Genomic DNA, 461,373 nt, shown 5'->3' with positions numbered 1-461,373 from the left:
TGCTCACGCATGTTAATTTTTTCAATTAGGTGGTTATCTATTCCTACCATATCAAGTCTGCTCATTATGAAGGACGAAATATTATTATTCAGCACCCCCTTACCCGAAATATCAAAAATCTCTCCGTTTTCTAAAGTAATTTTGTCAGTAAACGCCATAATAAAAGCAAAATCTTCTTGTGACTGATAAAGAGCTTTACTTGAGCCTTGATATAATTTTTGTTTCATTTGAAAAAGATTCTATAGTAGCGGCTTTCACCTTTTGTACAAATTTAATATTTATTATATCAGAAGAATAGATTAAATAAATATTTAATACTAATCCAGCTAGCAGAGATTGCTATAAAAGCTATAATAAGTCCAACTATAGAGGTAATAAATCCAAGAACTATAGTTAATCCATCTCGGTTTAAAAGACCTAATGCCATTATTGTAATGCCCAGTGCAGGTACAGCGTTAGTTAGAGGTAAAGGTATTGATATAGCAATAGAGCAAATCAGCGATATTAAACCAATAAATTGTTCACAATATATAGAGGCTGCGAAACCAAATCTTGGTCGTATATATTTTTCTACAAATTTAATCTTTGGTACAATCTTGTCACTTATATTAATAAGTATATCATTGCTAATTTGATAGTTATTAATTTTGGATGGTAAAGAAACTTGTCTAAAGCCAAGCAACATCTGCATAGATAGAATCATCAAAGGAATACCTACTATAGTAGTAAAACCTGGAGGATACGGCAGCGGAATTGCAACTGGTATTGCAAAAAAAAGTATCGTTAATAGAAGACCGTTTTCATGAAAATCAACTAATAACTCACTAATTCTAGTCTTTTCTTTTTTTTCTTTTTGTCCTAATTTATAAAAAACACTAGATACTGTAGTTCTATCTAGTTGTTTATCTTTTGATGCAATGTTAAACATTTTTACTTAATTTTCTTGTAAATTATACTATATTTTAGATTATTGGAAAATAATTAATAATCAAAGAAATTAATTCCATCAATAATTTTCTTACGTTAGGTTATCTCAAAACTATGATTTTATAGTAATTGAGAAATGCACTACGGAATGTAGCACAATTGTAATGGATTTAGCAAAGAATATTTACTTTATTATCATTAGTTAACTTCAGTTTTGGATTAAAATTTTTAATTTTAATCCAAAACTGGCTAAAATATTCAGAAAAATGCATTCTTGAAGCGGCTGACGAGAGTGCATTTTAACTTTTTTTATCATTCAAGTTGACCATTTTACAAAAAGAGTAAGACCTATGAATAATAATTTACTTGAATTAATATCAATTACACAAAGTTTTACAAAAGATGATCATAGTACGCAAAAGATACTAGATAATGTTACTCTAAAACTAAAACCTAATGAGATAGTTGCGATACTGGGAAAATCTGGTTCTGGGAAATCAACATTACTAAGAATTATCGCAGGTTTTACAAAACCAGTTAAAGGTAAAGTAATACTAAATAAAAAACCTGCTTTTCGTGATCGTTGTGATATTAGTATGATTTTCCAAACATTTGCACTTTTTCCATGGTTGACTGTTTTTGAGAATGTTGAGCTAGGTTTAAAAAGTTTCAATATTTCTGAGTATGAACGTCGCAAACGTGCATTAGAGGCCATAGATATGATAGGACTTGATGGTTTTGAGTCAGCATATCCAAAAGAATTATCAGGTGGCATGAAGCAACGAGTAGGTTTTGCTAGAGCATTAGTTCTCAGACCAGAAATTTTACTTATGGATGAAGCTTTTTCCGCTCTTGATGTTCTAACTGCTAATACCTTAAAGAATGACTTTCTTGATCTGTGGAGTAGTGGAAAAACTCAAATGCAGTCGGTAGTATTGGTAACTCATTCGATTGAAGAAGCAGTAACTATGGCTGACAAAGTGTTAATACTTTCATCTAATCCTGGGCGTATTGTATCAGAATTAGCAATTACCCTCCCTCGTTTACGTGATGTTCAAAGTATGGAATTTCGTACTATGGTAGATAAAATTTATGCTCTCATGGTATCAGCCTATGAAAAACCACCTTTGCCTGTTAGTAATAAACAGAAAGCTATTGTTGGCAACATCAATCAAAAAATTCATTTGTCGGTAAATGAACTGATCGGTAGCATTGAGGCACTTTCTGCATCGCCATACAAAGGTTCTGCAAATTTATCAGAATTATCTAAGATTTTTCATATTAACAATATGGGGGAAATTTTACATATTGTTGGAGCTTTGAAAATATTAAATTTTGCTAATGTTACTTCTGAGAGTATAAAATTAAATAAACATGGCAAGCTTTTTTTCACAAGTAGTTTAGAAGATAGAAAAAAAATGCTTGCTCAGCATTTACTTGACAATATTCCCCTTGCATCCTACATTTGTGAAATTTTACATCAACGTTTAGATCATAAAGCACCTCTTTCGCGTTTTAAGACACAGCTTGAGGATACATTATCTAGTGAAGATGCCACTATAACTTTAAAGTCTATAATAGGTTTAGGAAGATATGCAGAAATCTTCTCCTATGATGATAATAAAAAGGTTTTTAGCTTAGATAATCCAACAGCTTGAAAGTCGAATTGTATATATCGTATAAGGTGATGTTATTGTATTACAATAGATATCTTCGGCAAACTCTACTTCTGTCGGTAATTTCATAGTACCCTACATTTTTTATGTAACCACTATTAAGAAGGGTTCTGACCGTCATTACGAGGAGGCGATGAAATCGCCGACGTGGCAATCTAGGATACGCGAAGCGTTACTCTAAAAAAACAGCTTCGCTGTTTACCTAGATCGCCCCGGCATCTAAAGAGCCTTGCTATGACGATTATAGAAAAATGTAGGGTACTATGCGGTAATTTGTACGTGATACCGGCTACTGTTGTTCCTCACGTACATCATCGTTCACTGCGGGTCGAGATTCCGTGGCTTCTTTAAATTCCTCAGCATAAGCGAGTTTGCCAAAAAGATATAATATTTATGGTGCCGATAGAGGGAATTGAACCCCCGACCTACGCGTTACGAATGCGTCGCTCTGCCAGCTGAGCTATACCGGCAATAGGTTAGCCCTAGGTTCTTATAATACCATTTCCGAAAACTAATCATCATATCGTCGTACTTCATGATCTCCGCTCCTCACATACTAGTTGTACGCAAAGGTAGCCGCCACTCGTACTCCGAGTAGCAATTTAGTTTTGGGAAATGGTATAATAACCTGAATTCGATATAACAAGTTACATCGAATTCAGTATTATATATAGAAACAATCAGGTTTGAAGCGGCTGCCGCCCACCTGATTGTTAAAATGCACTCGCGTCAGCCGCTTCAAGAGTGCATTTTTCCTTATAATAAAGCAAGTATCGATATAAGAATTATTAATTCTTATATCAAGGTTATAATATGTTTTTAAGATATAAGAACCTAGTCAATTTAACATTCTTGACCACTCAGGATCAGAAGCATCTTGAGGGGTGAGAATCTCTCTTTCATTATAACCAGTCAAATCAATGGAATATATACGATTTTTACCTGCTGTTTTGTTTCTAGGAGGCCAGCCTTTAGCAAACATAATTATCCTACCATTGGGTGACCAGCATGGACTTTCAACTAGATATCCACTAGTTATAATTCTTTCAGTATTCTCACCATAGGCAAAGGCTTTCATGACCCCAATTGTAAAACCTTCACCTTGAGATATTTTTGTAAACGCTATGTAATCTCCTCTAGGCGACCAACTTGGTGCAGCATAAACTCCTCCACCAAAACTTATACGTTCAATATTTGAACCATCAGAATTCATAATATATAATTGTCTTGTTCCACTTCGATCAGAATTAAAAACTATTTTACTGCCATCAGGTGAATAGCTAGGAGAGGTATTAATACCAACACCATGGGTCAACTGCTTAGTCGCCATATTATTCAGATCAATTTCAAAAATATGCGTAGCTCCCTTTCTTGCTATCGACATTATAGCTTTGTTTCCTTGGGGTGAGAATCTTGGAGCAAAGGACATACCAGGAAAATTACCAACCAATCTTTCCTTACCTGTTTTAAGATCACGAACATAAACATGTGGTTTCTGCTTGTGAATATAGGATAGATACATGATTTTATCTGCTTGTGGTGAAAATCTTGGAGTAAGAACCAAATTTTTCCCATCTGACAGATATTTATGATTAGCACCATCATGATCCATCATAGCTATTTTCTTTACTCGTTTTAGATAAGGTCCACTCTCTGACACATATACTATTTTTGTATCAAAATAACCTAAATCTCCAGTAATTTTCTCATAAATTTTATCAGCTATTTTATGTGCTACTCTACGCCATAAATGTGTTGGTATTTCAAAAACCTCACCTATAAGATCTTTTTCTAAGCTTGCATCCCATAATATAAAACTAACCTTTAGCTTACCAGAAGAGAGCTTTACAACTTCACCATTAATCAGAAGATTAGCATTAATGTGTCGCCAAGCAGCAAAAAGAGGCTTATGTTTTATCCCCACAATTTGTTCTATAAAAGAAGCAGTAGAAATTGGGTGGAACATGCCGGAAATCTTTAGATCATTAGATATTACACTAATTATATCAGCACCAATTACACTATTCGCACTATCATCTGCATCAAATTTATTAATGGCTATCGGTATTGGATCAACATGTCCTCGCTCTATAACTATAGTTTCTATGGCATAACTATTGAAGTTAGCAACTAACAACAGTATAACACAAAAATACCTGACCACTAATACCACCTAGATCTTTTTTTAACAATATTTAATATCAATTTGTATTTAGGTTGTTTTTGGCGACAGGACCTAAATACAAATTGATGTTAATATATAATAAAAGTTTGGTGGGCGATAGTGGGTTCGAACCACCGACCTTTACGATGTCAACGTAATGCTCTAACCAACTGAGCTAACCGCCCTTGCTTTTCTGATTTAATTTTATACTTAAAACAACAAAGTATACTCTTCTGCTTTAAAGAATTGCTTTTTCAAATACTTGCAGAGTCTATCGCGTACTCACGTAGCAAATGTACGCCTAGTCCGGTTACCCCTTGTTTGTTGTCCCAATTCTTCAAATCATTTGAAATATATATTAAGTTTTCATAGTAACATGTCTAATCTATAATAGCTTCAATTTCAAGTTTTATTTGCATTATTTTAAATATTCAGCTAGAATTCGGCATAAAATTATTAAGTAAATGACCTTAAAATCTCAAGCTTTTAATATTAGCAATAATTTTGTAGTGGCACTGGATGGTCCAGCAGCATCGGGTAAGAGTACAATTGGTCAAATGTTAGCACAAAAACTTAAGCTTACTTACTTTCAATCAAGTATTGTATATAGAAGCCTTGCTATTTCTTGTATAAACCAAAAAATTGATCTTACTGACATAAATGGAATAATTGAATTATCCAAATCTACGGAATATGTACAAAATTCAGAATTTGATAGTGAGATTGTAGGTAATGTAGCATCAAAAATTGCTATTATACCGGAAGTAAGAAATAACCTAGGAAAATATCTAGGAAAATTAATAAAAACAACTCCTAGAATTATAATGGAAGGTAGAGATATTGGAACAGTAGTGGCTCCAAATGCTGACTTAAAGATTTTTATCAGAGCAGATATTATTATTAGAGCAAAGAGAAGATATAAAGAGTTGCAAGAAAAAGGAGGAGAATATATATTTGAGACAGTTTTGGAACAACTAAAAATAAGAGACAAACGCGATATAGAGCGTGATATTGCTCCAACTCTTCCCTCACAAGGAGCTTTAGAAATTGATACTTCTTATCTATCACCAAAAGAAGTGATTGATAAGATCATGGAGTTTATCTCAGTTAGGTAACATCAACATATTTTATGTGCCATAGGTTGTTTTATCTACATTTTATTAACCCTTCATAGTTAATTTAGTTGAATTTGATTACTTAAGGCGAAGAACCACTTGCTTATGTAAATTCAAGTCAATTAACTATAATTTTTATACTAGACGGCACAACTAGTATTAGAGAATAATATGCAAAAATTTAAGAAAAAATTTGTTTCTCAGCTTGCTGAAATTAGTATTCAATCTCACGAAGATTTTGCACAAATGCTTGAATCCGTAAGTACTAGTCACGTAAAAGAAGGTACTGTTGTCAAAGGTCAAGTAGTAGGGATTGCTAAAGGCATTATCATAGTTGATGTTGGATTAAAGAATGAAGGCAGAGTTCCTATAGAAGAATTTGCTCTAGTTAGTAATCAACCTTTACCAGAAGTTGGCGAGATAGTTGATGTATATATTGAGAAAATTGAAGGACGTAACGGTAGAACTATATTAAGTCGTGAAAAGGCCATTAGAGAAGAATCATGGGGACATTTAGAAATTGCATGTGCCAATAAACAGTTTGTTGATGGTGTAATATTCGGACGTGTTAAAGGTGGATTTACTGTTGACGTATCAGGGGTTGTTGCCTTCTTACCTGGAAGTCAGGTAGATGTTAGACCAATAAAAGATATTGCTTCGTTAATGGGTATCAAGCAGCCATTCCAAATTTTAAAGATGGATAAGAAACTTGGTAATATCGTAGTTTCTAGAAGAGCTATACTTGAGGAATCAAGATCTGAGGCTAGAGACGAAATGTTATCGAAAATTAAGGAAGGAATAATATTAGATGGTACAGTAAAAAATATCACTGATTACGGTGCGTTTATTGCTTTAGGTAATTCAGGTAATGTAGACGGTCTATTGCACGTTACTGATATTTCATGGAGTAGAATAAATCACCCTTCTGAAGTTTTATCTCTAGATCAAAAGGTTAGGGTTATAGTTATAAAATTTAATGAAGAAACTAAGAGAATTTCACTTGGTATGAAGCAACTTGATCATAATCCATGGCAAAGTATAAAAGAAGAATTCCCAGTTGGCAAAATAATGACTGGCAAAGTAACAAATATTGCTGATTATGGGGTATTTATTGAATTAAAAGATGGTATTGAAGGGCTCGTTCATTCAAGTGAAATTAGTTGGGTAAAATCAAATCAACATCCTAAGAAAATGCTTACTATTGGTCAAGAAGTTCAATTCACAATTCTAGAAGTTGATACCGATAAACATAGAATATCTCTAAGTATTAAACAGTGTCAAGATAACCCAATTATTGGGTTTGCACATAGTCATGCAATAGGTAGTATAATTAAAGCACCAATACGAAATATCACTGACTTTGGTATGTTTGTAGCACTTGATGACAACATTGATGGTATGATTCATGAAACAGATATAAGTTGGGAAGGCAATGGTACTGAGCTGTTAAAAACATATAAAAAGAATGATCAAATAGAGTGTAAAGTCTTATCAATTGATATTGAAAAGGAACGTATAAGCTTAGGTATTAAACAACTAAGCTTTGACCCCCAGCAAGATGAATTTGGCATGTACAAAAAAAATATGGTCGTTACTTGCTCAGTTACTGAAGTTAAAGATGATGGGATAGAAGTTATTTTAGACGACAAAATACCGGGCTTCATCAAAAAAGCTGATCTTTCTAGTGAAAAAGCTGATCAAAAAACTGAAAGATTTGTTCCTAATGACAGAATTGATGCAAAAATCATTACCATTGATAAGGCATCTCGTAAAGTTACTTTGTCAATAAAAGCACTTGAAATAGAAAAGAGGGAAAAAGCTATCAAAGAATATGGTTCTGCTGATAGTGCTGCTAGTCTAGGAGACATACTTGGAACAGCTCTTGACAATAAAGGAGAGAAAAACGGTAAAACTTGATATTGATTAGACTTTGGCAAACTCACTTATGCTGAGGAATTTAAAGAAGCCACGGAATATTGACCCCGCAGCGGACGATGATGTATGTGAGGAGCAGAACACCGATAGCACGAATAAGTTACCAACAAAAGTAGAGTTTGTCAAAGATATCTATTATTGTTTTGTAGCAAAATCGAAGCCTTTACTTCAATTTTGCTACTCAATTTTTACCTTTTTACCTAAAAACTTGAAAAGTGGTAAACTAATTTTCAAGTTTTTGTTAAGTAATATATAGGATTTCCCCATGGACAGTTTGATAATTAAAGGCGGTATCCCTCTTGAAGGTAGTATTAGCATTAGTGGTGCTAAAAATTCGGCCCTACCAATTATGACTGCAGCATTACTTACAGATAAGCTTAGTATTAACAATGTTCCAAAGCTTACTGATATTCTCACAATGAAAAAATTACTTGAGAATTTAGGTAGCGTTGTTACTGTAACTGATCATCAAGATCAATTGAGCATGGATATCGACAGCAGCAATATTAATAATTTTACTGCACCATATGATATAGTACGTAAAATGCGTGCTTCTATTTGGGTTCTAGGGCCTCTACTCTCTAGATTTTCTAAAGCTAAGGTTTCCTTACCTGGAGGATGTGCTATAGGTGCTCGACAAGTGGATCTACATGTAGCAGTTCTACAAGCTATGGGGGCAAATATTGACGTCGATCATGGTTATATTAATGCTACAATTAAAGGTAGATTAAAAGCTGTACATTTTGTTTTTAATAAAATATCTGTTGGAGCAACAATTAACGCCATAATGGCTGCTACTTTGGCTGAAGGAGAAACAATATTATTTAACTGTGCTAGAGAACCAGAAATCATTGATCTGTGCCATTGTCTTAGCAAAATGGGTGCAGAAATAGATGGAATTGCTACAAACGAAATAAGAATAATTGGTAGATCTCATTTAAAAAATGTCAATTATTCAATTATGCCGGATCGTATTGAAGCCGGTACTTACATGATTGCTGCTGCTATTACTAAAGGCAATTTAAACATTTATGGAATCAGCAATAATATCGTTGAAAATATAGTATTAAAGCTTATTGAAGCTGGTATAGAAATTTTACCTATTGATAATGGTTTAAGAGTCTCTTATGTAGGTAAATTAAATCCTGTGGACATCCATACAAACCCATATCCAGGTTTTGCAACAGACTTACAAGCTCAGTTTATGAGCCTTATGACTCTTTGCAAAGGTTCTTCTATAATTACAGAAAATATTTTTGAGAATCGCTTTATGCATGTTCCTGAATTATGCAGAATGGGTGCAAATATAACAGTTAACGGAAAGAGTGCTATAATACGGGGTATACCTTTTTTGACAGGAGCGGAAGTAATGGCAAGCGACCTCAGAGCATCAGTATCCCTAGTATTAGCTGGACTTGCCGCCAACGATACAACAAGAATACACCGAATCTACCACTTAGATCGTGGATACCAAACATTGGAGAAAAAACTAACCAGTTGCGGGGCAAATATAGTACGAATTACTGGAGGTAATGTTTAAATAAATTTATTCTACTTAGGTAGAACTTCAAGAATTAAGATTCCCGTGACCTAAAGATTGAAGCTGCCCCATTACTCATGTACGTTACGCTGCTCGACTTTGCTACTGCCTAGCTCTTCCTGAAGTTATATACTCTTCTGCTCTGAAGAATTGTTTATCATGGATTCGCATGCGTGACTATACTATATGCACGTTCCGCTTGCTCACCATTCATTTTCAAATCCAATTCTTCAAATCATTTAAGTATACTATCGTCTATCAATTCTTGAAATCATAGCAGTATATCACCTCGGGAAAATGAATTTTCAATTTACGCAGCGAGCTTATCTCTCAATACTTCAATTAATTTATTAATTGCTTCGTCAGGATTTATATTCTCAAGAATTGCAAGCTCCCCAGCTAGCCTATTTAAGGCTGATTCATAAATAGTCCTTTCACTATAAGATCGGTCACTATCAACATTCTTATAGAGATCTCGTACCACTTCTGCTACAGATACTACATTACCAGAATTTATTTTACCCTCATATTCTTGTGCTCTTCTACTCCACATCCTATTACCTTGCTTAGCTTTACCCTGAAGCGTTGAATATATTACAGCTAAATCAGTTTTACTAACAAGTTTTCTAAGACCCGAAATAGCAGCTCTGTTTACCGGTACTTTCAAAGTCATTTTGTCTTGAGGGAATGATATTACATAAACCTTAATATCAGTACCAGCTATGATTTGGTGTTCTACATTTACTATCTCTCCAACTCCATGAGATGGATATACAATTCTTTCTCCTACTTTAAATTCAGACGATGTTGACATGCTTACTCCTTTCCATTATAAAAACTTAGACCATGGTCAATTGATTTGAATTTGTGTCAGTGAGTTGCAAATAATTAAATCATAAATATAGATATTTTGCAAATCACAATACTAAAGATAACACTCCCTAAATATACTTGAATGTGACTCCAAATTAGATTTGAAAATGAGGAGAGAACACACTAGACGTACATACGGTACGGGAGTCCTTGATATTTTCAAATAACAATTCTTCGAAACAGAATTAGTATACAATACAGACTAATTTTACTCTGTGGTAGTATAGCATATTTTAGAAGGATAACAAAGTATAAGTTATAAAAAAATATTACCCTACCTAAAACAAAAGAAAAATAAGTTGCCTTTTGCTCTAATATTGGTTAGTATCTCAGCTCTTTAGGCTAGGTAGCAAAGTGGTAATGCCGTGGACTGCAAATCCTCAATGCGCCGGTTCGATTCCGGCCCTGGCCTCCATTAAAACAAACTGTACGTAATATGGTAGAGTTTATCGAACAATTCCTAGAAATGATGATAGCGGAGCGTGGTGTAGCTAATAATTCCGTACTTGGCTACAAAGGTGATCTGTTAGATTTCCAGAAATTTTTATCACAGAATAAATTGTTAGAGCTGAATATTAAAGCTGAAAATATTAGAGACTGGATAGAATATTTGGCAGGAAATGGCTTGCAGGCAAGATCAATCAACCGGAAGATATCCACTATAAAAAACTATTATGAATTTTTAATTAGCGAAAAGCATACCAATTATAATCCTGTTTTGATGGTAGATTTACCAAGATATCAAGCTAAACTTCCTTCTACATTATCAATTGATAAAATCAAAGATTTACTTTTCTATTGCAATCAAGACAAAAACCCTGATTCCATACGCCTAAAAGCAATGATTCATTTATTATATGCAAGTGGGTTACGTGTTTCTGAGCTTGTCAGTATAAGGTTAACTGATATTTTAGTAAATCAAATGTCCCAAAATATTAGAAAAATATTTTCAATAATCGGTAAAGGTAATAAAGAAAGAATGGTGATAATCAATGAACAGGCTACCATGAGTTTGTCTGATTATTTAACTATTCGTAGTAAATTTATAAGCAAAAAACACCCTAAAAGTCAAATTTATTTATTTTGCTCTTCTTCAACTAATGGTCATATGACTAGGCAGAATTTCGCAATTCTGTTAAAACAAGCATCTATTAAGGCTGGGCTAGACCCAAGTAATATCTCCCCACATACTTTACGTCACAGTTTTGCAAGCCATTTGTTAGAAGGCGGTGCAGATCTTAGGGTAATTCAAGAACTACTTGGACATGCTGATATTAGTACTACCCAAATTTATACACATATACAAACAAAGCATCTAAAACAGGCTTTAGATCATCATCCGCTTAAATTATCTACACTCAAATGATGTAAAGAATTAGAGCGTAAAACAAGGGGTGAATGAGCATTTTCTAAAATAGCAATTTATAGTTTAATCCTCCTTTTTTTCTGAATTCTTTGTAATATCACTATTATCTTCTATATCAGAATCTACTTTAGGGTCTGTATCAGGTATGTCGTCAGGGTTTGCATCATATGGAGCTTGATATTTGGCAACACATATATCCAACACATTAAATAAGGGTGTATTATATAATGTTCCTTTGTCATTATGCCCAAATCTTGTAATGTCTTCACCCCAACCCTTACTATCCACTTGAGCTCCGTACTTAAGTAATATTTCTACTGCCTGATATTTAGCGTTCAATGCGGCTTCATGTAAAGCTGTCCTTTTTTCATAACCTAGCACATCTACCGTGGCACTAGACTTAATTAATAACTCTATTGTAAACCCTTCTTTTGCCGCTATATATAATGGAGTTCTGCCATTTATATCTTTGGCATTAATATTAAAGTTAGGCGACTTTAACATTCTGCGTACTAACTCAATATTTCCCATCTTAACTATATCATATTTTTCCTACCCACTAAGCATATTTATAAAAAAATTTATACAACATAGGTTAGAAAATATGCATCTTTTTAAAAATAAAAAGCAATAAATGCTTTAAATAGTCAGAATTTTAGTTTATAATAACTTTATAATTAAAATATCATGGTTTATTATGGAAGATGTTAATAACTATTGGGATAATTCAAAATACCAGTATTGTGCATATGCTGAGAGGTTGCTTAATGAATTAATTTTGCTAAATACAAAAGTAAAGCAACCAATAGACATGTATGAAGTCAAAAAAGGCATCTACTATGCTAAAAAATATCATGGCAGCCAAATGAGGCAGTCTGGTGAGCCTTATTACTCGCATCCCATTGAAGTGGCTTATATGCTTGCCCAGTACACAGCACTAGAACTTCCACAATATTTCAGAACAGACATGATTGTGACTGCATTACTACACGATACCATTGAGGATACACACCTGACCGAAAAGATGATTGCTTACATCTTTGGCAGTCAAGTGGCTAGTCAAGTAGAAGACCTGACCAGGGTCAAGCCTCATGGCAAGATTAGCTCGGCAGAAACACTAGATTTATTAATTCAGCAAAAAAAACATGATGTAGCACTGATTAAACTTTTTGATCGGATTCACAATTTAGAAACTGTTGGTGTAAAATCTCCAGAAAAGATTAAGAAGATTGTAGAGGAAACTTTTAAAAGTTTTATAACTGTCAGCATGTATTATAAAACAACACAACTAGAAAATATACTAACTGCTTTATGTTACAAACATTTATCAATTACTGCATGCCCCTTAGATTCTACAACAATTAGCCGACATAAATACCAGCTTCCTTCTCTAACTTTTGAAAATGACACAAACCAAAAGCAAATCCGAGATTTATTGGAATCATAATAATTAATAATCCCCACTGACCAAAATATTTTGTTAAAAAGATAATACCAAAAGAGGTAATAACAGTCATAAAAGCACGTGCTACAGCCATAATAACACTGCTGTAAGTGTAACGTTTAAAAACTGGAAAATGTCTAAAAAATATTGAATGAGCTGGTACACTATCAAGAGGAATCAGTACAAGGACAGCTTGAAATAAAAATAAGTAAAATGGCTCAGTTATATTGTTCAAAATATAAGGGGAAAACAGCATTAAAATAGAAGATATTGCTAATTTTATTTTTAGAATTTTCAGTGGATATATCCTATAACTTAAATAACTTATAAATAACACACCAGCCAACTGTATAATTGAAACAATAAAATTTTGGTGTATTACTTGTTCTGCACTATAGCCAAAAGAACTTTTTAGAAGATTGCTTGAATGTATATAAGCAAAATAAAAAGATATCGGCCAAGCACACTTTATTATAAATAAATATAACACTGATTTTTTATTAACTATTTCATTAACAATTGGATTATTATGTAATTCTTTTATATCAATATTAGCTTTCTCATATTTCCTTTTTAGTCGAAGTTTCGCATTGACAAACTCAGGTGTTTCCCTAAGAGCGGTTCTAGCAACCCCACCAACCAAAGCAATTACTGCTCCTATCCAAAAAGCAATACGCCAATTCAATCCATAAGATGTAACAAGCGAAGCCATGGCTAAAGCACCTGTTCCACCAATAACAGAAGCAATGTCAATAAAAGTTACTACTGGATATTGTATGGGAGGTTTTATAGTTTCTGTTAAATAAAGTTCTGCTCCTACTACTTCGCCTACTGATGACATGCCCTGTAATATACGGCATACGGTAATTAATATAGAAGCGGCAATGCCAATTTGGGCATAAGTTGGAACATTGGCCATTATTACACATGAAATTGCCATCATAATAGTGGTAATAATAACTGTTGCTTTACGTCCTACTCTATCCCCGATATAACCAAAAATTAATGCTCCAATTGGACGGAAAATAAAAGTAGAACAAAAGGCAAAAGCTGTCAGTATAGATGCAGCAAAAGCTTCATATTTAGGAAAAAATAACTCATTTAGTAATACGGCTAAATGCACATAAAGCATCAGATCAAAATACTCCAAAAATGTACCGATTGAAAGTAATCCAACTGCTTCTTTTTGTTCTTTAGTGAGGCTTCTTTGTTCTTGCTGATATCCTATCATTTATTCACCTTAATATATTTATTAATATTAATAGATATTGATGATTTGGTTGAACGATAGCAAGAAAATTATAATATCGAAAATTGAAATAATAAATCTTGGTTGTAACAATATCACAATTCTATAAACATAATTAGAAGGGGGAAAAGAGATATTTGGTAAAAATATAGGCTTAGATCAAAGGATGTTAAATATCAGAACTAATATAGTTATGCGAGTAGAATATTGGACATTGTTTATATATGAAAAAATAATTAATTTTTTTATTAAAAATTAATTTGACTATTATTTTAGAATTGATTCTAATTAAAATATGGTAACATAAATCAACCTAATAGCATGGTAAAATATAAAATGGTTGATAATTTTGATTATGGGGATAAAGGTAACGGGAAGGAAGAAGACAAGGTAAGTCTTGATCTGTTTAAGAGTGCAGTTTAGGAATATTTAAGAAGGATGCTACACGAGTCTATACCGATGTTTTTTCAGAAGCAAGGCAATGGGTTAATGCTATTAAGACAATCACCACAAAATATCCTAACAAGAATGCAGAAATTTCTGTGTCTGCTGCAGTTTGGGCTGATAAACAATTAGAATCGCATTGTTAACAATTTATTTAACGAATGTTTAGGTCCTGCTATGCCAATTATTTATAAACATTTTCCTGTATTTAAACGTTTCACCTGTGCTAGCATTATATTCGCTATATCACGTACTTTCGTATCCGTTATTACTGCTTTTGGCTTCACTTATCTTGTTAACCATTTTGGCTATTGGGGATTATGGGTTATTATGATCCCTACAATTGTGGGGTTCGCATACGGGCTATTACATTTTGAAAAGTTGGAGAAAGTGGCGAATTATCCATAGAATTTTGATGATTATGTTGGTCAAGCTGCTGTATGGATAAATTTTTATAACATAATGCAGTTAAGTCTTGTGTTATTGTTGGTATTTTTAAATGCATAGCAATGATTATAAAATTTTTTACGGTTTCTTCAATAATCTTCCTAGCTTTTTCAGGTGATTTAACTCCTAGAGTTTGTAAGTTGTGAACTCGGTCAAATAATTTAATCAATGCCACATCATATTTTTCTTGTTGAAGTAATATATCTAATGTTTCTGCCGAGCTAATCTTCCCGTGAGACTTGTTCCTGCTTAAGTCTTCTACTTGACTAGCAACCTGCTCCCCAAAGATATAGGCAATCATCTTTTTGGTAAGTTTTGTATCCTCAATGGTGTCATGCAATATGCTGGTAACAAGAATGTCAGTGCGGTAAAGATAATCAGAGATCATATACGCCACCTCTAGTGGATGAGAGTAATAAGGCTCGCCTGACTGCCTCATTTGACTGCCATGATATTTCTTGGCGTAATAAATAGCCTTTTTAACCTCATCAATATCTATTGACCGGTTTATTTTCTCATTCATCTTACGTAATTTGTCCAGTAACCTAGTAGCATATTGACAAGGTGCATACTTTGAGTTGTCCCAATAATTAATATCTTCTTCCATAAAAACCATAAATATTTTTTATATTCAATTTATAGATTAAACTAAAATATAAATTATTACCAAGGATTTTTTATCTATTTTTAAAAAAGATGAATGTTTTTGCATTTTGTTGTTGTATAAATAGACAGTTACTCCCTTTATGTTCACTTATCCTATATTGTGTAAATGAGAAATCTAGTAAATTTATCGTGTCCCATCTCGCTACATAACAAATCAGATAAACCAGTAGCTGTTGCATAGCTATTTTGACAAATTAAATAGTCTGTATAAATATCTAGTGTTTTGTGCATTCTAATCAATCTTTACTTATAGAATTATTATATCCAAACTTGCATTTTTATCCACCTTTTCTTCTCACTACGTAAAGTGAGTTATTCACCTAAAATTATTCCCCCTACCATAACTTCATTAAAAATTTCATTCCAACGTATTTTATGCTCGTATTTAATAGCTCTATCAACCTCTACTAACGAAACATATTTGTCTACAAAATTTGATGTATCTTGTAATAAGCGTAAATAGTATTTTATTGTGTCAATAATACCATTCACGATAACCTGACAGCCATGTAAGATTTTAATTTTTTGAATTATGTCATTAATAGCATCAAATTCTGATGCGGTTAACTTTAAATTTGATAAAATGTAATATCTTTGAATTTTAGTAATCCGAAATTTGTCAAATGCAATTTGCACGGTCTCTTTAGTGATTAGCCTATTCCACTTAACCTCTATAACTTCAAGAACTTGATTGTTTTTATCAAATACTTCAATATCCCCTACAGCACCACTTCGTAGATCAGATGATGTATGACTTTCAAGTTGAGCCAATTTACATGAATTAAATCTTTTAATCTCATCAATAAAACATTTATATATTGCTAATACTGGCAACCTACTTGCTCCAAAACCATCTTTGTATTTATACGAAAAATGCTTTTCAAGAATATAAATTGCATTAGCAATCGTTATCTCCGTTGGACGAACTAGATTAATCAGCTTCTTTTCCCTTTGAATTAAAAGTTGCTTAAAAATATACTTAAGAGTTACCTCTGCTGAATATTTATTAACTTCTAATTCATTGAGAATTAATAAGAAGGCTTCGGCTACTTCTTTTGGTGATATTCTTCCCTTGTAGTCTAATATATATGGATAAGGTTGCTCAAGAGAACGAGTTAGCCAACCACTTTCAGACATTGATGGAAATTCATATTTTCTTAAAAATGGAGTAATATATTTTGTATCAAAGCTTCTACCAGAATATCCATTTTTCATACTTGATTGATGGTATCTAACATCCTGAGAAGGATGAAAATACTTGTATACTACACTTGTAATTAGAACTGTTAGCACCCCCTTACTACGCTCTGAATTATCAGATATAATATCCAATCTACTTTTAATACTATCTTCTATAAAGAAATCAGACTCAATAGAAACTTTTTCCAAGATAGCAGCTAATTCTTTTCCATATTCCATAATAAACTCAATAAATCACAGTAATTGTTCAACTATCGCTTCTCCTATAATTCTTACCTTTGGAATGCATACAGAATTTCCAACTTGTTTATATAACTCAGATATTGGAGATTTTAGTTTATAGTTCTCAGGAAATCCCATAATTTTAAAACACTCATTTATTGTTAGTTTTCTTACACGTCCATTATCGAGTAATATCCAATAACGCCCCGAAGTTTCTTGCGATGATAACGTTGGATGCGTACCTTCAATTGAATATATTCTGTTTGGTTGTTTGTGAACTCTAGATAAATGCTCAGTTCCCTCCCTAACTCCTGTAGTTCTTATCTTTTTATTCCTATATCCACAAAATATTAAACCACTTTGTTGTCTAGTTGGATTATCTATAATTTTATATTCATTTGATTCTAGAAATTCAAAATCCCCTTCTTGATCCAAAATATCATGAATTTTTATACTTTTTTGTTTTTGAAGCTTAGAAAAATCAAACTTACCGTTTAAACTTGCAATAATAATTAATCTTTCTCTATTTTGCGGAACTCCAAAATTTTTTGCATTTAGTATATTGTAAGAAATGTTATAGCCTATCTTATTAAGGTTTGATATGATGTGTTGCAATGTCTCACCATTGTTATGATGTAATAAATGCTTCACATTCTCTAGCATTACAACTTTAGGCTTTAAATGACTTACGATATTAAATATTGATTCAATTACACTTGCACGTTCATCTTTTAATCCCATTTTTTTACCTGAAATACTAAAGGGTTGACAAGGAAATCCTGCACATAAAACATCACACTTTGGTATATCATTTGGATCTATTGTTTTGATATCTCCAGCTGGAGTTTCTCCAAAATTTTCTTGATACATTTTTTGGCAATGTTCATTTATTTCGCATGAAAAAAGACACTTTCCACCTATTGATTGCAACGCAATCCTAAAACCTCCTATTCCAGCAAATAAATCAATGAAAGAAAATTTGTACATTTGTAAATCAGTTTTTATAAACTTTATATTAAACAACTTAGCCATAACTCAATATATAATTTTTATACTCTATCGTCTATCAACTCTTGAAATCATAGCAGTATATTTATTTTTCCATATTAACCTTATCACTTATCCCCCTCCTCTAATTCCTTATGATATAATTTATAATATTCGGCTTTATTGTCTATAAGCTGCGAATGAGTTCCTTGTTCAAATATCATACCAGATTTCATAACAACTATGTGATCAACGTCCTTAATACTCGATAAACGATGGGTTATAATTAAGGTAGTCTTACCTTTGCGAAGATTTACTAAAGAATTTAAAATTAATCGCTCAGAATTTTGGTCTAACGAACTTGTTGCCTCATCCCAAACTAAAATTGCTGCCGGCTTCAAAAATGCTCTGGCTATCGCTAAACGTTGACGCTGCCCACCTGAAAGTGTTGTACCTTGGTTGCCAATCATCGTATCATAGCCAAATGGAAGGTGCGAAATAAATTCATCAGCATCAGCATATTTTGCCGCGGTAATAATTTCACTGTGAGTAGCATTTGGATTACCATAAGCAATATTTTCTGCAACGCTAGTGTCAAATAATGTAGTATCTTGCGTTACTAAAGAGATTTGCCGTCTTAAAGAGTCAATTTTTATGTCTTTAATATCGTAATCATCAATTAAAATTTGCCCACTAGTTGGGTTATAAAATCTTACTAATAAATTAGATAATGAAGTTTTGCCGCTACCAGAACGCCCTACAATAGCTGTAGTTTTTCCTTGCATTAATTTTAAATTAATTTTCTTTAAAGCTACTTTATCATTAAATTTTAGCTCGACATTGTGAAAAATTATTTGCGGATTAACTAATTGAACATTTTGAGCATTTACACTATCTTTAATAATAGGCTCAGTATCTAGAACATTAAAAACTCTTTTTGTTGCAGCAATACCCTCTTGTAAATTTACATTTAAAGAAACCAAGCTTTTAAAAGGTCTATAAGCTGTAACAAAAGCTGCGATAAAAGCAAAAAATGCTCCTGGAGTAGTTTTTCCTTCTATGATTAATAATCCACCATACCAAATAAGCCCTCCAACTGTAATACCACTTAATATTTCCATAATTGGTGAGACTAATGCATCCAATTTTGCAGTTTTCTTTAGAAAACGTAAAATATTACTAGAGAGCAATGAAGCTCGATTGCTTTCAATTTTCTCTCCTAAGAAAGACTTAACAATTTTAATTGACTGAAAAGTTTCATCTAACCTAGAAGTATAATTAGCTAATTCCTCTTGCGCTTGTCCTGATATTTTACGAATTTTTCTCCCTAATTTCTGTATTGGATAAATTGCTGCTGGAAATGCTAGAAATACTATACAGGATAACCTAGGTTCTAACTTAAACATCACTATAATAAGGCCTACTACTGTCAAAAAATATTTCGCACATCCTACTAGTAAATTTGACACAGCACCACGCATCATGGCAATATCGTTAGTAAAGCGTGATATTAAACGCCCTGATGATTGAGATTGAATAAAGAGAGTATCGGCAAATAATAGATGTTCATACATTTTAATTTGTAAATCAGTTAGAATTCTCTGACCGATAAATTTAACTAAATAACTTGAATAATATTCAGCTATCCCTTTAATAGTATATGTTATTACTATCATTAACGGCAAAAATAATAACATTTGACGATTGCCTGTTAAAAATATTTGATCAACAGTTGGTCGCACTAAATCAACGATACAAGCGGTACACACAGCCGTAATTACCATACAAAATACCGCCATGCCGATCTGTTTTAGATAAGGTCTTACATGATCAACTATTAACCTTCTTAAAGTATTATAGGCACTATAGTCATAATTTATTAGGTTATGTTTTTTTTGCAAAATTCTCTCCTTAGATCTAGTGGTTTGTTATAACGTTTGTACTATACAGAAAAATTACTGTACTGAACAATATTAGTAATAATAGCATAAAAAATCCTAGCACTAAGTATATTGCATTAAAATATTGCCATAATAACATACAAAAAAATGGTGTTGTCGATGAAAGTATCATACCGCCAAGTGAATGGGATAGACTACACATTCTTGCCCTAATATTAGTTATAAACATAGATTGGACAATAATTTGTAATGGCACTACGTAAAATGGGGCAAGTCCGATAAGCATTACTGGAAAGTAAATTACCGAGATTTTTTTATATAGTAAAAATTGTACAATAATTATCACTAACAAACTTAATGATAATGCGAGGATGATTTGTTTTTTAGGGTAAAATCTATCAGCTAAAAAACCAGACAATACTGACATAATAGCGTAAATGCTTATTAAAGCTATATTGATAATTTGTGATTGATTGCTATCCATAATTAATGCACTTTTTACAGCAAATACTCCCCAAAAATAAATTAGAAAATGGTAAATACCTCCTATGCAACCACTTATTAATATTGCTATGAAAAATCTGCCAAATGAATTTTTTATAATCTTTCCTAAATCAAAAAAGTTATAATCTATAGATTTATGATCCTTTCTAGACTTTAGAAACTCCTCACTTTCACGAAAATAGTGCCTTAGACTTATGATACATAAACCAAAGATTCCACCAATAATAAAATTTATCCGCCATAAATGAGATATTTGTTCAAACTTTGTTGAAAAATGATAAATTGCTGCAGCAAGCAATGCCCCAACCTGAGTACAAAATGACACGATACCATAAGTATAATTTTTGTGCCTCCTACCCACCTTTTCTACAACATAAATTTTTATTGCATCACTTTCCCCTGCAAAACTCATTAAAAATGTCATACGACAAAATATTAAAATTATTGTAGCATACATACCAATTTTATCAAAATTAGGGGTTAATCCTATAAGAATTGTAGAGATAGTAGCCAAAAATACTGAGATTTTAACTGATACAACTCTACCATATTTATCACTGATAAGACCAAAAATGATCGAGCCTATGGGACGAGCTATTACAACTATGCTGAATATAGCAAAAAATAATAATATCTGCCTATCATTTGATCCTAGAGGTAAAAAATTCTTGGACAGAACTGCTGCTGAGAGACCAAAAAGAGCATAATCATAATAACGCACAATTGTTGTAAAAAAAGCAATTAGGAATGCCGGTCTTGTCATACATCTATATCTATTATGTTTTTCATGGTATACTCCTCACTGCCCATATAGTAGCTAAAGTAATCATTGCAATGTAAATTCCTATAGATATAGAAGAACCAGTAAAATGCCAGAGAGCTATACATATTGAGGGAGTAAATCTTCCAAATATTGAAGTACCTATAGCATCACCAATACTAACCAACATATATTTATCTGAACCATGGAATAGACTATTAAGCCAATAATTTAGTGGGCATAAGAAAGTTACCCCTAATGTAATAATCCACAAACGGACAAAATTAATATACCATAAGGAAGCGTCAGACATATATAACCATAATGGTACTATGCTAATAAATAAAATGCTAGTACTGATGATCATTACATTTGTAGGACGATATTTCTTAACCAAAGACCCTATTATTGGAATCATTGCTGCATCCATAATTAATAAGATTGTATTAAACGTCATCATCCTCTCCAAAGATATAGAGGTAATAAGAGGTATAAAACTATTCATCACGACAAAAGGTATCACATATGTCATATAGGAAAAGCCACTAACTATAGACACACGCAGAATATTGCACTTATTATTCAATATCACATTTGATATATAGCTAACAAAGTCATTGCAAGCAAGAGTAAGCCCATGAAGCAATCCATTCCTCATTTTTCTAGATTTTTTCATTGCTACTAAAGTAGCTTCTTGCAATGACGTTTGTGAATTTGGCATAATGTTAGTCAAGTTAGCTATATAGGATTCTTGTTCTATTGCTCTTTGAGATATATTGGAATAACGTCTAAGATAAACCCCTACAATCCCTGTACTCCCTCCTAATATGAAACATAAACGCCAATATTCATGATGATTAGAACTAATCAGAATTGTACTAACAAAAGAGGCAATAATAAGTCCAAACATTGTTGATAACTCGTATAGATAGGATGCTTTCACTCCTTGAGTTTGCGTCTTATTTTCTACAATATACAATTTGGCAATACAATGTTCTCCTTCACCAAAAATTGCTAACATCATTCGAATAATGAGCAGCATCAATGGTGAGAACCAGCCAATCATTTGATAAGTTGGTATAACTCCTATTAACATAGTAGTAACAGCAACGCCTATTAATGAATAGGATAGAGCCAAAGCTGCTCCTCGTTTTTTTACAATTATACTAAAAATTATTGCCCCAATTGGTCTAGTAATTATTGAAGTTGCTAGTACGCTATAAGTTAAGATCAAAGCAACTATAGGATCGTCTTTGGGGAAAAAGATTATTGATAAAATTGGAGCAAGAAAACTATAAATAGCCGTATCAAAATGATCTAGACTATTACCTATTAAAATTGATAAATCTTTCTTTTTCATGAGAAACCCTAAATTTCTTATCAAAAAATTATCTACTAGCTTTACATGGGCTACTATATACTGCTATGATTTCAAGAATTGGTATACTCTCAAATGATTTAAGTATATACGTGGTAAACATACACATAAAAACTAATTAGGCTATATTTAAATTGCAAAAATTATTTGACTATTTAAAAATTACCTCTCAGATTGAACCTAATATTTTATGTTGTGATTCTAGACTAGTTAAATCAACTAGTCTATTCTTCGCCATTAAAGGAGCAAGTTCGGATGGTAATAAGTTTATTGATGATGTAATAAACAAAGGAGTAAAATTCATTATTACCGATGATGCTGAAAGTTTAAAAAACCCTAACATTATCGCTAATGGTGTACATATAACGCTTGTAAGTGATGCACGGGTGGCGCTAAGCCAAGCTGCTAATATTCTCTACCCTTTATTACCACAATATATGGTAGCTGCTACTGGTACTAACGGTAAAACCTCGGTAGTATCCTATTGTAGGCAACTATACACATTACTAGGAGTACCCAGCTGTTCTATCGGGACCATTGGCGTAGAATCTTCGGGTGGTTTGGATTTAACAAGCATCCAAGAAATTTTAGACGAATCCCCGGCTCTTACTACTCCTGATCCTGTAACTTTCAGGCATATTCTACATAAGCTAGCTGAGAATGGCACAAAATATCTAGCTTTTGAGGCTTCTAGCCATGGTCTAGAACAACAAAGATTACTTGGTATAAAAGTAGATGCTGCCTGCTTTACTAGTTTTAGTCAAGATCATCTTGACTATCATAAGAATATGGATAATTATCTTTTAGCCAAGCTAAGATTATTTACAGATAATTTATCGCAGACAGGAGTTGCTGTACTAAACTCGGAAATAGAACAATTAGATTATATCAAAAGTTATTTACAGGAACGTAATATAAAATTCTTAACCGTTGGTATGAATGGTGATCTGAAAATTATCGACAGGACAATTTGTACTTATAACAGGCAGAAATATAATTTTACTACCGATATAGTTGGTAGTTTTCAAGCAACCAACTTGCTGATTGCCGTTATGATGGTGCATTTGACTGGCTTTCCTTTTGAACAAGTCATATCGAAATTACCACAAATTAAAGCAGTTAAAGGGCGTTTAGAGAGAGTAGCTAATAGCAATATTTTTATAGACTATGCTCACACTCCAGATGCCTTAGAAAAAAGCTTGCTAGAACTAAAAAAAATAAAATTAAATAAGGGGTTATTGAAAGTAATTTTTGGTTGTGGCGGGAATAGAGATAGTGGTAAAAGAGCATTAATGGGGCAAGTTGCGGCACAAATTGCCAATGAGGTTATTATCACTGATGATAATCCGAGGAACGAAGAGCCAAAATTCATACGGCAGCAAATTATACAAGCTATTATAGCTATCACTAATAGTTTTATAGAAATAAATAATAGAAAAATTGCAATTATTGAAACAATAAATAATCTACAAGAAGATGATATTTTGCTGATTGCCGGCAAAGGTCACGAAAATTATCAAATAATCGGTAATAAAAAACTACCCTTTAGCGATTTCGATATAGCCAAGGAAGCTCTACAAAGCAGAAAAAGATTTTGAATTAAAAAATATCAAATAATAATAAAATTATATGCAAATTTTTAGAATATTCTTAGTCTCCTTCTATATAATTCTACCATCCTTATTAACTATACATTCTGTATATGCCACTCCATTTAACCATCCAGAAACATGGAAAAAAGTTGATATCTCAAAATTACTTAAAACATCTACAATACACCATATAGAACCTATGAGAAAGTTTCTCACAGAGAAAGGTAAAAAAGCGGAATTCAATGGAGAAGTTTTTTTAGTTACTTTAGATGATCAGGTAAAAGCTGTATTTAAAAAATTACCTGCAGATGATTTAGGAGATGCACAAGCTGAAGTAGCAGCGTATCAAGCTTCTCTAATTCTAGGTTTCCCTCATATTCCTCCAACGGTAATGCGTAAAATTAATGGAATGACAGGGTCTTTGCAACTTTACATTGATACTAAAATTGATCCTTTAGTACCTGAAGAGTATGAAAAAGCTCTTCAAGAGGTTCCCATAGAAGATCAAATGAACCTACGAACTTTTTACTTTATTTTTGGGCAGTGGGATTCTGGATCACATAATTTATTAATATTTAAAGATATTAATAAAACATATTTTATTGCCATAGATAATTCAGGAATTCGTAATCGCCAATATGTTAAGCTTGGTGAACTTCCCTTTGTTAGAGTGCTGTATAGTGATAAATTAAATACCAATGATTGGGACAAACCATTTCCTTTTGATAAAGCAGAGGTTATTGATCTCCCTAATGAAGAAAAGCTAAAACAAAGATTTAAAAAACAAATACCTCATACCTTTTACAAAAATTTTCAGTCTTATAACAAACCTTTGCGGTTTGTTATTTATCAAAATAACCTATGGCGTCAGTATCATGCATTTGATAACAGTTTTATAATATCTTATCCAACACAATGTTATGATGACACTATAAAAGCTATAAAAAAATTAGACTTACCTCTTCTTAGAAAGATTTTTATAGCAGCAAAAGGTTCTGATTTTTTAAATAATTCTTACCTTAATGCTATATTAGAACGCCGTGATCAGGTTTTAAAGCATTGCCTTAAAATTAAATAAGAGAAATTTCATCCTATAATTTTATTAATTCTGCTTTTTTTGTTAAAGATTCTATGCCATTTAAGTCAGTCGCAGTCACCCATAGTTGTAATCCTAATTCTAGGAAGGAATCAATTAAGTACTGCCTCCTTTTGTTATCAAGATGTACAAAAACCTCATCTAACAGCAAAATAGGCATAGCAATGTTTTCTTTAATAGAATAATTAACTTGGGCAAGTATTATGGCAATGAGCATAGCTTTCTGTTCACCGGTGGAACAGTGTTTAACTAAGGCATTTTTTCCTTTATGAATAACTACAAAATCACTTTTATGCACTCCAAAATTAGTTCTATTAGATATCTTATCACGAGCACGAGATACCACTAACTCATTTTTTATAAAATCAATATCTATTTCAGAATTTTTTAATATTATATCTTCTATCACCCCATTAATTGATAAAATAGCTTTAGGAAAATCATTATCCAAATCTGAGATAGCTTTTTGCATATGTTCTAAAATTTTTAGCCTATTAATAGCGATCTCAATTGATAATTCTGCCATTTTTTCTTCAACCACTCTTAGCCAATTTGTATCCACTTGCTCTTGTGCTAGTATTTTGCTACGTTCATACATATAATATTCGTATTTACTAACTATTCCTGCATGCGATGGATTAAAGTTATAAACAATCCTGTCAAAGAATTTACGTCTATCGCTAATACCGGAAGAAAAAATACCTTCCATTTGGGGTGTAAGCCAAATCATAGCAGAGAACTTACTTAGTTCATTATTTTGTATTTTAACACCGTTAAATTCCGTAAAACGTCTATTAGATTCACGCTTTAAATTCGTTGAAATTTCAACTAAGCCAAGTTTACTGTGTAATAACGCATAAGCTAAGCAATGATCTTCTCCCCTTTGACAAATATCATCTAATTTAGCTGATCTCAAACCCTTACCAGGTGAAAATAGTGATATTGATTCTAAAATGTTAGTTTTTCCACTACCATTCCCCCCTATTAGTATAACAGGATTATTACCAGCACTAATATCTAAATTCTGAAAATTACGATAATTTAGTAATTTTAATTTTTGTAGATAAATATTATGCATAACTTATTTGAAATAGTGAGAAAAAAACCTAATCAATTAAAATCAAAAGCTCTTTTGAATCTAAACATATACTGCTATACTCAAATGATTTGAAGAATTGGATTTGAAAATGAATAGTGAGCATGCTAGGTGTACATATAGTATAATTACGCATGCGAATCCATGATATTTTCAAAAAACAATTCTTCAAAGCAGAAGAGTATATAATTTCAAGAGTGGGTAGACGATAATAACTTCAAGAAGAGCTAGCTGTGCGTTGTGATATTTAGGGTACGATGACCTTAATTCTTGAAGTTCTATACCCTTCGCCTTTCAAGTGTTGGCGTTGTGGTACGATGGGACTTCGCGTAGGAACAACGGTTTGACTACGCCTAGCCAACTCTTGAAATTCATCGGGTATACCTGAGTATATACTCAAATCTAATTCAAACAACTAAAATATATCCATGACTTTATCCATGTCTTTAGAAGAATTTCGCCATAAATATAATTATGATCAATCAAAAAAGATGATGCAACAATATTTAGACATCAAATTTGCTAATCTTGATTGTCTTCTATTGTTTAGAATGGGTGATTTTTATGAAATGTTTTTTGATGATGCAGTTCTTGCCAGCCAAGTTTTAGGTATTGCTCTTACCAAAAGAGGGTCTAATGGAGACTCTGAGATTGCTATGTGCGGAGTACCCCATCATGCTCTTGAGACATATTTAAATAAATTAATTGAAGAAAATTACAAAGTTGCTATTTGTGATCAACTAGAAACACCGGAAGAGGCAAAGAAACGTGGTGGCTATAAAGCTGTAGTAAATAGGGATGTAACGCGTATCATCACTCCAGGTACTGTTACTGAGGAATCTTTAATTGATGTTTGTGAACCTAATTATTTGGCAAGTTTAGTTTTACTAAAAAACGGAGCATCAATTTGTTACGTTGACATCTCTACTTCAGAAATTTCAGTTATAGAGATTCCGCAGAATGAGATTATCAACGAACTATCACGTCTTAAGCCTAAAGAGATTTTACTTAGCGAAAATTTGCAAGGAGGACAATTAGCTAATAGTATTCAGCACCAATTACATTTTCGTGTCTCGTATCAAGTTGATAGTTTTTTTGCTCCTAAAAAATGCCATAAAATTATTTTAGATTTTTACAAAATCAATGATCTAAAAGCCATAGGGGAAATATCTGAATGTCAAACAAGTAGTATTGGTAGTATCTTAGAATATTTATCACTAACGCAAAAGCAAAATATACCTTCGCTACCTTTGCCTCGGTTGGTCAATTACCATAATTTTATGATTATTGATTCGGCAACTCGGCGGAATTTGGAAATTACTAATAATTTATTAGGAAAAACCAAGGGTAGTTTACTGGCCACTATTGATCATACAGTTACTAAGGCTGGTAGTCGTTTACTATATCACTTTTTATCTACACCACTAATAGATATTGATGAAATAAATTATCGACAAAATATCACAGAATTTTTTTATTCAAATATTGAACTAGTAGGGAATATTAAAAAGTTACTCAAGAAAACTGGGGATTTAGAACGTTGCTTGGCTAGAATTACCATGAATCGTGGCTGCGGGCGAGATCTGCTAAATATTAAATATACGTTAAATGCTGCACTGGAAATAAAAGGAGCGTTTATTTCCCATTATGGGCTAAATTTGCTAGATTATATAGAGAAGTTAATTAAACCTCTATCTGGAGATGAACAGTTATATTCATTAATAGATCAAGCAATTAGAGAGGATGCACCTAATACTATCAATGAAGGTGGGATAATAAATCATCATTATCATCCTAAAATACAAGAATTATATGACTTAATTAACAATGGCAAAGCCCATGTAGAAAAATTAAAGAATGTATATCGTCTTGATACTGGCATCGACACCCTAAAAATATCTCATAATAATGTCCTTGGATTATTTATTGAAGTTACCCTAAGACATAGTGATAAAATGTACGCATCAAAATTTATTCACCGACAAACAACTTCTAATGCTAGTCGCTATACTACTATTGAATTACAAAAGTTAGAAAGCGATATGGTCAACGCTAGGAGTTTAGCGGTTAGTCTTGAACTAGAATTATATAATAAAATATGCCAGCAAGTTATTGATAAAGCTATATTTTTACGATTACTTAGCTGTTCCTTGAGTCAGCTTGATGTATTTTGTAATTTTGCTTATATTGCTGATGAATATAATTATGTCAAACCTAGATTAAGCAATGATTTGAGTTTTGAGATTATTGAAGGACGACACCCAGTTGTTGAACAAAGTTTATCAAATGATAAAAAAAGCTTTATTCACAATAACTGTACTTTATCGGAAGCTAATAGAATTTGGTTAATTACTGGACCTAATATGTCAGGTAAAAGTACTTTTTTACGGCAAAATGCCCTAATAGCTATATTAGCACAAATTGGTAGTTTTGTGCCGGCTAAAAGTGCCAAAATAGGTATTGTAGACAAGATATTTAGTAGGATAGGTGCAGGGGATGATTTACAAGCAGGGCAATCGACTTTTATGGTGGAAATGCTTGAAACATCAGCTATTTTAGCACAATCTACTAAAAATTCTTTAGTGATACTAGATGAGGTTGGTCGCGGAACTTCCACCTATGATGGTGTATCAATTGCTTTCGCGGTGTTGGAATATATTCATGATAATCTCAAATGTCGATGTTTATTTGCCACGCATTATCATGAATTAACCAGCATGAGTAATTTTTTGCCAGCCTTGCAAAATTATACGGTGGCTATTGAGGAATTAGGGAAAGAAATATTATTTTTGCATAATATTATAGCAGGGATGGCTGATAAATCTTATGGAATTCACGTAGCCTACTTAGCGGGCCTACCGAAATCTGTTATAATTAGGGCGAATGACATTTTAACAAAATTAGAAAAAACCGCAACGTACAAAAGCAAAAATATATTAAACACTGAATCAAATAATTTAAGTTTATTTGACTTACCAGTAGAGAGTAAAAAAGAAATAAAATTTAATAAGTTAGAAGAAGAAATTAATAAAATCGATCCCGATCAACTCTCTCCTAGACAAGCTTTAGAGTTGGTTTATAAATTAAAGAAACTAATTTTTTAAAATAGGGTTGCCTTACATGATAGTACCACTAGAACCCAAACGTTCAGTAAATGGAAAAATTTGGCAACAGCGATCAGTAAACGAGGATGATGTTTCAGAACTTTGTCGTTCTGTAGGAATCAGTGATTTTCTAGCACGGGTTCTATTTCCTCGCTTAGAGAACTTGTCACAAGCTATAGATTTTTTATCACCTAAGCTCAAGAATTTACTGCCAGATCCTTTTCATTTACTTGATATGCAAAAAGCAGTAGATAGGACTATAGAAGCTATTATAAATAAACAGAAAATCTGTATATTTGCTGATTATGACGTTGACGGAGCTACTTCTTCATCACTACTTAAGAATATATTTAGAGATTTAGGGCAAGAAGCTGATATTTATGTTCCAAACCGAATTGCTGAAGGGTATGGACCGACCCCAGCTGCTATGCAGAAAATTAAGGATAATGCTACTGAGCTACTTATTACTGTTGATTGTGGAGCAATGGCACATGAGGCTCTAAAATATGCAGCGCAAGTAAAGCTTGATGTAATAGTTATCGATCATCACATTAGTAGTGATATATTGCCTGACGCTGTTGCAGTTGTTAATCCGAATCGTATTGATGAGACAAGTGAGTATAAATATCTGGCTGCTGTAGGAGTATCATTTTTATTTGCTACCGCCTTATTATCCGAGTTAAAAAAACAAAATTTCTTTACCGATATAGCTTCGTGTTCGATACAAAATAGTGTATATTCAAAATGCCATACTCTACCAAATTTAATGCAATATTTAGACTTAGTCGCACTTGGAACAGTATGCGATGTAATGAAGCTTATTCACTTAAATCGTGCTTTTGTTGCTCAAGGATTAAAAATCCTTGGTCAAAGAAAAAATTTAGGTATGAAGACTTTATGTGATGTTGCTGGTTTAAATGAAAAACCAAACTGTTATCATTTGGGATTTGTCTTGGGGCCTAGGATCAATGCCGGTGGAAGAGTTGGTAAATCATCCTTGGGTGCTAGTCTTTTATCTACCGAATGTGCCATAGAAGCAAATCTACTTGCACAGGAGTTGGAGAAACATAATAATGAGCGAAAAGTAATAGAGCTGATAATGATAGAGGAAGCTACTCAAATAGCTTTAACCCAAGAAAATGATAGTTCATTATTTATAGTTGGTAAAGGGTGGCATCCCGGTGTTATCGGCATTGTCGCTGGCAGATTAAAAGAAAAATTTAATAAACCAGTTGCAGTTATAGCTTTAAATGATGGAATAGGTAAGGCTTCTTGCCGTTCTGTCAAAAATGTTGATTTTGGTAGTAAAATTATCAATGCCAAGACTAAAGAGTTAATTGTAGCTGGTGGTGGGCATGCAATGGCTGCTGGATTTACAGTATTAGAAGAGAAATTACTAGAGTTGCAAGAATTCTTAAATAATGCCTTTAAGATTGATATGAGTAATCAGAATGACCATATTTGTGAGGAATATGATGCGGAACTTACTACAAGTAGTGTAAATTTACCGCTAATGGATGAGCTAAGTAAACTCGAACCATTTGGTCAAGGAAATCATGAGCCAATATTTAAATTCTCTAATCTTTTTGTATTAAAAGCTGACATAGTCGGTGGTAAACATATAAGATGTTTGCTTGCTCCTTCTAAGGAAGCTTTTGGTTCTAAACCGCTGCATGCTATTGCGTTTAATAGTGTATCTAGTCCTATAGAAAATATTTTACTTAATATTAAGTCATATAATATTTCTGTAATTGGTTCATTAAAAATGAACAGTTGGAAAGAGTCTAATACTATTCAATTACAAATAAAGGACTTGATAATATGATATTTGTTAGCTATAGAAAATTAAGAGGATGGATATCCTCTTCTGCTTTAAAAAAATGTCATCCCTGCTTCGGTGCAGGATATCATAGTACATTTTTTATATAACCACTATTAAAATGGCTGCTGATCGTCATTGCCAGGAGTCGCGAGAAAGCGGCGAAGCGGCAATCTTTATGCAGTATTACACCTCACTTCACTAGATCGCCACGGCATCTAACGCACAACTGTTGAAAGTTTACAAATACCTATACCATTTCTATCCCATACACCGCATACTAACCTCGTTTTATGGCACAATTTTGATCCTATCCATCTCGAAGATAAGTCGCGTTAGCCGCTTTAAGAATGCATTTTTCCTTATATTAAAACCGCTTCCTCTTCTAACTTTCAACAGTTGATGACATCGGAGCTATTAAACCGATGTCTTACATCAATAGTTGAGGTTAACTATACTGAAAAACTTAAAGTATTTGTAAAAATATCATAAGTTACAAAAAAGTTACTATTTATTAGAGTTATTAATATAATTTTCGTGATGTTATTTGATATTACTTGATTACTGGCTATAAACCTGTCTTAATCTACTGAAAGACGTCTTGTATCGCTAAATTATGAAAGAGGAAGTTTTGGAAAAAAATTAAGTAAGGAGTATAAGTGGAACAAGATATGTATAATTCCTTACTTAATTTTGACAATAAGATTACCTTACAAGAATGAAGTTATGCAAGAGCCTATTTCTACATACTAAAATGTAATACTGGAGTACCAGTAGTACAAACGCTGTCATTCCCACCGTAACTCGGATGACAGCTCTATGTGTAGTAACACAACTAAAGTTTAGCAGCAGGTTTAGATAATATAAAATCTAACTGCTACTAATTAAATAATGAAAACAATAACTATACCAGGAGGATATTATGTCTAAAATAGCTCAGATATTTCAGAAGAGATCTAGTCCAAATAAGAGTACTAGTCCAGATAAGAGTACTAGTCCAGATAAGAGTGCTAGTCTAGATAAGAGTGCTAGTCTAGATAGGAGTACTAGTAATGATACTAGTACTGATCCTGTTTTAGCACTCAAATTTAAATATTTCCAAGATGCGCTTGGAGTTTTAAATCAACAATATGGTGATATACAAAAGATCCGTACGGCTCTCGAACAATCCAGTTATACTGAGGCTCAGGATAAATATAAACGTTTACATGACGAGATCAAAGAAGATCGTATCCTTAAACCTGAGGAAACAAAGCAATTATTATTTAAGATATACGAGTCCCAAGCTATTAGTGCTTTCCGAGCAAGCGAGTTTAAAGAACATAATACACATTTATTACATGCGTATAAAAATTATGCTCCTGGTAGAGATGAATCTATAATAGGACTAGAACGATGGGTGGAGATATATAAAGCACTTGGTGAAAATGCAAAAGACGTACCCAGCATTTCTAAAAAATACAATAGTTTATTAGAAAAGGTTGCAACAGAAGTTCAGTTACTAATTAAGCTTGGAAAACATGACCAAGCTCGTGCAGAAATGAAGTATTTGAATGAAAATAGCCATAATTTCCAAATATTTGATCTATACTTTAGTACAATAAAAGATCCAAAGGAAGCTTTGAAGTATTTTGAAGACAAATCAAATAATAATCTTACTACACAACGTCAAGATATTTGTAATATCCTTAAAAAATGGCAAGTTGACCTTAGTAAGCAAGTTGATGATCAAGAAGTTGCTGCCAAAGCTGCTACCTATGCTTCAAAGTACAACCCAAATCCAACAGTTGCTACGGCCCCTGTAAAGAAAGCTGTAAAGAAAGCTGTAAAAGAAGTTGAAAGAGATAAAGAGAAATATGACAAATCTACCCTTAAGTTAAAGACGGTTGTAACTGTTGATGAACAGGAGAAACAGATAAAGGAACTTACAGCTAAACACGAAGCTGAATTAAAAGCTGAATTAGAGAAACTTAGAACTGAACACAAAGCTGAATTAGAGGCACTTAAACCTAAAGATTCACCTACAAAAGATACTAAAGTGGGTGAAGCCGTTGACTTTTCTCCTACTTCATCTCTACTAACATCGTATACCAGTATCCCACTTGTTGTGGAAGTTGCTGAAAAGACTCCTACAGCTCCCGTAGTTAAGGTCGTTACTCCTCTTGCCGAAGGGGTTTTAAAAGAGTTAACTAAGTTAGCTAACTCGATTACGTCAGTTAATCATTATGAGGACGAGTATAAGATTGATAAAGATAAGGCTAAAAGTCTTTTGAGTGAAGCTGTTAAAGAGAATCCTGATGTATATAAAACTATAGATGATCCTAAAATTTTGGTGCTTCTTGCTGACGTTCTTTTGTCTTCAAATAAAATGGAGAAAGCAAGAATAGTTTGTAAAAAGGCTCTTGCTGTTGATCCAAAGATATGGGAAGCTACTGTGGAAGAGATAGTTTTGCTAAATTTAGCTGGAGTTCTTTTACCTTCAGATCAACCAAAGGCTGAACAAATTTATAGTAAAGTTATGAATTTTCGTTTTATTTATAAAAATGAAAAAAATACGTATGTAGTTGATACTAATAGGATGATGAAGATATCTAAGATTCTTGCTCAAGATGGATATGGAGATGAAGAGAGGGATTGCTTAGCTAAGGTCTGTTTAGGTGGTAAAGTATATCAGAAAGTACAAGCTCTAGATTGTTACCCACATACAGATGCTACTGCTACTAAAAGACAAGAGATTATTGAACAATTGCAACAGTCGATTAAGCAAATACCGAAGTCAAACCCTACTGGGTTTGAGGGCAAAGTCTATGCGTTCTATTCAATGCTTTATCCTTTTTTTAAAGAATCTTCAGAATTCTGTCGGGATATGCAAGAAGAATACAAAACTCATCACTTGAATCCTACACTCTATATTTATCCTCCTAATGAAGGATATACTGCCGATATCCTCGGTTTGTGTGCTGCTAGCGAGTCTAGAGAATAAAGTCCCATAAATTATTCCTCCTACTTCAAAGCCATTAACAGCTTTTGAGGTAGGAGAGGTAGTTGCTTAGGGTAATTTTAAAATTGGGCTGTTTAAACAGCCCGGCTTTTAAATTAGATATCTTTCGAAACTCTATTTCTGCTGGTAATTTGTGCGTCGATCCGGTACTCGAATCCTCACGTACATTTAGTACGCTGCAGTTCTGCGTTCCGTGTCTCCTACAAATTCCCTAGCATAAGCGAGTTTCGAAAGATATCTATTGTTCTGTTGCTATCCACAAGCGGCTAGTTTCGAGAGAAGTCCAATGTTAAAAAAATACTAAAAAGATAAAATATCGAATAGGCAAATAGTTTTTTAGCTTGTTTATGATCTTTATCACTAAACAGAGAGGCAGCATAGTATAAAAAAATTAGCCCCAGTATCAATGCAGTCACTAAATATACAATATTACTTATTCCTAAAAAAAAGGGCGTAAATGAAGTAATAACCATAATGATACTATAGGCAAGAATTTGCTTTTTAGTATAATATTCTCCCTTTACCACTGGCATCATCGGGACACCACAATCTTTGTAGTCTTCTGAGCGAAAAATTGCTAATGCCCACGAGTGTGGCGGTGTCCAGGTTAGAATAATCATAAATAAAGAAAAGGAGAAAAGTGAAATCTCATTAGTTACTGTTGCCCAGCCAATCATAGGAGGCAATGCACCTGCAACCCCTCCAATAACTATATTTTGCATTGTCGAACGTTTTAACCACATAGTATAAATGAAGACATAATACAATATGGTTATTAGTAACAATAAAGCAGATAGTAGATTAACACAAAGTCCCATCAAAAAAACTGAAAAGAACCCCACAACCACGCCAAAAGCTAAAGCATCCTGTGGTTCTATAACACCGGTAACTAGAGGTCTATTTTGTGTACGTTTCATTATCGCATCAATATCCCTATCATACCACATGTTAATAGCTGCACTACTACCAGCTCCAAGTGTAATACAAAGCATAGCGATGCAAGCTATAAATGGATGGATGGGGTATGGAGCAAGCCATAGACCGGAAAAGCTGGTAAATACAACAAGTGCCATAACTCTTGGCTTCATGAGTAGGATATAGTCCATAACTGAGCTATTATTAGACCTTTTTTTAATAGTATTCATGCCTATCTTAGCAAAAGAATTATTAATATAATTAGAGGAATTATTCATATATTTTCATCTTAAGAAAATTTATTATTTCTAGGGAATCCACTAGGAGGGATTTTACCAACCGAACCTCGTCGTCCAAGAAATGGTAAAATATCTTTCTCTACCCTAATCTTTTCTCCTACTTTCCAGCTTAGTCCTAAACTACTATCAAATATCTTGACATCCATAAGTTTAGCATTTTTGAACTTTTGTAGAATTACCCCTTGTCCTCGTTTCATTATTGGTATTTCGTCTAGTTTAAATACTAGTAATTTCCGGTTCTCACCTATACAAGCTATACAATCACCTTCTACAGGCACACAAGCAATACAGGAATGATTTGCAGGAATTTGCATAATTTGCTTACCGAGTTTAGTTTGTGCTACTACCTCATCTGAATCAATGATAAAGCCTTTGCCAATACTACTTGCCAATAAAAGTTTTTGGGTAGTCTTATAGACCAACATGCTTACTATTTCTTCATTACCTATATCTATCATCAATTTTATAGATTCTCCATTGCCTTTGCCTTTAAATATATTATCGGCTAGGATAGTGAAAAAACGCCCCGCTGCACTTAATATAAGAATTTTGTCAGTAGTATAGCCTTCTAGAATAAAATTTTCTGCGTCTCCTTCCTTATATTTAACAGTTGATAAATCGTTATTATGACCTTTTAAAGAGCGAATCCACCCCATTTTGGAACAAATTATGGTGATAGGTTCTTTGGTTATAAAAGCTGAAATATCAACAATCTGAGCAACAATATTAGCTTCTTCAAAACTAGTTCGGCGTAACCCCAATTTAGTGCTAAAACCAAACTTTGTTTGCACCATTTTAACTTCTTTCTTAACTATCTTTTTTAATTCACTCGGGTCTTGTAGAATTTTCTGTAAATTCGCATGTTCTTTTTCGAGTAGATTATGCTCGTTAATAATTTCTTGTTCTTCCAATTTTCTTAAAGATCGCAATCTTGTATTAAGAATTGCTTCAACTTGCACATCAGTTAAAGCAAACTTAGCTATCATTACTTGTTTAGGTTCATCTTCTTCACGAATAATTTTAATTATTTCATCCAAATTTAAGTAAGCTATTCTTAGACCTTTGAGAACTTCCAACCTATGTTCAATTTTGCCAATAAGAAATTTAGATCTGCGAGTAATAATATTTTGTCGGTGTAATAAAAACTCCTGCAATATTTCCAGTATATTAGCTACTTTAGGAATATTATTTGAACCTATAACATTCATATTAAGTTGAATTCTATTCTCTAGAACTGTTAATTTGAACAATGACTCCATAATAACATTAGGAGCACAATTACGATCTCTAGGTTCAATAATTAATCTTATATCTTCTGTAGATTCATCTCTAATATTGCTTATTAAAGGAATTTTTTTGTCTTTTAACAGTACAGCTATTTGTTCGATAAGTTTAGATTTTTGTACTTGATAAGGTATTTCAGTAATTACTATCTGATATAAACCATAACTTAGGTCTTCCTTTGCCCATCTTGCTCTTACTCTAAAGCTACCACGCCCTACGCTATAGGCTAGGCGGATTGAATCTATTCTATCAATAATTATTCCACCGGTTGGAAAGTCAGGACCTTTGACAAATTGCAAAATATCGTTAACATTTGATTGAGGATGGTCAATTAAATATATTAGTGCATCACATAATTCATGTAAATTATGTGGTGGTATACTGGTTGCCATTCCAACTGCTATACCTTCTGAACCATTAGCCAGTAAATTAGGAAACATAGCAGGCATAATGACTGGTTCGGTATCGGAATCATCATAGGTAGCACGAAAATCTACAGTATCTTGATCTATATCTGACATTAATAAGGTACAAATTTCTGTCATTCTTGATTCCGTATAACGCATAGCTGCAGCGTTATCGCCATCAATAGAACCAAAATTTCCTTGTCCATCAATTAGTGGATATCTGAGAGAAAAATTTTGTGCAAGACGTACTAATGTATCATACAGTGCAACGTCACTATGTGGGTGATATTTACCCATTACATCACCGACAACTCTTGCACATTTCTTATGGGCAGAGGTCGGTTCTAACTTTAGTTGGAGCATGCCATACAATAATCTGCGATGCACTGGTTTTAATCCATCACGAACGTCTGGCAAGGATCTTGACATAATTGTTGATAGAGCATAAGAGAGGTAACGCTCTGATAATGCATTACCAAAGTCTATATTTTCTATTTTAGCATCATCTATCATACAAAACTTTTTCTTATATTTATTCCGTGTTCAGTATAATATCCTAAATATATGCTAGCACTAATAGCAAAATGATATTAAATAATAGAAATTATACTTTTTCTTCAATACTTGAGGTTATTATAGGAATTATACCTTACTCCTGTACAAGGCATAATACTTTAAACAATAGTCCCATTTTATTGGGAGCGATTAGTCTGTCAAGTTGTTTTGCTATTATATTTGCTTCTATAGTGGATAATGTATTTTGCAAGATTTGACTTCGCAATAATATACCATTATTAATCAAAAAGTCACGCTGTGTTATTGAACCATAAACATTTACTCCTATATTGATGCTTACTGTTTTTAAGGCATAAAAGTCAACATGAGCCGATAAATCTGCTTCCCCTAAAGTTTCAAGCAGAGGATAATATTTATGATTTTTTATTGCTTGTAAGGTAGGATTATATTGGTTACGCGTCCTTTTTATTGGATCTATATCATAACCATAATCGATAACCAAGCTTGCCCCACCAAATTTCATGATATGCTGGCTGATAAATTTTATAATTTCTAATGATTTAGGTGATTCTTCTATCACTGCCCCATCACGTGCGTTTGAGTGTTCTTGCAGCAGATAACGTTGCAATTCCTTACTAACTTCTATTTTATCGAATTTAATTTTACCATCAGCTGGGTCAATAATAAGTGTTGATTCATACCAAAGTTCTTTAGCTTTAATATATTGCTTGATTGGCATAGCGTCAAAAAATTCGTTAGCTATTATAATAGAAGGAATTTTAGAGATATATTGTACTGCTGTATGGTGTTTGATAGGTAAACCCGCCATCTTTAGGTTTGTTTGTTGTTTCTTGATGAAATGGGGATTAATATCAATTAATTCTATTGAGAGAGATTGGTAAAATTTTGGAACTAATTTAGCAACATTGAGCAAATCCCGCATTAATACTCCCTGCCCAGGACCTAGCTCAACTAAATTAGTTTTTTGAGGGCAATCCATTTTATACCATTGGTCAATAGCCCATAAAGCTATCATTTCACCAAAAAGCTGAGAGATTTCTGGAGCTGTGGTAAAATCTCCTAGATAACCTAACTTGTCTTGTTTTTGGTAGTAAGAAGAAGAATTTACCGACATTACTTGAAGCATCATTTCATCAAGCTTAATACTACCATTCTGTTCAATAAGTTTTCTTATTTTGGAGTCGATTGGCATCTAATTTGTATTATTAAATAGATTCCTACTATTAGCATCGGTAATGATAAAATTTGCCCTACAGTTACATTATTAAAAATAAGACTTGTATAACAATCTTCTGGTTCACGAAACATTTCTATAATAATTCGAAACACCGAATAGAATATTAGAAATATAGCAGAATTCAAACCATAGATTTTTATGCTTTTATATCTAAAAGTAGCATAAGCTAGAATTAAAAATAATATAATTCCTTCAAAAAATGCCTCATAGAGTTGGCTAGGATGTCTTATTTGTAAGTCACTATTTGGAAAGATCATTCCCCAAGGCATTGTAGTCACTCTGCCATATAATTCGCCATTAATAAAATTGGCTATTCTACCTAAAAATAAACCGATAGGACCAACTGTAGCTAATATATCACCTAGGCAAAAGAATTTAATTTTATATTTGTGGCAGAAAAAATAGCAAGATACAGCTATACCAATAATGCCGCCATGAAAGGACATACCACCCTCATAGGTCTTTAAAATGCTAATAGGATTAGAAAAATATTTAATCGGATCATATAGTACTACCTGACCTAATCTAGCACCTATTACAATGCCTAAAACAACCCAAGTAATAAAATTTTCGAAGGCTTCCGTGGTAACACTAACATCGAATCTTTTTATAATTTTATAAGCATAAAACCACCCAAATATTACGCCAAAAACGTAAGCCATAGAGTACCAATAAACGCTAAATGGTCCAATAGAGAAAATAACAGGATTGATATTTGGAAAGGTCATACGGTCATTATATACGCAAGCTTCATCGATTGCAAGCAATCGGAGAAAAATATTAACTACCACTTAAATAGATATTATTTTTAGTCAAATATAATCTTTTTTATAAAATATTCATTATAATGCTTAGTGTACATTATAATTATTGTATACTACAAGAATTAGGTAGAAAAATAATTATTCTTATACCAAATTAATGTTATCTATCTTTAACAAAAAGGTTGGCTTATATGACAGTACAATATTTATTGGATATTTATCGTAAATATGATAAAGAGATTTTAATGTTAATAACTATGATAGCTTCGATCATTCCATTGATTATTTTTATTAAAACAATAATCTTTTCAATGATCAAAAAATATATTGATCAATGGCATCATGATTATGAAATAATATTTAAAAAATATTCTATATACACCTATTTATTACATACATTACTAGCTTTATATATTATATTTTGGGGCAATATCTTACAGTCATTTCCTACTTTACCTTGGATAATTAGCATCAAGAATATCGCGATAATCCTCTATACAGGCGGTTTCGTTACAATGCTAATCTTATCTCTTATCGATACTTTTGCAGATATTTATCGAAATAGACTAACAATTTCTATCCAATCCTATTTAAGTTTATACACTCAAATATTGAAAATATTTATTATTTCTATTGCTACCATTATAATTATTTCCAGTATTCTAAATGTTTCCCTTAGTGCATTTTTTACTAGCTTAGGAGCAGCAGCAGCGTTGTTAACCTTTCTGTTTAAGGACACTGTTGTGGCTTTGCTATCAAGCTTACAGCTAATTTCGCAGGATATAATACGAATTGGCGATTTTGTTAGTATTAGCCAGTATAATGTTGAAGGTACTGTAGAGAAAATTACTATTACATCCGTTAAAATTAGGAATAGTGATCAAACTATTTCGACAATACCCACTTCTAGTCTTTTAACAACTAATGTAGTGAACTCGCGTGGTATAACTGACTCAATGGCAAAAAAAATTCAGGGACCAATCTGTATTGACATAAATACTATTGCATTGGTGTCAACTGTATCTTTTATACAAGAATTGAAAAAATCACCATATTTAACAAAAGAAGCAATGGATAAAGTGAGTTTGGAACAGCTAGGTGACTATGTAACAAATATCAAAATATTTAGACTGTATGTAAAAGAATATTTGAGAAATCACCCGATGATATGTCAACAAGATTTTACATTTCTAGTACGTCAGCTGCCTGCAACTCCTAATGGTTTACCAATAGAGTTATATGTCTTTACTCATGAAATAAGGAAGGGTATATATGAAGATATTCAATCAGATATTTTTGATCATTTGTTTGCAGTGCTACCTGAATTCAAATTAAAAATATTTCAAAATAGTAATTAACTAAAATGATATAATAATGACTTTAGAGACCAAACTTAATTTAGCTTCTGCCTACCAAATTCTTGCAATTTTAGGCTTAGACGATCATACATATACTCATCTATCGGCAAGGCCTAAAGGAGCTGATTTTTACTATATTTATCCTTTTGGCTTAAGGTTTGAGGAAGTAACTAGCGATAATTTACTGCAAGTTAGTTTGGATGGAACAGTTTTAGAGGGTAGCGAATATAGTTACAATGAAACCGGTTATGTCACTCATGGTAATATCTATAAAACAAGAGAGGATATTTCATCTATCTTTCATTTGCATACTCCTGCAACTGTTGCTGTATCATCTATGCGAGTAGGATTAATGCCAATAAGTCAGTGGGCACTGCATTTTTATGAAAGACTATCTTATCATGAATATAACTCTCTTATACTTACGTCTAATCACAGTAATAAAATGCTTGATGATCTCGGGCAAAATTATGTTATGTTTCTACGTAATCACGGAATATTAGTATGTGGTAGGACAATACATGAAGCTATGTTTTATACTTATCATTTAGAGCAAGCATGTAAAACCCAATGTTTAGCATGTTCCACAAATCAGGAGTTAATCATACCATCTCAAGAAACTTGTAGAAAATCGGTGCAAGATTTATTATCATTTGAAGAAGATTTAGGTAAACGTGACTGGATTGCTTGGCTTAACTTACTTAAGACGGTTTGCGGCAAGCAATGAAGAAATTTTTAGTAATAGTAATTTTGCAGTGTATAGCAATGGAAGCACTATCAAGCATTGAGAGAATAAAGTTGCACTCTTTCGATGACTTAACTAAGAAAATTAGAGGTAAAGATACACTAGTTGTATTTGATATTGATGGGGTTATTCTTGCCGCTAAAGACTCTTATTTAAGCCATGATAATCGGGAAATGCGTCATAAATTTCTTGATGACATTGAAAAATCACATGGTTTAGTTCAGAAAAAGAATATATATGGACTCATTATTGCTCAGATGGAGTATAAGTTAATTGAACCAGTATTAGTAAAGCATTTTTGGTTTTTAAAATTTAATGGTGCTGATATTATTGCTTTAACATCAATGGGACCAAATAATCCATATTTCGATCAGGAGCAAGATCGTGTTGATGTGTTGAAAGATAAAGGATTAATTTTTGATGGAAGGTATCAAGGTTTAATAAAAATTGATGAACAAAACCGACCTCAACCAAAAGTCATTGAAGGAGTTATTTTTGCTAGAGGTTATGAAAAAGGATTAGTGCTTAAAGCATATCTCGATCAACAACGAGCTAATTATAGCAAGATAGTGATGATAGACGATATGTCTCAAAATTTGGATTCTGTTGAAAGATATCTTAAAAATCAGGTTGATAGTATAGTTCTAATAGAATATAGCTACGATAAGTTAGAAGAGCAAAAATCTATAAAAGCTCTCTCCGCTTTGCAGCAAGATTTGGTTAAAACTCAATCTATTTGGTTAAGCGATAAACAAGCCTCTGTTTTGTTACAAATAATAAATAAAGATAAAACTGAATGATAAAAAGTAAAAGAGACAAAATCGTAAATCATTGTTTTGCACGCGAATCACCGAAGTTTTGTGGCATCAATTTTTCAAAGGAGAAGAGTATATTTTTATGATTAATTTGATAATAATTGCAGTAATTTTTATTTTCTTTTACTTTGTTATCGTAAATTACAAAAGGATTATTAAATTCTTGCCAAAAGGTAATAAAAACTTACATATTAGTGATCTTACTATTAGGACGCGTACTTTAAATGCTGATGAAATTCTTAAATTTTCTCGAGAAAGACAAAATAACCAAAATGTTGCTTGGAACAACACTTTTTCACCAAAAAATTCAATGGAAAAGATTGATGAAGATAAAATACAGGAACATTTATATAAAAACAAAGTCACAGAATGCTTGGAATTAGTTAAAAAGGAGATAAAAGATTTCCAGTTCAATTCCATCACTAATAGTTTAATGATCCCTTTGTGTGTTCCATATTCAGATAGAAATAATGTAAAACAATTTGGAAGTGTTTGGGATCCTAGAACAAAATCTTGGTTCTGGTCATTTGATAAAGATACGAAACTAATTGAAAAGTGGTTACCTCGAATGTATCAGAAAAATGCAACTCCAATTATTCTGCCAAGATTAGTTCCTGAGCCTCTTTGGTATTTAAATTTACGTTCATTATTGCCAAAAGAAGAATGGGATTATTTGAGAAAATTAACTTATGAAGAGTCAGGTTATCGTTGTATTATATGCGGTTGCAAGGGTAAAAAATGGCCGGTAGAATGTGATGAAATATGGTCATATGACGATGATTATTCTAAAGAATACAGTATGGTTTGTTTCCAAGGATTGCAGTCTCTATGTCCATATTGTCACCAAGTTCATCATTTTGGTAAAGCTAGGGTTGATGGTAATGATGATATGGCAATGGCTAGACTTATGGTATTAAATGGTTGGTCTATTGAAAAAGCTCAAAAAATTGTTGCAGAATCTTTTGATAAGTGGGAAGAAAGATCATTAAAAAAATGGTTGTTTAACTCAGATGTTTTAGAAACAAGATATAAAATTTATATCCGAGATAATTCTTATCTAAAGAGAGTTGTTGACACTTGATTAAAAGTATAGAAATTGGTTTTTGTTGTCAATATGACTTATCCTAGGAATCTGTCTGACTTTATTAAAAAAGTACACTTCTAGTAACTAATAGCTAAGAATATATTTTAATAATACGTATATAAATAGCAAAAATTAGTGAATTTTTAGAAAAACTATACTATATATTATACTCAAAATATAGAAAAATTTAAATTTTGTTCACAGACCCTAGCTCAAGAATTTATAAGGTTTTGGTAAACCCGGTTAGTACATGCAAATGATTTGGAGAATTGGATTTGAAAATGAGGGACAAGCACACGCAACGTATATAAACCTGAACTCGATGTAACAAGTTACATCGAATTCAGTGTTATATATAGAAACAATCAGGTTTGAAGCAATTTTACACCTGATTGTTAAAATATGACACTCCATTCAATAATATACTTGCAGCAAAACTGCATAACTCTATTAAATTTTTTTGCTAGTATGAATTTATTGTATAAATTTGGATTTCTACTATGCAAATATCACCGATTAATAAAAAACAGATTAATAAAAAACTAGTTGAAAAAGTAGCAATCATATTATAATATTTGAAATATTAATAATAATGATAATTAATCAAATGAAAAAACCAAAAGTAGCGACCTTAAGTGCTGAAGAACGAGAAGAACTAATACAGCATGTCAAGGAAAGTTCATTAACGGGAGATGAACAGCAAACGATAGTAGAGCTTGTGAAGTTTTGTAACGAGCTAATAGACAAGCTAGCATCATCAAATATCAGTATAAATAAGCTTAAGGAAATGCTGATTGGTTTTAAGGCAGATAACAAAAAAAAGATAGTTCAGATTCATTAAAAGAACCGCCAGGTGAATCTGATAACGGGAATGGTGGTAATGAAGGAGAGTGCGATAAGCCCAAAAAGATAGATCGTAGTAATTGGCAAGGTAAATATGGGTTTGATGATTATAAGGATGCGAATACCAGCTATTTAACTCCTGAGAATTTTTGTAGTGGTGATAGCTGTCCTCACTGCTATAATGGCAAACACTATAATAGTGAAGCTAGAAAATTGCTACAATTTACAGGTAATGCTCCAATTACAGTCAACAGATATGTAAAGAAAACGCTACGTTGTAATGCTTGCGATTATACAGTTATGAACAATAAAAATATCAACAAATGGACAAATAGTAGCAGAAGTGCAATAGTGTTACAAAAGACCTATGGTACTCCTTTCTACCGTTTATCTAGGCTACAGAGTTTAAGCGGGGTTCCTATAGCATACAGCTCGCTATGGCAACAATATTTAGATGTTTGGCAAGAAGGTGGTGGAGCTGAAATTTACGGGGTATTATTGGAAATGGCTGCCGAATGTAGTTCACTGAACCTTGATGATACTAGAGCTAGGATTTTAGAAATTACTATAGCCAATAAAAAATTACGTACTCAAAATAAGAAAGGACGCAGCTGTTATACTACTACAATATGTGCTAAGACTGCAAATAATGAGGTGATAGTTTTATATTTTACCGGTAATAGGCATGGTGGAGAAAATATAGGTAACGTACTAAAGAATCGTAAGAATAGAACAGATTCTATCCAATTAATGACTGACGCAAGTAACAATAATAACCCGGTATTATCAGAAGCAGATAAAGAATTACTGGCAATAATAGTGATGATCAATTGTTTGTCACATGGTCAGAGAAAATTTACAGAGAATGAACTATATTACCCTGAAGAATGCGGATATTTTCTCAAACAAACACGTGGGATTTACCACAATGAACATCAATGTAAAGAGATGAGTCCTGAAGAGAAACTTGGGTATCATCAGGAACATAGCAGTAAATATATAGAAAACATATATAACAAAATAGACGAATTATTTAACGACAAGAAAGTTGAGCCTAATAGTAGGCTTGGACAAGCTATGAAATATTGGATAAATAATAAAGAAGGTTTGACCCAATTTTTAAAAATCCCAGTTAGCAATCTTGATAATAATTGGGCTGAGAGATCACTGCGTACCATTATTTTACAAAGGAAGAATTCATTATTCTTTAAAACAATCAATAGTGCTAAGATACATAGTGGTCTGTATAGTATAGTAAAGACTTGTAGTGAGAACGAGATCAATGCCTTTAAATATTTAAATTGGCTACAAGAGAATAGTAACAAAGCAAAGAAGCATCCTGAGGATTATACGCCTTTTGCCTATGCAAGATATATGAATAATACGGAATTAATCGAGACAGCAGCTTAAACGACAGGAAGCCAATCATTAGAGAATTTGGCAGAACTAGGATCGCCATTATGAATAAGAATGTGTAAGGTTCTATAACAAATTTGATAAGATGAATTATCAGATGGGAAAAGTTTTGCGGTAAATTTACCTTTGGATAGGCGTTTAGAGCATAGCCAAAAGCCTTGACCGTCAAAGGACAAAATTTTAATGGCAGTTCTGTTTTTATTATAGAATAAAAACAAGGAACCATTAAGAGGGTCGGAAGAAAGTTTTTGTCTACAAACAGCGATTAAGCCATCGATACCCTTGCGAAAATCGATGGCAATAGTGGCAACAAAAATAACTGACGCCGGGGTTAGTTGCAGCATAAAAATGTCTGAATTATAGTTTTTGGCTCTAGTGTTTGGATAATAAGCTTGGTACCATTTGGTTTAATAATGTGACAAGTATAGTGATTTTGTTTGGGAGTAGCTACAGGATCGGTACTTTATAGAGAACCACTATAGGGTAGTGATTTTACATAGTTTTCCATAAATTCCCAATCTAGTGTTCCCTGTCGTGTTGTTGGTAATTTAATCCTTGCACTACTAACAATATTTTTTCCATATTTTCTACCAAAGGAATATCTGTATCTTTCCAAATCAAGCACAGTTACTAAAAACATGGCATTATACTTATTTAATTTCTGATGATAACCTAAGGTTAATGTTGTAGAACCAATAAAATCAAATGGTTGGTAATTTGTGTATCCAATCGAACCCTGTCCATCGCCTATAAATACTATACTATTGCCTTTGGAGATTAGATTATCAATCTGTTACAACTTTTTCCATAACACCGTTATTGGTCTTTTTAGCTCCTATGTAAAAAACATCCTCTCCACTAGTTAACAATACTGAAGCATTACTGCATTTAGCTTTTTCTAAAATTTCAAATATATCTGAAATGTAGAAATATTGCCAATTTATAGTTTCTAAACTAATATCTTGATTAGAGAATACACTATTTGTTGCAAGTTGTATATAGTTATTCAGAAATAAAAATCCAACATAATCTTTAATAGTTTTAATAAAATCATTTTCTGTTAGTCTGGTGTAATCTGTTTCCATATATGCTTCGGCACACCATTCTTGTTCTGAGGTAACATTATTTATTATACTTATACCAGCAACGCTCTCTTTATTAATGTATTTTTCTAACCAAAAATCTTTTATATTCTTCCAGCAATCATTCTTGTCAATTCTACCGCTATTTTTTTGTTTTACGAATCCATCATTTTTAAAATAGCCAAAGAATGTTTTTTTATTTTTAAGATGTGTATAGTGTGCCTTAAGAATTAATATACAGCTATTGACATTGATTGGATGGAATAAATCGTTTGGCATAGAAAAAACTGCCTCTAAACTATGCTTCTCTAGCAATCTTTTTTTAACTTCAATTACTTTACTAGCGTCAGAAACAACCGTGGACATTTGACAAATAGCAATACAAATGCCACCTTTAGTCAAACATTCTAAAGTATTCTCTATGAACTCTAATTGTTCATCAGCATTTCCATCTTGGTAAGGTGGATTTAAAAAGCCCTTTGTTGGCTTTTGCTCTTTTATTATTTCTTTGTTCTTCTCATCAAAGCAACTGCCATACAAAATATGACTTTTACCATCTCCTCTCATCATCATGTTAGAGCAAGCATGAGAAAACATATCAGCTCTTTTCTCGATGCCAATTAATTGGCTTGATTTTATCTTTTTATGTTTATCTGTATTATTTCCTGCTTTTTTAAGCATGTAATTCATTGCAGCTACTAAAAAACCAGCTGTTCCACAACAAGGATCAAAAACAATATCATCAGTGCTTAATTCTGCGATATCACAAAAGAAATCTGTAATATGGCAGGGGGTTAATACAAGACCAGTTTTTTTGTCACTTCCAGCATATCTTATAAATTGGGTATAAAATTTTCCTAAAATATCAAATTGACTTTCATCAATATGGGGTAAAATATCTTGATTGATAGATAAAATAAAATCCCTCAAAAGAGTGTTTTTCTCATCTTTCTTTGTCTTTTTATTGTAAATTATATCAGAACTAAAATCATTATTGTTTCTAAATTTTGAGTATTCTAAAATTATAATTTGTCTTTTCTCAGAATCTAAATCATTTTGCTTCAAAACACTTTCACAAGCAGATAATAGGGCTGCAGTTAGCTCTTTGTTGGATGTGTAATATTTGTAGCTATTCAAAAAGGGAGCATGTTGCAATGCAATTAAAATTGCACTTATTAACGTACATCTTTCGACTTCTGGTATAGAATAATTATGCAAAAATGAATTATATTCTATTGCTTTCTTAATAAGCTCTTCTTCTGCAAATGGCTTAGATTGCTGTTTGATAATATTTCCAATTTCTATGGATTTTAGAAGAATCTTGTCGGGCATACCTTTATAGGTATAATGTTGTTTTAGCCACAAAAAAGTTGTGATTTTTTTCTCTATTTCATTTTGTCCACTAACTGCAATAGCGATTATATTAAAAGCATCTTTTAAATAACAAGCATATAATAAAACACCATCTACAGCATAATCTTTATATAGGTTTCTATTTTTACTTTCATGTTGTGATATGCTTGCCTTGCATTCTATGACAATTAAATTATCCGGATTATTTTTAAAAGATATAATAAATTCAGGACGTCCTGCACCATTACCACTTTTTGAAGAATTTTTTAGTAATTTATCTATTTTGGGATTTATTGATGATTGCTCTTCTATTATAAGGTTATCATCATTATAATAACCTTTCTCTCGTAATAGATTCCTAACAATATTTTCAGTTATACGTTCATTTAACATAAAAGCCAATAAATTAGACTTCTTTCGAAACTCACTTATGTGCAAGGGTTTGAAGGAGACACTTCACCTTGAACCGTAGCATACTTGAATGTACGTAAGGAGTAGAGTGTCGGTATCATGTACAAATCACCAGCAGAAATAGAGTTTCGAAAGAAGTTATTGAACCACAATACCCTATAGATTCGTTATAGCTAACTCGAATAGATTCCTGATCTAGAACATATAACGGATTAACTATAAAACTCATCCTTCCCGCATGACAATATATCACAAAAATCAACTACACTAATAGATATATGCAAATTATTTGATAAATTTTTTATAAAATCATCGACAAATCAATAATCAACTCTTCAAATTGCTGATTATTAGAATATTCTAGAGTTACCTTGTCCTTTATTTGGTTTTTGAACCAAGTAATTTGCCTTTTTGCATATTGCCTAGTCTTAATTTGTGCTAGATTTATGGCATTTTGCAAAGTAATTTCATTATTTAAATAGCATAATATTTCCCGTAGACCAATGGTTTTTATTGCAGAAGAATATATATCAGGAAAATCTTTTTTAATTTGAGCTACTTCTTCAATTGCTCCTTCATTAAATAATTTTTCTAACCTAGTATTACATGTTTGATAAAGAAATTCCCTCTTTGGATGTAGAAAAATTACCTTAAAATCAAATGCTGGAAGAATAGATTTATTTTGTAAGCTTTGGAAAGCAAATATAGATTGCCCGGTTTCCATAAATACTTCATAGGCTCTTATAACCCTTTGAGTGTCGTGTTCATTTAACTTCTGAACAGCCAGGTTATCTAGCTCTTTTAGTTTATAAAAAAACTGGGTCGAACCAATTTTAGAGTGTAGCTCTCTAACATATTGTCTAATTTCAGGAGATATTGTTGGTATTTCATTATAACCAAAAAGTAATGAATTAATATATAACCCAGTACCACCAACAATTATTGGTAACTTGCCTCTACTACGAATGTCTGTAATTTTCTCAAGAGCATGATTTACATATTGTATTACTGAAAATTCTTGTTCTATAGATAAAAAATTATAAAGATGATAAGGAATCTCATTACGGTATATTTGTGATGGCGAGGCAGTAATAATGGGAATCTGCCTATATATCTGCATAGAATCACAATTAACTATCTCACCATTATATATTTTAGCTAAATAATGTGCCAAATAAGACTTGCCACTAGCGGTAGGTCCACATATAACTAACATCGAGTCAATAATTTTTTTTGCGTAAGTTAGCTTGATCTATATATATTACGTTGATTAACTCAAGCTTTTATCAAAGCATTATATTGCAAATCTGTATTCTATCTTTCATTTTCAGACGAAACTCTTACATATTCAACCAATATTCGTAAAACATAATATTTTTTATTCATACATTATACCAAAACAGCAAAGTTTGCCGTATAGTTTTTTTGCCCTTTTTGTATATTTTTTGTTCTCTAACTCAGATGTCTGATAAACACATGTTATATATACTGCTTGTAAATGAAGAGTTGGTAAACGAAGAGCTAGGCAGTAGCAAAGTCGAGCTGTTAGGTGTACATGAGTAACGGAGCAGCTTCGATCTTTGGTCGCAGGAACACCAATTCTTGAAGTTCACCGAGTATATATATTAATATTCAAAAAAATATTCTATTTCTCTAGCATTTGTTATAAAATTGTATACGAGACACTATCAAAGATAGAAGTTGACGAGAAGTTTTGTTTAATTGTTTACCACTTATTAAGATTTCGCCATTCAGGTTCTAAAAGTAATATGTGAAGCACTAGAGCTTGGCAATATTACTTTTAGGCAGTTAACATCTTTAGTAGGTTTTGCTCCTTTTGCTAGAGAAAGCGGTAGTTATAAAGGTAGAAGAAGTATTTTTGCAGGGAGAGGTAATCTTCGAAGAGTTCTTTATATGGCTGAGTAGCTGCATTACGATGTAATAAGCGTTTACGTAATTTTTATGACCACTTAATTGCTAAACATAAACCAGCAAAAGTTGCTCTTGTTGCTGTTATGCGTAAATTACTAGCTTTTATGCACTCTATTGTCAAAAATAATTCTTCTTGCAATGAAAATTTATGGTAAGTTATTATTTTCTTATTGACTTCCATTACGGAGGCTGAGGTTATAATAGCATAATACCTCGAAATATTAAAGCCAATTCTGGATAAGACTTCTATTATGGGAAACGTGCTTTTCTTTAAGTTCATAGTAATCTAGTTTTGCAGTATTTTCATTAACAGACTAAGTTCCTCACGAAATTCTGTATCAATTTCACATAATTCTTCTACTTTTTTGATAGCATGCATTATTGTAGTATGATCTTTCTTACCAAATTTCTTGCCGATATCAGTAAGGCTTTTTGGGGTTAATGTTTTACTTAAATACATAGCTACTTGCCTTGGTCTAGCTATTGAGCGAATACGTCTAGGAGAAGACATATCAGAAAATTTAATATTATAACGATCAGCTACTTTTCTTTGAATATCTTCAATCGTTATAATTCTTTCATTGGAACGTAGTAAGTCACGTAAAATATTTTGGGTATTTTCTAAAGTTATCTCCCTACCAACTAAAGTTGAATGAGCAATAACTTTATTAAGAGCCCCCTCTAATTCTCTGACATTTGACGTTATTTTTGATGCTAAGAATTCTACAACATTTTTAGGTATGTGAATATTCATCTGTTCAAGCTTAGATTCTAATATCCCCAATCTTAGTTCATAAGTAGTGCTGTGAACATCTGCAACCAAGCCCCAACCAAGCCTAGACTTAATCCGCTCTTCAATATTATCTAAATCTGACGGTGAACGGTCACATGATATAACCATTTGACGATTATTATCAATCAAAGCATTGAAAGTATGAAAAAACTCTTCTTGTGTACTATCTTTACCAGATATAAATTGAATATCATCGATCATTAGCACGTCAACTGAACGAAATTCTTCTTTAAATGACATAACATCTTTATTACGAAGTGCTTTGATGAATTGATACATAAACTTTTCTGCCGACATGTAAATTACTTTGCGAGTCGGGTTATTATGTCTTATATACCAAGCAATAGCATGCATTAAGTGTGTCTTACCAAGACCAACACCCCCATACAAAAATAAGGGGTTAGATTCAGCTACGGCACTTTCTGATTCAGCAACTGCTCTAGAGGCTGCATATGCTAACTCATTTGGTCCACCAACTACAAAATTTTCAAAAGTAAATCGTAAGTCTAATGCTGAAAAAATGCCTTCGGAATTGATATCCATTCCTTCTTTTATTGATGGAATTTTTGCTAAATATTCAGGTATATTTGGATTTTGTTCTAGTAATTCTTTAGTAACTATCTCAATTGATTTAATATCTTTGTCATAAGACTGCCAAGATTGCAATATATCACGTGCATATTTTGATTTTATCCAATCTCGGATAAAATTTGTTGGTGTAGAAAGTATAACAGTAGTAGTAGAAGCTTCTAGAAAGTTAATCTTACTGAACCAACTTTTATACAAAGACTCACCGTAATGTTTATTAAGATCAGAACACACATGCTGCCAAATATCTCTATAATGAGCTACTTCCTTTTCTACAGTCAATTGATTTTGGTTAGTATTCACAGAACTTGCCATGGTAAATTATTTTGTTTCCAACCAGCTCCATTACCTCCTCCTTCAAAACCATCAACGATGTTGTAGCATTTTGTATAACCTAAACCACCAGCACACAAGGCCGCTTCATGAGATCGGGCACCTGAACGACAAAGGAATAATACATTATTTTTATTACTGACTTTCGACATGAACTGATTGTTAAATTCACAATTTAATGACATATCAGGTAATAAACGCCAGCTCAGAAACAGTACTTGATCTTTATCAAGCTTTGGAATACCTATTTTCTGCCATTCTTCAGTAGTTCTAATATCAACAACAATGGTACACTCATCCATTTCTAGCAACTTATAAGCTTCTAAGGAAGATATATTTTTGATACTTATAGGCATCTGCATTTTTTTGAATATATTAAAATTTATTGAATAAGAACAAGATTTAGACTAATTGAGTATATACTACTTAATATACAGTTTACATTTTATATTTTATATTTGGTAATTGTCAAACTATCTGAATCATATTATGATATTTTTTTATAAGATTATCAATATGGACTATTTAAAAAAATCATTCCTAGCTAAAAAATTACTATACCAAAGCAAAAATCGGGGTTGCAAAGAAACCGGGTTAATATTAGGTAAATTTGCTGAACAATTTCTTGCTAATATGGATATAGATAGTTTAACAGATTTTGCTTTAATACTTAATCAAAATGATATAGATATTTATGATTGGATTACCAATAAAACAACTCCTCCTGTTCACTTAAATTCAAAAGTGATGTTACAAATACTTAATTTTGATATTAACCGCCTATAAGCTTAATAAACAATGATACAACAACCTCTACCACTCAGTGCAAAAAGTTTTTTTGCTAATGAGTATTTCTCAAATAAACCAACTAAGAATATTTTACTTATTTTTGCCAGTGAAGATGATGCAATTAATAGCCATAAACAATTATTATTTTTTGCACAAAGCATTAAGACTAGTAATATATTATATTTTCCTAGTTTTGATACTATACCATATGATTGCATTTCGCCCCAGTCTAACATTTTATCAGAAAGAGCTAATGCACTAAGTTATTTAGCAACTAATAATGAAAAAAAATTGGTAGTTACTAATGCGGTGAATTTACTGAGCAAATTACCACCTTCGGAATTCTTAGTTAAGTCTTTTCTGAAATTACATAATAAAATGAATTTTTCAGCGGGCAAGCTCGCCGAATTCCTAGTACATAATGGTTTTACAAGGAGTAGTAGTAGCATTGATAGTGGTGAATTTTCAGTAAGAGGAGAGATAGTAGATATAATTTTGCCAGGGTATAAGGGCTATCGTATTAATTTTAGCTGGGATCACATAGAGTCAATACGAGAATTTGATATTGATAGTCAAATTTCTACTAATAGCTGTACAGAGTTAATAATTAATTCTGCCAGTGAGGTAATATTAAATCTAGAAACAATAAAGAATTTTAGAGATAATTATCTAAAAGCTTTTGGTGTTAATTACGTGAATAGCCCTTTATATGAATCAGTAATTGAAGGAAAAAAATTTCAAGGATATGAACATTTATCTCCTTTATTCTATAATTCTTTCAGTAGCTTAATTAATTATTTAGATGACCCTATTATTATTTATGATAATTTGTCGTTACAATCAATTATTGAGCAGGAGAATAATTATACAGATCTTTACAGGTCGCGGATTGAGTCTAACAAAATAAAATTAAACACATTCTATCCTGCATTGCCTCCTGAGCAGATTTACTTTACCAGTCAAGAAATACAAACTTTACTAGAACAGGATAAGAATATTTTAATTAGTCCTGAAGATTCATCTTATGCATATTCATTAGAAAAAATTATTGCAACTAGTTTTATTGAGGATAAGACAGTTTTTGATAAGCTATTTGAGATTATAGAGAACAATAATACTAAAATACCAATTATTTTTTGTCAGTCTAAAAGTAATTTGGAAAGACTGAAGAGCTTGATAAATAGCTACTCACGAGAATATATAGAGATAGACAATCTACAACAGGCAAAAATTGGTGTGATAAATCTTGCATATGTCCAACTTAGTCAAGGATTTTATAGTGATAAATATTTGTTTATTGCAGCTCACGATATTTTAGGAAAAAGTGCGGTAAACGTTCGCCAGCAAGGTGCTAAACGTAAGCTTAAAAATATTCTAATGGAATTAGATAATTTAGGTGAAGGAGAGTTAGTTGTTCATAAGGATCATGGTATTGGTCAATTTCTTAATGTTGAGACACTAGATGTTAAAGGCAAAGCTCATGATTTCCTAAAAATTTTATATGAGAATAATGATAAATTATATATTCCTGTTGAGAATATAGAGCTAATTAAGAAATATGGTAGCAGTGAAGCACAGCTAGCCAAGTTAGGTAGCAGTAGCTGGCAAAGAAGTAAGGCTAAGCTCAAGAATCGTATTACAGAAATTGCCGAGCAATTATTAGCAATAGCCGCTAAGAGGAAATTAACTGTAACTAATCCAATAGAGTTTGATCATGAAGAATATGACAAATTCTGTCAGAGATTTAAATATACCGAAACTGAAGATCAATTAAATGCCATAAATGATATTAGAAAAGATTTTGACTCAGGTATTTTAATGGATAGATTAATTTGTGGTGATGTTGGTTTTGGAAAAACTGAAGTGGCAATAAGGGCAACTTTTATGGTAGCTAAATCAAACTGTGACGTCTCCCCTCAAGTAGCCATTGTCGTACCAACTACTATTCTAGGTAAGCAGCATTATTTAAGATTTCGTAAAAGATTTAAGGATTTAGGGCTGAATATAGTACAATTATCTAGCCTAGTTACCAATAGTGAGGCTAAAATTGTTAAAGAACAAATCAAAGAGGGTACAGCTAATATAATAATTGGTACACATGCCTTGCTGAGTAAGAATATAGAATTTAGTAACCTCAGATTATTAATAATTGATGAAGAACAACATTTTGGTGTTGCTCAAAAGGAACATTTAAAGAAACTAAGAACTACAATGCATGTTCTATCTCTTTCGGCAACACCAATTCCTCGTACAATGCAGATGTCTATGGTAGGGCTGAAAGACCTTAGTATCATTGCCACACCACCGATTGATAGGCTAGAAGTTCGGACAACAGTTATGCCGTTTGATCCGGTGATTATTAGAGATGCTTTACTTAGAGAACGTTTCCGTGGTGGTAGAAGTTTCTATGTAGTGCCTAGAATTAAGGACATTCCGGATATAGAGAAATACTTACAGGAGGTTGTACCTGAACTAAAGTACAAAGTTGCTCATGGCCAAATGCCAGCTGCCAAAGTAGATGAGATTATGAGTGAATTTTGTGATGGTAAGTTTGACATACTCGTTTCTACCACAATAATTGAGTCAGGTATAGATATTGCCGAAGCTAATACAATGATTATTCATAAATCTGATATGCTTGGTTTGAGTCAGTTATATCAGCTCAGAGGTAGGATAGGACGAAGTAAAGTCAGAGGTTATGCCTATTTAACCTTAGCTAATTATAAGAAAATGACCGCACATTCAATAAAACGTCTAGAAATAATGCAGAGTAGCTGTACTCTTGGTTCTGGTTTTACCATTGCCAGCCATGATATGGATTTACGTGGTTTTGGTAACTTGGTAGGAGAAGAGCAGTCTGGACAGATTAAAGAAGTAGGAGTGGAGCTTTATCAGGAGATGTTAGATGAACAAATAGCAATTCTTAAGGATGAAGTTATTGAGCAGCCAAAAGCTTTTGTGCCAATAATTAATTTGGGATTACCTGTTTTCATTTCTGACAATTATATTGCAGATTCTGCTCTTAAACTAAGTTTGTACAGAAGAGTTGGAAATTTAATTGATGATGTAGATATTGAAAATTTTAAGGACGAAATGGTTGATCGTTTCGGTCCTATCCCATCAGAATTTAATAATCTACTTAATATAGTAAAAATAAAGCATAAATGCAGTAAGCTTAATATTGAAAATTTAGACTCTGGTGATCGAGGATTTGTTTTGAAATTTTATAAAGAATCAGATATAGCTGATAAGATTAGAAATTTTGTTATAAAGTATCCTCAGCAAACCAAAATAAAACCGGATACTAAGTTAGTATTTACCAAAACATTGGTAGGAAAAGATATTATAGAGGAAGCGAATAGTCTATTGGAGCAATTATTGGTTGCATAATATCATATAGGGCGAAAAGGAATTAAAATTAGGAAAGTGAGTAAAATTAAAAAGCAATACATATGTACAAATTGTGGTAATAGTACATCAAAATGGGCGGGACAATGTTTTGATTGTGGCTTATGGGGGGCGATTGAGGAAGAGGTAATTAGTCAAGTACAAGTTAGGTTAGGCAATAAACAACAAATACAAAAGCTTGATGGTGTTGTTGTGGAATCATTACGTACTCCTACTCCTATAAATGAATTAAATAGAGTGTTGGGTGGCGGGTTGGTTTCCTCTTCGGCAATTTTAATTGGTGGTGATCCTGGAATTGGTAAATCAACTTTATTATTACACTTAGTGGCAAGTTCTTTTTGTGATAAAATTAGAATGAATTGCTTATATATAACTGGTGAGGAATCCATTGACCAAATAAAACTCAGAGCTTTAAGATTAGGACTTAGCAATAAAACAGCATCTATCTTAGCTGCCACTAATATCGAAGATATTATCTCAACTATTGATGCTGATAAGAACAATATTGATTTGGTAGTTATCGATTCAATTCAGACAATGGTAACTCGCACACTATCATCACCACCTGGCACTATTTCGCAGATTCGGGCCTGTGCTAATGAGTTGGTTAGCTATGCTAAGCAAAATAATATTATTATTTTACTTAGCTGTCATGTGACAAAAGATGGACAATTAGCTGGTCCTAAGTTACTCGAACATCTTGTTGATACCGTGCTATATTTTGAAGGTGATCCTAATAGTCATTTTCGTATTTTGCGTTCTATTAAAAATAGATTTGGTGGAATAGGAGAAATCGGTGTTTTTGAGATGACTACTAGTGGTCTTATGGAAGTCTCTAGTCCTTCCGAGCTATTTCTGATGAAAAGGGATAAAAATGTTAGCGGAACAACAGTATTTGCTGGAATTGAAGGATCTAGACCGTTATTAATTGAGATTCAGGCATTAATTGCCCCTTCCAATATGCCAATGCCAAGACGTTCGGTTGTAGGATGGGATTTAAATAGATTATCAATGATAATAGCTGTACTTAATGTACGGTTTGGTCTTAACTTAACTTCTAAGGAAGTATATTTAACTGTTGCTGGTGGGCTTAAAATTTCAGAACCAGCTTCAGACTTAGCTGTTGCAGCTGCTTTAATTTCTGCAGCAAATAATAAAGCTGTGCTAGAACATAGTGTTTTTTTTGGAGAAATTGGTTTATCTGGTGAAATAAGAAAAGTCAATGCAGCAGAAATGAGAATAAAAGAAGCAACGAAATTAGGATTCAATAAATTAATTTGCTCCAAACTTGAAAAGTTAAGTAATAACCTAATTTGCCCAATTAGTAATATAAAAGAATTGAAAGAGTTGATATAGTTAAAATTCACACTTATGAAATTCTAATAACCCTAATTCAGGATAAGAATTATAATTCTTATCCTGAATTAGCTATGATATAAAGAAAAATGTACTCTTGAAGCGGTTCTGTGAGTACATTTTAACTTTTTTACCGTTCAATAGATGATTTTAATAATTAAAATCATCTATTGAACGCAAATGATATTTTAACAATCAGGTGGGCAGCCGCTTCAAACCTGATTGTTTCTATATATACAGCCGAATTTGGGATAACTTGTTATCCCGTATTCGCGTTAATAGTATTATTAGAATCTTATTTGACTATTTTACCTTAGTTCGATGGGAGACATCGGTTTAATAGTTCCGATTATCTGTTTCTTGAAATGTCTTAATTGTTTTTTGAATTGTAGCACTTATGAAACACTTATTTTAAGATGAGTTTTATAAATTAAGGATTCCATCTTTGACAAAGTAGCGTAAAAGTGTTACGCTACTTTTAACCACAAAAAAGCATAGAACCCCCATTTTGGATAAGAATTAGTTAATTCTTATCCAAAATTGGCTTTAATATAAGGAAAAATGCATTCTTAAAGCGGTTAACGCGAATACATTTTAAACCTTTCTAAAGCTAAAAACATGATTTTAAAAGATTAAAATCATGTTTTTAGCAAAATGGATTGCCACGCTCACATACGTTCGCTCGCTAATAGACATATACGTCTATAAAACGTCTATTAGCGAGGAGACCGTAGGTCGACAAAGCAATATATAATTTCACCGAATTTAGGATACTCAAATGATCCTACGAATTGGATTTGAAAATGGATGGTGAGAAGGCGTAGCATACATATAGTATAGTTACACATGTGAATCCATGATATTTTCAAAAAACAATTCTTCAAAACAGAAGAGTATATAAGAATTGACAAATTCTTATCCCAAATTCGCGTATAGAAAAATACCAAGTTTATTATAATAGGAGCAATTTAATTACTAATACTTCAAAAATACTTATTATTGATAATCAGAAAGCATTAAATGAATTCTGTCGACAGTTATTGGATTGTAAGACTATAAGTGTTGATACTGAGTTCTTGCGTAAAAATACCTATTTTGCTCAGCTTAGCATAATTCAAATTATGGCCAGTAGTTATAAAGTGATAATTGACACTTTAAGCAATTTGGATCTTTCTCCTATTAACGAAATATTTCTGAACGATAAAATTCTTAAAATAGTTCACGCCCCTAGAGAGGATTTTGAGATATTTTATCGTTTATTTAAGAAACTGCCAAAAAATGTTTTTGACATACAAATTGCAGCTGGTATTTGTGATTTTGGTAAATATTTGAGTTATTCGGATATATGTAGCAAAATTTGCTTAGTTCACATTGATAAAACTTACCAACGGTCTGATTGGTTAAAGCGTCCAATTAATGCTAATATGTTAAATTATGCTATTAAAGATGTTGAATATTTAGAGCCGATTTACAAGGTATTGCAACAAATAATTCAAGATAATAACTTACAAAACGAATATGACAAGCAAATAAAATCTTTGCTTAATATTGAAAATTATATTATTAATGTACAAAAAGCTTGGCAAAAAGTTAGATTCAATAATCATTCAGAGTCTTTTATTCATAAAATGAAAATTATGGCAGCTTATCGGGAGGAACAAGCCAGTACAATAGATTTACCAAGGAGACATTTTATTTCTGATGAGGAATTAGTACAGATTTGTCAATATTTACCTACCAGTAATAAAGATTTTGAAAATCTTAAATTAAATAGTCGCTATCTTAGTAAACAAAAATATAGAACTCAATTAGCAGATCTGTGTCTTGCTATACAAGAATTAGGTGAATAAAGGTACTTTATTTATGTTAATTGTGGAATAAATTTGCTATTTTCTAAAAGGTTAAGTAAAACAGCATCTGATATCTTTTGGCTTTTAGAGCATGGCAATTTTTACTATAGTTTTTTTTAAAACCATTTCTGTATTACTGAGTGTAGTAATTGGTTTTTTAGCAGGAAGATATTCTAAAGTTGAGAGAGATAGTATAGCTTCTTTGTTATTCTATTTTATATCTCCTATTGTTTTTTTTGCTATTCCCGCCAGTACTACTTTGACTTTATCAGCATTAAGCGTTACTGTAGTTGTTTTTTTCATTGCCACTTCGTTATCAATATTTTCCTACTATTTTTTTGGGCGATATTGGCTTGATCATACACGAAACATTATAGCATTATCTGCAGGTACCGCTAATGGTGGTTATTTTATGCTGCCAATAGCCGCTACTCTCTTTGATGATTATGTTTTAAGCATCTACATGATGGCAGTTATAGGAATAAATATTTTCGAATCATCAGTAGGCTTTTATATTTGTGCTAGGAGCTTTGCTAATAGTAGTGAAAGTATCTTGAAGGTTGTAAAGTTACCAATTTTAAACGGGTTTTTACTTGGTTGTTTATTTAGTTTTGCTGGTTTTACTTTACCTGATTTCCTAGATGATTTTATATATAACATGCGGGGGGCATTTTCTATACTTGGTATGGTTATGGTTGGTTTAGCTCTTTCAGCTTTGCAAAAGTTTGAAATAGACATAAAGTTTACTTTAGCTACTTTCATGGCAAAATTTTTATTCTATCCACTAGGGGTTAACATATTTATTCTTTTGGATAAGTTTGTTTTAGGATGGTATGATGAGAATTATTACAATGCTTTAAGGCTTCTTTCAACCGCTCCTATGGCAGCAAACGTAATTGTCATAGCCAGTTTACAAAAATTCTATCCAGAAAAAGTTGCTACCACAGTATTTCTTTCCCTGCTTTTTGGTGTAGTATATATACCAGTTATGGTAACTATATTTTTAAGTGATTTGAATTAATTATTATAGCTAACCTGATTAACGCAAAATTATAGATTGCTTCGTCGCTAATAGCGTCTGTGAATTTGGTGTAATGCTAGTCAGGTTAGCTATAGCACTAATGATATAAAAAAATGATACAAAAATTTATCCAAGTTGGACCTTATATTAATTGGTTAGGCTCACAATATATTCCAGCTCATAAAATAGCTTATCTTGAGTTTGGTGACCCTAATAATGAAAATGTAATAATTTGTACCCATGGTTTAACTAGGAATGCTCATGATTTTGATAAAATCGCTATGGTATTAAGTGATAATTTTCGAGTAATTGCTATAGATTATCCAGGACGTGGGGATAGTGATGTTTTTAAAACGAAAAAGCATTATAATTATCAAGTATATGTAAAAGATACGGTGCTTTTTTTAAAAAAATTAGGTATTAACAACTGTATTTGGCTTGGTACTTCCATGGGTGGAATAATTGGTTATGTGCTAGCTAGTAAATATAAGGAACTTATCAAAGCAATGATTATAAATGATGTAGGACCTTTTATTCCAGCATCTCCTCTAGTTAAAATTGGTCAATATGCAGGTCAAACTCCCTCATTTGTTGATTTAGTTAGTGCCAAGCAACATTTAAAGCTAATATATAGCCAATTCGGTATTAGTAGTGAGGAAGATTGGGATCATCTTACCAAATATAGTTTTATAAAAATCCAAGATGGAAAATATAAAATGAATTATGATCCTGCCATAGTACAAGGTATGAATGCTAATGCAAATAAGCCAAAAAATGTTGATATATGGACTATATGGAATAAGATTGTTTGTAAATTGTTGGTTATCCACGGGGCTAAATCAGAAATTTTGCAACAATCTACTATTGAGAAGATGAAAGAAACCAAAGATTTTGATTTGTTCGTTGTTGATTATGCTGGTCATGTACCTTCATTAATGACCGATGATCAGATTAGTTATATAAAATCTTGGGTAAATGCTTTGAAAATATAAAAATTTAGGTTGTTATGAATCGTTCTACTAAAGTACTTATTATAGGGTCAGGTCCTGCTGGACTGAGTGCAGCAATCTATACAGCTAGGGCAGCACTAAAACCAATATTATTGCATGGTATGCAGCCAGGTGGGCAGCTAACTATTACTACAGATGTTGAAAATTATCCAGGTTTTGCAGAGCCTATTCAAGGTCCATGGTTAATGGAACAAATGACGCAACAGGCAAAAAATGTTGGTGCAGAAATTATCTATGATTATGTAGAAAAGGTTGATTTTTCAAAAAAACCCTTAGTGGTAACCACCTCGTCTGGTATAATTAGGGCGGACAGCGTTATAATATGTACCGGTGCAGAAGCAAGGTGGCTGAATATTCCTTCCGAAGCACAATTCAAAGGATATGGTGTCTCAGCTTGTGCTACTTGTGATGGTTTTTTTTTCAAGAATCAGGATGTATTAGTTATTGGTGGGGGGAATAGTGCTGTTGAAGAGGCATTATATTTAACTAATCATGCACGTCAGGTGACTATTGTTCATCGTCGGGATAGTTTTAGAGCCGAGAAGATTTTACAAGAGAGATTATTTAGAAATCCCAAAATATCGGTCATTTGGAATCATAGACTGATTGAGGTCATTGGTACTGATAATCCTAAATCGGTTAATTCAGCCAAGCTTGAAAACACTCAAACAGGTGAGCTTAGTTCAATTAATTGTACTGGTATATTCGTAGCAATTGGTCATATGCCGAATACTGGTTTGTTCAAAGGACAACTAGATATAGATAGTGATAATTATATTATTACTAAACCAAATTCAACGGAAACCAGTATTAAAGGTGTTTTCGCTGCTGGAGATGTACAAGATAAAATTTTTAGACAAGCAGTTACCGCTGCTGGTACAGGATGTATGGCAGCTTTAGAAGTAGAAAAGTTTTTAAATCATTAAATTAAAATTATGTCTCGTAGTAAAAAAGAGAGTGATAAAATAGATAAGTCAAGTGGATCAAGTGAGACAAGTATAGTTTTGCCTGTTGCTCGAACTTTGCCAGCAAATGTTCAGGCCGAGCAAATGTTAATAGGAGCAATTTTAGTCAACCATGATTACTTAAATACTGTCTCAGAATTCCTAAGACCAGATCATTTTTTTGAGCCGATACATCAAAAGATTTATAATGCTATTGAAGTTATTACCGAAAAAGGCTTAATTGCTACTCCGGTAACGCTTAGAAGCATGTTAGAACGAGACGAATTATTTCAGCAATTAGGTGGCAGTGACTATCTAAATAAGCTAGCTACTCTGTCAATGATGGTAATTAATCCCCTTGATTATGGAAAAATAATCTATGATTTGGCAGTAAGGCGTAATTTAATTCAGATAGGGGAGGAGGTAGTTAATAATGCTTATGACTCCTCTTTAGAATATGATGCAAGTCAACAAATAGAGCATGCAGAGGGTAAGCTTTATAATCTTGCTAGTGAAGGAATTAATGACAAGAGTTTTGTTAAAATTGCTGTGTCTCTCTCGGAGTCCCTTGCCAATATTGACAGAGCTATGAAGAATTCTAATCATGTAATAGGTATTTCTACAGGATTAATTGATTTAGATAGGGAATTATCAGGTTTTCATAACTCAGATTTAGTTGTCATTGCTGCACGTCCATCAATGGGGAAAACAGCTTTTGCCATAAATCTTGCGATAAATGCTTGTAATTCTATGAAGTTAAAAAATAAGGAACAAGAAAAAGATAAGTCAGTAGGTTTTTTCTCTCTTGAAATGTCATCTGAGCAGCTTGCTACTCGTATTCTTTCCATGCATACTAACATTGACTCTTCAGCCTTACGGTCTGGTCATGTGACAGAAGAAAATTATAATCGATTACGTAGAGAAATTATAGCTCTTGACCTACCATTTTTTATTGATGATACGCCAGCTTTATCCATTGCGGCTATTCGCACTAGGGCAAGAAAAATGAAGCGTAAACATAACCTTGGTATATTATTTGTAGATTATCTGCAGTTAATTAGAGGGATAAATAAATCTGATAATAGAGTAAATGAAATTTCGGAAATTACTCAAGGATTAAAAGCTATAGCAAAAGAATTAAATATTCCAGTAATTGCTTTATCACAATTATCTAGAGCTGTAGAACTTAGAGAAGATAAGAGACCAATGTTATCTGACTTACGAGAATCTGGGTCTATTGAACAAGATGCGGATATAGTGATGTTTATTTATCGAGAAGAATATTATCTAACTCGTAAAGAGCCTTCTTCGAGTGATGCAAAATATGCAGAAAAACACGCAGAATGGTTGAGTAATTTAAATCAAGTATATAATATTGCCGATATTATAATAGCAAAACATCGTAATGGTCGTGTTGGTAGCGTAAAACTTCACTATGATGGTCAGTATTCGAAATTTAGTAATTTACAGAAAACACTATAGACCCCCATTCGGGATAAGAATTAGTTAATTCTTATCCCGAATTCGCATTATAGGGATAATAATATGTTCAAGAAACCTTTAATATTTGGTATTGCTGGTACTAGTTTGACTGTGCAAGAAAAGGAATTATTATCAAAAAATTCAATATATGGCTTTATTCTCTTTAAAAGAAATATTGTGGATCGAGAACAGTTACTAAAGTTAGTACAAGATTTAAGAGACTTATATGACTATAATATATTGATTTTTGTCGATCAGGAGGGAGGCAGGGTTGCAAGGTTGAAGCCACCTATCATAGATATAGAATATCCCCCTGCTGGTGATTTCGGTAGAATATATGATCAAGAAGGTGCAGAGAATGCATATTTAAAAGTTTTTGCAAATTATTCAAGCCTGATGAAGAGTTTAAAAGAATATAGAATAGACTCGCCATGTTGTCCAGTTGCTGATTTGCGTTACCCTTATACTGATAATGCTATTGGAGATCGTAGCTTTGGAGATTCTGTAGTAAAAGTAGTTGGCTTATGTGCAAAAACAATAGAGGCGATAGAAGAGCAGGGAGGCATTGCCATTATTAAGCATATACCAGGGCATGGTCGAGCTACGTGTGATAGTCATTATAAGTTGCCGCGTGTTACCAGTTCGCTTGCTGAATTAAATAATACAGATTTTGAAGTGTTTAGACAACTATCTAAAAATGCTAAGGCAGGATGGGCTATGACAGCTCACATTGTATTTGAGGCTTTAGATACCAATCTACCAGTAACTTTATCGCCCACTGCTATAAAGTTCATTAGAAATGACATTGGTTTTAAAGGTATGTTAGTTTCAGATGATATTTGTATGCTTGCTCTGCATGGTGAAATTGGAGCTAAATACTCAATAGTTAAAAAACCTCTGACGATTTTTGAAAAGCAGGATTCTACGACTACGATAAGTAATCAAGATTTAGAAAAATTTATTGAATACGGAATTATTAAAGACAAATCCGACCAAACCGGACTAAAAAAATATTTAGTAGAAGAATTCCCAAAACTGAAGGCAGAATTTGTTACAAGTATAGTTGAAGTTGCTAGACAAACTATTGTAGCTGGTTGTGACTTAGTATTACATTGTAGTGGTGATATACAAGAAATGACTGCTGTTTGCAGGGCAGTTTAAAAGTCCCAACTAATGATAGAAAAGTTTGTTTTTTAAAATAGACTTCTTTCGAAACTCTACTTTTGCTGGTGATTTTGACAATGATGCGGTACTCGAATCCGTAACGGAATTAGAGTACGCTGCGGTTCGAGGTGAAGCGTCTCCTTCAAATCCCTTGCGCACAAGCGAGTTTCGAAAGAGGTCTAATGCATAAATGTCATTGCGAGAAGCCGCAAAGCGGCGACGGGGCAATCTTGTGAAGGAGACCTTACTTCATGAAGATTGCCACAGCACCTAACGGTGCTTCGCAATGACGATTTTTTAACTTTCAAGAGTTGTTTTTACAACTCTTGAAAAGAGCAAATAGTAGGATACTTTATTTTATAACAGTTACAGCTCTACGGTTCTGTGCCCAAGCTGCTTCGTCACAACCCATAACAGCTGGTTTCTCTTTACCGTAAGAGATAGTATCAAGTCTGTTATTATCAATTCCTAGACCAATCAAGTATTTTCGTACAGCTTCTGCTCTTCTTTCACCAAGTGCTAAGTTATACTCTCTTGTGCCTCTTTCATCACAATGTCCTTCAATAGTAGCTTTAGTACAACAATGTTTTTTTAACCAAACGGCTTGTTTATTTAGCTGTTCTTTTGATTTACTTGAAATATCTGATTTATTGAAAGCAAAAAATATCCTATCACCAACATTTCTTTCGAAATCAGCAGCTAAAGAACTTTCCTCGACACTAGGAGTCACCTCCGCTTCTGTCGGTTTCTTTTTAGCACCACACCCAGAAAGCACAAATAGTGCTAAAAAAGCTATTGCAGTTTTTTGTATTAGCATAACAAACTCCTTAATTTAAATAAAGCTATTGATTATATTTGCTTAACAGAAAAAATTGTTAAACATCCTACCTGTGTATTATATATTATCATACTGTTACTTAAAAGCCTAAAATAGTTTTAGCATTAAACTCTTGGATAAATGTGGTAAAAATATCGTATATAGCCGACGTTTAATAATTCAGAACTTAGATAACAACTCCCTTATCATATCTGGTAATTTCTCTATTTTACTTACATCTGTGCCACCTGCTTGGGCTATATTAGCCTGACCACCACCGCCACTACCACCAAGGAATATAGAAATCTCTTTAGCTAGGTTACCGGCATGAATTTTATTAGTGATTTTCTTACTAACCGCAATAGTAATAGATAATTTACCCTGCAAATCAGGCATACCTATATATACAATCACCAAATTATCTGACTTATCAGCTATTCGCTGAGCAGATAAGCGTAATATTTTACTATCTATATTCTTTACTATCTTATAAATAAATTGTATACTCTTCTGCTTTGAAGAATTGGCTTCGCAAAACTTCGGGGCATTCGCGTGCTCACGTACTAACTGTACGCTCCGCTCGCTCTCCCCTTGTTTTACGTTCCAATTCTTCAAATCATTTGAGTATATATCCGATATACTGACTGATTCTTTGGCAATCTGCTCAATATTCAAGTCAAGCATCGAAACCTGAAGGTCTACTAACTTATCTTCTAATTGTTTTTTACTAGCAATTAGACTATTAACTTTATCAATAATTTCATTCTTACCTATTTTTAAGGTTGAAGATATGTTTTCAATTACCGTATCATTCTGCCTGATTAATTTTAAGACAAATTCACCGCAAACAGCTTCTATCCTTCGAACGCCAGCTGCAACGCTACTATCGCTAGTAATTTTAAACATCCCAATATCACCAGTTCTATTAACATGCGTGCCACCACATAACTCAAGCGAATTTAATTCAAGCGGATTGCCCATTGCTACCACCCTTACTTCAGAATCATATTTTTCACCAAATAAAGCCATAGCCCCTGCCTTAATAGCTTCATCTGTTGACATTAATGTTGTGGTAACTTTCGAATTATCCGTAATAATCTGATTTACTTTATCTTCTATCAAAATAATTTCTTCTGTCGTCAATGCTGCCATATGGCTAATATCAAAACGTAAACGATCATATGCTACGAGCGATCCTTTCTGCGTTACGTGTTTACCCAGCACTTGATGTAATACCGCATGTAATATGTGAGTCGCAGAATGATGAATTCTTAAATTATTACGATATTTGACATCAATAGCAAAATCAGCACTATCTCCAACCTTGATGCTAGTTCCTTCCTGCAAAATGCATATATGAGCAATTATTGAACCAAGATATTTTACAGTATCTACTACTCTAATTTTACTGTTGGTAGATTTGATATAACCTATATCTCCCATCTGTCCACCAGATTCTCCATAAAAAGGAGTTTGATTACTAATTAGAATAAATTGCTCTTCGCTAGTTTCTATATTGTTGACTAACTTATTATCTTTAATTAGCGCTAATATCTTACCTTCTGCCTTATCCAAAGAGTAACCAAAAAATTCAGTACTACCAAATTCGCCTTTAATATCAAACCATATTTGGTCAATTTGTGACTCATTTGAACCTAACCAAGCTTTTCTTGCCCTTTCTTTTTGCTCTTGCATCTTATTATTAAAGCTATCAAGATCAACTGATATCTGTTTACCTTTTAATATGTCTTCAGTTAAATCGAGAGGAAAACCATATGTATCATATAATTTAAAGGCTATCTCTCCTGAAAGTTCTGAATTTTTACTAAGATGCTGTGTTTCATCGTCAAGCAGCTTAAGACCTCGTTCAAGAGTTGCTTTAAATCTTAATTCTTCCTGTTCCAAGATACTACGGGTAAAAGCCTCAGCCCTCTTTAGTTCAGGATAAGTTGCACCCATAAGATCTACTAATTTTGCTAGCAATCGGTACATTAAAGGTTCACTGCTACCAAGTATATGGGCATGCCTCATACTTCGACGCATAATACGCCTAAGTACATATCCTCTGCCTTCATTTGACGGCATGACACCATCACTAATTAGAAAGGCACAAGCTCGTAAATGATCAGCAATAACCCGGTAAGAAAATTTTGCTTCCCCTTCTACTTTAACTTTTACTATACTTTCCGTATAAGCAATTATTTCCTTAAATAAATCTATGTCATAATTATCATATACATTTTGCAATACAGCACTAATACGTTCTAGTCCCATGCCGGTATCAACGGATTGTTTAGGTAAGGCAATCCTAGTATTGCTATCCAATTGTTCAAATTGCATAAAGACCATATTCCAAATCTCAATATAGCGATCGCCATCTTGATCTTTTGTACCAGGTAAGCCACCTGGTATCTTCTCTCCATGATCATAGAAAATTTCTGAACATGGTCCACAAGGTCCGGTATCTCCCATTGACCAAAAATTATCATTGGTTGCTATTTTAATAATTCGGTCATCACTTAAATTAGCAATCTTTTTCCAATAGCTTGCTGCTTCTTCATCAGTATGATAAACAGTTACATATAATTTTTCTTTGGCGATAGCAAATTCCTTGGTTAAGAGATTCCACGCGTAATATATTGCTTGTTCTTTAAAATAATCACCAAAAGAAAAATTACCTAACATTTCAAAGAACGTATGATGTCGTGCAGTATAACCAACATTTTCAAGATCATTATGCTTACCACCAGCCCGTAGTGATTTCTGACTAGTAGTGGCTCTTTGATAGTTTCTAGTTTCCTGACCGGTAAAAACATTTTTAAATTGTACCATCCCGGAATTAACAAACATTAAACTAGGATCATTATGAGGAATTAGGGAACTAGCTGGAACGTGTATATGATTATTTGCAACAAAATAACTTATAAATTTACTTCTAATTTCTTCAGTGGTAAGTTTAGTCATTAGTAATAATCCTTAAAAATTAGACATACTGTAATTGCGTATTAAGCCTTTCTATGGCTTCCAATAAACTTTCTTCTGAGCCAGTTATAGATATTCTTATATGATTCTCTCCGGCTTTACCAAAGGCTGTCCCAGGGACAACCGCAACACGAGTTTTATCTAAAATAAAATTAGCAACAGATTCACTTACAGAATTATTCTGATAGCTATTAGGGATTTTTTTGTATAAGGTACTAATGTTAGGAAATAAATACATACCTGAATTTGGAGCTTTATCAAGCTCAAAACCATCAATTTCTTGCAGTGAAGAGAAAAAGCGAGTTAGTTTTTTCTCTAACAGTGATACATTACTTTTGGTCGTATTTATGACCTCTTGATCATTCATTACCTCAGCTAGTGCTGTTTGTATCAATGTGTTGACAGCCAAACAATTATAAGTATGAGCCTTTAGTGCTTGTGCAGTAAACTTCTCTGATGCAACTAGCCATCCTACTCTCCAACCAGTAATGCCTAGTCTTTTTGAAAAGCTGTTTACAATAATTAAATTATGCATGTTATCACAAAATTTAATTATTGGTATATGAGATTGTCCTGTAAAGATAAAATCATCAAAAACTTCATCTTGCATAAGATAAATATCTTTTTCTACTATAATTTGGTACAATTTTTTTAATGTTTCTAAAGTATAAACTGTACCCGTTGGATTACACGGAGTATTAATGATGATTAATTTGGTTTTAGGAGTTATGCACTTTAAAATATCGTCAACATCTAATTCAAATCTATTAAGATGTGAAGTAACACTTCTTACAGGTAAACGTCCTAATGAAATAACAATAGGTTCATAAAGCATATAACATGGATCAGGAATTATTACCTCATCTCCTATGTTAGTTGCAGTAAAGATTGTTAACCAAATAGCTTCAGCACAACCGTTAGTAACAAGTATTTGGTTATTTGGTTGCAGCTTAATGTTGTATTTTATCTTGTATCTTTCTGCAATAGCGGTACGTAAAGGGTAAAATCCTCTTGAATCTGCATATTTATTAAGGGTACTATCATTGCTTTCTATTGTAGCCTTTAAACTATTCAAAAGTTTTTCAGGAAGGTTGAAATTTGGATTGCCTACTGTCATATTGATATAACTCTCCTTGCCCCCAATTTTATCTGATATGTCTTTAGAAGGATGGGGGTGAATTATATTCAACAATTTATTCATACTAAACTCTCTTTATTAAATTCACCTCTTCAATTGATTATACTGACTCTACATACTTGCAAATCAAGAGTTATTAAAACTTAGCAATCTCAAATTTGGGGTATAATTTAGGCTCTTAATATTGTAAAATTCTTGAAGATAGCAGTATTATAGAGAATTTGGGGTGTGGTGTCTACTGCAATAACAACTTTTTTAGTATATAACCGCCATGGTAGTTTAAACATTATGAAGAGAAGAAAAGATGTCATTACCGTGTAAGCGGGAATGACATTGATTTTATCCCATTACTGCAACTAACCTGTCCATGGTTATAGTTTAATGCATATCAAGATGTTCTCCTGCTGCGTTAACGTCATCATTTGTGTGGAAATTTTGCATTTTTAGATTAAGTTCATTCATTACTAGCTTTGGTAGCTGTGATCCACTTTGGTGAGAATTGATTCTATCACTTAGATACTTCACTGTGTGTTGTTCTTCGCTAGTTGATCTACTAAGATCAGATGCATAATCAGAATCAGAATCATTTTCAAATGTAGACAATAAGTTATTCAATTCATTTACAACTGTAGGTATAGTTGTATACTTATTGTCTAAATTCAGTTCGTCTATTATACGATAAGATACGTCGCTCATATTAAGTATTTGTTTAATAGATACATTTGGATCATTAATGGCATGAATCAAATCTAGACATTTTTTTACTTGTTCTAATTCTTGTTTTTTTGTAGCTAATTTTGTGCATAATTCGTTTAGTTTGAGTTTTTGAGACTTTGGGTCTATATGTGGTATTTCTTTTTCATCTTTAGCATAACTCTTTTTTAACTTTGGGAATTGTGTAGTCAATATCTTTTCAGCGTCTATACTAGCTTTACCAGTAAGTTTCTCTTGTATTGCACTAGGTAAACCTATTATTGTGTATATAGCTTTAATGTTTTTTGCTTGCACAGCTGTAAGTATCACCAAAGCATTATCTACATCCTGTTTTGTAAACCAATAATTTTGTTGTTTAGACATAATAATATAATCCTCAATTAGTTCAACATATTACTAATAATTGATTTTGTAATACTACAAAATATACTATTCTTACCTAATATAGCTGTATCTATATTTTGTATGCTCATTTTTCAATTATTAAGATCATTAGAATTTTATTAGGTTATCGTCCTTTATAATTCGTTATAATAACCTAACTCAAGGAGAGTATATTTATTATTTAAGAATGTTCAACAAAATATTACAAAAACAAAAATTTATTTTAAAATAATAGTAATTTAAGGTTTTGCACCTAATATCATTCACATAGCCATTATCCGTTTGAAACGGATAATATTATAATTATTCAATAGGATTTAGTATTTTTTATAGATAAATCATAAAAAAATACTAAATCCGCTTAGTGGAAAGATAATTGCTGTTATAATAGTCTATGTTTAAATATTTAAGTCTAAGTATTAGTTACATGATTAACATACCCAAACTACCTAAACTACAAGTTTTACTAAAAAAACTACATAAATTGGTTGTATATTTTTTATATAAAAGAAATATTATTATTTTAATAGGCGATAAAGGTACATTTCTTTGTGCTTTAATACACGATAAAGTTGTGGATACTTTATTTGTTCCTGCTGAAAACCAAGATAATTTAGACTCCTATAAAGAATTTTTTGGTAAATTCAAAAACTATTACGTTTTCTTCTTATTAAACGGTTCTGCATGTGAAGTACGCCATGATATAGTACCTGTACTACATTCAATAGTAAAAACCAATCCTGTAGAAAAGTTTATAGAGGAGTATTTTTCTATAGATGATATAGTTGCTTACAATGTCTATAACATCAATACCAAATATAGTGAGGTGTGGAATACCTTGCTGGTATCTACTCCTTATACCCCACCTTTAAGTAAGTTACTTGAGAATCTTTTGGCAAGTAAGAGGCAAAAGTTTGGTGGGATTTATTTTTTAGCTTTGGAATGGAAACCAATTATAGATAAAATTGTAAAAAATGTTGAAAATAATAAGTATAGTGAATATTTACAAATTTTTGTATGTATTTTAAGTACAAACGGTATTAAACTTGTTGTTAAACATCAAGGTAATATAATCTCAATTCAAACATTTGATTATCCAGCTGATAAGTCAGACTTATATATTCAAGGTATAATTGAACAAGAAGTGGAAGATTGTTTGATATCTTGTAAAAGCTATATTGATAGTTTAACCCTTAAAGTTTGTATAATTCTTATAGTAGACCAAAATCTAAAGTTGTTATTAGAACAATCCAGTTTTGGTGAACATCCAGTAATATGTAAGTCTAGCAGTGCATTATGTGATAATAGCAAATTTTCAGATGCAATGGTTGTCAAGTTATTTAATGAACAAAAAAGCTTTCTAGCCTCTAACAAATATTTAGAATCCATAGCTAAACTCAACATTATCAGTTCTTTAATTTTCAAACCATTTATCACTATAATAATAGTATTGATATTTGCTGCATGTGCTATCAAAATTAAAACCGTAGCAAATTACAGAAAATTGGATCTTTTAAATTCACACTATTTTAGTGCTGAACAAGATTATTATAATGTTAAGCAAGCCTATCCATATATTCAAAATACCACTAATTTAGCTGATTTATACGTATTTGAAGCATTATTGCAAATCCCCGTACCAACGCCATTTGACCCGTTAGAAAAGTTTTTAACAACTTTACCACCTAATCTGCACCTAGAGGAGATTAAATGGCAAAGGTCGGATCTAGATAATACGTTATTATCATCTAATCAGTATATAAAAATCGAGATATTATTAAAATTTATCGTTAGTGATATACTAGTTGAAGATGCTACTCAGCTCTTAAAACAAGAAATTGCAAATTTTAGTAAAATATTTAGCAATATGGATATTAATTTTACGATATTTACTGATCAAATATTAGAGTTACCTAATAGAGTAGTAATACCTGCTGAGGTTATTATTACTAAGAAAAAAGGATAAGAGATGCTTAAAAATTTTATTGTTCATCTAAAAAATGTTATATTCTTTAAGTTTATTATGTGTTGTCTGTGTATTTCTACTATTTTATGGTTGCTGCAAAGTATTAATAAAGATTATATGGAATCAATTGCCAAGAATCAAAATATAGAAGAATCTCTAGCTCAAGAAACGTTAAAGTTGTATTCTATAATAAATTCCAAACATAAAATACTAGAAACTTATGCAAGATATTCAAAACTATTATCTATTTCTGCTAGACAAAATTGTTTAGAACGAGCAAGGTTAATAACAACAATTGATAGTTTCTCAAAAAAATACAACTTAAATGAGCCTATTACTATATCAATTAAACAAGAATTCTTAAGTGGTATTAACCCAATGGTGGGAACAAAGCAGGATACTATAAGGATAAAGAATTATGATGTTTACATAAGATTTGCCACTAAAGATTTTGCAACTTTCTTGACAATTATAAGAGAAATCTACTCTTGTATGCCGGAGAATACTATTGTACTATCTATATACATAAAGAAAGAAGATGTATTAGAACCTAAGGTTGTTTATAAACTATCAACAGAAAGAACACCTGATATGATATTTACAAAACTTAACATGCGTATAAGAGAAATAACGGCAAATAAGTAATTGTAATCTCAAGTAGTTATCGTATATTGTTTATAACAAAATTATTAACAAATCTTAGAGAAGTATATGAATATTGTTGTAAAAAAGTTAGTAAGAGTTATCATTATTTTAAATATTATTTTTATTGCAGAAGTGACGATGGCTAGTAACTCCTCATCAAAAGAAACAAAAGATTATATCGCTACTAGTCAATATTACCATAATTTGATATCCAGTAACGATATGGCAGAGCTTAATATGTTTTTAAGTTTATTACCCAAAGGAGGGGAGCTTCATCATCATTTTAGTGGAGCTATATATGCCGAAAATTATTTAGATATAATTAATAAGGCTGGTTTTTGTATAGATAAAAATAGCTATCACGCACAAAAAAATAAACCAAATAAACTAAATAAAACATGCCTTAGTATTACTGCTCTCCAAGATAATTATGATCTATATACCGCTCTTTTAAGTCGCTGGTCATATGGTAGATTCTTTTACGATCATAACTGTACTCAAGAAGATGGATTAAAACATTTCTTTAATGTTTTTGGATATGTAGGTCCAATAGAAGCAGTTGATGTCAAAAGTAGTTTGACCTTATTAAAGGTAAGAGCTAAATCAGAAAATATCCAATATATTGAAACTATATTGTTCTTAGCCCCAATTAGTGACAATCCTGCACTTGATAAGGTTAATCAACTAACAAGTAATACAGATGATGCCACTATCAATAGTGTTTTAAGTCAGGCTGTTGATGTTTTAGATAAAGATAGCATTATACAAAATGAAATCGCGCAAAATTTACGTGAAATCGTATCTAACTCCCAAGATATTGATGATGATGATTTTAGTATGCGATTTCAACCATATGTAGTACGTTTCAACAACCCATCGCTGATATTTTCTGGATTATATTCAGCGTTTTTAATGGTCAAAAATAATAGCAAATTTGTTGGAGTTAACATTGTTGGTAATGAGGCTCATCCTATTGCTTTACGTGATTATAAGTTGCATATGAAAATGTTTCGTTTCTTAAAACAAAGATTTCCTAATGTAAAATTGTCGCTGCACGCGGGAGAGCTTACTTTAGGTCAAGTTACTCCTGAAGAATTGAGTTATCATATTAATGATGCGGTTAATGTGGCAGAGGCAAACCGTATAGGACATGGTGTCGATATTATGCACGAATCTAACCCCTACCAATTAATAAGTACATTATTAAACAAAAATATACTTGTAGAAATTAATTTGACTAGTAATGAAGCGTTACTAGGAGTACAAGGTGATGATCATCCAGTGAGACTTTATATGCGGTATGGAGTACCAATTGCAATTTCTACTGATGATCCAGGGGTGTCACGTAATAATTTAACAGATGAATATTTAAAATTTGTCACTCGCTATAAACCATCTTATGATAAGCTAAAAGAAATAGTGTCTAATAGTATTAAATATTCTTTCTTAACAGAAGACGAAAAAACTAAGCAAATTGACTTGCTAAATAAAAAATTTATTTCTTTTGAGGATACGATAGCTTCATTTGTAAAAAAACACTCTCATGTTAAAAAATAAAGAGCCAAAGACTAATGAACATCTTTAGCAGTATAAACATTTCTATATGTAAAAAAAGAATAAGTGAAGAGTTATTTAATAATATAACAAAACATGCATGTTTAACACTTGCTAATATAATAGCTATTGATTACGAAATTAGACTTAAATCAACACCTGAGATTGATGTCCATATAAGTAATTGTATTGGTAAATTAAGAATTTTTCTCGGTCAGAAAGTTATTACGGATGATAGTTTTTCAACAGTTTTAATGTTATTTTCGGTAGCAATCTCTCCTGATGAATATCAAGATGGAGATAATATTCTAAACAAATCAGAAGATATAATAATTGATACACTAATAAGTACAAATTTTGGTAAGGCAAATTCTGAAGAGAGAAAAGTAATAAAACAAGTGTTAAAAGATTTACTGGCAGCAAGGAATAGTTATGAATTAACAAATTTTATACAGCTTGAACCAGAAATATTTTGTACAACGGTAATGCATGCGGTAAAAAAATATCAAAACCCAAAGGAAGTCAGCACTAATGCTAGATTAGAAATTAATAGAATAGTAAATGTTGCAGTAAAACATAATAAGAAAATTGAAATATTTAAACAAGCAACTAGTAAAATTATAACTGCTATTTCTGTTCTAGCAGTTGGGGCTATCAGTGTTGCAACAGCTGGTGCCACATTTGCTTTTATGGTAGTACCAGCTTCTATTCTAGCAATAGAATATGCTCCCAAAATCGGCGAAAAAATTGGCGGGGTAATTCTGAGTCAGGATAAATCCATGAGTGTGCAAGAAGGAAAAATTACCGCTCTAAAAACTAATTTATGGAAAAATAATAAGGAATTCTTGTCTCAACAGCGAGTAGTAGAGCATAATGTATCCATGCAAAAATTAGATAGTCAAATAAAGTCGGTAGTCAATCTAAAATCTAACAAATTAAATATAATAAAAGATCAGGTATCGGTTAACTTACCTAGTAAAAAGTCTTTACAAAATAACAAAAATAGCAAATCTTCAGGACAAATTAAACAAAGGTAACAATATGCTAGTAACTTGGATTCTCCTTATATTTGCAGGATTATTTGAGGTAGGTTTCTCTATATCGCTGAAGTTGTCAGAGGGTTTTACCAAAGTAAAACCCATTATAGCTTTTATTATTTTTTCTATATTGAGTTTTGTTTGTCTAAGTAAAACTCTAGATAAGCTTCCTCTTGGTACTGCTTATCTTATATGGACTGGTATCGGAGCTGTAGGAACAGTAATAGCAGGGATGGTGTGTTTTAACGAGCCATACTCTGCCATGCGAGTTTTCTTTATTACGACTATGATAATTTCTATGATAGGGCTTAAGTTGTCTTAAACTTATGATCAGGCTTATTTATCCTAAATTTTGGCACACCAAGAACATTATAGCATATTTATTATTACCACTAAGTTGGTTATATCTTTTTGCTAGTTATTTAAGAAAAATAATTGCACGCCCTATAATATTTCCTTGTAAAGTAATTTGTGTCGGTAATATAAGCATTGGAGGTACTGGTAAAACTCAAATAGTGATCTTCCTTGCGAAAATGTTGAAGGCTATTAATATTGATTTTATAATTATTACTAAAGGTTATGGCAGTAAACTGCAAACGGCGTTGTTAGTTGAACCACATCATACAGCACTAGATGTCGGAGATGAAGCAGTAATGCTATTAAAATATGGTAAAGTCATAGCTAGTAAAAAAATTCAATATATACTGCCTTTTATACAGAGAATTAAGCCAAAGGTGATTATAGTAGATGATGCAATGCAGAATCCTAATTTTTATAAGGATATTGTTATTCTGTCAGTTGATGCTGACAGGTTATTTGGCAACGAATTGTTAATTCCAGCCGGTCCTTTGCGTGAGTATCCTAAACAAGCTATTGAAAAAACGGATATAGTTATTCTTGTCGGTTCGAGTAATGTTGCTCCTTCTTTCTTATATAGAGAGCTTCCCTTTTTTCAAGCCCAAATAGTTCCAACTATAGACATAGATAAAACAAAGAGATATTTTGCCTTTAGTGGTATAGGTAATCCTAAACGGTTTTTTTCTACATTAGAAAATTATGGATTGCAGTTAGTAGGTAATAAAATTTTTCCGGACCATCATCAATATCGTGAAGAAGATTTAGACTATTTAAAAGAACAATCAGAAAAATCTAATTCTCTTCTAATCACAACTAGAAAAGATTACGTAAAAATATGTGATACTGACTTGTCAGTAATATGTTGTGATGTACATTTATTACTAAATAATCAAAAATTATTAGCAGATTTAATATATGAAAAAATTCTTTAAAAATATTAAGTATTTGCTTGAGTATTTTTTCGTTTTAATAGTACTAAAGATATTAGGAACATTTGGTATCGACAAATCTGTACAAATTTGTCGGTATATAGCAAGGAAAATAGGTCCTCTATTGCCAGTCAATAAAATTGCAAAAGAAAATATTCAAAATATTTTTGGCAAGAATCAGACAAATGGTCTAAGCATGGAGACTCAAGTAACCATTGATCAAGTATGGGATAATTTTAGCAGTTTTATAGGAGAATTTCCATATGTTAATAATATGTCAGAGGAAGAATTATCTAGAAGGGTAGAAATAATCGGACTTGATAATATAATAGAATTTCAGAAATCACAGCAACCTTTCTTATTATTTACGGGGCATTTTGCTAATTGGGATTTTGCACTTAAAATTATAAATAAATTTTATCCTAAATTTGCTATTATCTATCGTAAATTAAATAATCCTTATATTGATAAGCTGATTAATGATAGGCGTAAAACTAGTGATATAAAGCTAATTCCAAAAGGAGAAAAGGGTGCAAGAGATCTCCTATCTGCAATCAAATCAGGATACGCAATTGGCATGCTTGTAGATCAAAAAATGAATAATGGCATTGAAGTACCATTTTTAGACCGACCGGCCATGACTGCTCACGCAATTGCTAAAATTGCCTTACAATTCGGCTACCCGATTATACCATTACAAGTGGTTCGCACTAATAGTAATAACAGTTATTTTAAAGCTATTATCCATCCACCAATACAATTACAAAAAACTAATAATAGTAAAACAGATTGTTATAATATAATGTTTACCATTAACCAAATTTTAGGTAATTGGGTTAAAGAAAATCCAGGCCAATGGTTTTGGTTTCATAATAGATGGAAGAAGAATAACTATGCCCCAAATGACAAAATCTGCAAATAATAACATGTAGCCGAAAATGTAAATTTAATAAGTACTGGCTAAAAGTTTTTTTGCAAAAAAAGTATGGCTAAAAACTATATAGTAATCAAACATATCCAAAGCCCACCTCTAATGTCATATGTACGCTTGATTAGGATTTTTAGAGCATCTTCAGTTTTTTTAGCTTCTCTTATACACTCTGATCTCATGGCAACTATGTAACCTGATATAGTCATAATCTTGCTATATAGTTGTTTTAGATCTTTATCATTAAAATCATTTTGCATAAAACCCTCTTACTATGATTGTAGGTAAAATATTCCTATTCATTATTAGATAGGGTAGTTGAGGTTGCATTTTTAAAAAGAAAGTTGCTAAATAAGCAAGAATAAATTTGATTACTGAGCAAATATTGTATATATTCATAAGGCATTTCCTTTTATGATTGAGGTTTTGTGCTTAACTAACAATTTAGTATTATTTCGTTTTTATTCAACTTACCTATATTTGTAGTAGTTGAATTTATGTACTGAATAGTTTTAGTTTTTAAAGTTTATCTTACTAAATAATTCCTTGGTTCATTTAGTAAGATAAACAACTTTACTGTGACAATTTTTTGTTGTCAAGAAAAAACCGTTTTTCACGGATCAATTTTATAAAAAAATATTTACAATGGGCTGGTTTGAAAATCTAAAAGAATTCCTTCGGAATAAAATGGAAGAAAAACAACTGAAGGCTAGTGATCTTGCTGGACTTGCGGGCATTCCTATAACTACTATGAGAGGGATGTTGAGTAATCGACGTCCTGAAATAAAAAACATAATCAAACTTGCAAATTATTTGGACTGCTCTATGGATGAAATGTTCGGCAGACAGAAATTTGTCTCTAGCGAAAAGCAACAATATGCTCAACTATCTCTAGAAGAATTAAGTGATAATTTGAAGAGTTTTATCACCGACAAGATGAATAAAAAGCAAATGACTCAATACGAATTAGGACTGGAAGTTAGTGGTAGTCCAGACGGCTTTCGAGCTTTTTTAAGAGAAGATGATAATAAACAAAAAATGCTAAGTACTGGAGCAGTTATAGCTCTTGCTGATCATTTGGACTGCTCTACTGATGTAATGGTAGGTAGAACTTCGCAGCTTGAAAAAGAGCAACAGCTAGCAAAACCATTAGATAACAGCTTAAAAAACTTAAGTCCTGAAGTTCTAAAAGCCGCTCAACTGATTGGGAAATCTATGGGTGATATATCACCTAAAGCTCTGACCACAGATAATGTTGCTCCCAGCCATGTGAGTTCTTTAATTAAGAAATCGCCTAATAGGAGTAGAGGGTAATAAATCTCTTTCGATGATAATTTAATGCAAGAACGTATTAGCAATATTAGGGGTCTTTTCGCTAAGTATAAAATAGATGCCTATATAGTACCGTCTAATGATCAATATCTTAGCGAGTATGTTCATGAAAGTGCTAAACGACTGCAATATATGACTAACTTTAGTGGGTCAAATGGTATTGTGGTGATCTGCAAAAATAATGTTATATTTTTCACAGATGGTCGTTATCTAGAACAAAGTAAGCGTGAACTAGATCCAAAAATTTTTGAGATTTTTGATATTAAAGATTTACCCTATTTTCCTTGGGATGATTATTTAGGTAATGATGGTATATTAGGATATGATGCGAAACTTTTCACTAATGTTAAGTTAAAAATATTTTCTAAAATAAAGCCTCGTTTACATAAAGTATCTAATAATTTAGTAGATCAAATTTGGCGTAATAGACCAGCTGAGCCATCATCAAAAATATATATTTATGATGATAAGTTTGCTGGTCAATCGTATAGTGATAAAATTACCATGTGTCGTAATCTACTCACTAAATATTCTGCAGATACCATGATTGTTACTGCAGCAGATTCAATATGCTGGTTATTAAATCTCAGAGCAAGTGATATTCCATATTCACCATTGATGCTTGCTATAGTCCTAATCACTAAGGACCAACTATATTTATTTACTAATCCAAATAGGGTGGACCAAGATATTATACTTGCTCGTCCTCATGTAACTATCTTACCTTCTGCACAATTTGCTGATATATTGAGTCAAGCTAATAAAGTCCTAATTGACGAAAACTTCACTTCCAATTATATCATAGATTTGCTAAGCACTAAGATAATAGAAAAAATAAATGATCCTTGTCAATTAGCTAAAGCCCGTAAAAACGATATTGAAATTAACCATGCAATTAATTCCCATATTAAGGATGCGGTGGCACTATGCGAATTCTTTGCATATTTATTCGAACTACCAAATTTGCAAGATCAAACTGAATATGATTTAGGAGCAATATTAACAGAGTTTAGATTTAAGCAAGATCAATATGTTATGGATAGCTTCCCGACTATATGTGGCTTTAAGGAAAATAGTGCTATAATTCATTACCGAGCAACAAGCACAGGGGCAAAGAAAATCTTAGGTAAAGGCATATTATTAATTGATTCTGGTGGTCAATATAACGGTTGTACTACTGATGTAACTAGGACTTTTGCTATAGGTGGGTATCCTAACAAAGAACAAAAATTACGTTACACTCAAGTTCTTAAGGGGCATATTGCTTTGTCGATGATTAAGTTTCCAGTTAATCTTATTACTGGAGGTAATTTAGATGTGCTAGCTAGGCAGTTTTTATGGAGAGATGGACAAGATTACCCACATGGTACAGGTCATGGTGTTGGTAGCTTCTTAAGTGTTCATGAAGGACCACAAAATATTAGTTTACGCAGTAACATTATTCTAGAACCTAGTATGATTGTATCCAACGAGCCAGGTTATTATAAAACAAACGAATTTGGTATTAGAATAGAAAATCTGATGTATGTCAAAAATGCTTCACAGGATGAAAATTATCTAGAGTTTGATACTCTCACCCTTGTTCCTTATGCAAAAGATTTAATAGATCGCAGAATACTAAACGCAGATGAGATAAATTATATAAAACAATACTATCAAAAAATTAAACAACAAGTTTATCCTCTACTTTCAATTAGAGGACAGAAATGGTTAAGTAATCAATTACTTTTCTAGCTTGTTGATTTCCTCAATACTCAAACCGGTAATCTTGGCTATATACTCAGACGTCATATTTTCTTTAAGTAAAATTTTAGCTATATCTATAGCTTTTTTCTTTTCGCCTCTAGCCTCGCCTCTAGCTTCACCTCTAGTTTCAGCAGCTTTTTCAGCTTGTTCGATTTTGAACTGCTCTACTGCTAGATTATCTAGTTGAGTTTTGGTTATATGATCATAGGTATTTAACTCTTCTTCCGTCCAAGAGGCTTGATCTATTGCTTGGAAAGCTCTTTTAATGATAATATCGTGACCAATTAAATGCTCCATTTCTACTAAAGTACTATGATGGGCATGTTTAAAGAAATACATCCATTTTTCTTCAATATTCTCTAACTGATCAATGGTTTTATGGAATTTTTTTAGTTCAGCAAAGATGAAGTAAAAATCCTTAAGATCATGCTCATAACTTTTGGAATCTAACAATCTATGGGTTGATTTCCAATCTTTCTTGTCAGGAAACATGATAAAATCAGCAATAGCCAAAAATATCACTCCTTTAAGCTTAGCATATACTGCTAATTTTTTATGATTTTCATCTTCTTTAAGTATTTGCTGTGAATAGGCTTTAGCCGCATAAAATTGAGCTCTTTTCTCAAATCCCTTATGTTCGCCAACCTGCATTTCAACAATTACTTGCGTGCCATTTTGGTCTTTACACAAAACATCTACTATAGATTGCCGATATGCTGCAATAGCAGGGTCTTGTATGGTTTTAAGAAAACTAACCTCAATAATTTGATCTTTTCCCTGATATCCCAAAATATCATTAAGGAAGTGAATTAATATATCTTTATTTTTCTCTGTACCAAAGATTTGCTTAAAGCAAAAATCATTTTTTGGATCAAGAAAACGGGAAATAGCCATAATAAATAACTTAAATATATATGATACTCATTGGTAGTATAGCAAAAAAATTCTCAAGCACTAAGTAATATACGATAATTTTTTTAAGCTATCGATAAATAATGCTTGTATATACTCAATTAACCTGAAGAGTTGGCAAAATGATTAAAAGTTATAGTCTGAAATTGGTCAGTTATAAGAGTAAGCAAATTACCTTTGTATTTATCAATATTAGCAAAAAATCTATCTATAGCTTCTGAGAATTGAGCAAAATTATGGTAAAATTTATTATTTGTTACAATTCTATGCATAAATTTCCATAATCGTTCAATCGGATTAAGATTAGGGCTATAGGGAGGTGAAAATACTAATTCTATTTTGCTATTTACTAGATACTCCTTTACTTTCTTTGACTTATGATACCCAGCATTATCACAAATCAAATATATCTTCTCTTTATTAGGATTTTCTGCTTCTAATTTTTGTAGAAAATTGATTATATAATCACCGTTTACTTTAGGATTATCTGTGCTAACTAATTGCAAATCAGATAAATTAATTGCTCCTATTAAATGCTTCCTTTTCCAGCCACTAAATGTTGGTAAAGTTTTATTTTGATTCTTTCTGATCCAACCATAACGGGCTTTTGTTTGATACTGAGGATGAACGCTATCCATAAAATATATAGCTTCTTTAGCCTTGAGATTACCTTTTAACAAACTATATTCTAGCTTAAATAGTTCTTGCTTATCTATATCAAGCTTGCCGGGTACGATCTTTGGCTTCTTATATACAAAGCCTAATCTGATTAATAGTTTTGTTACTCCTGCTATTGTATAGGTAACACCGTATTTTTCTTCTATGTAATTGCTGATATCTTTGGCATAAACATAATTACATATTTCTAAATGCTCTATTAACTCTTTCTCTTCTAGCTCACTTAGCTTACTTGCACTAACACCGGTAGCTGTCTCTAATTTATTAAATTTTTGATAATCTCTTACATGCTTTCTTATAGCTTCTTCACTTAACAGCAATGCTTCTGCTATTTCCTCCATAGCTCCAACCTTTATCATACAGCAAAACTGCCTTAATTCGGTCACATACTCTCCTATCTCGTTCATTACCATGACTTGACTTCAGTACCGTTCTTTGTTCAGATGTTAAAATATTTCCCATTATCATATTCTAGCTTCTTTCTTCTCTTCCTTCAACTCTTCATTTACGAGCAGTATACTCAGGTAGAACTTCAAGAATTGGCGTCGCATGTCTAAAGATCGAAGCTGCTCCGTTACTCATGTACGCTACGCTGCTCGACTTTGCTACTGTCTAGCTCTTCTTGAAGTTATACTATCGTCTACCAACTCTTCATTAGACTTCTTTCGAAACTCTACTTCTGCTGGTGATTTGTACGTCGATGCAGTACTCGAATCCTCACGTACATTAGAGTACGCTGCGGTTCTGCGTTCCGCGTCTCCTTCAAATCTCTCAGCACAAGCGACTTTCGAAAGAGCAATTATCTTTTATCTAAATTTTATAAAAATAGATAAATATTATTTAATAACAAAAACACGTTTTTGTTGAATAAGTTTATGGCACACTTCAAGTAACTTACGCATACAAGCAACTATCGCAACTTTCTTAGGTTTAAAATTATTAACAAGCCTATCATATAAAATTTTTAAATATTGGAAACCATTCTTACCAGCTAATACTGCCATGTATAAAGCATCTCTAGGTATTTTCCTGCCTCCTCGAATAAATCTTCGTCCTTGCTTATTACCACTATCACGAGCATATGGAGCTATACCAACAATTGATGACAATTCATTGCTACTATAATTTTTATCTCCTAATTTAGGTACAAAACTAATTAGTTTTGTACCTAAACATTTACCAATACCAGGTACAGTCTCTAATATTTTTACCTTCTCTTTTAACTCTTCTGACTCATCTATTGTTTTGTTTAACTTTTTATCAAGCTCAGCTATTTCATTTTGTAAAAATTTAATGTGTTTTTCTATACTCTCTTTATCAATACCATCAATGCTATGATGTAGTCTTTTCTTTTCATTGCTAAGCATTAATACTAAATCTTCTCGTCTTTGCTGACATCTCTTCAAAGTCTCTGATTCAACTTGATATATATAATTCGCTGAAAGCTGCATCTTATCCGCATAATATGCTAATTTAAATGCATCCTTCCTATCAGTTTTACACAAATTCACCGATTTACTAAAAGAATTAAAACTATATGTATTGACCTTATGTATTTGTTGGTTATTATTATCCAGCTTTTGACAAATCTCAGCTTCGTATCCTCCAGTAGGTTCACATATTATTAGCTTAATCTCTTGCTCTTTTGCTAATTTAATCATCTCTTCATGACCAGTTGCATCATTGGCAAAACGATGATATTTAGGTTTATCTCTTGTATTATATACACATATATCAAGCCAGTTTTTACTTACGTCTAGACCTATTATTTTATTCATGATATAATCTCCTTCTTCTTATGGTGCAAGGCTGCTCTTTTTAAGACCACCTTCTGCAATTTGTTCAAGGTAAACTACCAAAAAGAGGGTACTTATTCTCTTAGCGACTATTTTAGTCAAGGTCTATTCAAGTCACCCTCTTTAATTACTTATAACACATTCTTAAGATATAAGGTCTATTTACGAGCAGTATACCAAGAAGCTACTTAAAAGACATATTTTACAACTTATACATTAGCTAGTCAATTAAAAAATATACCTAAAATTGAAATAATTATAACATTTTTTCAATTTTCAAAAAACTTGGTTAAGAAACTCATTAGGTTCTATGGAGGTTGTTATTTAATTTTGTAGATTTAGTTGACTTTCTATTATTGAATACACCATACTAAATCTCAATTGGTCCAGTAGTTAAACCATTAACAAACTGTTGCAAGTAAGGATTATCACTATTTTTTATTTCATCTTTTTTACCAAACCATAAAATCTTCCCTTTATAAATCATAGCAACCTCTTTAGCTATCATATAAGCACTATTCATATCATGAGTTATGGTGATGGTAGTAGCCTTTAGCTCTTCTTGAACTTTAATTATTAATTCATTGATGACATTAGCCATTATAGGGTCAAGACCGGTAGTTGGTTCATCAAGGAAAAGAATCAACGGATCGCCACAAATAGCCCTAGCTAAAGATACTCGCTTTTGCATACCTCCGGAAAGCTCAGATGGATAAAGACCCAGTATTTTTTTAGACAAACCTACAGAATTAAGTTTAGATGCAGCTAACTCTTCTTTATTTTTTGGAGATAATTTATACAGTTTTTCAGTAAAGAATGTAATATTATCTTGAATAGTTAAAGAATCAAAAAGAGCTCCCCCCTGAAATAGAAACCCCATGGTTTCCATCATTTTAAATCTATCTTTACTTGAAATATTTACAGTTTCCACTTCATCAATAACTATACTACCCTCATCAGGCTGAATTAAACCAATTATAGTCTTTATTAACACTGATTTACCAGTTCCTGATCCCCCAAGAATTACTATTGAACTATTCCGTTTTATATCTAAGTCTATACCATCAAGTACCTTATGATCGCCGAAAGATTTATATAATGAACGTATTTTTATTTTTGATTCATCCATAATCTATTCTCGAGTCTTATACTTTAAAAAACAACTCTGTTATCAAGTAATTACTGATTAGAATAAGAACTGAAGAATTTACTACCGCGGAAGTTGTACTCGTCCCAACTCCTTTTGCTCCTGTACCTGAATAATAACCACTATAACAACTTACTATTGAGATAATAAAACCAAACACTGCTGCTTTTACCAAACCAAAAATGACATCTATTGGTTCTAAAAACTTAAAGCTATTCGTTATATAATTAAAACTATTAAAATCAAGCTTATAAACACTTACCAAATAACCACCCATTACTCCTAATATATCACCTATTAATACTAAACATGGTAATGTAATAACTGCGGCTAGTACTCTTGGAAAAACTAAATATTTTATGGGATCAGTTGACAAAGTATAAAGTGCATCTATTTGTTCAGTCACCCTCATAGTAGCTATTTCAGCAGCAATTGATGCACCAACCCTACCAGCAACCATAAGACCAGCAAGAACTGGTCCAAGCTCTCTAGTTATTGAAAGGACTACCACCGTAGCTATTGAACTTTCAGCCGAGAAACGAGAAAAACCTGTATAACTTTGTAATGCCAGCACAGCACCGGAAAAAAAGGTAGTCATAGCTACAACTGGTAGGGAATAAAAACCTATAGACAATAACTGCTTTAACACTAAGTTGTAGTATAAAGGTTTTTTAAAAATACTAGTGACTCCCGCAATAGTAAATAGAGAAAAAGCCCCTATAGTCCTTGCAAAACCAATAGTATGTTTACCTAATAAATTAACGGTATCAAGAATCATTTTTGTATACTCTCTTATATCTGCTACCTAGTAGAGTGAGAATTTCATAACCAATGGTATTTATTATATTCGCTATTTTATCTAAAGTACAATAATTCCCTATAATTTCAGCTTGTTGTCCTAGAAAAATTTTGTTTGGTGGTAGTTCAGTAACATCAACAGTAATTGAATCCATTGATACCCTGCCAACTACAGGAGCTGAATGGGAATCAATAACTACTACCCCACAATTACTAAAAGCTCGGGGATAGCCATCAGCATAACCAAGGGGCAAGGTAGCAATTAGCCTATTACTATTTGTTTTAAAGGTCATATTGTAACCAATGTAACTTTCCGGTGGTAATTCTTGCAATTGTATTATTGGAGCAGTCAGTCTTATCGGATTATGCATTGGATTTTTAAATGTATTACCCAAAGGATTAATACCATACAATGCAGCACCAGGGCGTATTAAGTCAAAATGATATTCTTTCCCTAGAAATATACTACTAGAGTTAGCTAGACTAGCTTTGACTTTTGGGAAATATTTTAAATAATGCTTAAACTTTTTTAATTGTTGTAAATTATAAGGATCATCAACTATTTCAGATGCAGATAAATGACTTATAATATACTGCAATTCAAGACCAACTAATAGATCAGGTTTGTCTATTATATGTTGCATTTCTGTGTCAATCATTCCTAAGCGATTCATACCAGTATCAACATGGATTGTACAAGGTAATACTTCTTTTTTAAGAGAAGCAAACTCTTGCCAAATTTCAACTTGTTTTAAACTATTAAGCACAGGAATTAAATTACTATTTCTAAATTCCTCAACATCATTGCTAAATACACCATTAAACACAAAAATATTAGATTTTTGCCCCAATACTTTACGTAATGATATTCCTTCATCAACTGAGGTTACAAAAAAACTCTGACAATTCTCCATCTGTAAGGCTGGTGCGATAGCATCAGCACCAAGTCCATAGCTGTTAGCCTTTACCACGGAGGCAATCTCTGAAGTTTTACAAATTTTAGAAATAATACGATAATTAGCACGAATTTTTGCTAAGTCTATTTCAAGTGTACATCTATCAGTATGCATAAAGTCTTAAATTCTCATGATTTTGTAGATTTTTGTAATGCTGCTATAATAATTGGAGCAACTGATATTACATGGAACTTAGATGGTAAATCAGTAGTTTCTATTGTATCAGTTATATATACGTTCATTATATCAGAATTCTGAATATTTTCTTTGGACATGCTAGAAAGCACTGGGTGAGTTATAAAAGCATTGACAGATAAAGCTCCTACTTCCATTAATAGCTTAGCTCCCTTACACAGGGTTTCGCCACTATCAACAATATCATCAATTAATACACAATGCTTGCCGGAAACGTTACCTATTATTTCTGACATTTGGCATTTATCAGTAGACCTCTTGACCTCTCTACTTTTATTAATAACAGCTATATTCATGTTAAAAAGCCTATTCACATCACGTACACGTACAAAACCACCAACATCTGGAGATACAATAATAGAATTATTATAAGTTTCAATAATCGGAGCAAATAAACTTATTGGATCAAGATTTTGTATTGGAATTTTAAAAAAACCCTCTAATTGCTGTGAATGCAAATCGACAGTTATTACATGATTAACACCAGCAACTTCCAACATACTCGCTACAAGACGGCTCGATACTGGAGTAAAACTACAAGATCTACGATCTTGGCGGCTGTAACCAAAATACGGTATAACCGCAGTTACTTGTGAAGCTCCTGCTCTTTTTACCGTATCAACTAATAATAAAAGTTCCATCAAGTGGTTATTGGCTGGTCTAGAAGTAGATTGTACTATAACAACATCACACTTATGCATATCTTCAAGGATTTGTACCCTTGTTTCAGTATCATCGAAAGCTGTAATATAAGTTTCCACATATTCACAATTTAGTTCCTCAGCTAAATATCTAGCTAATTTTTTATGACTAAGACCTGCAAGAATTTTCATGCTAATTATAATAATTGGTTTAAGTTTTTGTAGTATATAATAATTATAATTTGCACTAAGTGTTTTATGAAAAATATTTTTATTCAATAGCAGAAAAAATTATTAACTATTCATTTACGAGTAGTATATCAATCTTCGTAGGTTTTATGACCTCTTTCCCAATTCATCTATTAACTTATCAAAACCACTATTACTGAGAATATTCATGAACTCTGACTGTTGAGAATTGATAAGACTAACACCTTCTGTAATAACATCTGAGACTTTTAAATTAGTTTTATCGCTTGTACCCTTTACTTGACGTACTAAGTAATTTACTTTAGCAGTTCCTATTAACATTTCTACCATAAACTCTCTTTCATCAAGAACACGCACTTGTTGAACTTTAGGTTCTTGACCATGGTAATTCTTTACTAAATCAGCATAGGCCTTGCTTACATAATTACTGTAAACTTCTGTGAATTGTTTAATTTGTTCAGGAGTTAGAGTTCTTCTATAAACACCAAGGGTGAATTTAGCCATCCAATTCAGATCTAAGTTAGCTAAAATTAGCTTTTTAGTTTTAGCTATTTTGGCATCTTGATCTAAACTCTCATCATTACATACATCTAGCCCAGCTCTTATTAGTTGATTAACATAATTATCAACCGCCATTTTGTCATCAGTAGCAGAATAGGCTGACAAAGATAGACAACTTAAAATTAAGCAAACAATAATTTTTTTCATAAATAACTACTCTTAATTAGGTTTAGGGCATTTAAATTGATTAGGATAGACAATTACCGATTCACGATTTTGATGCGTAGCTGATCTTACAGCTATGTAAGGGTCAGTAGAACTACATCCTATATAGTCAGTAAATGGTAATAATCCTAACCTAGTATGTATAACTTGTACACTAGAAACTATGATTTCAAAATCTCTATGTACCGGGTACATTATAGGATTTAAGTAACTATTTGTAAATATAGCATCTGTACTATCTCTTACATTAGTACTACCAAAAAATGGTATGACTAAATATGGTCCAGGACCAACTCCATAGTGGGCAAAAGTGCTGCCCAAAGTTTGTTTGGTAACTCTCAATCCAATTTTATCTGCTACATCAAATAACCCACCTATACCAAACGTAGCATTGATTAAAAATCTCCACAGACTCTTCATAGTTTGATCATAATTCATTTGTAAGCCATAATTGACAACAGTCAAAGGCATACTAATATTATCTAGAAAACTATTCACTCTAACCCTAGTATAATTATTACTAATTCGTTTATAGCCTATACTAATAGGGCGTAAGAATAGATAGTCTAAAACAGAATTAAAGGCAAAAATTTTACGATTTAGTTTCTCATAAGGGTCATAGACTTGAGCACACCCCTTACCTTCATTATAAACATACCTAAAATCTTCATCATCTTGAGTATTTTGAGTACTCGCTATTGCAGTTATAGTAGAAAAATTAACTAACAACAGTAATATAAATTGCTTCATGGCATCATTAATGGTTTTTCTTACAAATCACCATATAGTATTTATCATTTTTTTCTAGAGCTAATTCTTCACTATTTAATATGGTAAACTTAGTTTGATCCAAAGCTTTCTTAATATCTGCTATAGTAAAAATAAATTCTTTTCTCTTTAATGAAAGGTTTGTGACGTTATCTATTGGTAAACAAAATGCAAAATATCCTAATACATTAACTATAGAATAAATAGAATTAAAGTAATCTAATAGGTTTTTAGTAAACGCAAGAGAGTTAAAACTCAGTACTACATCATATTTATTAGAGTCGTGTTTAATAAAATCCGATATTGAAATTTCTAATAACTGATCATAAATATTGCCATATACGGTAACAAGCTTATTCATAATTTCTGAATTTTCAACACCGGTAAAAGTAAAGCCATCAGGAAAACGCTTTGTCACTTCATAACCCACTAAGCCTATATTACTACCTAACTCCAAAATATGGTAATTATCAGGTAAGTCTGTTATGTTATTCATAGTTGTACTTACAAAACTGTAAGGTAGGTATAGTTTATTATTACTACGAAATTTATTGCCATAATATTCAGCGGTAAGATTTTTATATTGATGCCAAATTTGCGGTGGAATCTCTGACAAATTATTATAATTTTGTAGAAAAGACGCTAACTTTATTTGATCAGCTTCAAAAGCTCTTTGTAGATGATACAAAGCTTTTTCATAGTTATTTTTTAAGAAATATGTCCAACCAAGCCAATAATTAGCTTGATGGTCGTTAGGAGAAAAAATTTTATCAACCAATTTAAGCCTTAGTATAGCGTCATTTAAGTTATTTTTATACAAATGTTCTATACCAAGATTAAAATTAGTTTCTTTTAAGTGTGTTACCTTATATTTTACATCGACAAAATAATTGATAGATGTAAAGATTTTCTCCCTATACCAAGATGGGAAATTCTTACTATAATTATAGTATAATTTTATTTTGTCTTTTATTGAGCCGTAACTGTTACGAATAATTTTGCTGCCGAACATAAATTGCTATAAATTTGATTTTTTAAACATATATTCATCATATGATAACATATATATCAAATGACACTAATACTTAATAGTAATAAATTATATAAAATAAATCATATTGTACTAAATTCTGCTTTCAAGAATTGTTTTTTTTAACAATTATAGTATAATACACCCCAATTTTGGATAAGAATTAACAAATTCTTATCCAAAATTCGCGTAATACGAAAATAATTATAAGGTTTTATAGAATCATGCCACTTATTGCTAAACGCTTAGATCTAATAAAACCATCTCCAACTTTAGCTTTAGTAAAAAAAACATTTGAACTAAAAAAGCTAGGTAGAGATATAATCTCTCTTGGGGCTGGTGAACCTGACTTTGATACGCCAGATAACATCAAAGAGACTGCCATTAAAGCGGTGCGAGATGGTTTCACAAAATATACTAATGTTGATGGTATGCCGGAACTTAAACAAGCGGTACAGAACAAATTCAAGTATGAAAATAATTTAGATTATGATTTAGATGAAATAATCGTGTCAAGTGGTGGTAAACAAGTAATCTATAATTTATTTATGGCCTCCCTTAACCAAGGGGACGAAGTAATTATTCCTAGTCCTTACTGGGTCTCATATCCAGATATGGTAATGTTAGCTGAAGGGATTCCAGTATTTGTTAATTGTGGCATTGACAGCAATTTTAAACTTACTGTTGGAGCTCTAGAGCAAGTAATTACCCAAAAAACTAAATGGTTAATTATTAATTCACCAAGTAATCCAACAGGGGCTGCATACTCTTACCAAGAGTTAGCAGATATTGCTGAGTTACTACGCAAATATCCCAATGTAAATGTTATGTCAGATGATATTTACGAGCATATTATTTTTGATGATTTTAAATTTTATACTTTTGCCCAAGTAGCACCGGATTTAAAAGATCGAATATTTACTGTTAATGGTGTATCAAAAGCTTATTCTATGACAGGATGGCGTATAGGATATGGGGCTGGTCCTAAATCATTAATTAAGGCAATGACTATTATTCAGTCACAAAGTACTTCTAACCCCTGCTCTATAAGCCAAATGGCAGCTATTGAAGCTTTAACTGGCACTCAAGATTTTATTAAACCTAATGCAAAAAACTTTCAAAAAAAACGTGACCTAACCTTATCAATTCTAAGTGATATCAAAGGTGTTAGTTGTGATAAACCAGCAGGAGCATTTTATCTATTTCCTAAATGTAATGAATTATTTGGTTTGAAAACTCCCACTAGTAAAATTATCAAAAATAGTAACGATTTTGGAGAATATCTGCTTGAAGAATGTAACGTTGCGGTTATTCCTGGTATTGCATTTGGTCTAGAAGGTTATTTTAGAATTTCATACGCAACTTCGATAGAAAATTTGGAGCAAGCATGCTCGCGTATAAAGAATGCTTGTAATCAATTAACGTGATAAAAAAAATCCTTAAAAAAAACAATTTTGTACTTAGTGTAGTTACTAAGTTATTGTATACTTATTTGAGAGTGGTTTATTTTACCTGTCGCTGGCAATTTGTTTTTTCAGATAATTACAATAAGCAAGAATTTTTGGCACAAAAAGGGGTGATTTTTGCTTTTTGGCATAATAGGCTGGCTTTCGGTCCAGGAATATTTGCTGGTCATAAAGATATTTATGCACTTATTTCTCCTCATTCGGATGGTAAAATAATTGGTAATATTGTCAATAAGTTTGGCTTTGGGGTAATAAATGGTTCGACTAATAAAAATTCCGTAACAGCTTTAAAAACAATTGTCAAAAAGTTACATAACGGTAGTAATATAGTGATCACACCAGATGGACCACGTGGACCTATTTATAAAATAAATAGTAATATTAACAAAGTTGCTCAAAAATATAATATAAAATTGATACCAGTTTCTTGTAGTGCTTCTAGATATTTTTTACTCAAAAGTTGGGATAAACTGATTATGCCTCTACCTTTTGGTAAAATAACAGCTTTTATAGGTTTACCGCTGGCTTTTGTAGGAAATGAAAACCAAGATAATATTAATTTAGCACAAGCATTAACAGGGTTGAAGTAAATCTATCTATGATCTATTTATACCATATCTTAAGTTTTCTACTTCTTCCAGTGTATTTCTTTTTATTAGTATTAAGAGTTATTGTTGGTAAAGAAGAGATAAAAAATATTGGTGAACGTTTTGCTATTGGGCATACACATACTAAACGAAACGAAACTTTAGTTTGGATACATGCCGCCAGTGTAGGAGAATCTATGATAGCTCTTACCTTGGTTGAAAATATCAATAATCTTTGGCTAAAAAGAACAATGCCAAGAACCGCCTTAAAATTTTTGGTTACTTCAGGGACTAAATCTTCTGCAAAAATATTACAACAAAAGTTACCTGTAAATGCCATTCATCAACTAATTCCTATAGACAATATTATTTTTGTTAAGAAGTTTCTTAGAAATTGGCAACCGAGTTTAGGAATCTTTATTGAATCAGAATTATGGCCATGCCTAATTAGTGAAGGAAAGAAACATTGTAAACTATTATTATTGAATGCACGTATTTCTGATAAATCATTTGAATCATGGAAAAAAATAAGTTCATTTTTTAGGTTAGTTACCGCTAGCTTTAGTGAGATTATTGTGCAAAGTAACCGTGATTTCCAAAAATTTACGCAACTTGGTGTAACAAATATAGTTAATTTAGGTAACATTAAATTTGCCAACAAAAAATTACCTGTAAATGAACAAGAATTAACAATTTTAACACAACATATGAGTGGTAAAAGAGTTATTGTATTTGCTAGCACCCACCTAGAAGATGAATCAGTATTACTTAATGTTATAAAACCAATAAAGCAACGATATCCAAATTGCTATTTTATTCTAATTCCACGCCATCCTGAACGTAAAAATGATATAGGAAAAGCATGTACTCAATTAAATTTAACCTATAGCATTAAGTCTGAACAAAACATACCTCTTCTGACTGATGATCTTTACATCGTTGATAAATTTGGCGAACTTGGATTGTTTTTTAGCATAGCGTATATCTCATTTGTTGGCGGTTCATTTAAACAAGGTGGACATAACGTACTTGAACCAGCATATTTTGCTAATTATATTATATTTGGACCAGATATGAGTAATTCTGCTAATATTGCTAATGAAATGCTTACTAATAAAGCTGCTACTCAAATTCGAGATGAAAACGATTTGCTGAATAAAATTGAGTATCTTCTATCTGAGACTGGTACTCAGAAAGCTAAAGTTTATCAGGCTAATGCTTTGGAATTTGTCAATAAAAACCAACAAATTTTAGGTAATTATTTAAATATTATAGAAAAACACTTAGTGGGAAATTAGTGTTATGTTATACTCAGAACATGTGGTATTAGTTGATGAACAAGATAATATCCTTGGAATAGAGGATAAGTTAAAAGCTCATAATTCTAATACTCCATTGCATAGGGGTTTTTCTGTATTTCTTTTCAATAGTCAAAAAGAAATTGTCATACAAAAAAGAAGCTTACTCAAAAAAACTTGGGGTGGATTTTGGTCAAATAGTTTTTGTGGACATCCACAAATTAACGAAACTTATGAACAAGCGGTTTATAGGCATGCAAAATTTGAATTAGGTTTAGTAAATCTGCAGAAAGTATATTTTATTGCTAATTATCGTTATAAATTTGCTATAAATAATATTGTAGAAAATGAAATATGCCCGATATATTTAGCTTTATCAGATGATATTATTAAAATAAATGAACAAGAAGTAGCAGAAGTAAAATTATTTAAATGGCAAGATTTTAAGTTATACATAGAGGAATACTCCGAAAATTTCTCCCCTTGGTGTAAGGAAGAGGTTAAAATATTAGAAAATAACGAAATATTCAAAAAATTTATGGATTCAGCTCTGTAACTATAGTATAAAACTGAACTATGGCTAACCCGACTAATATTTAGCCAAATTCACAAACGTCATTGCGAGTAGCTACTTTAGTAGCGACGAAGCAATCCATAAAAGTGATTAGCAATGGATTGCTTCGTCGGCTTCTGCCTCCTCGCAGTGACACCAGTTTACTATGGCTAAATGCTAGGCGGGTTAGCTATAATGAGTATACTCACCGCAAAAGAATATATAGGGTATTTAGGGGTCATAGCTCAGTTGGTAGAGCGTTTGAATGGCATTCAAAAGGTCGGGGGTTCGATTCCCCCTGTCTCCACCAAATACCTCCAACCTTTCAAAGGTTTTTATAATTTTTTATCTATAGAACAAGAATTTTCAGTAATACAATAGATCTCCTTCGAAACTCTACTTCTGCTGGTGATTTGGACAATGATGCGGTACTCGAATCCGTAACGGAATTAGAGTATACTCGGTGAACTTCAAGAAGAGCTAGGAGTGTCAAAGTCGAGCAGCGGAGCGTACATTAGTACGTGAGCAGCGGAGATCTTTAGACACGACAACGCCAATTCTTGAAGTTCACCGAGTATATACCATTACTTACGTTGGCGTTTTTGGTCTACTTTTTCTGTACTCGTCTGTGCTATAACTTTATTTACAAACAGATAGCAAGGTAAAAATAAGAGTGCTAACCCTAAGTTAAACGTTGCTATCTTTAAGAATCCTTTTTTATATATCTCTAAGGACTCTAGACAATCTACTTCCCCATTTATGGAAGGGATTGACATGAACTTCGATATTAAAATTCCTGCTAAATTAGCAAATGCTGCAAATAACATTATTATACCCATTACCAAGCCTTTTAAGTGTTTAGGTGCAAGTAAAGTTGCTTGTTCTTGTATTAATGGTCCTATACATAGTTCTCCAAGCCCTATAAATGCTATACCACTTACTAAGTATAGTAATCCTATCTTTCCTTCTATATTTGCATTTAAACATCCTATATATAATATAAAAAAGCATATAGCCATGGTAGAAATACCAAAAGCAAATATAGGAGTGGCATATTTTTTATCAAATTTCATATATGCCCCTAATAGAGAACCAAATATTATAATTGAAAAAGGGTTTATTGCTTGAAAAGCAGCAGGTGGAATTGTTAAACCCAATATTTCATTTACAACATTTCTTTGAGTAAATAAGTTGACTAGTGAGCCAAGTTGCATTTCTAATGCAAAAAAACACATAAAAAATGTAATTAGTATTAATAATACTGTTAATCTTTTTCTTTGTAGTGGCGATGATTTTACTATTATGTAAATAAATATACCTAAAATTAGAATACCACACAAAGCAAGTATATTAGCAAAGAACTCACTTGATATAAGCATTCTAGCAACTACAAGAGCAAAAAGAAGGCTAGCTATCATTAATATAGTAAAAATATTTAACCCTAGTATTTTCTTATTCATCAGTTTTGGTCGTGGGGAAATACCATTATCTCCTAACAAATGTTGAAATTTGATAAAAATAGTAAGTCCTAAGATCATACCACCCCCAGCTATACCAAAACCATAGTGCCAACCATATAAATAAGCTATATAACTACATGATATGGATGCCATGAATGATCCTAGATTTACACCTACATAAAATAAAGTAAATCCTCTACTTCGTTCTGGGTCGTCTTCCTTGTAACATGAACCTAACAAATTAGTTATATTCCCTTTAAACATACCAGTACCTACAGCAATTAACGCCAGGCCTATATATATTAGCTCAGACTCCAATTCAACTAAAGTTAAGGACAGGTGACCAATAGTGATAATGATACCGCCAAGTAGTACCATACTACGAAATCCTGTTAATTTGTCAGCGAGGAAGCCGCCAAGCACAGGACCTGCATAACCAACCGCTGCAAATAATGAATAGATGGCATAAGCTTTTGCATCTTCATACCCTAGACGGGAAGTCAAGAAAAGCACTAAAAGAGACCTCATCCCATAATAACTAAACCGCTCCCACATTTCAACAAAGAATAGTATTATTAAAAATTTGGGAACCCTCGTTGAATTTGGTACATTTAAAATTGTACTCATAAAACACCTACAATATAATGTTAGAATTTGAATGTTATATGAAAGTAGGTCATTCTAAGGTCAAGCCAAAGAACTTACTAAAACTTAATAAGATTCTTTAGCACACACGTCAAACGACAGCACTTTTCAATAACATTTTTTAAAAATTCACATAAATTAAGCGAGAAAACAAAAAATCGCGGTTAAATTATGTGTTATTAAATTAAGAATTAAAGCTTTTTGGAAAAATAGAAATAAGGTGATTAGCACCAATACATGTGAAAATGATGAGGATATGCGGCAAAAGGAAAGAAGATAGAATTTTCGTTAGTATTTTTAACGATTATTGATAATCGAGGGTTTTTTAAATCATCTGATTCTTTTAACATAAAAATAACCTATAATAGATAGAAAATGTTATGCCATATATTTAATATGACATATTTAGTATAATATAGTAGGAAAAAGAGTCAAGTAATTTAAATATAAAGAATTTAAAATACGGTAGCATTTCACCAGCTTCTATAGTAGAATGAGCAAGTTTACTCTGTATAAAAAGGTTATTAGTATGTTAAAAAATTATTCGTGTTTAAAGGGAATCGTATCACAGGATTTAGAAGATCATATAAAACATACAATGACTCATCATAATCTTATAGTACAAGCTAATGGATTAGACTATCAAGTAAATATAGACACTCAGTCCGATTCGATACCTAATGTTAAGGTGTACTATACCGATCAGTTTAGTAATGAGCTATTAACTAATTTAGATAAACTAGGAAATGAAGGATTATTTAGTTTGGATAAGTTACCTTACACTTCTAGGCTTGATTATCTTCGTAGTGAAATTTTAAAAGTAGCTGATTTAAAGAATATGCTACCAAAATCATGGCAAGAAATATCAGCTTTGTTAGACCAATATCTTATATGTGGTACAAAAGTGTGTATTTTAGGTGAATCGTATTATGATAGTGAAACAATACAAGAGATACCTTATGGCTTACATCTAAGACAAACATATAATCATCTACCTCCTAGAGGTATACATGATATACATATGAACCAAGGTACTTCTTTAATGATGCCGCAAAGTGCAAGTAATGGTATTTATCAAGATGGAGCTATATTTGTAGAAACGCCTAATAATGCAAATAAAGCTTTCTTCTTTAAATTCACGGAGCAATCTTTGGTTACTGATGATGACGGTAACCCTCTTGATGAACAAGGTAAGTCAAAAGCTTGGGCAGATGAATAGGCTCTTAATACAGATAGGTAGGAAAAGGAAAAGATTGTTATGAAAAATTATAGAATTGAAACTGATTCATTTGGAGAAATTAAAGTAGATGATCAATTTTACTGGGGTGCGGGAACTCAAAGGTCTCTTGAAAATTTTAAGATAGGTAATCAAAAAATGCCTATCCAATTGATTAAGGCATTGGCAATTTTAAAAAAATGTGCAGCAAAGGTCAATAGGGAATTAGGTGATCTTAAGCCTGAAATAGCAGAAGCAATAGATCAAGCTACCACTAGAATATTAAATGGGGAATTTGATGATCAATTTCCTTTAGTAGTATGGCAGACTGGTTCTGGTACTCAAACTAATATGAATATCAACGAGGTAATAGCTTCTATTGGTAATGAGCAATTAGTAGGCAAGAAGGGTGGTAAGTCACCAATTCACCCAAATGACCATGTAAATATGGCTCAATCATCCAATGACTCCTTCCCAACTGCTATGCATATAGCAACTGTATTGGCTAGTAAACAACAATTAATCCCAGCATTAACCAGTCTGCATTCAGCGTTAAATACTAAAGCTACAGTTTGGAATAACATAGTTAAGATAGGACGCACTCATTTGCAGGATGCCACGCCAATAACGCTTGGGCAAGAATTCTCTGGTTATGTAACACAAATAGCATATGCCATAGAACGAGTTGAAGAATCACTCAAAAGAGTATATTTTTTGGCACAAGGTGGAACTGCAGTAGGTACTGGTATTAATTGCCGTAAGGAATTTGCGGTAAAATTCTCTGATCAAGTTGCTGCATATACTAATCATCCTTTCAAAAGTGCTACTAATAAATTTGAGGCATTAGCTACTCATGATGCATTAGTAGAATTTTCTGGTACCCTAAATACTATAGCAGGGAGTTTAATGAAAATTGCCAATGACATTAGATTGTTGGGATCAGGACCAAGATGTGGTTTTGGTGAATTACATCTACCGGAAAACGAGCCTGGTTCTTCAATTATGCCAGGTAAGGTCAACCCAACACAAATTGAGGCATTGACTATGGTTTGTGTGCAGGTTATGGGAAATAATCTTACAGTAACTATAGCCGGATCAAATGGTCATCTAGAACTCAATACCTTTAAGCCAGTGATAATCTATAATATTTTGCAGTCAATAGAGTTAATTTCTTCTAGCATCAATAGTTTTGTTACGCATTGTGTTGAAGGTTTAGAGCCAAATATAGAACGTATTGATAAGCTGAGAGAGCAATCGTTGATGTTAGTAACAGCATTAAATCCACATATAGGTTATGATAATGCGGCAAAAGTTGCAAAAAAAGCCTATCAAGAGGGGATAACTTTAAGAGAAGCGGCTATAAAATTAAATTTTTTATCAGGTGATGAGTTTGATAGCTTAGTGGTAGCAAAAAATATGGTATGATATAATGGGCAGATGAAGTCTTGCAAGAAGTCTATTGACATATATCACGATATATGTCAATGTTACGTACCTTATATGTATAATAAGGGGGATTTATGGATAATGTTGACATTAGGCTACGTATTTCTTCAGAAATTAAGGATGAAGCAGAATTAGTATTTCATGAGATGGGTATGACATTGTCTGAAGCTATCAGGATATTTATAAAGCAATCCATCAATTCTAGAGGACTACCCTTTAGACCGCATGTAAAAAAGCCAAACCTTGAAACTTTACAAGCATTTAAAGAAAGTGAAGAAGGTGATTACACTAAGTCTTCCTTGACTGAATTTAAACAATCTTTAAATATTGACTAAAGTTGAAACAGATTATACAGGTTACAGTTTTTAAGCGTGACTTAAAGCGTATTGTTAAAAGAAATAAAGATTTAAAAAAAACTATATAAGGTGGTAGAAATATTGGTACAAGGTATTCCTTTGCCAAGTAAATATCGTTCACACAAATTAATTGGAAATTATGGTTCGAAATATGAATGTCATATTGAACCTGACTGGCTTCTTATTTATGAAATAACTGATGACTTAGTTATATTACACCGCAGTGGTACTCATGTTGATTTATTCGAGTAATTTAAAACAACTCTTAACTATAAGAAAGGTTATTTTATGGTAGAAATTTTTGGATTCTTTACTATACTAACAACAATTTAACTTAACAGGTAGAGTATTATTATGGCTTTACATTTCAAAGCACCAGAGAATATAGTTCTTAAACCAGTTATTACAGTATTTGGTGTTGGGGGAGCTGGTGGTAATGCGGTAAATAATATGGTACTTGCAAAATTACAAGGAGCAAATTTTGTTGTTGCTAATACTGATGCACAATCACTGGAACATTCTTTATGTGATAATAAAATACAGTTAGGAGTTGCTATTACTAAGGGTCTTGGAGCTGGTGCATCTCCAGAGATTGGTGCTTTAGCCGCTGAAGAATCAGCTAACGAGATTAAGGGATACTTAGAGGGTAGCAATATGGTGTTTATCACTGCCGGGATGGGTGGAGGCACTGGTACAGGCGCTTCTCCGGTTGTTGCAAAGATAGCCAAGGAACTAGGAATTCTTACTGTCGGAGTGGTAACTAAGCCTTTTCATTTTGAAGGAAAACATAGAATTAGAACTGCCGAGCAAGGTTTACTAGATTTACAGAAATTTGTTGATACTTTGATAGTAATACCGAATCAAAATTTATTTCGTATAGCAAATGAGAGTACTACATTTGCAGATGCCTTTAAAATGGCAGATGATGTATTACATGCTGGAGTTAGAGGGGTTACTGATTTGATGATCATGCCAGGGCTTATCAATCTAGATTTTGCCGACATTAGAACGGTGATGAGCGAAATGGGTAAAGCTATGATGGGTACAGGGGAATCCTCTGGCGAGGATAGGGCAGTTAAAGCTGCTGAAGCAGCTATCTCTAACCCATTATTAGATCATAACTCAATGCGTGGTGCTAGGGGGGTTTTAATTAACATTACTGGTGGTACGGATATGACATTATTTGAAGTTGATAGTGCTGCTAATAGAATTAGAGAAGAAGTAGGTGATAGCGATGCTAATATTATTTTCGGCTCTACGTTTAATCCAGAATTAAATGGTGTTATTAGAGTATCGGTAGTTGCTACTGGTATTGATGCTGATCACTCAATAAGTAGCAAATCCCAACCTATTGAATTAATAGCAAGTACTACTACGAGTTCTGAACAGATGGATAGTCAGTCCAATTCGATAGAAACAACAATATTAGAAGAAATTCCAGATTTTGCTCAATATACTGGTGAAAAGCCTAGTTTAGTGGATTCTGAAACACAACATTTAAATTTAAGTGTTCAAGCAACATCAATTGATATGCTAAATCAGCAAACTATAAGCAGTAATGATGCAAAATCATCTTTACTAAGTAGAATGTGGAATTCACTCAGATCTAATACTACTCAAACTCAGGAGCAAATAAAAAAGCCTACACCACCTATTCTTCAGAAGGATAATGTAGAAGTTGATATCCATGATATTCCAACCTTTCTAAGGAAACCAAAATAATTTGTTAACATAATTTATTTTTTTATGAGAGATTTTTTTAGGGTAGGCTTTTAAATTACCCTACAATTTTCAACAAATATATTTTACTAAAAATATTTATTGTCTATTATCATCAGATTATCCTATAAGTATAGTGTGCAAAATGACCAAACTAGATTTTAGACATATTTCATCTGTAATAGATGATTATGATGTTTTTTTATTTGATCTTTGGGGAGTGGTAGTAGAAGGTAACCAAATTTATCCCGGAGTAGTTGACAATATTAACAAGATACTTACACAACAAAAGAAAGTTTTTTTTGTTACTAATGCCCCACGCAATACATTTTCCTTATTTACTAAAATTAACAGCTGGGGCATTAACGCAACGAAAGAAATGATTATTAGTTCTGGTGAAATAGCAATTGATATGATACTAGAAAGTGATAAAAGATTTGGTATAAAAAATCCTATAGTTTATCATCTTGGTCAAGAAAGTAACGATCTTATGGATGGATTACAGACACCTACTACCACAAACATAAATGAAGCTAATATTTTGCTGTTAACGCTTTATCGTGATGAAGAAAAAAATTTAAATTTGGATGAGTTTGACGATTTATTAAAAACTGCAGTTAAAAGAAACATGGTTAGCATATGTGCGAACCCAGACCTTGGAATTAGACAACAAGGAATACAGAGATATTGTGCTGGATACTTTGCTGCAAAAATAAAACAATTTGGTGGTGAAGTAATTTTTACCGGCAAACCCTATATAGAAATATATCATAAAGTATTAACCCAATTACCAAATATTGCATTGGAACGTATTCTTATGATAGGCGATACTTTCTATACTGATATTTTAGGAGCTAATAAAGTAGGAATTAATTCAGCTTTAGTATTAACAGGTAATGCTACAAAGTTTCATAACCAGTATCATACTATTGAAGAAAAAATGTACCATTTGGAGATTGCAGCAACTGAGCAGGGAGTAATGCCAAATTTTGTTATTCAATTGACTGCAGATTGACCCAGATACTTGAATACTTTGAAGAATTGGCTCTTGCAAATACTTGCGGGGTATTCGCCACAACTGTTGAAAGTTAAAAAAACATCTATTAGCGAGAAGACCGTAGGTCGGACATGTGAGTAGACCTAACCAATTGCTTGGTTAAGCTCCTCCTCAGAACCGGACATGCAGAGCTACCGCATCCGGCTTCCGAAAGGTAAGATAGGCTACAAGCCTATCTTGTTGGTTTTAGAACATTGAAATGGTCTTCCACTTGATTTGGAAAGTCAACCCTTTTGAGTATTTCACCTAATCTTTGCCAAATGACCCAACAGGACAATATACCGCCGCTGCGAAAGTACGCGAATCTTTACAACAAGGTAAATGGCAACTAACATCTGAAAAAAGAGTGTCTATTATACTTTCCCTACCAAAGATGGTCGGTATTTGCCGGTTGTGGCAAAGGATGGTAAAATATTAAAATTTGATTTGCTAGAATTAAATAACCCTAAAGCTTTAGAGCAACAAAAGCAAAGAGTATTACAAATTATCTCTGAGTATCCACAATAATAATTAATACGATGGAAAATGATGACAACTTTGCCACCCTCCCTTTACGTCATTTTAAGCCTAACCACAACTTAAGACTAGTATTTAATTTAAACATTTCATTAGGTGATAATTTACCAATTTTTGGGTAATTTTTTGGGATTTTATAGAGACAATTTTATCAATCATAATCTGAGATACTGATGCAAGACCAGTTAACTTATCAGGCACTAATACAATACGAAATAACGGTGAGTCTATTAGATGGGATGTTATAGGACACACTACGACACTAGCATGAGTCGGATTAAACAAGTCAGATTGAATAACGACAGCAGGTCTTGGTTTACCATAATCTCCATTTAAAGCACAAATTACAATATCCCCCCTTTTCATTAATGATTCCACCCTGTATGGTCACTATTCATTTCCCATAAATCAGCATCTGGATTTTCTTGTTTATTAGCTAATAATGATTGCCTTCTAGCTTCCTCAACTATATCAGGATGTTCCAGTTGTTCAAGATACATACGCACTGCTTCAATAATTAAACAATTTTTATCTTTGTGTAAATTTTGAGCTGCTGTTTCAAGTTTTTTACTTAATTTTGTTTCCAAGCGTATAACAGTTGCAACGCTTTTGGTCTTTGGTTCTAAACGTATACTAGTTGTAATGCTTCTGGTCATTTCTTACCTTCTTCTTTAAAACTATTACCTATTACGATAGTATTGCATATTAAATTGTATTTTTCCAGTTTATTATTTATCTATTTTTGTAGGAAAATAATTGTGTTTTGAATACACAATTTTTCATTGACTTTTGTTAATATTATACCCGATATTTTACTAGAGGAAGAAGGCAAATTACAGCAATTACATCAGGAGCATATTAATAACCCGGAGTTTCAGGAATATTTGATAGCAGTAAAACAATTAGATCAGCAAATTATCAATAATTTACGGCATCAGCAATGGGAAACTAAAGGCTATGATTTATCGCCTGAGGAGTTATATATAGCAAGAAAACAGCTAGAGGAAGGCAAACATATAAATCTTGAGAATCCACAAGAAGCTGAATCTTTTTACAAGTTAATAAGCCCTTTAACTTACTATATCATAATTTACAAACTTTGCTTAATAGATATGGGATTAATGAAAGTAATTGGCATCTTTATCAGCATTTAGTACAGCAAATAGACAATAAGCCATATTTAATACCTGATATGGCACTACTACCTGATCATTTACTAGAGCAACATTTACAACAACAAAGTGGTAAAAGTACAATTAGTAGTCTCGATATAACTAGATTCAAGCAAGATTTGACCAATAATTTACGAAGATATTTACTTGATCGGGTTGATACAGCTATTGCCACTCCCCATACTGCCGAAAGAAATGCCGTGTTACTCGGCAATTTAGGTATTAAAGCAGGTTCGCCAGCTGCCGCAGTGATTCAGTGTATAATGCAATTCAAAACTTTTGCCTATACTTACATTACTAGACCGTTAAAATCAGTAACCATCGATCAGATACCACTTCATCAACAAGTAGGTAGTGGCAATTTATTGGATTTAGCAACATGGAAGGATATTGCTAAAGCAATGAGAAACCCAACTACTATTAAAATGTTGTTTCAATTATTACCGGGTTCTATAGGGCTTGGTTACTTATCAATCAATGCCAAAAGGTTGGTAGAAGGGAAAGAATGGATTGCACCAAACGAAGAAGGAGTATTTATGGCATCCTTATTACAAGGTGGTGGTCTTGGATTATTTGGGGATTTTTTCTTTAATGAGTATGATAGTTATAATAATCTGCTTAAAGCTTTAGCAGAAACTATGGGTAGTGATATTATTGATTTTGGCACAATACTTACTTTAATCAAAAATGGTGAGTTGGATAAGGCAGAAAAGTTGCTTAAAAAATCCCTTCAAAGAAACATCCCGGGTAGGAATTTATTCTACCTACAACCCGCTCTATGTGGTTTCCATGACTGTCATAACTTGAATTGGTAGGAGAAAATTATAGACCAAGTTCACCTGTGAGCCAAGGCGAACTAATTCCAGTGTGTTAGGATTCGTTTTCCGATAGATAAGCACAAGATCAGGTTTAATATGACAATCTCGATGATCTTTCCAGTCACCAATTAGAATGTGATCACGCATACGCTCAGGTAATCGTGCATTCATAGCTAATAACTCAATTACCTTTAATAAATCATTATCTAAAGTTAGACCATGTCGTTTACGCTTCTCCCGCTTATAGTCCCGTTTAAATTGTATAGTACGTTTAATCGCTCGCATTCAAATCAGCTAACAAATTATCTATACTACCAATAGTTATTAGGTTACCACTTCGTGCAGCTTTCATAGCCTCAATTGTTTTAGCATTTGGTACAAGTGGTTCAAAAGGTAGAACTTTCTCACGAGCAATACGGATTAGAAGCATACGAAAAGCATCTGATACAGTAAGACCCATAGTTGCTAATACAACAGATGCTTCCTCTTTAATATGCTCATCAATACGAGCCCGAACAGTAGTATTAACAGACATAACAATTTTCCTTTTTATAGTTTATGAGCTACATTGTAGCCCAAAGCCTATAAAAAGTCAATTAATATGAAAAAATATACAAAATTTGATTTTACAGAAACAGACCAAATAAAACTTTATCAAAAATGCAAAGAATTAAACGATAAAGGGGTGTATTTTATGCTTTCAAATTCCAATATCCAGTTTATAAGGCATATGTACAAAGATTTCTATATAGAGATTATAGAAGTGCCTCGTACTATCAATTGTAAAGTTGATGGAAGGAAAAACGCAGAAGAGGTTTTGATTAGGAGCTATATTTAGGTAGTTACTAATCGAACTTTATAGTTTCAATTTAACGGATATTGATTAAAAACTCCAACGAACTTGACAAAACAAATAGGATAACCAAACTGAAATATACGCCGAAATAGTCATCAAATTTTTATATTTATTCAATAATTCTAATAAATTTAATTTAGCTTGACAATGAGTTTTAAATGTATATACTGCATCACGAAAACCGGATAAAACGGATTATATAGGAAATTAGTTAGTTTATCTATTTTCTAGTAACAATCTTTTTAGTTAATATGGAGTAAATTTATGGCGAAAACGAAAATAACTGAATTTCAAGACATTGATAATGAACAAAAAGACTTAATATTAGGAGTTTTACAAAATGCATCTACTGCACCAGATGGGTTAGTAACCAATGGTGGAATCAACATTACTTTCGAAATGTTAAGAGAAATAAGTCTTAAAGATATTGCCTATGCATTAAATCATAAAGAAGAATTTGGCGGACTTCTTGATGAAGTTGAGTATATAAATTGTCAAAGGTGCTATGGAATCGACTATAATTCTGATACATTCAAGGATTTTGTCTCATCATTTGCTGATAATTCATCATTTAAACCAAAGCTTATAAAAATCTTCAAAACAACTAATAAGACTATAGCTTTAAGTGTAAAAACTGGAATAAATATTAGTGATATACATGAAAAAGAACAGCAAAAGAAAGTGTTAATTGAAAAATTATGCAACCAAATTAAAGGAAAGAATGTTAATAGCCTAACCGCTGATGAGTTAGATCAACTTGTTATAAAGGCTTGTAATGAAGCTAAATCTACAGATGGCTTTCCTATGGAACATATACGCGCTTTGGGGATTCTTAGTGAATTTGATGATTTCAGGGAAATTAATGAGGACTATTCTTATATCAAAGAATTGCTTGTAAACTTATATGCAAAGCAAGAAATAACATCTGAGTATTATCATATACAACAAGAAAGGTTACATTTTTATTTAGATAAAGTTACCGGTAAGAATGCTAAAATGTGGTTAAAATATGCAACCGACTCACTAAAGGCAATTAAAAATTATCATGGTGATCATATTGGAATTAAGAATGCAGGTGCTGGTATTAATGCTTTTATATCCAGCATAAGAGATTATTATGACCAAAATGATACGTGGGTAGCATTTATTTCAAATAAATTGCAAGATTTAAACAATATTGATCCAAAATCAATTGGAATGTCAGTTGCTATGATGACATTGCCGGATGCTTGTTTTACTACGAATGCTGGGATATCAAAAGGAGTATTCTATGCAGGAGAGTTGCCTAGAAATATTTCACCAATGCTTCTCAGTTTTATTGCTGCTGTTACTTTACAACATTATGGAAATACTTTGGATAGTGTGAACAAACATTATATGATAACTGTTCCAGTCACAACAATGAGAGAAATATTGATTAAAGCATTACAAGAACCAAATATTTTTATAGGAGATAATACTACAAAATGTAGCGAAGAAACGTTAGAAGTTTTAAGTAATAATTTAGAGGCTATGAAGATTGCTGGTTTCGATACAACGGATCGTATGAGATATGAAATCGAAAAAGCTCAACTTGACTTCAATATAAAACAACAAGCAGAATCTTTAAAAAAGACTGATAGGATTGTACCTATAAAAGTCATAGATGGGAAAGAGCATAACAAACCTTTAAACTGGGTTCTTCTAGACAAGGAAGGTAAAGTACTACATAATTTAAATCCTCAAGATATGGCAGGAAAATATGCTTGGTTTTTCAAAAATCCATACATATGGCATAATTGCTCTAATCATGACCCAGTAACAACATGTGATACCAAAGCCCTAGAAGCTATTGGGGGGTTTGATACTTCGTCTTTTGAACATGAATGTAGAGTAGAAACTATTGGAGATAGTTATACATTAAGTGAGTAAAGATAGTTGGCTGGAAAAATGCTCAAAAAGCTAAAGAGTTGATTGATGAAGGTATATCAAGGGCAAAGGGTTGATTTTCTTGTACATCGTTACAAGCACTACGAAACAATCCAAAAAGTGATTAAAATGGATTGTTTTGTTCAGGTTTCATACCGCGACCTAGGAGTCTGCCTGCAATAACTAAAGTAATTCTATATTTGGCTCTTTTTGGCTGCTAATAAACAGGATTTTCTTGAAATAGGTACACATCCTATCAAAAATCCTGTTTATTCTCGCCTAAAAATAGCTCAAAATATAATTAATTAGTTATTGCAGGCAGCCTCCTAGGTTATAAGAACGAATAACCGTCATCGCGAGCCACGAAGTTGGCGCAACTGTCGAAAGTGGCTTCTCACAATGACGCTGACTGTTCCCCCTGTGACGTTTAAATACCATGCGTAAGGTGGGCTAATAATCTTATTTTTATATAGTATAAAAATAAGATTATTAGCGTAAATCAGTTAAAATGCATTCGAAGAACTGCTTCAAGAATGCATTTTTCCTTATAACAAGACCAATTCGATATAAGAGAGACTAAATTTCTTGTAACTGCCATAATCTTTTGTATAGGCTATGTTTGTCACGAATTAATGTAGTATGTGTACCTTCTTCAATCATTACCCCTTTATCTAAAACAATTATCCTATCCATATGCTTTAAAGTGGATAAGCGGTGGGCAATTGCAAGCACAGTCTTTCTTTTATCTTGAATTAGGAAGTTAAGGCTATCTTGGATAAAACGCTCAGTTTGACTATCAAGTGCAGAAGTTGCTTCATCTAAGATAAGAATAGGTGCATCTTTTAGAATAGCTCTCGCTATTGCCACCCTTTGCCGTTGTCCACCAGATAATTTGATACCTCGTTCTCCAACATAAGTATTATACTCTTCTGGCAATGTTGTAATAAATTCATGGATATGTGCCTTTTTGCTTGCCTCAATTACTTCTGCATCAGTTGCTTCCTGTTTTCCATATCTAATATTTTCCATCAGGGTTCGATGAAATAACAAAGTATCCTGAGGGATTACCGCGATGTTTTGTCGTAATGAGTCTTGAGTAGCATCGTCAATATTTTGTCCATCTATCAAAATTTGACCATTTGTAACTTTAAAATAACGTAACAAGAGATTAATAAGTGTTGATTTGCCACTACCAGAATGACCGACTATTCCTACCTTCTCACCATGACTAATAGAAAAAGTTAGCTCTTTAAAGATCAGTTCTTTGTTATAACCAAAATTTACATTTTTAAATTCAATAATAGCTTTATCAACTATTAGCGGACTTGCACTAAGTTTATCCAAATCTTGCTGGTTGATAGTAACTATTGACAACGCACTTTTTAAATCACCCATTGATCTAGTAAAATCCTGCAATGAAACTGTTGCATTCCAGATATCGTCTGCAACAACCAAGACAATACCAAAAACAAAAGCAAAATCTCCAACAGAAATTAAGCCATGTATTCTTAAATACAGCATATAGAATAGAATAAAACCAAACAAAACAAAATAGAAGCACACACCTACTATTTGAGTCTTAAAGTTATATTTGTATACTTTTAGCTGTTTGGGAATAAAATCATTTAATATATTATTATCTAGTGCCTTTAATTCTCTTGCCCTAGAAGCAAAAGAAAAAAGCGAAATAATATTAGTAATTTTATCTGCAATCTGCCCAATTATAAAATGCTTACTTTCGGATTCTAAGCAAGATAGTTGGTTTAATTTAGTTGAGAGTTTATACATAATTGGTACGTAAAAACTACACCATATTAGTACAAATATGCCAAGATTTGTGTTAACAAGACTAAGGGTACAAAAATTCACAACACATTTAAGAAACTTTTGCAGCAATCCGTGATGCATTTCCGCCCAAAATTTATCATACCCATCCAAAATACCTTTGATTTTGCTGCTTATGGCTCCTGTAAAACTTTCTTGGAAGAACAAATAAGAATGGTGCTGAACATAGTCGTATGATTGGAGCAATATAGAACGTCGCACATAAGGCTCAGCCTTCCATTCTGCTATGTCACCGATACGCCACACCAAAGGTAAAATCACTTGTGCAGACGTGAATATTATAATCGGTAGTAAAACTAACTTATAAGTTAGATTCTCTTGTGCTACTATTGTATCAAGAAATAATTTAATCGCATAATAATTGGCAGACGGGTAAAAACTACTTATAGTAGGGGCAAGTAGCATAACCAAGTAAAACCATTTATATGGTTTTATATGTTGCCAGAAAAATGCAATAATGTATTTATTTTGCATAAGTTATTTTTTGTTTAAGAATTATAGTAACTATTTTAAAGGCGAGGAAATGTCATTGCGAGGAGTGCGTAAGCACGACGAAGCAATCCAAATTTAATCATTTTATGGATCAACTATGTTCGCAATAAAAATTTAAATAAATTTGGTTTAAATTTTTATTGCTTCTGCAGAGCTAGTTAAATCACGTAACTTAGCGTTTGCAATCACAATGATTTTCCGCATTAATGCTACCATCGCCACCATTTTCTTTTTTCCTCTATTGATCAATTTTTCATAAAATACCTTCAGTTCAGAGTTAGAATTTCTAGCAGCCATAGCAGCTACAAACAACATAGGTCTAACAAAACTTCTACCATGACCTGTATGTCTATATCCGCTATATCTACCGCTATCATTAGATATTGGTGCAACACCTACTAATGATGCTATTTGTTTGCGGTTCAATGTACCAAGTTCAGGTAACAAAGCTATAAGCTCATTAGATACTACTGTGCCTATACCACTAATAGTTTGCAGTGTCTCTTTCTTAGCCTGCAAGAGTTTATCTTTTGCTATTAAGTCATCTATTTTTTTAGTAATAGATGCAATTTGTTCTTCTAGTACTTCGATTATTTTAACACAACTAGACTTGATTAAATCAGCTCTCGGGGACTGAAACCTATTTTTTTCTGCAATCAACATTTGTTTGAGGTCGTTCCTACGTCCGACTAATTCATACAAGTTTAAAGCTTGCTTAGATTGTACTTTAAATAGTTCTAATCTTTCTGACCGTTCAAAACCATAAAGTGCTAGAGCTTTAGCATCAAGACTATCAGTTTTAGCTGCATTCCCAAAAGACCTAATAAAGTTTTTAACTTTGCGAGTATTGGCTCTATGTACAGCAAAACCCTGATTGCAAAGCGTTAGTAATAGTTCCATTTCATATCCACCTGTGGTTTCTAAAACACACAATGCAGAACTAATCTCTTTTTTGTAATCCTTGATAAAATCAGCTATTCCATTAGAGTTGTTATTATATTCTTTAGTTTCTTTTTTTCCATGAATAGCAACAACAAAATTGAATTTTCCTATATCAAGACCAATAAAATTATTATATAATGGCATAATACCTCGAAGACTTTTAATGTTTACGATTGTAAGCGGGAGTGCAAAGGCATCCCAATCAACTATTCAAACGTCTCGGGGATTTGGGCTAGAGTACCAAGATCCATACGATCTTAAGACCAATTGCTTCACGGTCGCTCACGCCTGCACAGCGATAGTCATTTAGTATTATTAATGACTATCGCTGTAATACCCCCTTATAAGTCAGTATAAATCATTATTTATATTGACTTCAACATCTATTATATCATACTTTTAACTTACAATTGCTTCGTCGGCTTATGCCTCCTTGCAATGACTCTAGGCTGTTTTTCCTATAACTTTTAAATCGCCATGGGGATTATACGTAAGGTAAGTGATTAAGAAAGTTCAATTTATCAAATGTACTTCTTAATGTGGGAATGTAAGATCTAATATTATTATAAATTTTACCCGCTAGCTGCTCATCATAAGTGTGAGAGGTAATATTTCTATCTAGCAGCATTTTTAACCACTCTTGTTCATGATCAATCAGATGTCCTTTAAATGCTTCTCTTAAAACATCTTTAGGATATTGCACTTTTACTCCTTTGCTTTCAAGAATTACCCTTAATAATTTCCAAAATAGTTCTATTGTAAACTCAAATCTTTGAATGCTAACATCTATGTTACTTCGATCTTCTAGCACGGGCTTAAATACAATATCTTCTAAAGATATTAAAGCTCTACTTAGCTTTGAAAAACCTAACTCTATTTTAGTATATTTTTTAGGATCTTCCATACAATTTCACCCCTTCTCGTATTATAGATAATTTTAAGTCTGATGAATCCTCTAATTCGTCAAGCCTTATACAATCTATTTTTAAGAGTGTATCAGCATTATCAACAATTTCTTGTAATTTCAACCAATCCTTAGTAGTAGCATTATGACATACTATAGCTAAATCAATATCTGCTCTATCCTGATTATCGTTCCTTGCCCTAGAACCAAATAACCAAACTTCCTCAACCACAATCTGTGATATTAAATCATTATAAAATTTATAATCCTGAACTTTCATTTATTAATCCCATACTTCTTGTTTTTTTATTATCTAGATTAATGAAATTAATCCAAAATTGAGGTTTTTACCCCCACACAACTACCCAATGTTAAAAAATAAGGTACATGATCAGAGGGCATAAGCCAATTCCTAGCTTCTGATAAGGAGCTAACAGATAGCATCTTATCTTGTAAGTTAGAACTAGTCCAAATATGATCTAATCTACGTCCCCGATTAGATTTTTGCCAGTCTATATTTCTATAACTCCACCAAGTATAACATTTTTCATTATACGGTATGAAATAGCGGCTACTATCAATAAAACCTAAGGAATCCTGTAATTCCAACAGAGTTGAACGCTCTATGTCTGTATGGCTGACAACATTACGTAATTGACGGCTAGACCATACATCATGCTCATGAGGGGCAATATTTAGGTCTCCCGTTATGATAATCTTACTATCTTTACTCCGATTATTGGTTAACCATTCTTGTATTAATTTTACATATGCCAATTTATGTTTAAATTTTTCATTAACATTCACATCAGCTATATCCCCGCCAGCCGGTACATAAAAATTATGTATCTCAATACCTAAAACTTCTACTGCTATATGCCTTTTATCACTATTATACAATTCAAGAATGAATTTATTGGTAAAAGGCAATTTTGATAAAATTGCTACTCCATTATAAGACTTCTCTCCTGAACAATATATATGCTGATAGCCCATATCATTAATAGCTTGGTAAGGAAATAGTTCATTAATTGTTTTAATCTCCTGCAGTGATATAATATCAGGCTGATGTTCATCAATTAGCTTTTTGAGCAAACTCAGTCGCAAGCGTACAGAATTAATATTCCAAGTTACTATTTTCATTTATTAAATCTCTCCAATATTTCCACTACAACATGCTTTAGAATTCTAAGAATTTTTGCCTCTGGGCTAAGATTCTTAGCCGCCCATTTCTTGATCCATGGTTCTATAAGCTGCCATACGTTAATTTCTGGATCAAGCTGCTGCCCTACCCCTTCAACTACTACTATAGTTTTCTGTAATAATAGCAATTGTGGTTGTACCTCCATACCAAAATCTTCGGTGATTTTAAATAATTGTGCAAGTAACCTACCTATGGAAATATTTTTAACGGCATATCCTATAATCGGTTCGCTTACTGCTCTACACGCCTGAGCAAAAAGATCAAGATCAGTATTCTGAGGAATATAACCAGCCCTAAGATGGACAAGTGCTACTAACTTATAGTTCCTACTTAAAAAACCAAACAGGCTTTCAGCAATTGCCATTCTATCTTTATCAGATAACCTACCCATAATACCAAAATCTAGTAACACTATGCTACCATCCGACCTAACTAAAATATTGCCAGGATGTAAATCTGCATGAAAGAAACCATCTCTATATACTTGATTAAAAAATATTGTAGCAAATCTTTGAGCTATTTTAGTTAGATCTAAGCCCTGCTCTATAAGCTTATCTCGAGCATAAATTGATATTCCATCTACCCATTCTGTGGTTATTATATATTCATGAGTCAGTTGCCAATAAACTTTAGGAATATATATATCAACATCATTTTGCAGATTATCAGAGAGCTCTGAAGCTGCTGCTGCTTCTAAACGTAGGTCAAGCTCAAATTTCATAGTAGTATTAAATACATCTATTACCGCTACTGGTCGCAATCTTTTAAATTTTATAAATATTCTTGCTACTAGTTTAGCAAAAATATATAAAAGCTTAATATCCTTATTATATATATGATGAATTCTCGGACGTAATATTTTTACTGCAACGAATTCACCAGACTTCAACTTAGCTCTGTGTACTTGAGAAATCGAAGCTGCTGCAATTGGTATATCCTCAAAGACGGAGAATAACTCATCGGCACTTTGACCAAAAGACTCATCAATAATCTTTCGTGCTATATTACTACTAAAAGGTGGCAACTTATCTTGAAGAGACTGCAAATAATGGGCAATCTTAACTCCTATAAGATCCGGTCTTGTGGAAAGAGTTTGACCAAATTTTATATAGACAGGACCTAATTTTTTAAAACAATCGGTTAACCTTATACCAAAATCGTCTTTTGGTGGCTTAAATAAACCAATTGGGTAAAATACTATGGTTATCATCCAGCCAAGAAATTTTAACCTAGATGGTAATTTTATGGTATCTGGATAAGTCAGAATTTGCTGCTTGCTTACCACTCTTAATATATGCAAGAAATTCAATAATAAGCTAATCATATATACTCAAATGATTTGAAGTTTTAAGCTACTTACCTAAGCAGTAAAACATCTGCTAAATTCCTTGGGATTAAGTACTTAAAAAAACGTCGTATTACAATTTACTGTGCTTTAGTAGACTTGCTGCATAAATCAAAGAAGCTTTCGGGATTTTTAGGAGAAACGAAGTCGGCTACCTTCGCGTACACAGACGTACGCGAGGAGCGGAGGCGAGTTTCGACGACAAAATCACCAACTAGATTGACTTATGCAGTAAGTCTAGTATTTATAAACTTGACGGCAAATTGTAGCCCCCTATCATCAATAGAATGCATAAGATTTGGTATCTTGTAGTTACTATAAGCAATATTATATTTCTGTAAATATTCTATTATCTCGTCCATGCTATTTACATCAACCACATCATCTAATTCGCCATGTATTACGCAAACTGGCGTAGTTTTATTGATACATTCTAGTGGGGCGATTAATTTACCAGAAAAGCCTATCACACAAGCAAAAGGCTCTTTTTGCACCAAATTTAAATATAGTCCCATCATAGTGCCTTGTGAAAAACCAATTATGATAGTATCTTTATTAGTTAAATTTAATTCTGCTTGTTTTTTTTTAATTATCTCTGTAACTAAACCACTATTTTTAGCAACTAATTCCCTTATTACATAAGGGGTACGATCATTTAGACTAAACCATTGTCTGCCATACGGTGCATTGTCAAATTTTTCAACTCCATGCGGCGAGATAAAATGACAATCTAGCAATTCCTTAGATATAAATGGAACTAAGCTTATTAAGTCATGCCCATCTGAACCAAGCCCATGTAACAATACAACAAGCTTCTTACATTCACCATTCAAACTTTTAACTTCTGGGTAAGATAATATTTCATTTTTAATCATTTTTTAAGCTCTTAAAAAGTTTCCACAGGGGTAATACCCCGTTAACCTAGGCAATGCACACAAAATTAGTAAGATGTATACAACTTTTAGTCAAACGTCATTGCAAGAAGCCACTTTAGTGGCGACACTGCAATCCAAATTACTTATTATATTTTTTGTGGATCAACTATGTTCGCAATAAAAATTTAAATAAATTTGGTTTAAATTTTTATTGCTTCTGCAGAGCTAGTTAAATCACGTAACTTAGCGTTTGCAATCACAATGATTTTCCGCATTAATGCTACCATCGCCACCATTTTCTTTTTTCCTCTATTGATCAATTTTTCATAAAATACCTTCAGTTCAGAGTTAGAATTTCTAGCAGCCATAGCAGCTACAAACAACATAGGTCTAACAAAACTTCTACCATGACCTGTATGTCTATATCCGCTATATCTACCGCTATCATTAGATATTGGTGCAACACCTACTAATGATGCTATTTGTTTGCGGTTCAATGTACCAAGTTCAGGTAACAAAGCTATAAGCTCATTAGATACTACTGTGCCTATACCACTAATAGTTTGCAGTGTCTCTTTCTTAGCCTGCAAGAGTTTATCTTTTGCTATTAAGTCATCTATTTTTTTAGTAATAGATGCAATTTGTTCTTCTAGTACTTCGATTATTTTAACACAACTAGACTTGATTAAATCAGCTCTCGGGGACTGAAACCTATTTTTTTCTGCAATCAACATTTGTTTGAGGTCGTTCCTACGTCCGACTAATTCATACAAGTTTAAAGCTTGCTTAGATTGTACTTTAAATAGTTCTAATCTTTCTGACCGTTCAAAACCATAAAGTGCTAGAGCTTTAGCATCAAGACTATCAGTTTTAGCTGCATTCCCAAAAGACCTAATAAAGTTTTTAACTTTGCGAGTATTGGCTCTATGTACAGCAAAACCCTGATTGCAAAGCGTTAGTAATAGTTCCATTTCATATCCACCTGTGGTTTCTAAAACACACAATGCAGAACTAATCTCTTTTTTGTAATCCTTGATAAAATCAGCTATTCCATTAGAGTTGTTATTATATTCTTTAGTTTCTTTTTTTCCATGAATAGCAACAACAAAATTGAATTTTCCTATATCAAGACCAATAAAATTATTATATAATGGCATAATACCTCGAAGACTTTTAATGTTTACGATTGTAAGCGGGAGTGCAAAGGCATCCCAATCAACTATTCAAACGTCTCGGGGATTTGGGCTAGAGTACCAAGATCCATACGATCTTAAGACCAATTGCTTCACGGTCGCTCACGCCTGCACAGCGATAGTCATTTAGTATTATTAATGACTATCGCTGTAATACCCCCTTATAAGTCAGTATAAATCATTATTTATATTGACTTCAACATCTATTATATCATACTTTTAACTTACAATTGCTTCGTTGCCACCAAAGTGCCTCCTCGCAATGACGTATTTCTTAATAATTCTAAAAAACTTGATTATCGAGTAGAACCGCTTCAAACCTGATTGTTTCTATATACAATACTGAATTCGATGTAACTTGTTACATCGAATTCAGGTTATAACATATAAATAAGCTAGCACTAATAGTTATTATCTTAAATATCTACTAATTCTTGATAGGATACTTCTAAAACCTCATAAGATTTTGAACCTTTAGGAGTGGTTACTTCTACTATATCTCCGACCCCTTTACCGATGAGAGCCTTAGCAATTGGCGATACTATGGATACCCTCTTTTTGGTTATATCTGCTTCATACTCTCCAACAATATGATATATAACTATTTCCTCTGTTTCATCATCGATCAACTTAACTAATGCCCCAAATTTTATGGTATCACCGGAGAGTTTTGAGGTATCAATAATTTTAGCTCTTGCTATTTTATCTTCAAGATCCACAATGCGACCTTCAATAAAACTTTGTTTTTCCCGTGCTGCATGGTATTCTGCATTCTCAGATAAATCTCCAAAATCTCTAGCTGTTGCTATAGCTTCAATTACTTTTGGTCGTTCTATGTGTTTAAGATGTTTAATTTCTTTTTCTAAACTATCAAACCCTTTATGTGTAATAGGAAAATCTGCCATAATAATATGTCTTGTCTAAGTTAAGTTTTCTAGTATATTTGTTGTGTCAAACTTTGTCAAATAGGCCTTTTAGGTTATTATGCAAACTAAACTCTTTAATTTTGAAATACAACGTAAAACTTTCCACTTATACAGCTTGATTATACCACTTTTTTATTTATTTTCATCTAAATTAGTTGTTACTACACTATTATTTCTACTTATAATATGTGTATTATATATAGATATTACAAGGCATTATAATTTATATGTTAAGAAATTTACAGATAAATTTCTTGGAAAGTTTATGAGACCTGAAGAACAGAGTGGTTTATTCAGACTAAGTGGTAGCAGTTTTATGGTAGTTGGATTTTTCTTAACTGCTCTTTTATTTTCAAAAGGTTTAGCGATTTCATCTTGGCTTATATTGATAATAGCTGATTGTCTTGCTGCACTAGTGGGTACAAAAATAGGTACGCCTCTAAAAAATGGCAAGTCATTGGAAGGTTCTATTGCCTTTCTAATTTCTGCAATTTTTATTAGCATATTAGTGTATTTTTTCATCGGCTATCACACTAGTTTTACTGTTATTATAATTAGTTCTATAGTTGCTACTATTAGTGAATTCTACTCAAAAGAGTTATCAATAAACGATAATTTATTAATACCTCTTAGCTACTGCTTCTCTACAATCATATTCACCTTTATTTTAAGTTTATGAGAATTCCATTAGAATTTTATGAACTTCTTAGAACTCGGATTAATTTATCAGATGTTGTTAGACAAAAAGTAGTCTTAACTAAGAAATCTGGAAATTACTTGGGACTATGTCCTTTCCATGTTGAAAAATCTCCATCATTCACTGTAAATGATGCCAAGAAGTTTTATTATTGCTTTGGCTGTGCTGTTCACGGGGATGTTATAAAGTTTGTTTCCAACTTTAGCGGTTTATCTTATAAGGAAGCAGCCATTAAACTTGCTAATGATTATGGCATTGAATTGCCTAAATTAACAGCAGCACAACAAAAACTCTATGAAGAATCGGATGAACTATTTGATATCTTAGAGATGGCTGAAAGATTTTTTACATCACAATTGTCACAAGAAGTATGTAGCTACTTACATGACCGCGGTATTAGTAAAGAAGCAATTAAGGAATTCTCCATTGGTTTTGCTCCTCCAGCTAAAGCATTACAGAAATTTTTTGAAAAAAAATCAATATCTTTGACAAAACTTCAAAAAGCAGGCTTAGTGGGCAAGCGAGATGATGGTACAATATATGAGATATTTTATAATCGGATAATCTTTCCGATTAAAAATGTTTATAATAAAGTAGTTGGTTTTGGAGGGCGAGTGCTTGGTGATGGGTTACCTAAATATTTAAATTCTCCGGAAACCATATTATTTCAAAAAAATGAAACATTATATGGGGAGAATAATGCAATTAGTGTTGCCTATAAAAAAAATCATTCAATCTTAGTTGAAGGGTACTTGGATGTTATTGCCTTGCACCAAGCTGGTTTTAAAGAGGCAATGGCAAGTCTTGGTACTTCGGTTACAGAGAATCACTTGCAAAAATTATGGCGTGCCGGAGATGAAATAGTACTCTGTTTAGATGGTGATATAGCAGGAATAAAAGCCACCCATCGGGTAATTAATCTAGTACTACCTCTGATAAATGGCAATAAGAAAATTTCCTTTGTGATGTTACCTAGCGGAAGTGACCCTGATGATATTATAAATAAAGATGGAGCGGGAAGTTTCACACAAATTTTTGATAAAAGAATTAATCTATCTGAAATGATTTGGCGTTCCGAATATGAAGGTAAGACTTTTTCAACTCCAGAAGACAAAGCTATTTTGGAAAGAAATCTTGGAGATTATTGTAAACAAATAAAGGATAAACTACTTAGCAATAATTATTATCGATATTTTAAAGAGCAAATATGGCAAAATTTAATTAAACGGCAAAATAAAGTAACTATAACAAGTTCAAATATTACATCTACCACTCCTAACTATTCAGAAATCGAAATATTAGAACAAGCTGTTTGTATAATATTGGTTAAATTTCCTGAAATGACCAAAAAGCAAGAAATAAAGGATTTCTTGTTAACGTTAAATTTCCAAAATAAAATGCTTGAAGCTTTTCGTGATTGGTATTTTGCAGAAATTATTAGCAACGATATATTAGATCAGGAAAATATTATTGCTTTGGCAGAAAAAACTGGATTTTATGACACTTTTTCAGTATTGTCAAAATCCAATAATCTATTTCTAGATTTGTCATTTAATCAGGATGATATCGATTCTGACTTACTTTGGCAATGGTTGCATAAAAAACATCACCTAGTACTATTAAAACAAGAATATAGCTCAATTATTCAAAATGGCTCAGACGAAGAGCTAAAAAAAGCTATATTATATCGAGAAGAAATTTTGAAAATCTCCAAAGAGATTTATAATCTAAACGAATCTTTTACTAATTGACCCAAGGTTTATAAATTATGACAGAAGCAAAAGAGAAAATAGATGTAAAAAGTACTGCAGTTGATAACCTAGTTAAAACAGCTAAAGAAAAAGGCACTGCAGTCACTTATTATGATCTAAATAAAGTCATTCCAATGACTAATAATATATCAGTAAAAGATCTAGAAAAGGTAATATCAAAGTTTTCTGAGGCTGGAGTTGATATTATAGAAGGTGATGATGACGAGATCAAACTTGATATTAATGTAGATGATGAATTTAAACTGTCTAATAATGTTGATCGTGAGCCTGAAGACGAAAGTGAAGAAGAAAACTTAGGTACAACCGATGATCCAGTAAGGTTATATTTACGAGATATGGGAGGAGTTGGGCTTTTTTCTCGTGAGACTGAAATAGAAGTAGCCCAAGATATTGAAGAAGGCAAAGAGATAATGGTTAAGTCACTTTGTGAAAATCCAATATCGATGAAATTCTTTATAAAATGGCATGAAGATTTAGTTAATGAAAAAATACTACTCCGAGATTTGATTGATCTAGAAGCTAATATGGTTAACGGGGATGATAGTAATTCTGAAGAGAATCAAAATAATTATATAGAATCAGATCATGAAGAACATGAAGAAGCTAGTAATTTATCAATAGCTACTATTGAGTTACAGTTATTACCTAGTGTTGTCAAGCGTATGGAAAGAGTTTCTAGACTTTCTGAAGAGTTGTTAATTGAAGCAAAAAAACATTACACACGTTATCCTCAACCTAAGGGATTGCATGATAACAAAAAATATGCCAAAAATCTACAATTACTAATTATTGAAATTTCTAGTATCCATTTTCACTCTAAAAGGACAGAAGAAATTCTTAATAGAATATATAGTCTAAATAGAGAATTAGTAACTAAAGAAGGGAACTTCCTTAAATTAGCTGAAAAATATGGCATAAGTCGTCAGAACTTCCTAAATGAATATATGGGAGCAGTAATTGATGAAAACTGGAAAAGGCAAATGCAAAAAAACAAGCCATCTAATTGGAAGAATTTCCTTGCTAAAGAATCTGATGCTATTGATCAAATGATTAGTGAATTAAAAACCATGGAAATGACTATTGGTTTGCCAATTATTGAATTTAAAAAGTTAGTGCATACAATACAAAAGGGTGAAAGACAAGTCCTTAGGGCAAAAAAAGCTATGATAGAGGCTAATTTGCGTCTAGTTATCTCAATTGCTAAAAAATATGCAAATCGTGGATTACAGTTTTTAGATTTAATTCAGGAAGGAAATATTGGGTTAATGAAGGCTGTTGATAAATTTGACTATCGTAGGGGATATAAATTTTCCACTTATGCTACTTGGTGGATTAGGCAAGCTATTACTAGAGCTATAGCTGATCAAGCTAGAACCATACGTATTCCCGTGCATATGATTGAAACGATCAATAAAATTATTCGTACCTCTAGGCAAATGCTTAACGAGCTAGGTTATGAACCGACTCCGGCAGAAATTGCTGCTCGTCTTTCTATGCCAGTTGATAAAGTACGAAAAGTAATGAAAATAGCTAAAGAACCAATTAGCTTAGAAAATCCAATAGGCGATGATGATGGTAGTTATCTTGGAGACTTTATTGAAGACAAAAATGCTATATTACCGCTTGACGCAGCAATTCAATCGAACTTACGAGAGGTCACAACTAGAGTTTTAGCAACTCTTACTCCTCGTGAAGAAAGAGTTCTAAGAATGAGATTTGGTATAGGAATGAGTACCGATCATACACTAGAAGAAGTTGGACAACAATTCAACGTTACTAGGGAACGTATTAGGCAAATAGAGTCCAAAGCACTACGCAAATTGAAGCATCCGACTAGATCTAAAAAACTTAGTAGTTTTCGGGGTGGTTCTAGAAAGCAAAACAATTCTTCAGAATCTGCTTTTGGAGGCTGATTTTCTATAGGTTTTATTTTATGTGAATGTTGCAAATCGAATAATATATTCTATGCAATTCTCTCGTACATGTAGTTGTTGTTGGTTGTGAAAGAAATACCGGTTAAAAAAATATGTAGTTAAATTAAAAGCTTGTTTTTTATCATTATTAGTAATTTGGCTATTAGTGGAGGTTAAGAATTGTGGTAAGATTAGAAGCCTGTCTTGATATGGTAATCCCTCTGATAAGCATACAGCTCTTCCAGATTTTGGCGAGACGTAAGATAGATTTTCCCTAGTACCTGTTACTGCACATTTATGCAAATCAAGACCATAACCTGATTCTTGAAGTATGGCTAATTCAAATTTAATATATTCCTCAAAAATAAAATTATTTGCTAGACTACTTAAATATTTTACAAAAATTGGAAAAAATTTATTGTGATTTTCTCTTTCATGAAATGCCATCTTAATAAGGCTAATAATTGAATTAAAAGCGTAAAGCTTAATTTTATTAGTTATTAAAAGACCAGCGTAAGATTTTATTAATTCGCATTTAGCCATTCCTAGATGTTCGTGTAATCTAGCTTGCCAAAAAAAATCAACAATATTACCTTGTTGATTTACAGAACCAAATTTTTTAGATGTTTCTCGTATTACACCGGAATATAAGCCATGATTCTCAGTAAAAACTGTAATAATAGCCGTATTTTCTTTTAGTGGTTTTTTGGCAATTATTATACCTATATCTTTAAAATTCATATTTAAACTTGTTTCAATCTCATATGGCTATATGAGTGCGGATCATTTTCCCAAAGCTCACGTACTTTCACAAAAAGGAAAAGATGAATTTTACAATCAAAAGCTAGCTGCATTTCCATTCTTGCCTTAGAGCCTATTTCTTTAATTTTACAACCATTTTTTCCTAAAATAATAGTCTTATAAGAATCTCTTGAAACAACTATTACCTGATGAATTTTGATAGACTTATCATTATTCTCTTGCCACATTTCAGTTTGAACAGTTAAATTATAAGGTAATTCTTGGTGGAGATTCAAGAATAATTGTTCCCTAGTTATCTCAGCAGCTAAAAATCGCATAGGCAAATTAGTAACATCATCTTCTTCGTATAGCCAAGGCGACAACTCTGCTTGGCTTTGTATGTAATTTAGTAGGTTATTGATATTTTCTCCGTTTAAAACGGATATTTTAAATATATTAGCATCTATGAACTGAGACCTTATAATATTTTCTATTTCTTCTGTATATTGAGAAGGAATATCTATCTTATTTAACAGAAATATTAAATTTATTTTAAGAGTTTGCAACTTTTTAAGTATTTGTAACGTAAATTGATCAATAGGTTTCGTACTATCTATTATCAATAAAACTAAATCTACGCCATGTAAGCTTGACCATGCACATCGTACCATTGCTTTTTCCAGCTGTTTCTTTGGCTCGAATATACCTGGCGTATCTAATATTATCAGCTGCGTATCTTTTATGGTAACTATTCCGGTTATAATAGAGCGGGTTGTCTGAACTTTATTCGTTACTATCGATATTTTTTGTCCTATAAGTTTGTTTAATAATGATGATTTACCAGCATTTGGTTTGCCGATTATACATAGAGAAATTGTCTTTTGAGATATTTTCACGGATTAAACTTTACAACTTTACAACTTTACAAATTGTTGAGGTAGTTCATTAATTTACGGGCAGCAACTTTTTCTGCTTCTTTAACTGAATGACCAGTACCAGTTTGTTGGTAGGCTTCCATTTTTACTAATACAGTGAAGATAGATGCGTGTGGTGATCCTTCTCTTTTTATCACTTCATACACGGGTCTTTCAATTCCCTTTCTTTGTGCTAATTCCTGAAGAGTAGTTTTAGGGTCATAATCAGCTAAATCAGTAATAGATATAAACTCATACCACAAATTATATACTATTTTTTGGGTCGTATCAATGTTACTATCAAGATAAATGGCAGCAATTAATGCTTCCATAGTATTCTCAATATTATTAGGATTTTGCCTTCCCCCTAATACTTCCTCGCCATGGGTCATAATAATATAGTCTGACAAATTGATTTTTGCAGCTACTTTGCAAAGTGATTCTTTACAGACTAGATATGCTCTAATTTTTGCTAATTTCCCCTCATCATAAGTAGAGAAATTTTTAAATAAAATTTCAGTAATGATAAAATTAATTATTGCATCACCAAGTAATTCTAAACGTTCATAGTTTTTTTGAATTCCATGCTTTAGTACATGTTGCTTAAGAGAAGGATGACTTAACGCTTCAAGTAAAAGAGCTTTATTATTAAAATTATATCCTATATCTTGTTCAAGCTTTTCCGGAGCAGAAAGAGCTGATTCTTTACTTGTTATCATTTTGTATTTTATCTGTATAAAGGGACGTAAATATTCTGTTAAATCTAATAGATGCCAGCCAAGTACCAACACGGAGTATTTGATTAATTATCCCAATATCACTTTGCCATAATTCTTCTTTTGTAGAAAAAATAATAAATTGTCCTTTGGCAATAAAGTTTTTAAACGGTACAAATCCTAGGTCTATCCTACTATCATTCGATTCATCTCTGTTATCTCCAAGAAAGAAATACTTACCTTCAGGTACATAAAAGCTTTCCGTATTACCATATTTATTTACTAATGAATGATTATTTTGTTTTAATTTATAAGAAAAATAACTTACACCATTAGGTAACATTTCCTTATATTTTATATAATTTTTTCCTTCTTCACTTGTATATGTACCAATTTCAGTGCGTTCTATGGCTTTATCATTTATATACACTACATCATTGATTAATTGTACTTTATCTCCAGGTAGCCCAATTAATCTTTTTATAAATCGAATATCCATATTATTTGGTGGGCGAAAAACTATTATATCTCCTCTTTGTGGCTGTGACGCCCATATTCTCCCATTAAAAATATTGGGACTAAAAGGAAAAGAATAATTACTATATCCATAAGAATATTTTGTTGAAAAAATATAATCATTCTCTAGCACTGTTGCTTTCATTGAACCTGTTGGCACAAAAAAAAGTTCCATGACAAAAAATCTTATCATCAGTGCCAAAAATATTGTAAAGATAAAAGACGTATATTCTTTAATTTGTGTTTTTTTGTTGGTAACCGCAGTTGTTGTTTGCATAATTATTATTTAATAACGAACTAAATTCAGCCTACAATACCTTATTACTATGTTTAAATCCAGCAATTTTTGAATTGCCCCTAGTTCATGTATGGATCTACCCTATAATGCAAGAAAAAAATAACGTCAATAGCAAAAAAGCAAATGCATCCATGTATCCGGGCTTATAACAAAGTGAATTTTATTAATATTTTCAATAATACAGATAAAATTTACTCTACAACCCTGATGGAATTCGCTGGCTTACAAACTATACTTATCAACTCGTCGCCTTTAAAGAGCCATTGGATAAATCAGTTTTTTTGTAAGCTAAGGTTGTCTTATTTACCATCATTATCATTTTCTTTCGCATATTCTAGGTTGGAATCTCTTAATATTCTGTTTACCTCTACAATGACCTCTTTCGAAACTCGCTTGTGCTGAGGGATTTGAAGGAGACGCGGAACGCAGAACCGCAGCGTACTCTAATGTACGTGAGGATTCGAGTACCGCATCGACGTACAAATCACCAGCAAAAGTAGAGTTTCGAAAGAAGTCTAATGTTATTTCATTACATCAGTTGATTAGTTAACCTGAGTTCGATATAAGTGTAGAAGGATTATATAAAGATATAAGGGTTGCAGTGTAGTGGGAAGTGAATTAAAGTTACTAATTTTAACTGACAATTAAAGGAGGAAATATTCTGTTCAATTGATGATTTTTGTAAGTATTTTGATAAAAATAATCAAAATTATTTTTTAGCAAATTCAGTCAAGAAAAGAAATAAGCCCTGTAGCATGAGTTTAAGGCAAGAGCATAATAAAAAAGTATTAGGGGAATTGCACAGTTGCCAATATAATTAGATTTACGCTAATAATTTATACAAGGATCAATGACTATTTTTTTGACAATCATTATTGTTCTAATGATAGGATGTGCCGCACTGCTTTCAGCTACTGAAACGGCCATCACCGCGTCTTCTCCAGGGAAAATACAAAAGTTTAAGGCAAAAGCTATTAAACGTAACACTGTATTACAAGTTCTCAAGAATAAAGAAAAAGTAATTGGCACATTATTGATTGGTAATACTCTGCTTAATACTGTTTGCACTACCATTGCTACCAGTATATTTATCGATTGGCTAGGTGATAGTGGCACTGTCGTAGCTTCAGCAGTGATGGCTTTCGTGATAATTGTTTTCGGCGAGATAATACCTAAAGCTATTGCTGTAGCAAAAGCAGAACAGTTAGCATTATTCACTTCTCCAGCAATTATATTTTTCCTAAAGCTTTTGAAACCAATTAATTCTATTTTTGAAGTTATAGTTAAGCTGTTCTGTTTTATTTTCCGTATTAATCTACAACAAAATATCTCGGGAACAGAAGAAGTCAGAGGAGTTATTGAACATTATCATCAAGAAGGTAATGTTTATAAATCTGACCGTGACATGTTAGGGGGTATATTAGATATTAGGAAAATGACAGTATCTGAAATTATGATACATAGAAGTAACATAGTAGCCATTAATGTAGATTTGCCTAAAGAGGAGATAGTGAGGCGAGCATTATTATCTAGCCCCCATACAAGAATACCATTATGGAAGGACACTCAGGACAACATAATTGGCGTACTTCACATGAGAGATCTACTCCGGGCTCTTTACGAAAAGAATAACGATGCAAAAAAAATTAATATCAAAGAATTAGTAAATCAGCCTTGGTTTATACCTGATAATGCTTTGGTAACTCATCAACTTCATGCTTTTAGAGAAAGAAAGAGCCATTTTGCCTGTGTTGTTGACGAATATGGTGATCTACAAGGTATTATTACTCTAGAAGATATTCTAGAAGAGATTGTTGGTCCTATTATCGATGAGCATGATTATCCTATTAACACAATTGTAAAAAAATCTGAAACGGAGTTTATTATTGATGGATCTGTAACCATAAGAGATGTAAATAGAGAATTAAATTGGAGTCTACCTGATGATGACGCAAATACCATAGCTGGCTTAATTATCCATAAACTTGAGCGTATTCCCAATCAAGGAGAATCTATCAAGATATTTAATTTAAGTATCACTATTAACAAAAAAATAGGTAACAGACTTGATAGCATAAAAGTCATTATTCTACCAAATAAAGAATCTGAAAGTGATAAGTAGTCTTGGCAATTATTTACAAATATCTGCAATTTTATTCAGTATACTAACAGTTGTTAGTTCTTTATATTTATATCGTTCTGCTACTTTTTTTTTCTATCTTAGTTTCCTGTCAACATTACTAGCTTTTTTGCTACTAGTATGTGGATTTATCATATCGGATTTTTCTATACAGAATGTTTTTTTTAATTCTAGTACATTAAAGCCTCTAGGATTTAAGATTGCTGCTAGTTGGGCGAGTCATGAGGGGTCTATCCTATTATGGCTATGTTTATTACAGACTATAGCTGTTATTTATATTGCACTATTCAATAGCCGTCCAATTCAAGTCTATCACACAATTATACTAGCACTAATACAAATCTTGTTCGGTAGTTTCATTTATTTTACCTCTAACCCATTTGATAGCCTATCCTTCCGTCCCGCCCAGGGACTCGGCTTAAACCCCATGCTGCAAGATATTGCCCTAATAATACACCCCCCTATATTATATTTAGGCTATGTCTGTTACGTCGTACCTTTCACATCTGCTTGCGTAATCTTGCTTACGTCTAGTTTAGACTTTGTTAATCTCAGAGCAATTAAAATATTTACCAATTTAGGAATGCTATTTTCAACCTTAGGAATAGCACTAGGATCATGGTGGGCTTATAGAGAGCTTGGCTGGGGTGGTTTCTGGTTTTTTGATCCAGTAGAAAATATTTCCCTACTACCATGGCTGTCGGCTATCGTTCTACATCACTCAATCTTGGTAACGATAAAATCTGGACGAATGACAAACTGGAGCATAACCCTATCAATTATCACTTTTTTACTAGTAGTATTTAGTACGTTTTTGGTACGCTCAGGGCTAATCACCTCAATTCATTCTTTTGCCTCATCACCTGAGCGAGCAATCTACATGTTGGTAATATTTGCTATTATTGCTATATCAAGCTTAGTGTTACTGTTAGTAAAAGGACAAAATATCACTCAACCCGATCCAGCAGGATTAGACAAACATAAATTTAAGTACAAACTTATTATTTGGGGTAGTATATTTTTCTTAACAGCCCTAGTAATATTACTATGTGCCACCATTTACCCAGTAGTTTATTCTTTATTATACCAAGAATCTATTACCATTAGTGAAAGATTTTTTATCAATAATTTTATAATCTTCCTTATTCCAACAGTTCTACTAGTTGGCATTGCTTATAATACCAGAAAAAAACAGCTACTAATTTTAGCTAGTTCTTTTGCAATAACTATCATTAGCTCATACCAAATTCAGTATGGTTTTATTTCAGCATGTGCCGTGACATTTTCTCTTTTTCTAATAATACAAAATTGTTATTATATATTAGCAAAAAGCAATTTTTTTAGAACCAAACTAAAAGCTAATATTGCTATGATCTTAGGGCATTTAGGCTTTGGCTTACTTGTTTTAACTATTACTGTTAATTCATTATTACAAAGTGAAGTAGATTTTATAGGAAAAGTTGGAGACAAGGTAACAGCAGGTGGGTTTGAAGTTACCTTAAAAGATATGAGAGTATCCTCAGCCCAAAATTATTATCGGCAAATTGCTGAATTTTGGATTGAGGATCAACAAAATAATATCACCATCTTAAAGCCTGAGAATAGATTATATATAATAGAAAAACAACTATCCCAAGAAAGTAATATATATTCTTATTTAACTTATGATCTTTACGCAGTATTAAGTAAAATTGACGATGATGTAATTCATGCAAAAATATATTACAAACCGATGATGAGTTTTATTTGGATATCTATTATGCTTATGGCTGGAGGATTCTTAATCGGATTATTGAAATTAATCCGAAATTGAGGTTAAATATGGTTTAAGTTAATAAAAGAAGTGTTGCTAACTTTCATAGCAACTTTGAGAAAATAAATCAATATTTCGTATTAGATAGTGTTATTTCAGGGTATTTTTTTGGTTTAGCTAAAAAATAACCAATATCTTCGTTATCATAGTGCATTTCTATATAAGAGCCATAAATACGATTATCAAAGCCACCATCCTTCTGTTTCTTAATAAGACGCTTTGCTTCAATTTGTTCCATCGATAAGTTGTATTCTTTGCCTAATGCATAAATCACTTCAAGCAAATCAGCTAGTTCTTCAGAAATTTCATCTGGTGTTTTTGCATCAATCACCTCCTGTGCTTCTTCCAACAATTTATCTTTAAGACGCTGGATATATTCATCTTTTTTCATACTACGTTCAAATACCGAAATACCACGCGAACGCATAATTCTTGGGACTAAATCACGAATTAGTTTATCAATTTTGAAACAATATTTTCTCATCATAATTTCCTATAATAGTAATTATATAGCTAACCCGAGAAGGTTTTAGATGGATAACGTTTGTCATCCCCGCATAGGCGGGTATCTAAAATAAAGCCAGAAAAGCTTTGAGATATTGGAGATTCCCGCCTACGAAGGAATGACAACTTAATATCAAGAACTTAGTCGGGTTAGTTATACCTATCTTCTATGACTAACAACTGCTAATCTTACCAACACTCATTGATAGGCTGGCTGAAACGAATTTCTCTAAATCTCCGTCAAGTATCCCCTTAGTATCAGAAGTTTCATGGTTGGTACGTAAATCCTTAACCATCTGATAAGGCTGTAATACATAAGATCTTATTTGATGTCCCCAACCATTTTCAGTCTTGGATGCATTTTGTTCATTAATATCATCGGTACGTTTTTTTAACTCCGACTCATAAAGCCTTGCTTTAAGCATTTTCATAGCTTGTGCTTTATTTTTATGCTGCGATCTATCATTTTGGCACTGGGTTACGATATTAGTCGGTAAGTGGGTAATCCTTACTGCAGAATCGGTAGTGTTTACATGTTGCCCCCCAGCCCCGGAAGACCTATAAGTATCAATTCTAAGATCTTTTTCATCTATTGTAATGGAAATATCATCGTCAATTTCTGGATATACCCAACTGCTAGCAAAACTAGTCATCCTTTTACCTGCGGCATTAAAAGGTGATATCCTAACTAGCCTATGCACACCAGATTCTGTTCTAAACCAACCATATGCTTGGTAGCCATTAATTTTGATAGTACATGATTTTATTCCAGCTTCTTCGCCATTAATAAGATGAATAATTTCGCTTTTAAAACCCAGCCTTTCTGCAAAGCGTAAATACATACGCATCATAATTGATGCCCAGTCGTGGCTTTCTGTTCCTCCAGCTCCAGCGTTGATTTCTAGAAAGCAATTATTACTGTCAAATTCTCCAGAAAATAAACATTCAGTCTCAAATTTTCCGGCAATAATAGATAGTTTCCCTAAATCTTCTTGAACTTGCTGCAAAACTTGTTGATCATTTTCAGTAAATGCCAAATCCTCAAGTTCTAAACATTCCGTAAAATTAGACTGAAGTTGTTTAAACGAGTTAAGCTTGATATCTAGAAGTCTTTTTTCTTTTAGAATACTCGAGGCCTTCTCTTGATTATTCCACAGATCCGGATCTTCTGATATATTTTCTAGCTCTAGAAGCCTTTTGCTTGCGTTATCGAAATCAAAGAGACCTCCTGAGCAGCTCTAAAGACTGTTCGATTTTTTTTACATAATGTTCAATTTCAGCACGCATTATTAATTTTCCTACTATAAAATGGAATTTTATTATATAAAGATAAAACTTCTTTCTAATTTTAACATTATACCAAATATACCATGAATAATCAAAACTTTATCAGAAATTTTTCAATCATTGCTCATATTGATCATGGTAAGTCTACTCTAGCAGATAGATTAATTGAATATTGTGGGGGGTTGGCAGCTCGGGAAATGAGTCATCAGGTACTGGACTCAATGGACATAGAAAAAGAACGTGGTATCACTATCAAAGCACAGACTGTTAGATTAACTTACAAAGCAAGAAATGGTAATACCTACTATCTAAACCTAATGGATACTCCTGGTCATGTGGATTTCTCTTATGAGGTGAGTAGATCGTTAGCTGCTTGTGAAGGTTCTTTGTTAGTAGTGGATAGTAGCCAGGGTGTTGAGGCACAAACTCTAGCAAATGTTTATCAAGCGATCGATAATAATCATGAAATTATTCCAGTCCTAAATAAAATTGATCTACCAGCTGCTGATCCTGATAAAGTTAAGCAACAGATAGAGGACGTAATTGGCATAGATGCAAGCGATGCATTATTGATTTCTGCAAAAAGTGGTATAGGAATAGAGGAGGTACTGGAAGCAATTGTTAATAGGCTGCCATGTCCAAAAACTAATCAAACAGATATTCTAAAGGCATTATTGGTTGATAGCTGGTACGATTCTTACCTAGGGGTAGTAATTTTAGTTAGAGTTATCGATGGAGTTTTACGCAAGAATATGCGTATTAAAATGATGGCTACCAATTCTACTTATAATGTTGACAATGTTGGGTATTTTACTCCTAGAAAACATATATCAGATATTTTATACCCAGGAGAAATAGGCTTCTTTACTGCTTCAATAAAACAAGTTGCTGATTGTAAAGTTGGGGACACAATAACTGACGAGAAAAGACCTTGTCAGGAATCTCTGCCTGGTTTTAAGCCGCATTTACCGGTAGTGTTTTGTGGTTTATATCCTTCAGATGCTTCGCAATTTGAGCATTTAAAAGATTCTTTAGCTAAATTAAAACTTAACGATGCTAGCTTTGAATTTGAAGCAGAGAGTTCAACAGCCTTAGGTTTTGGCTTTCGCTGTGGATTTTTAGGGTTACTACATCTTGAAATAGTACAAGAAAGATTGGAACGCGAATTTGACCTTGATATGATCACCACCGCTCCTAGTGTGATTTATAAGATTAATATGCGTGATGGAAATCAATTAGAAATACATAATCCAGCTGATTTGCCACCTGTGCAAAATATCGACTCAATGTTAGAGCCTTGGGTTAAGGCAACAATATTAGTACCAGATGAGTTTTTAGGTAATGTGTTATCTTTATGTACCGATAAAAGAGGGGTACAGATTGAATTAACTTATGTAGCCGGTAGAGCTATGGTAATTTATCGATTACCGTTAAATGAGATAGTATTTGATTTTTATGATAAGTTAAAAAGTTATACAAAAGGCTATGCTAGCTTTGATTGGGAAATAGATGTTTATCAGGAAAGTGATTTAGTAAAATTATCTATTTTGGTTAATAGTGAGCCAGTTGATGCTTTATCTACTATAGTACATCGTTCAAGATCAGAATATCGGGGGCGGGAGTTGTGTAAACGTCTTAGCGATTTAATTCCAAGGCAATTATTTCAGATTGCTATTCAAGCTGCTATTGGCAGCAGAATAATTGCTAGAGAAACCGTTAAGGCAATGCGTAAAGATGTTTTATCTAAATGCTATGGTGGGGATATAACTCGTAAGCGTAAATTATTGGAAAAACAAAAAGCTGGCAAAAAACGTATGCGTAATATTGGTAATGTTGAGATACCTCAATCTGCTTTTATAGCTGCTCTTAAAATAGGAGATGAGTGATATCACGCGACTTATCTTCGAGATGGATAGGATCAAAATTGTGCCATAAAACGACGTTAGTATGCGGTGTATGGGATAGAAAATTAAATTTTCTTTACTGACTACATTTTATCATTTTGCAGATTTTGTCATTTGGGGCATTGTTAGATCAAATAAATTGAATAAATGTTGCTGAAGAGACGTTAATTTTGATAATCTTGCTACTTTACAACCTTTGATAGTGTAATATAAAAAACATTTTTTCCCAACTCTCTTAATGCTTCATAACACATTTTTAAGATATAAGGTCTAATATAAATCTCAGGGTTTGTGGCTTATTGCTTCAAGCCACGCAAACCAGCAATAAAGCCTAATAAATTAAAAGCACAAAAATTGCTCCTTACGTTAAACTGAGGTTACTATACCAGTTTCTAATTATACCAAATATGTTTTTAAACAAATGATAGATGGTGGTAAAAGTTTGCAGGAAATCTTTGATTTAATTAGAGAAGAATTGCAACAAGAAGTTAGTAATGAAGCATTGTTGCATGAAGTAAAGGCTATATTCGCTCCATTTTTTATTACAGGAATTATGTTGCTTCATAACAAATCAGTGAAACTTTTTTAAAATATTAGTTACTCACCTTACACATAGCATTAAAAAGTCACAGGGGAGAAAACCCTTGGGACTTTTAATGCTATGCGTAAAAGATTCCTTTTGCGTTGAAATGTAGTAGATGTTATCTTCTAGACTTTTTGACGGAGCGACTATTTCTTTGACAAACAACAATCACTATCTGCCCAAAGTAGTTAGGCACGAGATAGTTTTATAGAATGTATGCTAAGAACCTAATAAGAAGTAGATTCACCGCCATCCAGTAGAATATTTGAGCCATTTATATGACTAGACTTATTTGAGAGCAAAAATACTACTAAATTTCCGAGATCTTCAGTTTCACCATAAGATTTCAAAGGTATAGAAGAGGTATCTTTTAATAATTGTTCCTCATATGAAATGTTATTTAAACTAGCCTTTTCTGTTATCATATTCTTATGATGTTGCGTTAAAATTGGTCCTGGGGAAATAGCGTTAACACGAATTTTACGTGTAGCAAACAAATGCATCAGATTTTTTATTTCTCCACTCCAAGCAAGTCGTACAACATTGGTATTAGGGTAGGCTGGTAGAAAATTCTTAGAACTACTACCTGAAATTACAACAATGCTACCATTATTATGAATTTTAGGGGCAAAAAAACGTACAACCTCAAGTGGAGCAATAAAAGTTTCCGCAAATACTTTAGTCCATTCGTCTTTACTAGGAATGTCATTTTTATTCAAGGATGGTCTTGGACCAATAAGCACAATTCCTTCGATAGAGGAAAGAGTAATTTTACTTGCCGCATTTTCTATAGTTTTAGTATCTGAAAAATCAATTATCAAGGTTCTAACTGTAATATTAGGGTATTTCTTTTGTAAATCCTTTTGCAAATTAGTTAGTTTATTATTGTTCCTACCAGATACTAGTAGATTATACCCTTCTGATGCTAGCACATCGCATATAGTTGAACCTAATGCACCGGTTGCTGCAGTAACAAGTATAGTACCATTTTGTTTGTGATCACTAGCATTACTGGAGAAATAAAATAGTAGGGTGAAAATAGTAATTAGAAGTTTCATATCAACAATCCTTTAATTTTGATAATAGATTATTTTTTAGTCCAGTTCTAGATGAATTATAACTCTTCTCTTCTAAACCATATTTATAGAACATTTTTACAATAACAAATATATTAATGTTATTAATAATAAGAAATCCTAACATGAACTTCAATATCTATATTAATGATCAGCTATATCAGAAATTAGAATACCTAGTACTAAACCGCCATACGTTTTTTCGTAGGTTTTACATAATTTTTTGGGGTAACTACTGGCTGAGCTGTACCATCTATAACATCTTTTGAAATATGTACATGCATTTTTTTTAGATTGGTAACATTATACATGCTGTCAAGTAGCAGTGTCTCAATTATCGATCTAAGACCTCTAGCTCCGGTTTTTCGTGCCAGCGCTTTCTCGGCTATTCCTTCTAAAGCATCATTATCAATTGATAGTTCAACATCGTCTAACTCAAATAATTTATGATATTGCTTGATAACAGCATTTTTGGGTTGAGTTAAAATTGCCACCAAAGATGCTTTGTCTAGGTCATCTAAAGTTGCTACTACTGGAAGCCTACCGATGAATTCTGGAATTAACCCAAACTTTACTAGATCTTCAATTTCTAATGATTTGAGTATTTCGCTGTGGTTTTTTTCTTGTTTTGATTGGACATTTGCCGCAAAACCAATCGAACTTTGAGCAGTACGGGCATTAATGATATTATCTATCCCCATGAAAGCTCCACCGCATATGAACAAAATATTGGAAGTATCTACTTGAACAAAATCTTGCTGTGGGTGTTTTCTGCCACCTTGGGGAGGAACAGAAGCAATAGTTCCTTCCATGATTTTAAGTAATGCTTGTTGGACTCCTTCTCCTGATACATCTCTTGTTATGGAAGGGTTTTCAGATTTTCTAGCGATTTTATCTACTTCATCTATATAAACAATGCCTCGTTGGGCTTTGGCTATATTAAAGTCTGCTGCTTGTAATAATCTTAGCAAGATATTTTCAACATCTTCACCAACATAGCCAGCTTCGGTTAAAGAAGTGGCGTCTGCCATAGTGAAAGGTACATCAAGAATCTTTGCTAAGGTTTGTGCCAAAAGGGTTTTACCAGAGCCAGTAGAACCAATAATTAGGATATTTGATTTATTTAATTCGACATCATTATTACCTGACTCGATATATTCTAATCGTTTATAGTGATTATATACCGCAACTGATAAAACTTTTTTTGCCTGATCTTGACCAATTACGTAATCATTAAGAGTAGAAAAAATTCTGTGTGGTGTTGGAATTAAAGAGGCAACTTGTTTAAGAGTTACTTTAGTCTCTTCTTTTATAATATCACGGCACAGTTCAATACATTCATTACAAATAAATACTGTTGGTCCAGCAATTAATTTTATTACTTCATATTGATTTTTACCACAAAAAGAACAGTTTAATTCTTTTTTTCCAACTTCCCCTGACATGATTCCGCTTTATTTAATTTATGAGTTTAATATAGCTTATATACATCTAATATAGATAAGTTATTTAGGTAAGTCTAATATATTTTCAAGACACGCGAATTTAGGATAAGAATTTGTCAATTCTTATATACTCAAATTCGGTGAAATTATAATTGCTTCGCTTACGCTTGCAATGACGTATTTTTTAATAATTCTAAAAAACTTGATTATCGAGTATTAGGCATTTTCTTTTCAAATATTCTCTTTTAGCCAAATTAGAAACTTTTTAAACCAACTAGTATCGTTATTATCATTAATATCAAAATTATTTTTTTGTATTTTTAAAGATTGATTTTTTACCATACCTATAGAAGTGGAGTATATATGGGGATTATAATCTTCAGCAAAACCTAGTAAGACCTCTGGTTTACCAATTCGTACTTGTTTTTCAAAAATTTTGCTTGCCAGTTCTTTTACTCCTCGAAGCATTGCCCCACCGCCGGTAATAACGATGCGATACGCGATCATATTACCTGCAACAACCTTGTCATATTCTGCTTGAACCATCAATAATATTTCTTCTACTCTTGGATTAATGACAGATGCAAGATACTTTGAAGTAATTGTTGGTCTGCCGCTATCAGGAATCTCCATTTCAGAATCTTCTAAACTAATAACACTATCTTTATCAAAAGAAGACGGCATAGCATTACCATAAAGAATTTTAAGTTTTTCTGCAACGTTAAGGCTTACCGAAAAGACTTTTGCTATGTCAGATGTAATATGAAAGCTACCTATATCTATGTAGCTTGTATATAGTAATTTACCTGAGACGAATACACCAAATGAGGTAGTTCTAGCACCCATATCAATTATAATAGAACCAAGAGCTTTTTCATCTTCTGAAAGACAAGCAATTCCCGAAGCGTAAATTGCTAATATAATATTATTTATTTCAACATGACATTTTGCAAAACAATTGGTAATATTCATCAGCATATTAGAATTTGCTGTAATAATATGTAATTCACACCCTAATTCTTTGCCAAACATCCCAACTGGGTCTTCAATAGCATTATTATCGTCAAGAATAAATTCTATAGGAAAATAATGAATAATTTCTTGGTCTTTAAGCTTGAACTCCAATAAGGCTTTTTTGATAAGTTTTTTGATATCTTGCTGTGAAATTGGCTGATTAGAAAGTTTTATTTTATTATTTATGTAATAAGACTTAGTGCCATAGCCTGTTAGTGATATAGTTATTTTTTTTATGTTTTTACCGCAATCTTTTTCTAATGCATAAATCGCCCCGACTATGCTATTTTCTGCCTCTTTTAAATCTAATATGACTCCTGATTTAATGCCTTTTGAGTAATACAGATTTTGGCTTATTATTTTTGCTTCCTCTCTTTTGTCAATATATGCCGCAATGCAAGCTATTTTACTACTACCAAGGTCAAGAGTAACAAAGTTAGACAATTTGGCTTTCATAACTTTTAATATTTTTCCATGTAAACTTTACTCGAATCTCGTAAATCTACAATTTTATAGTTCTGATTAAATAATATATTTTCCATATTCAATCCTGCAAGATAATCTAAAGCATGTTCAAACCTTAAGTCCGGCATTTTAACAGTAATACCTTGTTCTAGATTTAAATCCCAACGTCTTCCTCCATAACGTACAGAAGAGATAATTTTTTTAGCTAATTCAGGGTGTTTAGCTAAATCCTGAATTAATTTGCTAGTATAAATATTAGCATCTGATCCCACAACATGCAAAAGATTAGAGAAACTACCTATATTATTGGTAATTTTATATCCTTCTTGATCAATAAGAAAAACTTGCCCGTTAATCTGCCAAATAGCAATAGGCACTCTCTCAATTAATCTTATGTAAATAGTGTTAGGTAATCTTCTCTCGATAATTGCAACATTTTTAATCCAAGGATTGCGTTCCAAATTATTCTTTATTGCCTCCATATCTAGAGAAAGAATAGGTGTACCCTTATCAGCATTTAAAGTAGCCAATATATCTTCTGCCTTAGTATTATATTGTCCTTCTATTAAAACATTTTCAAGTTTAAATCCAATATCAGAAGTAAATTCGTAAGTATTTTGGATAATTTCTTGTCTTATAGGAGCAAAATAGCTAGTAAAGAAAAATGCAGACAGCAAAATCACTAGGGCAATTTTAATAAAAAACACCACTCTAATATACAACACTGCCAACTTTCGTCGTAAAGGTATATTGGCTTTTTTCTTCTTACTAGACGCTTTATTCCTCTTCATGTGTCAATACATGCTGTTTCTAAAATTCTTTCAACTAGTGTACGGAAATCCATCCCCTGTAAGGCAGCTATTTCTGGTATAATCGATAAGGAAGTCATACCAGGATGGGTGTTAACTTCTAGAGTAAAAAATTCATTCTTGCTTTCATCAAAAATAAACTCCGCTCTAACTACACCTCTACAATTCATGGTTTGATATATTTTTTCCGACTCTTCTAATAATTTATTATACATATTCTGTGGTAGTGGAGCTGGACATAAATGCTCAGCAAATCCATCTGTGTATTTAGTCTTATAATCATAAAAACGCTGTTTCAGGAGTTTTATTTCCAATACCCCTAAAGCTTTGCCGTTTAAAACGGCTACCTGCATTTCTCTCCCCTTAATATATTCTTCAATCATTACCTGAGCACCATAAGGAAAATCATAATCAGCAAAGTTAAAATCATCTTCAACAAATATTACTTCAACGCCTATGCTTGATCCTTGGGTGAGAGGTTTTATCACATATGGTCTTGGCATAGGGTCGTTGCTAATATTGTCAGATTTATTAATGACAATACTCTTGGCTATCTTAATATCATTAGCAACAAACCATGCTTTTGCATGTGTTTTACTAAATGCTAAAGAAGAAGCAAGAACACCACTATGAGTATAAGGAATTCGTAGGATATTGAGTAATCCAGGCAAACAACCATCTTCACCATAAGTGCCATGCAAACAATTATAAACTATATCAGGCTTTATCTGCAACAATACTGAAGCAATATCTACTCCCATATCTATGAAAGTAACTTTATACCCACTATCTACCAAAGCTTGGTTAACCCCCGAAGACGATACTAAAGAAACTTCTCGCTCAGCCGACATACCGCCACCTACTACTGCCACATGTTTTTTTCCTTTATCGCTTAATATTGTAACCTTAGAATTGGCAATAAAGCTTGTTTGATATTTATGCATATTTCCCTATTCGTTTAATCTCCCATTCTAAACTAATTCCACTATCTTCAAATACATTTTTTTTAACAAGATCACCTAGATCTTCTAAATCACGAGCAGAGCTATTACCATGGTTTATCATAAAATTACAATGTAGTTGTGACATAGAAGCCCCGCCAATTCTGTATCCCCTCATACCAGCTTTGTCAATTAATTGCCATGCTTTATGATTATCTGGATTAGCAAATGTACTGCCGCTCGTCCGTTCTTTAATCGGCTGGGTTGCTAGTCTATTTTTATTTATTTCATTCATTTTTTCTAAGATCATATGACTATCTCCTATAGCTGTCTTAAAGATCGCCTTGGTAATAATCAACTCTTGTGGTAAATTATTACCACGATATTTAAAACCTATCTCCTCGTTAGGGATTAGGATAAAATTCCCTCTAGAATCTATTGCTTCAATTGCTATTATGATATCTTTAAACTCTGAACCATACGCCCCAGCGTTCATAACCACTCCACCACCTATAGTACCCGGTATACCGCTGAGAAACTCAAAGCCAGTAATTGAATGTACCTGACAAAATTTAGCAAGGTTAAAATTAAGGCAACTACTCCCTACCGATATTTGATTATTCGGCATTAATTCTATATTAGTAAAATTTTGACCAAGTTTTATTACAACTCCCTCTATACCACCATCTCTAATAATAATATTTGATCCAGCCCCTAAAACAGTTATTGGTCTCTGTTGTTGGTTTTGTGCTACAAAATCTGCTAAAGTCATTGAGTCTAATGGTTTAAAAAATATCTCCGCAGGTCCACCAACTTTAAACCAAGTTAGATGACTTAGATTGTAATTATTCCTATATTCACCAAGTAATGCCATAATTATAAAATATCTATCTTTGACTTATGCAGCAAGTCTAATAAATTTGTTAAAATAACGTCATCGTGAAAAGCTACTTTAGTAGCGACAAAGCAATCCAAAAAATGACCAAAAATGGATTGCTTCGCTGGCTTACGCCTTCTCGCAATGACGTTCTCGCGTAAATTGCTGATGCAAATTATTTGCCCAAGTAGAAATACTCCCAGCACCCATCATAATTATTATATCATTTGGCATAGCCTCCTTGGCAATAAGGCCAGCTATATCTTCGTGATTCTCAATAAATGATACCATTGCATGGGATTTAGTATTTTTGATTTTGTTTACTAAGTTTCTTCCCGTTATACCATCTATTGGCTGTTCACCGGCAGCATATATATCTGTAATATACAACTGGTCAGCGTCAGAAAAACAAGTTACAAAATCATCAAATAAATATTTAACTCTTGAATATCTATGTGGTTGAAAGATTGCTATAACCTTACTATTTCGCTTATTAGCAATATTTCTTGCCGTAGCAAGTGTAGCTTTTACTTCCTCCGGATGGTGAGCATAGTCATCAATTATCGTAGCATTGTTATATTCTGCCACTTTAGTGAATCGGCGTTTTATCCCTTTAAAGCTATTAAATCCATTTTTAATAATTTTGATACCAAAATCAAGCTCCACAGCTATCGCGATAGCAGCAAGAGCATTAAGGATATTATGTCTTCCTGGGGTAGGTAAAGTAATTCTCTCGATAGTTGTTACGCCATTTACATTAGGTAAACTAATTCGTACATCAAAAGTTGACGATTCAATATCAGAATCTAAATTAAAGGCTTGTATGTTAGCATCGTTCGAGTCTATTCCATAAGTTATGATTCTACGCTCAACTATGTCATTTACTAGTTTTCTAACAGCTTGATGATCAATACAAACAACTGCAAAACCATAAAATGGTAAATTAGTTATAAAACTTCTAAAAGCTTGAATTAAACTATCAAAATCATGGTAAAAATCTAGATGTTCAGGATCGATATTAGTTATTACCGCAATGGTTGCTGGTATGTGAATGAAAGTTGCGTCAGACTCATCGGCTTCGGCTATCAGATAATTACCAGACCCAAGATAGGCATTAGTAGATTTACTATTAACAATACCACCATTAATTAAAGTTGGACAAAGCCCAGCTGCTTCAAATAAACAAGCAACTAGTGATGTTGTAGTAGTCTTTCCATGCGAACCAGAGATTGCTACAGAACATTTTAGCCTCATTAATTCAGCCAGCATCTCAGCCCGCCTAATTATTGGTATCTTTCTATGTAAGGCTTCCTGAATTTCAGGATTATCTTTATTTATAGCTGATGATACCACTACATATGAAACATTAGTGACATTTTGTCCTTGATGACCTAGGAAAACCTTAATACCATTATTTTCTAGTCTTTTGGTATTATAATTTTCTGCTATATCAGACCCTTGCACTTTATATCCGAGATTATGTAGTATTTCGGCAATGCCACTCATACCGATTCCTCCGATACCTATAAAATGTATCGTATCAAGAGTTCCGTTTATTTTTTTTAGTTCTAATAAAAACATTTTAATAATAGTTATAGTTGTTTATCTCTTGCATAATCAGTTTTTAACCAAAGGTCAAGCTTTAAGAAAAAAATTTCGATTGATTTGAGTATACTCGGTGAACTTCAAGAATTGGCGTTCCCGCGACCAAAGATCTCCGCTGCTCACGTACTAATGTACGCTCCGCTGCTCGACTTTGACACTCCTAGCTCTTCTTGAAGTTGACCTTCGTCTACCAACTCTTCATTTACGAGCAGTATATATTCCAAAATCTTGAAGTTCACCGAGTATATATATTTTATTATAATAACATAATATAACTAAACACTAAGTACCTTAGATAAATTTTTACAATTAATATAAGAATTCCCACGATAAGAATAAAAAAAGTTGACAACTCTACATGATGATTCAATTACCCGGTGCTTTACAAAAAGGTCAAGTATGCGTATATATGTTCTTCTAGTAAAAGTTAATTACTGTAATTTAATAGTTTTGTAATATTTATCTTATATTAATTAACATTTATTAGATTATATCTTTAATTAATACTAATGAGCATAAATTTATGACTGATAGTCTTCCATCTAATAGCTACTTTAGTAAATCAGCAAAAGTAGAGGATGATACTCTTGTTGTTAATCCTACTGTTAATCTTGATACAGTTTCTGATGATTCAGTTTCTCCCCCGCCTTTCTCCTTGCCCTACCCTGTTGCTAACTCAACGTTTTACACTTCCCTTGTCGATTTACAGGGAGACACGAACAACCATAATAACGACCACAATTAGGGAATATAAAATTATAGAAACCCATTATGAAAACAAATATGACTATTGCTAAAAAAATATCCACCTACACTTAGTGCAGCTATATTACATGATATAATGCCTTATATACTGCTCGTAAATGAAGAGTTGGTAGACGAAGGTCAACTTCAAGAAGAGCTAGGAGTGTCAAAGTCGAGCAGCGGAGCGTACATTAGTACGTGAGCAGCGGAGATCTTTAGACACGACAACGCCAATTCTTGAAGTTCACCGAGTATATAACTATAAATATAAGGTATTAATATGTTTGGTCAGATTCTAGGTAGCGTAGGAAGTAGCATTGGTGGTGTTTTTGGTGGTGGTATATTATCGACCATTGGACGATTTGCAGGTAAAGCATTAGGTGATTATTTAGAACATTTAAATTATGAACCCGAGGAATATTATCATTTTAAAAATATTAGAGAAAGTTTTTCCTTATCAAAAGCCGTTTATGGGCATCCAATAACCTTAGTTTTTGGTACGGCAAGGGTCAATGGTAAAATAATTTGGGCAAATCAAATTAAGGAAGTACAAGTTACCAGCGTTGCACAACAAGGTTTATCAGCTACTGCTGAAACTGCTTCTATCCACAATTTAACGGAGTGTGAATATTATTTATCCTTTGCAGTTAGCTTATGTGAAGGCGAAATAGCTGAAATTGGTAGAGTATGGGTTAATGATCAGTTACTCAATCTTGAACAATATAAATTCAGGCTTTATTTAGGGTCAGAAGAACAATTACCCGATCCTTTAATTGCTGCGGCTGAGCCTCAAGGTCAAGCACCAGCATTTCGTGGATTAAGTTATGCTGTATTTGAAGACCTACCCTTAGCTGATTTTAATAATTCAGTGCCTAATTTTTCCTTTGAAGTAACTAGGAAGGCTAATATTCCTGATTACGTAGAAAGCAAAAGTGTAGAAAATTTAGTTGAGGCTGTTGACATAATCCCAGGATCCGGAGAGTTTGTTTACGACACTATAATACAATACAAAACTATACAAAACTCTTTAGGCGGTATCATTAGTAAAAAACCAATAAATTCAAATAATTACCGTAATATTGCTAATAGTCTTTATAGTCTAAATCAAATGAAAATTATATGCCCTAACATCAAATGGGTTGCACCAGTTGTATGTTGGTTTGGCGATAGTTTGGATATTGCAAGTTGTACTATTAAACCTGCTGTGGAATTTAATGATCCAAATACACAATACTCAGAACAATGGCAAGTTGGGAAATATTTACGTGATACGGCAAGGCTAGTATCACGAGATGCAGATGATTTTCCTAAATATGGTGGCAGCGTCAATGATGCTAGCTTAATCCGTTACTTACAGGAATTAAAACGTAGAAACTTTAAAGTTATGTTTTATCCAATGTTTTTTTTGGATGTTTGGCAAAAGCCATGGCGTGGTCATTTAACAGGCTGCATAAATTCAATAGTAGATTTTTTCAATAAAGATGAGGGTTATAATAATTTTATCCTACATTATGCTAAATTGGTTAAAGATCATATTGATGCTTTCGTAATCGGTTCTGAACTAATAGGTTTAACTAGTGTCAAGGATCAATATAATACTTTTCCCGCTGTTACCCAATTGATAAAATTAGCAAAATTAGTCAAAGAAATCGTGGGTAATAATGTACTTGTTACTTATGCAGCAGATTGGTCAGAGTATCATCACACACAAGATGGATGGTATAATTTGGATAAATTATTTGCCTCAGAATATATAGATTTCGTAGGTATTGATGCTTACTTTCCTGTAACGAGAAGCATAAATTCAGGAATTTTACCAGAAGAAATCATGAAAGGCTGGCAATCAGGCGAAGGATATGATTACTTTATAGATGAAAATGGTGGCAGGCATCAGTTAGCTGCCGATTATGCTTGGAAGAATTTAAGACATTGGTGGGAGAATTATCATCGTAATCCTGATGGTGTTACAACAGAATGGCAACCAAGAATGAAAAAAATTTGGTTTACGGAATTTGGCTTTCCTTCCATTGATAAAGCAACTAATCAACCTAATATATTCTTTGATCCTTTATGTAGTGATGGTGGAGTACCGAGATATTCTACTGGTGAAGTTGATTTTTCTATTCAGCGTAAAGCTATTCGAAGTTTTATTGAATATTGGCAAACACAAGAATATATCGAACAAATGTTTTTATGGACTTGGGATGCTAGGCCTTACCCAGCTTGGCCACATAGTAATATTTGGCGAGATGGTAACTTATGGGCAAAAGGGCATTGGGTTAATAATAAGTTTGGGGCTTGTAGTTTAGCGGCAATAATTCTCGAATTGTCTTATAAATGCGGTATTCCATTAAAGCACATCGATATATCAACTCTTGATGAAGCTGTAGAAGGGTTGGTATTAAATAAAGCTTTGTCTTGTATTGATGTTATTAACCTTTTGCGTATTATATATTTCTTTGATATCATAGCTTATCAGGAACAAATTAAGTTCACTAAACGTGGATATTCTACCCCTAGTCATATTAGTCCCAAAATATTGGTTAAACTATCAAGCAATAGCTACTTAGAACAAATAGAAATTTCTAAAACTAGCATTATTAGTAAACTAGCACTAAACTTTATCGATCGGTATGATGATTATAATAATAGCTTTTGCCAAATAAATAGTGAGAATTTTTCACACAGACCTATTCCTAACTTAAAACTACCTATTATACTATCTTATCTTGAAGCTGAAAGATTAGGGCAGTTAATCCTAAAAAATGCCGCTACTGAAACTAAAATTTTAAGATTTATCATGCCAGCAAATTTTATTAAATATCAACCAGGAGATTTTATCATATTATATTATCGGAATTATCAATATCAGATTAGAATTATCTCCATGAGATTATTTCGCCTAACAACTGAAATTCACGGAATTATTGATGAAGTTGAGAGTTATATATTCAAGTGAATAGCAGTATATATACTGCTCGTAAATGAAGAGTTGGTAGACGAAGGTCAACTTCAAGAAGAGCTAGGAGTGTCAAAGTCGAGCAGCGGAGCGTACATGAGTAACTAGGCAGCTTCGATCTTTGGTCGCGGGAACGCCAATTCTTGAAGTTCTACCTGAGTATATAAGCAGCAAGAATTTATTTGGAATCTATCCAAGATATATTCCCATCCCGACGGTAATAAACTACATTCATGCGATTAGTATGACTATTTTGAAACATTAAAGCAGGAAGGTTCTCAAGATCCATTTTCATCACTGCTCCACTTACTGATAGAGTTAATATTTCTACAGATTTTTCTGCTATAATTACAGGATTATCATATGCTGCCACATTATCTTCGTCTTCATGTTCATATTGATTGGGTGTTATAGTATATTTAACTGCTTTATTAGATGTTACTTCGGATATTTTAACTCTATCATGACGATCCTTGAGCTTAGATTTATACTTCCTAAGCTGCTTTTCAAGTCTAGCAAGAGCAATATCAAACGCTGAATATATGTCATCTGAAGCAGCGTTACCTTTCAATATCATATGTCTGCCTGTACCATCATTCACGACAATATCACAAACTAGTTGGAATCCTTGTTTAGAGAAATGCACGTTTGCACTAATTATTACATCACAAAAATACTTTTCTGACACCTGCATAGTACGGTTTCTTACATAATCTTGCAAAGAATTCCCAATAGAAATATGTTGACCTGATACTGATATTTGCATAAAATCCTCTTTAATTTAGTTAAGTCAAATATTATATGTAATAGAAAAGAGCTAGCATATACCCAACTACCTATCTATACAACTAATGCATAATCATGTGAATTTCAAGCCATTATTTTGAAATTTTCATAATGGCTTGATAATTGTGGCTTGATAATTGCGTTAAATAGAATGTAAGCTTATATATACTTACTTTAAATTGCTTTTTTAAAATATTGTTCAGTTAAAAAGCGATTCTTTGACCGTAATTTTACCTAAATTGTAACATTTTATAGCTAACTTAAATAAGGTTATAATTTTGTTCTAAATAATGTTTTTTTGTTTTTACTATCTACTGAGTTTTGTTGTGATGACTTTCTAAGCCTAGATTTATTCTTATGTAGCTTTATAATTGCTTTGGTTACTCTTACTACAAAAGATGGCTCAATCCCACCTTCTAGACAAGTTTCTTTAAAAGATTCACTACCACCAAAAATCCATAATTTTGCTTCTTGTTCTAGCTTTTTTGCTGTGCGGAATTTTGATATATTGGTTGCGTCAATAATTGCCTGAGTAATAATAGCTTTACGTAAGATAACATCAGGTGAATTAGTGTATGATTTAAGACGTTCAAATGGGGATTGGAATTTAATAACATTATATATATTTACTTTGTTGACCATAAATTTATTACCATATATTGATTTTAATTAAGTTCTGCGTGCAGAACCTAAAGAAGTATAATGATTTTTATGTGTGTACTAATAGTTTCAGGGTAAAAAAGTGTAAATTTTTTAAACTTTCTTAATATTTTAACCTGTATTCGATGTAACAAGTTAATACTAGGCTCAAGTAATATACTGCTCGTAAATGAAGAGTTGGTAGACGATAGTATAACTTCAAGAAGAGCTAGGCAGTAGCAAAGTCGAGCAGCGGAGCGTACATGAGTAACGGAGCAGCGGAGATCTTTGGTCGCGGGAACGCCAATTCTTGAAGTTCACCGAGTATAATCCCCATTAGGAGGATATCAGCCCTGCGTAGCTTACTATTGAGCACATCTTTTTTTCGTTCGCTATCAAATAGCTCACACTAGACTCATTGGTTATTTTGTAGTACAATATAAATGTTTTGGTATATTCGAATGATCCTACGAATTTCAAAGCAGAAAAATATAAATAATCTATGGTTTTAAAGTACTATGTCTCTGTTACCTATTGTGACTGCTCCAGATTCAAGATTAAAACAAAAATCTTTGCCAGTAAGGATAATCGATGATAATATAAGAAAGTTAATGGATGACATGGTTGAAACTATGTATCATGATCATGGTGTGGGGTTAGCTGCCATTCAGATTGGAATAGCTCAGCGTATATTGGTAGTTGATTTGCAGAATAATGATGATACAGAAAGACCCGCTGGGTTTTATCCATTATTTATCGCTGACCCGAAGATAATAGACAAATCTAAAGAATTAGTTGTGGCAATAGAAGGCTGTTTATCTCTACCGGAACAACGGGTCGAAGTAGCAAGGTCTGAGTCTATAACTATAAGATTCTTAGATTATCATAATAACCAACAAGAATTAAAAGCTGATGGTTGGCTTGCTAGGGTTATTCAGCATGAAATGGATCATTTAGATGGTAGACTACTAATTGATTATTTAAGTGATATAAAAAAGGACATAGCATTACGTAAATTAAAAAAACTGAAAAATAATATTTTGTGCAAGTAATTTTCATGGGTACGCCTGAATTTGCTGTACCTACTCTTAAGAGTTTAATTAACAGTAAAGATCACCAAGTGGTTGCTGTATTCACTCAATCTCCAAAATCTAAAGGAAGGGGGCTAAATGAGGTAGCATCACCTATCCATAGTTTGGCATCAAAATATGATATTCCAACTTATACCCCTAAAACCTTGAAAACCGAAGAAATAACCAATTTAATTAATTCAATTAATGCGGATATAATAGTAGTAGTTGCTTATGGATTCTTGATACCACAAGTTATCCTACAAGCCAAGAAATATGGATGTCTTAATATCCATCCCTCAAGTTTACCACGTCATAGGGGAGCTGCTCCATTGCAGCGTACTATTATAGAGGGAGACTCTGAAACTTCCGTATGCATAATGCAGATGGATGAGGGGTGGGATACTGGTGATATTATATTGCAGCATTCGTTTTCACTCTCTCCTAGAATAACTTTACCAGTTTTGCATGACCAATGTGCAGAAATAGGGGCTGATTTATTGGTTAAAACTTTAGATAATATTGATAACCTACCAAGGATTGTCCAAGATAAAGATGGAGTAATTTATGCTCATAAACTCAAGAAAGAAGAAGGGAAGATAAATTGGTATGAGACTGCTTACAAAATAGATTGTAGAATTCGAGGTATGAATCCATGGCCTGGAATATATTTTGAATATAGAGGTAAAGTTATAAAGATCCTAGAAGCGTATTATAATGATTTGGATGTTAAATTACAGCCTGGTACTGTGGTTAATAATAATATCTTAGAAATAGCTTGTGGTAAGGGTACTTTGATCATCAGAAAATTACAGCAAGAAGGAAGAAAAGCTTTAAACGTTGAAGAATTTATACGTGGGGTACAAATTCCCCTAGGTACTTTATTGGATTGATGTGGGAGAATTAGTATATACTAACTCCAGCCACTCGTCTTCATCAATAATTTTAATTCCAAGTTCCTTAGCTTTTTTGAGTTTACTACCGGCATCGCTACCCGCCACCACTAAAGCAGTAGCAGACGAAACACTACTACTTACTTTAGCTCCTAATTTCTCTGCCTGAGATTTTGCTTCTGCTCTTGAAAGAGTAAGTAAAGAACCGGTAAATACTACAACTTTACCAGTTAATGCGGTTTTGGTGGTTTGATCACTATAGTCTTGAATTTCTAAAATTTTACTTAACTTATGAATAATTTGTAGATTTTCTTTAATATCAAAGAAGTCTATAATATCCAGCAAAATTTTATCTCCTATTCCTTCTAGATCATTTAACCTTTGGTACATAGGCTGATCACCCTTTAATAAAGATTCCATAGCTTCTATAAAATTACCATAATTCTGAAATTCTCGAGCAAGTAATTTGGCGGTTTGTTCGCCAATATGCCTAATTCCTAAGGAATAAATGAATTTATTTAGGGGGACGGTTTTGGATTTTTCAATGTTTGCGAATAAGTTTTCTACAGAAATTCGCCCCCATCCTATCATATTTTCAAGCTTGACTAAGCTTTTTTCATTATTATTTTGTAAATAAAAAATATCCACCGGATTTTCTATTAAAGATTTTTCCAGCAAAAATTCTATTTGCTTCTTTCCTAAACCGTCTATATCTAAAGCATTTTTAGAAGTAAAATGACAAATTCGTTCGTAATTCTGAGCAGGACAATTTAACCCATTATCACAACGAATTATTATTGTCTCTTGATTATAATGTAAATTAGAACCACAAGACGGACAAAGTTTTGGCATATCAATTTTTTGTGATTCACTAGAGCGTCTAGTAAAATCTACCGCAGTAATTTGCGGTATGACGTCCCCTGCCCTCTGCAAAAACACATAATCGTTGATCCGTATATCTTTTCTGATGATTTCTTGATAGTTATGTAAGGTAGCTCTTGATACCCTAACTCCACCAATAGAAAGCGGCTCTAACTCAGCAACCGGAGTTAATACGCCAGTTCTACCTACTTGTAGAGTAATATTAATTAGTTTAGTTTGACCAATTATCGCAGGAAATTTATGAGCAATAGCAAATCTTGGGCTTCTTGCGATAAAACCCATCCTTTGCTGCAAAGCAAAATCATTTAGCTTATAGACAATACCATCAATTTCATAAGGCAGCTCTTCTCTAGACAAATTCAAATATTCATAGAAAGATTTCATATCATTTTCAGAATATGCTAATTTTCCTATATTATTAACGATAAACCCTAGCTCTTTTAACTTATCTAATAAAGCATCCTGAGAATCAGCTATTTTGTTACTACTACTTCCCACAGCATAAACAAAATACCTTAGAGGTCTACTTGCTGTAACGTTTGGATCTAACTGCCTTAACGACCCAGCAGCCGCGTTACGCGGGTTTGCAAATTTATCTTTTTTTGATAATTCTTGTGCTTGATTTAATAATAGAAAATCTTGTTTATTGATATAAACCTCACCTCTTACTTCCAAAATTGCTGTATCCAAGACTATTGAATGAGGGAAATGCTTGATAGTCTTAATATTTTCAGTTATATCTTCTCCAATAAAACCATCACCTCTTGTCGCAGCAGCGGTGAGTATGCCATTCTTATAGGTAGCAGAAAAAGATAAACCATCTATTTTAGGTTCGCAAAAGATAGGTTGAAAACTATCAAGACGTAAGAAATTCTTTATTCTATTTATAAATTCTGATACATCCTCATTATCAAATGCATTACTAAGAGAAAACATTGGATTTATATGTTTTACTTTAGAAAATTTCTCTGCAGCTAGACTACCGATTTGTTTAGTTGGACTATTTGCCAGCACAAGATGAGGAAATTTTTTTTCAAGTTCAAGATTTAAATTAAATAATTGATCATATTCAGCATCAGAAATCAGAGGAGTATCTTCTTGGTGATATGCTTTATTATATTTTTCTATCTCACTTGCCAATTGTTTTAGTAAATCTTTTGCCTCTAATTCAGAAAGCTGTTCAATATCAGTTGGAATATTTTGCATATTAATCGTAAAAGTTTGAGGATCAGATTTAATTGTAACTAGGTATGAGGTACGGTAATGTTGTATGAACTCAGGTTAAATTATTATTATCGCATAAACCTTGGCAACATAACCTAATAAGACCTATTTAACGTAAACTCAAGTAAAGAAGCTAAATGATCTTTATAAATATTCTGTATAGGGATTTGCTCTAATAAATTACTAGCCTCATTCTTAATGTTTGCTAGATGGTCGATAATTTGTTGCTTAATACCATGTTGTATCATCAAACTTCGTATTATCTCAAATTCACTCTCAGATCTATTATCCGCCTTAATCATTTTCTGAACTGTTAATTGCCCGGTATCATCAAGCTTCTTATATAAAAAGATTAGGGGTAGAGTTATTTTTCCTTCTAAGAAATCATCACCTATATTCTTGCCAATATCATGACTATTTCCTAAATAATCAAATAAATCATCAATAATTTGGAAAATATTTCCTAAATATCTACCAAAATTTTGTAAACTTTCACAGATCTCGTTAGATTGACTAGAAATAATTGCTCCTACTTCACAAGATACTCCAAATAACTCTGCAGTTTTAGCCATAATTATTTCATTATATTCTGTTTCGTCAATAATTCTCCGCTGATTCAATTTCACAAGCTGAGAAACTTCACCTTCTGATATAATTGCTGAAGCTCTTGATAAAGATTTCATAGCTTTAACAGATTTGGTATCTACCATTAACTGAAATGATTGACTAAATAAAAAATCTCCAACTAGAATACTAGCCTTACTTCCCCAAACAACATTAGCAGTAGGTTTGGATCTTCTAATTGTACTTTCATCTACTACATCGTCATGAAGTAAAGTTGCTGCATGAATAAATTCTACAGCTCCAGCAAGTTTGATATTATCTTCACCGACATAACCAAACATTTTACTAGTTAGAATTGTTAGTAATGGCCGGATTCTCTTTCCACCAAATTCTAGTAAATATTTACCTATTACGCCAACTAGTTGTTCTTTGGCAGCTAAGTGGGTCAGAATAAGTTTATTTAAGCTAGACAGTTCTACTGCTAAATCTTTATGTATTATTTTTATAGTATCCAATTTACATCTCTAATGCTATTTTAACCTCAAGTATCGATATAAGAATTAATAATTCTTATATCGATACTTGCTTTGTTATAAGGAAAAATGCACTCTTGAAGCGGGTGCATTTTAACTTTTTTCATCATTCAATATGTGATTTTAATTATTAAAATCACATATTGAATGGAGTATTATATTTTAACAATCAGGTGGGCAGCCGCTTCAAACCTGATTGTTTCTATATATAATACTGAATTCGATGTAACTTGTTACATCGAATTCAGGTTATTTTATGACTTCCTGCCAAACATCACTATCAACCTCCAAAAAAGGCTGGATCATTAATTGTTTTAACAATGAATGATGCTCATTAAAATCAGGTACTAGTTCTTGTATCCTTTTTGTTACATTATCACCAATATGTATTTTTTCCGAGGCTTTTTTGTATAATGCTAGATAATATAATGGCAAAAATTTATTAAAGTCTACGGAACCTATTTTGCCTTTTTCTATATTACTTGAATCTAAATTATACTCAAAACTTATGTCACCTGAGTTAGAATCAGGATGATCTGATATGGTTCTTAAAAAATACCTCGTACCTTCTTTGTATACAATACGACTATCTTCTGAGAATGTTTTAAACCTACCCAAGTTAAAGAAATAATTGGTTATAATATCCGTTGCCTTTAAATAATTATTGAAGACAATAAGTCCCTTAATATCAAATTTTCTAAATGCATCTAGCCTGCATTCGCTTGATAATCGAAACCCGGTATTATTAGAAAACAAACTAAGATTATTTATTTGAGCTCTCATTATATCTTTTTTTCTAGCAAAAAAATTTATATCTAAATCAAAAATATATTGATGATTTTCTAATTCAGTTAAATTGAATTTATCTTTATTACTGTTAATATACTGTAATTCTTCTATTAAAGATGAACTATTAGGGAGTAGCGATATATATGACAATAAATACTGTATAGAATTCAATATATTATCAGAAAATCCTGGCTTCAAATCAATTTTTGATTCAACCTTAAGATGACTATCATTGCTACCTTCTTCTACTTTACTTTGATACAATAAAGTAGTCAAGGATTCTTGGATACTACTTGAAAACTTGCTGGATATCATTTTTATTTCCAAATCTTTAGCAAATTCACTATATAAAGATTTATTAGTTTTTATATAAAACTTACCTTCAAAACTAAAAGGTATCGGCCAAGCAAATCTATATAATAAAAGACCAGCTGGTATTCTTCTGTTTATAATATTACTTTCTAAGATGTTTGTTGAATAAGTAACATTTAATTTTTGTGGCACATTATTTTTAAAATCTTCTAGATCAGTATAATATTTATTCCTTTCTAGTGAAAATGAAATAATTGTATGATCTTCATCATATAATTTCTGCCCGTCAACTAAATCAAAAATTTTTGTTTTCTCAGATGTTAATTCCAACTTTTTTATAAAATTTATAATTTCAAACGGATCTTTTTTTTGTATAAAAATCTTAAATAATTTAAAGCTTAAAGGCATTTTGGCTATAAAAGAATAATTACCACTTTCGAATTTTGTACCAAATCCCAACTCAATAGGTTTATAGCGACCTGTTGCGTCACCAAAATAACTAACAAAGCAAGCCTGTTTCAGTAAATCATAACCTATATAAATCGGGGAATTAAATTCAATTATACTATTCTCTCCCTCTTCATGCCAACCAATTACTTGCAAGGCAATTTTAAACGGAAAACCATAGCTAACAACTTTATTAAATTTAATGAAATATTTTTGTTCACTATCTATCGAATTAGCAGCGATATAGCGGTTACTATATTGCCCATTAATCTTACTAGCTACAGAAGTAACAATTACCAACCATGAAATGGTATAAATCAATAGGATTACAGCAATTATAACTGATATATATATTAACTTTTTTCGCATGCTAATTACATAATTTCACATATTCCCGGTTTAGTTGTACTATATTCCAAAACCACAAAATAACTATAATAATAAAAATTGTTAGTAAATAAACTACTATTGAATCACATGTGGCAGTAGGCACTATAATAAATATAAAAGACTGGATAAAAGCTCCTAAGGACTTACCAAATTTAATACCAATAACCTCAACAGCAGCTTTACCTTTTGTTCGAAGTTCTAATGATAAAGGAATATATGCCATTTCTTTTGTTGAATCAAATAACGAATATTTAGTTGATTTACTTAAAATATTTTGTACTCCTCCGATAATTACAGCCACATAAATTGGATTAAAGTCTTTTATACCAAAACTTATATATTCTGAAAAAATAACAAAGATAAAAAACATTAAACCAGTTATCAAAAGCATTAAGGGTGTTAATAATGCTGAAATTAACCAAGTAAATTTCCTAATCACATTACTACCAACTATCATAAAAGTAACGCTGGAAATTCCCATCCAAATATTAAACCTACCCATAAAATGTATATAATCTAACATATTGGGATTAAGCTCCCTTACCTTAGCTTTCCATGGACCTTCCACTATATTAATTAGTAGTGCATAACAAATTATCAATAAAGCAATGCGTCCAATATATTTTGAGTTAATAACCAACCTTATACTATCCATAAGTGATAAGGAAGTTTTTGCCTGTATTTGAACTATTTGGAAATCAGCCTTTAGCACCTCGTCATTCAAAATAAGATAATTAATTAACCTAAATAACAGCATGGAAATTATACCAACAAACACTATTATAGAAATAACAGGTTGTAGCATTAGTTCTGATTTATATTGCAAATCTTCATTTATTATAACTTGAGCATCGACTACCCCTCGTACATTTGAGAAAGCTACTAATACATTGCCAGCTAAAATCAGACCAACATTACCTACCATTCCTAAAATTGGATAGAAACGTTTCGCTTTACTGGTATCAAAAATATTATTAGCAAATTGCCAAAACATTAGATTAATAATTACTGCACTCCATAATTCTGAACAAATATACATGAGAGCATAACTCCATTTACCCATTATCTTGATAAACCATCGAAAATTAGGATACAATGATACTAAATGTTCTACCTGCTCAGCATTTGGATGATAAAACTCCTGATTAGGGTAAATGATATAAGCAAATATCAGGAAAAAAAGCAAAAAACTCGAAATTACTATATAAAAAATATATTCAAAACGTACGTGATTACTAAGTTTTACATATATTATAGTAAATAATATAGAGGAAGGAAGAACAAACCAAAGTTTTAGGAAACTAATGACTTCTGCTCCTATTGATGGTATGACCAATCCGTCTTTAACGGATCTAAGTGTTCCAAAATTAAAAAGAATACACAGCATCATTAATGCCATAGGCAAAAAAAGTTTCAATTCCTCTCTTTCTATAGGCCAAATGATTTCCTGAATTTTAGTAAAAATACTTTTGAATGGTAACATTATTTTATACAAAAAATTACCTAAAGACTAACACTATTTAACATAGATAATGTAATGAAGCCGAACTAAACCTTTTAAAGCTCTATGTTAATAAAGTCAATGAAAATAAGCATATTTTTCTATTAACAAAATATTTATGTGACAAAATTATAGGACAACGAGACATAACTTGCCTTGTAGGAAAATTTCTAATATGCTCCAAAAGATAAAGTAAAATGATAATAATTATGTCCATTAGGTCAATATTAGCCCTATATTTATTGTTTCTTTTTCCATTATATTTACATGTTAATGTAGCATATGCTAATATAGACATAGAAATTGCTGAATCACATAAATGCTCAAGGATGTTTCCTTACTTTGAAAAGGTACATAAAATTCCTCCTAATACGTTACACTCGATAGCTTTAAAAGAATCGGGCAAAAAACATACTGAATATAAAATTAAAGTGGTTTGGCCTTGGACTGTCAATGTTGAAGGTAAAGGCTATTATTTTAATACTAAAAAAGAGGCAATATCATTTGTCAAAAAACAAATTATTCAAGGCAAAGAAAATATTGATGTAGGATGTATGCAAATCAACTTAAAACATCATTTAAATGCATTTAACTCTTTAAATCAAGCTTTTGATCCTAAGAAAAACGTCGCCTATGCTGCTAAATTCCTAAAAGCTAAATATGATCAGTTAGGTAGTTGGCACAAAGCAATTGCTCATTACCATTCAGCCACCCATGAGTTTGGCTCTAAATATAAACAAGATGTTATCAAAATTGCTAACAATATGGACTTGTATAAAAACTCTATTAACATGTATAGTGGGTACAATTATTATAATAATACACCTCCTCTGCCAACAAACATGCTTTTGAGGAATAAACAGAGAGCTTCATTTGAAAGTAATATTAGGAAATATAAGAGTAATATTATGGTAGTATTACCAAGAGCTAGCTAGAGGTAACAATTATATTTGATCGTGAGAAGTTAAAATCTAATCGTGACAAAGTGGTGGATAATATCGCTGAGTGTTCGTTTTTTAAATATGCAGCATTCGATATTATTGAACGTCTAAATATTATTGATAAAGAATTTCCTGATATTTTAGATTTAGAATGTCGTACTGGTATACTAACTAAACTATTAGTGCAGAACTATAACTATGCTATAATTGTAGCGGCTAGTGCATCAAATGTTATGTTACAATCGTTTGACCATACTCCCAAATTACTAGTTGATGAAGAAAACTTACCATTTAAAGCAGCTAGTTTTGACCTAATAACTTTTTCCTTGGGTCTACACTGGATCAATGATGTACAAAATTTTCTGTTACAGATAAAACGTATTTTAAAACCAAATGGTCTATTTATTGGTAATTTTATCGGTGGTAACAGCCTAAAAGAACTACGAATGAAATTCATTGAAGCTGAAATAGCATTAAGTCGCCCTCACTTTCAACATGTTTCCCCTTTTATCCATTTTGATCACGTAACACCTTTACTAGGACAGGCAGGATTCACAGAAATTATCGTTGATTATGAAAATATTCAGCTGAGCTATAAAAGCCCTTTAGATTTCATTAGAGAATTAAAGAATATTGGAGAATCCGGAGCATTATTAAAAAACTCTCATAATATAATATCGAAGCAAATGCTTTCTATTCTACGCAATGATACTAACACTTTTACCGAACAAATTAATATAATTAGCTTCATTGCCTCTCCGAGTAAGAATAGTATAAAAATAACTCATAATTTAAAATAGTAGGAAAAAATAAGCATTTATAGCTTGCTCTTACTTTCTCCTTACATTATTATAATAATCATAGCAAATATATACTGCTCGTAAATGAAGAGTTGGTAGACGAAGGTCAACTTCAAGAAGAGCTAGGAGTGTCAAAGTCGAGCTGCTAGGCGTACATTAGTACGTGAGCAGCTTCGATCTTTAGACACGACGACGCCAATTCTTGAAGTTCACCGAGTATACATAATATGGTATCTTATGAAATCACAGTACTCAACAGTTACAAGTAAGGGACAAGTTACTATCCCATCATATATTAGAAACAAGCTACACTTATCTTCTGGCAGTAAATTAGAGTTCATTATACAAGATGGCTCTTTTATAGTAGTGCCAATTAATAAGCCAGTTAAAAATTTAAAAGGAATACTTCCCAAACCGAAAACACCATTAAGTATCGAAGATATGAATGAATCCATTAAGAGTGGATATGATCGGAATTGATACTAATGTTTTAATTCGTTATTTGATTCAAGATGACAAAGTACAAAGTAGCAAAGCTACAAAATTAATTGAGCAATATTCAGGTATTAGTGGTTCTATATTTAGAAATAACATAGTAGTTTGTGCAATAATTTGGGTTTTAGGACGAGGTTATAAATATTCAAAAAACCAAATAATAAATGTACTAAAAGAAATATTTGCTACTATAGAATTCCGGTTTGAGGATCACAAAACTTTATCGCTAACTGTTAGAGAATATGAGAACTGTAATACAGATTTTGCTGATATTTTAATAGGTAAACTAAATGAACTAAATGGTTGTAGTACTAGTTTCACTTTTGACCATAAAGCATCAACTCTGCCAATATTTACTACAATAAAATAATCAAAAAATAATTGAATTAAATTCAAATTAGCTATTAGTGTTCGTATATTTATGGTTTATAATGCCATTAATTATTATATGTAAGGAAAAATATATGCAAGAATTTGATTTAATAGTAATTGGTGGTGGTCCTGCTGGTTATACAGGAGCAATAAGAGCAGACCAGTTGGGTATGAAGGTTGCCTGTATAGAGAAAAGGGTGACGCTTGGTGGTACTTGCCTAAATGTTGGCTGTATTCCTTCCAAGGTATTGCTAAATTTCTCTGAGAAATATCATGAAGTATTGAACCATTGTGCCGATATTGGCATTATGACCTCAGCCAAACTTGATTTACAAAAAATGATGACTAAAAAAAGTCAGATAGTATCAGACTTATGCAAAGGCATAGAAAGCTTGTTTGCAAAAAATAAAATCACTAAATTTACAGGAAGTGCCAAATTTATCTCAGCCAATCTTGTGGAGATTACTAATGGTACATCAATTGAACAGATATCGGCTAAGAATATTTTAATTGCTACTGGCTCTGATATTATTGAAATGCCCAATATTGTTGTTGATGAGGAATATATAGTTTCATCAACGGGAGCTTTGAATCTTGCTAAAGTCCCAGAAACTATGGTAGTGATTGGTGGTGGTTATATCGGTTTAGAGCTTGGTTCGGTATGGAATAGGCTTGGTTCTAAAGTAACGGTTATTGAATATGCTGGAAGTATTGTGCCAGCTTTAGATAAAGAGATTATCGGTCAATTTACCAAAATCCTGCAAAAGCAATCTATTGAATTGCGATTAAATACTAAGGTGCTGTCTGCTGAGAAAAAAGCAGGAAAAGTTATTTTGAATATACAACAAACAGCCGATAACTCAGTGCAACAAATAACTACTGATATAGTGTTATTGGCTGTTGGTAGAAAAGCCCATACAACAGATTTAGGTTTAGATAAATTAGCTATTGAAACGGACAAACAAAATAGAATTACGGTAAATAGCCAGTTCCAAACAATAATTCCGAATATTTATGCTGTCGGTGATGTAATTGCCGGACCTATGCTCGCTCATAAAGCAGAAGAGGAAGCTGTTGCTGCCGCTGAAATTATGGCAGGCTTAGCAGGTCATGTTAATTATAATCTTATTCCAAGTGTTATCTACACTTATCCAGAAGTGGCGAGTGTTGGTTTAACAGAAGAACAATTGAAAGAAGCTAAGATTGATTACAAAGTTGGTAAATTTCCGTTTTTGGCAAATAGTCGAGCGAGAAGCACAGGTTCTACTGATGGGATGGTGAAGATATTAGCTGATAGCGTAACGGATAAAGTACTTGGAGCACATATAATAGGCTGTTCAGCTGGAACTATGATTGCAGAGCTTGTAGCATTTATGGAATTTGGGGCTTCTTCAGAAGATATAGCAAGAACTTGCCACGCCCACCCTACCCTAAGTGAAGCTATAAAAGAAGCGGCTTTGGCTGTGGATAGGAGGAGTATTAATTTTTAGTAAGCTGTTTAAATAGTAATTGGTTTTTACACAACAAAGCCCATTAATTTTTTGATTTCAGTGAGAGTTTTATCCGCAATAACTCTAGCTTTATCTGCCCCGTTATGTAGTGTACTTACTAGATAATCTTGGTTTTTCATTAACTCTGCATATTTGGTATTAATGGGAGTTAGAGTTGTGATGATAATATCAGCTAGATCATCCTTAAATTTAGCAAAACCGGTATTTTGGTATTGATTAACTATTGTGTCAACATTACTACTAGATAGACTGCAATAAATGTTAATTAAATTGCTAATTTCTGGTCTATTCTGAGGATCATAACTAATCTCAGCTAAATGATCAGTTTTAGCTTTTTTAATTTTTTGGTAAATTTGATCTCGACTATCATTTAAATTAATACGAGATAAATCAGATGGATCAGATTTACTCATTTTTTTACGACCATCTTTTAAGCTCATTATTCTTGATGAGCCTTGAATTAATGGCTCAGGTAATTTTAGGATATCTTGATTGAATTTCCTGTTGATGATAGCCGCAATATCTCTAGTAAGCTCTAAATGTTGTTTTTGATCATCGCCAACAGGTACTATATCAGCATTATATAATAATATATCAGCTGCCATCAATACTGGGTAAGACAATAATCCTAAACCAGCACTCTCCTGGTCTTTTCCTGCTTTGTCTTTAAACTGAGTCATCCGTTTAAGCCAACCAAGCGGAGTAACGCAATTTAATATCCAAGCAAGTTCAGTATGCTCCTTCACCATACTTTGGGCAAATATAGTGGTTTTCTCCGGCAAAAGTCCTGTTGCTATATATGTAGCAACAGTTTGCAATATGGAAGAATTTAGCTCTATAGGTGAACGATCTATAGTAATAGCATGCAAATCGGCTAAAAAGAATAAGCAGTTATACTCATCTTGGAGCTTAGACCAATTGACAATTGCCCCGAGATAGTTTCCTAAATGCAGAGTCCCGGTCACTTGACATCCGGATAGAGCTGTTTTTTTCATTTAATTTCCCCGAGATAGTTTCCTAAATGCAGAGTCCCAGTTACTTGACATCCGGATAGAGCTGTTTTTTTCATTTAATTTCCCCGAATAATTACTAATTATATCTATATGTAGACGCAATTTTATGCTATTGTACCCATTAATTATTAACAACTAAGATTAACCAACTATGTTTTGGCGTTTAAGAGTATTAACATTTTATGCATTACTTGCTATATTTACCATTACATTCTTCCTTATATGTTACATACCCGTAACATTTTTTAATGTCAACTATTATATACGTTACAGGATTGGAGTTATTTTCTCCTATGTATTTATTTGGCTGGCTAGAATCTTTTGTGGTTTAAAATACCAAGTTTCTGGTCTAGATAAATTGCCTTCATTTCCTTCTATAGTATTGTCTAATCACCAATCATGCTGGGAACAAATATTTGTACAATTAATTATACCTGAACATTCTTGGGTATTAAAAAAAGAGTTATTTAATATCCCATTATTCGGTTGGGGATTGGAAATGGTTAAGCCAATTGCCGTAGATCGTAATGCCAATATTTCAGTTGGTCAAATTTTAAGAGAAGGACAAGAAAAGATAAAAAGTGGTTTATGGTTGGTTATTTTCCCTGAATCTACTAGATTCAAACCAGAACAAAATGCTAAATTTAAACCCAGTGCAGCAAAATTAGCATCACTAGCAAAAGTACCGATCGTGATGATGGCTCACAATGCAGGGGTATACTGGCCAAAGGGTTTTTGGATTAAGAAACCAGGGGTAATCCAAGTAAAGATTATTGATGTTATCCCGATAGAGGAAATAGAGCAATCTGATGTTCGAGAATTGACAAGTAAGATAGAACAGGTAATCAATACTGAAAAGCAAGTATTATTTGAACAAGCTGGTATACTCAAATGATTTAAAGAATTGGATTTGAAAATGAGGGGCGAGCAAGCAGAAGAATATACTTCCGAAGGAACAGGGATGACACCCACAACTGTTGAAAGTTAAAAAACCGTCATTGGCGAGGAGACCGTAGGTCGACGAGAAGCAATCCATATGCAAGCTTCATAGATTGCCCCACGCTCACGTACGTTCGCTCGCAATAACGCATAGGCGGAAATCTAAAAACACCTTAGAGTTAAAGGTTTTTGTCATCCCAGCTTTCGCTGGGATGACATAATGGCGGTGACATCACCCCTAAGAACATTTTTTATTACAGCAATTCTGATTAAGCATCATGTTCAAGATCAACAACACCTGCTAAAGTTACATTAGGGTGAAGTTTATCTAAAACAAATTGACTTGCCTCACTCCACTCATTTGGAGGGGATTGTTCAGGAACATAACGTGTATTAAATTTCTCAAACCAAGTGGCGGTTTTATCACCACATTTTCCATCAACTTCAATACCATAACCATGGTCTTTTAACTGTTCTTGAACATGAGAGACTTTTTTAGAGACTTCTGTATCTTTATCACCTTTTCGTATTAATATCTGTTCTGCTTGTTCTTTCGTAGTAGGTATAAATTTACCAAAGCCAGCATCTGCAAGTTGTTTCCAAGGGAAGAATTTTCCGGGTGCTACATGCCTTTCAGCAACTTCACCAAGCCCTACTACAATCTTCAAGTTTGGATATCTAACTGTGATATCTTTAAGTAATTCTATTAATTTATTTATTTGAGAGTCTGTAAAAGCACTTTCTGCATCATTAATAAGCATAATGCTTATGCCAAAATCATTAACGTTCTTTTGACCTTTCCAACTACTCTCACCAGCAAAAAAGGTTTCTGACCCTAAGTCATCATGGTATTGGTATTGCTGCTCTTTTTTTTTTGTTGTTTGGTTCTTTATCTATTATGTAATGTACGCTTGTTCCATTATATTGCATAGTTTCTATTGCAGAAATTAATGTGTCACAAACAGAATAGGTTAGTACTACGCAACTTGGTTCTATTCCCAGTTCTCTAGGTGCAAAAAATTTACTATCATTAGTAGTGCTAACACCCTTATTTTTACTCATTACAACCTCCATTAAATAATTTTAACCTAATTATATTTACGCTGAACAATAATATACAGCCAAATTGTTTAGTGTAACTCGCTAGATTGTTATATCTAGATATAACAATCTAGTACTTAATATTTGTAGCATTGTATTTTTATTGAGTCAATACCTTAATCAGTTAAAATACTTACGCTCCTTAGTTACAACTTCATCTTCATTAGAGGAGGCTGTTTTGTTATTTTGCCATTTCTTTGCATATTCGCGTTTATTACCATTATTATCGCTGTTATCTTTATAAGACTCAGATTTTTGATTAGTTGTAACGTCCCGAGTAATTTCAGCATCGATATTTTTTATGGTTAATTTAGCTTTGCCTTTATTGTCGAAACCAATAAGTTTAACTTTTACTATATCTCCATGTTTTAAAACACTAGATACAGATTCAATACGTTCTTTTGAAATCTCACTAATATGTATGAATCCATCACGATTACCTAAATAATTGATAAATGCTCCAGAGTCTAATATTTTAACAACAGTTCCATTGAATATGCCACCTATTTCAGGATCAAAAGCAATTGACTTAATTTTTTCGACAGCCATATCTAGCTTCTCTTTGCCTACCGCCGAAACAGTTACATTACCATCATCACTTATGTCAATTTTAGCTGATGTTGTATCACAAATTTCACGTATTACTTTACCGCCAGGTCCTATAACATCTCTAATTTTGTCTTTATCAATTTTAAAGCTATGAATACAAGGGGCGTGTTGGCTGATATTGTTATTGGTTTTATTAATAGCCTTATCCATTTCTTGTAAAATATGAACACGACCAAGCTTTGCTTGGACTAAAGCATGTTTCATTATTTCAAAGGTTACGCCGGATATTTTAATATCCATTTGTAGGGCGGTTATGCCTTCCGTACCACCAGCTACTTTAAAGTCCATATCTCCAAGATTATCTTCATCCCCCATAATATCGGATAATACTACAAACTTATCGCCTTCTTTTATCAAACCCATAGCAATACCTGCTATAGGAGTTTTGATCGGTACTCCAGCATCCATAAGAGCCATGGAGCTACCACAAACAGTAGCCATGGATGATGAGCCATTACAGGAGGTAATTTCTGATACCACTCGAATGGAATAAGGGAACTGTTCTTTAGTTGGCAACATACGGTTAATGGCTCTCCATGCTAGTTTGCCATGACCTATCTCTCTGCGACTAGGAGCTCTTACTGGGGTGGCTTCTCCTACTGAGTAAGGGGGGAAAATATAGTTAAGCATAAAACGTTCTTTATATTCTCCGTCTAAACTATCAACAATTTGTTCATCTTGACTAGTGCCTAGTGTAGTGACTACTAAACTTTGTGTTTCTCCTCTAGTAAATAAGCTTGAACCATGTGTTTTTGGCAGTATCGCAACTTCACAAGCTATGTTTCTTATATCTGTTGGTTTTCTACCATCTATACGAATATTTCTCTTTAATACGTCATGACGTAATACTTCTGATTCTACTTCTTTAAGAGCAAACTCAATCTGAGCATTAGTAAGATTATTATTAGCAATATCTTCTTCAAAGTGCCGCTTAATTGTATCATGAATTTGCTTTACCGCTAATAGTCTTTCTTGTTTTAATTTAATAGAAAAAGCATTTTTAATATCTTCTTGCACTATGCTGCTAATTTGTTCTTTTAAGCTAGTAGGGAATAACTCGGTAGGCTGTATTTTAGCTTTTCCAGCAATTTTTGCTAAGTCATTAATCAACTCAATTACAGGCTGTAATGCCTTGTGACCAAACTCAATAGCTTCCAACATTTTTTCTTCGGACAATAGATCGGCTTCAGACTCAACCATCATAACTGACGTCTTAGTGCCTGCCACTACTAAGTCTAATTTACTATCCTTTAATTGACTAAATGAAGGGTTTAATATGAATTGATCATTTATCAAACCAACTCTGCTAGCTGCTACTATATCTTGATAGGGTGCATTAGACAAAGCCAATGCAGCCGATGCTCCAATAATTGCTAATATATCACTGTTATACTCAGGATCGTATGAAAGAACAGTACAAATTACTTGGGTTTCATTAAGAAAAGCCGGATGGAATAATGGTCTAATTGGTCGATCGATCAAACGTGAGACAAGTACTTCTTTTCTCGATCCTTTACCTTCTATTTTAAAAAAACCGCCAGGTATTTTACCAGCAGCAAATGCCATTTCTTTATAAAGGACAGTAAGAGGAAAGAATCCTATCCCTTCTTTTGCTTCTTTGGCACTCACGGCAGTACATAATAGGACAGTTCCCCCCATTTTTACCATAACTGCTCCATCAGCTTGACGAGCAATTTTACCAGTCGTTAATTCTAGTAGTTTCCCACCTAATTCTATCGTTTTAGTTATTTCTTCAGACATTCTTTATTCCTATTTAATTAACGAAAAACCCGGCTAGTTTTTTGATTTTTTAGCCGGGTTTTATTTTATTTTCTTATTCCTAGTTTATTAATCAACGACAAATATCTGCTTAGACTTTGCTTCTTGATATAATCCAACAATCGACGCCTACGACCAACTAACATTAATAATCCTCTCCTTGAGGAAAAATCTTTGTGATTAGTTTTAAAATGCTCTGTTAAGTTGCTAATTCTTTCAGTTAAAATTGCACATTGCACTTCACTAGAACCAGTATCATTTTCTTTAGTAGCATATTCTGTAATTAATTGTTGCTTACGCTGTGCTGTAACCGACATCAGTAATCTCCATGTTTATTTTATAGGTTAAATACTCGTAAAGAATTAAAGCAATTTTCACTCAAGCTACCAATTGCTAAGAGAGAGTCATGATACCGAATCCAAATTAATTCAATATTTTCAGGATAATCAAAATAGCATTTCTGACCATGAATGATTTTCTTAGCTTGGTCAGTAGTAGCATCAAGCACCAGGATGTCGTCCAGTACTGCTTCAATTTTTATAGCTTTTTCTGCAAGGAACTGTTTCATTTCTTGCTTTTGTATATCAAGTTCTGATAATTTAATAGCATTGATTGCTGTAAATATTCCAACCTTAGTACGCTGTAATTCTAACACAAATGCTAAACTTTGCAAGGATAAAGCAATATCTTCTGCTAAGGTTCTTACATAGGTTCCTTTAGAGCATTCTACCCTATAGGTAGCTTGATTATTTTGATGGTCAAAATTAACACATTCTAGATTATATATTTCAATATTCCGAGGGGTTAATTCGACTGTCAAATTTTCTCGTGCTAATTTATAGGATCTAATACCGTTAACTTTTATAGCAGAAAAGGCAGGAGGACGTTGTTTAATTGTACCTATGAATTTTTTACAGATATTATGGCAATCAACTTGATTAGGAATATAATCAGTAACGCCTATTACTTTACCCGAGGCATCTGCTGTATCAGTTTGTTTACCAAACTGTACGGTAAAAATGTAAGTTTTCTTTGCATCTACCAAAATTCGTACTAACTTTGTTGCCTCACCAATTGCTAAAGGTAACACCCCTTCTGCTTCAACATCTAAGGTTCCACAATGACCAACTTTAGCCCCTGCAAGGTTTTTTTTCACTATAGAAACAAGCCTTGCTGAACTGATGCCTTTAGGTTTATAGATATTAAGCCAGCAATTATTAAGGTAAAACGTCATTTGTTTGGTTATTTACGAATACTGTTAGCATAAGAGTAATTTAAATCTTAGCATAACCCTATCCTATAAAAAAACACTATTTTTCTTTTGCATAATTGTCACTAAACTTAATATTTACTATTTTTTTTACAAAAGACACTTTACATATTAAAATATATATTGTAATATACAGAATGTTTGTGATAAAATAGATAATTATGGATCTAATGAAGATTAAAAGCAATAAATTAATAAAGGGGTTTAATATGAAAGCAAAACTAGATCAATTTATAGACACTTTAGCAAAACTAGACTTATATCCGTTTGGATACAATCAGGCGTCTGACGCTAATAATTTACCATTAATTTTAATGGGACTTGATACTCTGAACACTGATAATGAAGATACTCATACAAATACTCATGATAATACTCATACAGATAGTGTATATGCATAATAAATTTAAGGTTCTCTATAATGAATAAGCTAGGCATTATTTTAAAAATAGCAGAAAGATGCAACTTAAATTGCACTTATTGTTATTTTTTTAATGGACCAGATGATTCATATAAACAAAGACCAGCAAGGATTAAGAATGAAACTATAGAAAGATTAGTGGAATTTTTGCTTGAAGGGATTCAAGAATTAGAATTAAATGCTTTGGATATAGCATTTCATGGCGGAGAACCTTTATTATATGGCATAAAAGAATTTGACGCTTTATGTAATATACTAATTACTAATTTATCTTCAAAAATAAAGTTGCGGTTAACAATTCAGACAAATGGTTTGCTTATAAATGAAGCATGGATAGCACTTTTCAAAAAACATTCTGTAGATGTGGGAATAAGTATTGATGGACCAAAAGAATATAACGATAAACACAGGGTAGATTTTTTTGGTCGCGGTTCATACGATAGACTTTTAAAAAAGATCGAATTGTTACATAAATCTTCTATGAGATTTGGTGTATTAACTGTTGTCAATCCAGATATAGGGGGGGAAAAGATTTATAGTTTTATTACAAATGAGTTAAAAGTTAAGAGTTTTGACTTACTGCTTCCTCATCTCACTCACAATGAAGTTTCAACTCATAGTATGGATCAATATGCGAAATGTCTTACAGACTTATTTGAAATTTGGACTAAGGCAGATGACCCTACGATTAAAATTAGATTTTTTAATTCATTTTTAAGAATCTTTTTAGGAGGAGAGCGATTAATATACGGGATTGGAGCACCTAATAAATTATCTTTGCCATTGATAACTATTCGTGGTGATGGTGAACTAGGTCCTGCTACGGGTTTAATGTATACTGATCCAAATACTGTAACAAATACGGGGGCTAATATTACTGACATTAGTTTGAAAGATTTTTTAAACTATCCTATCTTTTTAGAATTAGCTAAAGCACAAACTGAGATGCCCCCAAAATGTAGCTCTTGTTGTTGGGAAAAAGTTTGCGGTGGAGGTAATATAATTGACAGATTTAGTAAAGAAAATAGATTTAACAACCCTTCGACATATTGTGATGCATTACAAACATTATATGCACACATTACCAAATATTTATTAGTCTCCGGTATATCTATAGACAAACTTAATGATAGGCTAACTATATATTAAACGTAAACTTAAAGATATTTGCAGTATGTATCTTTGTTTTTTTTATTAGCAAAGCTTTTGGTAGCTTATCATATGAGGTTTATCATTTTCCTAAGGATAAGAAGCTTAGAATTAAGTTGGAATTTACTTCTCCTAATTCAAATCAAACAGAATTATATATTCCTCATCAAGTTTGGGGACATGATTTGTCTAATCAAATAAAAAATATTCATGTAGAAAATGGTGTTTTTATAAAAAATGCTAATAAAATAACGCATAAACCCAATCAAAAGATTATTGTATGGTATGATATATTGAATACTCAAGAAAAACTTGGATCAAGCTATTATACTTACATAATCGACCAGGGATTTTATTTTTTATATAAGTTTGCCTTAATATGCCCCAAATTATATACAAACGACGAAAGTATAGATGTAGATATTAAATTTGCTAGTCATAATGATGTATTTACTAATTTTGGCAATATTGCTGCTAATAAAATACAAAAGCTTAATCTTACTGCAGATAACTTAATTTCAAAGGGATTTGCTATATCTGGAAACCATAGTATCTTACAAAATGTAAATTATAAGGGTAACAACATAATATTTTTTAGTATAGATACCAAATCACAAGAAAGCTTAACAAAACTTTTGTATGAAATAATAAATGCTCAAGAGAGATTCTTTGAAACAAAGAATAATGATAATTTGTTTGTATTCATAAATAACCATAGAAAACATAATAGTTTCTATGGTACTTTAATTGGCGGTAATACTGTTCTGTATCTATTACCTGAGAAGTTTAATGTAAATGATTTTAATATTAAGCACCTACTGGCACATGAAAATTTGCATAAGTGGATAGGCAATACTCTGATAAAGGAAAAAGAGGAAACACTATATAAGTGGTTTACAGAAGGATTTACACAGTATTTTACTGACAAGATTAATTTAACTAATGGAATTGTAACATTTGAAGAATATTTAGGGAACTATAACAAGATTTTACAAAAATATTATACCTCTCCTTACTTATTATTTGATAATGAAACTATATCAAAATTATATTGGGATAATGCTCTAGCTAGCGAGTTACCATATGACAGAGGCTATATAATAGCATCTGTACTAGATCTAAAAATACAAAATCTAACTAATACTCAGTTTAGTTTGGATAATCTTATAAAAACAATAGTGGCAAATCATACTCATAGTAAAAAAGAGAAATTCACTACCACAATTATGTGGCAATATATTAACAATATTACCAAAAATAACTTGAAACGTACAGTTAATAAATTTGTAAAATATGGTAATTTTGATTTAAGTAATTTCTTAAATAACTCAAAATTACATTATAAAAAAATTGCCATAAATGATTATGGGTTTGATATTACAAATTTTCAGAAGATAGTTAGCAACTTAAAAAAGGATAGTACAGCATATAAAGCTGGGCTACGTAATAATGATAAATTCAAGAAAATTCATATTTCACAAGAAAATCAAGAAGCTATAGCGAAAATAACCATTGAACTAATTAATGGAAGATTAATAAAATATTATGCTAAAAAGAAATTAATAAAAATTCCTGAATATACCAGTATTTATAAGTAGGCAGGATTATCAAAAGCTAAAAAACAGAAACTTGATTTTAATGAATTCTTATTGAGCGGTACAAAATTTGATCAACTAGAAATCAAGAGAGTGAGGGAAGAAACTTGGGAGACTTGAGTTATGAGATATCTTCTAGTACAGGGCATTTAAACATTGCAGCTTATCTAGCCATATTATATAATAATTATCTTAAAAATTGTTTCGGTATTTATGAACAAATGGATCTATTATTTTGGTACTAAAGGTGGGGATGGTAATGCCCAAATGAAAGACGTACTTGGCAGTAAAGGGGCTGGTCTTGCTGAGATGTCTAACTTAAATTTACCTATTCCCGATGGTTTTACTATTACTACAGAACTTTGTAATTATTTTTATAAAAATAATTACAATTTGCCTGAAAATTTTAATAAGGACTTAGCGGTAGCTGTTAAAAATTTAGAAAATACTACTGGTAAGATTTTTGGGGATCATAAGAATCCACTATTATTATCAGTCCGTTCAGGTTCAAGAGCTTCCATGCCTGGTATGATGGATACTATACTTAATCTTGGGTATAATGATCAAGTTTGCGATGCACTATCAAATATTACTGGAAATGAAATTTTTGCTCTTGACAGCTATCGACGATTCCTAGAAATGTACGGATCAATGGTATTATCAATTTCAAATGGTTTATTTAAAAATGCATTTGAGATGCATAAGGTCAAATGTAATATTTATCAAGAGAAAGAAATTACAGGAGATTTCTTAAGAATCATAGTTGAAGAGTTTAAAAAGATAATTTCTAATCATTACGACGAATCATTTTGTAACCCATATAAACAATTAGAGCAATCAATAAAAGCCGTATTGAAATCTTGGGTAGGTGACAGAGCGGTAACTTATAGAAAGCTACATAATATACCTGATGATTGGGGTACAGCGATTAATATACAGTCAATGGTTTTTGGTAATCAAGGGAGTAATTCTGCTACAGGTGTAGTATTCTCACGTTGTCCTGCAACCGGTGAAAACAAGCTTTTTGGCGAATATTTAGTAAATGCTCAAGGTGAGGATGTTGTATCAGGGACAAGAACCCCAAGCCCTATTATGTCAGATAAGCCTGATATAGACTACTCAATGCAAGTAGTTATGCCACAAATATTTGAACAATTACAAGGTATTTGTAAGAAGTTAGAGCTACATTATTTGGATGTACAAGATATTGAGTTCACCGTGCAGAACGGTGTTTTGTATATTTTGCAAACACGTACTGCTAAAAGAACAGCTTTAGCTAGTATTAAAATTGCCACTGATATGGTACAAGAAGGGCTGATTTCTAAACAACAAGCAATAATGCGTATAGATCCAGAATCGCTAACTCAGCTTTTGCATACGGCTATTGATTATAGTAATAGTTTAAACCATATCTCTAAAGGGTTGCCAGCATCTCCTGGGGCTGCCACTGGTATAGTAGTTTTTTCTCCATATGATGCCGAGAAAATGTCGCATCACCATAAAGTAATTTTGGTACGCCATGATACTAGCCCTGAAGATATAAATGGTATGTATGTTTCAGCCGGTATTCTTACAGCTAGAGGCGGAATGACGTCACATGCGGCTGTAGTCGCTAGAGGATTAGGAAAACCATGTGTTTGCGGGGCAAGTGATGTGGTAATAGATGAAAAAAAACAGCTCTTTAAAATAGGGGAAACTATCATTAATTATGGTGACTTAATAACTATAGATGGTGGAACAGGAAAAATTTTTTTAGGGGAAGTACCACTTATTCAGCCTAGTTTTACTAAGGAATTTCAAACAATTTTAGATTGGGCAGATGAATTTGCTACTTTAAAAGTTAGAGCCAATGCTGAAACTATTTTAGACGCTGGTGTTTCCATGAAATTTGGGGCGTGTGGAATTGGACTATGTAGAACAGAACATATGTTTTTTGACCCTGATAAAATTCCATTAGTACGAGAAATGATAATTGCTCCTGATATAGAACGGAGAAAACATGCGATAAATAAATTATTGCCCTTGCAAATTCGAGATTTTAAGGCATTATTTAAAATTATACAGGGTAAAGCTATAAATATCAGATTGCTTGACCCGCCTTTACATGAATTTCTACCAACAACAGAGGATGATAAAAGAAACTTAGCAAATGTGATGAATCTACCGTTAGCTGTTGTTGAACAACGTTTGCACGCACTATATGAAGTGAATCCTATGCTTGGACATAGAGGATGTCGCCTTGGTATTTCTTATCCTGAAATTTATCAAATGCAAATAATGGCAATTCTTACTGCTATCAGAGAATTGCAAATTGAAGAGAATATAAATACTATTTTAGAATTAATGATTCCTTTAATTAGTGATGTTAACGAACTAAAAATATTGAAGACCCATATACAAGATGTTATTACTAACATGGAAGATACTAACAAATGCAAGTTTTATTTCACTCTTGGTACTATGATCGAACTACCAAGAGCTGCTTTAAAAGCTGGCGAAATTGCCGAAGAAGTAGATTATTTTAGCTTTGGTACCAATGATTTAACACAAACAACTTACGGCATTTCTCGAGATGATGTGGCATCATTTTTCCCAGATTATTTGGAGAAAAAAATCTTTGCATTTGATCCTTTTAGTAAATTAGATGAGGAAGGGGTAGGGGAGTTAATAGAAATTGCTATAAAGCGTGGGTTAAAAAACAATCCTACATTAAAACTTGGTGTATGTGGAGAGCATGCTGGTAATCCCCACTCTATAGAGTTTTTTCATAAAGTTGGTTTGCATTATGTATCCTGTTCACCATACCGCATTCCTATAGCTAGGATTGCCGCAGCTCAAGCGGAAATAAAGAAATGTGGGTAAAAATATCCCGGTAAATCTATATTAATTATTATTTCTTTACCAAATATTTTCTCCGGTAAGATTATTCTTTTGGCATGTAATAACATTTCCTTGGATAAAGCCATGGCTTCTTGAGTACCATATTTTGTGTCACCTATTATGGGACAACCCAACATTTTCGCATGAAATCGAAGTTGATGCATTCTGCCAGTAAGAGGAGTGAACTCAACTAGAGTCAAACCATTATTTAAGTTTTTCAGCAATTTATAGCAAGTTATGGCTAATTTGCCATGTTCTTCATCATTTTGTACAGTCTCATACGCCCCTCCCCTATTCTTCCCTATCATACCACTAATTTCTCCTTCATGTTGCGGAAGGTTACCTAAAACTATAGCAATATAGGTTTTCTGAATATTCTTTTCCTTAAAGGCTTCCACTAATTTTATACTACTCGCATAATTTTTAGCGATTAGTAATATACCTGAAGTATCTTTATCTAACCTATGTACTAGTTTTAAATCTGCCCCTTGGCTATTTAAATATTGTAGTGCATCATCTATAGATAGGCTTATTTTACTACCGCCTTGGGTTGCAAGACCTACTGGCTTATTAATTGCTATAAGCCACTCATCCTGATAAACTAGGTAATCCTTCATTAACTTACCGGCTAGTATAACTGCAGAACTAGAAAAAATCTTATCAGAAGCTTTTTTAGGTTCTAAATTTAAACTATCCTCTATAAAAATTTGATCCCCAGCCTTTATTCGCAAATTTGCCGCTACCTTACAAGAATTAACCATTATCTGTTTAAACCTTAAGGCACGCTCAACCATCCCTTGGGTAAAGCTAGGATATAATTTCTTCAAGTAACGATCCAACCTACAAGGTAGTTCTATATCTACATTTAATATTGCCACTAGCTACTCTTTAACAAAAAATACCCCCATAATATACATGATAATAGTATAATAGCAAAAATCTGATGCACTAAGGCCATTAATATAGGTACTGAATATAAAATAGTAATTATGCCAGCTAACATTTGTAATATCAGCACACCAACAATATAATAAGCAACTTTGTTTAATTTAGGATGCTTGGTTTTTATTAGACTCAACACTAATAAACCAACACTAGTACAAACAATATACGCTCCAATTCTATGGATAAACTGAACAAAAACAGCATCACTTAAACTATCTCTACTCAATAGTTTAAAAGCTATTTCTTGAGGTATAAAACTATTCCCCATTAACGGAAAGCTATTATATACAAGCCCTGCATCAAGACCTGCAACTAGACCACCTAAAAAAATCTGTATATAAACTATAATAATAGTGAATATACAAAAGAATTTTGCTAAATTTAAACTTATTGACCGTTCAACTAGTAAAATATCAAAACTATTTTTCATCAGCTGATAGAACAGTAAATTATAGATAATAACTGCAATAACCAAATGACAAGCTAAACGGAAATGACTGACATATGGCTGCAAAATTAGACCACTTTTCACCATATACCATCCCATAAATCCTTGGACTGCAAATAATAACGATATCGCCAAATATACAGGCAGTAACCTTGTATCAATCCGTCCACGTACAAAAAAATATAGTAATGGTACTAGATACAACAAACCTATTACTCTGCCAGCAAAACGGTGAATAAATTCAAGCCAAAAAATAAATTTAAACTCTGAAAGAGTCATATTAGTATTTTTTTGCTTATATTCGACAGATTGTTGATATTTAGCAAATTCATCCTGCCAGTCAGCATTACCCAGCGGGGGAACGACACCTGAAACCGGTTTCCATTCAACAATTGATAAACCAGCATCAGTAAGCCTAGTGAGACCTCCTAAAAAAATCATAAATATTACCATGCAGCAGCATACCGCCAACCAACGCTTTACTAATATGTGTGACATTAGACCCGCTACCTTTAATATCTATAATATAAAATATAACAAATTTTTATCGTCCACTAATACTCTTTTTCATTATGAACCTCATGTATACTAAGGTAGAACTTCAAGAATTGGCGTTGTCGCGACCAAAGATCGAAGCTGCCTAGTTACTCATGTACGCCTAGCAGCTCGACTTTGCTACTGCCTAGCTCTTCTTGAAGTTATACTATCGTCTACCAACTCTTCATTTACGAGCAGTATATGATATTTTTACCTAAATATTCTATCAATAACAGCACCCACATCTAATTCTTCCATTTTTCCAGTCCTACGATCTTTTAGTTCGACCACATTATTTTCAGCTTTTTTAGGACCAATGATTATTTGGTATGGTGATCCTATAAGATCATGCGTGGCAAATTTGCTACCGGCTCTTTCATTGGTATCATCGTATAATACTTCTATTTTACTTGCCACAAGTTTATCATATAGATTTTGTGATAGTTCATTGCATTTGCTATCAAGTATGTTCAAATTTAATATTGATACCATAAAAGGAGCAATATTTGTAGGCCATATAATCCCTTTATCATCATGACTTGATTCGATTATGGCAGCTAAAAGTCTTGAAATACCAATACCGTAAGAACTCATTTCCACTGGCACAAGATTACCCTTATTACTATTTACTAAAGCATTCATGGCTTCGGCATATTTTGTGCCAATATAAAAAATATGCCCAACTTCAATACCCTTACTACTGGCAAGGTCATGTTCTGATAACAGGCATTTATCAGGATCATGTTTTTCTTCTGCTGCCGCATATAAGGTTTGTAATTTTTCAATATCTAAACTTTCCTGATCTGTTAAAGATAGGAATTTTTTATCATAAAAAATTGTACTCTCACCATTATCAGCAAGAATATGGAACTCGTGGCTTAAATTGCCACCAATTGGACCATTATCAGCAAGTACTGGAATTACACGAAGTCCCATGTCACAAAATGTTTGCATATAGGCTAGATACATCTGCTTATAGGTTTTTACAGCACTTATTTGATCTATATCAAAAGTATATGCATCTTTCATTAAGAATTCTCTACCACGCATAACCCCAAAGCGAGGTCTAATTTCATCCCTAAATTTCCATTGAATATGATATAAGTTTTTGGGCAAATCCTTATAGGACTGAATATTATTCCTAAAAATATCAGTCACCATGTCTTCATTAGTAGGTCCAAACAATAACGTATTATCATGGCGATCTTGGAATTTTAGCATTTCTTTGCCATAATTCTCAAATCTTCCAGATTCCACCCATAAAGATGCTGGTTGAATACAAGGCATTAATATTTCAATAGCCCCTACCTTGTTCATATTAAGTCGAACGATATTTTCAACATTTTTAAGGGCTTTTAAGCCTATCGGCAACCAGCTATAAATCCCAGCAGATTGTTGTCTTATCATGCCGCTCCTAAGCATCAACTTATGAGAAATTACTTGCGCCTCCACTGGTTCTTCCTTCAGCACAGGTAAAAAATATTTTGATAGTAACATGAGTTTACCTTGGGTTATTTTTTAGAAATAATATTTAGGAATTCGTGGCGATATTTCTGCTGCTCTACATATATGCCTGTATAATGCATAGTATTCATAATACTATCATTTTGCATAACTCCTCTAAGAGTCATACAGCTATGTAATGCAGAAATCTTAACCGCAACACCTAGGGGCTTAATATATTTCTGTAATGTTTCAGCAATTTGTACAGTCATCTTTTCTTGAATCTGTAGTCTCCTAGCAAAAACATCAACTATCCTAGCGAGCTTGCTGATACCTATTATACAATTATCAGGTATATAAGCTATATTTACCGTACCAGTTATCGGTAACATATGATGTTCACAAAATGAATTAAAATGTATGTCTTTTAACACTATGAAATCCTGAAAATTACAAGTATCGTAAAATTTAGTCGTTAATATTTCTTCCACATCTCTATCATACCCAGAAAACACTTCTTGGTAAGTTTTTATTACTCTATCAGGAGTTTTTAGTAGCCCTTCCCTATTTGGATCTTCACCAATAAATCGTAATAAAGTTTTAACTGCCTCTTTGGCTTCTTCTGTAGTAGGTTTTTTCAAGTCCATTATTTTTATTCCAATTACTTAAACAAGATTCTTCTACCACAAATAATAACAAACATCAAGCCACCAACAATAGCAATCAGCCCACCACCACCCATTATACCCATTAATAATTTACTGCCAATAGTCATTTCTACCCCTGGTGTTTTTCGCATCACCCCATACCCACCAGCAAAAAGAAGAGCTATAATATGTAACATTTGCCCTATAGTTATCGTTATAATTGCTGTTGTAAAATATGAGTTCTTCTGCTGTTTATCGTCACATAGAAGAAAGCAGAAACCCATACAAGCTACACTAATCCCAACAATTGAACCATGATAGTGTGCAGGAATAGTAACATTCATACCTGTAATTAATATACCAATAAATCCTCCAAACAGAAATAATATATTGGAACAAATTATGGTTGTCTTCACCAAACGCATTTGAACCTCCCTGATGTCCTTACTAGGGTTAATGTCATTCCCTCCTATGCGGGAATGATACCACTTCACCTCATAAAACATTATTATCAAAGACAAAGTTGCTGCTATCCCACCACCATATTTCATTTGTTTAGTGTAGTATTCTTTGAATTCAGCATCTATAATATCATATAATAAATGTCCACTAATAGCTGCAACACTTATAACAAAATTTAAATATAATAGTGCAAGGTACAGCTTTTTTAATCTTAATTCCTTACCTATCCAAACATGGAATAATACTATCATTACTAATATCAAAATTTGCGTGTAAATAAACTGTAATAAATGCCCACCACTCCAAAAAAGCAATTCATAGTAAAATTCTATATCGACTGGTACAAGTTTAATAATTTCTTGTAATTGGTAATAAGACCAAATAAAACATACCCATACTAACACCCACATTATTACGGTAGAAAGGATAGTAAAATTAATGAGGGAGTTAAAGCAAGATATTTTGCAACAGTTCCATAATGTATATAAGGCAAATAACAATACAGATACACCAAATAAACTAATTCCGAGAATAAACATTATATTCTCCAGCATTGGTATGTAATTATTCATTACAGGAAAATTTTGACCACAGAATGGTGATAAAGCTATTAGTGCAGTAGAAATAAATGCTATTATTACACATGTTATGCTGGGAGTCGTTGCCTCTAGATTATAGCTCCAAACACATGCTGTAACTGACATCAACCAAACTAAGATTGATAAATTAACATGAATAACCAAAGCTGATTTAAAGATTTCTGTATTGGGGAATAGGTTAACTAACATTGGAGTGCGAAGCATTACCAATATTATTGAATACACCCCAGCAAGAGCAAGCGAAAATACACCATTCCTAAGCCAGTAAATAGCTAACTTATTACGGCTTAATTGTGGAATTATATTCTCAAGATTCATAAAGAATACTTACGAATGGTGGGTTTGAGAAGACTTGAACTTCCGACCTCACGCTTATCAGGCGTGTGCTCTAACCAGCTGAGCTACAAACCCTTAATACCCTTAGCATTTCAAGTGTTAGCAGTGTCTGCATCAGATATACTTTTTTAGCTGGCTTCACTTAGGATTATAAACCCAACATACGCAGATATGTTTATGGTTTTAAGTACCCTAAAGTGGTGGGCTCGCCGGGATTCGAACCCGGGACAACCTGATTAAAAGTCAAGTGCTCTACCTGCTGAGCTACGAGCCCTAAACAATACTACTTAAAGACAAATTGTCTCTCAAGAACCTGTCTAATAAGCTTTACTTTATCGTTTAAAAAGCGTATCATGTCAACAATTATTTTGATAAATATCTTTAATATGGTAGTTTATGCACTCTGATGTTGCAATTATTATTCCTTCAAGACTTGATTCAGTAAGACTTCCCAAAAAACCTCTACAACTTGTAGGGGGAATCTCAATAATTGAGCGTGTTCTTAGGCAAGTATATTTAACCAAACTAAAAAATATTTATGTGGCAACTGATTCAGAAACTATAGCTAAAAAAGTTACTGATTGCGGTGGACAATTCATTATGACAAGCCAAGAATGTCAAACTGGTACCGAACGTGTATACGAAGCGTTTCAGCTAATCCCTAATAATCACCATATTAACTATATCTTGAATGTACAGGGTGATATGCCTTTTGTTGAACCGGAATCAATTATTAAAGTTATTGAAAACCTAAAATCTAGTAGCCATGATATTATGACCCCAGTAGTAAAAGTCGGTATAGACGCCGTAAATGGTCATAGTAATGTCAAAGTTATTACTGACCATAATGATAAGGCTTTGTATTTCTCTCGTAATCTCATTCCACACGGTGCAGAAGAATTTCTATATCATGTAGGAATGTATGGGTTTAGCAAAGAAGCATTAACTAAATTCATAAACTTACCTGTTTCAACTTTAGAATTAAGCGAAAAACTTGAACAACTAAGAGCATTACAAAATAACATGTCCATAGGGGTATGTTATGTTAACAATATTCCTATCTCTGTTGATACAGTAGAAGATTTAAACAAAGCTATCAAATTTTATCAACAACTTAATGTTACTGTGTAAGTAAGAATCTACGATATCTCAGGGCTAAGTAAGGTAACTACCTTTCCATCATCAAGTTGAATTCTTATACCACCATATTCATCTATATCTTTAAAAATTCCTGAGATTTTTGTGTTTCCATCATTTACGCTAACCATCTCACCTAATTTATAAGCATGTTTAAGCCAATATTGTCTTATTTTGCTAAACCCTTGTTCCTTCCATCTACTGAAACATTTTTCAAAATTAATCATCAATATATCTAATAAATATTCTATATCTTTTATTTCTATCCCCTCATCGAATAGATTAGTTGCAAATTGTTCAATATTTACAGGACTTTTCTTGATATTAATACCAATACCTATAATAAGATAATTATTGTTATTGATACTAATAGATTCAAGCAATATACCAGATACTTTCTTGTCATTTATCAAAATATCATTAGGCCATTTTAATTTAATAGAATTTTCTGATCTAGCGGACAAAGAATTGATAGTTTTATAAACAACAATAGCCATAACAAAAGATAATTGTGGAATATAGCTAAGATTAATCTTATGATTTAATAATATACTAACATGCAAATTCCCTAGACTAGAATGCCAAATTCTACTATTTCTTCCACGCGATTTTGTCTGATTTTTTGCCAATATTACATAATTTTTATCAGGACAATCCTTAGCCATCCTAATAGCTTCAGAACTGGTACTATCTATCTCATCAAAAATTAGTAGATTATATTTTTCCTGCCATGACATAGCTATAAACCATCCATAGTATCAGCAAGTGGTTGGATAAAAACACACAGAAGCAATAAAACTCCAATAATCAAATAGCATATAAATTTTAAGCTCTTAGGTGTTGGTACTAAAACTAGTTTCAAACTTTTACTTGCCTCAAAAAAATACATAGACCTAACTATTTTTAGGTAATAATAAGCCGCTACAACACTTGTGCCAATAGCTATAAATGCTAGAGTAAATTGTTTCTCTATAATAGCCTGATAGAAAACGCTGTATTTCGCAAGAAATCCTGCCAGTGGTGGAATGCCTATCATAGAGAACATGATAATCGCAATCCCAGCAGCTAACGCCTTACGGGTAGAAGCAAGACCTTTAATATCATCAAAAGTTGCTGAATCTGATTTTTTACCTAGCAGAGTAATTAGGCAAGCAAAAAAGCCAATGACAGAAGCAGCATAAATAACCATATATAGTAATGCTACTCTATCACCGTAAGGAGTATGAAAAGAAATAGCCATTAAAACATAGCCTATATTTAGAATAGTGCTGTAACCCATTAGCCTTTTGAGGGAGGTTTGTCTAATAGCACCAGCTGCCCCAATAAGCATGGACAAAATCGCAGTGATTTTTATTAGATCAACTGAAATTTGCTTATAATCTCCAATTACCATAGTCATTATATTTAATAATACCACCACATTACCAATTTTTGTGGCAGCAGAGAAATAGGTAATTGAAGGAACGGGAGACCCTTCATATACATCTAACGTCCAACTATGCAAAGGAGCAGCTGATAATTTAAATAAGATACCACTTAAAAAAAGCACTAAGCCCACTATTAAACCAATATTTGGCTGCGGTGAATGATTTAATTTCTGAAAAATATTACTATAATCTAAACTACCGCCAAATCCATAAATAAAGGAAATGCCAAATAACGTTAGGCAGCTAATCAAAGACCCAAGGATAAAATATTTTAACGCTCCTTCTGATGCTTTAATATTATTCAGATTAAAGCCAGCTAATACATAGGCTACCAGTGCCTGTAACTCCATAGCAACAAATAAAAGTAAAAAATTACGGGCTGATATAGTAATACAAATACCAACAGTTGATAATATTACTAAAGTATTAAATTCACTTTTAAATTCTTCCCCAGTAATTTTACAATAAGCATGATAAATTATCATCGTTATCCATGCAAATATTATCACCAAAAATCTACCACCACTAGTAAAGCTATTATTTTCAATTGAATGATGAAAAGCTGTACCTATTAAATGCCGCGGTGCAATATACATAAATAACATAAAGAAGATGCTCATCAACCATATAATAATATTAAGAATGCTTCGTGTTTTCCTACTAGATAATACCATAAATAGCTGATATAGCAGAGCAAACAAAGTAAAATACAACTCAGGTAGAATAATTATAAATTGTTTAAAAATTGGGTCTGTCATATTGCAAGTTTCTAAGTTTTTATATAAATGCTAATATATACTATAAAATCGCTAGCACTAAGTACGAATAGTAAAAAATATTCAATTATATTTATCAAGTACCATAGCCATAATCTTACTAGCTATAGGGGCTGCTGCCCTGCCTCCACCTCCACCATGATCTACAAACACTAAAACAGAGTAACGAGGTTGTAGGTAAGGAGCAAACCCAGCGAATATAGCGTGGTTACGCCTTTCCCAAGCAATTGACTCTCTATTTAAATCATCATTGATATTAGCCTTTGATTGCACTTGTGCCGTACCTGTTTTACCAGCTAATTGATGCCCTTCTGTCAAAATTCTACTATAATAGGCAGTCCCACCTTGCGTATTAACTGCTCTATACATGCCTTCTTTTAAAATATCTAGATATTGTTGATTTATATTAATCTGATCGAATACTGACCCATCTTTTACTGATATATCTTTAGCAATTTTAGGATTATACAATTTCCCATTACTGGCAATTGCTGTTACAAATCTAGCTAGCTGAATTGGAGTAGCTGATAAGAACCCCTGCCCTATCGATAAATTAAGAGTATCACCAATCGTCCATTTAGAGTTAAATTTTTTCATTTTCCACTCTTCTGAAGGAACAAAACCTGATGCTTCTCCGGTTAAATCAATGCCAGTTTTTGTACCAAAACCAAAATTTCTTGCCATATCTAATATTCTTTTATGACCTATCAAGCTAGCTATTTCATACATATAAGAATTACAAGAATATTTGATAGCATTATACATATCAACGATGCCATGACCATGACGATTCCAACATCTAGCACTATTATTACCTAATACTGAAGCACCAGTACAATTAATAGTTTTAGTCGGTTTAATGCCATTTTCTAATCCAGCTAAAATTGTAATAATTTTAAAAATAGATCCAGGTGGGTAAGTACTTTGTATGGTCTTATTAATCAACGGCTTATAGGGATCATTGATTAAACTTTGCCAGTAATCTTGGGATAATTTTATAAAATTATTAGCCTCAAATACTGGTGACATAGCCAGCACTAGCACATTACCATTATTGGTATCGATAACTATTGCAGAGCAACCTTGTTTATTTAAGTATGGCTGCACTCTTTGTTGTAGTTCCACGTCAATATTTAGATGTAAGTCCTCACCTTGCTGGCTTTGAATATTGGTGATTTCTCTTACTTGTTTACCCAAGGCATTTACTTCTATCTGCTTATAACCAAATTTTCCACGTAACTTGTCTTCATAATATTTTTCTACACCAAATTTTCCAATATTAAAATCCCCTAAATTGTTAATTTGTAAATCTTGTTTTTCTTGCTCATTAATCTGTCCAGTGTACCCTATCACATGACAAGTCGCTTCTGAAAAATGGTAAAATCTTGAATAACTAGCATCTACAAAAATAGAACTTAAATTTAACTTTTGTTCTTCAATAAGTGACATTTGTTGCCAGCTAAGATTATCTAGTATAACCAAAGGAATATGTTTATTGGCTTTTTTTATTTTTTGCTTAATGTAATTTTGTTCTTCTTCAGATAATTCTAGGATATTGGCAACTAGAGCTAATTCGTTTTTGTAATCATTGCCATTATGTATGTCAAGTAACAACCTAAAACAAGTTTGGTTTGTAGCCATAATGTTACCGTTGATATCATAAATTTGCCCTCTAAAAGGTGGAATTAGAATAAAACTTATACGATTTTTATCAGATAAAGTACGATATTTATCATTTTCAAGCAACTCCATAAAAAACATTCTTCCAGCCAATAACGAAAGCAATGTCAGTTTTCCTGAACCTATGAGAAAAGCCCTTCTTGATATTAACTGGCTATATAATATTTTACTATTTAGCATGTTTTCTAAAATATTCTAATGCTTTATCAAGTGGAATTCGTAGCAAATTATATGAGAATATAGTAGTTAGATACTGCATTAATATCATAAAATACCCCTCCGAAGATAAGCCTTTGCTTAAAATCAGCAAATATCTAAAATGTAATATAAAGAAATAATAGAAACAAAAGACGATAAAATTTGTTAAATAACTTCTAAGTACAAAAAATCTTCCTGTGAATTCTAAAATTATGTGAGCAATTATCAGAACCAAAGAATTTGTACCAATTGGCATGGAATATAACTGGTCAAAAATTATTCCTGCTAAAAATATTAGCCAAAAACCAATATGATAAAATGTGGAAAAATAGTAGAGTAAACTAACTTCAAAAGCTGGGAAAATAATAGATTCTCCATTAATTCTAAAATTTTCTAACGGAAAAATTAATAATAACAAACAGAATTCTAATAATATTATTTTACCAAATATTGGTGATAACATTTGTGATAAATTGCCAAAAAACTTCATACTAATTTCAGTTCTTTAATTACTGATGAAATAATCGGTAATGTTAGATCATATTTTCTTATGAGATCCAATACCAGTTTAGCAGATTCTCGACCCTCCACTAAGTATAAATTTTCATTTAAAAATTTATTAACATCTAAGTGCTTCCCTAATTCATAACCAAATCTACTATTTCGTGATTCTTTAGAGTAACAAGTTAGCACCAAATCCCCTAATACACCTGGAGCATATAAAATAGAGTTATCCCCTAATTCTCCATCAATTGCCTCAGATAAAATTTTTATTTCTTGAAGCCCCCCCGTTATCAGACCTGCTTTAGCATTCTGTCCATAACCTTTTGCATCATACCAACCACTCTTTATCGCTATAATATTCTTAACAGCCGATGCCACTTGCATTACTACCACATAGTCAGTTATGGTAACCTTAAATTGTTGCGATGCTAAACTAATTGCTAGTCGTTTGGCAAGATCAACATCTAAAGAGGCAATGGTAACTGAAGTTAATAAATCTTGAGCAACTTCTTTAGCTAGGTTAGGTCCAGCTATAAAGGCTAAAGGATTAGCTGGCAATATGGCTTTTACTTTATCAGATAATAACTCCGTAGGGTCTCTACCAAATCCCTTAGTTGCAACTAATAACACCACGTTGTCAGATATCCCAGCATCTTTTAATATCTTCAAAGTTTCCTGGAAAACAAAAGATGGTACTGCAATAATTATTACTTCTTTATCTAAGATGTCTGATAAATTACTACAAGGAGTTATATTACTAGGAAGGATAATATCAGAACCAAGATATTTGCTATTAGTTCGATTATTTAATATTTCCTCAATAATATTATTCTCACGCACCAATATCGAGACATCCTCATAACATCTTGCCACCTGGCAAGCTAGTGCAGTTCCCCAACTACCACCACCATAGACAGCAATATTTTTAAATTTTTTCATAATATTTCTGAAATCATGTGATTACCCTCTATAGCAACTAACCGAGCTTTAATAATTTGCCCAACGTCAAAATTATCTTGCAATTTTACCGGAATAAAATTTTCTGTATGAGCCATGTTATTTTGTTCTACAAGTAGCTCTACTTCCTGCCCTATATTCCTTTGGAAAAATTTTTGTAATTGTTGTTCTCCGGCAGTTCTTAAAATTTCTGCTCTTGCTTTTCTAATCGATTTTGCTATTTGCGGCATTCTTGCAGCCGGAGTTTCATCGCGTTCAGAATATGGGAAAACGTGTAAATACTGTAAATCCGCCTCAGAGATAAGTCTTTTGGTATTGTCAAACATTACATCAGTTTCCGTCGGAAAACCAGCTATAATGTCTGCACCGAATGATACATTTGGTCTTAAATTACGCAATTTATGACAAAAATCAATAATATTTTGACGATTATGGCGACGTTTCATACGCTTAAGTATCATATCATCACCAGCTTGTAAACTAATATGAAAATGCGGCATAATCTTTGGTATATAGGCCATAAGATCGAACAAATCATCATCGATCTCAGCTACATCAATTGAAGATAATCTAAGCCTCTTTAGTTCTGGAACCAAGCCAATAATTCGTCTAATCATCTGAGCAAAAGTTGGAGTTCCTGGCAAATCTGGTCCATAAGCAGTCACATCAACACCTGTAAATACTACTTCATTGTAACCATTTTCTACTAATGCCCTTAACTGTCGTACTATAGCACCCATCGGTACTGACCTACTATTACCTCTACCATAAGGTATCATACAGAACGTACAACGATGATTACAACCATTTTGCACCTGAATGAAGGCACGAGATCTACCATCAAAACTACTCACCATATGATTAGCAGTTTCAGTAACCGACATTATATCATTTACTACCACTTTTTCTTCGGTAAATTGATAATGGGCAGCTATCAATTTTTCTTCATTACCAAGTACTTTATCAACCTCAACCATATTAGCAAAAATAGCTGGGTTATTCTGAGCAGCACAACCAGTAACAATAATTTTTACATCAGGATTATTTCTTTTGGCCTTACGAATTGCTTGACGTGATTGTTTTTCAGCTTCCTTAGTAACAGCACAAGTATTAAATACTATGACATTTTCTAAACCAGAAAGAGCTAGGTTAGTTCTGATCACTTCACTTTCGTAAATATTTAATCTGCAACCAAAAGTTATAACTTCTTGGGTTACAACTTCTTGTAATTTAGTCATAAAAAAACTCCCCTCGCGAAACTAAAGTAGCAGGACCAGTCATTATTATATTCTCACCTTGCTTTGACATTTGTAGACTACCCAATTGAAATACTACTTGACAAGGAGAGCTAATAAATCCTAGCTTGACCCCAGAAGCAAAACTAGCACATGCTCCACTACCACAAGCAAGAGTTAAGCCTGTACCTCTTTCCCAAACCGATAAATAAATTTTATTATCCTTGATTGAAGCAAAATTAACGTTAACACCATCAGCAAATAATTCTTTTCCCTGTAATTTTTCTCCTATTATTTCTTTATCTTCAATAGCGAGATCACTAAAAATAACAAAATGTGGATTACCAATATCAGCACAGATAACTTCCTTGATGTCGATCATATAACGTTCTACAACCGGCCAGATTTTTTCGGATGAAGGCATCCAGTCTTCCTCGAAACTAACTATCCCACTATCTACTTCAATCTCGTTCTCATTCAGTATCTTGCAAGATAATTCTTTTCCATATACCCTCAAAGTGATTTCCTTTATACCTAAATCAAGATATATCAGCTTGGTAAGACACCTTGAAGCATTACCACATAATTTGGCACTTGATCCATCTTGGTTATATATAATCATCTCATAGTAATTTGGTTTTTTATCATAAATAATAAACTGATCACAACCAATACCAGTATGGCGATTGGCAATCTTTAGAGATAATTGTTGCAAATCACAATTTTTAGGTAAATCACGCTGATTGATAATCACAAAATCGTTACCTAATCCATGCATTTTAGCAAAATTGATTTTTTTTAACACGAGAATATCTTTAGTTGTTTGAGTTTAGGTTGCTACAAAGCAACTTAGCTATTATACCAAATATATGAAATTTATGTAGAAAATAATAGACTCCTTGTTAGTATCATACCTATAATGATATTAACAACTAACTAATAACTATTAAAAATATATCATTGAATTAGCCAAAAATTAAAAGAACTTTATATGCCTTATTTGCAAAAATTTGTATTTGACTCACCTATGTTATGTGTTTTCTATTTAGGAGGAAAAGTTGAAGGTTGCAATATAGAAATGCATGATGTTGTATTTGCAGTCGGGAAATCTGATATTGAAATTTCTCAAAAAATTAAAAACAAATGGTGTGGTATAAAAACATCTCTACATGTTGATTCTTGGTTCATACTAGCTAGTCTTAACGGTTTTGATGTTAAAATTACGGAAATAAAACCTCAATCTAGTACCAATCATTTATATTTTGTTAACCTTGGTTCTTATAAGAGAAACTTCTTTGGAGAAAATCATTTTATCACTTTTGTTGTTGCACAATCGAGAAGCCAAGCCATTGAACAAGCAAGAAGAGAAGTGTCTAAGGGTACAGAAATGTTACATACTGACAATATCTATGATATAGATGAATGCATTAGAATTACTGAAGTTGATAATTACCATATTGCACTTGAATATACTGGCATAAAAAAGAAGTTAAGTATAATCAATGGTTATCAGCAACTCAAATAGATTGACTTATGCAGTAAGTCTTTTGTTTTAATAGGAAATGACTCCTTGCATAACTAGTTGTGAAGAGTTATTTTAAGGTCATTGGAATCTAAATAAGTGATAAAATGGACTTTAATTCAAGCAAACTTAAAAATGGTCTAACTATTCTTACCTATAATATGTCTAATGTAAATTCTGTAGCTATTAATGTCATTGTTAATGTAGGTAGCCGCTATGAACAATCTTCAGAAATAGGCATATCCCATTTTCTTGAACATATGGCATTTAAAGGCACAACAACTAGGTCTGCTAAACAAATTGCTGAAGAATTTGACTCTATAGGAGGACATTTTAATGCATATACCTCGCATGAACAAACTGTTTATTATTCAAAAATATTGAATGAAAACTGCTATAAAGCTTTAGAAATACTGGCAGATATCATCCAAAATTCAGTTTTTTCAAAGGAAGAAATAGCCAAAGAATATCAGGTGATTCTACAAGAAATTGCTCATGTTCAAGATAACCCTGATGAACTTATCCACGAGAAATTTTACAGTAGTGCTTATGAGAATCAAGCACTTGGCAGGTCAATTCTAGGAACTCACGACAGTTTGGCTAAATTTGATAGAGAACATTTTAGTAATTATGTTGACAAACATTATAATGCCGAAAATATTTACTTATCAGTAGCAGGAAATATTTCCCATGAGCAAGTTGTAGAATTTGCCAAAAAATTATTTTGTTCATTAAAAAATAAACAAAACAGTCATTTTGAGAAAGTTAGATATACAGGGGGACATAGCTTTATCACCAAAGATCTTGAGCAAACTACTCTAGTTCTAGGTTTCGAGAGTGTGCCGTATTTTAACATACAACAATTATATCATACGCAAGTTCTTTCACTAATACTTGGCAATGGTATGTCATCGAGATTATTTCAACAAATCAGGGAAAAACTTGGACTGGTTTATTCAATTGGTAGCTATAATAGCTCCTACTATGATAGTGGGATTTTTGGCATATATGCCTCCACTAATCATGATAAACTACCATTCCTTACAGAACAATTAGTTAATGAAATAAAAAAAGTTTCTACAGACATCAAAGACTCAGAAATTGATAGGGCTAAAGTACAACTAAAAACTAGTATCTATATGGCTCAAGAAGAATCTTCTTATAAATCAGAAGAAATTGGTAAGAATTTTGCTGTTTTTGGCAAATATATACCTACTGAACAAACTATTGAACATATTATGAATATAACAAAACAAGATATAATAAATATTGCTAACAAAATATTTGTTACAAAACCTACTTTATCTATTATTGGTCCTAAACCACTTGCCATAGATTATCAAGAATTATGCCATAAGCTAGCTTTATGAAATCGGTGCTATTAACTAGAAGTTTAGAGGATAATAATGAAACCATTAGAGAATTGGAGAAAAATTGTAGTTTTAAATATATCTGTTCTCCTTTAGTGGAATATCAAGCTTTGCCATTAAATAGCACCATTTTGCATAATTATGTTAATATAATTGTCACCAGTAAATTTGCTGCTAGAATCCTTGCTGAGCATCAAGAGGTAGAACAAAAGAACGTATGGATAGTTGGCAATTCATCAAAGTTAATTCTAGAACAAAGAAATTTTGTAGTACGATATGTTGCTACAAATATTCAAGACCTACTAGAAAACATCCCTCAAGAAATATATGAGCAAACCATATATTTATCGTCAAATGAAATTACTCAAGATTTGCCTCAAAAAATAAAAAGACACATTATTTATCGGGTAAAATACGCGACCCAGCTGTACCAAATAGCAGAGATTGAAAAGGGCATCAATTTTATTTTACTATATTCACAGAACAGCACTAAGACTTTCATTGAATTATTAATAAAAAATAATTTGCTAAAACTACTAGATAATAGTTTAGTGATTACTATAAGTGAAAAAGTAGCAAATATTATTAGATATTTTGCCAAAAATGTGGTTTATTGTGATAATGGACAGCCGCAACAAATGTTAGAGTTATTAATTTATAATGCAAAAATCAGAAACTAATATAATAAAAGGTCGTAGTAATAATCCTATTATTCTTACAATTATTCTAATTGTGTTATTTGCCATATCAATAGGTTACATGACTTTTTTAAATAATAAAAAAGTAGATACTGAACTACCTGACAACCCAACTACTTCTAAACCAGCTACTATATCAGAAAATGTTGTACTTCAAAAAGATAGTAGTTTGAATCAAGAAGAAGTCTTATTAAACCACCAACCCAAATCATCTAAGCCCCCCCCTAATTATAGCATTTATTTACTTAGCGTTAATCTTTTAGTGATAAATTTTTTACAAGATAAAGATTATACACAGCAAATTCGTCAAATTGAAACTGTAGAGTTACCTACAAAAATAAAAAATATTTTGCTAGACCTACACAATTATAATGAAAATTATTTACTTAATAATAGTCTAGGTTTAGTCAAGATATTTCCAAAAGCAAATTGTTGGATCGAGAAATTTATTAAGATTGAAAGGAAATCTAGTTTTACCAAAGATAAAGAAAAACTAAAGTTGAGAATAATAGGCAATCTAGATTTTTTTATTAATTTCTTTTATTCAGAAGAATTACAGCAAAAATTTGTAGAGTAAAATAATGATAAGATTATTAATAATTTGTATTACATTTTTGTTATTATATTTAGGCTTTTCTGTCTTAAATCAGCTTGACTCAACATTAACCTTAAATTTATATGATTATTATATAGAAACCTCCTTTTTTACTTTCATTACTTTATATATATTATTTACACTTTTTAGTGCTATTTTTTTTAAAATAATATTTCTAATTATTGACCTACCTACTAATTTAAAAGATCTTTTCTTTTCCAAAAGAGCCACTACTGATAATTACCTACTGATGAAGGCTATGGCAGAATATATTGCTGGTGAAAAATCAAAGTCAGTAGCAACTAGTCAGAAAATAGCTTACCGTTTAAGCAAAGAAAACAAGGTATTTCATACTTTACTTTTAGCAGAAGCAGAATTAGATCCTTCAATAAGAATACAATATTTTCAGGAATTAGAGCAATCTAAACATTATAGTGCCTTTGTTACCAAAAGACTTGCACAAATATTTTATCAAAATAATATGTATGAAACAGCTGAGAATTATGCTGTTAGATCATTTAACCTAAATGAATTTGATAGTGAAACTTTAGAAATTTTACTTGATTGTTATGCTAAACTTTCTCTGTGGACAAAATTTATCTTTGTGGTATCCAAACTTAACAGAGTTGACACACAAAAACTAGAGTCTATAAAGAACAAAATAGCTGATTATTATGTTGATGCTGCCAAAAATATGCTAGAAGCTAATGAGACAAAAGATGCTATCCATTATTTAGAATCAGCTATTAAACTTATACCTTCACATATCTCCGCATTAAATCTTTATCTACCTATGAACTCTTCTAGCTGGAATAATAAAAACATTGAAATATTAAAAGCTGCCTTCGCAAATAACCCTTCTTTTGAGATTGTAGAATTATATAAGCAATTTTCTTCTGTACCACCTTTAAGAATTTATGAAGATCTAGCAATGTTAGTAAACCCTAAACAATATTTAGGGCTATTTTTAGCTATAGCCGCTTATTTAGGCTTACCGGAAAAGATTAAAAATCTTAAAAATGAACCTGAACTATTACCTTTTCATGATATTTGAGATTAATAGACTTACTGCATAAGTCAATCTAGTTGGTGATTTTGTCGTCGAAACTCGCCTCCGCTCCTCACGTACGTCTGTGTACGCTGCGGTACTCGGCTTCGTTTCTCCTAAAAATCCCTCAACTATCTTTGATTTATGCAGCAAGTCTAATATATCTCCTGAGAAGGATCTTTTTCTGGAGGGATATTATGGAAAGCATCATTATCTTGACCTTGGTGTTCTTCTTGATAATCTAATACTGGTATATCATGAATTTTGAATGCTTCCATAATACTACTAGCAGAAGTAATTCTACCAGTTGTTGGATCTATTGGTAACAATTTAATTGATTCTGGTACTTTAAATGCCAGTGATGGAATATCAGAATAAGCCTTCTCCATAAAATCAATAAATATAGGCAAGGCAACACTTGACCCTGTTGCAGTTCTTCCTAGTGTTTTTGGCGTATCATAACCAATATATGTTCCGACAACTATTTTTGGAGTAAAACCAATAAACCAAGTATCCATACTATCGTTGGTAGTACCACTTTTACCAGCTATAACCTTACCAAGTTTTTTTGCAGCGGTTGCCGTACCTCTTTCAACTGCTCCAGTGAGAAATGAGATAATCTGATAATCACTTGCTTCATCGGTAATCATCCGATAGTCGGGTTGAGGTAGGATAGGGAGTGATAAGTTATCAGTAAGCTGGGAGTCAGATACATTACAATTTTTACATTCCCTATTATCTCTACGATAAATTATTTTACCATTACGATCTTTAATTAGCTCTACGAAATGCGGCGTAACTTTTTTTCCTGAATTAGCAATTATTGCATAAGCATTGGTCATTTTTTCTAGTGTGGTTTCGAGCGAACCAAGCACCATAGAGTAAAATCTCTTCGGCTCATTATTAATACCAAATCGCTTGATTATCTCAGCAACTTTGCTTAGCCCTATAGCTTGTGCTACCCTAACAGTAACAAGGTTTCGTGATTTCTCAAGCCCTATACGCATAGTAATTGAACCTAGAAAATTCCCTTTATAATTTTTTGGTCGCCAAACTGGCATGCCAGGACCTTGCGGAATCTCTACTGGACCATCTTCAAAAATTCTATTTGGCTGGATTGCGTTTTCTAAAGCAGCAAGATAAACAAAAGTTTTACTGAGTGACCCTGGTTGTCGCAGTGCCTGAGTAGCACGATCAAATTTACTAACTGTGAAATCATATCCACCAACGCTGGCAAGTACCTGACCTGTTGTAGGATTCATCACTATAATCGCACCATTAACAGTAGGAATTTGCCGCAAATAGTAATTAGCATTTACTTTTTCGACTACTACAACGTCACCTTTCTTTAAAAGAGTTTTTACTGATTTAAGATCATTTTTTGCCCACTTCATTTCTGATAAAACTATTTTTGACTGACTCAAGTCACAAAGACCAATTTCTGCTTGATTATCCGAAACATTTAACACAACAGCTAATTGATATTCTAAAATAGCTGGAGGCTTTGCTACTTTATTTAAATTATCTTGCCAGTTATTTAGATCAATATTAGTTATGACTCCTCTAAAACCATGCTTCCTATCATATGCTCTTATGCCTTGCCTAAGAGCATTTTCTGCAGCTTGCTGATAACCAGCATCAAGTGAAGTAATGACCGTTAACCCTCCAGTATAGAAATATTCTTTACTGCCAATTTTACTAATGACTTCTTCCCGTACTTGTGCAGCATAATAACCGGCTGTAACGGTTTCATCACGATCCCGCTTTTGCAAAGTAATAGGACTATCTACTGCTTCTTTTGCTGTCTCTTGCGTTATATAACCATCTTCCAACATTCTCATAATAACATAATCTCTACGATCTTTCACCCTAGCATAATTTCTCTCCGGATTAAAATTTGATGGTGCTTTTGGTAGACCAGCGATAAAAGCTGATTCGGCAACAGTTAAATCTTCAATAGACTTATTAAAATAATTCTGAGCAGCCATGGCAACTCCATAAGCTCCCCTACCAAAAAATGTTTGATTAAGATATAACTCCAAAATTTGATCTTTAGTAAAGGTTTTTGAGACCCTATAGGATAAAATTGCTTCTTTGATCTTACGTTCTATCGATACCTCAGAGCTTAATAAAAAATTCTTAACTACTTGCTGGGTAATAGTTGACCCTCCTTCCACTCTACGACGGTGTACGATATTAGAGATATTTAATATTGCTGCTCTGATTATACTTATAACATCAACTCCTGGATGTTCAAAAAAATTCTTATCTTCTGCTGAAATAAACGCCTCTATGAGAGAGCGTGGTACACTACTAATAGGTACAAAAACTCTACGTTCCAAAGCATACTCCTCCATTAATTTTCCATTTTGGGCATATACTCTTGTTACCGATGGTGGATGATAATCGGCAAGTTGAGAATAGTCCGGTAAATCCTTAGAGTAATGATACAACAAATATATACAAGCACTAAGAGCTATTATGCCTGATATTATAAATAATTTAAAAGATATATAAAAAAATTTGAGCATTTTTGATAGTGTGTTTCTTACATTTATTCAAGTAAAAGTTTTATTTTATATAATATCATCATCTAAAACATCCTTCCTGTTTATTTTTTAGCTCCCAGTTTACGTTGTGATGACTGGGATAAGAATAGTTAATTCCTATCCCGAATTCGCGTAAATTGGATCACAGCACCATTTCTCCGCTCAAACTACTTGCCCCAGCATTGATAATTTTTACATCGATAATCTGACCGAACAAATCTTTTGCAGGGTTTATTACATGCACCGACTGCATATAACATGTTTTCCCTATCAGTTGATTGTCCAATTTACCGTCACGATCAAATAATACTGGCATTATTTTGCCAATACAACTTTCATTAAACAATAATTGTTGGCGAGATATTTCTTGCTGTAAAATTGCTAAACGCCTAGATTTTATATGTTCAGGCACTTGCTCTTTAACCGCAGCAGGTGTACCAGGTCTTGGACTATATTTAAAAGAATAACACTGACCATAACCAACCTTCTTTACTAGATCTAAAGTGTCAGCAAAGTCTTCATCCGTTTCTCCAGGAAATCCTACAATAAAGTCAGATGAAAAGACTATATCTCTTCTCGCATTTCTTAAACGATTAATAATATCAAAATAATAATCTCTGTTATGTCTACGATTCATTGATTTTAAAATTTTGTTAGAACCTGACTGTACTGGCAAGTGTAAAAACGGCATTAATTTTGGCTCAGACCCATGTAACAGTATTAAATCTTCTGTCATATCAATAGGATGAGAAGTAACGTATCTAATACGCTCAAGACTTGGTATTTCTGCTATGTAGCTGATTAGATCTGCTAAACTACACTCTTTGCCTTCAATAGTTTGTCCATGATAAGCATTAACATTTTGACCTAGCAAGATTACTTCTCTTGCTCCGTTTGAAACGGAGCTTGTAATTTCCCTGTATATTTGTTCTAGACTCCTTGAGAATTCTGCACCCCGAGTATAAGGTACAACACAGAAAGTACAAAATTTGTCACAACCTTCTTGAACTGAAATAAGGCTACTTACTCCTTGTATATTAGACTGTTCAGGCAGCTTATCAAATTTAGCTTCTTCAACAAAATCTAATTTAATTACATGTTTTTCATGTCTAGCAATTTTTGCTATCAACTCTGGTAAATCGTAGTAAGATTGTGGTCCTACTACTATATCTACATAACTAGCTCTTCTAAAAATTTCATCACCTTCAGCTTGTGCAACACATCCAGCAACAGTAACGATTACATTACCTTCTCCCTTTGATTTTCTATCATCTTTAATTTGTTTGATGCGACCAAGCTCGGAATACATTTTTTCTGCAGCTTTCTCCCTAATATGACAAGTATTTAAAATAATCATATCAGCTTGGTACATAGAATCAGTTGGCTGATAATCAAATGGCTCTAGCAAATCCTGCATCTTGAGGGAGTCATATACATTCATTTGACATCCGTAAGTTTTAATAAAGAGCTTTTTTTTCACGTTTTTTACTTAACAAAAATAAATTTAGGTTGCATTATATATAATACTGTAAAAAATATGACATATTTTTTTGGAATGATTTTATTTGAGGTTATTGAGGTTTGGAAAGTTATGAAGCTTATAGTATACTCGGTGAACTTCAAGAATTGGCGTCGTCGTGTCTAAAGATCTCCGCTGCTCACGTACTAATGTACGCTCCGCTGCTCGACTTTGACACTCCTAGCTCTTCTTGAAGTTGACCTTCGTCTACCAACTCTTCATTTACGAGCAGTATACATATGTTTGTGTAATACTCTAACTATGATAATACCATATTCTTGTTTTAGATAATACAATATATGTTTTTTTGTAGGGAAGCTCAATAAGGTAGGATATATATCATTTCGTAAAGTACCTATATTAGGATTAAGACTTAAAGCAATAGCTTTGTTATGTATCTCATCTAAATATTTTATAGTTTGCTGCCTTCCCCAATGTTTTAGTGTATAATCTGTAATATCTTCAAGATCACGTTTCGCACTATTTGTAAATTTACACTGAACCATTAAGCTTTATTTTTAAGTTATCAAAAACAACCTTATGAGAGTGTATTTTATTTTTTGCTAAGTCATCTAATCCTTCAGAAATTGCAAGTTTTAATACTTGTTCTTTAAAAGATTCTAATTCATGAAACTCTTTATCAGAAACTATTACAGCTATAGGCTTGCCATGTCTACTAATGCTGATAGGTTCTGTTTGCACTTTGATAAGTAATTCACCAAACTCACGTTTTGCTTCAGTTGCATTTAATTCTTCCATGATAATAATTATTTTAATTAATATGATTAATTAAAACATAAATTATTAATATAATCAAGTTAATTACAATGTCTTTTTCTTTTGGAACATTACATTATGCCAATCACTAAAAGTTTGATTCTCAGTTCTTGTTTGTACAAAATTATAGAATATTTTTAAGGTATTATAACGATCCCACTTCCATTGACAGCGATAATTTTGATCACTAGGCTTACAACTTGGGACTAACTTATAACCATTACTCACAGATTCTACATATGTTAGCAAATCATCGAATGGTTGTAACTCGCCAGCTTCTTGTTGTTTTAACATCATAAGCTCAGCTATAGCTGCCATGGTACGACCTCTTCCACCTAAGCAATGTAAATAAACCCATCGACTTGGATTTAATTTTAATTTTTGATCAAAAAGTGCTACCATTCTATCTAAATTATCACGATTAGGTTCTCGATGATCTAATGTGGTAATTCTATAATAATCAATATTCAAACCTGCCATTATATCAGCTTCAGTCTTAGTAGAAATAGGTATACAGATTGTTAGGTCCTTCTTTGTTGGCGTAGTCTTCAAATTATTTACATATATACTAAGTTGCTTGTAAGTTGGTAATATTGAACCAAAAAGATATTGCTCCTGTAGTATAATTTCCTCTTGAGATTTATTAGCGTTAACGTCATTATATGGTAAACTGATAAAGGACACTGGGTTTAGATCATTGAATCCATGATACTCACTCCTTAAATCAACATCAATAATATCTGTTTTACACCCAATAGCATTTTTAAATTGGTTAACACTAAATTGTCCACTGGCGATTATATTATATTGTTCGATATATCTAATATTTTTAGGAAGTAATTCTTGTAGTTTATTATAATGATTAAATTGGAAATATGCTAAATTTCCATTATTTAAATATTCTGATGGTAACATGTAAGTAATACAAGATGAACGACTACAGCATGGTATAAGCAATAATAACCCCATTATAGCAAATGCAATAATAAATTGAGATTTTCTACTTATGTTCAGAGCTATTATTTTCTTCATTTATTATTATACTAATTTGCTAACAGTAACAGAGCAATCTAAACTAAACCCCTTGCTTGGCTAGCCTTTCTTCAATCTCATGACGGAAATGACGAATTAACCCTTGAATAGGCCAAGCAGCAGCGTCTCCAAGGGCACAAATAGTACGACCTTCGATCATTTTTGTAACGTCCAATAATTGATCTATTTCATCTATTTTTGCCTGACCGCGTACCAGTCGCATCATAACTCGCCACATCCAACCTGTACCTTCTCGACATGGGCTACACTGACCACAAGACTCATGCATGTAGAATTTGCTAAGCCTAGCAATAGCGTAAATAATATCCGTAGAATTATCCATAACAATGACTCCACCAGTCCCGAGTGCTGAACCAGCTAACCTTAAACTATCAAAATCCATTGCAACATCCTGACATAATGACTTTGGTAGCAACGGTACTGATGAACCACCTGGGATAATAGCTTTCAGATTACTCCATCCACCCCGTACACCCCCGGCATATCTCTCAATCAACTCCTTTAAAGGTACGCCCATGGCTTCTTCAACATTACATGGCTTATTTACATGACCAGAAATACAGAAAATCTTTGTTCCGGTATTATTAGGCTTACCGATTCCAGCAAACCAATCAGCTCCACGCCGGAGTATAGTAGGCACAACGGCAATTGATTCAACATTATTAATAGTTGTTGGACAACCATATAAGCCGAAATTAGCCGGGAATGGTGGCTTTAATCTAGGGAAGCCCTTGTTGCCCTCTAAGCTTTCGAGCAGAGCTGTTTCCTCACCGCAAATATACGCCCCAGCCCCTCTATGCAAATGAATGTCAAGATGATACCCTGTACCACAAGCATTACTGCCTATAAAACCGGCATCATAAGCCTCATCTATAGCACGCTGTACATTGGAGGATTCATTATAAAATTCACCCCGAATATATATATAGCAAGTATGTGCGTTAATAGCAAAACTGGCGAGCAAACAACCTTCAATTAATTTATGTGGCTCATACCTTAAAATATCACGATCCTTGCACGTACCAGGTTCTGATTCATCAGCATTAACCACTAGATAGCTAGGTTTCGGGTGATCTTTAGGCATGAACGACCATTTGGTGCCAGTCGAAAATCCAGCACCACCCCGCCCTCGCAGACCTGATTTTTTTACTTCATCAATTATCCATTCTCTACCTTTAATAATAAAATCTTTTGTATTATCCCAATCTCCTCGTTGCTTACTGCTTATTATATCATATTTTTCCTGCCCACTAAGATTAGAAAAAATTTTATCGCTAATTTGTAACATAATTAACTCTTAGAATATCTACATATGATATTATAGCTGAAGGCAAACAATTGTGAAGAATAAATATTAGCAGGGTTTTGCACAAAAATACAACAACACCAACTCTGAAATGCGTTAAGTACATTTGTTCTACATCAAAATGCTTGCAAGAATCATCAATTCAATAGAGATTCTTTATGTAATAGGGATTATATGTCCTCTAATTTTATGATTAATATAATACCTCAATTCAGGATAAGAATTAACTAATTCTTATCCTGAATTGGCTTTAATATAAGGAAAAATGCATTCTTAAAGCGGCTAACGCGAATGCATTTTAAACCTTTCTAAAGCTAAAAACATGATTTTAATCTTTTAAAAGCATGTTTTTAGCAAAATATTAATTTAACAATCAGATGCAGAACCGTCTCAAATCTGATTGTTTCTATAACTTCACCGAATTTGGGATAAGAATTGACAAATTCTTATCCCAAATTCGCGTATAATGAAAGGTTTTTATGTCAGACGATAGAGCAACTATAGAATCCAGTAATTTAAATATATCTAATTTTAAGAGTGATAAGGAGTCTATTCTTTCTGAATATAGTACGAATCAAGATGATAATATATCAGTAAGATCTGTTGATTCTGGGTACGAAAGTGATAGCCATTTAGCAGATAAAAAAGATGATATTATTAGAGTTAACACTAAAAACGAGATTGAAAATATAAATAAATTAATAGGAAGGGCATACACATATAAACTTAAATTTCTAAAACAACCAATTCCACAATTATCAAAAGAATCCATAGATAACGGATTACTCATTGGTACTAACGAATCATTTATGAGTGCAATGACTGGATTAGCAGTAGAAAGTTTTTACTGTAATTTATCTGATAAAAAGACAGAAGAACTGCTTGATAATTTTAGTTTAAATATAGAACGTTCTAAAAGACTTATGAACGATAATGACAAGGCAAAAGCAGACAGACAGTTTGCAAATTTAGAAGCTAGTTTAAAGGGGTTTGTATTAAATGATATTAAAAGTAACAATGATCAGGATAAGATCGCTCTTGAAACTGTTAAAAAAGTAATATTAGAGCTAAAAGGTCAAGCAATTCCTAAATCAGATTATGCCAGTACAGTAATTAACAAAACTATGGAAAATTTACAAGCATATCCAAGAGCTTTTAGTACCGAACAACTTAATGTTTTTAAAGAAACTATTAGTCAAGGAAATAAAACTGTTAAATTTGCTAAAGAATTCACAAAACTTAATAAGACAGAACGTACAGTTCTTTCTAATGCAGTTAATGAATCTGCTAATTCTTTTATAAAAGAATTAATAGATAGTAGGAATAATGGGTTAAGTCCAGAGTTTGTTAATTATAGAGAAAATGAAACTAAAAAACTTTTATTGACTCTTAGTATAAATATACAAGATACTGGTTCTATAGAAGAAAAAAAGATCAGACAAGAGGCTTTTTGTAAACAGCTTCTACCTTATGTCCATATACCCAGTGAATTAGCAACTGAGTTATTTGAAGAGTGGAAACTAACAGAGCTACATAGCTTAATTGGCAAGGAAGCTCAGAAATTTTTTAGTGTAGATAATGCTCCAAAAAATTCTTCGTTTCTAACCTTAGATGCAACAAAAATTACAGAAGAAAATATCAAACGATTTGCCGATTCTATTAATCCAATTATTAAAGATAAAGATGCAGAATTAGTCTCAAAACCAATCCTTAAAGAATCTATTAACAGAATTCAAAATAAAACAGATATAAAGATTACAGAACAACAAAATAATAAAATCTCGGAACAATTATCTCCGACTTTAATAGAACTTGGTTCTGAGCAATTAATAAATCATAAAGACGAGATAATATCTGACATAACAAACAAAATTGCATCAGATAAATCTTGGTATTCTTCTGTGATTAAAAAATTACCTATTTCTACAAATAATTTACAGGATATTGCTACACATCTTACAGACAAATATAGCAATCAAACTGCACCAACCATGTCAACTTCAGTGTCCACACCACCACCTCCTCTTACTCAACATTCTAGCATAGAAACAAAACAAATACCCGAACCTAGTAGTTCTGATTTTGTGGTATCAACACCAACAGAAGCTAAGTTAGAAAATATAGAAGCACACAGGTTAAATGAGTTAACTACGGACCAACTAGATAACAGAGTCTTGGTGGATAAGTTACAGAGCAATTCGATAGCACAGATGGACAAACCTAGATATCAAGAGCTAGCTGAAGATGCTACTGACCTGCCCAACCCAAAGGTAGAAGAAGTGCATGCTAGGCAAGATACCATAAATACTTCAATGATAGCAATAAAATCAGAGCAAGAAATACCTACAAAAGCCCCAATAGTTCAGGAAACTCAAACGCCGCAAAATAATCCAAGCATGTCTAGGATTATTAGTAATAATGTTAAAATAGAAATTCAACAAGTAAAAAAAACGTTAAGGCATGTAGAAACAATTAAAAGAGAACTAGCAACACCTACTAAACCTACTAAACCTACTAAACCTGCTCTTAAAGCAGTAAATAAAGGAAGGTTATGGTAAATTGACTGACTTTGTTGCGTGGGTCACTCATAGTACCCTACATTTTTTATATAACCACTATTAAAATAGTTGTTGATCGTCTATTAGCGAGGAGTCACTGAAAGCAGCAACGCGGCAATCTAGGATACGCGAAGCGTTACTCTAAAAAAACAGCTTCGCTGTTTACCTAGATCGCCACGGCATCTAAAGAGCCTTGCTATGATGATTATAGAAAAATGTAGGGTACTATGGTGCTTTAGACACGACGACCTTAATTCTTGAAGTTGACCGAGTATATACACATGTGCATCAACTATTGGTTATACTTTTAAATTATCCTACCATGTGTAATTTGTTTGACAACCGCAAAATAATTTGATAAATATAAATAATTAAGTTAGTATTAATATCAATTCCCAAATTAAGTTAGTTACTCGGAAATACGAATGCTCTCTAGGTCCACATAGTCTAGCTGAGCTGTCAAAATTTTGTGATGCTAATTTCAATAAATTTCTTGCAGAGTTCACTTATGTGCAAGGATTTAAGGAAGCCACGAAATCTCGACTTGCAGCACACTCAAATTCCGTTACGGATTCGAGCCTAGGCACGATGAATAAATTACCAACAAAAGTAGAATTATGCAAGAAGTCTAATCATTCGAGTAGTAGTCTAACCTTAATCTTTAAGTAACTTGACTTTCGTAGGTTTCGTGATTCTCCCAGTTTTTAAAGCAATAGACCTATTTCAAAACTAGCTATGAAAGGAATTTTTACTAAAAAATTAATCAAAAAATCGTAAGTAGTACTGGTGTACATGAGAATTCCTTCGATTAATTCTAACAACAAAATGACTTAGAAAGAATAAAGTTTCTAGAAAAGTTTGATCTTAACTAATCTAAAAAAAATAGGTATGACCCAAAATACAGTTACTAACAATAAGGAATCACCTGATATTTATTATAATAATAATACTAAGTATGATAATCCTAATAAAGATGGTATTGTTATCATCAATCTTAAACAATTAAAACGTAAGTCACCTGAAGAATTGCAAATACAAGCAGAAAATCTTAATATTGAAAATTCTAGTGCTTTGCTAAAACAAGAGCTAGTCTTTGCTATACTCAAGAAATCTGTTGAGCAGGGTGATTTGATTTCAGGAGAAGGCGTACTTGAAATTTTACCTGATGGGTTTGGCTTCCTTAGATCTCTAGAAGTAAATTACTTAGCCGGTCCTGATGATATTTATATTTCCCCAAGTCAGATTCGTCGTTTTGGACTACGTACAGGGGACACGGTAGAAGGGCAAATTAGAGCTCCAAAACCAGGAGAACGTTATTTTGCCTTGTTAAAAGTAAACAAAGTTAATTTTGAAGACCCTTCTAAGGCATATCATAGAGTACATTTCGATAATTTAACACCACTTTATCCTGAAGAAAAATTATCCCTAGAGCTAGAAGATAATAGTAAGGATTTTAGTACAAGAATAATTGAATTGGTTGCTCCTATGGGTAAAGGACAACGTGCGTTGATTGTTGCTCCACCAAGAACGGGAAAAACTGTTCTATTGCAAAATATAGCTCATGCTATTACCACCAATAACCCCGAAGTATTTTTAATTGTTTTGTTAATTGATGAACGCCCAGAAGAAGTTACTGATATGCAACGTTCAGTGCGTGGTGAAGTAGTTAGCTCAACTTTTGATGAACCCGCTATTAGACACGTTCAGCTTGCTGAAATGGTTATTGAGAAAGCTAAAAGGTTGGTCGAGCATAAAAGAGATGTAGTAATATTGGTTGACGCAATAACAAGACTTGCAAGAGCTTATAACACTGTTGTACCCTCGTCTGGTAAGGTTCTTACTGGGGGAGTTGATGCAAATGCTCTGCAACGTCCAAAAAGATTCTTTGGAGCGGCAAGAAATATCGAAAGTGGTGGTTCATTGACTATAATAGGAACTGCTTTAATTGAAACCGGTTCTCGTATGGACGAGGTAATCTTTGAAGAATTTAAAGGTACTGGTAATTCTGAAATAGTCCTCGATCGTAAAATAGCTGATAAGCGTGTTTACCCTGCGATTGATATTACTAAATCTGGTACACGTAAAGAGGAGCTATTGGTTGATAAAGCCATTTTAACCAAAATGTGGGTTCTTCGTAGAATCATTAACCCAATGGGAACTATCGATGCAGCAGAATTTTTAATTGATAAACTTAAAAACACTAAAACTAATACAGAATTTTTTGATTCAATGAATTCATAAAATGCTTTTCAGGAGGAAGTATGGCTAAAAGAACAAAAATTGCTTTAATTGGTGGGGGAAAGATTGGCGGAACACTTGCACATTTGATCAGTCTTAGAGAACTTGCTGATATAGTTATGTTTGATTTATCTGAAGGTCCTTCGCAGGGTAAGACTTTAGATATATCACAAGCTGGAGCAATTACTGGATCAGATATAATTGCTAAAGGTACTAACAATTATAAAGACATAGAAGGTTCAGATGCTATAATTGTTACAGCTGGAGTACCACGTTCACCTGGAATGAGTCGTGATGATTTAATTAATGTTAATACTACTGTTATAAAAACTGTGGCTAGCAACATTAAGCAATATGCACCGAACGCTTTTGTCATTGTTATAACCAATCCACTTGACGCTATGGTTTACGTAATGTTAAAGGAAAGTGGACTAGCTAGCAATATGGTAGTTGGTATGGCTGGGGTACTTGACTCATCAAGATTTAATTTTTTCTTAGCCAATGAATTTAATGTTTCCGTAGAAAATGTTAGTAGTTTTGTACTTGGAGGTCATGGTGACTCAATGGTTCCTTTGGTTAGATATTCGACAATTAACGGCATACCAGTTTTAGATTTAGTAGAAATGGGGTGGTCGACGAAAGAACGTATTAATGCGATAATAGATCGCACAAAAAATGGTGGTGGAGAAATTGTTTCACTACTTAAAAATGGTTCTGCCTATTACGCTCCGGCAACTTCTGCTATTGAAATGTTAGAGAGTTATCTAAAAGATAAACGTAAAATATTAAGTTGTGCTGCTTATCTTCAAGGAGAATACGGAGTAAAAAATATGTATGTCGGTGTGCCGGTTATTATCGGTAAAAATGGCGTGGAAAGAATAGTAGAAATAAAATTAAATGATGAAGAACAAAATTTATTTAACAAATCAGTAGATGGAGTTAGGAAGTTGATTGAATCAGTTAAATTGTAAATTTCTTGTCTAAACTACAGATATGCTAAGTATAATTTCACCAGCTAAGACTCAAGATTTTATCTCGGAAATACCGGATTTACCATGTACGCAGCCGCATTTCCTTACTAAAATGCAGTATCTCTTACAGATATGTAAAAGCCTATCACAAAATCAGATCAGGCAATTAATGGGGATTAGTGATAAACTGGCTGAGCTTAATTATCATAGATTTCAAGATTTCGATAACCATCCTCAAAAGCAAGCGATATTTGCCTATGATGGGGATGTTTATGATAATATTGATAGACGCAGTTTCTCTAAAGAGCAATGGGATTTCTTGCAAGGACACACGTTAATTATATCAGGTTTATATGGACCACTAAGAGTTTTAGATAAAATAAAACCCTATAGGCTAGAAATGTCAACAAAATTGCCAAATTTAGAAAAATTATCCAGTTTTTGGCAAATTGATATTACCAATTATCTAAATCAAATATTAGCAACTCACCAAAATAAATATCTAATCAACCTAGCCTCTAATGAATATTCCTCCGCCATAAATCAAAATGATCTTAAATATCCAATAATTAATATATATTTTAAAGAAAAAAGAAATAACAAATTACAAATAATAGCTATAAACTCCAAAAAAGCTAGGGGCAGCATGCTTAACTTTATTGCAGAAAATCTTATAGACGTACCTGAAAAATTAAAACAGTTCTCTAAACAAAACTATTATTATAGTGAAACTGAGTCTTCCGATAAAGATTGGGTATTTGTGAAAAATGAATAAGTTGTAATATTACAACTACATTTAAATTTAAAGATAATAACTTGGAATTATATATTAGTTATATTTAAATTCTTTACTATTCTGATTATTATTTATTAGTAGTTTATAAAATAGTAGTATCTATGCAATTTAACCGTAACAGAGCAATTATTGGTTTCCTTAAAGCCAATGAAGGTCGGAAATTTACTTCTAGAGAAATAGCTGCATGGCTAGTAAAAACTTATCCTGAGGAAGTCAAGAGAAAAGCGGAGAACAGTAAATGCAAATCAATACTCAATGTAACTGATCCAGCAAAAATAGCTCAAATTATTATAGTACTCTTTAGTGGAGAAATGACTAAAGAACGTAATGAAGCCATACAAAAACAAGAGCCTGGTATTAAAATAACACAAGAGTGTCCGCGCAAATATTATTTTACTAAAAAAACTGATCAAGCGGAGATAGAAGAAGATGAAAAATGGTCAAACATAAAAGAAAAAGAGGTGTATCTAAAGCTTTCAGAATTTCTTTGGGATGAGCTTAGTATTTATAACATGACTATTAATGATAAACGTTCTTCAAATCGTAGTGGTACTAATGCTAATAAATGGTTATATCCCGACCTAGTGGGAATGGAGGCTATGACGAAAGGTTGGGCAGAGCCGATCAAAGATTGCGTCAAACAATATGCGGATATAAAAGCTAAACTTTGGTCTTTTGAGGTGAAAGTAACAATTAATCACTCCAATGTACGAGAATCTTTTTTTCAAGCATTATCAAATTCGTCATGGGCTCACTATGGATATTTAGTAGCTTTCTCTCTAGTAGAAAGCAAGGATAGTAACACTTCTCGTGAACTGGAAATTCTTTCTGCTAGGCACGGTATAGGATTCATTTTATTAAACATAAACGAATCCGAAAAAGGTCGAATACTAATTCCTGCTAAAGAAAGATTAGAGATTGATTGGAATATGGCTAATAGGCTCGTTAAAGAAAATCCGGATTTTGAACATTTTATAAAAGAAGTAACTTCTTTTTATAAAACCGGAGAAACTAAACGCTCCGACTGGAAAAATGTGAATTATTAAGGCTCTAGGCTCTGTCCAATTGATTGTGTGTGCGTCAAGATAAGGTGCATTAATCTTACGGATGAAAATCCTATTATGGAAGGAGTAGATAGCTCCACCATATAGCGAGTCTTGTGCAGCTGAAGGTAACGACAGTAGTAAAGCGTAGACAACGAAACATCCGAGCCGAAACCAAATCTAACAGTTAGCCTTAAGTTTTAATTGCAAGGATTAAAAAGAAATAAGATAATATTAAATTTTATTTTTTAAGATTTGAGGTAAGCAATTGGATAGTTTGGGACTAGGAGAAGGAAGTAATAAGTTATTTTTTGAATCAGAATTTGAAAGTTTAGTTTTAAAAGATCAACGTCTTAAATCAAAAGCTTTAAAGATTTTTACAGCTCTAATGGCAAAATTTACAATCTACCCCAATTCGGGATAAGAATTAACTAATTCTTATCCCGAATTGGCTTTAATATAAGGAAAAATGCATTCTTAAAGCGGTTTTGCAAATGCATTTTAAACCTTTCTAAAGCTAAAAACATGTCATGTTTTTAGCAAAATATTAATTTAACAATCAGATGCAGAGCCGTCTCAAATCTGATTGTTTCAATAATTTTACCGAATTTGGGATAAGAATTGACAAATTCTTATCCCGAATTCGCGTAATCTGTATTAAGAATCTTTTTGATAATCCACAAGATCAAAGACAATCTTATGATTTGTTAATAGCAAAGTTAACAATGATTATTTAATAGAGTCGTATTTTAGCAAACTACTGATAGAAATAACAACAATAATGATAATTTATTGCTAGTGATACAAGACAGTACTTATCTTAACTTTACTAACCACAAAGCCAAGATTGACATTGGTATAGTCAATTCAGGAGAATTTGGTGACGTCGTCGCTCGCCTATTATCTATAGGCTTCGCTCCTCATCTTCGAGATAAATATGAGCAAAAATTATGCTATAGAAGTGGATTATCATGCGGCGGGTGGAAAAACTAAACCTCATTTCCATCAACTTTTTATCTACTCTTAATCGGAAATTTAGGTTTATAGAAAATATCGTGAGATAATATCATTACTTACATATTCTCCGCTAGAGTTATTTTTAATCCATTCTTCATCCAAAAAATTCATAACTACTAAATCATTAGAAAATTTGTACTTTTGATTATATACTAATTCTTTCACTATTGATTTTTGTATTTTAGGATGTAACATATATTGTTGTGGCTTGTGATTAACCTCTTGAACTAAATGAAATACTGCTTGCACGATTCCACCAAGTAATAATCCTCGAGTAAGTTGTATATCATTGGCTGGCACAGATTCTCCAGAATTATCCAAATTTACAGGGTATCCTCCTCTAAAAATATTGAACGTTGCACTATCTGTAGAATATTCGATATTATCCAATACGTTAGAGGTATTAATAGAAGAATTATCTTGAATAATATGCAGTAATGACTGAAATTCTATATCTTGTGATGAGCAACTAATTAGATTCTTTGTTCCTCGTATTTTATTGACGTCAAGAGATAAAGTAATATCTTCTCCTGTACAACCAAAAATATACTCAGATTTTTGAAATAAAGATAGAATATTATTTGTAGTTTTAATCTGCTTCATAAGATTATACTTACTGTCAGATCTATCATATATTATTACTTTATGATTTAAAGATAATAATTTTTGTGCAATAGCTCTCCCTATAGCTCCAAAACCTACTACTCCACATACAAGAGTACGAGATTGTAAAGGCAAAATTTTATCAAGTTTTCGTATGACGGTCTGAGCAATCATTGGAGACTCTAATATTTGCTTTGCAGCAGAATAAGCAACGTTAATAAAAGGTAACGTGGTATAATTGTTTTTAATAATATGAACAACCCCTGATGATGTCTGCTCTACAGCAAAGACCTTGTAATTATCACTTAGTAACTTTGGAATAGTTGTTGTACATTTACTACCATCATCTAGTATGATAATAGTGTCAGATTTTACATTTATTATGGTAGTAGCAACATTAGCCCACATATTAGCTATATCTGTATTAAAATAATAGTTAAAATAGCCAAATTGTTGCGGTTGGGAACTAGGGTAGTAATTTACTCCCATTTCTATAAGTTGGGCAATTACTATAGGACAATTTGAGTATATTTTACCCATTATATGAATATTATTCGGCTTAGCACCTAATCTGATAAGAGATTTTATTAAATCTATTGTTGTAAATAACAAATGTTGTACACAAACAAAGGTAACATTTTTTAAATTAAGATACTTACATCCTTTTAATTTATCTATTATACTTTGTAGAGTTTCTAATATGGGTGTATTTAAATTACTCATAATAAACTCAAAAAATTACTCATTATTACAGATAGCAATACAACCATTAAAAAAACTAGATGAGGAGCAAAATACTCTTGCTTCCTTACCATTACTATTATACTCTAAAAACCTAGCATCATCTTCAGATATAATTTTACTAGATAATATCTGACCAAATGGATCGTTTCCAGAATGAAATAACTCAAATTTTATGTTTTTAAGGGAGTTGGCACTATGATTCTCAATTTGGTGAATAGTATTTATTAAAATATCTAATAATCTTTTAATCTCTCTTTGATCTTCAATTATACTCGGAGGATTTCTACAATAAGGAGAGCTATTAAATAGAGTAGGAAAGCTAAGAGAATAATAGACTTTACTATTTTTAGTAAATTTTGCTGGTTGCATAATATTTGGTATATAATCTTTTAGATTATAATCATTTACATATATTTGCTGTATTAAACTCATTGGCAAACCTGTATCATCCGTAGATGGCTTAAATGCTACAGCAGAACCTTTAGAAATCAAAATTACATGTCTAACAGTGTCTATTAGATATGATCGTGGTTTTAAATTACGTAGATTAATTGCATGAGTAAAAAATGACCATAATAAACTAAAATCTGTAAAATCTTCTAACAATTGAAATTGTTTCCAACATTGAGTAACTAGATAATTATAAAAACCACTATATCCAAGATCATTTGGTTGAAGAAACCACTCATTAGAAAATACTAAAATGCTATTATTCCAATTTGAATTATGAAAATACTTATTAATATCTACAAATGTCTGCCAATGATCTGACAAACCATAGGGAGCATAGATATCAGCCCCTAATTTCTTTTTAATCCTATTATGACCCACTGTATCAGAAATACTTGGAATCATGACAGTAGAGCGAGCTCCAGCTGACACATTCCAAATAGGCATATCTAATGAAGATGTTTGGTTTAACATATGCATTAATTCAAATAGACCAAAAAGTTCACCTGTCAAAAGAACATTAAGGGAAACAATTCTATTTTGTATCTGAACAAATACTTCGCTCAAACTATTAAGAATTAAGGATAAGGGAATATGACCATATCCCAACTTCTTTTTTAGAAATTCTGGAATTCTTGAGTCATTTATAGAAATTAGTTTGCCGTCTTTAGTTGGTAGATGAAACTCCCCCCTATTAACAATATATGCTCCATAAGGATATTTTATTTTGAATAAAGAATATCCTCCACATTGATTAACATTATCACATTTTTCTGTCAATTCAGGATTAACCTTATACACTTCATCCTTAACTTCAGACCATTTTACTTCTTCAATACTAAAATTCAAGTCTTCTTCCATACCAAATTCTCGTATAATTAAATAAACTTAAAGTGATTAAAATTGGTGAGTCTATTATATTTATTTCTCTGCCTCTATTAATAAGAGTATATTAGATTCTTTTATAAGGTTAAATTCTTGTTCTGTAAAGCTCTGTAAAGCATTTTCTTTTAAAAACAAGTTATGTTTCCTCACATTCTTGAAGCCCAATTTTTCCATTAATCTCTTTATAGTATCAAAATCCATATGATAGCACGTTACAACACAATCATTTGTAATACTAATTTCTATGGGGCAACCATCCGTGTACTCATCTTTCAAAAACTTCGTGGGAAATTTTAATATATCAAAAACCTCTGGATAAGAATATGCACTTATAATATCTAAAGTGCATATTACAACTTTTCCTCCTTGTTTTAAGCATTCATAACAATTTTTGATAAACATTTCTAATTTACTTAAAGCGTCTATATATAAAATCACAAAGATATTATATACAATATCATATTCATGTTGTCCTAAAATTGCAGAACTTTCAACATCAGAAAAATCTAACACATGTAACTCAATATTACTATTTTTGATATTTTCTTTACATAGCTCTATTTGATAAGGAGAAATGTCGCACCCTACTAATTTCAGTGGATTATCAGCATAGAAAATTTCTAAATATCTACCAAATCCACAACCTATCTCCAATAAAGTCTTGTCTCTTACATTTCCTATAATATTTTTTACGTGTGGGTTAATAATATAATTATTAAATCTAAATTCCTTAGTTTCTCTATAAGAATCAGTAATAGTTTTTAATTTCCAGTTATTCATAATTTTACCATTGAACAATTAGAGGAACTGCTTTTTATTATTTTAACATAAGAATTAAAATTAAAAAGCACTAAATTATAATAGCATAATTTTAGCATGCTATTTTTGCCCCCTATTTTCAGTCTTACCAAGTGTGTTTATATATGGTTTCTTTATATTTATTATAAAAATACGAGACTTTATGAGAGATCAGAATTATTGGCAAATAAAATTCAAAATGTGTCAATACTCAAAAAGATTGTTAAACCAGCTTTTAATATTAAATAAACATATTGAAGACAAGGTGGATATTATTGAAATTAAGAAAGCAATATATTATGCTAGGAAATATCATGCTGACCAAAAAAGACAATCAGGAGAACCATATTACTCACATCCAATAGAGGTAGCTTACATGGTTGCTACTTACACGGCTCAAACACGTCCACGATTTTTTAGAACAGACATGATAGTTACCTCATTACTTCATGACTGCCTTGAAGATACAAATATAACTGAAGAAACGATTAATATTATCTTTGGTAGTAAAGTTGCTAATCAAGTTCAAGACTTAACTAGAATAAAACTAGAAAAAAAGATTAGTGTCGTGGAAATGATTAATTCTTTATTTATTCAAGGAAAGTCAGATATATTGATTATTAAAATTTTTGATCGTTTGCATAATATGAGAACTCTTTACGCAAAATCCTCTGAAAAAATTGATAAAACAGTTAATGAAACTTTATGTTATTTTGTACCACTTGCTATGCATCTTAATATGAATGATATAGCAAACGAATTAATTAATATATCTTTAAAATACCTATTAAGTCGTAACTATAAATTATAAACAGTGTTTGACCCTCTAATAAAAATTAACCATCTAATACCATTTCCGAAAACTAATCATCACATCATCGTATTTCATGATCTCCGCTCCTCACGTACTAGTTGTCATATCTTTACCCACATCTTTTAAAAGCGGCATACTTATTAGGCTTTAAAAATACATCTTTGATATTAAAACCTGATATGTATAACCTATTTAAAAAGATGTGGGTAAAGATATGACTAGTTGTACGCTCCGGTGCACAACTGTTGAAAGTTTACAAATATAGTCAATTCAGGAGGATTTGGTGCTAGGAGCGATGGAGCGACATGTAATAGGCGAGCGACGAGTGACGACGTCACCAACTTCTCATCAATTGACTATACCTATACTAACCTGAATTCGATGTAACAAGTTACATCGAATTCAGATTCAGGAGTAATTTTAGCATTAATCTAGTAGTAGGTCCATGTAGTTCTAGTACTTCTATATTTTCATAAGCCTCAGATGCTAGAAATGTTATAATACAGGTGTTGATTTTTTAGTAACGAGCCTTGACGCGGTTAGATATACAAGATATAATTATATACTAAATTTCTTTTATAAGATATTAGTGCTAACTATATTTAGTGATATAATATACAAATTAACAAAAAGCAATAGTAGAAAATGTTTAATCGAATATATACTCAGGTTCTAAGAAAATCCCCTTGGGGAGATTCTGAAGAGGAAGAAAAAAGTGAATATAATATATTTACTAGGCCAAGGAAAAAAAATAAGTTTAACCTTAATGATTTCTATAATAAGTTTGGCTTCAACAATAACATAATGGTGTTAGTTTTGTTGTCGTTAGTTGCTGTTTGGTTTGCCTCCGGAGTTTATGAAGTTAAGGAAGGAGAAGAAGCTGCAGTAATGAGGTTTGGTAAGTTTGTTCGTAAAGGATTCCCTGGTTTGAATTATCACCTTCCATTACCGTTTGAACAGGTAGTAGTTGAGAAGGTAAACCAGTCTCGTAGAATTGAGATCGGCTATAGATCAACAAGTAGCCTTAGGTCTAATGTGGACAACACCAAAGCTGTGGCTGCTGAAAGTACTATGCTTACTGGCGATGAGAATATTGTTGCACTAAATTGTGATATAATGTGGCATATTACTGATTTAGAAAAATATATTTTTAATATTGTTAATCCAGAAGATTCTGTAAAAACTGCTGCTGAAAGTGCTATAAGAGAAGTTATAGGCAATACTCCTATCTCTTCGATATTATCAGACCAAAAACAAGAAATCACTAATAAGATTGAAGCTTTAACACAGAAAATCCTTGATCATTATAATGCTGGTGTTGGTATTGAGAAAGTGCAGTTACTAAAAGCTGAGCCGCCAGCTGAAGTAATTGATGCTTATAGGGATGTACAAACTTCTAAAGCCGATAAAGAACGTGAGATAAATCAAGCACAATCCTATAATAATGATATTTTACCTAAAGCTAGAGGGCAGGCAGCTAAAATTGTCCAAGAAGCAGAAGGTTACAGACAAGAGGTTATCTCAAGAGCTGAAGGAGACAGCAAAAGGTTTGCTGCTGTATATACACAATATGTTGCTAATAAGTCAATAACTAAGGATCGCCTTTACTTAGAAGCTATAGAAAATATTCTAATGGATACCAGCAAAGTTATTATGGGTACTAATGGCGTTTTGCCGCATATGGCAATTCAGCAAAATAAAATTAAGGAGTAGTGCTGGATGAAGACAATTTATTATATAAGTTTCGTAGTTTTCGGATTATTATTATCAGTTACCAGTGCTTTATTTACTGTTGATCAACGCCATTCCGCTGTGGTATTTCAATTTGGTGAAGCAATGAGAACCATTGAAAGTCCAGGATTAAATATAAAGATTCCATTTATTCAAAATGTTGAATTTTTTGATAAACGTATCTTAAATGTAGAGGCGGAAGCAAAAGAGCTAACTGCTTCTGATGGGAAAAGGGTAATCGTAGATGCTTTTGCCAAATTTCGTATTGTTGATCCTGTGATGTTTTACAAAACTGTACATAACTACCAAGGTGTTAAAATTAGACTTAATAAAAACCTAGAATCTTCAATGAGAAAGGTTATAGGTAGATTACCTTTGACTAGTCTTCTTACAAGTGCAAGGTCTGACATAATGTCAAATATCTTAAATCAGGTTAATGAGGAAGCAAAGAATTTTGGGCTTGATGTAATTGACGTTAGAATCTTAAGAGCTGATTTACCGAAAGAGAATAGTGCAGCAATTTATCGTCGCATGCAAACTGCTCGTGAAAAAGAAGCTACCCAAATAAGAGCTGAAGGACAAGAAGAAGGGGCTCGTATAAGATCAAGAGCTGACAAAGAAAGTAAAATATTACTTGCTGAAGCTTATATGCAATCTCAAATCATAAAAGGTGATGGTGACATGGAGGCAGCTAAGATATATAATCTTGCTTATTCTGTTGATCCAGAATTCTATAAATTTTATAGATCCTTGGAAGTATATAAAAATACTTTGAAGAAAGATGATACTTATTTTGTGTTGTCTCCGGAAGCAGAGCTATTTAAATATCTAAATTTGGGTAAATAGAATGACATTGAGAGAGTGAAAATGATTAGTAATTGGGTAGATGATATGGTCCAAAATATTTGTAAGTTTAACAATTTACTAAGGTATTTAATTGTCACTTTTCTGATGACTATGTGGTTGGCATCTTCTGTTTTTGCTGAAAATATCCAGCCAAGCAAAATTACTCCTGAGGAATCTAATAATTTACAGTCAGTGCCAATAAAGATACCTGAATCCCATAATTATAGTTTTGCAGACATTGTTGAGCCACTTATTCCAGCTGTGGTAAATGTGTATACAGTACAATATAACCAAAAATTAGAGGATTCTCATAAAAAATCTTTTGAGCGTTTTCCATTCGATCATTTTAATGAACTTTTGGAGCGTTTTAATCTACCTTTTGATTTTGATGAGATGTATTCAAATCCTAAATCTGTTCCCCTTGGCTCTGGTTTTATTATAGATCCTACAGGTTTTATTGTTACCAACCATCATGTAGTTGCAAATGCAGATGAGATTCACATAAAATTAACGGATAATAGGGAGCTATCAGCCAAATTGGTAGGTAGTGACAAAAAAACTGATCTTGCTCTTTTAAAAATTGAGATCGAAACTCCTTTGCCTTTTGTAAAATTCGGTGATTCCAGTAAAGCTAGGGTAGGAGATCAGGTTATTGCTATTGGTAATCCTTTTGGTAGACTTGGAGGAACAGTAACTGCTGGTATTATATCTTCAAAGGGACGTGATATTGATAACACTAACGGTATAGTAGATGATTTTATACAGACTGATGCGGCTATTAATAATGGTAATTCCGGTGGTCCAATGTTCAATATTAATGGTGAAGTTATAGGAGTCAATACAGCAATATTTTCACCTTCTGGGACTAGTATTGGTATTGGATTTGCTATTCCATCTAATACTGCTAAATCAATTATTGACCAGCTAAGGCAAAATGGAAAAATTAATCGCGGTAGGCTTGGGGTAGTAATTCAAGAAGTAACTAATGAAATAGCTGAAGGGTTTGAGTTAAAAGAAGCTTCGGGAGCGTTAGTAGTGGAAGTACAAAAAGATGGTCCAGCTGATAAATTTGGTATAAAACCTGGGGATGTAATAATAGAATTTGCTGGACAACCGGTAAAAAATTCTAGAAGGCTGCAGATAATGGTTGCTGAAACTACCGTCGATCAAGAGGTAAAAATTATCGTTGTACGAAATGGCAAAAATCAAGAATTAAGTGGCAAGATTAGTAGTGAAGAGGATATAGAGCCTAAAAAAGTAAACGACAAGGTAAGCGATAAAACTTCTGATAATAAATTTTCTGTTGTAAAAAATAATGTTACTTTTAGTAATTTAACAGATAACCTTAAACGAAAATTTGCTATTAAAAGTAAAGTTGAGGGCATTATTGTAACTGATATCGCAAAAAATGGAAAAAATTATGGTTTTAAAATTGGTGATTTAGTAATAGCGAGCAATCAACAACCTATAGCTTCTATAGATCAATTAAATGTATTGTATGACAATGCCCAATCTATTAAAAAGCAAAATATAATCTTGTTGGTACAGAGACGGGGTGTTTCTATGTTTATAGCCTTGCCAGTTACCAAATCTGAAAATTAGTAGTAATGAAGTCAGTATGGATAATGATAAAATAGCAGTATTAAGTTTTTATAGTTTTACTAACCTAGAAAACCTTGAGATTTTGCTGCCAAAGATTTTACTTATTGGTAAAAAAAGAAGAATTAGGGGTACTATTCTTTTAGCTCTAGAAGGATTTAATGGTTCAATTTCTGGGACAAAAGAAGATGTAAATTTTTTAGTAGATGAAATTATAAAACTTACATCTGCGAAAGATGTAAATATTAAAATAAATTATTGTGATATCCATCCCTTTCAAAAATTAAAAGTAAAGCTGAAAAAAGAAATTATTGCTATGACAGTTGGGGATCTTGATATTGCAAATCTTAAAGGAGAGTATATTGAACCAAAGGACTGGGACAAGTTTATTAGCCAAAATAATGTGGTATTAGTAGACACTAGAAATGACTATGAAGTTTGTGTAGGTACTTTTAAAGGGGCTATAGATCCGAAGACAGAAACGTTTAAGCAATTTCCCAAATGGGTAGAGCAGAATAAAGAATTACTTGCTGGAAAAAAAGTAGCAATGTTTTGTACTGGTGGGATTAGATGCGAGAAATCAACAGCCTATTTGAAGAAACTGGGTTTTAATGATGTGTACCATCTTAAAGGCGGTATTTTACAATATTTAGAAGTGACCCATAATCGTAATAGGTTATGGCAAGGAGAATGTTTTGTATTTGACGACAGAAGAGCTGTGGCAAGTGACTTGTCACCAGCTGAAGGACATTGGTTGGAACGTGGTGATCAATAGATATCTTTGGCAAACTCTACTTCTGTTGGTAATTTATTCATGCTCCCGGTACTCTGCTCCTCACACACATTTGAGTACGCTGCAGGTCGAGGTTTCGTGGCTTCTTTAAATTCTTCAGCATAAGCGAGTTTCGAAAGATATCTAATAAGCTATTATAGGCAAGATCAGATTTTAATATGAATTGTCATCCCAACATAGGCTGATATCTAAAAAAAAATAGCCTAGAAGGATGTGTTAAATATCATAACCCCCTGTTTACACAGGGGTGAGATAACATGACGAGTAAGCTGCACCGAAGCAGGGATGATATTTAGTCTCTTAATTATCTTGAATAGAGTTCAACTACTAAATGTACTTCTGGTTCAAATGGGTACGGAACATCAGAAATTACTGGGATTCTGACAAACTGACCAGACAATGAATTGGAATCAAAAGTTAAATAGCTTGGTACAATGTTTCCTTGTTTGCTAGCTGTCTCGAGTATTACAGGGATTTGTTTTGCTGATTCCTTTAGCTCGATGACATCTCCTTCTTTTAGTCTTATACTTGGGATATTAACCTTTTTACCATTCACTTTAATGTGACCATGGGTAACAAATTGTCTTGCAGCAAAAATCGTTGGTGCAATATTCATTCTGTATATAACAGCGTCAAGCCTTCTTTCCAATAGGGCTATAAAATTTTCACCCGTATTGCCTTTCATTTTTTGTGCGAGAGTAAAAGTATTTCTAAATTGCTTCTCGTTAATTCTACCATAATGGCATTTAAGTTTTTGTTTAGCCTTCAAATGTAGACCATAATCAGAAGTTTTAACCATACTATTCTGACCATGTTGACCAGGACGATAATTTCTTGTATTGAAGGCATCTTTACTATCGCCCCACAGGCTCACACCAAGTCTTCTGCTAGCCTTATATTTAGAATTAATAATTTTTGTCACGCTCTATGTCTCATAATTTTGATATCATACTGACGTCATTATGACGTTAATTTAAGTATACTCTCCTGCTTTGAAAATATCATGGATTCGCATGCTCACGTACTATATGTACGTTCCGCTTGCTCACCATTCATTTTCAAATCCAATTCTTCAAATCATTTGAGTATATATATTTTAAGTATATATATTTTAACAATTAAAGTCAATTCCTCATTTTTTGAAATTATGATAAGCAAATTATGCAAGAGGTCTATTCTAATTCCTTGATTTTATCGGATGATTCGAGTAACTGGGCATCAATAATTTCAGATTTTGATGAAACAAGCTGATAACGCTCTATAGGATGCTGGATTGTTTTGTTACCAATATCTATGCCTAATTTTTGAATATTCCTAGCCTTAGATAAAAAATGTCGATTAAAAGAAGCGGCAAATTTATCATAATTATTGACTATATGCTGAATATTATTGCCAAGTTTCTGCGAATGCTCCGCTAACGAAGCAATAGAGGTCAATAATTTTCTTACCTCTTCTATAATTAATTTGTGATTTTCTGACCGTCTATAATCTGAAATTTGGAATTTAGCAAATGATAGCATATTCATAAGTCCTGCTGGACCAACTGGGAAAATATTGCTTTCCCAGGCCTTGTATAAAAAATTATTATCTGCAATCAGAATTTTTTCAATTGCCTGTTCAGTAGGGACAAACATCAAAGTAACTATATTAGCAAAATGTTCCTTTTTATCTTGGAAACTAGCTAAAATATTTTCCGCGTAATCTTTACTATTTAAGGACTTTAAATGATTATTCATAGTTTTACTAAGATTAGAACTATCTTGCCCTAAATCTACTAAAAACTTTGAAGCTTTTGCATCTATAACCATTAAGTTACCAGAAGGTAAGAAAACTAAGGCATCTGGTCTAAGTTTTAAATTATCGGTAGTTGTCACAGAATATTGTATGATAAAGTCTAAATTAGAACGTAGACCTGATGATTTTAGAATGTTCTCAAGAGTAATTTCAGCAAGTAATCCAGCTCCAGATGGAGAAAGAAGAGATTGTTTAATAATGTCTACTGTTCCTTTAGATTGTTCGATATCCCTACTTAATGACCCAACCATGTTTATTAAACGTTCAAACTCGTTATTAAATTTGCTTGTTGCTCCCGAAATATTTTTTTCTGATAATTCCCTTGCTTCTTGATTTTCCCGTCTATGAATTTCAATTAATTGTTTAGACAGCTCATTACCAAGATCAAATAAAGCATTTTTTGCCGATGCATATGACTCCTGCCTTGCTTTATCTGCTTCAGCTATCAATTGATTCTGATAGTCTACTTTACTAGATAATTGCTCAATTTTTTGGATATAAGAAATTTTTTCTTGCTGCAAAATTTGATTCTGCTTATTTGCTTCTAAATAGTTATTTGATAGAAAGCCTAATTCTGCATTGAGCTTGGTTGTCTTATGATAAAACCAAACGAACAAGCTAAATAAAACAACAAGTCCGGTAGTAAGCAATAATGAAATATAACTCATTGATAAATTTACTCTTTAGTTAGTAATTTCGGAATCACCCGGTCTTCTAAAGGACCAGTTGGCATAGCTGGCTTTAATAATTTCGGAGTTAAAGTAAATTTAGTCTTTTTTTCAATAGGTGAAAGGGTAACATGGAAATTATGTGGTTGTTGAATTACAGCATATTTGTCCCATTCCGGATAAGCTCTATCTAAATTCCCTTTAAATTCATTAGGGCCATAAACTTCAATCTCACCAAATTGATATTTTCTTAGTGGAAATAATTCATTAACATAAAAGAAATCATTAGGAAATCTATCTAATGTTTTTAAATTACTATATAAAAATTTGTTGCCTTTTTGTCGGAAGATAAAGATATCTACACATCTCTTATCGCATATTGTATAAAAGTATTGATGGCGAACTTTGTAACCTAATTCTGTAAAATCCGGTAATATATCTTGTAATTTTATTTCATCAGCATGCATTATGCCAATATCTAGGTCATCATCAAAAGGTATAATACCTTGATGTCTTACCGCTCCAATAAGTGTACCGCTTGTAATCCAATAATTTATGTTATGCTTAGTTAATATTTCATGAGTATCTTTCATTAATTGATATAAGTGTAGGGCGTGTTCTGCACTAATTGTATATTTCTGTACTTGTTGGTCGGTAGGAGTAACATACCTCCATTGGTGATCATAAAACTCTACATAACCTTGATATAAACCATAAATAATTATAATTATTCCAACTATTTTAAAGAAAAAATTATTTTTCTTAAGGGGTTTGTGCATATATTATTTCTCCTATTTATTTTTAGTGGACTTCTTTTATATTATATACTATAAGTTGCTTTAGTTAGATAATTATATAATTAATGATATATGAAAGTAAAACCAGTAATTATGGCTGGTGGTCTAGGAACTAGATTATGGCCATTATCACGACAGATGCAACCAAAACAATTTATAAAAATATTTAAGAATTTGAGTTTAATACAAAAAACTTTGATTACAAACAGAACTTTAGGCAAACCAACTTTAATAATTGCTAAGGAATATGAATTAATAGCAAAAGAGCAACTTAGAGAGCTAAATATTGAAGCAGACTTAATAATAGAACCTATGCCTAAAAATACAGCTTCATGTGCAATTATATCAGCTATTCAAGCAAAGAATAATGGTTATGATACGGTCATACTACTGCCTTCTGATCATTATATACATGATATTGATAAGTACCTAATTACTATTAATGAATCTTTGAATTATGTCGCAAAATTTGGTATTTGTACTATTGGGATTAAGCCTAGTTTTGCAAATACCGAATATGGTTATATTAAAATAAATAAGTTATTAGCAGATAGAACTTACAACACTCAACAATTTGTAGAAAAACCTACTCTTCAACAAGCACAAAATTATCTAGCAAATGGCAAATATTTTTGGAATTCAGGAATTTTTATTTTTAATATAGATTTTATTTTAGAGCAGGCTAAATTATGGCAAAAAGAACTCTTTAAACATGTGTATGATGCATATTATTTTGCAACCAAAGATCATAATAATATAACACTTGCTTTAGAACCATACCTATATATTACCCCAATTTCTTTAGACTATGCTATAATCGAAAATATTAGTCAAATGATTATGATAGAAGCCAATTTTAGTTGGAATGATATTGGCAATTGGCATTCTTTATGGCAAATACAAAAAGAAGATATAACGAATAATTACTGCGAAGGCGATGTTATAAACATTGATAGTACAAATTCATATATTAGTTCTAATAATAAGCTTACTGCTGTAATAGGAGTTGATAATATAATAATTATTAATACTGAGGATGCTTTATTGATCGTAAATAAATCAAGAGTTGAGAAAATAAAGCAGCTTGTAATGGAAATGACAGAGATGGGACGAAAAGAAGTATTATGAACTTACGTGAGAGTATAAAAAACTATGTCAGCAATTTTCAAGAAGAATATAAATATAAAGAAAGGATGTTGGACTTTCTAGATAATTGTAAAAATCCATTTAGTAGGGAGACAAAAGAAGGACATTTTACCGCTTCAGGATTCTTGCTTAATTCTGATAAAACAAAGTTCTTACTGATGCATCATCGTAAGTTGGATAAATGGTTGCAACCAGGAGGACATTGTGATGGTAATAATAACATTTTGGCTGTAGCAATTAAAGAGGCACAGGAGGAATCGGGTATTTTAGAGATTGAGCCGATTTCTAGACAGATTTATGATATAGATGTTCATCTAATTCCTAGTAATTCTATAGACCAAGAACATTATCATTATGATGTGAGATTTTTATTAAAAACCGTTTGCAACGACTATTTTGTAAAAAATTCTGAATCAAACGAATTACGATGGATAGAATTTGCTTCTAATTATCAAGAACTTGTGCTAGATAATTCAGTAGAAAGGATGATAAAAAAGTACACTCTTATGCTTTGAAGAATTTGCTTCGTAAATATATGCTGCTATGATTTCAAGAGTCGGTAGACGATAGTATCCCAGCTTTCGCTTGGATGACATAATGGCGGTAGGGGCAACATCACCCCACAAATGTTGAAAGTTAAAAAATCGTCTATTAGCGAAGTGCTGTTTTAAGATATCTCTTATCATGCTTTTCTAGTTCGCTGTAGTGTTGTGAATCTGCATAGGAACAAAGGTCTTGATATTCCTTTACATTTACTAATGATTTTTCTAATCAGTATGCTTTCTTTTCATAACTAATTACCTTAATTATTGATTGTATTTTTTCTAAAATTAAGTTTCAAAGATGACTCTCAGCAAATTGCCAATTAATCATATGTTCTATATAAACTGAGACATAGTCTAGACGCTTATTACGATAATCTATATAGTATGCATGCTCCCAAACATCACAGGTAAGCAGAGGTTTCATAGATTTAGTAATAGGAGTTTCACCATTACTAGTTTTTACTATTTGTAATTTCCCATTATTAGAGACTAACCACGCCCAGCCGCTACCAAATTGACTTACTGCTGCTTGCTTAAATTCAGTAGCAAAATTCTCATAACTGCCAAAATCTTTATTTATCTGTTCCAATATCTTACCAGTAGGCTTTCTTCCACCTGAAGGCTTAATAGAATGCCAAAAGAAAGTATGATTCCATATTTGTGCTGCATTATTAAATATGGCTGCTTCAGTTGGTTTTATGCTTGTAGAAATTATTAATTCTTCCAAACTTTTTTTCTGCAATTCCTGATTATCTTGTAAAAGATTATTCAGGTTAGTTACATATGTTTGGTGGTGTTTCCCATGGTGGTAGTCAAAAGTTTCAGGGGAAAAATGCGGAACAAAATCACTTTTACCATAAGGTAATTCCGGTAAGACAAAAGGATAAGATGTTTGGTTAGATTGTTTGCAATATATCATAATTTCCTCAATTTTAGTATAAAATACTTACTTTTTTATTAAGCACTCTCGTTGTCATTCCAATTTTGGATTAATAAAATTAATCCGAAATTGAGGTTTAGTATATCATAACTATATAACTTTTGCAGGCTATTTTTTGAATTCCCACTTTTAGCTAGGAATGACATCGAAGACTATTGAGCTGGATTGCACTGTTTTGTCGGTTACCTAGTATGTGTATCTGTTTTTTTTACCCCCAAATTCGGTGTAGGTGCTTCTGTTTCTTTTTGAGAAGAAGTAACTGCTTTTCTCAACCCTGCTAGTGCATTTGTGATATCTGCTGAGCCAACAACAAACCCCGGTCTCTTTTGCTCAGTCTGCGGATTGGTTGTTGGAGATACTTCTACAGCTGTTTCTAATTTTCTAATATTAGGTAGCGAGTTTGTACTAGGCGGAGGAGGTGGTGGTGGTGGAATTTCTCCAAGCTTAGATTGAGCATTAGGAGGAGATAGTATCTTTTCAGCTGCTGCCTTCTTTTCTGCCTCTTCCTTTAGTGCTGCTGCTATCCTTGGAGCCTCTATCTCCTCTTGTCTTTTTTGGCGTGCTTCTTCTTCTCTTCGCAGCCTTTCAAATTCAGCAGCATCTTTAGCATATGTTGGAGATACCTTCTTATTGCCTTGCCCCTCAACAAATCCTCGACGTGCTACCAACTTTTCCTGCAACTCATTCATAAAGGGATCATCTGCTTGGTCTGCAGGTAATTCATTTAATGTTCGGTCTTCTACTTTGTTTAACTTAAAGTTACCTTTTGTTATAGCCGCCAACAAATCAGCTTGAGATATCTGTTGCAGCACTACATTAGAATGAAGAGGTGAAGGCGGAGGAGGTGGTGGCGGTGGTGCTGGTGGTGGCGTAACTGGATCGTTAGGAGGAGTAACTGTTGCCTGCACTGAGATAGTAAAGTGTGCAGTTTCATGTACTACTACCGGTGCTGTGGTAGCCGTCGTTATATGAGGTTTCTGCTGAGTTTCTACCAAAGATGGGGGCAAAACCCCGGTTTCTTTTACTGGAATGCTTGTAGATATTTGTTCTTGCACAGGGGAAATAGCATTATAGTAACTTTTTATAAGTTCAAGCTCTTTAATAAAATCTGATTCTACTTGTTTTAACTCTTCTTTATGTTGTTTGCTAAATGGAAATTTTAAAAACTTAATAAGAGAACGAGTCCATTCCCTTGCTTTAATAACAATTGGGGAACGATTTTTACTGTTTTCAACCTTTTTGGTTAACGCTTCTAGATTTTTCTGTAAGTTACTTCCATCCGCAACATTTATCGTACTAGTTATAATCTCAGCAACATCTTCTAAATTTTTCTTATCAGGAGAAGATGGTGGTAAGCTAACATAGGCTGCTATTGCAGCCTCAGCTAGCTTATTCACAGATTCATTGGCAAACCTTAAGTTTTCTTTACCACTTGTCATACAACTACTCCTACTTGATTAATATTTCTTAAATATACAATATAACGTTATTAATTTAATGAAGTCAAGGACTCTAAGCAAAAAAACACAAATTGCGATGTAATAAATTATCAGTATAATTCCCTTAGGGCTGAAGCATTGATTCCCTTTCGATGTCACCCCCCTGCTAGCCACAACTGTTGAAAGTTAAAATCGTCTATTAGCGAAGTGCTGTTGTAAGCCTTAAACCGTCATTGCGAGGAGTCGCTGCAAGCGGCGACTTATCTTCGGTGTACCAAGAGTACGAGTCACTGTAGAAGTGAGGAGTGGTGCTGTACTTAACATGGTGGTAGGTCCACCGTAATCGGCTGGTATGAGCAATTATGAACAAAAATACAAGAGCAAATTAGTACAGGCTCTTGAAAAACGTGCAAAAGAATTAGGATTTACTTTAACAGCAGAAAATACTGAAAATCAATATGTTATGTAGCAGTTTGTTGGAAGAGTAAGCAAATGAGCAAAGAAGTAACTGATAATAATTATGAAACTAACCCTACTTCTATATCAAGGCATTTTCTACTTACATCTAGACCTATTATTTTATTCATGATATAATCTCCTTCTTCTTATTGTGCAAGGCTACTATATTTCAAGCACCTTCTGCAATTTGTTCAAAGCAAACCTTGTAAGAGGGTACTTATTCTGTGAACAACTATTTCTGTCTAGAACCTATCAAGTCACCCTCTTATAACTACTTATAACATGTTTTTAAGATATAAGAGTCTAATTTGAGTAAGTAAAAAGTCAAAAAATATGCCAAATCCAATAACTTACACAATAGAAAACTTAAGCGATGCACGAGAGTTCTTATCCAAATTCCATGAGCCGGTTATTTTAACTAACAAAAGTGGTAGCACGAGATATTACGGTATGCTAGTGTGGGATTATATTTTTAAAAAACTAATTGAAGAATTTCCCCAAATCGTAAAAATTATTGTTAATGTAGGAAACGATCACGCAGCTTTATTTACCGCTATCAAACTTAATTACCAAAATATAGTTTATACTGGTAAATCAGCAGAGGCTAGGAAGTTGGCTTTGGCTAATAGTATAACATGAGAACGCGAATTCGGGATAAGAATTATTCCCTCCCTTTTCCAAAAGCCTAGCGATGTCCACGATAATAGACAGTTTTATATGACCGCTCACTATTGGGAAATTTCCGCTCCCTAATTGAGAAGCTACCGAAGCCTCTAATTTCAATACGATTTTGCTCAGCGAGGCTAGACTGTAAATAATCAAATACCAAATCTATAGAATCTTTTATATCTTCCTTAGAAAGATAATTAAGTTCCTTAGATATTTTATCCACTAAATCAGACTTTCTTGCCATAAATTAAAAAATTGCCTTTATCCCTTGAAATTTATTTTTAAGAAAATTTGGTAGAACACTATCAAAATCCTCCATAATAATTTCAAGAAGTTTTGATTTCGGTTTTATTTTAAATTCTTTTACCTTCAAATCTTTATCAATTTTTTTGACTTCCTGTAACCATTTAATCGCATCATCCTCAGAACCCACAGCATCAACAAGTTTTAGTTTCAAAGCTTGGCGACCAGAATATATCCGACCATCAGCTATTTTTTTAACTTCTTCAATTGCTAATCCCCTTCTTAAAGCAACGAGTTCAATAAAATAATCATAAGTATCCTGTACATTAGACATTATAGCTTGACGAACAGCTTCTGTAACTTTCTCAGTAGGATTAGGAGCAGCTTTTAATTCCCCAGATTTAAAATTATTGAAGGTAATACCTAGTGTCTTTGCTAAATCTGTTACTTCTAGAGTTTGGAAAATCACACCAATTGAACCAGTAATCGTTCCATTATGACTAATTATGTAATCCCCTCCTAATGATATCAAATATCCTCCACTCGCTGCCAATGTACCCATAACAATCACTACCGGTTTTTTTGCTGATATTTTTCTGAGTATATTGTAAATTTTCTCTGATCCAACCACAGTTCCACCAGGAGAATTAACATTAACAATTAGAGCATTAATCTTATCATCATCAATGATTTTCTCCAATCTTTTATCACGTTTTGTATCCTCAAAAATTATATCTTCTATTGAAACTGCAGCTATATAGTTACTATTAGTAGTTACATATTCAGAACTTGGCAAATTAAATTTCTTAATCATCACAACAATTAAAACTATAAACATTAAAATTGTTGCTAACTTCCACAGCCTTAATTTTAATTTATTTTGTTTTCTTTCAATTATGTAGTCAGGAGTTATGGTCATTCACTTTACCTATTTGTTTATATGGAAGTATATTCGGTGAACTTCAAGAATTGGCGTTGTCGTGTCTAAAGATCTCCGCTGCTCACGTACTAATGTACGCTCCGCTGCTCGACTTTGACACTCCTAGCTCTTCTTGAAGTTGACCTTCGTCTACCAACTCTTCATTTACGAGCAGTATATAATGGGTGCTTTAGACTATAAGAAGTCAAGGTGCTGTAGGAGTGTGGCATAAAAATTATTTTTATCCTACTTCGCACGCATAATCCGACCTTGATCCCTTTTCCAATCTTGTTCTTTAATAGACTGTCTTTTATCATGTAATTTCTTACCTTTTGCTATGCCTAACTCAACTTTTACTTTATTTTTTTTATTGAAATATAAAGAAAGAGCAACAAGAGTGTAGCCTTTTAGGCGAATTTTACCAATTATTTTCTTTATTTCACTAGAATTAAGAAGCAACTTACGGGTTCTTCTAGTCGAATGATTAAACCTGTTAGCTTTTTCATATTCCGCAATATGACAATTATACAAAAACACTTCGTTTGCCGAATTTTCGGCATGACTATCTTCTATACTAGCTTTTCCTTGACGTAGCGATTTAACTTCACTACCAGTCAATATTATGCCAGCTTCAATTTTTTCTTCAATAAAGTAATTGAAATATGCCTTCTTATTTTGAGCTATTACTTTTTTATATTCCGACATAGTCCATAGCTTTATTTATTTTCTCCTCAGTGACTTTGCCAGCTGAAGTTAAAGGAAGCCGTAACTCATTAGAACATAACCCTAATCTTGCCACAGCATATTTTACCGGTATTGGATTGGATTCTGCAAATAATGCCTTATATATAGGCAATAATTGCTGTTGAATTTGCAGAGCTTCTTGGTAATTACCATCACGACAATTATCCTGTAACTTCTTGCACAAGCTAGGCGTAACATTAGATGCAACAGAAACGCACCCTACTCCCGAATGAACATTATAAGATAACGCTAATTCATCATTACCACACAATAAATTAAAATCTTTGCTTACAGCAGCCTTAATTCTCAAAGGACGTTCTAAATCATTACCTGCATCTTTAAAAGCTACAATACGTGGTAGTTTACTGAGCCTAACTATCGTGTCATCTGAAAAGTCAACCACAGTTCTACTAGGTACTGAATACAGCATTATGGGCAAATTACTTGCCCTATCTATAGAAGCATTATGTATAGCTTCAAAATGTAAATAAATTCCTTCTTGCATGGGTTTTACGTAAGAAGGAATACTACACATAAGCCCATCAACAGGAATTTTTGTACATATTTTTATCATATCTATGGCTATACTGGTAGTAATAGCGGAACAACCTGCTATTATTTGGATACGGTTTTTAGTAATTTCTACAGCTATTTCTAACAAAGATTGATATTCCTGTAAACTTAAGCTAGGACCTTCACCAGTAGAACCAGCAATCACTACTCCATCAACTTTATTATCAATTTGATAGTTAAGTATTTTCTCCAAAGAAACAAAATCTAATTTATTATCCTTAAACGGGGTTATAATGGCTGTAATAAGCCCTTTAAATATATTATTGTTCATCGCATCAGTTCCATTATATCACTATTTATTTACGCACTAAGTCTTTATATTCTTTTTTTAACAAATTAGTAATTTTATTATCTTCAAAGGTAATATTTTGATCACCAAGGTTAATCGATTTAATCCCCTTAACTTCCACAGCTGTACCAGTCATAAAACATTCTTTAAACTCCATTAGCCTATCTATAGTTATGTACTCTTCTATAACCTTGATATTTAAATCATTAGCAAGTTTAATAATTGTTTGACGCGTTATACCATTTAAGAAACTATCGGCTATCGGGGTGAATAATTGCTCATCTTTAACAAAAAAGATATTTGACGTGCTGCATTCAGCAACATACCCCCGCCAATCTAATAAAATTGCATCATCATAACCCATAAATTTAGCTTCTTTTTGGCATACTATCATCATATTATAATGCCCTGATGATTTACATTGTGGTGGTAGTGAGTTTGGATGGCATTTCCGCCAACGTGCAATATGCAAACTTAAATCATCAGAAGGTCTAGGAGTTGATGGAACAGCAGCAATTAATAAATTAACCGATAAATTCGTATTAGTCAGATTAAGAGATTCACTACCATACCAAATTAAAGGACGAACATACGCATCTTTAATATTATTCTTTGTTATAAGTAACTGGTGAGCTGTTATAATATCTTCAAAACTATACGGTACCTCTATACTTAAACTTTTTGCCGACTCTATCAAACGTTGTGTATGTTCTTCTAATTTAAAGATTTTGCCATTATAGGCTTTTTCTCCTTCAAAAACTCCACCAGAATAATGTAAACTATGAGTAAGAGCGTGTATCTTAGCCCCCTGCCAATCAATAAATCTACCATTAATCCAAATATAACCTGATAGTTGATTAAGATTTTTAAACGGCTTTTCAGTTAATGTATTTTCTTGTATTATTGTCATTGTCAATGTTCCACTATTAAACTATAGTAATTCTTATCACCGAAAATTTATTTATGCAAAGCTCAAAACCCCACATTCTTGTAGTCGATGATGATACTCGAATACAAAAACTTTTAAAACAGTTTTTGTATAAAAACAACTTTTTAGTATCAACAGCAGCTTCTGTCCAAGAAGCTGAGGAACTATTAAAATCCTCTATTTATAACTTAATTATTCTAGACGTTATGTTGCCGAATGTTACAGGGCTTGATTTTGCCCATACTATAAGATCAAGTAAAAACCTTATACCAATTGTTATGCTAACTGCACTATCACAACCAAGTGATCGTATCAAGGGATTAGAATCTGGTGCATCTGATTATCTGACCAAACCTTTTGAACCGAAAGAATTATTACTCAGGATTAATAACCTATTAAATAGCTATAATAATTATAAAAAACAAGATGAAATCAAGCGATTTGGCAATAATTATTATAATTTAGAATCAAAGGAATTTATAAAAAATAATCAACCTGTACAATTGAGTTCTACAGAACAAAAATTGCTAGAAGTATTATTAAAACACAATGGACAAGAAATGAAACGTGATGAGTTGTCAAAAATAATGGGAGGGCTTAGCCCTCGCTCTATCGACGTACAAATTGTCAGAATAAGAAGTAAGATTGAAGATGACCCTAAAGAACCAAAATATCTAAAAACCATACGGAATAGCGGTTATGCTATTTATACATAAACTTATACCACAAACTTTACTGGCTAGATTTGTTCTCATTATTATTGTTCCAACATTAATAGGACAAATTCTAGCAGTGTTTTTGTTCTATGATCGTCACTGGTATAATGTTTCTTATTATACTAGCAATATTATTGCTAATGAAATTATTTCCCTTCTTGAACAAGACGACAATAATCTATTAGAAAAAAACACAACAGAGACAAATTATTTAAATTTGTCGTATCAGTTTCATCAAAAATTAAACTTGCCACGCAAACAACCTAGAATTAGTGAAGAATTAGAGATTTTTAAAAATATTATTAACGTAAAAATTAATAAGAAAAATATAGTACAGATTAATGATGCAGGAAGAATTGAAGTATTATTCCAATTGACTGATGGTTTACTAAAAATCACTTTCCCCGCAAAATTATTGATGAATCCAACTGCCTATATTTTTGTCTTATGGTTAATTTTCTTAACTATTTTATTACTTTCTGTTTCTTTGATCTTCTCTAAAAATCAAATTAAGTCCATTTTAACTCTTGCAGATGCTGCTGATCAATTCGGACAAGGAATTACAAGATTACAAACATTTAAACCTTCTGGTGCAAAAGAAATTAAAAAGGCTGGTATTGCTTTTCTTAAAATGAAAGAACGAATTGAAAAACAAATTAGCAAAAGAACTAGAATGCTTGCTATGATTTCGCATGATTTATGTACTCCTTTAACAAGAATGAAGCTACAATTAGAGTTAATGAACAAATCCGAGGAAACGGAAGGGCTTAAGGAAGATATAGTTATTATGCAACAAATGATAAAATCATATCTTGACTTTGCTAGAGGGGAAAATGGCGAAGAAGATCAAATAATCGAATTATCCTCTTGGATATCAAATATCATAAATAAATGGTCTATGACCAATATTGAGTTAATCGCCACAGAACAGTCAGTATATGGACAAATTAAGCCTACCAACTTTGAACGTGCAATATCTAACGTAATAAATAACGCGATAAAATATTCTACAAAGATAAAAATTACTATATGTTCTACCTCTACTAATGTAATAATAAAAATTGAAGATAACGGTATTGGCATAAAGGATGAAGAGAAATTATTAGTATTTAAAGCATTTTATCGTTCAGATAAGTCACGTTCGCTTAATAATTCAGGGAATGTTGGACTTGGTCTTGCTATTACTAAAGAAATAATTATTGATCATGGCGGTACAATATCTTTGCAGGATAGCAAAACTTTAGGCGGTTTATTGGTTGAAATTTCACTGCCTAATCTCAAGTGTTGATGTAAGGCGTCGGGTTAATAGCCTAGGGTATCTTCCTATTACCCATAAGTTTTTCTTGACATTTATGGTAATAGGAAGACTAATAGCTAGGGAACGCCAATTCTTGAAGTTCTACCTGAGTATATGACGTTAATTTAGATATATATGATAAAAACACTGTTTCATTTTCCTATTGTTAGAATTTACCTAATATTTCAGTTTATTACTCGTATTCTATTAAGCTCATATGCTTTATGGCAACAACAAATAACCATATCTGATCTAGTGTCAATTTTTGTTATTGGTACATTTAATGATCTAATATCTCTTTGTTATTTTTTACCAGTAATTTCGCTTGTTATCATTGGCTTCTACAAGTTATTGGCTCGGTATAAATTTTTGTATGTAAGCTGCTCTTTTATCGCTTATTTTTGTACTATTGCTTTACTAATATTTATTGCCATTGCCGAGATTATCTTTTGGGATGAGTTCGGTGTTAGATTTAATTTTATTGCTGTAGATTATCTAATTTATACCCATGAAATCATTGGTACTGTAAAGGAATCTTTGCCCTATATAGAAATATTACTAGGCATTATAATTATTACACTATTAATTGTTTTTTTCTTGAGAAAATACATAATTAATCAAGCAAGTACTCTAAATGGCAAGAAACATATTTTTTGTGTGATAATGCTATTTTTGCTTAGCCTAGTTGCTTTTAATTTCTATAACCCTAATAAAATTGCTTTTAATTCTAATAAATATGCTATCGAACTTGCTAAAAACGGTCCATATGAGTTTTTCTCTGCCTATTTTAATAATAGCTTAGATTATAATAAATTTTATCCAGTAATTGATAAAAACCAGGCTTTAAATATCGTTCGCAGCAATTTATCGAAAGAACAACAAATATACTCAAATGCTACTACTATAGAACGTAATATCAGGGCAAGTTCTTTTAACAGTAATAAATATAATATTGTTTTTATTACCGTAGAAAGTCTGAGTAGCGAATTCATGGGTAAATTTGGCAATCAACAAAATATTACGCCAAATTTGGATAAATTAGCTGAACAAAGCATATTTTTTACCAATCTATATGCAGTAGGAACTAGAACAGTACGAGGTTTAGAAGCTATTACTTTATCAGTACCGCCAACTCCTGGCTCTTCTATTATCCGTCGTCCTGATAATCAGTCATTATTTAATATAGCTACTATTTTTAAGAATCAAGGCTATGCTGTTAACTTCCTATTCGGTGGCTATAGTTACTTTGATAATTTACAAAATTATTTTCATGGTAATGGCTATAATATAGTTGATCAAGGCAATCTAAAATCCAACGAAATAAGTTTCTCCAATATTTGGGGAGTAGCTGATGAGGATATACTAATAAAATCACTGGAGTTAGCTGATCAAAATTATAAGGAAGGCAAAGCCTTTTTCTCATTAATTATGACTACCTCTAACCATCGTCCTTATACTTTCCCCGAAGGTAGGATTGATTTGCCATCTGGTGGTGGACGTAGTGCAGCTGTTAAATACACCGACTATGCTATTGGTAAGTTTCTTGAATTAGCTAAAACTCACCCTTGGTTTGATAATACTATCTTTGTTATTACGGCTGATCATTGTGCATCAAGTGCTGGTAAAACTGATTTACCGGTTAATAAATATCACATACCTCTATTAATATATGCTCCCAATATATTAAAACCACAGATAGTTGATAATTTAGCCAGTCAAATTGATATTGCTCCTACTATTTTGGGATTATTAAATTTTTCGTATAATAGTAAGTTTTTTGGTCAAGATATATTAAACATGCCAGCAAACAGAGCTTTTATCAGCACTTATCAATTGCTTGGCTTCATGAAGGATAATCACTTAGTTATCTTACGACCACAGGAACAAGCAAAAACTTATAAATTAATTGCTGAAGATAAAATAGAGATTGAGAATATTCCTAGTTTAGTGGAAGAAGCTAGTAGTTTTTATCAGGTAGCTCATGATTTATATATTCAGGGTGAAATGAGGGAATAGAGTTCTTGAATTACATCTAATAGTAGCTTATTTTAAGTAAAAATCTACTATTAGATGTAATGACCCTAAGAGATTATAAATTAATTTTTAGACTTGCCAAAAGCATTTTAGAACAAGAATATCACAATCTCAGCCTTTGGTATTTTGTTAGTTTCATTTGCGGTATTGGTACTTATTTTACTTTAAGTAGCGAACCTTCCTTTATATCTATTCTAGCTATTTTCACAATTTCTTTGTCACTAATAATCTTAAGAAATAACATATTTGGGCGATTTATTGCGGGGATAATTATCGCTTTTTCCTGTGGTATGCTAGTTGGCAAATATCGTATATCAAATTTACATGTTGTTGGTATTAAAAAGCCAATAATTTCGAGAATAAGCGGCATCGTAGAATCGATGAAACCGACCACTCATGGTATGCAGGTTATATTATATCAGGTAAAAATTCAAAAACTTAAGCAGGTTTTGCAAAAAGTTAGGATAAGCATGCCGGCAAAATATGCTCAAGAAATTAATATTAACGATAATATTAGCCTAGTGGCTCAGCTTTATAAGCCTCAAAGTAGTATCCTACCAGGTGGCTATGACTTTGGCTTTTATGCATATTTGGCAGATATTAACGCCACTGGCTATGCACTGTCCCCCCCTCAAATTATAGCACATAGTAATCTTTACACTAATAGTTTTATCTATAAAATTAAAAAAAATATTTACAACCGCCTGCTCCAAATACTCGGTTCTATTAAAGGTAATTTCGCCGCAGCAATATTACTAGGAGAAACCAAAGCCATTGATAGAAAATTAATGAAAGAAATGAGACAAAGCGGTATATCTCACATACTTTGCGTTTCCGGTCTACATTTATCATTGGTAGCTATGCTGTTTTTCATATCAGCAAGATTCTTATTAAATCTATCAAATTATATTGCTTACAATTACAACATAAAGTCAATAGCAGCAATTTGTTCTTTAATAGGAAGTTATGGTTATTTGCAACTAAGTGGCACACAAATCGCAGCTACCAGAGCCTTCATTATGACGGCAATTTTTATTTATGCAGTTATGATAGGACGGAAGCCCTACCCCCTAAGATCGCTCGCGATTGCAGCTTGCATAATATTATCGGTAAATCCCGAATATATATTTCATCCAAGCTTCCAATTATCTTTTGTGGCAGTATTATCGCTAACTGCTGGTTACGAATTTTATATAAGAAATCAATGGATTTTAGGTAAAAGCAAGGGCATCTTTTCTTCCATAAAATTTTATATTGCCTCTAATATTTATTCAAGCTTCCTTGCAAGCATAGTAACTGCTCCTGTAGTAATAAACCAATTTTATACATTTCCTACTTATTCTATTCCCATGAACCTTATTGCTGTACCAATAATGTCTTTCTTTCTGATGCCGTTATCTATTATCTCATTATTCTTAATGATGTTTGGTATAGATCAATATTGTTTAAAATTAGTAGGTTTTTTCATTAATATAATTATTGCAGCAGTGAAATTTACTAATAGCTTACCATTATCAGTATGGTATTTTGGTTATATAACCAAAATTAGTTTAATTACTTTCTTATTTGGATTTTTTTGGACTTGTTTATGGAGAACAAAGTGGCATTTCTTAGGTCTGATTATAATGATTATATCTGTAATCTTAATGCTAAATTCTCCTAAGCCTAATTTCATATTTGATATGAATTTAAATGCTGTTGGTATAAAAAATAACAATGGTGAACTTGACATTTATGTCAATGAGATGCCAGAATTTAAACGTATATATTGGGCTAACTGGTTTGGTCAAAAGGATGCTAAAATATTTCCTATAGAAAAAAATATTTTTACTTCCGATGGATACACAATTTTGGTAAACTATAAACCAATTGCTCCAAATAAAATATGTGAAAATGTCGATATATATATTAACATATCAAGTAGAAACCAATGTAAAGGTAACAAAATTACTATTACTAGAGAACTTCTAAGAGAGTTTGAAGTAATAATGATATTTTGTAATCAGCACGAATGTACAATTAAAACAAATAATAAAAAAAGATGGCAGGGTAACTGCAAGAGTTTTTAGTGATTGCTAACATTAATTAAAGATATTTTTATGCCCAAATTAGAGAAGTTTAAATCAGATATAGCTAATATTGTTGGTGAACCAAAGGAAGGCTTTGTACAGGATATAGATAGGTTCAAAAGTCTACTCAACTTTAGCTTTGATTCGAAATATACTCCTGAACTTGCTGAAGCTATGGAAAGCATGGGAATAGAGAAAGAAGTAAAAATACAGGTGTCGTTGGATGATGACTCAACAAATGTACTTTCACAAGCTGTTGAAACTACTGACCAGAAATTTGGTGAATTTAAAGGCAATATTAGCACCACCCTTGATGCTCATGGTAAACTTGCTAAAGGATATTCTGCCGAATATGTTAAAGGACAACCTAATTTAGATAAATTTGGCAAACAAGCTAAACAAATGGATACATTGATAGAAGAGTTTCCACATAAATCCTTACAAAAAACCGAACAAATTGAAACAATTGCAACTATAGGAGCTGGTACAGAGAAAATGTATTCGGCATTGGAATTTTCACCGGCTGATCCAGTACATGTTAGAACCATTACAGATTTAGGTGCAAAACTGAGGCATTATATTAAATCATTTGTTAAATCACCTGAGGAACAGAAAAAGTCTTTTATTGAAAATGGTGTCGGAACAATCCAAGCTATTGATAAAGCAAATAGAAGTGATGGATTGCAAACTAGTAAGACTGCATTAGAAAAGATATTAAGCAAACTTGAGAGTACAGCTGGATCTCAAATATATCACCGTCTGAGAGAAACTTTCAATAAAAACGATATATCTATGGGAAATGGTAGTAGTACTATTAAACCTAATACGACCCCTTCTAACACAAAGCATTCTAATAAAGATAAGGGGCGGTAGATCACCGCCGTAGCCGTAACTCATGGGTGTCAATTTAAGCAGTTTAAGTTCTACCTGAGTATATAAGGTGGGAATACATAGAGTGTCATTTTATGGGAGGCATGATGTTTACATTAGAACAAAAATATTCAGGATTGGTAGCTGGAGTAGATGAAGCTGGCAGAGGTCCGCTAGTTGGTCCTGTAGTAGCTGCATCTGTTATCATTGATCAAACAAAAATCATACATGGTATCAAAGATTCTAAAAAACTTACTAAAACAATGAGGGAGTTGTTATATAAACAAATAACCCAAAATTATGTTTGGTCTGTTGGTATAGTGCATCACGATGAGATAGATATAATTAATATCCTTGAAGCAACTAAAAAAGCTTGTACTATATCAGTAGCAAATCTTGCTGTTAAACCGGATACGGTATTAATAGATGGTAACATGAAATTTCACGATCCAAGATTTATTAGTATAATAAATGGCGATAATTTATCAATTTCTATTGGAGCAGCGTCTATTATTGCGAAAGTTACTAGAGATCGCTTAATGCTTGAATATGCCAAAGAATTTCCGGAATATATGTGGCACAAAAACTCCGGTTATGGTACTAAAGAACATTTAAATGCTATAAGCCTTCACGGTCTTTCGCCTTATCATAGAAAAAGTTTTAAGATAAGAAGTTCTACATTATAGGCTATAACAGGGTTATTTAAAAAAACTTGATTATACTCTTCTGCTCCTACGAATTGTTTTTTGAAAATATCATGGAAAAGAAAAATGCATTCTTAAAGCGGTTTTGCGAATGCATTTTAAACCTTTTTAAAGCTAATTATACTTCTCTGATTTGTTTAAATACTAATTTTTTTTTACTAAATATGTTTATTTTACGAAAAAAATTAGTTAGAGATCTTGGCTTTGACATATCACGTTTATAGCTTTGCTTAGTCATTAATACATAGTTAGAAATTAAGGAAGGTATAACTTCGGAATAATATACTTTATATAATCCTTGCATTGTTGCCATAGTCGTTAAATATCCCCATTTCATCACTTGTTGGGGTACTCTTGCTAGAGCTTCTATACAGGCAATTGTCTCTTCGATCTCAGGGTCACTATTTTTATAAACATCTGCGACTGGTGCTAAATTAAACTTCATATCTTCGATCATAGCTCTAATCATCAAACCCATATATTGTTCCCTTGCAAATCTCTTAATAAAGAGCAAGCCCTTCCTATTAACAGAAAATAAAAATTTCTGTTTATGGATTAATCCAAGTAATTTTGCCCAATAAACCCTTATGCCATGTACCTTGTTTTTATTATAAAATTCTACCTTTTCTTCATAAATAATCATTTGCCTCATCCCCATAGAGAGAAGATTAGCTAATAATTTATTGCAATTAATAATATCATCTTTCCTCGCCTGTTTTACATGAGGCGTTGCTTTCGTTCCAGAGAAATTTGCTGAATGACGACTAATTTGACGACCATTTGCATCTCTTTTAATATCAGCAAAATGCCCAAGTTCCTGCCCAGCTATAATTTGCAACCTAGCAACTGCTGCCCATCCATCACCATAAGTTGGGTGATTTTTATCATTTTCAGCAAATGGATTTCCACCACAGGAAACAAAGACTGCTACATTCTTACCGTCAGTACTTTGCATACCGCTATTAGAACCAGAACGTTGCCAATCAACTATATCCATCATATCACCAATATTATGGGAATAAGTAATAAATACTTGGACCTTATCATGCAATAACCACCTGATAACTATAGGATGTGCTGACTGAACAAAAATCCTTGTTAATCTTTCAGTAACTAGTGGATTAACTGGCTGTAACTTTTGAATTTGTTTTTTCAAGTCTGTATAAATCGATGCCAATTTTTTATCGGATATAGAAGATTTATATAAAGATCTAAATAACTGATTAGTTTGTTCAATTAAATTTGGCTCGGTTATTTCCTCTTTACTTACCATCAAACTAATATTGAATTTTGGATCAGAGAATCTTGCAAAATTACAACTATTATCGGTATCTATTCTAAGTTTACCTGATTTGATTAATTGCTGAGCTAATTGTTCATATTCTATTTGCATGTCCTCAGGATAAATAGCAGGAATCTTATCAAGTATATGATAAATTGAACTCATAGGGGTATACTGCTCGTAAATGAAGAGTTGGTAGACGATAGTATAACTTCAAGAAGAGCTAGGCAGTAGCAAAGTCGAGCAGCGTAGCGTACATTAGTACGTGAGCAGCTTCGATCTTTAGACACGACAACGCCAATTCTTGAAGTTATACCTGAGTATATACTGAATATTTTAAAAGACCTCAAAGACTTTATCCTTAATAACTTCATCAAACTGATCTAACGTTATATCAATACCAAGTTTCTTAAACGAGGTCATAGGCATATCTCTCAAACCACAAGCAATAATTCCGGAGAACATATCAAGATTTGTTGAAATATTTACAGCAACACCATGATATGTAACCCATTTTTTAACTCTAATACCTATTGATGCAATCTTTGCGGGTACACCGTTTTCTTTTACCCATATTCCCACTATACCACTTATAGTAAAAGCTTTAATCCCAAAATATAAAAGGCTATTTATAATCCATTCTTCTAATAGTTTAATATATAGTTTTAAATCCTTTTGCCTTCGTTCTGAGGCTAAATCAAGAATGGGGTATATTACTCTTTGTCCGCTACCGTGGTAGGTAAACTTCCCCCCCCTACCAGTATAAATTACCGGTATATCTCTAGGATTTAATAATTCATTTGCCTTAAAACTAGTACCTGCGGTATAAATATCCTTATATTCAACTAAATAAACAATCTCTTGTGAAGATTTATTGATTAAACTTGTAACCTTATCTTCCATCAACTTTACTGTGTCTTCATATTCTGAAAAGCCTGATAAGGTAACAAATTGAACCATAATATTAACCAAGGGTGAGCGAACGCAAGCAGTACATGAAGTACATAAGTACGCGAAATCCCCGCAATTATTTGCAAAAACCAATTCTTCAAAGCAGAAGAGTATATTATAATAACCTAAGTTCGATATAAGCACCAAACAAAATACTACGCATTATGTAAAAACATAAACAAACTATTAGAACAGTTTATTAGAAGAATTAATAATTCTTCTATAGAACTGGCTTTGTCATAAGGAAAAATGCACTCTTGAAGTAATTCTGCGGGTGCATTTTAACTTTTTTCATTATTCAATATGTGATTTTAATAATTAAAATCACATATTGAATGGAGTATTATATTTTAACAATCAGGTGTAGAACTCGATAATCAAGTTTTTCCTTAACCAAGGTCATTGCGAGGAGGCGATGGAATCGCCTCCTCGCAATGACCTTGGTTATTTTTCTGCAACTTTTAAATTGCCATGACGAGCTTTAAAACCGCTCCTTTTTCTAACTTTCAACAGTTGTGGGGGCATCGTTCTGATGATTATTTTATTCTGTTAACCGATGCCGGTGAGAAGAAATCGCCTTGCATATTATCAATTTTTAAGTTGATTAAAAAATTGGCTATCTCCCCATTTTCAACAAATTCTGCTACAGTTTGAACGCCTAAATTCTCAGAAATTTTAATTAATCGTTTAATGAAATCTTGACTTTGTATATCGCTAGTGATGTTACGTACGTAACTACCATCAATTTTAATAATATCTATCGGTAGATTTTGTAATTGTTTAAATGAAGTAAACCCAGCTCCAAAATCATCCAAAGCAAATTTACAACCGTATTTTCTTAGTCTGTGCATAAAGGATTTTATTTGTTGGTAATGCTGATTAAGGGTAGTCTCAGTAATCTCAATAATTAACCTTCCTGAAACATCATATGTTTGTAATAGTTTTTCTGCTATCTCTAGGAGAGAAGCATCTAATATACCAATATTTGAAATGTTAACTGCAAGCACTAAGCTAGGGTTAGCATCTAGTTCTTTGATTGCCATTTCTAGCACTATTTGATCTATTATAAAAATTAAACCTTTCTTTTCAGCTTCTAGAATTATTGCTCCTACAGAAAATAGATTGTTATTTGTGTCAGGAATCCTTAGTAAACATTCATAGTAATGAATTTTCATTGTTTTACGGTCAATAACTGGCTGATAAGCAAAAACCATTGTTTTGTTTAATAAAGCTTTTCTTAAGAGATTCAGCTGCTTATTAGACTCTTTAACACACTCTATATTATAATATTTATCATACTTACGATAATAACTTTGGTCACCTTGATAAGAACCTAGCCAATTTAATAGATTATATACTTCTTCAGCTTTATTGGTAAATTTGGGAAACTCTATGCTAGCACTACTGCAATTCATATAAACTGCAGGTAATAGATCATCGACATAAAGTTGAGATAATAAATATATTTTTAGGACAACTTCCTTAACTAGATTTTGGTCTAGTGTGGGTAAAAGCAACAATATTCTATCATGCTCAATTTGTTTATAAACTGATATAGAAGGAGCAGTAATTAATTTATTACAAACTTCAGAAATAATTTTATTAAATTTGTCAATTATATAAATATCTCCTCCCATCATAGCATTCAATTCGTCGTAATTTAATAACTTAAAAGAGATACAATACCCATGCCCGGCTTTATCAAGCTCAGATTGCAAATTTCTAATTTTTGTATCTAATTCTGCCATAACCAACTAAATAATAATATTTGCTAAATACTAAAATCCCAGTAGACTTGATACAAGTAAAAGTTTTATATATATATAACTATGACCAAAATAAATAGAATAAAAAGAAAACTAGATGTGTTAAAACCACATTATTGCGAAATAGTTGACGAAAGTTACAAACATGCCAGCCATAATGGTGGCATTACTGAAAGTCATCTTAAGATCAAAATTTTTACAGCAGTTTTTATAGGAAAAAGTTTGCTAGAACAGCATAAAATAATTAACAATCTTTTAGCAGATGAACTAGCGAGCGGACTACACGCATTATCAATTGATACGAAACCCCCCACTCACCTTACTCGATCTTGAAATAAATTTATTATGCTTAATATGTGTAATTGGAACAAAAATTTACCTATTATAATGCTTGTTATTTTAGCTTGTGTAATATGGTATATACCGGCCCCTGAAGGACTTGATGTTAAGGTGTGGCATCTTTCTATTATATTTATTACCACTATTGCAGCTATAATTCTTAATCCTTTACCTATGGGTGCTATAGCCTTATTTAGCATACTCTGTTGTATTCTGACGCAAACCCTTTCCTTAGAACAAAGTCTATCCGGGTTTAGTCATAGCATTATATGGCTGGTGCTGTTTGCTTTTTTTATTGCTCAGGGTTTTATAAAAACAGGCTGTGGGGAACGGATAGCTTATCACATCATTCTACTTGTCGGACAAAGTACCCTTGGTCTTTCATATGCTTTGGTAATTGTTGATTTTATACTTGCACCTTTTATTCCTAGTGTATGTGCTAGGGGAGGAGGGATAATTTTTCCTATCACTCAGTCACTCTGCACCGCTTACTCTGATAAAACAAATTACAAAACATCCGTTTCAAACGGTGGATTTCTCATGAAAGTAGTCTTTCAATCAAATGTGATAACTAGTGCTATGTTTATTACCTCTATGGCCGCTAATCCTTTAGCTGTTAAGTTCGCAGCTGATGCTGGGATTATAATTACATGGAGTGACTGGGCAATAGCAGCTATAGTGCCAGGCGTGATTTCTCTTGCTGTAATGCCTCTTATTATTTATTATTTACATCCACCCTCAATTAAATACGATCCATCTGCTATACAAATAGCTAGGGCAAAATTGCAAGAAATAGGTGATATATCATTGCAAGAGATTATTATGCTAATAACTTTTGTAATTCTAATTTTTTTATGGATGCTTGGCAGCAAATGGGGATTATCAGCTACTACAGTTGCATTGTTGGGAGTATGTATTTTATTATTATGCAAAATAATTAAGTTTGAAGATACTCTTGCAGATAAAGGGGCATGGCATACCTTTATTTGGTATGGCACTTTAGTTATGATTTCAAGTTTTTTGTCTGATTTTGGTTTAATATCATGGGTTAGTGATAAACTTAGAGACAATTTATTAAGTTTTTTCTCTCCAATGATTGGTATAATTATACTTTCTATAATATATTTTTATATACATTACTTTTTTGCCAGTACTACAACCCATATTGCTATACTTTTTCCTACTTTTCTAGCGTTATTTATGCATGCTAAAATGCCTGGTTTACTATCTGCATTGATACTCAGTTTTTTATCAATATTATCTTCGGGGCTTACTCATTATGGACTTAGTAGTGCTCCAATATATTTTGAGACAGGATATATGAAGATCAGAACATGGTGGTATCTTGGTTTAATTTTGAGTCTAGTATATGGCATTATATGGATTTTTATAGGCGGTATGTGGTGGAAAACACTAGGTTTGTGGTAGAATTGCTACTAGAATATATAGCAATCATTGCTGACTAATTTTATTTATTATAAAATTAGTCTTTAACCTTGTATAATTTGCTGTTAGACTCTCTTTTAAGATTAAATATGATAGGAGTCTATACCAATAGGTTATATATTATGACAGATGACAAAAAAGAATCTACGCCGTTTGAAAACCTTGAAAGTTCTGAGATAGGTAGTACTACAATTGTGCCTAAAGAGATAGAAATAGCTAATACCTTAGACAATCAAACAGTGCAACCCAAGCAAAGAAAAGCAGAGCTTTCCAAAAGCTTTGATGATATGGAGCTTGAACGTGAAAATAAGTTAAAACGTACTCTCTCTCAAAAATCTGTAAAAAGTAAAGATGATTTACATATAATTGAGCAAGAGAAAAGTGAAAGATTAAAATCGGTTAAAACAAATGAAGTTAAAATTTCAGATGAATTTGCAAAATCTTTAGAACAGGAAAATACAGAACCAAAGACAGAATCAAAATTTAAGAGATTTTTAAATAAAATTAAAGCTGCTTGGGATTGGACAAAGAGTACGAGGCTTTTCAAAGGTATAGAGTGGCTGTTAGATACAAAATTGGCGAAGGTGCTATTTGCTAGCGCTATAGGTCGTACTGTTACAATTGCACTTGCAATAGTAACACTAGCTGGAGTTTCCCCTCCAGCAGCCTTGGCCGCGGCTGCAATAGCATTAGCTGGAGTAACTAGCGAAATAATAGTTGATGTTATCAAAACAAGAAGACTCCGTAAACTTGCCCAAGAAAATGACCTATTGATGCAAAATAGAGGGGACATAGACAAGCAACAATACTTACTACTACTCGATCCCAAATTAGCCAAGGCATTAGAAAATAAATTACATGTCCCAAATAATCATGTTCCAAATGGCAAAGATAAAAATTACCACTATGTAGATCCTAAAATAGAAATAGCATTTAGTACAAGCAAGTTCTTAGTTGATAATCTTCAAAATGCCGCTAATTTAGCGTCTAACATAACTGCTGCTACTAGTGGGAATCCTGTTAAGATTCTTACAGCACTAAAAAGTGGTACACTTTCAGCTATTTCTATAGTTGAGTCAGGTGTAAAGGCAAAGGACTCAGCTAACTTTATTACAGCATTTAAAATCAATATTAATAATGAACGCCGTAAGAATGATGTCCCCTATTATGGGGGTTTACCAGAGTTACTTGATATCACCCAAAAACAACATATCCAAACTGCAGCTTTGGTTGAATTAATGCAAAATAAGGATTATTTTAAGTTAACCGATGAGCAAAAACAAGATAAATTTGATATATATAAACAAGTTTTAACTGAACTGATGTTTGACAAAAATTATAATAAGTTAACCGATGAGCAAAAACGAGCTACACTTCATACAGCAGTCAATAAGTTTGAAGAAAAATCTAATGAAAAAGCAACTGAACCTGAAACTAAAGAAAAGAATAAAAGTAATAATATACTGACAGCAGCTGCAAAAGGTACACTAAGCCTTTTAAAAGATATAGGTAGGACACATAATCCTTTTTATGAACAACCTAAGGTAATAAGGGATTATAGCCCATTAACGAAAGCTATGGAGGCTGCTAAAAAATCTGCTAAAGAGATCGTAACACCTGAGGTTATAGCACAGTTACGGAAAAGTAAATCTGAACCAAATTTATTACAAGAAGAAGAACGCTTTCTTCATCGGAAAAAACTGCAGAGAAGTAATTCTATAGATAACCATAATCAACATTCTATGTGACTGATCTACCACTCCTATCGTTCTTATTTACTGGTGGTTTTACTGGAGGAGTACTAGGAGGTGAAGTAATAGATGAAGTACTAGAACGCAAAGGTTTATGAGTATCATGCTGTGCTAAATTATGCCTTAGTCTTTTTGCCCTAGATACTTCTCTGCTTGTTTTTTGTTCTTCTTTTAACAATTTTGCTTTCTTTTGTGCCTGTATTACTGGTGCTAATATTTCTTCTCTTCTCTGCCTAAACTCCTCTATATTTTGTTGTTTAGGAGATGGAGTATCTTTATTTTGTGAATTGTTCAAGAGTTCTTTAACAATATCAATAACCTTATCTATAATCTTTGCAAACCAGCTTTTTTCCGGCTTTATATCATCCAAAATAGCGTTTTCCTTTGGAACATCGGGTTGTTTATTATTATTGTTAATCTTCGGTTTAGATGGGTTCTGCTCCTGTACCTTACGAGAATTAGCTGCTAAATTATTATTCCTTTGGCTATTATTCCTTGGGCGTGGGGCTACTTTACCTATTGGTTTTGTTGACTGAAGTATTTTTTTCTCATCTTCTTTTAATTTTTTCAGTGTTTCTCGCAAATCGTCTACAGTTGGAATTGGACCTTCCACAGTTGGAGTTGGATCTTTTTTTAATTTATTAAGTCTAGCTTCTATTTCTTGATCTTTTCGTTTACCTAATTCAGCAGATTTATTATCTAAATTAACTTCAGACTGCATTTCTTCCATCAACTTATCTACTTCCGAAGACGAAACAGAACCACCCGTTCTATCTAATGAGTCATTAATCATATCTGTCACCATCTCGGATTCCAACAATTTCTTATCTAACTCGCCAAGTGTTTTCTCAAATTTTTCATTAATATTTTGTATTTTCTTACTCAAATTATTAGATTTTTTCTTGGACATAGTAACTAACCCGCTATTTAAATACATGAATTATTATAGTTTATTCTATTAAATACTACTAAATAATTTTATCAAATGTATATTTTTTAAGATATTTGCTTGTAAGATTGTTACTTTTGTGATATAAGTTATATGCTATAATTATAGCTTATTTTCTATGCAACAAGACCTTGCTCCTCCACTATCAAATAAGCAGTTACTTGCATTCTTTGCAATGATAGTGGGAATGTTTATGGCAGTGTTGGATATTCAAATTGTTGCCAGTTCTTTATCAGTCATTGCAGCCGGTCTTTCTGCTTCTAGTGATGAATTATCTTGGGTTCAAACATCATATCTTATAGCAGAAGTGATTATAATACCAATAACCGGTTTTACAGCCAAGCTTCTCTCCACTAGAATTTCTTATTTTATTGCTGCTCTTGGTTTTACCGTTATGAGTATTCTATGTTCGCTTGCCAGCAATATAGAAACAATGATTATTTTTAGAGCTTTACAAGGATTTTTTGGTGGAGCAATGATACCAACTGTTTTTAGTACAATATTTATAATTTTTCCTGCCTCAAAACGCCCAGTAGTTACTGTGATAGTAGGATTAGTCGTAACAATAGCCCCAACACTTGGACCAACACTTGGTGGTTACATTACTGAAAACTTATCTTGGCATTTTATGTTTTTACTCAATGTAATACCTGGTATTTTTGTTTGTGTGGTCGTATATTTATACGCTGATTTTGATCAACCTAATTACAATTTGCTCAAGAATTTTGATTTTGTTGGCATTATTTTATTGACTGTTACTCTTGCTTCTTTGCAATATGTTTTAGAAGAAGGAAATAAGAAAGGTTGGATAGAAGATAATTTGATATTATTCCTTATCATACTAATTGTTGTTGGGTTTATTATGCTAGTTATTAGAGAACTGACATTTATTAATCCAATCTTAGATTTAACAACTTTTGCTAACAAAAATTTTACCTTTGGTTGTATCTACTCTTTTGTCATAGGTATAGGATTGTATGGTGCAGTCTATTTATTACCTTTATTTTTATTTACAATAGCTGGTTTTAATACTGTACAAATTGGTTTCACCATGATGGTTACTGGTATAGCACAATTTCTGTCAGCTCCACTTGCAGGAAAAATGCTTAGTTCTGGATTAGATTTAAGAATTATTTTGGCTATCGGCCTAGCTACATTTAGTTTAGGTTGCTACCTAAATAGTTTTCTAACAGCAGATGCTAAATTTGCCGAATTTTTTTTACCACAATTTATTAGGGGACTGGCGATGATGTTTTGCTTTTTACCTACTAATAATATTGCTTTAGGCAGTATGAGTAAAGACAAGGTGGGGAATGCTAGTGGGTTGTATAATCTTACTCGTAATCTTGGAGGAGCTGTTGGTCTTGCAGTTATTAGCACCCTTCTTACAGATAAAACTAAGATTTTTAGCCAATATTTAAATGAGAATATTTCTTCCACTTCACCCTCTATTCTAATGAAATTACAATTTCTAGGACAATTATTGGATGGTAAAGTGGTTGATCCAGAAAAGGCTTCGTATTTTTGGTTAGCCAGTAATATAAATAAGGAAGCATTTGTAATTGCGATAAATAGCATTTTTGGTATTATAAGTGCATTATTTTTTGTGGTAATGATCTTTCTACCGTTTACATCAACTGTTAAAGGTGGAGGAAAGTATGATGCACACTAAAATCTTTACTTTAATTACTTTGTTATTGGTGTTGTTTGGTCTAACAGGAATACCTACTGATGTTTTTGCATTGTTGGTTTTCTTGATTATCCCCAGTATATCTTATCTTGTGGCAATAAAACTCAATTTGATCCCTGATAGGATCTATTTAAATTATCGTTCTATATTATATTTTATTTGGTTAATTAAAGAAATAGTTGTATCTAGCTTAGGAGTAATGAAGATTATATGGCGTAGAGATCTTAAACTACAGCCAGTCTTTGAGTGGATTAATTCAGAACAAAAAAACGATACAAGTCTTGTAATATATGGTAATTCTATTACTCTTACACCAGGAACTGTAACACTTAACATATCAAATAGTATGTTATTAGTTCATGCTCTAGAACAATCATCAATCGACAATCTAAAATTTGGTAATTTTACTATGAGTAAAAGAGTTCAGCACATTTCAAAGAACAACTAAAAAGAACGACTATAGTCAATTCAGGAGAATTGGATAGCAGGAGCGATGGAGCAAAGCCTTATAGATATACTCAGGTAGAACTTCAAGAATTGGCGTTGTCGTGTCTAAAGATCTCCGCTGCTCGACTTTGACACTCCTAGCTCTTCTTGAAGTTATACTATCGTCTACCAACTCTTCATTTACGAGCAGTATAATAGGCGAGCGATCGAAGACGACGTTACCAAATTCTCATCAATTGACCCTATCATGAACGATAGGGGCGAATTCCTTAACTACAGCTTTGTAAAGCTTGCGTTTAAAGGGAATTATAATTGACAATAACTCATCAAACTTAGCCCAACGCCATTCCTCAAACTCTGGGTTATGAGTATTAATATTAATATCTTCGTTAGTACCGGTAAACCTAATTAGAAACCATTTTTGTTTTTGACCTCGGAAATTACCACCCCATAATTTAGGTATTAAAATTTTAGGTACATCATAGCTATACCAATATTTGCTTTCTGCAATAATATAACCTTTATTACAACCTATCTCTTCAAACATTTCTCTAAGGGCAGCAACACTAGGCGTTTCTCCTAGATCTATACCGCCTTGAGGCATTTGCCAAGCTGCTATTTTGGTATCTATTCTTTTACCAACAAATATTCTATTAGCACTATCTATTATCATCATGCCTACACTTGGCCTATATGGCAATTCACGATAACATTTATAAATAGTTTCATTTTTCATGATTTTAGGTTTTTATATGAAAGGTAGACTTCTTTAAGAACTACCCTCTCATAAGCTAATTTTACAATAGACCCTTTTCGAAACTCTACTTCTGCTGGTGATTTGCACGTCGATGCGGTACTCGAATCCGTAACGGAATTAGAGTACGCTGTGGTTCGAGGTGAAGCGTCTCCTTCACACCCTTGCACATAAGCGAGTTTCGAAAGAGGTCTAATAAGTCTAGTATACCTGATTAGTCTTCATTTGTGTATCTAAATTATTCTTATCACTTTATTTCTTCCGTCCTCCTTTGCTTGATACAGAGCTTTATCGGTACGTTCTATAAAATCACTAATAGATTCCCCTATTTTGTATTCAGTTACTCCTATGGAGATAGTTTTCTTAATAGGGTCTTTTTGCGTTTTAACTTTAAAATCGATAGACTCCACTCTTGTTCTTGCCCTCTGCGCTATATACATAGCTTCGTCAATCGTTATGTCATTTAAAAGGATAGCAAATTCCTCTCCGCCATATCTAGCAACCAAGTCTGTAACCCTAAAAATACTCTTCAGAACATTAGCAATGGTTTTTAGCACTATGTCTCCTGCTTGATGACCATAAGTGTCATTAACTTGCTTAAAATGATCAATATCACACATAAGTAAGCATAAAGGTCTTTTACTATCAGTAGATTTTTTTACCATTTGCTTTATGTGTGTATCAAAATAATGACGATTAAATATACCTGTCAAACCATCTTTGATCGACAAATTTACGCTTAACTCTAAATCATTGCGTAAAGTATCTTGGTAATGTTTTCTTTTCAATTGAGTTCTGATTCTAGCTAATAGCTCGTTTTTGTCTACTGGGTATGTAAAATAATCATTAATACCCAGCTCTAAACCTTTGATAACTATCGATGTATTTTCTTCTTCAGCTTGTAATATGAGTACCGTATCATGGAATTTAGCATCAGACCGTAGCATCACGCTTATTCTTAAAGGATCTCCTTGCTCTAATTGGCAGCTGATAATTACTAAATCCGGGGTATATTCGCTATCTTTCTCCAATTCATTAATATCAGATATTATTTTGATATTGGGGGTAAGGCTTAGAAGCATTTTATTTATGTTTCTTGCCTGCACTATATCATCGTTAACTAAAAGTATTTTACTATCTGAAAAATTATCTTTTACCTCTATAACGTCACCACCTAATTCAGCATTAGTAGTGTTTCTAAGCTTGAGTTCATCAATAACCGCCTTCATTCTAGCAAGAGATCGTACCCTTGCAAAAAGAGCAGTGTCATCAATAGGTTTTGTTAAGAATTCATCAGCTCCAGCTTCAAGACCTTTTATGCGATCCTCAGTATCAGAAAGAGCCGTAACCATAATCACTGGTATATGAATAGTGTGAGGATTAGACTTAATTCGTTTACAGATTTCAAATCCATCTATATTAGGCATCATGGCGTCAAGTAATACAATATCAATTCTATTAAGGGCAAGAACATCCAATGCATCTTTGCCGTTATTGGCAGTAAATACTGTGTAATATTCTCCTAAAAGTTTAGCTTCCAGTAATTTAACATTTGATTCTATATCATCAACTACTAGTACATTGGCTGTCATAAAGTAATATATTTTTCTACAGACTCTTCAAATCCTTACACATAAGTGAATTTTGTAATAGGTCTCATGTTTCTTGGAAGAAATTTTTTTTTATTTTAGCATGAATTTCTCATAGCACTAAGTAATATTACTCAAATAATTTGAAGAAGATGTTTCAAAGATCAATAAAATTTGGTATAATAGCCTAGAAATTATCATTTATACGCGAAAGAATTTTATTCTGAATTTTTTGTACTGTTTTGTCAAGAAAATCAGTTACTACAATTTTATAGTAGGGGTTGTAAGATAAAATTTATTACCCTAATTCTTTAGGTACACTAAATAAGTTTAATAAAAAGTCCGCATTCATTAGCGAGTTCAATAGTTCTTTCTATCTCTAGAATAATCACTTTATCTTTTTGTATGACTAACCCTTTATAACCATAATTAGCTAAGTTACTTATTGTCTTTGCTCCTATTGTAGGTATATCAATTCTAGTATCTTGACCTTTCTTCATCATTTTAATAAGTACACCACCTGTAGAATTTTTACGTAAATATGAACATCTTTCTATTAAATTATCTGTACCCTCAGCCGCTTCAATACCTATAATATACCCATTATCAACAATTACTGACTGTCCTACATCAAGATATCCGATACTATCTAATAGCTTTATCCCCAGTTCGATATCTGTATTATCTATTCTAGATGGAACAGCTATGGTCATAACATCATTATTTGTTCTTAATATTTCATAACTAGAAACTACTTTAAACCCTTTTTCTTCTAGGAAATCTGTTACTATACCAAGAAGTTTATCATCTCCTAAAAATTTTTGTTTCAATATGCGTGCAAGTAACCTTGATCCCATTAAATCTACTTTAATTGATCGCAAATTAGGACGATTTACACTACCAGCAAGAATTATATTTTTTACATCATACTTACGAAAATATTCAATTATTGGCTTAACCATACCAATTTTAAAAAATTGGTGGGTAAAATCCTGATACAATACCGGATTTGCTTCTCCCTCCAAAGCTGCGATATAACATTGCCCGCCTTGCTTAATGAAACTATTGGCGAGTGAAATTGGCAATAAGCCATTTCCTGCTATAATTCCAACTATACTCTTTTGCTTTAAAGGGTATATTTGCAACATTTTACTTACTTACCTTATCATGTTCAACTTGTCTTGGCTGGCAAAATGCTCTACTAATATCCTGTTTTATAAAAGTGATAATTTGTTCTACAATAGGATTACCTTTATATTGCTTTAAAACTATCTCAATTCTATCAGTAAAAATACCTTCTCCAATAAAAATCTCATCTACGGCTTTTATAGTATCAAGCGTTTCCTGATTATCAAAGCCACGTCTTTTCATCCCAACTAAGTTTATTCCTTCAAGAAATGCCCTTTCATTTGTAGCTAGCCCAAATGGAATCACATCTTTGCTCACTGCAGACATACCACCCACCATCGAATGTTGTCCTATACGTACGAATTGCAGAACAGCAGAAAGTCCTCCTATAATGGCATAATCATCAACTTTAACGTGACCAGCTAGGCTAACATAGTTAGCAAGAATTACATTATTACCCACAATACAATCATGTGCTATATGCACTCCAACCATCAATAAACAATTATTACCTACAGAGGTAACCATACCACCACCTTTACTACCGGCTTGAATAGTGACATATTCTCTAATAGTATTATTATTACCTATGATAACCTCTGACTCTTCTCCCTCATACTTAAGTATTTGAGGGGGCTGACCAATAGAAGCAAATGGATATATAACTGTATTAGCACCAATTTTTGTTTTTCCCTCTATAACTACGTGTGATTTTAACTCAATATTATCTGCCAAAACCACATCCGACCCAACAGTACAAAAAGGACCGATTCTGACATTTGCACCAATCGAAGCCTTTGGATCTACTATGGCAGTTACGTGTATAGCTGATAAGGTCATTGTTAATTCCTATTTTTAACCATTGCAGTAAATTTGCTCTCTGCAACTATCTGATCATTAACTTTGCTGTTACTTGAAAATTTCCAAACAGAGCCTCTATTTTGTTCTATTTTAGCATAAATATGTAATGTATCACCTGGCTCAACAACTTTACGAAATTTTGCCTCTTCAATAGTCATAAAGAAAACATCTTTATCTTTGAAATCCATTGATTTGGCTACTAAAATAGCAGATAATTGAGCCATAGCCTCAATAATTAGCACACCAGGCATTACTGGTTTTGTGGGAAAATGACCAGTAAATTGCGGCTCGTTAAAAGTGACATTCTTGATACCAACAATAGACTCATGAAGCTTAAATTCTAGTACCTTATCTATTAATAAAAATGGATAACGATGAGGTAGCATTTCCATTATTTCTATAATATTAATTTTCATCTATATCCCGTTTTTTTGTGAGCTGTTTCATAATTACTGATTGTTTATGCCAATCTCTAATAGGTACGGCAGGGAATCCACCAACTGTTACTCCTGATTCAACATCTTTTATAACACCGGCTTTTGCTGCTACTTGCACTTTATCGCCTAATACTATATGTCCGGATATGCCTGACTGCCCCCCTAAAGCACAATATGCTCCTATTGTAGTGCTACCTGATATACCGACTTGGGCGACAATAATCGCCCCCCTTCCTATTATAGCATTATGTCCTATCTGCACTAAGTTATCTATTCTACATAAATCTCCTATCACCGTATCATTCATTGATCCTCTATCAATAGTAGTATTACTACCTATTTCAACATTATTACCTATTTTTACCATACCAGTGTGGAAAATCTTTTTATGAATTCCTTTATCTGTTGCAAAACCAAAGCCATCTTGTCCAATCCTTGCTCCCGGTAATATTACCACATCATCACCTATTATACTGTAACTTATTGAAACATTTGAGTATATTAACGCTCTATTACCTATTACTACTCCATAGTCTATAAAAGTTCCAGATTCTATAACACAATTATCACCTATTACAGCATGAGCTTCAATAACAACATTATGTCCTATATAACAATTACTTCCTATAGTGGCAGAATCTGAAATATAGGCAGATGGCATAATTTTGTTAGGATAAGTTTTTGCTTTACTATAAAATAGATCCACTAATTTTGCATAAAAGAAATATGGATTCTTTACTCTTAATAATATTGTTCCATTATTAGATTCTTGTAAAAAATTCTCTGGAACTATGCAGCATGAAGCTTTAGTGTTTTGGAATTGAGTAATATATTTGATATTACTTAAAAAGCTTATATCACCAACATCAGCCTCTTCTAATGACTTAACATTATGAATTAACAAATCATTTGAGTATGCTATCTCAGCATCTATTAATTTCACAATTTCTGATAATTTATAAGGAGCAGATTTCTTATAAAAACGTGAGTTTATCATGATTATTTATTCCCATAAAATATGGGAGTAGTATAAACGCTAGTTAGAAAATACTCAAGTTTTCTTACAATAATTTGTATTTCAGGATATTGTTCATTATTGTATAATAGTTATTCTACAATCTAGAAGTATAGTATAAGAGATTTATCATAGAGATGGTGGCTAGAGCCGGGATCGAACCGGCGACACAAGGATTTTCAGTCCTTTGCTCTACCAACTGAGCTATCTAGCCGCATGAACAGACCTATTGTACCCCAATTTGGGATAAGAATTGACAAATTCTTATCCCAAATTTGCGTTGTAGTCCCATAAATCTAATTTCGTTACAACTAACTTTCGGATTTGATATCAGATATCTGAACTTGATATTCCTTATTAAGTCCTTTAATTGCATATAGCCACAATATTACGATAACAAAAAATATACTAGCAAAATAAGGGGTGGCCTCAACAAAGGTAAAAGTAGGAAGCAAAATAAAGAATGTTGACTGGATGATACCTCCTCCAGATTTACCGAATCTACCACCTATAACTTCTACTGCCGCTTGACCTTTTGTTCTAAGATCCTTATCAAGAGGGATATATGCCATATTCTTGGTAGCATCAAATAGTGAGTATTTTGTTGCCTTACTTAAAATATTTTGAATCATCCCAATCATCACTGCTACTGCCAAAGGTCCAGAAGAGAATAGACCAGTAACATACATCGCAATAGTGCTATCAAAGAAAATAAAAGCAAAAAAAGCAACCCCAGTAATTAACATCATCAAAGGAGTAATCATAGCGGCGGTAAACCAAGAAACCCTTCTTAAAATGTTAGAACCAACAATCATAAACAATATAGCTGCCACACCTTGCCAAGCCTGGAACTGCCCCATATACATAGTATATTCTTCTTTAGTTGGATATAGTTGCTGAATTTTTGACTTCCATACACCTTCTACAAGATTTACTGACACCCCATAACATATAATTAGTAAGGCAATAAGCCCTAAATATTTTGAGCTAAAAATCATTTTAAAGCTTTCCATAAGAGATAGCTTAACCTTGCTTTTCTTATTGCTAGCTTTACTTGTTGGATCATATAAAGTAGGATCGGTTAAAACATGCTTATTCATCCATCTATACAATAACATGATAACTACAGCACTACCCATCATAATAAGAAGCAGTGGGGTAAATTTTAAATGTTCTGAAACTATTTGAGTTTCTTTGCTTAAAAAATAACCAAGTATTAATGCAGTAACTGGTAAAGATAAATTTGCTAACATACCAAACATAGAATAAAAGCGTTTCGCCTCTTCAGTTTTAGTAATTTGGTTAGCAAATTGCCAAAATAATAAGCTAAGCATCATACTTCCCCAAAGTTCGGATATAGCATAAAATATGGCAAAACTCCACTTACCAACTACCCTAATAAACCACTTAAAATTTGGATATGCAATACTTAATGCATCAATTGTCTCAGGATTAGGATGTACCAACTCTGGATATGGATATAATACAAAAGTAAACAGCACAAAATATGCTAGAAAAAAACTGGTCACAGTGTAAAAAACATTTTCTGCTTTTAAAAGATCACAAAGCTTTACATAAGCAACCATAAGCAGTATTGCCATTGGTAAAACTACATAAGTTTTTACAAAACTTATCGATTCAGGACCAATAACTGTTACCACAAATCCATCTTTTATCGATCTAAGAGTGGAATAGTTGAGCAAAATACAAAACATCATAGCCGCCATCGGCAAAAATTTCTTATTTTCATGCCCTTCAATTGGCCAAACCACTCTTCTTATTCCTGAGAAATAACTATTATCTTTCACCTTATCCATACTGTTTTATTATTCATTATAAGTCAGTGGACTTATACAGATATATACAAGAAAAGTCAAACGAAATGATTATTTTTTGCTAGATAGATATAATTATAGGTCTAGATGTAATACCAATTCCCAAAATTAATTTATTCTGAGGAATTTGAAGGAGACACGGAGCACACAACCGCAGCATACAAAATATACTCTATTAACTCCTTATCATTATTATGTGCAACCAAAATAAAGTCGAGTAATCCACTCCAGTTACCTGTAGTTGATACGGAGTAGAGAGCATTCAAAAGCATGGGCAAAGCTAAATTTTGCTAAAAAATATGCCTAGCTTTTTATAGTAACTGATAAATTGCTTTTATATGTCTGATAATACTAAGATTTACCAATTTAAAGTACATTTTAAAGATATAAGTCCAATGATTTGGCGTAGATTTCTAATTCAAATTTAGCTTTGTCCATGCTTTTGAATAGTCTCCAATTGCCAATTTGACTGCTGATTCTTTAAATTCGGTCGAATAAACCTTTGGTTTGCTATTAGTCATTTTTGTACTTCCTTTCTGTTAATCTTTCTGTTAATATTGTCTCGTATTAACTGTCCGGAAAACTGTTGACAGAACAATTTTTTCATAATACATTTAATCAGTAAAATGAGGTTATATTCAATAAAAATATTTTTAAGCTTTCTATTATAGATTTTCGTATTTGGGTTCATCTTGGATGTACTGAGGAAGAGAAGGCTCATCCCCAAATGGTTAGTTTCAATATTGACTTGTGTTTTAAGGTGTGTCCTCAAGGTGCTTATACAGATAATCTAAAGGATGTTGTTTGTTATCTTAAGATAGTTGAGTTAATTACCGTTTTTTGTCAAGGAAAGTGCTTTAATGTTGTTGAGCATTTGACAGAATCTATTTATAAGGCAATTTTTGATTACTTAAATTCATTCCAACATCTAATCCAATCAATTAAAATTGAGACTCGTAAAGTTTCTCCTCCTGTACCCAACATTCATGGGGGTATTAGTTGGACGCATTACATTAATTTTATTAATAGACCTCTTGCGGAATTCGCTTCTGCTAGGGAATTTGTAGGAGACACAGAATCTCGACCCGCAGCGTACTCAAATGTACGTGAGGAGCAGAGTACCGGTATCACGCACAAATTACCAGCAGAAGTAGAATTACGCAAGAGGTCTTGAGGATGCGTGATGATTTATATAAGCTTGGGATCAAATTTAGGTAATCGCCTTGATAATTTATGGGAATCTGTTAACTTAATTAGGAAATATTGTTTATCAAATATTAGATGTTCTATTATTCTTGAAACTAAGGCAATTTTACCATGCAGTGCTTCTGCTGATTGGGATAAGCCATTTTTAAATATGATAGTTGCTGGAGAAACAAACTTATCACCAACAGAATTATTGCAATCATTGCAAAATATAGAAGTAACTATAGGACGTCCTAGAAAGTATGAACTATGGGCTCCACGTATTATTGATTTAGATATTTTGTTTTATAACGATCTAATTATAAATACAGAAAATCTTATTATTCCCCATCCTAAACTGGAAAATCGTGATTTCCTCAAACATCTATTAGCATTAATGGGTAAAGAGCCGTGGAAATTCCAATCAAGTATAGAGAACTCTTTTATAAAAAGCTCTGTTTTAAATCCTCGGTTGGTAGGAATCGTTAATATAACTAAGGATTCTTTTTCAGATGGCGGAAATTTTTATGAAACAAATAGAGCTATAGAACAAGTGATAAAGCTTGTAGAAGATGGAGCTAGCGTTATTGAAATTGGTACTCAATCAACAAGGCCTAAGGCAACTATTCAACCTATTGAATCTGAATATGCTAAGTTAGATGAAGTGCTAGGGGAACTTGCACCTATTATTGCTGATAAAAAGATCGATATAAGTGTTGATACACTACATCCTTTTATTGCTGTAAATCTTATAGAAAAATATCATATAAGATGGATTAATGATGTTGGTGGAGGATTTGATGATAACACATTAAGGGCTATAGCAAAAGCTGGTTGCAAATTTTGTCTTATGCACTCTATTACTATTCCACCAAGCAAAAATCAGATTATACCTTTAAACGTCAAGCCAATTGATTATATGATTCAATGGGGCAAGTGTGCTATACAAAGACTTACTAAGCTTGGATTTACTTTAGAGAATATAGTTCTAGATCCTGGTATAGGGTTTGGCAAAACGGCTTATCAAAATATTGAAATATTAAGAAGTATAGATCAGCTTAAAACCTTAGATTCCTTGATAATGATAGGTCATTCTAGAAAGTCATATATTCATGCTTTTTCTGAAGAATCCCATGCTTATGCTAGAGACATAGAAACAATTGGAGTTTCCTTGGCTATTAAAGATAAAGTAGATTTTTTACGAGTACATAATGTGAAAGATCATATGAAGGCTTTGGTTGCCTATCACTCATCTAATAACGAGTAATGGCATGATAAGTAAACAATCTAGATCTATTATAGGAATCATGGCAGCAACAAAAGATGGGGTCATAGGTTGTAATAATGCCTTACCATGGTATTATCCAGGTGAGATCAAGCATTTTAGAGCTACTACCCACAATAGTATAGTTATTATGGGACGTAATACTTATCAATCTATGCCGAAAACACTATTTATAGACAGGCAGGCCTTTGTTTTATCTGATGATAACAACTTACAATTGAATAACGCTAAGTTTTTTGCCTCTCTGCAAAAATGTTTAGAACATCTTAAAGAATCGAAAACTAACGATAAGATTTTTATGATCGGAGGGGGGCAAATAGCTCATTTATTTCTAGAACATAATTTAATTTCTTCTTTTATCCTTACAGAAATACATAAATTATATTCTGGTGATGTATATTTGGAACTTCGGTATTTTAGCAGGTGGACAAGATATATACTAAAGAAATCAAGTGATTATACAATTTATCTATTAAAAAACCCTGAGGAGGTTTCATGGAATTTATAAATAATTTAGATGATGTATTGGAAAAATGGTCTTTACTTAAACATCCATTTTATCAAGCTTGGAATAATGGTATTTTGAATAAGAATACACTGAACGTTTATGCTCAAGAATATTATCATCATGTTGCTGCTTTTCCTAGATATATCAGTCAGATTCACGCTTTATGCGTTGATATCCAGGCAAGACAAGTCTTATTAGAGAATTTGGTTGATGAAGAACAAGGGGACAATAATCATCCGGAGCTATGGTTACGTTTTATTGAAGGATTAGGGGGTTCTCGAGATGATGATAAGAATCCAAAATTTGAGTCAACAAAAAGATTGGTTAATGGTTTTTTTGAGTTAACTCAAACAGATTATCCTACTGGACTTGGAGCCTTATATGCTTATGAAAGACAAACTCCAACAGTATCAAAAGTCAAGATTGATGGTCTGAAAAAACATTATAATATTCACAATCAAAGAACCTTAGAATTTTTCGTTGTCCATGCAAAAACTGATATATGGCATACCAATGAACTTATTAAGCTGATTAACAAACTTAATAGCATAGAACAAAAACAAGTACATTATGGAGCTGTGAAGGGGGCTAAATTACTCTGGCAATTTCTTGATGGGATGGAAGGGTTATATGCAAATTCATGCCATTAAGACTCATAAAATCCAATATGGTGAGTCATTACAAACTATATTGACTCAGTATATTGCAGATTTAAAAGAAGGTGATGTTGTAGCTATAACTTCAAAAGTAATTAGTGTATTAGAGGGAAGGTTTGTTAAAAAAGGTGATATTGATAAATATACATTAATTCTACAAGAGGCAGATCAAATATTAGAGACAGAAGAAAATAGGTATAATATTTACTTAACTATAAAAAATGGCTTACTAATTCCCTCTGCTGGTATTGATGAATCTAATGTCGATGGTGTTTATGTATTATATCCTCAAGCTGTTCAGAAAACAGCCTATTGGATTTGGCAATATTTACGCAATAAACATAATATTCGCGATCTAGGAATTGTTATAACCGATAGTCATACAACTATTATGAGACGAGGTGTAACTGGAATTGCTCTTGGTTGGTGTGGTTTTAGCCCCGTATATTCCTATATTGGTAAGCATGATATTTATAATCAATCTTTAAATGTTACACAAATTAATATATTAGATTCATTAGCAGGAGCAGCTGTTTTTGTTATGGGAGAAGGCAATGAGCAAACCCCTATCACTATTATTAAGCATGCTCCCCGTTTGACCTTTCTTGACAGACCTCCATCGGAAGAAGAAAAACTTAGCATTGTCATTAGTATGGAAGAAGATTTATATGGTCCATTATTAAAATCGGCGAAATGGGTGGGTTAAAAAGCGTGCAATAATGATCCGGTAAATGGATTAATGTGCGTTGAAAAATAAGATTATTAACGGTAAGAGCTTTATTTTACTTAAAAACGATGATTGATATAAACCAGCAACAAATACTAAATAAAATTTCAGATATCACTTTTAGTGACAATACAAAATTAGTCAGTATTATATCTAATATTATAATTAAGGATAAAAATATTGGGTTTGCCATTGATATTCTTGGTAAAGATTCCAAGGAAATCGATGAAATAAAAATTAAAGCTATTAAAAAATTAAATGAAATACCTAATATTGGGAAAATAACTATAGTTTTAACTAGTAGTAAAGGTGTAGCTAAAAAATCAACTAATTCAAAAGTTAAGCATTTCATTGACGGAGTAAAGAAGATAATATTGGTGGCATCCGGTAAAGGGGGAGTTGGTAAATCTACTATAACAGCATTGATAGCGGAGCAATTAAATCTTGAAGGATACAAGGTAGGAATAGTGGATGCTGATATTTATGGTCCGTCAATTCCGCAAATATTTGGTATTAGTGGTGTACCTGAAATAGTGTATAATAAAATGACCCCTTTAAAATCGCGGGGCATTGAAATTATTTCTATTGGATTTCTTATTCAGAATAATTCTGCTATTGTTTGGCGTGGTCCGATGGCCAGCAAGACAATTTACCAGCTATTATCTCTCACTAATTGGCAGGAGTTAGATTATTTAATTATTGACATGCCTCCTGGTACTGGTGATATTCACTTAAGTATTTTAGAAAATTACCAACTAGATGGAGTAATAATAGTAACTACTCCACAAAAAATGGCTGCAATAGATGTCGTTAGATCGATTGATTTATACAGAAAATTTAACCTACCAATTTTAGGTATTATAGAAAATATGAGCTATCTAGTTGAACCAAGTTCGGGAAAAAAAATTCAGATATTTAACGGTAATAGTGGAGAAAATTTTGCCAAAGAATATAATATACCTTTAATCTGTAAGATTCCTATTGAACCCAAATTATCTTACAACTGTGATAACAGCACTAGCCTTACAGATATAGTTAAACTACCAATAAAACAATTTGTTTAATGATATACTAAAATGATTTGAATATAAAATTCATAAAAAAGCAGGCCATAAATAAAGCAGGATTATATGTCAAACATAATCAAGATAGAAGAAGCTCAACCCCTTAAAAGACCTGATTGGATAAAGGTTAAAGCACCAAATTCATATCAATATCATGATACAAGAAAACTAATTGAGAGTTTAAAATTAAATACAGTTTGTCAAGAAGCTGCTTGCCCTAATATAGGGGAATGTTGGGCAAAAAAACATGCTACAGTTATGATTTTGGGATCTGTCTGTACTCGTGCTTGTAGATTTTGTAATGTTAAAACTGGTCGTCCCGATTTACTCGATCCTCATGAGCCACAGAGACTAGCACAAGCCGTAATGAAATTAGGGCTTGAACATGTGGTAATTACTTCAGTTGATCGAGATGACTTAGATGATGGTGGGGCTGAGCATTTTGCCAATTGTATAAAGGAAATAAGACTAGTTGCTCCTAATACCACAATTGAAGTTCTAACCCCAGATTTTCTTAAGAAAGATGGGGCAGCTGAAATAGTAGTATTAGCAAAACCTGACGTTTATAATCATAATGTAGAGACAGTGCCTTCTCTATACAAAACTATCAGACCAGGAGCGAGATACTATAATTCATTAAGTCTTTTGCATAATGTGAAAAAATTAGACTCTGAGATTTTTACTAAATCAGGTATGATGGTTGGTCTTGGAGAAACAAACGATGAAATTATACAAGTAATGGACGATTTAAGGGAAGCTAAAGTTGATTTTCTAACTATAGGACAATATTTACAGCCAACCAAAAACCATGCATCAGTTGCTAGATATGTTTCTCTAGAAGAATTTAAATATTTTGAAAGAGTAGCAAGAGTTAAAGGGTTTTTGATGGTTTCCGCCAGTCCATTAACCCGTTCTTCTTATCATGCTGGTGATGATTTCCAAAAATTAAAGGGGGCTAAGGCCTTAGCTTCGGCATAGTATAAGAAAATGAAAAAACTACCTAAAAAGCTTAATCTACCCGTAATAATATCGTTCTTACTCGGCATTACTATCGGGATAGGATATAATGAGGTACGAGAAACAGCTTCTTGGCACAGTTTTCATACCGAAACTGATAATTTAAATGTTTGTTTTACCCCGCCATCCGGCTGCGGATCATTAATAGCAAAAGAAATATCCAAGGCTAAGGATAGTATTTATGTTCAAGCATTTGGTTTAACTTCGCAAAATATAGTGGATCAACTAATTAAAGCTAAGCAAAACGGTGTTCAAATAAGGGTATTATTGGATCGTAGTAATTTACACGATAGATATTCTAAAATGCATGAATTAAAACGGGCTGGTATTGATGTCTCAATAGATAAAGTACCAGGTATTGCTCATAACAAAGTTATGATCATTGATAAAAGTAAGGTGATTACTGGTAGCTTTAATTTTACCAATGCAGCTGATAATAGAAATGCTGAAAACGTCTTATTAATAGAGAATAGAAATATTGCAGCAACTTATTTGCAAAGCTGGTTTAATCGTCAAGCAAAAAATTAATTAATTGAGGTATACTCGAATAATTCTGCGAATTTGGGTTAATTAGTTCTGACCGAAACTATAGCAGACATTCCTGGTATCAAATTACTAGTAATATCTTTAGGAGTCTCAAAATCTATTAGCACAGGAATCCGTTGAACAATCTTAGTAAAATTACCAGTTGCATTATCAGTCGGAATTAGACTAAATTTTGAGCCGGTAGCTGGTGATATATTACGTATTCTGCCGTATATGATCTTTTTTGGTAAAGAATCAAACTGTAATTTAACTTTTTGCTTTGGTTGCAATTTTGCAATTTGCGTCTCTTTAAAATTAGCTTTTACATACATTTGTTCATCCTGCACAACAAAAAATAATACTCTCCCTGGATTAATAAAATTACCTACCTGCAAGCTACTATTTGCTATTATTCCGTTAACTGGGGCTATAATTTGGGTATTTACTAAACTTCTAGCTACTATATTTTTATCTTCCAGTAACCCTTTCATTTTTTCTTCCTCAGCAGTTTTCTGTAAAGCTAAAAGTAGTAAGTTCTGCTGTGCAATTTGCAAGTTTAACTTTGCCTGATTATAATCAGTCTTTGCTTTAGTAAAAGACATTTTAGATTCATCTAATGTCTTTTTACTAGCAAATTTTTCTTTGTTAAGTTCTTGAGTTCTTATATAATCAACTGAGTTAATCTCCAAATTAGTACTAGCAGAATCAACAACCTCTTGACAAAGCTCTAAACTAATTTGAGCTATTAAAGTCTTTTGTTCTATGATTTCTATATTTTTAATAGATGCCTTAATAGAAGCTTCCAGTGAAGCAAGACGCGACTTATAATCCTGATCATCGATCTCAGCAATAAGATCACCTTTTTTTACCCTCATATTATCTGAAATAAATACATTCTTAATCACTCCATTAATCTCAGAGCTAACGTTGGATATGTCAGCCTCAATATACGCATTATCAGTCGATTCTGTATGACTCCAAATATAAATATGATAAGCTAGGTAGACGACTATTACGCCAAACAAAATCAGAAAATATTTAGCAAATGGATGAGACTTATATTGTTCAAAGATTTTTAACATAAATTAACCTCAGTTTGATATAATAAATTAATAGTAACCTCAAGTAATCATCGCCATTAGGGGTGATGTCCACAACTGTTGAAAGTTAAAAAACCGTCATTACAAGTTACCCACCAAAAATAAATTTTTAGGTACAAAAAAAATGACAAATGGTATAAAAAGTGTTAGCAACCTAGAGACCGTCGAGGCAATAGTGCCGAAAGAGCCTGATTGCGAGTTTAGTACGCAGAAGCTCCATACATGAGTTAATAGTCAACTCTAAGAAAATACAACCCACATGCTGGAGCTTTTATACCTGCTGCCTCTCTTTTTTTAGCATCCAAAGCTTTTTGTATATCACCTTCCTGCCATATATTGCGTCCAACTAATACTAAACTACCAACAATATTTCGAACCATATGATGTAAAAAAGATCGAGCAGAAACATATATTTTTATATCGTTGTTTTCTTGTGTAATAACTAACTTAGATAAGGTTTTTATAGGTGACTTTGCTTGGCAATATTTACCTCTAAATGAGCTAAAATCATGATTTCCTATGAGATAGAAAGCTCCATATTTCATTGCTTCAACATCAAGAGGTTGTTTTATCCACCAAGCACGATTTAAATCTATTATCACTTGACTAGGTCTATTAATAATTCTATATACATAATGACGTTCTACAGCAGAAAATCTTGCATGAAAATCTCCGTCGACTAGAATACAATCAACTACCCCTATATGATAAGATCTTACAAAATAGTTAATAGCCTGTATAACTTTATAGGGCTGCATATATTTCACTAAATCGAAATGTGCTACTTGCCCTAAAGCATGAACCCCTGCATCAGTCCTGCCAGCTCCATGAACCACTACTTTTTCACCAGTAAATTTGTATATACCATCTTCCAGTATTTGTTGAATAGATATAGCATTACACTGCCTTTGCCAACCAACAAAAGCAGTTCCTAAATATTCAATGGTAATTTTATACCTATAAAAATCTACTAGTTGATTCATGAATTTATTTACCGCCTATTTCAGCTCTCCATACTGCAATTCATACACTCTATGCATCTTATGTGCCATTTCATGATTATGAGTTACCACAATAATAGAGGTATGTTGTTGTTTGGCGGTTTTAAGTAATAAGTTAAAAACCTCATTAGCAGTATTAGGATCTAGATTACCAGTAGGTTCATCAGCTAAAATAATTTTAGGATTATTAATTAAGCTACGAGCGATAGCTACTCTTTGTTGCTCTCCACCAGATAGCTCACCCGGCATATTATGTATTTTATTGGCTAGTCCTAACTCTGATAATAGCTCTTCTGCCTTCTTAAGAGTTAATTTATAACTATCGCCAGCAATTAATTTTGGCATTGCTACATTCTCTAAGGCAGTAAAATCTTTGAGTAAATGATGTTGTTGATAGACAAAACCTATATTACGCAGTCTTATTATATGAGCATGATTTTGGCAATAGTTTGTTGACTCTATCTGCACCTCTCCATTATTTGGGGTATCAAGTAGACCAGCTATATGCAGTAAAGTTGATTTACCGCTACCAGAAGAGCCTATTATGGCAACTAGTTCCCCTTGCATTACAGTTAAGTTAACATTACTTAATACTTCAATAATAGATTTTCCCTGCTTATATTTTTTAGAAATATTTTTTAACATTAATACAGCTTTATTCATAACGCAAGGCATCCACAGGATTTAACTTAGCAGCTTTATATGAAGGATAAATTGTTGCACAAAAACATAAAACTATAGAGATAGTTGATACTAATATAACATCTTCTAATCTTACCTCTGACGGTAGAGTGTATAAAAAATAAATCGCTGCTTCAAAAATTTTAGTACCGGTTACTTTCTCCAAGATATTTCTAATAGACTGGATATTATAAGCAAAGCTTGTACCCAATATGATACCTAAAATCGTACCGAGCAAACCTATAAACATACCATTACAAATAAAAATAAGCATAATCTGCCTAGTACTTGCACCAATAGTACGAAGCACTGCAATATCTGAAGTCTTATCTTTAACTAACATAAACAAGCTAGACACGATGTTAAAGGCTGCTACCATAATAATCAAAGAGAGAATAGTAAACATTGCTATCCTTTCAACAGCTAAAGCATTTAGAAACTGTAAATGTGATTTCTGCCAACTTGTCACTCGTAATTTTGATCCTAAAAGATTTTGTATCTCCCAAGCATAAATTCCCGCGTTACTCGGCTCTATCGTTATTACTTCGATTAGATTAATAACTTCCTTGAAAGACAGAAAATTTTGGGCAGCAATAAGTGGCATTAAAATAGTTGCTGAATCATAATCATACATACCACTAGTGAAAGTAGCCACAACCCTGAATTCTTTAGATCTAGGCATACTACCAAAAGCAGTAGAAATTGAATTGGGAGAAATTAATTTTATTTTTGTACCCGCTTGAACTCCTAGGTTACTAGCAAGTTCATTACCAACTGCTACCACATCTGTACCAAAAAAATCGGTAAAATCTCCAGTATTAACATTCTGTAAAATTTGATTTTTATATTTGAGTTCAGTTAAATCTATACCTTTAATTATAGCACCACTATTCATTCTTTTACCTAGTGCAAGAGCTTGACCGACAATGCTTGGAGAAATATGTTTTATATAATTCTGACTAATTAATTTTTTGTTAATTTCATCATAATTTGCGATAGAACGTGATACTGGTGTTATGCTAATGTCACCATTAAGACCAATAATGTTTTTAGTCAGTTCATAATGAAAACCGTTCATAACGGACATAACCACTATCAATGCAGCAACACCGATAGTTACACCCATCAAAGAAACACCAGCAATAATAGAAACAAATCGCTCATTCTTCTTAGCTCTAAAATATCGAACTGCTACTTTTAGAATAAAATTATCTTTTATCATTTATTTAGGTTCATCAAATATTCTATCTACTTGCAATAATTTATAACAACCAATCAATGCTATAACTATAGTGATGCACATAACAATTGCTAATGGCTTAAAAGTACCCTGATAAAAATAACTAACCAACTGCAAACATAATGCGGTAACAATCAATCTTCCTGATACCAATATAGCAGTAATTCTGCCTTTAGCATTTGGTATAATCTCTATCGCCAAAGGCCATAAAATATTACAAGGGAATATCATACCAATAGCCACTAGTTGTGTTACTATTGTTATGGTTAATGGGTCATTAGTCTTGCATATCACCAAAACTATAGCGGCAATTATAAAAGCTACAAGTGCTAAAATACTAAAGAAAAAACATTTTTTTTGTCCAAAATTCTTTAATAAATAACCACTGCTAAAGCTTACAGCCGAAAATACTGCAGCCATTGCTCCCTGATAAAAACCAAATTCTTGAATAGACACTCCTATATCTCGCATATACAAGATAGGAGAGATACCAATAAAAATCCAATAACCTTGAAAAAGCATTAATAAGGTTATTATATAATAAATAGCTTTTCTCGATTTAAAGACCAAGCCATACTCTTTTAGAGATATTTCAACATTATAATTTACCTGCCCTTTGGGAATAAATAATAGACCAATTATCAAACAAAATATCCCAAATATTAACAGTATAGCAAAATTACCTCGCCAACTAAGCAAAAAATTTACATAACTTCCTATTACCGGTGCAAAAGCCATGGCTAAACTAACTGCACCATTTAAAGTCCCCATCATTTTTTGTTGTTGCTTAACCGAATATAAATCAGCAAGTACTACATAGCCTAACACAGCTACCCCAGATATACCAATTCCTTGCAGAAATCTACCAAGTAGTAACATGTAATAATTAAGACCAAACACACAAAAGATACTACCAACAATAAATATTATAAGACCTATAATAATAATTACTCTTCTGCCAAACCTATCTCCTAAATTTCCTACTATCAAGGAAGTAACACAGTGGGCTATGAGATTTATTCCTAATAAAAATTCCACCTTAAAAGTAGAAAGATTAAAAGTATCTTGTAAATCTGGAAAACTAGGGACAAATAAATCCACTTCAGCCCCAGATAAAACTTCCATAATTAAAATAGTAATAAACAAATTCATAAAAAAATATATACTCCTTACAAATGAAGAGTTGATAAACAACAAGGCAATTTAAACTTCATAATCAACAGTTAATATAAACATAAGCAAAGCTACCTGCTAACCACCTGCTTTTTTGTCTAAATTTTCCAGTTCATTATATACTTAAACTTCACAATTTGTAATACTTACTCTATAACTCCTTAATATTCAATCTTAATGTTCAATACTAACTTTAGGAAATAATATTATGACAAATTATCATTTATTTACTTCTGAGTCTGTCTCTGAGGGACATCCAGATAAAATGGCTGACCAAATTTCAGATGCTATACTGGATGCAATTCTTAAGGAGTATCCAAAAAAGAGTCGGGTAGCATGCGAAACACTTATAAAGACTGGACTAGTATTTATAGCTGGAGAAATCACAACAGATGCTTGGGTTAACATTGATCAAATAGTACGCAATATTATAAGAGAGATAGGCTATACTAGCTCTGATATAGGTTTTGACGCAGACTCTTGTAGTGTGATTACTTCAATAAGTAATCAATCTCCGGATATTGCATTAGGTGTAGATAATCGTGAAGATCATGAAATAGGTGCTGGTGATCAAGGTTTGGTGTTTGGGTACGCAACGAATGAGACTCCTACATTTATGCCTGCACCAATTATCTATGCTCATAAATTAGTTATGAGACAAGCTGAACTCAGAAAAAAGGGCATTTTGCCTTGGTTAAGACCAGATGCTAAAAGCCAAGTCACTTTTAAATATGTTGAGAATAAACCAGTTGGTATAGACACCGTTGTACTTTCTACGCAGCATCACCCTAATATCTCTCATGCTGATTTAGTAGAAGCAGTAATTGAAGAAATCATTAAGCCTGTGTTACCAGATGAATGGATTGATAAAAATACTAAATATCTTGTGAACCCAACAGGAAGGTTCGTAATTGGAGGGCCTTTGGGAGACTGTGGACTTACAGGAAGAAAAATAATAGTTGACACTTACGGTGGAATAGCACGCCACGGTGGCGGATGTTTTTCTGGTAAGGATCCAACAAAAATCGATAGATCTGCATCTTATGCAGCAAGATATCTAGCAAAAAATATTGTAGCAGCAGGTGTTGCACAGCGTTGTGAGATTCAAATTTCTTATGCTATTGGAGTTGCCCAGCCAGTTTCTATAAGTATTGAAACGTTTGGGACTAGCAAAATGAGTGAATCAGCAATAATTGAATTAATAAAGAATAATTTTGATTTGAGCCCAGGCGGTATTATAAAAAAACTATCTTTATATAATCCAATTTATCTTAAAACAGCATCATATGGGCATTTTGGACGGGAAGATCAAGATTTTCCTTGGGAAAGAATAGATAATATAATGGGACTATAAAATAAGTTGATAATGCAATATATGAGTAAGATTTTTAACTATAACCCCAATAAGAAATTAGCCATTATTGCTCTTAAGGTTAAAGCTAACGCAAAGACAAATAAGATAGGCGAGTTTGTCATAATTAATAATCAATATCATCTAAAATTATCTATAAAAGCAGTTCCAAAGGATGGTAAGGCTAACGATGCTATTGTCAATTTTCTATCCAAAGAATGGAAAATTTGTAAAAATAATTTTGAGATAATATTAGGTCACACTAATATTTTAAAACTCTTAGCAATAAAAAATATTGAATTAGACTATTTAAATTTACATTTAAAACACTATATGCATAACATTAAATAGTATTATAGGACTTAACTATGACCCAAGAAAAAAAGAAGTTTGACGCTGAAGTTGGTAAGATTTTAAACTTAATGATCCATTCTCTTTATACTAATAAAGAGATTTTTATGCGTGAGTTAATATCTAACGCTTCGGATGCTTGTGATAAATTAAGATATTTAGCCGAAAGTGATGCAAAACTTATTGCAGATGATCCTATCTTTAAAATTACTGTAAAAATTGATAAAGATAAAAGGCAGATTATTATTAGAGATAATGGTATTGGTATGAACCGAGAAGATTTGATCGATAATCTAGGAACTATTGCAAAGTCTGGTACAGGGAATTTCTTAAACAACCTGTCTGGAGATGCTAAAAAAGATAGTATGTTAATAGGACAGTTTGGCGTTGGATTTTATTCAGCTTTTATGGTTGCTGATAGCATTACTGTTACCTCACGAAAAGCAGGAGAAGAGAAAGCTTATGTTTGGCAGTCAGATGGTCTTGGGGAATATATTGTTGATGATTTTGCTCATGATTTTACCAGGGGAACTGAGGTAGTTATTCACGTTAAGCTAGAAGAAGATAGTTATATTGATCATTTTAGATTGAAGCATATAGTTAAAAGTTATTCTGATCATATTGCCATACCTATATACTTTTTTGATGAATCAACTAATAATGAAATACAGCTCAATTCAGCTTCTGCGTTGTGGACAAGACCGAAATCTGATTTGACTTTTGAACAATATAAAGAATTTTATAAAGCTTTATCTTATTCGATGGACGATCCTTGGTTAACTATTCATAATAAAAATGAAGGTACTGTTGAATTTACTAATTTGTTATTTATTCCGTCAACTAAGACTTTTGATTTATTCCACCCCGATCGTAAGAGAAGAGTAAAATTATACATTAAGAGAGTTTTCATTTCTGATGAGAATGTAGACTTAATACCTTCTTACCTGAGGTTTCTAAGAGGGGTAGTAGACTCAGAGGATTTACCTCTTAATATTAGCCGCGAATCTTTGCAGCATAATAGTACTTTAGAGAAGATTAAAGCTGCAATAACCAAAAAAGTATTGGGGGAACTCAAAAAGAAAAAAGACGAGTCTATAGAGGAATATAGCAATTTCTGGTCCAATTTTGGGGCTGCTTTAAAAGAAGGATTATGTGAGGCAACTAGTGATCATGATAAATTACTTGAAACATGTATATTTAAAAGTAGCCTTTTAAGTAAAATGATTAGCCTTGATGACTATATTAGTAACTTTAAAGAAGGACAGGATACCATATATTATCTTAGCGGTGATGATCCAGCAAAATTACTCTCTAGCCCTCAAATAGAAGGATTTTTAAGCAAAAATATCGATGTACTGCTATTTACTGATACAGTTGATGATTTTTGGGTTAATGTTAATAGTAGCTATAAAGGTTATGCTATCAAATCAGTTACTAGAAGTGATATTGATTTAGAGAAATCTGAGCAAAAAACTGAGGATATCAAAGAAGACAATGATGAATATGCCAAATTAACAGAGTATTTTAAAGAAATATTAGGTAATTTAGTAAAAGATGTAAGGATTTCTAAAAAACTCACTTCTAGCCCAGCTTGCCTCGCCGTTGGAGACGGAGCTATGGATATTCGTATGGAAAGATTCTTAATTGAGCAAAAACAATTAATGGCAGCATCTGCTAAAATACTTGAACTAAACCCTAAGCATAAAATTATTGAGAAAATTAATGCTGATATAATCTCAAATAATAAAGATTCTGCTAATGAAGAATTGGTTAGATTAATGTATGACCAAGCCTGTATTTTAGAAGGTGAGCCAGTCAATGATACTGGTGGATTTGCAAAAAGACTTAATGATATTATGCAAAAAGCTATCTTATAAACTTAACAATCAGATGCAGAGCCGTCTTAAATCTGATTGTTTCTATAATTTCACCGATTTGGGATAAGAATTGACAAATTCTTATCTCAAATTCGCATTATACGGGTTTACTGGGTTTCCGAAATTTGTCCAAAACTATTATATTATCTACTGAATTAGATTTACTTTTAGAATCGCTAGACACCTTAATTGTTTCTCTTTTCTTCTCGTTAGGCAATTCATTAGATTTGATTGTTTCTAGCTTAAACTTTAGGCTGTAACCATTATTAGGATCAACAAAGCTGATAAGCGAATCAAATGGTACATAGATAGTTTCTTTGATACCATCAAAACTAATTGTTACAGAAAAGCCATTGAGTCCTACAGTTAAATCTTCAAATTGATATTGTATTACTATAGTTATTTCTTTGGGATAACGTTCTTTTATCCTAGAAGATAAAACTACGGCAGGATTATCAGTTTTGTAAGAAATATACAAGAGTTGATTCAGCTGCAACTTATCGGTACGAATTTTTGAAAGAATCTTTTTTACAAATTCCAACATACATTCGTTAAGAAATTGTTGATATGGGGTCTTCATAGTTATAAACTAAACAAAGAAAATAACACAAAACTAGATATAGCTAATCCGAAAATGTTTGATCCATAGTAACAACCTTGATGTCATTCCTAGCTAAAAACGGGAATGACATAGCTTATAGCTAGGTCACATTATAACTAAAACCTTTTCAGGTTAGCTATAGGCTGAACAAAATTTAAATAGTCTTATTCAAACCTTATTCATATGAGGTTTTGTATATCTCTAGTTATGCAAGATAAAATTCTAGCGGGGCTTTTTCTGTTGCCCGGTTAAGCCCCCAACCGCGTAGGACTAGGCAGCTAGTGCTGCAGTTCTTACGAAACGTTCATTATCATTTGCGTTTCTTTTTTTAACCCAACGACACGAGGTCCGGCGGAATTATACCGAGTAAAGATAATTTTTTTATTAAGCACGTCGATCCTATTTCGCCCCCATGAAAGCTTATGGATGGAATCTGTAGTATCCTTCTATCACAACTTAATTTGGTGGAAGCGTCGGGTACCGCCCCCGAGTCCGCAACCTCTATTCTAAATCACGTTTATTACTATAGCTACAAAAGTAGCAATTTTATACTACAACAATTATAATAGGATGTAAAGGGCAAATTTTAAAAAAGTCTATTGTATATACTTATAAGAAGTGCGATAATCAATTAACATGAGTTCGATTCTAATTCCCTCTATGCCATTCCCGCGTAGGCATTATACCCAGTATAGAAGGATAATTATTACATCGAACTCACGCGAATTTGGGATAAGAATTGACTAATTCTTATCCCAAATTCGGGTAACTCAGATTAATTAAAACAGTTATTTGATTTTTATGAAACTAATAAAGCTATTCTTCCTTGTTATATGTTGTTCCTTTTTAATGATTGGTTGTGATAATCAATCTAAAGAACAAAATTTAATAGTTGCAACTTCTGCAGATAACCCCCCTTATGAATTTATCCAAAATGGTCAAATAGTAGGATTTGATATTGACATTATTAATGCTATAGGAGAACAAATAGGGAAAAAAGTTATAATTAAGAATTTTGATTTTAATGGTCTACTTGCATCTTTGACTACTGAAAATGTTGATATAGTGATAGCTGGGTTATCGGTAACCGAAGAGCGTAAAAAACATATTAGCTTTTCAGTTCCTTATATATCAACAAATGTGTCAATATTGTATAGATCAGCAGATAATTTAAAGAATACTGGAGATTTGGATAATAAAGCTGTGGGTGTACAACTTGGTACAACATGGGCGGTAATAGTTCAGGATTTAGCTAAGCAGTTTAATATTAGAATAAATTATTTATCAAATAATTTAATGCTAGTCGAAGAGTTAAAGTCAAAAGTTATAGATGCGGTGGTACTAGAGGCATCCCAATCTAAGAAATTTATTGAGAATAATCCTGATCTTGCTAGCTTCGGTTTAACAGAGTTTTCATCTGAACTAGCTATTGCTATGCCAGAAAATTCTAAACTTATTGATAGTGTTAATAAAGCTATTGCTGAATTGACAGAAGATGGAACAATTAGCCGTATTACTAAAAAATGGCTTCAACAGTGAATTCCGAACGATTTAAACAAGCTCTTAGCACTTTGCCTACAGGTGTTACTATTATCACTACTTTATACAATAATAAGCTATTTGGTTTTACTGCAGATTCCTTTACCTCAGTTTCCTTGTTACCACCTTTGGTATCGTTTTGTCTTGGTAAACAGGCTTTTAGTATGAGTGCTTTTACTAGTAGTAAATATTTTGCTGTTAGTATTCTAGCTGAGAATCAAGAAGATATTTCTAGGCATTTTTCTAAGTTTAACACTGATAAATTTGCGGGTATTTCGTATAATTTAGGATGTACTACTAATTGTCCTTTGATTGAGGGGGCAGTTTGCCATATTGAATGCAACAAATTTAGTCAATATGAAGTAGGAGATCATGTTATATTGGTTGGTGAGGTGATAAATACTATAGTGAACAGTAACTTAAACCCACTAGTACATTGTTTAAGACAATATAGAGGATTAAAATGACTGTTTGTATAGGTGTTTGTGGTGCAACTGGTAAAATGGGGCAGATGATAATTCAAAGAATGAATGGATTTAATGCTTGTACACTTTCTACAACATTTACTAGAAAAAATAGCATAGATGATCTTGCTGAGTTTTGTCAGAATTCTGATGTAATTATCGACTTTTCTAGCAGTGAAATATTAGAAAAATTACTTGATTATGCTATTAGCTACAACAATAAATTAGTGATTGGCACTACTGGTCTAACTCAATATCAGCTTGATCACTTAAACTCAGCTTCCAAAAGCTTGGCTATATTATATTCAGCTAATATGAGTTTAGGTGCGAACTTACTTACAGTACTGGCAGAAAAGGCAGCAAAAATTCTAGATAATACTTACGACATAGAGATTCTAGATTGTCACCATCGTATGAAGAAAGACGCACCTTCTGGTACAGCTATAATGTTGGGTAAGGCTGTAGCTAAGGCTAGAAATTTAGATTTTGATGAATATGCAGTATTTGATCGTAGTCAGAAAGGTCAAAGACAGCCTGATGAAATTGGTATTAGTTCTATTAGGGGAGGGCAGGTACATGGGGAACATGAAGTGTTATTTTTAGGTAATAACCAAGTTCTTAGTATAAAACATCAAGCATTAAGTAAAGAATCCTTTGCTGATGGGGCAATTCAGGCTGCCATTTGGTTATTTGATAAACCAGCCGGTCTTTATTCAATGCGTGATATGTTCTCGCTACTTCAAAGGTGTTGACGATTTTTACATTAAAGTTTACATAATATTAATATACATATTGACATAAGACCTTATTATATAGTATAATCCTGTGTTATAAATTATGGGAAGGGAGATCACGATGTCTCGTAGATGTGAGCTTAGTGGAGTAGGTGTTTTATATGGTAATAAAGTATCGCACTCACAAAGAAAAACTAGAAGACGATTTGAACCTAACCTAAGGGTGGTGAGGTTTGCAAGTGATCTGACGAAGCAAGAATATAAGCTTTCGGTAAATGCCAAATGTATGCGTTCTGTTGAGAAAGTAGGTGGTTTTGATACATATATGCTTAAAATATCATGTGATGTACTCTCAGATAAAGCAAAGGTAATTAAAAGAAAGATAGCTGAGAAAAAAGTTGGTGCTTCATTATGAAAACTGGAATACACCCAAAATATAAAAAATTCAAAATTATTATTAGTAAGGATGTTTTTGAAACAAACTCCGGTGGTCATGCAGAAGAAATTTTGATGGATGTTGATTATAGGAAACATCCAGCATGGACTAAAGAATCTGGAAATGTTGTTAACCAATCTAATAAAAATATCAGTGACTTTAATAAGAAGTTTGCTGGGCTTAGTTTTGGTAAAAAAGTATAGCTAGGCTTTTACTCAAGGTGGATGTCATCCTAAGCGGGGTGGAGGATTTGTTAAAACTAAGTAGTTTAGGTTCTGAAATAAATTTAGGGTGACGTCATGGTAAGTGTGTGCGTGTATTATAGGAGTGTCTACGAATTGAATAATTTTTAGGAAAAATGTAGAAGAGTATACCGCAAGCAGTACGCAAATATACGTAAGGAACGGAAGCAAGTTTTGACAATAAAATTACCAAGAAGAATCAATTCACAGGTACTTCCATTATCGTGGGGTGGAGCAGTTTGGTAGCTCGTCAGGCTCATAACCTGAAGGTCGTTGGTTCAAATCCAACCCCCGCAACCAATTATGGTACGAGTTTTAGTCTATCTGAGTTTGTTCTTGCAGTGTCCCATATATACTGATGAAAATCAAGAATTGCGTTGTCATTATCCAAGATTCTAGCGATACTCACGTACTAATATGTATGCCTAGCACCTCGATTTGGTAATTCCTGCTACTATCATGATTTTGATTCTATCGTCTATCAACTCTTCATTTACGAACAGTATATGACGTCTATGTATTTTTATTACACTAGGATACACTTAGGTTCTGTGGAGTTTCTTAATAGAATCTAAAGTAGTTTCTAAAATCATACTTGCTGCGATTGAATCATCTTTTTGGTTACGTTCTCGTCTTTTGATTCCTAGCGATTTTAATAAACTATTGGCAGCAAGAGAAGTAAGTCTTTCATCTTGTAGATATATAGGAAGATTTATGGCTAAGCTAAGCTTTTTGCTAAATTTTAATACAATCGCAGTTTGATCACTAGCCTGACCATTCATACTAATCGGTAGCCCTACGACAACACCACAGCTAGAATAGGTTGTGATCAAGTCTAATATTGATTTGATCTTATTTTCTTCTGTTATCTCATATATAGTTTTTATAGGCATAGCGATGGTATGTTCTTGATTTGAGACAGCGATGCCTGTTTTTCGTGTCCCATAATCAACAGATATAATTGGTCTATTAACTTGTAAAAGTTGAAAAAACTCTTGCAGTGTTGATGTTATCATGATACCTAAGTTACAATCATACAAAAGCACGTTATTTATATGTTAAAACTAATCCAAAAACATTTAGATAGTAAACTAATCAAACTATCTTTGGTGTTCTCTTTTATTTATTGTCTACTTTTTAATTCAGCAGTTATTGTTTATAAGTTCAGCTACTACAAATTCACTTTTTTAAAAGCAATATTGGAGTTAAGTAAGGACTCTATTTATATTTGCTTTACTTGCTTTATCATTTTTTTTGGTTTAACTATCCATCGACTTGTTTTTATAATAGGAGCAATATTTTTATTTATAACGGGAGCAATTGCCAGCTATTATCTATATCTTTTCAAAATTTCTCCTACAAAAGAGATGATGGGTAGCTTTTTCTCTACTGACTTCAATGAAGTATATGAGATAGTTAGTATTAGGCTAATTGTTTGGCTAATTTTTAGCATAGCTACTTGTATTTATACGATGAAGCATTTCTCTATTTTAGATAGTAAACTATTTGTTACAAAATTACTAGCGGCAATTTGTCTTTTAATTACCATTAATAATATTATTATGCCGCAGTTTAATTTGCTAAGGGGTTATTTTCCTATCCAATATTTACATAACACATATTTATCTTTAAATAGCAAAAGAAGTGCAATGCGTGATGATATAAGTAAGAAGTTTTCTTTCATTGATCAATCGGATCAAAATATTACAGTGGTACTTGTAATAGGAGAATCAGCACGATTTGATCATTTTGGTATTAATGGTTATCACAGGGACACTACGCCATATTTAAGTTCTGTTGAAAATCTTTTTTCATTTAAAGCACAGTCTGCTTCCAATCACACACATCTTTCTGTTCCATCTCTTCTATCTCGCCATCCTGCGAGTAGCTTAGACAAAAGTACAGAAGAAACGAGTTTTTTGTCAATTTTTACCATGCTTGGTTTTAACACTAATTGGATTGGCACTCAGAATATAGTAGGATACTTAAGAAGTAAAAACCCAATTACAATTTATGATGAAGTTAGGTTTACTATGATATCTGGTGGTTCTATTTTATTAAGGAGGCTTGATCACGATGGAAAAATGTTACCTCATATTGAAAATAATATTGTAAATTCTACTACTAGAAATCTTTTAGTTATCCACACAGCTGGTAGTCATTGGAAATATTCTGCTAGATATCCTAAAGAATTTCAAAAATTTACTCCTAAGTGTAATTCCATTACTAAGGTAGATCAGAGCAGTTGTGATATTGAAGAGTTGATTAATGATTACGATAACACCATTTTATATACAGATTTTTTTTTGTATAATGTAATAGATCTATTAAAAAATAGTAACGCTATCCTAATATATGTTTCTGATCATGCAGAATCTTTGGGAGAACATGGTTATTACGGTCACGGTGGACCTATGATCCCAGAACAAACCACAGTGCCTTTTCTAGTTTGGATATCGGATGAATTTAAAAAAAGACATCCTGATTTGGTAAGTTCTATAGCCAATCATTTAGGCACTGAAATTAGTCATGACTATGTATTTCATTCGATCCTTGATTGTGTTGGCATTCATTCTGCTGTGATTGACAAAAATTTAAGCCTATGTACCCCAATTCGGGATAAGAATTAACTAATTCTTATCCCGAATTGGCTTTAATATAAGGAAAAATGCATTCTTAAAGCGGTTTTGCAAATGCATTTTAAACCTTTCTAAAGCTAAAAACATGATTTTAAAAGATTAAAATCATGTTTTTAGCAAAATATTAATTTAACAATCAGATGCAGAGCCGTCTCAAATCTGATTGTTTCGATAATTTCACCGAATTTGGGATAAGAATTGACAAATTCTTATCCCGAATTCGCGTTATGTAGTAAGCAGAGGTTAAATGGCTAAAATTTATCTAATTGCTGGTGAAATCTCGGGAGATTTTATAGGGAGTCATTTGATGCAAAGCCTAAAAGATCTCTATAAGCTGGAGGAGATACAATTAGAGTTCGTTGGTGTAGGAGGAAGCAAGATGGAAGAAGCGGGGTTAGAGCATAGCCTTTTCCCGATTAGTCAAATAAATCTTATGGGTTTCGTCGAAATTATACCACATATTTTTAAGATCACTAAGCTAATCAAGCGTACTATTGCTGATATAATTCAGCATGCCCCAGATTTGTTAATTACCATAGACTCGCCAGGCTTTACTTATAGAGTAGCAAAGAAGATTCGAGCAGCTAGACCCAATTTAAAGATTATTCACATTGTAGCACCATCCGTTTGGGCATACAAACCTTCTCGGGCTATGAAATACGCTAAAATTTATGATCATTTGTTGGCTTTACTGCCATTCGAGCCACCGTACTTTCAGAAGGTAGGTCTAGATTGTCGGTATATTGGTCATCCAATATTAGAGCAGTATTTTTATGATGATAAAGATAAAGAGCTATTAAAGCGAGAATTACAAATACCTGTTCATTCAGAAGTGTTATGTGTCACTTGTGGTAGCCGCAAAGGTGAAATAACAAGACATGCCCCGGTATTCACGGCGGCGATCAATCTACTAGCAAAAAAATTCCCTAATCTTGAAGTGATATTTGTCACGGCTGAGTCTAGTCATAAATCTTTAATTGAACCATTTTTATCAGATGCAGCATTTAACTACCATTTCTCAAGTGATAGACTTAAGATTTTTGCTGTAGCTACCCTTGCTCTAGCAAAATCTGGCACTAATACCTTAGAAATTGCCGCTTGTAATACTCCAATGATTGTTGCTTATAAATTAAATATCTTAAGCTTTTTATTAATAAAGTTACTAATAAAAATACCTTATATTTCTTTGATTAATATTATTGCTAATAAAGAGATATTACCAGAATTTATCCAGTTTAACTGTACTAAATCAAATATAGCAGATAAGCTTACATCACTATTAGTTGACAGGAAAAAAGCAGCACAGCAAGTGAAAGAAAGCAGGAAGATTTTAATAGAATTAGGTTTTAAAAGTCCTAGCTCTCCTTCAAACGTAGCAGCGCATATTATAAAGTCAGAATGTTTAAACTGATATATATAATAAATATCAAGTTTGTAAGAACTCGAGAACAAAAATAACGATGAAGTTGACTATTAGATACAAGAACCAGTTATATTAGACTTACCGCATAAGTCAATCTAGTTGGTGATTTTGTCGTCGAAACTCGCCTCCGCTCCTCACGTACGTCTGTGTACGCTGCGGTGCTCGGCTTCGTTTCTCCTAAAAATCCCTCAACTATCTTTGATTTATGCAGCAAGTCTATTAGAAGAAAAGTTATTATTTTTTGCACTTGAAAAAGATCACCTTAGCTGATATAAAACAAACATCTTTGTATATATACTCTTCTGCTTTGAAGAATTGGCTTTTGCGAATACTTGCAGGAATTTCGCGTACTCACGTACTTTATGTACTGCTTGCGTTCGCTCATCCCTTGTTTATTTATTGTCGTAATTCTCCAAATCATTTGAGTATACGCACCCTTAGCTCAGCTGGATAGAGCAACGGATTTCTAATCCGTAGGTCAGAGGTTCGAATCCTCTAGGGTGTGCCATTCTCCGATTTCAGTGCATTTTACGAATGCGTCAAATGGTGGACGTAGCATAAAGTCTAGCTTTCCGTCTTTTAATTCTAGGTTCGCAAATACTAAATTCATCAATTTACGTTTTCCTTCCGTAGTCGAACCTTTAAAGGTTTCTAACGCTCCGGAAGCCAGTTCTACTAGGTTAACCAAGCATTCTGAAAATTTATCATCAGCATAATTATGGTTTTCTATTTCTCTCACGATATCTTCACGTTTTTGTATTAATCTCTGACGTTTTTCTTCATGATATTCCTTGCTAATATCACCATCTAAAAATAAATCAGTTAACCTATCCATACGAGTTTTGATCTTAGTATGCTCAGTATGTAGCTCTCCTATACGCATTTTATGAAAACCTTGCTCTATTTTTGCCGAGCTTTTAATATAAGCAATTCTGAACAAAGAACGGCACTGAAGTCACGTCATGGTAATGAACGAGATAGGAGAGTATGTGACCGAATTAAGGCAGTTTTGCTGTATGATAAAGTTTAGAGCTATGGAGAAATAGCAGAAGCATTGCTGTTAAGTGAAGAAGCTATATATTTTATGGATAGCGTTCATCCTCAGTATCAAACAAAAGCCTGTTATGGTTGGATCAGAAAGAATCAAAATAAAACTTTACCAACATTTAGTGGCTAGAAAAGGAAGCATTTAATAGGAGCAATTAATTTATCTGATTTGCAATTAGTTAGCACAGATAATCCTAAAGTAAGCGGTGATTATATAATCAATTTTTTACAAAAATTAGAAGCAGAAAATCCTAATAAAGAGAAGATATATTTGATTTGTGATAATGCTGGGTATTATAAGTCAAAGAAAGTAAAGGAGTATCTAGTAAATAGCAAAATAGAATTAGTATTTTTACCTTCCTATAGCCCTAATCTTAATCCGATTGAACGATTATGGAAATTTATGCATAGAATTGTAACAAATAATAAATTTTACCATAATTTTGCTCAATTCTCAGAAGCTATAGATAGATTTTTTGCTAATATTGATAAATACAAAGGTAATTTGCTTACTCTTATAACTGACCAATTTCAGACTATAACTTTTAATCATTTTGCCAACTCTTCAGGTTAATTGAGTATATCCATGGAAACTCAATGCATTTATAGCGTAGCGTGCATTGAGTTTTCATGGATATGCTATTAGTTTCTGCATTATATTTTTCACATTATATTACTTAGTGCTTTATAATTTCTGTGCTATACTAGCTTTATAATTGATAACTACCTAATAGCATATATGGATAAAATAACTCCTCGAGTCGATTTGGCATTTAAGAAAATCTTTGGTGTAGAAGAGAATAAGGACTTGCTGATATCCTTGATTAATTCTATCGTTGGACAAGTGGATCAAGTGGCAGAGATAACGCTGCTTAATCCATATAATCCTAAAAACTTTAAGAAGGATAAACTCTCAATATTAGACATTAAAGCCAAATCTGTTGATGGCAAAAGGTTTAATATTGAAATTCAAATTAGCGACGAAGCTGATTATGATAAGCGAGCTTTATATTATTGGGCTAAATTGTATACTGAGCAATTAAAAATTGCTGAGGACTACTCTCTTTTATCTAAAGCTATTGGTATTCATATTCTAAACTTCACTTCTATTCCAAGTGTTGATAAATATCATAATGTTTTTCATATAGTTGAAAAAGATAGTGGATTGGTGTATTTCAAGGATCTCGAATTACACACTATCGAACTCAATAAGTTTACTAAGAATTCTCAAGAAGAATTACCTGACATCGTAGCTAAAGTAAAAAACTCTTTAGATATGTGGACAGCTTTTCTAACAAGACACGATCTACTGAACAAAGATAATTTGCCTAAAGAATTAGACAATGCCAGCTTAAAAAAAGCTCTAACAGTGCTAGGTGTTATGAACTTTACTGACGAAGAAAGGGAGGCTTATGAAGATCATCTTAAATGGCTGCGTATCGAAGCTAATACTCTGAAAAAACAACTAGAAAAAGGTAGAGTGGAAGAAAGAATAGCTATAGCTAGAAAATTACTTAAAGAAAATATGACATCTGAGCATATAGCTAATATTACTAGTTTAAGTATTGAAGAAATCAACAAACTACTAAAATAGTATATTAGCCATATGGTTATTGGAAGTTTTAGGGTTGTGTACTGGTATTATAATATAGATGCTGATTTATAGCAATTCTTACATCGATTTGGGTTCGTAAATCATCCACTAGAGTCCACCAATACTTTTAGCAACATTTCGGTTAGAAGCATGATACTCATGGTATTTCCTCCGGTTAATTAGACTAAATATTTAATAGTATAGAAAATTTTATTACTTGTCAATTTACAATTAATTTGTAGGTTTTTTTGGCAGAAGAGTTGATAATAACTATATACTGCTCGTAAATGAAGAGTTGGTAGGCGATAGTATAACTTCAAGAAGAGCTAGGCAGTAGCAAAGTCGGGCAGCGTAGCGTACATGAGTAACTAGGCAGCTTCGATCTTTGGTCGCGGGAACGCCAATTCTTGAAGTTCTACCTGAGTATACTCAATTAACCTGAAGAGTTGGCAAAATGATTAAAAGTTATAGTCTGAAATTGGTCAGTTATAAGAGTAAGCAAATTACCTTTGTATTTATCAGATACTGGACTGAAAAATCAAGACAAAAAAAATAATAATTTTGTTTCCCATTTTTGCATTTTTCAAGCTGCAATTTGTTCATAATTTTGCATAGAATTTAGATAGACATTCATGGGCTTTTTGTAACCAATACTTGAATGAAATCTTCTATAATTATAGTGATTGATGTAATCATCAATACCACGCTTTAGCTCTTTAACATCTTTAAAATCATTAATAAATATACAATTATATTTTAAAGTTCGGAAAAATCTCTCCATTATTATATTATCAATACTTCTTCCTTTACCATTCATCGAAACTTTAATGTTATGCTCTTGTAAAATTTCAATGTGTTCATGACTAGTATATTGACTGCCCTGATCACTATTAAATATCTGCGGTGCAGGATATTTGTTAAGTGCATCCCGCAATACTTCAGTTACCAAACTTACATCCATACTATTTGACAATTTATAACTCAACACAGCTCTACTATGCCAATCTATAATTGCCGCCATGTACATAAATCCCGAATTAGTTCGAACATAAGGGTGAGTAGACTGAAGCATTGCAGCTTCAGCCCCTCTCAGAACGGTGCGTGAACCTCTCAGCTCACACCGCTCCCACCATTTTAGCCTTTGGATATATTCCTAATTTCCAATGTATAAAAGCTTCAGGATTAAGATTTGCTAATCTATTTAGATATTCTCTTGCACGTCTTTTATGCCATGCAAGTTTCTTATATTTTCTTCTAACCCACCGCTCCAAATACCAATTCAGGTGCTTCCATATGTTGTGCATTGCCGATGGATAAAACTGCCCATAATAGTTATACCAACCTCTTAACTCAGCTTTAAACATTTCCGAAAGTTCAGATAAGGACTTGTCATTCTTAAGCTGAATGTGCCAACTCCTTATGGTTTGTATGATTGCTTTCTTAGAGTTATTACTTATCGCAGGTAAGAAATTTGGATGAACCATGCCTTGTTTGTTTACACATCTTCTTGGTCTAAAACTATATCCGAGAAAGTCAAAGCTGATTCGTTCATATTCATCACGACGATTATTGTCCTTACAATATATAATACCCGACTTATCAGGATGTATCGTAAGGCCACATTCCTGGAATCGTTGTCTAATAACTTGTAACACATATTCTGCCTGTTCTTGACTCTGACAATGGAGTAAACCATCATCAGCATAACGACAAAATGCTACACTTGGCATTTCTCTTCTTACCCATGCATCAAATACATAATGTAAAAATAAATTTGCTAATATTGGACTTATCACTCCTCCTTGAGGTGTTCCCTTATCGCGCATAATAATATTTCCATCTTTATCTTGCAATGGTGCTTTAAGCCACCTTTGTACGTAAAGTAGTACCCATTTGCACTTACAATGTTTCTCCAATGCTTTCATTAATAGTTTGTGATCGATATTATCAAACAAACCTTTGATATCAAATTCAACAACAAAGTCATATTTCCAGCATCTTGCTCTTGTAACTGCTATGGCATCATGTGCAGATTTCTTTGGGCGATAACCATATGAATCTTCGTCAAATATGGGCTCAACTAATGGCTCAAGTACCATCTTCACTACAGTTTGTGCTATTCTATCCGAAATAGTTGGAATCCCAAGGATTCGTTCTCCACCTGATTTCTTTGGAATAGGCACAGCTTTTACTGCAGGAGGAAAATAGCTGCCTGAGGACATACGATTCCATATCTTATACAAATTATCTTTTAGGTTTCGCTCAAATTCTTCCATAGTTTGTTGTTCAACTCCTGCTGCACCTTTATTATTCTTAACACATTGGTATGCTTGCCATACATATTGCTTAGAAATTTCAAAAGGCTTTACTGTCTTCATAAGCTCCTCCTAAATAAATTTAGTTGACACTGTGATGAACAGCTAAAATGGTCAGACACCTTCACTCCATTGCCATTACAGCAACTTCATCATTACTACATGTCTGTCCGCCCCTGTGTATACGCATCAGTACTATCAGCCTCACGGTTTTATTTCCGCTTGTACCTTTCCTTTAACATCGTTGCACAGGTTCCCGTGTTCAGCTTGAAAGCCTTGACTTAAGCTCACGCCACCTCTATGCCGGATGCCACCTAGCCAGTAAACAGGTTCCCGCTAAATTTATCCCAAAGCAACATCACCTCCTTGGTTTTGACATCATCTGAAGCACTTTCGACACTTGAACGGTGGTTCACTGTTGTTCGTCTTCTTAAGTCTATACCTGACACCTCAAGGATGCCTTTTCTGCATCGCTCACGACAATGCCCTTAAACAATTGCCGCATGCAGTGGTTTGCAGCCTATTCCTGTAAATCGACTGCGAAGGACCTACCTTCATCTCTCAAGCCGCTTGGCACGGCACACTGATATCTCCGCTCCAAACCTCGTTAGCGTTAGGTACGTGTACAGTCCTAGTTGTACCTAGATTAGTCCAATATTTATCAAGCAAATAACTATAAATTTTATGCTGTTTATCTTTTCCAGATGTTAACTTTTTCCTCTTTGGATAAATAGCCTCTATGCCAATCATGTTCATATATTTTAGAACCCGATCCTTACCAATAAACAAGCCATCTTCTAATAATTGTCTATGGATATAACGATAACCAAATTCAGGATTATCAGTATATATTTCATCTATTTTATTTAAAATATTTAAGTTATACCCACTAAATGGTTTTGCTTTATAGTACATTGAAGAACGATTAATCTTTAATAATTCATATTGCCTTGTCTTTGGTAACATTGCTAGCTTGGAATCGACAAGTTCTTTTCTATTTGATAAGTCCAAGCTTTGTAGCTTTCCCACAGCCCAATCTCTCTCTACTATTGTTTTTCCAAGCGTTTTCGCTAATTCATCATTTTGTTCTTTCAGCATATTAATTTGTTCCTGATATTTACTTACCAGTTTTGCTGGTTCAAAAGCCAATGCTGCATTTGATATAAATTGTTTCTTCCAATTACTAATTGTCTTGGAGTTTATCTCATATTTTGATGCTATCACTGATAATGGACTCTCTTCTTTCAGCACTTCTAATACTATCCTAGTTTTTTCTTCAGCACTAAAAACTCTTGCTTTTTCTTTTGTCATTTTTCCTCCTAATTTTTTCTTATTATTTTATCTTAATTAGGAAACTTTTTACTCTATTTTCTTGTCCATTTTCTTCAGTCCATTATAATTCACTGAATTCATAATTCTAAACCACCACATACTTCTGTATGACCGATAAACTCAACGCTCTTATCATACTCATCATAACACAAACTAGGGTTAAAATTTTTGGTGCTAAAATACAACGCTTTTGGATTACTATATGTACGTACTAGGTTACTACCATCAAATAAATGCTTCAAAGCATCTCTTTCTTTTGTATTATGCAAAGAAACAGCTACCTCTCCATCCCCACCTTTAAAAACACCAACATCACCAATTTTTTGACTATGACGTACTATAATATGATCTCCTTGTAATTCTAGTGGGTCCATTTTATTATCAAATATAACCTTTAATTGATCCTTTTCCCCAGCCTTTATTGCATAGTACTTCTTCATATTATGTGCCACCGAATAAGAAGCAAACTCTATATCTAAGCCATTTACTGTATGAGAAACTTTGCATTTATGTAATTCTGACACAAAAGGCTTTAATGTTGTATTTAATTCACGTACAAAAGTAGTTAATGTGTATTTTAATTCTACGTTACTAGCACAGTAATGATCCAACATTTCCATAAAATGCTTACCTTGTTTACCACAAAATGTGACATGCAGCATTTCATAAGGATCAGACTGCTGATTTAAGTGAGTCCCGTGTCCTTTCATTTCCACATGTTCACATTCTGTTCCTTTTTTTATAGCTTCAAATACTCTTTTTGTTGCTCCTACATACTCTGCATCAGATCGTAGTAAATGCGATCCCGATCCACTACTCGTATTTATGATACTATCAAGCTTTGTTAACGCTTCGTTATATCTACTAAATAAACTTGTTAGCTCAGGTTTTATTGCGTTTTTTACAGAAGTTATGCTTGATAGTGGCTCAGAACTTGTTCTTGACTTCATATATACCCTCTATATTTCTTTGTTAAAAAAGTATTCTTAAAGGGAAGATATTACATTTTCTTACTATATTCAATAGATTTACAAAATTCTTTTATCAGGTAATTTAATGGTTACCTATCAAGGTTACATTTCATCAATTACCCTTGTAATTTGGTAAAATCTTTGCCTTAGCATAGATTTTTAATATACTAACTGGATAAGGCTTATCGACCTTAAAAGTCACATCAATATCAGTTTTAATTTCTCCGTGCATAATAAAATTCACCCAGCCTGATTGGTAAGGAGTGGCAAATAAATCACATACTTCTTTAGTGGCTGTTGATGTTAAATATTTTTTATCATTAACCAATCTAATCAACGCATCACTATCTACATATCTACTATTGATATGTTGCCTGTCTATTTGCCCATTATCAAGCCTTTCTTCAATATAACCACCTTTACTATTAAAGAGTTTTAATCCAAGTTCCGCATCTTTTTTCGGAGCGTGTTCTACTTCATCCGGGAATATCAGAGGAAAAGTTTGTAATATCGAAGAATAAGGAAAACCTACCGACAAATGTCTTACTGGCTGTTTTAGCTTAATCAGTTCATTATCGATAATTCGTAAATCATGTAATTCTTCGTCACCAATAATAGATACGACAATTTTCTGAAAAATTGGCAATATAGTTGCAATATTTATTTGCTGAAATGATGGCAAGCAGTTACGGGCTATACTACTTAATTCATAACCACCAATATCAGGAAATAGTTTTTTAAAAACTGGAAAATATCTTTTTGATAATAGTAAATATTTCTCTAATTTTATGCTCTTCTCATCTTCAAGGATATCTTTCAGTAAAACCGGATGAAAACTCGGCATAATTAACTGACAATACTCAATAATGTTACGCTGCAAATAAGCTAGCCCTTCTTTGAGTTCTTGCATTTGCTCAAATATTCTATCCGCTAATGGCTCAGTATAACCTTCTTCGCTATATATCGATGCCCTAGAAGACGATAATGAGGACTTACGATCTCTTTCCATTATCGGGGCAATTCTGTTTGTTACTTCATCTACAATTTCATCGATAGTTTGACTGAAATCATTAGACAAAATATATTCCCTAACATCTTTACTTAATGGTTTATCGAGTATGATATTTCTTAGACAATCAACTATTTCTTCTCGTCTTTTTGAATTGGTCAGCTCATAAATCTTGTTATCATTATGTATTTGTTGTAATTTATCGATTAATTGATTAGTAATAGCTGATAATTTATCATTTATTTGTTGCTTACTAGTATGTTGATTAAATCCAATAATTTGCTGGTCAATTAGTTGTTTGGTTTGCTCACCAAATATATATTTAGTCAGTTCCGGATGAGCGATATATAGCAATTCTGGGTAAAAATCTACTGCAGTTTTGGCAAAAAACTTTTCTAAATTAACTAGCAGTCCGGATTTTTTATCACTATCCTGCTCGGCATAATATAGCAATATTTTCTTATTGAGGTGACTAACCGCTAGTCGCATCTCTTGTATTTCTCTACTTATTTCAAATTGCAGATCAATATTTTGCTTAGCAGTTGCCATAATATCTTGCACCGTACCAGCAATGAACCTAATTAGTTCGGTATTTAGCTTCTTTATTTGTACACAAATAGTTGGACGAAAGGAAAAAGCACTATTAGGCAGATATTCCATCAAACCACCATCTCTTAAAATATCCGGCACATCTATTTCGTTTAGTAGCTTCACGAGTTCAATAATATCACCACCAAGTCGCTCCCCATCATATAATAATTGCTCGATTGTCACAAAGCTTTCAGGATTATTTAAAAACAGATTGTCTAACTCTGCATAAATACGCGAGAATATTCGATGATAGGCAAAAGATACCGCCAAAATATTCATAATCTTAGGCAAATAATTTTGATAATATTTTTGTAAAAAATTCTCTATCTCAGCTCTATGTTCATCATAATTAGCAACTAGCCTATTTTTGTATTTAAAACAATTACCAACATTATCGAGCTTAAGTCTCAAAATAGTTTCTGCTTGAGCTTGTACAATATGCTCTAGCTTGGTTATATCGCCTCTAAACTCATAAGCACTATCGTCTTTTAATGCCTGTATGATTGTTCGGTAGGCGGCATTCTCTCCGGGCTGTTGAATATTCACATGACAATCAGCATAAACTGCTTTATCGGTAACAAAATGCTTAGCAGAAAAATAACGAGTTTGCAGCACTTCTAGATATTCCTTGCTGCTTGTCGCAGTATCATCACTTCTCCGAACATGCAAATATAACATGTCGGCACTTTCCGCATAGATTGGCGTGACGCCTAATACTTGACCGTTGCCACCTAGCCAATGTTGTGACCAGCCCATAATTTTTAAATCATGCGAATAGATAAAACTAGCAAAAGAGCCATTTTTTAGCACTGCTACTATCATTGAAAATGGACTATTACAGCCGACAATTTGCCTAATACCACCAGCAAATATATGCTCAGCATAGGCAGTGATGTCTGATATCTGAAAACCGCCTTTTTCTTGTGAATAATACAAACTATTGATTTTACAACCATTACCTTCAACAAAAAAGATAGTCTTACCGATTACTACTGGTTTCAGTGGTGATATCGGTAACTCAATCTCTTTATGGATTTTAACAAACTCTCCCTTAGCTCGATCTCCTTCTTTGACTAAATAAATGCCATCACTAGTACCTAATAATAATTCATCGGCAAAAGGCACTGACCATAGGACATTATCAAAAGTCGCGGAAGAGAAAGTAGCTGAAAAAGCAGTTAAAGGATTACGAGCCTCTAGTAAAGTTCTATATGCCATCCTAAAATCACTAAAATCTCCTTTATAGCTTGCCCAAATTGAATGAATATTTTTATTAACCCCAAAGCACCATAATCGGTTTTCAAAAGTAACCACTGAAGTACAATATAATTTCTCCGACGTGGCTTGGTAGATATTGCTTTGCCCAGTTGATAGGTTAGCTGCTCGTTGGTGAATAGCTTTTAGCTCATCATTAATTTTGTCTACCTCTGCTCCGTAGATTACTTCATTAAAAGGTTTTTGTATTAAGCGTTCTCTTTGGTCACTTCGTCCTGTCGAAAAATAGTTAACTTGGCATTTTAGTGGTTCAATGATAAACATCTTATCTTTGTTAGGGAAATTGCTGGCTAGCTCATAGCTGCTACTGGACGCTATCTCAGCTCTTTCACCATATTCTACCTGTCTCTTTCTTGCCTCCGTTTCAATATGTTGGTAAAATTGCTCGACAATTTGCGGATCAATGGAGAATTTAAAAATTGGTCTCTTATCACCAAATGAAATATAAGCAATTCCTTGAAACACTACATAAGAAAAATCCTTAGGACGAAAATGAAAATTTTGCCCTTCATCCTGTATAACTTTACTAGTTAACAACAATTCACCACCAACAAAGAATAAGCAACGAGTTTCTAGCTGATGCGATTCAAAAACCAGCAAGTAGGATAATTTCCTTGAGAACATCACAGCTGCCATTTTCCTTGGTACATTGTCACTGAACAAATGAACAAACTGCGTACCATGTCTTCGCATAATGCCCCCTGAGGGTAACAACATGAAGTTGATCAGCTTCTTAACGCCGTTCTGATACAAAGCCAGCTCTGTTCTTCCCTCAATAGTTGGGGTTAGCTCACCACCTGAGAAGTTATTTTTTTGCGAGTAAACAAATTGTTCTTGTTGCATAGAATATTTACACTTCGCCGGAATTAATCAGATTATAATCAACCGCGTAAATCCTTCTTGTTTCTTCTAATTTGATCAAATATTGTTTCTTTAGTCCATCAGTAAACACACTATCGGAATACATAGCAAATGATACTTGTGAGGCTAACGATAAAGCCGCTAATAACTTAAAGCTGCTTGGCACTTGTTGCCAAATAGCCGTATCGTTATTTAGTAAATTATCAACAATCTTTCTGCTGTAGTAAAAAAGCGAGGTAAGTTTACCACCTTTGAAGTAAATCTTACCTGCTTCCGTATAAAATTGTAGATTAGATGGCACTATTACCGCACATTTAATACAATCATTAATGTCCGGCACTTCGGTAAAGTTTTGTCTATTACCTTCGATATTATCGACTCTCCGTAAGGCAAATGACCATTTAACCATTAGCACAGTATCTTCAATGGCAGGATTAACAAACTCCTCACACAATTCCTCAGTTTTTGATACTCTACCACCACCAATGCTACTAATACCAACATTTGAGCCAAGTAGCACTACTGCCTTCTTGATAATCTCATATTTCACGGTAGTTACATTATTGAATAAATTTTGTAACTATGCATCCTCATACTCACTCTCAACAACACCAAAGTTATCATCCTCAACAATAGCAACATCATCACCAATAGCAACATCAACGCCACCAATACCAATATCATCACCAATAGCAACATCAACACCAGCAATGCCAACACCACCAACACCAACGTCAACACCAGCAGCAACAACATCACCTGCTCTTCTCATTACTACTACTTGTGGCTTTTTAGTAGTAGCTAAGTTATTGTTGGCTATTACTGCTAAATCATTTTCATTGATATTCGCACTATCATCAATATTACGACACTGATTACCAAACATCTGCCATGGCATTGTTATGCTATGTATTCCTCTTTGGTGAGGACGATTGCCTACTGCTCGCCACAGTAAGCCATTATGGCTGGTTCGGTCATAATTCTCTAAACATTTAATTACTACTACTGCTTGTTCATTATCACGGCTAGCCCCAAAGGCTTCACTATAATATAATACTTTGGCATAGTGGTATTGTACCAGCTCTTCAATACCCTTCTTGTTAGAGCCACTGACCGTGTTAAATCTTATAGCTCCTTCATTAAAGGCATAGCAATCCTTCACAGCATATCTAGATTGAACCGCATCCCCAGTATTATCAAATATACCACCCAACATCTCACTAGTAATAAAAGTAAAGCCTAAGAAGCTATTAACTTCACCACTTACTAAAGCTCTAACGTTATTATAGTCATAATTGGTAATTTGTGGATCGCGTAGTAAGTCTGAGATTTGATTGCTTGAACATAGTAAGTATAATTTATCATACATACCAAAGGAGCGTTTTTTTAAGATATGATGAGCTTTTATTAGTTTATCAACAGTTAGTCCGGCTCTTTTCGAGTCAATGATACCTCTGTTGTCAGCAACTGCAGCTTGAGCATTTAAGGTTAAATTAGCAGCAGTAACCCTAATTCCTACTGGTACAACATTATTAGCGACGTCAAAGTTAATAACATTATTACCTGTCCGTCCTGCTCTGACTGGACTGGCAAAAGCACTAATAATTACCCGATCTTGTTGTCTACCCATTGCCCAGCCTGCCATTTTAGGAAAATGTGAGGTGGGGTCGGTTAATAGGTTTAGCTTATCATTCCTATCCATGGTAGCATTCCAATGATAGGCAGAAGCAGTCAAAAAGCGTCTTGAAATAGTTGGTATTTTAAATTCTATTTGTTCTAGCCTAGCAGGGTGTCTAGCATCAGCATAATGCCCATGCAAATGATTATCAGGGTCAATTGGGTGTCTAGTTCTACTCTCCACCTCATGGGTAGTCATTGACTCAAAGCTAATTACCTCAGTATCTTGCGTGCCATTAGTAACGCATTTTCGTAATTTAGAACCTTCTTGTTGAATAACTAGGCTGATATTTTTGGCAAATTGTTCTTTAAGGCTATCGGTTATTTGTTCCATTTTTCCTCCTCAAATAATCTATCAATATTTAAAGTGCGATATCATTTATACTAAAATGTAGTCGTTGTCCGCTATGCAGTTGACGACCTTTCGGGTATATATGCTATTAGTGGCTCTTTTATGATAGGTTATTGCGAAGTTGCAGCCTTAAAATGAGTTGTCACATCATGACTTTAATGATTGGTTGGTTACGTTATTTTTTCAGACTTCTTACAAAAGTCGCTTATGCTGAGGAATTTGAAGGAGACGCGGAACACAGAACCGCAGCGTACTAAAGTACGTGAGGATTCGAGTACCGCATCGACGTACAAATTACCAGCAGAAGTAGAGTTTTGTAAGAAGTCTATTGTTCTTTATCATAAGCAATTTTATATAGTTGTTGCATACGTTTAACAGCTTGATCATGTCCCGTATGCTCTTTAGTCCTTAATTTTACCATAAACTCAGGGTCAGAATCAAGTTTTTCTATCTCTGACAATGCAGCTTCCCGGCTATTAATTGCAGGTAGCTCTTTACCAGTTACCAACGAATCGGATTTTAAGGTTTCACCAACCCTAACTAACAAATCTACTAAGGCTGGCGAGTAATTGGAATCTTCAATTAATTCAGCCAGTTCTTTAGTACCAAACTTAGACAAGGCTGCCTGCATCACTGTCATCTTACTGTCAAAACCTTCACCATAAGTGTTTTTCAACCAACCAATGTGAGAGTGACGTGTTTGCTCGATAGCATTTTTTTGCTGTTTCTGTAAATCCTGCGAAAAACCATACAGAGAATTAAGCAGCTTCTCACCTTGCCTTTTAGATAATCCGCTTTGGTAAAACATGTCTTCATAGCGAGCTAGATATTCTTCATCTTCTTTACTTCGTTTATCAGTATATTTCTTATCCTCAGGCAGCCCCATCCTAGAATAAAATTTATGCCACTCTTCATCAGAGCTGTCATCCTTTGGCACAGCAACTCGTTGATTCAAGCTCTTCTCTGCTTCCAAATAGCTCTGTGCCAAAGATGAAACATCTTTAAATTTACTCAATGACTCAGCTTTGCGGATGTCCTCAGGCATGTTAGCTAGCCAATCGCTAGCAGAGGAAGTAGGGTTAATTTCATAGTTATTAGCAGTTCCTTCTTTGCTCATCGGCTTACTCTTCTTTTAACTCTTCTATTTCTTTTTTTAACTGTTCTATTTTTTCAATAGTTAGTTTTGTATATTTAGCTATTTTTTCTATTGGCTCATTATCAATTAACATTTCTTTTGCCACAACTATAGCTTTTTCTTCAATACCTTCAGCTTTGCCTTCAGCTTTGCCTTGATTAAAATTTTCTGCTAGAGCAAGTTCTTCTGCATCTTCCTGCAATTTGGTTCTAATATATAAGTCATATTCTGCTGGGGTAAGCTTATACCGTTCAATCATATGGTAAGCATCTAATACCTTACTGCTCTTAATATCTTTAGGTGGTTCTGTCTCTTGTGTTGCACATTTGAATAGATGTAACCACTCATCAGCAACACTCGCTAATTGTGTTTTTTTAAATTTTCCAAGCTCTATGAATACATAAGAGAGGTCAAATAAATATTGTTTATTAGTAGTAGTCTCAATATTTTTATGAATACTTATATAAGGCACTTTTTTGTCAAATATTCTATTTTTTATCAATGAAATAACTATTACTGGCAATAAATCCAAGTGAGTTAAACCTTCTGTAAGTTGCCCAACATATGAATGGGCAGAATAATATTGTACTCTTTTTAGATAATCGGTTTCATTTTTTTTCTGCATTTCGATAATGTACCAGTTTCCTGATTCATCCTTAACTTTTAAATCAAATACACTTCTCCTACCCTTATGAATCCCTGCTAATTCTTCTACTGGAATAAATTCAATTTCCTTAATTCTGTACATTTCAGATAAATCAAGAACACTATTAAGAAATTCTTTTAAATTCTCCTTATTACGGAAGATTTTCTTAAACAAACTATCATTTGTTGGATCTAAATATTTTTCCATATCAATTACTCCCTTTTCCTTCAATATTATCAACTCCATCATCTTCTGAAGCCTGCGAGCATATATATAGGAACAACGCCCGATGTCCTTCTAGAAAGGCAGTGTACTCACTTTCTTGCCGAACAAAATTGCTGCGATATATGCCACTCATTTGAGCTAAATCCTCTAATATTATTTTACCATCTTCTCCACTAAAAAGCTTGCAATAAATTGATTTTAATTGCTCTTTTGTTAGTAAATTTGATGGGGATGAGGAGTTAATTGATAGTTTCATGTACTCCTTACCCTTGTATCTGTTGTTGTTGCTGTTGTAATTGTTGCATTTGCATCATCTTACGTTGTTGTCTAAGCTGTAGTACTTCTTGTTCACTCTTGAGGATTGAGTTTGGGGCTTCTCGTAGTTCAAAAAATAGTTTAAAACACTCATCCCAGTTAATATTATCATAAATCTCAGGAAAAAAGTTACTTATACCACTTCTTTGGAAAAAACCTAATACCTGTTCAACGCTGGATATTGCTGATGTTTTCTGTACCCTTGATAATGGTGACACATATTCAAGCTTTATCTCAGGCGGGCTATTTGCTCCCTCTAAGATTGGTACTCTGTTATATTTAATCAATGTTTGATATATTGCCATGATTAACGGATTTAACAACTCACTCTCAATTCTTCCAACCATCGGGGACATTAAACGGTATTGTTCTTCTGTTCTAATTTGTACCTCAGTGGCAGTCATTTCTTTGTTTTCTTTCTGCATTCTAAAAATATCAACATAGAATGCCTTAAATATAGCATCGCGGCATTGATTCTGCTCGATTTCAGTCGGTAGGATATTCTCCATACCAGTTAGGGGTATTATTTTATCTGCCATACCATTACGGTAAAAATTAACACTGCCCGGCGTAGTATATAGCGGTAAGTAATATCCATCTTTTGGCACTAATAATGGTGGGTCTAGCTGTTTCTGTGCTACTTTTAGGGTAATTTGTCTTAAACTATTGAGTAGTTTAATATCAGGTAGCACATGATGAGCAGGAGCGTAGCCATATACTTCACCTTCTTCTTTTACCCATCGCGTGACAAAAAATGGGAAATAAGAATAACCTGACTGACTAATAATTTTTTGCTCAGCTAGGTAGATATATTCTGAGCTATAATCTAATGTTGATGAGCTAGATGTTGAAGGACTGGCTGCCGTTGATTTTCTGCCTCTACTTTTCTGATTTTGAGCTTGCGGGCTAACTATGTGCAATATTTCTACTATTTCATCAGGATTCCGGGCTAACCTCTCCTTGAAAGGGGCAAAATCTGACCATTTAGCTGACGCGGTTTTAATTGGCATGCTAAATAGTCGGTACATTGTATTAACAAAACCAAACTTGTTCTCTTCAAAATAACATTCCTGTAAATTAATATTACGAAAGAACAGAGTTTGTGCTAATTCTAAATCTTCTTCAACATAGAATATCGCAGTGCCAAAAGCTGATAAATTCAAGAAAAATTGATGAATCTGACTATAAAAATTAGAAGCTGGATTATTGAATATATCCATTAGGGTTTTTTCTAGCATTTGGGCTAGCATGTTGCGTTCGGCGGTGGTTAAATATTGCTGTTGCTCATCATTTTCAGCGACTATAGTAAGGTTAAACCAGTTCATTGCTGGGTTTACCAGCAAGCTCTGTAAACCTGATGCTAATTGCTCCCTTGACCAAATAGAAGTTGAGTCAAATATTACCTTATTACTCTCCGTTTGTGGACAAACATATTTCTTCAACTCATCCCATATATGATGCCATTTCTCCCGCTTGCTCTTGAGATTATCAAAATATTCAATTTTTTTGTTTAAATCATTATCAGCCATAAGATGTCACCATATTTGTGTTGTAATTACTACGTGTTGCGTTTGGATTTATGGTTGAGTTTGTGTTTAAATAAGGCTCGCCCAACTTCTTTGACACTTTCTTGAGTTTCTTAATAAACTCATTGTCATATAACACCTCATAGTTATACTTTTTACCACTAGCTGCCGTCATACTAGGCAAACCAAGGGTTAACCCCTCAATATCCTTAAGCGACACGATCTTGCCAAGAGATTCGTGTAATGGCGGCAAATCTTTTAATCGTGGCACTGACCTCATGCCAAAATGTTCCAAAGCTTGTTTTAGACCACCAAGCTCAGGTATGGCTCTTTTTTCTAATCCTGATGGACCGTATCTTGCTATTCGTGACAAATCAGCACCTATACTCGGATCATTGTTGTTAAGATTAATTCTGTCAAAACCAGCAAGTTTACGACTAATATCGGATTTGTTCATATAATGACCAATACCAACAAGCGGTGATAACATTTTGATTCCCGAACCTATCCCAGCAAGTATTGAACCCTTAACACCAATCGCTCCTAAGCCTGCCCCAAGTCCAAAAGTTAAAGCTGTTAGCCCCAATCCTTGTGCTAGCCCAGTATCTCTTGCAGATTTTTGATACTTACCAGCTCGCCAGTCTAAATCCCTGCTATAAGCATCTAACTGGCTTTGAGCAGCTTCCCCATAACTTCTTAACTGGTTTTGCAACCCTTCAGCATGCGACCGCTGCCTTGTATAGTTAGCAGTGATTTGCTCTTGTCTATTCTGTTCTTGTTTGCATTGTTCAATCATGCTGAGCAATTGTTGTCTAGCATTATCAAAGTTACTAGTATCCTGCGACAATCGATTTTGCTGTGATTGATAGTTAGTAAGCTGATGTTCAAGATTAGCTTTCTCCCTTGTTAGCTGTTGATGCTCTTTGGTGATGCTATCCATCGAATGGCGTATTTTGCTTTCTGTTTCACTACGTTGATTTTTTAACAATTCAACATCTTGCTTATATTTATTAATATGGCTACCGGCTTCCTCTTCGGTTAAACCTTTCAAGCTTTCTTTTCGCTGGACTACTTGATCATACAGGTTTTGGAACTGACCCGGTAATTGCTCTACCTCGCTTATCTTTGCATCAAGAGCAGGAGCTTTTTGTGTAAATGCTGCAAAAGCTTGTTTTAGCTGATCAGCTGATGTGACCAAACTAGCTCTTTGTGATTCTATATTTCTTAAGCCACTCTCATATTGTCGAGTATGATAATCTAGTTGGTGTTGCATATCATAGCTTCTCATGCTAGCTTGATACTGTTGCTCCTCTAGAGAGTGTAAGTCCTGCTGAGCTTGTTGCAATTGCTGCGACAAATTATTGATAGTATTTTGTGCTTCACTCGCATAACTACTATAACGATCTCGTGACTCATTATAGAGGTGCTTCTGTCTTGATGTATCAGCTCCAGTAATGTACCTGTTCCTAGATGCACCAACTGCTAAAGCACTAAGTCCTAGTAAACCTAATATTGGCCACATATATTACTTTGCCTTAATTATTTATTAATTACCATTATCTATTATTGCATCATCAATTCTTGCTTCTTCTGCTCCATCATCTTTCCAACGCATTGTAATCATTCATTACTTTACGATATTGTAATATATTATATTGCGATTGTTGTTGCTCATTACCAGTTTTTACATCCATCGCCATATAACAAAAGCTTTCGGGGTGAGTAGACTGAAGCATTGCAGCTTCAGCCCCTCTCAGAACGGTGCGTGAACCTCTCAGCTCACACCGCTCCCACCATTTTAGCCTTTGGATATATTCCTAATTTCCAATGTATAAAAGCTTCAGGATTAAGATTTGCTAATCTATTTAGATATTCTCTTGCACGTCTTTTATGCCATGCAAGTTTCTTATATTTTCTTCTAACCCACCGCTCCAAATACCAATTCAGGTGCTTCCATATGTTGTGCATTGCCGATGGATAAAACTGCCCATAATAGTTATACCAACCTCTTAACTCAGCTTTAAACATTTCCGAAAGTTCAGATAAGGACTTGTCATTCTTAAGCTGAATGTGCCAACTCCTTATGGTTTGTATGATTGCTTTCTTAGAGTTATTACTTATCGCAGGTAAGAAATTTGGATGAACCATGCCTTGTTTGTTTACACATCTTCTTGGTCTAAAACTATATCCGAGAAAGTCAAAGCTGATTCGTTCATATTCATCACGACGATTATTGTCCTTACAATATATAATACCCGACTTATCAGGATGTATCGTAAGGCCACATTCCTGGAATCGTTGTCTAATAACTTGTAACACATATTCTGCCTGTTCTTGACTCTGACAATGGAGTAAACCATCATCAGCATAACGACAAAATGCTACACTTGGCATTTCTCTTCTTACCCATGCATCAAATACATAATGTAAAAATAAATTTGCTAATATTGGACTTATCACTCCTCCTTGAGGTGTTCCCTTATCGCGCATAATAATATTTCCATCTTTATCTTGCAATGGTGCTTTAAGCCACCTTTGTACGTAAAGTAGTACCCATTTGCACTTACAATGTTTCTCCAATGCTTTCATTAATAGTTTGTGATCGATATTATCAAACAAACCTTTGATATCAAATTCAACAACAAAGTCATATTTCCAGCATCTTGCTCTTGTAACTGCTATGGCATCATGTGCAGATTTCTTTGGGCGATAACCATATGAATCTTCGTCAAATATGGGCTCAACTAATGGCTCAAGTACCATCTTCACTACAGTTTGTGCTATTCTATCCGAAATAGTTGGAATCCCAAGGATTCGTTCTCCACCTGATTTCTTTGGAATAGGCACAGCTTTTACTGCAGGAGGAAAATAGCTGCCTGAGGACATACGATTCCATATCTTATACAAATTATCTTTTAGGTTTCGCTCAAATTCTTCCATAGTTTGTTGTTCAACTCCTGCTGCACCTTTATTATTCTTAACACATTGGTATGCTTGCCATACATATTGCTTAGAAATTTCAAAAGGCTTTACTGTCTTCATAAGCTCCTCCTAAATAAATTTAGTTGACACTGTGATGAACAGCTAAAATGGTCAGACACCTTCACTCCATTGCCATTACAGCAACTTCATCATTACTACATGTCTGTCCGCCCCTGTGTATACGCATCAGTACTATCAGCCTCACGGTTTTATTTCCGCTTGTACCTTTCCTTTAACATCGTTGCACAGGTTCCCGTGTTCAGCTTGAAAGCCTTGACTTAAGCTCACGCCACCTCTATGCCGGATGCCACCTAGCCAGTAAACAGGTTCCCGCTAAATTTATCCCAAAGCAACATCACCTCCTTGGTTTTGACATCATCTGAAGCACTTTCGACACTTGAACGGTGGTTCACTGTTGTTCGTCTTCTTAAGTCTATACCTGACACCTCAAGGATGCCTTTTCTGCATCGCTCACGACAATGCCCTTAAACAATTGCCGCATGCAGTGGTTTGCAGCCTATTCCTGTAAATCGACTGCGAAGGACCTACCTTCATCTCTCAAGCCGCTTGGCACGGCACACTGATATCAGTTGCTCTAGATGAACTAGAATGTACTCCTCTTTTTGTAGCATCAAACTCGTAAAGTCCGTTAATGCCACGCTGACATTTCTCAGCATCTATTCGGCACGTGCCTAGCAAATTTCTTGCTTTAGTTATCATCTCTTCCCGTAAATATTTCCTACCAATAGCAAAAGGTGAGAAGCCTACTTTCTCTGCTACCTCATTAGCTTGTTGTAGCCTAGTATCCAAAGTTGGCATTTGTCTTCGGCTCATATCATGGGGCAATACGTTACGTCCATATTGATACGGTCTAGTCCTTAAATGATTCAAGTAAAACTCTAAATCCTTACCCCTGTTCATATAAAAGTCAATAATATCGATAGAATCTTTTTTTTCTTGAACAAACCAAATCACCGTATAATCAACAATCCCTATATCCCAGTAAGTATGAACCTGATAGCTTGCATCAAATGGCACATAGCCAATACGTCCTTGACTTTCAGCAAGCCGTAATTGTTCAACAAAAGTACCACCTTGGTCAGCTCTCTTGTAACGATAAGCAGCAAAGTCACAATAAAACTCTCTTTGAATCTCTTCGTTACTCATGTCGACTGAAGTCAACTTGTCTTTATCAACTAATGGCTGCCCCTCATGATCAGTAGTATCTTCAATAGTTTTTATTTGGCAAAATACTTCAGGATTATCTTGGTGTTTCCGGTATAATTCTTCACCATGTGTCAATTTTGGATTATCGGAAGGAGTATACAAATAAAGCAGCCATCCATTATTACGAATTACCATCGGCTCTATAACGCAGCTCATAGCTCGTGGATCATGGTAAGAATATTCCGAGATAACTGCTCCCTTAATACCGCTACCCCTGATAGTAGCATAACGGTCACTACCAACAAACTGAATCACTGAGCCATTTTTAAATAATATCCGTTGCTTATATTGCTGACTACGAGCAATAATCCCTTTAGGAATAAACGACATATAAGGACGCCCTGATAATGTCATACCATCCCATATGCTCATTTTAGCTTGATTATAGGTAGGATAGACATACCAGTAAATGCCTACTTCTCGAATGGCACTAGCAGTGATCCAATTAATACCCATAATATCCTTGCCAGCTCTTCTATGCCAAATGGCTATAGCTTTCTTACCACCTGAGTATAAATATCTCCACAAAGGTAGCTGGAATGGGTAGGGTGACCAATCTACCGGAAATTTAAGACTTTTAGAAGCAGAGCTAGCAACCTCTTTGCTGGCTTTAGTTGTACCAGTAGTCTTTATCCCCTTGCTCTTACTGTCCTTTGGCAAGTGCATATTCTGCTTCATACGATTCTATTTCAAAATTAGCTACATCTATCATTTTTGACATTTCTTGGGCTTTTGCTGCTTGTTCAGCTTCATCACTATTTTTCCTATGGTCACCAGCATCATGCTTCCTCGTTTGATATTTTGGCGAATTAGCTTTAAGATATTCCAGCAACGACTTAGAACAATATTTTTTCTTAGTAGCAATTGCCTGATTATCCTTGTTATAAGTCACTTCCTCATAACCATTAATAGCCCTATCATATAACACTCCTTCTGCCCTATCTACCGCAATGGCTAAAGCTAAATTGACGCATTTGGCTAAATATTTATCGCTATTAATAATCCGGTGCAACCTAAGTGGCGAGATACAACCAGCCTTCTTAGCTGCAATAACGATGTTACCATGTTCACAAAGATATAATAGGAAATTAGAGATATCATCTATTGAGCCAAACTTACTAATGGTACTAGATGATATCTTTGCTAAATATTTTTCAAACAAACCATAATTTTTGATCATGTACATCTCTTTAAAAATTCCTTATAATTCCCTTTATTATAGCTGATTTTCAGGTTTTTTACCACTTGAAAAATAAAAACTAAAAAAGTGAAAATTTTTAATAACAAGTGATTAATTACCTCAAAAAAAGTTTTCGCGTGACGCCCCCTATACCCCATTTTTCGACGCGTACACCCCCCCGGGTGATTCCGCGGACAATTTTTGCCAAAAAATGTAAAAAAGTGACAAAATTTGCTAAAAATCTCAAAAAAATAGTTACAAACTGGTGAATTTAAGGACGGTCTTCTGCTTGGCAAGCAGAGGTTCGACCTTTGTAACCTGCATTACTCTCATATTTTCCAAATCCTTGCAATTTCATATGTGATTTTTATGTACTCTTCAACCTTCAGTAACTGGTTGATTATTATTAATTTGTTTGTAATCATCTTTTTTCTCAACTAATACAATTAGTTTCATCAACTTAACTACTAATTCAAGTTTTTGTTTATTATTGAAAGAATACCTTAAAATTTCGCAAATACAGACTCGTACAATAGTGTTATTTGTTTTTAACATATTTTTTAGCTAAAAATTAAAATCCTCTTATAAACATATTTAAAATAGCTTTAAGTGCTATTTGCCATAGCTTACAGTCCAGCCCTGCTATCAACTTTCATTAACTCAAAAGTATAATTTTGGCTATGGCACGCATCTTCCAAAGCTCTCCTGTAATTACTCCTAATCCAATCCCCAATAAAGGCAGTAGCTGGTTTGAGAATAAGCTTATTGCAAGTCGTATCTTCTTCAATTGCTTCTAACTTGCTAAACCAGGCTTTGTCCAAGTTCTCACCGTATAACTTTAACAAATATTTCCTTACTTTATACCATACTGACTCTGGATTTAGCCCACTTAGCTCTAAATCATAATCCGATACCTCTCTTTTGTTGGTAATACGCAATTGCTGAACATCTTTGCCATATACTTCTTGCACTGTCTTGAGCAATGTGCATTTGTCAGTTTCTGACAAAGAGATATCCGCTAGATCAATCTTGTATTCATCGTCACATACTCCAAAAAAACTGCACCTCTTCAGCAATTGATAAGCAGTACTAGGCTGCTGCTCAAAAGCTTCAACAATCTTGCGTTTCAACTGATTCAGTGGTTTAACGCCCTTACTATCTCTTATCTTTTGCAAATAAGCCTTTCTTGTCCTAGTAGCATTGTTCAGATCGAAGTTAAAATTTGGGTTATTTGCCACAGATGGTGGACGCCTTTCATGAATCAAAGTTATCTTCATGTAATTCAGTACTGCTTGCTTGCAGGCAAAGCGATTGTTAGGAGAATCTACGCTATGTTTAATCAATAGCTTGTTGACAAAACTCAATTCGTAATTACGACCTGTTGTCTTTCTTAACCAAGCAGCATCTTCTTCGGTCAATGGGTAAAACATCTCTAGCTTCCTACGTGAATACCAGCCTTTAGCCTGTTTGGTAATATCACTGAGCCACCTAGGCAATTTCCCACTAGCTTCTTGCTCAGACTCGCTACCTCCTGAATAGCCATCTGTTGAATCAGAATCAGAATCGTAATCTGACTCGTCATCAGTTGGAGCTACCTCAGAGGAATTGCAGGGTGATGCTTCATTTGCTGAGCTTACCGTTACCTCTGTAGGTAAATTAACACTTTGCTCCGTAGTTGAATCAATATCTGACAAAGTTTTTTCACCTCTTTTCGTCGTTACCTCAAGTGGTAAATTAACGTTTTGTTCCTCAGCTGATTCAGGCTTTGACACAGTTTGTCCACAGACTTGTCCACAATTTTCTTGATTTTTTCCATATCTAGATATTATAGATATATATATAGATGCGTTTTTTTGAAAATTTTTTACAGTTGGGTGGTAATTTTTTTCCGGTTGAATTGAAATTTTTTTATGGCTAAATTGAATATTTATGTAATTAGAATGATAAGAACTATTATTTCTTTTACAAAAATTCATAAATTTCTTAAGGAGTTTGATACATAAAATATTACGGCATTTTACGTTATGTTTGATCGTAGTAGTAATTAAAGTAAAATCAATGAATCCACTTGTTTGTAATTCTGTTAGACATTGTTTAACCCGTTTTTGACAAACTTCTAGTTCTTTCTCGAAAAAATGATAGCCTTCTTGTAATTCATCCGAATTTCTATAATTATCAGTCTTCATGCAAGAAACTATCAACGATAAAAGTTGACGAGACGTTTTACTTAATTGTTTACCACAATTGTTGGTAAGATTCCGCCACTCAGGCGGGACAAAATTACCGACTATGTTATAAAAGATAATATCTTGATTTTCAACTACAGAGCGAGAAAAAGTTAACGATTCTGTCATATTTCCTCCCCTTGTAATAGGGTTAAAAATAGATTTTCTTGTAGGTCAAATTTCAGGAAATTTGTCTGAGAAGTTACATATGAATTACATATGAAATTTTTAGTAAAATAAGAAAACTCTGAAAGGCTGATAAGGACTGGCGGGGCGTAGTGGACAATTTCAGAACCTCAACAAACACTAAATTACTGATTATTCAAACGCTTACAGTCCATTATTAAAGCTCTGTAACCTGATATTGTAAATCCATATTTTTCCCACAAAAAGCCATGCAGATTTTTAGTATTTGTTTAACATGTTGATGCTCTTTTATTTTAGTATCATATTTCCTATCAATAATTTGTTGTAGACCAAACCCTGCTATAGTCGTTAAATCTTCTGAAGGTTTAGCGATTTTATACTCAATCACCATGGCCTTATCACCTTTACCAACTTTAGGAATCATGATTACGTCGGCTCGACCACTACCAGATTCTTGCTCACTTGATACTATATAGTTAGAAGCTAGCATATTAACAAATCCGAGCATAAAGCCACTATAAAATAATTCGGCTTTTTTTTCTCCTACTTGGTGGAAACTAGTGCTACCCAGCAGTAACTCCTGCATTCTTTGCTTAAACTCCTCTATTTTGCCATCTATTAACAAGCTAATAAATGAGTAGTACCTAGAACTATCAATGTTTATTTGTTTGCTGACCCATTGGAGTACTCTTTTTTCATAAATATATTTTACCTCATAATTAGGAATAGATAGTTCATAAATATCTCTTTCTGGCATTTTAGCATGTGGGTTTAAATAGCCACTAAATAACAATAAACTTAACAACCCTTCCGGCTGACCAATGTCCGTGAAACTGATATGCTTGGTAATGCTAGAAACGATAGGTTTACCAGCGGCTAATGTTTGAATATCCTGCTGCATCTCATCCGATAACAAGACGTGGTCGATCCACCCAGTGCCACCACTATCAATCCAATAATGATCTAGCTTCCCTTTACTTGCTAAGCATCGCATAATTGACCAAGGATTATAGATAGTTTCACCACCAAATTTATAGCCATTATACCAATCCTTAATTTCTTCTAGGCTAGTATCAAGTGGTACTTTAGTTAATAACTCTTCTACTTCTCTTGCTGTGAACCCGTAAACTTTGCCAAATGGCTCATCTAACAAACTATATTCACTAACATTGTTTAAACCAGAAAATAATTCAGCTTTGGCAATCCGTAAAATTCCTGTAATAACTCCCCTTTCAACTGGCAATTCTTGATCGCCAGTTTCCTTTTTAAAGGTAGATTTCATGATGCCACGAAAAATTTCTAACACTTTCTGAAATTCTGCCTCATTAGTGCCAAACCAGCGGTAAGCACTATTAATTGGCGTATCATATTCATCGATCAATACCCAAGGCTTTCTATTATAATGTTTGTAAAGCAAATGGCTTAAAATAGCCAAACTATTTTTGATATTGTCTAAAGTTACCTCGCCAAATAAATATTGGTTGAAATCTGCTATCTCACTTGTTTTAAGTTTGTTACTATCACTTAAATAACTATGAGCCTGAAATAATTTCCGTAACTGGCTTTTTACACCTTGTTCAATATCGTGATAGCTTGAACCTTCCACGCTTTTAAAGGTGATGAATATTACGGGAAATTGCCCTTGACGTTTCATTGCATTTTCACAAGACGCTATCTTTAAAGGTTGCAATTTTTTTGCTTCGTCAAACCCCAAATCTACTTCTCCCCCAACAAATAATTTATAATTTACTCGTTCTTGTGGTGGCAGAGGATTCCCCTCATTGTCTAGCTCTATTTCTAGAAAGCGTCTGACCATATCCATATTAATACTTTTCCCCCAACGTCTTGGTCGAGTAATTAGAGTCACTGCTCCATTATCCTCTAGCAATTCTTTGATCATTAGGCTTTTGTCAACGAATACATCACTGTTTAATAATAATGTTTTAAAGTCATCAGTGCCAACAAACATCTTTGGCTGATAATTACCATTACTCTTAGTTTTTTCTTCTGTCATTGATTTTACTGTTTTCTACTAACTATATAATACTATTATACACTTTTTTATTGTACACTAATAGCAACTTAAGTCAATTCGGGATAAGGATATTGAGAACATGTAGATTAAAATCAAATTTTGTTGAAGGTTTATTTTTCTTTAATGAATAAGCAACAAGAGTAGATAATATATGGACAAAGGCATTTATTGGTGATCTATGTCTAGTATGTTCAAGGTTCATTTTATTTTTTAGATAATCAAAAACTGTTTCAATTAAGTTACGCTTTCGAAGTAAGATTTTTTCTTTCAAATCCATTAATTTATTTTCCATATTCTTCTTAATTCCATGAATCATTTTTAAGCCTCTTTCATATAAATTTAAGAACAAATTTTGCTTAATATAACCTTTATCAGCTGCTATAATTCCAGTTAATCTTTTTGTTAACTCCGGTACTGGAACCCTATCATCTACATTGCCTTTGGTCACTTTTAATGCCATAAACTCCCCTTTATTATTGATTATTACATGTAATTTAAAACCATAAAAATACCCCATAGAGGATTTACTATGTTTGGCTAATCCTTTAAAAACTTTATTGCTATAACGCCTTTTATTGTGACAAGCTCTAATCGTTGTAGAGTCAATAAAATAAATACCTGTTTCCTCACCAAACAACAAATGAATCAACATATTTAGCGGTATGAATAATCGTGCCATTAATTCAACAAATCTATTATAACTCAAGGCTTTAGGGAAATCATCCTTATGCATGCACTCTATATAACTTTTATAGAAAAATTTAAAATTCTTAGCATAGGATGTATGAAACATAATTATTATTGTTAACATTTCACTTAAACTCATGCTACAACAGCGATTTCTCTGCTTATTTGATGGTAATAACTTTCTCTGTTCATACTCCAAATAAATTTTACAAAAATCATCTATAAAACTATATAATTCTGTGATATCTTTTTTCATGCCTGTAGTTTGTTTTTTTGTTTAAAAATATAAATACTGCAGGCACTCCTTTTTGACAATCCTTTTATCTATTACTATTTCATCTATATCTTATCCCGAACTGACGTTATACCATTTCTTTCCTTAAAAAATGATAAAATTACTTCCCATGCTTGTTCTTCTATGTAATACTTCATACTGGTAGTTCCTTTTTTTGATAACTAGAAACTACCATTTCTTCTTACTATGGCAACTTTTTATTCCTCTTTCCTAACTATAATTTTTGTCAACAGAACCTAGCACCCACATATATAGATCTCTTTACATTTGTGTTTGTTAAAGTATTTTATGTGATTAGGTTGCTCTAGTAGTGCTAAAGTTCCAATATATTGCTCAGGAATATGTTGTAGGTCTATCAAATAATAAGGCTCATAAGATGTATGCCGATTATTTACCAACTTTATCTTTTTATCCTCAGTAAAAGCTATTTCTACACTATTTAGAGGTATAGAAAGTCCTATTCCTAAAGCTTTTAGATAGGCTTCCTTACCTGACCATAATTTATAAAAAATTTCTCTTGTATTGGAATTAACCAAATCCTTAAATAAATTAATTTCACTATTGGTAAATATATTTGCATTTATCAGCCAGCTAACATCGTCTTCTTTAGTTAATTCTATGTCGATACCCACTTCATTATGTCTAGTAAATGCTAGAACTAGCAACTCATGAGAATGCGAAACATTAAATGATAATCCTATTATGTTGTTTTTTAACTTAGGTTTGCCATATTCATTATATTTAAATTGTACATCGTTCACTGATATTCCGGTATAACCAGCTATTATGGACCTCAATAAACATCGTCCCTGAATAAACTTTATTTTATCTCTTGCAAAATAAAATTTTTCTGCCCGTTCTTTCTCATCTGTTGACAGGTAAGAATATTGTAAATCTAAATCTTTCGGATTTTCTAGTAGATAAGTACTCCAAATATGCACCTCATTTATTTTTAGAGACTCAGTATTAGATATTTGCCGAGTAGAAATCATAGCTCTTACCATCTATAATGGACTGAAAAATCAAGACAAAAAAAAGATAAATTTGTTTCCTATTTTGCATTTATTAAGCAGCAATTTGCATGTAGTTTTGTATATAATTAAGATAAACATGCATAGGTTTTTTATAACCAATAGCTGAATGAAATCTTTGATAATTATATTTATTCATATAATTATCAATACCATTTTTTAGTTCTTTAATATTGCTAAAATCATTAATAAATATATAATTGTACTTCAAGGTTCTAAAAAATCTCTCAATAATTATATTATCAATACTCCTGCCTTTATACTCAATTAACCTGAAGAGTTGGCAAAATGATTAAAAGTTATAGTCTGAAATTGGTCAGTTATAAGAGTAAGCAAATTACCTTTGTATTTATCAATATTAGCAAAAAATCTATCTATAGCTTCTGAGAATTGAGCAAAATTATGGTAAAATTTATTATTTGTTACAATTCTATGCATAAATTTCCATAATCGTTCAATCGGATTAAGATTAGGGCTATAGGGAGGTGAAAATACTAATTCTATTTTGCTATTTACTAGATACTCCTTTACTTTCTTTGACTTATGATACCCAGCATTATCACAAATCAAATATATCTTCTCTTTATTAGGATTTTCTGCTTCTAATTTTTGTAGAAAATTGATTATATAATCACCGTTTACTTTAGGATTATCTGTGCTAACTAATTGCAAATCAGATAAATTAATTGCTCCTATTAAATGCTTCCTTTTCCAGCCACTAAATGTTGGTAAAGTTTTATTTTGATTCTTTCTGATCCAATCATAACGGGCTTTTGTTTGATACTGAGGATGAACGCTATCCATAAAATATATAGCTTCTTTAGCCTTGAGAGTACCTTTTAACAAACTATATTCTAGCTTAAATAGTTCTTGCTTATCTATATCAAGCTTGCCGGGTACGATCTTTGGCTTCTTATATACAAAGCCTAATCTGATTAATAGTTTTGTTACTCCTGCTATTGTATAGGTAACACCGTATTTTTCTTCTATGTAATTGCTGATATCTTTGGCATAAACATAATTACATATTTCTAAATGCTCTATTAACTCTTTCTCTTCTAGCTCACTTAGCTTACTTGCACTACCACCGGTAGCTGTCTCTAATTTATTAAATTTTTGATAATCTCTTACATGCTTTCTTATAGCTTCTTCACTTAACAGCAATGCTTCTGCTATTTCTCCATAGCTCCAACCTTTATCATACAGCAAAACTGCCTTAATTCGGTCACATACTCTCCTATCTCGTTCATTACCATGACCTGACTTCAGTACCGTTCTTTGTTCAGATGTTAAAATATTTCCCATTATCATATTCTAGCTTCTTTCTTCTCTTCCTTCAACTCTTCATTTACGAGCAGTATACCATGCATTGAGATTTGAATGCTATGATCTTTCAATATCTGTGTATGGTCATGGCTAGTATATTGACTGCCTTGGTCACTATTAAATATTTTTGGAGCTTTGTATTTATTAAGGGCATCTTTTAATACATCAGTTACCAAAGTCACATCCATTGAATTTGATAATTTATAACTCAATATGGCTTTACTATACCAATCTATAATAGCACATGGTCTCACTAGTCAAACTAGTGGCTTACCTATCATTGAGTTAGCTGCAACCTATAACGTAGCGAACGCGACTTTTTATATTCACACTCTGCTTCAAGAGGCTTCTTTAACACATCCTACACAGTATTAGTAGGGGGTTCATTTGTTAAATTGTAATAACTCCTTGAAACAACTTTATAAATATTAAGTTGGCTATGAATTTGGTGAAGATATATATACTACATGCAAAAATATTGAGACTTTGTGGTACATAACACAAAGTGCATCTAACAGCTATTATATTAAAAATACCTATCGCAAAACCTTGTAGAAAGAATGATAGTATATACAAAGAAAAAAATGAATATTGATATAGCAAAAAATATGCAAATATGGTTACAATAAGACTAAGGCTTAATAATGAATTGGGTTTATACTTTTTTAAAATACTAGGTACAGAAATAAATGATATGCACCCACCAAGCCCTTTAAAAAACATTAATATCCCTACGCTTTCGATTGAGAGGCTCATATTCCATTGGATAAAGAATGACGCGAAAGTTACCACACTCGTGGAAATGCCAAAATAGCAACAAGATATCACAAGATAAATTATAAAATTTTTATCCTTGTATAGTTTGTAATTTCTATCCATTAGAGGAATAGAGTTGCTCCAGTTACTTTGTTCCGCACTAGAATAAATAGCGGCAAGCAAGTTTAATATAACTAAAATAAAAAGGATATTAATAAATAACATGTTATTCCAGTTATAAAAATGTACAATAACATCGTATATTAATGGGACTATGGAGCCTATACTAAGTATTACAACACCATAAATAGAAGACACCTTAACAAATTGCTGATCTCTAAAATAGTGATTAATTATAATTAGGGAAGACGGATTAAAAACCCCCACCCCTATTCCTTGAAAACACCTCGCAATAATGACTAGTATAAAATTGTTGTTCATGTAATAAATAGCAATAGTGCCAAATAAATACAGGTAAGATGCGAATAATAGTATCCTATATAAAGAGATAAATTTAGTGGCAAAAGGTAATATTAGTGTAGTGATTGATGAACATAATAAGTAAACATAAAGAATCCATAATATATTATCTATAGGAAAATCAACACAATGATGGATTTTGGGTAAAACTAGATTAATTAGTGATGTATCAATGACATCAACACATGCCAAAAAACTAGCTAACATAAGAATGTTATTCATAAATAAGTAAGATTATAATATCATTATTGCTTCTATTTCTATTTGCGCTCCTTTAGATAAACTGGTCACAAATACCCTAGATCTTGCTGGATAAGGTGGATTAAAAAATCGAGGTATTACTTTATCAAGGTAATAAGATGAGTCTTGATGGGTTAAAAAAACGTTTAATTTAACAATTTTATTTAGAGTACCACCTGCTGCCATACAAACCTCACTTATATTCTCAAAACATTTAATAAACGCTTGTTCATAATTATCTTTTACTAAAATATTAGTTTTGATATCGATAGGTAACTGCCCACTTAAAAACACCACATTGTTAACTTTTATGGCTTGCGAATATTTCCCTCTAGGCTGTGGAGCCTTACTTGTTGTTATTTCGATCTTTTCTATCATATAGAACCTTCCAATGTTATCCATGGATAATTCTTTTTATACTCTTCTTCAAATTTCTTTATCTGAACTTGGTATTTTAACACTATTGATAGTTCATCTTCTCCTTTTAGCAAAAATTTTTTATCTGATTCTTTTAGCTGAAAACTCGCTAAAAATTCAGTGGTTAAAATGGTAGATTTACCTACGTCAATTTTTAATAGCTGTCTAGACTTTGCATAGGTTACTAAGTTGTTGTAAGTGTGCTGATCAACCGTAACCAGCAAAAGAAAGTTTCTTATAGAGTTTTGATAGAAGATGTCTGCAAATGATGGAGCAATTACTGCCTCAATGCCGAAATCCTTCAAAGCCCATACAGCATGTTCTCTACTTGAACCACAACCAAAATTCTTACCACATACTAGAATCTTTGACTGAGAGAAAGTTTGGTCATTTAAGATAAAATCCTTGTTTAATGTATGATCTTTATTGTACCTTAAATATGAGAAGAGATGTTTACCTAATTTCTTTGAACTGACCCCCTTTATATAATCTTTTGGGATAATCATGTCTGTGTCTATATTATCTTGATCGATGCAAGCAGTGAGTCCTTGTATTATTTCTTTTATTGCTTTTGTTGTCATAACTTTCTCACATCTATTATTTCACCAGCAATTGCTGCTGCAGCTACCATTGCAGGACTCATTAAATGAGTCCTGCCTCCTCTACCTTGACGACCTTCGAAGTTACGATTTGAGGATGAAGCACATCTTTGCCCAGCCTGCAACCTATCTGCATTCATACCGAGGCACATTGAACATCCTGGATTCCGCCATGAAAAGCCTGCATCCTGAAATATATGGTGTAATCCTTCATTTTCTGCCATTCGTTTTGTATATTCTGAGCCTGGTACCACAAGTGCCTCAACATGGCTTTTAACTTTTTTTCCCAAAACAATTTGGGCTGCTTCACGTAGGTCCTCTAGTCTGCTATTTGTGCAAGACCCAATAAATCCTTTGTCTATCTTAATACCTGCAATCTTTTGACCAGGTTGAAGACCCATATACGAGATAGATTGCAAAAATTGCTTTCTTATTGACTTATCCACCTCATTTATTTGCGGTATGTTTTCTTCAATAGAGACCACTGAATCTAAGTTGGTACCCCAAGTAGTCATAGGTGCTAGTGCCTGCACATCTAGGGTAACTCTCTTATTAAAAGTAGCATTATTATCTGAATATAAAGTACGCCAAAAATTAACAGCTTGTTCCCAGTAATGGGAAGTAGGAGCATATTTTTTGCCTTTCAAATAATTTATAACTTTATCATCAGGAGCTATAAGGCTAATCTGGAAACCAGCCTCGATTGCCATATTACACAAGGTCATTCTCGCATCTAACGATATATCACTAATCAGATTCCCTTGATATTCTATAGCATAACCTTTCCCCCCAGACGAACCTATTGTTCTAATCAAGTATAAAGCTATATCTTTGGTGTATATCCTTGGTCCAAGGTTTCCACTAATATTCACTAGCATTGATTTTGGCTTCTTTATGGAGATAGTTTGAGTAGCTAATACTTGCTCAATATCCGATGTTCCAATCCCAAAAGCTAATGCACCAAAGGCTCCATGCGTAGAAGTATGGCTATCACCACAAACAATACTTATGCCTGGTTGTGTAATACCAAGTTCAGGTGAAATAACGTGGACAATACCGTGTTCCTCAGTTTTTACTCCAAAATATTTTATATTATGACGATATGAATTTCTTTTCAGTGCTTCAACTTGTATTATTGATTCGCTATCATCATCTCGAATATTATCTTCTGTAGGAACGTTATGGTCAGCTACTGCAAAATGGCTATTTGAATTCCAAACTTTTAAGTTATTTTCTTTGAGTCCTTCAAACGCTAATGGGCTTGTTACTTCATGGATTAGATGCTTATCAATATGTAACAGTGATTTTCCGCTATCAAGTTTCCCTATTAAATGTATGTCCCATAGTTTATCAAGTAATGTTTTGCTCACTATCAAGTACCTTTTTCATTTTGTTAACTAAATTTATTGCAACTTCGCTTAAAGCATCATCCGTGCCAGCTGCAATATGAGGAGTATAAAAAACTTTAGGATGATTTATCAGTGGATGAGCGTAAGTGCATTTTAATGGATGGATGTGAAACGGCGGATCTGGCTCTAAAACATCCAAGCCCGCGTAACTTATTATACCTTGATCTATCGCGTCAATAAGTGCTTCATTGTCAATTATTTTACCCCTTGCAGTATTAATTAAGATTATGCCTTTTTTCATAATGCTAAAATAGTATCTAGATATAATATGAGTTGTGGATTGACATAGCGGGATATTAATACTTAAAATGTCAATATTACTAAAAAAAACCTCTAAGTTATTATACAACTCAAAATTAGTAACTCTATCTAAATGTGTACTACGTTGCTTATAATCAAAACCGTAGGTTTTAAGGCTAAGGTGTTCTAGTTTCCTGACAAGGCATGAACCAATGACTCCAAGACCTAGAACGCCTACCTTCATGTTTGAAAGATTACGACCTGTCCACATATCCCGCCTAAAATCATTTGCACGAGCCGCGTTGTGAGATTTTAAGATATTATGACTGAACATCAAAATTAGACCAATAATGAATTCTGCAACTGAAACTGCATTGCCCTCAGGTGACGTTATAACTTGGATACCTCTTTGTTTTACACTTTCAAAGTCCACGTTATCAACACCACTTCCCGCTCTCCCAATAACTTTGAGATTAGATGCTTTTAGTATAAGTCCTCTAGTAATTCTATTGTTACTTTTAATTATAATTGCATCATAATCCTCAATTATATGAAATATCTGTTCATATGTGTAAGTCCACCCTTCTTCAACTTCAGAGAAAGTCCTAAGCAAATTTATGCCACTCTCATGTATTTTGTCTAGTATTAATGTTTTAATCATGTCATTGCACCTCATTGCCATAATGCCTATGAAAAATTTCTGTAATATATCTTACATTATCAGCCATCATGGAAATATGATTACCCGGTACTTGGTATTTGTGTATTTTGCCCACTACTAGATATTCAAGCCCATTGTTTGCTAAACCATAATTCCTTTCATTGATTCTTACATTATTTGGTTTGATTAGTACTACACTACCCTCATACCTCTTTGGAGTGTATTTATTAATGAGTTCTGCGTCTGAATACAGGTTGTTCATCATTTCTTGTAAAATCTTTGAATTCAAATTTGTTGATTTTAAATTTTTGTGCATAATTGATTCTATTTGTTTTTGGCTAAAACTTTCATATTTGCCATTAATGCCAAAATGTTTTAAGTTAAATCCTGGATCTATCAAAAATAAACTAGATAATTGATGTCCCAACCTTTGAAGTTGACATGCTACTTCATATGCTAATGTTCCTCCTAAAGACCATCCAACTAAAAAATATGGCTCACAAAAATTATGAGCTTTTATTAAACCTATGTAATGGCTTGCTAATTTTTCTATTGTATCGGCACCAAAATTAGATGGTGGCTTGTTAAAAGCTATCAATTGCCTTCCATGTAACAACTCCCCAAATTTTTTGTAATTATATGAACTCCCTCCTGCAGGAGGAAAAGCAAAAATATTAGATCTCGCCTCTTGATTGATTACTACAAAATTGTTACTATGAGCCTTATTACAAATTTCGTTCAAAGCTAATGCTAAGCTTTGAATATTTGGGTTAGAGTAAATTAGCGATACAGGAATGTTTGTCATAAAATATTCTGAAAGTTTGTATGCTAAGGTTTGAGTACTTAAAGATGTCATCCCTAGCCTAAAAAAATTAGTTTCATTTGTGTTATTTTTGTAAGAGATAATATCTTTTAGGAACTCCATAATTATTCGTTCTTGTTCATTTTTATGCTTAAAAGATATAATATTATTTTTTACTACGTACTGATTTAAGCCGATATAATCGATTTTACCACTATTGGTTTTTGGCATTTTATCTATTAAATTAATATTAGTTGGTATCGAATAATACGGGAGTTTTTTAGAAAGTTGTGAGAGTATTTTTTTTTGAAAATTATTTTCTTTAGGATTGTTGAGTACAACAAAAGCGTTAATGGTATCATTCTTGCTAGAATGCAGTACTGCTGAATGTTTGATTAACTTTATTTTACTGAGTTCATGCTCAATTTCTTCTAAATTAATCCTGAACCCCCTAACTTTACATATTCTATTTTTACGACCCAATTGGAATAACATACCATTTGGCATTATTTTTCCTAGATCACCTGTGTTAAAGAAGTTGACACTGGTTAGGTTTGGACTTAACGGATTTTTAACAAAATTGTTATTTGTCACCTCTTTTAAATAGCCAATTGCACAGCAGTCTCCACCTATTACTATCTCTCCCACACACCCAATAGGCAGGATTTGCATCTTGTCATTAACCACATAAACTTTTGTATTTTGGATAGGCCTTCCCACTGGTATAGATGGGTAGTTACTTTCATATTCTGTTAGATCCAAATATACCACTGAAGCAATTTCTGTTGCACCGTATCTGTTGTAAATTTTTGTACTCGTAAGTGTTTTTTTTAGTAAGTTTAACAGTGAACTGGTAATAGACTCCCCACTAATCTCTAGATGCTTTATACAAGTCAAGTAAGAAGCAGAATCTTGACTAACTAATAAAGCCGCTAGATGAGAAGGAGTAAAAAATATTCGACTCAAATTATAAGCTTTTACTTTAAGCAAAAACTTATTGGCATCTGATAAATCATCCTCTGAAAAAACGTATAGGCTTGCCCCTTGTATTAGCGGTTCAAAAATTTCTCTTATGCTAGGAGCAAAAGTTAATTTGGTTTTATATGCACAGACTTGTTCTTCTTTAATTGGATAATTGTTTTTTAGCCAATGTAGTCGATTTAAATGGCTTTTTTCAGTACTAACTACTAGTTTTGGGTTACCAGTTGAACCAGAAGTATAAGAAATAATGCGTTCTTGTTCTGGATCATATGCATCGATAGTTTCATATAAAACCTCATCATCTCCTATTTCATCAACATTAATTACATTAATACCTAAATCTTGTATTAAATTAACGTAACTTGTACTAGTGATAACATACTTTAAGCCAAGATAGTTACATATTTCTTTTAATTTATATTTTGGGAAAGTAGTCTCAAGTCCAATCAGACAAAAATTCGTACGAAACACTGAAATGACTGCTGCAACTTGCATAAATGATCTTGGTAAGAAAATACCAATATATCTGATTTTCCTTAAATTACTTAATCTGCTACTAATTTTAGAAACAGCTATAGCAAGATATGAATAACTGTAATTCTTCCCGTCGTGATCATATATTGCAATTTTATTTCCATCTTTCTCTATATGTTGTTTAACTAAACTCCATAAAGAAGTGTGTATGTCGTAAGGAATATCTGTATTGGTAAAATAGGATAATATGTCTTGCTCCCATTTATCGATAATGTTAATTTGTGTGACTGGTTTGCTTGCAAGTGTTTCTATATTTTCTAATAAATAATGAAGTTTATCAGAAAATGCTGTAAGTGCTTCTGCATCAAAACAATTATTGTTAAACTTAGCATTGATGTGTAATTCGTTATCTACTAGTTCACATATAAAAGTACAATCAAAATGTGCACTAATCTTCCCAGAAAATTTCTCTATTGTTATTAGAGAGCTTTCATCCTCTTTTTGTTTCTCATAATTTTGACAAGCAAAAAGAAAGTTAAATAGCTCACCTTTGTCAATAAGGTTACTAATAGTACTGAGTGCTACATTACCGTACTCAACTGCTTCAGCCACCATGACAGCAACTTGTTTGCAAAATTCTATTAAATTTAAGTCCTTATCAAAATCAAAACATAAAGGTACAGTTGCAACGCAAGGACCTACAATATTTTCTACTCCCTTTATGTTATGTGGTCTTATGGATAATGTATTACCCCATATTACTTTTGATGATTCAAGCATATGGCACGAGATTAAAATACCAACAAGGGCATTCAAAACTGTAGAAAAAGTTAAAGAATTTTGCTGTAGAAAGCTAAAAATCTTATTAGAAATACTATAAGACCTTATAAGATAAGAAAAATCTGTTTTATTTTCTTTATCTGATAATTTATAAATAAAACGAGTAGGTTCAAAATCTTTTAATATGTTTCTCCAATAATTATAAGACTTATGAGCAGATCTAGTATTAATCCAATTGGCATAGTCACTAAAGTCTGTATGCAGTTTATCATTGATGTTTTTATTTGCTAGAATTGCATTATAGTTATTAACTATATCTTTTTTCAATATATGCATTGACTGTCCGTCAATTACAGCATGATGCACAAGGATTATTAAATCATATGTTTGATTTGCTCTTTTAATCAGGACAAATCGTATAACTTTCCCATTTTTTATATCGAAACCATTTATTTTTTCAGCATCTATTAAATCATCTATATTATTATAGTTATTAGCTATTTCAGAGGAATTATATGCTATATAAATTGAATCAGTTGGTGCTTGAACTTTAAGCAGCACATTTTTTGTGTCTATTTCATCATATACTAACTTGCTTCTTATTGTTTTATGCCTTTCTACACTTCTTAGGCATGCTGTTTTCAGAGCATTTTCATTTATGCTATTAGCAATTGTAAGTTGCCAAGCTGAAATGTAATTATTATCTATAGAGTTATTATAAGTGAGTATATCTTTTTGGAAGGGTGTAGCAATATAATAATTTGGTAATTCTCCTGAACTTTGAATATAATTAAAGTTCCTTGTAAAAATTTCTAAAAACTCCTTTGCTTTAGCTCTCGATAAAGTTATGTCAAAACTACATTCTACTCTATTGCCTTCAACCCAACAATTTAAATCAATTAGATATAGGGGCTTGATTTTTTTGGATTTATATAGACCAATCTGACCATCCATATCATTAAGCAATACTCCATAGCTATTTTTCAATCTAGTTTGCCCTAAAAAATTAAAAGAAATTAAAGGCTTATACTCTTGAAATAACTTAGATATTTGATGATTTGATAAATATTTTAAAATACCAAAATTAACCTCATTTTTTTGCACTGTTTTTAATGAGTTTGAGCAATTATGATATATAAATTCAAGAGGGCTATCCTTGATATTTCTATAATTAATAGGGTATTTAGCAGTAAACCAGCCTATTGTACTCGCAAGGTTGACTGATTGGTTAGTAAGATCATATCGCCCATGTGACTCATGTTCTACTAAAATTGAATCAATATTTAAGGTTTGAGAGAGAGCAGATATTGCACTTGTCAATACAGTAATTCCATAATCAATAGATGATTTAGTATTCTGCACAGGAAAACTTAAAGAATATGAATCTGCTAAGGCGTTTGCACTAAATGAAGTAGTTGAGGAGGCTAAAAGTTGCGAATGAAAAAACTCAATTTCAGTTTCCTCCACCTCAATATTTCGTGCATAATTATTTATACTATTACTCCAATGTAGATACCCTCTATTAGGGGCAAAATTAATTGAGGATTGTCCTTTATAGATCAAGTTTAGCTCATCAAAAAAGAGATTCCATGATACAATATCTATAATCAAGTGGTGGCATGCAAAAGTTATTTTTACTTTTTGATCTTTTGCATCGCACCATAGGCAAACAGCAAAAAATATTCCTGTTTCTATATCAATTTTTGTAGCTAGTTGTTTAAGTACAAGATCCTTAGTTAACTTTTGACCTTCAATTAAATTGTCAAAAGTATAATTTGGCATTTTTGCACTTTCTTTTTTAATCCATATCCAAATACTGTGTTGTCTTCGAAATATAGTATTAAATATCTCGTGATTTGCCAATAATGTAGTAACAGCTCGATTAATTTCCGTTATCCCATCTATATTATCTACAATGAAAGTGCAATGTTGGAAGAAAATATTATAATCTTCATTTATTTTATCAAAAAACCAGTGTTGTATAGGGGTTAGCTTGTAACTTAAAGATAATGTGTCTCTAGTATCTATGTAGTCAACTAATGTTGTATCTTCAGTTAGGTAAGATAACACTGGATTGCTTAAAAATTTCGGAGGTTTAACATTTATGTTTAATGACTGGATTTTAGCTAGCATATGTAGCATTTGTAAAGAATCACCACCAAGCGTGAAGAAATTACTATTCTCTGTTATTTCTTCTACTTTAACTTCCAATATTTCAGCCCAAATATTAGCTACTTTTGTAATTAAATAATTTGTAGGTTTAATTACTGCATTTTGTATATTATCACAGCTATTATTTTCTTCAAAGTTTTTGATTAAGCGTTTTTTATCTATTTTGCCACTAGGAGTTAAAGGGAGCTCAGTAATTACGTTGTAATGACTAGGTATCATAAATTCTGGTAAATATATTGCTAATCTTTTTTGTAACTTCTCTAAATTAAATTTATTGATATTATGCTCAGCTACTTCAATAAAAGCTACTAATTTTGAATTTACTAAAATAGTACAACTGTTGCTTACATATGGGAATTTAGCAATATTGTTATTGATTTCTCCAAGCTCAATTCTTATCCCCCTTATTTTTATCTGATCATCTGCCCTACCAAGATATTCTATATTGCCATCACATAAAAACCTTGCTTTATCAGCTGTTTTATACATTATTTGATAATTAGCTAAATTATCCGAATATATGTTTTGCAGAAAAGATATTTTACTTAGTTCTAGGGCATTCAAGTATCCAGAAGTAAGGCATATTCCGCTAATATATAAATCTCCACTAACCCCTATAGGTAGTAATTTAAAGTTACTGTCAAGAATAAAACATTGCGTATTTTGTATAGGTTTACCTATTGGTGGAGTAAGAGATTCTGTGTTTTCCTCACAATCCCAATAAGTAGCATCAATACTGGCTTCGGTTGGACCATATAAATTCGATAGTTTAGTATGCGGAAACTTTTGTTTAAAATCTTCTATAATAGCGTAATTAATGGCTTCACCACTTGCAAATACTCTAGTTAAGCTTTGAGCCTGCCTTACTTCTTTGAATTGTAAGAATGCGTTTAGCATAGAGGGTACAAAATGCATTATATTAACCTTATGGTCTACAATATATTTTGAGAGGCTTATAGGATCCCTGTGTATTCCAGGTGGTGCAATTATAATAGTCGAACCATACATTAATGGCCAAAAAATCTCCCAAACAGAAACATCAAAACTGTACGGAGTCTTATGCAAAACTCTATCATTTTGTGTTAACTGATATTTATTCTGCATCCAGTCTATTCTATTCAGAAGAGCATTATGCTTTATGGGAATACCTTTAGGATTACCTGTAGAACCTGAAGTGTAAATTATATAAATATTTTCGCCAGTAGGAATCTTTTTAGACACTTTGTTACTGTAGTTACTAAATTCCCGAGAACTAATATCTATTTTTTTGTTTTTGAAGTTAATAAACTTTTTTAAATTTTCACTGTCAGACAAAATCACCTCTGACATAGAATGTTCTAGAATATATACAAGTCTTTCTTCTGGATAGTCTGCGTCAAGAGGTATATAGGCACGTCCTGACTTGACTACTGCTAGAATTGAGATTACTTGATTAATTGATCTTTCTAAGCATATGCCAACTGACTTACTATTTCCTGCTACAGAGTTAATTAAAGATACAAATTTATTAACCAAAACATCCAAATCCTTATAAGTAATCGAGGTATCACAATAAACTAGAGCTATGTTATTGGGGACTTGAGAAACTTGGTCTAGAATATATTGATATATGTTTTTACATGGCTTAACATATACATCATTACCTCTTGATAAACCAAGCAGTCTTTGTTGTTGATTGTTGTTTACTAGACTATAATCTGCTATTAATTTACTAGGATCTATTACAATATCAGACATTAATGTGATAAAACTTTCTTGTAAATTAGCAATAAATTCTGGATTATATTTTTCAAGGTTATACTCAAATTCGAAGTGAATTTGGTTATCACGTACCTCAAAACTAATTAGTAAATCACATTGAGGATCGATTTCATTGATATGAAAGTTAGTACATTCAACTTCTGGAATTTTAAACGTTCTTACAAAAGATAGAGATTGATTCACTACTACATTTGGTAGTGTTTGTTTTTGTGTTCTTAATATTTTTAATACATAAGGGGTTGAGAAATACTGATATTGTCTATCTGCCTTCCTTAAATGTTTAATGTGATCCACTAAATCGACAAAAGATGCATCACTGCTAATATTGCATAACAATATTAGCATATCAATATGGAAGCCAATAGATTGACTATCCTGTGCTTGTCTATTGTTCACACTATAGGATACAGATACTTGTTCTTGATGAGTAAATCTATATATTAAACAGTTAACGAATGCAGTGATAACAATAAATAGGGTACTATTAGTACTTTTTACTAGGCTTAATAGCTCACGAGATAGTCTGTTAGATAAAGTAAAGTAACGCCTTCTCCCTCTAAATTTTTTTATTGAAACCGATCTTTCAAGGAATTTAGTGCTTGTTTGTGCATTATGTAGCCTTGTACTCCAATAATCCTCTAACGTTTTAATATGTGACTCACCTAACTGTTCTTTTTGTGACCAACTCAGTACATCTTTTTTGTATAGCGGCTTTATATTATTTTCATTGCTCAGATTTGATAGATATAAATCCTCAATACAGTCAATTAACATATTGCCACCAATATTATCAAGTATGATATGATGAAAAGTCATACATAATAGATATTCATCTATATCTAACTTAAGTAATAACTGTCTGTAAGCAGACTGATTTAACAAATCAAAAGGGGTCAAGTATTCTTTAATAGCTGCACTAATTCCATGCTCCTCAGGTTGCAACGAAAGGTCAACAAAAGTTGTATCTAGTCTATCTGCAAATTGATCCAATAGATACTGATAAGGAGTACCTTCATTCTCGCTAAATCTTAAAGTGAGTACTCCTGTTTTATTTAAAGTTATTAAAATTGCATCAAGGAGCTTGGGAACGTCTATTTTACCTTTGAATCTATAACAAAAGTTTATATTATATGATAAGTTATCTAAATTATTTTTCCACTCCCACCAAAGTCTTTTTTGGGAAGCACTAAGTGGTAATTGATTCGGTATAGTCATTTATGTTTCCTTCATTAGTAAAGTATCAAAGCTAAACTCAACTCTCTGGAATGAGTTCATTAAGTCTGAGACTTGGTTAAAAATTTTAGGGGAAATTGTATCATTGTTCTCCTGTGCTTGGTTAATAATCTCTTTTATTACTTTAGCCATTAATGTTATTTCTGCTTCTCCCATACCTCTCCTAGTAATTTCTTGTACGCCAAGTCTTAGTACTGGCATATCAAAAATGACTCTAGCATTAGTGCTGATATTATATCTTTGTAGCAAAGCACATACTTTTGTAGATAGTGTGCTTGTAGGTAAACACAGAAGAACAATATTACTTTGCGTAAAACCTTTGCTGAACTCTGCTACATCTAAGCCATGCTCAATTAACTTCTTTGCTAGTATCTGTGCATTGATTAGAGTTTTCAATGCATACTGTTTAGAGAAGAAATACATTTCCAGTATGCTTATATATAATGATATCGATTGATGAGTATTTTGGGTTGATACAAAAGCACAATCTAGTCCCTCCGTTAAAACATTTAATTCTTGATCCAACCAATACGTTATAGCTTTATGTGGACCTGGGAAAGTTTTGTGCGTATTACCTTGAACTAGGTTGCATCCTAAGTTTATCGGATTAGGAAACACACCACCACTAATAAGCCCAAGTGTATGCGATGCATCATAAACTATAATTGTTTCATCCCCACACGCATCCCGTATTTCTTCTAAATTAAAAGGGAATAACGTAACCCCGTGATCAATTAGTATAATTTTAGGTTTTTTAGAAGTAATTTGCTGTTTGAACTTTTGTATATTAATTTCTTGCTTTGACCTATCAAATGGTAAGAATTGGCTTATTCCGCCTAAATACTGTACTAGATTTCTAGTTGCAAAATGCCCACCATCGTTAGGATCAAGTGATAAAACTAAGTCTCCCGACCTCATTAAAATTGCAAGATTAGTAATTACTGCATGCATTCCAGATAAATACCTAGTTTCAACTTTTTTAGCATTGAACAGCTTGATTGCAGCATGTTGAGCTTTTTTTTCAAGATTATATATTTCAGGCAAGCCTCGGAATACTAAACCATTTTTGTTGACAGAGAATTGACAATTTTTGTAATCATCCAATGTACCTAAATGATACCTATTTGCCCAAATAGCACTATTAAATTTAAACGCTGTCTCAGAGACGATATTTTCGTTAGCCGTGATATTTAAAACTTGCTTTTCTCTCTTCTCAGCATCTTTTAAACTATTATATAAGTTTTTAATCTCTCTAAATTCTAGTTCTTTCATAAAAGTTTACCTAAAATGTTTTACCCCAATATATAACACCCTTAGTACCTATATACTCAATTAACCTCTCTACTGTCCGAAAAGAGTTAGGATAGTATTTTTTTATTAAATAGGTCATATTTTTCTAAATTTCCATCAAATAAGTTAACAATGTCTCTAGTAAGTAACACTCGTAATTCTTCCTTAAATTTCTTCCTAACAAACATATAACCACTAAGGTTATTTTGTATTTTATACACTGTAAGTAAAATTGCTAAAATCAGTATCATGTATAAAGTTACCTTGATACCATTTAAGTCCCTATACAAAAAATGTTTAGCATTTAACATGTTGTTTGATAAACTTAAAAAACACTGAGATAAATCTTCTTACGGCATTATCTAATTTTTGGTATATCTATTTAAGCTCTTGATCAAATACTAATATGCACTCACATTTTATATCCATGTCAAAACACTAAATTAGAAAATTATTATTACCAATGCTCACAAAATCAGTAGGTACTGTACGTAAGTAAAAAATACTTAGAGATAATTTTAAAAATCTTTCTATTTATCTTTGCATTTAAAACAGATACCTATAATCTTAAATTAGAAATTTTTAACCTTGTAGGATAATAATAGTTAAAATAAATTAGATTTTATGGAAGACAAAGAGATACTGTGTCCACAAGAGATTTATGAAAAATATCTGATGACTATTGACGGCATAAGATTCACGCCAAGGGAAATAGATATAATAGCATGTATTATGCATGGGAAAAATGCGAAAGGAACAGCCAATTTTCTATCAACTAAAGATAAATCGCTCGAAACCAAGACTATTGAAAGTCATATTCTTAATATTAAACGAAAAATAGCAGCAAATTCCCGAGAAGGGATTATAAGTTTTATAGAGAAATCTGATAAATACAAACTAATACACAGTTATTATTCGAGTCTGTTAATTCAACAAGAATTCAATAAAATTCTACAGGAAATTTTAATATTAACAAAGTCTGATAAGATATCCTTTCTCATTGTTTTACCAAGGTTAGGAAAGAATAACTTAAACTTGCTGGTCAATAAACTATGTATTGATTTACGACTTATAGGCATAACAGTTTCTACAGAGTTTCAAGAGAATCCTAATGCTACTCCTATAGTAGTATGCTTAAAGCATAAGGAGATCAGTGCTACAGGTCTACAGTTAAAACAATGCACAATCTATGTTCTAGCTGTAAATGAAGCTAATGTACCTGACCAAGAGGGACATAGTTCTATCATTGTAGATGATGATAAAGAGATATCTAAAGTGTTCTTCCTTTTAGCAAAAGAAGAACAGTGTATAAAAATGTTATCTAAACAAACGAGTCAAACTAATTTTGAATATATTAATCCTTCACTATACAAACAATATCATTTTTTGTTTCTTGAAATCATCACAAGACTTTTCCCTAATACAAATATCGAGAATATTATCCGTAAGTTTAAGGAAAGATATAGTAGTATAATAGAAAACTCTAGTTCAATTTATCCTATACCTCCTCCGGTAAATAGAGATGTACAAGGTAACACAAAAAATATTTATATATTAGTATTCAGTGTAATTAGCATAATTGCTTTGGTAATGTTTTGTCTTTGCTTTTTTACACTTGAACCTAAAGCAAATGTTAATAAAACTATTAGTAGTCAAGGAGAAGAATCGCTATTTCTTACAGCACAAAAGTCAATAATATCTACTAAAAACCTGACAACTTGGAATATACCTAGACAAGATCATATTTTTATCGGCAGAAGAAATTTATTGGATGATTTATATAATAAATTACATCACCATCATACACCGCAAACAATCAGTAGTTTAGCAATTAGTGCCTGTGCTGGGCTTGGAGGAATCGGCAAGACACAATTAGCCTTGCAATATATCACTCATACAAAACATCCTTATACGCTTAAAGTTTGGTTTCCTGCTGAAAATGTTGATCATTTATATAACAAGTATGTTGAGTTTGCCAAATTATTAGGATACGCAGAAGTCAACTATACCAAAGAAAGCATTATTGCGTATGTTAAACAATGGCTAGTTGACAATCCTGGATGGCTGTTAGTTTATGACAATGTCAACAACTATCGTGAAATTGAAGCATTTTTACCAAAAGCTGGCGGATATGTTATTTTAACAACTCGTCAACGTCATTGGCCAACAAATTTTTCAATATTGCCTATTGATGTTATGACAGAACAGGAAGCTGTAAAAACAATAAGGTCCTTAATACAGCAAGATACAGCCAAAGAACAAAATGAAATAAAAAAATTAGTAGAAATTTTAGGATACTTACCATTAGCACTAGTACAAGCTGGTGCTTATATTAGGCAAAACCATATAACTGTCCTAGAATATTTATATCTTTACAAGAGTCATGAAGCAGAATTACTAGCAAGCAATATTTTACCGGAAGGTACAAATAACCATCCTGTTGCCATAACATGGAATATTAGTTTAGAGGCAATTATTAGAGATACTAAAATAAACAATGAACCACCAATAGCTATTGAGCTTTTAACAGTATGTGCCTACCTAGCACCAGATAAAATATCTCGTAAATTATTGCTTGCATGGCTTCAAGCCGCTTATCCTCTTTTATCATCTCCACAACTAACATTAAACAAGCACATTGCTCTATTGTGGCAATATTCTATGATCAACTACACTGATAGTGATCATATTGCTATTCATCGACTAGTACAAACTGTGTTACGTTATCAACTTCAACAAGGGCTAGACAATAAAAACAATATTTATTCTATCCTAGATTTACGATGGTTTGAATTGTTGTTGCAATTTTTTATAGATCACGAAAATGACTTTAAGCTTACTAACTCGTTTCAACAACTTATTGAAACCAGTAAGCAATTCAAAAGCAAATTTAAAGATAATTATAATGAAAATCTTGCGACCATGGATTTAATTATTTCTTCAGCCTATTTTCATCAAGAAAAATATCAAGACTTTTTTAATCTTTTGCAAGAGGTTGATAGATACTTGCAAAGAACTGATGGTTTAGAATTATTAAAGTGTAAAATTTTATATTTATACTCAGCATATTTTTGTAAAATGGGTAATTATCAAAAGGCAGAAGAAAAAATAAATACAGCAATTAACAGATATAATGATATAAAAGTAAGTAAGTCAATAAAGGCTAATGATCTAAAAAATTTAAATGCAAACTTATTGTTTAATAAAGCTACTCTTGGTTTAGTCAAAAATAAAACAACAACTAAGACTAATAGGAATAAACTAGAAATAGAGATTTTCATTAAATCAATTCAAGAAGCAATAGCATTATTTAACAAGACTCATAACACTAGAGGTTTTTTGCGATCAATAGCATTGTATGGGAAACTACTTATGTTAACAAACCAAGCTAATAAAGTGATAATAGAGTTTAATAAATATACTAGTTTAATTGAGAAAATAGCTGATGATAGCACAAAAATATTTTTTTATTTAACTTATTCTGATGCTTATTTTAGCAGTGGAGATTACAATAAAGCCTTGAATTATTGCAATAAGGCAAAACAACAAGCAGAAAAACTACATCTTGAACAAGAACTAAATCACATTCATCATAAGGAAAACACTATAAAAACTTTATTGCAAAAGAGTTAACTAAATTTAACTATAACTATTTATCCTCTAACTATAACAATAATTTCAGTTACTGTCTCCGTTTTACCGCTGATCTATCGAATTTCAAAAAAAATACCCTAGGTGCTAAAACTTCTCTGGACTCTGTTAGTGATGAGGGTAATATATTAGTAGTGACCCACGTGGTGTGGTGTTCAAGCACCGAGGTTAGAAACAAAGAATCAGAAAATTTTTAAAATCTAACCCCAGTGCCACTATTTTCTAAAAGAGCAAAAAATAGGAGTTAATTCTATGTTTACCAATATTAAAAATCAACAAAATAATAATAAACAAGATAAATTAACAAGTGATATTTCTTTTGAACTAGAACAAGCTAAGCAAAAACTACAAGCTGATGAAAAATTGACCTATCTAAATCTTAGCGATCATAATATTGGTAGTAATATCAAACTACTTAGCGAAGCTTTAAAAAATAGTGAAACAGTAACCTACTTAAATCTTCATAATAGTAATATTGACGATGAGGGAGCAAAGATAATTGCAAAGTTTTTGCAAGACAACAACATAGTAACCAAAATAAATCTAAGCAACAACAATATTAGTTATGAAGGGATAAAACATCTTGTTAAGGCGTTAAATATTAATAATACTTTGGACGAAATAAACCTTGCACATAACGATATTAACGATCAAGGAGCAGACATACTAGCTAAATTTTTAGTAAATAATAGGACTCTCAAGCGAATACATCTCAATGATAATAATATTGGTGCTAATGGGGCTTTTCAACTTTGCAAGGCTTTAGAATTTAATTAGGGCTCTAACCGAAATAACGCTTGGTTACACTTTTTTGTATCATAATTAGGCAGAGGAGCTTGTAAAAAGTTTAAAGAATAAAAAGATTGTCAGCAAAATAATGTTAAGTTTTTATGACCACGAAAAATATGATATTAATTCTAATTATCCTAAACTATCAGAGTTATTAATCGAGGCTTTAAGAGATAACTACATAGAATAAATATAAACTAGATATAGATTTCTCTACTTTTTCAGTTAGTCTTGATATTGTTATTTTCTTAAAGACTAACTGAAAATTTGATTTCTTGGTATTATTAACGTCATTGCCAATTCTACTTACTTAACAAAGTTCAGATAAAAAATCTAAAATAATTAGCCCCTGACTATAACAATAAATTTACCCACTGTCTCCGTTTTACCGCTGTTCTATCGAATTTCAAAAAAAATACTCTAGGTGCTAAAACTTCTCTGGACTCTACTAGTGATTAGGGTAGTATATTAGTAGTGACCCACGTGGTGTGGTGTTCAAGCACCGAGGTTAGAAGCAAAGAATCGCAAAATTTTTAAATCTAACCTCAGTGTCTATTGTTTATAGTCAAAAAACAGGAGTTAATTCTATGTCGAGTGATATTGAAAATCAACAACAAAATAATAAACAAGATAAATTAACAAGTGATATTTCTTTTGAACTAAAACAAGCTGCGTTAAAACTGATTAATAATTTAGACAAAATAAACCTTGCACATATCAATCTACTTAACATAGCTTTGGAAAATGCTTTAGAAAATAATAAAACGCTAACTCACATAAATCTTCGTAATAGTAACATTGACGATGAAGGAGCAAAGATAGTTGCGAAGTTTTTGCAAAACAACAATATAGTAACCAAAATAGATTTAAGCAACAACAATATTAGCTGTGAAGGAGTAAGTCACCTTGTCCCAGTGTTAAAGATTAATAATACTTTGGACGAAATGAACCTTGCAGATAATTATATTAACGATCTAGGAGCAGACATACTAGCCAAATTTTTAGCAAATAATAGGACTCTCAAGCGAATACATCTCGATAATAATCATATTGGTCCTAGTGGGAGTTTTAAACTTTGTAAAGCTTTAGAACTTAATAGTACTCTAACCGAAATAACGCTTAATGGCACTTTGTTGTATCATAATGAGGCAGAGGAGCTTGTAAAAAGTTTAAAGAATAAAAAGATTGTCAGCAAAATAATGTTAAGTTTTTATGACCACGAAAAATATGATATGAATTCTAATTATCATAAACTATTAGAGTTATTAACCGAGACTTATAATAACTACATAGAATAAATATAAACTAGATATAGATTCCACTACTTTTTCAGTTAGTCTTGTATTGTTATTTTCCTGAAGACTAACTGAAATCTAAATTTATTGGTTTTATTACCGATCTTACTTACCTTAACAAATTTCAGATAAGAAATCTAAAATAACTAACTCAAAAAGAATATTGTACGAGTTCAATCTACCTATGTCAAACAGTTTTATATTATTACAAAAACATTAAATATTTCCAATATATCTGTAATTTTTTGCCTTTTTAAACAAAGAAGTATTTTTATTAAATTTTTTAACCAATTTTCACGCTTGCAGTTATTTTTACAAAAAGCTTACTTTTAATAAAGTAATTTGCAATACGTTTAACTTACTACCAGTTCAATAAAATTATAGCTACTTTTTCTTAAATTTATACAGTTCATTTATTTTACAATCAATTAATATTTTCCACCTATAGCTATTTTTTAGATAAATCATTTTTCTTTTTTTAATACCCTTTCTTCTATTCCCACCCACCCTACCTAACCCTATCAGGGAGATTCTGCTGGCTATATAAAGCTTGCCAATAAAATAAACTATGTAGTTACAAGTTAGGTTTTAGCATTTGCTTTTGAAATCCCTCTACCCGCACTTGGGCAAACTAGGTAAACCTAGTTTGCCTGTGCTCAAAGATTCAGTTTTTGTCATTGCTATTACCCAAAACTTACAGCTTATAGCGGTAATAGCAATGGCAATATATCACTGTAATAAATCAGAAGTACGAAGAAGCAAAGGACAAAATGCAGTTGCAGCAAGTAGCTATATTTCAAGAAGTAAATTGCAGTTTTTTACAACTGACCGTAAAACAGGAGAAAAACGCACTATTACCTATAATTTTAACAGCAAGAAAGGACTTATTCATAGCGTAATTCTAGCTCTAGAGGGTTCTCCTAGTTGGGTGTATGATAGACAAGAATTATGGAATAGAGCAGAAAGTAGCGAAACAAGAAAAAATGCTGAAACCGCTAGAAAGCTGACCATAGCCTTACCAAAGGAATTAACTCAACAACAGAATACTGAACTTACCGAACACTTTGCTTCTGAGTGGCTAGTTAGCCATGGCATGATAGCAGATATAAACATTCATTATGACAATCCAAATAATCCTCATGCCCACATTCAGATGACTACTAGAAAACTACTACGTTTAGAAAATGGCGAAATAATTTTTGGTGAGAAAGGACGTGAATGGGGAAGAAGAAATTTTTTATATTATTATCGGGAAAATGTAGCCTATTTCATCAACCAATATTTAGAAAAATATGGTCATTTAGCTAAGGTATCACATTTATCGCATAAAGCAAGAGGAATTGATTTAATACCGACTATCCATGAAGGAACAGCGTGGTATATAAAAGACTCGAAGCTAAAATTAACAAATGTGCAAATACTAAAAGAAAATGCCGCAAAGATTAGAGAAGATATAGAATTAGTTTTTCAGAAATTATCAATTAACAAGCCAGTTTTTACTAAGGAAGAAATTGCTATAGCATGCCGATACGTTAGCTGTAGATATTGAGTCATGGCAAGCGGATAAACAAGGATTTCAGCAACGTTTAAGAGAGATAAGTAAACAATTAGTAGCAGAAGATTTAGCAACAGAAAATATTAAGGAAAGTCCTGTCCAAAATTTAACTATTTTAGCAGTTAGAAAATGTTATAATTTCAGTGTCGCTCGCAGTTATTATGTGCAACTCTGCTCTATCTACCTGACTCGGTATAAAGACCTTATCGCCCAAATGAAATTTAGCGATATCCGGTAAATGATCACTATTACTTGTGTGAACATTTTTCATGATTTTTCTAAGATTCTCGATATCTTTTGACTTATAAAATCTGACTGCAATTTTTCGCATATAATCCCCTGTAGTATCTGTATTGTAGGGGAGTTATTATATCATAAAAAATCACAATTTGCACCATATTTGTGATATTTTTACCTCATATTTTTATTAATATAATTTAAGTTGTTTTACAACAGGAAATCTCTTAGACAAGACACTAATAGTCAAAAAAGTGCTGCTAAAAAAATCACAACTCTTACTAAAAAAATAGTGACAAGTAGTTATTTAGTTGTTTGACAAATTATTATTATTTAATCTTAAATGGATTGATATGGCTATTACTAAAAATAATTAACGGGACTTTGTTGATAACTTAAGTACTATTCACTTTTGACCTAAATAATAAAGAGAGAAAAAAAATGCCTTTAACCGAAACAATTATACAACAAATAATAAATAACTCTATTACTACTCTTGACCTTCATGATAACTATATAGGAGATGCAGGAGCGAAATCGCTAGCAGAATGCTTAAAGGATAATAAATCTATTACTTCTCTTTACCTTTATAATAACCAGATAGGAGATGCAGGAGCGAAATCGCTAGCAGAATGCTTAAAGGATAATAAATCTATTACTACTCTTCGGCTTGATAATAACCAGATAGGAGATGCAGGAGCGAAATCGCTAGCAGAATGCTTAAAGGATAATAAATCTATTACTCAGGTTTACCTTTCTTCTAACCAGATAGGAGATGCAGGAGCGAAATCGCTAGCAGAATGCTTAAAGGATAATAAATCTATTACTACTCTTTCCCTTTATAATAACCAAATAGGAGATGCAGGAGCGAAATCGCTAGCAGAATGCTTAAAGGATAATAACTCTATTACTACTCTTCGGCTTGATAATAACCAGATAGGAGATGCAGGAGCGAAATCGCTAGCAGAATGCTTAAAGGATAATAAATCTATTACTCAGGTTTACCTTTCTTCTAACCAGATAGGAGATGCAGGAGCGAAATCGCTAGCAGAATGCTTAAAGGATAATAAATCTATTACTACTCTTTCCCTTTATAATAACCAAATAGGAGATGCAGGAGCGAAATCGCTAGCAGAATGCTTAAAGGATAATAACTCTATTACTACTCTTAACCTTCAAAGTAACCAGATAGGAGATGCAGGAGCGAAATCGCTAGCAGAATGCTTAAAGGATAATAAATCTATTACTACTCTTAACCTTCAAAGTAACCAGATAGGAGATGCAGGAGCGAAATCGCTAGCAGAATGCTTAAAGGATAATAAATCTATTACTAATCTTAACCTTTCTTCTAACCAGATAGGAGATGTTATAGCAAAAGAGATAGCAACAGAATTACAGATTAATAAAGACCCTATTAAAAAAGCTGCTAAGATACTAAAACAGCAACAACAAGCAGAAGCAGATGAAAAAACCAGACAAGAAGCTGAGAAACTTGAGCAAGAGACAAAGCTTAGAGAGCAAGAGGAAGCTAAATTAAAAGCTATAGAGGAAGCAAAAGTAAAAGAATATATCCCAAATATACCAGCTGTGAAATTATTTGAGGTAGCAGATGGGGATAATCAGTTTAATAATGATGATCAGGCTACTATCAAGCAAGTATCGGATTTAATCCGAGATGGTAACGACCGTCTGCAGGAACATGGCAAAAAGGGAATATTGCTACTTGGTAATACCGGGGCTGGCAAGAGTACACTCGCTCATTTGTTTAGTGGTAGGAAGTTGCAGGCGATTTTTGATAATGAAACTGATGAACTGGTTATTGATGCGATGCAGCCACTTGCCAATATTGTCATTGGTCATAAACTGGCTTCCGAGACTAAAATCCCTAATAAATGTTTTGCTAAAGATATAATCATTTGGGACTGCCCTGGCTTTAACGATACTGAGCCTGTTCAGGAAATTGCTAACAGCTTCTATATTAAAAGACTCTTTGAGACTACAGATCAGTTGAAATTTGTGTTGATAATAGCTGAATCAGATTTAAGGAGTAAAAGAGGCAATGATTTCCTTGAAACGCTATCTAACTTTATGAAAAGTTTTAAGGATGTTGGTTCTATAGGGGGTAGCATATCTTTAGTAATTACCCAGGTATCAAAAGACAAGGATACTCAGCATATCAGAAAATCTATAGAGAGAATATTAACAGATAATCAAAGGGCAAAGGATGAACACAAGGAACTAGTTAATAAGCTCAAAGATTGTTCAATACATCTATTCCATAGACCAAATGAAGAAGGTGAGTTAGTTGCACCCGATTTACTGGCAGCAATAGACACATCATCCAAATATTCTGACGTTAACGGTGAGATGGTCAACGTAACTATTTCAAAGGAAGCTAAGGAGTGTTCATCTCATTTGTTAAATACTGCCAGTAACAATTTTAATCAACTATTAGAAGTGATAGTTAAAGCTATTGGTAATGCAACTAAGTGCTTGAATGTCAATCCACTCAATGCATTTTCCGAGAATTATCATCTTGTCAAAGATTGGATACCTTCATCAATTAATTACCATGAACTGAAACAACATAGTGAAGGTGAATATTTTCTAGAGCTGGAATTATTATCAAGATTGCAACAAGTATTTAGTAAGCCGATAGATAGCATATCAAATGCCATAATCAAATTGCAGATAGCAGTGGATATTTTTGCTGAATATGCTGAATCTGATAATTCTCAGCTTAAGCATCAGATACAAGAGTATGGTTATTGTTTACAGCAGCAATATGACTATGTGCAATTCTTTTCTGATGTCTGTAAAGCTGAATTGCCTGATCATGCAAAGATTGCAGAGTTAATAACGGCTTGCCATACTAAAGTAACAGAAAATCTTGAGTATCAAGTTAGTAGCTTGCCTATTGACAAAAACCAATCTGACCCGGCTTATTATCATGAAGCTCTAAAATATTTGAAAAATTATCAAGATTCTCCTGCCTGCAAGAATCTTAAGGCTATAGCCTATAGTTGCTTAGCTAGTATCGCAGAGAAGGATGGTGGCAATGAAGCGGCATCTGTTTACTATGCAAAAGCTATCGAAGCCAATAGCCATTTACCAGAGATATATGAAAAACTGGGACAGCTCTTTTTTAACAAGAGTGAATATGCTAAGGCAATTGACTGTTATAAAGTCGTTAATAATGAATTTGAGATAAAGGCATGTTTTAAAGCATGGTTAAAACAAGATAAAAGAAATCCAGATATAATGTTACAGCAGGCTGAGTATCTTGAGTCTATAGGTTTATTTGAGCAAGCCAAGAAATATTATCACCATGCATTCAGCCTCAGTCATGATGAAAATTTTAAGGCTGCAGCTCTAGAGAAAATTGGTAATATTATGGTTAATACTGCTACCCAAGGTCAGAATTTTATCACTAGAGCAAAGGAACATAATTTGTACAACTATGAGCTGGTAACTGAAGAATTTACCAACAATTTACTTGGCGATATAGTTTTAAAATGTGATTTGTACTGCTAAGAGATTGCGAAACAGTTTGCTGTAAGTATACTCAATTAACCTGAAGAGTTGGCAAAATGATTAAAAGTTATAGTCTGAAATTGGTCAGTTATAAGAGTAAGCAAATTACCTTTGTATTTATCAATATTAGCAAAAAATCTATCTATAGCTTCTGAGAATTGAGCGAAATTATGGTAAAATTTATTATTTGTTACAATTCTATGCATAAATTTCCATAATCGTTCAATCGGATTAAGATTAGGGCTATAGGGTGGTAAAAATACTAATTCTATTTTGCTATTTACTAGATACTCCTTTACTTTCTTTGACTTATGATACCTAGCATTATCACAAATCAAATATATCTTCTCTTTATATTTACAACAAGTCATAAAATACCTAGATGCCATTGTTGCCAATAATAAAGTGATACTTGATGCTTTAAGTGGTAAATTTTAATAAAATTATTTACCCTTGCTTTTTTAAGATTGTAGCTATTTGAGGTAATGAAATAAAAAATTTGAATGTGTAGCGACTTGATATTTCTGATTAATGTCGCCACACATTAAATCTTAATTAGCTAAATTATGTGCTTATTTAATAATTTTGGCCACTGTCTCCAGTTCAACACTACTAATAATAAATTTTATAAAAAATCACTAATTGTGAGCAAAAAGGTGTACTTCTAGGATTAATAAAGATATGTGTGAAGATAATACTACGTGGTGTGGTGTTAAGCACCGAGGTTAGAAGCAACAATCAGCAAATTTTTAAATCTAACCTCAGTGTCTATTTTCCAAACACAAAAAACAGGGATTAATTGTATGACGAGCAATGTCAAAAATCAACAACAAAATGATTCAACAAATGAAAAAATAAATAATATCACTAACATTGCTGCACAAATACTTAGAGAAGTTTTGCAGAGCAATAATATAACTTATATAGAACTTATCGATGTTCGTATAGGTTTAGAAGGAATTGAAATACTTGGCAAAATTTTAGAACATAATAAGCTTATAACCGCAATACGTCTTTGCGACAACGATATTGACCTTGAGGGACTAAGTTTGCTTATCAAACTGTTAGAGAATAATCATAGTTTGATTAATATAGATATTGAATATAACAACATTGGGGTTCAAGGGCTAATCATACTAGATGAATTTCTAGAAAATGATAAAACCATAAAGCAAATAAGTCTTAGAGGCAATGATATTGGTGATGAGGGAGCGGATATACTGGCAGGAGTTCTAACAAATAATGAAATTATAAAGCAAGTGGATATTGGTAGCAATAATATTACTGATAAAGGAGCAATCATATTAGCAAGACTTCTAAAAAATAATAACACTATAAAGAAAATATCTCTTAATAATAATGATATTGGTGATGTTGGGATTGTCCAGCTTGTTAAAGCTTTGGAAACTAATAGAACCATCAGCCAAATAAACCTTAGCTATAATAATATTACTGATAAAGGAGCAATCATATTAGCAAGACTTCTAAAAAATAATAACACTATAAAGAAAATATCTCTTAATAATAATGATATTGGTGATGTTGGGATTGTCCAGCTTGTTAAAGCTTTGGAAACTAATAGAACCATCAGCCAAATAAACCTTAGCTATAATAATATTACTGACAATGGAGCAATAACACTGGTGGGACTTCTAGAGTCTAATAATAAAATTACAAGCAAAATAATAATAGATTTCACAGATTTTGAAAATGCAAATATTAGTTATCAAGTACAAGAGCTGTTAATTGAGACTCTAGAAAGTCACAACAAAAAACTGGAGGTATAATTTTAAAAATATTTATCTTTTTTTAATAGTGAATATATTGATGTGGTTAAAAAGGTATCTATTACACCAAAAAAGATCATGTTTTGCTTGCAACAATATCACGGTACTCAAATAAAAGCCTAAATGTTATAGGGGAGATTTTTGTACATAGGTGAATTTGCAAAATTCTTTTTGCAATATCTATGCCAATTGTAGTAATCTGTATTATAGATAGCTGCATTACAAATATATGAAAACTGTTTTACCCGAACGCTCCGTGATAATTCAAGAAAGACTTGATAATATCGTCAAAGAAATTCTCGCTGTATCAAAGCACAAGATTGCGATGATTATTTTATTTGGCTCTTACGCTAGAGGAGATTGGGTACAAGATGAGTATAAAAAAGGTCACATTACCTATAGCTATCAAAGTGATCTCGATATTATGTTAGTCATGAAGAAAGGCAAACATGCCGGTCTTGCAGGGTTAGCAATAGAAGATAAAATAGAAAAAAGGTTGGAAAAAAAATCATTAAGAAATCCTTTTGAGTTATGGGTAACTTTGGTACTAGAATCAATCAAGACGGTAAATAGCCAGTTAGAGAAGGGGCATTATTTCTTTTCTGATATTAAGAAAGAAGGAATACTCTTATATGATAGTGGCGAGTTTCAGCTGGCAGAAGCTAAAAATTTACCTTGGACAGAAAGAAGACAAATAGCTGAAAAAGATTATGAGTACTGGTTTACAAAAGGAGCAGAGTTTTTTTTAGAATGTGGATATCCTTTAGAAAGAGGTAATTATCCATTTTCAGCCTTTTTACTTCATCAAGCTACCGAAAGTTTTTATAATGCTATCCTGTTAGTTTTTTCCGGTTATAAACCGAAACTGCACGATATACGAAAACTAGGTAGTATAGCTGGAAATTACAATGAAGAACTATGGCAAATATTTCCTCATTCTAGTATTGAGCAAAGGCAATGTTTTAGATTACTTGAACAGGCTTATATTGAAGCTCGCTATAACAAAGATTATAAAATAACTAAAGAACAGCTACTTTACCTTATTGATAGAGTTAAAAAATTAAAAACAGTGACAGAAAAAATTTGCTTGGAAAGGATTAATAAAGAGGTAATTTAAGCTCCTTAATATAGACAAAGTAAGTCTATAAACGCAATGACCTATAAGTTTGAGGGTATTAGGGTATAGTAGTTTTGTTGTTATGAATTATTATAACAATCTTTGCGGTGTTGAATTACTAGTATATTAATTGTTGTATCTACTATTTGATAAATCACTCTATAATCACCAATTCTGAGGGAGCGGCAACCTTTGAAGCTATGTTTTAAAGGTTTACCAAATTTTATTGGATCAGATAATAGCTTTTTTTCAATGGTTATCTTTATTAAATATTTAACTGGTGTAGAAAGCTTAGGGATATCTTTATGTATAACTTGATCTGAATAGAGAAGATTATACATTTATTTCCAAACATCCGTATGACGAATCCATTCCTTAGTATTACCTATCCTTTCATCTGCTAATTTAGCTAATATTTTGTCCTCTTGAAGTTCTAGACTAGTTATAATAAGGTCTTTTGCTACTTTAGATAGGGATTCATTGTTGATTTTAGCAAGACCTGCAATTTCATCAAATATTTTCTCGTCTAAAGACACTAATAATCGTTTAGCTGCCATAAGATCACTACAATTTATTTGTTATGACTCAATTGTATCATATCTGATACAGAATATCAATAAAAGGGATCGATGTAAATAGTGGCATTCAGTTAAGTTTTTAACTTATCTATTTTAAAGTAAACCCATATAAATAAAAAAGCCCATATTTAGACTTAGAGCGTAATAATTCAAAAACTAGGCCCCCCTCTACCATAATGATACTAAAAAGCCGTGTAATAGCCTTAAAATAATAAATATGGATATCTATGATAAACCACTTGATAAAGTTACTCTTGCTACGAGTTAAAACAATTATTTTTACAATAACCAAAAATTATTAATGATAAAAAAATGTGACACTTGGCTCTAATACTGAGGTTACTTGGATAATTTAATGCAAACTCAACTTGACTTGTGCGGTGCTTGATATATCTCTGCTCTTTGAGTAGATACTACTTTCTAATTAAAGCAAAATTTATTATCAAAGGGAAAAATATGACAGACAAAGCAACAAAATCAATAATTTTAGTTCGTGTTTCAACAAGGGAGCAAGAAGAAGGGTATTCAATTGAAGCTCAAAAATATAGATTAGTAGAATATTGCCAACGTAAAAATCTTGAAGTTATCGAAACTTTTGAAATTATCGAATCTTCAAGCAGAGGTGATCGCAAACAATTTAAAGAGATAATCAAATTTGCTAAAAGCCATAGAGAAACAATTGCTATAGTTGCTGATAAAGTAGATCGAGTACAAAGAAGAATCTCAGAAATTTCATTACTAGAAGAACCAATAAAAGCTGGTAAGATAGAATTACATTTTAGAACAGAAGGTTACATAATAGATAAAGATTCTCAGTCTCATGCAAAGCTAATGTGGGGAATGAACGTATTGATGGCACAATCTTACGTTGATAGTTTAAGTGATAACGTTAAAAGAAGCCTAGATCATAAATTACGTAAAGGAGAGTGGATAGGACCAGCCCCTCTTGGTTACCTAAATAGTCGAGATGAAAGAGGAAACAGTATAGTAATTCTCGATCCTGTAAGAGGTTCTATCATAAAAAAACTCTTTGAAGAATATGCAACAGGAATGTATACTCTTAATTATTTGACTGAAAAAGCTAAGGAGCTTGGTCTTAGAAGCAAAAACAATTGCTACGTCAATAAAACAGTAGTGCATCGAATGATCCAACAACCTTTCTATTATGGTGAAATGAGAGTAAAAGGAGAGATGTGGTCACATGGTTACCAAGCAATTATAACAAAAGAGACTTTTATGGCATGTAAAGATGTACGTTTAGGGTGGAAGAAGAAGCCTTTTAAATATGGTGGTAAGGATTTTCTTTTTAGAGGATTAATCACCTGTGCAGTAACTGGTAAAGTTGTAACAGCTGAAACTCACAGCAAAACATATTCAGATGGCAAAGTGGACGAATGGACTTATTTAGGTACATGGGATTCAAAGAATCCAAACAAAAAGATTTATGTAAGAGAAGATGAGGTTTTAAAGCAGGTAGAAGAGGTTTTTAAAAGAATAGGTATAAGAGACCCAGAAATGCTAAAAGAGACTCTAGCCTATTTAAAAAACACAAATGAGCTAAAGAAAGATGAGCATGGGCAAGCAACAGCTGCTTTAAAGAAAGAACATACCGAAAATGAGAATAGATTAAATTCATTAATAGATTTGCGACTCAATGGAGAACTTAGCACAGAAGAATTTCAAAGAAAAAAACAACAATTAAAAGATCGCCAATATGAAATTGCTCGTTTAATTAAAGTTTATGAGGAAGCAGACGATAAATTTACTGATACCGCTACAACGCTAATAACTCTAGCATCTGAAGCCTATGAAACTTTTAAAGGTTCTGAAATGCCCCAAAAACGCAAAATGATAAATTTCGTATTTCAGAACCTCAAACTAAGGGGCAAAAAACTTGAGACCTCTCTACGTTTCCCGTTCGATATTTTTGAAAAAACGACAACTTGTACCGAATGGCGGGGCGTAGTGGACAATTTCAGAACCACGATAGACGTAAAATTATTAGTTATTCAAACGCTTACAGTCTATTACTAAAGCTCTGTAACTTGGTATTGTAACTCCATATTCTTACCACAAAAAGCTATAGAAATTTTGAGTATTTGCTTAACATATTGATACTGCCTTATTTTTACATCATATTGTTTATCTATAATCTGGTTCAATCCTATTTTAGCTACTGAGGCTAAATCTTCTGTATTTTTAGCTATCTTATACTCAATAATAATTGCTTTATCTCCTTTACCAGCTTTTGGGATCATGATCACATTAGCTCTGCCACTTCCTGACTCCTGTTCACTTGCTATTATGTAACTAGGTGCTAACATATTAATTAAACCAAGCATAAAGCCGCTATAAAATAATTCTGCCTTTTTCTCTCCTGTTTGATGAAAACTAGTAGAATTTAGCAACAATTCTTGTAAACGCTCTTTAAATTCCTCTACTTTACCTGTTGGCAATAAACTAATAAACAAATAATATCTAGAGCTATCAATTTTTAATTGATCAGTAACCCATTGCAGCACTCTTGTTTCATAGATATATTTTAGTTCATAATTAGGGATAGATAGCTCATAGATATTTTTTTCTGATATTTTGGCAGTAGGATTTAAATAACCGCTGAACAGTAATAAACTGAGCAATCCTACTGGTTTATTGATATCAGCAAAACTTATTTGTTTGGTAATAGGTGAGATAATACTTTTTCCAGCAGCTAAGCTCTGTAAATCTTCTTGCATTTCGTCTGACAATAATGCTTTATCAACAAGACCTGTGCCTCCACTATCTAGCCAATAATAATCAAGCTTACCTTTGTGTGCTAAACATTGCATTAGTGACCACGGATTGTAAATGACCTCTCCACCAAATGTATAACCATTATACCAATCCTTAATTTGTTCAGTATTAGTGTCGAGCGGTACTTTTGTAAGCAAATCATCTACCTCTGCTTGAGTGAAGCCATAGAACTTAGAGAAATCATCATCAAGTAAAGTATATTCAGTAACATTATTCAAGTCTGAGAACAAGTTAGCTTTAGCAACCCGTAATATGCCAGTAATTACTCCTTTCTCTAAGTAGGGATTCGTTTTTAAACTGCTACCAAGTATTCCTCTAAATAGCTTAAGAATTTGGTCAAACTCTTTTGTTTTATGTCCAAGTTCTAAATATGCATTATTAATTGGTGTATCATATTCATCTATTAATATGTATACTCTTTGTTTAAAATGTTTATACAATATTTGACTTAAAAACTTCAGGCTATTTTTTAAATAGCTTATATTAATATCACCACTTAGATAATTTTTTAACTTTACTTTTTGCGGAATACTGAAAAATTTATTATCTTCTTGAATATATTGTTCTAAATAATTAAATCTTTCGTATAATTCTATTATTTGATCTATAATGCTACTAATAATTTCCTTATAATTACTCCCCTTCACTTCTTTAAAATTTATATATATTACTGGAAATTGGCCTTGACGCTTTATTATATTTTTATGAATGGATATTTTTAAAGGCTGTAGCTCTTTGGTTTCATCAAAGCCCAAATCTACTATGCCTCCAGTAAAGAGTTTATAATTTACTCTCTTTTCTTGAGCTAAAGGCTTACCTCTCTCACCTACTTCGATTTCTAAGAACCTCCTCATCATATCCATATTAAGACTTTTACCCCAACGTCTTGGTCGAGTGATTAGGATAACCTTACCGCTATCTTCTAATAATTCTTTGATCATTAGACTTTTATCAACAAATACATCACTATTAACTACTAAGTCATAGAATTCATCCGTACCTACTAGCATTTTAGGCAGCTTATTACTCTCCTTAACAGTGTCAGCCTCCTTGAGATGTGTGTTAGTGTTTGAAAGTTCAACTATCATATTATTCAATTATATTTATATTCTGATACCAAAGTTTTTAGTTAAATTTTAATAAATTATTTTACCGATTAAGTTTTAATAAAATGTGGTAATATGCTGTTTCGATAAAAATATGATATAGTATAGATAAGTTTGATTCAATATAGAATTACATCTCGTGACAACATCGCCTAATTATCATAATTGTGTCCATTTAAAAAAATATTGGATAACTAATTAAGGTCTTTTTCTAAACTAGGGTTTTAACAAATATTAATTAAAAACCCCAACAAACTTGGTAAAATGTATATTTGCAGCAAAACTGCTTTGCAATCTTTTAGCAATACAAATCATATTCTGAACCTGAGTCGCCAAGTAATTTGCTGGTAAATGCTGCATCTACTAGGTCATAATTGTAAAAATCATGCTCATCTGCTCTAGTGATAAAATCCTGCCCCTGAGCAGCAACATTAGCCATAATATTACCAATTTTCTTAAGAGCTGCAGCCTTAAAATCTTCATCCGAACTTAGGCTAAATGCATGGTGATAATATTTTTTAGCTTGCTCAAATAACCCTACAGACTCAAAATACTCAGCTTGCTTTAGCTTTATATCGGGATTGTCTTGATCTTGTTTTAGCCATGCTTTAAAACATGTTTCTATCCTAAATTCATTATTAACTACTTTATAGCAATCAATTGCTTTAGCATATTCACCTTTGTTAAAAAATAGCTGACCAAGTTTCTCATATATTTTTGGTAGATGACTATTCACCTCTATAGCTTTTACATAGTAAGCCAATGCTCCATTTTCACTATTCTGCTCAGCGAGACTAGCTAAGCAACTATAGGCTATAGCCTTAAGATTCTTGCAGGCAGGAGAGTCCGGATAATTTTCTAGATACTTTATAGCTTTATGATAATAAACTTGGTCAGGTTTATCCTCATCAACATGCAACCTACTAACTTGGCACTCAAGATTTTCTGCTACCTTAGTATGGCAAGCCGTTATTATAGTAAAATACATTGAATTAGGTGGCAAGGAACATAGAAATAGCTTCGAATAATTTACTAGTTTCTGTTATCTTATTTTTAATCCATTTTTTCATATTAGCCCAAAATTTTTCTATTGGATTTAAGTCTGGTGAATATGGTGGCAAAAAAATAATCTTACAACCTACTGATTCTATTAATTCTTTCGTCTTCTTTGATTTATGGAAACTAGCATTATCCACTACTACAACCTGTCCTGCTTTCAACTCTTTAATTAAAAACTTTTCAACCCAATTATTAAATAGTTCTGTATTACAAGTTCCATTAAACACAAAAGGTGCTATCGGCTTATTATTTACCAAACCAGCTATGATATTAGTTCTTTGATAATGTTTGCCACTTTTTTGTCCAACCAACAATTCTCCTATCTTACCCCAACCTCTCTTAACAAACTGATTCCAATGACTGCTCTATTTTAACCACACTAAACCCTAGTCGTGTTGCCTGTTTTTGCAGATTTTTTACCATTGTTTCTTGGTATTGTTTTTCGTACGTTTCAATTCCCTGTTCGACGTAGTCTTGACCATATTTTAATAATCGATAAAACATACATGCCAACTTCCTTGCTGTTGCTGTAATAGCTTTTGGTGTACCAGCTCTACTTTTTATCCTTCTGTAAAATCCTGCTAGTGCTGATTTACCTCTACCTAGATTAAGAGCTGCCATCCTGAATGCCATACTTGCTTTATTTTCTACCTTTTTTGTTCTCGTATCAAATACTTTACCACCGGTAATTTTATTAGCAGGACTTAAGCCAAGCCAAGATGTAAAATGTTTCTCTGTACTCCATTTGTCCATATCTAACCCCACTTCCGATACTATCGTTTGTACACTTAGCTCACTTAGCCCTGGAATTGCAGTAAAATCTGCTCCTGCTGCGTTATATAGTGATTGTTGTAAATCAAACTTTGGAGAATTTTTGTTCTTGCGTTGCTTATTTGTTACATCACCATCACCACATTTATCAAACTCTTTGTAACAGCTTTCTATTGCTTCGTCACACTCCTTGATTTGTTTTAGGTAAAATTCATAAATATCTAATTCTTGCTTTAATACTACAAGATGCTCTTTGCGATAATCTCCCTCCAAAGCTTTGATAATAGTCTTTTTATCACTTTTTATACGACTATCCCTAAATGTGACTAATTTATTTGCATCCCTTTCACCAGCAATAATTGCTTTTATTATACTCATTCCTGTAACACCTGTTATATCACTAATCACATGATGTAATTGGATATTCATTTCATTCAGTGCTTTCTGCATACGGTTTACATGGGTTGCAGCATTCTTTGTTAATCTGTCTCTTTGTCTAGTAAGAGTTCTTAATTCACATATCTGATCTTTTGGACGAAATGAACCACTTAACAATCCATAGCTATGAAGTTGTTGTAACCACTGACAATCAGCTACATCTGTTTTACGTCCAGGTACGTTTTTCACATGCCTAGCATTCACCAATATAACTTCAAAGCCAGTAGTCTCTAAAATCTGAAATACAGGTATCCAATATATCCCTGTTGATTCCATAGCTATCGTCTTAACTCCACATTTTTTTAACCAATCTGCCATTTCTCTTAAATCACTGGTAAAAGCAGCAAATTTTCGTACATTCTTTTCATCCCTATCAGCTGGTACACAAACATAATGTTCTCTAGAACCAATATCAATACCTGCCGCATCAGGATTAATTACAGATAGTTTCTGTTTATCATTCTTTTTATTTGTCATATCATCTCCTACACTAAGAATTAGACCGAGCTAATTTTAAGTTGGAGTATTGAATGAAAAAATTAATCTCTTAAACGAGGTCTCTTACGTATCATAAACACATAATGCCATCAATGATATTACCAACAACTCCAAAACCATGCTATCTTACGGGCTGCCTTAAAGCTGCACCATTGTGGTGGTCGGTTATAGCTCTTTACCAACTCGGCTAACTGTAACTTTAACACACAATAATCGCAAACACTATACCTTGTTGTTGATGGCTTACCACCAAAGTTTGTTTATGTTTTTACAAATGTGCAGCAGTTTGTTTGGTGCTATCTCTTAACAAACTGATTCCAATGACTGCTCTATTTTAACCACACTAAACCCTAGTCGTGTTGCCTGTTTTTGCAGATTTTTTACCATTGTTTCTTGGTATTGTTTTTCGTACGTTTCAATTCCCTGTTCGACGTAGTCTTGACCATATTTTAATAATCGATAAAACATACATGCCAACTTCCTTGCTGTTGCTGTAATAGCTTTTGGTGTACCAGCTCTACTTTTTATCCTTCTGTAAAATCCTGCTAGTGCTGATTTACCTCTACCTAGATTAAGAGCTGCCATCCTGAATGCCATACTTGCTTTATTTTCTACCTTTTTTGTTCTCGTATCAAATACTTTACCACCGGTAATTTTATTAGCAGGACTTAAGCCAAGCCAAGATGTAAAATGTTTCTCTGTACTCCATTTGTCCATATCTAACCCCACTTCCGATACTATCGTTTGTACACTTAGCTCACTTAGCCCTGGAATTGCAGTAAAATCTGCTCCTGCTGCGTTATATAGTGATTGTTGTAAATCAAACTTTGGAGAATTTTTGTTCTTGCGTTGCTTATTTGTTACATCACCATCACCACATTTATCAAACTCTTTGTAACAGCTTTCTATTGCTTCGTCACACTCCTTGATTTGTTTTAGGTAAAATTCATAAATATCTAATTCTTGCTTTAATACTACAAGATGCTCTTTGCGATAATCTCCCTCCAAAGCTTTGATAATAGTCTTTTTATCACTTTTTATACGACTATCCCTAAATGTGACTAATTTATTTGCATCCCTTTCACCAGCAATAATTGCTTTTATTATACTCATTCCTGTAACACCTGTTATATCACTAATCACATGATGTAATTGGATATTCATTTCATTCAGTGCTTTCTGCATACGGTTTACATGGGTTGCAGCATTCTTTGTTAATCTGTCTCTTTGTCTAGTAAGAGTTCTTAATTCACATATCTGATCTTTTGGACGAAATGAACCACTTAACAATCCATAGCTATGAAGTTGTTGTAACCACTGACAATCAGCTACATCTGTTTTACGTCCAGGTACGTTTTTCACATGCCTAGCATTCACCAATATAACTTCAAAGCCAGTAGTCTCTAAAATCTGAAATACAGGTATCCAATATATCCCTGTTGATTCCATAGCTATCGTCTTAACTCCACATTTTTTTAACCAATCTGCCATTTCTCTTAAATCACTGGTAAAAGCAGCAAATTTTCGTACATTCTTTTCATCCCTATCAGCTGGTACACAAACATAATGTTCTCTAGAACCAATATCAATACCTGCCGCATCAGGATTAATTACAGATAGTTTCTGTTTATCATTCTTTTTATTTGTCATATCATCTCCTACACTAAGAATTAGACCGAGCTAATTTTAAGTTGGAGTATTGAATGAAAAAATTAATCTCTTAAACGAGGTCTCTTACGTATCATAAACACATAATGCCATCAATGATATTACCAACAACTCCAAAACCATGCTATCTTACGGGCTGCCTTAAAGCTGCACCATTGTGGTGGTCGGTTATAGCTCTTTACCAACTCGGCTAACTGTAACTTTAACACACAATAATCGCAAACACTATACCTTGTTGTTGATGGCTTACCACCAAAGTTTGTTTATGTTTTTACAAATGTGCAGCAGTTTGTTTGGTGCTATCTCTTAACAAACTGATTCCAATGACTGCTCTATTTTAACCACACTAAACCCTAGTCGTGTTGCCTGTTTTTGCAGATTTTTTACCATTGTTTCTTGGTATTGTTTTTCGTACGTTTCAATTCCCTGTTCGACGTAGTCTTGACCATATTTTAATAATCGATAAAACATACATGCCAACTTCCTTGCTGTTGCTGTAATAGCTTTTGGTGTACCAGCTCTACTTTTTATCCTTCTGTAAAATCCTGCTAGTGCTGATTTACCTCTACCTAGATTAAGAGCTGTCATCCTGAATGCCATACTTGCTTTATTTTCTACCTTTTTTGTTCTCGTATCAAATACTTTACCACCGGTAATTTTATTAGCAGGACTTAAGCCAAGCCAAGATGTAAAATGTTTCTCTGTACTCCATTTGTCCATATCTAACCCCACTTCCGATACTATCGTTTGTACACTTAGCTCACTTAGCCCTGGAATTGCAGTAAAATCTGCTCCTGCTGCGTTATATAGTGATTGTTGTAAATCAAACTTTGGAGAATTTTTGTTCTTGCGTTGCTTATTTGTTACATCACCATCACCACGTTTATCAAACTCTTTGTAACAGCTTTCTATTGCTTCGTCACACTCCTTGATTTGTTTTAGGTAAAATTCATAAATATCTAATTCTTGCTTTAATACTACAAGATGCTCTTTGCGATAATCTCCCTCCAAAGCTTTGATAATAGTCTTTTTATCACTTTTTATACGACTATCCCTAAATGTGACTAATTTATTTGCATCCCTTTCACCAGCAATAATTGCTTTTATTATACTCATTCCTGTAACACCTGTTATATCACTAATCACATGATGTAATTGGATATTCATTTCATTCAGTGCTTTCTGCATACGGTTTACATGGGTTGCAGCATTCTTTGTTAATCTGTCTCTTTGTCTAGTAAGAGTTCTTAATTCACATATCTGATCTTTTGGACGAAATGAACCACTTAACAATCCATAGCTATGAAGTTGTTGTAACCACTGACAATCAGCTACATCTGTTTTACGTCCAGGTACGTTTTTCACATGCCTAGCATTCACCAATATAACTTCAAAGCCAGTAGTCTCTAAAATCTGAAATACAGGTATCCAATATATCCCTGTTGATTCCATAGCTATCGTCTTAACTCCACATTTTTTTAACCAATCTGCCATTTCTCTTAAATCACTGGTAAAAGCAGCAAATTTTCGTACATTCTTTTCATCCCTATCAGCTGGTACACAAACATAATGTTCTCTAGAACCAATATCAATACCTGCCGCATCAGGATTAATTACAGATAGTTTCTGTTTATCATTCTTTTTATTTGTCATATCATCTCCTACACTAAGAATTAGACCGAGCTAATTTTAAGTTGGAGTATTGAATGAAAAAATTAATCTCTTAAACGAGGTCTCTTACGTATCATAAACACATAATGCCATCAATGATATTACCAACAACTCCAAAACCATGCTATCTTACGGGCTGCCTTAAAGCTGCACCATTGTGGTGGTCGGTTATAGCTCTTTACCAACTCGGCTAACTGTAACTTTAACACACAATAATCGCAAACACTATACCTTGTTGTTGATGGCTTACCACCAAAGTTTGTTTATGTTTTTACAAATGTGCAGCAGTTTGTTTGGTGCTATCTTGGCAAATAGTCCTATCTATACCACTCTCATCAAGATATACCATTTGCTCTTTGTCATATTTACTGACCTTTTCTAAATATTCAGATCGTTTTTCTGCACTTGCTTCCAAATAGCTGAAGGTTTTTTTTTATAACTATAGCCTAACTTCTTTAATATTCTTCCAACTTGAGTGCCTGTAATCCCAAATTTCTTACCAATATCTTTTAGCGTAATATTTGAATTATTTTTGACAAAATCTTCTAATTGTTGCTTGTCAACTTTACTTTTAAATCCTAATCTCGCTTTTGCTAATATTGTTCCTTCTTTTTTCTTCCTTACCTTCCAACGACTAATTGTATTCTTGTGTATATCAAATATCTTATACTGATTATCTTTCAAAATAGAATTAATAATTTAATTCCAACTAATGATAGACCTAATACTAAATTATACCATGATACCATGTTAATTCTATTTTGAAAGATAATCAGTATTAGCAGCAGATATTTGACTATTACCTTTTTCTATATAATTTATTACTTTTTCTCTTAAATCTTAACTATATGGGCTTGTTGACATTTTTTCTCTTATTTATATCATATAAACTCACCTAATTCAATGTGTTTCACTATAACTAGAATGCCAATTAAGAGCTAAATTTTTGAGATAGCAAAAAAAAAAGCCGAGGATAATTTTCCAAATACATGAACCATTAGTCCATTATACGACCTAACTTTACTGGCGATTTGGATTTTCGTTTTTTCTTCAAGCCAGTTAAAAAGCGACTCTATTGACTGGTAATATATATTCATATGCTTTTAAGTCAGCCATACCCGCTTCTGTTAATCCAACATAACTTGGAACAGGTAGAGATCCTTGCTTATAGCCAGCTAAAATATGCAACTTAACACCATAATAATGTAGTTTTTTAGTTACACAATAACCATTAGCCGTGGCAATTTCTAGAGCTACTTTTGCATTAAATCTTCTCCCACGATGTGCTAAAATTACCGGCATAGAATCGATCAATTGCCATGTTTTTTGACTTTCATGTACTGGAATTTGTTCATGCAAAATCTCAGTAATTGCAATAAAGCTATCTGCCAATTTATTCAACCTTTGAACAAAGGCTGTATAGCTTGGTAACTTGGGAAACCAGTTCTGCAAATGACGATTAGTATAATCATATATATCCTTAATTTTATAATTTTTGCTCATAATTCCAAACATATAAATTGTTATAATTTCTTCATCTGAAAATGCTAAATTTGCATAATTTGACATTCTACAACAATATCCTGTTAATTTTTGCTGATATATTTTGCTAATTTCCATATAAAGTTGATATTAATTCTTCTTGCCAATCCATAATTTATACTCTTATTTTCCAAAAATACAGTATCTATATATTATAGATTGGCTTTAATCAATTTCTTTCTACTATCACTACTTCATTATTGCCTGTTTTTGCTCTTAATTGGCATTAGAGTAGCATTATACACCTTTTTTATTGTGCACTAATAGCAATTAGCAAAATTTTTGCTAATTATACTATTTTTTCTTAATATTGAAAATCAAGCCTTAACTTTTGCACTCTAGTCAAAATTAATTTATATGTCCTTCTGCACCTAATAGAGATGGTTCAAAGGTTTCATCTGTACTATAGTTATCGGCACCGTCAAGTTAAGTAAAGTAGGTTTTAAAAGTTCTATTTTTTTTGAATTTTAGGCAGCAAGAATGGTTTGAGTAGCTTCATCCCAGATTGATTTAGCAACTGCAAATGAGTTTCTCTTGTGACTAGCATTTTTAGTATATCTTCCTACATCTACAGCAAATATATTTCTGACTTTACCCATTAATGATAAGGTGCTTTGTACTGAGTTCGGATGTTTAAATTTAATCAATATCTTTTCCTTTCGACGCGTTGGTTGATGAGCGTTTTCAACTCGATTATTTAATCCCTTGTGAGAACGATGATCTGTCTTAGGACACATATGTTTAATTGGCTTAATATAGCTTTTTAGCTTATCAGTTATAATAACTCTTGGAATAGGATAATTGCCTAACAATCTTGTTAGAAAACGAATAGCCGATTTCTTATCACAACGCCTTTGTAATAATACTTCCAACTCGTGACTTTCAAAATCGATAGCTCTCCATAATATAAACACCTCTCCATTAATCTTAACATTCATTTCATCTAAATGCCATTTATCATCAGGCTTACATTCTCTCTTTCTGATTATATTTTGAAAGTTTGATGCAAACTTATAACACCAAAATCTTACTGTCTTATGGTTTAGAATAATGCCTCGATAAGCCATTTGTTCTTGAATATCACGGTAACTATTGTTAAATCTATGATATAGCCATACTGCATGACTGATAATACTGACTGGAAAACGATGCCTCTTGGGAGCTTTGTCTATATACATAAAACTGCACTATAGTTTAATTTTGTAAAGCTATTTTATAAATCTCTATCTCTCTTTTTGCAATCCTTAATTTAATTCCCTTTAACTTGACGATGCCGTGACGATATATAAGTATTTTCAAAATATTTGCAAAAATCACCTAAACTGGGTATGTCCGAAGTGTGTAAGTAAGTTATCAATCATTGAATAAAATAGCGAGCTGATTGAGTGCTAATTTCCAATCTCTGATGGCATGGACCATTTTTTTTGCGGCATTTTGTAGAGCTAAAAAAACTAGCTTAAAAACAGCTTCGTCATTAGGGAAAGCCCCTTTAGTTTTAATAATTCCCCTAATTTGACGATTTATGGATTCAATGGTATTCGTCGTATAGATAGCCTTTCTAATATAGTCAGGGAAGGCTAAAAATGGAATAATCTGCTGCCAATTTCTTGCCCAAGAACCAGCAATTGTTGGATATTTATGATCCCATTTTTCTTTAAAAGACGCTAAAGCCAATTCTGCTGTTTTATCATTACTACTAATATAAATCGCTTTTAAATCTGCTGCAACCAATTTACGATCTTTCCATGATACATAATTTAAACTATTTCTTACCGTATGTACTATGCATAACTGTACTATAGTCTTTGGAAACACTGAATTAATCGCTTCAGGAAAGCCTTTTAATCCATCAACACATGCTATATAAATAGACTCAATACCTCTATTTTTCAACTCCGTTACAACCGATAACCAAAGCTTAGCTCCCTCATTCTTGGCTACCCATATCCCTAACACTTCCTTTATCCCATCCATATTAACTCCTATAACTAAATATAGTGACTTGTTGATGATTTGGTTGTTTTCCTTAACTTTTACAATCAAACAATCTAAATATAATATCGGATATACTTTATCTAATGCTCTATTCTGCCATATTGTTACTTCTTCTATTACCTTATCCGTTACATTTGAGATAAACTCAGGCGATACTTCAATACCATATATCTCTTCTATATGCTCCTGTATTTGATGCATACTCATCCCTCGTACATACATCGCTATTATTTTATCATCAAAGCCCTGTAACCTTGTCTGACCTTTCTTTATTATCTGCGGGGAAAAACTTGATTCACGATCTCTTGGTGTATTCATTACAACTTGACCGTTATCCATCGTAACTACCTGCTGCTTACTCCATTCCAGCTATTGACGTTTATTGTCTTTTGATGTTTCCTATAGCCTAAATGATTCTCTAGCTCTCCTTCTAATGCTTGCTCTATCACTGCTTTCCTGAGATCTGCAAAAACTCCGCAAATTGTTCAGGTGATTCGTAATGCTGCATTATATCTGTTAATGTCTCTTTTTTTAAGTTTAATTTCCTTGTCATTTCTTTGCCTTATGTAAGTTTTTTAAATTTTAGATAAGTTGCAAATTAATAATTTTGCAACTTCTTTTTTTAAAAGCTTACACACTCTTCAGGACATACTCTGATTGTCAGATAATTTTTTATGGCACATGAATTGATTAGATTTTTCAAGAACAATGTGTTTAGAATCTAAAAAAGTTTGCATAGGAGTTTTCCCATAGCAATACTTACCTGAATGTGATCTATATCTGTTGTACTGAAATAACCATTCATCTACATCTCTTTGTAATTCGTCTGTAGAGTTATAAATCTTTTTCCTAAAAGCAGTATCATAAATTCTGTTTTCATAGTTTTATGAAACCTCTCGCAAATGCCATTAGTTTGAGGTGAGTTTGCTTTAGTTTTGGTATGCTCGATTCCTTCTACACTGAGATATAATTCATAGGCATGATTCCACAATATTCAGTGCTTCATTATGTTCTGCAAAGAAAGGTATAACAGATCGTTCAATATTTCCGCACTAGTAATAGGGGTTTTATCAGTGTAAAGCTTAGCCTCTGCCACACGTGAATATATATCAATAACTGTTTGTTGATACATCTTGCCAACTCCCTTAATAGTCCCTACATATTGCCCAAGATACATATTATGTATCTTGGGCAATATGATACCCTAGATGTTCTGTAGTTATCTTTCCTAAAGCTTCTAGCCTCTTTTTAATCATTCCTTAGCAAATCGATCTCACTCCTCTAGGCGAAACACAACAATCCCTTGTTTTTTAAGCTCATTGAAAACTCTTAATTATCCCCAAGCTGGCTCTTGTACTGCATTATCTATCACTGCTTGTTCAATATATGCTTCTACTCTATTCGCTAATATTGGCTTCTTTCGACTAATTTCTTGTAATGCTTCTCCTCCTCCTTTCTCATATAATTCTTTAAATCGATAATAGCTATCTCTGCTATATCCCATCGCTTTGCACGCCGCAGATATACTTCCTATTTGTTTCGCAAGCACTAACAAGCCTAATTTCGGCTTTATTATTTTTTGTTGTAAATTCATTCTTACTCTCCTTGATACAATTAATATCATTAATTAGTGATTTTTCCTCGAGATTAGATTGCTTGCTCGCTAGCACTATTTACACGCACTCACTCGCAAGCTCATCTCTTCTCAATCATACCTCTTGCAAGATTAAATCTCAACTAGTTCACATAATCAGACTTTAATCCCCGTGCATTAAAATGATCTAAGACATTACACCTATTTCTTCTACACCCAAAAGTTGTACAAACATATCTATGAGATTAGATTCTATGTGTTTTTGTTCATATGAATCTAATTCAGGCCCTACCTTTTCTGTATCTGCACTTGATGCCTTTAGATCACTATAGTCCTGATCTTCATAAAAATCTCTTGGTTCTGCTGATGCTTTAAGTTCTATTATTAAGTCTAGTTTATCTAAATGAGGTAGCTTTATTCCATACCAATCATTTATTAGATCATGGAAAACTTTAGCCTTAACTTTTTGTACTTTGCTGACTTCAGATTTGATCTTTGATTCATTTTGATTCCATTGAATCTTGCCTTCTTCAAATTCATTATTTCCTGGTCTTATTGGAATTGGTAGCTTATCCATAATTTTACCTCTTCCTCTACCAATACTTATATTAAGATCTTTAAAACGGTTACTCAAAGTTCCTATACTGTCATTGCCTCCTAAATCCTCAACTGCTGCGTCTATGTCACTTTGTAGCTTCCATTTTAACCAATCTTGCAGGATTTTATCATCTCTATTTGCTAAATCTCTTGCTTTAGATGGTTCAAATTTTGCTCTGCAATCATATTCTGATGTTTTTTTTACTTCTGTTTTATCTCTCATCTCTTTATCAATTGTAGTTGAAGCTGATACAGCACCTTGCATAACCATAGGCATTTTGTCTAAAATGTCTCCTATCTTATACATATTTGCATCTACCAAATCAAAAAACATAGCATTAGTTAAAAGCGTAGCAGCATTTCTTTTTACTTCAACTCCAAACATTAACTTGACTAATGTTTGGAGTTGATTTGTTAATTCATCTCTTAACTCGTTATTAAGTATAACATCCCCATATTCTTTCCCTCTTAGAGATGATTTAAAAAATTTCGATAACTTGCTTTTATCTATGTATCTTTCATCGATAAATCTTTGTAATCTTTTTTGAATAGCATCATAAGCACCCTCGTCTGTCATATAATCTGAGAAAGCACCCAATGTATGAATTTCTAAGGTTTCATCTTTTTGCGTGGTTTTCTTGCTAATAGAACTACCAGTAATGTGCTTTTTTGTACCAAATTTATAATCATATACACAGTTTATTCCTAAAAGTTTGTCTAGTTTTTTAATAGCTTTTATTTGTGCTAGAAATAAACCAGCATCATTTTTTTGTGTTTCTGTGAACGTAGGCTCTATGGTTTGTCTTTGGTTTTGCGCATATAACTCTATTTTTTTATTTAGTTTATATATGTCGTTAATTTTATCCTTTACTTCATGTTTTATATAAAAATTTGCCTTATTTCCACTTTTATTTAAATTTTTATAATGTGGATCTTGACCACAACTTTCTTCTATTTTTTGTTGATTAATTTTAAAAAAATCACTAGCTTTTCTTGATAATATTTCGCCATGAGCTTCATAATCACTAACAATTATGTTATAAGAAGACCCGATAAGTTTACCTAGTTTTTCAAGACTATCCTTTTCTTGTTGTGTTAATTGTGAAATAAATAATTTCTGTTTAATTACTTTATATTCACCCCTAACTTTTTGACTTTGAAGAATTTGTTGACCCATCTCTTTTAACACACAAGAATTACCATAATTGAAGTCTTGATACTTAGAACTATTATATTGATACTCAAAGTCTCTATATTTATTGAGTTTCTCAATTAGATCTTTTCTTCTAGATTTCAATCCTTTTGGAGGTAATTCTGCTGGATCTTCTTCATAATCTTCTCCATCTGTGCTATCACCTGCATAACCAATTGTTCTCATAATTATTCTCCTTAAATTTATATTTTAAAAATATATTAATAAAAAAACTTAAAAATCACCAATGCCTGTAGATTCCCCTATAGGACTAACTTCACTAGATTCTTGTTCTGTTTCTAAATATAATTCTTTTAAAACTTTTAATAAATCTCCATTACCACACTGTTCTACCTTTTGAAGCATACTATTAAAAGCTTCATCAAACAACTCATCATTACTTAGCTTATTATCTTCATCTGGAGGTCTATTATCATCTTTTAAATTTAGTCCTTCTCTATTAATGAATTCTTTCTCATGATTCAAAACTTCATATATAGCTTCTAATACGCCAATAGCATCTTTTGGCTGACCATATGCAAATTTTGTACCAAAATCTTTCATTAATTCAATTAATGTGTAGTTACCAAGTGCTCTACGCACTTCATTACTTATCATTCCAAAAAAATTTTCTTCAGCTCCTTCTTCAATATAAATTTCTCTCTCACAGAATTCCCTAGCTTTTTCATGATTTTTCATATGCTACTCCTTATTAAGATTAAAATACTCACATAACTTTATTTTAATTACGCAAATATTAAATAATAAGTTAGTCTTTATAAATATAAATTGCAATAAAATAATTTTCTTTTTTATCCAAGTACAAATTAAATATGTATAGTTAGCATATACTATATAATTTAAATACATTCATAATATTATAACTATATTATAACTTGACTTGTATTGCTTGAGTTTTAGTTGTGTTTTTTGATTCAATCTGTATAATTTTACCAATTATTGATTTTGGATTAATATATTGCATCACTTGCTTGTCTCTTCCTATAGTGCTTAAGTAATCTTCAGGAACCAGATGCTTTTTACCATTAAAATCATCTACTGTGATGTTACTAAATTTGACATTACCAAAATCATGTTTCGGATCAAACTTATTCTTCATTATTTGTAAATCTGCTGCTATTTTTTGCTCAATTGCCATAGAGCAAATCTTGTTACTATAAGCAATAAAAGCTGTCATATCTTTTTCTTTATATATTTGCAAAGTAGCCTTTATGTTTTCTTGTGTAGTAAATTTCTTCAGTGATTTTATTTGCTGTTGAAACTTACGCAACATATTGTTATCTTCTGATACTGATTATCTTTCAAAATAGAATTAATAATTTAATTCCAACTAATGATAGACCTAATACTAAATTATACCATGATACCATGTTAATTCTATTTTGAAAGATAATCAGTATGACTTCAAAAACCCTAATTCTGTTGTTAATTTTACTATTTCAGGTTCTAGAAATTTTCTAACTGATTCTGCTCCTTGAGTTTTAAGCATATCGTTAAAATCACCTTTTTCTGGCGGCATTAATACAGATACTACTGCCCCTTTACTTACCAATTCTTCTTGAGCCTTGACTATGACATGAAGAGATGGTGCATTTTGTCCATCATTATCGGCAGCAATAATGATTTTCTCTCCTGTGGTAGGTTAATAATTCTTGATATTACTAATACCTAAACTACAGAGAATTTTACCCTTGATGCCAGCTTCTTGCACACTCAAAGCAGTTTCTATCCCTTCTGCGATAATCGTCACATTATTTTTGTCTTCTCGTTGAATCTTCACAAATGAACCACTAATCTTGCCAAAAGATCGCTTGTTAACTAAAATCCCAGCTTTAGTACCAGTTTCCTTGTTTAAATAGATTGATTGTCCACCAGTAATATTGGCTTCCTTGTTACGAGCAAAAGCAATTAAAGCTGGATAATATTGTTCATGAAATCTTCATATTGCTGACCTGATTTTATGATAGACCTAGCTCTTTATCATCAGGCAGGGCAACAACAATATCTTTTAATAACTGGCTGTTCTTTCTTCTCTCTAGACGCTCTACCTCATTCATCAAGATTTTGGGGTCTTTAAATTTTGTATCGACATAATCAGGTAATAAAACAGTATGGTAAACATTATCTCCCTTATGAGCAAAATTATAAATAATGTTAGTTTGCTCATCTTTGATAATCATCCTAGCATTATAAGCCGCTTTACAACAGCTATTTCCTCCTGAGCTTCTCCCTACTATTTCTATCCTAGCAAACTGTATCGCCATAATTTACCAATTCTAATAATTCTCAATCCAACATTACTATGCAATGTAAAAATCATCCACTGAATTTTGAGCAGATGAACCAGCAAAAAGAAAAAACAAACTTTTAAATTTGTATATTGTGTTAGTTTTTAAATGCTAGGTTAATAACTCTTCTCTAATATGATATTTCTTGATCTTGACCATTACGCTTCTCGATGGATTTCTATATCATCGCAACCATACATCTACTTTTTTCAATAGACCTCTTTCGAAAGTGGTTAACGTAGTTCAAAATTATAAATGCCAGAAATCAAATTAAATCTAAGACCAAATCTTTTACGTCTATTTCGATATTTGTCAGCAATAATTTTAAACCGTTTTAGCATACCAATAACCTTTTCATTCACAACTCTTTCTCCTGCTAATCTACGATTATTCTTTTTATCATTTTTAGTTAAAGGATTTTTCTTGCTTTTTTTCTTTGGTAATTCAGAATTATTGTGAATTTTTTGTATACCTTGATATCCTGTATCAGTAATCGTTTTAACCTTAGGATGGATAAGAATTTTGGATTCCTTAAATAATCTAAAAGTCATGTTTTTTACCGTTAGAAAAATCTGTACATATTACTTGGTGTGTTTTCTTGTCTACCACTATTTGAGTTTTTAGTGTATGCCTTTTCTTCTTTCCTGAATAATAGAATTTTTGTTTTTTTAGGTCTTTCTATAGGACTCTCAGTAGCATCAATCAAGACTACTTCATAATTCATATCACTCTTCATTAGAGCTTTACGACCTGGAAGAGCAAAGTTTGGGTGTTTAACTAGGGTGTCTTCTACCCATTTAACAGCTTTATATGCTGAACTTTCACTAATCCCATAGTTCTGACCTATATGGAAATAAGTACGGTATTCTCTAAGGTATTCTAAGACCATCAGCTTGCCTCAAAATATCCACCATCTTTGAGAATGTTCCCTTCCTTACTCCTGTTAATCGACGAAATTTTTCATCCTCTAACTCTTTAAGCTGATCGAATTTCATTATTACTTCACATTAGATATTTATAACACCATTCTACATCATTGTCTAGTTTCGAAAGAAGTCTATTATAGATTCCTGCCTTCGCGGGAATGACACCTTTTGCGTTTAAATATAGTAGATGTTGTGTTTTTAGACTTTTGAAGGATTGACTATTTACTTTAACGCGAGTTGCCAATTAATTGCTAACCACAAAGCTGAATTTTATCAAGCCTTTGAAGGTAACTTATAGCATAAAAAGGCTCAAAATTAGCTATATTTTAAAATATAGCTAATTTTAACAAACATTTTAACTACAACTCCTACTTGTAAACCGCCTTAAATAAGGGTTTACCTGTATAATTAATTGGCAACTCGCGTTACTTTACCAAATTTCAGGTACAAAATCTAAAATAACCCACCCAAAGTAGCCTTTTACTAGTTCAATCTACCTATGTCAAGCAGTTTTATATTATTACAAAAATATTAAATATTCCCAATATATCTGTAATTTTTTGCCTTTTTAAACAAAGAAGTATTCTTCTTAAATTTCCTAACCAATTTTCACGTTTGAGTTATTTTTACAAAAAGCTTACTTTTAATAAAGTAATTTGTAGTACGTTTAACTTACTAGCAGTTCAATAAAATTATAGCTACTTTTGCTTATATTTATACCGTTCGTTTATTTTACAATCAATTAATTTTTCTACCTATAACTATTTTTTAGATAAACCATTTCTTTTTTTTTTACCTCTCTTTTCTTCACCCACCTATCCTACCTAAACAACCCACTTAAGGAGCATTCTGCTGCCTATATAAAGCTTGCCAATAAAATAAACTATGTAGTTACAAGTTAGGTTTTAGCATTTACTTTTGCAATCCCTCTACCCCGCACTTGGGCAAACTAGGTAAACCTAGTTTGCCTGCGCTCAAAGATTCGGTTCTTGTCATTGCTATTACCCAAAACTTACAGCTTATAGCGGTAATAGCAATGGCAATATGTCACTGTAATAAATCAGAAGTACGAAGAAGCAAAGGACAAAATGCAGTTGCAGCAAGTAGCTATATTTCAAGAAGTAAATTGCAGTTTTTTACAACTGACCGTAAAACAGGAGAAAAACGTACTGTTACCTATAATTTTAGCAGCAAGAAAGGACTTGTTCATAGCGTAATTCTAGCCCCAGAGGGTTCTCCTAGTTGGGTGTATGATAGACAAGAATTATGGAATAGAGCAGAAAGTAGCGAAACAAGAAAAAATGCTGAAACCGCTAGAAAGCTAACCATAGCCTTACCAAAAGAATTAACTCAACAACAGAATACTGAACTGACCGAACACTTTGCTTCTGAGTGCCTAGTTAGCCATGGCATGATAGCAGATATAAACATTCATTATGACAATCCAAATAATCCTCATGTCCACATTCAGATGACTACTAGAAAACTACTACGTTTAGAAAATGGTGAAGTAATTTTTGGTGAAAAAGGACGTGATTGGGGAAGAAGAAATTTTTTATATTATTATCGAGAAAATGTAGCCTATTTCATCAACCAATATTTAGAAAAATATGGTCATTTAGCTAAGGTATCACATTTATCGCATAAAGCAAGAGGAATTGATTTAATACCGACTATCCATGAAGGAACAGCACATTATATACAAGACTCAAAATTAAGGTTAATAAATGAACAAATACTAAAAGAAAATGCTACCAAGATTAGAGAAGATATAGAATTAGTTTTTCAGAAATTATCAATTAACAAGCCAGTTTTTACTAAGGAAGAAATTGCTATAGCATTAGCCGATACGTTAGCTATAGATTTGGAGCTAGGTCAAGCAGAAAAACAAATGGGAAATAGTGCAAATGGTAGTATTGATAAGCAAAAATTTCAACAAAATTTAAGAGAGCTAAGCAAGCAATTAGTACAAGAGAATATTCAGGAAGATATTGCTATAGATACAACTATTGTAACAGAGCCTAGTAGTAAGCAAGATAGCGGCGTACCTAGTACGGAAGATACTATTAATATTGCTACTATTAGTAGCGTTGACAATAGCAGTGATAATAGTGTTACTGATAATAATAGTCCAGTATTATCAGATATAGAACTATTGAATCAAGAATATTCTACTGAATTTATGTTGCTCTATAGTAAATTGCTGGCGTCTGATAAGATTAGTTTAATAAATCCTAGTGATTTAAAAGGTCGTACCTTATACGCATTAACCAAAAGGGTAGAGTTAGAGCAAAGATTTATTGGGATAGTAGAGGAGTTACAGCATAGTGAGAAACATAATCTGTCTATTGATGATAGAGCAATAGATAAGATTTCTATAGGGAAGAAATTAATTGCCACTATTCGACAAGTTGGTATTGCTGTGCAGGAAATAGTAAACAACAAAACAGGGCTAAAGATAGAGTTAATTGATAAACAATGCAAGCCTTTAACAAATGAGCAACGTAAGGCAGTAAGAGAAATTGTCAATGGTAAAGATATCAGCGTATTAGAAGGATATCCTGGAACTGGTAAGACTTTTGTCATGCGGGAGATAGTATGTCAATATAACAAGGCGGGTTACAGGGTAATAGGAACAGCCCCAAGTAGTACCGCTGCACAAGTTCTAGCAAGTAGTACGGGTATTGAATCAAAGAATACAGCACTACTGCGTAAAGAATGGCAAGAAGCTAAGGAACAAACGTTTGAGTTAATGCTGCGTTCTGATTATTATAAGGAAATAGAATATCAACATCAAGGCAGAATAGAGACTAGTTTGAGTTTGTATAAAAATATTAGTGGAGAGTTAGATGATAAGACCATATTAATCATAGATGAAGCTAATATGGTCGAGTTGGCAAATATGGACTATTTACTAAGTACAGTATTAAAGTCAGGGTCAAAAGCGATAATAGTGGGTGATAATAATCAGTTTGCTGCAGTTGGTATGGCTGGGGCTTTTAAGAAGATTTGTACTGTTGCAAAGGTAAGTACATTAACTGAAGTGATGCGTCATAAACACCAAGACGACTGGACTATGAGACTACAAAGGGAAGCTACCAAGCTAATGGGTCTTTATAAGATAGAAAAAGCATTAGAGATTTATCAAGGGCTTGGAGTATTGAATATTTATGACAATGTACAAGTAACTAAAGAAGCGTTAGTAACAGATTATATTAATGAGTATTTAGAGCAAGCCAAGAATTTAGCTAGAGATGATTTAGTGTCGATTAGGTCGATAGTAATAGGTGCTTATACTAATGTGGCTGTGAATTATTTTAACATACAAGTTAGAGAGAAGTTAAAACATGCTGGTATTTTAAAGGGACTGAGTGGTAATTTTAAATCTGGTCATGAGATGATAGAATTGCTGCGAGGTGAGCAAATAGTTTTTACCAGTAACAAGGCAGAATATAAGGGGTTTAATGGAGTACTAAATGGCGAGGTAGCAACAGTTATAGATTTTAATAGGCCTGATAATTTTGGTCATGGCTGCGTGCAATTGCTAGTACATAAAGCAGATGGCAGTAAGAAGATAGTCAAGATTGATACATCTGACCCACTATATCCTGTTCAATTTCAATATGGTTATGCAGTTACTGGATATAAGCTAGAAGGTGAGACAGTGGACTATATGAAAATATACCATGAAGCTATTATGGGTTATGAAGCATTTAACGTGTTGATGAGTAGGTTTAGATATGAGGTAAAACTGTATGGAGCTAGAGATGTATTAGAAGATATAGTTTATAGAAGAGTGGAAGAAGATGCGGCAAAAGGACGGGAACGGTTTAGTATAGAATCATATACCTATAAGGTATCAGGTGGAAAAGATTCAAAGTTAGTTAGGGAAGAAATACCTACTTGGTATATTGGTTTAATGTTAGGGATCAGTAGAAGAGTAGATAATAATTTAGCAATTGATTACCGTAAGCTTGATAATTTAACCCCTAATCAACAAGTAATTAAGAATTATTTAGACTCTAGACGAGAAGTATTTGATTTACGTGGTAAGATGCAAGAATGGCGAGAGCGTCGAGAAATGCCTATTAAACTAGTTGGACTATGTATGCTATTTAAGCAAAGTGCTAATGTCGAGATACAGAATGTTAGAGAAATTATTATAGACCCGTATGATTTAATATTTAATAGAGAGGTTGATGAAAAGATTGATAGTAAAGACACCAATAGTAAAAAAATATTATGGGCAACATTATCAAAAGAGAAGCGTAATCAGCTTATTTGGCAATATCTGTCAGAGTATGATAGGGAGGAACTAGAAACTATCTATAAGGAACTACAAGAAGCAAAGGCGAAGTTGCAAAAACATGCTAAAATTATTTGTGATAATTATCATGGTAGTGTCAGTATTAAAGACGCAGGAGGTAGCGATGTTAAGGATCAAGTAAGGATGGGTGATAGACTTATCCAGCTTAATTTAAATTATCAGACAATCCAAAAACATGCCGGCTATTCAACTTATAAATACTTCTTGAACAACATCAATCAAGGAGCAACATTAATTACAAATAATCATTGGGGACAAATGATGGAGATTTATCATGGTTTGCATTCCACCCAAAATGATAGTACCGACTCCTTAAATAATACAAACTTGATAAATATCTTTACCACTAATTTGGCTAATCTCAATGAATTTATTACTGAAACCAAGCTGTTACTAAAAGAGAGAACTGAACTATTAGAAAAGACTAGTATAGAGCATCAAGAGATAAAAAAAGAACTAGCAGAAATAATTACTTATCGGGAAAAATTATTCCCTGAATTCTTAAGTCGTATATATAAAACTCCTGTATCAAAAATACTGCAGAAATGGCAAGATTTGTTAGTAGAATGCCGGTATGAGCAATTAGCAGATACCATTTCTAAAGTAAAGAAAAATCCTAAATTACTGGGTAATTTTAGAGGTATTGGCTTTGGTAACATTTTGGGTATTAGCCAGCGTCGGAAAGATGCTATTAACAATTTTGAGGTCATAGCTAAAAGGTTCAGAAATTATGAGCAAGGTGCAATTAAAGTACAAGAACTACAAAATAAACTAACAGCAGGAAACTATCCGAAGTTACTTGAGAGCTTATCAGCAGAAATAATGTCGTTAACTGATAGTTTGCCTAATAAATATGAACAGAGCTTTTTGGATCAGCTTTACCTTTTACAAAAAGAGGGAAAACTAACTATAGAAAATTTGGCGGCACTAGCAAAAGAAGATGATCTACAAGGGCTTATTTATGAATATTATAACTATATTAATGATGCAGAACTAGCTAAATTAGCCATATCCATCTCAGCTGATATTCAAGGTGAAGATCAGAAAGAAATAACTAGCAACAAAATAGAGGAAGCAAGAGAAGGTAAAGTTAGACTAGAAACTAACAAATATGATAGCATTAATGCAGCTAGGAATGAGAGATTAGACTTTAATGAAGTTATCCAAAGTTTGAGTGAATATAATTATCGTAATATTTTTGAAAGCTATGCTAGAAGGATTAATAGTGATGGCAAAAATTTTAAAAGGAGTGGTGCTGAGATTAGCCTTGGCAGTTTGAGTATGAATTTAAGGAAAGGATTATGGATTCGTCATAGTACTGGAGAGGGAGGCAATATATTTTCTTTTGTTCAGAAGGCTCTTAACTGCAGCAAATTAGAAGCATTAGAGCAAGTAGCCTTGATATCTGGTATTAGGGCTAGAGCAAATAATTATCATAATGATAACTACAGCAGCAATAAGCAACTACAAGAAAGTGATGGACATGAAAAGATAGTGACACACTTAATCAATGAATGGTATGCACAGCCTTACGTCTCTGAATCTGCACCTAAATTCGATCCTAATATTCACTTGGCTGGTATGCTGAAAAGTAATACTATTGCAGGCATCTATTATTACAGAAATGATAAGAGCCAGCTAATAGGTTTAACGGTTAGACTGATAAGTAACCAAGATGGAACGAAGCAAGTACTACCAGTGAGCTATTGCCAAAATGAATCATTAAATAAAGAAGCTTGGCGGTTAAAGGGTTTTAGTGATAATGGTTATAAACCGATCTATCATATAGAGAAAATAACAGATGAGCAAAAGAGTAAATTAAATACTACTATATTAATAGTGGAAGGTGAGAAGACCTGTGATAAAGCCCAAGAATTACTGCCCGAATATATTGTAGTATCTTGGTTGGGTGGTAGTAATTCGGCAGATAAAGCAAATTGGCAGCAATTGCGAGGTAGAAGAGTAGTTATTTGGCCTGATCATGATCAAGCCGGCATCAAAGCGGCTAGAACAATATGCCACATGATTAATAAGGCTAATGGTCATATTGGCAATGTAACTATCATTGACCCAAGTCAACTAGAGTTTAATGGTACTATCCATACCGACATCTTACTAGAGAAATGGGACTTGGCTGACCAATTACCAGTAGGTTGCAATATAGATAATATCAGGGAAGCTATCATAAATTGTCAGCAGCAAAATAGTTCCTTATCTTATAGTCAGTCTATGACTGCAAGACTACAACAATTACTACCACAGAAAGAACTAGCGATAGGAGAAAGAATATTGTGGCAAGCTAGAAGTAGCGGTATTATCCTTGCCATAGAATACATAAGACAAGAAGCTGCAAAAGAAGTCAGCTGGCAAGAGAAGCTTACCTCATCAGAAGCTAACTATTACATGAAATATGCTGAAACTACCAAAAAAGATGGGAGTAAACATGAATTTTTAGGAGTACAAGATAGCCTATACCGAGATACACTAGTTGCTATAGCCACGAATAGCAACATCAAAGATAAAGAGTGTCTAGAATTACCAAAATTAATAGCAGAACTGCAACATGAGTACGAGCAAAAACAAAGAGCTTTAAGTTATGACAGTAGTGGTCGTAGTTTTGGTGATGATGATCATTATCAATCTTACATTACAAGTTTAGAATCTTATGGTACTGATAGGGTAGAACTATATCATATTATGCTCAGGGATGTAAGCTTGCTACATCAAGAACAATTAAGTGGGATAAAGGGTAAAATAATTAAAGCTCACCAAAGAGCCATAGAGCAGACAGTATATCAGCAAATTAAAACTTATCAAATAAGACAAGCGAGAAATCAAACAAGTAATAAACTAGACTATGATGATAAAGTAAGAATATCTAGTAAAATATATGATGGTCTTTGTAGTAGTAAATGGTGGCAAAGTTTAGTAGTAAAAGATCTAACTTACATACAGAAACTACAGCAAAAAGTTCAAACAAAACTGGCTAAGAATAATAGTTATGAGAGAAGAATAGAAGAGATAGTAGAGAAATATAAAGGACAAAACCCTAGATTGATAAATAATGAATTAGTAAATAAATGGACTTCAGAGTTAGAAGAACTAAAAACATATAGTGCAGATAGTTTAAGTGACATTATTAAGATAGGGGAGGAAAAAGGCTTAGAACAAGCATTTAAAGAAACTGTTAGCATTAATGATAATAAAAATAGAGAGTTAAAAATAGTACTTGAAGTATATAAGGATAGGATAGATGAAATACAAAAATTTAATGATAAGTTCAATGTAGAGGATATAAAGCATCAAATAAAGCCATTAAAATATAACGATATGGTAAAGGCGGTAGATAAAATACGGGTCGATAGTTTTAGAGATTGGATAATTCCACAATTTAATAGAATAGAGCAGGAGCGACAAGAATCACAACAAGTTAATGGATTACTGAATAGCCTCGAGCAAGAGAGGGACTTAAGTTTAAAGATGGGTAAGGATTATCAAAGTTTAACTTATCGTATATCAGAAGAAATGGAAGAAGAGAACATCAATGATAAAAGGAGAGTGTATGACTGCCAGCCTGATCTATTAGAGAATATTAAAAGGGATAGTTTATATATAGCAAAGCATAATATATGGGAAGAAGAATTATTAATTAAGGAATTAAAGCGAGATATTTCAGAACTAAAAGATAGAGTAGCACCATTAATGTTTAAATTTAGTCAACAACATTGTAAGAAGCAAATTGAACAAGATATAAAAATAATAAAAGAACAAGGGATATTAATTAAAGAAAATAAACAACAATTTAAAACCGTGCAAAGTTATTTAAATAACTTAATGAATAATCAGGAAATAAGGTCTTATATAAGAGGGGCTGATTTTGAAATAATGCTAGTGGAAGGAATAAAAGATACAAAGCAAGTAGCTGTGCTAACAAAGCAATTATATAAAGAACGTCAAGCACATGTACTAAAAGAATTGAGTACTGAAATACAAGAGCTTAAAGAACATGGGATGATAAAAATTAACAATAATACTTATGATGCAAAATCTTATTTAGAATATAGGATGAATGATAAGCTAATTGCTCCGTATTTGAAGAATACAGAAATAGCAAAAATACTAACAGAGATATATAGACAAAAACAACACTTAGATCAGCAAAAACAATCAGAGCTAACACGGGAAAAAATAATCTAATGAAGATGTAAAGAGTCTGTCATAAAGATTGTGTAAGTTGAAAAAAGTAGTAAAAATAAGATTACGAAAAAACACTTACATGAGGTTAATATGAAGAAGAAAACAAAAACAATAAATCAATCTGTAGAAAAAGTAGTATCAGAACTTTTGTCACAAAGTAATCCATCAGAAATTTTTGGCAAAGATGGGATATTGCAAGAGTTAAAAAAACAACTAGTTAATAAGATTCTAGAAAAAGAGATGGAATCTTATATTGGATATGAGAAACATTCCAAGGATGAGAAAGAATCTGAAAACAGACGCAATGGTAGTTATGAAAAGACTATAATAGATGAAGATGGTAGGAATATAACAGTAGATGTTCCAAGAGATAGAGAAGGAGAATTTGAACCCCTATTAATTCCTAAGGGAGTTCGACAATTTAAAGGGTTTGATGAGAAGGTAATATCTCTGTATGCAAGAGGTATGACTACAAGGGAGATACAAGGACATTTAGAGGAAATCTATTCTACCAAAGTATCTGCAGAATTAATATCTAAAGTAACTGACGGAGTTTTGGAGGATATTATAAATTGGCAGAATCGTCCCCTTGATAGTATATATCCGATAATATATCTTGACTGCATATATGTCAAAGGAAGAGACAATCACACTATAATAAATAAAGCAGTTTATATAGCTATAGGTGTTAATATGGAAGGTAAGAAAGAGCTACTTGGTATTTGGGTTGGCAAGAATGAAGGTTCTAAATTTTGGATGCAAGTGGTAACTGAGCTAAAGAATAGGGGAATTGAAAAGATATATGTTGCTTGTGTAGATGGTCTAAAAGGCTTTCCTGAAGCTATAAATAGTGTTTTTCCTAAAACTATTGTACAATTATGTATCGTGCATATGGTTAGGAATTCTACCAAGTACGTGTCATATAAAGATTTAAAATCGGTAACAGCTGATTTAAAGAAAATTTATACAGCAATAAACGAGGCGGAAGGGATTAGAGAGCTACAAAACTTTAGTAAAAAATGGGACGAAAAATATCCAGTAATTTCTGACATGTGGCAACGTCTTTGGTCAGGTATAGCCCCGCTTTTTAGTTTTCCTGAAGGGATTAGAAAGGCAATATATACTACTAATACTATTGAATCAGCCAATCGGCAAATCAGGAAAATTATAAAAAATAAAGGGGTATTTCCAGATGATAAATCAATTCAGAAAATAATATTTTTGGCATTGACAAACGCTCAAAAGAAGTGGACAATGCCAATTAAAGATTGGTCAGTTGCCTTGAATCAATTTGCCATACTTTGTGGTACTGATGACCAAAAATGGGCAAATGTCGATCAAAGATGGACTAACTCTGACATCATACTTACACAATCTTTCTGATAGACCCGATGTAAATGGTATGGTATTGGCAAGCTGTTTTAAGTCGTCAGGATAAGTAGGAATTCCTTACGCCATTACCGCTCTCTCCACTTTCTAATTCTTCAAGTATTGTTACCACTATATAACTTTTGGTGGATATCAAATCCGGCACTACATTTTATTCTTGAATATTTAGTAATAAATTGATTAAATAATTTCACAATTGTTACATAGGAAGACTTAAGAAATTAATAATGTATGAAGGTAGAAAACTATGGATACACAACGAATTAATATTGGTCTTATTGATTGGGTCTAAATATTGGGCTTCTGCACAAGTAATAGTTACCACTAAAACTATTAGAACTATCTGCCTCATCCTTCTCATCTTTATATCCTTACGCCTGCTTCTTATCTTTGTAACAACTCTTGTGCTTCTTGTGATAAATCACCATTAATCGCAAATTTCTCCAAAGCTGCTTTTATACCTATACTGCCAGTAATCTTATCGTAAGTAACTTTGCAAGATTTACCAAAACACCCATCTAAGTAACCTTCTTGTTTAACCAACAAAATAGCTGGCACAACATTAATACCAAACTGATCAAAAGCTTCGTCATCTATTTGCATACTGCCTACTTCACCATTTTCTGATATTGACATAACTAGTTTGCTAAGTTCTTTAAAACTACTATTAGGTAATCCCTTAAATACCAATGTTCCACCATATTTTACTGCTTGCTGATGATAGGTCTTCAGTAAATTACTTGGCATCCCACTACTTACAAATATCTTAAGCACTGCTGGATTAATAAGTTCTTTGTCTATTAATTCTTTATCACTGCAATTTTGTCCTTGCTTTAAACAATGCTGCTTATCTAACTCACACAGCTTTTGTAAAATAGCTTCTCTTGTTAGTATTTGTCCTACATGTCCCAATTTTTTAGCCCAATCTTGCTGCTGATCAGTTGCCTCAATATTTTTTATGTTATTTAACAATTCACTATTAGTGTTGCTGATGTTTTGTGCTATAGTTAAGTGACTACTGTTAAATAGTAATGTAACTAAAAAGCACAGCAATTCGCCTTTCGCCATACTAAATACCCCCAATCTTGTCCGTCATACGGATATTCTTTAAATGTTGAATACATTATGTCACTTAAACCTAATGGCCAACAACCAATGCTATCTGATGTTGACTTTGGATTTACCATTTGTAGTTTATACTGGCTCTTCTTAATCTTTAATGCCTTAGACTTACGGCACAATTTACCTCCACCTGCCAACCGAGTGTTTTCATCAGTTGAGGTCTCCTCCGCAAGCCCTATTCGGTGCATCTTGGCAATTATTCGAATAGCTAATAAACTACTTGATTGCACTCCACCAACATGATCAGCATTTGCTCCACTAAATGGGTACATATTACCTAAGCAACCAGCACACCAAAACATACTATCTAGTGGCATCCTAGCTGTGCTACTTGCACAATCCAAACCACAAGCTGCTTGAGCTACAGGGTTGGCAAATAAAAAAGCTTCAGGATTTAACAGGTTCTGCAATTTTTCATCATTCCAAGTAACGTCAAACTCACTCATATAAGCCACGTCAAAGCTACTCTGCTCTAAACAAATAAAATCAGTAATAAGTTCAAGCCAATAAATTAGTGGATAAATATAATAATGAACGTGATAGAAACTATCGTGAACATGCCTGCCATCATAGCTTCTATTAAAACTACTAGTCCTTTTGCTATCAGAACCAAGAGAGATACCACCAAGGTTAGTCATACAATAAGGGGTTCTTGTAACATCAATAAGTCTTACTGGTTCCCAAAATCCTATTGCTATCCCTGGTACAGGAATGTTTGCTTTAATACATAGACAAACTGGTGATGAGGGATTTTTGGTATCTCTTTTTTTAGGCGTTACACCACTACCAATATTAATTAAGTTGCCTATGCTTATTGGCAATATGCAACTCCAACAAATATCAGTAATTGGATTGACAAAATGCCCCTGACATGTAATACTTGCAGATACTGAAAATGGCATAAAAATAGCCACTAACAGTAGGATACTTAACCGTGTCTTTGTGCCTTGAGCTGGGTCGCCAAACTTTTTGCTCAAGGCCGTATTATTGATATTTGTCAACGTTTTTACCTCTTACATTATTCACATTCCTCAAAAAGATTTAGTAATTTTACTGCAAATTTAGTAAAATGTTTGGTATTACGAGTAACTAAAACCATATCATAAACTATTGCTTGGGCAGCAATTAGGCTATCTACCTGATTTGTAGCATCAATAGCAAGTAATTCTCCCCAACATTTACATACATTATTATCTATACCAATGGTTCTAGCGGTATATTTTTTAATTAAAATATCTTGCCACCTTTCTAAACTTAATGAGGCTATTAAATCTGTTTGTCTCTTTTTAGCAATCCCTTTTTGAATTTCACCAATTGTTAAGTAACTTATATATAATGATTCTATAGGTATTTGATATAACCAAGATATTACTTGGCTATTTGGACTTTTCTTACGAAACTCTGACAATATATTAGTATCAAGTAAATATCTCATATATCAATATCTTCCCTAGCTTTACTTGGTTTTCTTTCAAATAAATCCTCTTCATCATCATTATCAACTTTTGGTATAGATAATAAAAATTCTTTAAATGACATAGGGGGTTTTATTTTATCACCCATATAATCTTCCACTGAGATAATATAGACTGCTTTATGTCTCTTCTTATCATTTATTAATTGAGGTTGCCCGTTTTCAGCGAGTTCAATAATTTCTTCAAAATGCTCCTTTGCCTCTTGTAATTGCCATTTTTGCATAAAATACCTCTAATTTTGTTTATTTATATATTATAACTGTTTTCTTACGACCACTAATCAATTTCTACTTCTTTTATTCTTAAAACTTTTCCTTCCTGCTGAATTATTGCTGGTACTTGCTTAATTTTAAATTTTGTTGTTAAAACTCCTGCTTGATCAAAATATACTTCTCTATCAAGTTCTTTCTGTAAATCAAGTGGTCTACCAGCTACTAATATCAACTTGTCTTCTGCCTTTATTACGGAGCTGCTTTTTTGCTGCTTAAACCACTCAACCTGCTCTTTATCTCTGCTATCAATAAATATCAACTTCTTGTCCAAGTTTATATAATCTAGTGGATTAACTTTTGTACCTATCTTGTGAAGTAGCTTGCCATCTGGCAAAATAATATCCTCTTTTATTATGTAGCTTGGATCATAAGTAAAATCTTGTGCTTTTTGAGTACGTTTGATATTGCTAACTGCTACCGGTTGCTCTATTCGAGTTTTAGCGATTTCTAACATCTTGCTTTTCTCCTGTTCTATATCAACTAATTTTAGTTTTCTTTCGATCATTGCTAAAAATCCTTCTTCTTTAACCTCAAAAATTGTTCCATATATGCCAAAATCCTTAGCAATAGTTATTTGTGGTAGTAGAATTACTAAAATCATTGTTAGTATTAGTTTCATTTATATTTTCTTTAAATCTTTCCCTATTTCTCTCCATTGCTCAAGCATCTCTGGTTTGCTAACGAGTAGCATTTTACTGACTAGCAACATACCATACAGAGCTTGGTCATCTTGTGGATGCAAGTAATCTAATCCTGCTTTTATTATCAGTCCACCCAGCATAATCTTTTTTCTAGCATCTTGTTTGCGTTCTAAATAATTAGTCCTTTGATTATTCATACTATACCTGTAATTATTATATGTATTCATATTGTCTCTGTTTGCTTTGTTATAAAATGGATACTGAATTTTTTCGTACATTTAATCTCTCTAATTTATTGGTTATTGTTTAATTGGTTGTTATTTGATAGTTTTTGCTGTTTCTTAATATTTGTTCCTTTTGAATCATCCCCTAAATCATCCCACTTTAGGTTACTGATTAGTTTTGCTAAATTCTCTATTACATTCTGATGTACTTGCCTGCTTATTGATATCACTCCTTCTCCTGTAATAAATTCATCAGTTGCAAATATTACTTTAGTTCTTTTATCTTTATATTTTTGAGCTTCCTCGTTTATTAGTTCTATTGCCTGATTAATGTGACCAAAAAATAAATCGTTTTCTTTTGGTTGTTGGTTTATTTTTGCTTCTTCTAATTCTTTACTTACCCTTTCTTTTTCTAACTTTAATATTTCTTTTTGTGATACATACATAATCTTGCATTGACTACCAATATCACCAAGTAACAAAAACCCAAGCCAACCAATTCCAACTCCAAGTAGGATAGACACAAGTAAAACAACAATTTGTTTCTCGCTAAATTCGTTATCACTACTTATATTTATGTTCCTATTCATCTCCATACACTTACTTATATTTTTTATTTTCTTTTTCGTATTATTACTTATCCATTTTTTCTATAGTTGGCAGAGTAGCTAGCTCACCATATTTTTTTGCCAAGGCTTTTACTGCTTCATCTTTACTAAGACCACTGCGTCTTGCTTCTAGTAAATATTGAAAATCAGCTGCTTCTGTTGAGTATAATACTTGCGAGTATGGATCTAGACTAAGACGTCCAACAACTTTTAAGCCAGTAGATATCAGCAGCATCTCAGCATATTTACTTGGTATCAAACTAATAGACTCAATTAACGGCACAATATCTTTAAAGGCTTCTGAAGTACTAAATGAGTTTAGTCCTTTCTCATCTTGCTTTAATATTACCGTCCAAGCACTATTTTCTAAAATGCTCCTACGCTCATCACTTTTTTGAAAATCAGTAAAATTTTGTACACAAATCACTAATGAACCCCCATATTTTCTAACAGTTCTACCAAAGCTTTCTAAGAACTTGGCTGAATAATCTAAAATCATCCAAGCTTCATCAACAATAAGTAAAAATTGCTTCGACCTATCACCACATAAGAACTGCATAGTTACTTGCATCAATACTACCTGTAATATTACCGCCAGTAATATTGGATCATTCTTGACCTCCTCAAACTCAAAAATGGTTAGTATTTCTTTAAATGATGCAGCTTTACCTTGCTCAAAAAATTTACCATGTACTCCTTTTTCACTATAAGGGTATAAAGTTTCAGCAAGAGCTTTTGCTGTAGTTGCTCCCTCTAATTCTTCTAATACTTTAGTAAGTTTGGTAATATCTAGCGTAGTACCATGTTTTTCTATACCCTCATTTATTGCTCGTTCAATGATAGCTTCCTTATGAGCATCCTTGCTAATACCACACATAGCACCAATAATGCTTTTGGCGTATATGATACTATCTTTAGTAACAAAATGATTGCCTATCTGTAATATCTCTATTCTTTGATCTAGATCTAGGTTTTGGTCTTGATCCTTAGCAGTAAGCATCTCAATTTGTTCTAAGGACAAACCAGTAACTGATCCTATTTCCACTAAATTACAATTTCTAGCAAGCATAGAAAGAGCCTTAGCGTGCTTTGTTCCACTACCTGCTATTTGAGCAAAAGGATTTAAAGAAATATTACTATGCTGATTAAATCTAATTGTTTCCCCACCGATTAACTCACAGATATTTTGATAACTACCACCTATATCTAAGATAAATACTGAAGCGTTTTGTGCTAGCATTGAAGTAGCTAGTTCTTGCAAAAATACTGACTTACCTGAACCAGATGGGGCCATAACAGCTACATTGTAATTACCGCTATTGATTCTTACAAATGGATTCCAATTAAATAACTCACCTCTGCGTCCTGTTAATAGAACTCCACTTTGATTTACTCCTTTCCACTCACCATGGATCGGCAACTTGGCTATCACTTCTTTAGCCTGAGCAATTTTAACTAGCTGGAAATGCTGTAAAAACTTCCAGCTAAGTGCCTGATGCATTGGTAACTGAGATAACATTGCTGGTAATTGGAGATGCTTGTTAACTTGTAATTGGAAGTCGTGTGCATTATATAGGCTAATTAAAAATTCCTCCGCTATTTCTATTTCTGACTGAGGTGCAGTAATCATTATTTGCAGTGATTCTGTCAAAAACTGCTCACCATTTTTAGCTTTAGCAATTATCTCCCGCCACTCTAAAGCTTCTTTCTTCAAGTTAGTATCATGCCTTGCATACCATTGTTCAGCAGCATGTATGCTTCTATGTCCTCTTGCTAGAATTTTTGAGCTTTGTGTTTTACTTATATTATTTGCCACTGTGTAACTAATTATTAGCCTTGCTGGTAAACTATGATCACTGGCTGAACCAAGTAAATTAATCATCTCCAGTAATGACCATTGCTCTGGTAGCATACTTGGGTAAAAACATTTAGAGACCAACTTGTTAGAATCTAGGTTAGAGGCTAGTTTATTAGATGTTAATTTGTTTGGTTTTAATCCATTATCGTTATAAATACTATCTAGATGAATTAGGCAGTCTTCTTTAACAATGGTTCTTGAAAGTGGCGTCAAGATTTGATTAGCTAAAGGATTTATTGGATCATATTTACGACTTGATCTTTCTTGCATTTGCATTTGTGCCATATCGCCTGCTACAAACATTAAATTTTGTGCATCACATATACGGGGAGATAATTTTATTGCTTGCAGCTTTTTTACTAATTTGCTTTGGAATGCTACTACTTCTTCAATAGATTTTATACTATTATTACCTTCACTTTTTTTGCTAAAAGAAACATATATCCGAAAATCTTTAGCCATCCTTCCATCTGAACTTGTAAAATCTTTAGCACATTTACTAATAAATTCTCTACGGAATTCTGTTAATTGCTGTAACATCTGATTAGGATTACTTCTAGCATTACTCCATAATTTTAGTTTTTGCTCTATATTATGACTGGCAATCAGTAAAAATTGTAAATAGCAATTTACTGGTAATTCATTATTAAAAAATAAGCTTAAGTTTTTTTCCAAATTAACATCTGTTCCAACTATCGGAGCTATTTCTAGCATGAAGCCTATTACATTATTTTCATTAAAGAAGATATTACATTTAGGATCAAAATATCGATAACTTAGATATCCTGCTAAAGATTTTGCTCCTTTAGTATTTTGTTCGATATGTTCTTGCAACAATTGTGTACTGCCGTAATTTACTTCGGCAGTACTAGCCAAACCACAAATATTACCTATATTTTGTAAGAAATTAGCTATGTTCATATGATCATCTCATTGTCTTATTTGATATATAACAAGCTGCCATCTTTAAGTACTTTCTGATTAGTTTCTTGTTGCAACTTTATTTTATGAACCTTATTAGCTTTAATGTCAGGTTTGTCCAAGTGTCTAGCATAGCAATTTCTTCCTTGACACTTTGCCCTTTCCTTTAGTTCTACTTCGACAATTTCTCCGCTATTAATTTTTTGATCAACTATGCTCAAAGGCACACAATTAAAACCACTTGCGTCTTTACAACTAAACGATGAACCATATCCACCACAGGCAGATAAACTAAATAATGTAATAATCAGTAAAATCTTTGATATTCCTTGCATTACTGTTCTCCGTATTGTTTATTTGTTGGTTTTTTGGTTCTTTCCTTGGCTATCTTTTTATGGGTGGTTAATTCTCCGACAAAAAAGCCTTTCATGAAGACAACATCTACCTTTACTCCACTAGGTATAGTAAGAACAGGCGACATGTTCTCTGCCATTCTTAAGTAATAGTCAGCTATTTTCTCAGCAGCATTCGATGTTCCTGATAAAATACCATCTGTTACCATATCCTTAAAACCTTTCTTTTGGCTAGCAATTGTTCCAAGGCTAGTGATAGTCATACTATCTAGACCTTTACTACTTTGGCTAAGCCCGCTAATAACTCCACCTATTAAGGCATTTTTTATATGCTTACTGCTCGTAGCTACTACTTTCCCCTTAATGCCATTCATACCATCTGGGCCATGCACTATTCCAGCTATGTTACTGGTAGTTACTAACTCTGTGATTGGATCAATACAAACCATTTTCTCCAAGCGGATAATTACTCTTTCGCTGGATAAGTCACCATAACTACTACCTAAAATACGGCAGGTAGTAATATCAAGATTAAAGTTCTTGGGTAAGTTGCCTCTTTCTGTTAGTCTAATTACTATTGGAGCAGCATGTTCATCTGGGCTATTTAATGCAGTAGATACTGCAAGACCACCAAGTAAATAGCCACTAACATAAGAAGTTTCAGGGATATAAATCTTAGTATCTTTTGGTTTATCAAATTCTATTTCACCATTTAAGTCTATAACACCAATATTTACATCACTGCCAAAATCCTTACCTTTTGTATTTTGCTCTGCTTCTTGGTGAATTTGACGCATTCTTTTTAATTCTTCTGTGCTACTGATCAGCTCATTTTTAGCAAAATTTAGTTGAATCTGCATTTTAGTTAATTCTAATTTTATCTCTTCTTGTAGCTTTTGTTCTTTTTCTCTAAAGTTTGTTTCTGCTAACTGTAAGCGTTCATCAAATTTACGCCTATTGTCGTTTAATAAATCTTCAAAGTGGTTGTGCCACATTTTCTCCGGGTCTAACGCTTCACTTGCTACTTCTAATTTAGGCTTAGTATTATCATTAATAACTGCTTTGTGCTTAATTTTTCCTTGCATTATGTTGATTAGAACAAGTACTGTAATGATGCTACCACCCAAAAGCAGTAACAAGAAATTATACTGTTTACGTCTAATCTCCTTATTATTAGTTGCATCTAACGACTGTTTTTGACTGTCAGCTATAAATGAACTATCCACTGGAGCTTCATTTGAAACTTTAAGCTGTATACTCTTTCCTAATAAAAAAAAGAGTCTTTCTTTAAGCTTTGCAAATATTGTCATGTCAGTCCCTATCTTGCTCCTTTGCTACTATCCAAACAAATCCTTTATCTTTAGGAAGAAGTATGGTTTTGTCGATAGTGGTAGCTAAACAAAAATCAAATAGATTACTAAAATCTACTTCTTTAAGATGAACTAAGCCTTGAGCTTTCCTGTTGATTACTACTAGTCTTGCTCCAATAAGCTTACCAAAACGGTAAATCCTATCTTGCTCTATGGAAAGTCCTATATTACGTAAGCGGTCAATTTTTCTTTTTACATGAGTAACGTAATATTTACCTTCCTTGTCAGCAATCATGTTCCTTATCATTCCAGCAATTTCTTGCTCTTGGATGGTTACTGACCATTTATTGTTAACAGCTGAATTATTTAGGAAACCATTGGATGACTTATTATAAAAATTATCCATGGAAATTTTAATAATTTGCCCTTCCATATCTTCCACTTCAAGTATTAAATCAGCAACATTCCCCGAAAAGTTGACTAAGGCTAGCTCCAAAGTCTGAGCAGCTGGAACTTTTGGTAGTAAAAATATGTTTTGTGCCTTGCTATCCGCTATTATTTTATACTTGCTTTCATCACCAATAATTTGTGCTATGCCTATTTTGCCAAATGCTATTCTATTAACGTTACTTGCACTTATTTTAGCCTTGATTTTATTGCCAGCTATATATTCAAATTCTTGTGCTGCAAGTGCTGCATTACTCATTAGTATCATGGCAATTATTAGTATTATTTTGATCATTATTTATTCTCTTATTTTTCTTATCCTTTATTTTTTATCTTTATCATTTTCTTTGTTATATTGTGCCGTTTCTTGACCTTCTTTGATTCTTACAAATTCTTTAAGTCTTAGCTGTCTACCTGCCCATTCATAAGATAATTGATAAGAAGCAGGACTAACCTCAAAGCCCTTATCGCCAAACCTTGAGGTTAGCATGCCAGCAGCTATTACCTGCAAATTCTTACTATCAACTTCCAAGCTTTTGATAGAAAAATAGGTTGATAAAGCAAATTTTTTGTACTTCTCTTTGCTATCTGCAAAATAATTTTGAATATTTTTCATATAGGTAGCATCACTTTGCGAAATATATTTAAATATGATACCTGCTTTGTAGTCTATTATTTCTGAATTTAAATCTAGTAACAATGGTAGGTACATTAAACTTGTTTCTTCCAAATATCCTTTGGAGACTCCATTATTACTAATCCATACTTCTTGGCTAAGACTTGGCATCAATATTACTTTCTCATTGTTTGTCAATAATTTAACTGATAGTCCTAAAACAGTCAGGCAAAGCAGCAACGTCAGTATTAAAAACAAGTTTCGCTGTCTTGCTACTTGTTCGATGTTACCTATTGCTATTATCTTCTCCATTTTTATCTCTGCTCATTCATATCTATTTACATTTAAGTTAGTATTACTACATAAGCAGCCTTACATGAGACTTTGGTAAATTAGCTGATATAATCAGCCTAGTTAGTGGTAGATGCCAATAGAACCAACGCTGGATTATTCCAAGCCACCATTGATGCATAAACCAACCACCTATAGCAAAACCAATAGCACCACCAGCAAAAGACCATAGCACGCCTTTAAAACATAAAATGATTAACCCAAAGCTAATGCCCCCTACTATTGAACCAATAGATATGTTCCAAAATCTAACGTGTTTGTTTAAACAATTATTAAATCGTACTCTTTCCATAATTGAATCTCACAAGTAAAAAACCAATATTGTTACAATTTACACTTGATTTAAGTCATAGCAGAAAGTATGCCCATACAAACGGCACTGCTACCTATAAAAACTGTACCGCCACGAAATACCCGAACGCGACCATCACCTTCAGACATAATGGCTGTGGTAATACCACCAATACCAGCACCATAAACCCAGTAATCCGCGGCAAATTTTACCAGTGGTTCAGTTACACCTTTACCAAATTTACCTAAATCTACTGCTAAACTTTCTGATGTAATAAGGGTAAGTAAAATGCCAATTATTCCATAACTAAGATATAAAAAACTCTTACTCCAGTTATCATCTAGACAATTCTGTTTGCTAGTTATTTCCTTACTTGTGGCTGGTATTTTCTTTGAATCCACCATAATCTTCCTCTTTTGTTAACTATCTACTAGTGTTTTTTTTCTTGGTACTTTCCCCGTTGTAGAGGCATAACTAAACTTAAGAGGATAAATTACGTGATTCTCTTTAAAATAAATAGGTGTCATTATCACCCATATTTTTGAAGACTACACAGTTAGAAAACAATACTCTTCAACTGCCAAGCATTGGTGTTTGATGTTGTCGTATTTTTTAAGATAATATTTTTCCTAGTGTCTCTATTCTACCGCTGATCTATTAAATTTCGCAAAAAAATACCCTAGGCAAGAACTTTCTCTAGACTCTGTCAATTAGTGGGATTAAATGTGGTGTGGATACTATGCAGGGTGGTGTCAAACAGTCTGCTACTTTCTAAAACTAACCTCAGTGTCCATTTTTATAGATAAAAAATAGGGGGTAATTACAATGGAGACCGATATTAAAGATCAACAACAAAACTGCTCAACAAATGAAGAAAATGATAGAATCTTACCAAAAAAACTAATTAATCCAACCGACTTAGCAAAACAAATATGGCAAGATGTTTGGAGTGTTAGTGGTGCAACCCCTGAGAATTGCTTATACACATTTGTTGAATTATTTATATTCAAATATCTAAGTGATTTAAAAATATTGCAAGGTACTTATAATTTTTATACTTTACTGCGGATGTATGAAGAAGGCAATGAACCTAACAGAGTTTTACAACATTACGCAAATATTATCAGACCACAAATAAAAGAGCTGTTTCCTGAAAATGCCCTAGACAAGACCACCCTAATAAATGGTAGCATATTTATCAGTAAAGAACAAAAAGCTGTAGATGGTTACGGAACAGTCTTTAAAAAAGTTTTACAAAAATTTAGAGATTATGGAAAACTTGAGCATGTTGACCATGATTTTAAAAGTAAGCTTTTTGAAAGTTTTTTGAAAGAAAGTATCAGTAAGAAGAATTGAGGGCAGTTTTTTACTCCAATTAAAGTTGTTCGTGCTATTAACGAAATGGCAAAAGGTGAACTAAAAGATGGGTTGACTATTTATGATCCAGCATGCGGAGTAGGTAAATTTCCATTAGAATTTATAAAAGACAATCTTGATACGCTTTTTAAAGTTGAAAACAATAGAATAGTACAAAAAGTTAAAATAGTTGGCTTTGATAAAGGTTTTGATAAAGATGAACAAAAAACCATCATTTTAGCAAAAGCCAATATGCTTATTTATTTTTGTGAACTGATAAAAGATAATATTGGACTAACTAGAGAATTTGCCAAAATATTTAATGAGAGTTTTCTTTTAAAAACAAACTCAATACTCGGTACTCTTTCCGATGTTGCAGAAGAGAAATATGACTTAATTTTAACAAACCCTCCTTATGTTACTAGTGGAAGTAGTAACATAAAAGAAGAGATAGCTAAAAATATTACGTTAAAGAATTATTACAAGATAAATGCCATGGGTATTGAGGGACTTTTCATGGAATGGATTATAAAAGCTTTAAAAAAAGGTGGCAAGGCTTTTATAGTCATTCCTGACGGCATTTTTAATAGACAGAATGATAAAAAACTAAGGCAATATATTTTGGATAGTTGCTATATTGATGCAATTATTTCTTTGCCATTAAAGACATTTTTTACAACACAAAAAAAGACCTATATTTTAGCAATTACAAAAAAATTCAATATTTCTGATATTCAGATTAATCCTGTGTTTACTTATTTAGTTAGTGAAATTGGTGAAAGCAGAGATGTAAATAGATTTGATATTGAGCAAGATGACTTAAAAGAAACTGCTAATTTATATAATGCTTTTAAGGGTAATAAGAAGTATTTTGCAAATCTTAATCTTGATAAAAGATGTAAGGTACAAGAGATTGAAAAGTTTAAGACTGATATAAACTGGTGTATTGAAAGATTTTTTTCAGAAGAGGAAAAAATTGAGTTAGGTATTATAGAAAAAAAAATACGATTACATTCCAAGAATTTTCTGATTTATTGAAAGAAATATCAAATATTATGGATGAATATTCAAACATAATCAAAAATTTGGCTGATATATGATTTATACAACTTATAAAATATCCGATATTTTTGATATAATTGGCGAAACTAATATTACAAATGAATATATTAATAAACACAAAGGGGAATATCCAGTTTATTCTGGACAAACTAAAGATGATGGAATTTTTGGATATATTGATTCATATAAGTACTATGAAAAAATGATAACTTGGACAACTTATGGAAGTGCTGGCAGATTATTTTTGAGAGATGGAAAATATAATATAGGTAGAAATTGTTGTGGTTTAAGACTTAAAAAAGATTTTATAAACATCATAAATCTAGAATATGTTATGATTTTATTAGAAAATAAATTTTTAAACAAAAAAAAAGACTCTGCTGGATTTGGTATCCTACCTCAGCATCCGTAATGGAAGTCAATAAGAAAATAATAACTTAACATAAATTTTCATTGCAAGAAGAATTATTTTGAGTCTGTCATAAAAATTACGTAAACGCTTATTACATCGTAAGGCAGCTACTGCAGCCATATAAAGAACTCTTCGAAGATTACCTCTACCGGCAAAGATACTTCTTCTACCTTTATAACTACCGCTTTCTCTAGCAAAAGGAGCAAGACCTACTAAAGCAGTTAAGTTTCTAAAAGTAATATTACCAAGTTCTGGTGCTTCACATATTACAGTGCTAGCAAGAGTAATGCCAACTGCTGGAATAGAAGTAAGCCGATCAATTTTATCTTTGATTTCTTGAGCTTGGGGTCTATCAGAAAGATTGTGTAAGTATGATGTCAGAGTTAGTCCATCTTTGATCGACATTTGCCCATTTTTGGTCATCAGTACCACAAAGTATGGCAAATTGATTCAAGGCAACTGACCAATCTTTAATTGGCATTGTCCACTTCTTTTGAGCGTTTGTCAATGCCAAAAATATTATTTTCTGAATTGATTTATCATCTGGAAATACCCCTTTATTTTTTATAATTTTCCTGATTTGCCGATTGGCTGATTCAATAGTATTAGTAGTATATATTGCCTTTCTAATCCCTTCAGGGAAGCTAAAAAGCGGGGCTATACCTGACCAAAGACGTTGCCACATGTCAGAAATTACTGGATATTTTTCGTCCCATTTTTTACTAAAGTTTTGTAGCTCTCTAATCCCTTCCGCCTCGTTTATTGCTGTATAAATTTTCTTTAAATCAGCTGTTACCGATTTTAAATCTTTATATGACACGTACTTGGTAGAATTCCTAACCATATGCACGATACATAATTGTACAATAGTTTTAGGAAAAACACTATTTATAGCTTCAGGAAAGCCTTTTAGACCATCTACACAAGCAACATATATCTTTTCAATTCCCCTATTCTTTAGCTCAGTTACCACTTGCATCCAAAATTTAGAACCTTCATTCTTGCCAACCCAAATACCAAGTAGCTCTTTCTTACCTTCCATATTAACACCTATAGGATATTGACAAATCTTCTAAGCAAAACTCCAATAGTGATTCTGATCTAAATAATTTATAGCAATTACTTTCCTATAGTGAACTACCAAACGGCTAAAAAAACACTTTCTAGTTCACATTTTACGATTTTTTTCACATTATATTACTTAGTGCTTTATAATTTCTGTGCTATACTAGCTTTAGAATTGATAACTACTAATAGCATATATGGATAAAATAACTCCTCGAGTTGATTTGGCATTTAAGAAAATCTTTGGTGTTGAAGAGAATAAGGACTTGCTGATATCCTTGATTAATTCAATTGTATCTAAGGAAGATCAAGTGGCAGAACTAACGCTGCTTAATCCATATAATCCAAAAAGCTTTAAGAGTGATAAACTCTCAATATTAGATGTTAAAGCCAAATCCGTTGATGGCAAAAGGTTCAATATTGAAATTCAAATTAGCGATGAAGCTGATTATGATAAGCGAGCTTTATATTATTGGGCTAAATTATATACCGAGCAATTAAAGGTAGCTCAGGACTATTCTACCCTAAGCAAAGCCATTGGTATTCATATTCTAAACTTTACTTCTATTCCGAATGTAACTAAATATCACAATGTTTTCCATATAGTCGAAAAAGATAGTGGCTTGTTATATTTCAAGGACCTCGAATTACATACTATTGAGCTTAATAAGTTTACTGATAATTCTTATGAGGAATTACCTGATATACTGAAAAAAGTAAAAAACTCTCTAGACATGTGGACAGCTTTTCTAACAAGACATGACCTACTTAACAAAGATAATTTACCTAAAGAATTAGACAATGTTGCCTTAAAAAAAGCTCTAACAGTGTTAGATGTTATGAACTTTACTGACGAAGAAAGAGAGGCCTATGAAGACCATCTTAAATGGCTGCGTATCGAAGCTAATACTCTGAAAAAACAACTGGAAAAAGGTAGAGAGGAAGGTAGAGAGGAAGGTATAATAGCTATAGCAAAAGAAATGCTATTAAACAATGAGCCGATGGAAAAAATTATTAAATACACTAAGTTAAGTAAATCTCAAATAGGAAATCTAAAATCATGACTTACGATCCTCAAACTGTTACTGCTATAAAATTATTGGCAGAAAATGCCACGTGTGAATATATTGCCAAAGTTACTGGTTTAAGTATTGAAGAAATCCAAAAACTAAAATCTTCTAGATAATTCCATCTATATCGCTTACCAATGATATATTATGTATAATAGACCAATATTAAGATTAAAGACAAATATAACTCGAGCCAAACACCTAGCGTTAACAATAATGCTGAGCTAGCAAGCAATAATACAGCTCAGCCTGTAATTATACAGACAAACAACCATACCGACATCACTTCCAAAGAGCAAAATACTCAAATTCAATTAAAAGCCCGACCGAAAATATTACTAAGCAAGGATGAATATACTAATATCTTAAACTTGTTTACCAACACCCTATATTGGCTGAAAGATAAGCTGAGTTATAGGTATTCTAATTTCTTAAGAAAAGTTTCAAGTAATTAAGGATAGTACCTAGCTCAAGAGCTGTATTATTTGTAATGAAGTTAGCTCGTCGCTGAATACATATAATACTTTCTTGTTCAATTTCTTGTGGAGGGAATATATATAACAGGCACTCTCCATAATTTTGATGAAAAAAGTCTAAAATGACAGGGACATGCTCTAATTTCATAGTACCTTGCTTCTCATAATAAGCTGACATAATTTCTTGTAACTTCTCTAATGGTAACCCCCTGCCTACAGTGGTTATGCAATTTTGTTGCAAATCACTATGTCTTACAAGTAGAATATCTTCTAATTTGAAATAATCTATAACTTCCTCGATTAACGTCAGTGGTGGATTGAAATGATGGGCTTGTAAATTACTAACAATTAATGAATTAAGGCTTTTGATATGAAGGAAAAATTGCCAAAACCTCTCTTTCTCCTCACGCAAATCTTTTTTGTACGTTAATAATTTTGCTACAAGAGCTATTATTATAGTAATTAACAGAGGGTATGTTATCTGTAATCCATGAATCATATATAATTCTATTACTAATTGTAATGATCCTATACATATAGTTATATTGTTATTTTTATCAATTGCTACATTGATAATTTTTTTATAAATATGAAAAATGGATACACAACATAGGCGTATACTACTATGATTTCAAGAGTTGGTAGACGATAGTATAACTTCACAATAGTGTCGCAATTAAAAAATTTATTGCGTTGTCATTACTTAAACTATGAATTAAATAATATAATACTAATGAGTGGCTTAATTTATAGTAGTATAAGGCATTAACTAATTTATTTTAGAGCTAACACTTGATGTAGTGCTATCAAGTTCATAATGGAAGAAAAAAAGTAAAAAATGCTTGGAAATCAATATGTTAGCTAGCTGTTTCTTGGAAATACCAAACAAAATGTTAAGAATTTGTAGCTCAGAGCAGCAATACGTGGTTAATGCATTGATAAGATATTTGCTTACTAAAGAAGTTGAGACATCATAAATTTCATAATTAATTGTTAGTTTACAATATAGTAAAAAATAAACAGGACAATGTTTGGCTATAATCCCCTAGGTAAGGGGAAACTCCACAAAAGAATCTTTTATTACTTTTTCCCTTATCTAATAATGCGAGTTGCCAATTAATTTATAAGAGCGGAGCTAGGTTTTATGAACGTTTGAGGTTAATTTGTAACATATAAAACACTCAATAAAAACTATATTTTTTAGAAATATGTTTGTATTAAAAATGTTTCAGTATCGAACCTTACATGGATCAACTTTAAATATAACTTTTGCCAGTATAATTAATTGGCAATTCGCGTTAATAGCATTTAAACAAATAATTAAACATTTTGTTTATAATATATTCTTACTAAAGGAAAATATAATTTCCCTTTTAACTCTTTTATGCACTAAACTCAAGATAGAAAATAAAAATTAGAAAACAATAATAAATACTCAAGATTTAGATAAAAATTTATTGGAGTACAAAGTGAGGATAGAGCTAAAAACTTAATTTATTGATAGAACTTGGTTGTCTAGGATAAAGTCAGAGAAAGATGTTAGTAATAATACTTTAACCTTGTTTCATCCAATTTATGTCGCAAGTGATAGAGAATATGGAACAAAGATAAAATGCCAAAGAATAGTCACTAGTGGTGATCTCTTTATAGTGTATGTTTCTAAGACATATAAAGAAGACTTTTTTTATTATTACTTCTCTTAGAAGATTGTGAGCGATAATCACACCTCACTATTACCATTTAATGTGATCTCAAGAGCAGGTCAATTAGCGAGTTCCTATAATTCAAGTTTTGGATCAAGAGAGTAGGGAGATTTGGACTATCCCGAGTCCCCTACAACAACGACAACAGTTAAAAGATAATTGCTATACAAGAAAATATAAGAATCAATTAGAGGTAACCTACTAAAACACATACAAAACGGGGGTAGTATAGAGGAGAAAAACCTATGATATATTTCCAAAATATAAAATCAATAAATGATATTCCATTTACTTCGAGAGAGATAGATGTAATATCATGTATTATCAATATTAGAGGCACAAAAAAAATTGCTGTTATATTAGATATTTCCCCAAGAACAGTTGAAGGACATATACAAAACATTCTATTAAAGACATCATTAAATTCTCAAGAGAGGATTAAAGATTTTATAGAAAATTCAAATGAATTACTATTAATTAAACAACGTTATCTTGACTTAATTATTACTAGTGCTTTCGAAGAACAAATAAAAAAATTATCACACTTATTCAGTCGAGTAAAGAAATCATGTGTAATTGATTATGAAGAGAATGAAATATTAGAGTATATAATAAAATACCTAAAATTATCTAGTGTAGAGGTGGTGTTAAAGACAGATAATGAACTTACTAACTTAGGTAACGAGTGTATCTTAAGGATATTATCGCAAGATAATAGAGTCTGTCATAAAGTTTGTCTTATAGGTTTTAGCAGCACCCACGCTTATAGGTCTGCCGCTATCTTTTTCATCAAAACATATGATTTCTATTTTTTTGAGGAGAAAGGTAAAATACTCCCTTAGTTCAGTTGGTTAATATACACAATCTTTTTAAATTGAAGCAAATTGCATTCATAAAAGCTGCAAATTGATTCTTGGCTATGCCAAGATAGCGTACACGTTTATTATCCTGCGAGAAAACTCTTTCATAAGGTACTCTCAACCTAGTATAGTATTTGTCTAAATCAAAGTTCTTATCCTTCATGTTATTCTTCTTCTTAGCTTGGCTGATAGCAACCTTATTTATTAAGCTAGATTGCATATCAACGCTAACATGCTTTTTATAGCCATACCAAAACTTATTACCACCTTTACAGCCAAGTCTTGCTTGCTTATCATGAGCAATCTTAGGTAAAACTTCGTTATTAAGTTTCTCGTATCTCTTTCTTCTAGCTTTATCTCTCTCTTCCCAAAGATTAGCTTTGGAGATTAAGTGCGATGCATCCACAAAAGTAAAAACTTCACTCATATAGCCTTTTGATCTTAGCTGTTCTCTGAAAATACTAAATATCTCGGAGAGCTTACTTGTACCTATCTTCTTCCTTAGCTTACTAAAAACACTGTGATCAGGGGTAGCTTCTCTAAGATCAAATTCGCAAAACCACTTAGCTGCATTACTATCACTTAAATATCTCTCAAGCTCCCGGTCACTTAAGTCTTCCATAAACTGCAGTAGTAAACACTTAAATAATCTTTCAACCCCATAACCTTTATAATTGCTTGCTGCTTCGACAGATGTTAATTCAGCTTGAATTTTATTAAAATTAAATAACTCTTTGAATTTCCTATATTGATGTTCCTCACTTACTAATTCTTCTAAACTCACCAGCGTTACTTGACTTAATGACATTACTAAACCTACTTTGTTTTTTGTTTATTATACCTCTCTTATCCTTTTCTCGCAACAGTCCCGTTACGGATTCGAGTACCGCATCATTGTCCAAATCACCAGCAGAAGTAGAGTTTCGAAAGAAGTCTAATGAAGAGTGATATGAATTATGAAGTAGTCTTGATTGATGCTACTGAGAGTCCTACAAGTAATATGTACAAATTTTTCTAACGGTAAGAAACATAACTTTAGATTATTTAAGGAATCCAAAATTCTTATCCATCCTAAGGTTAAAGCGATTACTGATACAGGATATCAAGGTATACAAAAAATTCACAATAATTCTGAATTACCAAAGAAAAAAAGCAAGAAAAATCCTTTAACTACAAATGATAAAAAGAATAATCGTAGGTTAGCAGGAAGAAGAGTTGTGAATGAAAACGTTATTGGTATGATAAAACGGTTCATGATCTCTAGTATTTATATATTTTGAACTACGTTAACCAGTTTCAAAAGAGGTCTAATATTGATGCAATTAAAAAGGTATCTATTGCACCAAGAAATATCATGTTTTGCTTGCAACAATATCACGGTACTTAAATGAAATCTTAAATATTATAGAAAAGATTTCTTGTATAATAGGTGAATTTGCAAAATTCTTTTTGCAATATCTATGCCGATTGTAGTAATCTACATTATAGATAGCTACATTACAAATATATGAAAACTGTTTTACCTGAACGCTCCCTGATAATTCAAGAAAGACTTGATAATATCGTCAAAGAAATTCTCGCTGTATCAAAGCACAAGATTGCGATGATTATTTTATTTGGCTCTTACGCTAGAGGAGATTGAGTACAAGATGAGTATAAAAAAGGTCACATTACCTATAGCTATCAAAGTGATCTCGATATTATGTTAATCATGAAGAAAGGCGAACATGCCGGTCTTGCTGGGTTAGCAATAGAAGATAAAATAGAGAAAAGGTTAGAAAAAAAATCATTAAGAAGTCCTTTTGAGTTATGGGTAACTTTAGTGCTAGAATCAATCAAGACGGTAAATAGTCAGTTAGAGAAGGGACATTATTTCTTTTCTGATATAAAAAAAGAAGGAATTCTTTTATATGATAGCGGTGAGTTTCAGCTGGCGGAAGCTAAAAACTTACCATAGCAAGAAAGAAGACAAATAGCTAAAAAAGATTATGAGTATTGGTTTACAAGTGGGAAAGAATTTTTTATAGATTGTAACTATCCATTGAGAAGGGGAAATTATGCTTTATCTACTTTTTACCTTCACCAAGCTACCGAAAGTTTTTATAATGCTATCCTGTTAGTTTTTTCTGACTATAAGCCAAAGTTACACGACATCAGAAAATTAGGTAGTATAGCCGGAAATTACAACGAAGAATTATGGCAAATATTTCCTCATTCCAGCATTGAACAAAGGCAATGTTTTAGATTACTTGAACAGGCTTATATTGAAGCTCGCTATAACAAAGATTATAAGATAACTAAAGAACAGCTACTTTACCTTATTGATAGAGTTAAAAAATTAAAAACAGTGACGGAAAAAATTTGCTTGGAAAGGATTAATAAAGAGATAATTTAAGCCCCTTAAATAGACAAAGTAAGTCTATAAACGCGATGACCTATAAGTTTGAGGGTATTGGGATATAGTAGTTTTGTTGTTATGAATTATTATATGTGTGATTTATAGACCTTGTTACAACAGAAATGTAAGATAAAATTACGACTTATCTTTTAGTACGTAATATATTTTTTTGTTTAATAGCAGATTTAAATTTTTGGTCATACTTGTAATTCTGTATAGCAAAAGTTTCTTTTGAAGAATCATAACTTTTATGTACTTCTTCTATAGAAGGAATAGTATGTCCGAGTTCTTTATATTTCTCCCATGGAGTTCTACCATGCAGAGAACTATGCGATCGATGCTTATTATAATACTCTTCCCAAATCATAAGCTTACTCTGAAGCTCTTGTTCCTTAGGATCAGTGCTACTATAAAATTCGTCTAAATCTGTTCTTTGTGATCTTTCTACCTTACCATTCAAGTGAGGAGATAATGGTTTGATAGGGCGAAACCTGACCTTCTTCTTCTGCAAATATTCTTGTACCACATAAGCAAAAAATTCCTGACCTCTATCAGTTTGTAGACGTTGTATAGGAAAAGGCATACGTTCTATAACCTGCTCCAAAAAAGTTACAGTATTTGTAGCAGTACGCCGATTATATAAAGCCAATACCTTATACCTAGTGCAATCGTCTATGGCAGTATATTGGTATAAATTATTAGCGATTTTACAAACGTCCATTTGCACCCTTTCTCCTAGAATCTTAGAACTATAACGTTTAATCTGTTTACGATAATGACGTTTTAAATTCAACGGAGCTATATTATGTTTTTTAAGCACTTTATGTATAGTAGCTGTAGAAAATGAGATACCATATAAACGCTTTAATTCACTATGAATGCGTCGTGATCCTAGATTCCTTTCTTTCCTTAACTTAAGTATAAGATTTTCATCAACTTCACTTCTTTTTTGAAAAGGAAAATTTTTGGGCTTACTACTAATATCACACAAACCATTTTTACCTAATACTTCATAGCGTTTATACCACTTGCGTAATGTAAAGCGTGAAATACCATAATGTTCGCATACCTTTCCTGCATGCTCTAACTGTTTATATAACTTAATCCAACTCAAACGCAACTTAATCTTAGCATCCATTACAAATGACCTTGTAAGTCCCTAACTTAATTCCTATTATAACAAGTTGTAGTAATCAAGTTTTTTAATAATTAGATACTATTTTATCTTACATTTCTGTTGTAACAAGGTCTATAAATCACACAACTGACCAAAAATGGGCAAATGTCGATCAAAGATGGACTAACTCTGACATCATACTTACACAATCTTTCTGATAGACCCTGAGTTTGCCGTAACTTAAGCCCAAATAAACATCTAATTTCTAAACATCTCAATATCGCTGTATCACTATAACGTCTAGGTCTTCCACGCTTTCTCTTCTTGTCCTGATCATCATACCAACCTTCAGCTAAATTGCTGGCCATCATAAAATCTATACGACCTCTATTGCGTAAAAAGTAATTATATTCTGACCAGTTGATAATTTTATATTTGGAATGTTTCCGGGATTGACTGAATGGTTCTTTTTTCTTCTCTCTTGTCAATTCTGATTTCTTTTTAATTTCTCTCCTTTCTATCAGATTATTTATACTTGTAGCGTGATATTGTTACAACTAAAAACTTATTCTTACAATTTTCTATATTATTTTTCTTATTATCACTAGTAAAATTATTAATTAGTCTTAATATAAATTACTTATCATTTAACTTGACGGTGTAATATAAAGTTTTCAAAAAGAAAAGTATCTTATACCAGTACTCATTCTTGGTAGTCCTTATGTCTTTGGAAAACGAATACTATCACACATTTTGTTCATAGAACCTAGAGAGTTTAATAAGTGCAATTTAATGTTGCATAAATAGTGTAAAATAATTTTGCAAATGACAGTTTAAGCCAAAATTATGAGTAAAATGGATAAAAAAGTTTGTATTATAGGGTTAGGATATATAGGTTTTCCTATTGCTTGTGTTTTAGCAAATTCAGGCTATTCAGTTCTCGGGGTAGATATTGATGAAAAGGTAATATTGAGAATAAATACAACTAATCATATTACTTTTGAAGCAGAAGTAAAAGATTTATTTATAAAAGGAATGCATGATGGGAATATCAAAATATCTACAAAGATTGAACATTCCGATATTTATATAATTACTGTACAAACTCCTTTAAATTTAGAAAACAAACCAGATATCTCTTATGTAAATGCAGCAATTGAATCTATTACACCTTATCTTAGAACTGATAATTTGGTTCTTATTGAATCAACATGCCCGATAGGAACAACCGAGATAATGGCTAAACAACTTCGAGCTGTTTGTGCTAATATATGTGTAGCTTATTGTCCAGAAAGAATATTACCTAGTAATATTCTTAATGAATTAATACATAATGATAGGGTTATAGGGGGAATAGACAGACAATCTGGGATACGAGCATCTGATTTTTATAGATCATTTATTCATGGTGGGATAGAAGTTACTGATTCAAAAACAGCAGAAGCAGTTAAGCTTGCAGAAAATACCTATCGTGATATTAACATTGCTTATGCTAATGAGTTATCTATGATTGCTGATCATATTAATATAAACATAAATGAATTGATTTGGTTAGCGAACAAGCATCCTCGTGTAAATATTTTACAACCAAGTCCAGGTGTGGGTGGTCATTGTATAGCTATAGACCCGTACTTTTTAGCAAATGCAGCACCTAGATTTGCCCAGTTAACACTAAAAGCAAGGGAAGTTAATATCAATAAAACTAATTGGGTAATTCAGAAAATAAATAAAGTAGCAAAAGAAAATAATGTTAGAACCATAGCTTGTTTAGGTCTAACTTATAAACCTAATGTACCTGACACTAGACAATCACCGGCTATCATAATAACTGAGACTCTTAAACAAGAATTTGATGTTATTGATTTTGATCCATATGTTAAAAATATAAAATCAATAAATTATTTACTAATAAAAGCAGATATGGTGGTTGTGTTAGTTGCTCACAATGAATTTTTGGATATATCTAACCATTTGTTTCATGAAAAAATTTTTCTTGATTTTACCGGAGTATTTATAAAATGAAAACAGTAATGACAGTAATAGGGACACGACCTGAGGCGATAAAACTTGCCCCTGTTATTACAGCTTTTAAGGATAATAAGTATTTTAAGAATGAGATATGTATAACCGGACAACATACATCTTTACTTGATTCTTTGCTTTTAGATATGAACATTAAAGTCAGTTATCAATTTGAACCTATAGAAAGTAATGGTTCTCTTTGCCAAAGTGCAGTGCATATGTTATCACAATTTAGTAATATATTAGAAAAATCAAGACCAAATTTAATTATTGTTCAAGGAGATACTACAACAGCTTTTGTAGCAGCCCTTGCTAGTTTCTATTTGCGTATACCATTAGCACATATTGAAGCAGGTTTGAGGACAGGTAATATATATTCACCATGGCCTGAGGAAGTACATAGATGTTTTATAGATAAACTTAGTACTTATTTTTTTACGCCAACCAATCAAGCAAAAATCAATCTTATCAAAGAAGGGGTACAAGTTGATAAAATTTGGGTAGTAGGTAATACATCCATAGATGCAGTAAGACTTGTTAATAACAAATTATATAGATTGGAAACAGATTATAAATCAAAATTTATCTTAGTCACAATTCATAGAAGAGAAAATCATGGTGAAGTGCTAAAGGAAGTTTGTAAAGCTTTACATAATATTTCTAAACGGTTTTTAGATATAAAAATAATATTTTGTTTACATCCTAATCCTTCTATAAGTAAGGCTGTGAAGAAGTTATTATCAGATATAGATAATATTGATTTAGTTTCACCAATAGATCATATTCTATTTATTAAATTGCTAAAAGAATGTCTTTTTGTAATAACTGATTCTGGAGGGATACAAGAAGAAGTAACATTTATTGGAAAGCCTGTACTCATTATTAGAGATACAACTGAAAGATTAGAAGTAATTGAAGCTAATACAGGTATATTAGTAGGAACAAAATCAGTTAATATTATAAAGAATTGCAATAATTTATTAAAAAATCCAAATTTGCTGGCTGCAATGTCAAGAGTGCATTTTCCTTATGGGGATGGTTACGCAGCAGAGAAGATAGTTAATATCTTGGAACAAGAATTTAAAAAAGAAACTATATGCAAAAGTTAGGTATTCTATTTTTTGCTGATCGTCTTCCTCCATTAATCGGTGGCATGGAAATGCATGCCAAATATTTTACAGAATATTTCACTACTCATTCTAGGTTTCCTATTTTGAGTATAATTACAAAAAATGCTGAAGGGCAAGATTGTATTATATTAAACAAAGAAACTAAACCAATAAATTTAAATAAATTAGATAATGTATTTAATCCAGTTATTATATTTTTTAATAGTGGGCGATGGATAGAAGATCTTAAACAACTTCGTAATATATTCCCAAAAACTAAATTTATATACCGTACAGGTGGTAATGAAATTTTGAAAGCTTCTTTGATTAGTGGAAAAATGTCAGAATATATTATGCGGCGATCATATTGGGTTGATATTTTAAATGATACTGTAGATTTATTAATAACCAATTCTACTTACACGGAAAATCGTTTAAGTAAAATTGGTATAAAATGTCCTTTTAAACGTTTTGTAGGTGGAGTAAATATATCTGCATTAAAGGCAGCTAGGATTTTAGATAATAAACCTTTTACTATCTTCTGTGCCGCTCGTTTTGTTCCATATAAAAATCATTCTTTAATGATATCTTTGGTTCATGAGTTAGTGTTAAGAGGCTATAGCTTTAAGTTGAGGTTAGCCGGGGAAGGTCCTTTACTTGAACAAATAAAAGGACTAGTAGATAAGAATGATCTGAGTTCAGTTGTAGAATTTCTTGGAGTACTCGAAAATGAAAAAATATGTGAAGAGATTATCAATGCAGATATTTACATGCAATTAAGTTGTGATAAAGTAACAGAAGTTCCCGGTGGTTCATATATTCATTCAGAAGGAATGGGACGTTCTATTTTAGAGGCTTTAACAGCAGGAACTTTTATAATAGCTGGTAACAGTGGTGCTTTGCCAGAGGTTATTACAGCCGATCGTGGATTACTGGTTAACTTCAATGATTTTCAACAAATAGTTAATCAGGTTGAACAGATTTTAAAATATCCTCAAGTTAGAAAGCCTTTGGACGATAAATTTTGTTGGTTAAAAATTTTTAAAGGTTATGAAGAATTATTTAAGGATATATCTAACCCGATAAGGGTTTAGATATAAAAATTTCTTTTACCAACATATTTTGTTTAATCAATGATTTTTGTAAGTATTTACATACAGAATAAAGTAAATCTTTTGTTACCAAATCCTAAAAGTAAAGGTGTATCTAAACATGAAAATATTATTAGTTACAGAAAAATTTAGTCCTGATAAAACTCAACGTGATGGTGGAGCTAGGTTGGTAGATACCCTAAAAAGAGGTTTTAAAAACTGCTTAAGCATAATGCAATTTGGTGGACAAACCAATTCGTCAGCAACTTGGAGTTTTGATTATCCTGTGAATTTGGATAATCGGTTTGAAAAAAGGCTTGCTAATGCTGAGTTTATTGCAAAAAAAGTAAAATCTGTTGAACAGCAATTTACTCATATAATTTTTATCCATATATCAATGCAATTTGGGTTTATTGATATTAAATTACGGGAAGAGATAAAAACATGGACTTTCCCTATGTTTTTGACGCCTTCTTACCAAGCATCTAGCGAAAACGTGCCATCCAAATATACAGAAATGGAGTTTTTGACTCTAGCTAATACTCAAAATGTCTTAACACCAAGTTACTTGGAAAAAAAGCAATTAATAGAATTTTATGCAGTTTCGAAACGAAAGATTCAAGTAGTTCCAAGAGGTGTAGATACAAGTTTACTTATACCTAAAATTCGTTTTTTTAATAAACTACCGGTATTTTGTAGTTTAGGTAGCATCAAGCCTCAAAAAAATACTCTTGGATTAATAGATTTATTTGCTAAAGTGAAAAACAGATTCTCTGAGGCAACACTCCGTATCATTGGACCAGTTCAAAATCAGGAATATTATAATGCGGTTAAGAATAAAATTAAAAAATTGGGACTTGATAACATTATAGAATTAACCGGCTATATACCTCCAGCTAAACTTGCATCGGCTATTGAAGATTCACACATTCATATCTCTACCTCAACTTGTGAAACCTTTGGTCGCTCAATCTTTGAAACTCTTGCTTCTGGTATACCGAATATAGCAAGAATACAAAATAATGCTGCCGCTGAATTCTTATCAGATTTACCTTATGCTAAGTTCGTAAGTAATAATAATGAAGCACTAGATGCTATTGAAGAAGTGCTTAATAATCTACCTAAACTATCAGAAATGTCGCTTGAAATTGGTAAACTTTATAGTGAAAAAATACTTGAGAGGTTACTTGTAGCAAAAATTCATAATAAAAAAGCTGTAGCTATAAGTGATTTTGACGGTACACTTTTTCATAAAAATGATTATGAAAGAACAAAAAAATGCATGTCAAAATTCCAGCAATTTTCAACAAAAATTATATGTAGTGCACGTTCACTTAATGATTTGCTTAAAGAGATTAGACAGAACAATCTAAAAGTAGATTGGATTATAGCCTATAGCGGTGCTGTAATTGCTGACGGTGAAGGTAATATACTATTTATTACCCCAATTGATTTGAAAGATATTAAAAAGTTACAATCCTTAGTTCCAGAAGCAAGGAAGATAACTGTGTCAAAACAAGTTGTGCAAATGTCTATGCCAATAAGTTTATTACTAGATATTTTTGATTTGCATGTTGAAATTTATCAAGAAATAGCTTTTGTAGCTAATTGGCAGTCCTCAAAATTACGTGCAATTCATAGACTTTTAAATCATATTAGTTGGTCTGGAACAGTTGAAGCATTTGGAGATAGTGAATACGATAAAGAATTTTTAACTTACTTTGGTGGAAAGTTTGTTAAAACTATTAATAGAGTTCTTGTGTAATTAAACGATCGTTTAATTACACAAGAACTCTATTATAAGGTATCAAAAAAATTAGTAACTTAATAAAAACGGAGGAATGTATGAGTGATTCATATTACAAAGGCTATTGGATGATAACAAATCGTTGTAATTTAAGATGCAGTTATTGTGTACTTGAAGATGCACCGCATCAGCTCAAGGCAGAACTTAATCTAGAAGCCAAGAAAGAATTAGTGAGCCATTTGTATCACAAACTTAACTTTCGCCGTCTTACATTATCAGGTGGAGAAGTAATTATTTTTGGTAAACATCCACCAAAAGAGTTCATTGAGTTACTTCGTCATATTCGAAAATTTCGCTCAGAAGATCCAGCTAAAAACTTAACTATAGAGCTTTATACCAATGGTACTTACTTAGATGAAAATGTTGTTAATGAAATGCAGGGAGTAGTCGATATTGTTGCTGTTACGATTGATAGTACTGAAGATAGTTTTTTGACAGAAATTGGTAGAAATTTTGGTGGATATAAGGAGTATTATAAAAATATTATGAATAAATGTAGCTTAATTTCAAAGGCTGGTATTGAATTAAAGTTTCACAGTGTTATTAGTACTAAAAATTATTTAACATTACCGAGTCAAGTTAAAGATATTCTTAATTCTCTAAAAAGTGTAGGTGGTAACTTATCATGCTGGAAATTTTATCAATATATGTCATACGACAACCCTGAAAAAGATAATGCCCATGCAATCTCAACTAAAATGTATGAACAGTTTAAGGATAGTAGTATGGAAGCCTTATCAGGAAGAAGAATAAGTTTGCATTTTAAGGATAATAAAGAAATGGATGCTTCATTATTTAATATCTTGTCTTATGGTAATGCACAATATATGAGAGATGATGATACATGGTCAACTAGTAAACGTACCGAAGACTTGCGTTCTTATGGTTCAATGTCAGAATTATTTGCAAAGCATGATATTAACGAAGAACGTTTTCGTAAATTTCATGAGATGTGCTTATGAGTGTTATAGTAACTGTTGACCTTGATTGGGCATGTGAACCTGCTATAGAAGGAATCTTAGCTTTTTTAGAAGATAAAAAGATTACTCCTACTATTTTTAGTACCCATAATTCATCTATAGTAGAAGCCGCTATAAATAAAATTGAAATAGGACTCCATCCGTATTTTGGTACAAATTCATCACATGGTACTACAATTTCAGAGGTAGTAAAGCACGTTATGGATTTGCCTCATAATTTGGCAGCTTTCCGTTGTCATCGGTTTGCCACATGTAATTTATCTAAGCAAGCTATGTTTGAGGCAGGTATGTTAATATCATCAAATGTATGTACGGATCTAGAAATAATTACTCCTTTTAAAGATCGGTTTGGTTTTCTTGAAGTCCCTATTTCTTTGGAAGATGGTGGATATTTGTGGCGTAATCACCCAATGCAACTGGATGAAAGGTTGCGGAATATTGTTTTGAATCAAGCAACAAAAGTTATTACTATTCACCCTATGCATTTTGCTATAAATACTCCCTATTTTGCTTACATGTATGATATTAAACAATCAGTAAGTCGGGAAGAATGGAAAAATATGACTAAATCTACCCTTAATAAGCTTAAGTGGCAAGGTTATGGGATTAGAAATCTAATTATTGAACTATTAGGAATAGTACCGGAAACCTCACCTTTAAGAACGTTAATTAACCACGAGTTAGGACTGCATAATTATCCATAATAGTTGCCTTGATTATAAAATTGAAGTGGTCTATTTTAAGACACCGAAAAAAATCTTCTTTAGGATATTGCCACTGGTCTTGAGAAAAAAAGTATTTGCCTGAACTTTCTCGAAGTATAGACAAAAATTTAGTCAAATTTGTCTTTTTTCCATTAATGAGATCTTTAATATATTCAGCACAAACATTATCTTCTAGGGAAGGAGTTGTACCCTCATGTCCCATAGGAATTATTATAACTTTTGCATTTGATAGTGTTTTAATATATTCGGCAGTTGCACCTGCATTAACAAAACCTGCGGCAAGTATTATATCTGCTTCCTTAGCAAGAAGAACTCCCCAAGCCCCTGCTTCTGTCCTATGTAATACACTTCTACCAGCTATAGTAACAGCTCTAACTCTTGTTGGAGAATTTGGAATATCATAAATGAGATCTACTCCTTTTTCTGATTTCCCAATTAATAAAGGGTTATTAAAATTTGTTGCCAAACGAGAAATGATAGTACTTTCTTTTGCCAGCATATATATTGTTGGATTACGGTCTAGGACATAAGCCGCTGTAGTAAAAGCACGAAATACATCAATAATTACTACCACCTGAATTTGGTGCTTTTTATTAAACCTTAATTGTGTTGGTGATATTATATATATTTTTTGGCAACCTGAGTCACATAGTGAGGTCATCTTTTTTTTTGTGTACAACCACTAAATATAAATAATATAATAATCACTAAGTAATGATATTGTTTCATAAGAAAAATTTAATTTTATTTAGTTTTTAAATCCTAATTACATATGTTGTACTTGCATGTATCTTAACACCAATAAGTCTATTCAAGACCATTCAAAAGCAGAGGCAAAGCTAAATTTGAATTAGAAATCTACATCAAATCATTGGACTTATATCTTTAAGATATACTTTAAATTGGTAAATCTTAGTATTGTCAGACATATAAAAGCAAATTGACCTAATCACAACTTGCTCTATGATTAGATTTTTAGAATGAATGTTTAACTTGCTACAGATAAAGTACGTATTTTTTGTTCTGTGGTCTTCCAACCGTTATCTTCGGCAAATTCCAAATCGTATTGATTCTGCATGTTCATCCACCAGCGAGGATTCACATTAAAGTATTTCCCAAGCCTTAGAGCAGTATCAGCTGTGATAGAACGATGGTGTTTAATTATATTATGTATACGGGTAACAGGTACACCAATATCACGAGCTAGTTGGCTTTGACTTATTCCCATAGGCTCTATAAATTCTTCAAGAAGAATTTGACCAGGTGAAATAAGGGATAATTTCTTTGTCATAGCTAATACCTCTTAATAAATTAGTGATAATCAACAATTTCTACATCGTAAGCATTCCCGTCATACCAAACAAAACACACACGCCATTGCTTATTGATACGAATACTATATTGGGTTTTACGTACACCTTTAAGAGCTTCTAGACGATTTGAAGGCGGAACACGTAAATCTTCTAAATTAACGGTTGTATGCAACATATATAATTTTTTGCGTGCCTGCTCGCCAAAAGCCTCAAAACGTTTAACTAGTTCTCTATTATGTAATTTCTCAGTATGTTTACATTTAAAACTTACAATCATTTTATAACATTATCAGTTTAACTTCAAGCATTATAATATTTACTATCAGTAACATTTACATTAATTTTCATGCCGGTACACGTTAGCATTCGTATCTTAATTATTTGTGGTTAGGCGATTTAAAGTATCATACAAAGTAGAACGTTTAATGCCAAAGTTTCTACAGATAGAAGCTTTGGTTTTGCCAATTCTTAAAGCTTCTTGGATTTCTTCCATACCTATATCAGTTTGCAAACGTTGTATAGGAAAAGGCATACGTTCTATAACCTGTTCCAAAAAAGTTACAGTATTTGTAGCAGTACGCCGATTAATGACGTTTTAAATTCAACGGAATGAGATACCATATAAACGCTTTAATTCACTATGAATGCGTCGTGATCCTAGATTCCTTTCTTTCCTTAACTTAAGTATAAGATTTTCATCAACTTCACTTCTTTTTTGAAAAGGAAAGTTTTTGGGCTTACTACTAATATCACACAAACCATTTTTACCTAATACTTCATAGCGTTTGTACCACTTGCGTAATGTAAAGCGTGAAATACCATAATGTTCGCATACCTTTCCTGCATGCTCTAACTACTTAATCCAACTCAAACGCAACTTAATCTTAGCATCCATTACAGTCTATAAATCTACCGTCTTAAAAGTCAAGAGTAAATTCTTTATTATTTTTTAACATGGCATTTAAACAAATAATAAACTTAAGTATTTTTTACTTGATTGTAAATTTGATCTTTTCCGATCACGCTACCGTTCGTATTTTACTTAAGTTCGCCTGCAAGGAGATACCTCAGATTCACTAGGTTTCTTTTAACCTATCACACGATCGGTATCACTCCTTGCTTTTATTCTAGTTCTTTAAAGACTTATCTTAAGATACAATCACACAGCTAAAGCCGCTCCTATAATATCTTGATCATGATATTGCAATAATTGCTTTCTATCAATCCTTCATTTAGCTCCAAATTTTACGCCCTTAGTTTGTGACAAATGTGATACATTTCCTAAATGCCCATAGAATTCTAAATACTTGTTAATTATTTCAGCTAACTGTCCATCTTTTTTTTGTTCTCTGCTAGTCACTCTATTCCACAACTCTTCTCGATCATACACCCAATTTGGAGCATTTTCCGGGGCATATATTTTGCTAAATACTACTCCTTTCTTCTTGCTATAGTAAATCAAATTGAATTAGATGATAAGATGTGGTATAAATAAAGGAAAAAATGTCAACAAGTCCATATAGTCAAGATTTAAGAGAAAAAGTAATAAATTATATAGAAAAAGGTAATAGTCAGAAATCTGCTGCTAAGATATTTGATATACATAAGAATACAATTAGCCGTTGGAACGTAAGGAAAAAAAAAGAAGGAACAGTATTAGCAAAGGCGAGACTAGGGATTAAAAGTAAAGTTGATAAAAAAGCATTAGAACATTTCGTAACAAATAACCCTAATAGTAAGTTGCAAGACATTGGTAAGAATTTTGGAATTACAGGTTCACAAGCGGCTAATATATTAAAAAAGTTAGGATTTAGTTATAAAAAAAAACCTTTAGCTACTTGGAAGCAAGTGCAGAAAAACGATCTGATTATTTAGAAAAGATCAGTAAATATGATAAAGATAAAATAGTATATCTTGATGAAAGTGGGATAGATATGACAATTTGCCAAGATAGAGGTTGGGGTAAGATAGGAGAATTATTGATTGGCAAGAAGAGTGGGAAACATTACCAAAGGACCAATATAATAGCTGGTTTAGTAAATAACAAGTCAATAGCCCCTTTTGTTTTTAATAAAACTTGTAATACAGAACTATTTAATAATTGGGTTGAAAAATTCTTGATTAAAGAGTTAACATCAGGACAGGTTGTAGTGATGGATAACGTTAGTTTTCATAAATCTCAAAAGACAAAGGAGCTAATAGAATCAGTTGGTTGTGAAGTTATTTTTTTGCCACCGTATTCGCCAAACTTAAATCCAATAGAGAAATTTTGGGCTAATATGAAGAGATGGATTCGAAGCAAAATAGCTGAAACTGGTACATTATCTGAGGCAATTTCTTTCTTCTTTGTCACCTAATTCAATTTGATTTACTATAGTTAGTGCTAACCCGATCATAACAGCATTTATACTTCCTTGTCCAAACATTCTCAATTGATGAGCAAAGATTTGTGAGCCTCGAGTAAAATTATTTTGATTATGCTGGTTCACGGTGTTGTATCTTTATTTTGCTCATCTCCCTCATCGTCGGGTAATAGAGAAAATGTTGCCATTTCCTCTGTCCCCTAAGAACCGTACACACGGTTGTGTGAGGGCTATCATAGCAATGAAATTTTGTTAATTAAAGGAGTGTAAGAGCTATGATTTCTACTCGGCACAGTTTCGTCGATTAACAGGAGTAAAGAAGGTGACATTCTCAAGGATGGTGGATATTTTGAGGCAAAGAGACAATTTGACTAAACTATTAATAAAAAATAAAAAAATGTATTAATTCTCCTCTAATGTTTTGATAGCTAATGTGTATAATTCTTGTTCTATCCATTCTACTCGAGCTAGTTTTGCCAACGGGATAAAGTTCTTTAAAGTATCCAAAGCGATTCTTTTCTGTTTTTCTTTTGACTTAATGTAATGAAGAGTTTGCATATTATGTAGCCTATCAGCAAGCTTGATATACCATGCATCTATATCTTCTGACTCACGTAATTTCTGCAAGGCATGTTCTCCTTCAATTTTTATTTTTTTTATTGTAATATCATCAAGCTTCGTTAGTTTGTTAACTAATTCTGCTATTTTTGTGCCAAATGAAAACCATATCTGACTAATAGTAAGTGCTGTATCCTCTACAATATCATGCAATAAGGATGCTGCTATTATTTCAGTTTTACAGGAAATCCCAGCTGCTTTTAAGAATTAAAGATTAAATATTTTTAATCGAGAAAAGTTATGGTGTAACTCCAACCCCTTTTTTCATAAAATAATTTACCCAACTTTTATCTGCTATCTTATTAGAGTTCGAATGTCTTAATATATTTCAAAATAGTTTCTGACTTCATTAAAACTACTAGAACAAGAAAAAAATATATTGATGACATACATAAAATAGCACCTACTAGCATAATAAGTACTTTTGATTTAAACGTTAAACTTTTGTGGGTGACCTCTAACCACTCGTTTACTGCAATCCCAGTCATAGCACTAAAAAAACAAAATCAGCAGAAAATATATATAATCAGGCTTAAGAAATTTAATCCTAACTATAATAATTAGTAATAAGTGAAATTTGATTTAATTATAGCAATTATTTACTGATGTCTCATCTTTGCAGCTGTTCTTCATATTTTCAAGAAATAATCATATTTATTCTACGATCTCGCTGTACTCTTAGGATTATAGTATACTTGCAGCAAAACTGCATAACTTTATCTAAAATTTAATAGAGTTTTGCAGTTTTACTGCAAGTATACTATTTTTGGCATTGACAAACGCTCAAAAGAAGTGGACAATGCCAATTAAAGATTGGTCAGTTGCCTTGAATCAATTTGCCATACTTTGTGGTACTGATGACCAAAAATGGACAAATGTCGATCAAAGATGGACTAACTCTGACATCATACTTATACAATCTTTCTGATAGACCCAATTAATTGGCAACTGGGGTTAATTAGGCTAAATGCTCCAATGACCCAAACTAATATTTGGTAATTCATATGTTACTTCCTTTGTTGTCTAGTGTTGTGCTTGTTCGCTATGACCTTTCTCTAGATAAGCTTGGCATGATAATGTTGCTCATTAATTTACATTATAAACTTCGCTATCTAATCCCATTAACATAGCCAAGGAATCTATGGGGTTTTGTTGTTCCAGTACTTCTTTAACCTCAATTTTCTCTAATTTAGAGGTTAAAGTTAGTAAATCATCAAAAGACTTCTTGCCAAACTTACTTATATATTCTTCAATAACTCTAGGCTTGTTAAGCAACGGATTGTCATATTCTTCCCTAGTCACATACATAACTTGCTTCTTAAGCAACTCTGCATTACTAGCTTTTTGTTTTGCCGTTTCTGCGTTATAGTCATTTTGTAATTTCCTCATTTGCTCGCTTTCTTCTTGTAACTTTTTTCGAGTCTCTTCTGCTTGCTTTTGCACTTTTGCTATTTGTTCTTGCATCTGTTCCTGAGTTATTTTATTTTCCTGCTGTTGCAATATTAGAAGATGCGTCGTAATTGCTTCACTTAACTTATGACCTGCACTTATTAAATCAGTTCTAAAGTCATCAATCTCCAACGTTTCTAAACCACTATTAATGCTTTTTATAAAAAACACTAGATCTAATTTAGCACTCAACACTGCAATTTCCTTGTCCGTTACACGATTCTTATAATTGGTCCATTGCTTTTGTTCTTCAAATATACTAGGTATTCTTTTAATCAAATCCTTTATATTTACTTCATAATCATTAAAATTAAGTTTCTTTACCATTTCTATTAATTGAATACGAGCTGTTTCCGCTTCACCTGTTGTTTTTATTCGCGTAACATCAATTGATGAGCTGAGTTTAAGTGACAATATTTTGAAGCATTCCATAATATCATCTAAAAGTACAGAGCTATTTTTATAGATAAAGACCTTGGTGTCTGGAGAAATCCCTACCTTTACAGGCAATTGCCGTTCGCTATCAATTTGGTTAATATCTTTCGCTATCATCTCAGCATCTTTGCTATCAAGCAGACCTTCCTCCCGAGCTTTTGCAAAAATAGTTATTTGTTTATTATCGGCTAGATGTTGAACAAATGCCTTATCTAGCTCTGGATCTTGTACATCTTTAGCAATTTTTGTGATGTCAGCCACTATGTCATTAACATCGTAATTCTTTACTTTAGTAACAAGCAATACACTACAATTCTTAATTTTATCTAAGTCACCAAAGAGATAATTTACTTGTTTTATTAGTCTCACAAAACCTGCAGGATTATCGCTGGTAATATCGTCAATATCAGAAACCAAAACTATCTTTATATTTCTAGCATTGCTAAGTAACTTAGATAAAAGATATGCGTTAGATATCTCTACGGCAGGTCCTCTATTATCACCAAACCCTGGACAATCCCATATAGCTTTTTTATATGCTCCATCCGGATTATACCATTTTTTAGGAACTGTGGTCATAGATCCACCAGTAGCTCCTATCTCAGGTCCTGCTGTTGGGTCTACAGCAAATATCTTTAATACCTTACCATCCTTGCCTTTAGCATTCGGGTCAAGTTTTGTAACTTTTAAAGGATTAGATAGAAGATAATTAATTACCGTACTTTTCCCTCCCCTAGTATTCCCAATAATTATGGTGTTCTCCTTTTCCTCTAGACTTTCTACGTTTGACATTCCCTTTGTTATTAAATCTTGGGCTTGTATAAAACTATCCCTAGGCATATCGTTATGTTGTTGTTCTGCAGTGTAGTTAGCCTTCGCTTTATCACTCATATCTTTGAAAACTTGCTCGTGCTTAAATCCGCCTGTACACCCATAATAGGCTTGATTAAAATAGTTTTCAGCCTTTAAATAATCACCTTTATTATAAAACTCTAATCCTATGCTGTGCAATATGTTAGCTTTGTTGTTGTTATAAACATCTAAATCTATAGCTCTATTAGTAGAGCATTGATCCCAAGCTTCTTGATATTTATTGTATGCTGCTTCGTATTTTTCCATTCTTGTTGTTGGGTCAGTAGCATTATTTCCTTCAGTCTCTAATGCTTGCCCTTGAGCATTTAATGCAGCAGCTTGGTTGTTTTTAATTGAATCAATAGTATTCTGCCTATTAGCTTTGCACAAAGCTTCGTTATATTTAGCTATAGCTCCAGCAGGATCAGTCGCAACTAATAGCTGCCCTTGTTTATTTAACATTAGGGCTTGGTTGTTTTCATATATGGTCTTTGTTGTTAGCTCTTCAGCCTCTTTAAATCGCAGTCTTGCAGCCTCATATTTTGCTATTTTTGTTATTGTATTAGTAGAATTATTACCTTCAGTATCTAATGCCCTTCCCTGAGCATTTAATGCAGCAGCTTGGTTGTTTTTAATTGAATCAATAGTATCCTGCCTATTAGCTTTGCACAGAGCCTCATTATATTTAGCTATAGCTCCAGCAGGATCAGTCGCAACTAATAGATGCCCTTGTTTATTTAACATTAGAGCTTGGTTGTCTTTATATAGGCTCTTATTGCTAGCATCTAATGTTAGCTCTTCAGCCTCTTTAAATCGCAATCTTGCAGCCTCATATTTTGCTATTTTTGTTATTGTATTAGTAGCATTATCTCCTTCAGTCTCTAATGCCCTTCCCTGAGCATTTAATGCAGCAGCTTGGTTGTTTTTAATTGAAGCAATAGTATACCAGTCATTAGCTTTACATAAAGCCTCGTTATATTTAGCTATAGCTCCTGAAGGATCAGTTGCCACTAATAGCTGCCCTTGTCTATCTAATAGTAAAGCTTGGTTGTTTTTATATATGGTCTTATTGCTAGCATTTGTTGTTAGCTCTTCAGCCTCTTTAAATCGCAATCTTGCAGCCTCATATTTTGCTACTTTTGTTATTGTATTAGTAGAATTATTACCTTCAGTATCTAATGCTATCCCCTGAGCATCTAATGCATGGGCTTGGTTGTTTTTATACATGGTCTTATGGCTAGCATCTGTTGTTAGCTCTTCAGCCTCCTTATATCGCAGTCTTGCAAGCTCATATTTTGCTATTTTTGTTGTTGGGTCAGTAGCATTATATCCTTCAGTCTCTAATGCTATCCCCTGAGCATTTAATGCATGGGCTTGGTTGTTTTTATACATGGTCTTATGGCTAGCATCTGTTGTTAGCTCTTCAGCCTCCTTATATCGCAGTCTTGCAAGCTCATATTTTGCTATTTTTGTTATTGTATTAGTAGCATTATCTCCTTCAGTCTCTAATGCTATCCCTTGTTTATTTAACATTAGGGCTTGGTTTTTTTTATATATGGTCTTGTTGCTAGCATTTGTTGTTAGCTCTTCAGCCTCCTTATATCGCAGTCTTGCAAGCTCATATTTTGCTATTTTTGTTGTTGGGTCAGTAGCATTATATCCTTCAGTCTCTAATGCTATCCCCTGAGCATTTAATGCATGGGCTTGGTTGTTTTTATACATTGTTAGTTCTCCAGTTTCTATTATATTTATTTTCTTTACTTAACTCAAATCTGAGCAAAGCAGTTAAAGGGCAGGGCAGTTTAAAAGTCACAACTAATGATAGAGAAATTTATTTTAGAAAATGCATAAACGTCATTGCGAGGAGCAGCAAAGCTGTGACGTGGCAATCCAAAAGTTGCAGCGGCAAAAAATAAAACTAGCCAGCTGTTTATTTGGATCGCCACGCCACTTCGTGGCTCGCGATGACAATCATTCGTTTCTGCAATTTAGTGCTTTCTATCATTAGTTGCGACTTTTAAATCACCCTGGTTAAAGGGAAGTCTCTTAATTATAGACTTCGCTATCTAACCCCATTAACATAGCCAAGGAATCTACAGGGTTTTGTTGTTCCAGTACTTCTTTAACCTCAGTTTTCTCTAATTGAGAGGTGAGAGTTAGTAAATCATCAAAAGACTTCTTACCAAACTTACTTATATATTCTTCAATAACTCTAGGCTTGTTAAGCAACGGATTGTCATATTCTTCCTTAGTCGCATACATAATATTACAGAAACTGTCATCATCACTATCATGATAGTGATGAATAACCTTTGTTTGATTTTTCAAAGCATCTTTTCTAGCCATTTCCGCTTTATGTTCGGCATCTTTTCTAGCCATTTCATTTTTAAAGGCTACAATATCAGCTTCTCGTTTAGCCACTTCCGCTTTATATTCAGCATCTTTCTGTGTCTTAAGCCGAGCTGCATCAGCTTCTCGTTTAGCCACTTCCGCTTTATGTTCAGCTTCTTTCCTAGCCATTTCCTTTTTATAGGCTGCATTATCAGCTTCTCGTTTAGCCACCTCCTCTCTATATTCAGCTTCTTTCCTAGCCATTTCCGCTTTTTCCTCAGCTCTTTCTTTAGCCCTTTGTGCATTATACTCGTTTTGTATTTTCCGCATCTGCTCGTTTTGTTCTTGTACAACTTTATATAATTGATTTTGAAAGGCATCGTTTTGTGCCTTAAGCAAAGCTGCATTATCTTTAGCAAGTTTTGCCATGTCCTCATTATGCTTATCTTGTAATTTCCGCATTTCCTCGTTCTGTTTTTGTAAATTGTCTTGTGTCATCTTTACTATAGTTTGCGTTTCTGCTATTTGTTTTTCCATCTGTTCTTTAGTTATTTTATTTTCCTGATTTTCTAACATTAGCTTACGCATTGTAATTTTTTCAATTAATTCACAGCCTGTATTTTTTAAATCATTTTTAAAACACTCAATATCTAATGTTCTTATATCGATAATACTTTTTATAAAGGCAAGAAGATCTAATTTACTATTTAATCCGGAATTCTCTAAAGCAGTCTGTCCCTCTCTGATTAGTATATTATGTATTCTTTCAAGAAATTCTTTCATACTTTCATTATGATCATTTGTATTAAATTCAGCGGATATTTCTTTTAAATGTTCAATTGCTTTATGTGCATCTTCCGATTTTTCTATTTTGTCTACATCTACTAATGCTTTAACTCTTGCTAAAATTATATCTAAATCCTCCTTAATAAAATTTGAAAATAAAGAGCTATTTTTATAGATAAAGACCTTGGTGTCTGGAGAAATCCCTACCTTCACAGCTAATTGTTGTTCGCTGTTAATTTGGTTAATATCTTTTGCTATCATCTCAGCATCTTTGCTATCAAGCAGACCTTCCTTCTTGGCTTTTGTAAAAATAGTTATTTTTTCATTATTGGCTAGATGTTGAATAAATGCCTTATCTAGTTCTGGGTCTTGTACATTCTTAGCAATTTTTTTGATATCAACAGTTATGTCATGAACATCGTAATTCTTTACTTTAGTGACAAGCAATATGCTACAATCCTTAATTTTATCTAAGTCACCGAAGAGATAATTTACTTGTTTTATTAGTCCCACAAAACCTGCAGGATTATCGTTGGTAATATCTTTAATATCAGACACCAAAACTATCTTTATATTTTTAGCATTACTAAGTAACTTAGACAAAAGGTATGCGTTAGATATATCTACCGCAGGTCCTCTATTATCGCCAAACCCTGGACAATCCCATATAGTTTTTTTATATGCTCCATCCGAATTATACCATTTTTTAGGAACGGTGGTCATAGATCCACCAGTAGCTCCTATCTCAGGTCCTGCTGTTGGATCTACAGCAAATATCTTTAATACCTTACCATCCTTGCCTTTAGCATTTGGGTCAAGTTTTGCAACTTTCAAAGGATTAGATAAAAGATAATTAATTATCGTACTTTTCCCACCTCTAGTATTACCGATAACTAGTGTATTCTCCCCTTCAATTGTTTTGTCTACATCTGCAATACCTGCTGTTATAAAACTCCTAGCTTCCTCAAATACATCCAATGCTACACTTAGTTGTTGACCTTCTTCTTGTTTTTTATCATCTAAAATGGTTGCTTTTTTCTTCATAAATAATTACTCCATATAATTTATTAGTTAAATTAATACTGGGTACATTATGTAACCCAGTTCTAATGAATGTTCTATTTTAACCACTATCCTAAGGTTGATAGCTTAATGAGATTTTATTAACTTGCTCGAAAGCTTCTTTATTTCCAAAACCATATACTTTGTATAGTACAAAGTGTATTTTAATATGTAAAGTATTTTTATAAAAAATTAGTAAAGATTATTAGGTTTAGTGGCAATTATGCGTAAGATAATTTAACAAAACTTACGCTATGTTTAGAACCAATGCCTTAGTGGTAGCATATTCTTAAAATCTTCTACTAGGATTCAACGGCTTAAAATCAGGGTTCTAATCATTTCTAAGACATAACATAGCGTAAGTTTTGCTAGTTAGTCTAATTAAAGCCTATAGTAAAACATGGGATATGCTGATTAAGTATGACGAAGATAATTTAAATATGCCAACGAACTTGCAGGAGGCAAGTAGTGGTTTACTAAATTACCAAGAATCAATACAGGCAATACTAGTATTAAGACAAGAATTACAACAACAAGGAGCAGAAGCCGGCAATTTATTTGGAGTTGAAAGGGATGATGCCGTGAGTGCTATTTTAGGTAATATAGATCAAACATTTGGCGGAGAGCAATTATATCAATCATCGCAAGCCAAGGCAGCACATCTATTATATTTCATTATCAAGGATCATCCATTTAGTGACGGTAATAAGAGAATAGGTAGTTTATTATTTTTGCTTTATTTGAGTAAAGCAAAAATTGGGCTTAACACTATGGGAACAAATAGCATGACATCGCTTGCCTTGCTTATTGCAGAAAGTGATCCAATGCAAAAAGAATTAATGATTAGTTTAATTATAAATCTAATAAGCAACTAGATGTTGAACTATTGAGGAAATCCAAAAACTAAAATCTTCTAGATAATTCAATCTATATCGCTTATCAATGATAAGATATATTATGTATAATAGACCAATATTAAGATTAAAGACAAATATAACTCAAGTCAAACCTAGCGTTATAGCAGTTAACATATAGTTAGATATTAGTTATAATAATAGATAATAAAAAAATTATATAATAGAAATATGCCGTCACCATACAGTTATGATTTACGTTCTAGAGTTATAGAACATTATGAAAAACATAAAAAAATAGCATTTACATGCGAGACCTTTAAAATTAGTCGGTCAATGCTCTATGTATGGATTAGATTAAAGAAACAAACTGGTCCTATAAGGATTGAGAACTTTGAAAAGATTACAGAAATATTTTTACAGGAACAAAAGGATGACAGATTAAACATAGCACAAAAATTACTGCAAGCAGGAGTCGACTTTGATATTATTGAGCAAGCTACCTTAATTAAAAAGGAGGAAATTACCAATATTAAGGTTAGTTGAAAAATGGTTACTATTACCAACATCTTTTTTAAACAAAAGTATGTTGGTAATTATGGACACGCCCTATTATTCTTGGCAAAAAGTGTTATTAGCTTGAAGCAGATCAGTCTCAAAGCCAACTAACAGTTTCTTAAAACAGCGATATTCTCGTAACTCTGTATAAAGTGTATCACAAATGTTTGGTGAGAAAAAAGCAGTTGATGAATATGTTTCAGAACACTTATTTTCCTGAAATAGCTGGTCAGCAAATTCCCTATATTTCAGGTCAGTTTTTCTTGTTATGTAGTTGAAATCTTCTCTTAGTAAGAAATTAATCTTAACATACTCAACATTTTCGTCTGCATCGAAACTAAAACTCACCTTTTTAAAAACAAGATATACTAAAGCCTCTTCTGATGGGTCAAGAATAGTTTCTGTAAATTTAATTAAATCATATTTTTTAAATATCTTCTCAAACATAGAAGTAGTTAAGTTGCATTTTTTGTTTGTTAAGTTTTTTACTTTTAGAGTAGCCCCCATGTAATCCTGAGAAAATATAGAAATTTTATTTAATTGGGTAAGTTGAAAAGTTTTTGTTGTAGCGGAAAATAAACCTGACGCAGGAATTAAGCTATTTGTATTTTCTAAAGTAGTAATAATTTGCTTGATTTGTTTGGTCTTTTGTTCAGCTTTTTCCGCTCTTGTTGAGAGTATATCATTTATTTTGTATCTTAAAACCTCCCCTACTTCTCCTTTTGGTATAGACGCCAAAAAGCACACACTAAAAATAAAGATTAAACACAATAATATTGCGATTGCCATCTTTATTATAGATAATATTAATTCTATATTAATAATTCTTATCATAAATCCTACATTAATAATCTTAATTAATTTCACAATTCAAAAAACTGTGAGATTGTTGGACCTAGCTTTAAATGCTAGGAAGGTTACAGATTTTGACAGCTCGATGAGCATAATTTTCCTAAGAATTCACTAAATCTTGATATCCATATTATGTGTCACCATGAATATATAGTATATTACTAGTTGTTTAAAATACCCATTTCAAGTAGGTACGACAAACCCCAAAGGTTAGTATTCTAAGATTGTTTCCAACAGCTTCTATAATTTGTGGTATACTTAATTGCTTGAAACATAAAGAATATTACATAAAATCTGCGATAATTTCAAGAGATAAATTATAATTATGGGTTAAATTACAGAAACGGGGCAAAAGCGAACTAGGAGTCGGAATTGCTGTTAATTTCTTCTCTGTTATAGAAAAATATCCTGCAATAATTTATCTTACTCAAATGCCTTATCCCTGCAGGATGATCATGTTTTACGCATTTATATTTTGGTATATCTAATCGTATAATAAGCATTATGCCGTTTTAAAATTAACCACTTCATTAAAAGCACCAAACAAAATGCAGTGCATTATGTAATAACATAAAAAAACTGTTGTTGGTGATCTATCAACCTCATTGTATAGTATTTACGGCTATATTGTATTAAAGTTGCAGTTAGCCGAGTTAATGGTTAAAGAGCTTATACAATTATTGACTCTTTGAAACTATTTCTATGTGTTTTACCATATATGACCCAATACTAAAGATCATGCAAGGAACGGCAAAGTTAAGGAGTTTAAACAGGGAAATTTTTTATATTTTCTTCATATATTTTTTGGGCTTCCGATAACGATAATTACACTATTCTTTCTTATCCCTTATCCCGAATCGACGTAATAAGGATATCCCTTTATTGTTGTAGCTCTCAGCATAATTAGGTTTGTATTTAATGGCAAGATCATAGTTTTTTATTGCTTCTTGGTGTTGCCATAAATACATTAAAGATATACCTTTGTTATAATAGGCTTCTAGGTATTTATAGTTGTATTTAAGAGCAATATCAAAATTTTCTATCGCTTCTCGATATTTTCCTAATATGTTTAAAGAGCCTCCTTTGTTATTATATACTGCTGCAAAATTTGGTTTATATTTAATAGCCATATCATATGACACTATAGATTCTTGATAGATGCATAAACCAACCACCTATAGCAAAATCAATAGCACCACCAGCAAAAGACCATAACACTCCTTTAAAACATAAAATGATTAACCCAAAGCTAATGCCCCCTACTATTGAACCAATAGATATGTTCCAAAATCTAACGTGTTTGTTTAAGCAATTATTAAATCGTACTCTTTCCATAATTGAATCTCACAAGTAAAAAACCAATATTGTTACAATTTACACTTGATTTAAGTCATAGCAGCAAGTATGCCCATACAAACAGCACTGCTACCTATAAAAACTGTACCGCCACGAAATACCCGAACGCGACCATCACCTTCAGACATAATGGCTGTGGTAATACCACCAATACCAGCTCCATAAACCCAGTAATCCGCAGCAAATTTTACCAGTGGTTCAGTTACACCTTTACCAAATTTACCTAAATCTACTGCTAAACTTTCTGATGTAATAAGGGTAAGTAAAATGCCAATTATTCCATAACTAAGATATAAGAAACTCTTATTCCAGTTGTCATCTAGACAATTTTGTTTGCTAGTTATTTTCTGACTTGTGCCTAGTATTTTCTTTGAATCGACCATAATTCTCCTCTTTTGTTATTTTTTGTTACTTTCTCTGTAGTAAACGGTGTAACTAAACATTAAGTAATAAATTATGTGATCCTTTTAAAAATAAATAGGGGGCATTTTCCCCCATTATTTTTGAAGACTACATAACTTAGAAAACAATACCCTTCAATTGCCAAGTATTGGTGTTTGATGTTGTCGTATTTTTAAACTGCCCTGAGATAATAGACCTCTTTCAAAACTAGACTTTAAGGAAGAGAGGTGTTATAAGTATCTGATTTGGAGTAATAATGAATTCGATCAGGTTAAAGAGTTGAAGGATGAACAGTTTCGTCGATTAACAGGAGTAAAGAAGGTGACATTCTCAAGGATGGTGGATATTTTGAGGCAAAGAGACAATTTGACTAAACTATTAATAAAAAAATGTATTAATTCTCCTCTAATGTTTTGATAGCTAATGTGTATAGTTCTTGTTCTATCCATTCTACTCGAGCTAGTTTTGCCAACGGGATAAAGTTCTTTAAAGTATCAAAAGCGATTCTTTTCTGTTTTTCTTTTGACTTAATGTAATGAAGAGTTTGCATATTATGTAGCCTATCAGCAAGCTTGATATACCATGCATCTATATCTTCTGACTCACGTAATTTCTGCAAGGCATGTTCTCCTTCAATTTTTATTTTTTTTATTGCAATATCATCAAGCTTCGTCAGTTTGTTAACTAATTCTGCTATTTTTGTGCCAAATGAAAACCATATCTGACTAATAGTAAGTGCTGTATCCTCTACAATATCATGCAATAAGGATGCTGCTATTATTTCAGTTTTACAGGAAATCCCAGCTGCTATTAATGCAACCTGTATTGGATGATGGTAAAATGGCTCACCAGAGTGTCGTTTCTGATCTGCTTGGTGTTTGATAACGTATTTTAATGCCAGTTTTACAACAGGAACATCTATTATGGTACTGTGCCTTTTACTACATGCTTTAATTTTATCTAAGAACTCCTTTTTCAAAAATTCTTGTAGTTGCTGACTATGAGACTCATGTAACGAATGTAGCAGGATAATGACTTTTTTACCGGTCATAAACGACTCCCTATTGAATGTTTACTCTGAAGCTTGCTTAGTTATTATTCCGTATATTAGTGAGGAGGCATGAGCCGACAAAACAATTTCTCATCACTTTGCTAGATTGCTTCGTCGCTACTAAAGTAGCTCCTCGCAATGACGATATCATTCTTGATCATGTAATGCCCCTGCTATTGGCACTTCATCTGTAATTTCAGATAAACAATAATAGGCTGGCTTAACAAAATTACTCCAGTATTTTATTCCGGCTGTTCCAGAGTCTTGGATAGTTTGATAATAGGAATGACCTGATAATTCCTCAACAAAATAAGCAAACGCCTTGCCTCTTGCCATCATCTCATCACATAATATTTCTCTACCTTCTACCCCTAATTTATGTTGGATGATTTCTAGTAAACATTCTTTGGCTACATTTCGTATTTGAGATGATATTGATATTTTTTCCATTAGTTTAATTGAGTCCTGATCTCCCAACTCGACTCCTATGCTCAGAGTTAAATCAGCAAGGAACTCATCTTTAACAGTACCATAACCTTTTCTTAAATATTCTGACAAATATGAAGCAACCTCTTGTTTCCCTGCCACTAAATGTAAATATAAATCCCAAGCGGTATTTTTTTGGCTATTATTAAATATTTCTTGGCATTCTGAAAGTTCAATATTTTTAACTGTCTCCAACATAGACATGTCTGAGTCATAATTTTTTAAAACTTTGGTCAAATCAATTTGATACTGATTATCTAAATAAGTGTCTATTTCTTCTTGCTCCTGCCTTGATGTATTAGACATTCGTACTCTACTATATAAAAATTGCTTGCCTGGCATAGTTACCTCCCTTTAGTGTTATTTAATTGTAGTTTTGATCTATTTAATGGTGGTGGTGTATTAGATGAAGAATATCTACTCATAAATCTTCCTATCATACGATCTACTTTTTTAGTTGTCTCAGTTTCCATTTTTAAAGATTCATCTCTTTTTTTGCTTTCTAGTAACGGTTTATCGGTTCTAATTGACTCTTGTGCTTCTAGCTTTAATTTTATAAAAATATTCAATTTTTCTTTATCGGGATTGGATTCTGGTAATGCATCAGCCGATAGTTGTATTTTCTTCAGTTTTTCATAAAAAGATTTATCAGCTGCTTCTATCTTGGTCATTACTTTGTCTACATCTTTCTCTCCTTGTTGTCGTATTTTATCAAGTTCAGCTAATTGTTTCTCTACCGGAGTTAAGCCTAATTTCTTATAACCCCCACATATTTTTACAAGGTTCTCTAACTCTTCTAATGCCGTACTACTTGCATCTGCTGTTTTTTCTTTGTGATATACTACTGCATGAATATCATAATGTCTTGCTACTAACTTACCTGCTAGATCAGGATATAGCTCAGCAACTTTGTATAATGCTTTTCTTTCTTTTTCTCGTGAGCTAGTTAATGGTTGTAATTCATTTAAGATTGCCTGTTCAGGAGACATGTCATGGATATACTGAGAATCTTTTGACATTTTTTCAAATAATTGTCGATTAGCAACATTATCACTCTTTTCTGTTAACTGCATTCCCTGTGATATTGATTCTGCTTGTCGTTTTACTAACTCATGATGCTCAGCTGTTTTCTGTAATGTTTCTTCGGCTAATTTTTGTTTATCATGATGATATTGCTTTTTTTCTTCTTGCACTAACAAATCACTATTGACTGTATTAACAGTAACTATCATATCCTGAGCAGTAGTGATATTTTGTTGAGATAGGTCGATTTCTTGACCTTTATTCTTCTCCAAAGCTAACATCATTTCTCGATATTTACCTTGGGTCACTGGCAAACTATAGACATGTCCTAGATGTTCTATATAGCCTATTGCCTCATCTCCTTCACCATTAAACCTTACTGGCTTTGGACTACTGATCTCTGACAATTTACCTTGACTATCATAATGAGCAGTAAAATATACTGCTCGGTCTAAGGAAATATTTCGACCATTTTCATCTTTTACAGCTAATGACAAATGCATAGGACCGCTTTTATTTACCAATTCTGTTGGTAAATCTATGGTTCGATAGTTATTGATTTGTTTAAAAGTGCCATCTGACAAAGAGACTAGAGTATTAATTTTATGAGTTGTTTCCTTGATAGTAGCTAACTCATCACCTGAATCATTTCTTACTATTTGGCTTCTGATATTGTCTTGCCTATCATCATCTTGCCAACTTATTGTATGAAATCGATCAGCAAAATTATGGTGAATTTTCTTATAGCCTGCTATCTCTGTTCTTTCTAATTCAGCTTTAACTTTGCTATCTAGAAATGCTTGGTTAATTATTGCCCTGTTATTGACATTTTTAAGATATTCAGCAAATTCCTGATCGTCATGGTAATTTACTGTTACATCAAGATTCGCAGCGATATAATCTTTTAAGATATTCCGCTGTTTTTGCAGGATTTCTTGTCTAATGGCTTGAGTAATAGGGTCTAATTCTTCTTCTATACCAAAGAATCTGCTACTACTGACTGAATTAGTTAAAGTAACTAAGTCTTGTGCTTCTTCTGTTGGTTCTATAACTTCAGTAATATTCTCTTCAAGAATATTACTGAGTTGTGGGTTATCTTTCATAATACTACTTTATTAATGACGTATGTGTTTATAACTTGTCATTGCGAGGAGCTACTTTAAGCTGAGTTTGATGAAACAAGTTTGATGTCACCCCTGCGAAAACAGGGGTCTAGAAAAGTCTAAATAGTGTTCTTGACTATTTTTTAAGATACCTGCTTTCGCAGGTATGACATAAAACAATTGCTTCGTCGCCTTACTCCTTCTTACAATGACGTTAGTATTGGGCTAGCTATACTATGGTATTGCTGATACTTATGTTATAGAACTGCAAAAATAATAGAATTTGACTAGAGGGAGAGATTTGTGTATGATCATAGTTACACCTCAATAATGGTTGTAATTTAATAGCAATAGCTATTGGATTAATTTCACTAGTAAGTACTTGTAGCCTTGTAAACTTTAGAGTACTTACTAGTTTATAACCTAAATGTAACATTCAAGTTTTAACTTTATTAATAAGTTAAACGCTTGAATGTTACACTGGGCTTTTTTAGTTTGAGATATAGCAAAGTATATTCTTTGCTTTAAAAAATTAATCAATAATCATTGGTCTTTTTTTTATACTCTCATTCTATTTTTGGGAGTCTAGTATAATTATTTTGAGGTGTCAAGAAAAAATGAATTACCGTAATTCATTTTATTAGAGATATTAAATTATTTAAAGTATGGCTCTTGTTCATCAAATACAAATATTTTTAACACATAAATTAAAAGATAATAATTTAAAACGTAAAGCTTTTGCACAAGAGAGTAATATTTTATATAGAACCGTATGTAATATCATCAATTCTATAGGAGCTAATCCGGAATTGGAAACTATATTGAAAATTGCTAATTATTTTAGATGTTCTATGAACGAAGTAATTGGTAGAAATGAATATGTTTCTATAAATCAAAAAGATTATAACTTTCAAATAATTAATTCAGAAGATATAAGTATTAATTTAAGACATTTTCTTAATAAAAAACTTAAAGAGAAAAATATTAATCCATATCAATTAGGTATAATTATTGGTTTTAGTCAAAATGTTATTCCCAAATTTTTAAAAGAAAATAATCCTAAGAAGACACTTACTAGTACAGTTGCAGTAGCATTAGCGGATTATTTTCAAGTATCACTAGATGAAATGGTTGGCAGAATTAAGCCTACTACCTCTGATAATAATGAACCTTCTCAATAAAACTCCAACAGTTAGAGTGTTATAAATATATTATATGAATTATCAAGGTTAAAATGGGTTAATTATTTCAAGACCTAAATAACTGAAGTCTTTAACATTCCGTGTTACTAAAATAAGATCAAAATGTAAAGCTGTAGCAGCAATTAAACTATCAACAGCTGGTAACGTTCTACCTAACTGAGCTTGTATTACTCCCCATTTATTAGCTACTTGCTGATCAATAGGTAAAATACGACCGGCAAACCACGATGTTAAATCTTGATCCAACCATATACAGACCTTTTCTCTTCTTTTTATATCTGTAATCTTACCAATACCCTTGCGTATTTCTCCTATGGTTAAAACACTTAAATATAAGTCTCGATTTTGTACAGCATTAAACCACTCTACTACCCGTGTATTTTGTTTTACTTTGATAAGTTCAGAAATTACATTTGTATCAATTAAGTAACTCATTTAAATTACAACTCAATTTCTCGACAAGAACTTTTGTCCCTTTCAAGATCAATTTTCAACCCTCTTAGCGGAGAATTTTGTAGAAATTGAACAAAAGAGGATTTTGGAGAGATTAAGTCAACATATTGGTTGATTGATATTATAACAGCCATAGTTTTACCTTTAACACTAATTTCTTGAGGACCATCATTAACTGCTTTTTGTATTATCTCACTTAGCTTTGTTTTCACTTCTTGAATTTGCCATTTTTTCATATAATCATTTTCCAAATGAACTTGATAATTTAAAACTAGTCTATTTTAGCAAATAATATTTTATTTAAAAATAAGTTATTTCTATGCATAATCGATGTGAAGTAATTAGGTATACATTGTAACAATGGGTAATTTTTTTGGTTCAGACAATGCCCATATTAAAGTATGAGTGTCAAGTAATAATCTCACAACTACTCCTTTATCCCTAACCTTGTTGCCATTTCTTCAGACCATTTGTCAAAATCTTTAGTTACTTTAATTTTATCTTTAAATATCCCAAGCCTATTAATAGATTTCACAGGATTGTATTTAACGATTTTAGCAATTGGTTTCCCCACTTTTTCAATAATCACTTCTTCATTTTTGTCTTCTACTTCTTTTAGTAGAGATGATAAGTGAGATTTGGCAGAAGTAATGTTTACTAGATACATAAAGTTTAATTTACTTTTTACTAAGCTTAATATTAGTTCAATTAAATATGTTTATCAACCATAATTAAGTAAAAATATCAATAACATTATATTGACTTTATACAAGTATATATTTAAAATTTAAGGCGGAATTACTGCAAAGTAATTCTGGAGTTTCAAAACCTCCTTTAAGCAGCGGTGTGCATTTACCGTAAAATGGTGCTTCTCGGTTTTTATGGTCGGGGGGATGGTAATCGTATGTTCGGCTTAAGTGTTTACATTTAAGCCCGACGGTTACCATAGCTGTCTGCTTACAGTGTTTTGAACTCCCCGATCACCAATCTAGATTCACTTTCTCTAAAAATCTTGTATTTGGTGGTCAAAAACTTACAGTTTATTGACATTCAGGGGAAGATTATATGCATTTAAGTTGGGATTGGGATACAATCATTTTTTCTATTTTTCTAATTTTTAACTTAGCAGTAGGTCTATTTTATAGTCGTGGTATAAAAAATATTAACGAATATGCTATAGGAAACCGCAATTTCTCCACCAGTACTATAACTGCTACAATTATTGCCACTTGTATAGGGGGCGGTTTCTTTTCTGAGGCAGTTAGTGAATCGTATAAACAAGGTTTATATTTTATCATTCCAGCAATTGGTGAACCTTTGGCTCTCATAATTGTTGGTTACTTATTAGCTCCACGTATGGCAGAGTTTTTAGGTAATCTTTCCATAGCTGAAGCTATGGGTACTCTATATGGTAAAAAAGTTCAATTGATTACAGCTATAGTAGGTATTTTCCTTTGCACCGGAATAGTTGCCTTGCAATTTAAGGTTTCAGCTACCATGCTGCAACTTTTCTTTAATCTTTCTAGTTTTTATGCTGTTTTGGCAAGTGCTGTTATAGTAATATTATATTCGGCTTTTGGTGGTATAAAAGCTGTTACTTTTACAGATATAATACAATTCTTTACTTTTGGCACTATCATTCCTGTAATTACTTTAATGATTTGGGGAACTCTCCATGATCCTCATAAAGTTTTTGTAACAATTAATGAGAATCCTTTATTTGATTATAGGCAGCTATTTAATTTTAACTCTAAGTCTATAAGCTCCTTTTTGCTGTTATTATTTTTTCTAATCCCAGGTTTTCAACCGGTTTTTTTTCAAAGATTGGCGATGGCTAAGAATATCACACAAGTTAGAGAGTCTTTTATAACAGCAGGTTTAATATGTCTTGTAATATTAGTAATAATAATGTGGGTTGGAATATTATTACTGGCAGACAATCCTAATCTTAACCCTAATAACTTGTTAGCCCATATTATAGAGAATTACAGCTATTCAGGATTAAGAGGACTTACTGCTATAGGTATTATAGCGATAATCATGTCTACGGCAGACTCATACATTAATTCTGCAGCTATATTATTCACTAATGATATTTTTAAATTATTAGATTCTAAGGTTATAAGAAAGATACGTAATAATCTTAGTGATCTCATTATATTACGTATTCTTGCTGTCTTTGTTGGTATTTCTGCTATTTTCCTAGCTTTTAAAGCAAAGAGTATACTTGCTTTACTGTTAATAGCATTAGATTTCTATATGCCTGTAGTTTCAGTACCTTTCCTCTTAGCAATTCTAGGTTTTCGTAGTAGTAATAAAGCAGTATTAATGGGAATGTTTGCCGGATTTATTACAGCAGTTAGTTTTAAAGTCCTAAATGTAAAAATGGAACCTATAGTACCAGCTATGGTAGCTAATTTGTTAACTTTGATGTTTAACCATTACTTTTTTAAACAAGCTGGTGGTTGGATTGGTGTGAAAGACCCAAGCCCCATCATCGCTCTTAGACTTGAACGTAAAAGAAAATTTAGGAAAATTATTAGTGCAATCAAACAATTTAATCTGATAAATTTTTGTAAAGGTAATCTACCAAAAAATGAAATTACTTATTTTCTATTTGGCTTCTTTGTAATAGTTTCCACTTATTCATCATTATTTACTATCCCAGAATATTATAGCACAAAATATGCTAATATTTATCACTTCATTCACCATTCAGTATTAATAATAGCTACCGGATTTGTAACTTATTCGATATGGCCTCCTAGATTTAAAAACGAGATATTTATCGCATTAGCTTGGAATTTAGGTATTTTATATCTGTTGATTTGTGTTGGAAGTATGTTGGTTATGATTAGCGAATTTCATCAACTACAATTAATGATATTTATTATTAACTTGTTAGTTACGGGAATATTGCTTAGGTGGCAGATAGCTTTATTTATCACAATTTTTGGCACATTCACATCATTACAATTTTTTAAATGTTGTATGGGTAAATATTATTTAACTAGTAATTTTGGTAATATACAATTCCAAATAATTTACCTTTTATTACTATTTAGTAGTGTACTAATAGCATTTCTGAAACCAAAACAAAAATATGAAGAATTGTCTGAGACCATGAAGAGTGTATGGGAAACAAAATCAAGAAAACTAACACATGATTTGATAAAAATAGCACAACATGAAGAAGAGTTTTTTAATAGAATAGAAGCTCAAGAACAACAGCAACTTCATAGCTTGCAACTCCAATTTAAAGCATTATGTACAAAACTACAAAAAACAGATAATAAAGACCAAATTTCTCGGATTACTGAAGAATTATATGAAGTAGCAAAACGAATAGAGGCTTGGGCTTTATATCTTTCGACTATTACTCACAGAGTAAGACGTCAAGTGCATATTAAGCCTACTAAAATTAACATTATGGATTTAGTAAATGAAGTAGTAGTAGAATGTGAAAAATTATCTGATCAACCATTACGGTTTGTTAACCAATATGCAATAAAATATCATAATATAACATGCGATCCAAAAAAACTGAAGGCAGTAATAAAAAGCCTGTTGATTCATGCTATCAACAATAATGTTGATAGTAATCTAGTGAGTATTTTTCTAGAGGATGAAGTTCTAGATTTTAAGGTAAATATCTCGGAAACTACTAAAAGTAAAAAATCAATTGAAGCAGTAAGACTAACAATAAAAAATCAAGGAGATCACCTTACTGAACAACAACTTAAATTAATTTTCACTCCAACTTTTAGGGAAACTAATGAACTAACTTTTTTTGAGTGTTCTAATATTATAGATGCTCACTATGGGAATTTTAAGGTCGATAATAACCAAGATAAAGGTATAAATTATAATATCACTATTCCTGCTAATATTAAGGAGATTCGACCTAAAGTAATGGATTTGCCTGATATAAGGATTGAGAACTTTGAAAAGATTACAGAGATATTTTTACAGGAACAAAAGGACGATAGATTAAATATAGCACAAAAATTACTGCAAGCAGGGGTTGACTTTGATATTATTGAGCAAGCTACCTTACTTAAAAAGGAAGAAATTACCAATATTTAGTGGCTGGAAAAGGAAGCATTTAATAGGAGCAATTAATTTATCTGATTTGCAATTAGTTAGCACAGATAATCCTAAAATAAACGGGGATTATGTAATCAATTTTCTACAAAAATTAGAAGCAGAAAATCCTAATAAAGAGAAGATATATTTGATTTGTGATTTTTAAATAGCTTAGATTAATATTACCATTTAGATAATTTCTTAACTTTACTTTTTGTGGGATACTAAGAAATTTATTATTTTCTTGAAGATATTATTCCAAATAATAGATTATTTCAAATAATTCTATTATTTGATCTGTTATAGTCAATTGATGAGAATTTGGTGACGTCGTCACTCGTCAGTTAGAAAACAATACTCTTCAACTACCAAGCATTGGTGTTTGATATTGTCGTATTTTTTAAGATAATATTTTCCTAGTGTCTCTATTCTACCGCTGATCTATTAAATTTCGCAAAAAAATACCCTAGGCAAAAACTTTCTCTAGACTCTGTCAATTAGTGGGATTAAATGTGGTGTGGATACTACGCAGGGTGGTGTCAAATACCGAGGTTAGACAAGAAATAGGATGATTTTTAAATCTAACCTCAGTGTCCATTTTTATAGACAAAAATAGGGGTTAATTATATGGTGAGCGATATTAAAGATCAACAACAAAACTACTTAACAAATGAAGAAATAAATAATCTCAGTGAAGTCTCTATACGACTGTTTTGCAAGATCTTCCAAAGCAACAATAGAACGGAGCTAAATCTTGAACAAATTAGACTTGGAGCAGAAGGAGCTGAGTTAGTTGCCAAGTTTCTTGAAAATAATAAAATTATCACCTATATAAATCTTACCGAAACTAATATAGGTTATCAGGGGATAAAGCATCTTGTTAAAGCATTAGAGAATAATATTACTTTAACTGATATAGACCTTGAATACAACAATATTGGAGATCAAGGAGCAATCATACTGGCACAATTCCTAACAAATAATAAAACCATCAAGCGAATAAATCTCAATGTCAATAATATTAATGATGAGGGGTTTGTACAACTTTTCAAGGTCTTAGAAATTAATAGGACTATAAGGCAAGTAAAGCTTAGTTATAATAATATTAGTGATAAGGGGGTAATGGAATTGGTAAAAAGTTTAAATACTAATAAAATTAGTAGCGAAATAATAATGGATTATATAGATCTTGAAAACAATGATATTAGTTATGAAGTGTTAGAGCTATTAATTAAAGTGCTAGAGGAAAATAATAAAAAACTGGTGGATAACTATAACTGAGATATAGGGTTTCCACCACTCCTCCTCCTTTTTAGTTAATCTTATATTTTTACTTTTATAAGGACTAACTGAATAACATTTAACAACTGTTTAAAATTTTTAAATTTTAAACAGTTACATCAATAATAAATACTCCAAAAAATGTCAATAATGTTGCAATTAGCCACAATGGCTAATTACTTATCTAGCTATTTAACCATAACTATAATAATAACTGTAATAAGTGAAATTTGATTTAATTATAGCGATTATTTACTGATGTCTCATCTTTGCAGCTGTTCTTCATATTTTCAAGAAATAATCATATTTATTCCACGATCTCACTGTACTCTTAGGATTATATCAGATAAATGTGTATCTGTTGTTGCGTTGTAGTTGCAAGTAACATCAAAGTAAGTACCACAAGGTTAGAATTAAAACACCAATTTTACTCATCTAACCTTGTGATACACCGTTTTTCATAACCTCAAAAAACAGTAGGAAAATCATATGTCCAATAATGATGAAAATCAACAAGAAGTTAAAGAAATTACTAATTTGTACGAACTTCAACCACAATTAGTGGAAGCACGACTACTCTTAGAAAGGTTTTTAAAAACAGCTTGTTCTAATGATAAGTTAATGAAAAAAATATACGAATACTCCGGTGATAGCTCTACAACCATTATATGGTATTTACAGCAAGTCATAAAATATTTAGATGCCATAATTATTAATAATAAAGTGATTATCGATGCTTTAGCTGGTAAATTTTAGTAAAATTACTTATCTTTATTTTTTTAATCTGTGATATCAAGATAACAAAGTAGGGTTTAGTAGAGTAGACGGAAAAGGTATCCTTTACGTCTACTCTAACTAAAATTATTATTTAGAAATATTTATATAATGATTTTTGGTTCAATAATTTGTTATTAATAATTCATTAGATATTTTTCTATAATTTGACATAGAATATTTAACGGTAATAGTGCTAATATTAAAACCTTTATATAAATCTCTAATAAAGCTTGTATCACTGTTAGAGAGCATAAGTTTTACACCTTTATTACTTAATTCTTTGGCAAAATTACTAAGTCTTACTTGGTCATTTTCACCAAATGGTAACCTAGTATAAAAAGTTTCACCTGATTTATGATAAGGTGGATCAAAATAAACAAAATCATTGGTCTTAGGTTCAATAAAAGAGAAATCACTTGTGTAAATTAGAGTATTTTGTAAAAGATTGCTGCATTGGTTAAGTATGGTAGCAAAATTATTAGATTGACAATATTTCCTTGTAGAATAAGACATTTGTACTTGGTTATATTTATTTACTCGATATACCCCTCTAAAAGAATATCGATTTAAATATAAAAATCTTGCAGTAATCTCTAGAGGATCATTACTATTAATATTATTATCTCTGACTTGATAATAATACTCTTTACTATGTTTTAGCTTATATAATTCACATAATGCAATAATTTTTGTTGGATTCTTTTTGACAGCATTGTAGCTTGTTGTAAGTTCAAGATTAATATCAGATAAAAAACACTTGTTGAATTTATCTTTTACTTGGAAAAACAGTGCTCCACCACCAAGAAAAGGTTCATAATAATCATTTAAATCTAATGGAATGCGTTCAAGCAATTTATCAATAAATTTTCTTTTCCCTCCTACCCATTGAAAAAATGGACTAATAATGGGATTAACTGTAGTACGAATAGCAGTTATTTTAGTAGCCGTGTTGATGCTTTCATTTCTAGTAATTTGCTGCTGGGTCATTTAAATTTATCCTTCAATTATTCTCTAGAAAAGCATAAGAGATTAACTAAAAACGAATAGTTGACATTTTTACCCATTTATTTTGTTGTTTAACCCGAGTTGCCAATTAATTTATAAGAGCAGAGCTAGATTTTAACGTTTGAGGTTAATTTGTAACATTAAAACACTTAATATCTCATCTTACGCAGAGTAAAGAAAAGCTGGATAAAAATAATGGTTAAAATATAGTTAGTTGTATCAAATAAAGATTAATAAAAATGTATGAAACCTTAGATATCTATAGTGATTATTTAATTTGCCAAAATAACAAAGCAACAGCTACTGGATTAGCTGATTTATTATGCGGCGAGATAAGTTATGATAAGTTTACTAGATTTTTAAATGGTAAGGCTTTAGGATCAGTAGAACTTTGGACTTACATCAAAGCCGAAGTCAGGAGAAATGAGAAGAAAGCAGGCGGTGTTTTAATATTAGATGATTCAATTGAAGAGAAGCCATATACTGATGAGAACGAGATTATGTGTTGGCATTATTCGCATGCTAAATCTAGGCATGTTAAAGGTGTAAATATACTATCATGCCTTGTTCGTTATGGAAACGTTACTTTAGCAGTAGGATATGAGATTGTCCATAAGGATGTAGTTTTTTCTGATATAGCCAGTAAAAAAATCAAGAAGAAAGCTAGCCTAACTAAAAACGAACATTTTCGTAATTTGATAAAACAAAGTATGGCAAACAAAGTGTTGTTTGAATATGTGCTAGCCGATAACTGGTTTGGAGCAAAAGATAATTTGGAATATATACATAATTTGAATAAGTATTTTATAATCGGTATAAAGTCAAATCGTACTCTTGCTTTGTCGCTAGAAGATAAAATAAAAGGTCAATTTCAACAAGTGACATCATTAAATCTGAAAGATGGTCAGTCGATTAAGGTGTGGCTTAAGGGGCTAGAATTTCCCGTAATGCTCATTAAAAAAGTCTTCATAAACGAAGATAACTCAACTGGTATTCTCTATTTAGTTTCAAATGATCTTAACCATGATGCTGATCATCTATACGAAATCTACCAAAAACGGTGGCAAATAGAGGTTTATCATAAATCAATAAAGCAAAATGCTAGTTTAGCGAAATCACCAACAAAAAAGGTTATATCACAATCGAATCATATTTTTGCTTCAATTATAGCTTTTTGTAAACTTGAGATACTCCAATTAAAAACTTGTATGAATCATTTTGCACTTAAGTATAAATTAATTTTACGAGCAAATCAGGCTGCCATGTTGGAACTACAACCAAGGAATATGCGAGAGATGATAATATTGATGATGAATAAGACAAACCTTAGCTTATGAAAAAACTGTTTAACTCACAGGCTCAAATGAAGTCGTTAAGGTGATAATGTTAAAGTTCATAAGTTAGCGAATTCCATCAGGGCTATGGCACTTTATTGAGCCTTAAGTCGAATACATGACTGCATTTGCTTTTTTTCTGTCAAGTATTATTTTTTTCTTGCATTTTTGGGTAGTTCCATACATGAGTTATTAAAAAATATGGGATGTAAAGAAGTCTATTTTGAAATTATTAGCGGTACGAATTCTAAAAGACCTGAGCTAACAAAACTATTAGATAGCATTCAAGTTGGTAATACTTTAGTTATTGCTTCCATTGATAGGTTAGGTAGAAGTTTAAAAGATTTGATAGATATAATTAGCCACTTAAAAAGTCATTCTATAAATTTTCAGAGTCTAAAGGAACAAATGGATACTGGAACAGACGCAGGAATGTTGATGTTCAATATGATGGGTTCTATAGCTGATTTTGAAAGAAGCTTAATAAATAGAAGAATTTATGAAGGGATGAAAAGAGCAAAAGAACTAGGAAAGTATAAAGGTCGAGTTCATTCATCAGATAAATCCGTAAGAAAGGAATATGTAAAAATGATGAAAACTGGCAATTATCCAGTATCATATATAGCAAAAATGGCAAAAATTTCTAGACAAACCCTTTATAACTGGCAAGCAGAGTTAACATAATTAAAGTGTTTCTATACTAGACTATGCTAAAATTAGTAGTTTACAATGGTAAAAAGTATCAAAACTTACGCTATTTAGAACATCACATAGCGTAAGTTTTGTACACTTTAATTCTTATATTTGGTATATACTATCAACACAGTATAAGAACATTATGTTAGGGAAAAAATGATTTGGATCACTTCGCCATATTTAAGACATAATATATTTAGTACCTTTGAAGAATTATCTAATAAGGAGAGGCAATTGAAAGAGTGGATAGGAGGAGCAGTACATGGATATTGGGATAATTTATGCTATTATATATTTAACGATTTATATGATGAGGGGTTGGAAATCCCTATGGGAGCAAGGCAGAGCTTAATTCGTATATTATACACTCGAGAAGAAGTAAATGAGGTTTATAATTTTGCTTGTTTTCTTGATAATTTAACTGAGGAAATAGGAGATTTGCAACCAGATTATGCTTATATTAACCATCCTCAATGGTCAAAAGTATGGAGATGGTCTAAAAATATATATGATATGATGGGTAAGAATAATAAAAAGTATAATTTTTACGAAGAGTGTTATGAAAAGTTTAATAACATGGACTTTCATGAGTATGGAACGTATGTAGAACGTAAAAATGCAGAAGCAGGAAATGAAATGATACCATACGAGAAGCCAATAATTTATAAACGATCTGAATTAGACAAAAACTTAAATAATTTAATTACAGATGTATTCGCATAGATTTTTTATTATAAAAGGCTCTGGATTTTTAACTGTGTAAATTTAAAAATAGGCACTAAATTCGGTCCTCAAATTTTATCAGAAAATGGGTCATGGCTTCGCCCCAGTTTTGGATGGGCATACTCCATTTTCGCGTAATGTAATTAATTAAAAAAAAGTATAATATTATAACGATTGTTTATTTTATTGCTTTCCTAGCAATAGGATTTATATATTTCCTAATAATAAGATTTACATTTGAATGGTTGAAATTGAAGTTTATTCTAGAGCAATTCCTTGCTTCAATAGCTATGAGCTTTTGTTTAATATTCACAATATCCCCTATTTATGTATTTTTTGAAGATAGGTCAATTACCAATCAACTTATTAAAGAATTAGAAAAATCTAATAATGAAACTAAGAGCTATTCTATACTTTTTTCCACCATTACAAAAATCTTACAAATAGATCAAGTAAATAAATTGATCAGTACAGAGAATAAAGATACCCCTTATAACCTAGGACGTTATGTTGGTGCGACTTTAAAAATAAAAAACTTAACAGATAAAACATGTAACCTTACTCCTTCTTTCTTTGAGAAGTTATTTGGGAAATATGATAAAATAGAAATTACAAAAAATACTCTTGTTCCAAATGAAGAAACCTTGATATATATCGTTTTTAGAAATATCAGTAGTATCCATATATTTGAATCTAATTCTTTAAATTATAAATGGGTTGGATTAAAACAATTGGGTATTCATAACCATTAATAGTTTGTTTAGCTCTAGCAATTTCTTCAAGGTAAGGTTTAGTTTTATCAGACTCTATAGTGCTTACCACTCTGACTCTTACACTGTCAATAAGGTCTTCTGATAATTTACCAAGGTCATTCTGTTCTGGAACTACTGCTCGTTTAAATTTAGATACAGCATCTTTCCATCGTTGTTTTGAATCAACTTTAACAAAGTTATTTGCCATATAGATTTACTTCTTGCTATTAAATATCAGTATATAACATTCCTGCATACAATTTTATAAAATGAAACTTTTTTAAAAATTTATTTTCAATAGATACCTTTCAAAACTAATCATTTGAGTTCCAAGTTATCTAGGATAGATTGGTGTCAAAAGATACCGACACCGTGAAAAAAAGAAATTAATAAACAAGCAATTTCTAAATTAATTGAATGCTCCACATCAACTGACTAAAAAGACGGAAATTATATAATAAGAAATAAATTTACACAACAAATTTAATAGTTGCAAATAAAGTTAGCCAAGCTGATTTATAGAATCATTTAATCTTAGTCACAAATTGTCCTTGATTGCTGGAATTCGTGTTTATTATTGCAAGCCGATACACTTAGCTTTTGCAGGCAATTCTCTAAAAAGCAAATCTATTGATTAGAAGTATATTTTATTATAACTTACTTCTTTTGGTATCGGCATCTTAATGATGATATCTTAAATCCCAATATAATGCAAATCAAACAATTTGATTATTCATTATTTCTTTATGCTTGTTGGTTTTGAGATTTTATGGCTATTACAAGCAGATTTTAGCTTTTCTCCAGCAGAGAATTTAGGTTGCACATAAGCTACAATATTAATTGTTTCACCAGTTCTTGGGTTTTTTCCAGCTCTAGCTGCAACTTTACTAGAGTAAAACTTACCAAAACCTACTAGCATTATTTCTTTACCTTCGGCAAGTATAGAAGTCACTGATTTAGTAAAGATATTAATAACCTTTTCAGCTTCACTTTTAGTACAACCTTCTCTATTTGCTATATACTCAATTAGTTCTATTTTGTGCATGGAAACTTCCTTGAGATTATAATCTAGTGTGGTTACTCTCACTAAAAACTTAATAATAGTTGAAATCTAGAAAAAATCTAGAATTTTTAATACCTTAAATCAATAAATTTTTGTTATTTGACTGTAAGTTACCTAATTGAATGGCGTAATTTTAGTCATTAATGATAGAATAATGACTAGGGTATGTCGTCACGAGATTTTAGCCCACATTAGTAATCCCCTTAGACAAAGACCAGCCATATATGATTTTGTATTTTTAGCATATCTTGTTGCTATACCACGCCATTCTTTAAATTTCTGAAATGTATTTTCAATAATGTGCCTTAACTTATATAAATCCTTATCTATCTCTCTTTGAATCTTCCTGTTTCTTTTTGATGGTATTACAGGAATTATATTTGCTTGCTCAGCAAATTCTATTATACTATTTGTGTCGTAAGCTTTATCTGCCATAAGGCATTCTGCCTCTATATTTTTTATTAACTCATGAGCTTGAGTGCAATCATTTCTGGAATCTTCTGTAACAATAATTCTGACCGGCATACCATACGCATCCACGGCCATATGTACCTTTGTATTGATCCCCCTTTTGTTCGACTAATCTCCTGATTGCCACCTTCTGCCCCAAGTCCTGCTTTATGAACTTTTATAAATGTAGAATCTATCATTAACCATTCAAAATCAGGCTCTTTTATAAAAATATTTAGTAACCCCTCCCATACTCCACTATCACGCCATCTACAAAATCTTCTATGTACGTTCTTCCAATTACCATAATCTGGAGGCAAGTCCCTCCACGGAGCTCCTGTTCTAAATATCCACATCACTGCATTGATAAATGTTCTATTGTCTCTTGCAATACCTCCCCAACAACCTTCCCTGCCAGGCAAATGCTCTTCTATCTTATTCCATAGTTCGTCTTTTATATCATGTCTTCTATGGGCTATACTCATAGTTTCTTCTCACCTATTTTTATTGCTATAATTACTATAACAAATTCTACAAAACTATTCAATCACAATCTCATGACGACACTCCCTAGAAAGTCTAACCATTCTTTATTCATAAATTCTCGATCAGCAAGCAAATATTTTATTCTTCCAACGCCAAAATTATTAATAAATTTCTGCAAGAATTCCTTCATAAATTCTGCAGAACACCCACCACCATGCGGCAGAGTCTTCCAGAATATTGGCACCGACATTTTACCAATTACCATTACTAAAAATAAAATATTAATATCGGATTTACCAAATTTCCAACTTGTTCTATCCATTGCTACAACATAATTTTTTGAAGCAAAAAAGCTTAATAGCAAAGAACCAACCTTCATATAATCAAAATTAAAATCTTTTAAAAAACGATAAATTCTATGAGTTTTTGACGTTGCTTTAGCATCGCCTAAAATACCAAGTGCTAAACCTTTTTGATAAATTGAACTGCCCGTCAGCAAACTAATTACCATACCGACCAAACATTTTAATCTTGATTTATTTCCGTCTATATATAAAATAAATTCTTGAAGTAGTATATTATGCATTTTGTTCCAAAAATACCTACCTTATACTACTTCACTCCCCTCTAAATCAACCTTTCTTCTCCATCATCTCAAAATTGTAGGGTACTATAGGCGAGCACACGCAGCGTACTATAGTACGTGAGTATGCGAGTCCCTGATATTTTCAAAAAACAATTCTTTAAAGCAGAAGAGTATATATGTATCAACCCATAAGAAAGCAAAGCCAGAAACTGGTTTAAATAATATTCAAAAAATTGCTGAAGAATGGCGGATAGATAAATTTATCAACCTAAAATTAGACGGCAACCAAATAGTGGTTGCAATTGATCAAGATAAGAAAAAAGAGTTATTTGCTCTTGATGGTTGTTATGCGATTGAAACACAGATTGAAATTAAACTGATGAGTAAAGAATTGGTTGACAAAGCCTACCATAATTTACATGAAGTAGAATCGAATTTTAGCAGCATGAAGACGGGGTTACTGGAAGTAAGGCCGATTTTTCTAAGGAAAAGCAATAGAACAAAGGGACATGTATTTGTCTGTATGTTGGCATTAAAAATATGGCACTATATGAAAAACAAGTTGAAACAGGGTTGTGGAGTAACTAAGGACGGTAAATATAATGTGACCATTGAGGAAGCATTAAGAGAATTAGATAAAATATGTTTTTTATATTACACTATCAAAGGTTGTAAAGTAGCAAGATTACCAAAATTAACAGAATCCCAGCAGAATTTGTTCAATTTATTTGATTTAACTATGCCCCAAATGACAAAATCTGCAAAATGATAATATGTAGTCAGTAACTAAAATGCAAAGTTTCGCCCCACACACCGCATAGCAATCCTGCTTTGAAGCATAATTCTTGCTCATATTTATCTCGAAGATGAGTCGCAATGACAAGAGACTATCTAGAACTTTAACGGGTTAGTTATATTGCAGTTTCATAATCTGTATTATCCCCCAATATCATTGGAACGCTTTGCGTATCGCTAGTATCTGATAAATGAATATTAAATAGACCATCAGGGCTTTCATTTTGAGATACTAATGAGCTTTCTAAGCCTAGGTTAGAAAGCTTATCAAACTCAGCTGCAAAATTATCTAATAATTCTTGTATTGGAGGGTTATTTTTAAAAGTTTTGGCTTTAGCATAGCATTTTAACCTTCCCTCAATATTAGTATCCTTGTAAATGGCTAAGTCAGTTTTAAGAGCATTTTCCAAGACAGTTCCTGGCCTCTCAAGATCAGGATACTGGTCACACAAGGTTTTTAATTGTTCATTAACATCTCTGACACCTTTAGTAAATTCTTTTGAGATATTATCTGATTCATAATATAGTAAAGATGCAGTTTTAGCAGATGCATGTTCAGCAGATGCATGTTCAGCAAATGCATTATAAACATTCAATATATCCAACTCGAACAGAAATATTTCTTTTGCTTCATTGATAATGCATGCTATCTTAGAGTTAAATTCATCAACAGTTTTTTCATTGAATCCTAAACGCTTCAATAGTGTTTGTGTTACTTTTGTTAAAGCGGCTGATCTAGCAGCAAACGATAATTGTTCTATTTCATCTTGATAAACATGTACTTCATTTTTATAGATAGATTGGGCTATAATCTGTTCTAATACTGTTGTAAAGAATGCCCCATATCCCTCATTGTACTCTTTGAGTTTATTGAATACACTATTTTGCTTACTGCCTTCTTCATCCCAAGAAAGTAACAGAGTACCATCAGTTCCTAGAGTAATTTTAGATATAATAGCTTTAAATGATTCACTAATTTTTATTTGTTTATTACGTTGCAGTTTCGTCTTTATGTCTTCTTCTAAATTATGGTCTATATTAGTAGATTGCAGAACAAGATCAGTAAGAGTAGTATTGTTCTCTAAGGCTTCTGCTAGTTCTTTCGCTCCTGCAGCTCCTATTTGGTTACCATAAAGGTTAAGAGAAGTAATAGATTTATTAGCCTTTAAGCATTCTGCTAGCGATTCCGCTCCTGCATCTCCTATCTGGTTAGAAGAAAGGTCAAGAGCAGTAATAGATTTATTAGCCTTTAAGCATTCTGCTAGCGATTCCGCTCCTGCATCTCCTATCTGGTTAGAAGAAAGGTCAAGAGCAGTAATAGATTTATTAGCCTTTAAGCATTCTGCTAGCGATTCCGCTCCTGCATCTCCTATATGGTTATCCTGAAGGTCAAGAGCAGTAATAGATTTATTAGCCTTTAAGCATTCTGCTAGCGATTCCGCTCCTGCATCTCCTATATGGTTATCCTGAAGGTCAAGAGTAGTAATAGATTCATTAGCCTTTAAGCCTTCTGCTAGTTCTTTCGCTCCTGCATCTCCTATTTGGTTATTATGAAGGTTAAGAGTAGTAATAGATTTATTAGCCTTTAAGCCTTCTGCTAGTTCTTTCGCTCCTGCATCTCCTATTTGGTTATAATTAAGCTGAAGAGTAGTAATAGATTTATTAGCCTTTAAGCCTTCTGCTAGCGATTTCGCTCCTGCCTCTCCTATCTGGTTAACAGAAAGGGAAAGAGTGGTAATAGATTTATTATCCTTTAAGCATTCTGCTAGCGATTTCGCTCCTGCATCTCCTATTTGGTTTTCTTCAAGGTTAAGAGTAGTAATAGATTTATTATCCTTTAAGCATTCTGCTAGCGATTCCGCTCCTGCATCTCCTGTCTGGTTTTGTCCAAGGTCAAGAGTAGTAATAGATTTATTAGTCTTTAAGCATTCTGCTAGCGATTCCGCTCCTACAGCTCTTATCCAGTTCTTATGAAGGTCAAGAGTAGTAATAGAGTTATTGTACTTTAAGGATTTTGCTAGCGATTTCGCTCCTGCATCTCCTATTTGGTTATGATTAAGCTGAAGAGTAGTAATAGAGTTATTATCCTTTAAGGCTTTTGCTAGCTCCTTTGCTGTTTTATTCCATATCTGTTTATAACTAAGGTTAAGGGTAGTAATAGAGTTGGTAGTTATTTGTCGTATAATAATTTCTTCTATGGACATTTTTTCCTCTCTTTTATTTCGATCTAAAGCAATTAGTACTTATAGTTATCAATAAAGTACTGTTATTCCATCTGTGTCGCCGACATTAGCATAGTCTTTTACGTTATATAACTAATCCGACTAACATTACTCCGTCATATATGGACGCCAATAAAAACACAAGTAAAAAAACAAAAAATAGTAGAAAAAATGAAGCAGTCATATATTCGGCATCAAAGTGCCATAATGGTTTCTGCATTCTGCTAAGATCCTGGAGAGATACACTCATCGCGGCGGTATCAAAGTACCATGACGTTACAACGGATTTTATCCAAAATGCTTATTTATTATCTCCTCAACTTATCGTTTTTATTTTTTACTTTGTTTTATTCATATTACTTATCAATTTTTATAGCACGCCACTAACCACCTAGCAACTTTATAACGTAAATTTGCACCAAATAACTATTATAGTACCTGATAGTTGCTATTACTTATCAAACAACCATAAGTTATTCTAGCTAATTTATTTGCTATGGCTACTGCCATTACATTAAACGATTTCCCTTTTTCTTTTAACCTTTCGATAAATTCTGATAACTTCCCTTGAGGCGGATTCTTTTTATAACTTCTCATTAATAAAGACCTTGCTCCTTGTATTAGCATTGTTCTTGCATATCTATCACCTTGTTTGGTTATTCTACCTAAAATAATCTTACCACCAGTGGTATTTTGTTTCGGTACAAGCCCCAAAGATGCGGCAAAATCCTTAGCAGAATCATATGCTTCAACCGGTTTAATGCTTAAAATACTTGCATTAATTGTGCCAATTCCTGGAATAGTTTCTAAAATTTTTGCTTTCTCAGAACACCTATTTCTTTCTGCTATTTCTTTATCTAACATTTGTTCCCGTACTATCAATTGGCTAATCTCCTTACAATCAAGCAACATTTGAACAGCAATAGTTTTGTTAATAAATCCCTCTTCTAGTGCAAGATTTACAAAATTTTGACAAGTTTTGGCAAATGTAGATTTTCCACATGTTACCAAATAGCCAAGCTCAAATAATGAGGTAATCAGAGCATTACTGCGCTGAATCCTTTGTTGTATTATATTCTGCCTTGCTTTATGCAGGTAAGATATTTCTTGCTCTCCCACTGTTTTAGCTTTGACATGCATTAAATCCGGATCACAGGATGCTTTGCAAATTGCAATTGAATCATTAATATCATTCTTTTGACGAATTTTTGCATATGCCTTTATATCTTTAGGTTTAAGTAATATTGCTTTATGCCCCATTGATTCAAGCCTCTGAGCCATATAATGAGCTCCACCACAAGCTTCAAATACAAAAGTTTCTGACTTTGGAAACATTATTGATAAATTTTCAAAAAAGCTTTTTCTATCCATTGCTTTTTTTAATACAACTTTATTTTCTAAATTTATTGCAGCAAAATGTAATTTTCTTTTTGCCAAATCAATTCCTATTACTTTATAATCATTCATGGTATGGACCTCATAAAATTATTAAAAAAATACAAACCTATTTTAGGTTTTGGTTCTTTGATATTTTAATATCATTTGAAACCGTTGATAAGTTTTTTTTCTTTCTTATCATTGGCGTCCATACCATCATTGCGAGAAGACCGGAGGTCGACGAAGTAATCCATAAAAGTAACCATAAGTGGATTGCTTCGTCGACCTCCGGTCTTCTCGCAATGACATTTCCTCGCCTAGAACAGCTTCCTCTTCTAACTTTCAACAGTTGTGCCACTTCGTGCCTCGCGATGACGGTTGTTCGTTCCTATAACCCAGCACTAAGTGCTATAAAATTAAAACTTTTATCACTAGAGCTAAATACTTTACATATTATATCTAATATATTTTGATATGTAAAGTATATTTATAAAAAAATTTGTGGGAATATAAAATTTGGTGGGAATAAAATATGATGCAAATTGTGATTTTTTATGATATAATAATTCCCCTACAACACAGATACTACAGGGGATTATATGAGAAAAATTGTTGTCAAATTTAACAAGTCAAAAGATATCGAAAATCTTAAAAGAATCATGAAAAATGTTTACGCGAGTAATAGTGATCATTTGCCAGATATCGCTAAATTTCATTTGGGAGAGAAGATTTTTATACCGAATCAGGTAGTATAATGGACTGAAGAAAATGGACAAGAAAATAGAGTAAAAAGTTTCCTAATTAAGATAAAATAATAAGAAAAAATTAGGAGGAAAAATGACAAAAGAAAAAGCAAGAGTTTTTAGTGCTGAAGAAAAAACTAGGATAGTATTAGAAGTGCTGAAAGAAGAGAGTCCATTATCAGTGATAGCATCAAAATATGAGATAAACTCCAAGACAATTAGTAATTGGAAGAAACAATTTATATCAAATGCAGCATTGGCTTTTGAACCAGCAAAACTGGTAAGTAAATATCAGGAACAAATTAATATGCTGAAAGAACAAAATGATGAATTAGCGAAAACGCTTGGAAAAACAATAGTAGAGAGAGATTGGGCTGTGGGAAAGCTACAAAGCTTGGACTTATCAAATAGAAAAGAACTTGTCGATTCCAAGCTAGGGAGTGTCGTCATGAGATTGTGATTGAATAGTTTTGTAGAATTTGTTATAGTAATTATAGCAATAAAAATAGGTGAGAAGAAACTATGAGTATAGCCCATAGAAGACATGATATAAAAGACGAACTATGGAATAAGATAGAAGAGCATTTGCCTGGCAGGGAAGGTTGTTGGGGAGGTATTGCAAGAGACAATAGAACATTTATCAATGCAGTGATGTGGATATTTAGAACAGGAGCTCCGTGGAGGGACTTGCCTCCAGATTATGGTAATTGGAAGAACGTACATAGAAGATTTTGTAGATGGCGTGATAGTGGAGTATGGGAGGGGTTACTAAATATTTTTATAAAAGAGCCTGATTTTGAATGGTTAATGATAGATTCTACATTTATAAAAGTTCATAAAGCAGGACTTGGGGCAGAAGGTGGCAATCAGGAGATTAGTCGAACAAAAGGGGGATCAATACAAAGGTACATATGGCCGTGGATGCGTATGGTATGCCGGTCAGAATTATTGTTACAGAAGATTCCAGAAATGATTGCACTCAAGCTCATGAGTTAATAAAAAATATAGAGGCAGAATGCCTTATGGCAGATAAAGCTTACGACACAAATAGTATAATAGAATTTGCTGAGCAAGCAAATATAATTCCTGTAATACCATCAAAAAGAAACAGGAAGATTCAAAGAGAGATAGATAAGGATTTATATAAGTTAAGGCACATTATTGAAAATACATTTCAGAAATTTAAAGAATGGCGTGGTATAGCAACAAGATATGCTAAAAATACAAAATCATATATGGCTGGTCTTTGTCTAAGGGGATTACTAATGTGGGCTAAAATCTCGTGACGACATACCCTAAAACAAGTTAAAAATATATAATAAAGTGGAAAACTATTTAATATCGATGCCACAAAAATTAGGAAAGCCGTTAATTGGTAAATACAAAGGTCTTTATCGATATAGATACGGTGACTACAGAATACTTTATGAAATTTAGATAAAAGATAATTGCTCTTTCGAAACTCGCTTGTGCTGAGGGATTTGAAGGAGACGCGGAACGCAGAACCGCAGCGTACTCTAATGTACGTGAGGATTCGAGTACCGCATCGACGTACAAATCACCAGTAGAAGTAGAGTTTCGAAAGAAGTCTATTGATTTGTATTATCAGTAATAGGTAGTAGGCTACTTATAACAGTTGGTAAGAAAATAAAAAATCTAATAATTGTCGGTGGTGATAGATGCCAATTTTATTTTTAGCATTTGTTATATGTTTTTCTGCAGTTCTGTACGATATGCCTAGTCTAGCTGCTATGTGCTTTTTAGGAAAGCCAAGAGCTGCAAGTGTAAGACATTCCATAGCTCTTTGAGTAAGAATGAAAGACTTGCCTAAATATTTTACGTTAATTTTAGTTGTTTGCATAATATGGTTATTTTAGTTAGTTGCTTAAAACCCTTTCAGGAAATAATTCTGCCAAGCTATTGGGGCTAAAAATTTTTACGTATAAGTTATTGTTGTGTAAGTTTTGGCAGTATGAATTACTGCATCTTATACTACCTAGAACTAGGCTAACATAAAGACTTACAAGACTAATAAACTGTTCAAAAGATTCAAAGTGCCTAAGGTAATAGCTAATAATTTCCGGACTATTAGTTGATGGCAAAAAATAAAACCCTTCAATTTTATCTTTGGTTCTTTGGTAAATGACAAAACTGTTACATGCTTGCTGACTGTAGAATTGTATTAGAGATTGGTAGCTAAGATTTTTGTTTTGGCTATTGTCAATATTTTTGGTGCAAAAATTCCGGGTACAGAAGCCCATAGTTGTGCCATTGCTTAAAAATTGACGATAGCCAAATTCTTGAATCTGTAAGTTAAACGTACCAGTTAATTGGTCAATCAGTTTTGCTTGTAGTACATTTTTTACTAAACCAGTAAACACAACTTCATTGATTAAACACTGGTTCATTAGCCGCTCACTCATTGGATATTTAATCATTTTTTTACCATTTTGTTCATGCTTACTCTCACTATTTTTGTAAATTTCATTAGACTTCTCGCATAATACTACTTCTGCTGGTGATTTAGACAATGAGTCTAGACTCAAATCCGTAACAGAATTTGAGTACGCTGCGGATTGAGGTTCTGAGTCTCCGTCAAATCCTTGCACAGAAGCAAATTCTGCAAGAAGTCCATTAACTGGCTTCATTGAAGCAAGCTGAGGTTGAGATTTTTCTAAGGTAGTTTTGTTCATAATTTTTACTCTAATTGCCTTTATTAATCACAGTATGACAAGGTTTTTTTATAAAACAATAGGCTTTTCATTGCATGAAATGGTCTTTTGTATAAAAAAGAAAGACTAAAACAAAAAAATAATTTAAATTATTTCATATTGTGAAATTTATTTTATCAAATGCACCTTTAACTTCCACTTACTACTACCCTGCCTAACAGTAACGTTTTATCTCTGGGGTGAAATAAGCAAATGATCTTGGGTGTTGAAGTTGATGCAGGCAAATGCGAGCTACTACTTGCTCGATTTTTTGGTAGATAAAATCTTTGCTAATACCACTTTCTAGCCATTCTATAAGCAACGACGCATCTACTGGTAAAACCATATCGTGCTTATTGAACAACCCTTGTAGCTTTTGAGTTAGTTCTGCTATTTCGGTTTTTGCTAATTTGGCAATCACTGGTGACTTATCCACAAGCCTATCATCATCCTCTAATCTTATATCAATATAATTATCTTTAGACGCGCGTGCGCGTAGGTAATACGATCGTATTACGGTCGTATATACGTTCGTATATACGACCGTATCATTAGAGGGGGTATCTTTTTCCCCTGCAGATTCGATCAGTTGACTACGATATTTCTCCCATCTCTTTGCTATATTCAAGGAATTTTGTTGTGATACTTTTATGAGTTTTTGGCATTCGTTTTTCAACTCCAAATGTGCAAAGGTTTTATCAGAAAAAATGAAAAATTTTTGCAAAATTTTTTTATAATTTTGCCATTTTTTTAGCGAAATATTTAAAAAATATGCTAATTTTTGGTCATTATTTGGCAATTTTCCACCACTTATCCACATATGTTCAAGTAGTCTAATGTAAATTCCTAATTCATCATGTCTAAGTAAATTAGTGCCATGAAGAAAAGATGATAGAGAAAAGGGTTTGCTCTTAGATTTTAACATAATAATCTCCTATAATTTTAGATAATTTAGCTGTAAAAACTCATAAAAAAACTCTCAAAAAATGGCAAAAAAAAACTATACGAGCGTATAGATCAAAAAAAAACCTAAAAAAATGCAAAAAAAATCCCAAAAAAGTTATAAAAAAATCCAAATTTCACCTCTTATCCACAGGGTAAAAAAACTTATCCACGTGATATCCACATATTATACACATATTCATCCACAAATTAATGCACGGATTTTGTGGATAACTTTTATCACTTAATACCTATAATTAAGAAGATTTTATTGATATTTACAACTAATAATAACCTTGCTATTTCGCTTAGCTATAAAACATATAATCAACTTAAATGATTATATGTAATAAAAATAACAACCTAGAAGTACAATGTTATAGATAAGCTAGTAAATATAAGATTATTCTCTACCACTTAACTAGCTTAAGTAATTGGTCGATAAAAATAGAGATTTATAACGAACTGATAGTATTAATAGCTAAAATCTATTTCAGGTTTGGGAGGGTTCTTTTTATTTTTTAATTCTTCTTCAAATATTTGGTCAGAAAGCTTAAAAAAAATGTTGGCATCAACTGCTCCCTTAGTAACCGTGTAAATTTTGATCATAGCTTTAGGTCCAGGTATTGTTTCTTCGTAGACATATTTATGTACTAAACTTTGATTCTTACCTATCATTTTAGCAAATTCTCGTACGGACACTTTAGACAGTTCTAACCATGTGAGTAATTTCATAACGATTAGCATTAATATTTAATCCTTACTAACAAAACACTATTAGTTGTCTAAATACAAAGAATTTAAGAAAATTTTTCAAATCATGAAATTTTTTTATATATAAAACCAAATAAGACAGGAATTTATCAGTTATAGATCATTTCACGTTATGAAATGGCTATTGTAAATCAAAAAAAAATAGTTAACAGTAATATAAAAACAGTAGGACTAAAAGCTTAACAACAGGGGAATATTATGCAAAATGCTTATATACAGCAGATGATAAAAGAAATAGACAGAGATAAACGTTCGTCTGAAGAAATTTACACAGCAATTGTTAGCAAACTAACAATTATGTCTAAAGGTAAACTTACAGACCAAGAACTTCACACAGCAGCTAGAAACCTAATAGGTTTTTGTCAGGAGATTACCGATTATAAGATAAAAAAGCAAAGGGATGAGCAAAGTAAGATGAAATATGATTTAAAAAAAGCCCCTATTTAGACTTAGAGCGTAATAATTTAAAAAACTGATTTCCCCTACCATAAGAACACTAAAAAGCCGTGTAATAGCCTTAAAAGAGCTAAAATAATAGTTTAATAACAAACCAACTGATGTAGCACACTACTACGTGTCAGAACAATTTATTTACAATAACCAAAAATTATTAATACTAAAAAAATGTTACACTTGGCTCTAATACTGAAGGAGATGGGGTAATTTAATAATAATTCAACTTGACTTGTGCGGTGCTTGATATATCTCTGCTCTTTGAGTACATACTACTTTCTAATTAAAGCAAAATTTATTATCTAAGGAGAAAATATGACAGATAAAGCAACAAAATCAATAATTTTAGTTCGTGTTTCAACAAGGGAGCAAGAAGAAGGGTATTCAATTGAAGCTCAAAAATATAGATTAGTAGAATATTGCCAACGTAAAAATCTTGAAGTTATCGAAACTTTTGAAATTATCGAATCTTCAAGCAGAGGTGATCGCAAACAATTTAAAGAGATGATCAAATTTGCTAAAAGCCATAGAGAAACAATTGCTATAGTTGCTGATAAAGTAGATCGAGTACAAAGAAGAATCTCAGAAATTTCATTACTAGAAGAACCAATAAAAGCTGGTAAGATAGAATTACATTTTAGAACAGAAGGTTACATAATAGATAAAGATTCTCAGTCTCATGCAAAGCTAATGTGGGGAATGAACGTATTGATGGCACAATCTTACGTTGATAGTTTAAGTGATAACGTTAAAAGAAGCCTAGATCATAAATTGCGTAAAGGAGAGTGGATAGGACCAGCCCCTCTTGGTTACCTAAATAGCCGAGATGAAAGAGGAAACAGTATAGTAATTCTCGATCCTGTAAGAGGTTCTATCATAAAAAAACTCTTTGAAGAATATGCAACAGGAATGTATACTCTTAATTATTTGACTGAAAAAGCTAAGGAGCTTGGTCTTAGGAGCAAAAACAATTGCTACGTCAATAAAACAGTAGTGCATCGAATGATCCAACAACCTTTCTATTATGGTGAAATGAGAGTAAAAGGAGAGATGTGGTCACATGGTTACCAAGCAATTATAACAAAAGAGACTTTTATGGCATGTAAAGATGTACGTTTAGGGTGGAAGAAGAAGCCTTTTAAATATGGTGGTAAGGATTTTCTTTTTAGAGGATTAATCACCTGTGCAGTAACTGGTAAAGTTGTAACAGCTGAAACTCACAGCAAAACATATTCAGATGGCAAAGTGGACGAATGGACTTATTTAGGTACATGGGATCCAAAGAATCCAAACAAAAAGATTTATGTAAGAGAAGATGAGGTTTTAAAGCAGGTAGAAGAGGTTTTTAAAAGAATAGGTATAAGAGACCCAGAAATGCTAAAAGAGACTCTAGCCTATTTAAAAAACACAAATGAGCTAAAGAAAGATGAGCATGGGCAAGCAACAGCTGCTTTAAAGAAAGAACACACCGAAAATGAGAATAGATTAAATTCATTAATAGATTTGCGACTCAATGGAGAACTTAGCACAGAAGAATTTCAAAGAAAAAAACAACAATTAAAAGATCGCCAATATGAAATTGCTCGTTTAATTAAAGTTTATGAGGAAGCAGACGATAAATTTACTGATACCGCTACAACGCTAATAACTCTAGCATCTGAAGCCTATGAAACTTTTAAAGGTTCTGAAATGCCCCAAAAACGCAAAATGATAAATTTCGTATTTCAGAACCTCAAACTGAGGGGCAAAAAACTTGAGACCTCTCTACGTTTCCCGTTCGATATTTTTGAAAAAACGACAACTTGTACCGAATGGCGGGAGTGACGGGACTCGAACCCGCGACCTTCTGCGTGACAGGCAGACGCTCTAACCAACTGAGCTACACCCCCTTTATCAGGCTTACTATGATATACTACTCGTAAATGAAGAGTTGATAGACGAAGATCAAAATTATGATAGTAGCAGGAATCGAAGGGTCAAGGAGCGGAGAGTACATTTAGTACGTGGCTACCTACGATCCCTGAAGACGACAACGCAATTCTTGATTTTCATCGAGTATATATAGGTAAGCCGTAATATATATAAAGTCAACTCCCCTGTCAAGAACTCATCAGTAACTAATTTAACTTGATTGCTTATATTAGATATCTTTAGCAAACTCGTGACCTATCTTCGGTGTGCCAAGCTTTAATACTATACTCAATCTCTTGTAATTGTTCTGTTAAACTAGCAATATGCTGGTTCAAGGATAAAATGACGACCGCATTAAACTCAGTATCCTGCCTAGCAATTTCTTGATTCTTAAATAGTAATAATTGTTCTCTTCTTTTTAATAAAGCATGTAACTGTTGTTGGCTATTACTATCATAAGTAACCTTCACTGGTAAAGCAAAGCACGTTGCATAATCATGCAACAATTTACTATCGATATTATCAGTTTTAGCAAGCCATCCTCTAGCTTTAGCATAACTACGCACTTTATTAGGGTGTACTGTAGCAAAAGGCAATTTATTTATTTTTAAAAATTCTCTTAAATTATGTTCATATCCACCAGTAGGTTCAAAGACAACAATTAACTCAGATAAGGCAGGATAGTATTTATTAATAGTGCTAAGCATAGTAGTAAAGCCATGTTGATCATTGGTAACTTCAAAAGCCTTGTTGGTAGCTGGCATATAGATACTTAAAGTTTAGAGACTAGTGGCTTTGAAGTAATACCCGATTAGCATTTGCCTATGTCAAACTGGTGTCATGTATGGAACTACCCAAAAATGCAAGAAAAAAATAATACTTGACAGAAAAAAAGCAAAGCCGCATAATTTCAGGTCATTTTTGTCTGGAAGATAAGTCGCAATGACGAAATAGTTACCTAAAAACGAGTTAACTATTGATATAAATTAAATAATAAAAAGGTAATTTATGAATAGATTAGCATTTATTAACATGATTAAAAAGCAAATATCACTATGGATATTTGTTATGAGATATGACTATACGTTAATATCTTGCAGTATAATACCAGTCATATCAGGATTTAAATTTTTTGAATATATAAACCAAAGATTAACCGATAGCAGCTGGATGGAAAAAGCAATATCTAATTATATCAAGACCGGAGATTTACAACAACTCTTTAATTTCAATTTTTTTATAGGTGTATCTTTTGTTATAACATTAGTCATTAGTTGTTTTAGCTATAGTCATATTAACCTTTTAAAACATTATTCTCCTAAGAGTTTTAAAATTTCTAGAAGTGGTAGAATTACTGACGATATCCGGTTTATTACTATTCTTACTCTCGGTTGGGGTGCGTTTAATACAATTATACAGCATTTTATAGTTAGTGATTGGCTATATCGTTTCATATCAGCATATTTAGTACAAACAACATGGCTATATTTTATGCTAAAAATGAATTGTTGTGGTTATAGAGTAATCCCAATCACACCTTCTCAATCACATGACAAAAAAAGAAGTATATAACGTTTGCTCAAAGCCCTATTACTTATATTATTTCCAAACTTAAAGCAAAAATCCTCAATATTATCACTTAGTAAATGCTAGGCATGTAAAGAACGTACCTGGACGTAAAACAGATGTTCAGGATTGCCAGTGGTTACAACAACTTCATAGCTATGGATTATTAAGTGGTTCATTTCGTCCAGAAGAGCAGATATGTGAATTATGAACTCTTACTAGACAAAGAGACAGATTAACAAAGAATGCCGCAACCCATGTGAACCGTATACAAAAAGCACTTAATGAGAGAACATCCAATTACATCATGTGATTAGCAATATAACAGGCGTAACAGGCATGAACATAATAAAAGCAATTATAGAGGGCAAGAGAGATGCAAATAAATTAGCTGCATTTAGAGACTATCGTTAAAGCACTAGAAGGAGATTACCGCAAAGAGCATCTTATAGTATTAAGCAAGAATTAGATATTTATGAATTTTACCTAAAACAAATCAGAGAGTGTGACGAAGCAATAGAAACATGCTACAAAAAATTTGATAAACGTGGCGATGGTGATTTAACAAATAGTAAAAAGCAACATAAGAGCAGGAACTCCCCAAAGTTTGATTTACAACAATCATTATATGATTATTATAAGAATTATTTTTCCTCCTTGATCTGTGACGTAGTATTGCTAGATCTAGTAAGCTCTCTAAATTCATTAAGTAGCATTTCTATGCATATATGCATCTCTTCTAAACGAAACGTCATATGTAATATACCTTGCTCTTTCTTAGTAGTTAGAGTAATTAACTCTATTATTTCTTTATGCAATAGTGTTATTTCATCTTTTGCCTTAATGTAGGTATTGGGGAAGTCTTTACTGATGCTAATAATATTGTTATAGCTTAGCTGGATATTACTAAACCACTTGACAAATAACCGAATTAACAACATCTGCCCAATAATTATGCTAAATGCTAGAATGACTAATAGTGGGTAATACATATTCTACTTCCATTGTATTGTTCTAAGATTGATACCATTTACATTATAGAATTATGGTATTACCAGGATTGTGAAAATAAATGAGGTTGAAATAAGTTGATTTGGGGTTGATTTGGCTAAGAAATTTGTATATGATCACAGTAATACCTCAATAAAAAGGTTATTATTTAAATAGCAGTTGATGATATTTGATTAATGCTACTAGTAAGTACTTAGAAATTTTGCGAACTTGAAAGTACTTACCAGTTAACTATAATATTCAATATAATACTTGAGCTTTATTTAAGAGTAGAGCTTAAGTATTATATTGGTTTTTTAGTTTGAGATTTAGCAAAGTATATTCTTTGCTTTAAAAAATTAATCAATAATCAATAATCACTGATCTCTTTTTTAATAATCTCATTCTATTTTGCTAGTTTATTGTAGTTATTTTGAGGTGTCAAGAAAAAATATTTCTATGGTGGGAGTATTCAAATTTTAATTGTTCTGAGTATATGGCCCTTGTTCACCAAATACAAGAATTCCTCAAAAAAAAGTTTGATGAATTAAAATTAACAAGAAAAGATTTTGCTGAACAAAGTGGCATTCCTTATTCTACTGTAACTAATATTATGCAAGGTCTGAAAGCCAACCCAACTATTAGTAATATATTAAAAATTGCTGACTACTTTAAGTGTTCTATGGATGAAGTTGTAGGAAGAAATGAATATATTTCTTTACCTAATATAGAAAGTCTAGAATTTTATAAAATTACATCAAGTGACATCACTTCTAATATAAAGAAGTTTTTGATTGATAAGGTAAAGAAACAAAATTTAAACTTATATAAATTAGGCATGACTATAGGTTTTAGTAATAACTCTTTACATAGTTTTGTTAATAGTAATAGGGAACAAAAAACTTTAAATAGTCAAATTGTAGTAGCCCTAGCAGATTATTTTGAAATATCACTAGATGAAATGATTGGCAGAATTGCCCCTACTAAAGATACTGACAATAGTAAATCTTCTAATTGAATTTTTAGTGGCTACTGACAGGCATATACTGCTCGTAAATGAAGAGTTGGTAGACGATAGTATAACTTCAAGAAGAGCTAGGCAGTAGCAAAGTCGAGCAGCGTAGCGTACATTAGTACGTGAGCAGCTTCGATCTTTAGACACGACAACGCCAATTCTTGAAGTTCTACCTGAGTATACTCAAATGATTTGAAAATGAATGGTAAGAAGGCATAGCGTATATATAGTATAGTTACGCATGCGAATCAATGATATTCTCAAAAAACAATTCGTAGGATCAGAAGAGTACACTATAAATTTATTCATCTGACAATTATCTTGTAACCGTGTTTATAATCACACAATTAAGGTTTATGATATTTATCAATTATCCAATCTATAAATGTATTATCAACAGACTGCTTCTTCAAAGCATACTCATATACTTCTTTTATTAGAGTTGTAAGGTTTCTCAATGAGAAACTTAAGTTTCTTTCAATTAATATATTAATTGTTGCACTAGTAGCTTTGCTAAAAATTTTTATCTGATCAATAGTTAGTATCTCGAGGTTTATTTCATTATCAATAACAAGAGCTTCCAAGTTAATGTCTAAGGCTTTTGCAATTAATTGTAAATTATTAGCACTAGGATTTTTTGAACTACCATACAAAATGCTATAGACAGTATTTCTACTTAGTCCAGTTTTCCTCTCTATATCTATAGCATTTATGTTTTTTTGAGCCATTAACGAATTAAGTCTAGCCTGTAAATTTGCCATAAGTAATACTTTGTATATAAAATTAATATTTTTAAAATATAAGGTATAATAATCAAAAAGTAAATACCAATTACATTATTTTTTCCGTGTTAATTCTAATTGTTCCTGCTGCTCTAGCTGTTGTTTTTGTCTATATATAAATTAATAGTAGTCTCAGTATGCCATTAGAGGTGACATCAATAATTGTTGGAAGTTTACAAATACCTATACCACAACGTCATTGCTAGGAGCTACCTTAGTAGCGACGAAGCAATTGTAAGTTAAAAGTATGATATAATAGATGTTGAAGTCAATATAAATAATGATTTATACTGACTTATAAGGGGGTATTACAGCGATAGTCATTAATAATACTAAATGACTATCGCTGTGCAGGCGTGAGCGACCGTGAAGCAATTGGTCTTAAGATCGTATGGATCTTGGTACTCTAGCCCAAATCCCCGAGACGTTTGAATAGTTGATTGGGATGCCTTTGCACTCCCGCTTACAATCGTAAACATTAAAAGTCTTCGAGGTATTATGCCATTATATAATAATTTTATTGGTCTTGATATAGGAAAATTCAATTTTGTTGTTGCTATTCATGGAAAAAAAGAAACTAAAGAATATAATAACAACTCTAATGGAATAGCTGATTTTATCAAGGATTACAAAAAAGAGATTAGTTCTGCATTGTGTGTTTTAGAAACCACAGGTGGATATGAAATGGAACTATTACTAACGCTTTGCAATCAGGGTTTTGCTGTACATAGAGCCAATACTCGCAAAGTTAAAAACTTTATTAGGTCTTTTGGGAATGCAGCTAAAACTGATAGTCTTGATGCTAAAGCTCTAGCACTTTATGGTTTTGAACGGTCAGAAAGATTAGAACTATTTAAAGTACAATCTAAGCAAGCTTTAAACTTGTATGAATTAGTCGGACGTAGGAACGACCTCAAACAAATGTTGATTGCAGAAAAAAATAGGTTTCAGTCCCCGAAAGCTGATTTAATCAAGTCTAGTTGTGTTAAAATAATCGAAGTACTAGAAGAACAAATTGCATCTATTACTAAAAAAATAGATGACTTAATAGCAAAAGATAAACTCTTGCAGGCTAAGAAAGAGACACTGCAAACTATTAGTGGTATAGGCACAGTAGTATCTAATGAGCTTATAGCTTTGTTACCTGAACTTGGTACATTGAACCGCAAACAAATAGCATCATTAGTAGGTGTTGCACCAATATCTAATGATAGCGGTAGATATAGCGGATATAGACATACAGGTCATGGTAGAATTTCTAGTATAATGGACTGAAGAAAATGGACAAGAAAATAGAGTAAAAAGTTTCCTAATTAAGATAAAATAATAAGAAAAAATTAGGAGGAAAAATGACAAAAGAAAAAGCAAGAGTTTTTAGTGCTGAAGAAAAAACTAGGATAGTATTAGAAGTGCTGAAAGAAGAGAGTCCATTATCAGTGATAGCATCAAAATATGAGATAAACTCCAAGACAATTAGTAATTGGAAGAAACAATTTATATCAAATGCAGCATTGGCTTTTGAACCAGCAAAACTGGTAAGTAAATATCAGGAACAAATTAATATGCTGAAAGAACAAAATGATGAATTAGCGAAAACGCTTGGAAAAACAATAGTAGAGAGAGATTGGGCTGTGGGAAAGCTACAAAGCTTGGACTTATCAAATAGAAAAGAACTTGTCGATTCCAAGCTAGCAATGTTACCAAAGACAAGGCAATATGAATTATTAAAGATTAATCGTTCTTCAATGTACTATAAAGCAAAACCATTTAGTGGGTATAACTTAAATATTTTAAATAAAATAGATGAAATATATACTGATAATCCTGAATTTGGTTATCGTTATATCCATAGACAATTATTAGAAGATGGCTTGTTTATTGGTAAGGATCGGGTTCTAAAATATATGAACATGATTGGCATAGAGGCTATTTATCCAAAGAGGAAAAAGTTAACATCTGGAAAAGATAAACAGCATAAAATTTATAGTTATTTGCTTGATAAATATTGGACTAATCTAGGTACAACTAGGACTGTACACGTACCTAACGCTAACGAGGTTTGGAGCGGAGATATCAGTGTGCCGTGCCAAGCGGCTTGAGAGATGAAGGTAGGTCCTTCGCAGTCGATTTACAGGAATAGGCTGCAAACCACTGCATGCGGCAATTGTTTAAGGGCATTGTCGTGAGCGATGCAGAAAAGGCATCCTTGAGGTGTCAGGTATAGACTTAAGAAGACGAACAACAGTGAACCACCGTTCAAGTGTCGAAAGTGCTTCAGATGATGTCAAAACCAAGGAGGTGATGTTGCTTTGGGATAAATTTAGCGGGAACCTGTTTACTGGCTAGGTGGCATCCGGCATAGAGGTGGCGTGAGCTTAAGTCAAGGCTTTCAAGCTGAACACGGGAGCCTGTGCAACGATGTTAAAGGAAAGGTACAAGCGGAAATAAAACCGTGAGGCTGATAGTACTGATGCGTATACACAGGGGCGGACAGACATGTAGTAATGATGAAGTTGCTGTAATGGCAATGGAGTGAAGGTGTCTGACCATTTTAGCTGTTCATCACAGTGTCAACTAAATTTATTTAGGAGGAGCTTATGAAGACAGTAAAGCCTTTTGAAATTTCTAAGCAATATGTATGGCAAGCATACCAATGTGTTAAGAATAATAAAGGTGCAGCAGGAGTTGAACAACAAACTATGGAAGAATTTGAGCGAAACCTAAAAGATAATTTGTATAAGATATGGAATCGTATGTCCTCAGGCAGCTATTTTCCTCCTGCAGTAAAAGCTGTGCCTATTCCAAAGAAATCAGGTGGAGAACGAATCCTTGGGATTCCAACTATTTCGGATAGAATAGCACAAACTGTAGTGAAGATGGTACTTGAGCCATTAGTTGAGCCCATATTTGACGAAGATTCATATGGTTATCGCCCAAAGAAATCTGCACATGATGCCATAGCAGTTACAAGAGCAAGATGCTGGAAATATGACTTTGTTGTTGAATTTGATATCAAAGGTTTGTTTGATAATATCGATCACAAACTATTAATGAAAGCATTGGAGAAACATTGTAAGTGCAAATGGGTACTACTTTACGTACAAAGGTGGCTTAAAGCACCATTGCAAGATAAAGATGGAAATATTATTATGCGCGATAAGGGAACACCTCAAGGAGGAGTGATAAGTCCAATATTAGCAAATTTATTTTTACATTATGTATTTGATGCATGGGTAAGAAGAGAAATGCCAAGTGTAGCATTTTGTCGTTATGCTGATGATGGTTTACTCCATTGTCAGAGTCAAGAACAGGCAGAATATGTGTTACAAGTTATTAGACAACGATTCCAGGAATGTGGCCTTACGATACATCCTGATAAGTCGGGTATTATATATTGTAAGGACAATAATCGTCGTGATGAATATGAACGAATCAGCTTTGACTTTCTCGGATATAGTTTTAGACCAAGAAGATGTGTAAACAAACAAGGCATGGTTCATCCAAATTTCTTACCTGCGATAAGTAATAACTCTAAGAAAGCAATCATACAACCATAAGGAGTTGGCACATTCAGCTTAAGAATGACAAGTCCTTATCTGAACTTTCGGAAATGTTTAAAGCTGAGTTAAGAGGTTGGTATAACTATTATGGGCAGTTTTATCCATCGGCAATGCACAACATATGGAAGCACCTGAATTGGTATTTGGAGCGGTGGGTTAGAAGAAAATATAAGAAACTTGCATGGCATAAAAGACGTGCAAGAGAATATCTAAATAGATTAGCAAATCTTAATCCTGAAGCTTTTATACATTGGAAATTAGGAATATATCCAAAGGCTAAAATGGTGGGAGCGGTGTGAGCTGAGAGGTTCACGCACCGTTCTGAGAGGGGCTGAAGCTGCAATGCTTCATTCTACTCACCCTTATGTTCGAACTAATTCGGGATTTATGTACATGGCGGCAATTATAGATTGGCATAGTAGAGCTGTGTTGAGTTATAAATTGTCAAATAGTATGGATGTAAGTTTGGTAACTGAAGTATTGCGGGATGCACTTAACAAATATCCTGCACCGCAGATATTTAATAGTGATCAGGGCAGTCAATATACTAGTCATGAACACATTGAAATTTTACAAGAGCATAACATTAAAGTTTCGATGAATGGTAAAGGAAGAAGTATTGATAATATAATAATGGAGAGATTTTTCCGAACTTTAAAATATAATTGTATATTTATTAATGATTTTAAAGATGTTAAAGAGCTAAAGCGTGGTATTGATGATTACATCAATCACTATAATTATAGAAGATTTCATTCAAGTATTGGTTACAAAAAGCCCATGAATGTCTATCTAAATTCTATGCAAAATTATGAACAAATTGCAGCTTGAAAAATGCAAAAATGGGAAACAAAATTATTATTTTTTTTGTCTTGATTTTTCAGTCCAGTATCCTTTATGGCTAAAAGTTTTGATCATATCATAAATATACTGCCTCATAGTAACTATGACATATAACGTTACAGTTATCAAGATAATTATCTAATAAAACTAAATTTACTAAATAGTTTCAATTTAACGGATATTGATTTAAAAAACAAGTTTATTATTGATAGCTTACAGTAGGAAGCTCTAACATCCATGCTGCAAGCCATATTCTCTATGACTTACAGCGTAAAAGAAAATCTGCAGAAATTGAAGCTGATAACTCATTAAAATCCAAAGAACTAATTTGCTGCAAACTAAAATCAAAGTTCAATACCCTAAACTTTCGGTATCCCCAGTTATTCCAACATCTTGTTCACTTGTTGTCTGGTGTAATACTTCAGATAGTGGATGATTATATATATCACACTCTAGTTGCCCTACTTGATCTTGCGGATCATAGTAGTGTGTCACAAACTGTTGCAGAGCTTTATTTTCTGCTAATCCATCGATTATAGTCTTGTATTCCTCAAATTTTGGTATTATACTATTACAATTAGGTAAGTAATCTTTGATCATTTTCATGAATTGTGTGTTGACTTGTGCTAAAATCTTTTGCTGTTCTGTGGTAATATCCTGTGGTTTTCTAACATCTATCATAGCTGCTCCCAGTTCTGCAAGGCTTTCTTGCAATTCTGGTTTCTCTTTAACAAACTCTATTAACTTCTTAGCTAATTCATTATTAAAGTCTTGAATATTGCTTTCTGTAATAGACGTCCTTTCTTTTTCTTTTTTAGCCTCTTCTTCTTTCAACTTATTGAACTTATTAAGAAATTCTGGGTTTATTTCAGTTGCACTATTAATAATTTGGCTCCATGTTCCTAGAATGCAAGCAGTCATGTCGCCATAAGTTGTAGCAGCCATGTATACTCCTACTGCTAAAGCAAATTCTTTCTGCTCTCTCAATGTTTCTTCTATATCTAAATTACTAATATCTTTAAATAGCTCTGATATTATCTGAGGAGTCTTTTGTATAATAGGATTGCTTTCTAAGAATTTATGACAATTGCTAGAATTTACTAATACTTTTAACGGAACATCTATTCCCAACTTTTCTTGTATTATTTTTAGTTTATCTTTTACTAATTCCGGGAATTTTACCATTAACGTTACCAGCAATTCCCGTTTATCAGCAACCGGAATTTCCATAGTATCTATTAATGATTTAACAAGTCCCAAAGATTCAGGAATAGTAATGATATGATCTGTATTATCATCATATCGTAGTTCATTTGTAGAATAGCCCCCTACTAAATATTTTTCTGTTAGTGCTTTACTAGCTATATTTGTTATAGTATTAACAAATTTCTGATCATCTGGTACAGCTTGGTCACTCTTTAATGCATTTCCCATTGTGTCCCGCTTAGATGCATCAGTCAAGCTAAGTAATGCTAATTTAACTGGAGTATTAAAGAAATTAGTAGAGTCTTTTAATTTATTATTATATGCCGTTGCTATCTCTTGTAACGATTCTTTTGTACCTTTATAGTCTTCAACTAACTTACCTGTAGTAAAATTCGTTAAATCTACTGCTTCTTTTGTATGAACGGACTGATTGTCCTGCACTAAGCGTAGCATAATTCCGTCTTGTTGTTTTTGCTCTGGTATAATACCATTCTCAAAAAGAAACTTTTGTATCTCAGGTTTGTCATTATAAAAATGTAATAATGAGTGTCCTGCTGCGTCTCGTGAGTTTATAGCAAATGGGTATTTTTCTAGATGGTTTATTATATATTTTATCAAATCTTCTTCATATCCGGCGTAATAATTATGCAGTGTAAACATCATATTTTTAACTTCTTCATGCGTAAGATTAACTTCTGGGTTGTTTGCATTTTGCATAAACTTAATTATCTCTGTCTCTCCTTCATGATATAAGATTTCACAATTAATCAAATTAGAGAGTTTCTCTATCACTGTAAAATTGAAGCCGCTATTTTTAATCTCAAGTTTACTAAGATTAAGAAGCTCAGCTATTTTACCTTCCCATTGATAGTTTAAGAAATTATTGCTTATGTTTAGTTCAGTAAGATTAGTGAGTTTAGCTATTTCATCTGCACCTGTATTATATATTTTATTATACTCTATGTTTAGAATAGTAAGGTTAGAGAGTTTGGCTATTTCAGCTGCACCTTTATCACCTATCTTATTATAAGCTATGTTTAGTTCAGTAAGATTAGTGAGTTCAGCTATTTTAGCTGCCCCTATAGCACTTAAGTTATTCCACCCTATGTTTAGATTAGTAAGGTTAGAGAGTTTGGCTATTTCAGCTGCATCTTCATCATCTATCTCATTATCATATATGTTTAGATTAGTAAGGTTAGAAAGTTTGGCTATTTTAGCTGCTGCATAAACTATATTATTATTAGCTATGTTTAGATTAGTAAGGTTAGAAAGTTTGGCTATTTCAGCTGCACCTTTCTCACCTATATTATTATTAGCTATGTTTAGAATAGTAAGGTTAGAGAGTTGGGCTATTTCAGCTGCCCTTGCATGACCTATCTTATTATTAGCTATGTTTAGATTAGTAAGGTTAGAGAGTTTGGCTATTTCAGCTGCACCTTCATAACCTATCTTATTATCAGCTATGTTTAGAATAGTAAGGTTAGAGAGTTCGGCTATTTTAGCTGCACCTTCATCACCTATATTATTACTTCTTATGTTAAGGGCAGTAATATTACTCTTCTTTAATACCCCAACTAATAATTTAAGTTGATCAATATTAATATTACATTCTTCTAATTGAAGCTGTGTAACATTAGAGTTATTTTCTATAAATTGGATTAAATTGTTGAATTGGTTAGTATTGTTAGATATCTCTTTTTGGCAGCTAAGATTTAAAGAACTATCTTTTAGATATTTGTTAAAATCTATTGTTGTCATTGCTTTTACCTGATTTAAATTAACTATTTTAATTAGAGGGGCTATCCTCTTTACAGTTCAAATCCGTATTAAACGGATTTATATTTTATGGCGTGGATACTATCAGATAAAATTAATATTGCAACTATTATTTTTAACAAAAATTATTTTATAATCTTGAACTTATAACCTTAAAATATACTATTATATTTAGTGAAAACATGATGTAAAAATATCACGAAACTTGATGCAAATTGTGATTTTTTATGATATAATAACTCCCCTACAATATAGAAGCAGTGTCTAATGCTGTATTAGTATCCTTATTAGCTATATTTGGATCTGCATTCATGCCTAATAACATTTCAATGATCTTAGTACTATTAGGATTGTTCTTTTCTGCTGCATAATGTAGTACAGTATTACCGTATTTATCTTGCTTATTTACATTACCTTTTGTAACTAAATGATTTACTAACTCCACGTTACCTGTTTTTACAGCTGTAAATAAAGGATTTTTATCGAGTAAAGTAGTTAAACTACCATAGCGTACTTGAGCAACAACTTGCTTACACACTGTTCTAAACATCATATTTATTCCTCCAATTAGTTTTTATATCGCAAATATCCGTTTAAAACGGATATTTGCGATCATATTACAGTAAAATCCCATTACATGCAAGCAATATTTAAAAAATTTTTAAGTTGAATGAATAGAATCAAAGGTTTATATACTCGAATGTGACTCCGAATTGGCTTTAATATAAGGGAAAATGCATTCTTAAAGCGGCTAACGCGAATGCATTTTAAACCTTTCTAAAGCTAAAAACATGATTTTAATCTTTTAAAATCATGTTTTTAGCAAAATATTAATTTAACAATCAGATACAGAGCCGTCTCAAATCTGATTGTTTCGATAATTTCACCGAATTTGGGGATAAGAATTTATCAATTCTTATCCCGAATTCGCGTAAAATGAGGTTAACTTAACGTGACAATCTAGTGTAAATAGTGTATGGTAGCATTTGAAAATAAAATTGACTATAGTATTTTTTATCAAATAAGTCTCTTATCACCTCAATCTCGGATTAACTTCATTAATCCGACATTGGAATGAGAATGTAAACAATTAGACTTAAAGTGGTTTGACACAAAGTAACAATATGGAATTCGATCCTAATCTACTATCTCGTATACAATTTGCTTTTACTATAAGCTTCCACATAATTTTTCCGTCCTTTACCATTGGTCTTGCTAGCTGGCTGGCTGTCGTAGAAGGGCTATGGCTCAAAACTGGCAATAATATTTATCAAGAAATATATAAATTTTGGATTAAGATTTTTGCTATTACTTTTGGTATGGGAGTGGTATCAGGTGTTGTTATGTCTTATCAATTTGGTACTAATTGGTCAGGCTTCTCTGATAAGGTAGGTAATGTACTTGGACCACTATTAGGTTTTGAAGTACTTACTGCATTCTTTTTGGAATCATCTTTCCTTGGAGTTATGCTATTTGGCTGGAATAGAGTCAGTAAAAATATGCATTTCGCTGCCACTTTAATCGTAGCAATTGGTACAATTATCTCTGCTTTTTGGATTCTTGCAGCTAATAGCTGGATGCAAACTCCTACTGGTTATGAAGTACGAGCAGATAATATTTTATACCCGGTAAGTTGGTTAGAAATTATTTTTAATCCTTCATTTCCATATCGTTTTTGTCATATGATTGTAGCAGCATATTTAACTACAGCTTTTGCAATTGGTGGTGTTGCTGCCTGCTATCTTTTACATAAAAAATTTGTTAACCATGCTAGAATCATGTTTGGCATGGCAATGTTGATGGCAGTAGCTGTTGCCCCAATACAGCTTTTTATTGGCGACCAACACGGGTTAAATACTTTAGAACATCAACCTGCAAAAGTTGCTGCTATGGAAGGTATCTGGGATACGGAAAGAGGGGCTGCACTTAGATTCTTTGGTTGGCCTTCAGCACAAGAAGAAATAACAAAATATACTATAGAAATACCCAAAATTGCTAGTTTAATACTAACCCATAGCTTAGATGGAGAAGTAAAAGGCTTAAAAGAATGGTCAAAAGAAAATCGCCCCCCTGTATTAATAGTATTTTTATGTTTCCGAGTAATGGTAGGAATCGGTATATTAATGATAATTACTGGGGTTATTGCATTAGTTTTATACTTACGTAAAAGATTATTTGATACCAAATGGTTTCAATATTGGTGTATGTTGATGACTCCATCTGGTTTTATAGCAATATTAGCAGGTTGGTTTGTTACAGAAGTTGGCAGGCAACCTTATATAGTATATAATATAATTAGAACATCGGAAGCATCTTCACCGGTGCTAGGACAACACATCTTTGCCTCATTAATTGCCTTTGTGATAGTTTATGTTTTTATATTTGGCAGTGCCACTTATTATATTATAAATTTAATAAAAAAGGGGCCTATAGCTGATACCCATTAAACAAACGTCATTGCGAGGAGCTACCTTAGTAGCGACGAAGCAATCCATTTCTCATAAATAGTAGATTGCCACGACCACTACATGGTCTCGCAATGACAGAAGTATGAGTTAACCGGGTTAGCTATATAATAGACTTACTGCATAAGTCAATCTAGTTGGTGATTTTGTCGTCGAAACTCGCCTCCGCTCCTCACGTACGTCTGTGTACGCGAAGGTAGCCGGCTTCGTTTCTCCTAAAAATCCCTCAACTATCTTTGATTTATGCAGCAAGTCTAATAAACATAGGATTTTTTGCAGTTTAGGAAATCCAATAGAAGAGGACAACAACCATGCTTAATTTTGCTCCCTATATAGATTTACCTTTAGTGTGGGGTGGACTAATTGTCATTGCAATCTTTCTTTATGTATTACTAGATGGTTTTGATCTAGGAGTTGGTATATTATTTCCATTTGCTCCTACTCAAGATTGCCGCAATAAAATGATGAACTCTGTAGCACCATTTTGGGACGGTAATGAAACTTGGTTAGTTTTAGGTGGAGGAGGATTATTTGTTGCATTCCCACTAGCTTATTCAGTTTTGATGTCAGCCTTCTATATACCAATTACCATAATGCTTTTGGGATTAATCTTCCGCGGAGTAGCCTTTGAATTTAGATTTAAAGCCACTCTAAAGGATCGTTATATATGGGATTATTCTTTCCATTTTGGTTCTATCATCGCTACCTTATTTCAGGGAATTATGTTAGGAGCTTTCATCCAAGGCGTTAAGGTTGATGGCAGGGTATTTGCTGGTGATGCTTTTGATTGGCTGACCCCTTTTTCTATCATGACAGGTATTGCTCTAGTATTTGGTTACGCTCTTCTTGGTGCTACTTGGTTGATAATGAAGACTGACGAAAATACCCAAATATGGGCTCGTAAATCCGCATCATACGTATTAATGTATGTTATGTTATTTATGGGTTTAGTAAGTTTATGGATACCGTTTTTAAACGAGCAAATTCGTATATTTTGGTTTAGTATGCCGAATTTTATATATCTCTCATTAATCCCCGTTTTAACTATTTTTACATTATTTAGATTACTTTCAACCCTTTATAAGAATAAAGAATTTCAGCCTTTTTGCTATTCAGTTTTACTTTTTGCTCTAGGTTATTTAGGGCTAATCTTAAGTATTTGGCCTTTTACAGTACCATATCAAATATCTTTATGGCAATCTGCAGCAATAGCCGAATCACAATCTCTAATGTTGGTAGGAGCTGTGTTGCTTTTACCGGTAATATTAGGTTATACAATTTATTGTTATTATATATTCCGTGGAAAATCAACTCATCACCCAATGTATTAGTAAGTTGAGAAAAATTTTTATTTCTCAGAAATGCAAACAATGGCTTTGGTTTGTAATTTTATACTTAGTGGGGCTAATATTTGTGCTATCATTATCCTGTATAATTAAAGCTATCTTTTATATATTAAACTAATAGCTTTTACTACTGCCCCCTAGCTCTTTTCACTCTCGACATTTGATGAAAACCAACATAAAGCAAAGGTGTTACATAAAGTGTTAATATCGATCCGATAACAATCCCTATTACCAAAACTATAGCCATTTGAAAACGACTATTAGCGTAGTTGCCATTATCAAAGAAAAGTGACAACAAACCAATACTCATAGCTAAAGAAGTAATTAAAATTGCCCTGATTCTTGACGTTGCCGCTGTTACTATTGTTTTTAGAGTTCTTTGTCCCTTCTGATGCATTGCACTACATAACAACACACTATGCTTAGTCATTAATCCTGCTAACGTGATAAGTGATATTTGCGTATATATATTTAATCCCCCTTGAGAAAAATATAAGCTTAATAATGCTACACTTAAAGCGGCTGGAATTCCCCCAACTAAAATAAACAATGATAGAATTGAGTCGTTAAAGCGTGCAAACATTAATAAGTAGAGTCCAAGTATAGATAGTAAAATTAGTACTGTAAATGATGATGTTGAATCAATAAGTATTTGCGTTTGCTCACTATAGCTCATATCACTATCATTTGGTAACTTGCTGTTTAACTGATTAATAAAATGAACTGCATCCTGCAATTTAATACCATGTTTAGCAGTGGCAATTACTTCAATGGAATATTGCTCATTATAACGCATAATTTGATTAACGGTATTCACCCTATTAATATCACATATATCCTTAAGCTGAATAAGGTTTTCTCCATTTTTCTGTGTTGTAATGAACATATTTTGTATATTACTTAGTGTTTTGCCAAATTTAGGATCTGATTTAGCAATGACATCATAGGTATTATCATAGTGCTTAAAGTTCCCTATCTTCCTAGCATTAAACAGAATATCTAATGTACTTGATATATCTTTCTGACTTAAACCATATTTAAATAACTTATCTTGATTACACCAAATTTTATAATCTTGTACAGGTGAAGCCTCAATAGCTATAACATTAGTAAATAAATCTTTTGAGTTATTCTGTATAAAATGAACAGCCTGCCAAGCATTCTCCATGGATGATTGGTTATTGACATAAAAGCTTAACTCAACGTTACCCTTTGCTGAACCAGCATTTTTCCCTTGAGCAAATTTCACTGAAATATCTCCACCCACTGCTATTTTTGCTAGTTTAGCTTCAATTTCATGCAATGTTTGTACCGCTTTAGCTTTATCTTTTAATATCAACCAAATTGTTGAACGTGGTGATTCTTCAATGCTCAGAGTATATTTTACATTATCATTATCCTTGATTATTTTAGTAATTTTTTCCATATAGTGATGGATGTAACTTAAATTGGTATTAACCATAAATGTGTTAGTCAGTATAAGCATATCTTTTTTTTCAAATGGCTCAATTTCTATTTTCATATTGTTAACTGCAACATATGTACCAGCCGCTACAACGATAGCCACCAAGGATAAAAATACTTTGGCATGGCGTATAATAAAAAATAAAGACTCCTGATATTTGTATGTAATCATATCCAATGTCTTATTAACAATTTGAACAAATTTGCTTTCATGCGTATTATTTGCTAGTTTTAAAAACAATATGGGTGTTAAGGTAAATGCAACGATAAAGGACATTACTAAACAAGCAATTACTGACAAAGCAAATTCCTGCAAAATTTTTCCTACTTCTCCTTTAATAAATAAAATAGGGACATATATTACTACTAGCGTAAACATCAATATTAAAACAGATAAAAAAAGACTATAAATTGCTTGCAATATACTAGTTAAAGCATCTTTATTCTTCCGATAATAATGTTCAGCATTCTCAATCACTACAATAGAGTCGTCAACCACTAACCCTATAGCCAGTACCATCGCCAACATCGTTATGGCATTGAGTGTAAAACCACATAAGTACAGCATAACAAAACAAGCTGCAAGCGAGACTGGAATTGCACAAATTGCGATAATTGAATATCGCAATGATCCCATTAGCAGTAAAACAATTACTGACACCAACAAGACCGATTCAAGCAAAGTTTTTCTTACTTCTTGAAATGCTTGTAAAATATCTTGGCTATCATCGATAATAACCTGAAAGATAAATTGGGGATTGGCTTTTTCATAATGTTCTAGGAAATGCTTTACACTCTTTGATACATCGATTGGATTTGCATCCGACTTAGCAAAAATACCTAATAAAACAATTTTATCCATACCAAAATAAGAGAGGCT

Annotated in this window: 406 protein-coding genes, 10 tRNA genes, 1 other RNA gene and 13 pseudogenes (2 of these 430 only partly in view); 184 read left to right on the top strand and 246 right to left on the bottom strand. The window is 32.5% G+C overall.

From position 1 onward, the window contains the following. Together ACFEL2_RS03900 and ACFEL2_RS03895 are read right to left on the bottom strand one after the other, a co-directional pair. Window positions 1–227: the start of a phosphoribosylaminoimidazolesuccinocarboxamide synthase gene (locus tag ACFEL2_RS03900; protein ID WP_341747414.1), read on the bottom strand. The gene continues 490 nt to the left of window position 1, outside the view; the window shows 227 of its 717 coding nt (coding positions 1–227); it begins with the start codon at window positions 225–227; its stop codon lies off the left edge, out of view. A 59-nt stretch (window positions 228–286) separates the two neighbouring features. Then, window positions 287–928 carry an exopolysaccharide biosynthesis protein gene (locus ACFEL2_RS03895; RefSeq protein WP_341752080.1) on the bottom strand — a complete coding sequence of 214 codons (642 nt, stop codon included), beginning with the start codon at window positions 926–928 and terminating at the stop codon, window positions 287–289. 349 nt (window positions 929–1,277) lie between these two features. Here ACFEL2_RS03895 and ACFEL2_RS03890 point away from each other — a divergent pair, with 349 nt between their 5' ends. Then, a complete protein-coding gene (locus ACFEL2_RS03890; RefSeq protein ID WP_341752081.1) occupies window positions 1,278–2,585 on the top strand; it encodes a nitrate/sulfonate/bicarbonate ABC transporter ATP-binding protein in 1,308 nt (435 codons plus the stop codon). Between the two features lie 412 nt (window positions 2,586–2,997). Here ACFEL2_RS03890 and ACFEL2_RS03885 read toward each other — a convergent pair. The 3 genes from ACFEL2_RS03885 to ACFEL2_RS03875 all read right to left on the bottom strand — a co-directional run bounded on the left by ACFEL2_RS03885 (window position 2,998) and on the right by ACFEL2_RS03875 (window position 4,952). After that, window positions 2,998–3,073: transfer RNA gene (locus tag ACFEL2_RS03885), tRNA-Thr, on the bottom strand. Between the two features lie 368 nt (window positions 3,074–3,441). Continuing rightward, the gene (gene tolB, locus ACFEL2_RS03880) at window positions 3,442–4,767 is read right to left on the bottom strand and encodes a Tol-Pal system beta propeller repeat protein TolB (RefSeq protein ID WP_375332290.1); all 1,326 of its coding nucleotides are present in this window, start codon (window positions 4,765–4,767) and stop codon (window positions 3,442–3,444) included. A gap of 108 nt (window positions 4,768–4,875) precedes the next feature. Further along, a tRNA-Val gene (locus ACFEL2_RS03875) sits at window positions 4,876–4,952 on the bottom strand. Window positions 4,953–5,231: 279 nt separating this feature from the next. Here ACFEL2_RS03875 and cmk point away from each other — a divergent pair. The 3 genes from cmk (at window position 5,232) to murA (ending at window position 9,357) form a co-directional block, all read left to right on the top strand. Continuing rightward, complete coding sequence (gene cmk, locus ACFEL2_RS03870; protein ID WP_375332289.1) at window positions 5,232–5,882, top strand: (d)CMP kinase; 651 nt, start codon at window positions 5,232–5,234, stop codon at window positions 5,880–5,882. 171 nt (window positions 5,883–6,053) lie between these two features. After that, window positions 6,054–7,799 (top strand): 30S ribosomal protein S1, encoded by a 1,746-nt coding sequence (locus tag ACFEL2_RS03865; RefSeq protein ID WP_341752083.1) that lies wholly within the window; start codon window positions 6,054–6,056, stop codon window positions 7,797–7,799. A 283-nt stretch (window positions 7,800–8,082) separates the two neighbouring features. Continuing rightward, entirely contained in the window at window positions 8,083–9,357 is a 1,275-nt protein-coding gene (gene murA, locus ACFEL2_RS03860) for a UDP-N-acetylglucosamine 1-carboxyvinyltransferase (RefSeq protein ID WP_341752084.1), read from the top strand. Between the two features lie 310 nt (window positions 9,358–9,667). Here murA and ACFEL2_RS03855 read toward each other — a convergent pair whose 3' ends face one another. Beyond that, a complete protein-coding gene (locus ACFEL2_RS03855) occupies window positions 9,668–10,171 on the bottom strand; it encodes a CarD family transcriptional regulator (RefSeq protein ID WP_341747377.1) in 504 nt (167 codons plus the stop codon). Window positions 10,172–10,570: 399 nt separating this feature from the next. Between ACFEL2_RS03855 and ACFEL2_RS03850 the strand changes: the two genes are divergently transcribed. Together ACFEL2_RS03850 and ACFEL2_RS03845 are read left to right on the top strand one after the other, a co-directional pair. Further along, window positions 10,571–10,645: transfer RNA gene (locus ACFEL2_RS03850), tRNA-Cys, on the top strand. A gap of 21 nt (window positions 10,646–10,666) precedes the next feature. Next, the gene (locus ACFEL2_RS03845; protein WP_341752085.1) at window positions 10,667–11,596 is read left to right on the top strand and encodes a site-specific tyrosine recombinase XerD; all 930 of its coding nucleotides are present in this window, start codon (window positions 10,667–10,669) and stop codon (window positions 11,594–11,596) included. A 63-nt stretch (window positions 11,597–11,659) separates the two neighbouring features. Here the strand turns inward: ACFEL2_RS03845 and ACFEL2_RS03840 are convergent, their stop codons facing one another. Beyond that, the gene (locus ACFEL2_RS03840) at window positions 11,660–12,127 is read right to left on the bottom strand and encodes an ankyrin repeat domain-containing protein (protein WP_341752086.1); all 468 of its coding nucleotides are present in this window, start codon (window positions 12,125–12,127) and stop codon (window positions 11,660–11,662) included. A gap of 166 nt (window positions 12,128–12,293) precedes the next feature. Here ACFEL2_RS03840 and ACFEL2_RS03835 point away from each other — a divergent pair, with 166 nt between their 5' ends. Further along, on the top strand, window positions 12,294–13,043 hold the full coding sequence (locus ACFEL2_RS03835) for an HD domain-containing protein (RefSeq protein ID WP_375332288.1): 750 nt from the start codon (window positions 12,294–12,296) through the stop codon (window positions 13,041–13,043). On the opposite strand, the gene ACFEL2_RS03830 is transcribed toward ACFEL2_RS03835, so the two are convergent. From ACFEL2_RS03830 to ACFEL2_RS03795, 8 genes are all read right to left on the bottom strand, one after another. After that, entirely contained in the window at window positions 12,958–14,271 is a 1,314-nt protein-coding gene (locus ACFEL2_RS03830) for an MFS transporter (protein WP_375332287.1), read from the bottom strand. The two genes, ACFEL2_RS03835 and ACFEL2_RS03830, sit on opposite strands and share 86 nt — an antisense overlap. A 799-nt stretch (window positions 14,272–15,070) precedes the next feature. Next, entirely contained in the window at window positions 15,071–15,796 is a 726-nt protein-coding gene (locus tag ACFEL2_RS03825; RefSeq protein WP_375332286.1) for an HD domain-containing protein, read from the bottom strand. A gap of 143 nt (window positions 15,797–15,939) precedes the next feature. Beyond that, window positions 15,940–16,077, bottom strand: coding sequence for a hypothetical protein (locus tag ACFEL2_RS03820; RefSeq protein ID WP_341752090.1), 138 nt, complete (start codon window positions 16,075–16,077; stop codon window positions 15,940–15,942). Window positions 16,078–16,158: 81 nt separating this feature from the next. After that, window positions 16,159–17,265: a hypothetical protein gene (locus ACFEL2_RS03815; RefSeq protein ID WP_375332285.1), complete on the bottom strand. Its 1,107-nt coding sequence runs from the start codon at window positions 17,263–17,265 to the stop codon at window positions 16,159–16,161. Window positions 17,266–17,280: 15 nt separating this feature from the next. After that, window positions 17,281–18,300, bottom strand: a complete 1,020-nt coding sequence (locus ACFEL2_RS03810) for a DNA cytosine methyltransferase (protein WP_375332284.1) — start codon at window positions 18,298–18,300, stop codon at window positions 17,281–17,283. 83 nt (window positions 18,301–18,383) lie between these two features. After that, the gene (locus tag ACFEL2_RS03805) at window positions 18,384–20,156 is read right to left on the bottom strand and encodes an ABC transporter ATP-binding protein (protein ID WP_341752093.1); all 1,773 of its coding nucleotides are present in this window, start codon (window positions 20,154–20,156) and stop codon (window positions 18,384–18,386) included. A gap of 16 nt (window positions 20,157–20,172) precedes the next feature. Further along, window positions 20,173–21,423, bottom strand: coding sequence for an MFS transporter (locus tag ACFEL2_RS03800; RefSeq protein ID WP_341752094.1), 1,251 nt, complete (start codon window positions 21,421–21,423; stop codon window positions 20,173–20,175). A 22-nt stretch (window positions 21,424–21,445) separates the two neighbouring features. Next, window positions 21,446–22,780, bottom strand: coding sequence for an MFS transporter (locus tag ACFEL2_RS03795; RefSeq protein ID WP_341752095.1), 1,335 nt, complete (start codon window positions 22,778–22,780; stop codon window positions 21,446–21,448). A gap of 152 nt (window positions 22,781–22,932) precedes the next feature. Between ACFEL2_RS03795 and ACFEL2_RS03790 the strand changes: the two genes are divergently transcribed. Beyond that, window positions 22,933–24,396 (top strand): UDP-N-acetylmuramoyl-L-alanyl-D-glutamate--2,6-diaminopimelate ligase, encoded by a 1,464-nt coding sequence (locus ACFEL2_RS03790; RefSeq protein ID WP_375332283.1) that lies wholly within the window; start codon window positions 22,933–22,935, stop codon window positions 24,394–24,396. 31 nt (window positions 24,397–24,427) lie between these two features. Beyond that, complete coding sequence (locus ACFEL2_RS03785) at window positions 24,428–25,468, top strand: hypothetical protein (protein WP_375332282.1); 1,041 nt, start codon at window positions 24,428–24,430, stop codon at window positions 25,466–25,468. Between the two features lie 13 nt (window positions 25,469–25,481). On the opposite strand, the gene recF is transcribed toward ACFEL2_RS03785, so the two are convergent. After that, a complete protein-coding gene (gene recF, locus ACFEL2_RS03780; RefSeq protein WP_375332281.1) occupies window positions 25,482–26,564 on the bottom strand; it encodes a DNA replication/repair protein RecF in 1,083 nt (360 codons plus the stop codon). 446 nt (window positions 26,565–27,010) lie between these two features. Between recF and mutS the strand changes: the two genes are divergently transcribed. The 3 genes from mutS (at window position 27,011) to ACFEL2_RS03765 (ending at window position 34,488) form a co-directional block, all read left to right on the top strand. Continuing rightward, complete coding sequence (gene mutS / locus ACFEL2_RS03775) at window positions 27,011–29,686, top strand: DNA mismatch repair protein MutS (RefSeq protein WP_375332280.1); 2,676 nt, start codon at window positions 27,011–27,013, stop codon at window positions 29,684–29,686. A 16-nt stretch (window positions 29,687–29,702) separates the two neighbouring features. Beyond that, window positions 29,703–31,511: a single-stranded-DNA-specific exonuclease RecJ gene (recJ, locus tag ACFEL2_RS03770; protein ID WP_375332279.1), complete on the top strand. Its 1,809-nt coding sequence runs from the start codon at window positions 29,703–29,705 to the stop codon at window positions 31,509–31,511. Between the two features lie 916 nt (window positions 31,512–32,427). After that, window positions 32,428–34,488: a tetratricopeptide repeat protein gene (locus ACFEL2_RS03765; protein ID WP_375332278.1), complete on the top strand. Its 2,061-nt coding sequence runs from the start codon at window positions 32,428–32,430 to the stop codon at window positions 34,486–34,488. Between the two features lie 284 nt (window positions 34,489–34,772). Here ACFEL2_RS03765 and cyoE read toward each other — a convergent pair whose 3' ends face one another. From cyoE to lgt, 4 genes are all read right to left on the bottom strand, one after another. Further along, a complete protein-coding gene (cyoE, locus tag ACFEL2_RS03755) occupies window positions 34,773–35,651 on the bottom strand; it encodes a heme o synthase (RefSeq protein ID WP_375332377.1) in 879 nt (292 codons plus the stop codon). Window positions 35,652–35,710: 59 nt separating this feature from the next. Beyond that, window positions 35,711–37,921: a DNA topoisomerase IV subunit A gene (gene parC / locus ACFEL2_RS03750; protein ID WP_375332376.1), complete on the bottom strand. Its 2,211-nt coding sequence runs from the start codon at window positions 37,919–37,921 to the stop codon at window positions 35,711–35,713. Between the two features lie 139 nt (window positions 37,922–38,060). Continuing rightward, window positions 38,061–39,140, bottom strand: coding sequence for a class I SAM-dependent methyltransferase (locus ACFEL2_RS03745; protein ID WP_341752101.1), 1,080 nt, complete (start codon window positions 39,138–39,140; stop codon window positions 38,061–38,063). Then, a complete protein-coding gene (gene lgt / locus ACFEL2_RS03740) occupies window positions 39,119–39,913 on the bottom strand; it encodes a prolipoprotein diacylglyceryl transferase (RefSeq protein ID WP_375332277.1) in 795 nt (264 codons plus the stop codon). Before lgt ends, ACFEL2_RS03745 begins: the two co-directional genes overlap by 22 nt. A 227-nt stretch (window positions 39,914–40,140) precedes the next feature. Between lgt and ACFEL2_RS03735 the strand changes: the two genes are divergently transcribed. The 6 genes from ACFEL2_RS03735 (at window position 40,141) to ACFEL2_RS03710 (ending at window position 46,204) form a co-directional block, all read left to right on the top strand. Continuing rightward, window positions 40,141–41,307 carry a mechanosensitive ion channel family protein gene (locus ACFEL2_RS03735; RefSeq protein ID WP_375332276.1) on the top strand — a complete coding sequence of 389 codons (1,167 nt, stop codon included), beginning with the start codon at window positions 40,141–40,143 and terminating at the stop codon, window positions 41,305–41,307. Window positions 41,308–41,323: 16 nt separating this feature from the next. Beyond that, window positions 41,324–42,034: a class II aldolase/adducin family protein gene (locus tag ACFEL2_RS03730; RefSeq protein ID WP_375332275.1), complete on the top strand. Its 711-nt coding sequence runs from the start codon at window positions 41,324–41,326 to the stop codon at window positions 42,032–42,034. Further along, window positions 42,031–42,852: a DUF2608 domain-containing protein gene (locus ACFEL2_RS03725; RefSeq protein ID WP_375332274.1), complete on the top strand. Its 822-nt coding sequence runs from the start codon at window positions 42,031–42,033 to the stop codon at window positions 42,850–42,852. The genes ACFEL2_RS03730 and ACFEL2_RS03725 overlap by 4 nt, the downstream gene beginning before the upstream one ends. A 97-nt stretch (window positions 42,853–42,949) precedes the next feature. After that, the gene (locus ACFEL2_RS03720) at window positions 42,950–43,948 is read left to right on the top strand and encodes a DUF5710 domain-containing protein (RefSeq protein WP_341752106.1); all 999 of its coding nucleotides are present in this window, start codon (window positions 42,950–42,952) and stop codon (window positions 43,946–43,948) included. A 595-nt stretch (window positions 43,949–44,543) separates the two neighbouring features. After that, window positions 44,544–44,792: a hypothetical protein gene (locus ACFEL2_RS03715; protein WP_342259826.1), complete on the top strand. Its 249-nt coding sequence runs from the start codon at window positions 44,544–44,546 to the stop codon at window positions 44,790–44,792. Between the two features lie 215 nt (window positions 44,793–45,007). Next, on the top strand, window positions 45,008–46,204 hold the full coding sequence (locus ACFEL2_RS03710; protein ID WP_375332273.1) for an IS66 family transposase: 1,197 nt from the start codon (window positions 45,008–45,010) through the stop codon (window positions 46,202–46,204). Here ACFEL2_RS03710 and tnpB read toward each other — a convergent pair. The 4 genes from tnpB to miaA form a co-directional block, all read right to left on the bottom strand. Beyond that, complete coding sequence (gene tnpB, locus ACFEL2_RS03705; protein WP_341752109.1) at window positions 46,201–46,554, bottom strand: IS66 family insertion sequence element accessory protein TnpB; 354 nt, start codon at window positions 46,552–46,554, stop codon at window positions 46,201–46,203. The genes ACFEL2_RS03710 and tnpB overlap by 4 nt on opposite strands. A 119-nt stretch (window positions 46,555–46,673) precedes the next feature. Beyond that, window positions 46,674–46,988, bottom strand: a complete 315-nt coding sequence (locus ACFEL2_RS03700) for a restriction endonuclease subunit S (protein ID WP_375332375.1) — start codon at window positions 46,986–46,988, stop codon at window positions 46,674–46,676. Between the two features lie 7 nt (window positions 46,989–46,995). Then, entirely contained in the window at window positions 46,996–49,038 is a 2,043-nt protein-coding gene (locus ACFEL2_RS03695; RefSeq protein ID WP_375332272.1) for a class I SAM-dependent DNA methyltransferase, read from the bottom strand. Window positions 49,039–49,357: 319 nt separating this feature from the next. Continuing rightward, window positions 49,358–50,272, bottom strand: a complete 915-nt coding sequence (gene miaA / locus ACFEL2_RS03690; protein ID WP_341752113.1) for a tRNA (adenosine(37)-N6)-dimethylallyltransferase MiaA — start codon at window positions 50,270–50,272, stop codon at window positions 49,358–49,360. A 533-nt stretch (window positions 50,273–50,805) separates the two neighbouring features. Between miaA and ACFEL2_RS03685 the strand changes: the two genes are divergently transcribed. Beyond that, window positions 50,806–50,982 carry a transposase gene (locus ACFEL2_RS03685; RefSeq protein WP_375332374.1) on the top strand — a complete coding sequence of 59 codons (177 nt, stop codon included), beginning with the start codon at window positions 50,806–50,808 and terminating at the stop codon, window positions 50,980–50,982. A gap of 34 nt (window positions 50,983–51,016) precedes the next feature. On the opposite strand, the gene ACFEL2_RS03680 is transcribed toward ACFEL2_RS03685, so the two are convergent. From ACFEL2_RS03680 to ACFEL2_RS03670, 3 genes are all read right to left on the bottom strand, one after another. Continuing rightward, the gene (locus ACFEL2_RS03680) at window positions 51,017–51,169 is read right to left on the bottom strand and encodes a hypothetical protein (protein ID WP_375332271.1); all 153 of its coding nucleotides are present in this window, start codon (window positions 51,167–51,169) and stop codon (window positions 51,017–51,019) included. Between the two features lie 105 nt (window positions 51,170–51,274). Then, on the bottom strand, window positions 51,275–52,684 hold the full coding sequence (gene dnaA, locus ACFEL2_RS03675) for a chromosomal replication initiator protein DnaA (protein WP_375332270.1): 1,410 nt from the start codon (window positions 52,682–52,684) through the stop codon (window positions 51,275–51,277). Beyond that, complete coding sequence (locus ACFEL2_RS03670) at window positions 52,669–53,064, bottom strand: rhodanese-like domain-containing protein (protein ID WP_342271453.1); 396 nt, start codon at window positions 53,062–53,064, stop codon at window positions 52,669–52,671. The genes dnaA and ACFEL2_RS03670 overlap by 16 nt, the downstream gene beginning before the upstream one ends. A gap of 127 nt (window positions 53,065–53,191) precedes the next feature. Here ACFEL2_RS03670 and ACFEL2_RS03665 point away from each other — a divergent pair, with 127 nt between their 5' ends. The 9 genes from ACFEL2_RS03665 to ACFEL2_RS03625 all read left to right on the top strand — a co-directional run bounded on the left by ACFEL2_RS03665 (window position 53,192) and on the right by ACFEL2_RS03625 (window position 65,723). Further along, window positions 53,192–53,488 (top strand): succinate dehydrogenase assembly factor 2, encoded by a 297-nt coding sequence (locus tag ACFEL2_RS03665; protein WP_341752115.1) that lies wholly within the window; start codon window positions 53,192–53,194, stop codon window positions 53,486–53,488. Window positions 53,489–53,500: 12 nt separating this feature from the next. Then, window positions 53,501–56,881: a transcription-repair coupling factor gene (gene mfd, locus ACFEL2_RS03660; protein WP_375332269.1), complete on the top strand. Its 3,381-nt coding sequence runs from the start codon at window positions 53,501–53,503 to the stop codon at window positions 56,879–56,881. 36 nt (window positions 56,882–56,917) lie between these two features. Then, entirely contained in the window at window positions 56,918–58,255 is a 1,338-nt protein-coding gene (gene radA / locus ACFEL2_RS03655) for a DNA repair protein RadA (protein WP_375332268.1), read from the top strand. A 989-nt stretch (window positions 58,256–59,244) separates the two neighbouring features. Continuing rightward, window positions 59,245–60,105: a ribonuclease D gene (locus ACFEL2_RS03650; protein ID WP_341752301.1), complete on the top strand. Its 861-nt coding sequence runs from the start codon at window positions 59,245–59,247 to the stop codon at window positions 60,103–60,105. A gap of 91 nt (window positions 60,106–60,196) precedes the next feature. Continuing rightward, window positions 60,197–61,126: an AEC family transporter gene (locus ACFEL2_RS03645; RefSeq protein WP_341747269.1), complete on the top strand. Its 930-nt coding sequence runs from the start codon at window positions 60,197–60,199 to the stop codon at window positions 61,124–61,126. 113 nt (window positions 61,127–61,239) lie between these two features. Further along, on the top strand, window positions 61,240–62,118 hold the full coding sequence (locus ACFEL2_RS03640; protein ID WP_341755080.1) for an alpha/beta fold hydrolase: 879 nt from the start codon (window positions 61,240–61,242) through the stop codon (window positions 62,116–62,118). A 14-nt stretch (window positions 62,119–62,132) separates the two neighbouring features. Beyond that, window positions 62,133–63,062 carry a thioredoxin-disulfide reductase gene (gene trxB, locus ACFEL2_RS03635; protein ID WP_341755081.1) on the top strand — a complete coding sequence of 310 codons (930 nt, stop codon included), beginning with the start codon at window positions 62,133–62,135 and terminating at the stop codon, window positions 63,060–63,062. A gap of 9 nt (window positions 63,063–63,071) precedes the next feature. Further along, a complete protein-coding gene (locus tag ACFEL2_RS03630; protein WP_341755082.1) occupies window positions 63,072–64,562 on the top strand; it encodes a replicative DNA helicase in 1,491 nt (496 codons plus the stop codon). Between the two features lie 63 nt (window positions 64,563–64,625). Beyond that, entirely contained in the window at window positions 64,626–65,723 is a 1,098-nt protein-coding gene (locus ACFEL2_RS03625; RefSeq protein ID WP_375332267.1) for a glycoside hydrolase family 3 N-terminal domain-containing protein, read from the top strand. A gap of 355 nt (window positions 65,724–66,078) precedes the next feature. Here ACFEL2_RS03625 and pal read toward each other — a convergent pair whose 3' ends face one another. The 4 genes from pal to ACFEL2_RS03605 form a co-directional block, all read right to left on the bottom strand. Continuing rightward, window positions 66,079–66,543: a peptidoglycan-associated lipoprotein Pal gene (pal, locus tag ACFEL2_RS03620; protein ID WP_375332266.1), complete on the bottom strand. Its 465-nt coding sequence runs from the start codon at window positions 66,541–66,543 to the stop codon at window positions 66,079–66,081. A gap of 180 nt (window positions 66,544–66,723) precedes the next feature. Further along, the gene (gene alaS / locus ACFEL2_RS03615) at window positions 66,724–69,507 is read right to left on the bottom strand and encodes an alanine--tRNA ligase (protein ID WP_375332265.1); all 2,784 of its coding nucleotides are present in this window, start codon (window positions 69,505–69,507) and stop codon (window positions 66,724–66,726) included. Between the two features lie 19 nt (window positions 69,508–69,526). Next, window positions 69,527–70,726 (bottom strand): pyridoxal phosphate-dependent aminotransferase, encoded by a 1,200-nt coding sequence (locus ACFEL2_RS03610; protein ID WP_375332264.1) that lies wholly within the window; start codon window positions 70,724–70,726, stop codon window positions 69,527–69,529. Window positions 70,727–71,041: 315 nt separating this feature from the next. Next, window positions 71,042–71,740, bottom strand: coding sequence for a hypothetical protein (locus ACFEL2_RS03605; protein ID WP_375332263.1), 699 nt, complete (start codon window positions 71,738–71,740; stop codon window positions 71,042–71,044). Window positions 71,741–72,155: 415 nt separating this feature from the next. On the opposite strand from ACFEL2_RS03605, the gene ACFEL2_RS03600 reads away from it, so the two are divergent. The 7 genes from ACFEL2_RS03600 to ACFEL2_RS03570 all read left to right on the top strand — a co-directional run bounded on the left by ACFEL2_RS03600 (window position 72,156) and on the right by ACFEL2_RS03570 (window position 79,171). After that, window positions 72,156–73,727: a hypothetical protein gene (locus ACFEL2_RS03600; protein WP_375332262.1), complete on the top strand. Its 1,572-nt coding sequence runs from the start codon at window positions 72,156–72,158 to the stop codon at window positions 73,725–73,727. A 3-nt stretch (window positions 73,728–73,730) separates the two neighbouring features. After that, on the top strand, window positions 73,731–74,372 hold the full coding sequence (locus tag ACFEL2_RS03595) for a hypothetical protein (RefSeq protein WP_341752128.1): 642 nt from the start codon (window positions 73,731–73,733) through the stop codon (window positions 74,370–74,372). A 66-nt stretch (window positions 74,373–74,438) separates the two neighbouring features. After that, the gene (locus ACFEL2_RS03590) at window positions 74,439–75,929 is read left to right on the top strand and encodes a hypothetical protein (protein WP_375332261.1); all 1,491 of its coding nucleotides are present in this window, start codon (window positions 74,439–74,441) and stop codon (window positions 75,927–75,929) included. Window positions 75,930–75,943: 14 nt separating this feature from the next. Then, window positions 75,944–76,963 (top strand): RP853 family protein, encoded by a 1,020-nt coding sequence (locus ACFEL2_RS03585; protein ID WP_341752130.1) that lies wholly within the window; start codon window positions 75,944–75,946, stop codon window positions 76,961–76,963. 4 nt (window positions 76,964–76,967) lie between these two features. After that, complete coding sequence (locus tag ACFEL2_RS03580) at window positions 76,968–77,285, top strand: DMT family transporter (protein WP_341752131.1); 318 nt, start codon at window positions 76,968–76,970, stop codon at window positions 77,283–77,285. A gap of 4 nt (window positions 77,286–77,289) precedes the next feature. Then, window positions 77,290–78,252: a tetraacyldisaccharide 4'-kinase gene (lpxK, locus tag ACFEL2_RS03575; protein ID WP_341752132.1), complete on the top strand. Its 963-nt coding sequence runs from the start codon at window positions 77,290–77,292 to the stop codon at window positions 78,250–78,252. Then, window positions 78,236–79,171: a lipid A biosynthesis lauroyl acyltransferase gene (locus ACFEL2_RS03570; RefSeq protein WP_375332260.1), complete on the top strand. Its 936-nt coding sequence runs from the start codon at window positions 78,236–78,238 to the stop codon at window positions 79,169–79,171. Before lpxK ends, ACFEL2_RS03570 begins: the two co-directional genes overlap by 17 nt. Window positions 79,172–79,245: 74 nt before the next feature. On the opposite strand, the gene ACFEL2_RS03565 is transcribed toward ACFEL2_RS03570, so the two are convergent. Next, the gene (locus ACFEL2_RS03565) at window positions 79,246–79,437 is read right to left on the bottom strand and encodes a hypothetical protein (RefSeq protein WP_375332259.1); all 192 of its coding nucleotides are present in this window, start codon (window positions 79,435–79,437) and stop codon (window positions 79,246–79,248) included. A gap of 385 nt (window positions 79,438–79,822) precedes the next feature. On the opposite strand from ACFEL2_RS03565, the gene ACFEL2_RS03560 reads away from it, so the two are divergent. Both ACFEL2_RS03560 and ACFEL2_RS03555 read left to right on the top strand, forming a co-directional pair. Further along, the gene (locus ACFEL2_RS03560) at window positions 79,823–80,491 is read left to right on the top strand and encodes a helix-turn-helix domain-containing protein (protein WP_375332258.1); all 669 of its coding nucleotides are present in this window, start codon (window positions 79,823–79,825) and stop codon (window positions 80,489–80,491) included. Between the two features lie 24 nt (window positions 80,492–80,515). After that, the gene (locus ACFEL2_RS03555) at window positions 80,516–82,243 is read left to right on the top strand and encodes an aminopeptidase P family protein (protein WP_341752135.1); all 1,728 of its coding nucleotides are present in this window, start codon (window positions 80,516–80,518) and stop codon (window positions 82,241–82,243) included. Here the strand turns inward: ACFEL2_RS03555 and ACFEL2_RS03550 are convergent. From ACFEL2_RS03550 to ACFEL2_RS03495, 11 genes are all read right to left on the bottom strand, one after another. Then, window positions 82,232–83,149 carry an Rpn family recombination-promoting nuclease/putative transposase gene (locus ACFEL2_RS03550; RefSeq protein ID WP_375332257.1) on the bottom strand — a complete coding sequence of 306 codons (918 nt, stop codon included), beginning with the start codon at window positions 83,147–83,149 and terminating at the stop codon, window positions 82,232–82,234. The genes ACFEL2_RS03555 and ACFEL2_RS03550 overlap by 12 nt on opposite strands. Before the next feature lie 119 nt (window positions 83,150–83,268). Continuing rightward, complete coding sequence (locus tag ACFEL2_RS03545) at window positions 83,269–84,204, bottom strand: IS630 family transposase (RefSeq protein ID WP_375332256.1); 936 nt, start codon at window positions 84,202–84,204, stop codon at window positions 83,269–83,271. After that, a complete protein-coding gene (locus ACFEL2_RS03540) occupies window positions 84,152–84,307 on the bottom strand; it encodes a hypothetical protein (protein ID WP_375332255.1) in 156 nt (51 codons plus the stop codon). The genes ACFEL2_RS03545 and ACFEL2_RS03540 overlap by 53 nt, the downstream gene beginning before the upstream one ends. A 374-nt stretch (window positions 84,308–84,681) precedes the next feature. Then, a complete protein-coding gene (locus ACFEL2_RS03530; RefSeq protein ID WP_375332254.1) occupies window positions 84,682–85,623 on the bottom strand; it encodes an IS110 family transposase in 942 nt (313 codons plus the stop codon). 388 nt (window positions 85,624–86,011) lie between these two features. Beyond that, window positions 86,012–86,770: an ABC transporter ATP-binding protein gene (locus tag ACFEL2_RS03525; RefSeq protein ID WP_341752138.1), complete on the bottom strand. Its 759-nt coding sequence runs from the start codon at window positions 86,768–86,770 to the stop codon at window positions 86,012–86,014. A gap of 16 nt (window positions 86,771–86,786) precedes the next feature. Then, window positions 86,787–87,566, bottom strand: a complete 780-nt coding sequence (locus ACFEL2_RS03520) for an MlaE family ABC transporter permease (RefSeq protein ID WP_375332253.1) — start codon at window positions 87,564–87,566, stop codon at window positions 86,787–86,789. Beyond that, the gene (locus ACFEL2_RS03515) at window positions 87,556–88,656 is read right to left on the bottom strand and encodes an alanine racemase (RefSeq protein ID WP_341752140.1); all 1,101 of its coding nucleotides are present in this window, start codon (window positions 88,654–88,656) and stop codon (window positions 87,556–87,558) included. The genes ACFEL2_RS03520 and ACFEL2_RS03515 overlap by 11 nt, the downstream gene beginning before the upstream one ends. Window positions 88,657–88,670: 14 nt before the next feature. Beyond that, window positions 88,671–89,570: a ribose-phosphate diphosphokinase gene (locus tag ACFEL2_RS03510; RefSeq protein ID WP_375332252.1), complete on the bottom strand. Its 900-nt coding sequence runs from the start codon at window positions 89,568–89,570 to the stop codon at window positions 88,671–88,673. 144 nt (window positions 89,571–89,714) lie between these two features. Next, on the bottom strand, window positions 89,715–90,296 hold the full coding sequence (locus ACFEL2_RS03505; protein WP_341752142.1) for a phospholipid-binding protein MlaC: 582 nt from the start codon (window positions 90,294–90,296) through the stop codon (window positions 89,715–89,717). A gap of 12 nt (window positions 90,297–90,308) precedes the next feature. Continuing rightward, on the bottom strand, window positions 90,309–91,064 hold the full coding sequence (locus ACFEL2_RS03500; RefSeq protein WP_375332251.1) for a VacJ family lipoprotein: 756 nt from the start codon (window positions 91,062–91,064) through the stop codon (window positions 90,309–90,311). 7 nt (window positions 91,065–91,071) lie between these two features. Further along, on the bottom strand, window positions 91,072–92,094 hold the full coding sequence (locus ACFEL2_RS03495) for an SAM-dependent methyltransferase (protein WP_375332250.1): 1,023 nt from the start codon (window positions 92,092–92,094) through the stop codon (window positions 91,072–91,074). A 242-nt stretch (window positions 92,095–92,336) separates the two neighbouring features. Here ACFEL2_RS03495 and ACFEL2_RS03490 point away from each other — a divergent pair, with 242 nt between their 5' ends. The 5 genes from ACFEL2_RS03490 (at window position 92,337) to ACFEL2_RS03470 (ending at window position 96,326) form a co-directional block, all read left to right on the top strand. Then, window positions 92,337–93,539 (top strand): pyridoxal phosphate-dependent aminotransferase, encoded by a 1,203-nt coding sequence (locus tag ACFEL2_RS03490; protein ID WP_375332249.1) that lies wholly within the window; start codon window positions 92,337–92,339, stop codon window positions 93,537–93,539. Beyond that, complete coding sequence (locus ACFEL2_RS03485; protein ID WP_375332372.1) at window positions 93,530–94,168, top strand: lysophospholipid acyltransferase family protein; 639 nt, start codon at window positions 93,530–93,532, stop codon at window positions 94,166–94,168. The genes ACFEL2_RS03490 and ACFEL2_RS03485 overlap by 10 nt, the downstream gene beginning before the upstream one ends. A gap of 8 nt (window positions 94,169–94,176) precedes the next feature. After that, window positions 94,177–95,463 carry a lipid IV(A) 3-deoxy-D-manno-octulosonic acid transferase gene (gene waaA, locus ACFEL2_RS03480; protein WP_375332248.1) on the top strand — a complete coding sequence of 429 codons (1,287 nt, stop codon included), beginning with the start codon at window positions 94,177–94,179 and terminating at the stop codon, window positions 95,461–95,463. A 4-nt stretch (window positions 95,464–95,467) separates the two neighbouring features. After that, on the top strand, window positions 95,468–96,019 hold the full coding sequence (gene idi, locus ACFEL2_RS03475; RefSeq protein ID WP_341752148.1) for an isopentenyl-diphosphate Delta-isomerase: 552 nt from the start codon (window positions 95,468–95,470) through the stop codon (window positions 96,017–96,019). A 231-nt stretch (window positions 96,020–96,250) separates the two neighbouring features. Next, window positions 96,251–96,326: transfer RNA gene (locus ACFEL2_RS03470), tRNA-Ala, on the top strand. A 274-nt stretch (window positions 96,327–96,600) separates the two neighbouring features. Here the strand turns inward: ACFEL2_RS03470 and ACFEL2_RS03465 are convergent. After that, window positions 96,601–98,103 (bottom strand): peptide MFS transporter, encoded by a 1,503-nt coding sequence (locus ACFEL2_RS03465; RefSeq protein ID WP_375332247.1) that lies wholly within the window; start codon window positions 98,101–98,103, stop codon window positions 96,601–96,603. Window positions 98,104–98,650: 547 nt separating this feature from the next. Here ACFEL2_RS03465 and ACFEL2_RS03460 point away from each other — a divergent pair. The 7 genes and pseudogenes from ACFEL2_RS03460 to ACFEL2_RS03430 all read left to right on the top strand — a co-directional run bounded on the left by ACFEL2_RS03460 (window position 98,651) and on the right by ACFEL2_RS03430 (window position 104,422). Then, window positions 98,651–99,340 (top strand): DUF2278 family protein, encoded by a 690-nt coding sequence (locus tag ACFEL2_RS03460; RefSeq protein ID WP_341752150.1) that lies wholly within the window; start codon window positions 98,651–98,653, stop codon window positions 99,338–99,340. A gap of 39 nt (window positions 99,341–99,379) precedes the next feature. Next, on the top strand, window positions 99,380–100,762 hold the full coding sequence (fumC, locus tag ACFEL2_RS03455) for a class II fumarate hydratase (RefSeq protein WP_375332246.1): 1,383 nt from the start codon (window positions 99,380–99,382) through the stop codon (window positions 100,760–100,762). 95 nt (window positions 100,763–100,857) lie between these two features. Next, window positions 100,858–101,118 (top strand): type II toxin-antitoxin system RelB/DinJ family antitoxin, encoded by a 261-nt coding sequence (locus ACFEL2_RS03450; protein WP_341752152.1) that lies wholly within the window; start codon window positions 100,858–100,860, stop codon window positions 101,116–101,118. A gap of 90 nt (window positions 101,119–101,208) precedes the next feature. Beyond that, window positions 101,209–101,391 carry a type II toxin-antitoxin system YafQ family toxin gene (locus tag ACFEL2_RS03445; RefSeq protein ID WP_341752153.1) on the top strand — a complete coding sequence of 61 codons (183 nt, stop codon included), beginning with the start codon at window positions 101,209–101,211 and terminating at the stop codon, window positions 101,389–101,391. 102 nt (window positions 101,392–101,493) lie between these two features. Next, window positions 101,494–102,466, top strand: a pseudogene (ftsZ, locus tag ACFEL2_RS03440) (cell division protein FtsZ); the annotation flags it as partial. A gap of 537 nt (window positions 102,467–103,003) precedes the next feature. Then, window positions 103,004–103,873: a TIGR01459 family HAD-type hydrolase gene (locus ACFEL2_RS03435; RefSeq protein ID WP_375332245.1), complete on the top strand. Its 870-nt coding sequence runs from the start codon at window positions 103,004–103,006 to the stop codon at window positions 103,871–103,873. Window positions 103,874–104,299: 426 nt separating this feature from the next. Beyond that, the gene (locus ACFEL2_RS03430) at window positions 104,300–104,422 is read left to right on the top strand and encodes a hypothetical protein (RefSeq protein WP_341752156.1); all 123 of its coding nucleotides are present in this window, start codon (window positions 104,300–104,302) and stop codon (window positions 104,420–104,422) included. An 84-nt stretch (window positions 104,423–104,506) separates the two neighbouring features. On the opposite strand, the gene ACFEL2_RS03425 is transcribed toward ACFEL2_RS03430, so the two are convergent. Together ACFEL2_RS03425 and ACFEL2_RS03420 are read right to left on the bottom strand one after the other, a co-directional pair. Continuing rightward, a complete protein-coding gene (locus ACFEL2_RS03425; protein WP_341752157.1) occupies window positions 104,507–104,797 on the bottom strand; it encodes a type II toxin-antitoxin system PemK/MazF family toxin in 291 nt (96 codons plus the stop codon). Then, window positions 104,797–105,087 (bottom strand): hypothetical protein, encoded by a 291-nt coding sequence (locus tag ACFEL2_RS03420; protein WP_341752158.1) that lies wholly within the window; start codon window positions 105,085–105,087, stop codon window positions 104,797–104,799. Before ACFEL2_RS03420 ends, ACFEL2_RS03425 begins: the two co-directional genes overlap by 1 nt. A gap of 126 nt (window positions 105,088–105,213) precedes the next feature. Here ACFEL2_RS03420 and ACFEL2_RS03415 point away from each other — a divergent pair, with 126 nt between their 5' ends. After that, window positions 105,214–105,585: a hypothetical protein gene (locus ACFEL2_RS03415; RefSeq protein WP_341752159.1), complete on the top strand. Its 372-nt coding sequence runs from the start codon at window positions 105,214–105,216 to the stop codon at window positions 105,583–105,585. Further along, window positions 105,531–106,418 carry a hypothetical protein gene (locus ACFEL2_RS03410; protein WP_375332244.1) on the top strand — a complete coding sequence of 296 codons (888 nt, stop codon included), beginning with the start codon at window positions 105,531–105,533 and terminating at the stop codon, window positions 106,416–106,418. Before ACFEL2_RS03415 ends, ACFEL2_RS03410 begins: the two co-directional genes overlap by 55 nt. On the opposite strand, the gene ACFEL2_RS03405 is transcribed toward ACFEL2_RS03410, so the two are convergent. Together ACFEL2_RS03405 and ACFEL2_RS03400 are read right to left on the bottom strand one after the other, a co-directional pair. Then, window positions 106,380–106,706, bottom strand: coding sequence for a type II toxin-antitoxin system YafQ family toxin (locus ACFEL2_RS03405; RefSeq protein ID WP_375332243.1), 327 nt, complete (start codon window positions 106,704–106,706; stop codon window positions 106,380–106,382). The genes ACFEL2_RS03410 and ACFEL2_RS03405 overlap by 39 nt on opposite strands. After that, window positions 106,693–106,956 carry a type II toxin-antitoxin system RelB/DinJ family antitoxin gene (locus ACFEL2_RS03400; protein ID WP_341752162.1) on the bottom strand — a complete coding sequence of 88 codons (264 nt, stop codon included), beginning with the start codon at window positions 106,954–106,956 and terminating at the stop codon, window positions 106,693–106,695. Before ACFEL2_RS03400 ends, ACFEL2_RS03405 begins: the two co-directional genes overlap by 14 nt. Before the next feature lie 66 nt (window positions 106,957–107,022). On the opposite strand from ACFEL2_RS03400, the gene ACFEL2_RS03395 reads away from it, so the two are divergent. Further along, window positions 107,023–107,259 (top strand): DNA adenine methylase, encoded by a 237-nt coding sequence (locus ACFEL2_RS03395; RefSeq protein WP_341752163.1) that lies wholly within the window; start codon window positions 107,023–107,025, stop codon window positions 107,257–107,259. Window positions 107,260–107,541: 282 nt separating this feature from the next. Beyond that, complete coding sequence (locus ACFEL2_RS03390) at window positions 107,542–109,188, top strand: hypothetical protein (RefSeq protein ID WP_375332242.1); 1,647 nt, start codon at window positions 107,542–107,544, stop codon at window positions 109,186–109,188. Window positions 109,189–109,761: 573 nt separating this feature from the next. Here the strand turns inward: ACFEL2_RS03390 and ACFEL2_RS03385 are convergent. From ACFEL2_RS03385 to greA, 9 genes are all read right to left on the bottom strand, one after another. After that, on the bottom strand, window positions 109,762–111,504 hold the full coding sequence (locus tag ACFEL2_RS03385) for an ABC transporter ATP-binding protein (RefSeq protein WP_375332241.1): 1,743 nt from the start codon (window positions 111,502–111,504) through the stop codon (window positions 109,762–109,764). Between the two features lie 147 nt (window positions 111,505–111,651). After that, window positions 111,652–112,608 (bottom strand): IS110 family transposase, encoded by a 957-nt coding sequence (locus tag ACFEL2_RS03380; protein ID WP_341751265.1) that lies wholly within the window; start codon window positions 112,606–112,608, stop codon window positions 111,652–111,654. Window positions 112,609–112,948: 340 nt separating this feature from the next. After that, window positions 112,949–113,368, bottom strand: a complete 420-nt coding sequence (locus tag ACFEL2_RS03375; RefSeq protein ID WP_375332240.1) for an HI0074 family nucleotidyltransferase substrate-binding subunit — start codon at window positions 113,366–113,368, stop codon at window positions 112,949–112,951. Then, a complete protein-coding gene (locus tag ACFEL2_RS03370) occupies window positions 113,355–113,648 on the bottom strand; it encodes a nucleotidyltransferase family protein (protein WP_341755113.1) in 294 nt (97 codons plus the stop codon). Before ACFEL2_RS03370 ends, ACFEL2_RS03375 begins: the two co-directional genes overlap by 14 nt. A gap of 47 nt (window positions 113,649–113,695) precedes the next feature. After that, window positions 113,696–114,511, bottom strand: a complete 816-nt coding sequence (gene xth / locus ACFEL2_RS03365; protein WP_375332239.1) for an exodeoxyribonuclease III — start codon at window positions 114,509–114,511, stop codon at window positions 113,696–113,698. Next, window positions 114,508–115,896, bottom strand: coding sequence for a 2-polyprenylphenol 6-hydroxylase (ubiB, locus tag ACFEL2_RS03360; RefSeq protein ID WP_375332238.1), 1,389 nt, complete (start codon window positions 115,894–115,896; stop codon window positions 114,508–114,510). The genes xth and ubiB overlap by 4 nt, the downstream gene beginning before the upstream one ends. Window positions 115,897–116,141: 245 nt before the next feature. After that, window positions 116,142–116,792: a dienelactone hydrolase family protein gene (locus ACFEL2_RS03355; RefSeq protein ID WP_375332237.1), complete on the bottom strand. Its 651-nt coding sequence runs from the start codon at window positions 116,790–116,792 to the stop codon at window positions 116,142–116,144. A 200-nt stretch (window positions 116,793–116,992) separates the two neighbouring features. Beyond that, window positions 116,993–117,949, bottom strand: coding sequence for an IS110 family transposase (locus tag ACFEL2_RS03350; RefSeq protein ID WP_341751265.1), 957 nt, complete (start codon window positions 117,947–117,949; stop codon window positions 116,993–116,995). Window positions 117,950–118,401: 452 nt separating this feature from the next. Then, on the bottom strand, window positions 118,402–118,893 hold the full coding sequence (greA, locus tag ACFEL2_RS03345; protein ID WP_341752303.1) for a transcription elongation factor GreA: 492 nt from the start codon (window positions 118,891–118,893) through the stop codon (window positions 118,402–118,404). A 76-nt stretch (window positions 118,894–118,969) separates the two neighbouring features. Here greA and ACFEL2_RS03340 point away from each other — a divergent pair, with 76 nt between their 5' ends. The 3 genes from ACFEL2_RS03340 to rpoD are packed head-to-tail and all read left to right on the top strand — an operon-like array spanning window position 118,970 to window position 123,293. Further along, on the top strand, window positions 118,970–119,590 hold the full coding sequence (locus ACFEL2_RS03340; RefSeq protein ID WP_341752167.1) for a diacylglycerol/polyprenol kinase family protein: 621 nt from the start codon (window positions 118,970–118,972) through the stop codon (window positions 119,588–119,590). Further along, the gene (gene dnaG, locus ACFEL2_RS03335; RefSeq protein ID WP_375332236.1) at window positions 119,587–121,359 is read left to right on the top strand and encodes a DNA primase; all 1,773 of its coding nucleotides are present in this window, start codon (window positions 119,587–119,589) and stop codon (window positions 121,357–121,359) included. Before ACFEL2_RS03340 ends, dnaG begins: the two co-directional genes overlap by 4 nt. A 17-nt stretch (window positions 121,360–121,376) precedes the next feature. Beyond that, window positions 121,377–123,293, top strand: coding sequence for an RNA polymerase sigma factor RpoD (rpoD, locus tag ACFEL2_RS03330; protein ID WP_341752169.1), 1,917 nt, complete (start codon window positions 121,377–121,379; stop codon window positions 123,291–123,293). Between the two features lie 18 nt (window positions 123,294–123,311). On the opposite strand, the gene recO is transcribed toward rpoD, so the two are convergent. Genes recO through lepB form a run of 4 tightly spaced genes read right to left on the bottom strand, consistent with a single transcriptional unit; the run spans window position 123,312 to window position 126,457 of the window. Further along, the gene (gene recO / locus ACFEL2_RS03325) at window positions 123,312–124,034 is read right to left on the bottom strand and encodes a DNA repair protein RecO (RefSeq protein ID WP_341747350.1); all 723 of its coding nucleotides are present in this window, start codon (window positions 124,032–124,034) and stop codon (window positions 123,312–123,314) included. A 2-nt stretch (window positions 124,035–124,036) separates the two neighbouring features. Next, a complete protein-coding gene (era, locus tag ACFEL2_RS03320; RefSeq protein ID WP_375332235.1) occupies window positions 124,037–124,930 on the bottom strand; it encodes a GTPase Era in 894 nt (297 codons plus the stop codon). Window positions 124,931–124,956: 26 nt separating this feature from the next. Continuing rightward, complete coding sequence (rnc, locus tag ACFEL2_RS03315; protein WP_341752171.1) at window positions 124,957–125,667, bottom strand: ribonuclease III; 711 nt, start codon at window positions 125,665–125,667, stop codon at window positions 124,957–124,959. Continuing rightward, window positions 125,654–126,457, bottom strand: a complete 804-nt coding sequence (lepB, locus tag ACFEL2_RS03310; protein ID WP_341752172.1) for a signal peptidase I — start codon at window positions 126,455–126,457, stop codon at window positions 125,654–125,656. The genes rnc and lepB overlap by 14 nt, the downstream gene beginning before the upstream one ends. An 871-nt stretch (window positions 126,458–127,328) precedes the next feature. Between lepB and ACFEL2_RS03300 the strand changes: the two genes are divergently transcribed. Next, window positions 127,329–128,600 carry an HlyC/CorC family transporter gene (locus ACFEL2_RS03300; RefSeq protein WP_341752173.1) on the top strand — a complete coding sequence of 424 codons (1,272 nt, stop codon included), beginning with the start codon at window positions 127,329–127,331 and terminating at the stop codon, window positions 128,598–128,600. Continuing rightward, window positions 128,593–130,431, top strand: a complete 1,839-nt coding sequence (locus tag ACFEL2_RS03295) for a heme lyase CcmF/NrfE family subunit (RefSeq protein ID WP_375332371.1) — start codon at window positions 128,593–128,595, stop codon at window positions 130,429–130,431. Before ACFEL2_RS03300 ends, ACFEL2_RS03295 begins: the two co-directional genes overlap by 8 nt. A gap of 67 nt (window positions 130,432–130,498) precedes the next feature. Here ACFEL2_RS03295 and ACFEL2_RS03290 read toward each other — a convergent pair whose 3' ends face one another. Next, window positions 130,499–130,918, bottom strand: a complete 420-nt coding sequence (locus ACFEL2_RS03290; RefSeq protein ID WP_375332234.1) for a nucleoside triphosphate pyrophosphohydrolase — start codon at window positions 130,916–130,918, stop codon at window positions 130,499–130,501. A 190-nt stretch (window positions 130,919–131,108) separates the two neighbouring features. After that, a protein-coding gene (prfB, locus tag ACFEL2_RS03285) for a peptide chain release factor 2 (RefSeq protein ID WP_375332233.1) occupies window positions 131,109–132,222 on the bottom strand; the annotation gives its coding sequence in 2 pieces (ribosomal slippage) (window positions 131,109–132,152 and window positions 132,154–132,222; 1,113 coding nt in all). Between the two features lie 83 nt (window positions 132,223–132,305). Here prfB and lepA point away from each other — a divergent pair. Next, window positions 132,306–134,108 carry a translation elongation factor 4 gene (lepA, locus tag ACFEL2_RS03280; RefSeq protein ID WP_341747361.1) on the top strand — a complete coding sequence of 601 codons (1,803 nt, stop codon included), beginning with the start codon at window positions 132,306–132,308 and terminating at the stop codon, window positions 134,106–134,108. A gap of 439 nt (window positions 134,109–134,547) precedes the next feature. Beyond that, window positions 134,548–134,715: a hypothetical protein gene (locus tag ACFEL2_RS03275; RefSeq protein WP_341752178.1), complete on the top strand. Its 168-nt coding sequence runs from the start codon at window positions 134,548–134,550 to the stop codon at window positions 134,713–134,715. A gap of 221 nt (window positions 134,716–134,936) precedes the next feature. Here the strand turns inward: ACFEL2_RS03275 and ACFEL2_RS03270 are convergent, their stop codons facing one another. The 8 genes from ACFEL2_RS03270 to murC form a co-directional block, all read right to left on the bottom strand. Further along, a complete protein-coding gene (locus tag ACFEL2_RS03270) occupies window positions 134,937–135,767 on the bottom strand; it encodes an SDR family oxidoreductase (protein ID WP_341755127.1) in 831 nt (276 codons plus the stop codon). A gap of 1 nt (window position 135,768) precedes the next feature. Continuing rightward, on the bottom strand, window positions 135,769–135,912 hold the full coding sequence (locus ACFEL2_RS03265; protein WP_341752180.1) for a hypothetical protein: 144 nt from the start codon (window positions 135,910–135,912) through the stop codon (window positions 135,769–135,771). 55 nt (window positions 135,913–135,967) lie between these two features. Further along, entirely contained in the window at window positions 135,968–137,230 is a 1,263-nt protein-coding gene (gene clpX / locus ACFEL2_RS03260) for an ATP-dependent Clp protease ATP-binding subunit ClpX (protein WP_341755128.1), read from the bottom strand. 231 nt (window positions 137,231–137,461) lie between these two features. Then, window positions 137,462–138,700 (bottom strand): cell division protein FtsA, encoded by a 1,239-nt coding sequence (ftsA, locus tag ACFEL2_RS03255; RefSeq protein ID WP_341752182.1) that lies wholly within the window; start codon window positions 138,698–138,700, stop codon window positions 137,462–137,464. Between the two features lie 5 nt (window positions 138,701–138,705). Beyond that, window positions 138,706–139,500: a cell division protein FtsQ/DivIB gene (locus ACFEL2_RS03250; protein WP_375332232.1), complete on the bottom strand. Its 795-nt coding sequence runs from the start codon at window positions 139,498–139,500 to the stop codon at window positions 138,706–138,708. Continuing rightward, window positions 139,497–140,462, bottom strand: coding sequence for a D-alanine--D-alanine ligase (locus tag ACFEL2_RS03245; RefSeq protein ID WP_341752184.1), 966 nt, complete (start codon window positions 140,460–140,462; stop codon window positions 139,497–139,499). Before ACFEL2_RS03245 ends, ACFEL2_RS03250 begins: the two co-directional genes overlap by 4 nt. Next, a complete protein-coding gene (murB, locus tag ACFEL2_RS03240; protein WP_341752185.1) occupies window positions 140,455–141,333 on the bottom strand; it encodes a UDP-N-acetylmuramate dehydrogenase in 879 nt (292 codons plus the stop codon). Before murB ends, ACFEL2_RS03245 begins: the two co-directional genes overlap by 8 nt. A 132-nt stretch (window positions 141,334–141,465) precedes the next feature. Continuing rightward, entirely contained in the window at window positions 141,466–142,917 is a 1,452-nt protein-coding gene (gene murC, locus ACFEL2_RS03235; RefSeq protein WP_375332231.1) for a UDP-N-acetylmuramate--L-alanine ligase, read from the bottom strand. A gap of 547 nt (window positions 142,918–143,464) precedes the next feature. Between murC and ACFEL2_RS03230 the strand changes: the two genes are divergently transcribed. Both ACFEL2_RS03230 and ACFEL2_RS03225 read left to right on the top strand, forming a co-directional pair. After that, a complete protein-coding gene (locus tag ACFEL2_RS03230) occupies window positions 143,465–143,686 on the top strand; it encodes a hypothetical protein (RefSeq protein ID WP_341752189.1) in 222 nt (73 codons plus the stop codon). A gap of 279 nt (window positions 143,687–143,965) precedes the next feature. Next, on the top strand, window positions 143,966–146,644 hold the full coding sequence (locus ACFEL2_RS03225; RefSeq protein WP_375332230.1) for a glycoside hydrolase TIM-barrel-like domain-containing protein: 2,679 nt from the start codon (window positions 143,966–143,968) through the stop codon (window positions 146,642–146,644). A gap of 178 nt (window positions 146,645–146,822) precedes the next feature. On the opposite strand, the gene hpf is transcribed toward ACFEL2_RS03225, so the two are convergent. Together hpf and ACFEL2_RS03215 are read right to left on the bottom strand one after the other, a co-directional pair. Next, entirely contained in the window at window positions 146,823–147,410 is a 588-nt protein-coding gene (gene hpf / locus ACFEL2_RS03220) for a ribosome hibernation-promoting factor, HPF/YfiA family (protein WP_341752190.1), read from the bottom strand. Window positions 147,411–147,700: 290 nt separating this feature from the next. Next, the gene (locus ACFEL2_RS03215; protein WP_341752191.1) at window positions 147,701–148,072 is read right to left on the bottom strand and encodes a hypothetical protein; all 372 of its coding nucleotides are present in this window, start codon (window positions 148,070–148,072) and stop codon (window positions 147,701–147,703) included. Window positions 148,073–148,587: 515 nt separating this feature from the next. Here ACFEL2_RS03215 and def point away from each other — a divergent pair. Both def and fmt read left to right on the top strand, forming a co-directional pair. Next, window positions 148,588–149,121: a peptide deformylase gene (gene def, locus ACFEL2_RS03210; protein WP_375332229.1), complete on the top strand. Its 534-nt coding sequence runs from the start codon at window positions 148,588–148,590 to the stop codon at window positions 149,119–149,121. Further along, the gene (gene fmt, locus ACFEL2_RS03205) at window positions 149,112–150,032 is read left to right on the top strand and encodes a methionyl-tRNA formyltransferase (protein ID WP_341752193.1); all 921 of its coding nucleotides are present in this window, start codon (window positions 149,112–149,114) and stop codon (window positions 150,030–150,032) included. The genes def and fmt overlap by 10 nt, the downstream gene beginning before the upstream one ends. Here fmt and ligA read toward each other — a convergent pair. From ligA to ACFEL2_RS03185, 4 genes are all read right to left on the bottom strand, one after another. After that, entirely contained in the window at window positions 150,021–152,120 is a 2,100-nt protein-coding gene (gene ligA / locus ACFEL2_RS03200; RefSeq protein ID WP_375332228.1) for an NAD-dependent DNA ligase LigA, read from the bottom strand. The two genes, fmt and ligA, sit on opposite strands and share 12 nt — an antisense overlap. A gap of 113 nt (window positions 152,121–152,233) precedes the next feature. Continuing rightward, window positions 152,234–153,217 carry a polyprenyl synthetase family protein gene (locus ACFEL2_RS03195; RefSeq protein ID WP_375332227.1) on the bottom strand — a complete coding sequence of 328 codons (984 nt, stop codon included), beginning with the start codon at window positions 153,215–153,217 and terminating at the stop codon, window positions 152,234–152,236. Between the two features lie 267 nt (window positions 153,218–153,484). After that, the gene (locus tag ACFEL2_RS03190) at window positions 153,485–155,152 is read right to left on the bottom strand and encodes a hypothetical protein (protein ID WP_375332226.1); all 1,668 of its coding nucleotides are present in this window, start codon (window positions 155,150–155,152) and stop codon (window positions 153,485–153,487) included. 1 nt (window position 155,153) lies between these two features. Further along, complete coding sequence (locus tag ACFEL2_RS03185) at window positions 155,154–156,656, bottom strand: Npt1/Npt2 family nucleotide transporter (protein ID WP_341755140.1); 1,503 nt, start codon at window positions 156,654–156,656, stop codon at window positions 155,154–155,156. A gap of 227 nt (window positions 156,657–156,883) precedes the next feature. Between ACFEL2_RS03185 and ACFEL2_RS03180 the strand changes: the two genes are divergently transcribed. The 5 genes from ACFEL2_RS03180 (at window position 156,884) to lpdA (ending at window position 160,772) form a co-directional block, all read left to right on the top strand. Next, a complete protein-coding gene (locus ACFEL2_RS03180) occupies window positions 156,884–157,609 on the top strand; it encodes a lytic transglycosylase domain-containing protein (RefSeq protein WP_375332225.1) in 726 nt (241 codons plus the stop codon). A 62-nt stretch (window positions 157,610–157,671) separates the two neighbouring features. After that, a complete protein-coding gene (locus tag ACFEL2_RS03175; RefSeq protein ID WP_375332370.1) occupies window positions 157,672–158,415 on the top strand; it encodes a methyltransferase domain-containing protein in 744 nt (247 codons plus the stop codon). Between the two features lie 237 nt (window positions 158,416–158,652). Beyond that, complete coding sequence (locus ACFEL2_RS03170) at window positions 158,653–158,895, top strand: AbrB/MazE/SpoVT family DNA-binding domain-containing protein (RefSeq protein WP_375332224.1); 243 nt, start codon at window positions 158,653–158,655, stop codon at window positions 158,893–158,895. Then, window positions 158,882–159,280 (top strand): PIN domain-containing protein, encoded by a 399-nt coding sequence (locus tag ACFEL2_RS03165; protein WP_375332223.1) that lies wholly within the window; start codon window positions 158,882–158,884, stop codon window positions 159,278–159,280. The genes ACFEL2_RS03170 and ACFEL2_RS03165 overlap by 14 nt, the downstream gene beginning before the upstream one ends. A 94-nt stretch (window positions 159,281–159,374) precedes the next feature. Beyond that, entirely contained in the window at window positions 159,375–160,772 is a 1,398-nt protein-coding gene (gene lpdA, locus ACFEL2_RS03160; protein WP_375332369.1) for a dihydrolipoyl dehydrogenase, read from the top strand. Between the two features lie 26 nt (window positions 160,773–160,798). Here the strand turns inward: lpdA and trpS are convergent, their stop codons facing one another. Then, window positions 160,799–161,788, bottom strand: a complete 990-nt coding sequence (trpS, locus tag ACFEL2_RS03155) for a tryptophan--tRNA ligase (protein ID WP_375332222.1) — start codon at window positions 161,786–161,788, stop codon at window positions 160,799–160,801. A 169-nt stretch (window positions 161,789–161,957) separates the two neighbouring features. On the opposite strand from trpS, the gene ACFEL2_RS03150 reads away from it, so the two are divergent. Next, window positions 161,958–162,701, top strand: coding sequence for a lysophospholipid acyltransferase family protein (locus ACFEL2_RS03150; RefSeq protein WP_375332221.1), 744 nt, complete (start codon window positions 161,958–161,960; stop codon window positions 162,699–162,701). A gap of 313 nt (window positions 162,702–163,014) precedes the next feature. Here the strand turns inward: ACFEL2_RS03150 and ACFEL2_RS03145 are convergent, their stop codons facing one another. The 5 genes from ACFEL2_RS03145 to truB all read right to left on the bottom strand — a co-directional run bounded on the left by ACFEL2_RS03145 (window position 163,015) and on the right by truB (window position 167,468). Continuing rightward, window positions 163,015–163,506, bottom strand: a complete 492-nt coding sequence (locus ACFEL2_RS03145) for a hypothetical protein (RefSeq protein WP_375332220.1) — start codon at window positions 163,504–163,506, stop codon at window positions 163,015–163,017. An 82-nt stretch (window positions 163,507–163,588) separates the two neighbouring features. Further along, window positions 163,589–163,807 (bottom strand): hypothetical protein, encoded by a 219-nt coding sequence (locus ACFEL2_RS03140; protein ID WP_375332219.1) that lies wholly within the window; start codon window positions 163,805–163,807, stop codon window positions 163,589–163,591. Between the two features lie 159 nt (window positions 163,808–163,966). Further along, window positions 163,967–166,216: a polyribonucleotide nucleotidyltransferase gene (pnp, locus tag ACFEL2_RS03135; protein WP_375332218.1), complete on the bottom strand. Its 2,250-nt coding sequence runs from the start codon at window positions 166,214–166,216 to the stop codon at window positions 163,967–163,969. Window positions 166,217–166,281: 65 nt separating this feature from the next. Next, the gene (gene rpsO / locus ACFEL2_RS03130) at window positions 166,282–166,551 is read right to left on the bottom strand and encodes a 30S ribosomal protein S15 (protein ID WP_250311643.1); all 270 of its coding nucleotides are present in this window, start codon (window positions 166,549–166,551) and stop codon (window positions 166,282–166,284) included. A gap of 20 nt (window positions 166,552–166,571) precedes the next feature. After that, window positions 166,572–167,468, bottom strand: coding sequence for a tRNA pseudouridine(55) synthase TruB (gene truB, locus ACFEL2_RS03125; protein ID WP_375332217.1), 897 nt, complete (start codon window positions 167,466–167,468; stop codon window positions 166,572–166,574). A 245-nt stretch (window positions 167,469–167,713) separates the two neighbouring features. Here truB and ACFEL2_RS03120 point away from each other — a divergent pair, with 245 nt between their 5' ends. From ACFEL2_RS03120 to ppdK, 4 genes are all read left to right on the top strand, one after another. Further along, the gene (locus ACFEL2_RS03120; RefSeq protein WP_375332216.1) at window positions 167,714–167,905 is read left to right on the top strand and encodes a hypothetical protein; all 192 of its coding nucleotides are present in this window, start codon (window positions 167,714–167,716) and stop codon (window positions 167,903–167,905) included. 20 nt (window positions 167,906–167,925) lie between these two features. Continuing rightward, complete coding sequence (locus ACFEL2_RS03115; RefSeq protein WP_375332215.1) at window positions 167,926–169,074, top strand: radical SAM protein; 1,149 nt, start codon at window positions 167,926–167,928, stop codon at window positions 169,072–169,074. Between the two features lie 116 nt (window positions 169,075–169,190). Beyond that, complete coding sequence (locus ACFEL2_RS03110; RefSeq protein ID WP_375332214.1) at window positions 169,191–170,672, top strand: hypothetical protein; 1,482 nt, start codon at window positions 169,191–169,193, stop codon at window positions 170,670–170,672. 210 nt (window positions 170,673–170,882) lie between these two features. Next, window positions 170,883–173,531 carry a pyruvate, phosphate dikinase gene (gene ppdK, locus ACFEL2_RS03105; protein ID WP_375332213.1) on the top strand — a complete coding sequence of 883 codons (2,649 nt, stop codon included), beginning with the start codon at window positions 170,883–170,885 and terminating at the stop codon, window positions 173,529–173,531. Here the strand turns inward: ppdK and ACFEL2_RS03100 are convergent. The 7 genes from ACFEL2_RS03100 to ACFEL2_RS03070 all read right to left on the bottom strand — a co-directional run bounded on the left by ACFEL2_RS03100 (window position 173,504) and on the right by ACFEL2_RS03070 (window position 179,240). Beyond that, window positions 173,504–174,421: an RluA family pseudouridine synthase gene (locus ACFEL2_RS03100; RefSeq protein ID WP_375332368.1), complete on the bottom strand. Its 918-nt coding sequence runs from the start codon at window positions 174,419–174,421 to the stop codon at window positions 173,504–173,506. The genes ppdK and ACFEL2_RS03100 overlap by 28 nt on opposite strands. A gap of 5 nt (window positions 174,422–174,426) precedes the next feature. Then, window positions 174,427–175,440: a COX15/CtaA family protein gene (locus ACFEL2_RS03095; protein WP_341752213.1), complete on the bottom strand. Its 1,014-nt coding sequence runs from the start codon at window positions 175,438–175,440 to the stop codon at window positions 174,427–174,429. Between the two features lie 249 nt (window positions 175,441–175,689). Further along, on the bottom strand, window positions 175,690–176,976 hold the full coding sequence (gene proS / locus ACFEL2_RS03090) for a proline--tRNA ligase (protein WP_375332212.1): 1,287 nt from the start codon (window positions 176,974–176,976) through the stop codon (window positions 175,690–175,692). 14 nt (window positions 176,977–176,990) lie between these two features. Continuing rightward, on the bottom strand, window positions 176,991–177,563 hold the full coding sequence (folE, locus tag ACFEL2_RS03085; RefSeq protein WP_341752307.1) for a GTP cyclohydrolase I FolE: 573 nt from the start codon (window positions 177,561–177,563) through the stop codon (window positions 176,991–176,993). Between the two features lie 20 nt (window positions 177,564–177,583). After that, complete coding sequence (locus ACFEL2_RS03080) at window positions 177,584–178,948, bottom strand: hypothetical protein (protein ID WP_341752215.1); 1,365 nt, start codon at window positions 178,946–178,948, stop codon at window positions 177,584–177,586. A 16-nt stretch (window positions 178,949–178,964) separates the two neighbouring features. Then, a tRNA-Ile gene (locus ACFEL2_RS03075) sits at window positions 178,965–179,041 on the bottom strand. 123 nt (window positions 179,042–179,164) lie between these two features. Continuing rightward, a tRNA-Lys gene (locus ACFEL2_RS03070) sits at window positions 179,165–179,240 on the bottom strand. 122 nt (window positions 179,241–179,362) lie between these two features. On the opposite strand from ACFEL2_RS03070, the gene ACFEL2_RS03065 reads away from it, so the two are divergent. Then, window positions 179,363–180,097, top strand: a complete 735-nt coding sequence (locus tag ACFEL2_RS03065) for a 3-deoxy-manno-octulosonate cytidylyltransferase (RefSeq protein WP_375332211.1) — start codon at window positions 179,363–179,365, stop codon at window positions 180,095–180,097. Window positions 180,098–180,105: 8 nt separating this feature from the next. On the opposite strand, the gene ACFEL2_RS03060 is transcribed toward ACFEL2_RS03065, so the two are convergent. The 7 genes from ACFEL2_RS03060 to dapF form a co-directional block, all read right to left on the bottom strand. Next, window positions 180,106–180,840, bottom strand: a complete 735-nt coding sequence (locus ACFEL2_RS03060) for a biotin--[acetyl-CoA-carboxylase] ligase (RefSeq protein WP_341755159.1) — start codon at window positions 180,838–180,840, stop codon at window positions 180,106–180,108. Between the two features lie 2 nt (window positions 180,841–180,842). Beyond that, on the bottom strand, window positions 180,843–182,288 hold the full coding sequence (gene nuoN / locus ACFEL2_RS03055; protein WP_375332210.1) for an NADH-quinone oxidoreductase subunit NuoN: 1,446 nt from the start codon (window positions 182,286–182,288) through the stop codon (window positions 180,843–180,845). 81 nt (window positions 182,289–182,369) lie between these two features. After that, a complete protein-coding gene (gene mrdA, locus ACFEL2_RS03050; protein WP_375332209.1) occupies window positions 182,370–184,166 on the bottom strand; it encodes a penicillin-binding protein 2 in 1,797 nt (598 codons plus the stop codon). Beyond that, window positions 184,156–184,674, bottom strand: a complete 519-nt coding sequence (locus ACFEL2_RS03045; protein ID WP_375332208.1) for a hypothetical protein — start codon at window positions 184,672–184,674, stop codon at window positions 184,156–184,158. Before ACFEL2_RS03045 ends, mrdA begins: the two co-directional genes overlap by 11 nt. Then, window positions 184,671–185,627 (bottom strand): NAD(P)H-dependent glycerol-3-phosphate dehydrogenase, encoded by a 957-nt coding sequence (locus ACFEL2_RS03040; protein WP_341752220.1) that lies wholly within the window; start codon window positions 185,625–185,627, stop codon window positions 184,671–184,673. Before ACFEL2_RS03040 ends, ACFEL2_RS03045 begins: the two co-directional genes overlap by 4 nt. Beyond that, complete coding sequence (gene mtaB / locus ACFEL2_RS03035; protein WP_375332207.1) at window positions 185,624–186,883, bottom strand: tRNA (N(6)-L-threonylcarbamoyladenosine(37)-C(2))-methylthiotransferase MtaB; 1,260 nt, start codon at window positions 186,881–186,883, stop codon at window positions 185,624–185,626. The genes ACFEL2_RS03040 and mtaB overlap by 4 nt, the downstream gene beginning before the upstream one ends. Next, the gene (gene dapF, locus ACFEL2_RS03030) at window positions 186,876–187,685 is read right to left on the bottom strand and encodes a diaminopimelate epimerase (RefSeq protein ID WP_341752222.1); all 810 of its coding nucleotides are present in this window, start codon (window positions 187,683–187,685) and stop codon (window positions 186,876–186,878) included. The genes mtaB and dapF overlap by 8 nt, the downstream gene beginning before the upstream one ends. Before the next feature lie 186 nt (window positions 187,686–187,871). On the opposite strand from dapF, the gene ACFEL2_RS03025 reads away from it, so the two are divergent. From ACFEL2_RS03025 to ACFEL2_RS03005, 5 genes are all read left to right on the top strand, one after another. Then, entirely contained in the window at window positions 187,872–188,405 is a 534-nt protein-coding gene (locus tag ACFEL2_RS03025; protein WP_341752223.1) for a DUF1543 domain-containing protein, read from the top strand. Window positions 188,406–188,509: 104 nt separating this feature from the next. Beyond that, window positions 188,510–189,772 (top strand): M16 family metallopeptidase, encoded by a 1,263-nt coding sequence (locus ACFEL2_RS03020; RefSeq protein WP_342259980.1) that lies wholly within the window; start codon window positions 188,510–188,512, stop codon window positions 189,770–189,772. After that, window positions 189,769–190,452: a uroporphyrinogen-III synthase gene (locus ACFEL2_RS03015; RefSeq protein WP_341752225.1), complete on the top strand. Its 684-nt coding sequence runs from the start codon at window positions 189,769–189,771 to the stop codon at window positions 190,450–190,452. Before ACFEL2_RS03020 ends, ACFEL2_RS03015 begins: the two co-directional genes overlap by 4 nt. After that, entirely contained in the window at window positions 190,433–191,047 is a 615-nt protein-coding gene (locus ACFEL2_RS03010) for a hypothetical protein (protein ID WP_341752226.1), read from the top strand. The genes ACFEL2_RS03015 and ACFEL2_RS03010 overlap by 20 nt, the downstream gene beginning before the upstream one ends. A gap of 4 nt (window positions 191,048–191,051) precedes the next feature. Then, the gene (locus ACFEL2_RS03005; protein WP_341752227.1) at window positions 191,052–192,119 is read left to right on the top strand and encodes a tetratricopeptide repeat protein; all 1,068 of its coding nucleotides are present in this window, start codon (window positions 191,052–191,054) and stop codon (window positions 192,117–192,119) included. Window positions 192,120–192,268: 149 nt separating this feature from the next. Here the strand turns inward: ACFEL2_RS03005 and ACFEL2_RS03000 are convergent, their stop codons facing one another. From ACFEL2_RS03000 to nuoF, 6 genes are all read right to left on the bottom strand, one after another. Further along, entirely contained in the window at window positions 192,269–194,644 is a 2,376-nt protein-coding gene (locus ACFEL2_RS03000; protein WP_375332206.1) for a penicillin-binding protein 1A, read from the bottom strand. Between the two features lie 160 nt (window positions 194,645–194,804). Further along, window positions 194,805–196,142: a tRNA (N6-isopentenyl adenosine(37)-C2)-methylthiotransferase MiaB gene (miaB, locus tag ACFEL2_RS02995; RefSeq protein ID WP_341752229.1), complete on the bottom strand. Its 1,338-nt coding sequence runs from the start codon at window positions 196,140–196,142 to the stop codon at window positions 194,805–194,807. 257 nt (window positions 196,143–196,399) lie between these two features. Continuing rightward, on the bottom strand, window positions 196,400–196,687 hold the full coding sequence (locus ACFEL2_RS02990; protein WP_341752230.1) for a type II toxin-antitoxin system RelE/ParE family toxin: 288 nt from the start codon (window positions 196,685–196,687) through the stop codon (window positions 196,400–196,402). Then, window positions 196,674–196,940 (bottom strand): type II toxin-antitoxin system Phd/YefM family antitoxin, encoded by a 267-nt coding sequence (locus tag ACFEL2_RS02985; protein ID WP_341748005.1) that lies wholly within the window; start codon window positions 196,938–196,940, stop codon window positions 196,674–196,676. The genes ACFEL2_RS02990 and ACFEL2_RS02985 overlap by 14 nt, the downstream gene beginning before the upstream one ends. A 63-nt stretch (window positions 196,941–197,003) precedes the next feature. Continuing rightward, window positions 197,004–197,990, bottom strand: coding sequence for a hypothetical protein (locus ACFEL2_RS02980; RefSeq protein ID WP_341752231.1), 987 nt, complete (start codon window positions 197,988–197,990; stop codon window positions 197,004–197,006). A gap of 43 nt (window positions 197,991–198,033) precedes the next feature. Beyond that, entirely contained in the window at window positions 198,034–199,299 is a 1,266-nt protein-coding gene (nuoF, locus tag ACFEL2_RS02975) for an NADH-quinone oxidoreductase subunit NuoF (protein WP_341752232.1), read from the bottom strand. A 497-nt stretch (window positions 199,300–199,796) separates the two neighbouring features. Here nuoF and ACFEL2_RS02970 point away from each other — a divergent pair, with 497 nt between their 5' ends. From ACFEL2_RS02970 to ACFEL2_RS02945, 6 genes are all read left to right on the top strand, one after another. Then, complete coding sequence (locus ACFEL2_RS02970; RefSeq protein ID WP_375332205.1) at window positions 199,797–201,875, top strand: hypothetical protein; 2,079 nt, start codon at window positions 199,797–199,799, stop codon at window positions 201,873–201,875. Between the two features lie 888 nt (window positions 201,876–202,763). Further along, on the top strand, window positions 202,764–204,116 hold the full coding sequence (gene rho / locus ACFEL2_RS02965) for a transcription termination factor Rho (protein WP_341755175.1): 1,353 nt from the start codon (window positions 202,764–202,766) through the stop codon (window positions 204,114–204,116). A 20-nt stretch (window positions 204,117–204,136) separates the two neighbouring features. Further along, window positions 204,137–205,084, top strand: coding sequence for a malate dehydrogenase (gene mdh / locus ACFEL2_RS02960; RefSeq protein WP_341752235.1), 948 nt, complete (start codon window positions 204,137–204,139; stop codon window positions 205,082–205,084). Window positions 205,085–205,106: 22 nt separating this feature from the next. Continuing rightward, window positions 205,107–205,859, top strand: a complete 753-nt coding sequence (locus ACFEL2_RS02955) for a YaaA family protein (RefSeq protein WP_342259971.1) — start codon at window positions 205,107–205,109, stop codon at window positions 205,857–205,859. Window positions 205,860–205,981: 122 nt separating this feature from the next. Continuing rightward, window positions 205,982–206,926: a hypothetical protein gene (locus tag ACFEL2_RS02950; protein WP_341752236.1), complete on the top strand. Its 945-nt coding sequence runs from the start codon at window positions 205,982–205,984 to the stop codon at window positions 206,924–206,926. 265 nt (window positions 206,927–207,191) lie between these two features. Further along, entirely contained in the window at window positions 207,192–207,347 is a 156-nt protein-coding gene (locus ACFEL2_RS02945) for a hypothetical protein (RefSeq protein ID WP_341752237.1), read from the top strand. Between the two features lie 617 nt (window positions 207,348–207,964). Here the strand turns inward: ACFEL2_RS02945 and ACFEL2_RS02940 are convergent. Genes ACFEL2_RS02940 through ACFEL2_RS02930 form a run of 3 tightly spaced genes read right to left on the bottom strand, consistent with a single transcriptional unit; the run spans window position 207,965 to window position 211,402 of the window. Next, window positions 207,965–209,266, bottom strand: a complete 1,302-nt coding sequence (locus ACFEL2_RS02940; protein WP_375332204.1) for an NAD(P)-dependent oxidoreductase — start codon at window positions 209,264–209,266, stop codon at window positions 207,965–207,967. Window positions 209,267–209,281: 15 nt separating this feature from the next. Continuing rightward, window positions 209,282–210,598, bottom strand: a complete 1,317-nt coding sequence (locus ACFEL2_RS02935) for a hypothetical protein (RefSeq protein WP_375332203.1) — start codon at window positions 210,596–210,598, stop codon at window positions 209,282–209,284. 60 nt (window positions 210,599–210,658) lie between these two features. Further along, the gene (locus tag ACFEL2_RS02930; protein WP_375332202.1) at window positions 210,659–211,402 is read right to left on the bottom strand and encodes a class I SAM-dependent methyltransferase; all 744 of its coding nucleotides are present in this window, start codon (window positions 211,400–211,402) and stop codon (window positions 210,659–210,661) included. Between the two features lie 181 nt (window positions 211,403–211,583). On the opposite strand from ACFEL2_RS02930, the gene ACFEL2_RS02925 reads away from it, so the two are divergent. The 5 genes from ACFEL2_RS02925 (at window position 211,584) to ACFEL2_RS02905 (ending at window position 217,185) form a co-directional block, all read left to right on the top strand. Next, window positions 211,584–212,231, top strand: a complete 648-nt coding sequence (locus ACFEL2_RS02925) for an HD domain-containing protein (protein WP_375332201.1) — start codon at window positions 211,584–211,586, stop codon at window positions 212,229–212,231. Window positions 212,232–212,879: 648 nt separating this feature from the next. Beyond that, complete coding sequence (gene hflK / locus ACFEL2_RS02920; protein ID WP_341752242.1) at window positions 212,880–213,947, top strand: FtsH protease activity modulator HflK; 1,068 nt, start codon at window positions 212,880–212,882, stop codon at window positions 213,945–213,947. Between the two features lie 6 nt (window positions 213,948–213,953). After that, a complete protein-coding gene (gene hflC, locus ACFEL2_RS02915; RefSeq protein ID WP_375332200.1) occupies window positions 213,954–214,811 on the top strand; it encodes a protease modulator HflC in 858 nt (285 codons plus the stop codon). 45 nt (window positions 214,812–214,856) lie between these two features. Then, the gene (locus ACFEL2_RS02910; RefSeq protein WP_375332367.1) at window positions 214,857–216,413 is read left to right on the top strand and encodes a Do family serine endopeptidase; all 1,557 of its coding nucleotides are present in this window, start codon (window positions 214,857–214,859) and stop codon (window positions 216,411–216,413) included. 16 nt (window positions 216,414–216,429) lie between these two features. Beyond that, the gene (locus ACFEL2_RS02905) at window positions 216,430–217,185 is read left to right on the top strand and encodes a rhodanese-like domain-containing protein (RefSeq protein ID WP_341752245.1); all 756 of its coding nucleotides are present in this window, start codon (window positions 216,430–216,432) and stop codon (window positions 217,183–217,185) included. A 322-nt stretch (window positions 217,186–217,507) separates the two neighbouring features. On the opposite strand, the gene rpsD is transcribed toward ACFEL2_RS02905, so the two are convergent. From rpsD to ACFEL2_RS02885, 3 genes are all read right to left on the bottom strand, one after another. After that, window positions 217,508–218,125 carry a 30S ribosomal protein S4 gene (gene rpsD, locus ACFEL2_RS02895; RefSeq protein ID WP_341755185.1) on the bottom strand — a complete coding sequence of 206 codons (618 nt, stop codon included), beginning with the start codon at window positions 218,123–218,125 and terminating at the stop codon, window positions 217,508–217,510. 250 nt (window positions 218,126–218,375) lie between these two features. Continuing rightward, window positions 218,376–219,665: a DNA recombination protein RmuC gene (locus ACFEL2_RS02890; RefSeq protein WP_341752247.1), complete on the bottom strand. Its 1,290-nt coding sequence runs from the start codon at window positions 219,663–219,665 to the stop codon at window positions 218,376–218,378. Between the two features lie 8 nt (window positions 219,666–219,673). Further along, window positions 219,674–220,444 (bottom strand): LicD family protein, encoded by a 771-nt coding sequence (locus tag ACFEL2_RS02885; RefSeq protein ID WP_375332199.1) that lies wholly within the window; start codon window positions 220,442–220,444, stop codon window positions 219,674–219,676. 90 nt (window positions 220,445–220,534) lie between these two features. Here ACFEL2_RS02885 and ACFEL2_RS02880 point away from each other — a divergent pair, with 90 nt between their 5' ends. Both ACFEL2_RS02880 and ACFEL2_RS02875 read left to right on the top strand, forming a co-directional pair. Further along, window positions 220,535–221,590 (top strand): mannose-1-phosphate guanylyltransferase, encoded by a 1,056-nt coding sequence (locus ACFEL2_RS02880; protein ID WP_341755188.1) that lies wholly within the window; start codon window positions 220,535–220,537, stop codon window positions 221,588–221,590. Continuing rightward, window positions 221,587–222,123: an NUDIX hydrolase gene (locus tag ACFEL2_RS02875; protein ID WP_341752251.1), complete on the top strand. Its 537-nt coding sequence runs from the start codon at window positions 221,587–221,589 to the stop codon at window positions 222,121–222,123. The genes ACFEL2_RS02880 and ACFEL2_RS02875 overlap by 4 nt, the downstream gene beginning before the upstream one ends. A gap of 322 nt (window positions 222,124–222,445) precedes the next feature. Here ACFEL2_RS02875 and ACFEL2_RS02870 read toward each other — a convergent pair whose 3' ends face one another. Together ACFEL2_RS02870 and ACFEL2_RS02865 are read right to left on the bottom strand one after the other, a co-directional pair. After that, window positions 222,446–223,072: a superoxide dismutase gene (locus ACFEL2_RS02870; RefSeq protein ID WP_341755191.1), complete on the bottom strand. Its 627-nt coding sequence runs from the start codon at window positions 223,070–223,072 to the stop codon at window positions 222,446–222,448. 203 nt (window positions 223,073–223,275) lie between these two features. Next, the gene (locus tag ACFEL2_RS02865) at window positions 223,276–224,532 is read right to left on the bottom strand and encodes a hypothetical protein (protein ID WP_341752254.1); all 1,257 of its coding nucleotides are present in this window, start codon (window positions 224,530–224,532) and stop codon (window positions 223,276–223,278) included. A gap of 792 nt (window positions 224,533–225,324) precedes the next feature. On the opposite strand from ACFEL2_RS02865, the gene ACFEL2_RS02860 reads away from it, so the two are divergent. Further along, on the top strand, window positions 225,325–225,630 hold the full coding sequence (locus tag ACFEL2_RS02860) for a hypothetical protein (protein WP_341755193.1): 306 nt from the start codon (window positions 225,325–225,327) through the stop codon (window positions 225,628–225,630). Between the two features lie 46 nt (window positions 225,631–225,676). Here ACFEL2_RS02860 and ACFEL2_RS02855 read toward each other — a convergent pair whose 3' ends face one another. The 5 genes from ACFEL2_RS02855 to ACFEL2_RS02835 form a co-directional block, all read right to left on the bottom strand. Then, the gene (locus tag ACFEL2_RS02855) at window positions 225,677–225,904 is read right to left on the bottom strand and encodes an HU family DNA-binding protein (RefSeq protein WP_341761935.1); all 228 of its coding nucleotides are present in this window, start codon (window positions 225,902–225,904) and stop codon (window positions 225,677–225,679) included. 3 nt (window positions 225,905–225,907) lie between these two features. Further along, entirely contained in the window at window positions 225,908–226,822 is a 915-nt protein-coding gene (gene sppA, locus ACFEL2_RS02850; protein WP_375332198.1) for a signal peptide peptidase SppA, read from the bottom strand. Window positions 226,823–227,068: 246 nt separating this feature from the next. Next, complete coding sequence (smpB, locus tag ACFEL2_RS02845) at window positions 227,069–227,527, bottom strand: SsrA-binding protein SmpB (protein WP_341752258.1); 459 nt, start codon at window positions 227,525–227,527, stop codon at window positions 227,069–227,071. Next, window positions 227,514–228,410 (bottom strand): 4-hydroxy-tetrahydrodipicolinate synthase, encoded by an 897-nt coding sequence (gene dapA, locus ACFEL2_RS02840; protein ID WP_341752259.1) that lies wholly within the window; start codon window positions 228,408–228,410, stop codon window positions 227,514–227,516. The genes smpB and dapA overlap by 14 nt, the downstream gene beginning before the upstream one ends. Before the next feature lie 25 nt (window positions 228,411–228,435). After that, a complete protein-coding gene (locus ACFEL2_RS02835; RefSeq protein ID WP_341752260.1) occupies window positions 228,436–229,338 on the bottom strand; it encodes a branched-chain amino acid transaminase in 903 nt (300 codons plus the stop codon). Between the two features lie 53 nt (window positions 229,339–229,391). Here ACFEL2_RS02835 and ACFEL2_RS02830 point away from each other — a divergent pair, with 53 nt between their 5' ends. From ACFEL2_RS02830 to ACFEL2_RS02805, 6 genes are all read left to right on the top strand, one after another. After that, a complete protein-coding gene (locus tag ACFEL2_RS02830; RefSeq protein WP_341752261.1) occupies window positions 229,392–230,072 on the top strand; it encodes a response regulator transcription factor in 681 nt (226 codons plus the stop codon). Then, window positions 230,056–231,360 (top strand): sensor histidine kinase, encoded by a 1,305-nt coding sequence (locus ACFEL2_RS02825; RefSeq protein ID WP_375332197.1) that lies wholly within the window; start codon window positions 230,056–230,058, stop codon window positions 231,358–231,360. The genes ACFEL2_RS02830 and ACFEL2_RS02825 overlap by 17 nt, the downstream gene beginning before the upstream one ends. A 144-nt stretch (window positions 231,361–231,504) precedes the next feature. Next, window positions 231,505–233,385 carry an LTA synthase family protein gene (locus ACFEL2_RS02820; RefSeq protein WP_375332196.1) on the top strand — a complete coding sequence of 627 codons (1,881 nt, stop codon included), beginning with the start codon at window positions 231,505–231,507 and terminating at the stop codon, window positions 233,383–233,385. A 59-nt stretch (window positions 233,386–233,444) separates the two neighbouring features. Next, the gene (locus tag ACFEL2_RS02815) at window positions 233,445–235,472 is read left to right on the top strand and encodes a ComEC/Rec2 family competence protein (protein ID WP_375332195.1); all 2,028 of its coding nucleotides are present in this window, start codon (window positions 233,445–233,447) and stop codon (window positions 235,470–235,472) included. Between the two features lie 30 nt (window positions 235,473–235,502). Next, window positions 235,503–236,345 carry a hypothetical protein gene (locus ACFEL2_RS02810; protein WP_341752265.1) on the top strand — a complete coding sequence of 281 codons (843 nt, stop codon included), beginning with the start codon at window positions 235,503–235,505 and terminating at the stop codon, window positions 236,343–236,345. Window positions 236,346–236,446: 101 nt separating this feature from the next. Then, window positions 236,447–237,028, top strand: a complete 582-nt coding sequence (locus ACFEL2_RS02805) for a ribonuclease HII (protein ID WP_375332194.1) — start codon at window positions 236,447–236,449, stop codon at window positions 237,026–237,028. A 136-nt stretch (window positions 237,029–237,164) separates the two neighbouring features. On the opposite strand, the gene ACFEL2_RS02800 is transcribed toward ACFEL2_RS02805, so the two are convergent. The 3 genes from ACFEL2_RS02800 to ACFEL2_RS02790 form a co-directional block, all read right to left on the bottom strand. Then, window positions 237,165–238,493, bottom strand: coding sequence for a DUF2748 family protein (locus ACFEL2_RS02800; RefSeq protein WP_375332193.1), 1,329 nt, complete (start codon window positions 238,491–238,493; stop codon window positions 237,165–237,167). A 171-nt stretch (window positions 238,494–238,664) separates the two neighbouring features. Beyond that, window positions 238,665–239,288: a lipoyl(octanoyl) transferase LipB gene (lipB, locus tag ACFEL2_RS02795; protein WP_341752268.1), complete on the bottom strand. Its 624-nt coding sequence runs from the start codon at window positions 239,286–239,288 to the stop codon at window positions 238,665–238,667. A gap of 527 nt (window positions 239,289–239,815) precedes the next feature. Continuing rightward, window positions 239,816–241,027 (bottom strand): EAL domain-containing protein, encoded by a 1,212-nt coding sequence (locus ACFEL2_RS02790; RefSeq protein ID WP_375332192.1) that lies wholly within the window; start codon window positions 241,025–241,027, stop codon window positions 239,816–239,818. Window positions 241,028–241,108: 81 nt separating this feature from the next. On the opposite strand from ACFEL2_RS02790, the gene ACFEL2_RS02785 reads away from it, so the two are divergent. The 3 genes from ACFEL2_RS02785 to ACFEL2_RS02775 all read left to right on the top strand — a co-directional run bounded on the left by ACFEL2_RS02785 (window position 241,109) and on the right by ACFEL2_RS02775 (window position 244,578). After that, window positions 241,109–241,378, top strand: a complete 270-nt coding sequence (locus tag ACFEL2_RS02785; RefSeq protein WP_341752270.1) for a BolA family protein — start codon at window positions 241,109–241,111, stop codon at window positions 241,376–241,378. 12 nt (window positions 241,379–241,390) lie between these two features. Next, a complete protein-coding gene (locus tag ACFEL2_RS02780) occupies window positions 241,391–242,812 on the top strand; it encodes a DASS family sodium-coupled anion symporter (protein WP_375332191.1) in 1,422 nt (473 codons plus the stop codon). Window positions 242,813–242,952: 140 nt separating this feature from the next. Next, window positions 242,953–244,578, top strand: coding sequence for a hypothetical protein (locus tag ACFEL2_RS02775; protein ID WP_375332190.1), 1,626 nt, complete (start codon window positions 242,953–242,955; stop codon window positions 244,576–244,578). Here the strand turns inward: ACFEL2_RS02775 and ACFEL2_RS02770 are convergent. Beyond that, window positions 244,571–245,491: a hypothetical protein gene (locus ACFEL2_RS02770; protein ID WP_375332189.1), complete on the bottom strand. Its 921-nt coding sequence runs from the start codon at window positions 245,489–245,491 to the stop codon at window positions 244,571–244,573. The genes ACFEL2_RS02775 and ACFEL2_RS02770 overlap by 8 nt on opposite strands. A 157-nt stretch (window positions 245,492–245,648) precedes the next feature. On the opposite strand from ACFEL2_RS02770, the gene ACFEL2_RS02765 reads away from it, so the two are divergent. Further along, complete coding sequence (locus tag ACFEL2_RS02765) at window positions 245,649–247,202, top strand: DHA2 family efflux MFS transporter permease subunit (protein WP_342260078.1); 1,554 nt, start codon at window positions 245,649–245,651, stop codon at window positions 247,200–247,202. Then, a complete protein-coding gene (locus ACFEL2_RS02760; RefSeq protein WP_375332188.1) occupies window positions 247,189–247,668 on the top strand; it encodes a Na+/H+ antiporter subunit E in 480 nt (159 codons plus the stop codon). Before ACFEL2_RS02765 ends, ACFEL2_RS02760 begins: the two co-directional genes overlap by 14 nt. Window positions 247,669–247,899: 231 nt before the next feature. On the opposite strand, the gene ACFEL2_RS02755 is transcribed toward ACFEL2_RS02760, so the two are convergent. The 8 genes from ACFEL2_RS02755 to ACFEL2_RS02715 all read right to left on the bottom strand — a co-directional run bounded on the left by ACFEL2_RS02755 (window position 247,900) and on the right by ACFEL2_RS02715 (window position 255,268). Beyond that, window positions 247,900–248,403 (bottom strand): RNA pyrophosphohydrolase, encoded by a 504-nt coding sequence (locus ACFEL2_RS02755; protein WP_341751111.1) that lies wholly within the window; start codon window positions 248,401–248,403, stop codon window positions 247,900–247,902. 251 nt (window positions 248,404–248,654) lie between these two features. Further along, window positions 248,655–250,013, bottom strand: a complete 1,359-nt coding sequence (locus tag ACFEL2_RS02745; protein ID WP_341751112.1) for a PleD family two-component system response regulator — start codon at window positions 250,011–250,013, stop codon at window positions 248,655–248,657. Between the two features lie 317 nt (window positions 250,014–250,330). Beyond that, window positions 250,331–251,158, bottom strand: coding sequence for an LpxI family protein (locus ACFEL2_RS02740; protein ID WP_375332187.1), 828 nt, complete (start codon window positions 251,156–251,158; stop codon window positions 250,331–250,333). Between the two features lies 1 nt (window position 251,159). Then, entirely contained in the window at window positions 251,160–251,978 is an 819-nt protein-coding gene (gene lpxA / locus ACFEL2_RS02735; RefSeq protein ID WP_341751114.1) for an acyl-ACP--UDP-N-acetylglucosamine O-acyltransferase, read from the bottom strand. A gap of 2 nt (window positions 251,979–251,980) precedes the next feature. Further along, the gene (gene fabZ / locus ACFEL2_RS02730; RefSeq protein WP_341751115.1) at window positions 251,981–252,415 is read right to left on the bottom strand and encodes a 3-hydroxyacyl-ACP dehydratase FabZ; all 435 of its coding nucleotides are present in this window, start codon (window positions 252,413–252,415) and stop codon (window positions 251,981–251,983) included. Continuing rightward, window positions 252,405–253,433, bottom strand: coding sequence for a UDP-3-O-(3-hydroxymyristoyl)glucosamine N-acyltransferase (gene lpxD / locus ACFEL2_RS02725; RefSeq protein WP_375332186.1), 1,029 nt, complete (start codon window positions 253,431–253,433; stop codon window positions 252,405–252,407). Before lpxD ends, fabZ begins: the two co-directional genes overlap by 11 nt. Before the next feature lie 156 nt (window positions 253,434–253,589). Continuing rightward, window positions 253,590–253,665: transfer RNA gene (locus tag ACFEL2_RS02720), tRNA-Phe, on the bottom strand. A 97-nt stretch (window positions 253,666–253,762) separates the two neighbouring features. Further along, on the bottom strand, window positions 253,763–255,268 hold the full coding sequence (locus ACFEL2_RS02715) for an Npt1/Npt2 family nucleotide transporter (RefSeq protein ID WP_375332185.1): 1,506 nt from the start codon (window positions 255,266–255,268) through the stop codon (window positions 253,763–253,765). 652 nt (window positions 255,269–255,920) lie between these two features. On the opposite strand from ACFEL2_RS02715, the gene ACFEL2_RS02710 reads away from it, so the two are divergent. From ACFEL2_RS02710 to ACFEL2_RS02675, 8 genes are all read left to right on the top strand, one after another. Next, on the top strand, window positions 255,921–256,460 hold the full coding sequence (locus ACFEL2_RS02710) for a dihydroneopterin aldolase (RefSeq protein ID WP_375332365.1): 540 nt from the start codon (window positions 255,921–255,923) through the stop codon (window positions 256,458–256,460). 9 nt (window positions 256,461–256,469) lie between these two features. Further along, entirely contained in the window at window positions 256,470–257,738 is a 1,269-nt protein-coding gene (gene folP / locus ACFEL2_RS02705) for a dihydropteroate synthase (RefSeq protein ID WP_375332184.1), read from the top strand. A gap of 4 nt (window positions 257,739–257,742) precedes the next feature. Then, window positions 257,743–258,264 carry a dihydrofolate reductase gene (locus ACFEL2_RS02700; protein ID WP_375332183.1) on the top strand — a complete coding sequence of 174 codons (522 nt, stop codon included), beginning with the start codon at window positions 257,743–257,745 and terminating at the stop codon, window positions 258,262–258,264. Continuing rightward, complete coding sequence (locus ACFEL2_RS02695) at window positions 258,252–258,914, top strand: CADD family putative folate metabolism protein (protein ID WP_341755221.1); 663 nt, start codon at window positions 258,252–258,254, stop codon at window positions 258,912–258,914. The genes ACFEL2_RS02700 and ACFEL2_RS02695 overlap by 13 nt, the downstream gene beginning before the upstream one ends. Then, window positions 258,895–259,626, top strand: coding sequence for a coenzyme F420-0:L-glutamate ligase (locus ACFEL2_RS02690; protein ID WP_341751119.1), 732 nt, complete (start codon window positions 258,895–258,897; stop codon window positions 259,624–259,626). Before ACFEL2_RS02695 ends, ACFEL2_RS02690 begins: the two co-directional genes overlap by 20 nt. An 89-nt stretch (window positions 259,627–259,715) precedes the next feature. After that, a complete protein-coding gene (locus ACFEL2_RS02685; protein ID WP_375332182.1) occupies window positions 259,716–260,711 on the top strand; it encodes an Mrp/NBP35 family ATP-binding protein in 996 nt (331 codons plus the stop codon). A 66-nt stretch (window positions 260,712–260,777) separates the two neighbouring features. Beyond that, window positions 260,778–261,689 carry a lipoyl synthase gene (gene lipA / locus ACFEL2_RS02680; protein ID WP_341751121.1) on the top strand — a complete coding sequence of 304 codons (912 nt, stop codon included), beginning with the start codon at window positions 260,778–260,780 and terminating at the stop codon, window positions 261,687–261,689. A 9-nt stretch (window positions 261,690–261,698) separates the two neighbouring features. Further along, window positions 261,699–262,256 (top strand): phospholipase D family protein, encoded by a 558-nt coding sequence (locus ACFEL2_RS02675; protein WP_341751122.1) that lies wholly within the window; start codon window positions 261,699–261,701, stop codon window positions 262,254–262,256. 38 nt (window positions 262,257–262,294) lie between these two features. On the opposite strand, the gene ACFEL2_RS02670 is transcribed toward ACFEL2_RS02675, so the two are convergent. The 5 genes from ACFEL2_RS02670 to ACFEL2_RS02650 form a co-directional block, all read right to left on the bottom strand. Further along, window positions 262,295–263,335 carry an HlyD family secretion protein gene (locus tag ACFEL2_RS02670; RefSeq protein WP_341751123.1) on the bottom strand — a complete coding sequence of 347 codons (1,041 nt, stop codon included), beginning with the start codon at window positions 263,333–263,335 and terminating at the stop codon, window positions 262,295–262,297. A gap of 245 nt (window positions 263,336–263,580) precedes the next feature. After that, window positions 263,581–264,336: a tRNA pseudouridine(38-40) synthase TruA gene (gene truA / locus ACFEL2_RS02665; RefSeq protein ID WP_341751124.1), complete on the bottom strand. Its 756-nt coding sequence runs from the start codon at window positions 264,334–264,336 to the stop codon at window positions 263,581–263,583. A 15-nt stretch (window positions 264,337–264,351) separates the two neighbouring features. Further along, window positions 264,352–265,017 carry an ABC transporter ATP-binding protein gene (locus ACFEL2_RS02660; protein WP_341751125.1) on the bottom strand — a complete coding sequence of 222 codons (666 nt, stop codon included), beginning with the start codon at window positions 265,015–265,017 and terminating at the stop codon, window positions 264,352–264,354. Continuing rightward, window positions 265,010–266,257, bottom strand: a complete 1,248-nt coding sequence (locus ACFEL2_RS02655; RefSeq protein WP_341748302.1) for a lipoprotein-releasing ABC transporter permease subunit — start codon at window positions 266,255–266,257, stop codon at window positions 265,010–265,012. Before ACFEL2_RS02655 ends, ACFEL2_RS02660 begins: the two co-directional genes overlap by 8 nt. Then, window positions 266,258–267,427, bottom strand: coding sequence for an MFS transporter (locus ACFEL2_RS02650; RefSeq protein ID WP_375332181.1), 1,170 nt, complete (start codon window positions 267,425–267,427; stop codon window positions 266,258–266,260). A 229-nt stretch (window positions 267,428–267,656) separates the two neighbouring features. On the opposite strand from ACFEL2_RS02650, the gene metK reads away from it, so the two are divergent. The 3 genes from metK to htpG are packed head-to-tail and all read left to right on the top strand — an operon-like array spanning window position 267,657 to window position 271,027. Then, window positions 267,657–268,802, top strand: coding sequence for a methionine adenosyltransferase (gene metK / locus ACFEL2_RS02645; RefSeq protein ID WP_341755227.1), 1,146 nt, complete (start codon window positions 267,657–267,659; stop codon window positions 268,800–268,802). A gap of 21 nt (window positions 268,803–268,823) precedes the next feature. Continuing rightward, window positions 268,824–269,150: a DUF167 family protein gene (locus ACFEL2_RS02640; RefSeq protein ID WP_375332180.1), complete on the top strand. Its 327-nt coding sequence runs from the start codon at window positions 268,824–268,826 to the stop codon at window positions 269,148–269,150. 17 nt (window positions 269,151–269,167) lie between these two features. Further along, on the top strand, window positions 269,168–271,027 hold the full coding sequence (htpG, locus tag ACFEL2_RS02635) for a molecular chaperone HtpG (RefSeq protein WP_375332179.1): 1,860 nt from the start codon (window positions 269,168–269,170) through the stop codon (window positions 271,025–271,027). Window positions 271,028–271,124: 97 nt separating this feature from the next. On the opposite strand, the gene ACFEL2_RS02630 is transcribed toward htpG, so the two are convergent. Then, window positions 271,125–271,607: a ClpXP protease specificity-enhancing factor SspB gene (locus ACFEL2_RS02630; RefSeq protein WP_342271622.1), complete on the bottom strand. Its 483-nt coding sequence runs from the start codon at window positions 271,605–271,607 to the stop codon at window positions 271,125–271,127. A 245-nt stretch (window positions 271,608–271,852) separates the two neighbouring features. Further along, window positions 271,853–272,209, bottom strand: a transfer-messenger RNA (tmRNA) gene (ssrA, locus tag ACFEL2_RS02625). 220 nt (window positions 272,210–272,429) lie between these two features. On the opposite strand from ssrA, the gene ACFEL2_RS02620 reads away from it, so the two are divergent. The 6 genes from ACFEL2_RS02620 (at window position 272,430) to ACFEL2_RS02595 (ending at window position 275,343) form a co-directional block, all read left to right on the top strand. Further along, complete coding sequence (locus ACFEL2_RS02620; protein ID WP_341755231.1) at window positions 272,430–273,167, top strand: ABC transporter substrate-binding protein; 738 nt, start codon at window positions 272,430–272,432, stop codon at window positions 273,165–273,167. Then, on the top strand, window positions 273,152–273,634 hold the full coding sequence (locus ACFEL2_RS02615) for a flavin reductase family protein (protein WP_375332178.1): 483 nt from the start codon (window positions 273,152–273,154) through the stop codon (window positions 273,632–273,634). Before ACFEL2_RS02620 ends, ACFEL2_RS02615 begins: the two co-directional genes overlap by 16 nt. Beyond that, window positions 273,631–274,383 (top strand): 4-hydroxy-tetrahydrodipicolinate reductase, encoded by a 753-nt coding sequence (gene dapB / locus ACFEL2_RS02610; RefSeq protein WP_341751133.1) that lies wholly within the window; start codon window positions 273,631–273,633, stop codon window positions 274,381–274,383. Before ACFEL2_RS02615 ends, dapB begins: the two co-directional genes overlap by 4 nt. 103 nt (window positions 274,384–274,486) lie before the next feature. Further along, on the top strand, window positions 274,487–274,780 hold the full coding sequence (gene rpmB / locus ACFEL2_RS02605) for a 50S ribosomal protein L28 (RefSeq protein WP_375332177.1): 294 nt from the start codon (window positions 274,487–274,489) through the stop codon (window positions 274,778–274,780). Next, on the top strand, window positions 274,777–275,004 hold the full coding sequence (gene rpmE / locus ACFEL2_RS02600; RefSeq protein ID WP_341748295.1) for a 50S ribosomal protein L31: 228 nt from the start codon (window positions 274,777–274,779) through the stop codon (window positions 275,002–275,004). Before rpmB ends, rpmE begins: the two co-directional genes overlap by 4 nt. A gap of 262 nt (window positions 275,005–275,266) precedes the next feature. Continuing rightward, window positions 275,267–275,343, top strand: a tRNA-Met gene (locus ACFEL2_RS02595). A 242-nt stretch (window positions 275,344–275,585) separates the two neighbouring features. Here ACFEL2_RS02595 and ruvX read toward each other — a convergent pair. Beyond that, window positions 275,586–276,059, bottom strand: coding sequence for a Holliday junction resolvase RuvX (ruvX, locus tag ACFEL2_RS02590; RefSeq protein ID WP_341751135.1), 474 nt, complete (start codon window positions 276,057–276,059; stop codon window positions 275,586–275,588). Between the two features lie 39 nt (window positions 276,060–276,098). Here ruvX and ACFEL2_RS02585 point away from each other — a divergent pair, with 39 nt between their 5' ends. From ACFEL2_RS02585 to ACFEL2_RS02575, 3 genes are all read left to right on the top strand, one after another. Further along, window positions 276,099–277,673, top strand: coding sequence for a phosphoethanolamine transferase (locus ACFEL2_RS02585; protein ID WP_375332176.1), 1,575 nt, complete (start codon window positions 276,099–276,101; stop codon window positions 277,671–277,673). A 256-nt stretch (window positions 277,674–277,929) separates the two neighbouring features. Continuing rightward, window positions 277,930–279,093 (top strand): lipid-A-disaccharide synthase, encoded by a 1,164-nt coding sequence (gene lpxB / locus ACFEL2_RS02580; RefSeq protein ID WP_375332175.1) that lies wholly within the window; start codon window positions 277,930–277,932, stop codon window positions 279,091–279,093. A 443-nt stretch (window positions 279,094–279,536) separates the two neighbouring features. Next, a tRNA-Arg gene (locus ACFEL2_RS02575) sits at window positions 279,537–279,613 on the top strand. Here ACFEL2_RS02575 and ACFEL2_RS02570 read toward each other — a convergent pair. After that, on the bottom strand, window positions 279,584–280,045 hold the full coding sequence (locus ACFEL2_RS02570) for a hypothetical protein (RefSeq protein ID WP_375332174.1): 462 nt from the start codon (window positions 280,043–280,045) through the stop codon (window positions 279,584–279,586). The two genes, ACFEL2_RS02575 and ACFEL2_RS02570, sit on opposite strands and share 30 nt — an antisense overlap. A gap of 114 nt (window positions 280,046–280,159) precedes the next feature. Between ACFEL2_RS02570 and ACFEL2_RS02565 the strand changes: the two genes are divergently transcribed. The 3 genes from ACFEL2_RS02565 to ACFEL2_RS02555 all read left to right on the top strand — a co-directional run bounded on the left by ACFEL2_RS02565 (window position 280,160) and on the right by ACFEL2_RS02555 (window position 281,746). After that, window positions 280,160–280,282, top strand: a complete 123-nt coding sequence (locus tag ACFEL2_RS02565; RefSeq protein WP_375332173.1) for a hypothetical protein — start codon at window positions 280,160–280,162, stop codon at window positions 280,280–280,282. A gap of 15 nt (window positions 280,283–280,297) precedes the next feature. Continuing rightward, window positions 280,298–280,726: an IS630 family transposase gene (locus ACFEL2_RS02560; protein ID WP_375332364.1), complete on the top strand. Its 429-nt coding sequence runs from the start codon at window positions 280,298–280,300 to the stop codon at window positions 280,724–280,726. A gap of 165 nt (window positions 280,727–280,891) precedes the next feature. Further along, window positions 280,892–281,746, top strand: a complete 855-nt coding sequence (locus tag ACFEL2_RS02555) for an Rpn family recombination-promoting nuclease/putative transposase (protein WP_341751140.1) — start codon at window positions 280,892–280,894, stop codon at window positions 281,744–281,746. Between the two features lie 583 nt (window positions 281,747–282,329). Here the strand turns inward: ACFEL2_RS02555 and ACFEL2_RS02550 are convergent. The 31 genes and pseudogenes from ACFEL2_RS02550 to ACFEL2_RS02395 all read right to left on the bottom strand — a co-directional run. Then, window positions 282,330–282,797, bottom strand: a pseudogene (locus ACFEL2_RS02550) (IS3 family transposase); the annotation flags it as partial. 64 nt (window positions 282,798–282,861) lie between these two features. Continuing rightward, window positions 282,862–284,124 carry a group II intron reverse transcriptase/maturase gene (gene ltrA / locus ACFEL2_RS02545; RefSeq protein ID WP_375331612.1) on the bottom strand — a complete coding sequence of 421 codons (1,263 nt, stop codon included), beginning with the start codon at window positions 284,122–284,124 and terminating at the stop codon, window positions 282,862–282,864. A 498-nt stretch (window positions 284,125–284,622) separates the two neighbouring features. Further along, window positions 284,623–285,372 (bottom strand): IS3 family transposase, encoded by a 750-nt coding sequence (locus tag ACFEL2_RS02540; RefSeq protein ID WP_375331964.1) that lies wholly within the window; start codon window positions 285,370–285,372, stop codon window positions 284,623–284,625. Window positions 285,373–285,470: 98 nt separating this feature from the next. Beyond that, a complete protein-coding gene (locus ACFEL2_RS02535; RefSeq protein ID WP_375332172.1) occupies window positions 285,471–286,343 on the bottom strand; it encodes a hypothetical protein in 873 nt (290 codons plus the stop codon). A gap of 133 nt (window positions 286,344–286,476) precedes the next feature. Further along, window positions 286,477–290,082, bottom strand: a complete 3,606-nt coding sequence (locus ACFEL2_RS02530; RefSeq protein ID WP_375332171.1) for a hypothetical protein — start codon at window positions 290,080–290,082, stop codon at window positions 286,477–286,479. Window positions 290,083–290,089: 7 nt separating this feature from the next. Continuing rightward, window positions 290,090–290,650, bottom strand: a complete 561-nt coding sequence (locus tag ACFEL2_RS02525) for a hypothetical protein (RefSeq protein WP_375332057.1) — start codon at window positions 290,648–290,650, stop codon at window positions 290,090–290,092. 30 nt (window positions 290,651–290,680) lie between these two features. Then, on the bottom strand, window positions 290,681–292,111 hold the full coding sequence (locus ACFEL2_RS02520; protein WP_375332170.1) for a phage capsid protein: 1,431 nt from the start codon (window positions 292,109–292,111) through the stop codon (window positions 290,681–290,683). Window positions 292,112–292,454: 343 nt separating this feature from the next. Then, entirely contained in the window at window positions 292,455–293,246 is a 792-nt protein-coding gene (locus ACFEL2_RS02510) for a hypothetical protein (protein ID WP_375332168.1), read from the bottom strand. A 4-nt stretch (window positions 293,247–293,250) separates the two neighbouring features. Next, window positions 293,251–294,117 (bottom strand): Rpn family recombination-promoting nuclease/putative transposase, encoded by an 867-nt coding sequence (locus ACFEL2_RS02505; RefSeq protein ID WP_341751149.1) that lies wholly within the window; start codon window positions 294,115–294,117, stop codon window positions 293,251–293,253. Between the two features lies 1 nt (window position 294,118). After that, window positions 294,119–294,391: a hypothetical protein gene (locus ACFEL2_RS02500; protein ID WP_375332167.1), complete on the bottom strand. Its 273-nt coding sequence runs from the start codon at window positions 294,389–294,391 to the stop codon at window positions 294,119–294,121. A 7-nt stretch (window positions 294,392–294,398) separates the two neighbouring features. Further along, window positions 294,399–295,979: a portal protein gene (locus ACFEL2_RS02495; RefSeq protein WP_375332166.1), complete on the bottom strand. Its 1,581-nt coding sequence runs from the start codon at window positions 295,977–295,979 to the stop codon at window positions 294,399–294,401. After that, window positions 295,972–297,498 (bottom strand): hypothetical protein, encoded by a 1,527-nt coding sequence (locus tag ACFEL2_RS02490; RefSeq protein WP_375332051.1) that lies wholly within the window; start codon window positions 297,496–297,498, stop codon window positions 295,972–295,974. Before ACFEL2_RS02490 ends, ACFEL2_RS02495 begins: the two co-directional genes overlap by 8 nt. A gap of 257 nt (window positions 297,499–297,755) precedes the next feature. Continuing rightward, window positions 297,756–299,018 carry a group II intron reverse transcriptase/maturase gene (gene ltrA / locus ACFEL2_RS02485; RefSeq protein ID WP_375331612.1) on the bottom strand — a complete coding sequence of 421 codons (1,263 nt, stop codon included), beginning with the start codon at window positions 299,016–299,018 and terminating at the stop codon, window positions 297,756–297,758. A 498-nt stretch (window positions 299,019–299,516) separates the two neighbouring features. Further along, window positions 299,517–300,863 carry a hypothetical protein gene (locus tag ACFEL2_RS02480; protein WP_375332165.1) on the bottom strand — a complete coding sequence of 449 codons (1,347 nt, stop codon included), beginning with the start codon at window positions 300,861–300,863 and terminating at the stop codon, window positions 299,517–299,519. Then, window positions 300,829–301,365 carry a hypothetical protein gene (locus tag ACFEL2_RS02475; RefSeq protein ID WP_375332164.1) on the bottom strand — a complete coding sequence of 179 codons (537 nt, stop codon included), beginning with the start codon at window positions 301,363–301,365 and terminating at the stop codon, window positions 300,829–300,831. The genes ACFEL2_RS02480 and ACFEL2_RS02475 overlap by 35 nt, the downstream gene beginning before the upstream one ends. 378 nt (window positions 301,366–301,743) lie before the next feature. Continuing rightward, on the bottom strand, window positions 301,744–301,920 hold the full coding sequence (locus ACFEL2_RS02470; RefSeq protein WP_375332163.1) for a hypothetical protein: 177 nt from the start codon (window positions 301,918–301,920) through the stop codon (window positions 301,744–301,746). A gap of 71 nt (window positions 301,921–301,991) precedes the next feature. Continuing rightward, a complete protein-coding gene (locus tag ACFEL2_RS02465; RefSeq protein ID WP_375332162.1) occupies window positions 301,992–303,719 on the bottom strand; it encodes a DnaA N-terminal domain-containing protein in 1,728 nt (575 codons plus the stop codon). A 214-nt stretch (window positions 303,720–303,933) separates the two neighbouring features. Beyond that, on the bottom strand, window positions 303,934–305,751 hold the full coding sequence (locus tag ACFEL2_RS02460) for an AAA family ATPase (protein ID WP_375332161.1): 1,818 nt from the start codon (window positions 305,749–305,751) through the stop codon (window positions 303,934–303,936). A gap of 73 nt (window positions 305,752–305,824) precedes the next feature. Beyond that, a complete protein-coding gene (locus ACFEL2_RS02455; RefSeq protein WP_375331961.1) occupies window positions 305,825–306,715 on the bottom strand; it encodes an IS982 family transposase in 891 nt (296 codons plus the stop codon). Window positions 306,716–306,990: 275 nt separating this feature from the next. Further along, window positions 306,991–307,746 carry a 4'-phosphopantetheinyl transferase family protein gene (locus ACFEL2_RS02450; RefSeq protein WP_375332160.1) on the bottom strand — a complete coding sequence of 252 codons (756 nt, stop codon included), beginning with the start codon at window positions 307,744–307,746 and terminating at the stop codon, window positions 306,991–306,993. 73 nt (window positions 307,747–307,819) lie between these two features. Beyond that, window positions 307,820–308,044: pseudogene (locus tag ACFEL2_RS02445) on the bottom strand (integrase core domain-containing protein); the annotation flags it as partial. Between the two features lie 8 nt (window positions 308,045–308,052). After that, window positions 308,053–309,090, bottom strand: coding sequence for an IS630 family transposase (locus tag ACFEL2_RS02440; RefSeq protein WP_375332159.1), 1,038 nt, complete (start codon window positions 309,088–309,090; stop codon window positions 308,053–308,055). Between the two features lie 56 nt (window positions 309,091–309,146). Further along, window positions 309,147–309,356: pseudogene (locus ACFEL2_RS02435) on the bottom strand (DDE-type integrase/transposase/recombinase); the annotation flags it as partial. A gap of 145 nt (window positions 309,357–309,501) precedes the next feature. Continuing rightward, a complete protein-coding gene (locus ACFEL2_RS02430) occupies window positions 309,502–310,554 on the bottom strand; it encodes an MFS transporter (RefSeq protein ID WP_375332363.1) in 1,053 nt (350 codons plus the stop codon). Between the two features lie 27 nt (window positions 310,555–310,581). Continuing rightward, complete coding sequence (locus ACFEL2_RS02425) at window positions 310,582–310,965, bottom strand: RidA family protein (protein WP_375332158.1); 384 nt, start codon at window positions 310,963–310,965, stop codon at window positions 310,582–310,584. Continuing rightward, window positions 310,962–311,585 (bottom strand): 3-isopropylmalate dehydratase small subunit, encoded by a 624-nt coding sequence (gene leuD, locus ACFEL2_RS02420; protein ID WP_375332157.1) that lies wholly within the window; start codon window positions 311,583–311,585, stop codon window positions 310,962–310,964. The genes ACFEL2_RS02425 and leuD overlap by 4 nt, the downstream gene beginning before the upstream one ends. Beyond that, the gene (gene leuC / locus ACFEL2_RS02415; RefSeq protein WP_375332156.1) at window positions 311,582–312,973 is read right to left on the bottom strand and encodes a 3-isopropylmalate dehydratase large subunit; all 1,392 of its coding nucleotides are present in this window, start codon (window positions 312,971–312,973) and stop codon (window positions 311,582–311,584) included. The genes leuD and leuC overlap by 4 nt, the downstream gene beginning before the upstream one ends. After that, entirely contained in the window at window positions 312,954–313,913 is a 960-nt protein-coding gene (locus ACFEL2_RS02410; RefSeq protein ID WP_375332155.1) for an NAD(P)-dependent oxidoreductase, read from the bottom strand. The genes leuC and ACFEL2_RS02410 overlap by 20 nt, the downstream gene beginning before the upstream one ends. 1 nt (window position 313,914) lies before the next feature. Beyond that, window positions 313,915–322,098, bottom strand: a complete 8,184-nt coding sequence (locus tag ACFEL2_RS02405; protein WP_375332154.1) for a non-ribosomal peptide synthetase — start codon at window positions 322,096–322,098, stop codon at window positions 313,915–313,917. Beyond that, window positions 322,099–323,388 carry a hypothetical protein gene (locus tag ACFEL2_RS02400; RefSeq protein WP_375332153.1) on the bottom strand — a complete coding sequence of 430 codons (1,290 nt, stop codon included), beginning with the start codon at window positions 323,386–323,388 and terminating at the stop codon, window positions 322,099–322,101. Window positions 323,389–323,474: 86 nt separating this feature from the next. After that, window positions 323,475–323,657 carry a hypothetical protein gene (locus tag ACFEL2_RS02395; RefSeq protein WP_375332152.1) on the bottom strand — a complete coding sequence of 61 codons (183 nt, stop codon included), beginning with the start codon at window positions 323,655–323,657 and terminating at the stop codon, window positions 323,475–323,477. Window positions 323,658–324,030: 373 nt separating this feature from the next. Between ACFEL2_RS02395 and ACFEL2_RS02390 the strand changes: the two genes are divergently transcribed. The 4 genes from ACFEL2_RS02390 to ACFEL2_RS02375 all read left to right on the top strand — a co-directional run bounded on the left by ACFEL2_RS02390 (window position 324,031) and on the right by ACFEL2_RS02375 (window position 330,690). Then, complete coding sequence (locus tag ACFEL2_RS02390) at window positions 324,031–327,039, top strand: NB-ARC domain-containing protein (protein ID WP_375332151.1); 3,009 nt, start codon at window positions 324,031–324,033, stop codon at window positions 327,037–327,039. Between the two features lie 270 nt (window positions 327,040–327,309). Next, window positions 327,310–327,834 carry a hypothetical protein gene (locus ACFEL2_RS02385; protein ID WP_375332150.1) on the top strand — a complete coding sequence of 175 codons (525 nt, stop codon included), beginning with the start codon at window positions 327,310–327,312 and terminating at the stop codon, window positions 327,832–327,834. A gap of 599 nt (window positions 327,835–328,433) precedes the next feature. Then, a complete protein-coding gene (locus ACFEL2_RS02380) occupies window positions 328,434–329,144 on the top strand; it encodes a hypothetical protein (protein ID WP_375332149.1) in 711 nt (236 codons plus the stop codon). Between the two features lie 649 nt (window positions 329,145–329,793). Then, on the top strand, window positions 329,794–330,690 hold the full coding sequence (locus tag ACFEL2_RS02375; protein ID WP_375332362.1) for a MobA/MobL family protein: 897 nt from the start codon (window positions 329,794–329,796) through the stop codon (window positions 330,688–330,690). 121 nt (window positions 330,691–330,811) lie between these two features. Here ACFEL2_RS02375 and ACFEL2_RS02370 read toward each other — a convergent pair whose 3' ends face one another. After that, entirely contained in the window at window positions 330,812–331,027 is a 216-nt protein-coding gene (locus ACFEL2_RS02370) for a hypothetical protein (RefSeq protein WP_375332148.1), read from the bottom strand. Window positions 331,028–331,374: 347 nt separating this feature from the next. Between ACFEL2_RS02370 and ACFEL2_RS02365 the strand changes: the two genes are divergently transcribed. Next, on the top strand, window positions 331,375–334,467 hold the full coding sequence (locus ACFEL2_RS02365) for a hypothetical protein (protein ID WP_375332147.1): 3,093 nt from the start codon (window positions 331,375–331,377) through the stop codon (window positions 334,465–334,467). Between the two features lie 35 nt (window positions 334,468–334,502). Here ACFEL2_RS02365 and ACFEL2_RS02360 read toward each other — a convergent pair whose 3' ends face one another. Next, a complete protein-coding gene (locus ACFEL2_RS02360; RefSeq protein WP_341751177.1) occupies window positions 334,503–334,838 on the bottom strand; it encodes a transposase in 336 nt (111 codons plus the stop codon). Window positions 334,839–335,270: 432 nt separating this feature from the next. Between ACFEL2_RS02360 and ACFEL2_RS02355 the strand changes: the two genes are divergently transcribed. Together ACFEL2_RS02355 and ACFEL2_RS02350 are read left to right on the top strand one after the other, a co-directional pair. Then, window positions 335,271–336,254, top strand: coding sequence for a hypothetical protein (locus ACFEL2_RS02355; protein ID WP_375332146.1), 984 nt, complete (start codon window positions 335,271–335,273; stop codon window positions 336,252–336,254). 229 nt (window positions 336,255–336,483) lie between these two features. Then, window positions 336,484–337,371, top strand: a complete 888-nt coding sequence (locus tag ACFEL2_RS02350) for a HEPN domain-containing protein (RefSeq protein WP_375331676.1) — start codon at window positions 336,484–336,486, stop codon at window positions 337,369–337,371. Window positions 337,372–337,451: 80 nt separating this feature from the next. Here ACFEL2_RS02350 and ACFEL2_RS02345 read toward each other — a convergent pair whose 3' ends face one another. Together ACFEL2_RS02345 and ACFEL2_RS02340 are read right to left on the bottom strand one after the other, a co-directional pair. Beyond that, window positions 337,452–337,712, bottom strand: a complete 261-nt coding sequence (locus tag ACFEL2_RS02345) for a type II toxin-antitoxin system RelE/ParE family toxin (RefSeq protein WP_341755541.1) — start codon at window positions 337,710–337,712, stop codon at window positions 337,452–337,454. Then, window positions 337,713–337,928 (bottom strand): hypothetical protein, encoded by a 216-nt coding sequence (locus ACFEL2_RS02340; protein ID WP_341751182.1) that lies wholly within the window; start codon window positions 337,926–337,928, stop codon window positions 337,713–337,715. 477 nt (window positions 337,929–338,405) lie between these two features. On the opposite strand from ACFEL2_RS02340, the gene ACFEL2_RS02335 reads away from it, so the two are divergent. Beyond that, on the top strand, window positions 338,406–339,983 hold the full coding sequence (locus ACFEL2_RS02335; RefSeq protein WP_375332145.1) for a recombinase family protein: 1,578 nt from the start codon (window positions 338,406–338,408) through the stop codon (window positions 339,981–339,983). Here ACFEL2_RS02335 and ACFEL2_RS02330 read toward each other — a convergent pair. From ACFEL2_RS02330 to ACFEL2_RS02240, 17 genes and pseudogenes are all read right to left on the bottom strand, one after another. Further along, window positions 339,980–341,830: an AAA family ATPase gene (locus ACFEL2_RS02330; RefSeq protein ID WP_375332144.1), complete on the bottom strand. Its 1,851-nt coding sequence runs from the start codon at window positions 341,828–341,830 to the stop codon at window positions 339,980–339,982. The genes ACFEL2_RS02335 and ACFEL2_RS02330 overlap by 4 nt on opposite strands. 316 nt (window positions 341,831–342,146) lie before the next feature. After that, a complete protein-coding gene (locus tag ACFEL2_RS02325; RefSeq protein WP_375332143.1) occupies window positions 342,147–342,836 on the bottom strand; it encodes a tetratricopeptide repeat protein in 690 nt (229 codons plus the stop codon). Between the two features lie 4 nt (window positions 342,837–342,840). Further along, window positions 342,841–343,218: an IS630 family transposase gene (locus ACFEL2_RS02320; protein WP_375332142.1), complete on the bottom strand. Its 378-nt coding sequence runs from the start codon at window positions 343,216–343,218 to the stop codon at window positions 342,841–342,843. Window positions 343,219–343,246: 28 nt separating this feature from the next. Further along, window positions 343,247–344,593, bottom strand: coding sequence for an IS110 family transposase (locus ACFEL2_RS02315; protein ID WP_375331740.1), 1,347 nt, complete (start codon window positions 344,591–344,593; stop codon window positions 343,247–343,249). Window positions 344,594–344,917: 324 nt separating this feature from the next. Continuing rightward, window positions 344,918–346,264, bottom strand: coding sequence for an IS110 family transposase (locus ACFEL2_RS02310; RefSeq protein WP_375331740.1), 1,347 nt, complete (start codon window positions 346,262–346,264; stop codon window positions 344,918–344,920). Between the two features lie 324 nt (window positions 346,265–346,588). Then, the gene (locus tag ACFEL2_RS02305; protein ID WP_375332141.1) at window positions 346,589–347,935 is read right to left on the bottom strand and encodes an IS110 family transposase; all 1,347 of its coding nucleotides are present in this window, start codon (window positions 347,933–347,935) and stop codon (window positions 346,589–346,591) included. Window positions 347,936–348,224: 289 nt separating this feature from the next. Further along, a complete protein-coding gene (locus ACFEL2_RS02300; protein ID WP_341762928.1) occupies window positions 348,225–348,368 on the bottom strand; it encodes a hypothetical protein in 144 nt (47 codons plus the stop codon). Beyond that, complete coding sequence (locus ACFEL2_RS02295; RefSeq protein WP_341762929.1) at window positions 348,332–348,637, bottom strand: IS630 transposase-related protein; 306 nt, start codon at window positions 348,635–348,637, stop codon at window positions 348,332–348,334. The genes ACFEL2_RS02300 and ACFEL2_RS02295 overlap by 37 nt, the downstream gene beginning before the upstream one ends. Before the next feature lie 375 nt (window positions 348,638–349,012). Next, window positions 349,013–349,573: a hypothetical protein gene (locus ACFEL2_RS02290; RefSeq protein ID WP_375332140.1), complete on the bottom strand. Its 561-nt coding sequence runs from the start codon at window positions 349,571–349,573 to the stop codon at window positions 349,013–349,015. Window positions 349,574–349,962: 389 nt separating this feature from the next. Further along, a complete protein-coding gene (locus ACFEL2_RS02285) occupies window positions 349,963–350,673 on the bottom strand; it encodes an IS6 family transposase (protein ID WP_375332139.1) in 711 nt (236 codons plus the stop codon). Between the two features lie 175 nt (window positions 350,674–350,848). Beyond that, entirely contained in the window at window positions 350,849–351,829 is a 981-nt protein-coding gene (locus tag ACFEL2_RS02280) for an IS256 family transposase (protein WP_341762932.1), read from the bottom strand. 302 nt (window positions 351,830–352,131) lie between these two features. Then, window positions 352,132–353,084, bottom strand: a pseudogene (locus tag ACFEL2_RS02275) (integrase core domain-containing protein). 187 nt (window positions 353,085–353,271) lie between these two features. Continuing rightward, entirely contained in the window at window positions 353,272–355,059 is a 1,788-nt protein-coding gene (locus tag ACFEL2_RS02270; protein ID WP_375332138.1) for a hypothetical protein, read from the bottom strand. A gap of 48 nt (window positions 355,060–355,107) precedes the next feature. Beyond that, a complete protein-coding gene (locus ACFEL2_RS02265; protein ID WP_375332137.1) occupies window positions 355,108–355,572 on the bottom strand; it encodes a hypothetical protein in 465 nt (154 codons plus the stop codon). Between the two features lie 190 nt (window positions 355,573–355,762). Continuing rightward, a pseudogene (locus tag ACFEL2_RS08425) lies at window positions 355,763–356,824 on the bottom strand (toprim domain-containing protein); the annotation flags it as partial. Window positions 356,825–356,855: 31 nt separating this feature from the next. Continuing rightward, window positions 356,856–357,158 (bottom strand): annotated as a pseudogene (locus ACFEL2_RS02245) (MobA/MobL family protein); the annotation flags it as partial. Window positions 357,159–357,415: 257 nt separating this feature from the next. After that, window positions 357,416–358,177: pseudogene (locus ACFEL2_RS02240) on the bottom strand (IS5 family transposase). Window positions 358,178–359,072: 895 nt separating this feature from the next. On the opposite strand from ACFEL2_RS02240, the gene ACFEL2_RS02235 reads away from it, so the two are divergent. Together ACFEL2_RS02235 and ACFEL2_RS02230 are read left to right on the top strand one after the other, a co-directional pair. Next, a complete protein-coding gene (locus ACFEL2_RS02235) occupies window positions 359,073–366,632 on the top strand; it encodes a MobA/MobL family protein (protein ID WP_375332136.1) in 7,560 nt (2,519 codons plus the stop codon). A gap of 90 nt (window positions 366,633–366,722) precedes the next feature. Then, on the top strand, window positions 366,723–368,015 hold the full coding sequence (locus ACFEL2_RS02230; RefSeq protein ID WP_375331621.1) for an IS256 family transposase: 1,293 nt from the start codon (window positions 366,723–366,725) through the stop codon (window positions 368,013–368,015). 390 nt (window positions 368,016–368,405) lie between these two features. On the opposite strand, the gene trbC is transcribed toward ACFEL2_RS02230, so the two are convergent. The 14 genes from trbC to ACFEL2_RS02160 all read right to left on the bottom strand — a co-directional run bounded on the left by trbC (window position 368,406) and on the right by ACFEL2_RS02160 (window position 378,915). Beyond that, entirely contained in the window at window positions 368,406–369,089 is a 684-nt protein-coding gene (gene trbC, locus ACFEL2_RS02225) for a type-F conjugative transfer system pilin assembly protein TrbC (RefSeq protein WP_341751210.1), read from the bottom strand. Continuing rightward, the gene (gene traU / locus ACFEL2_RS02220; protein ID WP_375331696.1) at window positions 369,059–370,144 is read right to left on the bottom strand and encodes a conjugal transfer pilus assembly protein TraU; all 1,086 of its coding nucleotides are present in this window, start codon (window positions 370,142–370,144) and stop codon (window positions 369,059–369,061) included. The genes trbC and traU overlap by 31 nt, the downstream gene beginning before the upstream one ends. Window positions 370,145–370,161: 17 nt before the next feature. Next, window positions 370,162–370,578 (bottom strand): type II toxin-antitoxin system VapC family toxin, encoded by a 417-nt coding sequence (locus ACFEL2_RS02215; RefSeq protein ID WP_341751212.1) that lies wholly within the window; start codon window positions 370,576–370,578, stop codon window positions 370,162–370,164. Then, a complete protein-coding gene (locus ACFEL2_RS02210) occupies window positions 370,575–370,841 on the bottom strand; it encodes a type II toxin-antitoxin system prevent-host-death family antitoxin (RefSeq protein WP_341751213.1) in 267 nt (88 codons plus the stop codon). The genes ACFEL2_RS02215 and ACFEL2_RS02210 overlap by 4 nt, the downstream gene beginning before the upstream one ends. 53 nt (window positions 370,842–370,894) lie before the next feature. Beyond that, the gene (traW, locus tag ACFEL2_RS02205) at window positions 370,895–371,509 is read right to left on the bottom strand and encodes a type-F conjugative transfer system protein TraW (RefSeq protein WP_341751214.1); all 615 of its coding nucleotides are present in this window, start codon (window positions 371,507–371,509) and stop codon (window positions 370,895–370,897) included. Beyond that, on the bottom strand, window positions 371,510–371,728 hold the full coding sequence (locus tag ACFEL2_RS02200; RefSeq protein ID WP_375331697.1) for a conjugal transfer protein TraD: 219 nt from the start codon (window positions 371,726–371,728) through the stop codon (window positions 371,510–371,512). Between the two features lie 95 nt (window positions 371,729–371,823). Then, a complete protein-coding gene (locus ACFEL2_RS02195) occupies window positions 371,824–372,351 on the bottom strand; it encodes a hypothetical protein (protein ID WP_375331698.1) in 528 nt (175 codons plus the stop codon). Between the two features lie 37 nt (window positions 372,352–372,388). Continuing rightward, on the bottom strand, window positions 372,389–375,142 hold the full coding sequence (locus tag ACFEL2_RS02190) for a TraC family protein (protein ID WP_375331699.1): 2,754 nt from the start codon (window positions 375,140–375,142) through the stop codon (window positions 372,389–372,391). A gap of 17 nt (window positions 375,143–375,159) precedes the next feature. Then, window positions 375,160–375,477: a hypothetical protein gene (locus ACFEL2_RS02185; protein WP_341751218.1), complete on the bottom strand. Its 318-nt coding sequence runs from the start codon at window positions 375,475–375,477 to the stop codon at window positions 375,160–375,162. Next, the gene (locus ACFEL2_RS02180) at window positions 375,477–376,805 is read right to left on the bottom strand and encodes a TraB/VirB10 family protein (protein ID WP_341751219.1); all 1,329 of its coding nucleotides are present in this window, start codon (window positions 376,803–376,805) and stop codon (window positions 375,477–375,479) included. Before ACFEL2_RS02180 ends, ACFEL2_RS02185 begins: the two co-directional genes overlap by 1 nt. A 1-nt stretch (window position 376,806) precedes the next feature. After that, the gene (locus ACFEL2_RS02175; RefSeq protein ID WP_341751220.1) at window positions 376,807–377,547 is read right to left on the bottom strand and encodes a type-F conjugative transfer system secretin TraK; all 741 of its coding nucleotides are present in this window, start codon (window positions 377,545–377,547) and stop codon (window positions 376,807–376,809) included. Between the two features lie 27 nt (window positions 377,548–377,574). Then, on the bottom strand, window positions 377,575–378,180 hold the full coding sequence (locus tag ACFEL2_RS02170; RefSeq protein WP_341751221.1) for a TraE/TraK family type IV conjugative transfer system protein: 606 nt from the start codon (window positions 378,178–378,180) through the stop codon (window positions 377,575–377,577). Window positions 378,181–378,226: 46 nt separating this feature from the next. After that, a complete protein-coding gene (locus tag ACFEL2_RS02165) occupies window positions 378,227–378,511 on the bottom strand; it encodes a hypothetical protein (protein WP_341751222.1) in 285 nt (94 codons plus the stop codon). A gap of 50 nt (window positions 378,512–378,561) precedes the next feature. Further along, on the bottom strand, window positions 378,562–378,915 hold the full coding sequence (locus ACFEL2_RS02160; protein WP_375331700.1) for a hypothetical protein: 354 nt from the start codon (window positions 378,913–378,915) through the stop codon (window positions 378,562–378,564). A gap of 421 nt (window positions 378,916–379,336) precedes the next feature. On the opposite strand from ACFEL2_RS02160, the gene ACFEL2_RS02155 reads away from it, so the two are divergent. The 3 genes from ACFEL2_RS02155 to ACFEL2_RS02145 are packed head-to-tail and all read left to right on the top strand — an operon-like array spanning window position 379,337 to window position 381,341. After that, window positions 379,337–379,867: a hypothetical protein gene (locus tag ACFEL2_RS02155; RefSeq protein WP_341751224.1), complete on the top strand. Its 531-nt coding sequence runs from the start codon at window positions 379,337–379,339 to the stop codon at window positions 379,865–379,867. Window positions 379,868–379,912: 45 nt separating this feature from the next. Further along, the gene (locus tag ACFEL2_RS02150; RefSeq protein WP_341751225.1) at window positions 379,913–380,905 is read left to right on the top strand and encodes a class I SAM-dependent DNA methyltransferase; all 993 of its coding nucleotides are present in this window, start codon (window positions 379,913–379,915) and stop codon (window positions 380,903–380,905) included. Between the two features lie 58 nt (window positions 380,906–380,963). Then, window positions 380,964–381,341 carry a restriction endonuclease subunit S gene (locus ACFEL2_RS02145; protein WP_341751226.1) on the top strand — a complete coding sequence of 126 codons (378 nt, stop codon included), beginning with the start codon at window positions 380,964–380,966 and terminating at the stop codon, window positions 381,339–381,341. A 6-nt stretch (window positions 381,342–381,347) separates the two neighbouring features. Here the strand turns inward: ACFEL2_RS02145 and ACFEL2_RS02140 are convergent, their stop codons facing one another. Beyond that, window positions 381,348–381,746, bottom strand: coding sequence for a transposase (locus ACFEL2_RS02140; RefSeq protein ID WP_375332135.1), 399 nt, complete (start codon window positions 381,744–381,746; stop codon window positions 381,348–381,350). After that, window positions 381,694–382,395, bottom strand: coding sequence for an IS256 family transposase (locus ACFEL2_RS02135; protein ID WP_375332360.1), 702 nt, complete (start codon window positions 382,393–382,395; stop codon window positions 381,694–381,696). Before ACFEL2_RS02135 ends, ACFEL2_RS02140 begins: the two co-directional genes overlap by 53 nt. Window positions 382,396–382,603: 208 nt before the next feature. On the opposite strand from ACFEL2_RS02135, the gene ACFEL2_RS02130 reads away from it, so the two are divergent. After that, window positions 382,604–383,470, top strand: coding sequence for an Rpn family recombination-promoting nuclease/putative transposase (locus ACFEL2_RS02130; protein WP_341751229.1), 867 nt, complete (start codon window positions 382,604–382,606; stop codon window positions 383,468–383,470). Continuing rightward, window positions 383,467–383,592 carry a hypothetical protein gene (locus ACFEL2_RS02125; protein WP_341751230.1) on the top strand — a complete coding sequence of 42 codons (126 nt, stop codon included), beginning with the start codon at window positions 383,467–383,469 and terminating at the stop codon, window positions 383,590–383,592. The genes ACFEL2_RS02130 and ACFEL2_RS02125 overlap by 4 nt, the downstream gene beginning before the upstream one ends. Window positions 383,593–383,899: 307 nt before the next feature. On the opposite strand, the gene ACFEL2_RS02120 is transcribed toward ACFEL2_RS02125, so the two are convergent. Then, the gene (locus tag ACFEL2_RS02120) at window positions 383,900–384,451 is read right to left on the bottom strand and encodes a hypothetical protein (protein WP_341751231.1); all 552 of its coding nucleotides are present in this window, start codon (window positions 384,449–384,451) and stop codon (window positions 383,900–383,902) included. Window positions 384,452–385,900: 1,449 nt separating this feature from the next. Between ACFEL2_RS02120 and ACFEL2_RS02115 the strand changes: the two genes are divergently transcribed. Then, window positions 385,901–386,497: a helix-turn-helix transcriptional regulator gene (locus ACFEL2_RS02115; RefSeq protein ID WP_341751232.1), complete on the top strand. Its 597-nt coding sequence runs from the start codon at window positions 385,901–385,903 to the stop codon at window positions 386,495–386,497. A 1-nt stretch (window position 386,498) separates the two neighbouring features. Here ACFEL2_RS02115 and ACFEL2_RS02110 read toward each other — a convergent pair whose 3' ends face one another. Continuing rightward, entirely contained in the window at window positions 386,499–387,323 is an 825-nt protein-coding gene (locus ACFEL2_RS02110) for a transposase (RefSeq protein ID WP_341751233.1), read from the bottom strand. Between the two features lie 120 nt (window positions 387,324–387,443). On the opposite strand from ACFEL2_RS02110, the pseudogene ACFEL2_RS02105 reads away from it, so the two are divergent. The 4 genes and pseudogenes from ACFEL2_RS02105 to ACFEL2_RS02090 form a co-directional block, all read left to right on the top strand. Further along, a pseudogene (locus ACFEL2_RS02105) lies at window positions 387,444–387,774 on the top strand (transposase family protein); the annotation flags it as partial. Window positions 387,775–388,022: 248 nt separating this feature from the next. Beyond that, window positions 388,023–388,157 (top strand): hypothetical protein, encoded by a 135-nt coding sequence (locus ACFEL2_RS02100; RefSeq protein WP_341751234.1) that lies wholly within the window; start codon window positions 388,023–388,025, stop codon window positions 388,155–388,157. 69 nt (window positions 388,158–388,226) lie between these two features. Further along, window positions 388,227–388,472 (top strand): hypothetical protein, encoded by a 246-nt coding sequence (locus tag ACFEL2_RS02095; protein WP_341751235.1) that lies wholly within the window; start codon window positions 388,227–388,229, stop codon window positions 388,470–388,472. Window positions 388,473–388,487: 15 nt separating this feature from the next. Next, on the top strand, window positions 388,488–388,910 hold the full coding sequence (locus ACFEL2_RS02090) for a HEPN domain-containing protein (protein ID WP_375332359.1): 423 nt from the start codon (window positions 388,488–388,490) through the stop codon (window positions 388,908–388,910). A gap of 145 nt (window positions 388,911–389,055) precedes the next feature. On the opposite strand, the gene ACFEL2_RS02085 is transcribed toward ACFEL2_RS02090, so the two are convergent. Both ACFEL2_RS02085 and ACFEL2_RS02080 read right to left on the bottom strand, forming a co-directional pair. Further along, a complete protein-coding gene (locus ACFEL2_RS02085; protein ID WP_341751237.1) occupies window positions 389,056–390,051 on the bottom strand; it encodes an IS481 family transposase in 996 nt (331 codons plus the stop codon). Between the two features lie 83 nt (window positions 390,052–390,134). Next, window positions 390,135–390,518: a transposase gene (locus ACFEL2_RS02080; RefSeq protein ID WP_341751238.1), complete on the bottom strand. Its 384-nt coding sequence runs from the start codon at window positions 390,516–390,518 to the stop codon at window positions 390,135–390,137. A gap of 358 nt (window positions 390,519–390,876) precedes the next feature. On the opposite strand from ACFEL2_RS02080, the gene ACFEL2_RS02075 reads away from it, so the two are divergent. The 6 genes from ACFEL2_RS02075 to ACFEL2_RS02050 all read left to right on the top strand — a co-directional run bounded on the left by ACFEL2_RS02075 (window position 390,877) and on the right by ACFEL2_RS02050 (window position 397,743). Beyond that, window positions 390,877–392,052, top strand: a complete 1,176-nt coding sequence (locus tag ACFEL2_RS02075; RefSeq protein ID WP_375332134.1) for a nucleotide sugar dehydrogenase — start codon at window positions 390,877–390,879, stop codon at window positions 392,050–392,052. An 8-nt stretch (window positions 392,053–392,060) separates the two neighbouring features. Next, window positions 392,061–393,161, top strand: coding sequence for a non-hydrolyzing UDP-N-acetylglucosamine 2-epimerase (wecB, locus tag ACFEL2_RS02070; protein WP_375332133.1), 1,101 nt, complete (start codon window positions 392,061–392,063; stop codon window positions 393,159–393,161). After that, on the top strand, window positions 393,149–394,255 hold the full coding sequence (locus tag ACFEL2_RS02065; protein WP_341751241.1) for a glycosyltransferase family 4 protein: 1,107 nt from the start codon (window positions 393,149–393,151) through the stop codon (window positions 394,253–394,255). Before wecB ends, ACFEL2_RS02065 begins: the two co-directional genes overlap by 13 nt. Window positions 394,256–394,373: 118 nt before the next feature. Further along, a complete protein-coding gene (locus tag ACFEL2_RS02060; protein ID WP_341751242.1) occupies window positions 394,374–396,017 on the top strand; it encodes a glycosyltransferase in 1,644 nt (547 codons plus the stop codon). 80 nt (window positions 396,018–396,097) lie between these two features. Continuing rightward, window positions 396,098–397,021, top strand: coding sequence for a radical SAM protein (locus ACFEL2_RS02055; protein ID WP_341751243.1), 924 nt, complete (start codon window positions 396,098–396,100; stop codon window positions 397,019–397,021). Continuing rightward, window positions 397,018–397,743: a hypothetical protein gene (locus tag ACFEL2_RS02050; protein ID WP_341751244.1), complete on the top strand. Its 726-nt coding sequence runs from the start codon at window positions 397,018–397,020 to the stop codon at window positions 397,741–397,743. The genes ACFEL2_RS02055 and ACFEL2_RS02050 overlap by 4 nt, the downstream gene beginning before the upstream one ends. On the opposite strand, the gene ACFEL2_RS02045 is transcribed toward ACFEL2_RS02050, so the two are convergent. From ACFEL2_RS02045 to ACFEL2_RS02020, 6 genes and pseudogenes are all read right to left on the bottom strand, one after another. Continuing rightward, entirely contained in the window at window positions 397,709–398,425 is a 717-nt protein-coding gene (locus ACFEL2_RS02045; RefSeq protein WP_341751245.1) for a 2-phosphosulfolactate phosphatase, read from the bottom strand. The genes ACFEL2_RS02050 and ACFEL2_RS02045 overlap by 35 nt on opposite strands. A 327-nt stretch (window positions 398,426–398,752) precedes the next feature. Further along, window positions 398,753–399,055, bottom strand: a complete 303-nt coding sequence (locus ACFEL2_RS02040) for a HigA family addiction module antitoxin (protein WP_341751246.1) — start codon at window positions 399,053–399,055, stop codon at window positions 398,753–398,755. 20 nt (window positions 399,056–399,075) lie between these two features. Further along, window positions 399,076–399,354, bottom strand: coding sequence for a type II toxin-antitoxin system RelE/ParE family toxin (locus tag ACFEL2_RS02035; RefSeq protein ID WP_341751247.1), 279 nt, complete (start codon window positions 399,352–399,354; stop codon window positions 399,076–399,078). A gap of 96 nt (window positions 399,355–399,450) precedes the next feature. Further along, complete coding sequence (locus ACFEL2_RS02030) at window positions 399,451–399,609, bottom strand: hypothetical protein (RefSeq protein ID WP_341751248.1); 159 nt, start codon at window positions 399,607–399,609, stop codon at window positions 399,451–399,453. 69 nt (window positions 399,610–399,678) lie between these two features. Then, window positions 399,679–399,906, bottom strand: a pseudogene (locus ACFEL2_RS02025) (IS481 family transposase); the annotation flags it as partial. Window positions 399,907–400,305: 399 nt separating this feature from the next. Further along, window positions 400,306–400,539: a MobA/MobL family protein gene (locus ACFEL2_RS02020; RefSeq protein ID WP_341751249.1), complete on the bottom strand. Its 234-nt coding sequence runs from the start codon at window positions 400,537–400,539 to the stop codon at window positions 400,306–400,308. A gap of 41 nt (window positions 400,540–400,580) precedes the next feature. Between ACFEL2_RS02020 and ACFEL2_RS02015 the strand changes: the two genes are divergently transcribed. Both ACFEL2_RS02015 and ACFEL2_RS02010 read left to right on the top strand, forming a co-directional pair. Continuing rightward, the gene (locus ACFEL2_RS02015) at window positions 400,581–400,952 is read left to right on the top strand and encodes an IS630 transposase-related protein (protein WP_341751250.1); all 372 of its coding nucleotides are present in this window, start codon (window positions 400,581–400,583) and stop codon (window positions 400,950–400,952) included. Further along, window positions 400,916–401,434 carry an IS630 family transposase gene (locus tag ACFEL2_RS02010; RefSeq protein ID WP_341751251.1) on the top strand — a complete coding sequence of 173 codons (519 nt, stop codon included), beginning with the start codon at window positions 400,916–400,918 and terminating at the stop codon, window positions 401,432–401,434. Before ACFEL2_RS02015 ends, ACFEL2_RS02010 begins: the two co-directional genes overlap by 37 nt. A 408-nt stretch (window positions 401,435–401,842) precedes the next feature. On the opposite strand, the gene ACFEL2_RS02005 is transcribed toward ACFEL2_RS02010, so the two are convergent. Then, window positions 401,843–402,247, bottom strand: coding sequence for an HD domain-containing protein (locus ACFEL2_RS02005; RefSeq protein WP_375332358.1), 405 nt, complete (start codon window positions 402,245–402,247; stop codon window positions 401,843–401,845). A 610-nt stretch (window positions 402,248–402,857) separates the two neighbouring features. On the opposite strand from ACFEL2_RS02005, the gene ACFEL2_RS02000 reads away from it, so the two are divergent. Further along, complete coding sequence (locus ACFEL2_RS02000; protein WP_341751253.1) at window positions 402,858–402,986, top strand: hypothetical protein; 129 nt, start codon at window positions 402,858–402,860, stop codon at window positions 402,984–402,986. A 158-nt stretch (window positions 402,987–403,144) separates the two neighbouring features. Here ACFEL2_RS02000 and ACFEL2_RS01995 read toward each other — a convergent pair whose 3' ends face one another. Both ACFEL2_RS01995 and ACFEL2_RS01990 read right to left on the bottom strand, forming a co-directional pair. After that, the gene (locus ACFEL2_RS01995; protein ID WP_375332132.1) at window positions 403,145–406,516 is read right to left on the bottom strand and encodes a hypothetical protein; all 3,372 of its coding nucleotides are present in this window, start codon (window positions 406,514–406,516) and stop codon (window positions 403,145–403,147) included. Between the two features lie 324 nt (window positions 406,517–406,840). Beyond that, window positions 406,841–408,955: a hypothetical protein gene (locus ACFEL2_RS01990; RefSeq protein WP_375331710.1), complete on the bottom strand. Its 2,115-nt coding sequence runs from the start codon at window positions 408,953–408,955 to the stop codon at window positions 406,841–406,843. Between the two features lie 383 nt (window positions 408,956–409,338). On the opposite strand from ACFEL2_RS01990, the gene ACFEL2_RS01985 reads away from it, so the two are divergent. Beyond that, the gene (locus ACFEL2_RS01985; RefSeq protein WP_341751258.1) at window positions 409,339–409,848 is read left to right on the top strand and encodes a type II toxin-antitoxin system death-on-curing family toxin; all 510 of its coding nucleotides are present in this window, start codon (window positions 409,339–409,341) and stop codon (window positions 409,846–409,848) included. A 210-nt stretch (window positions 409,849–410,058) separates the two neighbouring features. After that, complete coding sequence (locus ACFEL2_RS01980; RefSeq protein ID WP_341751259.1) at window positions 410,059–410,373, top strand: helix-turn-helix domain-containing protein; 315 nt, start codon at window positions 410,059–410,061, stop codon at window positions 410,371–410,373. Between the two features lie 66 nt (window positions 410,374–410,439). On the opposite strand, the gene ACFEL2_RS01975 is transcribed toward ACFEL2_RS01980, so the two are convergent. The 7 genes and pseudogenes from ACFEL2_RS01975 to ACFEL2_RS01945 form a co-directional block, all read right to left on the bottom strand. Then, window positions 410,440–411,219 carry a hypothetical protein gene (locus ACFEL2_RS01975; protein ID WP_341751260.1) on the bottom strand — a complete coding sequence of 260 codons (780 nt, stop codon included), beginning with the start codon at window positions 411,217–411,219 and terminating at the stop codon, window positions 410,440–410,442. Window positions 411,220–412,100: 881 nt separating this feature from the next. Next, window positions 412,101–412,394: pseudogene (locus ACFEL2_RS01970) on the bottom strand (tetratricopeptide repeat protein); the annotation flags it as partial. Continuing rightward, window positions 412,369–412,572, bottom strand: coding sequence for a hypothetical protein (locus ACFEL2_RS01965; protein WP_375332131.1), 204 nt, complete (start codon window positions 412,570–412,572; stop codon window positions 412,369–412,371). The pseudogene ACFEL2_RS01970 and the gene ACFEL2_RS01965, both read right to left, overlap by 26 nt. Window positions 412,573–412,622: 50 nt before the next feature. Continuing rightward, window positions 412,623–412,976, bottom strand: coding sequence for a hypothetical protein (locus ACFEL2_RS01960; RefSeq protein ID WP_375332130.1), 354 nt, complete (start codon window positions 412,974–412,976; stop codon window positions 412,623–412,625). A 413-nt stretch (window positions 412,977–413,389) separates the two neighbouring features. Next, a complete protein-coding gene (locus ACFEL2_RS01955) occupies window positions 413,390–414,046 on the bottom strand; it encodes an HD domain-containing protein (protein WP_375332129.1) in 657 nt (218 codons plus the stop codon). A gap of 147 nt (window positions 414,047–414,193) precedes the next feature. Next, on the bottom strand, window positions 414,194–414,874 hold the full coding sequence (locus ACFEL2_RS01950) for a hypothetical protein (protein WP_375332128.1): 681 nt from the start codon (window positions 414,872–414,874) through the stop codon (window positions 414,194–414,196). Between the two features lie 2 nt (window positions 414,875–414,876). Then, window positions 414,877–416,658: a Sca4 family protein gene (locus ACFEL2_RS01945; protein WP_375332127.1), complete on the bottom strand. Its 1,782-nt coding sequence runs from the start codon at window positions 416,656–416,658 to the stop codon at window positions 414,877–414,879. Between the two features lie 665 nt (window positions 416,659–417,323). On the opposite strand from ACFEL2_RS01945, the gene ACFEL2_RS01940 reads away from it, so the two are divergent. After that, window positions 417,324–417,839: a helix-turn-helix domain-containing protein gene (locus ACFEL2_RS01940; RefSeq protein WP_341751268.1), complete on the top strand. Its 516-nt coding sequence runs from the start codon at window positions 417,324–417,326 to the stop codon at window positions 417,837–417,839. A gap of 48 nt (window positions 417,840–417,887) precedes the next feature. Here the strand turns inward: ACFEL2_RS01940 and ACFEL2_RS01935 are convergent, their stop codons facing one another. The 3 genes from ACFEL2_RS01935 to ACFEL2_RS01925 all read right to left on the bottom strand — a co-directional run bounded on the left by ACFEL2_RS01935 (window position 417,888) and on the right by ACFEL2_RS01925 (window position 418,980). Beyond that, window positions 417,888–418,295 (bottom strand): type II toxin-antitoxin system VapC family toxin, encoded by a 408-nt coding sequence (locus ACFEL2_RS01935; RefSeq protein WP_341751269.1) that lies wholly within the window; start codon window positions 418,293–418,295, stop codon window positions 417,888–417,890. A gap of 5 nt (window positions 418,296–418,300) precedes the next feature. Next, window positions 418,301–418,549: a type II toxin-antitoxin system Phd/YefM family antitoxin gene (locus tag ACFEL2_RS01930; protein ID WP_341751270.1), complete on the bottom strand. Its 249-nt coding sequence runs from the start codon at window positions 418,547–418,549 to the stop codon at window positions 418,301–418,303. A 191-nt stretch (window positions 418,550–418,740) separates the two neighbouring features. Continuing rightward, the gene (locus ACFEL2_RS01925) at window positions 418,741–418,980 is read right to left on the bottom strand and encodes a type II toxin-antitoxin system Phd/YefM family antitoxin (RefSeq protein WP_375331711.1); all 240 of its coding nucleotides are present in this window, start codon (window positions 418,978–418,980) and stop codon (window positions 418,741–418,743) included. Window positions 418,981–419,378: 398 nt separating this feature from the next. On the opposite strand from ACFEL2_RS01925, the gene ACFEL2_RS01920 reads away from it, so the two are divergent. The 4 genes from ACFEL2_RS01920 to ACFEL2_RS01905 all read left to right on the top strand — a co-directional run bounded on the left by ACFEL2_RS01920 (window position 419,379) and on the right by ACFEL2_RS01905 (window position 424,436). Then, window positions 419,379–422,399, top strand: coding sequence for a sodium:solute symporter family transporter (locus ACFEL2_RS01920; protein ID WP_375332126.1), 3,021 nt, complete (start codon window positions 419,379–419,381; stop codon window positions 422,397–422,399). Further along, window positions 422,353–422,565 carry a hypothetical protein gene (locus tag ACFEL2_RS01915; protein ID WP_341751273.1) on the top strand — a complete coding sequence of 71 codons (213 nt, stop codon included), beginning with the start codon at window positions 422,353–422,355 and terminating at the stop codon, window positions 422,563–422,565. The genes ACFEL2_RS01920 and ACFEL2_RS01915 overlap by 47 nt, the downstream gene beginning before the upstream one ends. 461 nt (window positions 422,566–423,026) lie before the next feature. Further along, window positions 423,027–423,680: a hypothetical protein gene (locus ACFEL2_RS01910; protein WP_375331714.1), complete on the top strand. Its 654-nt coding sequence runs from the start codon at window positions 423,027–423,029 to the stop codon at window positions 423,678–423,680. Window positions 423,681–424,169: 489 nt separating this feature from the next. Beyond that, window positions 424,170–424,436 (top strand): hypothetical protein, encoded by a 267-nt coding sequence (locus ACFEL2_RS01905; RefSeq protein WP_341751275.1) that lies wholly within the window; start codon window positions 424,170–424,172, stop codon window positions 424,434–424,436. A gap of 141 nt (window positions 424,437–424,577) precedes the next feature. On the opposite strand, the gene ACFEL2_RS01900 is transcribed toward ACFEL2_RS01905, so the two are convergent. Beyond that, a complete protein-coding gene (locus ACFEL2_RS01900; RefSeq protein WP_341751276.1) occupies window positions 424,578–425,444 on the bottom strand; it encodes a Dam family site-specific DNA-(adenine-N6)-methyltransferase in 867 nt (288 codons plus the stop codon). Between the two features lie 257 nt (window positions 425,445–425,701). Between ACFEL2_RS01900 and ACFEL2_RS01895 the strand changes: the two genes are divergently transcribed. The 4 genes from ACFEL2_RS01895 (at window position 425,702) to ACFEL2_RS01880 (ending at window position 428,967) form a co-directional block, all read left to right on the top strand. Continuing rightward, window positions 425,702–426,799: a transposase gene (locus ACFEL2_RS01895; protein ID WP_341751277.1), complete on the top strand. Its 1,098-nt coding sequence runs from the start codon at window positions 425,702–425,704 to the stop codon at window positions 426,797–426,799. A 198-nt stretch (window positions 426,800–426,997) separates the two neighbouring features. Beyond that, entirely contained in the window at window positions 426,998–427,480 is a 483-nt protein-coding gene (locus ACFEL2_RS01890) for a recombinase family protein (protein WP_375332125.1), read from the top strand. A 168-nt stretch (window positions 427,481–427,648) separates the two neighbouring features. Beyond that, window positions 427,649–428,215 (top strand): SCO4402 family protein, encoded by a 567-nt coding sequence (locus ACFEL2_RS01885; RefSeq protein ID WP_341751279.1) that lies wholly within the window; start codon window positions 427,649–427,651, stop codon window positions 428,213–428,215. 290 nt (window positions 428,216–428,505) lie between these two features. After that, entirely contained in the window at window positions 428,506–428,967 is a 462-nt protein-coding gene (locus ACFEL2_RS01880; protein ID WP_375332124.1) for a hypothetical protein, read from the top strand. On the opposite strand, the gene ACFEL2_RS01875 is transcribed toward ACFEL2_RS01880, so the two are convergent. From ACFEL2_RS01875 to ACFEL2_RS01860, 4 genes are all read right to left on the bottom strand, one after another. After that, window positions 428,909–429,175: a hypothetical protein gene (locus ACFEL2_RS01875; protein ID WP_375332123.1), complete on the bottom strand. Its 267-nt coding sequence runs from the start codon at window positions 429,173–429,175 to the stop codon at window positions 428,909–428,911. The two genes, ACFEL2_RS01880 and ACFEL2_RS01875, sit on opposite strands and share 59 nt — an antisense overlap. Before the next feature lie 528 nt (window positions 429,176–429,703). Then, entirely contained in the window at window positions 429,704–430,012 is a 309-nt protein-coding gene (locus ACFEL2_RS01870) for an HU family DNA-binding protein (protein ID WP_341751944.1), read from the bottom strand. Window positions 430,013–430,201: 189 nt separating this feature from the next. Further along, window positions 430,202–430,965 (bottom strand): IS5 family transposase gene (locus ACFEL2_RS01865; RefSeq protein ID WP_375332116.1). Its coding sequence is split into 2 segments (ribosomal slippage): window positions 430,202–430,608 and window positions 430,608–430,965, totalling 765 coding nucleotides; the frame shifts between segments, so codons are not numbered across the junction. 62 nt (window positions 430,966–431,027) lie between these two features. Next, window positions 431,028–431,552, bottom strand: coding sequence for a hypothetical protein (locus tag ACFEL2_RS01860; RefSeq protein ID WP_375332122.1), 525 nt, complete (start codon window positions 431,550–431,552; stop codon window positions 431,028–431,030). 292 nt (window positions 431,553–431,844) lie between these two features. Here ACFEL2_RS01860 and ACFEL2_RS01855 point away from each other — a divergent pair, with 292 nt between their 5' ends. Next, entirely contained in the window at window positions 431,845–432,321 is a 477-nt protein-coding gene (locus ACFEL2_RS01855) for a hypothetical protein (protein WP_375332121.1), read from the top strand. A gap of 142 nt (window positions 432,322–432,463) precedes the next feature. Here ACFEL2_RS01855 and ACFEL2_RS01850 read toward each other — a convergent pair whose 3' ends face one another. Beyond that, window positions 432,464–434,551 carry a hypothetical protein gene (locus ACFEL2_RS01850; protein WP_375332120.1) on the bottom strand — a complete coding sequence of 696 codons (2,088 nt, stop codon included), beginning with the start codon at window positions 434,549–434,551 and terminating at the stop codon, window positions 432,464–432,466. Between the two features lie 447 nt (window positions 434,552–434,998). Further along, a complete protein-coding gene (locus ACFEL2_RS01845; RefSeq protein WP_375332119.1) occupies window positions 434,999–436,036 on the bottom strand; it encodes an IS110 family transposase in 1,038 nt (345 codons plus the stop codon). A 509-nt stretch (window positions 436,037–436,545) separates the two neighbouring features. On the opposite strand from ACFEL2_RS01845, the gene ACFEL2_RS01840 reads away from it, so the two are divergent. From ACFEL2_RS01840 to ACFEL2_RS01830, 3 genes are all read left to right on the top strand, one after another. Further along, window positions 436,546–436,701, top strand: coding sequence for a hypothetical protein (locus tag ACFEL2_RS01840; protein ID WP_375332118.1), 156 nt, complete (start codon window positions 436,546–436,548; stop codon window positions 436,699–436,701). Between the two features lie 82 nt (window positions 436,702–436,783). Beyond that, a complete protein-coding gene (locus tag ACFEL2_RS01835; protein ID WP_375332117.1) occupies window positions 436,784–437,149 on the top strand; it encodes a transposase in 366 nt (121 codons plus the stop codon). Window positions 437,150–437,211: 62 nt separating this feature from the next. Continuing rightward, window positions 437,212–437,975 (top strand): IS5 family transposase gene (locus tag ACFEL2_RS01830; protein ID WP_375332116.1). Its coding sequence is split into 2 segments (ribosomal slippage): window positions 437,212–437,569 and window positions 437,569–437,975, totalling 765 coding nucleotides; the frame shifts between segments, so codons are not numbered across the junction. 341 nt (window positions 437,976–438,316) lie between these two features. On the opposite strand, the gene ACFEL2_RS01820 is transcribed toward ACFEL2_RS01830, so the two are convergent. The 4 genes from ACFEL2_RS01820 to ACFEL2_RS01805 form a co-directional block, all read right to left on the bottom strand. Next, the gene (locus tag ACFEL2_RS01820; RefSeq protein ID WP_341751283.1) at window positions 438,317–438,550 is read right to left on the bottom strand and encodes a helix-turn-helix transcriptional regulator; all 234 of its coding nucleotides are present in this window, start codon (window positions 438,548–438,550) and stop codon (window positions 438,317–438,319) included. A gap of 16 nt (window positions 438,551–438,566) precedes the next feature. Then, window positions 438,567–439,382 carry a hypothetical protein gene (locus ACFEL2_RS01815; protein WP_341751284.1) on the bottom strand — a complete coding sequence of 272 codons (816 nt, stop codon included), beginning with the start codon at window positions 439,380–439,382 and terminating at the stop codon, window positions 438,567–438,569. 193 nt (window positions 439,383–439,575) lie between these two features. Then, window positions 439,576–440,325, bottom strand: a complete 750-nt coding sequence (locus ACFEL2_RS01810) for a DUF1376 domain-containing protein (protein WP_375332115.1) — start codon at window positions 440,323–440,325, stop codon at window positions 439,576–439,578. A gap of 491 nt (window positions 440,326–440,816) precedes the next feature. Beyond that, window positions 440,817–441,077 carry a hypothetical protein gene (locus ACFEL2_RS01805; protein WP_341751286.1) on the bottom strand — a complete coding sequence of 87 codons (261 nt, stop codon included), beginning with the start codon at window positions 441,075–441,077 and terminating at the stop codon, window positions 440,817–440,819. Between the two features lie 237 nt (window positions 441,078–441,314). Between ACFEL2_RS01805 and ACFEL2_RS01800 the strand changes: the two genes are divergently transcribed. Both ACFEL2_RS01800 and ACFEL2_RS01795 read left to right on the top strand, forming a co-directional pair. Then, window positions 441,315–441,563 carry a hypothetical protein gene (locus ACFEL2_RS01800; protein WP_341751287.1) on the top strand — a complete coding sequence of 83 codons (249 nt, stop codon included), beginning with the start codon at window positions 441,315–441,317 and terminating at the stop codon, window positions 441,561–441,563. A 321-nt stretch (window positions 441,564–441,884) separates the two neighbouring features. Then, a complete protein-coding gene (locus ACFEL2_RS01795) occupies window positions 441,885–443,393 on the top strand; it encodes a recombinase family protein (RefSeq protein ID WP_375332114.1) in 1,509 nt (502 codons plus the stop codon). Here ACFEL2_RS01795 and ACFEL2_RS01790 read toward each other — a convergent pair. Both ACFEL2_RS01790 and ACFEL2_RS01785 read right to left on the bottom strand, forming a co-directional pair. After that, window positions 443,382–443,458 (bottom strand) — tRNA-Asp (locus ACFEL2_RS01790). The genes ACFEL2_RS01795 and ACFEL2_RS01790 overlap by 12 nt on opposite strands. Window positions 443,459–443,719: 261 nt before the next feature. Continuing rightward, on the bottom strand, window positions 443,720–444,244 hold the full coding sequence (locus ACFEL2_RS01785; protein ID WP_341751289.1) for an IS110 family transposase: 525 nt from the start codon (window positions 444,242–444,244) through the stop codon (window positions 443,720–443,722). Window positions 444,245–444,488: 244 nt separating this feature from the next. Between ACFEL2_RS01785 and ACFEL2_RS01780 the strand changes: the two genes are divergently transcribed. Both ACFEL2_RS01780 and ACFEL2_RS01775 read left to right on the top strand, forming a co-directional pair. Beyond that, entirely contained in the window at window positions 444,489–445,052 is a 564-nt protein-coding gene (locus ACFEL2_RS01780) for a hypothetical protein (RefSeq protein ID WP_375332113.1), read from the top strand. Window positions 445,053–445,119: 67 nt separating this feature from the next. Next, window positions 445,120–445,676: pseudogene (locus tag ACFEL2_RS01775) on the top strand (IS110 family transposase); the annotation flags it as partial. A 14-nt stretch (window positions 445,677–445,690) separates the two neighbouring features. On the opposite strand, the gene ACFEL2_RS01770 reads toward ACFEL2_RS01775, so the two are convergent. Further along, window positions 445,691–446,038 (bottom strand): hypothetical protein, encoded by a 348-nt coding sequence (locus ACFEL2_RS01770; protein WP_341751291.1) that lies wholly within the window; start codon window positions 446,036–446,038, stop codon window positions 445,691–445,693. Window positions 446,039–446,532: 494 nt separating this feature from the next. Between ACFEL2_RS01770 and ACFEL2_RS01765 the strand changes: the two genes are divergently transcribed. Then, the gene (locus tag ACFEL2_RS01765) at window positions 446,533–447,054 is read left to right on the top strand and encodes a helix-turn-helix domain-containing protein (RefSeq protein ID WP_341751292.1); all 522 of its coding nucleotides are present in this window, start codon (window positions 446,533–446,535) and stop codon (window positions 447,052–447,054) included. A gap of 344 nt (window positions 447,055–447,398) precedes the next feature. On the opposite strand, the gene ACFEL2_RS01760 is transcribed toward ACFEL2_RS01765, so the two are convergent. Further along, on the bottom strand, window positions 447,399–447,812 hold the full coding sequence (locus tag ACFEL2_RS01760; protein ID WP_341751293.1) for a helix-turn-helix domain-containing protein: 414 nt from the start codon (window positions 447,810–447,812) through the stop codon (window positions 447,399–447,401). Between the two features lie 519 nt (window positions 447,813–448,331). Here ACFEL2_RS01760 and ACFEL2_RS01755 point away from each other — a divergent pair. The 5 genes and pseudogenes from ACFEL2_RS01755 to ACFEL2_RS01735 all read left to right on the top strand — a co-directional run. Beyond that, the gene (locus ACFEL2_RS01755) at window positions 448,332–449,108 is read left to right on the top strand and encodes an IS110 family transposase (RefSeq protein WP_375332112.1); all 777 of its coding nucleotides are present in this window, start codon (window positions 448,332–448,334) and stop codon (window positions 449,106–449,108) included. 74 nt (window positions 449,109–449,182) lie between these two features. After that, window positions 449,183–449,932 carry an IS3 family transposase gene (locus ACFEL2_RS01750; RefSeq protein ID WP_375331964.1) on the top strand — a complete coding sequence of 250 codons (750 nt, stop codon included), beginning with the start codon at window positions 449,183–449,185 and terminating at the stop codon, window positions 449,930–449,932. A gap of 498 nt (window positions 449,933–450,430) precedes the next feature. Then, window positions 450,431–451,390: a group II intron reverse transcriptase/maturase gene (gene ltrA, locus ACFEL2_RS01745; RefSeq protein ID WP_375332111.1), complete on the top strand. Its 960-nt coding sequence runs from the start codon at window positions 450,431–450,433 to the stop codon at window positions 451,388–451,390. Then, window positions 451,387–451,692 (top strand): group II intron maturase-specific domain-containing protein, encoded by a 306-nt coding sequence (locus ACFEL2_RS01740; protein ID WP_375332356.1) that lies wholly within the window; start codon window positions 451,387–451,389, stop codon window positions 451,690–451,692. The genes ltrA (ACFEL2_RS01745) and ACFEL2_RS01740 overlap by 4 nt, the downstream gene beginning before the upstream one ends. A gap of 64 nt (window positions 451,693–451,756) precedes the next feature. After that, window positions 451,757–452,224: pseudogene (locus tag ACFEL2_RS01735) on the top strand (IS3 family transposase); the annotation flags it as partial. Window positions 452,225–452,587: 363 nt separating this feature from the next. Here ACFEL2_RS01735 and ACFEL2_RS01730 read toward each other — a convergent pair. After that, a complete protein-coding gene (locus ACFEL2_RS01730) occupies window positions 452,588–455,200 on the bottom strand; it encodes a leucine-rich repeat domain-containing protein (RefSeq protein WP_375332110.1) in 2,613 nt (870 codons plus the stop codon). 262 nt (window positions 455,201–455,462) lie between these two features. Beyond that, on the bottom strand, window positions 455,463–455,771 hold the full coding sequence (locus ACFEL2_RS01725; RefSeq protein ID WP_341751297.1) for an ankyrin repeat domain-containing protein: 309 nt from the start codon (window positions 455,769–455,771) through the stop codon (window positions 455,463–455,465). 571 nt (window positions 455,772–456,342) lie between these two features. Between ACFEL2_RS01725 and ACFEL2_RS01720 the strand changes: the two genes are divergently transcribed. Both ACFEL2_RS01720 and cydB read left to right on the top strand, forming a co-directional pair. Continuing rightward, window positions 456,343–457,665: a cytochrome ubiquinol oxidase subunit I gene (locus ACFEL2_RS01720; RefSeq protein ID WP_375332109.1), complete on the top strand. Its 1,323-nt coding sequence runs from the start codon at window positions 456,343–456,345 to the stop codon at window positions 457,663–457,665. Between the two features lie 329 nt (window positions 457,666–457,994). Further along, window positions 457,995–459,014, top strand: a complete 1,020-nt coding sequence (cydB, locus tag ACFEL2_RS01715) for a cytochrome d ubiquinol oxidase subunit II (protein WP_341751299.1) — start codon at window positions 457,995–457,997, stop codon at window positions 459,012–459,014. 142 nt (window positions 459,015–459,156) lie between these two features. Here the strand turns inward: cydB and ACFEL2_RS01710 are convergent, their stop codons facing one another. Then, window positions 459,157–461,373 carry the 3' portion of an efflux RND transporter permease subunit gene (locus ACFEL2_RS01710; RefSeq protein ID WP_375332108.1) on the bottom strand. It continues 792 nt past the right edge of the window, so only the last 2,217 of its 3,009 coding nucleotides appear in the window; the start codon falls outside the window, past its right edge — the gene reads right to left on this strand; the stop codon is at window positions 459,157–459,159.

The organism is Candidatus Tisiphia endosymbiont of Temnostethus pusillus, from assembly GCF_964264675.1.
Taxonomy (GTDB): domain Bacteria; phylum Pseudomonadota; class Alphaproteobacteria; order Rickettsiales; family Rickettsiaceae; genus Tisiphia.
This window is presented reverse-complemented; position numbering and strand designations above follow the sequence as displayed.

Excerpts from the sequence above, each read along its gene's own strand:
- ACFEL2_RS03895 (WP_341752080.1), bottom strand. The coding sequence starts at position 928 with ATGTTTAACATTGCATCAAAAGATAAACAACTAGATAGAACTACAGTA.
- ACFEL2_RS03890 (WP_341752081.1), top strand. The coding sequence starts at position 1,278 with ATGAATAATAATTTACTTGAATTAATATCAATTACACAAAGTTTTACA.
- cmk (WP_375332289.1), top strand. The coding sequence starts at position 5,232 with ATGACCTTAAAATCTCAAGCTTTTAATATTAGCAATAATTTTGTAGTG.
- ACFEL2_RS03865 (WP_341752083.1), top strand. The coding sequence starts at position 6,054 with ATGCAAAAATTTAAGAAAAAATTTGTTTCTCAGCTTGCTGAAATTAGT.
- murA (WP_341752084.1), top strand. The coding sequence starts at position 8,083 with ATGGACAGTTTGATAATTAAAGGCGGTATCCCTCTTGAAGGTAGTATT.
- ACFEL2_RS03855 (WP_341747377.1), bottom strand. The coding sequence starts at position 10,171 with ATGTCAACATCGTCTGAATTTAAAGTAGGAGAAAGAATTGTATATCCA.
- ACFEL2_RS03845 (WP_341752085.1), top strand. The coding sequence starts at position 10,667 with ATGGTAGAGTTTATCGAACAATTCCTAGAAATGATGATAGCGGAGCGT.
- ACFEL2_RS03840 (WP_341752086.1), bottom strand. The coding sequence starts at position 12,127 with ATGGGAAATATTGAGTTAGTACGCAGAATGTTAAAGTCGCCTAACTTT.
- ACFEL2_RS03835 (WP_375332288.1), top strand. The coding sequence starts at position 12,294 with ATGGAAGATGTTAATAACTATTGGGATAATTCAAAATACCAGTATTGT.
- ACFEL2_RS03830 (WP_375332287.1), bottom strand. The coding sequence starts at position 14,271 with ATGATAGGATATCAGCAAGAACAAAGAAGCCTCACTAAAGAACAAAAA.
- ACFEL2_RS03825 (WP_375332286.1), bottom strand. The coding sequence starts at position 15,796 with ATGGTTTTTATGGAAGAAGATATTAATTATTGGGACAACTCAAAGTAT.
- ACFEL2_RS03820 (WP_341752090.1), bottom strand. The coding sequence starts at position 16,077 with ATGCACAAAACACTAGATATTTATACAGACTATTTAATTTGTCAAAAT.
- ACFEL2_RS03815 (WP_375332285.1), bottom strand. The coding sequence starts at position 17,265 with ATGGAATATGGAAAAGAATTAGCTGCTATCTTGGAAAAAGTTTCTATT.
- ACFEL2_RS03810 (WP_375332284.1), bottom strand. The coding sequence starts at position 18,300 with ATGGCTAAGTTGTTTAATATAAAGTTTATAAAAACTGATTTACAAATG.
- ACFEL2_RS03800 (WP_341752094.1), bottom strand. The coding sequence starts at position 21,423 with ATGACAAGACCGGCATTCCTAATTGCTTTTTTTACAACAATTGTGCGT.
- ACFEL2_RS03795 (WP_341752095.1), bottom strand. The coding sequence starts at position 22,780 with ATGAAAAAGAAAGATTTATCAATTTTAATAGGTAATAGTCTAGATCAT.
- ACFEL2_RS03785 (WP_375332282.1), top strand. The coding sequence starts at position 24,428 with ATGCAAATTTTTAGAATATTCTTAGTCTCCTTCTATATAATTCTACCA.
- recF (WP_375332281.1), bottom strand. The coding sequence starts at position 26,564 with ATGCATAATATTTATCTACAAAAATTAAAATTACTAAATTATCGTAAT.
- mutS (WP_375332280.1), top strand. The coding sequence starts at position 27,011 with ATGACTTTATCCATGTCTTTAGAAGAATTTCGCCATAAATATAATTAT.
- recJ (WP_375332279.1), top strand. The coding sequence starts at position 29,703 with ATGATAGTACCACTAGAACCCAAACGTTCAGTAAATGGAAAAATTTGG.
- ACFEL2_RS03765 (WP_375332278.1), top strand. The coding sequence starts at position 32,428 with ATGTCTAAAATAGCTCAGATATTTCAGAAGAGATCTAGTCCAAATAAG.
- cyoE (WP_375332377.1), bottom strand. The coding sequence starts at position 35,651 with ATGAATACTATTAAAAAAAGGTCTAATAATAGCTCAGTTATGGACTAT.
- ACFEL2_RS03745 (WP_341752101.1), bottom strand. The coding sequence starts at position 39,140 with ATGCCAATCGACTCCAAAATAAGAAAACTTATTGAACAGAATGGTAGT.
- lgt (WP_375332277.1), bottom strand. The coding sequence starts at position 39,913 with ATGACCTTTCCAAATATCAATCCTGTTATTTTCTCTATTGGACCATTT.
- ACFEL2_RS03735 (WP_375332276.1), top strand. The coding sequence starts at position 40,141 with ATGACAGTACAATATTTATTGGATATTTATCGTAAATATGATAAAGAG.
- ACFEL2_RS03730 (WP_375332275.1), top strand. The coding sequence starts at position 41,324 with ATGACTTTAGAGACCAAACTTAATTTAGCTTCTGCCTACCAAATTCTT.
- ACFEL2_RS03725 (WP_375332274.1), top strand. The coding sequence starts at position 42,031 with ATGAAGAAATTTTTAGTAATAGTAATTTTGCAGTGTATAGCAATGGAA.
- ACFEL2_RS03720 (WP_341752106.1), top strand. The coding sequence starts at position 42,950 with ATGATTAATTTGATAATAATTGCAGTAATTTTTATTTTCTTTTACTTT.
- ACFEL2_RS03715 (WP_342259826.1), top strand. The coding sequence starts at position 44,544 with ATGATAATTAATCAAATGAAAAAACCAAAAGTAGCGACCTTAAGTGCT.
- tnpB (WP_341752109.1), bottom strand. The coding sequence starts at position 46,554 with ATGCTGCAACTAACCCCGGCGTCAGTTATTTTTGTTGCCACTATTGCC.
- ACFEL2_RS03695 (WP_375332272.1), bottom strand. The coding sequence starts at position 49,038 with ATGTTAAATGAACGTATAACTGAAAATATTGTTAGGAATCTATTACGA.
- miaA (WP_341752113.1), bottom strand. The coding sequence starts at position 50,272 with ATGTTAGTTATATGTGGACCTACCGCTAGTGGCAAGTCTTATTTGGCA.
- ACFEL2_RS03680 (WP_375332271.1), bottom strand. The coding sequence starts at position 51,169 with ATGGAAGTCAATAAGAAAATAATAACTTACCATAAATTTTCATTGCAA.
- dnaA (WP_375332270.1), bottom strand. The coding sequence starts at position 52,684 with ATGGCAAGTTCTGTGAATACTAACCAAAATCAATTGACTGTAGAAAAG.
- ACFEL2_RS03670 (WP_342271453.1), bottom strand. The coding sequence starts at position 53,064 with ATGCAGATGCCTATAAGTATCAAAAATATATCTTCCTTAGAAGCTTAT.
- ACFEL2_RS03665 (WP_341752115.1), top strand. The coding sequence starts at position 53,192 with ATGATATTTTTTTATAAGATTATCAATATGGACTATTTAAAAAAATCA.
- mfd (WP_375332269.1), top strand. The coding sequence starts at position 53,501 with ATGATACAACAACCTCTACCACTCAGTGCAAAAAGTTTTTTTGCTAAT.
- ACFEL2_RS03645 (WP_341747269.1), top strand. The coding sequence starts at position 60,197 with ATGGCAATTTTTACTATAGTTTTTTTTAAAACCATTTCTGTATTACTG.
- ACFEL2_RS03640 (WP_341755080.1), top strand. The coding sequence starts at position 61,240 with ATGATACAAAAATTTATCCAAGTTGGACCTTATATTAATTGGTTAGGC.
- trxB (WP_341755081.1), top strand. The coding sequence starts at position 62,133 with ATGAATCGTTCTACTAAAGTACTTATTATAGGGTCAGGTCCTGCTGGA.
- ACFEL2_RS03630 (WP_341755082.1), top strand. The coding sequence starts at position 63,072 with ATGTCTCGTAGTAAAAAAGAGAGTGATAAAATAGATAAGTCAAGTGGA.
- ACFEL2_RS03625 (WP_375332267.1), top strand. The coding sequence starts at position 64,626 with ATGTTCAAGAAACCTTTAATATTTGGTATTGCTGGTACTAGTTTGACT.
- pal (WP_375332266.1), bottom strand. The coding sequence starts at position 66,543 with ATGCTAATACAAAAAACTGCAATAGCTTTTTTAGCACTATTTGTGCTT.
- alaS (WP_375332265.1), bottom strand. The coding sequence starts at position 69,507 with ATGACTAAACTTACCACTGAAGAAATTAGAAGTAAATTTATAAGTTAT.
- ACFEL2_RS03610 (WP_375332264.1), bottom strand. The coding sequence starts at position 70,726 with ATGAATAAATTGTTGAATATAATTCACCCCCATCCTTCTAAAGACATA.
- ACFEL2_RS03605 (WP_375332263.1), bottom strand. The coding sequence starts at position 71,740 with ATGTCTAAACAACAAAATTATTGGTTTACAAAACAGGATGTAGATAAT.
- ACFEL2_RS03600 (WP_375332262.1), top strand. The coding sequence starts at position 72,156 with ATGTTTAAATATTTAAGTCTAAGTATTAGTTACATGATTAACATACCC.
- ACFEL2_RS03595 (WP_341752128.1), top strand. The coding sequence starts at position 73,731 with ATGCTTAAAAATTTTATTGTTCATCTAAAAAATGTTATATTCTTTAAG.
- ACFEL2_RS03590 (WP_375332261.1), top strand. The coding sequence starts at position 74,439 with ATGAATATTGTTGTAAAAAAGTTAGTAAGAGTTATCATTATTTTAAAT.
- ACFEL2_RS03585 (WP_341752130.1), top strand. The coding sequence starts at position 75,944 with ATGAACATCTTTAGCAGTATAAACATTTCTATATGTAAAAAAAGAATA.
- ACFEL2_RS03580 (WP_341752131.1), top strand. The coding sequence starts at position 76,968 with ATGCTAGTAACTTGGATTCTCCTTATATTTGCAGGATTATTTGAGGTA.
- lpxK (WP_341752132.1), top strand. The coding sequence starts at position 77,290 with ATGATCAGGCTTATTTATCCTAAATTTTGGCACACCAAGAACATTATA.
- ACFEL2_RS03570 (WP_375332260.1), top strand. The coding sequence starts at position 78,236 with ATGAAAAAATTCTTTAAAAATATTAAGTATTTGCTTGAGTATTTTTTC.
- ACFEL2_RS03565 (WP_375332259.1), bottom strand. The coding sequence starts at position 79,437 with ATGCAAAATGATTTTAATGATAAAGATCTAAAACAACTATATAGCAAG.
- ACFEL2_RS03560 (WP_375332258.1), top strand. The coding sequence starts at position 79,823 with ATGGGCTGGTTTGAAAATCTAAAAGAATTCCTTCGGAATAAAATGGAA.
- ACFEL2_RS03555 (WP_341752135.1), top strand. The coding sequence starts at position 80,516 with ATGCAAGAACGTATTAGCAATATTAGGGGTCTTTTCGCTAAGTATAAA.
- ACFEL2_RS03550 (WP_375332257.1), bottom strand. The coding sequence starts at position 83,149 with ATGGCTATTTCCCGTTTTCTTGATCCAAAAAATGATTTTTGCTTTAAG.
- ACFEL2_RS03545 (WP_375332256.1), bottom strand. The coding sequence starts at position 84,204 with ATGATAAAGGTTGGAGCTATGGAGGAAATAGCAGAAGCATTGCTGTTA.
- ACFEL2_RS03540 (WP_375332255.1), bottom strand. The coding sequence starts at position 84,307 with ATGGGAAATATTTTAACATCTGAACAAAGAACGGTACTGAAGTCAAGT.
- ACFEL2_RS03530 (WP_375332254.1), bottom strand. The coding sequence starts at position 85,623 with ATGAATAAAATAATAGGTCTAGACGTAAGTAAAAACTGGCTTGATATA.
- ACFEL2_RS03525 (WP_341752138.1), bottom strand. The coding sequence starts at position 86,770 with ATGGATGAATCAAAAATAAAAATACGTTCATTATATAAATCTTTCGGC.
- ACFEL2_RS03520 (WP_375332253.1), bottom strand. The coding sequence starts at position 87,566 with ATGATTCTTGATACCGTTAATTTATTAGGTAAACATACTATTGGTTTT.
- ACFEL2_RS03515 (WP_341752140.1), bottom strand. The coding sequence starts at position 88,656 with ATGCATACTGATAGATGTACACTTGAAATAGACTTAGCAAAAATTCGT.
- ACFEL2_RS03510 (WP_375332252.1), bottom strand. The coding sequence starts at position 89,570 with ATGAAAATTCTTGCAGGTCTTAGTCATAAAAAATTAGCTAGATATTTA.
- ACFEL2_RS03505 (WP_341752142.1), bottom strand. The coding sequence starts at position 90,296 with ATGAAAAAAATTATTGTTTGCTTAATTTTAAGTTGTCTATCTTTGTCA.
- ACFEL2_RS03500 (WP_375332251.1), bottom strand. The coding sequence starts at position 91,064 with ATGAAGCAATTTATATTACTGTTGTTAGTTAATTTTTCTACTATAACT.
- ACFEL2_RS03495 (WP_375332250.1), bottom strand. The coding sequence starts at position 92,094 with ATGTTCGGCAGCAAAATTATTCGTAACAGTTACGGCTCAATAAAAGAC.
- ACFEL2_RS03490 (WP_375332249.1), top strand. The coding sequence starts at position 92,337 with ATGCCACTTATTGCTAAACGCTTAGATCTAATAAAACCATCTCCAACT.
- waaA (WP_375332248.1), top strand. The coding sequence starts at position 94,177 with ATGATCTATTTATACCATATCTTAAGTTTTCTACTTCTTCCAGTGTAT.
- idi (WP_341752148.1), top strand. The coding sequence starts at position 95,468 with ATGTTATACTCAGAACATGTGGTATTAGTTGATGAACAAGATAATATC.
- ACFEL2_RS03465 (WP_375332247.1), bottom strand. The coding sequence starts at position 98,103 with ATGAGTACAATTTTAAATGTACCAAATTCAACGAGGGTTCCCAAATTT.
- ACFEL2_RS03460 (WP_341752150.1), top strand. The coding sequence starts at position 98,651 with ATGTTAAAAAATTATTCGTGTTTAAAGGGAATCGTATCACAGGATTTA.
- fumC (WP_375332246.1), top strand. The coding sequence starts at position 99,380 with ATGAAAAATTATAGAATTGAAACTGATTCATTTGGAGAAATTAAAGTA.
- ACFEL2_RS03450 (WP_341752152.1), top strand. The coding sequence starts at position 100,858 with ATGGATAATGTTGACATTAGGCTACGTATTTCTTCAGAAATTAAGGAT.
- ACFEL2_RS03435 (WP_375332245.1), top strand. The coding sequence starts at position 103,004 with ATGACCAAACTAGATTTTAGACATATTTCATCTGTAATAGATGATTAT.
- ACFEL2_RS03425 (WP_341752157.1), bottom strand. The coding sequence starts at position 104,797 with ATGAAAAGGGGGGATATTGTAATTTGTGCTTTAAATGGAGATTATGGT.
- ACFEL2_RS03420 (WP_341752158.1), bottom strand. The coding sequence starts at position 105,087 with ATGACCAGAAGCATTACAACTAGTATACGTTTAGAACCAAAGACCAAA.
- ACFEL2_RS03405 (WP_375332243.1), bottom strand. The coding sequence starts at position 106,706 with ATGCGAGCGATTAAACGTACTATACAATTTAAACGGGACTATAAGCGG.
- ACFEL2_RS03400 (WP_341752162.1), bottom strand. The coding sequence starts at position 106,956 with ATGTCTGTTAATACTACTGTTCGGGCTCGTATTGATGAGCATATTAAA.
- ACFEL2_RS03395 (WP_341752163.1), top strand. The coding sequence starts at position 107,023 with ATGAAAAAATATACAAAATTTGATTTTACAGAAACAGACCAAATAAAA.
- ACFEL2_RS03390 (WP_375332242.1), top strand. The coding sequence starts at position 107,542 with ATGGCGAAAACGAAAATAACTGAATTTCAAGACATTGATAATGAACAA.
- ACFEL2_RS03385 (WP_375332241.1), bottom strand. The coding sequence starts at position 111,504 with ATGCAAAATAAATACATTATTGCATTTTTCTGGCAACATATAAAACCA.
- ACFEL2_RS03380 (WP_341751265.1), bottom strand. The coding sequence starts at position 112,608 with ATGCCATTATATAATAATTTTATTGGTCTTGATATAGGAAAATTCAAT.
- ACFEL2_RS03375 (WP_375332240.1), bottom strand. The coding sequence starts at position 113,368 with ATGGAAGATCCTAAAAAATATACTAAAATAGAGTTAGGTTTTTCAAAG.
- ACFEL2_RS03370 (WP_341755113.1), bottom strand. The coding sequence starts at position 113,648 with ATGAAAGTTCAGGATTATAAATTTTATAATGATTTAATATCACAGATT.
- xth (WP_375332239.1), bottom strand. The coding sequence starts at position 114,511 with ATGAAAATAGTAACTTGGAATATTAATTCTGTACGCTTGCGACTGAGT.
- ubiB (WP_375332238.1), bottom strand. The coding sequence starts at position 115,896 with ATGATTAGCTTATTATTGAATTTCTTGCATATATTAAGAGTGGTAAGC.
- ACFEL2_RS03355 (WP_375332237.1), bottom strand. The coding sequence starts at position 116,792 with ATGATTAAAAATGAAATATTATCTTACCCAGAAGTTAAAAGTTTGAAT.
- ACFEL2_RS03350 (WP_341751265.1), bottom strand. The coding sequence starts at position 117,949 with ATGCCATTATATAATAATTTTATTGGTCTTGATATAGGAAAATTCAAT.
- ACFEL2_RS03340 (WP_341752167.1), top strand. The coding sequence starts at position 118,970 with ATGCAAACTAAACTCTTTAATTTTGAAATACAACGTAAAACTTTCCAC.
- dnaG (WP_375332236.1), top strand. The coding sequence starts at position 119,587 with ATGAGAATTCCATTAGAATTTTATGAACTTCTTAGAACTCGGATTAAT.
- rpoD (WP_341752169.1), top strand. The coding sequence starts at position 121,377 with ATGACAGAAGCAAAAGAGAAAATAGATGTAAAAAGTACTGCAGTTGAT.
- recO (WP_341747350.1), bottom strand. The coding sequence starts at position 124,034 with ATGAATTTTAAAGATATAGGTATAATAATTGCCAAAAAACCACTAAAA.
- rnc (WP_341752171.1), bottom strand. The coding sequence starts at position 125,667 with ATGATAACAAGTAAAGAATCAGCTCTTTCTGCTCCGGAAAAGCTTGAA.
- lepB (WP_341752172.1), bottom strand. The coding sequence starts at position 126,457 with ATGCAAACAACAACTGCGGTTACCAACAAAAAAACACAAATTAAAGAA.
- ACFEL2_RS03300 (WP_341752173.1), top strand. The coding sequence starts at position 127,329 with ATGACTATTTTTTTGACAATCATTATTGTTCTAATGATAGGATGTGCC.
- ACFEL2_RS03290 (WP_375332234.1), bottom strand. The coding sequence starts at position 130,918 with ATGATGAGAAAATATTGTTTCAAAATTGATAAACTAATTCGTGATTTA.
- lepA (WP_341747361.1), top strand. The coding sequence starts at position 132,306 with ATGAATAATCAAAACTTTATCAGAAATTTTTCAATCATTGCTCATATT.
- ACFEL2_RS03275 (WP_341752178.1), top strand. The coding sequence starts at position 134,548 with ATGATAGATGGTGGTAAAAGTTTGCAGGAAATCTTTGATTTAATTAGA.
- ACFEL2_RS03270 (WP_341755127.1), bottom strand. The coding sequence starts at position 135,767 with ATGAAACTTCTAATTACTATTTTCACCCTACTATTTTATTTCTCCAGT.
- ACFEL2_RS03265 (WP_341752180.1), bottom strand. The coding sequence starts at position 135,912 with ATGTTAGGATTTCTTATTATTAATAACATTAATATATTTGTTATTGTA.
- clpX (WP_341755128.1), bottom strand. The coding sequence starts at position 137,230 with ATGTCAGGGGAAGTTGGAAAAAAAGAATTAAACTGTTCTTTTTGTGGT.
- ftsA (WP_341752182.1), bottom strand. The coding sequence starts at position 138,700 with ATGAAAGCCAAATTGTCTAACTTTGTTACTCTTGACCTTGGTAGTAGT.
- ACFEL2_RS03250 (WP_375332232.1), bottom strand. The coding sequence starts at position 139,500 with ATGAAGAGGAATAAAGCGTCTAGTAAGAAGAAAAAAGCCAATATACCT.
- ACFEL2_RS03245 (WP_341752184.1), bottom strand. The coding sequence starts at position 140,462 with ATGCATAAATATCAAACAAGCTTTATTGCCAATTCTAAGGTTACAATA.
- murB (WP_341752185.1), bottom strand. The coding sequence starts at position 141,333 with ATGGCATTACTTGGTGAATATAGGAATAATTACAATCTAAGTCATCTA.
- murC (WP_375332231.1), bottom strand. The coding sequence starts at position 142,917 with ATGTTTTTATTAGAACTAAAAAAAATAAACGGAACTCTTGATACGATA.
- ACFEL2_RS03230 (WP_341752189.1), top strand. The coding sequence starts at position 143,465 with ATGACTGATAGTCTTCCATCTAATAGCTACTTTAGTAAATCAGCAAAA.
- ACFEL2_RS03225 (WP_375332230.1), top strand. The coding sequence starts at position 143,966 with ATGTTTGGTCAGATTCTAGGTAGCGTAGGAAGTAGCATTGGTGGTGTT.
- hpf (WP_341752190.1), bottom strand. The coding sequence starts at position 147,410 with ATGCAAATATCAGTATCAGGTCAACATATTTCTATTGGGAATTCTTTG.
- ACFEL2_RS03215 (WP_341752191.1), bottom strand. The coding sequence starts at position 148,072 with ATGGTCAACAAAGTAAATATATATAATGTTATTAAATTCCAATCCCCA.
- def (WP_375332229.1), top strand. The coding sequence starts at position 148,588 with ATGTCTCTGTTACCTATTGTGACTGCTCCAGATTCAAGATTAAAACAA.
- ligA (WP_375332228.1), bottom strand. The coding sequence starts at position 152,120 with ATGCAAAATATTCCAACTGATATTGAACAGCTTTCTGAATTAGAGGCA.
- ACFEL2_RS03190 (WP_375332226.1), bottom strand. The coding sequence starts at position 155,152 with ATGCGAAAAAAGTTAATATATATATCAGTTATAATTGCTGTAATCCTA.
- ACFEL2_RS03185 (WP_341755140.1), bottom strand. The coding sequence starts at position 156,656 with ATGTTACCATTCAAAAGTATTTTTACTAAAATTCAGGAAATCATTTGG.
- ACFEL2_RS03180 (WP_375332225.1), top strand. The coding sequence starts at position 156,884 with ATGTCCATTAGGTCAATATTAGCCCTATATTTATTGTTTCTTTTTCCA.
- ACFEL2_RS03170 (WP_375332224.1), top strand. The coding sequence starts at position 158,653 with ATGAAATCACAGTACTCAACAGTTACAAGTAAGGGACAAGTTACTATC.
- ACFEL2_RS03165 (WP_375332223.1), top strand. The coding sequence starts at position 158,882 with ATGATCGGAATTGATACTAATGTTTTAATTCGTTATTTGATTCAAGAT.
- lpdA (WP_375332369.1), top strand. The coding sequence starts at position 159,375 with ATGCAAGAATTTGATTTAATAGTAATTGGTGGTGGTCCTGCTGGTTAT.
- trpS (WP_375332222.1), bottom strand. The coding sequence starts at position 161,788 with ATGAAAAAAACAGCTCTATCCGGATGTCAAGTGACCGGGACTCTGCAT.
- ACFEL2_RS03150 (WP_375332221.1), top strand. The coding sequence starts at position 161,958 with ATGTTTTGGCGTTTAAGAGTATTAACATTTTATGCATTACTTGCTATA.
- ACFEL2_RS03145 (WP_375332220.1), bottom strand. The coding sequence starts at position 163,506 with ATGCTTATTAATGATGCAGAAAGTGCTTTTACAGACTCTCAAATAAAT.
- ACFEL2_RS03140 (WP_375332219.1), bottom strand. The coding sequence starts at position 163,807 with ATGAGTAAAAATAAGGGTGTTAGCACTACTAATGATAGTAAATTTTTT.
- pnp (WP_375332218.1), bottom strand. The coding sequence starts at position 166,216 with ATGTCTGAAGAAATAACTAAAACGATAGAATTAGGTGGGAAACTACTA.
- rpsO (WP_250311643.1), bottom strand. The coding sequence starts at position 166,551 with ATGTCGGTTACAGCACAGCGTAAGCAACAATTAATTACAGAATATGCT.
- truB (WP_375332217.1), bottom strand. The coding sequence starts at position 167,468 with ATGACGTTTTACCTTAATAATTGCTGGCTTAATATCTATAAACCTAAA.
- ACFEL2_RS03120 (WP_375332216.1), top strand. The coding sequence starts at position 167,714 with ATGAAAGCAAAACTAGATCAATTTATAGACACTTTAGCAAAACTAGAC.
- ACFEL2_RS03115 (WP_375332215.1), top strand. The coding sequence starts at position 167,926 with ATGAATAAGCTAGGCATTATTTTAAAAATAGCAGAAAGATGCAACTTA.
- ppdK (WP_375332213.1), top strand. The coding sequence starts at position 170,883 with ATGAACAAATGGATCTATTATTTTGGTACTAAAGGTGGGGATGGTAAT.
- ACFEL2_RS03095 (WP_341752213.1), bottom strand. The coding sequence starts at position 175,440 with ATGTCACACATATTAGTAAAGCGTTGGTTGGCGGTATGCTGCTGCATG.
- proS (WP_375332212.1), bottom strand. The coding sequence starts at position 176,976 with ATGTTACTATCAAAATATTTTTTACCTGTGCTGAAGGAAGAACCAGTG.
- ACFEL2_RS03080 (WP_341752215.1), bottom strand. The coding sequence starts at position 178,948 with ATGAATCTTGAGAATATAATTCCACAATTAAGCCGTAATAAGTTAGCT.
- ACFEL2_RS03065 (WP_375332211.1), top strand. The coding sequence starts at position 179,363 with ATGCACTCTGATGTTGCAATTATTATTCCTTCAAGACTTGATTCAGTA.
- ACFEL2_RS03060 (WP_341755159.1), bottom strand. The coding sequence starts at position 180,840 with ATGTCATGGCAGGAAAAATATAATCTACTAATTTTTGATGAGATAGAT.
- nuoN (WP_375332210.1), bottom strand. The coding sequence starts at position 182,288 with ATGACAGACCCAATTTTTAAACAATTTATAATTATTCTACCTGAGTTG.
- mrdA (WP_375332209.1), bottom strand. The coding sequence starts at position 184,166 with ATGCTAAATAGTAAAATATTATATAGCCAGTTAATATCAAGAAGGGCT.
- ACFEL2_RS03045 (WP_375332208.1), bottom strand. The coding sequence starts at position 184,674 with ATGAAGTTTTTTGGCAATTTATCACAAATGTTATCACCAATATTTGGT.
- ACFEL2_RS03040 (WP_341752220.1), bottom strand. The coding sequence starts at position 185,627 with ATGAAAAAATTTAAAAATATTGCTGTCTATGGTGGTGGTAGTTGGGGA.
- mtaB (WP_375332207.1), bottom strand. The coding sequence starts at position 186,883 with ATGACTAAATTACAAGAAGTTGTAACCCAAGAAGTTATAACTTTTGGT.
- ACFEL2_RS03025 (WP_341752223.1), top strand. The coding sequence starts at position 187,872 with ATGCCTTATTTGCAAAAATTTGTATTTGACTCACCTATGTTATGTGTT.
- ACFEL2_RS03020 (WP_342259980.1), top strand. The coding sequence starts at position 188,510 with ATGGACTTTAATTCAAGCAAACTTAAAAATGGTCTAACTATTCTTACC.
- ACFEL2_RS03015 (WP_341752225.1), top strand. The coding sequence starts at position 189,769 with ATGAAATCGGTGCTATTAACTAGAAGTTTAGAGGATAATAATGAAACC.
- ACFEL2_RS03010 (WP_341752226.1), top strand. The coding sequence starts at position 190,433 with ATGCAAAAATCAGAAACTAATATAATAAAAGGTCGTAGTAATAATCCT.
- ACFEL2_RS03005 (WP_341752227.1), top strand. The coding sequence starts at position 191,052 with ATGATAAGATTATTAATAATTTGTATTACATTTTTGTTATTATATTTA.
- ACFEL2_RS03000 (WP_375332206.1), bottom strand. The coding sequence starts at position 194,644 with ATGCTCAAATTTTTTTATATATCTTTTAAATTATTTATAATATCAGGC.
- ACFEL2_RS02990 (WP_341752230.1), bottom strand. The coding sequence starts at position 196,687 with ATGGTTCAGTGTAAATTTACAAATAGTGCGAAACGTGATCTTGAAGAT.
- ACFEL2_RS02985 (WP_341748005.1), bottom strand. The coding sequence starts at position 196,940 with ATGGAAGAATTAAATGCAACTGAAGCAAAACGTGAGTTTGGTGAATTA.
- ACFEL2_RS02980 (WP_341752231.1), bottom strand. The coding sequence starts at position 197,990 with ATGAAGAAAATAATAGCTCTGAACATAAGTAGAAAATCTCAATTTATT.
- nuoF (WP_341752232.1), bottom strand. The coding sequence starts at position 199,299 with ATGTTACAAATTAGCGATAAAATTTTTTCTAATCTTAGTGGGCAGGAA.
- ACFEL2_RS02970 (WP_375332205.1), top strand. The coding sequence starts at position 199,797 with ATGTCAGACGATAGAGCAACTATAGAATCCAGTAATTTAAATATATCT.
- rho (WP_341755175.1), top strand. The coding sequence starts at position 202,764 with ATGACCCAAAATACAGTTACTAACAATAAGGAATCACCTGATATTTAT.
- mdh (WP_341752235.1), top strand. The coding sequence starts at position 204,137 with ATGGCTAAAAGAACAAAAATTGCTTTAATTGGTGGGGGAAAGATTGGC.
- ACFEL2_RS02955 (WP_342259971.1), top strand. The coding sequence starts at position 205,107 with ATGCTAAGTATAATTTCACCAGCTAAGACTCAAGATTTTATCTCGGAA.
- ACFEL2_RS02950 (WP_341752236.1), top strand. The coding sequence starts at position 205,982 with ATGCAATTTAACCGTAACAGAGCAATTATTGGTTTCCTTAAAGCCAAT.
- ACFEL2_RS02940 (WP_375332204.1), bottom strand. The coding sequence starts at position 209,266 with ATGAGTAATTTAAATACACCCATATTAGAAACTCTACAAAGTATAATA.
- ACFEL2_RS02935 (WP_375332203.1), bottom strand. The coding sequence starts at position 210,598 with ATGGAAGAAGACTTGAATTTTAGTATTGAAGAAGTAAAATGGTCTGAA.
- ACFEL2_RS02930 (WP_375332202.1), bottom strand. The coding sequence starts at position 211,402 with ATGAATAACTGGAAATTAAAAACTATTACTGATTCTTATAGAGAAACT.
- ACFEL2_RS02925 (WP_375332201.1), top strand. The coding sequence starts at position 211,584 with ATGAGAGATCAGAATTATTGGCAAATAAAATTCAAAATGTGTCAATAC.
- hflK (WP_341752242.1), top strand. The coding sequence starts at position 212,880 with ATGTTTAATCGAATATATACTCAGGTTCTAAGAAAATCCCCTTGGGGA.
- hflC (WP_375332200.1), top strand. The coding sequence starts at position 213,954 with ATGAAGACAATTTATTATATAAGTTTCGTAGTTTTCGGATTATTATTA.
- ACFEL2_RS02910 (WP_375332367.1), top strand. The coding sequence starts at position 214,857 with ATGGTCCAAAATATTTGTAAGTTTAACAATTTACTAAGGTATTTAATT.
- ACFEL2_RS02905 (WP_341752245.1), top strand. The coding sequence starts at position 216,430 with ATGGATAATGATAAAATAGCAGTATTAAGTTTTTATAGTTTTACTAAC.
- ACFEL2_RS02890 (WP_341752247.1), bottom strand. The coding sequence starts at position 219,665 with ATGAGTTATATTTCATTATTGCTTACTACCGGACTTGTTGTTTTATTT.
- ACFEL2_RS02885 (WP_375332199.1), bottom strand. The coding sequence starts at position 220,444 with ATGCACAAACCCCTTAAGAAAAATAATTTTTTCTTTAAAATAGTTGGA.
- ACFEL2_RS02880 (WP_341755188.1), top strand. The coding sequence starts at position 220,535 with ATGAAAGTAAAACCAGTAATTATGGCTGGTGGTCTAGGAACTAGATTA.
- ACFEL2_RS02875 (WP_341752251.1), top strand. The coding sequence starts at position 221,587 with ATGAACTTACGTGAGAGTATAAAAAACTATGTCAGCAATTTTCAAGAA.
- ACFEL2_RS02870 (WP_341755191.1), bottom strand. The coding sequence starts at position 223,072 with ATGATATATTGCAAACAATCTAACCAAACATCTTATCCTTTTGTCTTA.
- ACFEL2_RS02865 (WP_341752254.1), bottom strand. The coding sequence starts at position 224,532 with ATGACAAGTGGTAAAGAAAACTTAAGGTTTGCCAATGAATCTGTGAAT.
- ACFEL2_RS02860 (WP_341755193.1), top strand. The coding sequence starts at position 225,325 with ATGCCAAATCCAATAACTTACACAATAGAAAACTTAAGCGATGCACGA.
- ACFEL2_RS02855 (WP_341761935.1), bottom strand. The coding sequence starts at position 225,904 with ATGGCAAGAAAGTCTGATTTAGTGGATAAAATATCTAAGGAACTTAAT.
- sppA (WP_375332198.1), bottom strand. The coding sequence starts at position 226,822 with ATGACCATAACTCCTGACTACATAATTGAAAGAAAACAAAATAAATTA.
- smpB (WP_341752258.1), bottom strand. The coding sequence starts at position 227,527 with ATGTCGGAATATAAAAAAGTAATAGCTCAAAATAAGAAGGCATATTTC.
- dapA (WP_341752259.1), bottom strand. The coding sequence starts at position 228,410 with ATGAACAATAATATATTTAAAGGGCTTATTACAGCCATTATAACCCCG.
- ACFEL2_RS02835 (WP_341752260.1), bottom strand. The coding sequence starts at position 229,338 with ATGACAATAATACAAGAAAATACATTAACTGAAAAGCCGTTTAAAAAT.
- ACFEL2_RS02830 (WP_341752261.1), top strand. The coding sequence starts at position 229,392 with ATGCAAAGCTCAAAACCCCACATTCTTGTAGTCGATGATGATACTCGA.
- ACFEL2_RS02825 (WP_375332197.1), top strand. The coding sequence starts at position 230,056 with ATGCTATTTATACATAAACTTATACCACAAACTTTACTGGCTAGATTT.
- ACFEL2_RS02820 (WP_375332196.1), top strand. The coding sequence starts at position 231,505 with ATGATAAAAACACTGTTTCATTTTCCTATTGTTAGAATTTACCTAATA.
- ACFEL2_RS02815 (WP_375332195.1), top strand. The coding sequence starts at position 233,445 with ATGACCCTAAGAGATTATAAATTAATTTTTAGACTTGCCAAAAGCATT.
- ACFEL2_RS02810 (WP_341752265.1), top strand. The coding sequence starts at position 235,503 with ATGCCCAAATTAGAGAAGTTTAAATCAGATATAGCTAATATTGTTGGT.
- ACFEL2_RS02805 (WP_375332194.1), top strand. The coding sequence starts at position 236,447 with ATGATGTTTACATTAGAACAAAAATATTCAGGATTGGTAGCTGGAGTA.
- ACFEL2_RS02800 (WP_375332193.1), bottom strand. The coding sequence starts at position 238,493 with ATGAGTTCAATTTATCATATACTTGATAAGATTCCTGCTATTTATCCT.
- lipB (WP_341752268.1), bottom strand. The coding sequence starts at position 239,288 with ATGGTTCAATTTGTTACCTTATCAGGCTTTTCAGAATATGAAGACACA.
- ACFEL2_RS02790 (WP_375332192.1), bottom strand. The coding sequence starts at position 241,027 with ATGGCAGAATTAGATACAAAAATTAGAAATTTGCAATCTGAGCTTGAT.
- ACFEL2_RS02785 (WP_341752270.1), top strand. The coding sequence starts at position 241,109 with ATGACCAAAATAAATAGAATAAAAAGAAAACTAGATGTGTTAAAACCA.
- ACFEL2_RS02780 (WP_375332191.1), top strand. The coding sequence starts at position 241,391 with ATGCTTAATATGTGTAATTGGAACAAAAATTTACCTATTATAATGCTT.
- ACFEL2_RS02775 (WP_375332190.1), top strand. The coding sequence starts at position 242,953 with ATGACAGATGACAAAAAAGAATCTACGCCGTTTGAAAACCTTGAAAGT.
- ACFEL2_RS02770 (WP_375332189.1), bottom strand. The coding sequence starts at position 245,491 with ATGTCCAAGAAAAAATCTAATAATTTGAGTAAGAAAATACAAAATATT.
- ACFEL2_RS02765 (WP_342260078.1), top strand. The coding sequence starts at position 245,649 with ATGCAACAAGACCTTGCTCCTCCACTATCAAATAAGCAGTTACTTGCA.
- ACFEL2_RS02760 (WP_375332188.1), top strand. The coding sequence starts at position 247,189 with ATGATGCACACTAAAATCTTTACTTTAATTACTTTGTTATTGGTGTTG.
- ACFEL2_RS02755 (WP_341751111.1), bottom strand. The coding sequence starts at position 248,403 with ATGAAAAATGAAACTATTTATAAATGTTATCGTGAATTGCCATATAGG.
- ACFEL2_RS02745 (WP_341751112.1), bottom strand. The coding sequence starts at position 250,013 with ATGACAGCCAATGTACTAGTAGTTGATGATATAGAATCAAATGTTAAA.
- ACFEL2_RS02740 (WP_375332187.1), bottom strand. The coding sequence starts at position 251,158 with ATGTTGCAAATATACCCTTTAAAGCAAAAGAGTATAGTTGGAATTATA.
- lpxA (WP_341751114.1), bottom strand. The coding sequence starts at position 251,978 with ATGACCTTATCAGCTATACACGTAACTGCCATAGTAGATCCAAAGGCT.
- fabZ (WP_341751115.1), bottom strand. The coding sequence starts at position 252,415 with ATGAAAATTAATATTATAGAAATAATGGAAATGCTACCTCATCGTTAT.
- lpxD (WP_375332186.1), bottom strand. The coding sequence starts at position 253,433 with ATGATAAACTCACGTTTTTATAAGAAATCTGCTCCTTATAAATTATCA.
- ACFEL2_RS02715 (WP_375332185.1), bottom strand. The coding sequence starts at position 255,268 with ATGGATAAGGTGAAAGATAATAGTTATTTCTCAGGAATAAGAAGAGTG.
- folP (WP_375332184.1), top strand. The coding sequence starts at position 256,470 with ATGATTTATATAAGCTTGGGATCAAATTTAGGTAATCGCCTTGATAAT.
- ACFEL2_RS02700 (WP_375332183.1), top strand. The coding sequence starts at position 257,743 with ATGATAAGTAAACAATCTAGATCTATTATAGGAATCATGGCAGCAACA.
- ACFEL2_RS02695 (WP_341755221.1), top strand. The coding sequence starts at position 258,252 with ATGGAATTTATAAATAATTTAGATGATGTATTGGAAAAATGGTCTTTA.
- ACFEL2_RS02690 (WP_341751119.1), top strand. The coding sequence starts at position 258,895 with ATGCAAATTCATGCCATTAAGACTCATAAAATCCAATATGGTGAGTCA.
- ACFEL2_RS02685 (WP_375332182.1), top strand. The coding sequence starts at position 259,716 with ATGATTGATATAAACCAGCAACAAATACTAAATAAAATTTCAGATATC.
- lipA (WP_341751121.1), top strand. The coding sequence starts at position 260,778 with ATGTCAAACATAATCAAGATAGAAGAAGCTCAACCCCTTAAAAGACCT.
- ACFEL2_RS02675 (WP_341751122.1), top strand. The coding sequence starts at position 261,699 with ATGAAAAAACTACCTAAAAAGCTTAATCTACCCGTAATAATATCGTTC.
- ACFEL2_RS02670 (WP_341751123.1), bottom strand. The coding sequence starts at position 263,335 with ATGTTAAAAATCTTTGAACAATATAAGTCTCATCCATTTGCTAAATAT.
- truA (WP_341751124.1), bottom strand. The coding sequence starts at position 264,336 with ATGAATCAACTAGTAGATTTTTATAGGTATAAAATTACCATTGAATAT.
- ACFEL2_RS02660 (WP_341751125.1), bottom strand. The coding sequence starts at position 265,017 with ATGAATAAAGCTGTATTAATGTTAAAAAATATTTCTAAAAAATATAAG.
- ACFEL2_RS02655 (WP_341748302.1), bottom strand. The coding sequence starts at position 266,257 with ATGATAAAAGATAATTTTATTCTAAAAGTAGCAGTTCGATATTTTAGA.
- ACFEL2_RS02650 (WP_375332181.1), bottom strand. The coding sequence starts at position 267,427 with ATGAATTTGTTTATTACTATTTTAATTATGGAAGTTTTATCTGGGGCT.
- metK (WP_341755227.1), top strand. The coding sequence starts at position 267,657 with ATGACAAATTATCATTTATTTACTTCTGAGTCTGTCTCTGAGGGACAT.
- ACFEL2_RS02640 (WP_375332180.1), top strand. The coding sequence starts at position 268,824 with ATGAGTAAGATTTTTAACTATAACCCCAATAAGAAATTAGCCATTATT.
- htpG (WP_375332179.1), top strand. The coding sequence starts at position 269,168 with ATGACCCAAGAAAAAAAGAAGTTTGACGCTGAAGTTGGTAAGATTTTA.
- ACFEL2_RS02630 (WP_342271622.1), bottom strand. The coding sequence starts at position 271,607 with ATGAAGACCCCATATCAACAATTTCTTAACGAATGTATGTTGGAATTT.
- ACFEL2_RS02620 (WP_341755231.1), top strand. The coding sequence starts at position 272,430 with ATGAAACTAATAAAGCTATTCTTCCTTGTTATATGTTGTTCCTTTTTA.
- ACFEL2_RS02615 (WP_375332178.1), top strand. The coding sequence starts at position 273,152 with ATGGCTTCAACAGTGAATTCCGAACGATTTAAACAAGCTCTTAGCACT.
- dapB (WP_341751133.1), top strand. The coding sequence starts at position 273,631 with ATGACTGTTTGTATAGGTGTTTGTGGTGCAACTGGTAAAATGGGGCAG.
- rpmB (WP_375332177.1), top strand. The coding sequence starts at position 274,487 with ATGTCTCGTAGATGTGAGCTTAGTGGAGTAGGTGTTTTATATGGTAAT.
- rpmE (WP_341748295.1), top strand. The coding sequence starts at position 274,777 with ATGAAAACTGGAATACACCCAAAATATAAAAAATTCAAAATTATTATT.
- ruvX (WP_341751135.1), bottom strand. The coding sequence starts at position 276,059 with ATGATAACATCAACACTGCAAGAGTTTTTTCAACTTTTACAAGTTAAT.
- ACFEL2_RS02585 (WP_375332176.1), top strand. The coding sequence starts at position 276,099 with ATGTTAAAACTAATCCAAAAACATTTAGATAGTAAACTAATCAAACTA.
- lpxB (WP_375332175.1), top strand. The coding sequence starts at position 277,930 with ATGGCTAAAATTTATCTAATTGCTGGTGAAATCTCGGGAGATTTTATA.
- ACFEL2_RS02555 (WP_341751140.1), top strand. The coding sequence starts at position 280,892 with ATGGATAAAATAACTCCTCGAGTCGATTTGGCATTTAAGAAAATCTTT.
- ltrA (WP_375331612.1), bottom strand. The coding sequence starts at position 284,124 with ATGAAGACAGTAAAGCCTTTTGAAATTTCTAAGCAATATGTATGGCAA.
- ACFEL2_RS02540 (WP_375331964.1), bottom strand. The coding sequence starts at position 285,372 with ATGACAAAAGAAAAAGCAAGAGTTTTTAGTGCTGAAGAAAAAACTAGG.
- ACFEL2_RS02535 (WP_375332172.1), bottom strand. The coding sequence starts at position 286,343 with ATGAAGTCAAGAACAAGTTCTGAGCCACTATCAAGCATAACTTCTGTA.
- ACFEL2_RS02530 (WP_375332171.1), bottom strand. The coding sequence starts at position 290,082 with ATGCAACAAGAACAATTTGTTTACTCGCAAAAAAATAACTTCTCAGGT.
- ACFEL2_RS02520 (WP_375332170.1), bottom strand. The coding sequence starts at position 292,111 with ATGGAACAAATAACCGATAGCCTTAAAGAACAATTTGCCAAAAATATC.
- ACFEL2_RS02510 (WP_375332168.1), bottom strand. The coding sequence starts at position 293,246 with ATGAGCAAAGAAGGAACTGCTAATAACTATGAAATTAACCCTACTTCC.
- ACFEL2_RS02505 (WP_341751149.1), bottom strand. The coding sequence starts at position 294,117 with ATGGAAAAATATTTAGATCCAACAAATGATAGTTTGTTTAAGAAAATC.
- ACFEL2_RS02500 (WP_375332167.1), bottom strand. The coding sequence starts at position 294,391 with ATGAAACTATCAATTAACTCCTCATCCCCATCAAATTTACTAACAAAA.
- ACFEL2_RS02495 (WP_375332166.1), bottom strand. The coding sequence starts at position 295,979 with ATGGCTGATAATGATTTAAACAAAAAAATTGAATATTTTGATAATCTC.
- ACFEL2_RS02490 (WP_375332051.1), bottom strand. The coding sequence starts at position 297,498 with ATGTGGCCAATATTAGGTTTACTAGGACTTAGTGCTTTAGCAGTTGGT.
- ltrA (WP_375331612.1), bottom strand. The coding sequence starts at position 299,018 with ATGAAGACAGTAAAGCCTTTTGAAATTTCTAAGCAATATGTATGGCAA.
- ACFEL2_RS02480 (WP_375332165.1), bottom strand. The coding sequence starts at position 300,863 with ATGAAGCAGAATATGCACTTGCCAAAGGACAGTAAGAGCAAGGGGATA.
- ACFEL2_RS02475 (WP_375332164.1), bottom strand. The coding sequence starts at position 301,365 with ATGATCAAAAATTATGGTTTGTTTGAAAAATATTTAGCAAAGATATCA.
- ACFEL2_RS02470 (WP_375332163.1), bottom strand. The coding sequence starts at position 301,920 with ATGTTAAAAACAAATAACACTATTGTACGAGTCTGTATTTGCGAAATT.
- ACFEL2_RS02465 (WP_375332162.1), bottom strand. The coding sequence starts at position 303,719 with ATGACAGAATCGTTAACTTTTTCTCGCTCTGTAGTTGAAAATCAAGAT.
- ACFEL2_RS02460 (WP_375332161.1), bottom strand. The coding sequence starts at position 305,751 with ATGACAGAAGAAAAAACTAAGAGTAATGGTAATTATCAGCCAAAGATG.
- ACFEL2_RS02455 (WP_375331961.1), bottom strand. The coding sequence starts at position 306,715 with ATGAAAAAAGATATCACAGAATTATATAGTTTTATAGATGATTTTTGT.
- ACFEL2_RS02450 (WP_375332160.1), bottom strand. The coding sequence starts at position 307,746 with ATGATTTCTACTCGGCAAATATCTAATACTGAGTCTCTAAAAATAAAT.
- ACFEL2_RS02440 (WP_375332159.1), bottom strand. The coding sequence starts at position 309,090 with ATGGGAAATATTTTAACATCTGAACAAAGAACGGTACTGAAGTCAGGT.
- ACFEL2_RS02430 (WP_375332363.1), bottom strand. The coding sequence starts at position 310,554 with ATGTTAGCTAGTTTTTTGGCATGTGTTGATGTCATTGATACATCACTA.
- ACFEL2_RS02425 (WP_375332158.1), bottom strand. The coding sequence starts at position 310,965 with ATGATAGAAAAGATCGAAATAACAACAAGTAAGGCTCCACAGCCTAGA.
- leuD (WP_375332157.1), bottom strand. The coding sequence starts at position 311,585 with ATGACAACAAAAGCAATAAAAGAAATAATACAAGGACTCACTGCTTGC.
- ACFEL2_RS02410 (WP_375332155.1), bottom strand. The coding sequence starts at position 313,913 with ATGATTAAAACATTAATACTAGACAAAATACATGAGAGTGGCATAAAT.
- ACFEL2_RS02405 (WP_375332154.1), bottom strand. The coding sequence starts at position 322,098 with ATGACTATACCGAATCAATTACCACTTAGTGCTTCCCAAAAAAGACTT.
- ACFEL2_RS02400 (WP_375332153.1), bottom strand. The coding sequence starts at position 323,388 with ATGAAAGAACTAGAATTTAGAGAGATTAAAAACTTATATAATAGTTTA.
- ACFEL2_RS02395 (WP_375332152.1), bottom strand. The coding sequence starts at position 323,657 with ATGATACTGATTTTAGCAATTTTACTTACAGTGTATAAAATACAAAAT.
- ACFEL2_RS02390 (WP_375332151.1), top strand. The coding sequence starts at position 324,031 with ATGGAAGACAAAGAGATACTGTGTCCACAAGAGATTTATGAAAAATAT.
- ACFEL2_RS02385 (WP_375332150.1), top strand. The coding sequence starts at position 327,310 with ATGTTTACCAATATTAAAAATCAACAAAATAATAATAAACAAGATAAA.
- ACFEL2_RS02380 (WP_375332149.1), top strand. The coding sequence starts at position 328,434 with ATGTCGAGTGATATTGAAAATCAACAACAAAATAATAAACAAGATAAA.
- ACFEL2_RS02370 (WP_375332148.1), bottom strand. The coding sequence starts at position 331,027 with ATGCGAAAAATTGCAGTCAGATTTTATAAGTCAAAAGATATCGAGAAT.
- ACFEL2_RS02365 (WP_375332147.1), top strand. The coding sequence starts at position 331,375 with ATGCCTTTAACCGAAACAATTATACAACAAATAATAAATAACTCTATT.
- ACFEL2_RS02360 (WP_341751177.1), bottom strand. The coding sequence starts at position 334,838 with ATGACTTGTTGTAAATATAAAGAGAAGATATATTTGATTTGTGATAAT.
- ACFEL2_RS02355 (WP_375332146.1), top strand. The coding sequence starts at position 335,271 with ATGACGAGCAATGTCAAAAATCAACAACAAAATGATTCAACAAATGAA.
- ACFEL2_RS02350 (WP_375331676.1), top strand. The coding sequence starts at position 336,484 with ATGAAAACTGTTTTACCCGAACGCTCCGTGATAATTCAAGAAAGACTT.
- ACFEL2_RS02345 (WP_341755541.1), bottom strand. The coding sequence starts at position 337,712 with ATGTATAATCTTCTCTATTCAGATCAAGTTATACATAAAGATATCCCT.
- ACFEL2_RS02340 (WP_341751182.1), bottom strand. The coding sequence starts at position 337,928 with ATGGCAGCTAAACGATTATTAGTGTCTTTAGACGAGAAAATATTTGAT.
- ACFEL2_RS02335 (WP_375332145.1), top strand. The coding sequence starts at position 338,406 with ATGACAGACAAAGCAACAAAATCAATAATTTTAGTTCGTGTTTCAACA.
- ACFEL2_RS02330 (WP_375332144.1), bottom strand. The coding sequence starts at position 341,830 with ATGATAGTTGAACTTTCAAACACTAACACACATCTCAAGGAGGCTGAC.
- ACFEL2_RS02325 (WP_375332143.1), bottom strand. The coding sequence starts at position 342,836 with ATGTATTTTACTATAATAACGGCTTGCCATACTAAGGTAGCAGAAAAT.
- ACFEL2_RS02315 (WP_375331740.1), bottom strand. The coding sequence starts at position 344,593 with ATGACAAATAAAAAGAATGATAAACAGAAACTATCTGTAATTAATCCT.
- ACFEL2_RS02310 (WP_375331740.1), bottom strand. The coding sequence starts at position 346,264 with ATGACAAATAAAAAGAATGATAAACAGAAACTATCTGTAATTAATCCT.
- ACFEL2_RS02305 (WP_375332141.1), bottom strand. The coding sequence starts at position 347,935 with ATGACAAATAAAAAGAATGATAAACAGAAACTATCTGTAATTAATCCT.
- ACFEL2_RS02290 (WP_375332140.1), bottom strand. The coding sequence starts at position 349,573 with ATGGAAATTAGCAAAATATATCAGCAAAAATTAACAGGATATTGTTGT.
- ACFEL2_RS02285 (WP_375332139.1), bottom strand. The coding sequence starts at position 350,673 with ATGTATATAGACAAAGCTCCCAAGAGGCATCGTTTTCCAGTCAGTATT.
- ACFEL2_RS02280 (WP_341762932.1), bottom strand. The coding sequence starts at position 351,829 with ATGGATAACGGTCAAGTTGTAATGAATACACCAAGAGATCGTGAATCA.
- ACFEL2_RS02270 (WP_375332138.1), bottom strand. The coding sequence starts at position 355,059 with ATGAGAACAATTGGTTATGCAGGTGATAGCACAGATGGAGAAGATTAT.
- ACFEL2_RS02265 (WP_375332137.1), bottom strand. The coding sequence starts at position 355,572 with ATGAAAAATCATGAAAAAGCTAGGGAATTCTGTGAGAGAGAAATTTAT.
- ACFEL2_RS02230 (WP_375331621.1), top strand. The coding sequence starts at position 366,723 with ATGAAGAAGAAAACAAAAACAATAAATCAATCTGTAGAAAAAGTAGTA.
- trbC (WP_341751210.1), bottom strand. The coding sequence starts at position 369,089 with ATGGCGAAAGGCGAATTGCTGTGCTTTTTAGTTACATTACTATTTAAC.
- ACFEL2_RS02215 (WP_341751212.1), bottom strand. The coding sequence starts at position 370,578 with ATGAGATATTTACTTGATACTAATATATTGTCAGAGTTTCGTAAGAAA.
- ACFEL2_RS02210 (WP_341751213.1), bottom strand. The coding sequence starts at position 370,841 with ATGCAAAAATGGCAATTACAAGAGGCAAAGGAGCATTTTGAAGAAATT.
- traW (WP_341751214.1), bottom strand. The coding sequence starts at position 371,509 with ATGAAACTAATACTAACAATGATTTTAGTAATTCTACTACCACAAATA.
- ACFEL2_RS02200 (WP_375331697.1), bottom strand. The coding sequence starts at position 371,728 with ATGAATAATCAAAGGACTAATTATTTAGAACGCAAACAAGATGCTAGA.
- ACFEL2_RS02195 (WP_375331698.1), bottom strand. The coding sequence starts at position 372,351 with ATGGAGATGAATAGGAACATAAATATAAGTAGTGATAACGAATTTAGC.
- ACFEL2_RS02190 (WP_375331699.1), bottom strand. The coding sequence starts at position 375,142 with ATGAACATAGCTAATTTCTTACAAAATATAGGTAATATTTGTGGTTTG.
- ACFEL2_RS02185 (WP_341751218.1), bottom strand. The coding sequence starts at position 375,477 with ATGCAAGGAATATCAAAGATTTTACTGATTATTACATTATTTAGTTTA.
- ACFEL2_RS02180 (WP_341751219.1), bottom strand. The coding sequence starts at position 376,805 with ATGACAATATTTGCAAAGCTTAAAGAAAGACTCTTTTTTTTATTAGGA.
- ACFEL2_RS02175 (WP_341751220.1), bottom strand. The coding sequence starts at position 377,547 with ATGATCAAAATAATACTAATAATTGCCATGATACTAATGAGTAATGCA.
- ACFEL2_RS02170 (WP_341751221.1), bottom strand. The coding sequence starts at position 378,180 with ATGGAGAAGATAATAGCAATAGGTAACATCGAACAAGTAGCAAGACAG.
- ACFEL2_RS02165 (WP_341751222.1), bottom strand. The coding sequence starts at position 378,511 with ATGGAAAGAGTACGATTTAATAATTGTTTAAACAAACACGTTAGATTT.
- ACFEL2_RS02160 (WP_375331700.1), bottom strand. The coding sequence starts at position 378,915 with ATGGTGGATTCAAAGAAAATACCAGCCACAAGTAAGGAAATAACTAGC.
- ACFEL2_RS02155 (WP_341751224.1), top strand. The coding sequence starts at position 379,337 with ATGGAGACCGATATTAAAGATCAACAACAAAACTGCTCAACAAATGAA.
- ACFEL2_RS02150 (WP_341751225.1), top strand. The coding sequence starts at position 379,913 with ATGGCAAAAGGTGAACTAAAAGATGGGTTGACTATTTATGATCCAGCA.
- ACFEL2_RS02145 (WP_341751226.1), top strand. The coding sequence starts at position 380,964 with ATGATTTATACAACTTATAAAATATCCGATATTTTTGATATAATTGGC.
- ACFEL2_RS02140 (WP_375332135.1), bottom strand. The coding sequence starts at position 381,746 with ATGTCGATCAAAGATGGACTAACTCTGACATCATACTTACACAATCTT.
- ACFEL2_RS02130 (WP_341751229.1), top strand. The coding sequence starts at position 382,604 with ATGGATAAAATAACTCCTCGAGTTGATTTGGCATTTAAGAAAATCTTT.
- ACFEL2_RS02125 (WP_341751230.1), top strand. The coding sequence starts at position 383,467 with ATGACTTACGATCCTCAAACTGTTACTGCTATAAAATTATTGGCAGAA.
- ACFEL2_RS02120 (WP_341751231.1), bottom strand. The coding sequence starts at position 384,451 with ATGATTCATGGATTACAGATAACATACCCTCTGTTAATTACTATAATA.
- ACFEL2_RS02115 (WP_341751232.1), top strand. The coding sequence starts at position 385,901 with ATGATATATTTCCAAAATATAAAATCAATAAATGATATTCCATTTACT.
- ACFEL2_RS02110 (WP_341751233.1), bottom strand. The coding sequence starts at position 387,323 with ATGTCATTAAGTCAAGTAACGCTGGTGAGTTTAGAAGAATTAGTAAGT.
- ACFEL2_RS02100 (WP_341751234.1), top strand. The coding sequence starts at position 388,023 with ATGAAAACTGTTTTACCTGAACGCTCCCTGATAATTCAAGAAAGACTT.
- ACFEL2_RS02095 (WP_341751235.1), top strand. The coding sequence starts at position 388,227 with ATGAAGAAAGGCGAACATGCCGGTCTTGCTGGGTTAGCAATAGAAGAT.
- ACFEL2_RS02085 (WP_341751237.1), bottom strand. The coding sequence starts at position 390,051 with ATGGATGCTAAGATTAAGTTGCGTTTGAGTTGGATTAAGTTATATAAA.
- ACFEL2_RS02075 (WP_375332134.1), top strand. The coding sequence starts at position 390,877 with ATGAGTAAAATGGATAAAAAAGTTTGTATTATAGGGTTAGGATATATA.
- wecB (WP_375332133.1), top strand. The coding sequence starts at position 392,061 with ATGACAGTAATAGGGACACGACCTGAGGCGATAAAACTTGCCCCTGTT.
- ACFEL2_RS02065 (WP_341751241.1), top strand. The coding sequence starts at position 393,149 with ATGCAAAAGTTAGGTATTCTATTTTTTGCTGATCGTCTTCCTCCATTA.
- ACFEL2_RS02060 (WP_341751242.1), top strand. The coding sequence starts at position 394,374 with ATGAAAATATTATTAGTTACAGAAAAATTTAGTCCTGATAAAACTCAA.
- ACFEL2_RS02055 (WP_341751243.1), top strand. The coding sequence starts at position 396,098 with ATGAGTGATTCATATTACAAAGGCTATTGGATGATAACAAATCGTTGT.
- ACFEL2_RS02050 (WP_341751244.1), top strand. The coding sequence starts at position 397,018 with ATGAGTGTTATAGTAACTGTTGACCTTGATTGGGCATGTGAACCTGCT.
- ACFEL2_RS02045 (WP_341751245.1), bottom strand. The coding sequence starts at position 398,425 with ATGACCTCACTATGTGACTCAGGTTGCCAAAAAATATATATAATATCA.
- ACFEL2_RS02040 (WP_341751246.1), bottom strand. The coding sequence starts at position 399,055 with ATGACAAAGAAATTATCCCTTATTTCACCTGGTCAAATTCTTCTTGAA.
- ACFEL2_RS02035 (WP_341751247.1), bottom strand. The coding sequence starts at position 399,354 with ATGATTGTAAGTTTTAAATGTAAACATACTGAGAAATTACATAATAGA.
- ACFEL2_RS02030 (WP_341751248.1), bottom strand. The coding sequence starts at position 399,609 with ATGCCTTTTCCTATACAACGTTTGCAAACTGATATAGGTATGGAAGAA.
- ACFEL2_RS02015 (WP_341751250.1), top strand. The coding sequence starts at position 400,581 with ATGTCAACAAGTCCATATAGTCAAGATTTAAGAGAAAAAGTAATAAAT.
- ACFEL2_RS02000 (WP_341751253.1), top strand. The coding sequence starts at position 402,858 with ATGCCAATTAAAGATTGGTCAGTTGCCTTGAATCAATTTGCCATACTT.
- ACFEL2_RS01995 (WP_375332132.1), bottom strand. The coding sequence starts at position 406,516 with ATGTATAAAAACAACCAAGCCCATGCATTAAATGCTCAGGGGATAGCA.
- ACFEL2_RS01990 (WP_375331710.1), bottom strand. The coding sequence starts at position 408,955 with ATGAAGAAAAAAGCAACCATTTTAGATGATAAAAAACAAGAAGAAGGT.
- ACFEL2_RS01980 (WP_341751259.1), top strand. The coding sequence starts at position 410,059 with ATGCCGTCACCATACAGTTATGATTTACGTTCTAGAGTTATAGAACAT.
- ACFEL2_RS01975 (WP_341751260.1), bottom strand. The coding sequence starts at position 411,219 with ATGATAAGAATTATTAATATAGAATTAATATTATCTATAATAAAGATG.
- ACFEL2_RS01965 (WP_375332131.1), bottom strand. The coding sequence starts at position 412,572 with ATGGAAAGAGTACGATTTAATAATTGCTTAAACAAACACGTTAGATTT.
- ACFEL2_RS01960 (WP_375332130.1), bottom strand. The coding sequence starts at position 412,976 with ATGGTCGATTCAAAGAAAATACTAGGCACAAGTCAGAAAATAACTAGC.
- ACFEL2_RS01955 (WP_375332129.1), bottom strand. The coding sequence starts at position 414,046 with ATGACCGGTAAAAAAGTCATTATCCTGCTACATTCGTTACATGAGTCT.
- ACFEL2_RS01950 (WP_375332128.1), bottom strand. The coding sequence starts at position 414,874 with ATGCCAGGCAAGCAATTTTTATATAGTAGAGTACGAATGTCTAATACA.
- ACFEL2_RS01945 (WP_375332127.1), bottom strand. The coding sequence starts at position 416,658 with ATGAAAGATAACCCACAACTCAGTAATATTCTTGAAGAGAATATTACT.
- ACFEL2_RS01940 (WP_341751268.1), top strand. The coding sequence starts at position 417,324 with ATGGCTCTTGTTCATCAAATACAAATATTTTTAACACATAAATTAAAA.
- ACFEL2_RS01935 (WP_341751269.1), bottom strand. The coding sequence starts at position 418,295 with ATGAGTTACTTAATTGATACAAATGTAATTTCTGAACTTATCAAAGTA.
- ACFEL2_RS01930 (WP_341751270.1), bottom strand. The coding sequence starts at position 418,549 with ATGAAAAAATGGCAAATTCAAGAAGTGAAAACAAAGCTAAGTGAGATA.
- ACFEL2_RS01925 (WP_375331711.1), bottom strand. The coding sequence starts at position 418,980 with ATGTATCTAGTAAACATTACTTCTGCCAAATCTCACTTATCATCTCTA.
- ACFEL2_RS01920 (WP_375332126.1), top strand. The coding sequence starts at position 419,379 with ATGCATTTAAGTTGGGATTGGGATACAATCATTTTTTCTATTTTTCTA.
- ACFEL2_RS01910 (WP_375331714.1), top strand. The coding sequence starts at position 423,027 with ATGGTGAGCGATATTAAAGATCAACAACAAAACTACTTAACAAATGAA.
- ACFEL2_RS01905 (WP_341751275.1), top strand. The coding sequence starts at position 424,170 with ATGTCCAATAATGATGAAAATCAACAAGAAGTTAAAGAAATTACTAAT.
- ACFEL2_RS01900 (WP_341751276.1), bottom strand. The coding sequence starts at position 425,444 with ATGACCCAGCAGCAAATTACTAGAAATGAAAGCATCAACACGGCTACT.
- ACFEL2_RS01895 (WP_341751277.1), top strand. The coding sequence starts at position 425,702 with ATGTATGAAACCTTAGATATCTATAGTGATTATTTAATTTGCCAAAAT.
- ACFEL2_RS01890 (WP_375332125.1), top strand. The coding sequence starts at position 426,998 with ATGGGATGTAAAGAAGTCTATTTTGAAATTATTAGCGGTACGAATTCT.
- ACFEL2_RS01885 (WP_341751279.1), top strand. The coding sequence starts at position 427,649 with ATGATTTGGATCACTTCGCCATATTTAAGACATAATATATTTAGTACC.
- ACFEL2_RS01880 (WP_375332124.1), top strand. The coding sequence starts at position 428,506 with ATGAGCTTTTGTTTAATATTCACAATATCCCCTATTTATGTATTTTTT.
- ACFEL2_RS01875 (WP_375332123.1), bottom strand. The coding sequence starts at position 429,175 with ATGGCAAATAACTTTGTTAAAGTTGATTCAAAACAACGATGGAAAGAT.
- ACFEL2_RS01870 (WP_341751944.1), bottom strand. The coding sequence starts at position 430,012 with ATGCACAAAATAGAACTAATTGAGTATATAGCAAATAGAGAAGGTTGT.
- ACFEL2_RS01860 (WP_375332122.1), bottom strand. The coding sequence starts at position 431,552 with ATGCATAATATACTACTTCAAGAATTTATTTTATATATAGACGGAAAT.
- ACFEL2_RS01850 (WP_375332120.1), bottom strand. The coding sequence starts at position 434,551 with ATGTCCATAGAAGAAATTATTATACGACAAATAACTACCAACTCTATT.
- ACFEL2_RS01845 (WP_375332119.1), bottom strand. The coding sequence starts at position 436,036 with ATGAATGATTATAAAGTAATAGGAATTGATTTGGCAAAAAGAAAATTA.
- ACFEL2_RS01840 (WP_375332118.1), top strand. The coding sequence starts at position 436,546 with ATGAGAAAAATTGTTGTCAAATTTAACAAGTCAAAAGATATCGAAAAT.
- ACFEL2_RS01835 (WP_375332117.1), top strand. The coding sequence starts at position 436,784 with ATGACAAAAGAAAAAGCAAGAGTTTTTAGTGCTGAAGAAAAAACTAGG.
- ACFEL2_RS01820 (WP_341751283.1), bottom strand. The coding sequence starts at position 438,550 with ATGCAAACAACTAAAATTAACGTAAAATATTTAGGCAAGTCTTTCATT.
- ACFEL2_RS01815 (WP_341751284.1), bottom strand. The coding sequence starts at position 439,382 with ATGAACAAAACTACCTTAGAAAAATCTCAACCTCAGCTTGCTTCAATG.
- ACFEL2_RS01810 (WP_375332115.1), bottom strand. The coding sequence starts at position 440,325 with ATGTTAAAATCTAAGAGCAAACCCTTTTCTCTATCATCTTTTCTTCAT.
- ACFEL2_RS01805 (WP_341751286.1), bottom strand. The coding sequence starts at position 441,077 with ATGAAATTACTCACATGGTTAGAACTGTCTAAAGTGTCCGTACGAGAA.
- ACFEL2_RS01800 (WP_341751287.1), top strand. The coding sequence starts at position 441,315 with ATGCAAAATGCTTATATACAGCAGATGATAAAAGAAATAGACAGAGAT.
- ACFEL2_RS01795 (WP_375332114.1), top strand. The coding sequence starts at position 441,885 with ATGACAGATAAAGCAACAAAATCAATAATTTTAGTTCGTGTTTCAACA.
- ACFEL2_RS01785 (WP_341751289.1), bottom strand. The coding sequence starts at position 444,244 with ATGCCAGCTACCAACAAGGCTTTTGAAGTTACCAATGATCAACATGGC.
- ACFEL2_RS01780 (WP_375332113.1), top strand. The coding sequence starts at position 444,489 with ATGAATAGATTAGCATTTATTAACATGATTAAAAAGCAAATATCACTA.
- ACFEL2_RS01770 (WP_341751291.1), bottom strand. The coding sequence starts at position 446,038 with ATGTATTACCCACTATTAGTCATTCTAGCATTTAGCATAATTATTGGG.
- ACFEL2_RS01765 (WP_341751292.1), top strand. The coding sequence starts at position 446,533 with ATGGCCCTTGTTCACCAAATACAAGAATTCCTCAAAAAAAAGTTTGAT.
- ACFEL2_RS01760 (WP_341751293.1), bottom strand. The coding sequence starts at position 447,812 with ATGGCAAATTTACAGGCTAGACTTAATTCGTTAATGGCTCAAAAAAAC.
- ACFEL2_RS01755 (WP_375332112.1), top strand. The coding sequence starts at position 448,332 with ATGCCATTATATAATAATTTTATTGGTCTTGATATAGGAAAATTCAAT.
- ACFEL2_RS01750 (WP_375331964.1), top strand. The coding sequence starts at position 449,183 with ATGACAAAAGAAAAAGCAAGAGTTTTTAGTGCTGAAGAAAAAACTAGG.
- ltrA (WP_375332111.1), top strand. The coding sequence starts at position 450,431 with ATGAAGACAGTAAAGCCTTTTGAAATTTCTAAGCAATATGTATGGCAA.
- ACFEL2_RS01730 (WP_375332110.1), bottom strand. The coding sequence starts at position 455,200 with ATGACAACAATAGATTTTAACAAATATCTAAAAGATAGTTCTTTAAAT.
- ACFEL2_RS01725 (WP_341751297.1), bottom strand. The coding sequence starts at position 455,771 with ATGATGTTTAGAACAGTGTGTAAGCAAGTTGTTGCTCAAGTACGCTAT.
- ACFEL2_RS01720 (WP_375332109.1), top strand. The coding sequence starts at position 456,343 with ATGGAATTCGATCCTAATCTACTATCTCGTATACAATTTGCTTTTACT.
- cydB (WP_341751299.1), top strand. The coding sequence starts at position 457,995 with ATGCTTAATTTTGCTCCCTATATAGATTTACCTTTAGTGTGGGGTGGA.